This is a genomic window from Tardiphaga sp. OK245, from assembly GCF_900108575.1.
Lineage (GTDB): Bacteria > Pseudomonadota > Alphaproteobacteria > Rhizobiales > Xanthobacteraceae > Tardiphaga > Tardiphaga robiniae.
Map to the genome: position 1 here is coordinate 736,932 of NZ_FNWZ01000003.1, position 457,102 is coordinate 1,194,033.

Annotated in this window: 421 protein-coding genes, 7 tRNA genes and 2 pseudogenes (2 of these 430 only partly in view); 155 read left to right on the forward strand and 275 right to left on the reverse strand. The window is 61.9% G+C overall.

All coding sequences use genetic code 11. The features are described from left to right. Together BLW80_RS16045 and BLW80_RS16050 are read right to left on the reverse strand one after the other, a co-directional pair. On the reverse strand, positions 1–1,735 hold the 5' portion of the coding sequence (locus tag BLW80_RS16045; protein WP_093758716.1) for an efflux RND transporter permease subunit. Its footprint begins 1,394 nt before the window's first position; the window shows 1,735 of its 3,129 coding nt (coding positions 1–1,735); its start codon is at positions 1,733–1,735; the stop codon falls past the left edge of the window. A gap of 3 nt (positions 1,736–1,738) precedes the next feature. Next, positions 1,739–2,869: an efflux RND transporter periplasmic adaptor subunit gene (locus tag BLW80_RS16050; protein WP_089264722.1), complete on the reverse strand. Its 1,131-nt coding sequence runs from the start codon at positions 2,867–2,869 to the stop codon at positions 1,739–1,741. Between the two features lie 169 nt (positions 2,870–3,038). Between BLW80_RS16050 and xth the strand changes: the two genes are divergently transcribed. Beyond that, positions 3,039–3,830: an exodeoxyribonuclease III gene (gene xth, locus BLW80_RS16055; protein ID WP_093758717.1), complete on the forward strand. Its 792-nt coding sequence runs from the start codon at positions 3,039–3,041 to the stop codon at positions 3,828–3,830. Between the two features lie 222 nt (positions 3,831–4,052). Here the strand turns inward: xth and BLW80_RS16060 are convergent, their stop codons facing one another. The 11 genes from BLW80_RS16060 to BLW80_RS16110 form a co-directional block, all read right to left on the reverse strand. Beyond that, positions 4,053–4,865: a tetratricopeptide repeat protein gene (locus BLW80_RS16060; protein WP_093758718.1), complete on the reverse strand. Its 813-nt coding sequence runs from the start codon at positions 4,863–4,865 to the stop codon at positions 4,053–4,055. Then, positions 4,852–5,532, reverse strand: coding sequence for a dihydroxy-acid dehydratase (locus tag BLW80_RS16065; RefSeq protein WP_093758719.1), 681 nt, complete (start codon positions 5,530–5,532; stop codon positions 4,852–4,854). The genes BLW80_RS16060 and BLW80_RS16065 overlap by 14 nt, the downstream gene beginning before the upstream one ends. Before the next feature lie 288 nt (positions 5,533–5,820). Further along, positions 5,821–6,066, reverse strand: a complete 246-nt coding sequence (locus BLW80_RS16070; RefSeq protein WP_093758720.1) for a hypothetical protein — start codon at positions 6,064–6,066, stop codon at positions 5,821–5,823. A 163-nt stretch (positions 6,067–6,229) separates the two neighbouring features. Further along, positions 6,230–7,651: a dihydrolipoyl dehydrogenase gene (lpdA, locus tag BLW80_RS16075; RefSeq protein ID WP_093758721.1), complete on the reverse strand. Its 1,422-nt coding sequence runs from the start codon at positions 7,649–7,651 to the stop codon at positions 6,230–6,232. Between the two features lie 3 nt (positions 7,652–7,654). Next, complete coding sequence (locus tag BLW80_RS16080; protein ID WP_093758722.1) at positions 7,655–8,077, reverse strand: endonuclease domain-containing protein; 423 nt, start codon at positions 8,075–8,077, stop codon at positions 7,655–7,657. Between the two features lie 77 nt (positions 8,078–8,154). Continuing rightward, positions 8,155–9,522, reverse strand: a complete 1,368-nt coding sequence (locus BLW80_RS16085) for a pyruvate dehydrogenase complex dihydrolipoamide acetyltransferase (protein ID WP_093758723.1) — start codon at positions 9,520–9,522, stop codon at positions 8,155–8,157. A 2-nt stretch (positions 9,523–9,524) separates the two neighbouring features. Continuing rightward, positions 9,525–9,830, reverse strand: coding sequence for a DUF5076 domain-containing protein (locus BLW80_RS16090; RefSeq protein ID WP_068730814.1), 306 nt, complete (start codon positions 9,828–9,830; stop codon positions 9,525–9,527). A gap of 3 nt (positions 9,831–9,833) precedes the next feature. Further along, on the reverse strand, positions 9,834–11,234 hold the full coding sequence (locus tag BLW80_RS16095) for a pyruvate dehydrogenase complex E1 component subunit beta (protein ID WP_093758724.1): 1,401 nt from the start codon (positions 11,232–11,234) through the stop codon (positions 9,834–9,836). A 32-nt stretch (positions 11,235–11,266) separates the two neighbouring features. After that, positions 11,267–12,298, reverse strand: coding sequence for a pyruvate dehydrogenase (acetyl-transferring) E1 component subunit alpha (gene pdhA / locus BLW80_RS16100; protein ID WP_068730816.1), 1,032 nt, complete (start codon positions 12,296–12,298; stop codon positions 11,267–11,269). Between the two features lie 274 nt (positions 12,299–12,572). Next, positions 12,573–12,890, reverse strand: a complete 318-nt coding sequence (locus tag BLW80_RS16105; protein WP_068730817.1) for an FtsB family cell division protein — start codon at positions 12,888–12,890, stop codon at positions 12,573–12,575. 67 nt (positions 12,891–12,957) lie between these two features. Further along, positions 12,958–13,512: an NADPH-dependent FMN reductase gene (locus BLW80_RS16110; protein WP_089264500.1), complete on the reverse strand. Its 555-nt coding sequence runs from the start codon at positions 13,510–13,512 to the stop codon at positions 12,958–12,960. Positions 13,513–13,836: 324 nt separating this feature from the next. On the opposite strand from BLW80_RS16110, the gene BLW80_RS16115 reads away from it, so the two are divergent. Both BLW80_RS16115 and BLW80_RS16120 read left to right on the forward strand, forming a co-directional pair. Further along, positions 13,837–15,588, forward strand: coding sequence for a caspase family protein (locus BLW80_RS16115; RefSeq protein WP_093758725.1), 1,752 nt, complete (start codon positions 13,837–13,839; stop codon positions 15,586–15,588). Between the two features lie 70 nt (positions 15,589–15,658). Continuing rightward, positions 15,659–16,270 (forward strand): LysE family translocator, encoded by a 612-nt coding sequence (locus BLW80_RS16120; RefSeq protein ID WP_170849679.1) that lies wholly within the window; start codon positions 15,659–15,661, stop codon positions 16,268–16,270. Positions 16,271–16,275: 5 nt separating this feature from the next. Here BLW80_RS16120 and BLW80_RS16125 read toward each other — a convergent pair whose 3' ends face one another. The 4 genes from BLW80_RS16125 to BLW80_RS16140 are packed head-to-tail and all read right to left on the reverse strand — an operon-like array spanning position 16,276 to position 20,577. Further along, positions 16,276–17,517: an MFS transporter gene (locus BLW80_RS16125; RefSeq protein WP_093758726.1), complete on the reverse strand. Its 1,242-nt coding sequence runs from the start codon at positions 17,515–17,517 to the stop codon at positions 16,276–16,278. Further along, entirely contained in the window at positions 17,514–18,650 is a 1,137-nt protein-coding gene (locus BLW80_RS16130) for a zinc-binding dehydrogenase (protein WP_093758727.1), read from the reverse strand. The genes BLW80_RS16125 and BLW80_RS16130 overlap by 4 nt, the downstream gene beginning before the upstream one ends. A gap of 40 nt (positions 18,651–18,690) precedes the next feature. Then, positions 18,691–19,278, reverse strand: coding sequence for a protein-S-isoprenylcysteine O-methyltransferase (locus BLW80_RS16135; RefSeq protein ID WP_093758728.1), 588 nt, complete (start codon positions 19,276–19,278; stop codon positions 18,691–18,693). 18 nt (positions 19,279–19,296) lie between these two features. Continuing rightward, positions 19,297–20,577, reverse strand: coding sequence for a hypothetical protein (locus BLW80_RS16140; RefSeq protein ID WP_244528265.1), 1,281 nt, complete (start codon positions 20,575–20,577; stop codon positions 19,297–19,299). A 215-nt stretch (positions 20,578–20,792) separates the two neighbouring features. Between BLW80_RS16140 and BLW80_RS16145 the strand changes: the two genes are divergently transcribed. Beyond that, positions 20,793–21,473 (forward strand): hypothetical protein, encoded by a 681-nt coding sequence (locus BLW80_RS16145; RefSeq protein ID WP_093758729.1) that lies wholly within the window; start codon positions 20,793–20,795, stop codon positions 21,471–21,473. A 76-nt stretch (positions 21,474–21,549) separates the two neighbouring features. Here BLW80_RS16145 and BLW80_RS16150 read toward each other — a convergent pair whose 3' ends face one another. Then, positions 21,550–23,571 (reverse strand): glycoside hydrolase family 113, encoded by a 2,022-nt coding sequence (locus tag BLW80_RS16150; RefSeq protein ID WP_093758730.1) that lies wholly within the window; start codon positions 23,569–23,571, stop codon positions 21,550–21,552. Between the two features lie 212 nt (positions 23,572–23,783). Further along, complete coding sequence (gene eno / locus BLW80_RS16155; RefSeq protein WP_093758731.1) at positions 23,784–25,067, reverse strand: phosphopyruvate hydratase; 1,284 nt, start codon at positions 25,065–25,067, stop codon at positions 23,784–23,786. A gap of 128 nt (positions 25,068–25,195) precedes the next feature. Between eno and queF the strand changes: the two genes are divergently transcribed. Beyond that, positions 25,196–25,675: a preQ(1) synthase gene (gene queF, locus BLW80_RS16160; protein WP_093758732.1), complete on the forward strand. Its 480-nt coding sequence runs from the start codon at positions 25,196–25,198 to the stop codon at positions 25,673–25,675. A 38-nt stretch (positions 25,676–25,713) separates the two neighbouring features. Continuing rightward, positions 25,714–26,163: an NUDIX hydrolase gene (locus BLW80_RS16165; protein WP_093758733.1), complete on the forward strand. Its 450-nt coding sequence runs from the start codon at positions 25,714–25,716 to the stop codon at positions 26,161–26,163. A 7-nt stretch (positions 26,164–26,170) separates the two neighbouring features. Here the strand turns inward: BLW80_RS16165 and BLW80_RS16170 are convergent, their stop codons facing one another. The 3 genes from BLW80_RS16170 to BLW80_RS16180 form a co-directional block, all read right to left on the reverse strand. Next, positions 26,171–27,349: an MFS transporter gene (locus tag BLW80_RS16170; protein ID WP_093758734.1), complete on the reverse strand. Its 1,179-nt coding sequence runs from the start codon at positions 27,347–27,349 to the stop codon at positions 26,171–26,173. 37 nt (positions 27,350–27,386) lie between these two features. After that, the gene (kdsA, locus tag BLW80_RS16175; protein WP_170849680.1) at positions 27,387–28,271 is read right to left on the reverse strand and encodes a 3-deoxy-8-phosphooctulonate synthase; all 885 of its coding nucleotides are present in this window, start codon (positions 28,269–28,271) and stop codon (positions 27,387–27,389) included. 138 nt (positions 28,272–28,409) lie between these two features. After that, positions 28,410–28,736 (reverse strand): NIPSNAP family protein, encoded by a 327-nt coding sequence (locus tag BLW80_RS16180; protein WP_093758735.1) that lies wholly within the window; start codon positions 28,734–28,736, stop codon positions 28,410–28,412. Between the two features lie 131 nt (positions 28,737–28,867). On the opposite strand from BLW80_RS16180, the gene BLW80_RS16185 reads away from it, so the two are divergent. After that, a complete protein-coding gene (locus BLW80_RS16185; RefSeq protein ID WP_093758736.1) occupies positions 28,868–29,182 on the forward strand; it encodes a PAAR domain-containing protein in 315 nt (104 codons plus the stop codon). Between the two features lie 12 nt (positions 29,183–29,194). Then, positions 29,195–31,897, forward strand: a complete 2,703-nt coding sequence (locus BLW80_RS16190) for a CHAT domain-containing protein (RefSeq protein WP_093758737.1) — start codon at positions 29,195–29,197, stop codon at positions 31,895–31,897. 57 nt (positions 31,898–31,954) lie between these two features. Here the strand turns inward: BLW80_RS16190 and BLW80_RS16195 are convergent, their stop codons facing one another. Then, positions 31,955–33,001 carry a histone deacetylase family protein gene (locus tag BLW80_RS16195; protein WP_093758738.1) on the reverse strand — a complete coding sequence of 349 codons (1,047 nt, stop codon included), beginning with the start codon at positions 32,999–33,001 and terminating at the stop codon, positions 31,955–31,957. Between BLW80_RS16195 and BLW80_RS30365 the strand changes: the two genes are divergently transcribed. Further along, a complete protein-coding gene (locus BLW80_RS30365) occupies positions 33,000–33,155 on the forward strand; it encodes a hypothetical protein (RefSeq protein ID WP_170849681.1) in 156 nt (51 codons plus the stop codon). The two genes, BLW80_RS16195 and BLW80_RS30365, sit on opposite strands and share 2 nt — an antisense overlap. Positions 33,156–33,223: 68 nt before the next feature. Here the strand turns inward: BLW80_RS30365 and pyrG are convergent, their stop codons facing one another. The 5 genes from pyrG to BLW80_RS16220 all read right to left on the reverse strand — a co-directional run bounded on the left by pyrG (position 33,224) and on the right by BLW80_RS16220 (position 37,318). Next, complete coding sequence (gene pyrG, locus BLW80_RS16200; protein WP_068730833.1) at positions 33,224–34,855, reverse strand: CTP synthase; 1,632 nt, start codon at positions 34,853–34,855, stop codon at positions 33,224–33,226. 166 nt (positions 34,856–35,021) lie between these two features. Then, complete coding sequence (secG, locus tag BLW80_RS16205; protein WP_089264515.1) at positions 35,022–35,402, reverse strand: preprotein translocase subunit SecG; 381 nt, start codon at positions 35,400–35,402, stop codon at positions 35,022–35,024. 151 nt (positions 35,403–35,553) lie between these two features. After that, positions 35,554–36,327, reverse strand: a complete 774-nt coding sequence (tpiA, locus tag BLW80_RS16210) for a triose-phosphate isomerase (protein ID WP_093758739.1) — start codon at positions 36,325–36,327, stop codon at positions 35,554–35,556. 57 nt (positions 36,328–36,384) lie between these two features. Then, positions 36,385–36,972 (reverse strand): general stress protein, encoded by a 588-nt coding sequence (locus tag BLW80_RS16215; RefSeq protein WP_093758740.1) that lies wholly within the window; start codon positions 36,970–36,972, stop codon positions 36,385–36,387. A 16-nt stretch (positions 36,973–36,988) separates the two neighbouring features. Continuing rightward, on the reverse strand, positions 36,989–37,318 hold the full coding sequence (locus BLW80_RS16220) for a hypothetical protein (protein ID WP_093758741.1): 330 nt from the start codon (positions 37,316–37,318) through the stop codon (positions 36,989–36,991). Positions 37,319–37,551: 233 nt separating this feature from the next. Between BLW80_RS16220 and BLW80_RS16225 the strand changes: the two genes are divergently transcribed. From BLW80_RS16225 to moaC, 4 genes are all read left to right on the forward strand, one after another. Further along, complete coding sequence (locus BLW80_RS16225; protein ID WP_093758742.1) at positions 37,552–39,465, forward strand: peptidylprolyl isomerase; 1,914 nt, start codon at positions 37,552–37,554, stop codon at positions 39,463–39,465. A 118-nt stretch (positions 39,466–39,583) separates the two neighbouring features. Further along, entirely contained in the window at positions 39,584–40,603 is a 1,020-nt protein-coding gene (trpD, locus tag BLW80_RS16230; RefSeq protein WP_093758743.1) for an anthranilate phosphoribosyltransferase, read from the forward strand. A 7-nt stretch (positions 40,604–40,610) separates the two neighbouring features. After that, positions 40,611–41,417: an indole-3-glycerol phosphate synthase TrpC gene (gene trpC, locus BLW80_RS16235; protein WP_093758744.1), complete on the forward strand. Its 807-nt coding sequence runs from the start codon at positions 40,611–40,613 to the stop codon at positions 41,415–41,417. Positions 41,418–41,419: 2 nt separating this feature from the next. Next, positions 41,420–41,941: a cyclic pyranopterin monophosphate synthase MoaC gene (moaC, locus tag BLW80_RS16240; RefSeq protein ID WP_092142396.1), complete on the forward strand. Its 522-nt coding sequence runs from the start codon at positions 41,420–41,422 to the stop codon at positions 41,939–41,941. Positions 41,942–41,962: 21 nt separating this feature from the next. Here the strand turns inward: moaC and BLW80_RS30370 are convergent, their stop codons facing one another. The 6 genes from BLW80_RS30370 to BLW80_RS16265 form a co-directional block, all read right to left on the reverse strand. Further along, positions 41,963–42,421, reverse strand: coding sequence for a hypothetical protein (locus tag BLW80_RS30370; protein ID WP_170849682.1), 459 nt, complete (start codon positions 42,419–42,421; stop codon positions 41,963–41,965). A gap of 96 nt (positions 42,422–42,517) precedes the next feature. Next, on the reverse strand, positions 42,518–42,730 hold the full coding sequence (locus BLW80_RS30375; protein ID WP_170849683.1) for a hypothetical protein: 213 nt from the start codon (positions 42,728–42,730) through the stop codon (positions 42,518–42,520). A 218-nt stretch (positions 42,731–42,948) separates the two neighbouring features. Next, entirely contained in the window at positions 42,949–43,125 is a 177-nt protein-coding gene (locus BLW80_RS30380) for a hypothetical protein (protein WP_170849684.1), read from the reverse strand. Between the two features lie 184 nt (positions 43,126–43,309). After that, positions 43,310–44,524, reverse strand: coding sequence for an ABC transporter substrate-binding protein (locus BLW80_RS16255; RefSeq protein WP_093758746.1), 1,215 nt, complete (start codon positions 44,522–44,524; stop codon positions 43,310–43,312). A 67-nt stretch (positions 44,525–44,591) separates the two neighbouring features. Continuing rightward, on the reverse strand, positions 44,592–44,915 hold the full coding sequence (locus tag BLW80_RS16260) for a 2Fe-2S iron-sulfur cluster-binding protein (protein ID WP_093758747.1): 324 nt from the start codon (positions 44,913–44,915) through the stop codon (positions 44,592–44,594). A 7-nt stretch (positions 44,916–44,922) separates the two neighbouring features. Continuing rightward, positions 44,923–46,071 carry a cytochrome P450 gene (locus BLW80_RS16265; protein ID WP_244528328.1) on the reverse strand — a complete coding sequence of 383 codons (1,149 nt, stop codon included), beginning with the start codon at positions 46,069–46,071 and terminating at the stop codon, positions 44,923–44,925. A gap of 233 nt (positions 46,072–46,304) precedes the next feature. On the opposite strand from BLW80_RS16265, the gene BLW80_RS16270 reads away from it, so the two are divergent. Continuing rightward, a complete protein-coding gene (locus BLW80_RS16270) occupies positions 46,305–46,853 on the forward strand; it encodes a MarR family winged helix-turn-helix transcriptional regulator (RefSeq protein ID WP_093758749.1) in 549 nt (182 codons plus the stop codon). A gap of 244 nt (positions 46,854–47,097) precedes the next feature. Then, positions 47,098–47,724: an HAD-IA family hydrolase gene (locus BLW80_RS16275; RefSeq protein ID WP_093758750.1), complete on the forward strand. Its 627-nt coding sequence runs from the start codon at positions 47,098–47,100 to the stop codon at positions 47,722–47,724. Here BLW80_RS16275 and BLW80_RS16280 read toward each other — a convergent pair. From BLW80_RS16280 to BLW80_RS16290, 3 genes are all read right to left on the reverse strand, one after another. Then, positions 47,721–48,446 carry a CbtA family protein gene (locus BLW80_RS16280; protein ID WP_093758751.1) on the reverse strand — a complete coding sequence of 242 codons (726 nt, stop codon included), beginning with the start codon at positions 48,444–48,446 and terminating at the stop codon, positions 47,721–47,723. The genes BLW80_RS16275 and BLW80_RS16280 overlap by 4 nt on opposite strands. Before the next feature lie 3 nt (positions 48,447–48,449). Further along, positions 48,450–48,632 carry a CbtB domain-containing protein gene (locus tag BLW80_RS16285; RefSeq protein ID WP_089264725.1) on the reverse strand — a complete coding sequence of 61 codons (183 nt, stop codon included), beginning with the start codon at positions 48,630–48,632 and terminating at the stop codon, positions 48,450–48,452. Positions 48,633–48,695: 63 nt separating this feature from the next. Then, positions 48,696–48,980 carry a hypothetical protein gene (locus BLW80_RS16290; protein ID WP_093758752.1) on the reverse strand — a complete coding sequence of 95 codons (285 nt, stop codon included), beginning with the start codon at positions 48,978–48,980 and terminating at the stop codon, positions 48,696–48,698. 108 nt (positions 48,981–49,088) lie between these two features. Between BLW80_RS16290 and BLW80_RS16295 the strand changes: the two genes are divergently transcribed. The 4 genes from BLW80_RS16295 (at position 49,089) to lexA (ending at position 54,429) form a co-directional block, all read left to right on the forward strand. Next, a complete protein-coding gene (locus tag BLW80_RS16295; RefSeq protein WP_093758753.1) occupies positions 49,089–50,297 on the forward strand; it encodes a molybdopterin molybdotransferase MoeA in 1,209 nt (402 codons plus the stop codon). 158 nt (positions 50,298–50,455) lie between these two features. Next, positions 50,456–52,813, forward strand: a complete 2,358-nt coding sequence (locus BLW80_RS16300; RefSeq protein WP_093758754.1) for an Orn/Lys/Arg family decarboxylase — start codon at positions 50,456–50,458, stop codon at positions 52,811–52,813. Positions 52,814–52,834: 21 nt separating this feature from the next. Further along, positions 52,835–53,404, forward strand: a complete 570-nt coding sequence (locus BLW80_RS16305; protein WP_276509735.1) for a GNAT family N-acetyltransferase — start codon at positions 52,835–52,837, stop codon at positions 53,402–53,404. A 302-nt stretch (positions 53,405–53,706) separates the two neighbouring features. Then, complete coding sequence (gene lexA, locus BLW80_RS16310) at positions 53,707–54,429, forward strand: transcriptional repressor LexA (protein WP_068730850.1); 723 nt, start codon at positions 53,707–53,709, stop codon at positions 54,427–54,429. Positions 54,430–54,446: 17 nt separating this feature from the next. Here the strand turns inward: lexA and BLW80_RS16315 are convergent, their stop codons facing one another. Further along, positions 54,447–56,729, reverse strand: a complete 2,283-nt coding sequence (locus BLW80_RS16315) for a ComEC/Rec2 family competence protein (RefSeq protein ID WP_093758755.1) — start codon at positions 56,727–56,729, stop codon at positions 54,447–54,449. A 102-nt stretch (positions 56,730–56,831) separates the two neighbouring features. Next, complete coding sequence (locus BLW80_RS16320; protein ID WP_093758756.1) at positions 56,832–58,502, reverse strand: glutamine--tRNA ligase/YqeY domain fusion protein; 1,671 nt, start codon at positions 58,500–58,502, stop codon at positions 56,832–56,834. 200 nt (positions 58,503–58,702) lie between these two features. Here BLW80_RS16320 and gltX point away from each other — a divergent pair, with 200 nt between their 5' ends. Continuing rightward, on the forward strand, positions 58,703–60,127 hold the full coding sequence (gene gltX, locus BLW80_RS16325; protein ID WP_093758757.1) for a glutamate--tRNA ligase: 1,425 nt from the start codon (positions 58,703–58,705) through the stop codon (positions 60,125–60,127). A 154-nt stretch (positions 60,128–60,281) separates the two neighbouring features. Further along, complete coding sequence (gene gltA, locus BLW80_RS16330) at positions 60,282–61,586, forward strand: citrate synthase (protein ID WP_089264726.1); 1,305 nt, start codon at positions 60,282–60,284, stop codon at positions 61,584–61,586. Positions 61,587–61,676: 90 nt separating this feature from the next. On the opposite strand, the gene lpxB is transcribed toward gltA, so the two are convergent. From lpxB to lpxA, 3 genes are read right to left on the reverse strand one after another with little or no spacing between them, the layout of a single operon-like run. Further along, positions 61,677–62,831 (reverse strand): lipid-A-disaccharide synthase, encoded by a 1,155-nt coding sequence (gene lpxB / locus BLW80_RS16335; protein ID WP_093758758.1) that lies wholly within the window; start codon positions 62,829–62,831, stop codon positions 61,677–61,679. After that, positions 62,828–63,709, reverse strand: coding sequence for an LpxI family protein (locus tag BLW80_RS16340; protein WP_093758759.1), 882 nt, complete (start codon positions 63,707–63,709; stop codon positions 62,828–62,830). Before BLW80_RS16340 ends, lpxB begins: the two co-directional genes overlap by 4 nt. 23 nt (positions 63,710–63,732) lie before the next feature. Continuing rightward, the gene (gene lpxA, locus BLW80_RS16345) at positions 63,733–64,536 is read right to left on the reverse strand and encodes an acyl-ACP--UDP-N-acetylglucosamine O-acyltransferase (protein ID WP_093758760.1); all 804 of its coding nucleotides are present in this window, start codon (positions 64,534–64,536) and stop codon (positions 63,733–63,735) included. Between the two features lie 156 nt (positions 64,537–64,692). Between lpxA and BLW80_RS30805 the strand changes: the two genes are divergently transcribed. From BLW80_RS30805 to BLW80_RS16365, 4 genes are all read left to right on the forward strand, one after another. Continuing rightward, positions 64,693–64,938, forward strand: a complete 246-nt coding sequence (locus tag BLW80_RS30805; RefSeq protein ID WP_093758761.1) for a response regulator transcription factor — start codon at positions 64,693–64,695, stop codon at positions 64,936–64,938. Then, the gene (locus BLW80_RS30810; RefSeq protein WP_244528267.1) at positions 64,935–65,177 is read left to right on the forward strand and encodes a response regulator transcription factor; all 243 of its coding nucleotides are present in this window, start codon (positions 64,935–64,937) and stop codon (positions 65,175–65,177) included. The genes BLW80_RS30805 and BLW80_RS30810 overlap by 4 nt, the downstream gene beginning before the upstream one ends. Positions 65,178–65,296: 119 nt before the next feature. After that, positions 65,297–65,950 carry a RhiA family protein gene (locus tag BLW80_RS16360; RefSeq protein ID WP_089264541.1) on the forward strand — a complete coding sequence of 218 codons (654 nt, stop codon included), beginning with the start codon at positions 65,297–65,299 and terminating at the stop codon, positions 65,948–65,950. 153 nt (positions 65,951–66,103) lie between these two features. Then, positions 66,104–66,928, forward strand: a complete 825-nt coding sequence (locus BLW80_RS16365; protein ID WP_093758763.1) for a hypothetical protein — start codon at positions 66,104–66,106, stop codon at positions 66,926–66,928. A gap of 129 nt (positions 66,929–67,057) precedes the next feature. On the opposite strand, the gene fabZ is transcribed toward BLW80_RS16365, so the two are convergent. From fabZ to dnaE, 12 genes are all read right to left on the reverse strand, one after another. Then, positions 67,058–67,537, reverse strand: coding sequence for a 3-hydroxyacyl-ACP dehydratase FabZ (fabZ, locus tag BLW80_RS16370; protein ID WP_068730861.1), 480 nt, complete (start codon positions 67,535–67,537; stop codon positions 67,058–67,060). Further along, entirely contained in the window at positions 67,534–68,619 is a 1,086-nt protein-coding gene (gene lpxD / locus BLW80_RS16375) for a UDP-3-O-(3-hydroxymyristoyl)glucosamine N-acyltransferase (protein ID WP_089264543.1), read from the reverse strand. The genes fabZ and lpxD overlap by 4 nt, the downstream gene beginning before the upstream one ends. A 32-nt stretch (positions 68,620–68,651) precedes the next feature. Continuing rightward, positions 68,652–71,186 carry an outer membrane protein assembly factor BamA gene (gene bamA / locus BLW80_RS16380; protein WP_093758764.1) on the reverse strand — a complete coding sequence of 845 codons (2,535 nt, stop codon included), beginning with the start codon at positions 71,184–71,186 and terminating at the stop codon, positions 68,652–68,654. Between the two features lie 173 nt (positions 71,187–71,359). Beyond that, the gene (rseP, locus tag BLW80_RS16385; RefSeq protein WP_089264545.1) at positions 71,360–72,511 is read right to left on the reverse strand and encodes an RIP metalloprotease RseP; all 1,152 of its coding nucleotides are present in this window, start codon (positions 72,509–72,511) and stop codon (positions 71,360–71,362) included. A 43-nt stretch (positions 72,512–72,554) separates the two neighbouring features. Further along, a complete protein-coding gene (gene dxr / locus BLW80_RS16390) occupies positions 72,555–73,778 on the reverse strand; it encodes a 1-deoxy-D-xylulose-5-phosphate reductoisomerase (RefSeq protein WP_093758765.1) in 1,224 nt (407 codons plus the stop codon). A 4-nt stretch (positions 73,779–73,782) separates the two neighbouring features. Continuing rightward, complete coding sequence (locus BLW80_RS16395; RefSeq protein ID WP_244528330.1) at positions 73,783–74,493, reverse strand: phosphatidate cytidylyltransferase; 711 nt, start codon at positions 74,491–74,493, stop codon at positions 73,783–73,785. Between the two features lie 5 nt (positions 74,494–74,498). Continuing rightward, a complete protein-coding gene (locus tag BLW80_RS16400; protein ID WP_068730865.1) occupies positions 74,499–75,254 on the reverse strand; it encodes an isoprenyl transferase in 756 nt (251 codons plus the stop codon). A gap of 90 nt (positions 75,255–75,344) precedes the next feature. After that, complete coding sequence (frr, locus tag BLW80_RS16405; RefSeq protein WP_374725665.1) at positions 75,345–75,902, reverse strand: ribosome recycling factor; 558 nt, start codon at positions 75,900–75,902, stop codon at positions 75,345–75,347. Between the two features lie 70 nt (positions 75,903–75,972). After that, complete coding sequence (gene pyrH / locus BLW80_RS16410; RefSeq protein WP_068730867.1) at positions 75,973–76,689, reverse strand: UMP kinase; 717 nt, start codon at positions 76,687–76,689, stop codon at positions 75,973–75,975. Positions 76,690–76,756: 67 nt separating this feature from the next. Next, the gene (gene tsf / locus BLW80_RS16415; protein ID WP_093758766.1) at positions 76,757–77,680 is read right to left on the reverse strand and encodes a translation elongation factor Ts; all 924 of its coding nucleotides are present in this window, start codon (positions 77,678–77,680) and stop codon (positions 76,757–76,759) included. A gap of 200 nt (positions 77,681–77,880) precedes the next feature. After that, the gene (locus tag BLW80_RS16420; RefSeq protein ID WP_068730869.1) at positions 77,881–78,873 is read right to left on the reverse strand and encodes a 30S ribosomal protein S2; all 993 of its coding nucleotides are present in this window, start codon (positions 78,871–78,873) and stop codon (positions 77,881–77,883) included. Positions 78,874–79,074: 201 nt separating this feature from the next. Beyond that, positions 79,075–82,557 (reverse strand): DNA polymerase III subunit alpha, encoded by a 3,483-nt coding sequence (gene dnaE, locus BLW80_RS16425; RefSeq protein ID WP_093758767.1) that lies wholly within the window; start codon positions 82,555–82,557, stop codon positions 79,075–79,077. Between the two features lie 695 nt (positions 82,558–83,252). Between dnaE and BLW80_RS16430 the strand changes: the two genes are divergently transcribed. After that, a complete protein-coding gene (locus BLW80_RS16430; protein WP_089264549.1) occupies positions 83,253–83,552 on the forward strand; it encodes a DUF3551 domain-containing protein in 300 nt (99 codons plus the stop codon). A gap of 59 nt (positions 83,553–83,611) precedes the next feature. Here the strand turns inward: BLW80_RS16430 and BLW80_RS16435 are convergent, their stop codons facing one another. From BLW80_RS16435 to BLW80_RS16560, 26 genes are all read right to left on the reverse strand, one after another. Continuing rightward, positions 83,612–84,310, reverse strand: coding sequence for an ABC transporter ATP-binding protein (locus BLW80_RS16435; protein WP_068730961.1), 699 nt, complete (start codon positions 84,308–84,310; stop codon positions 83,612–83,614). Positions 84,311–84,319: 9 nt separating this feature from the next. Beyond that, positions 84,320–85,600 carry a lipoprotein-releasing ABC transporter permease subunit gene (locus BLW80_RS16440; protein WP_068730873.1) on the reverse strand — a complete coding sequence of 427 codons (1,281 nt, stop codon included), beginning with the start codon at positions 85,598–85,600 and terminating at the stop codon, positions 84,320–84,322. 76 nt (positions 85,601–85,676) lie between these two features. Then, positions 85,677–86,996: a proline--tRNA ligase gene (proS, locus tag BLW80_RS16445; protein WP_093758768.1), complete on the reverse strand. Its 1,320-nt coding sequence runs from the start codon at positions 86,994–86,996 to the stop codon at positions 85,677–85,679. Between the two features lie 571 nt (positions 86,997–87,567). Further along, on the reverse strand, positions 87,568–87,948 hold the full coding sequence (locus BLW80_RS16450) for a hypothetical protein (protein ID WP_093758769.1): 381 nt from the start codon (positions 87,946–87,948) through the stop codon (positions 87,568–87,570). 56 nt (positions 87,949–88,004) lie between these two features. Next, a complete protein-coding gene (locus tag BLW80_RS16455) occupies positions 88,005–88,280 on the reverse strand; it encodes a DUF1467 family protein (RefSeq protein ID WP_093758770.1) in 276 nt (91 codons plus the stop codon). 7 nt (positions 88,281–88,287) lie between these two features. Next, positions 88,288–88,710, reverse strand: coding sequence for a methylmalonyl-CoA epimerase (mce, locus tag BLW80_RS16460; RefSeq protein ID WP_068730877.1), 423 nt, complete (start codon positions 88,708–88,710; stop codon positions 88,288–88,290). 33 nt (positions 88,711–88,743) lie between these two features. Beyond that, complete coding sequence (locus tag BLW80_RS16465; protein WP_089264553.1) at positions 88,744–90,408, reverse strand: ribonuclease J; 1,665 nt, start codon at positions 90,406–90,408, stop codon at positions 88,744–88,746. Beyond that, positions 90,405–91,223 (reverse strand): biotin--[acetyl-CoA-carboxylase] ligase, encoded by an 819-nt coding sequence (locus BLW80_RS16470; protein ID WP_093758771.1) that lies wholly within the window; start codon positions 91,221–91,223, stop codon positions 90,405–90,407. Before BLW80_RS16470 ends, BLW80_RS16465 begins: the two co-directional genes overlap by 4 nt. Next, positions 91,224–92,660 carry an NADH-quinone oxidoreductase subunit NuoN gene (gene nuoN, locus BLW80_RS16475; protein WP_093758772.1) on the reverse strand — a complete coding sequence of 479 codons (1,437 nt, stop codon included), beginning with the start codon at positions 92,658–92,660 and terminating at the stop codon, positions 91,224–91,226. Positions 92,661–92,685: 25 nt separating this feature from the next. Beyond that, a complete protein-coding gene (locus BLW80_RS16480) occupies positions 92,686–94,191 on the reverse strand; it encodes an NADH-quinone oxidoreductase subunit M (RefSeq protein WP_502688608.1) in 1,506 nt (501 codons plus the stop codon). Between the two features lie 14 nt (positions 94,192–94,205). Further along, on the reverse strand, positions 94,206–96,290 hold the full coding sequence (gene nuoL / locus BLW80_RS16485) for an NADH-quinone oxidoreductase subunit L (RefSeq protein ID WP_093758774.1): 2,085 nt from the start codon (positions 96,288–96,290) through the stop codon (positions 94,206–94,208). 7 nt (positions 96,291–96,297) lie between these two features. After that, positions 96,298–96,606: an NADH-quinone oxidoreductase subunit NuoK gene (gene nuoK / locus BLW80_RS16490; protein WP_068730883.1), complete on the reverse strand. Its 309-nt coding sequence runs from the start codon at positions 96,604–96,606 to the stop codon at positions 96,298–96,300. Next, positions 96,603–97,241 (reverse strand): NADH-quinone oxidoreductase subunit J, encoded by a 639-nt coding sequence (locus BLW80_RS16495; RefSeq protein ID WP_068730884.1) that lies wholly within the window; start codon positions 97,239–97,241, stop codon positions 96,603–96,605. Before BLW80_RS16495 ends, nuoK begins: the two co-directional genes overlap by 4 nt. Before the next feature lie 9 nt (positions 97,242–97,250). Continuing rightward, positions 97,251–97,739 (reverse strand): NADH-quinone oxidoreductase subunit NuoI, encoded by a 489-nt coding sequence (gene nuoI, locus BLW80_RS16500; protein ID WP_089264557.1) that lies wholly within the window; start codon positions 97,737–97,739, stop codon positions 97,251–97,253. 7 nt (positions 97,740–97,746) lie between these two features. Next, entirely contained in the window at positions 97,747–98,772 is a 1,026-nt protein-coding gene (gene nuoH / locus BLW80_RS16505; RefSeq protein ID WP_089264558.1) for an NADH-quinone oxidoreductase subunit NuoH, read from the reverse strand. Positions 98,773–98,776: 4 nt separating this feature from the next. Next, entirely contained in the window at positions 98,777–100,846 is a 2,070-nt protein-coding gene (gene nuoG / locus BLW80_RS16510) for an NADH-quinone oxidoreductase subunit NuoG (RefSeq protein ID WP_093758775.1), read from the reverse strand. A gap of 11 nt (positions 100,847–100,857) precedes the next feature. Further along, positions 100,858–102,183, reverse strand: a complete 1,326-nt coding sequence (gene nuoF, locus BLW80_RS16515) for an NADH-quinone oxidoreductase subunit NuoF (RefSeq protein WP_093758776.1) — start codon at positions 102,181–102,183, stop codon at positions 100,858–100,860. An 11-nt stretch (positions 102,184–102,194) separates the two neighbouring features. Next, positions 102,195–102,410, reverse strand: coding sequence for a hypothetical protein (locus BLW80_RS16520; RefSeq protein WP_089264560.1), 216 nt, complete (start codon positions 102,408–102,410; stop codon positions 102,195–102,197). Beyond that, the gene (gene nuoE / locus BLW80_RS16525; RefSeq protein ID WP_093758777.1) at positions 102,407–103,213 is read right to left on the reverse strand and encodes an NADH-quinone oxidoreductase subunit NuoE; all 807 of its coding nucleotides are present in this window, start codon (positions 103,211–103,213) and stop codon (positions 102,407–102,409) included. Before nuoE ends, BLW80_RS16520 begins: the two co-directional genes overlap by 4 nt. A gap of 10 nt (positions 103,214–103,223) precedes the next feature. After that, complete coding sequence (locus BLW80_RS16530) at positions 103,224–104,192, reverse strand: FkbM family methyltransferase (RefSeq protein ID WP_244528270.1); 969 nt, start codon at positions 104,190–104,192, stop codon at positions 103,224–103,226. Beyond that, positions 104,189–105,382 (reverse strand): NADH-quinone oxidoreductase subunit D, encoded by a 1,194-nt coding sequence (locus BLW80_RS16535; RefSeq protein WP_089264562.1) that lies wholly within the window; start codon positions 105,380–105,382, stop codon positions 104,189–104,191. The genes BLW80_RS16530 and BLW80_RS16535 overlap by 4 nt, the downstream gene beginning before the upstream one ends. Next, entirely contained in the window at positions 105,379–105,993 is a 615-nt protein-coding gene (locus tag BLW80_RS16540) for an NADH-quinone oxidoreductase subunit C (protein ID WP_089264563.1), read from the reverse strand. Before BLW80_RS16540 ends, BLW80_RS16535 begins: the two co-directional genes overlap by 4 nt. A gap of 26 nt (positions 105,994–106,019) precedes the next feature. Next, complete coding sequence (locus BLW80_RS16545; RefSeq protein ID WP_089264564.1) at positions 106,020–106,607, reverse strand: NuoB/complex I 20 kDa subunit family protein; 588 nt, start codon at positions 106,605–106,607, stop codon at positions 106,020–106,022. Beyond that, entirely contained in the window at positions 106,598–106,963 is a 366-nt protein-coding gene (locus BLW80_RS16550) for an NADH-quinone oxidoreductase subunit A (RefSeq protein ID WP_068730894.1), read from the reverse strand. The genes BLW80_RS16545 and BLW80_RS16550 overlap by 10 nt, the downstream gene beginning before the upstream one ends. 231 nt (positions 106,964–107,194) lie before the next feature. Then, complete coding sequence (locus BLW80_RS16555; protein ID WP_093758778.1) at positions 107,195–107,404, reverse strand: hypothetical protein; 210 nt, start codon at positions 107,402–107,404, stop codon at positions 107,195–107,197. Beyond that, positions 107,392–107,583 (reverse strand): hypothetical protein, encoded by a 192-nt coding sequence (locus BLW80_RS16560; RefSeq protein ID WP_093758779.1) that lies wholly within the window; start codon positions 107,581–107,583, stop codon positions 107,392–107,394. Before BLW80_RS16560 ends, BLW80_RS16555 begins: the two co-directional genes overlap by 13 nt. Positions 107,584–107,657: 74 nt before the next feature. Between BLW80_RS16560 and BLW80_RS30815 the strand changes: the two genes are divergently transcribed. After that, positions 107,658–107,933, forward strand: a complete 276-nt coding sequence (locus BLW80_RS30815; protein WP_231080817.1) for a DUF3072 domain-containing protein — start codon at positions 107,658–107,660, stop codon at positions 107,931–107,933. 109 nt (positions 107,934–108,042) lie between these two features. Here the strand turns inward: BLW80_RS30815 and BLW80_RS16570 are convergent. Beyond that, positions 108,043–108,119 (reverse strand) — tRNA-Asp (locus BLW80_RS16570). A 255-nt stretch (positions 108,120–108,374) separates the two neighbouring features. Between BLW80_RS16570 and BLW80_RS16575 the strand changes: the two genes are divergently transcribed. The 6 genes from BLW80_RS16575 (at position 108,375) to BLW80_RS16600 (ending at position 112,047) form a co-directional block, all read left to right on the forward strand. After that, the gene (locus tag BLW80_RS16575) at positions 108,375–108,695 is read left to right on the forward strand and encodes an HU family DNA-binding protein (protein WP_068730898.1); all 321 of its coding nucleotides are present in this window, start codon (positions 108,375–108,377) and stop codon (positions 108,693–108,695) included. A 96-nt stretch (positions 108,696–108,791) separates the two neighbouring features. After that, positions 108,792–110,051 (forward strand): peptidase T, encoded by a 1,260-nt coding sequence (gene pepT, locus BLW80_RS16580; RefSeq protein WP_093758780.1) that lies wholly within the window; start codon positions 108,792–108,794, stop codon positions 110,049–110,051. A gap of 204 nt (positions 110,052–110,255) precedes the next feature. Then, positions 110,256–110,990: a helix-turn-helix transcriptional regulator gene (locus BLW80_RS16585; RefSeq protein WP_089264570.1), complete on the forward strand. Its 735-nt coding sequence runs from the start codon at positions 110,256–110,258 to the stop codon at positions 110,988–110,990. A gap of 82 nt (positions 110,991–111,072) precedes the next feature. After that, the gene (locus BLW80_RS16590) at positions 111,073–111,687 is read left to right on the forward strand and encodes an acyl-homoserine-lactone synthase (RefSeq protein ID WP_158596803.1); all 615 of its coding nucleotides are present in this window, start codon (positions 111,073–111,075) and stop codon (positions 111,685–111,687) included. After that, complete coding sequence (locus BLW80_RS16595) at positions 111,687–111,872, forward strand: hypothetical protein (protein ID WP_089264572.1); 186 nt, start codon at positions 111,687–111,689, stop codon at positions 111,870–111,872. The genes BLW80_RS16590 and BLW80_RS16595 overlap by 1 nt, the downstream gene beginning before the upstream one ends. 98 nt (positions 111,873–111,970) lie before the next feature. Continuing rightward, a tRNA-Val gene (locus BLW80_RS16600) sits at positions 111,971–112,047 on the forward strand. A 13-nt stretch (positions 112,048–112,060) separates the two neighbouring features. Here BLW80_RS16600 and BLW80_RS16605 read toward each other — a convergent pair. The 6 genes from BLW80_RS16605 to BLW80_RS16630 all read right to left on the reverse strand — a co-directional run bounded on the left by BLW80_RS16605 (position 112,061) and on the right by BLW80_RS16630 (position 119,574). Next, positions 112,061–112,477: a GFA family protein gene (locus BLW80_RS16605; protein ID WP_093758781.1), complete on the reverse strand. Its 417-nt coding sequence runs from the start codon at positions 112,475–112,477 to the stop codon at positions 112,061–112,063. 100 nt (positions 112,478–112,577) lie between these two features. Next, positions 112,578–115,004, reverse strand: coding sequence for an endopeptidase La (gene lon / locus BLW80_RS16610; RefSeq protein WP_093758782.1), 2,427 nt, complete (start codon positions 115,002–115,004; stop codon positions 112,578–112,580). A 307-nt stretch (positions 115,005–115,311) separates the two neighbouring features. Beyond that, positions 115,312–116,586 (reverse strand): ATP-dependent Clp protease ATP-binding subunit ClpX, encoded by a 1,275-nt coding sequence (gene clpX / locus BLW80_RS16615; protein ID WP_089264575.1) that lies wholly within the window; start codon positions 116,584–116,586, stop codon positions 115,312–115,314. A gap of 444 nt (positions 116,587–117,030) precedes the next feature. Further along, positions 117,031–117,666, reverse strand: coding sequence for an ATP-dependent Clp protease proteolytic subunit (locus tag BLW80_RS16620; RefSeq protein WP_089264576.1), 636 nt, complete (start codon positions 117,664–117,666; stop codon positions 117,031–117,033). A 309-nt stretch (positions 117,667–117,975) separates the two neighbouring features. Further along, entirely contained in the window at positions 117,976–119,328 is a 1,353-nt protein-coding gene (gene tig, locus BLW80_RS16625; RefSeq protein ID WP_093758783.1) for a trigger factor, read from the reverse strand. Between the two features lie 161 nt (positions 119,329–119,489). Further along, positions 119,490–119,574 (reverse strand) — tRNA-Leu (locus BLW80_RS16630). 150 nt (positions 119,575–119,724) lie between these two features. On the opposite strand from BLW80_RS16630, the gene BLW80_RS16635 reads away from it, so the two are divergent. Then, entirely contained in the window at positions 119,725–121,041 is a 1,317-nt protein-coding gene (locus BLW80_RS16635) for a multicopper oxidase family protein (protein ID WP_093758784.1), read from the forward strand. Positions 121,042–121,047: 6 nt separating this feature from the next. Here the strand turns inward: BLW80_RS16635 and BLW80_RS16640 are convergent, their stop codons facing one another. Continuing rightward, positions 121,048–122,544: an NAD(P)H-hydrate dehydratase gene (locus BLW80_RS16640; protein WP_093758785.1), complete on the reverse strand. Its 1,497-nt coding sequence runs from the start codon at positions 122,542–122,544 to the stop codon at positions 121,048–121,050. Between the two features lie 442 nt (positions 122,545–122,986). Here BLW80_RS16640 and BLW80_RS16645 point away from each other — a divergent pair, with 442 nt between their 5' ends. Both BLW80_RS16645 and glnA read left to right on the forward strand, forming a co-directional pair. Further along, positions 122,987–123,325 (forward strand): P-II family nitrogen regulator, encoded by a 339-nt coding sequence (locus tag BLW80_RS16645; protein ID WP_068730910.1) that lies wholly within the window; start codon positions 122,987–122,989, stop codon positions 123,323–123,325. Positions 123,326–123,513: 188 nt separating this feature from the next. Then, complete coding sequence (gene glnA / locus BLW80_RS16650; RefSeq protein WP_068730911.1) at positions 123,514–124,923, forward strand: type I glutamate--ammonia ligase; 1,410 nt, start codon at positions 123,514–123,516, stop codon at positions 124,921–124,923. A gap of 78 nt (positions 124,924–125,001) precedes the next feature. On the opposite strand, the gene BLW80_RS16655 is transcribed toward glnA, so the two are convergent. Next, positions 125,002–125,688, reverse strand: a complete 687-nt coding sequence (locus BLW80_RS16655) for a hypothetical protein (protein WP_093758786.1) — start codon at positions 125,686–125,688, stop codon at positions 125,002–125,004. 181 nt (positions 125,689–125,869) lie between these two features. Between BLW80_RS16655 and BLW80_RS16660 the strand changes: the two genes are divergently transcribed. The 3 genes from BLW80_RS16660 (at position 125,870) to BLW80_RS16670 (ending at position 128,528) form a co-directional block, all read left to right on the forward strand. After that, positions 125,870–126,199, forward strand: coding sequence for a hypothetical protein (locus BLW80_RS16660; RefSeq protein ID WP_093758787.1), 330 nt, complete (start codon positions 125,870–125,872; stop codon positions 126,197–126,199). Beyond that, on the forward strand, positions 126,199–127,239 hold the full coding sequence (locus BLW80_RS16665; RefSeq protein ID WP_093758788.1) for a radical SAM protein: 1,041 nt from the start codon (positions 126,199–126,201) through the stop codon (positions 127,237–127,239). The genes BLW80_RS16660 and BLW80_RS16665 overlap by 1 nt, the downstream gene beginning before the upstream one ends. A 137-nt stretch (positions 127,240–127,376) precedes the next feature. After that, entirely contained in the window at positions 127,377–128,528 is a 1,152-nt protein-coding gene (locus BLW80_RS16670) for an AI-2E family transporter (protein ID WP_170849685.1), read from the forward strand. A 140-nt stretch (positions 128,529–128,668) separates the two neighbouring features. On the opposite strand, the gene BLW80_RS16675 is transcribed toward BLW80_RS16670, so the two are convergent. The 6 genes from BLW80_RS16675 to BLW80_RS16700 form a co-directional block, all read right to left on the reverse strand. After that, positions 128,669–128,965 (reverse strand): antibiotic biosynthesis monooxygenase family protein, encoded by a 297-nt coding sequence (locus BLW80_RS16675; protein WP_093758789.1) that lies wholly within the window; start codon positions 128,963–128,965, stop codon positions 128,669–128,671. A gap of 78 nt (positions 128,966–129,043) precedes the next feature. Then, complete coding sequence (locus BLW80_RS16680; protein WP_093758790.1) at positions 129,044–129,280, reverse strand: hypothetical protein; 237 nt, start codon at positions 129,278–129,280, stop codon at positions 129,044–129,046. A gap of 36 nt (positions 129,281–129,316) precedes the next feature. Further along, positions 129,317–130,561: a GGDEF domain-containing protein gene (locus BLW80_RS16685; RefSeq protein WP_093758791.1), complete on the reverse strand. Its 1,245-nt coding sequence runs from the start codon at positions 130,559–130,561 to the stop codon at positions 129,317–129,319. Positions 130,562–130,805: 244 nt separating this feature from the next. Continuing rightward, positions 130,806–131,282 (reverse strand): 30S ribosomal protein S9, encoded by a 477-nt coding sequence (rpsI, locus tag BLW80_RS16690; protein ID WP_089264585.1) that lies wholly within the window; start codon positions 131,280–131,282, stop codon positions 130,806–130,808. Beyond that, a complete protein-coding gene (gene rplM, locus BLW80_RS16695) occupies positions 131,282–131,746 on the reverse strand; it encodes a 50S ribosomal protein L13 (RefSeq protein WP_089264586.1) in 465 nt (154 codons plus the stop codon). Before rplM ends, rpsI begins: the two co-directional genes overlap by 1 nt. A 151-nt stretch (positions 131,747–131,897) precedes the next feature. Then, positions 131,898–132,329, reverse strand: coding sequence for a PaaI family thioesterase (locus BLW80_RS16700; protein ID WP_093758792.1), 432 nt, complete (start codon positions 132,327–132,329; stop codon positions 131,898–131,900). Positions 132,330–132,405: 76 nt separating this feature from the next. Between BLW80_RS16700 and BLW80_RS16705 the strand changes: the two genes are divergently transcribed. From BLW80_RS16705 to BLW80_RS16715, 3 genes are all read left to right on the forward strand, one after another. Then, a complete protein-coding gene (locus BLW80_RS16705; protein WP_244528272.1) occupies positions 132,406–133,227 on the forward strand; it encodes an enoyl-CoA hydratase in 822 nt (273 codons plus the stop codon). 5 nt (positions 133,228–133,232) lie between these two features. Next, a complete protein-coding gene (locus tag BLW80_RS16710) occupies positions 133,233–133,829 on the forward strand; it encodes a CoA-binding protein (RefSeq protein ID WP_093758794.1) in 597 nt (198 codons plus the stop codon). Positions 133,830–133,977: 148 nt separating this feature from the next. Then, the gene (locus BLW80_RS16715) at positions 133,978–135,258 is read left to right on the forward strand and encodes an O-acetylhomoserine aminocarboxypropyltransferase (RefSeq protein WP_093759127.1); all 1,281 of its coding nucleotides are present in this window, start codon (positions 133,978–133,980) and stop codon (positions 135,256–135,258) included. 62 nt (positions 135,259–135,320) lie between these two features. On the opposite strand, the gene BLW80_RS16720 is transcribed toward BLW80_RS16715, so the two are convergent. Together BLW80_RS16720 and BLW80_RS16725 are read right to left on the reverse strand one after the other, a co-directional pair. Beyond that, positions 135,321–136,130: an FTR1 family iron permease gene (locus tag BLW80_RS16720; RefSeq protein WP_093758795.1), complete on the reverse strand. Its 810-nt coding sequence runs from the start codon at positions 136,128–136,130 to the stop codon at positions 135,321–135,323. Positions 136,131–136,249: 119 nt separating this feature from the next. Further along, positions 136,250–137,341: a COX15/CtaA family protein gene (locus tag BLW80_RS16725; protein WP_093758796.1), complete on the reverse strand. Its 1,092-nt coding sequence runs from the start codon at positions 137,339–137,341 to the stop codon at positions 136,250–136,252. Positions 137,342–137,494: 153 nt separating this feature from the next. On the opposite strand from BLW80_RS16725, the gene BLW80_RS16730 reads away from it, so the two are divergent. Beyond that, a complete protein-coding gene (locus tag BLW80_RS16730; protein ID WP_093758797.1) occupies positions 137,495–137,716 on the forward strand; it encodes a DUF2842 domain-containing protein in 222 nt (73 codons plus the stop codon). A gap of 105 nt (positions 137,717–137,821) precedes the next feature. On the opposite strand, the gene BLW80_RS16735 is transcribed toward BLW80_RS16730, so the two are convergent. Continuing rightward, the gene (locus tag BLW80_RS16735) at positions 137,822–138,859 is read right to left on the reverse strand and encodes a polysaccharide deacetylase family protein (protein ID WP_349633105.1); all 1,038 of its coding nucleotides are present in this window, start codon (positions 138,857–138,859) and stop codon (positions 137,822–137,824) included. A gap of 126 nt (positions 138,860–138,985) precedes the next feature. Between BLW80_RS16735 and BLW80_RS16740 the strand changes: the two genes are divergently transcribed. After that, positions 138,986–140,167 carry a GNAT family N-acetyltransferase gene (locus BLW80_RS16740; protein WP_093758798.1) on the forward strand — a complete coding sequence of 394 codons (1,182 nt, stop codon included), beginning with the start codon at positions 138,986–138,988 and terminating at the stop codon, positions 140,165–140,167. 131 nt (positions 140,168–140,298) lie between these two features. On the opposite strand, the gene BLW80_RS16745 is transcribed toward BLW80_RS16740, so the two are convergent. Then, positions 140,299–142,599 (reverse strand): GumC family protein, encoded by a 2,301-nt coding sequence (locus BLW80_RS16745; protein ID WP_093758799.1) that lies wholly within the window; start codon positions 142,597–142,599, stop codon positions 140,299–140,301. Between the two features lie 234 nt (positions 142,600–142,833). On the opposite strand from BLW80_RS16745, the gene BLW80_RS16750 reads away from it, so the two are divergent. The 3 genes from BLW80_RS16750 to BLW80_RS16760 all read left to right on the forward strand — a co-directional run bounded on the left by BLW80_RS16750 (position 142,834) and on the right by BLW80_RS16760 (position 146,945). Beyond that, positions 142,834–143,967, forward strand: coding sequence for a glycosyltransferase family 4 protein (locus BLW80_RS16750; RefSeq protein WP_093759129.1), 1,134 nt, complete (start codon positions 142,834–142,836; stop codon positions 143,965–143,967). A 108-nt stretch (positions 143,968–144,075) separates the two neighbouring features. Beyond that, positions 144,076–145,614 carry an undecaprenyl-phosphate glucose phosphotransferase gene (locus BLW80_RS16755; RefSeq protein WP_170849686.1) on the forward strand — a complete coding sequence of 513 codons (1,539 nt, stop codon included), beginning with the start codon at positions 144,076–144,078 and terminating at the stop codon, positions 145,612–145,614. A 62-nt stretch (positions 145,615–145,676) separates the two neighbouring features. After that, positions 145,677–146,945, forward strand: a complete 1,269-nt coding sequence (locus BLW80_RS16760) for an O-antigen ligase family protein (RefSeq protein ID WP_093758801.1) — start codon at positions 145,677–145,679, stop codon at positions 146,943–146,945. Between the two features lie 63 nt (positions 146,946–147,008). Here the strand turns inward: BLW80_RS16760 and BLW80_RS16765 are convergent, their stop codons facing one another. Then, the gene (locus BLW80_RS16765; protein WP_089264595.1) at positions 147,009–147,254 is read right to left on the reverse strand and encodes a hypothetical protein; all 246 of its coding nucleotides are present in this window, start codon (positions 147,252–147,254) and stop codon (positions 147,009–147,011) included. Positions 147,255–147,439: 185 nt separating this feature from the next. Here BLW80_RS16765 and BLW80_RS30385 point away from each other — a divergent pair, with 185 nt between their 5' ends. Beyond that, positions 147,440–147,610: a hypothetical protein gene (locus BLW80_RS30385; protein ID WP_170849687.1), complete on the forward strand. Its 171-nt coding sequence runs from the start codon at positions 147,440–147,442 to the stop codon at positions 147,608–147,610. A 345-nt stretch (positions 147,611–147,955) separates the two neighbouring features. Continuing rightward, entirely contained in the window at positions 147,956–148,237 is a 282-nt protein-coding gene (locus tag BLW80_RS16770) for a hypothetical protein (protein ID WP_093758802.1), read from the forward strand. A 116-nt stretch (positions 148,238–148,353) separates the two neighbouring features. Here BLW80_RS16770 and BLW80_RS30390 read toward each other — a convergent pair whose 3' ends face one another. The 8 genes and pseudogenes from BLW80_RS30390 to BLW80_RS16805 form a co-directional block, all read right to left on the reverse strand. Continuing rightward, complete coding sequence (locus BLW80_RS30390; RefSeq protein ID WP_165826964.1) at positions 148,354–148,491, reverse strand: hypothetical protein; 138 nt, start codon at positions 148,489–148,491, stop codon at positions 148,354–148,356. A gap of 452 nt (positions 148,492–148,943) precedes the next feature. Beyond that, a tRNA-Pro gene (locus BLW80_RS16775) sits at positions 148,944–149,021 on the reverse strand. Between the two features lie 574 nt (positions 149,022–149,595). Further along, positions 149,596–149,911: pseudogene (locus tag BLW80_RS31000) on the reverse strand (MerR family transcriptional regulator); the annotation flags it as partial. A gap of 51 nt (positions 149,912–149,962) precedes the next feature. Further along, positions 149,963–150,298 carry an integration host factor subunit alpha gene (locus BLW80_RS16785; protein ID WP_068730933.1) on the reverse strand — a complete coding sequence of 112 codons (336 nt, stop codon included), beginning with the start codon at positions 150,296–150,298 and terminating at the stop codon, positions 149,963–149,965. 145 nt (positions 150,299–150,443) lie between these two features. Beyond that, positions 150,444–151,421, reverse strand: a complete 978-nt coding sequence (locus BLW80_RS16790) for a beta-ketoacyl-ACP synthase III (protein ID WP_068730934.1) — start codon at positions 151,419–151,421, stop codon at positions 150,444–150,446. Further along, on the reverse strand, positions 151,418–152,479 hold the full coding sequence (plsX, locus tag BLW80_RS16795) for a phosphate acyltransferase PlsX (protein ID WP_093759130.1): 1,062 nt from the start codon (positions 152,477–152,479) through the stop codon (positions 151,418–151,420). The genes BLW80_RS16790 and plsX overlap by 4 nt, the downstream gene beginning before the upstream one ends. 202 nt (positions 152,480–152,681) lie before the next feature. After that, on the reverse strand, positions 152,682–153,272 hold the full coding sequence (locus tag BLW80_RS16800) for a YceD family protein (RefSeq protein ID WP_093758804.1): 591 nt from the start codon (positions 153,270–153,272) through the stop codon (positions 152,682–152,684). Beyond that, positions 153,269–153,811 carry a ubiquinol-cytochrome C chaperone family protein gene (locus tag BLW80_RS16805; protein WP_093758805.1) on the reverse strand — a complete coding sequence of 181 codons (543 nt, stop codon included), beginning with the start codon at positions 153,809–153,811 and terminating at the stop codon, positions 153,269–153,271. Before BLW80_RS16805 ends, BLW80_RS16800 begins: the two co-directional genes overlap by 4 nt. A gap of 140 nt (positions 153,812–153,951) precedes the next feature. Between BLW80_RS16805 and BLW80_RS16810 the strand changes: the two genes are divergently transcribed. Next, positions 153,952–154,422: an outer membrane protein assembly factor BamE gene (locus tag BLW80_RS16810; RefSeq protein WP_170849688.1), complete on the forward strand. Its 471-nt coding sequence runs from the start codon at positions 153,952–153,954 to the stop codon at positions 154,420–154,422. Between the two features lie 157 nt (positions 154,423–154,579). Next, positions 154,580–155,584: a Bug family tripartite tricarboxylate transporter substrate binding protein gene (locus BLW80_RS16815; RefSeq protein ID WP_093758806.1), complete on the forward strand. Its 1,005-nt coding sequence runs from the start codon at positions 154,580–154,582 to the stop codon at positions 155,582–155,584. Positions 155,585–155,658: 74 nt separating this feature from the next. On the opposite strand, the gene BLW80_RS16820 is transcribed toward BLW80_RS16815, so the two are convergent. The 4 genes from BLW80_RS16820 to BLW80_RS16830 all read right to left on the reverse strand — a co-directional run bounded on the left by BLW80_RS16820 (position 155,659) and on the right by BLW80_RS16830 (position 159,010). Continuing rightward, complete coding sequence (locus BLW80_RS16820) at positions 155,659–155,901, reverse strand: DUF2171 domain-containing protein (RefSeq protein WP_089264607.1); 243 nt, start codon at positions 155,899–155,901, stop codon at positions 155,659–155,661. An 82-nt stretch (positions 155,902–155,983) separates the two neighbouring features. Continuing rightward, complete coding sequence (locus BLW80_RS30395; protein WP_165826963.1) at positions 155,984–156,139, reverse strand: hypothetical protein; 156 nt, start codon at positions 156,137–156,139, stop codon at positions 155,984–155,986. A gap of 88 nt (positions 156,140–156,227) precedes the next feature. Then, on the reverse strand, positions 156,228–157,061 hold the full coding sequence (locus BLW80_RS16825) for an arylamine N-acetyltransferase family protein (RefSeq protein ID WP_349633106.1): 834 nt from the start codon (positions 157,059–157,061) through the stop codon (positions 156,228–156,230). 1,148 nt (positions 157,062–158,209) lie between these two features. After that, on the reverse strand, positions 158,210–159,010 hold the full coding sequence (locus BLW80_RS16830; protein ID WP_093758807.1) for a hotdog family protein: 801 nt from the start codon (positions 159,008–159,010) through the stop codon (positions 158,210–158,212). 158 nt (positions 159,011–159,168) lie between these two features. On the opposite strand from BLW80_RS16830, the gene BLW80_RS16835 reads away from it, so the two are divergent. From BLW80_RS16835 to BLW80_RS16845, 3 genes are all read left to right on the forward strand, one after another. After that, positions 159,169–159,651, forward strand: coding sequence for a YaiI/YqxD family protein (locus BLW80_RS16835; RefSeq protein ID WP_093758808.1), 483 nt, complete (start codon positions 159,169–159,171; stop codon positions 159,649–159,651). Positions 159,652–159,660: 9 nt separating this feature from the next. Next, positions 159,661–161,472 (forward strand): ABC-F family ATP-binding cassette domain-containing protein, encoded by a 1,812-nt coding sequence (locus BLW80_RS16840; protein WP_093758809.1) that lies wholly within the window; start codon positions 159,661–159,663, stop codon positions 161,470–161,472. Positions 161,473–161,585: 113 nt separating this feature from the next. Further along, entirely contained in the window at positions 161,586–162,665 is a 1,080-nt protein-coding gene (locus BLW80_RS16845) for a D-TA family PLP-dependent enzyme (protein WP_093758810.1), read from the forward strand. Positions 162,666–162,791: 126 nt separating this feature from the next. Here the strand turns inward: BLW80_RS16845 and BLW80_RS16850 are convergent, their stop codons facing one another. The 9 genes from BLW80_RS16850 to BLW80_RS16890 form a co-directional block, all read right to left on the reverse strand. Further along, positions 162,792–164,021, reverse strand: coding sequence for a BaiN/RdsA family NAD(P)/FAD-dependent oxidoreductase (locus BLW80_RS16850; protein ID WP_502688609.1), 1,230 nt, complete (start codon positions 164,019–164,021; stop codon positions 162,792–162,794). Between the two features lie 39 nt (positions 164,022–164,060). After that, positions 164,061–164,978: an SDR family NAD(P)-dependent oxidoreductase gene (locus BLW80_RS16855; RefSeq protein WP_093758812.1), complete on the reverse strand. Its 918-nt coding sequence runs from the start codon at positions 164,976–164,978 to the stop codon at positions 164,061–164,063. Positions 164,979–164,990: 12 nt separating this feature from the next. Next, the gene (locus BLW80_RS16860) at positions 164,991–165,452 is read right to left on the reverse strand and encodes a MaoC family dehydratase (RefSeq protein ID WP_093758813.1); all 462 of its coding nucleotides are present in this window, start codon (positions 165,450–165,452) and stop codon (positions 164,991–164,993) included. A 106-nt stretch (positions 165,453–165,558) separates the two neighbouring features. After that, a complete protein-coding gene (locus BLW80_RS16865) occupies positions 165,559–167,301 on the reverse strand; it encodes an AMP-binding protein (protein WP_093758814.1) in 1,743 nt (580 codons plus the stop codon). A 13-nt stretch (positions 167,302–167,314) separates the two neighbouring features. Continuing rightward, positions 167,315–168,202 carry a 3-hydroxyisobutyrate dehydrogenase gene (gene mmsB / locus BLW80_RS16870; RefSeq protein WP_089267276.1) on the reverse strand — a complete coding sequence of 296 codons (888 nt, stop codon included), beginning with the start codon at positions 168,200–168,202 and terminating at the stop codon, positions 167,315–167,317. Between the two features lie 81 nt (positions 168,203–168,283). Then, positions 168,284–169,354 (reverse strand): enoyl-CoA hydratase/isomerase family protein, encoded by a 1,071-nt coding sequence (locus BLW80_RS16875; RefSeq protein WP_093758815.1) that lies wholly within the window; start codon positions 169,352–169,354, stop codon positions 168,284–168,286. Further along, complete coding sequence (locus BLW80_RS16880; RefSeq protein WP_093758816.1) at positions 169,351–170,496, reverse strand: isobutyryl-CoA dehydrogenase; 1,146 nt, start codon at positions 170,494–170,496, stop codon at positions 169,351–169,353. The genes BLW80_RS16875 and BLW80_RS16880 overlap by 4 nt, the downstream gene beginning before the upstream one ends. Before the next feature lie 88 nt (positions 170,497–170,584). Further along, a complete protein-coding gene (locus BLW80_RS16885; RefSeq protein ID WP_068730703.1) occupies positions 170,585–172,081 on the reverse strand; it encodes a CoA-acylating methylmalonate-semialdehyde dehydrogenase in 1,497 nt (498 codons plus the stop codon). Between the two features lie 163 nt (positions 172,082–172,244). Continuing rightward, positions 172,245–172,940 (reverse strand): TetR/AcrR family transcriptional regulator, encoded by a 696-nt coding sequence (locus BLW80_RS16890; protein WP_093758817.1) that lies wholly within the window; start codon positions 172,938–172,940, stop codon positions 172,245–172,247. A gap of 176 nt (positions 172,941–173,116) precedes the next feature. On the opposite strand from BLW80_RS16890, the gene BLW80_RS16895 reads away from it, so the two are divergent. The 4 genes from BLW80_RS16895 (at position 173,117) to fabF (ending at position 177,865) form a co-directional block, all read left to right on the forward strand. Beyond that, positions 173,117–173,887 (forward strand): enoyl-CoA hydratase, encoded by a 771-nt coding sequence (locus BLW80_RS16895; RefSeq protein ID WP_089267272.1) that lies wholly within the window; start codon positions 173,117–173,119, stop codon positions 173,885–173,887. Positions 173,888–173,996: 109 nt separating this feature from the next. Beyond that, on the forward strand, positions 173,997–175,193 hold the full coding sequence (locus BLW80_RS16900) for an acetyl-CoA C-acyltransferase (RefSeq protein ID WP_093759132.1): 1,197 nt from the start codon (positions 173,997–173,999) through the stop codon (positions 175,191–175,193). A 74-nt stretch (positions 175,194–175,267) separates the two neighbouring features. Then, entirely contained in the window at positions 175,268–176,551 is a 1,284-nt protein-coding gene (locus BLW80_RS16905; RefSeq protein WP_093758818.1) for an MFS transporter, read from the forward strand. 51 nt (positions 176,552–176,602) lie between these two features. Next, positions 176,603–177,865 carry a beta-ketoacyl-ACP synthase II gene (gene fabF / locus BLW80_RS16910; protein ID WP_093758819.1) on the forward strand — a complete coding sequence of 421 codons (1,263 nt, stop codon included), beginning with the start codon at positions 176,603–176,605 and terminating at the stop codon, positions 177,863–177,865. Position 177,866: 1 nt separating this feature from the next. Here fabF and BLW80_RS16915 read toward each other — a convergent pair whose 3' ends face one another. Further along, positions 177,867–179,423: an acyl-CoA carboxylase subunit beta gene (locus BLW80_RS16915; protein ID WP_093758820.1), complete on the reverse strand. Its 1,557-nt coding sequence runs from the start codon at positions 179,421–179,423 to the stop codon at positions 177,867–177,869. Further along, positions 179,353–180,321 carry an IclR family transcriptional regulator gene (locus tag BLW80_RS16920; protein WP_093758821.1) on the reverse strand — a complete coding sequence of 323 codons (969 nt, stop codon included), beginning with the start codon at positions 180,319–180,321 and terminating at the stop codon, positions 179,353–179,355. Before BLW80_RS16920 ends, BLW80_RS16915 begins: the two co-directional genes overlap by 71 nt. A gap of 238 nt (positions 180,322–180,559) precedes the next feature. Here BLW80_RS16920 and BLW80_RS16925 point away from each other — a divergent pair, with 238 nt between their 5' ends. The 3 genes from BLW80_RS16925 (at position 180,560) to BLW80_RS16935 (ending at position 184,362) form a co-directional block, all read left to right on the forward strand. Beyond that, on the forward strand, positions 180,560–180,781 hold the full coding sequence (locus tag BLW80_RS16925; RefSeq protein ID WP_093758822.1) for an acyl-CoA carboxylase biotin carboxyl carrier protein subunit: 222 nt from the start codon (positions 180,560–180,562) through the stop codon (positions 180,779–180,781). 179 nt (positions 180,782–180,960) lie between these two features. Beyond that, positions 180,961–182,112: a TAXI family TRAP transporter solute-binding subunit gene (locus tag BLW80_RS16930; protein WP_093758823.1), complete on the forward strand. Its 1,152-nt coding sequence runs from the start codon at positions 180,961–180,963 to the stop codon at positions 182,110–182,112. Between the two features lie 45 nt (positions 182,113–182,157). Continuing rightward, a complete protein-coding gene (locus BLW80_RS16935; protein ID WP_093758824.1) occupies positions 182,158–184,362 on the forward strand; it encodes a TRAP transporter permease in 2,205 nt (734 codons plus the stop codon). A 35-nt stretch (positions 184,363–184,397) separates the two neighbouring features. On the opposite strand, the gene BLW80_RS16940 is transcribed toward BLW80_RS16935, so the two are convergent. Both BLW80_RS16940 and ilvA read right to left on the reverse strand, forming a co-directional pair. Beyond that, on the reverse strand, positions 184,398–184,850 hold the full coding sequence (locus BLW80_RS16940; protein WP_089267265.1) for a hypothetical protein: 453 nt from the start codon (positions 184,848–184,850) through the stop codon (positions 184,398–184,400). A gap of 159 nt (positions 184,851–185,009) precedes the next feature. Beyond that, positions 185,010–186,527, reverse strand: coding sequence for a threonine ammonia-lyase, biosynthetic (gene ilvA / locus BLW80_RS16945; RefSeq protein ID WP_068730692.1), 1,518 nt, complete (start codon positions 186,525–186,527; stop codon positions 185,010–185,012). A 228-nt stretch (positions 186,528–186,755) separates the two neighbouring features. Here ilvA and BLW80_RS16950 point away from each other — a divergent pair, with 228 nt between their 5' ends. Then, positions 186,756–187,829 (forward strand): acyltransferase family protein, encoded by a 1,074-nt coding sequence (locus tag BLW80_RS16950; RefSeq protein WP_093758825.1) that lies wholly within the window; start codon positions 186,756–186,758, stop codon positions 187,827–187,829. Here BLW80_RS16950 and BLW80_RS16955 read toward each other — a convergent pair. Continuing rightward, positions 187,826–189,256, reverse strand: coding sequence for an O-antigen ligase family protein (locus BLW80_RS16955; RefSeq protein ID WP_244528273.1), 1,431 nt, complete (start codon positions 189,254–189,256; stop codon positions 187,826–187,828). The genes BLW80_RS16950 and BLW80_RS16955 overlap by 4 nt on opposite strands. 104 nt (positions 189,257–189,360) lie before the next feature. Between BLW80_RS16955 and BLW80_RS16960 the strand changes: the two genes are divergently transcribed. After that, positions 189,361–189,437: transfer RNA gene (locus BLW80_RS16960), tRNA-Arg, on the forward strand. A gap of 46 nt (positions 189,438–189,483) precedes the next feature. On the opposite strand, the gene BLW80_RS16965 is transcribed toward BLW80_RS16960, so the two are convergent. Continuing rightward, a complete protein-coding gene (locus tag BLW80_RS16965) occupies positions 189,484–190,440 on the reverse strand; it encodes a hypothetical protein (protein WP_139285846.1) in 957 nt (318 codons plus the stop codon). A gap of 242 nt (positions 190,441–190,682) precedes the next feature. On the opposite strand from BLW80_RS16965, the gene BLW80_RS16970 reads away from it, so the two are divergent. The 3 genes from BLW80_RS16970 to BLW80_RS16980 all read left to right on the forward strand — a co-directional run bounded on the left by BLW80_RS16970 (position 190,683) and on the right by BLW80_RS16980 (position 191,753). Beyond that, positions 190,683–190,994 carry a pilus assembly protein PilZ gene (locus BLW80_RS16970; protein ID WP_089267262.1) on the forward strand — a complete coding sequence of 104 codons (312 nt, stop codon included), beginning with the start codon at positions 190,683–190,685 and terminating at the stop codon, positions 190,992–190,994. Between the two features lie 157 nt (positions 190,995–191,151). Continuing rightward, positions 191,152–191,370, forward strand: a complete 219-nt coding sequence (locus BLW80_RS16975; protein WP_093759133.1) for a hypothetical protein — start codon at positions 191,152–191,154, stop codon at positions 191,368–191,370. 104 nt (positions 191,371–191,474) lie between these two features. Further along, positions 191,475–191,753 (forward strand): hypothetical protein, encoded by a 279-nt coding sequence (locus BLW80_RS16980; protein ID WP_210185330.1) that lies wholly within the window; start codon positions 191,475–191,477, stop codon positions 191,751–191,753. Here the strand turns inward: BLW80_RS16980 and BLW80_RS16985 are convergent. After that, a complete protein-coding gene (locus BLW80_RS16985; protein ID WP_093758827.1) occupies positions 191,722–191,961 on the reverse strand; it encodes a hypothetical protein in 240 nt (79 codons plus the stop codon). The genes BLW80_RS16980 and BLW80_RS16985 overlap by 32 nt on opposite strands. Positions 191,962–192,458: 497 nt before the next feature. On the opposite strand from BLW80_RS16985, the gene BLW80_RS16990 reads away from it, so the two are divergent. Next, positions 192,459–193,658, forward strand: a complete 1,200-nt coding sequence (locus BLW80_RS16990; RefSeq protein WP_210185331.1) for an MFS transporter — start codon at positions 192,459–192,461, stop codon at positions 193,656–193,658. A 4-nt stretch (positions 193,659–193,662) separates the two neighbouring features. Here BLW80_RS16990 and BLW80_RS16995 read toward each other — a convergent pair whose 3' ends face one another. Further along, complete coding sequence (locus BLW80_RS16995) at positions 193,663–194,115, reverse strand: hypothetical protein (protein ID WP_089267260.1); 453 nt, start codon at positions 194,113–194,115, stop codon at positions 193,663–193,665. 402 nt (positions 194,116–194,517) lie between these two features. On the opposite strand from BLW80_RS16995, the gene BLW80_RS17000 reads away from it, so the two are divergent. After that, positions 194,518–194,877: a GrlR family regulatory protein gene (locus BLW80_RS17000; RefSeq protein WP_089267259.1), complete on the forward strand. Its 360-nt coding sequence runs from the start codon at positions 194,518–194,520 to the stop codon at positions 194,875–194,877. Between the two features lie 9 nt (positions 194,878–194,886). Here BLW80_RS17000 and BLW80_RS17005 read toward each other — a convergent pair whose 3' ends face one another. Beyond that, positions 194,887–197,568 (reverse strand): PAS domain S-box protein, encoded by a 2,682-nt coding sequence (locus BLW80_RS17005; RefSeq protein WP_093758828.1) that lies wholly within the window; start codon positions 197,566–197,568, stop codon positions 194,887–194,889. 102 nt (positions 197,569–197,670) lie between these two features. Then, on the reverse strand, positions 197,671–199,851 hold the full coding sequence (locus tag BLW80_RS17010; RefSeq protein WP_093758829.1) for a PQQ-dependent dehydrogenase, methanol/ethanol family: 2,181 nt from the start codon (positions 199,849–199,851) through the stop codon (positions 197,671–197,673). A 243-nt stretch (positions 199,852–200,094) separates the two neighbouring features. Between BLW80_RS17010 and BLW80_RS17015 the strand changes: the two genes are divergently transcribed. Continuing rightward, positions 200,095–201,663, forward strand: coding sequence for a long-chain-fatty-acid--CoA ligase (locus tag BLW80_RS17015; protein ID WP_093758830.1), 1,569 nt, complete (start codon positions 200,095–200,097; stop codon positions 201,661–201,663). Between the two features lie 9 nt (positions 201,664–201,672). Here the strand turns inward: BLW80_RS17015 and BLW80_RS17020 are convergent, their stop codons facing one another. The 10 genes from BLW80_RS17020 to BLW80_RS17070 form a co-directional block, all read right to left on the reverse strand. Next, positions 201,673–202,473 (reverse strand): NUDIX hydrolase, encoded by an 801-nt coding sequence (locus BLW80_RS17020; protein ID WP_093758831.1) that lies wholly within the window; start codon positions 202,471–202,473, stop codon positions 201,673–201,675. A 161-nt stretch (positions 202,474–202,634) separates the two neighbouring features. Next, positions 202,635–203,591, reverse strand: coding sequence for a dihydrodipicolinate synthase family protein (locus tag BLW80_RS17025; protein ID WP_093758832.1), 957 nt, complete (start codon positions 203,589–203,591; stop codon positions 202,635–202,637). Between the two features lie 69 nt (positions 203,592–203,660). Continuing rightward, the gene (locus tag BLW80_RS17030) at positions 203,661–204,125 is read right to left on the reverse strand and encodes a GNAT family N-acetyltransferase (RefSeq protein ID WP_244528276.1); all 465 of its coding nucleotides are present in this window, start codon (positions 204,123–204,125) and stop codon (positions 203,661–203,663) included. 4 nt (positions 204,126–204,129) lie between these two features. Continuing rightward, positions 204,130–205,008, reverse strand: coding sequence for an SDR family oxidoreductase (locus tag BLW80_RS17035; protein WP_093758834.1), 879 nt, complete (start codon positions 205,006–205,008; stop codon positions 204,130–204,132). Positions 205,009–205,107: 99 nt separating this feature from the next. Beyond that, the gene (locus tag BLW80_RS17040; RefSeq protein ID WP_093758835.1) at positions 205,108–205,968 is read right to left on the reverse strand and encodes a MaoC/PaaZ C-terminal domain-containing protein; all 861 of its coding nucleotides are present in this window, start codon (positions 205,966–205,968) and stop codon (positions 205,108–205,110) included. A 143-nt stretch (positions 205,969–206,111) separates the two neighbouring features. Continuing rightward, positions 206,112–206,501: a Zn-ribbon domain-containing OB-fold protein gene (locus tag BLW80_RS17045; protein ID WP_089267252.1), complete on the reverse strand. Its 390-nt coding sequence runs from the start codon at positions 206,499–206,501 to the stop codon at positions 206,112–206,114. Then, a complete protein-coding gene (locus tag BLW80_RS17050; protein WP_089267251.1) occupies positions 206,501–207,649 on the reverse strand; it encodes a thiolase family protein in 1,149 nt (382 codons plus the stop codon). The genes BLW80_RS17045 and BLW80_RS17050 overlap by 1 nt, the downstream gene beginning before the upstream one ends. 1,062 nt (positions 207,650–208,711) lie before the next feature. Further along, entirely contained in the window at positions 208,712–209,149 is a 438-nt protein-coding gene (locus tag BLW80_RS17060; RefSeq protein WP_089267250.1) for a DUF1489 family protein, read from the reverse strand. 50 nt (positions 209,150–209,199) lie between these two features. Beyond that, positions 209,200–210,153, reverse strand: a complete 954-nt coding sequence (locus BLW80_RS17065; RefSeq protein WP_093758837.1) for a hypothetical protein — start codon at positions 210,151–210,153, stop codon at positions 209,200–209,202. Between the two features lie 227 nt (positions 210,154–210,380). Next, positions 210,381–211,037 carry a glutathione S-transferase family protein gene (locus BLW80_RS17070; protein ID WP_093758838.1) on the reverse strand — a complete coding sequence of 219 codons (657 nt, stop codon included), beginning with the start codon at positions 211,035–211,037 and terminating at the stop codon, positions 210,381–210,383. A gap of 128 nt (positions 211,038–211,165) precedes the next feature. On the opposite strand from BLW80_RS17070, the gene BLW80_RS17075 reads away from it, so the two are divergent. After that, a complete protein-coding gene (locus BLW80_RS17075) occupies positions 211,166–211,882 on the forward strand; it encodes a DUF599 domain-containing protein (RefSeq protein WP_081421764.1) in 717 nt (238 codons plus the stop codon). Here BLW80_RS17075 and tolA read toward each other — a convergent pair. Further along, positions 211,857–212,795, reverse strand: a complete 939-nt coding sequence (tolA, locus tag BLW80_RS17080) for a cell envelope integrity protein TolA (RefSeq protein WP_093758839.1) — start codon at positions 212,793–212,795, stop codon at positions 211,857–211,859. The two genes, BLW80_RS17075 and tolA, sit on opposite strands and share 26 nt — an antisense overlap. Before the next feature lie 116 nt (positions 212,796–212,911). Between tolA and BLW80_RS17085 the strand changes: the two genes are divergently transcribed. Continuing rightward, positions 212,912–213,226, forward strand: a complete 315-nt coding sequence (locus BLW80_RS17085; RefSeq protein ID WP_093758840.1) for a DUF3253 domain-containing protein — start codon at positions 212,912–212,914, stop codon at positions 213,224–213,226. Between the two features lie 4 nt (positions 213,227–213,230). Here BLW80_RS17085 and BLW80_RS17090 read toward each other — a convergent pair whose 3' ends face one another. The 5 genes from BLW80_RS17090 to BLW80_RS17110 form a co-directional block, all read right to left on the reverse strand. Continuing rightward, positions 213,231–214,034, reverse strand: a complete 804-nt coding sequence (locus BLW80_RS17090) for a YdcF family protein (RefSeq protein WP_093758841.1) — start codon at positions 214,032–214,034, stop codon at positions 213,231–213,233. Between the two features lie 86 nt (positions 214,035–214,120). Beyond that, a complete protein-coding gene (locus BLW80_RS17095) occupies positions 214,121–214,939 on the reverse strand; it encodes an aldo/keto reductase (RefSeq protein WP_093759135.1) in 819 nt (272 codons plus the stop codon). A 95-nt stretch (positions 214,940–215,034) separates the two neighbouring features. Continuing rightward, a complete protein-coding gene (locus tag BLW80_RS17100; RefSeq protein WP_081421759.1) occupies positions 215,035–215,355 on the reverse strand; it encodes a helix-turn-helix domain-containing protein in 321 nt (106 codons plus the stop codon). 292 nt (positions 215,356–215,647) lie between these two features. Then, positions 215,648–216,301, reverse strand: a complete 654-nt coding sequence (locus BLW80_RS17105; protein WP_139285847.1) for a hypothetical protein — start codon at positions 216,299–216,301, stop codon at positions 215,648–215,650. Positions 216,302–216,498: 197 nt separating this feature from the next. Continuing rightward, positions 216,499–216,984 carry a lysozyme inhibitor LprI family protein gene (locus tag BLW80_RS17110; protein WP_093758843.1) on the reverse strand — a complete coding sequence of 162 codons (486 nt, stop codon included), beginning with the start codon at positions 216,982–216,984 and terminating at the stop codon, positions 216,499–216,501. 562 nt (positions 216,985–217,546) lie between these two features. On the opposite strand from BLW80_RS17110, the gene BLW80_RS17115 reads away from it, so the two are divergent. Further along, a complete protein-coding gene (locus tag BLW80_RS17115) occupies positions 217,547–217,942 on the forward strand; it encodes a hypothetical protein (RefSeq protein ID WP_093758844.1) in 396 nt (131 codons plus the stop codon). An 89-nt stretch (positions 217,943–218,031) separates the two neighbouring features. Here BLW80_RS17115 and BLW80_RS17120 read toward each other — a convergent pair whose 3' ends face one another. Both BLW80_RS17120 and mgtE read right to left on the reverse strand, forming a co-directional pair. Further along, positions 218,032–219,255 (reverse strand): CaiB/BaiF CoA transferase family protein, encoded by a 1,224-nt coding sequence (locus tag BLW80_RS17120; RefSeq protein ID WP_093758845.1) that lies wholly within the window; start codon positions 219,253–219,255, stop codon positions 218,032–218,034. 323 nt (positions 219,256–219,578) lie between these two features. After that, entirely contained in the window at positions 219,579–221,009 is a 1,431-nt protein-coding gene (gene mgtE / locus BLW80_RS17125) for a magnesium transporter (RefSeq protein ID WP_093758846.1), read from the reverse strand. A 136-nt stretch (positions 221,010–221,145) separates the two neighbouring features. Between mgtE and BLW80_RS17130 the strand changes: the two genes are divergently transcribed. Then, entirely contained in the window at positions 221,146–221,958 is an 813-nt protein-coding gene (locus tag BLW80_RS17130; protein WP_244528278.1) for a polysaccharide deacetylase family protein, read from the forward strand. Between the two features lie 117 nt (positions 221,959–222,075). After that, positions 222,076–223,374 (forward strand): polysaccharide deacetylase family protein, encoded by a 1,299-nt coding sequence (locus BLW80_RS17135; protein ID WP_093758847.1) that lies wholly within the window; start codon positions 222,076–222,078, stop codon positions 223,372–223,374. Positions 223,375–223,385: 11 nt separating this feature from the next. Here the strand turns inward: BLW80_RS17135 and BLW80_RS17140 are convergent, their stop codons facing one another. Next, entirely contained in the window at positions 223,386–223,757 is a 372-nt protein-coding gene (locus tag BLW80_RS17140) for a hypothetical protein (protein ID WP_093758848.1), read from the reverse strand. 152 nt (positions 223,758–223,909) lie between these two features. Then, positions 223,910–225,121, reverse strand: a complete 1,212-nt coding sequence (locus BLW80_RS17145; protein WP_093758849.1) for an ABC transporter substrate-binding protein — start codon at positions 225,119–225,121, stop codon at positions 223,910–223,912. 205 nt (positions 225,122–225,326) lie between these two features. Between BLW80_RS17145 and BLW80_RS17150 the strand changes: the two genes are divergently transcribed. Beyond that, positions 225,327–226,193, forward strand: a complete 867-nt coding sequence (locus BLW80_RS17150; RefSeq protein ID WP_093758850.1) for a helix-turn-helix domain-containing protein — start codon at positions 225,327–225,329, stop codon at positions 226,191–226,193. A 41-nt stretch (positions 226,194–226,234) separates the two neighbouring features. Here BLW80_RS17150 and BLW80_RS17155 read toward each other — a convergent pair whose 3' ends face one another. Next, positions 226,235–227,938: a UGSC family (seleno)protein gene (locus BLW80_RS17155; RefSeq protein ID WP_093758851.1), complete on the reverse strand. Its 1,704-nt coding sequence runs from the start codon at positions 227,936–227,938 to the stop codon at positions 226,235–226,237. A 277-nt stretch (positions 227,939–228,215) separates the two neighbouring features. On the opposite strand from BLW80_RS17155, the gene BLW80_RS17160 reads away from it, so the two are divergent. After that, on the forward strand, positions 228,216–229,412 hold the full coding sequence (locus BLW80_RS17160; RefSeq protein ID WP_093758852.1) for an MFS transporter: 1,197 nt from the start codon (positions 228,216–228,218) through the stop codon (positions 229,410–229,412). A gap of 124 nt (positions 229,413–229,536) precedes the next feature. Next, positions 229,537–229,965 carry a hypothetical protein gene (locus BLW80_RS17165; protein ID WP_093758853.1) on the forward strand — a complete coding sequence of 143 codons (429 nt, stop codon included), beginning with the start codon at positions 229,537–229,539 and terminating at the stop codon, positions 229,963–229,965. Between the two features lie 27 nt (positions 229,966–229,992). Here BLW80_RS17165 and BLW80_RS17170 read toward each other — a convergent pair whose 3' ends face one another. From BLW80_RS17170 to BLW80_RS17180, 3 genes are all read right to left on the reverse strand, one after another. Further along, positions 229,993–230,400, reverse strand: a complete 408-nt coding sequence (locus BLW80_RS17170) for a hypothetical protein (protein WP_139285848.1) — start codon at positions 230,398–230,400, stop codon at positions 229,993–229,995. Between the two features lie 366 nt (positions 230,401–230,766). Next, positions 230,767–230,851: transfer RNA gene (locus BLW80_RS17175), tRNA-Leu, on the reverse strand. A 101-nt stretch (positions 230,852–230,952) separates the two neighbouring features. Then, the gene (locus BLW80_RS17180) at positions 230,953–231,195 is read right to left on the reverse strand and encodes a FliM/FliN family flagellar motor switch protein (protein ID WP_068730739.1); all 243 of its coding nucleotides are present in this window, start codon (positions 231,193–231,195) and stop codon (positions 230,953–230,955) included. Positions 231,196–231,276: 81 nt separating this feature from the next. Between BLW80_RS17180 and lipB the strand changes: the two genes are divergently transcribed. Continuing rightward, complete coding sequence (lipB, locus tag BLW80_RS17185; RefSeq protein WP_093758855.1) at positions 231,277–232,005, forward strand: lipoyl(octanoyl) transferase LipB; 729 nt, start codon at positions 231,277–231,279, stop codon at positions 232,003–232,005. Positions 232,006–232,020: 15 nt separating this feature from the next. Here lipB and BLW80_RS17190 read toward each other — a convergent pair whose 3' ends face one another. From BLW80_RS17190 to BLW80_RS17200, 3 genes are read right to left on the reverse strand one after another with little or no spacing between them, the layout of a single operon-like run. Then, complete coding sequence (locus tag BLW80_RS17190; protein WP_093758856.1) at positions 232,021–232,320, reverse strand: acylphosphatase; 300 nt, start codon at positions 232,318–232,320, stop codon at positions 232,021–232,023. Then, positions 232,321–233,187: an isocitrate lyase/PEP mutase family protein gene (locus tag BLW80_RS17195; RefSeq protein WP_093758857.1), complete on the reverse strand. Its 867-nt coding sequence runs from the start codon at positions 233,185–233,187 to the stop codon at positions 232,321–232,323. Then, complete coding sequence (locus tag BLW80_RS17200; protein WP_093758858.1) at positions 233,184–235,199, reverse strand: acetyl-CoA carboxylase biotin carboxylase subunit; 2,016 nt, start codon at positions 235,197–235,199, stop codon at positions 233,184–233,186. The genes BLW80_RS17195 and BLW80_RS17200 overlap by 4 nt, the downstream gene beginning before the upstream one ends. Before the next feature lie 156 nt (positions 235,200–235,355). Between BLW80_RS17200 and BLW80_RS17205 the strand changes: the two genes are divergently transcribed. Beyond that, positions 235,356–237,185 carry an alkaline phosphatase family protein gene (locus BLW80_RS17205; protein ID WP_093758859.1) on the forward strand — a complete coding sequence of 610 codons (1,830 nt, stop codon included), beginning with the start codon at positions 235,356–235,358 and terminating at the stop codon, positions 237,183–237,185. 47 nt (positions 237,186–237,232) lie between these two features. Here the strand turns inward: BLW80_RS17205 and BLW80_RS17210 are convergent, their stop codons facing one another. From BLW80_RS17210 to BLW80_RS17225, 4 genes are all read right to left on the reverse strand, one after another. After that, the gene (locus BLW80_RS17210) at positions 237,233–237,604 is read right to left on the reverse strand and encodes a helix-turn-helix domain-containing protein (RefSeq protein ID WP_093758860.1); all 372 of its coding nucleotides are present in this window, start codon (positions 237,602–237,604) and stop codon (positions 237,233–237,235) included. A gap of 10 nt (positions 237,605–237,614) precedes the next feature. Then, positions 237,615–237,917 carry a type II toxin-antitoxin system HigB family toxin gene (locus BLW80_RS17215; RefSeq protein ID WP_089267222.1) on the reverse strand — a complete coding sequence of 101 codons (303 nt, stop codon included), beginning with the start codon at positions 237,915–237,917 and terminating at the stop codon, positions 237,615–237,617. Positions 237,918–238,011: 94 nt separating this feature from the next. Beyond that, positions 238,012–238,578, reverse strand: coding sequence for a hypothetical protein (locus BLW80_RS17220; protein ID WP_089267327.1), 567 nt, complete (start codon positions 238,576–238,578; stop codon positions 238,012–238,014). 100 nt (positions 238,579–238,678) lie between these two features. Beyond that, positions 238,679–238,894 (reverse strand): hypothetical protein, encoded by a 216-nt coding sequence (locus BLW80_RS17225; protein WP_089267221.1) that lies wholly within the window; start codon positions 238,892–238,894, stop codon positions 238,679–238,681. 67 nt (positions 238,895–238,961) lie between these two features. Between BLW80_RS17225 and BLW80_RS17230 the strand changes: the two genes are divergently transcribed. The 3 genes from BLW80_RS17230 (at position 238,962) to BLW80_RS17245 (ending at position 241,900) form a co-directional block, all read left to right on the forward strand. After that, the gene (locus BLW80_RS17230; protein WP_089267220.1) at positions 238,962–239,621 is read left to right on the forward strand and encodes a peroxiredoxin; all 660 of its coding nucleotides are present in this window, start codon (positions 238,962–238,964) and stop codon (positions 239,619–239,621) included. Between the two features lie 345 nt (positions 239,622–239,966). Then, positions 239,967–241,463: a cryptochrome/photolyase family protein gene (locus BLW80_RS17240; RefSeq protein WP_093758862.1), complete on the forward strand. Its 1,497-nt coding sequence runs from the start codon at positions 239,967–239,969 to the stop codon at positions 241,461–241,463. Between the two features lie 74 nt (positions 241,464–241,537). Next, complete coding sequence (locus BLW80_RS17245) at positions 241,538–241,900, forward strand: hypothetical protein (RefSeq protein WP_068730647.1); 363 nt, start codon at positions 241,538–241,540, stop codon at positions 241,898–241,900. A gap of 82 nt (positions 241,901–241,982) precedes the next feature. Here the strand turns inward: BLW80_RS17245 and BLW80_RS17250 are convergent, their stop codons facing one another. Continuing rightward, complete coding sequence (locus BLW80_RS17250; protein WP_093758863.1) at positions 241,983–242,870, reverse strand: DMT family transporter; 888 nt, start codon at positions 242,868–242,870, stop codon at positions 241,983–241,985. Between the two features lie 101 nt (positions 242,871–242,971). Here BLW80_RS17250 and BLW80_RS17255 point away from each other — a divergent pair, with 101 nt between their 5' ends. Further along, positions 242,972–244,099 carry an S-(hydroxymethyl)glutathione dehydrogenase/class III alcohol dehydrogenase gene (locus BLW80_RS17255; RefSeq protein ID WP_089267214.1) on the forward strand — a complete coding sequence of 376 codons (1,128 nt, stop codon included), beginning with the start codon at positions 242,972–242,974 and terminating at the stop codon, positions 244,097–244,099. Between the two features lie 157 nt (positions 244,100–244,256). Here BLW80_RS17255 and BLW80_RS17260 read toward each other — a convergent pair whose 3' ends face one another. The 15 genes from BLW80_RS17260 to BLW80_RS17330 all read right to left on the reverse strand — a co-directional run bounded on the left by BLW80_RS17260 (position 244,257) and on the right by BLW80_RS17330 (position 261,150). After that, positions 244,257–246,335, reverse strand: coding sequence for an acetate--CoA ligase family protein (locus BLW80_RS17260; protein WP_093758864.1), 2,079 nt, complete (start codon positions 246,333–246,335; stop codon positions 244,257–244,259). Next, a complete protein-coding gene (locus BLW80_RS17265; RefSeq protein WP_093758865.1) occupies positions 246,332–246,700 on the reverse strand; it encodes a Zn-ribbon domain-containing OB-fold protein in 369 nt (122 codons plus the stop codon). The genes BLW80_RS17260 and BLW80_RS17265 overlap by 4 nt, the downstream gene beginning before the upstream one ends. Continuing rightward, positions 246,697–247,833, reverse strand: coding sequence for a thiolase family protein (locus BLW80_RS17270; protein ID WP_093758866.1), 1,137 nt, complete (start codon positions 247,831–247,833; stop codon positions 246,697–246,699). Before BLW80_RS17270 ends, BLW80_RS17265 begins: the two co-directional genes overlap by 4 nt. Positions 247,834–248,020: 187 nt before the next feature. After that, positions 248,021–249,187 (reverse strand): acyl-CoA dehydrogenase family protein, encoded by a 1,167-nt coding sequence (locus BLW80_RS17275; protein ID WP_093758867.1) that lies wholly within the window; start codon positions 249,185–249,187, stop codon positions 248,021–248,023. Positions 249,188–249,190: 3 nt separating this feature from the next. Next, on the reverse strand, positions 249,191–250,414 hold the full coding sequence (locus BLW80_RS17280; RefSeq protein ID WP_170849689.1) for a CaiB/BaiF CoA transferase family protein: 1,224 nt from the start codon (positions 250,412–250,414) through the stop codon (positions 249,191–249,193). Positions 250,415–250,693: 279 nt separating this feature from the next. Next, positions 250,694–252,226: a class I adenylate-forming enzyme family protein gene (locus BLW80_RS17285; RefSeq protein WP_093758869.1), complete on the reverse strand. Its 1,533-nt coding sequence runs from the start codon at positions 252,224–252,226 to the stop codon at positions 250,694–250,696. Positions 252,227–252,255: 29 nt separating this feature from the next. Further along, the gene (locus BLW80_RS17290; RefSeq protein WP_093758870.1) at positions 252,256–253,425 is read right to left on the reverse strand and encodes an acetyl-CoA acetyltransferase; all 1,170 of its coding nucleotides are present in this window, start codon (positions 253,423–253,425) and stop codon (positions 252,256–252,258) included. A gap of 49 nt (positions 253,426–253,474) precedes the next feature. Next, positions 253,475–254,137, reverse strand: coding sequence for a bifunctional 4-hydroxy-2-oxoglutarate aldolase/2-dehydro-3-deoxy-phosphogluconate aldolase (gene eda / locus BLW80_RS17295; RefSeq protein ID WP_093758871.1), 663 nt, complete (start codon positions 254,135–254,137; stop codon positions 253,475–253,477). Positions 254,138–254,150: 13 nt separating this feature from the next. Further along, complete coding sequence (locus BLW80_RS17300) at positions 254,151–255,074, reverse strand: sugar kinase (protein WP_244528282.1); 924 nt, start codon at positions 255,072–255,074, stop codon at positions 254,151–254,153. Between the two features lie 7 nt (positions 255,075–255,081). Further along, positions 255,082–256,068: a D-erythronate dehydrogenase gene (denD, locus tag BLW80_RS17305; protein WP_093758873.1), complete on the reverse strand. Its 987-nt coding sequence runs from the start codon at positions 256,066–256,068 to the stop codon at positions 255,082–255,084. Between the two features lie 164 nt (positions 256,069–256,232). Continuing rightward, the gene (locus BLW80_RS17310; protein ID WP_089267203.1) at positions 256,233–257,150 is read right to left on the reverse strand and encodes a carbohydrate ABC transporter permease; all 918 of its coding nucleotides are present in this window, start codon (positions 257,148–257,150) and stop codon (positions 256,233–256,235) included. Beyond that, positions 257,143–258,102, reverse strand: a complete 960-nt coding sequence (locus BLW80_RS17315; protein ID WP_089267202.1) for a carbohydrate ABC transporter permease — start codon at positions 258,100–258,102, stop codon at positions 257,143–257,145. The genes BLW80_RS17310 and BLW80_RS17315 overlap by 8 nt, the downstream gene beginning before the upstream one ends. Positions 258,103–258,172: 70 nt before the next feature. Next, positions 258,173–258,586, reverse strand: coding sequence for a RidA family protein (locus BLW80_RS17320; protein ID WP_170849690.1), 414 nt, complete (start codon positions 258,584–258,586; stop codon positions 258,173–258,175). Positions 258,587–258,683: 97 nt separating this feature from the next. Beyond that, entirely contained in the window at positions 258,684–260,009 is a 1,326-nt protein-coding gene (locus tag BLW80_RS17325; RefSeq protein ID WP_093758875.1) for an ABC transporter substrate-binding protein, read from the reverse strand. Positions 260,010–260,082: 73 nt separating this feature from the next. Next, positions 260,083–261,150 carry an ABC transporter ATP-binding protein gene (locus BLW80_RS17330; protein WP_089267200.1) on the reverse strand — a complete coding sequence of 356 codons (1,068 nt, stop codon included), beginning with the start codon at positions 261,148–261,150 and terminating at the stop codon, positions 260,083–260,085. Positions 261,151–261,384: 234 nt separating this feature from the next. On the opposite strand from BLW80_RS17330, the gene BLW80_RS17335 reads away from it, so the two are divergent. From BLW80_RS17335 to BLW80_RS17345, 3 genes are all read left to right on the forward strand, one after another. After that, positions 261,385–263,223 (forward strand): IlvD/Edd family dehydratase, encoded by a 1,839-nt coding sequence (locus BLW80_RS17335; protein WP_093758876.1) that lies wholly within the window; start codon positions 261,385–261,387, stop codon positions 263,221–263,223. Between the two features lie 127 nt (positions 263,224–263,350). Then, positions 263,351–264,085, forward strand: coding sequence for an SDR family oxidoreductase (locus tag BLW80_RS17340; RefSeq protein WP_068730627.1), 735 nt, complete (start codon positions 263,351–263,353; stop codon positions 264,083–264,085). Positions 264,086–264,101: 16 nt separating this feature from the next. Next, a complete protein-coding gene (locus tag BLW80_RS17345; protein ID WP_093758877.1) occupies positions 264,102–264,848 on the forward strand; it encodes an SDR family NAD(P)-dependent oxidoreductase in 747 nt (248 codons plus the stop codon). Between the two features lie 16 nt (positions 264,849–264,864). Here BLW80_RS17345 and BLW80_RS17350 read toward each other — a convergent pair whose 3' ends face one another. From BLW80_RS17350 to BLW80_RS17375, 6 genes are all read right to left on the reverse strand, one after another. Then, positions 264,865–265,653 (reverse strand): energy transducer TonB family protein, encoded by a 789-nt coding sequence (locus BLW80_RS17350; protein WP_093758878.1) that lies wholly within the window; start codon positions 265,651–265,653, stop codon positions 264,865–264,867. 15 nt (positions 265,654–265,668) lie between these two features. Continuing rightward, positions 265,669–266,151, reverse strand: coding sequence for a TonB system transport protein ExbD (gene exbD, locus BLW80_RS17355; RefSeq protein WP_093758879.1), 483 nt, complete (start codon positions 266,149–266,151; stop codon positions 265,669–265,671). 2 nt (positions 266,152–266,153) lie between these two features. Beyond that, positions 266,154–267,083 carry a tonB-system energizer ExbB gene (exbB, locus tag BLW80_RS17360; protein ID WP_093758880.1) on the reverse strand — a complete coding sequence of 310 codons (930 nt, stop codon included), beginning with the start codon at positions 267,081–267,083 and terminating at the stop codon, positions 266,154–266,156. A gap of 2 nt (positions 267,084–267,085) precedes the next feature. Beyond that, positions 267,086–267,775: a Fe2+-dependent dioxygenase gene (locus BLW80_RS17365; RefSeq protein ID WP_093758881.1), complete on the reverse strand. Its 690-nt coding sequence runs from the start codon at positions 267,773–267,775 to the stop codon at positions 267,086–267,088. 3 nt (positions 267,776–267,778) lie between these two features. Then, on the reverse strand, positions 267,779–270,226 hold the full coding sequence (locus BLW80_RS17370; RefSeq protein WP_093758882.1) for a TonB-dependent receptor: 2,448 nt from the start codon (positions 270,224–270,226) through the stop codon (positions 267,779–267,781). A 176-nt stretch (positions 270,227–270,402) separates the two neighbouring features. Next, entirely contained in the window at positions 270,403–270,642 is a 240-nt protein-coding gene (locus BLW80_RS17375) for a hypothetical protein (protein ID WP_089267192.1), read from the reverse strand. Positions 270,643–270,980: 338 nt separating this feature from the next. On the opposite strand from BLW80_RS17375, the gene BLW80_RS17380 reads away from it, so the two are divergent. Both BLW80_RS17380 and BLW80_RS17385 read left to right on the forward strand, forming a co-directional pair. Next, a complete protein-coding gene (locus BLW80_RS17380) occupies positions 270,981–272,147 on the forward strand; it encodes an efflux RND transporter periplasmic adaptor subunit (protein ID WP_093758883.1) in 1,167 nt (388 codons plus the stop codon). Between the two features lie 2 nt (positions 272,148–272,149). Continuing rightward, positions 272,150–275,293: a multidrug efflux RND transporter permease subunit gene (locus BLW80_RS17385; RefSeq protein WP_093758884.1), complete on the forward strand. Its 3,144-nt coding sequence runs from the start codon at positions 272,150–272,152 to the stop codon at positions 275,291–275,293. Positions 275,294–275,305: 12 nt separating this feature from the next. Here the strand turns inward: BLW80_RS17385 and BLW80_RS17390 are convergent, their stop codons facing one another. After that, positions 275,306–276,031: a spermine/spermidine synthase domain-containing protein gene (locus BLW80_RS17390; protein WP_210185332.1), complete on the reverse strand. Its 726-nt coding sequence runs from the start codon at positions 276,029–276,031 to the stop codon at positions 275,306–275,308. 188 nt (positions 276,032–276,219) lie between these two features. Between BLW80_RS17390 and BLW80_RS30400 the strand changes: the two genes are divergently transcribed. After that, positions 276,220–276,417, forward strand: a complete 198-nt coding sequence (locus tag BLW80_RS30400) for a response regulator (RefSeq protein WP_170849691.1) — start codon at positions 276,220–276,222, stop codon at positions 276,415–276,417. On the opposite strand, the gene BLW80_RS17400 is transcribed toward BLW80_RS30400, so the two are convergent. The 3 genes from BLW80_RS17400 to BLW80_RS17410 all read right to left on the reverse strand — a co-directional run bounded on the left by BLW80_RS17400 (position 276,393) and on the right by BLW80_RS17410 (position 279,606). After that, the gene (locus tag BLW80_RS17400; RefSeq protein ID WP_068730616.1) at positions 276,393–276,719 is read right to left on the reverse strand and encodes a pilus assembly protein PilZ; all 327 of its coding nucleotides are present in this window, start codon (positions 276,717–276,719) and stop codon (positions 276,393–276,395) included. The two genes, BLW80_RS30400 and BLW80_RS17400, sit on opposite strands and share 25 nt — an antisense overlap. An 8-nt stretch (positions 276,720–276,727) precedes the next feature. Beyond that, positions 276,728–277,609: a CheR family methyltransferase gene (locus BLW80_RS17405; protein WP_093758887.1), complete on the reverse strand. Its 882-nt coding sequence runs from the start codon at positions 277,607–277,609 to the stop codon at positions 276,728–276,730. A gap of 305 nt (positions 277,610–277,914) precedes the next feature. Next, positions 277,915–279,606: a methyl-accepting chemotaxis protein gene (locus BLW80_RS17410; protein ID WP_093758888.1), complete on the reverse strand. Its 1,692-nt coding sequence runs from the start codon at positions 279,604–279,606 to the stop codon at positions 277,915–277,917. Positions 279,607–280,821: 1,215 nt separating this feature from the next. Between BLW80_RS17410 and BLW80_RS17420 the strand changes: the two genes are divergently transcribed. From BLW80_RS17420 to BLW80_RS17440, 5 genes are read left to right on the forward strand one after another with little or no spacing between them, the layout of a single operon-like run. Then, positions 280,822–281,961, forward strand: a complete 1,140-nt coding sequence (locus BLW80_RS17420; RefSeq protein WP_093758890.1) for a thioesterase domain-containing protein — start codon at positions 280,822–280,824, stop codon at positions 281,959–281,961. Next, positions 281,958–282,965: an NAD(+) synthase gene (nadE, locus tag BLW80_RS17425; RefSeq protein ID WP_093758891.1), complete on the forward strand. Its 1,008-nt coding sequence runs from the start codon at positions 281,958–281,960 to the stop codon at positions 282,963–282,965. Before BLW80_RS17420 ends, nadE begins: the two co-directional genes overlap by 4 nt. A gap of 5 nt (positions 282,966–282,970) precedes the next feature. After that, positions 282,971–285,001: an asparagine synthase (glutamine-hydrolyzing) gene (gene asnB, locus BLW80_RS17430; RefSeq protein ID WP_093758892.1), complete on the forward strand. Its 2,031-nt coding sequence runs from the start codon at positions 282,971–282,973 to the stop codon at positions 284,999–285,001. Then, entirely contained in the window at positions 285,001–286,569 is a 1,569-nt protein-coding gene (locus BLW80_RS17435) for a class I adenylate-forming enzyme family protein (RefSeq protein ID WP_093758893.1), read from the forward strand. Before asnB ends, BLW80_RS17435 begins: the two co-directional genes overlap by 1 nt. 38 nt (positions 286,570–286,607) lie before the next feature. Then, positions 286,608–286,874 carry an acyl carrier protein gene (locus BLW80_RS17440; RefSeq protein ID WP_089267182.1) on the forward strand — a complete coding sequence of 89 codons (267 nt, stop codon included), beginning with the start codon at positions 286,608–286,610 and terminating at the stop codon, positions 286,872–286,874. Positions 286,875–286,922: 48 nt separating this feature from the next. On the opposite strand, the gene BLW80_RS17445 is transcribed toward BLW80_RS17440, so the two are convergent. Then, positions 286,923–287,618 carry a N5-glutamine methyltransferase family protein gene (locus BLW80_RS17445; RefSeq protein WP_093759137.1) on the reverse strand — a complete coding sequence of 232 codons (696 nt, stop codon included), beginning with the start codon at positions 287,616–287,618 and terminating at the stop codon, positions 286,923–286,925. Positions 287,619–288,011: 393 nt separating this feature from the next. Between BLW80_RS17445 and BLW80_RS17450 the strand changes: the two genes are divergently transcribed. Next, the gene (locus BLW80_RS17450) at positions 288,012–288,812 is read left to right on the forward strand and encodes a YdcF family protein (protein WP_093758894.1); all 801 of its coding nucleotides are present in this window, start codon (positions 288,012–288,014) and stop codon (positions 288,810–288,812) included. 182 nt (positions 288,813–288,994) lie between these two features. Here BLW80_RS17450 and BLW80_RS17455 read toward each other — a convergent pair. The 9 genes from BLW80_RS17455 to BLW80_RS17495 form a co-directional block, all read right to left on the reverse strand. Continuing rightward, positions 288,995–289,068, reverse strand: a tRNA-Gln gene (locus tag BLW80_RS17455). Between the two features lie 186 nt (positions 289,069–289,254). Further along, entirely contained in the window at positions 289,255–290,676 is a 1,422-nt protein-coding gene (locus tag BLW80_RS17460) for a cytosine permease (protein WP_093758895.1), read from the reverse strand. A 72-nt stretch (positions 290,677–290,748) separates the two neighbouring features. Next, the gene (locus BLW80_RS17465) at positions 290,749–291,708 is read right to left on the reverse strand and encodes a catechol 2,3-dioxygenase (protein ID WP_068730601.1); all 960 of its coding nucleotides are present in this window, start codon (positions 291,706–291,708) and stop codon (positions 290,749–290,751) included. A 152-nt stretch (positions 291,709–291,860) separates the two neighbouring features. Continuing rightward, complete coding sequence (locus BLW80_RS17470) at positions 291,861–292,709, reverse strand: ABC transporter substrate-binding protein (protein ID WP_093758896.1); 849 nt, start codon at positions 292,707–292,709, stop codon at positions 291,861–291,863. Between the two features lie 17 nt (positions 292,710–292,726). Continuing rightward, on the reverse strand, positions 292,727–293,419 hold the full coding sequence (locus tag BLW80_RS17475; RefSeq protein ID WP_093758897.1) for a 4-carboxy-4-hydroxy-2-oxoadipate aldolase/oxaloacetate decarboxylase: 693 nt from the start codon (positions 293,417–293,419) through the stop codon (positions 292,727–292,729). Beyond that, positions 293,416–294,138 (reverse strand): PIG-L deacetylase family protein, encoded by a 723-nt coding sequence (locus tag BLW80_RS17480; protein WP_089267177.1) that lies wholly within the window; start codon positions 294,136–294,138, stop codon positions 293,416–293,418. The genes BLW80_RS17475 and BLW80_RS17480 overlap by 4 nt, the downstream gene beginning before the upstream one ends. Positions 294,139–294,166: 28 nt before the next feature. Then, positions 294,167–295,036, reverse strand: a complete 870-nt coding sequence (locus BLW80_RS17485; RefSeq protein WP_093758898.1) for an amidohydrolase family protein — start codon at positions 295,034–295,036, stop codon at positions 294,167–294,169. Further along, positions 295,033–296,037: a Bug family tripartite tricarboxylate transporter substrate binding protein gene (locus BLW80_RS17490; RefSeq protein ID WP_093758899.1), complete on the reverse strand. Its 1,005-nt coding sequence runs from the start codon at positions 296,035–296,037 to the stop codon at positions 295,033–295,035. Before BLW80_RS17490 ends, BLW80_RS17485 begins: the two co-directional genes overlap by 4 nt. A 182-nt stretch (positions 296,038–296,219) precedes the next feature. After that, entirely contained in the window at positions 296,220–297,116 is an 897-nt protein-coding gene (locus tag BLW80_RS17495; protein WP_068730595.1) for a LysR family transcriptional regulator, read from the reverse strand. 304 nt (positions 297,117–297,420) lie between these two features. Between BLW80_RS17495 and BLW80_RS17500 the strand changes: the two genes are divergently transcribed. From BLW80_RS17500 to BLW80_RS17510, 3 genes are all read left to right on the forward strand, one after another. Beyond that, a complete protein-coding gene (locus tag BLW80_RS17500) occupies positions 297,421–299,181 on the forward strand; it encodes an ATP-binding protein (protein WP_089267173.1) in 1,761 nt (586 codons plus the stop codon). Positions 299,182–299,271: 90 nt separating this feature from the next. Next, positions 299,272–299,850 (forward strand): peroxidase-related enzyme, encoded by a 579-nt coding sequence (locus BLW80_RS17505; RefSeq protein WP_089267324.1) that lies wholly within the window; start codon positions 299,272–299,274, stop codon positions 299,848–299,850. Between the two features lie 26 nt (positions 299,851–299,876). Further along, positions 299,877–300,386: an MgtC/SapB family protein gene (locus tag BLW80_RS17510; RefSeq protein WP_093758900.1), complete on the forward strand. Its 510-nt coding sequence runs from the start codon at positions 299,877–299,879 to the stop codon at positions 300,384–300,386. Here the strand turns inward: BLW80_RS17510 and BLW80_RS17515 are convergent. After that, positions 300,347–300,973 (reverse strand): ParB-like protein, encoded by a 627-nt coding sequence (locus BLW80_RS17515; protein WP_093758901.1) that lies wholly within the window; start codon positions 300,971–300,973, stop codon positions 300,347–300,349. The genes BLW80_RS17510 and BLW80_RS17515 overlap by 40 nt on opposite strands. 175 nt (positions 300,974–301,148) lie before the next feature. Here BLW80_RS17515 and BLW80_RS17520 point away from each other — a divergent pair, with 175 nt between their 5' ends. From BLW80_RS17520 to BLW80_RS17550, 7 genes are all read left to right on the forward strand, one after another. After that, positions 301,149–301,496, forward strand: a complete 348-nt coding sequence (locus BLW80_RS17520) for a hypothetical protein (RefSeq protein ID WP_068730592.1) — start codon at positions 301,149–301,151, stop codon at positions 301,494–301,496. A gap of 189 nt (positions 301,497–301,685) precedes the next feature. Then, a complete protein-coding gene (locus BLW80_RS17525) occupies positions 301,686–301,967 on the forward strand; it encodes an acyl carrier protein (RefSeq protein WP_002711294.1) in 282 nt (93 codons plus the stop codon). Between the two features lie 9 nt (positions 301,968–301,976). Further along, positions 301,977–302,450, forward strand: a complete 474-nt coding sequence (locus BLW80_RS17530; RefSeq protein WP_093758902.1) for a 3-hydroxyacyl-ACP dehydratase FabZ family protein — start codon at positions 301,977–301,979, stop codon at positions 302,448–302,450. After that, entirely contained in the window at positions 302,443–303,645 is a 1,203-nt protein-coding gene (locus BLW80_RS17535) for a beta-ketoacyl-ACP synthase (RefSeq protein WP_093758903.1), read from the forward strand. Before BLW80_RS17530 ends, BLW80_RS17535 begins: the two co-directional genes overlap by 8 nt. A 116-nt stretch (positions 303,646–303,761) precedes the next feature. Continuing rightward, positions 303,762–305,042 carry a beta-ketoacyl-ACP synthase gene (locus BLW80_RS17540; protein ID WP_089267167.1) on the forward strand — a complete coding sequence of 427 codons (1,281 nt, stop codon included), beginning with the start codon at positions 303,762–303,764 and terminating at the stop codon, positions 305,040–305,042. Between the two features lie 104 nt (positions 305,043–305,146). Beyond that, the gene (locus BLW80_RS17545) at positions 305,147–306,169 is read left to right on the forward strand and encodes a zinc-binding dehydrogenase (protein ID WP_093758904.1); all 1,023 of its coding nucleotides are present in this window, start codon (positions 305,147–305,149) and stop codon (positions 306,167–306,169) included. After that, the gene (locus tag BLW80_RS17550; protein ID WP_093758905.1) at positions 306,169–307,104 is read left to right on the forward strand and encodes a lipid A biosynthesis lauroyl acyltransferase; all 936 of its coding nucleotides are present in this window, start codon (positions 306,169–306,171) and stop codon (positions 307,102–307,104) included. The genes BLW80_RS17545 and BLW80_RS17550 overlap by 1 nt, the downstream gene beginning before the upstream one ends. A gap of 3 nt (positions 307,105–307,107) precedes the next feature. On the opposite strand, the gene BLW80_RS17555 is transcribed toward BLW80_RS17550, so the two are convergent. The 13 genes from BLW80_RS17555 to BLW80_RS17615 form a co-directional block, all read right to left on the reverse strand. After that, entirely contained in the window at positions 307,108–308,214 is a 1,107-nt protein-coding gene (locus tag BLW80_RS17555) for a polyamine ABC transporter substrate-binding protein (RefSeq protein WP_093759138.1), read from the reverse strand. Positions 308,215–308,229: 15 nt separating this feature from the next. Beyond that, on the reverse strand, positions 308,230–309,384 hold the full coding sequence (locus tag BLW80_RS17560) for an aminotransferase (RefSeq protein WP_093759139.1): 1,155 nt from the start codon (positions 309,382–309,384) through the stop codon (positions 308,230–308,232). Between the two features lie 7 nt (positions 309,385–309,391). Continuing rightward, on the reverse strand, positions 309,392–309,724 hold the full coding sequence (locus tag BLW80_RS17565) for a rhodanese-like domain-containing protein (RefSeq protein ID WP_093758906.1): 333 nt from the start codon (positions 309,722–309,724) through the stop codon (positions 309,392–309,394). 168 nt (positions 309,725–309,892) lie between these two features. After that, positions 309,893–311,815 carry a potassium transporter Kup gene (locus BLW80_RS17570; RefSeq protein ID WP_093758907.1) on the reverse strand — a complete coding sequence of 641 codons (1,923 nt, stop codon included), beginning with the start codon at positions 311,813–311,815 and terminating at the stop codon, positions 309,893–309,895. A 124-nt stretch (positions 311,816–311,939) separates the two neighbouring features. Beyond that, positions 311,940–313,841 (reverse strand): potassium transporter Kup, encoded by a 1,902-nt coding sequence (locus BLW80_RS17575; protein ID WP_089267162.1) that lies wholly within the window; start codon positions 313,839–313,841, stop codon positions 311,940–311,942. A gap of 171 nt (positions 313,842–314,012) precedes the next feature. Next, positions 314,013–314,837 (reverse strand): OmpA/MotB family protein, encoded by an 825-nt coding sequence (locus BLW80_RS17580; protein WP_068730582.1) that lies wholly within the window; start codon positions 314,835–314,837, stop codon positions 314,013–314,015. 30 nt (positions 314,838–314,867) lie between these two features. Beyond that, entirely contained in the window at positions 314,868–315,641 is a 774-nt protein-coding gene (locus tag BLW80_RS17585; protein ID WP_068730581.1) for a motility protein A, read from the reverse strand. Positions 315,642–315,854: 213 nt separating this feature from the next. Continuing rightward, entirely contained in the window at positions 315,855–316,601 is a 747-nt protein-coding gene (locus BLW80_RS17590) for a class I SAM-dependent methyltransferase (RefSeq protein ID WP_139285849.1), read from the reverse strand. A gap of 132 nt (positions 316,602–316,733) precedes the next feature. Continuing rightward, positions 316,734–317,453 (reverse strand): RraA family protein, encoded by a 720-nt coding sequence (locus tag BLW80_RS17595; RefSeq protein WP_089267160.1) that lies wholly within the window; start codon positions 317,451–317,453, stop codon positions 316,734–316,736. Between the two features lie 173 nt (positions 317,454–317,626). Then, on the reverse strand, positions 317,627–318,502 hold the full coding sequence (gene pssA, locus BLW80_RS17600; RefSeq protein WP_093758909.1) for a CDP-diacylglycerol--serine O-phosphatidyltransferase: 876 nt from the start codon (positions 318,500–318,502) through the stop codon (positions 317,627–317,629). A gap of 80 nt (positions 318,503–318,582) precedes the next feature. Continuing rightward, a complete protein-coding gene (locus BLW80_RS17605) occupies positions 318,583–319,281 on the reverse strand; it encodes a phosphatidylserine decarboxylase (protein WP_068730577.1) in 699 nt (232 codons plus the stop codon). After that, entirely contained in the window at positions 319,282–319,710 is a 429-nt protein-coding gene (locus tag BLW80_RS17610; RefSeq protein WP_093758910.1) for an endonuclease domain-containing protein, read from the reverse strand. 96 nt (positions 319,711–319,806) lie between these two features. Further along, positions 319,807–321,762, reverse strand: a complete 1,956-nt coding sequence (locus BLW80_RS17615) for an ABCB family ABC transporter ATP-binding protein/permease (RefSeq protein ID WP_093758911.1) — start codon at positions 321,760–321,762, stop codon at positions 319,807–319,809. Positions 321,763–321,971: 209 nt separating this feature from the next. Between BLW80_RS17615 and BLW80_RS17620 the strand changes: the two genes are divergently transcribed. After that, the gene (locus BLW80_RS17620) at positions 321,972–322,577 is read left to right on the forward strand and encodes an LOG family protein (protein WP_089267321.1); all 606 of its coding nucleotides are present in this window, start codon (positions 321,972–321,974) and stop codon (positions 322,575–322,577) included. Between the two features lie 6 nt (positions 322,578–322,583). Here the strand turns inward: BLW80_RS17620 and BLW80_RS17625 are convergent, their stop codons facing one another. From BLW80_RS17625 to cysS, 3 genes are all read right to left on the reverse strand, one after another. After that, the gene (locus BLW80_RS17625; protein WP_093758912.1) at positions 322,584–322,976 is read right to left on the reverse strand and encodes a VOC family protein; all 393 of its coding nucleotides are present in this window, start codon (positions 322,974–322,976) and stop codon (positions 322,584–322,586) included. Between the two features lie 31 nt (positions 322,977–323,007). Next, the gene (locus BLW80_RS17630; RefSeq protein ID WP_093758913.1) at positions 323,008–323,502 is read right to left on the reverse strand and encodes a GNAT family N-acetyltransferase; all 495 of its coding nucleotides are present in this window, start codon (positions 323,500–323,502) and stop codon (positions 323,008–323,010) included. Positions 323,503–323,617: 115 nt separating this feature from the next. Beyond that, positions 323,618–325,012: a cysteine--tRNA ligase gene (cysS, locus tag BLW80_RS17635; RefSeq protein ID WP_093758914.1), complete on the reverse strand. Its 1,395-nt coding sequence runs from the start codon at positions 325,010–325,012 to the stop codon at positions 323,618–323,620. Between the two features lie 288 nt (positions 325,013–325,300). Here cysS and BLW80_RS17640 point away from each other — a divergent pair, with 288 nt between their 5' ends. Further along, positions 325,301–325,606, forward strand: a complete 306-nt coding sequence (locus tag BLW80_RS17640; RefSeq protein WP_093758915.1) for a Rossmann-fold NAD(P)-binding domain-containing protein — start codon at positions 325,301–325,303, stop codon at positions 325,604–325,606. A 230-nt stretch (positions 325,607–325,836) separates the two neighbouring features. Next, complete coding sequence (locus BLW80_RS17645; RefSeq protein ID WP_093758916.1) at positions 325,837–327,021, forward strand: DUF2865 domain-containing protein; 1,185 nt, start codon at positions 325,837–325,839, stop codon at positions 327,019–327,021. A gap of 12 nt (positions 327,022–327,033) precedes the next feature. Here the strand turns inward: BLW80_RS17645 and BLW80_RS17650 are convergent, their stop codons facing one another. Genes BLW80_RS17650 through BLW80_RS17660 form a run of 3 tightly spaced genes read right to left on the reverse strand, consistent with a single transcriptional unit; the run spans position 327,034 to position 330,576 of the window. After that, positions 327,034–328,788 carry an NAD+ synthase gene (locus BLW80_RS17650; protein WP_093758917.1) on the reverse strand — a complete coding sequence of 585 codons (1,755 nt, stop codon included), beginning with the start codon at positions 328,786–328,788 and terminating at the stop codon, positions 327,034–327,036. 43 nt (positions 328,789–328,831) lie between these two features. Then, positions 328,832–329,185, reverse strand: coding sequence for a diacylglycerol kinase (locus tag BLW80_RS17655; protein ID WP_093758918.1), 354 nt, complete (start codon positions 329,183–329,185; stop codon positions 328,832–328,834). 2 nt (positions 329,186–329,187) lie between these two features. After that, entirely contained in the window at positions 329,188–330,576 is a 1,389-nt protein-coding gene (locus BLW80_RS17660; RefSeq protein ID WP_093758919.1) for a class II 3-deoxy-7-phosphoheptulonate synthase, read from the reverse strand. A 159-nt stretch (positions 330,577–330,735) separates the two neighbouring features. On the opposite strand from BLW80_RS17660, the gene BLW80_RS17665 reads away from it, so the two are divergent. Beyond that, positions 330,736–331,656, forward strand: coding sequence for an alpha/beta hydrolase family protein (locus BLW80_RS17665; protein WP_093758920.1), 921 nt, complete (start codon positions 330,736–330,738; stop codon positions 331,654–331,656). Between the two features lie 156 nt (positions 331,657–331,812). On the opposite strand, the gene gor is transcribed toward BLW80_RS17665, so the two are convergent. Genes gor through rpiA form a run of 3 tightly spaced genes read right to left on the reverse strand, consistent with a single transcriptional unit; the run spans position 331,813 to position 334,514 of the window. Then, complete coding sequence (gor, locus tag BLW80_RS17670; RefSeq protein ID WP_093758921.1) at positions 331,813–333,198, reverse strand: glutathione-disulfide reductase; 1,386 nt, start codon at positions 333,196–333,198, stop codon at positions 331,813–331,815. Between the two features lie 54 nt (positions 333,199–333,252). Continuing rightward, positions 333,253–333,792: a DUF2059 domain-containing protein gene (locus BLW80_RS17675; RefSeq protein ID WP_093758922.1), complete on the reverse strand. Its 540-nt coding sequence runs from the start codon at positions 333,790–333,792 to the stop codon at positions 333,253–333,255. 23 nt (positions 333,793–333,815) lie between these two features. Beyond that, positions 333,816–334,514 carry a ribose-5-phosphate isomerase RpiA gene (rpiA, locus tag BLW80_RS17680; protein ID WP_093758923.1) on the reverse strand — a complete coding sequence of 233 codons (699 nt, stop codon included), beginning with the start codon at positions 334,512–334,514 and terminating at the stop codon, positions 333,816–333,818. A gap of 192 nt (positions 334,515–334,706) precedes the next feature. Here rpiA and BLW80_RS17685 point away from each other — a divergent pair, with 192 nt between their 5' ends. From BLW80_RS17685 to BLW80_RS17705, 5 genes are all read left to right on the forward strand, one after another. Continuing rightward, positions 334,707–335,390 (forward strand): HAD family hydrolase, encoded by a 684-nt coding sequence (locus tag BLW80_RS17685; RefSeq protein WP_093758924.1) that lies wholly within the window; start codon positions 334,707–334,709, stop codon positions 335,388–335,390. A 149-nt stretch (positions 335,391–335,539) separates the two neighbouring features. After that, entirely contained in the window at positions 335,540–335,983 is a 444-nt protein-coding gene (locus BLW80_RS17690; protein WP_089267143.1) for a hypothetical protein, read from the forward strand. Between the two features lie 112 nt (positions 335,984–336,095). Then, complete coding sequence (gene moaA, locus BLW80_RS17695; RefSeq protein ID WP_093758925.1) at positions 336,096–337,127, forward strand: GTP 3',8-cyclase MoaA; 1,032 nt, start codon at positions 336,096–336,098, stop codon at positions 337,125–337,127. A 185-nt stretch (positions 337,128–337,312) separates the two neighbouring features. Next, positions 337,313–337,849 (forward strand): TRAP transporter small permease subunit, encoded by a 537-nt coding sequence (locus BLW80_RS17700; RefSeq protein ID WP_089267141.1) that lies wholly within the window; start codon positions 337,313–337,315, stop codon positions 337,847–337,849. A 75-nt stretch (positions 337,850–337,924) separates the two neighbouring features. Next, on the forward strand, positions 337,925–339,334 hold the full coding sequence (locus BLW80_RS17705) for a TRAP transporter large permease (protein WP_093758926.1): 1,410 nt from the start codon (positions 337,925–337,927) through the stop codon (positions 339,332–339,334). 14 nt (positions 339,335–339,348) lie between these two features. On the opposite strand, the gene BLW80_RS17710 is transcribed toward BLW80_RS17705, so the two are convergent. The 3 genes from BLW80_RS17710 to apbC all read right to left on the reverse strand — a co-directional run bounded on the left by BLW80_RS17710 (position 339,349) and on the right by apbC (position 342,718). Continuing rightward, positions 339,349–340,092: a 2-keto-4-pentenoate hydratase gene (locus BLW80_RS17710; protein ID WP_170849692.1), complete on the reverse strand. Its 744-nt coding sequence runs from the start codon at positions 340,090–340,092 to the stop codon at positions 339,349–339,351. A 152-nt stretch (positions 340,093–340,244) separates the two neighbouring features. Next, the gene (locus BLW80_RS17715) at positions 340,245–341,333 is read right to left on the reverse strand and encodes a TRAP transporter substrate-binding protein (protein ID WP_089267138.1); all 1,089 of its coding nucleotides are present in this window, start codon (positions 341,331–341,333) and stop codon (positions 340,245–340,247) included. 203 nt (positions 341,334–341,536) lie between these two features. Further along, complete coding sequence (gene apbC, locus BLW80_RS17720) at positions 341,537–342,718, reverse strand: iron-sulfur cluster carrier protein ApbC (protein WP_093758928.1); 1,182 nt, start codon at positions 342,716–342,718, stop codon at positions 341,537–341,539. Positions 342,719–343,031: 313 nt separating this feature from the next. On the opposite strand from apbC, the gene BLW80_RS17725 reads away from it, so the two are divergent. The 4 genes from BLW80_RS17725 to BLW80_RS17740 all read left to right on the forward strand — a co-directional run bounded on the left by BLW80_RS17725 (position 343,032) and on the right by BLW80_RS17740 (position 346,474). Further along, on the forward strand, positions 343,032–343,901 hold the full coding sequence (locus BLW80_RS17725; protein WP_093758929.1) for an NAD(P)-dependent oxidoreductase: 870 nt from the start codon (positions 343,032–343,034) through the stop codon (positions 343,899–343,901). Between the two features lie 184 nt (positions 343,902–344,085). Next, entirely contained in the window at positions 344,086–345,687 is a 1,602-nt protein-coding gene (locus BLW80_RS17730; protein WP_093758930.1) for a sensor histidine kinase, read from the forward strand. 45 nt (positions 345,688–345,732) lie between these two features. After that, positions 345,733–345,951: a DUF1289 domain-containing protein gene (locus BLW80_RS17735; protein WP_068730727.1), complete on the forward strand. Its 219-nt coding sequence runs from the start codon at positions 345,733–345,735 to the stop codon at positions 345,949–345,951. A gap of 10 nt (positions 345,952–345,961) precedes the next feature. After that, entirely contained in the window at positions 345,962–346,474 is a 513-nt protein-coding gene (locus BLW80_RS17740; RefSeq protein ID WP_093758931.1) for a TIGR02281 family clan AA aspartic protease, read from the forward strand. On the opposite strand, the gene dusA is transcribed toward BLW80_RS17740, so the two are convergent. The 3 genes from dusA to serA all read right to left on the reverse strand — a co-directional run bounded on the left by dusA (position 346,475) and on the right by serA (position 351,889). Continuing rightward, positions 346,475–347,464 (reverse strand): tRNA dihydrouridine(20/20a) synthase DusA, encoded by a 990-nt coding sequence (gene dusA / locus BLW80_RS17745; RefSeq protein ID WP_093758932.1) that lies wholly within the window; start codon positions 347,462–347,464, stop codon positions 346,475–346,477. Positions 347,465–347,649: 185 nt separating this feature from the next. Next, complete coding sequence (locus BLW80_RS17750; protein ID WP_093758933.1) at positions 347,650–350,004, reverse strand: TonB-dependent receptor; 2,355 nt, start codon at positions 350,002–350,004, stop codon at positions 347,650–347,652. Positions 350,005–350,626: 622 nt separating this feature from the next. After that, positions 350,627–351,889 carry a phosphoglycerate dehydrogenase gene (gene serA, locus BLW80_RS17755; protein ID WP_089267132.1) on the reverse strand — a complete coding sequence of 421 codons (1,263 nt, stop codon included), beginning with the start codon at positions 351,887–351,889 and terminating at the stop codon, positions 350,627–350,629. Between the two features lie 379 nt (positions 351,890–352,268). Here serA and BLW80_RS17760 point away from each other — a divergent pair, with 379 nt between their 5' ends. The 5 genes from BLW80_RS17760 (at position 352,269) to BLW80_RS17780 (ending at position 359,616) form a co-directional block, all read left to right on the forward strand. Next, positions 352,269–353,465 (forward strand): NAD(P)/FAD-dependent oxidoreductase, encoded by a 1,197-nt coding sequence (locus BLW80_RS17760; protein WP_244528286.1) that lies wholly within the window; start codon positions 352,269–352,271, stop codon positions 353,463–353,465. Positions 353,466–353,622: 157 nt separating this feature from the next. Continuing rightward, entirely contained in the window at positions 353,623–354,480 is an 858-nt protein-coding gene (locus BLW80_RS17765; protein ID WP_093758934.1) for an FAD binding domain-containing protein, read from the forward strand. Then, positions 354,477–356,831 (forward strand): xanthine dehydrogenase family protein molybdopterin-binding subunit, encoded by a 2,355-nt coding sequence (locus BLW80_RS17770; RefSeq protein ID WP_093758935.1) that lies wholly within the window; start codon positions 354,477–354,479, stop codon positions 356,829–356,831. The genes BLW80_RS17765 and BLW80_RS17770 overlap by 4 nt, the downstream gene beginning before the upstream one ends. Further along, entirely contained in the window at positions 356,828–357,307 is a 480-nt protein-coding gene (locus BLW80_RS17775; RefSeq protein WP_093758936.1) for a (2Fe-2S)-binding protein, read from the forward strand. Before BLW80_RS17770 ends, BLW80_RS17775 begins: the two co-directional genes overlap by 4 nt. Continuing rightward, positions 357,304–359,616, forward strand: coding sequence for a xanthine dehydrogenase family protein molybdopterin-binding subunit (locus tag BLW80_RS17780; RefSeq protein ID WP_093758937.1), 2,313 nt, complete (start codon positions 357,304–357,306; stop codon positions 359,614–359,616). The genes BLW80_RS17775 and BLW80_RS17780 overlap by 4 nt, the downstream gene beginning before the upstream one ends. 148 nt (positions 359,617–359,764) lie before the next feature. On the opposite strand, the gene BLW80_RS17785 is transcribed toward BLW80_RS17780, so the two are convergent. The 8 genes from BLW80_RS17785 to BLW80_RS17820 all read right to left on the reverse strand — a co-directional run bounded on the left by BLW80_RS17785 (position 359,765) and on the right by BLW80_RS17820 (position 367,798). Beyond that, positions 359,765–360,226, reverse strand: coding sequence for a MarR family winged helix-turn-helix transcriptional regulator (locus BLW80_RS17785; RefSeq protein ID WP_092151504.1), 462 nt, complete (start codon positions 360,224–360,226; stop codon positions 359,765–359,767). 69 nt (positions 360,227–360,295) lie between these two features. Continuing rightward, entirely contained in the window at positions 360,296–361,024 is a 729-nt protein-coding gene (locus BLW80_RS17790; RefSeq protein WP_093758938.1) for an ABC transporter ATP-binding protein, read from the reverse strand. Further along, positions 361,024–361,791 carry an ABC transporter ATP-binding protein gene (locus BLW80_RS17795; RefSeq protein WP_093758939.1) on the reverse strand — a complete coding sequence of 256 codons (768 nt, stop codon included), beginning with the start codon at positions 361,789–361,791 and terminating at the stop codon, positions 361,024–361,026. The genes BLW80_RS17790 and BLW80_RS17795 overlap by 1 nt, the downstream gene beginning before the upstream one ends. Continuing rightward, a complete protein-coding gene (locus tag BLW80_RS17800) occupies positions 361,788–363,686 on the reverse strand; it encodes an ABC transporter permease (RefSeq protein ID WP_093758940.1) in 1,899 nt (632 codons plus the stop codon). Before BLW80_RS17800 ends, BLW80_RS17795 begins: the two co-directional genes overlap by 4 nt. 70 nt (positions 363,687–363,756) lie before the next feature. Beyond that, positions 363,757–364,977: an ABC transporter substrate-binding protein gene (locus BLW80_RS17805; RefSeq protein ID WP_089267318.1), complete on the reverse strand. Its 1,221-nt coding sequence runs from the start codon at positions 364,975–364,977 to the stop codon at positions 363,757–363,759. Between the two features lie 305 nt (positions 364,978–365,282). Further along, positions 365,283–366,092 (reverse strand): SDR family NAD(P)-dependent oxidoreductase, encoded by an 810-nt coding sequence (locus BLW80_RS17810; protein WP_089267123.1) that lies wholly within the window; start codon positions 366,090–366,092, stop codon positions 365,283–365,285. Positions 366,093–366,145: 53 nt separating this feature from the next. Continuing rightward, positions 366,146–366,934, reverse strand: a complete 789-nt coding sequence (locus BLW80_RS17815) for an enoyl-CoA hydratase-related protein (RefSeq protein ID WP_093758941.1) — start codon at positions 366,932–366,934, stop codon at positions 366,146–366,148. 3 nt (positions 366,935–366,937) lie between these two features. After that, positions 366,938–367,798: an alpha/beta fold hydrolase gene (locus tag BLW80_RS17820; RefSeq protein ID WP_093758942.1), complete on the reverse strand. Its 861-nt coding sequence runs from the start codon at positions 367,796–367,798 to the stop codon at positions 366,938–366,940. A 186-nt stretch (positions 367,799–367,984) separates the two neighbouring features. Between BLW80_RS17820 and BLW80_RS17825 the strand changes: the two genes are divergently transcribed. The 3 genes from BLW80_RS17825 to BLW80_RS17835 all read left to right on the forward strand — a co-directional run bounded on the left by BLW80_RS17825 (position 367,985) and on the right by BLW80_RS17835 (position 370,549). After that, complete coding sequence (locus tag BLW80_RS17825; RefSeq protein WP_093758943.1) at positions 367,985–368,965, forward strand: ABC transporter substrate-binding protein; 981 nt, start codon at positions 367,985–367,987, stop codon at positions 368,963–368,965. A gap of 61 nt (positions 368,966–369,026) precedes the next feature. Beyond that, entirely contained in the window at positions 369,027–369,770 is a 744-nt protein-coding gene (locus BLW80_RS17830) for an ABC transporter permease (protein ID WP_170849695.1), read from the forward strand. After that, complete coding sequence (locus tag BLW80_RS17835) at positions 369,767–370,549, forward strand: ABC transporter ATP-binding protein (RefSeq protein ID WP_093758945.1); 783 nt, start codon at positions 369,767–369,769, stop codon at positions 370,547–370,549. The genes BLW80_RS17830 and BLW80_RS17835 overlap by 4 nt, the downstream gene beginning before the upstream one ends. A 111-nt stretch (positions 370,550–370,660) precedes the next feature. Here BLW80_RS17835 and BLW80_RS17840 read toward each other — a convergent pair whose 3' ends face one another. Next, positions 370,661–371,509: a cyclase family protein gene (locus tag BLW80_RS17840; RefSeq protein ID WP_170849696.1), complete on the reverse strand. Its 849-nt coding sequence runs from the start codon at positions 371,507–371,509 to the stop codon at positions 370,661–370,663. A 295-nt stretch (positions 371,510–371,804) separates the two neighbouring features. On the opposite strand from BLW80_RS17840, the gene pncB reads away from it, so the two are divergent. After that, complete coding sequence (gene pncB, locus BLW80_RS17845; RefSeq protein ID WP_093758946.1) at positions 371,805–373,106, forward strand: nicotinate phosphoribosyltransferase; 1,302 nt, start codon at positions 371,805–371,807, stop codon at positions 373,104–373,106. 75 nt (positions 373,107–373,181) lie between these two features. Here pncB and BLW80_RS17850 read toward each other — a convergent pair whose 3' ends face one another. After that, positions 373,182–375,344, reverse strand: a complete 2,163-nt coding sequence (locus BLW80_RS17850) for an acetate--CoA ligase family protein (RefSeq protein WP_093759141.1) — start codon at positions 375,342–375,344, stop codon at positions 373,182–373,184. 187 nt (positions 375,345–375,531) lie between these two features. Here BLW80_RS17850 and BLW80_RS17855 point away from each other — a divergent pair, with 187 nt between their 5' ends. The 4 genes from BLW80_RS17855 to BLW80_RS30405 all read left to right on the forward strand — a co-directional run bounded on the left by BLW80_RS17855 (position 375,532) and on the right by BLW80_RS30405 (position 379,817). After that, a complete protein-coding gene (locus tag BLW80_RS17855; RefSeq protein WP_068730533.1) occupies positions 375,532–376,263 on the forward strand; it encodes a GntR family transcriptional regulator in 732 nt (243 codons plus the stop codon). A gap of 85 nt (positions 376,264–376,348) precedes the next feature. Next, the gene (gene oxc, locus BLW80_RS17860) at positions 376,349–378,088 is read left to right on the forward strand and encodes an oxalyl-CoA decarboxylase (RefSeq protein WP_093758947.1); all 1,740 of its coding nucleotides are present in this window, start codon (positions 376,349–376,351) and stop codon (positions 378,086–378,088) included. 79 nt (positions 378,089–378,167) lie between these two features. Beyond that, positions 378,168–379,445 (forward strand): formyl-CoA transferase, encoded by a 1,278-nt coding sequence (gene frc, locus BLW80_RS17865; protein WP_093758948.1) that lies wholly within the window; start codon positions 378,168–378,170, stop codon positions 379,443–379,445. Positions 379,446–379,679: 234 nt separating this feature from the next. Then, positions 379,680–379,817: a hypothetical protein gene (locus tag BLW80_RS30405; RefSeq protein ID WP_170849697.1), complete on the forward strand. Its 138-nt coding sequence runs from the start codon at positions 379,680–379,682 to the stop codon at positions 379,815–379,817. Between the two features lie 13 nt (positions 379,818–379,830). Here the strand turns inward: BLW80_RS30405 and BLW80_RS17870 are convergent, their stop codons facing one another. Further along, positions 379,831–380,106, reverse strand: coding sequence for a hypothetical protein (locus BLW80_RS17870; protein ID WP_093758949.1), 276 nt, complete (start codon positions 380,104–380,106; stop codon positions 379,831–379,833). A 199-nt stretch (positions 380,107–380,305) separates the two neighbouring features. Between BLW80_RS17870 and BLW80_RS17875 the strand changes: the two genes are divergently transcribed. The 6 genes from BLW80_RS17875 to BLW80_RS17900 all read left to right on the forward strand — a co-directional run bounded on the left by BLW80_RS17875 (position 380,306) and on the right by BLW80_RS17900 (position 387,187). Next, positions 380,306–381,319, forward strand: coding sequence for a Bug family tripartite tricarboxylate transporter substrate binding protein (locus BLW80_RS17875; protein ID WP_089267115.1), 1,014 nt, complete (start codon positions 380,306–380,308; stop codon positions 381,317–381,319). An 89-nt stretch (positions 381,320–381,408) separates the two neighbouring features. Continuing rightward, positions 381,409–381,906, forward strand: a complete 498-nt coding sequence (locus BLW80_RS17880) for a tripartite tricarboxylate transporter TctB family protein (protein WP_089267114.1) — start codon at positions 381,409–381,411, stop codon at positions 381,904–381,906. Positions 381,907–381,963: 57 nt separating this feature from the next. Beyond that, positions 381,964–383,469: a tripartite tricarboxylate transporter permease gene (locus BLW80_RS17885; RefSeq protein WP_089267113.1), complete on the forward strand. Its 1,506-nt coding sequence runs from the start codon at positions 381,964–381,966 to the stop codon at positions 383,467–383,469. Between the two features lie 209 nt (positions 383,470–383,678). Then, on the forward strand, positions 383,679–384,968 hold the full coding sequence (gene oxlT, locus BLW80_RS17890) for an oxalate/formate MFS antiporter (RefSeq protein WP_089267112.1): 1,290 nt from the start codon (positions 383,679–383,681) through the stop codon (positions 384,966–384,968). A 233-nt stretch (positions 384,969–385,201) separates the two neighbouring features. Then, entirely contained in the window at positions 385,202–386,512 is a 1,311-nt protein-coding gene (gene oxlT, locus BLW80_RS17895) for an oxalate/formate MFS antiporter (protein ID WP_093758950.1), read from the forward strand. A 243-nt stretch (positions 386,513–386,755) separates the two neighbouring features. Then, entirely contained in the window at positions 386,756–387,187 is a 432-nt protein-coding gene (locus BLW80_RS17900; RefSeq protein WP_089267110.1) for a CBS domain-containing protein, read from the forward strand. A gap of 110 nt (positions 387,188–387,297) precedes the next feature. Here the strand turns inward: BLW80_RS17900 and BLW80_RS17905 are convergent, their stop codons facing one another. The 4 genes from BLW80_RS17905 to BLW80_RS17920 form a co-directional block, all read right to left on the reverse strand. After that, entirely contained in the window at positions 387,298–389,571 is a 2,274-nt protein-coding gene (locus BLW80_RS17905; protein WP_210185338.1) for a xanthine dehydrogenase family protein molybdopterin-binding subunit, read from the reverse strand. Between the two features lie 41 nt (positions 389,572–389,612). Next, the gene (locus BLW80_RS17910; protein ID WP_093758952.1) at positions 389,613–390,599 is read right to left on the reverse strand and encodes an FAD binding domain-containing protein; all 987 of its coding nucleotides are present in this window, start codon (positions 390,597–390,599) and stop codon (positions 389,613–389,615) included. Beyond that, a complete protein-coding gene (locus tag BLW80_RS17915) occupies positions 390,596–391,102 on the reverse strand; it encodes a (2Fe-2S)-binding protein (RefSeq protein ID WP_093759142.1) in 507 nt (168 codons plus the stop codon). Before BLW80_RS17915 ends, BLW80_RS17910 begins: the two co-directional genes overlap by 4 nt. 67 nt (positions 391,103–391,169) lie before the next feature. Further along, entirely contained in the window at positions 391,170–391,751 is a 582-nt protein-coding gene (locus BLW80_RS17920) for a MarR family winged helix-turn-helix transcriptional regulator (RefSeq protein WP_244528288.1), read from the reverse strand. 51 nt (positions 391,752–391,802) lie between these two features. Here BLW80_RS17920 and BLW80_RS17925 point away from each other — a divergent pair, with 51 nt between their 5' ends. The 4 genes from BLW80_RS17925 (at position 391,803) to BLW80_RS17940 (ending at position 397,681) form a co-directional block, all read left to right on the forward strand. Beyond that, the gene (locus BLW80_RS17925) at positions 391,803–392,798 is read left to right on the forward strand and encodes an NAD(P)H-dependent flavin oxidoreductase (protein WP_093758953.1); all 996 of its coding nucleotides are present in this window, start codon (positions 391,803–391,805) and stop codon (positions 392,796–392,798) included. A gap of 20 nt (positions 392,799–392,818) precedes the next feature. Continuing rightward, positions 392,819–393,787 carry a zinc-binding dehydrogenase gene (locus BLW80_RS17930; protein ID WP_093758954.1) on the forward strand — a complete coding sequence of 323 codons (969 nt, stop codon included), beginning with the start codon at positions 392,819–392,821 and terminating at the stop codon, positions 393,785–393,787. A 244-nt stretch (positions 393,788–394,031) separates the two neighbouring features. Further along, positions 394,032–396,356, forward strand: coding sequence for a PAS domain-containing sensor histidine kinase (locus tag BLW80_RS17935; protein WP_093758955.1), 2,325 nt, complete (start codon positions 394,032–394,034; stop codon positions 396,354–396,356). A 353-nt stretch (positions 396,357–396,709) separates the two neighbouring features. Beyond that, on the forward strand, positions 396,710–397,681 hold the full coding sequence (locus BLW80_RS17940) for a Bug family tripartite tricarboxylate transporter substrate binding protein (RefSeq protein ID WP_244528289.1): 972 nt from the start codon (positions 396,710–396,712) through the stop codon (positions 397,679–397,681). 127 nt (positions 397,682–397,808) lie between these two features. On the opposite strand, the gene BLW80_RS17945 is transcribed toward BLW80_RS17940, so the two are convergent. The 5 genes from BLW80_RS17945 to BLW80_RS17965 form a co-directional block, all read right to left on the reverse strand. After that, positions 397,809–400,043: a TonB-dependent receptor gene (locus BLW80_RS17945; RefSeq protein WP_244528291.1), complete on the reverse strand. Its 2,235-nt coding sequence runs from the start codon at positions 400,041–400,043 to the stop codon at positions 397,809–397,811. A gap of 313 nt (positions 400,044–400,356) precedes the next feature. Beyond that, positions 400,357–401,367 (reverse strand): Vgb family protein, encoded by a 1,011-nt coding sequence (locus BLW80_RS17950; protein WP_093758957.1) that lies wholly within the window; start codon positions 401,365–401,367, stop codon positions 400,357–400,359. A gap of 249 nt (positions 401,368–401,616) precedes the next feature. Further along, positions 401,617–404,580: a bifunctional [glutamine synthetase] adenylyltransferase/[glutamine synthetase]-adenylyl-L-tyrosine phosphorylase gene (locus BLW80_RS17955; protein ID WP_093758958.1), complete on the reverse strand. Its 2,964-nt coding sequence runs from the start codon at positions 404,578–404,580 to the stop codon at positions 401,617–401,619. Then, positions 404,577–406,037 (reverse strand): sensor histidine kinase, encoded by a 1,461-nt coding sequence (locus tag BLW80_RS17960; protein ID WP_093758959.1) that lies wholly within the window; start codon positions 406,035–406,037, stop codon positions 404,577–404,579. The genes BLW80_RS17955 and BLW80_RS17960 overlap by 4 nt, the downstream gene beginning before the upstream one ends. Before the next feature lie 142 nt (positions 406,038–406,179). Beyond that, complete coding sequence (locus tag BLW80_RS17965) at positions 406,180–407,763, reverse strand: winged helix-turn-helix domain-containing tetratricopeptide repeat protein (RefSeq protein ID WP_093759144.1); 1,584 nt, start codon at positions 407,761–407,763, stop codon at positions 406,180–406,182. Between the two features lie 249 nt (positions 407,764–408,012). On the opposite strand from BLW80_RS17965, the gene BLW80_RS17970 reads away from it, so the two are divergent. From BLW80_RS17970 to BLW80_RS17980, 3 genes are read left to right on the forward strand one after another with little or no spacing between them, the layout of a single operon-like run. Next, entirely contained in the window at positions 408,013–408,753 is a 741-nt protein-coding gene (locus BLW80_RS17970) for an SDR family oxidoreductase (protein ID WP_093758960.1), read from the forward strand. Between the two features lie 38 nt (positions 408,754–408,791). Then, complete coding sequence (locus tag BLW80_RS17975) at positions 408,792–409,766, forward strand: alpha/beta fold hydrolase (RefSeq protein WP_349633107.1); 975 nt, start codon at positions 408,792–408,794, stop codon at positions 409,764–409,766. A gap of 41 nt (positions 409,767–409,807) precedes the next feature. Further along, positions 409,808–410,464 carry an HD domain-containing protein gene (locus BLW80_RS17980; protein WP_093758961.1) on the forward strand — a complete coding sequence of 219 codons (657 nt, stop codon included), beginning with the start codon at positions 409,808–409,810 and terminating at the stop codon, positions 410,462–410,464. Positions 410,465–410,484: 20 nt separating this feature from the next. On the opposite strand, the gene BLW80_RS17985 is transcribed toward BLW80_RS17980, so the two are convergent. The 4 genes from BLW80_RS17985 to BLW80_RS18000 form a co-directional block, all read right to left on the reverse strand. Continuing rightward, positions 410,485–411,165 (reverse strand): response regulator transcription factor, encoded by a 681-nt coding sequence (locus BLW80_RS17985; RefSeq protein WP_068730718.1) that lies wholly within the window; start codon positions 411,163–411,165, stop codon positions 410,485–410,487. Positions 411,166–411,444: 279 nt separating this feature from the next. After that, positions 411,445–413,040: a Do family serine endopeptidase gene (locus BLW80_RS17990; protein ID WP_089267098.1), complete on the reverse strand. Its 1,596-nt coding sequence runs from the start codon at positions 413,038–413,040 to the stop codon at positions 411,445–411,447. Positions 413,041–413,228: 188 nt separating this feature from the next. Next, positions 413,229–413,624: a carboxymuconolactone decarboxylase family protein gene (locus BLW80_RS17995; protein WP_170849698.1), complete on the reverse strand. Its 396-nt coding sequence runs from the start codon at positions 413,622–413,624 to the stop codon at positions 413,229–413,231. Positions 413,625–413,661: 37 nt separating this feature from the next. Further along, complete coding sequence (locus BLW80_RS18000) at positions 413,662–414,630, reverse strand: Bug family tripartite tricarboxylate transporter substrate binding protein (RefSeq protein ID WP_093758963.1); 969 nt, start codon at positions 414,628–414,630, stop codon at positions 413,662–413,664. A gap of 136 nt (positions 414,631–414,766) precedes the next feature. Between BLW80_RS18000 and BLW80_RS18005 the strand changes: the two genes are divergently transcribed. Further along, positions 414,767–415,675, forward strand: coding sequence for an amidohydrolase family protein (locus tag BLW80_RS18005; RefSeq protein WP_093758964.1), 909 nt, complete (start codon positions 414,767–414,769; stop codon positions 415,673–415,675). Beyond that, positions 415,672–416,358 carry a GntR family transcriptional regulator gene (locus BLW80_RS18010; protein WP_093758965.1) on the forward strand — a complete coding sequence of 229 codons (687 nt, stop codon included), beginning with the start codon at positions 415,672–415,674 and terminating at the stop codon, positions 416,356–416,358. Before BLW80_RS18005 ends, BLW80_RS18010 begins: the two co-directional genes overlap by 4 nt. Positions 416,359–416,381: 23 nt before the next feature. Here BLW80_RS18010 and BLW80_RS18015 read toward each other — a convergent pair whose 3' ends face one another. Genes BLW80_RS18015 through ccmI form a run of 4 tightly spaced genes read right to left on the reverse strand, consistent with a single transcriptional unit; the run spans position 416,382 to position 420,494 of the window. Continuing rightward, positions 416,382–416,843: a cytochrome c-type biogenesis protein gene (locus BLW80_RS18015; protein ID WP_502688618.1), complete on the reverse strand. Its 462-nt coding sequence runs from the start codon at positions 416,841–416,843 to the stop codon at positions 416,382–416,384. A gap of 37 nt (positions 416,844–416,880) precedes the next feature. Further along, positions 416,881–418,863, reverse strand: a complete 1,983-nt coding sequence (locus BLW80_RS18020; RefSeq protein ID WP_093758967.1) for a heme lyase CcmF/NrfE family subunit — start codon at positions 418,861–418,863, stop codon at positions 416,881–416,883. After that, positions 418,860–419,369 carry a cytochrome c maturation protein CcmE gene (ccmE, locus tag BLW80_RS18025; protein ID WP_089267088.1) on the reverse strand — a complete coding sequence of 170 codons (510 nt, stop codon included), beginning with the start codon at positions 419,367–419,369 and terminating at the stop codon, positions 418,860–418,862. Before ccmE ends, BLW80_RS18020 begins: the two co-directional genes overlap by 4 nt. Positions 419,370–419,375: 6 nt before the next feature. Then, a complete protein-coding gene (gene ccmI / locus BLW80_RS18030) occupies positions 419,376–420,494 on the reverse strand; it encodes a c-type cytochrome biogenesis protein CcmI (protein WP_093758968.1) in 1,119 nt (372 codons plus the stop codon). A gap of 374 nt (positions 420,495–420,868) precedes the next feature. On the opposite strand from ccmI, the gene BLW80_RS18035 reads away from it, so the two are divergent. Then, a complete protein-coding gene (locus tag BLW80_RS18035) occupies positions 420,869–421,486 on the forward strand; it encodes a glutathione S-transferase family protein (RefSeq protein ID WP_093758969.1) in 618 nt (205 codons plus the stop codon). Positions 421,487–421,545: 59 nt separating this feature from the next. Then, positions 421,546–423,621 carry a 2Fe-2S iron-sulfur cluster-binding protein gene (locus BLW80_RS18040; protein ID WP_093758970.1) on the forward strand — a complete coding sequence of 692 codons (2,076 nt, stop codon included), beginning with the start codon at positions 421,546–421,548 and terminating at the stop codon, positions 423,619–423,621. Positions 423,622–423,680: 59 nt separating this feature from the next. On the opposite strand, the gene BLW80_RS18045 is transcribed toward BLW80_RS18040, so the two are convergent. The 14 genes and pseudogenes from BLW80_RS18045 to BLW80_RS18110 all read right to left on the reverse strand — a co-directional run bounded on the left by BLW80_RS18045 (position 423,681) and on the right by BLW80_RS18110 (position 440,532). Next, entirely contained in the window at positions 423,681–425,060 is a 1,380-nt protein-coding gene (locus tag BLW80_RS18045) for a hypothetical protein (RefSeq protein ID WP_093758971.1), read from the reverse strand. A gap of 99 nt (positions 425,061–425,159) precedes the next feature. Next, positions 425,160–425,630, reverse strand: coding sequence for an RT0821/Lpp0805 family surface protein (locus tag BLW80_RS18050; protein WP_093758972.1), 471 nt, complete (start codon positions 425,628–425,630; stop codon positions 425,160–425,162). A gap of 98 nt (positions 425,631–425,728) precedes the next feature. After that, positions 425,729–425,902 (reverse strand): annotated as a pseudogene (locus BLW80_RS29925) (ATP-binding protein); the annotation flags it as partial. 15 nt (positions 425,903–425,917) lie between these two features. Next, the gene (locus BLW80_RS18055; RefSeq protein ID WP_093758973.1) at positions 425,918–426,424 is read right to left on the reverse strand and encodes a hypothetical protein; all 507 of its coding nucleotides are present in this window, start codon (positions 426,422–426,424) and stop codon (positions 425,918–425,920) included. 11 nt (positions 426,425–426,435) lie between these two features. Further along, the gene (locus tag BLW80_RS18060) at positions 426,436–427,491 is read right to left on the reverse strand and encodes a hypothetical protein (RefSeq protein WP_093758974.1); all 1,056 of its coding nucleotides are present in this window, start codon (positions 427,489–427,491) and stop codon (positions 426,436–426,438) included. Between the two features lie 218 nt (positions 427,492–427,709). Then, positions 427,710–429,086 carry a sensor histidine kinase gene (locus BLW80_RS18070; RefSeq protein ID WP_093758976.1) on the reverse strand — a complete coding sequence of 459 codons (1,377 nt, stop codon included), beginning with the start codon at positions 429,084–429,086 and terminating at the stop codon, positions 427,710–427,712. Between the two features lie 22 nt (positions 429,087–429,108). Then, entirely contained in the window at positions 429,109–429,774 is a 666-nt protein-coding gene (locus BLW80_RS18075) for a response regulator transcription factor (protein ID WP_089267078.1), read from the reverse strand. A 76-nt stretch (positions 429,775–429,850) separates the two neighbouring features. Then, positions 429,851–430,438: a 3TM-type holin gene (locus tag BLW80_RS18080; RefSeq protein ID WP_093758977.1), complete on the reverse strand. Its 588-nt coding sequence runs from the start codon at positions 430,436–430,438 to the stop codon at positions 429,851–429,853. 2 nt (positions 430,439–430,440) lie between these two features. Then, positions 430,441–431,217, reverse strand: a complete 777-nt coding sequence (locus tag BLW80_RS18085) for a glycoside hydrolase family 19 protein (RefSeq protein ID WP_093758978.1) — start codon at positions 431,215–431,217, stop codon at positions 430,441–430,443. Positions 431,218–431,260: 43 nt separating this feature from the next. Next, entirely contained in the window at positions 431,261–432,331 is a 1,071-nt protein-coding gene (locus tag BLW80_RS18090; RefSeq protein WP_093758979.1) for a DUF2793 domain-containing protein, read from the reverse strand. A 101-nt stretch (positions 432,332–432,432) separates the two neighbouring features. Next, positions 432,433–436,287 (reverse strand): baseplate multidomain protein megatron, encoded by a 3,855-nt coding sequence (locus BLW80_RS18095; protein WP_093758980.1) that lies wholly within the window; start codon positions 436,285–436,287, stop codon positions 432,433–432,435. Positions 436,288–436,455: 168 nt separating this feature from the next. Then, on the reverse strand, positions 436,456–437,316 hold the full coding sequence (locus BLW80_RS18100) for a DUF4118 domain-containing protein (protein WP_093758981.1): 861 nt from the start codon (positions 437,314–437,316) through the stop codon (positions 436,456–436,458). A 400-nt stretch (positions 437,317–437,716) separates the two neighbouring features. Beyond that, complete coding sequence (locus tag BLW80_RS18105; protein WP_244528293.1) at positions 437,717–439,522, reverse strand: acyl-CoA dehydrogenase family protein; 1,806 nt, start codon at positions 439,520–439,522, stop codon at positions 437,717–437,719. A gap of 26 nt (positions 439,523–439,548) precedes the next feature. Then, positions 439,549–440,532 (reverse strand): Bug family tripartite tricarboxylate transporter substrate binding protein, encoded by a 984-nt coding sequence (locus tag BLW80_RS18110; RefSeq protein ID WP_093758982.1) that lies wholly within the window; start codon positions 440,530–440,532, stop codon positions 439,549–439,551. A 119-nt stretch (positions 440,533–440,651) separates the two neighbouring features. Here BLW80_RS18110 and BLW80_RS18115 point away from each other — a divergent pair, with 119 nt between their 5' ends. Then, positions 440,652–441,572, forward strand: coding sequence for a LysR family transcriptional regulator (locus BLW80_RS18115; protein ID WP_093758983.1), 921 nt, complete (start codon positions 440,652–440,654; stop codon positions 441,570–441,572). Between the two features lie 25 nt (positions 441,573–441,597). Here BLW80_RS18115 and BLW80_RS18120 read toward each other — a convergent pair whose 3' ends face one another. Further along, positions 441,598–442,038: an NlpC/P60 family protein gene (locus BLW80_RS18120; protein WP_093759147.1), complete on the reverse strand. Its 441-nt coding sequence runs from the start codon at positions 442,036–442,038 to the stop codon at positions 441,598–441,600. A gap of 117 nt (positions 442,039–442,155) precedes the next feature. Here BLW80_RS18120 and BLW80_RS30820 point away from each other — a divergent pair, with 117 nt between their 5' ends. Beyond that, positions 442,156–442,410 (forward strand): helix-turn-helix transcriptional regulator, encoded by a 255-nt coding sequence (locus tag BLW80_RS30820; RefSeq protein WP_244528295.1) that lies wholly within the window; start codon positions 442,156–442,158, stop codon positions 442,408–442,410. Positions 442,411–442,451: 41 nt separating this feature from the next. Here the strand turns inward: BLW80_RS30820 and BLW80_RS18130 are convergent, their stop codons facing one another. Further along, positions 442,452–445,001 carry an autotransporter family protein gene (locus BLW80_RS18130; protein WP_502688610.1) on the reverse strand — a complete coding sequence of 850 codons (2,550 nt, stop codon included), beginning with the start codon at positions 444,999–445,001 and terminating at the stop codon, positions 442,452–442,454. 519 nt (positions 445,002–445,520) lie between these two features. Between BLW80_RS18130 and BLW80_RS30410 the strand changes: the two genes are divergently transcribed. Continuing rightward, positions 445,521–445,661 (forward strand): hypothetical protein, encoded by a 141-nt coding sequence (locus tag BLW80_RS30410; protein ID WP_170849700.1) that lies wholly within the window; start codon positions 445,521–445,523, stop codon positions 445,659–445,661. A 202-nt stretch (positions 445,662–445,863) separates the two neighbouring features. Here the strand turns inward: BLW80_RS30410 and BLW80_RS18135 are convergent, their stop codons facing one another. Continuing rightward, positions 445,864–446,787 carry a LysR substrate-binding domain-containing protein gene (locus tag BLW80_RS18135; RefSeq protein ID WP_093758985.1) on the reverse strand — a complete coding sequence of 308 codons (924 nt, stop codon included), beginning with the start codon at positions 446,785–446,787 and terminating at the stop codon, positions 445,864–445,866. A 170-nt stretch (positions 446,788–446,957) separates the two neighbouring features. Here BLW80_RS18135 and BLW80_RS18140 point away from each other — a divergent pair, with 170 nt between their 5' ends. Next, positions 446,958–448,190, forward strand: a complete 1,233-nt coding sequence (locus BLW80_RS18140) for an MFS transporter (RefSeq protein ID WP_093758986.1) — start codon at positions 446,958–446,960, stop codon at positions 448,188–448,190. Between the two features lie 34 nt (positions 448,191–448,224). Further along, positions 448,225–448,986, forward strand: coding sequence for an SDR family oxidoreductase (locus BLW80_RS18145; protein WP_093758987.1), 762 nt, complete (start codon positions 448,225–448,227; stop codon positions 448,984–448,986). Positions 448,987–449,361: 375 nt separating this feature from the next. Here BLW80_RS18145 and BLW80_RS18150 read toward each other — a convergent pair whose 3' ends face one another. After that, a complete protein-coding gene (locus BLW80_RS18150; RefSeq protein WP_093758988.1) occupies positions 449,362–453,627 on the reverse strand; it encodes an autotransporter domain-containing protein in 4,266 nt (1,421 codons plus the stop codon). A 565-nt stretch (positions 453,628–454,192) separates the two neighbouring features. Between BLW80_RS18150 and BLW80_RS30415 the strand changes: the two genes are divergently transcribed. After that, on the forward strand, positions 454,193–454,333 hold the full coding sequence (locus BLW80_RS30415; RefSeq protein ID WP_170849701.1) for a hypothetical protein: 141 nt from the start codon (positions 454,193–454,195) through the stop codon (positions 454,331–454,333). A gap of 6 nt (positions 454,334–454,339) precedes the next feature. On the opposite strand, the gene BLW80_RS18155 is transcribed toward BLW80_RS30415, so the two are convergent. Beyond that, positions 454,340–455,206, reverse strand: coding sequence for a phage/gene transfer agent baseplate hub protein (locus BLW80_RS18155; protein WP_093758989.1), 867 nt, complete (start codon positions 455,204–455,206; stop codon positions 454,340–454,342). Positions 455,207–455,307: 101 nt separating this feature from the next. Here BLW80_RS18155 and BLW80_RS18160 point away from each other — a divergent pair, with 101 nt between their 5' ends. Further along, positions 455,308–456,876 carry a serine hydrolase domain-containing protein gene (locus BLW80_RS18160; protein WP_093758990.1) on the forward strand — a complete coding sequence of 523 codons (1,569 nt, stop codon included), beginning with the start codon at positions 455,308–455,310 and terminating at the stop codon, positions 456,874–456,876. A 31-nt stretch (positions 456,877–456,907) separates the two neighbouring features. On the opposite strand, the gene BLW80_RS18165 is transcribed toward BLW80_RS18160, so the two are convergent. Continuing rightward, positions 456,908–457,102, reverse strand: the final stretch of a protein-coding gene (locus BLW80_RS18165; RefSeq protein WP_093758991.1) for a DUF2460 domain-containing protein. It continues 444 nt past the right edge of the window; the window shows 195 of its 639 coding nt (coding positions 445–639); the start codon falls outside the window, past its right edge; its stop codon occupies positions 456,908–456,910.

The following is a 457,102-nucleotide window of genomic DNA, read 5'->3' on the forward strand; positions in this document are numbered from 1 at the left end:
CACTCATCGCTTCGAAGGACGTATCGGTTGCGGCTTCGGTCGTACCGGTCAGGAACCCGGTATCCTCCTGCGGGAAGAAGCCCTTTGGTACGATGTTGTAGAGATAAACGGTGCCGCCGAGGGTCGCGAGCGTCACCACCAGCATGATGCCCTTGTGTGCGAGCACGCGATCGAGCGCCCATTCGTACCCACGCAGCCAGGCCGCAAATACGCGCTCGAAACCGCGCAGGATGAAATTCTCCTTGTGCTCGGGATTGTGCGCCTTGAGCACGCGTGCGCATAGCATGGGCGTCAACGTCAGCGACACGAAGCCAGAGACGATGATCGCCACCGCGATCGTCACCGCGAATTCACGGAACACGCGGCCGACAATGCCGCCCATCAGCAGCACGGGAATGAACACCGCAATCAGCGAGAAGGTGATCGAGACGATGGTGAAACCGATTTCGCGCGCGCCCTTCAGGGCCGCATCGAACGGCTTCATGCCGAGTTCGATGTGCCGGACGATATTCTCCAGCATGACGATTGCGTCGTCGACAACGAAGCCGACGGACAGTGTCAACGCCAGCAGCGTCATGTTGTTGATGGAGTAGTCCAGCATGTACATCGCGGCGCAAGTGCCGAAGATCGAGATCGGCACCGCCAGCGCGGGGATCAAGGTCGCGGAGGCTGAGCGCAGGAACAGGAAGATCACGAAGATCACCAGTACGACGGCGATCAGCAATGTCTCCTCGACGTCGGCGACGGCTTCGCGGACCGAGATCGAGCGGTCCATCATCATATTGACTTCGACCGATGGCGGCAATTGCGCGCGCAGCGACGGCAGCTTGGCGCGGACGCCGTCGACCACGGCGACCGTGTTGGCGTCGGGCTGCTTCTGGATCGCCAGCACGATGGCGCGCTCGCCATTCAACCAGGTCGCGACCTTGTCGTTTTCGACGGCGTCATAGATCTTGGCGACTTCGTTCAGCTTGACCGGCGAGCCGTTGCGCCAGGCGACAACGACCTGGCCATAGTCGGCGGCCTTGGACATCTGTCCGGATGCCTGTAACGAGATGTCCTGCTTCGGTCCGTTCAGAGTTCCGACCGGCGTCGAGGAGTTCGCGCGTGACACTGCCGTACGGATATCTTCAAGCGACAACCCGCGAGCCGCCGCAGCTTCGGGATCGGCCTGGACGCGAATGGCGAATTTCTGCGTGCCATAGATCAGCACCTGCGCCACGCCGGGGATCTGCGACAGCGCCTGTCCGATGGTGATATCGCCGAATTCATTGACGGCCGAGAGCGGCAGCGTCGATGAACTCAGCGCAATGAACAGCACCGGGAAATCGCCGGGGTTCACCTTGCGGAAACTCGGCGGGATCGTCATTTCGATCGGCAACCGGCGCTGTGCGATCGTCAGCGCGGTCTGCACGTCCAGCGCCGCCGCATCGATATTGCGGTTGAGATCGAACTGAATGATGATCTGGGTCGTTCCCTGCGACGAGCTCGACGACATCGAAGAGATACCAGCGATGGTCGAGAGCTGACGCTCGATGATGCCGGCGACCGAGGCCGCCATCGTGTCGGCGCTGGCGCCTGGCAGGGTCGCCGTTACCGCGATGGTCGGAAAGTCCACTTTCGGAAGCGCCGACACCGGCAGCAGCCGGAAACCGAAAATGCCAAACGCGATGATCGTCGCCGTGATGAGCGTGGTCATCACAGGGCGACGGATGCAGAGCTCCGAGAGGGTCATGTTTTATGCCCCGGCCTTGCGGGCCCGGGCTTCGACCCGTGTGCCTTGTGTCAGCAAGAGCTGGCCGTCGACGACGACGTCCTCATCCCCTTTTAAACCCGACGAGATCACCGAAATCCCCTGGAAGGTGCGATCGACTTCGACAGGTTGAACACGGGCGACGCCGTCCTTCACCATGAAGACGAAGTTCCCAGTCTGGCTGCGCTGCACGGCCACGGTGGGCACAACAACGCCGTCCTCGGTGCGCACGATCAACTTGGTCTGTACCAAAATGCCCGGCCACAGGGTTTCGTTCGGATTGCTCATGATGCCGCGCACAGTGACCATGCCGGTGGTGGAATCCACAGTGTTTTCCACCATCGCCACCTTGCCGGTTTCAGAACGGCCGCTGTTCGGGATGGTCGCAATGACCGAGGTCGATCCCGCCGCCATCGCTTCGCGCAGATCGCCAAGCACACGCTGCGGAATGGCGAAGGAGACATAGACCGGAGCCATCTGATTGATGGTGGCGAGCGGCGCCGTATCAGCCGGGCGCACGAAATTGCCGACCTTCACATTGGCTGCACTGATCCGGCCGGAGAACGGTGCGCGAATGATGGTGTAGCTCTTCTGGACCTTGAGATTATCGAGCGCCGACTGATCGGCCCGGATGGTTCCGGCCAGGATGTCGGATTGGGTCTTGGCATTATCGACGCTCACCTGGGTGGTCGCGCCCTTCCCGATCAGATCGGTAAAGCGCCGCACGTCGCGTTCCGCACCCGCCAGTTGGGCCTGATCGCGGGCCAGCGTGCCTTCGGCCTGCTCGATCTGGGCATCAATCTGCCGCGAATCGAGGGTGAACAGCAGATCGCCTTCCTTGACCTTGGCGCCGTCTTCAAAATGCACCGAGGTGATGGTGGTTTCCACCCGCGACTTGAGCGCGACACTCGAAATCGGCGTTACTGTACCGATCGAATCGACATCGACCGGAACCGGTTTGCGTTCCGCCTTGGCAATCTCGACCGCAACGATCCGCGCGCGCTGCGGGGCCTGTGCATTGGTGTTGCCACCGGTCCACGAGGAGCGCGTCGTGTAGGCCGCAACCGCGGCAGCGCCGACGAGAACGAGTAGAGCGATCGATGTGCGTTTCTTCATATGGTCCATGTCACCTGGTACAGAAGATCGGGTCGCCCCCGTTTCCCGCCCATGGCAGCTTTAAAGACAGCGTCTGTGCGCTTTAGGCTTAAAGCTTATCATGTTGGCGGGGATGATGGTATGCCACGTTGACGTATTTTTGCCATTGTTGTTACCGGAATCCCATCAGATGAGAATTGCCACCTGGAATGTGAATTCTGTCCGCCAGCGGCTGGACCATCTGGTGACGTGGCTGCGCGACTGCTCGCCGGACATCGTCTGCCTGCAGGAGATCAAATGCCTCGATGAGGCGTTTCCGCGCGAGCCCATCGAGGCGCTCGGCTACAATGTTGTCACCCACGGCCAGAAGACCTTCAACGGTGTTGCCCTGCTCTCGAAATATCCGCTGGAGGAAGCCACGCCCCGGCTGGCGGGCGACGACGAGGATCTCCATGCGCGCTTCATCGAAGGCGTAGTGTCGCTGAAATCCGGGGTGGTCAGGGTTGCCTGCCTGTATCTGCCCAACGGCAATCCGGTCGATACCGAGAAGTATCCCTACAAGCTGAAATGGATGTCGCGGCTGCAGGAATTCACCAAGCTGCGGCTGAAGACCGAGGAGCCGTTGATTCTCGCCGGCGACTTCAACGTCATCCCGGCGGCGGCCGACGCCTATAATCCGGCGGCCTGGATCAATGACGCGCTGTTCAAGCCGGAAACCCGCGCGAGCTTCCAAACCCTGCTCGGATTGGGGATGACCGACGCCCTGCGCGCCGTCACCGACGAACCCGGCCAGTACACGTTCTGGGATTATCAGGCCGGCGCCTGGCAGAAGAACTGGGGCATCCGCATCGACCACCTGCTGCTATCGCCGCAGGCCAGCGACAAGCTGATCGACGTCGGGATCGACAAATATGTGCGCGCCTGGGAGAAGCCGAGCGATCACGTGCCGGTGTGGGTCGATCTGGATCTCGAAGCGGCGTAAAGGCCGGTCGCCAAGCGCTCCCCAAACACAAATTGTCATCGCCCGGCTTGACCGGGCGATCCAGCAAACGCCCGGGGCAACGTTCCGAGACGGCGCCTGACGCGAGCACTCGTTGATAATAATGAAGGCTGGCGATTACTGGGTCACCCGGTCAAGCCGGGTGACGACAGTCGAGTGTGAGGTCATCGCGCTCGGAAACGGTCGCTTAGTCCGGGACAACCCTCAGTCCCGTTTGCCGGACACCCAGTGCTCGAGCATCTGCAGCGCCATGGCGCGATCGTCTTCGGAGGCCTTGGCGATCGCCTTGTTGTAGCTATCGCGGATCCAGGTGTCGTCCGGGCCGGCATTGTCGCGGGCCAGCGTCAGCCACATCAGGCCGCGCGCCATCTGCCGTGGCAGCGATTCACCGTTGAACAGCATCTGGCCAAGCAACGCCTGCGCCTGGTGCTGGCCCTTCTGCGCAGCAAGGCCAAGCCAGCGGGCGCCATATTTGGTGTCGCGCGGGGTACCGATGCCCTTCAGATACAGCCGGGCCAGATCGTATTGTGCGTCGGCATTGCCGAAATAGGACGCAGCGTAGGAGAACATCTCGCGCGCGCGTTCGGTGTCGGCCTTGATCTTCGAATTCGGAATGCCGTCGAGGTAATAGCGACCGAGCGCCACGAAGGCGTTGGCGACGATGGTGGCCTGCGGCGCGGACGGCGAGTCCTCGGCGTGGGCATTGGCGATACGGCTGAAATATTCGAAGGCGCGCAGGTCGTCCTGTGCCACACCGTTACCGTCGGCATACATCCGGCCGAGCTTCCACTGGGCGATCGGATGACCGCCTTCGGCGGCATATTGGAGCGCAGTCAGCGAGGTGTCAGGCTTGGCGGACTTCTTCAAGACCGGCGCAGCACCGGGAATGGTCGTTACAACTGGCAGGGCCGCGTCGCTGCTGCCAACGGGCGCACCGTCAAAGGCAAAGGCCGGCGCGGCCACTGACGCGGCACCCAAAGCAAACGCTACAAAAATGGTACGCTCAACTATCCGCATAACAGTATTTCTCGTGGGCCCGGCCGGTTTGGGTCACGGCGCAACCAATGGCCGATCCAACCTGCTGGGCATATGTCCACAGCGTCCCTGACATATGGTTAGTCGCGCGACGCTTCCGTTTGGTCGGGTGCGCGGCCAATTCTTTGTCGGTCAATTTTACGTTAAGGCAGCCCTCACCGGTTTCGCGCCCGATGGTGCTACCGCCCATCGATTCGAAGGTGTCAGGAGCCAGAGTCCCCTTCGATCCAACAAGGTCACCGATAACGGCGATCAGCTTGTCGGCAGAACGAATGACGTCCTGATGGGAATTCCGCGTCACGGGCTTCAGTTTCTCCGCGATCGTCTGCCCGGTCGCAGTGAGGCACGCTCCCTGCGACCGGCTGTGATCGAGCAATGTCGTCTTCAGCAACAGTATGTCGGCAACTTCCAATATGTCTTTGGCGACATAACGGCTCACCCGCTTCAAATCGGTGCCATATGGTGTCTTTTTGAAGATTTCGACGGTGCGAGATTCTTGCGCGCGCAGCACTGGGCCGGCGATGAACCGTTCGCGCCGCAGCGTCGCCAGACTCGTCGCGCAGGGGAACGCGCCACGCGACGCCTGCTCCCGGCCCTCCGTCATAAGACGGCTAGGCAAACGCGACTTGATGTTCGTCTTGGCGTCCATCGCGAACCTGGTTTCTCAGGCCGCTTCGGCGATCCGGGACAATCCCACTGACATCCCGCCGATCAACAAAGCGCTCCAGCCTTCTGGCTGGTGAGAAATGATTTCACGAAGGCGTGTGGCCAAATAGCGGCGGTTACAATACCCACAGCACGACAGGGTTAAATCTTGGGGGACTGTGGCAAGCAAGCAACATTTGTGGCGCACCGGCAACCCTTTTGAGCGAGGCTAAAATCGCTGCCGCTTACCGGAAAGTCAGCGCAAGGCCGACTTTTCCATCCGTTGCCGATCTCAACGTCCGGCGGGCGCGGAGGTGGCACCACCGTAGACCAGCCCGGGATAAACACCGCGGACGAGCACGGGATCACGGCCCCAGCCCGGGTAATAGGCGAAGGCATCGCGTGAGTCGCCATAGGTTGTGACGGCCTGCGGTTGAGCATGTCGGTGTGCAGAGCGCTGCTCTGACGCAGTGGCGGCACCGGACACTGTCAGAGCAATGAGGGCCGAAGCCGCGGCAGTGGTGATCGTTGTTTTCATGAAAAGCTCCCTGAATTTAGCGTCACTCGGAAATGACAGCACTTTGCGCCTCGGACGCATTCGCATCTGACCTTGACGGCAGATAACGTCGGGAGACCGGAACGTAAGCCCGCCGCAACTTCACGATGCGGCGATCAAAATTATCGATCGGAAATGCTTCCGACTACGTATTCAGCACGCGCCCATAGGCGTCGAGCACGGCTTCCTTCATCGTCTCCGAGATGGTCGGATGCGGGAAGATCGTGTGGAAGAGCTCTTCCTCGGTGGTCTCCAGGTTCATGGCGACCACAAAGCCCTGGATCATCTCGACGACCTCAGCGCCGACCATATGGGCGCCGAGCAGCTGGCCAGTCTTCTTGTCGAAGATCACCTTCACCATGCCCTGGTCCTCGCCCTGGGCGATGGCCTTGCCATTGGCGACGAAGGGGAAGCGGCCGACGCGGATGTCCTTGCCGGCTTCCTTGGCCTTGGCTTCGGTGAGACCGACCGAGGCCACCTGCGGATGACAATAGGTGCAGCCCGGGATCAGCGACTTGTCCATTGCATGCGGGTTCATCCCCTTGATCGCCTCGACGCAGATCACGCCCTCATGCTCGGCCTTGTGGGCCAGCATCGGCGGACCGGCGACGTCGCCGATGGCATAGATGCCGGGCACATTGGTCTTGCCGTATTTGTCGATCACGATACAGCCGCGCTCGGTCTTCACGCCGAGCTTCTCGAGGCCAAAGCCTTCGATATTGCCGACCACACCGACCGCCGAGATGACGCGATCGACGGTGAGTTGCTGGGTAGCCCCCTTGCCATCCTCGATGGTCACGGTGACCGAATCCGACTTCTTGTCGAGCTTGGTCACCTTCGCGCCGGACATGATCTTGATGCCCTGCTTCTCGAACTGTTTGCGGGCGAAACCCGCGATCTCGGCGTCTTCGACTGGCAGGATCTGCGGCAGCACCTCGACCACAGTCACGTCGGCGCCCATGGTCTTGTAGAACGACGCGAATTCGATGCCGATGGCGCCGGAGCCGACCACCAGCAGCGACTTCGGCATCTTGTCGGGGTTCATCGCCTCGAAATAGGTCCAGACAAGCTTCTTGTCGGGCTCGAGGCCCGGCAGCACGCGCGGCCGGGCGCCGGTGGCGACGATGATATGCTTGGCAGTATAGCTGCCTGCCCCGAGCGCGCCCTTGGGTGCTGCGGCTTCCGTCTTCTTGACAGTGAACTTGCCCGGCGCATCCAGCGTCGCGTCACCCCAGATGATCGAGATCTTGTTCTTGTTCATCAGATATTCGACGCCGCCGCTCAGGCGCTTCACGACGCCGCGCGAGCGCGCGATCACGGCCTTGATGTCGAACGTCACGTTGTCCGCCGACAGGCCATAATCCTTCGCATGCTGCATGTAGTGATAGATTTCCGCCGAGCGCAGCAGCGCCTTGGTCGGGATACAGCCCCAGTTATTGCAGATGCCGCCGAGATAGGCCTTCTCGACGATCGCTGTCTTGAAGCCGAGCTGCGCAGCCCGAATGGCCGTCACATAGCCGCCGGGACCGGAGCCGATGACGACGACGTCGAAGGAATTATCAGCCATGAGTTACTCGCTCTTTCTTCCCTCTCCCCTTGTGGGAGAGGGTGGATGCGCGCCGTCAGGCGCGCAGACGGGTGAGGGGTAATGCTGGGCAGCGTCGAGAATGGCTTCGAGCACCATTTCCGAGCGCTGCAGAATGTCGTTGTTCCAGAAGCGCAGGGTGCGAAATCCGCGCTCCTTCAGATCTCGGTCTCGTTGTTGGTCTCTCGTACTCTCCGCATGCTGGCTGCCATCGGCTTCCACGATCAAACGACGTTCGAACGACACGAAATCCGCGATCCAAGGACCAATCGGCACCTGCCGGCGAAATTTTAGATTTGTCAGACGACGGGATCGCAGCAGGCGCCACAGCGTCTTTTCAGTCTCGGTCGCATTCGCTCGTAGAGATTTGGCGAACGCGCGCTTCTGATAGGACACCGGCTGGTGCATACCCCTCACCCGTCTCGACCGCTGCGCGGTCGATCCACCCTCTCCCACAAGGGGAGAGGGAAGAAAGAACTGCGTTACTAGACCACCATCATCACGGGATTTTCGATCAGCTTCTTGAATGCCGTGATCAGTTCGGCGCCGAGCGCGCCATCGATGGCGCGGTGATCGCAGGAAAGTGTCACGCTCATGATGGTTGCAGCGACGATCTGGCCATTGCGCACGACGGCCCGTTCCTCGCCCGTGCCAACCGCGAGGATCGACGACTGCGGCGGATTGATCACCGCCGTGAAATCCTTGATGCCGAACATGCCGAGGTTGGACACCGATGACGCGCCGCCCTGGTATTCGTTAGGCTTGAGCTTCTTGGCCTTGGCGCGCGCGGCAAGTTCCTTCATCTCGTTGGAGATTGCCGAAATGGACTTGATCTCGGCCTGGCGGATGATCGGCGTGATCAGGCCAAACGGCAGCGCCACTGCGACGCCGATGTCGGAATGCTTATGACGGAGCATCGCTGCTTCAGTCCACGACACGTTCGCTTCCGGAATCTTCTGCAGCGCGATGGCCATCGCCTTGATGACGAAATCGTTGACCGAGAGCTTGTAGAGTGGCTTGCCCTCCGCGTTCTTGCCGGCCGCAGCATTGATCTCCTCCCGCGCGGCGGAGAGCTTGCCGAGATCGCAATCGACAGTGAGATAGAAGGTCGGCATCGAGTTGGTCGCGGCGGTGAGACGCTGCGCAATCGTGCGGCGCATCGAGTCGTGCGGCACGCTCTCGTAAGCGCCCTGCTCGTACAGCCCGAGAATCTGCTGATCGGACATTGCAGGCGCACCGATCGCTCCAGTTGCACCTGCGGGAGCGCCAGCAGCCGCGGCAGGTGCCTTCAGGCCACCACCGGACTTCGCCTTCTCGACATCCGCAGCGACCACACGACCATGCGGACCCGAGCCGTTGATACGACCGAGTTCGATGCCGGCATCCTTGGCGAGACGACGCGCCAGCGGTGACGAAAATACGCGCGCGCCATTGCTCTGTGCGGCGGCCGGCTGCGGAGCTGGCGCAGCGGCCGGTGCCGGTGCTTTCGCTGCGGAAGCAGCAGCCGGCGCAGGTGCAGCAGCTGCAGGCTTCGGCGCGGGAGCTTCGGCAGCAGGCGCGGGCTTCGGCTTATCAGCCCCTGCCCCCGAACTCGCAGCCTTCACGTCCTCGCCGTCGGCGGCGAGCACCGCGATCACGGCGTTCACAGCAACATCCTGCGTACCTTCCGCCACCAGGATCTTGGCGATTGTGCCTTCGTCGACGGCTTCGACTTCCATCGTCGCCTTGTCGGTCTCGATCTCCGCGATCACGTCGCCAGACTTGACCTTGTCGCCCTCCTTCTTGAGCCACTTGGCAAGGTTGCCCTTTTCCATGGTGGGCGACAGCGCAGGCATCAGAATGTTGATTGGCATTGTCAGTGACCTTGTTGCGACCGCGGCGTGGTGTTGCCCATGTCAGTCGGACGCGCGATTTCAGCTTCGAACATTTCGACGATGCGGTTCAGCGCCTCGTCCTCGGAATAGTTGGCCTCACGCGCATAGGCGCGTGCGGCATGGCGCGCGATATCGACCAGCAGGAGCCCCCACATGTCGGGCTCCTCGAAGGCACGCATGAAGGCGATGGACAGCCCGCCGTCGAGCACGAACGCGCGCAACACCTCGGTGGCGTCCTCGCGGTCCATGACATCCGGCGGCAGTGGCTGTTCCTTCGGACCTGCCATGGTTCACCGATAGCAAACGGCTTTGGCCGCAGCCACGACGTCGGCCACCGACGGCAGCGCCAGCTTTTCAAGATTGGCGGCGTAAGGCATCGGCACGTCCTTCCCCGACACACGCGCGACCGGCGCATCGAGATAGTCGAACGCATGCTCCATGATGCGTGCGGCGATTTCAGCGCCCACACCCGACTGTTGCCAGCCTTCTTCCACCGTCACGGCACGCGATGTTTTCTTCACGGACTCGATGATGGTATCGGTGTCGAGCGGACGCAGCGTGCGCAGGTCGATGACCTCGGCCTCGATGCCTTCCTTGGCGAGTTCTTCAGCAGCCTTCAGGGCATAGGTCATGCCGTTCGACCACGAGATCAGCGTCACATCCTTGCCGACACGTGCGACCTTGGCCTTGCCAATCGGCACGATGTAGTCGTCGAGCTTCGGCACCTCGCCGGAATGCCCGTAAAGCATTTCGTTTTCGAGGAAGATCACCGGGTTCGGATCGCGGATTGCGGATTTGAGCAGGCCCTTGTAGTCGGCGGCGCTATAGGGTGCGACGACCTTGAGGCCCGGGATCTGCGAATACCAAGCCGAGTAGTCCTGGCTGTGCTGGGCACCAACGCGCGCCGCGGCGCCGTTCGGACCGCGAAATACGATCTGACAGGTCATCTGGCCGCCGGACATGTAGAGCGTCTTGGCAGCGGAGTTGATGATCTGGTCGATCGCCTGCATGGCGAAGTTGAAGGTCATGAATTCGACGATCGGCTTCAGGCCGGACATCGCCGCACCGACGCCGACACCGGCAAAGCCGTGCTCGGTGATTGGCGTATCGATGACACGGCGGGCGCCGAATTCCTGCAGCAGGTTCTGGGTCACCTTGTAGGCGCCCTGATATTCGGCGACTTCCTCGCCCATGATGAAGACGTCTTCATCCCTGCGCATTTCCTCTGCCATCGCGTCGCGCAGCGCTTCGCGGATGGTCATGGTCACCATCTCGGTGCCTTCAGGAATTTCAGGATCGGGCTGGATCGAAGCCGTCGGAGCTGCTGGCGCTGTAGCCTCTTCCTTCGGAGCCGGAGCGGATTTCGCTTCCGCGGCAGGCGGCGCAGATTCTGCGGCCTTCTCCTGCTTCGCCGGGGCCGGTGTGCTCGCCGCGGCAGATGCGTCTTCGCCATCGGCGAGGATGGTCGCGATCGGCGTGTTGACCGCGACGTCGTTGGTCCCTTCCGGGATCAGGATCTTGCCGAGCGTCCCTTCATCGGTCGCTTCGACTTCCATCGTCGCTTTGTCTGTCTCGATTTCGGCAATCACATCGCCGGACTTGATCGTGTCGCCTTCCTTCTTGAGCCATTTGGAGAGGTTGCCTTTCTCCATGGTCGGGGACAGCGCGGGCATCAGAACTTGAATGGCCATTATAACTCCAGATCGGTCTTTAAGCCGCGCGCTTAGCGGTACACATCGGTGTAAAGTTCGGATGCATCGGGCTCAGGGTCCTGCTGCGCGAAATCCGCCGATGCGTTGACGATGTCACGCACCTCGGCGTCGATCGCCTTGAGGTCCTGCTCGGTCACGTCAGCGGCCAGCAGACGGTTGCGCACCTGCTCGATCGGGTCCTGATCGTGGCGAACTTTGTCCACTTCCTCGCGGGTCCGGTACTTGGCCGGATCGGACATCGAGTGGCCACGATAGCGATAGGTCTGCATTTCCAGAATGAACGGACCCTTGCCGGCGCGGCACCATGCGACCGCACGGTCACCGGCGGCCTTCACGGCGCGGACGTCCATGCCGTCGACCTGCTCGCCCGGAATGTTGAAGGAGATGCCGCGCTTGGAGAAGTCAGTCTGCGCCGAGGAGCGCGTCACCGACGTACCCATGGCGTAGCGGTTGTTCTCGATAATGTAGATCACCGGGAGCTTCCACAGCTCCGCCATGTTGAAGCTCTCATAGACCTGGCCCTGGTTCGACGCGCCGTCGCCGAAGTAAGCGAGGCTGACGAGATCATTGCCGCGGTAACGGTTGGCGAAAGCGAGGCCTGTACCGAGCGAGACCTGCGCACCGACGATGCCATGGCCGCCATAGAAGTTCTTCTCGCGGCTGAACATGTGCATGGAGCCGCCCTTGCCCTTGGAGTAGCCGCCCTTGCGCCCCGTCAGCTCGGCCATGACGCCCTTGGCGTCCATGCCGCAGGCCAGCATGTGGCCGTGGTCGCGATAGCCGGTGATGACCTGATCGCCATCCTTCAATGCCATCTGCATGCCGACGACGATGGCTTCCTGACCGATATAGAGATGGCAGAAACCACCGATCGCGCCCATGCCATAGAGCTGGCCAGCCTTCTCCTCGAAACGCCGGATCAGCAGCATGTCGCGAAGCGCGTGCATCTCCTGATCGCGGGTGAAATCTGGCGGCGATGACGGGGTTGCGCCATTGCTCGTTGCCTGCCCTGCGGGAGCGACGCTTTTCTTCGGTGCGGCCATGAAAATTCCGGATGCGAGAGTGAATGGCCCTTCCTACTCCAAGTGCTTGCGGCTTGAAAGGGATTGCGTCGCGCGGAATGCCACACGGTTGTTTCGCACTGCAGCGAAGGCGCGAAACTTTCGAAATCGAATTGGATCGGTTTTGTAATTTGAGGAATGAAAGCGCCTGTCGTGGTCACGTTGCCGTCACGATGAGCAGGCGCGAGCGATCCATAGCTTTGATGCAAAGCTGTGTTGCTTCATGCGAGGACGACTCGCCGCCGAAGAGAGAATCTTAGTTTGGCTTGATGACCTTCACGAGGTCGCGCGGATGCGCGTAGTCGAGCTGGTAGCGCGCGCGCTCGTCGAGCATGTCGGGATCGAGTCCACCAGATCGCAGCAACGCCACGCGCTGCTCGGCCTTGGTGCGTTCCTTCTTCAACTGTACCAGTTCGGAGGTCAGCGCGACGATCTCCTGGTCGAGCTCCTGGCGGGCGTTGAGGCCATATTTGCCGGTATAGGCATTGACCCCGAAATAGCTGATCATCATCGCCGCCAGTGCATAGAGCACGAGCCCGGTGAGGATCGATTTGAGGCGGGTATGCTTGACCATTCCCGAAAATGCGACGGCCCGGTTAAGGCGAACCTAACAACCGGGCCGCAACCTGAATTTGCGCGGGTTATTTCTTCAGCTTGTCGACCCAGGCGGCGAAGGCGTCGATATAGGCCTGCAGCACCGGCCGGATCGATTCCTTGACGATCTCGCCCTGTTCGCTGAACGCGTCGCCGACGGCATTCAGATAGATTTCAGGCTGTTGCATGATGGGACCGACAATCCCCGGCAGGGTTTGGCGCAAGCTTAGGGCAGCACCCAGGCCACCGATCGGACCGGGCGAGCTAACCACGATGCCGGTGGGCTTGCCGAGGAACGAGCTCTTGCCATAGGGCCGCGAACCGACGTCGATGGCGTTTTTCAGAACACCCGAAACTGAGCGGTTATATTCCGGAGAGACGAACAGGACCGCATCCGAGGCCTGGATCGCTTCGCGGAACTTGACCCAGTCGGCCGGCGGCGCGGCTTCCAGGTCCTGATTGAAGAATGACAGCTCGTTCAGCGTGATGACGTTCAGCTTCAGCGACGGCGGCGCCAGCTGGGCGAGTGCATTCGCAACCTTGAGCGAGAACGACTGTTTGCGGAGGCTGCCGACAATGACGGCAACGCTGTAGGTGGCCATGAGATATCCCCTGAATAACTGCTTCCAAAAAGCGCGGAGCGCATCTGGAACCTGTCACCTATCCCGACAAAAGATGCAAGTGCATGGATTGTATTTGACTGCCGCAATCGGGCCAAACCGGCACGTCCGCCTCGCCCGCCCAAACACATCTTCGTTATGCTGATGTCGCTCAAATGGATGACGCGCGGAGCGCTGCTGTGATCGAACCTGCGGAGTGCACTGCGCGACAAACCACGTGAGACAGACCACGCAAGCCAGTCCCGACTGATCTGCGACGTCTGGCTACGCTATTCAAATTCGACCGTCGCAATTGCGGGGCTTCCGATGCGCAACCTTGGTCTTGTGGCTTCCGTAGTCTTCGCCTTGAGCTTGCTCAGTCAGTCGGCCTTCGCCGACAAACGCGTCGCGCTGGTGATCGGCAACTCGGCCTACCAGAACGTCGTCAAGCTCGCCAATCCGGCCAACGACGCCGCGGCGATGACCGAGACCTTGAAGACCGCTAATTTCGACATTGTCGAAGCCCGACGGGATCTAAAGGCGACCGAGATGCGCCGGGCCTTGCGCGATTTCGCAGATAAGGCACGCGATGCAGACGTCGCGCTGGTCTATTTCGCCGGCCACGGCATCGAGGTCGATGGCACCAATTACCTGATTCCGATCGACGCGCTGCTGGAGCGCGATACCGACGTCTATGACGAGGCGTTCTCGCTGGAGCGCATCCTGGTGACCATTGAGCCCGCGAAGAAGCTGCGGCTGGTGATCCTCGATGCCTGCCGCGACAACCCCTTCATCAAGAACATGAAGCGCACCACGGCATCCCGGGCGATCACCCGCGGCCTCGCCAAGGTGGAGCCGGCCAGCCCCAACACGCTGATCGCCTATTCGGCCAAAGCCGGCTCGACGGCGCTGGACGGCGACAGCAAGAACAGCCCCTTCACGGCCGCGCTGGTCCGCCACATCGCGACGCCTGGCCTCGACCTCCGCAAGGCCTTCGGCTTCATCCGCGACGACGTCATGAAGAACACCAGCAACCGCCAGGAACCGTATGTCTACGGTTCGCTCGGCGGCGACGACGTGCCGCTGGTCCCGGTGGCTGCCGTCGCCACGTCGCCCGCCGTCAGTGTCCAGGCCGAAACCCGCCGCGACTACGAGCTGGCTTTGCAGCTTGCGACCAGAGACGGCTGGAACGCGTTCCTGACCCAGCACCCCGACGGCTTCTATGCGTCGCTGGCCAAATCCCAACTAGCGAAGCTCGCAGCCGAGGACGCCCATACCGCTGCTGCGGAGAAAGCCCGCCTCGCCGTTGAAGAGAAAGCCCGTCTGGCTGCCGAAGGCGCCAGGAAGGCCGAACAGACCAAGGCAGCGGCCGATGCCAAGACCGCCGAGGATGCCCGGATTGCTGCCGAGAAACTCAAGACCGCCGAGCAGGAACGCGCCGCCGCCGGCGAGCGCGCCCGCGCGGCAGCGGAAGCCAGGGTCGATGCCGGCAAGCCGGACACGCCTGCCGCCGGACCGCAGCTGGCGACACTCCCTGCCCCCACGGCCGATGTGTCCCGAACACCCGCGCCAGCCGATCTACCCCGTCAGGTCCAGGTCGAGCTTCAGCGGGTGGGCTGCCTGCAGGGATCAGTCGACAACTCATGGACTGTGGCTTCCCGCAAGTCGCTTGAGCGCTTCAATCGCTACGCCTCGACCAAGTTCGATGCCAAGGCGGCCAGCACCGATGCGCTCGAGGCTATCAAGGCCAAGTCTGCACGGGTCTGCCCGCTGGTCTGTGCGCATGGTTCAGAGGCGGACGGCGACCGCTGCGTGAAAATCGTATGCCGCGCCGGCACCTTCCTGAACGATGACAACGAATGCGAGAAGAAGCGCAGCCGCACAGAGGCCAAACGAAACGTGCCGCGCCGGGAGCGCGATGAGCTTGATCGCCCGCAGGTTCAGGCCCGCACGCCGCGTGCGCAACCGTCCGGCCAGATCGTCTGTGACAATGCCGGCTGCCGTCCAGTGCGTCCCGGCTGCCGCTTGGTGTCGCGCGACATGCGGATCGGCCTCACCAATGTCGAGGTGTGCAACTGACGACGTGCTTGCCTGACAGGATCGCAAGCGACATTCTGACGATCCAAGTTTGCAAGCCGGAGCCATCATCGTGACCATCGAATTTCTCATCACCTCGCTGATCGTGGTGGCGTCGCCGGGCACCGGCGCCCTTTACACACTGGCAACTGGTTTCTCGCGCGGAGGCCGCAGCAGCGTCGTCGCCGCGTTCGGTTGCATGCTCGGCATCGTGCCGCATATGGCCGCTGCTATCCTCGGCCTCGCCGCGCTCTTACACACCAGCGCGCTGGCGTTTCAGGTGTTCAAATATGTCGGCGTCGCCTACCTGCTCTATATGGCCTGGAAGACGCTGCAGGAGCATGGCGCGCTGAAGGTGGAAGCCGACAACAGCGCGCAGTCCACGCTGCAGGTGATAACCACAGCGATCCTGATCAACATCCTCAATCCGAAACTGTCGATCTTCTTCCTCGCCTTCCTGCCCCAATTCATCAGTGCTGACGAAGTGCATCCGCTGTCGCAGATGCTGCTGCTTAGCGCGGTATTCATGCTGATGACCTTCGTGGTGTTCGCGCTCTACGGCCTGTTCGCTGCGTCGATCCGCAACCACGTCATCACACGGCCACGGGTGCTGACCTGGATGCGACGCACTTTTGCCGGCGCATTTGCCGCGCTCGGTGCCAAGCTGGCTTTCGCGGATCGCTGACGCCCCTACTCCAGCCGTTCGACATTGCGCAGCGTCGGGAACAGCCGCATCCACAGCAGCGCAATGGCGACGGTGCCAAGGCCACCGATCAGGGCAGCAGGCACAGTGCCGAATAATGCGGCTGTGACGCCGCTTTCGAACTGGCCGAGTTGGTTTGAGGTGTTGATGAACAGGTAGTTCACCGCGCCGACGCGGCCGCGCATGTCGTCCGGGGTCGCGAGCTGCACCAGCGAGAAGCGGATCACCACGCTGACCGTATCGGCCGCACCGAGCACGGCGAGCGCGGCGACCGACAACCACAGCCATTGCGACACCGCGAACACCGCTGTCGCGAGACCGAAGATGATGACGGCCTGGAACATCCGCATGCCCACCCGGCGATTGATCGACCAGCGCGTCAACACGATGGTCGTCAGCAGCGCGCCGACTGCCGGCGCCGCGCGCATGAGGCCGAGGCCCCACGGGCCGGTCTGCAGGATGTCGCGCGCGTAGATCGGCAGCAGCGCGGTGGCGCCGCCGAGCAGCACCGCGAACAGATCGAGCGAAATGGTGCCGAGGATCGCCGGATTGCTGCGCACGAAGCCCACGCCGGCAAACAAAGTCCGCAGCGACGGCGGATCCTTCACCGCCACCTCGCGCGCCAGTTTGATCGCACTGTTGAGCGCGCCGCCGATCAGCCAGAATGCGGCCATCAGCACATAGGGCGTCGACGGCGATAGCGCATAGGCAATGCCGCCAAGCGCGGGGCCGCAGATCATCGCCACCTGAAACACGCCGGTCGAGAGCGCGGTCGCCTTCTGCAAATGGCCTTCTGGCACGACGCCCGGCAACAGCGCCGAACCGGCCGGCGCCTCGAACGCGGTCGCCGCGCCGATCACCACCAGCGCCACGAAAATCTGCGGCACCGTAATCCAGCCGGCATAAGTACCCCAGGCGAGCAGGATCGCCGTCAGCCCCTGCAGCATCTGGCAGATCTGCACCACCCGGCGGCGATCATAGCGGTCGGCGATATGGCCGGCGACGAAGACCAGCGCCAGCATCGGCACGAATTGCGCTAGGCCGACCATGCCGAGCTGGAACGCGCTGCCGGTCAGATCATAGATCTGCCAGCCGACCGCAACCGCGGCGATCTGCGAGGCGAAGCGCGAGAAACTGCGCGATACCATGTAGTACAGATACGGCGGATGGCGCAGCAAAAGCCGCGCGCCATCCGTGACCACGCCGGCAGACTGATCGGCGAGTGTCATCCCGGCATGTTCGGATTGATCAGATACTTCTCGCCGGTGGCGCGCTTCGCATAGGCCCGGAGATTGTCGAGCTGCAAGACGCCTTCGAGCGAAATCACCTTGGTGTAGTGACTGGCGAAGGTGGTCTTGAGTTCGGCGACCACGCGGGCACGGAGCTTCGCGGCATCAGCCGCGCCGATCTTCTGCAGGAACGGAAACAGCAGCCAGCCACCCATGCCCCAGGCCATGCCGGCAGGGACGAATTCGATCGGGCGCAGATCCAACCGACCATAGACGTAGACCTGCTTGTGAGTCGTCGAACCATAGCGGCTGTAGACCTTCATCGCCTTGACGGCGGCGACTTCCATCGCCTGCAGGATCTGGCCCTGCAGCTTGCCGCCACCGGTGGCATCGAAGGCTAGCGTGGCATTGGTGGCAATCAACGCGGCTGTCAGATCTTCCATGAAACTCGGCGACGTCGAGTTGCAGACATATTTCGCGCCGATGCCGCGCAGAAGTTTCTCCTGCTCCTCGCTGCGGACGATGTTGACGAGATCGATGCCGTCCTTCTGACAGATCTTGTTGAGCATCTGGCCGAGATTGGACGCGGCGGCCGTATGCACCAGCGCCGTGTGCCCTTCCCGCTTCATGGTCTCGACCATGCCGAGCGAGGTCAGCGGATTGACGAAGCAGGATGCGCCCTCGGTGGCCGTCGTGCCCTCGGGCAGCGGCAGGCATTCCTTGGCCTTGATGACGCGATACTGCGCATACATCGCGCCGCCGATCAGCGCGACGGTCTTGCCGAGCAGCGCCTGCGCGGCCTCGGACGATCCGGCCTTCACCACCGTGCCGGCGCCTTCATTGCCGACCGCCATCGACTCGTCGAGACGGCCGCCCATCGCCTTCATATTGGCCTGCGGGACGGTTGCTGTGACGATCGAGGACGCGCCAGAGCCGGAGGCTTTCGCGCTGGCCGGATCGGCCGCGCCGAGAAGGAGACCGAGATCCGACGGATTGATCGGCGCAGCCTCGATGCGCACCACGACTTCGTCGGGGCCCGGCGCCGGGATCGCCACCTGCTGCAGCGAGATTTCCAGTTCTCCGCTGCTCTTGATGAGCGAGCGTAGTTCAAGTCCGGATGTGATGTCAGTCATGGTCGTTTCCCCTCAATCTGTCCGGCGGTCTGGTGCCGCGTCAGTAGATGCCCGGAATGATGCGCTTGGTTTCACGCATATAGGCCCGGTAGTCGTCGCCGAATGCCTCGATCAGCATCCGCTCTTCGTAGTCAATACGGGTGAAGAACAGGATCGCGATCGCGACCAGTCCACCCAGCGCGGCCATGGCATTCGGCAGCAGGAATGCCTGCGCCAGTGCCCACAACCAGAACGAGGCATACATCGGATGGCGGATGCTGCGATAGACGCCGGCACGCACGATCTGGTGAGCCTCGCGGATTTCCAGGCTGGCCGACCATTGCCGGCCGAGATCCTTGTGCGACCGGCGAAACAGCCAGAGCGACAGCACATAGAGGGCAGCGCCGACTACGACCGCCGCATAATTCAGCTGATAGTTCAGCGCGACCGGCCAGCCGGTTACCAGCCAGATCAGCGGTACTACGAACAGGCCGACGGTGGCGATCGCCAGCAGGATGCGTTCGCGGCCCCAGCCGACCGCGCGCAACGTCGCCGTACGGCGGGCCTTGCGCGCATAGGGGTAGCGAATGATGAACCAGGCGATCAGACCGATCGCCCAGACATATGTTCCAAGAAGCGACGCGGTCATTGTCGTCCGATCAGGCCATCATGCGGCATTCACGGATGCCCCGGCTTGCGATTGAGAGGATGAGATCTTGGACAGCGGCACGTCCAGCAGCGCGCCATCCGCACCAAAGCGTTTGAGGCCGCCTTCGCCCGCGGTGATCTCGTCAAACGGCAGAGGACCGCAGATCACCATGCAATAGTCGTAGGGCGCGCGGCACTGATTGCCCATTACCATCTGATAATGGATCCGCATGAAGCTGAAGCGGTAGCGCTTGAACTGCTCCATGCCCATCATGGCATGCATCTGGACACGGCGGATGTTCGGCCTGCCCTCGTCGCGGTCGCGGCTGCGACGTTTCAAGGTCACCGGGTCGAAGCGGTAGAAACTGATGACGTCATCGCGGGCATGATATTCGGTCCAGCGGATCGCCGGCGTATCTGCAACCAGTTGTGTCGCCTCGCGCACGCTCTTGCCGGCGGGATGCAACGAGAATTTCGGGATGGTCGCGCTCACCGTCATCACGCAGATAGTCGGGCCATGTTGGGTCAGATCCGGGTCGAGCGCGAGTGCGCGCGCCACCGCCTCCATCACCAATGCCGCACCAAGGCAATGCCCGACGATGACGATCTCGTCGACATCGGCCTTCTGCGCGCGGGCCACGATTACCCCCGCAAATTCATCGACGCGCGCCGTCATCTTCGGCCGCTGGCCATGGACATATTGCCGCGAGAAAATCCAGTCGTCGAACACATGATTGATCGGCTTCCGCCAGCCGTAATGGTGCAACAGCGCTGTGAAGACGGCCGCAGCGACAATCGCGCCGGCGATCCATGCGGCGGCACCATTCATGCCAAGCAGCCAGGTCAGCCCATAGCCTACTGCTGCGCCAGATGCAGCAAAGCCCGCGATCCACAGATAGGAGAACAGGAAGAAGCCGGCATATTTCCAGCTCGCATAGAAGAAGCGGAACAGGGTTCCCGTCACCAGCCAGTCGCCCAGCGTAACGAAGGCGGCGCCCAATCGCGACAGCATGCTTCGGGTGTGATCCTGCAGGATCAGGTCATCCCAGCGCAGCATCTCGTAGGTGGTTTCGGTCTTCCAGTTAGGTCCGGAGGTCTCGGCCCGCCAGGATGCGCTCACATCCGTAGCGTCAAGCACGCCGGACGCCTTCGCGGACACGCTCCACGTCTTCTCGAAACTCGACAGCGAACGGCGGAACCGCTCGAGCTGCGTGTCCGGCAGAATCGGGTCGTAGCCGCCAATGTGAAAGACATGTCGCCGCGCGATCATCGTCCGTTCGCTCCCGAGTGCATCACGCACCGTTCTGATCCGGTGCATAGCAAATTCGCCTGCGCCGACAAACCTGCCCGTGCTCAAAACGGAAGCGTCAGGCAGGATTTTGTCGCCCTCAGGTCACACAGCCGCTCTTTCGCAACCCCCTTCATCACAATTCCGGGAATCGAGGCAGGACTGTGATTGACGGCAGGGTCTTATGTCTGAACATGTCGCGGGTTTTTTCGAAGAAAGAAAGCACTATGTCGATTGCTCTCAAGGGCTTCAAACGGCCGTCGTGGACCTCTCCAGCGGCCGTTTTGCTGATTCTGTCGTCGCTCTTTGTGGCCTCACTCGCGAGTTCCGGGGATGCCGATGCGGCGCCCGGCCGTCGCCCCGGCCATGTCTATCTCTATCGTGGCCTCATGAACGTGTTCTCGCTCGGCATGGATCAGATCGCCTACAAGCTCGAAGCCGCCGGCGTCGCCTCCTCGGTCAGCAATCACACGCTGTGGAGCGGCCAGGCAGACGACATGATCGCCCGGTACAAGGCCGGTAACCGCGAACCGATCATCCTGATGGGCCACTCGGCCGGTGCCGACGTGACCATCTCGATTGCCCGCAAGCTCGCACAGTACAACATCCCGGTGGCGCTGATCGTGAACTTCGATCCGGTGGCGCCCGATGCCGTCCCCAACAATGTGAAGCAGATCGTGAACTATTACGTACCTGCCGGCTGGGGGCGCGCGGTGTCCGCGGATCCCCGCTTCAAGGGCAAGCTTGCCAACGTCAACGAGAACGCCACCACCAACCACTTCTCGATCGACAAGGACGACAGCCTGCAGCGTCAGGCCATTACCCGTGTCATGGCCGTGACCGGCGGCGGTATTCGCCGCAAGCCGGCGACGCCGAAGCCTGCACAGGTCTCGGCTGCTCCGCAATAACACGCAGCCAATATCGAAACGAATTCAGCCGAGGTGATCATCACCTCGGCTGAATTGTTTTGGCCATCCGAAATCCTCAGACGATCAGAACGTCATGATGCGATGGAGGCGTCACCGGCGCGAGCGCGGCATCGTGAGTGCCGAGCGCGTCGTCCGGCGCCGGCGCGGCCCCGACAGGATGGCTGGACGCCGTCAGGACCTGAGCAAGAGCGACTTCCGTAGCGCCCTCACCCAGCGCACTATTCTGCACCTCCGCGTGCGCGGACGTCGTGTGGCCAGACGTCTGACTGAAAGCAAAGTTCTCACTGCCAGTGCTGCTCGCGAGTGCTTGTCCGAGTGTATCGACGGCAATGCTGGCATTCGCGAATTTCAAAAACTCCGTATTGGTCAGATAGTCGGTGCCGTCGCGACCGGCGATGCCGTCAGTGACAATCGTCTGAGCGCCACTGCGGCTGATGCTGTAATCGGCCACGTTGCCGGAGAATACCGCGGTGTCGGTGCCGTTGCCGCCATTGATGATGTCATTGCCGATCCCGCCAGCAATGTAGTCATCGCCATCTCCGCCACGGACGACATCGTTGTCGCTCGATGCGCCGAAGAACCAGTCCTGATGCTTGGCCGTGTCGAACTGGATGCTGCGGACATAGAGATCGAACGAGCCGGGTGAGCTGGCATTGGTGCCATCGGCCGGCACCAGATCGACGCCATTGATGGCGATGTCCTTGAAATGCAGCGCGCGTCCGGGCTCGGAATTCGCAAGGTTGATCGCGACACTGGAGATGCTGGCAGGATTATCGAAAGTGACGGTGTAGGTCTGATAGCCGGCCGGATCGACCGCCGGTGTGAATTCGAGCAGGCCCGAGACCGGCTGGCCATTGACCAGAACCTGCGCCTGCGCACCGATGCCGTTCACGATGGAGCCATAACCCGTCAGCGTGATGGTGGTCGTGGCGAGCTTGCCCGCTACGCTTGGACCGGCGACAATCGTATCGTTCCCGGCACCGCCATAGATCTCGTCATGACCGAGCCCGCCGAAGATAACGTCGTTCCCGCCTCCGAGATCGATCGTGTCGCCGATCGACGAGCCCGTGATGGTGACGCCCGGCGTTACCCCTGTCCCATGGAAATATTGCGCCACCACATCCTGCGCCGGCTTGTCCATGACCGAATAGCCGGTCTCGGAATAGAAGTTGTTGAGGTCCCACTGCCAGAACTCGGCGCCTTTCAGCCAGCTGCCGCCATGCGCGCTCCAGACTTGAAAGAAGGCATTATAGGCATCGGCCTGTTCGGCGAGATCCGCAGGCGCCTTGGATGATCCACCGCCCGGATTGATAGCCGTGCCGTCGATACTGCGATAACCGACCTCGGTCATCAGCACCGGCTTGCCGTAATCCATCGACAGCGAATGAAAGAAATCGACGGGCGACTGATAGCCGAAGGCCTTGGCGTAATACGGATTGTACGGCACCTCGTTCCACGCGTGCACGAGATCGTCCACCGTCGGCGTCGTGCTAGCCGTCAAGGGTGGATAGGCGTTGATGCCGATCGTATCGACCTGGTCCCAGAAGCTGACCTTGGATGCTTCGTCGGTTGCCGCCGCGTAAGTGACTTCGCCATGATAGACGCCGCGCACAGCGTCGATGATATCGACCCAGTAGTTGCGATAGGCGTCGCCCGACAGGCTGCTCATCTCGTTGCCTATGGCGAAACTGGCGACATCACCCTGCTCCGCAATTTCAGCCAGGTGAACGATCTCGGCCTTGTAGGACGCGAAGAAGGCATCGACGTCCGACGGCGCCAGACTGTGCGAGATCGTGCCGTCTAGACCTGTAATGCCCGGCTTGAAGACAACATCCAGCCCCGCAGCATGGGCCTTCTGAAAGCCAGCCAGCAGGCTCGCATCGCTTTCGGTCTTGTCCGGCACGGCGAGCACGTCATTGCCCGTACGGCTGTCGGTCCATATCCGCGTCGTCAGCGCGATCGAATTCGATCCCAGAGACGCCATGGCCTGAAACGCCTGATCGGCCGACGCACTGGAGAACTGTCCATTCCACTCCGACAGTGCACCGAAACCTTGGACCTTAAAGATGTTGGGCATTCGCGCTCTCCATCGGCGTTGCCTGGAGAAGCCTGAACCCGCAACGTGATACCTTCGCGACCGCAATGGGGTATCATGATGACGTCTACAAATTGAACCTCGTTGTAGGCTTACGCGGTCAGGGTCATTCAATGAAAAACGCCGCCCGCTATTTCAGCGAACGGCGTTCATCACGTAGTTTCTTGCTCGGCCCGGAAGGCCTCGCCTGCGCTTTACGCGAGAGCTTTCAGTGCGGCCTTGCCGGCATATTTCGCCTGGGTGCCGAGCTGCTGCTCGATGCGCAGCAGCTGGTTGTACTTGGCGGTGCGGTCAGCGCGTGCCAGCGAGCCGGTCTTGATCTGTCCGCAATTGGTGGCGACGGCGAGATCCGCGATCGTGGAGTCTTCGGTCTCACCCGAACGGTGCGACATCACCGCGGTGTAGCCAGCCTTGTAGGCCATCTCGACGGCGCTCAGCGTTTCAGTCAGCGAGCCGATCTGGTTGACCTTGATCAGGATCGAATTGGCGCGGCCGTTCCTGATGCCATCGGCAAGACGCGTGACATTGGTGACGAACAGATCATCGCCGACCAGCTGGCACTTCGAACCGATCAGGTCGGTGAGCTGCTTCCAGCCGTCCATGTCGTCTTCCGACATGCCGTCCTCGATGGAGACGATCGGATAGTTGGCGACGAGCTGGGCGAGATACTTGGCCTGCTCGGAGATGTTGCGGGTCTTGTTCTCGCCGCCATAGACGTAAGCGCCGTCCTTGAAGAATTCGGTGGCGGCGCAATCCATCGCCAGCATCACGTCCTTGCCGGCGCTGTAGCCAGCCTTGGTGATGGCGGCCATCACAAAGTCCAGTGCCGCTTCGGCCGAACCGATATTGGGTGCGAAGCCGCCTTCGTCACCGACATTGGTGTTGTGGCCGGCCTTCTTCAGCTCGCCCTTCAGCGTGTGGAATATCTCGGCGCCGCAGCGCAAGCCTTCGGCGAAAGAGGACGCGCCGACCGGCATGATCATGAATTCCTGGAAGTCGATCGGATTGTCGGCATGCATGCCGCCATTGATGATGTTCATCATCGGCACCGGTAGCGTGCGGGCCGAGGTCCCGCCGACATAGCGATACAGCGGCATATCGAAGGATTCCGCGGCAGCCTTGGCGGCGGCCAGCGAGACGCCGAGGATTGCATTGGCGCCGAGGCGCGACTTGTTCGGGGTGCCGTCGAGCTCGATCATGATCTCGTCGAGCTGGACCTGGTTCTCCACGTCCATGCCGCCGATGGCGTCGAAGATCTCGCCATTGATGGCATCGACCGCCTTCTGCACGCCCTTGCCGAGATAGCGGGACTTGTCGCCGTCGCGCAGCTCGACCGCCTCATGGGCGCCAGTGGAGGCACCCGACGGAACCGCGGCGCGGCCCATCGACCCGTCTTCGAGGACGACGTCGACTTCAACCGTGGGATTGCCGCGGCTATCGAGAATTTCGCGGCCGATGATGTCGACGATGGCGGTCATGAATGCCCTCTTTGTGCTGGGGGTGGGTCGTTGGCGCCGCTTCTACAGCAAGCCTCCCGGCGGGAAAACCCCGCCTGACGTGACGACTGGCCCGGGATTGGTTATGAACCGCCATAACGGAGATATTTATGTCAAAAACACCCCGCAAATCCCCGAAATTGCCAGATGACCTGCAGCTCGGCCGCGCTGCGGAATGGCCGACCTCCCCCGAACAGGCCAAGCTCGACCGTGTACCCAACCCGCAGAAGGACACCAATTACGTGGTGCGCTTCACGGCTCCGGAATTTACCTCGCTGTGCCCGATCACCGGCCAGCCGGATTTCGCCCATCTGATGATCGACTATGTGCCCGGCCAATGGCTGGTCGAGTCGAAGTCGCTCAAGTTGTACCTGGCCTCGTTCCGCAATCACGGCGCCTTCCATGAGGATTGCACCGTGGAGATCGGCAAGCGCGTCGCCTCCACCATTAAGCCGAAATGGCTGCGTATCGGCGGCTACTGGTATCCGCGCGGCGGCATCCCCATCGACGTGTTCTGGCAGACCGGAACACTGCCCAAGGGCGTCTGGGTCCCCGAGCAAGGCGTCGCTCCGTATCGCGGGCGGGGATGAAACCTCAGCCCGAAAAGGAAACAACGGAAGATTCAAGCATGCGCCAGCGCAAATCCGCCCGCCTGCTTGTCGTCGACAACGACGGGCGCGTTTTGCTCTTCCGTTTTGTTCACAAATCAGGTGCCCTCGCCGGCCAGGATTATTGGGCAACACCGGGCGGAGGTTTAGAGGAAGGTGAGACCTTCCATGACGCTGCCATTCGCGAACTCCGGGAAGAAACGGGCTTGATCCGCGATACAGTCGGTGAGCCTGTGGCGGACCGAGAGTTCAGCCTACAAATGCCCGATGGCGAGTGTGTCAGCGCGTTCGAGAAATATTACCTCGTAACATCGCACGATGCCACGCTGTCCCGTCTCGGATGGACCCCGGATGAGTCGGAAGTGATCGCCGATCACCACTGGTGGTCGCGAGATGAATTGATGCACACGACCGAGATCGTCTGGCCTGAACAAATACTGCAGATGCTGGCGACCGCCGCACCACGCTAGCCCGACGTCAAACGCTTCCCGCATCCGCCGGCTTGGTCGATTTCAGCAGCTTTGCTGCCGCAAATCCAAGCGCAAAGACGATAGCGGCTGACAGCAGCAGCGTCGGCATCTTGCCGGCGTGCGCCAGACCGAAACCATAGGCGATCGGGCCGACCGACTGGCCCATGAAGAAACAGAAGGCGTGCAGCGACATGGCGCTGGCGCGGGCTTCCTGTGACAGCTCGGTGGAGAATATCTGCAGCGAGCCGTGCAGCATGTAGAAGCCCCAGCCCATCAGCAGCAGGCTCAGCGCCTGGATCTGCCAGTTCGGGCTGAAGGCGGTCGCGGCGAGCTGGATCGCGATCACGATGCCGCCATAGATCATCATGCCGTTGATGCCGAGCCGCGCCAGCATGCGCGACACGGTCGCTGTGTAGAACAGGCCGCCGACGGCAAAGCAGGCGATCACGAGGCCGGCGATCGAGAGGCTTGTGACGCCGCGGTCGAACAGGAATGACGAGATATAGGGAAACAGGCCGAGGATGCAGCAGCCTTCGATGAACACCGCGCTGTAAACGATCAGCGTGTTCGGGTTACGGAAAATGACCTTGTAGCCTTGGGCAAGCTTGCCGAAGTCGGCTTTCACCGTCGGCTTGATGATCGCAGCGCCCTTGAAGCCGTACGCCACGGCGACGGAAGCGACGATCGCAAGACCGCCGAGGATGACCAGCACGCCGCGCCAGCCGAAGAAATCACCGATCACGCCGGACGCCGTCGAGCCTAGCAGATTGCCGGTCATGGCGCCGGCCATCACGCGGCTCAGCGCGACCTGACGCAGCTTCGGCCCGACCAGATCGCTGGTCAGGCTGAGCGTCACCGGAAACACCCCGCCTGCCCCGATGCCGGCCAGCACGCGCGTCGCCAGCAGCAGCGGATAGTCGGTGGTGATCGCGCCGAGAATATTGGCGATGCCGAGCAGAACCAGACAGACGATCATCAGGCGCGGCTTGCCGAACAGGTCGGCGGCGGCACCGAGCGCCGGCTGCACGATGGCGAAGGTAAAGGCCAGTGCGGATGCCAGACCGGCGGCAATTGCCACCGTGATGGACAAATCGTCGGCGACATGCGGCAGCACCGGGTCCAGCGCGCGCATCGACAGTGCGGCGGCGAAGGATGCCAGTGCGATGATATTGAGGACCGGAGGCATCAGCGCGCCACCAGCGCCGCGGCAGAGGGCTGCATGATCAGGCCTTGGCCGCCGTCTCTTTGGCCAGCGCGTCGAACGCCATCAGGTTCTTCACCAGCGCCTCGAAATCGCGGAGCGGCACCATGTTCGGCCCATCGGACGGCGCATTATCCGGATCGGGATGGGTCTCGATAAAGACACCGGCGACACCGACGGCCACCGCTGCGCGGGCCAGTATCGGCACGAATTCGCGTTCGCCACCCGAGGACGTCCCCTTGCCGCCCGGCTGCTGCACCGAATGGGTGGCGTCGAAGATCACCGGTGCGCCGGTGGTGCGCGCCAGGATCGGCAGCGCGCGCATGTCGGAGACCAGCGTGTTGTAACCGAAGGACGCACCGCGCTCGGTGACGAGGACCTTGTCATTGCCCGACGATGTCAGCTTGCTGACGACATTGGCCATGTCCCAGGGCGCGAGAAACTGGCCCTTCTTCACATTGACCACCTTGCCGGTCGCGGCCGCGGCCAGCAGCAGATCGGTCTGCCGGCACAGGAAGGCCGGGATCTGCAGCACGTCCACCGCCTCGGCGGCACGGGCGCATTGATCGTTCTCGTGCACGTCGGTCAGTACCGGCAGGCCGAGCGTCTCGCGGATCTCGGCAAAGATCGGCAGAGCATCATCGAGGCCGATGCCGCGCGCGGCGGAGGCGCTGGTGCGGTTGGCCTTGTCGAACGAGGTCTTGAAGACGAGACCGATCTTGAGCCGGGTCGCGATCTCCTTCAGTGCCTGCGCCACTTCGAGCGCATGGGCGCGGCTTTCGAGCTGGCATGGCCCGGCGATCACCGAGATCGGCAGAGCATTGCCGAAGCGGACATTGCCAAGTGCTACGACGGGCGCGGCTGTGGACGATGCGGTCAAAATGGTCTCCTTTTCGCGCGAGACCATGACCGCAGGACCGGGCGGGATGCAAGCCGGATCAGGCCCATCCCGCCGGTCGGAATATCAGGGTTGCGGCGGGAGCCGCCTCCGACCCGACCAGGGCGGCCTCCGCACCGGGCGGACCGGCCTGCCCCGGAACCAAGCTTACTTCAGCGCCGAGAAGGCAGTCGGCGCCAGCAGCTGGCTGACGATATTGCCGACGATCTGGCCATCCTCTTCGGACTTGGCGCGCGACGACATCCACTCCGGGTCGGACATAAAGGCGGTCCACACCTTCTCGCGCTCGGCGAGCGATTCCCATTTGAGGATGTAGGTCAGTTCCTGATTGGATTCGCCGATCACCGTGGTGAAGAAACCGGACTGCCGGATACCGTGCTTCTCCCAGAGCTTCAATGTGACAGATTCAAATCGCTTGATCAGCGCCGGCAAACGTCCCGGCAAACAGCGATAGACGCGTAATTCATAGATCATCGGCTTTGGTTCCTTCCCTTTTTGTCAGCCTTGAAAGACTCTAACGCATGGCTTGTTGCGGCATCGTCCCTTGCCTGCGCAACGTCAGGCTTACATCATGCCGCCTGTGACGCAACCGACTTGGATCGACCATGCAAAAGCCCCTTCTGTCGCTAATCACCGTGATGGCACTGACCGTATCTGCCGCCGCTCAACAGCCCGGCAAGATCACGTCGGGCGCCACCGGCGTGATGGTCGATGGCAAGCCGGCGGCACGCGTTGGTGACACCACCACCGACGGTAAGATCATCGAGGGTGCGAAGGGCGTCTACATTAACGGCAAGCCTGCGGCCGTCGTTGGCGGCAACACCGAGTGCGGCGGCAAGACCATCTCGGGCAGCACTGGCGTGTTCATCAACGGCAAGCCGATGGCCCGTGCCGGAGACAGCATATCGGGCTGCAAGTAGGACTTGCCGGAGATGTCTTTGTCATCCCGGGCGCAATGGGCCGCCGGCGTTGCCGCTCGGCTTGCTATCGCCATCGCCAGTGGCCTCATCCTATTGCCGGCTTTCACCCCCGTCGCCCAAGCGCAGAACAGCCGCGCACCCAGCGAGCGCGAGCTCACAGCCAAGATTCAGGATGCGTTAAACGCGTTACGCGCCAGCAATGGTGGCAGCGGCCGCGATCGACTGAAGAACGCACTGCGCGAGGTTACGCAGAGCAACTATCACCGGCTTACGATTTCGGCCTATCTGAATGCCGCAGGCTCGTTCGAGCGCCGCCGCGACAACGGCACGGCATCCGAGTTTTTTGCTGATGCAGCCAAGACCCGTGCCGCGCGCGACGGTGGCAACGATGCGGTCACGTTCTGGTTCGAATATGCACGCTTCCTCGAACGCAGCAATCAATACGATCTCGGCATCCCCGTCGCCACCGAAGCGCGCAAGCGCATGCGCGCGGCCTACGGGCCGAATTCGGCGCAGGACATTGCCGGTGGCGACATCCTCGCAACGTTGCTGACCAATAACGGCGCCGTCGCATCCGGCCTCAACCTCTCCGAAGAGACCTATCTGAATGCGCGAAAGGCGCTCGGCGACCGCGAACCGCTGACCTGGCGCACCGAGAATAACTATGCCGAGGCACTGCGCATGGTCGGGCATCCCGACGTCGCCGCGGGGATCGACGAACCACTGCTGCGCAAGCGCATCGCGCATTACGGCTATGGCAGCATTCAGGCGCTGGTGAGCGCCAGCAATCTCGCGCTCAACCATCTGGCCATGGGCAACGAAGCCGAAACGCTCCGCGCGCTCGACTTGCAAAAGCGCTGCGCGACCGAACTCGCCGATCCCCGCTCCGAACATGTCCAGCAGGCCAATGTCTGGATCGCCTATACAAAAGCCTATTTCCATCCCGACCAGCAGATGAGCCGCCCTGATCTGGAAGCCATGGCCAAGGTCAAGGACTGGAACGGCGCACCGGATCTCCTGCGCATCAAGGCGGCACAACTCGCTGCCGATCAGTATGAGACACATGGCGAGACTGACCGCGCGCTGGCGCTGCGGATCGACGCCTATCACCGTTCGCAAACGACCATTGCGCGTCAGCATCCGATCACGTTCGATGCCTTGCTCGGTGTCGCGATGACTCGAATGAAGCGCGGCGACAAGGACACGCTGGCGACCTTCAAGGATGTCGAGCAGCAGGCGTTCCGCTGGATGCTGCGCGAGGTCGGCACCGCCGGTAACCGCTACGTCGCCGAGACCATGCGCAAGCTGGCCGATGATATCCTGTATGAGTTCGGTCGCTACGCGCTGGTCGAACCAGCCGCGGCCATCGCCTATGCCGACGCAGTGTCGCGCTGGAAGACAATGGAAGATGGCGAACGCACATTGCTGCGCCTGACGGCCGACCGACTGCCTGACGACGCCACCAAGGCACTGGCACAGACTGTACTGCGACTGTCCGGCCAGCAGCAGGAATTGCTGTCGTCAGGCAAGATCGATGACGACGCGCGCGACGTGCTCAGGCAGTTGCAGGACGCGCGGCAAGCGCTTGCGGCGAAGATGAGTAACAAGGCGCCGACCAATCTCCAGCTCCCATCCATCGAGGAAAGGCTCGAACGCAGCGACGCGCTGGTCGACTTCTTCGTCAGCGGCCGCCGTAACCGCGTTAATCCGATCGCGCCAAAACCGGAGATGCGGCTGCAGGCCGTGATCCGCCGCCACGACACCGCGCCAGCACTGTTCGATCTCGGCCCGCTCGACAGCTTCCTCGCAGTCGATCCGACGTCGCCGGATCATGCAAAGCTCTTCCGTCGCCTCCATGACACGCTGCTCGGACCGCTGAAGCCGCAGCTCGCCGACGTGAAACGACTGTTTCTTGTCCCCGATGCCGAACTCTACAGCCTGCCCTTCGCGATGCTGCAGGATGCGGGCGGCCGCTATCTCGACGAGATTTACGACACCCGGATCATGACGCGCGCCGACGCGCTGTTCTTTGCGAACAACGACAACAGGCTTGCATCGGGCGACAAGGCGCTGTTGGTCGGCGGGCTCGACTATGCCGGCGCCGCCAATGAGCTACCCTCGACGAAGACCGAAGTTGATACGGTCAGCGCCGATCTGAAGAAGCGCAACCTTGTCGTTACCATCCTCTCGGGCAGCGACAGCGGCGAAGCGACGATCCGCGCCGACGCCAAAGGCGCGTCCCTGATCCATCTCGCCACCCACGGCTTCTACAAAACCGCCTCCAACCGCACCGACGCGCTCTGGCGCAGCGGCCTCGTTGCCTCGCGCCCCAATCTCAGCCGCCCGCCGCAGCGCGACGACAACGACGGCGTACTTTATGCGCGCGAGCTGATGAACTGGGACTTGTCGTCGGCCAACCTTGTCGTGCTGTCCGCCTGCCAGACGGCGCTCGGCGATCCCAGCCGGATTGGCAGCGTGCGCGGCTTGCCCACCGCCCTTGCCATCGCCGGCGCCCGGCGTTCGCTGCTGACGTTGTGGGAGGTCGCAGACGAAGGCACCGCCAACTTCATGGCGCGGTTCTATCAGGTGCTGGCCGACGAGAAACTCGATTACGCCAGCGCGCTCCGGAAGGTCCGCATCGAAGCGATCCAGGGCAAGATCACGGCCGCCAAAGACCCGTCGGTCTGGGCGGCGTTTGTATTCTTCGAGAGCTGAAACCTGTGGCTGAGCCGTAGGGTGAAGCGTAATCCGCCCTACGCGATCCCATCCGAACTACGCTTGCCTGAAGCCAGTCAGGAAGGAATCGAGGCAGGCCTGGATCGCATCGATGCCGTATCCGCCCTCCTGAACGATGAGCGTCGGCAGACCCAGTGATTGCATCTTGGTGCCGACGCTCCCGAAGTCCTTTGCGTCAAGCTTCAGGATGCCGATCGGATCATCGCGATGGGCATCAAAGCCGAGCGCCACGACAAGGGCATCGGCGCCAAATGCGCGAACGCGTTCGATCGCCGTGTCGAGCGCTGCATTCATCTCAGCGCCACCGGCACCGGGCGGTAAGGGTAGATTGAGATCGAAGCCCTCGCCGGCACCATGGCCGGTCTCGCTTGCATAGCCCGTATAGAACGGCACGAAATTCGTGGGGTCGCCGTGGATCGAGATCGTCAGCACATCTGGACGATTATAGAAAATCTGCTGCGTGCCATCGCCGTGATGAACATCGACATCGATGATCGCCACCTTTCCAAAGCGACTGCGCAATCGCTGCGCGGCAATCGCGCTGTTATTCAGGTAGCAGAAGCCTGTGCCGCGATCGGCGCGCGCGTGATGGCCCGACGGCCGGCACAGCGCATAGGCAGCGCGGTCCCCGCCGACGATAGCGTCTGCGCCAGTGACCGCTGTTTCCGACGAGCGCAGGATGGAACGCCAGCTATCGGGGCCCATCGGCACCGACAGATCGCCGAGATACCAGCCCACCTGAGCGATAAATCCGGTTGCCGGGCAATCCCGCCGTGCAGCCTCTTCCGGGCGTCCGCTCCAATACGGGAAATATTGCGGCCACACTTCCGGTCCGTGGTCAGGCAGTTGCGCCCAATTATCCCACGCGGTTTCCAAGAAGCGTACGTAAGCCGGCGTATGCACCGTCAGCGCGGGCGCAGTGCCGTACTCCGCCGGCTTTTCAGGCGTGATCTCGTGCCGCGCCAAAGCGCCGATCAGTCGTTCGGTGCGAACCGGCGAATCCTTGATGGGCACGAAGCGGCCGTAACGCATGAATTGCTGCGGCGAATGAATTGCCTGATCCGGGTGATAGAAAGCGCGCATGGATCATCCCTCTGTCCGTTCGGCCGGTCAGAAGACCGACGCCTCAGGGATCATTCGCATGATTGGTTTCTGCCGATCAATCGGCAGTCTGCGCAGCCCTTATGAGCGCAGCAACATGGGCAACTCGGTCGTAGGACGGATTGATGAAGCGTGATCCGCCATCCTTCCGTCCCACACACGCCGACGGCGGATTACAGATTCGCCAAATCCGCTCCTCCGGTCTCACACCAGCCGGCTCTGCGCCGCCGCAGCCTTGATGAAGGACGCAAACAGCGGGTGCGGTTCGAACGGGCGCGACTTCAGCTCGGGATGATACTGCACGCCGATGAACCACGGATGGTTCTCGTATTCGACGATCTCCGGCAGCACGCCATCCGGCGACAGGCCGGAGAACTTCAACCCATGCTTTTCGAGACGGTCTTTGTAGGCCGTGTTGACCTCGTAGCGATGGCGATGGCGTTCGGAGATTTCGGTGGCGCCGCCATAGACGTCCGAGACCTTGCTGCCCTTGGTCAGCGTCGCCGGATAGGCGCCGAGCCGCATGGTGCCACCGAGATCGCCGGCATTGTGGCGCTTCTCGAGTTCGTTGCCGCGCAGCCATTCGGTCATCAGGCCGACGACCGGCTCCTTGGTCTCACCGAACTCCGTGGAGTTGGCGTCCTTGATGCCGCCGAGGTTTCGCGCCGCCTCGATCACTGCCATCTGCATGCCGAAGCAGATGCCGAAATACGGCACGTTGCGCTCCCTGGCGAACTGCGCCGCGCGGATCTTGCCTTCGGCGCCGCGCTGGCCGAAGCCGCCCGGGACGAGGATGCCGTTGACGTGTTCGAGGAACGGCGCCGGATCCTCGTTTTCGAACACCTCGCTCTCGATCCAGTCGAGATTGACCTTCACCTTGTTGGCAATGCCGCCATGGGACAGCGCTTCGGTCAGCGACTTATAGGCGTCCTTCATGCCGGTATATTTGCCGACAATCGCGATGGTCACCGCGCCTTCCGGATGGCGGATACGCTCGTTGATGGTGTTCCAGGTCTTCAGCTCGGGCAGCGCCTTCGGCGTCATGCCGAATGCGGCCAGCACTTCGTCGTCGAGCCCGGCGACGTGATAGGCCTCGGGCACCGCATAGATGTTGTCGACGTCGCGGGCCTCGATCACGGCGCTTTCGCGGACGTTACAGAACAGCCCCAATTTACGGCGCTCTTCCTTGGGAATATCTCGATCGCAGCGGCACAGCAGGATGTCGGGCTGGATACCGATCGAGCGCAGCTCCTTGACGGAGTGCTGGGTCGGCTTGGTCTTCAACTCGCCGGCGCTCGGAATGTAAGGCAGCAGCGTCAGGTGCACGAACACGGTGTCGCCGCGCGGCAGGTCATTGCGCAACTGGCGGATAGCTTCGAAGAACGGCAGGCCTTCGATGTCGCCGACGGTGCCGCCGATCTCGACCAGCACGAAGTCGTAGCCGTCATTGTCCGACAGGACGAAGTCCTTGATGGCGTTGGTGACGTGCGGGATCACCTGGATGGTGGCGCCGAGATAATCGCCGCGACGTTCCTTGGTGAGGATGTCCTGATAGATTCGTCCGGTGGTGATGTTGTCCTGCTTGGTGGCAGGCCGTCCGGTGAAACGCTCATAATGGCCGAGATCGAGATCGGTCTCGGCACCGTCATCGGTCACGAACACTTCGCCGTGCTGATACGGCGACATCGTTCCGGGATCGAGATTGAGATAGGGGTCAAGCTTGCGAAGCCGGACCTTGTAGCCACGCGCCTGCAACAGCGCGCCTAACGCCGCTGAAGCCAGACCTTTACCGAGCGAGGAAACCACGCCGCCGGTGATGAAAATGTACCGCGCCATGGGACTTAACCTTTAAGGCTCCGAAACCGATTCGCCAAAACGAATCGCAGCCGTCAGCCGAGAATCGGTGAGGCTGTGGGTGACTTGAAAAACGAAATGATTGCAGCCCCTTGATGGGATCTGCTGATGCAGGACGGTAGTCCCCGTCCTGCATGGCGCCTCTGCTTTATTGCGAGCGTGGCGGTGCCGGGGCTGCAGGAGCCTGCTGTTCGTCGGATTTCTTCAGCGTATCCAGCAGGCCGCCCGAGGTTGGCGGAGCCAGCGGCGAGCCCGGCTGCGACACCGGCGCGGTCGAGCCCGGCAGGATCGAAGTCGGCTTGCGCTCATAGGTCGCGAGCCACGACAGGAACAGGCTGGTCAGGAAGAAGCCCACCGCAAGAACGCCGGTGGTGCGTGTCAGAAGGTTCGCCGTGCCGCGGCTGGACATGAAGCCGCCACCGCCGCCGCCACCGACGCCTAGGCCGCCGCCTTCGGATTTCTGCAGCAGCACCGTCCCGATCAGAGCCGCGACGATCATGAGGTGGATAACGATAATGACGCTTTGCATCGTGTCCTTCCATCGCAAGCACGCAGCGCCGATCGCCGGCTGCAGTCATGGCTTGCGGGGTTTGAATCCAGCGGTGTCTACACGATCGACCGGGGGATTGTCACCCCCGCGCCGACCGGTCTGGACCGCAAATTCCAGCAGTCCGTGGGAGTTAGGGACAGCCCGCCGCGATCGCAAGGAAATCGGCCGCCTTCAGGCTGGCGCCGCCCACCAGCGCACCGTTCACGTGAGGAACCGCCATCAACTCCTTGGCGTTCGATGGCTTGACCGAACCGCCATAGAGGATGCGGATCGAGGCACCCTCGTTCTTAAAGCGTTCAGTCAAACGACCCCGGATAAACTTATGAACTTGCTCGACATCTTGAGCTGTCGGCGTCAGTCCGGTGCCGATCGCCCAGACCGGTTCATAGGCCACGATCAGGTTGCCCGAGGTGGCATCGTCCGGCAGCGAGCCTTTGAGCTGGGTACCGCAGACGTCGAGCGTCTTGCCGGCGTCGCGTTCGGCCTGGGTCTCGCCGATACAAACGATTGCAGTGAGCCCGGCGCGCCAGGCGGCCAGCGCCTTTTCGCGAACCACGGCATCGGTCTCGCCGTGATCGGCGCGGCGCTCGGAATGTCCAACGATAACAGCGGTCGCGCCAGCATCAGCCAGCATTTCGGGCGCAATGTCGCCGGTATGCGCGCCTGAGACATTCTTGTGACAATCCTGCGCCCCGACTGAGACGACGTGGCTGCCCTCCTGCCCGAAGCTCGATGCCTTCGACGCGAACGTAGCCAACAGTGTGACCGGGGGACAAACCAGCAGGTCGGCCTTGTCCAGCACATCCGGCGCGCCGCGCAGCATCGCTTCGAACTCGGTCATCGACGCCTTGAGGCCGTTCATTTTCCAGTTGCCGGCGATCAGCGGCCGAACGGCATCAGTCATGAGGATATCCTGTCATTTGAAAGAGGTTATCTGAGCTAACAGAGGCGATCCGTCAGCTCAAGCTGGCTTGGCGCCACGCTGGCTCCGCTCCCGTTTGATCTCATCGGCGGTGAGGTCAGGCGCCGAGGGATCGAACTTGCTCCAGCCCGATGCGGCCAGATCGGTGCGGCGCTGGGCGATATCGACCGAGGATGGATGCAGCAACGCCTCGAGGCGGTCCTTGTCGGCCGCCTCCACCTTGGCACTGACGAGGCTACCTCCGCGGCGGATGCTCTCGGCATAGACCTCGGCATCGTTCACGGCGACTCCGGCTTCGGCCAGCATCCCGATCACGCCACCAGCTGCGCCCGCGGCTACGGCGCCGGCTGCGGCCGCCGCCAGCCATCCGGCAGCCACGACCGGTCCGAGCCCGGGAATCGCCAGCAGGCCGAGACCAGCCAATAATCCGCCGACCCCGCCAAAACCGGCACCGATCGCGGCGCCCTTGCCGGCGCCCGCGGCATAGTCGGGCGCGTACCATTTGTCGGCGTTGTTGGCGATGATGCTGATGTCGTCCTCGGGCACACCGGCTTCACGAAGGTTGATAACGGCCTTCTGCGCGTCGGCGTAGTCGTCGAACAGCCGGGAGATCGTCACCTTGCTCATCGCGCTACCCCCACGGTCATTCCGGCTTCGCCGAGACGTTGCCCTTGTAGTCGACGCTGACATGGACCTTCTTGGATCCGCTCATCGCAGTGCCGCGCCAGATCCCCCGGCTATCGTTCACCAGCGGCGACACGTCGGCATAACCTTGTGACTCCAACGACTTGCGAGCCTGACCTTCGGTGAAACTATTGGCGCCGGGAAGTGGCGGCGTTTCTGTTTTCGGCGGCGAATTCGTCGACTTCGTCACCGTGGGATTCTGCATCGCCGGATTTGGCTGCGCGCCTGCCGGCGCGAGCGCCATCCAGATGCCGCAGGCGGCAACTCCCGATCGCCAACCGATGCGCATGATGTCTCCCGGCGGGCCTGAACGCCCGCTCAACAAAGCAGCAGCGGGCCGGAAAGTTCCATAGGCCGCTAATGCCTCGCGGTAGTGCCGGAAACCGCTTCAATCCGCCCCGCCCCAGCCGGTTGCGACCCGGCTTTTGCCACTTTATGATGCGCCTCCTATTTGGCGACGCCCTCCGGCCCCATGGGCTGCTGGTGCGAGCCGATTCCCCTCCTGACAGATAAGAAGACCCTATGCTTCGAGGAATGCGCAAAGCCTCATCCAACTGGATTGGCAAGACGATTATGGCCGTCGTGATGGGCGTGCTGATTGTCAGCTTCGGCATCTGGGGCATCGCTGACGCGTTCAAGGGCTATGGGCAATCCAAGCTCGCCACCATCGGCTCAACCGAGATCACGACCGAGCAGTTCCGCCAGCTCTATAACGACAAGCTGCAGCAGATCGGCCGCCAGTTCGGCCGCCCGCTGACCTCGGATCAGGCCCGTGCTTTCGGCCTCGACCGCCAGGTCCTGCAGCAGGTCGTCGCCGAAGCGGCCCTGGATGAAGACGCGCGTCGCAAGGGTCTCGGTGTCGGCGACGCCGAGGTGATGCGGCAGATCATTGCGGATCCGAACTTCCAGAGCCCGACCGGCGGCTTCGATGCGCCGCGCTTCCAGCAGCTGATCCGCTCGCTGGGCTTCACCGAACAGCGCTACATCGCCGAACAGCGCAAGGTCTCTCTGCGCCGCCAGATCGCCGGCACGGTCACGTCAGGCGTCGAGCCGCCGAAAACGATGATCGAGGCACTGAGCCGCTATCAGAACGAGACCCGCACCATCGACTACGTGAAGCTCGATGCTGCGCAGGCCGGGACCATTGAGGCGCCCTCGCCCGAAGCCCTCGCCGCCTATTTCGACGAGCGCAAGACCCAGTTCCGCGCCCCCGAATATCGCAAGATCGCCTTCCTCGCTTTGACGCCCGACGAGATGGCGAAGTGGTCGACGGTGTCGGACGACGACGCCAGGAAAGTGTTCGAGGAGCACAAGGACAAGCTCTCCACGCCCGAACAGCGCCAGATCTCGCAGATCGTCTTCCCGAATGCAGCGGACGCTGAAGCCGGCCGCGCCAAGCTGAACGATACGTTCAAGTTCGAGGACCTCGCCAAGGAACGCGGCCTGTCCGCCTCCGACATCGATCTCGGCATGGTTGCCAAAGCGGGCATCATCGATCCCTCCGTCGCCAATGCTGCCTTCTCGCTGGCACCCGACGGTATCAGCCAGCCGATCACCGGACGGTTCGGCGTAACACTGGTCAAGGTCGGCAAGGTTCAGGCCGGCACGACGCCGAGCTATGACAGCGTTGCCGCCAACCTGAAGCGCGATATCGCCATCGAGCGCGCCCGCGCCGTCGTGTCCGACATGCATAACAAGATCGAGGACGAACGCGGTGGCGGTGCCAATGTCGTCGATACCGCCAAGAAGCTCGGCCTCACCGCCGTCACCATCGAGGCGGTCGATCGCTCCGGTCGCACCCCCGACGGCCAGCCCGTTGCCGGCCTGCCCACGGGTGTGGACGTCGTGACCCAGGCCTTCAACAGCGATGTCGGCGTCGACAACGACGCATTGCAGGCCGGCGGCGGTTACATCTGGTACGACGTGCTCGGCGTCACGCCGGCGCGCGACCGTACGCTCGACGAAGTGAAGCCGCAGGTCGAGGCACGCTGGCGCGAAGAGCAGATCACCACCCGCCTACGCGACAAGGCTGTCGACATGGCGAAGAAGCTCGAAAGCGGCGCCAAGCTCGCCGACGAAGCCGCAACAGCCGGCCTCAAGGTCGTGACCTCCGCGCCATTCAAGCGCGACGCGAGCGATCCGGCTCTCTCGGCCGGCGTGATCCAGTCCGTATTCCGCGGCGTCAAGGATTCGGCCGGACAGGCGCAGGGTGCCACGCCGTCGGAATGGATCGTCTACCGGATCACCGATGTCACCGCGCCTGCGGTTGATATGGCCTCCGAAGATGCCAAGAAGCTGAAGGAGACGCTGCAGCGCGGGCTGACCGACGAACAGGTCGCGCAGTATGTCACCAGGCTCGAGACGCAGATCGGCACCAAGATCAACGCGGAAGCCGTTGCGATCGCCACCGGCGCCGCGAACAGCAACACCAATTAGGAAACCCACGTCGTTATTGCGGGCGCAGCGAAGCCATCCAGAAGCAACAAGCAAAGGCTGGATGGCTTCGTCGCAGATGTCGCCTGCAATGACATGTGCATCACTCTGAAAGCATCCGATGGACAATCTCAGGGCAATCATTGCCAAGGTCGCGACCGGCGCCTCCCTCTCGCGTGAGGAAGCCTCGGCGGCCTTCGACAGCATGATGTCGGGCGAAGCCACGCCTTCGCAGATGGGCGGCCTGCTGATGGCGCTGCGCGTGCGCGGCGAGACCGTGGACGAGATCACCGGCGCGGTTGAGGTAATGCGCGCCAAGATGCTGCGGGTCGACGCACCGGCCGGCGCTGTCGATGTGGTCGGTACCGGCGGCGACGGCTCCGGCTCCGTGAACGTCTCGACCTGCGCCTCCTTCATCGTCGCCGGTTGCGGTGTGCCGGTGGCCAAGCATGGCAATCGTGCGCTGTCGTCGCGCTCCGGCGCGGCCGACGTGCTAGCGGCCCTCGGCGTCAGGATCGATCTCACGCCCGACGACGTCAGCCGCTGCCTTAGAGAGACAGGCATCGGCTTCATGTTTGCGCCGGCGCATCATCCGGCCATGAAGAATGTCGGCCCGACCCGTGTCGAGCTCGCCACCCGCACGATTTTCAATCTGCTTGGACCGCTGTCCAATCCCGCCGGCGTCACCCGGCAGATGGTCGGCGTATTCTCGCGGCAATGGGTGCTGCCGCTGGCACAGGTGCTGAAGAATCTCGGCTCCGAATCCGCCTGGGTCGTGCACGGCTCCGATGGCCTCGATGAGATCACCCTCACCGGCCCAACCTTCGTGGCAGCGCTGGAAAACGGCAATATCCGCAGCTTCGAGATTTCACCCGAGGATGCGGGCCTGCCGCGCACCGGTCCGGATTCCCTGAAGGGCGGCGACGCGCAGGAAAATGCGGCCTCGCTGCAGGCCGTCCTCGACGGCAAGCCGAGCGCCTTCCGCGATGTCGCGCTGCTCAATGCGGCCGCGGCATTGGTCGTGGCCGGCAAGGTCAAGGACGTGAAGGAAGGCGTGGCACTCGGTCAGAAGTCGCTCGACAGCGGCGCGGCGCTGGAGAAGCTGAAGCGACTGGTCGCCGTCTCCAACGCCAACCTGTGAGACGACCATGTCCGACATCCTGACCAAGATCGAAGCCTACAAGCGCGAGGAAATCGCGGCCGCCAAGCGCGCCCATCCGCTCGCTTCCATCGAAGCGCTGGCCAAGGCTGCGCCGGCGCCACGCGGCTTCATGACCGCGATCCACAGGAAGCTCGACAAGAACGAGTTTGCGCTGATTGCCGAAATCAAGAAGGCGTCGCCGTCCAAGGGGCTCATTCGCGAGGACTTCGACCCGCCGACGCTGGCCAAAGCCTATGAGGCCGGCGGCGCCGCGTGTCTCTCGGTCCTGACCGATACGCCGTCCTTTGAAGGGCATCTCGACTTCATGGTCGCGGCGCGCGCCGCGACCAAACTGCCGGTGCTGCGCAAGGACTTCATGTTCGACACCTATCAGGTGGTCGAGGCCCGCGCCCATGGCGCCGATTGCATCCTGATCATCATGGCTGCACTCGACGATGCGCAGGCGCGTGACATCGAAGACGCCGCCATCGACCAGGGCATGGATGTGCTGATCGAAATCCACGACCAGCCGGAGCTGGAACGCGCGCTGAACCTGCGCTCGCCGATGATCGGCATCAACAACCGCAATCTGCGCACCTTCGAGACCACGCTGACCGCCAGCGAAACGCTGGCGCCGATGATCCCCTGGGATCGTCTCAAGGTCGGCGAAAGCGGCATCTTCACGCCAGACGACCTCGCACGCCTCGAGCGCGTCGGCATCTCCACCTTCCTGGTCGGGGAAAGCCTGATGCGGCAGGCGGACGTAACAGCGGCAACGCAAACGCTGCTCAAGCGCGCGAACGGAACGCATTGATCATGGCCGGCAAGACGAAAAAATCGAAGCAGGCCCCGGCCCTCACCCACATCGATTCCTCGGGCGAGGCCCGCATGGTCGATGTGTCGGAGAAACCGGCGACCGAACGCATCGCGGTGGCCGAAGGTCTGGTGATCATGAGCAAGGCGACGCTCGACATGATCGTCTCCGGCAATGCCAAGAAGGGCGATGTGCTCGGCACGGCGCGTATCGCCGGCATCATGGCGGCAAAGCGCACATCGGATCTGATCCCGCTGTGCCATCCGCTGGCGCTATCCAAAGTCACGTTGGACATCACGCCCGACAAGAAACTGCCGGGCTGCCGCGTACGTGCATCAGTCAAGGTCACGGGCCCCACGGGCGTCGAGATGGAAGCGCTGACGGCCGTCTCCGTCGCATGCCTGACAATCTACGACATGATCAAGGCCGTCGAGCGCGGTGTCCGCATCGAGGGCATCCACCTCGTCGAGAAAAAGGGCGGCAAGTCCGGGCACTATCTGGTCACGGACAACGCCGCGAATTGAATACTCCGCGGTCGCCCGGCGTCAGCCGCAGACATACACGCGCCGCCATCGCCAACCGTGATAAGTTCGCACCCGTATAACGTCATAGCAGTTGTCGTAATACGGATAGCCCGCATAGGCGTAGGACGAACCGAATCCGATCACAAACGGGGCGAAATTCCGGAAGTGGCGATTGTGGTGACCAAAGTGATGGAAGCCTCGATTGGACATGCCGGCGAAGCGTGCTCCGCCTGGCATAGCGACGAAACGAGTTGCACCGAACCCGCCGCCGCGCAGGCCGCCCATGGCCATACCGCCGCCGCGGAAGCCACCTCCGTGGAAGCCACCTCCGTGAAAACCGCCACCACCGTGGAAACCACCCCCGTGCCCGCCACCACCGCCGTGGCCGCCGCCGCCGCCGCGCGCGGAAGCATCTATCGGCACGGACGTCATGCCGATGGCCGCAATTGTGGCAAGTCCGATCAACATTTTCCTGAGCATGGCACACTCCTGTCGCAGGTGTGGGCCCCCATCCTCAGAACACCGGTTGCCGCAAATAATTCCCGATGATCGCCAGCGACATCGAACAAGTGGCCGTCACTTGATCATCGGACAACCGCCCTCGGCCAACGACCGCAATGCTGCGACAGCACGCTTCGACGAAATCGCGAACTGTTCGAGATCGCGCAGGCGCTCATTGAGCTGCTGTCGCCGCACAACCATCTTTGCGGCCAGCACAACGCGCAATTTCTCATGAAGGTCCCAGAGCGCGTCATCACTGCGAAATCGCGATCCTGCGCCGTCATCCATCTTGTTTACGAACAATAACCGGGACCGCGCGCGACATGGGGGGTGTTTGGCGGCGGTCCCGGGCCAGATCAAGCGACCAACCGGACGGATGAGACATCCAGGCTGGTGCTCGTGGCGGGATCAGCACTACCAAGCAGGACAAGGCCAAGTGTGAATGCGCACTACTTAGTTACGCGCGCGCGTTGTAAGTTTTGCGGTAACCTGAATAGGGGCGGATTTCAGCGATCGCTGTCATCACGGTGCTCGCGCAGGAGACGCTGCCGGCTGCGCTGCGGCTTCATCTCACTGACGATCCACGGCCCGATCTGCGCATCGAGATGACGCTCATATCGTTTGACCAGCAACCACGCTGCAGGCGGCAGCAGCAAGACCATCAATCCAAAAACAATCGACATTCCAAATCCTTTAAATCAAAGGGTTTCGATGTCATTAGGTACGTGGAATAGCCTTTTAGGTTTGAAATAGCCCGCATGTATTTTCTGCGGAGCAGCAAGTTACCTATCGGTCCGCCAATTCCCGCAACTGGCGCCACATCGATACCGGGAACGACTGATGTTGCCGGTATCGATGCGCGACAGGCTACTTGATCATCGGACAACCACCCTCGGCCATCGGCCGGAACGCCTTTTCGGCAGGGATGGTCGAGAGCAGCTTGTAATAGTCGTATGGCCCCTTCGACTCCGCCGGCTTCTTGATCTCGAACAGATAGATCGGGTGAATGACACGGCCATCGGCGCGGATCGTGACCTCACCGAACAGCTTGTCCTTGCCCTTGAAGGTCTTCATCTGCGGTACGACGACACTGGCATCGTCGCTGCCCTTGGCGGCCACGGCATTGAGATAGGCCAGCGTGGAGGCATAGACGCCCGCCTGATTGGCGCTCGGCATCTTGCCGTTCATGCCTGGCCGCGCCGCAAAGCGTTTGCCAAAGGCGCGGGTGTCATCATCCATGTCCCAGTAGAAGGATTCCGTCAGCAACAGGCCCTGCGCGGTCTTCAGGCCCATGCCGTGAACGTCATTGATGAAGATCAGGAACGCGACCAGCTTCTGCGGGCCGTCCTGCATGCCGAACTCGCCGGCCTGCTTCACCGCATTGATGGCATCGGCGCCGGCATTGGCAAGACCGATCACCTTGGCCTTGGAGCTCTGCGCCTGCAGCAATAGCGAGGCGAAATCGGAGGTGCCGAGCGGGTGCTTCGATGACCCCAGCACCTTGCCGCCGTTCTTCGTGATGTAATTGGTGGCTTCGGCCTCGATACCCTGCCCCAGCGCGTAATTCACCGTGAGAAAGTACCAGTCGTCACCGCCCCGCTGCATCATCGCCGCTGCGGTGGTGTTGCCGGTGGCCCATGCGTCGTTGACCCACTGGATGGTGTTCGGCGAGCAGTCCTTGCCGGTGAGGTCCGACGTCGCGGTGGATGAGGCCAGGAAGGTCATCCTGGTGTTGCGGGCGATATTGTTGATGGCGAGACCGACCGACGAATTCGGCACGTCGACGATGGCATCGACCTTTTCGACATCGAGCCATTTGCGCGCGATGGCGGAGCCGACATCCGCCTTGTTCTGATGGTCGGCATAGACGATCTCGACCTTGATGTTCTTGCCGCCGCCGTTGAAATCCTCGGCGGCCATCCGCGCGGCTTCCACCGAGCCCATGCCGTTGGTGTCCTGGAACACGCCGGAAATATCGTTGAGCACGCCGACCCGCACCACATCGTCGGACACCTGCGCCTGGACTGCCGTCGCCATCACGCAGGATGCCGCAGCAGCCAAAACTGTCTTCAAGCCCTTCATTGTCGTCTCTCCCCTCTACCTTGATTGCGCGGGTCCGGACGTTGCCGGTCGCGGTCTTTCTTGCGAACTACACCTGTCGCTCCGGCAGTCGGAGCACGAGGCCATCGAGCGCCTCGGTGATCTTGATCTGGCACGACAGGCGGCTGTTCGGCAGCCGCTCGCTGGCGACGCCTTCCAGCAACTCGTCCTCGTCGGCGCCGACTGCGCCAACTTTGCCCAGCCAGTTGTCGTCGACATAGACGTGGCAGGTGGCGCAGACCGCGCCGCCGCCGCATTCGCCCGTAATGCCGTCGATGCCATGCAGCAGCGCCGTATACATGGCGCTATCGCCGTCATTGGCGCTGACTGTCTCGGCACGGTCGTCGTGATGAATGAACGTAATGCTCGGCATGGAATCCTCAGGCAGGCGTGAAGGTGACGGGCAGGCTTTCGAGCCCGCGCAGCGTGTTGTTGTAACGGCGCTTGACGTCGCCGGTGATCTCGATCGACGCGACCTTGCGCGCCAGTGCGGAGAGCATGACCTCGCCCTCAAGCCGCGCCACGAGCTGGCCGACGCACATGTGGATGCCGGAGCCGAAACCGACATGACCCGATGTCTTGCGGGTGATGTCGTAGCGTTCGGGATCGGCCCAGCGGCGCGGATCGCGGTTGGCGGCGGCCAGGAACATCAGCACCTTCTCGCCCTCACCGACACGACAACCACTGATCTCGACGTCGCGGGTCGTGGTGCGGAAGAAGGTCTGCACGGGGCTTTCGTAACGCACGGCCTCCTCGAACGCATTGCGCGCCAGCGACAGGTCGCTGCGCAGCCGCGCGAATTCTTGCGGGTAGCGCGCCAGGCAATAAACGGCAGCGCCGATACCGTTCACCGTCGTGTCCAGCCCTGCCGACAGCAATGAGCGCACCAGCAGCGGCGCCTCGTCGGCGGTGATGTCGCCGGTGTCGACCCGTGCATGGATGCAGGCGCCGAAACCGCCGGGTGCGAGATTATCGCGCTGGCATTGTGCGGCGACATAGGCCTGATGCGGCGCCGAGCGTTCGATGGCGTCCTGGCGCAGCTGGTTCGGCGGACCGAAAGCATTGAAGACAAGACCGGCATAAGGCAGCAGGTTTTCGCGGCCCTCCTTCTGCAGTCCCATCGCATCGGGGAACACCGAGAGTGGATAGGCTTCGGCAAGATCCGCGACCGCGTCGAAACTGCGCCGCTCCAGCAGTTCGTCGACCTTGGCATCGGCGGCCGCGGCAAAGCCATCACGCAGTTGCTTCATCACCGCGGGCGACAGCACTTTATTGAGCACGGCGCGCGTGCGCGTATGCGCCGGCGGGTCGGCTTCGAGAATGAGGCTCGGCGGGCGCCACGGTTTCTCCCTGGCGAAGTCGCTAAGACCCACGCCGCGGCTCGAGCAGAACGTCGCAGGATCGTTCAGGACTGCATGAACTTCGGCATAGCGCGCGACCGCGTAGACGTTCCATTTGTCGAGATACACCACGGGCCCGGCTTCACGCAGCACCTCGTGGGTGGGGTGAGGATCGGCAAAGAAGTCCATAGCGAAGGGATCGACGTCGAGGTGGACGACGGGCTGAGACGATAAGTCGTTCGGCAGGGCTCCGCCGAAAGACAGCACCGGCGGGGTGTGGGGCGATGCCGTCGTGACCGTGGAAACCATGTGAATCTCCCATATTTTCTTGTTGGCAATTGTGGCTGCGTGTCTCTATTCCTCAGAACCACGTGATCTCGCCGATTTCGACGACGTCACGCTGGCAGGCAGGATCGTGGTGCATGAGCAAGAATGGATCGGAAAAAACGGTTCGAAAGCCCGCCAAGGCGAAAGTGACAAAGGTCAATGTCAGGACTGTCGCCGCGAGAACGCCCGCTTCGAAAGGCGGGCAGTTGCTCGATCTTGAGCGCTATGTGCCGGCCTTCATCACCTTCATTGCGAACAAGCTGTCGCGCAACGCGACCGCGCTCTATCAGAAGCGCTTTGGCGTGAATGTCACCGAGTGGCGCATCATGTCGCTGCTGGCCATCGAGCCCGGCATTCCCGCCTCGCGCATCTGCCACGTCATCGGCTTCGACAAGGGACCGGTCAGCCGCACGCTTGCCATGCTGGAAGAGCGCGGCCTGGTCGCCATCAATGCCGACCCGGACGACGCGCGCACCCATTCGATTACGCTGACCACGAAGGGTCGCACGACCCATGACGCCGTCATCGTGACCGCGCTGGAACGCGAGCGAAAGCTGCTGTCCTGTCTGGATGAAAGCGAACGCGAAGTGCTGATCGACTTGCTGCGACGCATTCACGGCAATCTCGGCGCGGTAACCGGCTAGACCACCACGCGTTGCTCGCGCGTCATCAATCGCTGTCCCGCACAAGCGGTCCACCATCGTTTCTCTCCCTGCAGGGCCCGGCAGTTGACTGCTCTAGGTAGCGCCCTCTTTGGAAAGGCTCTCACGAATTAGTTGCCTAGGCAACAGAAATATCGGGACGGTTTGTCACGCGGAGGCAAGGATTTTCTGCCATCATCCGCTAACCTGCGCCGCACATGTTCAATCGTTGAGCCAAAAGATACAGATGACGATGTCGCTTACGCCAAATTCCGCAGACGCCCTGCTGTTTGATCTCGGCCGCGTCGTGCTGGATATCGATTTCACGCGCGTGCTGAAGGTCTGGTCGGACTACGCGCAGTGTACACCGGACGACATCGTGAGCCGGTTTGCGCGCGGCGACGTCTATATGCGACACGAGCGCGGCGAGATTTCCGACGACGCATTCTTTGCGCATCTGCACGACACGCTCGGTATCGATCTGACGCCGGCACAATTTCTCGAAGGCTGGAATGCGATCTTCGTCGGGGAGATGCCGGGCATCGCCGAACTCCTCGCGCATGCCGCGAAGCGCTGGCCGCTCTACGCGTTCTCAAACACCAATGTCGCGCATGTCACGCATTTCTCGGAACACCATGCCGATCTGCTCAGTCACTTCCGCGCGGTGTTTCTGTCGTCCTCGATCGGGCTTCGCAAGCCCGATGCAAAATCCTATGAGCACGTCATCGCGGAAATCGGCATCCCCGCCGACCGCATCGTGTTCTTCGACGATCTTGCCGACAATATCGAGGCCGCTCGCGCTTGCGGATTGCAGGCCGTCCACGTCACCTCGCCGACATCGGTCGCCGAGGCGCTCAAGGCACTCGGGCTTTAGGTCCGCGAGATGCGCTGGAAGGCGATGCTGGTGAGGACGCCGAGCAGTGCCCAGAACAGCAGGCTGGTCAGGACCGCCGCAACGACGAAACTGTGCGACAGCGTTTCGGGGACGTCCGTATGACCGGCGGGCGCCTGTGGCGCGCCGATCAGATGCGGCAGGACGATCAGGCCAAGGCCGAGAATAGCGGCCCATGACGCCTTGCGGAAGACCAGCAGGCCGAGCCCCGCCGCAGTGGCGCAGGCAGTGCCGATCCACCAGGTCTGGCGCAGTGTGAGGTCGGCGACAGGCATTCCCGGTAATTCCGGCGGCAGGCCGAGGCCGGGCGCCGCCGTGAAGACGACGAAACCGCCGAGACCCCAGAACAGCCCTTCCCGCCAGCTCACGGCCCGGCCACGCAGCGCGAAGATGCCGGCCAGTAGCAACGCGAAGCCGATGGCCGTCAGGATATTGGCGCCGGTGGTGAAGGCATTGCGCTGCAAGCCCTCGGCGGGCTCCCATTCGGCCTCATGACTATGGGCGGCGGCGCCATGGTCGTGCGTATGGGCGGGCTGCGCGGCAGCCGTCGGCGCAACAGCAGCCGGCGCTTCCGCCTTGCGCTCATAAACTTCGCTTTTCTGGATCAGGGGAATGGTCCCGACCATCTGGGCGCCGGTGATGGCAGCACCAGTGATCACGCCAGCCAGCGCTGCCGAGAAAACGATCGACCTGAAGACGGACATGTCTCAGTGGCAGGGGAATGCGTTGGCGTGGCGCGTGTCATGGGCCGCATTGTGGACGGCGCTGATATGCGAGAAGCCGACCACGCCGACGATGAACAGACCGAGCGCCATGGCCAGAACGGCCTGCACGACGACATTGACGTCAGTGGTGACGGCGGAGATCTGGGCGGTCTGGGTCTGTTGCATCGGAATCCTCGCGAAATAGACAGCCAATTTAGCCGAGTTGTACCGGCGGCGCGACCGTTAATTTTACATCGCGCGGGCGAGATCGCGGCTGGTCAGATGAAAATTCGCATCTGGCGCCACCGGCGCACGCACCAGCTTGGCGCCGGCCGCCGCCTGGAACACTTCTCTGTGGTCGCGGAAATAGGCCGCGCATTCCTCCGGCGACGGGTAACGCCGGAGCAGCGTCCGGAACGCATGACGGTGCACCATGCACAGCCCGCAATGGCCGGACGGCCGGAATGCCAGCGCATCGACATCCGCCCGCCAGACAGGCGCTTCATCGTCGGTTGCGGCGTGGTTGTCGGTCATGATCGCCGATGTCTATCGTGTTTCCCTGCCCTGCCAAAGCGGCTGTGGTTTTGCGTCCGCTCCCGCTCTCCGCTATGACGGGCGCCCACACTGCCGGAGATCCCCGCGATGGCCCTGATGCCGGTTACCGATGCCATGGCCGCGATTCTCGCGGGCGCCGATGCGCTGCCTGAGGAGATGGTACCGCTGGAAGACGCGTTCCACCGCGTGCTCGCCCGCGACATCGCTTCGCTGCGCACGCAGCCACCGGAGCCCATGTCAGCGATGGACGGTTATGCCGTGCGCGCTGCCGATGCGACTTCGGGCGCCAAACTCCGCGTCATCGGCGAGATCGCCGCAGGCAAGCCGTTCGACCGCCCGCTGCAGACCGGCGAAGCCCTGCGAATCTTCACCGGCGGCGTGCTGCCCGCTGGCGCCGACGCCGTGGTAATCCAGGAAGATACTACGCGCGATAGCGATATCGTTGGGATCAACGAGGCCGCGATTTCCGGCAAGCATATCCGCCCGGCCGGCGTCGATTTCAATGAAGGCGATGTGCTGCTGCGCGCCGGCACCCGCCTCACCGACCGCGACCTGGCGCTTGCCGCCGGGATGAACCATCCGTCACTGCCCGTGCGGCGACGGCCGGTCGTTGCCGTGCTCGCCACCGGCGACGAACTGGTCATGCCCGGTGCGGTCCCCGGCCCCGGCCAGATCGTGCTCTCCAATGGCTTCGCGCTGCGTGCGCTGGCTCGTGCCGAAGGCGCCGAGGTGATCGATCTCGGCATCGCCGTCGACACGTTGGAGGCGACCACATCGGCCATTCAGCGCGCGATCGGTCTGAAGGCCGACGTGCTGATCACCACCGGCGGCGCGTCGGTCGGCGACCACGACCTCGTGCAGCAATCCCTGATCAATGCCGGCGTCGAGATGGCGTTCTGGCGCATCGCCATGCGGCCCGGCAAGCCGATGATGCACGGACGCCGCCAGGGCATGCGCGTGATCGGCCTGCCCGGCAATCCCGTCTCGTCCTATGTCTGCGGCTTCCTGTTCATGGTGCCGCTGCTGCGCGCGCTGTCCGGCCGAATCGAGGTCGCTCACGCGCTCGAACCCGCGGTGCTCGGCCGCGACCTCGCCGCCAACGACCAGCGCGAGGACTATCTGCGCACGCGTCTGGAAACCCGCGCCGACGGCACCGTGGTGGCGACGCCGGTGATGAAACAGGACTCGTCGCTGCTAGGAAATCTGGCTGTTGCCGAAGGACTTCTGATCCGCAAGCCATTCGCTCCCGCCGCCGCCGCTGGTGATTCCTGCGCGATCATGCGACTGCCTGTTTAAAGGCCGAGATGCGCGATGGGATGCCGGGCCACCGGAACTTCCGCCGCGCGGCATGTTCTCTGAGCTTTTTTCTGACTGAGATACCTTAACGCGGCTTCAGTCACTGAATTGTCACGTAACGCAGCGAGACATCGCTGCGAAACAAGATCGGTGCACAAATGGACTATTTCAAACGCTTCAATTTCCTGTTTGCGATGCCAACATTCGACGCCGACGATCTCGAGGGCATTCGCCTCAATCAGATCGTCGACGAGATCGAGCGTTCCGGCTTCGAGGTCGTCAAGGCGCGCAAGCTCGAAGACGCAACGATCGCGGTCCAGACCGACGCGGCGATCGGCTGCATGGTGGTCGACTGGGGCAAGAAGGGCCTCGAAGGCAAGACCGCGGCGCTGATCAACCTGATGCGTAAACGGGGCCTGGACTTCCCCATCATCCTGCTGATCCGTCGCAAGCGGTTTGAAGACGTCCCGGTCGAAGTGCTCGATTTCATCGATGGCTATGTCTTCCTGTCCGAGGAAACCCCACCCTTCATCGCCAAGAATCTGATCAGCCGGTTGAAGCAATATGCCGAGACGCTGAAGACGCCGTTCTTCGGCGCTTTGGTCGACTATGCCGAGGAAGGCAACCAGCTCTGGACCTGCCCGGGCCACAATGGCGGCGTGTTCTACAGCCGCAGCCCGATCGGCCGCGTGTTCATGGAACATCTCGGCGAAGCCGTGTTTCGCGACGACCTCGACAATTCGGTGCTCGATCTCGGCGACCTGCTGACTCATGAGGGCCCTGCGCTGCAGGCGCAGAAGGAAGCAGCGCAGATCTTCGGGGCGGAGAAAACCTATTTCGTGCTCAACGGCACCTCGACCTCCAACAAGGTGGCACTATCGGCTTTGGTCACCGATGGCGACCTCGTGCTGTTCGACCGCAACAACCACAAGGCGGCCTTGCACGGCGCATTGATGATCTCAGGCGGTGTGCCAATCTATGTGCCAACGACGCGCAATCCCTGGGGCCTGATCGGCCCGATGAACTGGGATGCGCTCGACGAGGACGCGCTGCGCGAGCGCATCCGTATCAATCCGCTGGTCACGGATCCCGAGGCCTGGAAGCGTCCACGCCCGTTCCGCGTCGCCGTGGTCGAACAGTGCACCTATGACGGCACCATCTACAGCGCCGAGATGATCATCGCGCGTATCGGCCATCTCTGCGATTACATCCTGTTCGACGAAGCATGGGCGGGTTTCATGAAATTCCACCCGCTCTATGCCGGCCGCTTCGCCATGGGGCTCAAGGAGCTCGGCCCGGATTCGCCGGGTATCATCGCGACGCAGTCGACCCATAAGCAGCTCGCGAGCTTCTCGCAGGCGTCGCAGATCCACATGAAGGATCGCCACATCCGCGGGCAGAAGCGCCGCGTCGAGCATCGGCGCTTCAACGAAAGCTTCATGCAGCACGCCTCGACCTCGCCGTTCTATCCGCTGTTCGCATCATTGGATGTCGGCGCGCAGATGATGAAGGGCCGCTCCGGCGAAGTGTTGTGGGACGATACGATCCGGCTCGGCATCGAACTGCGCAAGAAGATGCGCGCTGTGCGCCGCGAATTCGAGGAGAAGGAAACCCGCGCCGAGCGTCGCTGGTTCTTCGAACCCTTCGTGCCCGAGCGCGTCGCGATTCCCGACGCAGCCAGCGAAGGCGCTGTTCACAATGTGCCGTGGGAAAGCATCGGCACTGACCAGCTGGCCACCAATCCGGCTTATTGGCAGCTCGCGCCTGACGCCGCCTGGCATGGCTTCCCCGGCATGGAAGCCGGTTTCACCATGACCGATCCCAACAAGCTGACGGTACTGACACCCGGCTTCGACCGCACCACCGGCGGCTATGCGGAACACGGCATCCCCGCGCCCGTGGTCGCGCAGTTCCTGCGCGAAAATCGCATCGTGCCGGAGAAGAACGATCTCAACTCGCTGCTCTTCCTGCTGACGCCCGGCGTGGAGGCCAGCAAGGCCGGCACGCTGATATCGGGCCTTGTCGCCTTCAAGAAGTTTCATGACGACAACGCGCTGCTGGAAGATGTCATCCCCGAATTCGCCAGGCGCAGGCCGGCGCGTTATGCGGGCATACGCCTGCGGGATCTCTGCGGCGACATGCACCGGTTCTTCCGCGAGGCCAATGTGAGCGAACTCCAGACCAAGCAATTCTCCGCCGACCATCTGCCGGAGATTGCCATGTCACCCCACGATGCCGCGCGCTGTCTGGTGCGTAACGACGTCGACTACCTCCCGATCGACGAGATCTTCGGGCGCGTCGCGACGACGCCGTTCGTGGTCTACCCGCCCGGCATCGCCACGATCGTCCCCGGAGAACGGCTCACCGAACGGTCAAAGCCGATGATCGATTATCTCCGGATGTTCGAGACCTGCTTCAACACATTCCCGGGCTTCGACGTTGAAATCCAGGGCATCTACCGCAAGGTCGGCGCCAATGGCCGGATCCGACTTTACACTTACGTGGTCTCCGAATAGGGAGCACGTAAGGAGCCAGATTTGCCAACGGAACTCGAACAGCCGGTCGTCATCCGACCGTCACGCGACACCGACGTCGATGCCATGCTGGCGATCTATCGCCGGCACATCCGGCAAGGCGTCGAGGAAGGCGTCAGCGACGCCGACACGCCGCAGCCCGACGATCTCAGAGACCGGCGCAAGAACCTGCGCAGCAAACGGTTCCCGCACCTCGTCGCCACGCAAGGCGGCGAGGTCGTCGGCTACGCCTATGTGGTGCTGTTTCGGAAGCGACCGGCCTATCGCTACACGGTCAAGCATTCGATCTACATCCACCACGGTCATGTCGGCCGGGGCATCGGCCGGCTGTTGATGCGCGAGTTGATCGATGTCTGCGCAGCCGCCGGCTTCCGGCAGATCATCGGCTATATCGATGCCGACAACACGGCCTCGCTCGGCTTGCATGAGAGCTTCGGCTTTGCCCGCGTCGGCTTGCTGCCCGGCGTCGCCTATCGCTCCGGCCGCTGGGCCGACACGATCATGGTTCAGCGCTCGCTGGCCACCGGCTCCACGACTCCGCCGCCGCCCATTGGGCGCATGACGTCCGCGTAGCCCAAGCGACCGCGGAAGCATTTTCCATGTCCGTCGAGGATCGACGACTGGTGAGGAACAGCCTCCTCAAACCTCCCTCAACGTGCATTCTGTTGACGGCAAATTAAGCATTGCAGAACACATATGGAACATATAGTGTTCGTTCATGATTTGTTTCGAGATTCTGTGGCTTTGAGTAGTTTGAGAGTGCCCGAACTCGCGCAACCGATCTTCGAACGATCGTCTCAGGATTGAGGCTCACCGTTCGAAGGCCCTTTGAAACGCACGCGGCGGCCGACACCGTCAACTGAGGATGGCTTCAGATGCTCACGCGCAAACAATACGAACTCCTGCGATTCATCGATCAACGGCTGAAGGAAGCCGGCGTCCCGCCGTCCTTCGACGAGATGAAGGATGCGCTCGACCTGCGCTCGAAGTCCGGCATCCATCGTCTGATCACGGCGCTGGAAGAACGCGGCTTCATACGCCGTCTGCCCAACCGCGCCCGTGCCATCGAAGTCATCAAGCTGCCAGAGCTCGGCGCGCCGGTCACGGGCGGCACCGGGCGCCGCGGCTTCACGCCCAGCGTCATCGAAGGCACGCTTGGCAAGGTGCGTTCCGCCGCCAGCATCGCCAGCAACAGCGGCGATGATGACAATGGCCGCACAGTTGCCATCCCGGTGATGGGCCGGATCGCGGCAGGTACGCCGATCGAGGCACTGCAGACCCGCAGCCACACGATCAGCATGCCCGCCGACATGCTCGGCTCCGGCGAACATTACGCGCTCGAAGTGCGCGGCGATTCCATGCAGGACGCCGGCATTCTCGATGGCGACACCGTGCTGATCCAGCGCAACGAAAGCGCCGACACTGGCGACATCGTGGTGGCCCTGATCGACGACGAGGAAGCCACGCTGAAGCGCTTCCGCCGCCGCGGCGCGTCGATCGCGCTGGAGCCTGCGAATGACGCCTACGAAGTCCGCATCCTGCCGCCTAACCGGGTGCGCATTCAGGGCAAGCTGATCGGCCTGTATCGCCGCTACTGAGATTTGCGCCCGGCGGATTATTGATCTTCGGGTTGAAGATCGGTTTCCGCCGGCGTCGCATCCACCGGCCGATTTTGTGGCGTACGACTGTTTGGGATCAGATCATGCTGGGGCTCATCGGGAATTGCGCGCGACCACGGACGGTCCAGGCCACGCGGTCGCACGGCATCCATGGTAAAGCCGTTGGCGGTTCGCTGCAGGCTCACCGCACCATTTCGTTGCAAGCGATCCTGATCGATCACCAGCGCCCTGCAATCCCTCGGCGGTTGTTTCGTCGTGACGATGAGCGCCGCTTTCTCGCAATCATCTGTGAAGGCATCCGGCTGTAAAACCAGCGCCACCAAAGCGCCATCGGCCAGCGCCGTGATGCACCCGTCGCGGTCGCAGGACACACCGTGGCTGAGGGAGGCATCGGTCGGCAGACGCGCATCGGCATCGCCGGCGAGCCACTCTTTCAGCAAAAATGTATCCTTGGCGCTGCGCATCACATGGAGATGCCCGTCCCTGCCCCGTACCGCAACGCTGTGACCGTCACCCGAGATCAGCACATCCGGCTGCTTCACCAGCAATGCCCAGACAATCGAGAGCACCAGCACGCCAGCCCCCGCGAAGCGCAACGGCGTGCGCAGCAATCCGAGCACGATGATGCCAATACTGGCTGATATCAGCGGTCCGGTGCCGAAGGCCGGCATCCGGCCGATGGCACCGGGCAAGGCTGCGACCCATTGCGTGACCACGATCATCCACTGGATGCCGACATCCATCAGCCGCCAGAACACACCGTCAAAGCCGAACGGCATGGCCACCAAACCAAGAATACCCGCCGGCATCACCAGCGCCGAGACCACCGGCATCGCCAGGAGATTGGCGACGACGCCATAAGGCGTGACGCGATGGAAATGAAATGCGGCATAGGGCGTGGTGGCGAGGCCCGCGACCAGCGAAGCCAGCACGAGCATCGCGATCTCGCGTCCACCCCATAGTGCCACGCGCGCGGTCGCGGAATGATCGGGCGAGGCAAACAGCGCGGGCATGCCTATCTGCACCAATGCGACGAGCCCCAACGTCGCCGCGAAGGACATCTGGAAACTCGGATGCACCAGCGCTTCGGGTGCCACGATCAGCACGACCATTGCCGCCACCGCCAGGGTGCGGAACGTCACCGCCCGGCGATCGACCAAGACTGCAATCAGCACGACGGCCGTCATGAAAAACGATCTCTGCGTCGCGACTTCAGCACCTGACAACAGCAGGTAGAACAGTGCTGCGAATAACGCCGCAGCCGCTGCGACTTTCTTGATCGGGAATGTCACCGTCAGGACAGGGATCAGTGCCAGCAGTGCGCGTATCGCAAAGAACACCACGCCGGCGACCACGGCCATGTGATAGCCAGAAATCGACAACACATGACCGAGGCCGGAGATGAACATCGCATCATTGACGTCAGCCGAAATCGCATCGCGGCGGCCCGTGAGCAGCGCCGTGGCAATGGCGCGGCTATCGCCCGAGAGCACGGTGCGGATCCGCGCGTCGATGGCGTCGCGCAGCCCCTGCATGGTCGCCGAATAGCGTAACGCCACACTCGGCTGTATCGGCGGATCGACCGCCTTGATGCCGCCCATCACAAAACCGGACGCGCCGATCCCCTGGAAATACAGATCGCGGCCGAAGTCGTAGCTACCCGGCCGGAGCGGCGACAGCGGCGGCTGCAGCCTTGCCTTCAATTCGACGAAGCTGCCGACGGCAGGCGCCGTGCCCTTCTTCACCGACAGCCGCACACGAGTGAGCTTCGGTGCGGCGCGCGGGCTGTCCATCGTGGCAACGCGCAGCACGAAGCGGTCGGTTCGCTCGCGCTCCTCATGGGTCTCGACGAAGCCGGTAAGCGCAACGGAATAGAGCGGCTTCGCCAGAACCTCATGAGCCACACGCGCGGTTTTCGTGGCCGCCATCGCGAAGCCCGCCGCGATGGCCGCAATGAGCAAGATCAAGGGAAACCATCGCCGCCGCCGCAGCAAAAATGCAGCTACGCAAAGAAGGCCTGCCGTCGCAGCGGCAACCCAGGCCACCGGCTCATGCTCAGCGGCAAAATACAGCGCGATGCCGGTGCCGAAAGCGATCGGCACCCAGGGCAGCAAGCGACCGGGACCAGCTTCGGCCCGCACCCACGTCCAGAGCGTCTCGAAGCCCGACGTTGATGACGTCGGTGACGGGACAGCGACGCCTGCCTTGGCCGGCGGCGGCCATGTGGTCGCTGTACCCGCCCGGCCCCGCCGCTGTTGCTGATCTCCGCCCCGCGCCATCGAACGCCCGCACGCCAAGCTTGTCCTTCCGAATGCTATCGGAAGGGCAAGCGGCGACTAGCGGAACGGATGCAGAATACGAAAACTAATCTCTAGGGTTGCTCAGGCGAGCTTGGCGTAGCTGTCGCGCAGACCGACGGTGCGGTTGAAGATCAGCTTGCCCGGCGCTGAATCCTTGTCGCGACAGAAGTAACCCTGGCGCTCGAACTGCACGACATCGCTTGTGTTGTCGCTCGCCAGCGCCGGCTCCAGCATGGCGCCGGTCAGCGTCTCCAGCGAGTCCGGATTGAGCTGTGATGCGAACTCGGTCGCATTGGGCTGCGGATCGGCGAACAGCTGATTGTAGACGCGTACTTCCGCCTGCACGGCATCTGCGGCGCTCACCCAATGGATCGTCGCCTTGACCTTGCGGCCGTCCGGCGCATTGCCGCCCCGGGTTTCCGGATCATAGGTGCAGCGCAGTTCGACCACCTCGCCGGCAGCGTTCTTGATCACGTCCTTGCAGGTGATGAAATAGCCGTAACGCAAGCGGACCTCGCGGCCCGGCGCCATGCGGAAGAACTTCTTCGGCGGCTCTTCCATGAAGTCGTCATGCTCGATGTAGAGCTCGCGGCCGAATGAAATCTGCCGGTTGCCGAGCGACGCATCATCGGGATGGTTGATGGCTTCGAGCTGCTCGGTCTGTCCTTCCGGGTAGTTCTCGATCACCACCTTCAGCGGCTTCAGCACCGCCATGCGGCGCTGCGCCGTGCGATTCAGTGTCTCGCGCACGGCGAAGTCGAACATCGAGATATCGACGGTCGAGTTGGCCTTGGCGACACCGATGCGCTTGACGAATTCGCGCAGTGCTTCGGCAGGAATGCCGCGGCGCTGCAGGCCGGCCAGCGTCGGCATCCGTGGATCGTCCCAGCCCGTGACATGGCCACCGCGGACAAGTTCGGTCAGCACGCGCTTCGACAGCAGCGTGTAGGTCATGTTGAGGCGCGCGAATTCATACTGATGCGGCCGCGATGGCACCGGCAGGTTTTCCAGGCACCAGTCGTAAAGCGGCCGGTGATCCTCGAATTCGAGCGTGCAGATCGAATGCGTCACGTGTTCGATCGCGTCCGACTGACCGTGCGCGAAGTCGTAGCTCGGATAAATGCTCCAGGCGGTGCCCGTGCGCGGATGATGCGCATGCAGGATGCGATAGATCACGGGATCGCGCAGGTTGATGTTGCCCGACGACATGTCGATCTTGGCGCGCAGCACGCGGGCGCCGTTCGGGAATTCGCCGGCGCGCATCCGCGCGAACAGATCCAGATTCTCATCAACCGAACGGTCGCGGAACGGGCTGTTCTGGCCGGGCTCCGTCAGGGTGCCACGCTTAAAGCGGATTTCTTCCTGCGACTGGTCATCGACATAGGCCTTGCCGGCGCGGATCAGATGTACCGCCCAGTCATAGAGCTGCTCGAAATAGTCCGAGGCGTAGTGCAGGTTGCCCTCGCCCCAGTCGAAGCCGAGCCAGCGCACATCGCGCTGGATGGCGTCGATATACTCCTGCTCTTCCTTGGTCGGATTGGTGTCGTCGAAACGCAGGTTGCAGTGGCCGCCGAATTCCTCGGCAACGCCGAAATTCAGGCAGATCGACTTGGCATGGCCGAGATGCAGGTAGCCGTTGGGCTCCGGCGGAAAGCGCGTCACCACGCTCTTGTGCTTGCCGGATTGCAGGTCCGCCGCAACGATGTCGCGGATGAAGTCACGGCCTGCGTCGGATACCGATTCGTCTGTCATTTGCTGCCTTTCAAGCTGCGCCCTATGTGCCAAATCCGGAAGGCCGCGCCAAGGGCCGGATCAGGGGCCGGGTCCCGCGAAAGGGCCTTTTCCGATGCGGTTCCGGCCCCAAATCCGCGTTTATTCGCCGTGAGACAGCGCCCTGTCGTTGTGATAAACGCCCGCCAACACTCACACCGAACTCGATCGAACCCGCTGATATGACCGCTCCCGTCGTTACCCGTTTCGCCCCCTCGCCGACCGGCTTCCTCCATATCGGCGGTGGACGCACCGCGCTGTTCAACTGGCTCTATGCCAAGAAGACCGGCGGCAAGATGCTGCTGCGGATCGAGGATACGGACCGCGAGCGTTCAACGGATGCCGCGATCGACGCCATTATCGACGGGTTGAAGTGGCTGGGCATCGAGTGGGACGGCGACACCGTCTTCCAGTTTGCCCGTGCCGGCCGGCACCGCGAAGTCGCCGAACAGCTGCTGGCCGAGGGCAAGGCGTATTACTGCTATGCCAGCGCCGAGGAACTGCAACAGATGCGCGAGACCGCCCGCGCCGAGGGCAAGTCCAAGCTCTATAACGGGCTGTGGCGCGACCGTGATCCGTCGGATCCGCGCCCCGACGTCAAACCGACGATCCGCCTGAAGGCGCCGCTCACCGGCGAGACCGTGATCGAGGATCAGGTACAGGGCCGTGTGGTCTGGCAGAACGAAAATCTCGACGACCTCGTGCTGCTGCGCGGCGACGGCAATCCGACCTATATGCTGGCGGTGGTCGTCGACGACCATGACATGGGCGTGACGCACGTGATCCGCGGCGACGACCACCTGATCAACGCCGCGCGCCAGAAGCAGATCTACGACGCGCTCGGCTGGACCGTACCCAGCATGTCGCATATTCCGCTGATCCATGGGCCTGATGGTTCGAAACTGTCGAAGCGCCACGGCGCGCTCGGCGTCGAGGCCTATCGCGCGCTAGGCTATGTGCCGGCCGCTCTACGGAATTACCTGGTGCGGCTCGGCTGGAGCCATGGCGATCAGGAAATCTTCTCGACCCAGGAGATGATCGACGCCTTCGACCTGTCGGGGATCGGCCGTTCCGCCGCACGCTTCGATTTCGCCAAGCTCGAAAATCTCAACGGTCACTACATCCGCCACACCGACGATCAATCCCTCGTGACCATGTTCGAGGACGTGCTGAATTACGTGCCCGGCGGAGCCGAACTGAAGGCGAAGCTCAACGACACCACGCGCGCTCAGCTGTTGCGCGCCATGCCCGGCCTGAAGGAACGCGCCAAGACGCTGATCGAACTGATCGACGGCGCCAATTTCATCTTTGCCGATCGCCCACTGGCGATGGAGCCGAAGGCGCAGGCCGCGCTGACGCCGGAAACCCGTGTGCTGATCGGCAAGTTGCGCACGGCACTGGAAGCCGTCACCGACTGGACCGCAGCAAATGCCGAAGCCGCTACCCGCGCCTTTGCCGAGGAAGCTGGCATCAAGCTTGGCGGGGTCGCGCAACCGCTTCGCGTGGCGCTGACCGGCAAGACCACATCGCCCGGCATTTTCGATGTTCTGGCGGTATTGGGACGGCAGGAATGCCTGGACCGGCTCGCCGATCAGGCATCTATTTAGCATAGCTGTAGGCTGCTTTTGCCCGCCTTGCAGCGCACACAGCAATACGCTACGCATTCTGGCGAATGCTCTGGAATTCCCGGCTAGCCTCCCCATTTCTCCTGAAATGTCGGTGGCTTGCCGGCTCCTCAACGATCTCATCGGGGACCACGCGATGGACGCAAAAACCAATACCAAATCCGCAACGCTGACAGTCGACGGCAAGAGCTTCGAACTGCCGATCCACAGCGGGACCGTCGGCCCTGATGTCATCGACATCGGCAAGCTCTACGCCCAGTCCGGGATGTTCACCTACGATCCCGGCTTCACGTCGACAGGCAGCTGCCAGTCCAAGATCACCTATATCGATGGCGATGCCGGTATCCTCGAATACCGCGGCTACCCTATCGAGCAGCTCGCCGAGAAGGGCGACTTCCTCGAGACCTGCTACCTGCTGCTGTACGGGGAACTCCCGACCAAGGCGCAGAAGGCAAAGTTCGACGCATTGGTCACGAACCACACCATGGTTCACGACCAGATGAGCCGCTTCTTCCAGGGCTTCCGCCGCGACGCGCATCCGATGGCCGTGATGGTCGCATCGGTTGGCGCCCTCGCCGCTTTCTACCACGACTCAACTGATATCAACGATCCGAAGCAGCGCGACATCGCGTCGATCCGCATGATCGCCAAGATCCCAACGCTCGCGGCGATGGCCTACAAGTACACGATTGGTCAGCCCTTCGTGTATCCGACCAACTCGCTCGACTTCGCAGCGAACTTCATGAAGATGTGCTTCGCCGTGCCGTGCGAGGAGTACAAGGTCAATCCGGTGCTCGCCAAGGCGCTGGACAAGATCTTCACGCTGCACGCTGACCACGAGCAGAACGCATCGACCTCAACGGTCCGCATCGCCGGTTCGTCGGGCGCCAATCCGTTCGCCTGCATCGCCGCCGGCATCGCCTGCCTGTGGGGACCGGCGCATGGCGGTGCCAACGAAGCCGCATTGCAGATGCTCGCCGAGATCGGCACCGTCGACAAGATTCCGGAATTCATCGCCAAGGTGAAGGACAAGAATTCCAGCGTCCGCCTGATGGGCTTCGGTCATCGCGTCTACAAGAACTACGATCCGCGTGCCAAGCTGATGCAGCAGGCCTGCCATGAAGTTCTCAAGGAAACCGGTCACGGTGGCGACGAGATGCTCGCCGTTGCCATGGAGCTCGAGAAGATCGCGCTGTCGGACCAGTATTTCATCGACCGCAAGCTGTATCCGAACGTCGACTTCTATTCGGGCATCACGCTGAAGGCGATGGGCTTCCCGACCTCGATGTTCACCGTGCTGTTCGCGGTCGCCCGCACCGTCGGCTGGATCAGCCAGTGGAGCGAAATGATCGGCGACCCGCAGCAGAAGATCGGCCGTCCGCGCCAGCTCTATACGGGTGCTGCCCGCCGCGACTATGTGGATATCGCCAAGCGCGCCTAAGACCTCGTTTCGCAGAGTGCGAAAATCAAAACGGCGGATCGCAAGATCCGCCGTTTTTTTGTTACGCTGCAATCTCTTGAATGAAGGCCTTCAACTCTTCCGCATGGTGGCCAGCACGACATTGGCCGCACCGACGCTCGGCGACGCTTCGCCCGTCGCCATGATCCCGTCGAGCCGCGCCAGGGCTTCAATCTGACGGCGCCGCATCGGTGTGTCTGCCATCACCTCTTGCAACGACGCCGCGAGCTTCTCCGGCGTGCAGTCTTCCTGGATGAACTCCGGAATGACGTTCTCGCCGATCACCAGATTGGCCAGGATGACCGACGACGAGGTGATGCGGCGGCGGATGATCCAGGCCTCGACACTGCCGGCTTTGTAGGCTGTGACCATCGGCACACCTGACAATGCAAGCTCCAGCGTCACCGTCCCCGATTTGGCAAAGGCCGCATGCGCAATGCGGAACGCGGCGCGCTTCTCTGTTTCGCCCACAACGATCCGTGGCTGCACCGGCCACGCCTTGAGCGCTTCGGCGATGACCTCGACGAGATGTGGCATGGTTGGCAGGATCAGTTCGAATTGCGTGCCCTGCTTTTGCAGCAGATCGAGCGTCGCGCCGAACGTTGCCATGTGATGACGGATCTCGCTGCGACGGCTACCCGGCAGCACCAGCAGCACCGGTGGCTTCGTTTCGCGACGCGCCTGCTCGCCCGCATTGGGACGCAGCGCATCGATCTGCTCGATCAGGGGATGACCGACATAGGTGCATGGCGGTCCGCCGAGCCGCCGATGCGCCTCCGGCTCGAACGGCAGCAGCGCCAGCACATGATCGACATAGGCGCGCATCGCCTTCGCGCGCCCCGGCCGCCACGCCCACACCGTTGGTGACACATAGTTGACGACGGGAATGGAGGGATCGCGCTGGCGCACGCGCTTCGCGACACGATGGGTGAAGTCCGGGCTATCGATGATGACCAGCACGTCGGGTTTGGCCCGCAAGACGTCCTCGGTCGCGCGCGTGATGAGCTTCAGGATCGACGGCAATTTCCGGACGACCGCGGCAAGGCCGATGATGGAAAGCTCTTCAATGGGAAACAGCGACTGCAGACCTTCACGTGCCATCGACGAACCGCCGACGCCTTCGAAGCGCACATCGTCACCGAGCCGCTGGCGCAACACCTTCATCAGCGCGGAACCGAGACGGTCGCCGGATTCTTCGGTGGCAATGAGATAGATCGTCTTCGTCACGCCGGAAGTCCCGTCACGAAAAGACCTGCGGCATCGGCGGCGACAATCATCTGCTGCGGTTCGGCGACAATCGTATTGCCTGCGACGATGGCGATGCCGGCGAGCTTCGCGGCCGCAGCGCGCTCGATGGTCCGCGGTCCCAATGTCGGCAGATCGAAACGCAGATCCTGACCGCTCTTCGGTGCCTTCACCAGTACACCACGCCCTGCCTTGGCGCGAATACGTCCCTGCTCTCGCAGAAGCGCCACGCGGGCCAGCAACCCATCGGTGCCTTCGATATCCTCGATCCCCACCACGTGGCCGTCGATCACCACGGTCGCCTGGCCGATATCGAACGGGCTCAAGGCGCGCAGGACGTCGCGCCCACGCGCGATATCGGCTTCAGCATCTTGATCCGGTACGGCACGTGTTACGCTACCCGCCGGCATCAGCACATCGGACGCGACGTCCTTGATCCCCAGCAGACGAAAACCTTCATGCTCGAACAGGCGGCTGATACTCGTCAGCAAGTGATCGTCACCGCCGCGAAACGCGCGAAACACTTTCGGCATCACGCGAAGCGTTGCCCAGTCCAGCCTGATCTCGGAGATTGCCGGGCGTACCAGCGTGCCGATGAAGGTGAGATCCCGGCAATTTTCGCTGCGCATCAGCTTCAGCAAACGGCCAAACTGGCCGATGGGAATCCAGTGGTGCTGAAATCGCGCCACCAGCGCCGGATCGCAGAACCCCTTCAGCGCGAACACGACAGGCTTGATGCCGCGCGCCTGCAGCGAGTCCGCGACGGCGAAGGGCAGCGAGCCGCCGCCGGCGATGATGCCGAACGGCGAGCCTATCGGCGGGCGTTCTTGCAGATCTTGCGCTTGAGCCTGGTCAGTCATGCTTCGCCCCGCGATACCCGAACTCAAGAGTTGTTCTTGCTATCCTCGGGCAGACACAGTGCGCGGTGCTTGGCGCCCGCGATGAATGTCAGGATTTCTGCAATCGCCGGATCGTCATTCGCCAAGGGCTGCACGCGCTCGAGCCGCTCGGCAAAGACGCCAGGGCCATGGAACAGCTTTTGATAGAACGAGCGCACGGCGGCGACGCGCTCCTTGGTGAACTTGCGGCGCTTCATGCCGATGATGTTGAGGCCTTCCAGCGCCGCATACTGACCATTCACAAGCCCGAACGGGATGATGTCGCCGCGCACGCCGCAGATGCCGCCGACCATGACCTGGGAGCCAATGCGGGTGAACTGGTGCACGGCCGACAGCCCGCCCATGAAAACGAAATCGCCGATCTCGCAATGACCGCCAAGCGTCGCCGAGGTCGCGAAGATCACGTCATTGCCGACGTGACAGTCATGGCCGACATGGGCGCAGTTCATGAAGTAGCCGCGGTCGCCCACCGACGTGATGCCGCCACCAGCGACAGTACCCGCATTCATGGTCACGGACTCGCGGATGGTACAGCTATTGCCGATGGTCAGTCTGGTCAGTTCGCCCTTGTAGCTGAGCGACTGCGGAGGCGTGCCTAATGAGGCGAACGGATAGATCGTGCAATTCTCGCCGATGGTCGTCTGCGCCGTCACGTTGATATGCGACATCAGCTTCGTGCCTGCACCGATCGTGACATGCGGTCCGATGATGCAGAAGGGTCCGATTTCGGCGCCCTCGCCAATGACAGCACCGTCGGCGACGCGGGCGGTTGGATCGATCTTGCTCATCGAGAAGTCCAGTTCCTGCAGATTTCTAGGATTTTCCGCTGCGTAACCCGCGTCACGTGGACTGTCCAGTACCGTGCCGACAAGCACCACTGGAACCTTGCTGAACTCGAGATGTTCATGATACGTTCTTTATAAGCCAGTACGGAATGACCTTTTATGGCGCGTCTGACTAATCGCGAGGAGGAAGTATTGTCGCTGGTTGGCCAGTCGATGAGCTGCAAACAGATCGCGCGCGCCCTTGCCATTTCCGAGTTCACCGTCCGCAAACATCGCGCGAGCATCCTGCACAAGATGCGGCTGGGAACGACGGTGCAACTCACCGCCTTCGCCAAAACGTCTTGCGCCCATGGCGATACATCGCAACACGCCGATCGGCGGGAAAGACACGACCGGTCTTTTTGATCGGCAGCCCACCCGTCCTGCGACCGCGCGAAATCGACGTCGCGCGGCTCATTGCTGTTGGCCTCACCAGTAAGCAGATTGCCCGCAAGCTCGGGATCAGCCCCCTCACCGTCCGCAAGCATCGCGAGAATGCGATGCGTAGCCTGAACGTCCACAGTCTTGCCGAGCTGATCGATGCGACGAGACGGCTCGGTTTCGTCAATACGCCATCGGAGCCATATCGCACAACCAATGGTTGATACACGCTATGGTTGTTATCCGCGACATCGTCACGACATCACGCAAGCCGTAATGCTTCCTCGCTTCGCAAGGCCGCTTGTTGTCGCCGACCAGTCACCATTCAGCCAGGAGCAGCAACATGGCCAAGTACACGATCAAGGTTCTGAACAACTCTGGATTCGCGAAGAATTATGTTCTCTTCATGCAACCACCCGCCGTGACATCGACGGGCGGACAGCCGGTCGTTTACAGTAACGCGTGGGTGACGTTCAACGGCATCCTCCCGGGTGGAACGGATACGGTTGAGTACACCGACGAGACTTTCGCCTATTGGGCAACTGCAACCATGCCCATCGCTCCAGGGACAACCATGGGCCAGAGCGGCGCCGCTGCGGTCGATGTCACTCTGCAGGACAGCGTCACCTTCGCCGGAACAACGCCCATCGGGTTCGGCACCGTTACACCGGGCGGCGCGATGACCGGCTCTTACAGGATTATCGCCAACAACGATTTCACGGCATCCAACGGATACTTGTTCGGTCTGGCGCGTCCAGGCAACGTTCCAAGCATCCCGTCGCCGGTTGCCACTTTCATCGCAGAGCCGAACGACACGTTCAACGTGACACCTGTGATCAACTTCTATGTCGCCGATGGCGCATACACGCCCGGTCAGATCATCGACTACACCGCAGCCTCGACCAAAGCCGGCAACGTCAACTTCACGGGTCGCGCGCAAACCAGCGCTGTGGTCACGCAGAACCCCGACGGCTCCTTCTCGCCTCAGTACTACTGATCGATCAGCTTCGGCGAAGGTCTGCGTCCTGGCACGCACCAAATCCTGATCTGATCTGCACCATGTGCGCCGAGATCGGTGCCGCCGCCCGCGGGCGGCGGCACCGCGCAACCATCCCCTCCAATTCACATGCTGACATCACAAGAGGTCCACATGGCTGTAGCCTATTCATCCTTTGTCACGCCGGCCGGGAAGCTCGCACCGGCGCTTCACGGCGCCAATTTCGACGCCCCGTTCAACTGTTCCGCCACATTCACCGGCACCTGCTCGGCTGGTGAATATCGCCAGTATGTCATGGGCCAGAACACAGCCAATGGCAGCGTGGTCGCCCTGGTGTTGTGCGGAGCTGTGGTGCTGCTACCAGCGGCATATCAGGAAGATGGCTGCCCCTCCGGCAGCTGTACGGCGTATGGACATCGAACCTGTCCACAGCACCCGTATGATCGTTATGACCCTGCACGTCCGGACGGATGCCAGTTCTCGATGTATGATGCGCCTGGATTCAAGAACGTGGTGCGAGGAACCACATACGTCGTTTACTTTTCATTCCAGGGAAAATTGATCGACACGTCAGCCGGCGGCGCCGTCCTTGCGACCAAAGGATGGACGGTAGAAGGGACTACGACCGTGGCAGAGACCCCTCCAACACCGGCCTTGGTTGGCTTGTCGGCGACCGAGAAACTCATTGGTGCGCATACCGCGCTCAATCTCGAAACCGGCGCTCTTGAATTGCACATCGTGATCACGCGCCCCGCTGGCTTACCGGGCCTCGATGGCTCGTCGATGAGCCTGTCTCTCATCGATCCGGCGGGTAAAAGATCGCATCCGTCTGACGCACCAGCGGTGCACGAGATCGGGACTCAGAGCCAATCGACGGTGAGTATCGTCTATACGCTCCGCCAGGGCACCACCCCGCCGAGCTCGATAGAACTGGCGATACATGGCGGCGTCGTCACGATGCGTGTTCGGCAGCGCTAGCGCGTTTTCGAGCGAAGTGGGTACCGGTTCGCATCAAGAAAACGCGTCTAAACAAAAAGCTAGAGCCTCGGTTCTGATTCTATCAGAACCGAGGCTCTAGACGAATGACGCGGACTGAGCGGTGTAGCCTCAGTCTGTCAGCATTGCACCGACATCGGCCTCGGCGACGACCTTGCCATTTACCTTGGCGTCGCCATGGAACCACCACATCGCCTTTTTCCGACCGATCAGGTGCAGATGATATTCGATCGTATCGCCAGGCATCACCGGCTTACGAAACTTGCACTTGTCGATGGTGAGGAAATACACCGCACGCGGCTTCTCGGTGCCTTCGACGGACGAGATGCCGATCACGCCCGCTGTCTGAGCCATGCCTTCGATCATCAACACGCCGGGATAGACCGGGCGATCAGGGAAATGCCCGAGGAATGCCGGCTCGTTGATCGTGACGTTCTTGATACCAATGCCGCTGAAGTCCTTGCGGATGTTGACGACACGATCGATCAGAAGAAACGGATAGCGATGCGGAAGGGTCTTGAGGATGGTGTTGATGTCGACCGTCTCGATGATGATCGGCGATGCGCCATCGCTTGGTAAATCCTGGCTCATTCCCGCCCCTCGTCTTTCGTATCCTGCGTCGTCGCATCCGTTCCCGGCATGCTCTCGCGGGCGAGTTTCTCAACCGCGAGGATCTCGCGGAACCATTGCTTGGTCGGCCGGGCAAAGATGCCACCCCACCGCGCGCGCGGCGGAATGCTGTCTTTCACTCCTGCCATTGCGGCGACCTGCGCGCCATCGCCAATCGTAATGTGATTATTGAGGCCCACCATGGCGCCCAGCGCGACGTTGTCGCCGATGGTCAGGCTGCCTGCAAGGCCACATTTCGCAGCGATCACACAGTGCCGTCCAATTGTCACATTGTGGCCGATCTGGACCTGATTGTCGATTTTGGTCCCCTCGCCAATCACGGTATCGCGCAGGCTGCCGCGGTCGATGGTGGTGCCGGCACCGATCTCGACGTCGTTCTGGATCAGGACACGGCCGGTCTGCGGCACCTTGATGTGCTTGTCCCGGCCGAACACGAAGCCGAAGCCGTCCTGGCCGAACTTGCAGCCGGGATGAACGAGTACGTTGTTGCCGATCAGTGTGAACTGCAGCGTGCTGCCAGCGCCGATATTGCAGTCGCGGCCGATCTTGACCCCGGCGGCGATCACCGCGCCAGAGCCGATGATGGTGCCGGAACCGATCTCCACATCCGGGCCGATCACGGCCAGCGGATCCACCGTAACATCATCCTCGAGCTGAGCAGAGGGATGGATGACGGCGGATGCGGCGATGCCAGTAATGTCAAAGCCGGAGACCGGACGCAGCGTGTCCGCGTGCAGTTCGCGCGCCAATTCCACGAAGGCCGCAAATGGCCGCTTGGCGCGCAGCACCGTTACGTGAGCCGGAATATCGCCCTTGAAGCTCTCGCTCACCAGGCAGGCACCGGCCTTGGTGTGGGTGAGCTGGTCGATATAGCGAAGATTTTCGAAGAAGGTCAGGTGATGGGGGCCTGCCTCGTCGAGCGAGGCTACGCCAGTCACGACCTGGTCGGCCCGCGTCGGGTCGACCAGTCGCGCCTTCGTTGACGCGGCTATTTCAGCCAGCGTCAACGACGGCGATTGCTTGAAGAACGTCGGCAGAACCATTCCACCCGTCGCGGTCCGGCCGGAGATCAAACTCAGAACGAAGTTCCGCCGCCGAACTTGAACTGCTGCACGCGATCATAGGCGCCCTTGGTGATCGGCACTGCGTAATCGAAGCGCAGCGGACCAAACGGCGACTGCCAGATCAGGCCCACACCAACCGACGACCGGACGACATTGCCATCGTCATAGGTCATGCCGGCGCAGTTACCGACCGAAGTCCGGCTCGCAGGCACACAGCCGGCGGCATTGATTTCGCCAGTCTGAGCCCAGCTGGTCGGTCCCTTATAATCCCAGAGGCCGCCGGCATCGGCATAAACCGCGCCCTTGATGCCAACTTCCTTCGGCAGGAACCAGAATGGCATCTGCAATTCGGCCGAAGCGCCCCAATACTTGGTGCCGCCGAGCGCGTCACCGTAGGATCCCAGCGCAACGTAGCTGATGTCACGCGGGCCGATACCGTTCTGCGCGAAACCACGCACCAGGTTCGGACCCATCTGGAAGTGATCCAGCATGCGGATATCTTCGCCGACCTTGTTCAGCATACCGCCCTGGACACGCAGCAAACCAACGATGTCGGCCACCAGCGGGGTGTAGTACTTCGCATCGATCGTGGTCTTCAGGTAGGTCACGTCGCCGCCGACGCCGGCGTAGTCCTGCTTGAACTCCAGGAACAGACCATCGGTCGGGTTCTTGTTGTTGTCGAGCGTGTTGTAGTTCAGCGTGTAGCCGAGCGCCGAGGTCAGCGTCTTGCCGCTGGCCAGTTCGCGGCGAACTGGCAGAGACGACTCGCCATCGGCGTAACAACCCCAAGTGTTGGCATTGGCTGGATCAACAGAACCCGGGAACAGTGAATTCAAATAACCGGGAGTGTTGGTCGCAGTTGGGCTGCCTGGCAGGTTGTTACAGTTGCTCAACGTCGCCGGGAGCGAAATCTGCTGCTGATAGACGGAGTAGCGCAGCTGCAGCGCGAGATCTTCACGCAGCTGGAAACCGAGGCGCGGGCTGAAGCCGAGCGTCTTGGTGTTGTACGAGATGTAGCTGTTGGACAGCTGCTCGCGCTGATAGAAATCGAGGCCGAGCGCCACGCGGTAGTCGAGCAGGTAAGGCTCAACGAAGGACAGCGAGTAGCCACGGGCATACTGGCCGTACTGAACCGACGCCTTCGCAAACAGACCGCGACCGAGGAAGTTACGTTCCGAGACGCTGACTTCGCCGAGCGCACCGTCGGTGGTCGAGTAGCCGCCCGAGACCGAGAAGTCGCCGGTGGATTTCTCTTCCAGATCGACCACCAAGATCACGCGATCGCTGGATGAGCCGGGCTCTGTCGTCACCTTCACGCTCTTGAAGAAGTCTAGGTTCTTCAGGCGGCGTTCGGCACGATCAACCAGCGCGCGGTTATAGGCGTCGCCTTCGGCGAGATCGAATTCGCGGCGGATGACATAGTCACGGGTACGCGTGTTGCCGCGCACATTGATGCGCTCGATGTAGACGCGTGGGCCCTCTTCCACCGTGAAACCGATGGTGACGGTATGAGATTCGAAATTGCGATCGCCACGCGGACGCACGACGGCAAAGGCGTAACCGCGGCGGGACATTTCGATCTGCATTTCCTCGACCGACTTCTCCAGCGCTTCCGCGTTGTAGAGCGAGCCGACGCCAACGCGCGAGAAGCTGCGCAGCGAGTTCGGATCGAACTGCGGAATGGTGGACGAGAAGTCGACCGACGACACGCGGTACTGCTGGCCTTCTTCGATCTTGAAGGTGACCAGGAAGCCCTTCTGGTTCGGATCGTATTCGGTGAGCGCGGCGACGACCTGAACGTCGGCGAAACCGTTCTTCAGGTAATAGCGGCGGATCAGGTCGCGATCGGCTTCGATACGGTCCGGATCATAGATATCGCCCGAAGCCAGGAAGCTCAGGAGATTCGATTCACGGGTCTTGATGACGTCCTTGAGGCGGTAGGACGAGTAATAGTTGTTGCCGATGAACTGGATCGACTTCACGCCGGTCTTCGCGCCTTCGTTGATCGTGAAGATCAGGTCGACGCGGTTGTTCGGCTGCTCGATGAATTCCGGAACGACGCTGACGTCATAACGGCCAGAGCGACGATAGATTTCGGAGATGCGCTGCGCGTCTGCCTGCACCATCGGGCGCGACAGCGTCCCGCGCGGCTTCGACTGCACTTCGGCGTTCAGCTGGTCGTCCTTGACCTTCTTGTTACCTTCGAAGGCGATACGGCCAATGACCGGGTTTTCGACGACGCTGACGACCAGACGGCCACCGGCCTGATTGATCTTCACATCCTGGAACAGGCCGGTCTCGATGAGCGACTTGAGGCCGTCATCGATGGTGCCCTGATCCAGCCGGCCACTCGGGCCGGGACGGAAATAGGAGCGGATGGTCTCCACATCCACGCGACGATTGCCTTCAACAACAATCGAAGCGGCGGTCTGAGCCACGGCAGTCGAAGAAACGAGCGCAGCAGTCGCTGTAACGGCGACCGGCATGGCGACCAAGATCGAAGCAGCAAGAAGGCCGCCCCGGAAACCCCGCAAACCAAAAATCATGCGCAAAGCGCCCTTATCATTCCATCGCCAGCCCGCACCCCTACGGTCTGACAGAATCCCTTTAGTGGCCCAGCTTGTAGCCAATTTTACCTGACTGGCAAACGACCTTTCGCGCTGCAATTCTAATTTCATTCCAAGACGTTGCCCATCGGCCACGTTACCCCCAGCCTCGATCATGACGAAGCCAGGTGAAGAATGTCGTTATAGGTCGCAAATACCATCAACATCAGCACTAAACCGAGGCCAATGCGGAAGCCCATCTCCTGCGCGCGCTCCGACAGCGGACGCCCACGAACGGCTTCGACGGCATAGAACAAAAGATGACCGCCATCGAGAAGCGGCACCGGAAACAGGTTGAGAAGGCCGATGGAGATCGACAGAACCGCCGCCAGGTGAATCAGGGCGGTCAGGCCTATTGTCGCCACCTGCCCGGAGATCTGGGCGATTCGCATCGGGCCGCCGATCTGGTCGGCCGCCTCGCGTCCGGTGAATACGCCGCCGATATAGGCGATGGTGCGGTCCACGACGAACCAGGTTTCCTTGACGCCCAGCACGAAAGCGGTCGCCGGATTGACCCGCTCGGTGGTCGCTTCGCCAACCGCTGTCGCGCGGGTAATGCCGAGGACGCCGAGACGATGGACGTTACCGAAGCTGTCTTTGACTTCGCGAAGTTCTGGCGTGCCCTTCAGCTCGACCGTGGCTTCGCCGCGCTTGACGCTGAAGGCCAGCTGCTCGCCAGCCTTGGTGCCGACGATGCGCTGCATGTCAGAGAAGCTGCCAATGACCTTGCCATCGATGGCCTTGATGATGTCGCCCGACTGGAACCCAGCCTTCTCGGCCGCGCTGCCCGCCTGAATACTGTCGACCTTGGCGGTCGTGCTCGGCTTGCCGAAGAAGGTGAACAGACAGGTGAAAATGACGATCGCGAGGATGAAATTGGCGATCGGACCAGCGGCCACGATGGCCGCACGCTGGCCAACCCGCTTGTGATGGAAGCTGCCCTTGCGCTCATCTGCTGTCATGCCTTCCAGCGCGGCGCTTGACGGGGTCGAGGCTTCGCTCTCGTCACCGAAGAACTTCACGTAGCCGCCAAGCGGAATCGCGGAAATCTTCCAGCGCGTACCGTGGCGATCGTTGAAGCCGGCCAGTTCGGGACCGAAGCCGAGCGAGAACGTCAGGACCTTAACGCCGTTCCAGCGGGCGACCAGGAAGTGGCCGAGTTCGTGGAAGAACACCACGATCGTCAGGACAAACAGAAAGGGGATGATATAGCCGATAAAGCCGTGGCTTAACGTATTGAAACTATGTTGGAAAAACTCAAGCATCCCGATCCCCTAACGCGAGGCCAAAGGCCCCGTCCCCAATGCTCTAGGATGCCTTTGCGGCAATTTGAGGCAAGAGGGTGGCAGCCATTTTTCTCGCTTTATGGTCAACAGCGATGGCGTCATCCGCCGACGACAACGGCGCCAAATTCCCTGCCCGCACCCATTCATTCATGGTGGCTTCGACCAGCCTTGCAATGGCGCCAAAGCGGATCTTCTGGGCGGTGAAGGCAGCCACAGCAATCTCGTTGGCCGCGTTGTAGACAGTGGTCGCGCCGCTGCCGGTGCGCAGCGCGTCATAGGCCAGCTTCAGGCCAGGGAAGCGCGCGTAATCCGGTGCCTCGAAGGTCAGCGAACCAATTTTGGCGAGATCGAGCGGCGCCGCCCGGCCCGGAATGCGGTCCGGCCAACCCAGGCAATGCGCGATCGGCGTGCGCATGTCGGGCGAACCGAGCTGCGCCATGACAGAATAATCGCGGAACTCCACCATGCCGTGAATGATCGACTGCGGATGTACCAATACGTCGATCTCGTCCGGCGCCAGTGCGAACAGATAGGACGCCTCGATCACTTCGAGGCCCTTGTTCATCATTGATGCGGAATCGATGGTAATCTTCTGCCCCATCGACCAGTTCGGATGTTTCAGCGCCTGCGCCAGCGTTGCCTGCTCGATATCGGCGGCAGCCCAGGTGCGGAACGGTCCGCCCGAGGCGGTGATGATCACGCGGGTCAGTTCCTCGCGGCTGCCGGAGGCCAGCGCCTGGAACAGCGCATTGTGCTCGCTGTCCGCCGGCAGGATGCAGGCGCCCGCCTTGGCGGCGCGATCCATGAAGAAATCGCCGGCGCAAACGAGGCATTCCTTGTTGGCCAGTGCAACGGTGGCGCCGCGGTCGACGGCGGCGAGCGCAGGCTTCAAGCCGGCGGCGCCTGATACGGCGGCCATCAGCCAGTCGGCCGGACGCTCTGCAGCCTCGACGATGGCGCTATCCCCTGCCCCGCTGGCGATGCCGGTGCCGGCGAGTGCCGCGCGGAGTTCGTCCAGCTTGGATTCATCAGCGACGGCCACAAAGCGCGCGTTGAATTCCTTGGCCAGCTTGACCACGCCCTCAACGTTCCCGTTGGCCGTGAGTGCCTCCACCTGGTACCGCTCGGGCGAGGCTCGCAGCAGATCCATGGTGCTGTCGCCGATCGAACCGGTCGCACCGAGGACAGTGATGCTGCGCAGACTGGACGCGGCGGGCTTGTTATTTCGCAGGGGAACAGCGCTCATCAAATCACCAAACCATAAGACCGCGGCCGACGCCATCTGCACCGCCGCGTAAAAGACCGATCACCGCGGCAGCCACCACCGCGAACACGTAGCCGTCGAGGCGATCCAGCAGACCGCCATGACCAGGAATGATCTGGCCGGAATCCTTGACGCCAAATTTGCGCTTCACTGCGGACTCGAAGAGATCACCAAGTTGCGACAGCACCGTCAGCACGGTTGCGATCATGAGCAGCGGCAGCAGGCTGCCCAAACCATTCATGGCAAAACCGGCAGCCACAGCGAGGCTGAGAACAAAGCCGCCGATGGCGCCGGCCCATGTCTTCTTCGGGCTGACGCGCGGCCACAGTTTCGGGCCGCCGATGCCGCGCCCGGCGAAATAGCCGCCGATATCGGTCATCCAGACCACCAACAGAATGAACATCAGCGCCGAGAAGCCCCAGACGGGATCGAGACGCACGACGATGGACGCAGCAAACGCAGCCAAGGCATAGACGACGCCGAGCCCGATCCAGCCGACATGATTGCCGACAATGGCCCGCCATTCCAGGAAGAGACCCACCGACACCAGCGTCACGAGGCCGAACCATAGCCAGCCGCCGGTATAGGCGGCGAAAATCGCGACGGGGATCAGCACCAGCGCGGCCAGGATGCGCATCAGCAGATTGCGCAGCCCCCGGTCATCCGCCTGCTTCGGCGTACTGTCGTTCTGGGTCACGCCGGTCACGAACCGGTTTTCGCGGCGAGACCGCCGAAGCGCCGCTCGCGGCGGGCATATTCGGCAATGGCGCTTTCCAGCGCGGCCTTGTCGAAATCCGGCCAGTGGATCGGCACGAATACGAACTCGCTATAGGCAGCCTGCCACATCAGGAAGTTCGACAGCCGCTGTTCACCCGACGTGCGGATGATCAGGTCCGGGTCCGGAATATCAGGCGCGTCGAGATACTGGCCGAGCGTATCGACATTGATGCTTTCGGGCGTCCGCTTGCCCTCAGCAACCTCGCGCGCAAGGCGCTGCGCTGCCGTGGCGATCTCGTGCCGCGAGCCGTAGTTGAAGGCGACCACGAGATTGAGCTGAGTGTTGCCCCGCGTCAGGTCCTCGGCCTCTTTCAGCAATGACGCGATATCGGAATCGAGGCCCTGGCGCTCTCCGATCACGCGGACCCGCACGCCGTCGCGATGCAGCGTGGCAAGGTCGTTGCGGATGAAGCGACGCAGCAGGCCGAACAGATCGCTGATCTCGGATGCGGGCCGCGACCAGTTCTCGGAGCTGAACGAGAAGATCGTCAGATACTGGATGCCGAGTTCGTTGGAGGCCCGCACCACACGGCGAAGTGCCTCGACGCCGCGGCGATGGCCCTCGGCGCGCGGAAGCCCCCGCGCTGCAGCCCAGCGCCCATTGCCGTCCATGATGATCGCGACATGCAAAGGCGTGGATCGGTCCGATCCATCATTTGCGGGCGCGGCGGCATTCGACATCGATTAAAATCCCCAGCCTATGGTCCGGCACATATGTGACCAATTTGCGGACCATACGCTTTTCAACAGCTTAAAAGCGGCTTCTGACGCTTAAACCGTCATGATTTCCTTTTCCTTAGCCGCCAGCAACTGATCGATTTCAGCGATTATGCTGTCCGTGACCTTCTGCACTTCGGTATCGTGGCGCTTCTGGTCGTCCTCGGAAATCTCGTGAGCCTTCTCGAGCTTCTTGATGATGTCGAGACCGTCGCGGCGGACGTGGCGCACGGCGACCTTGGCTGCCTCGGCATATTTATGCGCGACCTTCACGAGTTCCTTGCGGCGCTCGGTGTTCAATTCGGGAATACGCAGCCGCAGAATCTGGCCTTCCGTTGCCGGGCTGAGGCCGAGATTGGAATCGACGATCGCCTTTTCCACCGCCTTGACCATCGACTTGTCCCAAACCTGCACCGACAGCAGGCGCGGCTCGGGAACGCTGACGGTCGCAACCTGGTTCAGCGGCATGTGGCTGCCATAGGCTTCCACCTGGACCGGCTCCAGCATCGAGGCTGCCGCACGTCCGGTGCGCAAGCCGCCAAGCTCATGCTTCAGCGACTGGGTTGAGCCCTGCATACGGCGCTTGAGGTCGTTGATGTCGAATGGGGCCATGGTGGCCATGCAGCTCTCCCTTGTATCCTGCTGGTGCGAAGCGGGTATGGCGCTCCGAACCCGTCTAAAATCAGCCCGCGACGATGGTGCCGCGGCCAGTACCAGTCAAAATGGCGCCGATCGAACCCGGTTCGGCGATCGAGAACACGATGATAGGCAGCGAGGTCTCGCGGGCAAGCGCGAAAGCCGTCGCATCCATGACTTTGTAGTTCCCCTCAACCGCCTGCGAATGGCTGAGACGCTCGAAGCGCGTCGCGTTCGGATCCTTCTTTGGATCGGCGCTGTACACGCCGTCCACATTGGTCGCCTTCAACACGGCCGATGCGCCGATCTCGGCAGCGCGCAACACTGCGGTCGTGTCGGTGGTGAAGAACGGATTGCCGGTACCGCCGGCCAGCAGCACGATCCGGCCCTCGGACAGGTATTTGTGTGCAGCAGCACGTGTGAAGAGTTCGCAGACCTGCGGCATCACCATCGCCGACAGCGTGCGCGCCGGCACGGCGTGGCGCTCGATCGCAGCTTCCAGTGCCAGGCAGTTCATAACGGTAGCGAGCATGCCCATGCTATCGCCGGTCGGGCGCGACACACCACGCGAGGAGACTTCGACGCCGCGGAAGATATTGCCGCCACCGACGACGACGGCGACTTCGACACCAAGTTTCTGGGCTGCAATGAGATCGACGGCAATGCGGTCGATGGTCGGCTGATCGATACCGAATGACTGGCCTCCGGCGAAAGACTCACCCGAGACCTTGATCACGACGCGACGATAGAGCGGCTCACCCATGATGCGATCGCTTCCTTTCGAGGCGGCAGCTCCCGGCGTAGATCGCCGGGAGGTCTTCCAATTCGTCTTACTTCTGGCCGCTGGCGGCGGCAACTTCGGCGGCAAAGTCCGAAGTCTGCTTCTCGATGCCTTCGCCGAGCGCGTAGCGCACGAAGCCAGCGAGCTTGATCGGCGCGCCAACCTTGCCTTCGGCTTCCTTGACGGCCTGCGCCACCGACTTGCCGGTATCGTGGATGAAGGCCTGATCCAGCAGGCAGACTTCCTTGTAATAGGTCTTCAGGCCGTTCTCGACGATCTTCTCAATCATCGCGTCCGGCTTGCCCTGCTGACGATACTTGTCCGCCATCACTTCCTTCTCGCGAGCAACGACGGCCGGATCGAGGCCGGCGGAGTCCAGCGCCTGCGGGTTGGCAGCAGCGACATGCATCGCGATCTGTTTGCCGAGGGTGGCGAGCTCGTCAGCCTTGCCGGTGGATTCCAGCGCGACGATGATGCCCATCTTGCCGAGACCTTCGATCACGGCGTTATGCACGTAGCTCGACACGACGCCGGCCGAGACTTCCAGCGTCGCGGCGCGGCGCAGGGTCATGTTTTCGCCGATGGTGGCGATAGCTTCCGTGATCGCGGTCTCGACAGTAACGTCGCCAACCTTGTGCGCCTTGATGGCCTCAACGTCGGAGCCAACCTTGAGCGCGACCTGGGCGATCATCTTGACCAGGCCCTGGAACTGATCGTTGCGCGCGACGAAGTCGGTCTCGGAATTGACTTCGACCACGACGCCCTTGTTGCCGGCGGTGAGAACGCCGATCAGGCCTTCAGCCGCAACGCGGTCAGCCTTCTTGGCGGCCTTGGACAGGCCCTTTGCGCGCAGCCAGTCGATTGACGCCTGCATGTCGCCGTCATTGGCAGCCAGTGCGTTCTTGCAATCCATCATGCCGACGCCGGTGGTTTCGCGGAGGTCCTTGACCATCGCTGCAGTAATCGTTGCCATCGTTGAACCCTTTGCCTGTCAGGGCGCCTGCGAGCCAGCCGGTGCTGGTCAATCGCGTTACGCCGCAGGAACTATCATCAAGAGAAGTGTAGAGATGGAAAGTGCGGCCGGGATGACGGCCGCACAATAGTTTCTTGGCTGTCGCATCGGCATGATTTTGTCCGGAACCGGGACACCGGTTCCGGGATCACGCCTGCGCGTTACTCGGCTTCCGCCGTCAGACCCTTGGCCTGGGCGACCCAGCCGTCGGCACGGGCCGGAAGACCAACTTCTTCGCCAATCTTGTGGGCGGTGTCGTGATCGAGTTCGGCCAGCTGCCAGTAGTGGAAGATGCCGAGGTCGTTGAACTTCTTCTCGATCGCACCGGACACGCCGGTGAGCTTCTTGAGATCGTCGGCGGTGCCGCGCGGACCGGCCAGGCCCTGGAAGCCAGCTTCCGGAGCCGGGATGGCCTCAGCCACCGGGGCAGCCGATGCACCGATATCGAAGCCCGAGTCGCCCTGGGCGCGCGAGATGCCGTCGATGACAGCGCGTGCGATCAGGTCGCAATACAGCGACAGCGCACGGCCGGCGTCGTCGTTGCCCGGGACCACATAGGTGATGCCCTTCGGATCCGAGTTGGTGTCGACGATCGCCGCGACAGGGATACCCAGACGCTGAGCTTCCTGGATCGCGATGTCTTCCTTGTTGGTGTCGATCACGAAGATCAGGTCGGGCAGACCGCCCATGTCCTTGATGCCGCCCAGCGAGCGATCGAGCTTGTCGCGCTCGCGCTGCAGCGTCAGACGCTCCTTCTTGGTGTAGGCCGACGCATCGCCGGAGTTCAGCACTTCGTCCAGGTGACGCAGACGCTTGATCGAACCGGAGATGGTCTTCCAGTTGGTCAGGGTGCCGCCGAGCCAGCGCGAATTGACGAAGTACATCGCCGAGCGCTTCGCAGCTTCGGCAACGACGTCTTGCGCCTGGCGCTTGGTGCCGACGAACAGGATGCGGCCGCCCTTGGCGACGGTGTCGCTCACAGCCTTCAGCGCGGTGTGCAGCAACGGCACGGTCTGCGCGAGGTCGATGATGTGGATGTTGTTACGTGCGCCGAAGATGTAATTCGCCATCTTCGGATTCCAGCGGTGCGACTGGTGGCCAAAGTGGACGCCAGCTTCGAGCAGTTGACGCATAGAAAATTCGGGTAGTGCCATAGTATCAATTCTCCGGTTGTTTCCTCCGGAAGCGTGTGAGCAAACGAGCGTTCGGGCAGAGGATTCTGCCGTGCAGCCCGGATGCCACCGGACGGCGATTAAGCCATGCTTCCGTGTGAGATGGGCCGGCTTATAGCCGGATTCCCGGGATAAGCAAGGAAATCCGGCGGCTTCGGCCGGTTTACCGCGCGGGTTGCCAGCTCAAAGCGTTTCGACCATTTCCACCCCGGAAACCGCCTTGATGGCGCCGGCAATCTGCGGGGACACCTGGAACCGGCCTTCGAGCTTGAATTCGACCTCAGTTTGCAGGTCGAGGCGAAGGATCAGCGAGACGTCGCCCCCGCCGGCGGCATTGCTAGGCTGCGGTTGGAGGCGTTTTACCAGCGAATCCAGTGCCTTGGTGTCCTTCATGGTCACCCTGAGCCCCTTCTGGGTCTTGGCAGCGGCGGCATCCAGAGGCTCCGCGTGGAGAACCCGGGCCCGAACGTCCTCGCCCTGGAGTTCGGCACCGAGTTGCAGCAGCACCGCGGTACCCGGTTCCAGCACGTCGCGGTATTGGGCAAGCCCTTCGGAGAACAGCACCGCCTCGAAATGGCCGGTCGGGTCGGATAGACCCATGATGCCCATCTTGTTGCCGGTCTTGGTCCTCCGCTCCATGCGGGACACGACGGTAGCCGCCACCCTGCCCGCCGTAGCGCCGGTTTTGACCGCGCGGCAGAACTCGGCCCAGCTCTGCACCCGCAGTCGCTTCAGGGCGGTCGCATAGTCATCGAGCGGATGGCCGGACAGGAAGAAGCCAATAGCGTCGTATTCCTTGCGCAGCTTCTCCGCCGCCAGCCAGTTGTCGATCTGCGGCAACATGATGGTCGGCGCATCGGCCGCGCCGCCAAACATGTTTCCCTGACCGATTGTCGTATCCACATGGGCGCTCTGGCAGGCGGCCAAAATAGCATCCGCGCCGCCATGCACGCGGGCACGATGTGGATCGAGCGTATCGAAGGCGCCGGCCGCAGCGAGTGTTTCGATGATGCGCTTGTTGACGGCGCGTGGGCTCACGCGCGACGCAAAGTCGGCAAGCGACGTGAACAAACCATTCTTGTTGCGCTCGGCGACGATCAGCTCGACGGCGCCAGCGCCGACGCCTTTCAACGCGGCCAGCGCATAATAGATCGTGTTGTCGCTGACCTCGAAGGTGACGCCCGAACGATTGATGTTCGGCGCCTCGACCTTGATACCGAGCCGCTGCGCCTCGGCGCGAAATTCCGACAGCTTGTCGGTGTTGCCCATGTCGAGCGTCATCGACGCCGCAATGAACTCCACCGGATAATGCGCCTTCATATAGGCGGTGTGATACGACACCAGCGCATAGGCCGCCGCGTGGCTCTTGTTGAAGCCATAGTCGGCGAATTTTGCCAGCAGATCGAAGATCGTATCGGCCTGCCCCTTCGGCACGCCGTTCTTGACAGAGCCTGCAACGAAGATCTCGCGCTGCTTTTCCATTTCGGCGCGGATCTTCTTGCCCATCGCGCGGCGCAGCAGGTCGGCGTCGCCGAGCGAATAGCCGGCCATGACCTGTGCGATCTGCATCACCTGTTCCTGATAGATGATGACGCCGAAAGTTTCCTTCAGGATCGGCTCGATGATCGGATGCAGATATTCCGGCTCTTCATCGCCATGCTTGCGCGCGCAATAGGTCGGGATGTTCGCCATCGGGCCCGGACGATACAACGCGACCAGCGCGATGATGTCCTCGAAACGGTCGGGCCGCATGTCCACAAGCGCGCGCCGCATACCCTGGCTTTCCACCTGGAACACGCCGACCACTTCACCGCGCGCCAGCATCTCGTAGCTCTTGGGATCGGTAATCGGCGTGGTCGCAAGATTGACGTCAATATTGCGCTGCTTGAGCAGCTTCACGGCGACATCGAGCACCGTCAACGTCTTCAGGCCGAGGAAGTCGAACTTCACGAGACCTGCTGGCTCAACCCATTTCATGTTGAACTGGGTGACCGGCATGTCCGATTTCGGATCGCGATACATCGGCACGAGCTGCGACAGCGGCCGGTCGCCAATCACGATGCCTGCGGCGTGGGTCGAAGCGTGGCGTGTCAGGCCCTCGAGACGCTGCGCAATATCGAAGGCTTTGGCGACGATCGGATCCTCGTCGCGGAGCGCCTGCAGTTTCGGCTCGCCTTCGATCGCCGCAGCCAAGGTCACAGGGGCCGCCGGATTTTGCGGCACCAGCTTGGTCAGCTTGTCGACCTGGCCATAGGGCATCTGCAGCACCCGGCCGACGTCGCGCAACACGCCGCGCGCCTGCAGCGTGCCGAAGGTGATGATCTGCGCGACCTGATCGCGGCCGTAGCGCTGCTGCACATAGGAGATCACCTCACCGCGGCGATCCTGGCAGAAGTCGATATCGAAGTCGGGCATCGAGACGCGTTCCGGATTGAGGAAGCGCTCGAACAGCAGGTTGAACTGCAGGGGATCGAGATCTGTGATGGTCAAGACCCAGGCGACCAGCGAGCCGGCGCCCGAACCGCGGCCCGGTCCGACCGGAATGCCCTGCGCCTTCGCCCATTTGATGAAGTCGGACACGATCAGGAAGTAACCCGCATAGTTCATGCGGGAGATGACGTTGAGTTCGAAGTCGAGCCGCGCGTGGTATTCCTCCTCGCTCTTGCCCTGCGACACGCCGTGGATCTCGAGACGTTTGCGCAGGCCTTCCTCGGCCTGACGGCGCAACTCGTCGGATTCCTCCTGGGCCGCACCTTCAGCGTTACTGCCGGCGCCCACCGTGAAGCGCGGCAGGATCGGCTTGCGCGTCTTTGGCCGGAACGAGCAGCGCTCGGCGATTTCGACGGTTGACGCCAATGCCTCGGGAATATCGGCAAACAGAACCGCCATTTCGGCGCGAGTCTTGAAGCGATGATCGGTAGTGAGCTGCTCGCGGTCCGTTTCGGCAATGATCCTGCCACCGGCGATACATAGCAGCGCATCATGGGCCTCATAGTCATCCGCGGCGGCAAAATACGGCTCGTTCGTTGCCACCAGCGGCAGGCCCTTGGCGTAAGCCAGGTCTATCAAACCCGCTTCGGCGCGGCGCTCCTTCTCTGCGCCATGACGCTGCAGTTCGATGTAGAGCCGATCGCCGAATAGCGATGCGAGTCGGTCGCAACGCGTAGCGGCAAGCGCGGATTGATCGGCGAGCAGCGCCTGATTGATCGGACCGTCAGGACCGCCGCTCAACGCGATCAGGTCTTCTGTTTCCTCCAGCAGCCATTCCAGCTTGATGTGGGGCGCATGATTGACCGGGGTTTCCAGAAACGCGCGCGAGTTGAGTTTCATCAGGCTCTGATAGCCGCGCTCCTTGGCGGCCAGCAGCACAATGCGCGGCATCACGGCGTTCAGCGCATTACGGGCATTGGGATCCTGGTCACCGAAATCGATCGCGACCTCGCAGCCCGTGATCGGCTGGATGCCATAGCCCACCAGCTTCTCGGAGAATTCCAGCGCGCCAAACATGTTGTCGCTGTCGGTCAGCGCCAGCGCCGGCTGATGGTCGGCCTTCGCCAGTTCCGCCAGTTTTTGGATCTTGATCGAGCCCTTCAGCAGCGAATAGGCCGAATGCACGTGCAGATGGACAAATCCGGCATTCGACGCGGCGGCGGGCTTCTGACTCATGGCGTGGGGCGTTCCGGACTTTGCAGCGCCCGATCTGGGCAGTCATCGACACTGGGGATCGCGGCAGCCTGTTCAGGCCGACTCGCTGCCCTATGGTGATGCCTGCCCCCGGCCAAGTCCATGTGAAACCCGCTCGGGCCCGGAAGCGTCCCCGCATTCCCTAGGGAATGCCTGTCATTCCCCGGGAGCGTTCCCGTATCCACCGGAGAGTGCTTCCCCGGTGTTCCGGCGCCAGCTTCGCAGCCAGCGTCCGGGAGCAAGATCACAGCTGGGGGATCAGTTGCGCCCAAACCGCAATCATGCCGACGAACAGGACGATCGATGCCAGTGCAGCGGCTTCTTCAACAAAGGTCTTCAACATGGTGGCCTCCGTGATCTCTGGAACATATGAAGAACATTGTTCTCATTCTGTTCCTGAGTCAAGCAGCCGATCCGGGCTCGTCGCGCCTCATATTCGGGATGGTTAAAATGGCAGGCCGGCACGCTTTACGCCCAGCCAGCCAAGGCCATCCCTCGCCGGCGATCACCTACGCCGTATTGCGTCGCCTGTGCCGAACAAGCCCTGTTACGGCATGTTTCCGGCGCCAGATGCGGAGCGGAATCCGGCTTTGTGAGTTGACGAATACCTCTCGGACCGGCTTTGTGCCGGTCAGAGATCACACGCAGCCGGCCATCTGAGTCGGCAGGAGAATTCGATGCGCGCAGCCCTGCTTGCTCTGGTCGCCTTCGGCGCCCTCTCGGCCCTCACCGTCACGCCCGCCGCAGCACAGCGCACCGATCCCGGCCCGTTCTCGTTCAACACGCCGAGCGGTTATCCGTTCTGCATGCGCTCGCTCTATGACGACGACGACTGCAGCTACCGCACCTATGCGCAGTGCGCCGCGACGGCATCGGGCATCGGCCTGACCTGCTTTGCCAATCCGGCGCTGGCCTATGCGCAGACCTACGCGCCGCAGCAGCCGCGCGTGAAGCGCAAGCGTAAGAGCAGCTACTGAGCGACGGCGCCGTCCGCGGCGCCCCGCTTTTTCTCTCTCAAATGAAACGAGTGGCGGGGTCAGTCGAGTTCGACGACCTTGCCGTTTTCCAGCGACACCCGCCGGTCCATGCGGCCAGCCAGTTCCATGTTGTGGGTCGCGATCAGCATCGCCACCTTGGTCGCCTTCACGAGCTGCATCAGCGCCTTGAAGACGTGATCCGCGGTGTGCGGATCGAGATTGCCCGTCGGCTCGTCGGCAAACAACACGCGCGGTGCATTGGCCACCGCACGGGCAATCGCAACGCGCTGCTGCTCGCCGCCCGACAGCTCCGCAGGGCGATGTGTGATGCGTTCGGCCAGACCCAGATAGGCCAGGATTTCCTTGGCGCGGGCAACCGTCTCGGAGCGCTTCAGGCCGCGGATCATCTGCGGCAGCATGACGTTCTCCAGCGCGGTGAATTCCGGCAGCAGCCGATGTGACTGGTAGACGAACCCGATATCGGTGCGGCGGATCTGGGTGCGCTCGGTGTCCGACAGGCCCGAGGTCGCGGTGCCGCCGACATAGACCTCGCCGTCATCCGGGCTCTCGAGCAGGCCGGCAATATGCAGCAGCGTCGACTTGCCCGAGCCGGACGGCGCCACCAGCGCGACAGACTGCCCCGCCCACAATGCCAGCTTGGCATTGTCGAGAATGGTCAGAACGCTTTCGCCCTGGGTGTATTGCCGCTTGATGTCGTGGAGATAGACCACCGGTACATCATCTGCCCCTTGCGCCATATCAGTCACTCACTCGTATCTTAGCGCATCGACGGGATCGAGGCGCGCGGCGCGCCACGACGGGTAGAGGGTCGCCAGGAACGACAGCGTCAGCGCCATGATGACCACCGCGCTGGTTTCGCCGACGTCGACCTCGGCCGGCAGCTTGGACAGGAAATACAGTTCCGGCGAGAACAGCTCCGTGGATGTCATCCAGGAGATGAATTGCCGGATCGTCTCGATGTTGAAGCAGACCAGTAGTCCAACGAAGAAGCCGACCAGCGTGCCGACCACGCCGATCGCAGCACCGGTGATCAGGAACACCCGCATGATCGAGCCTTGAGAGGCGCCCATGGTGCGCAGGATCGCGATGTCGCTGCCCTTGTCCTTCACCAGCATGATCAGGCCGGAGACGATGTTCAGCGCCGCCACCAGCACGATCAGCGTCAGGATCAGGAACATGACGTTGCGCTCGACTTGCAGCGCATTGAAGAAGGTCGAGTTGCGCTGCCGCCAATCGACGATGAAGATCGGTCGCCCGGCCGCCTCGGTCACGAGCTTGCGATACTCGTCGATCCTGTCGGGATTGTTGGTGTAGACCTCGATCGAGGTCACGTCAGAAGGGCGATTGAAGTAAGTCTGCGCCTCGGCCAATGGCATGAAGACGAAGGTCGAGTCATATTCCGACATGCCGATCTCGAAGACGGCAGCAACCTTGTAGGGCTTGATCCGCGGCGTCGTGCCCATCGGGGTCACCGCCCCCTTCGGCGAGATCAACGTGATCATGTCGCCGGCGTGGATCGAGAGCTGATCTGCCAGCCGCCGACCGATCGCCACACCCTGCCCGTCATCGAAGCCTTCGAGCGTGCCCTGCTTGATGTTCTTGGCGATCGACGTGAGGTTATTGAGATCGCCAGAGCGGATACCGCGGATAAAGATGCCGGCAGCACCGAACGCGGATGATCCCAGTCCCTGGCCATCCACAACCGGCGCCGCGAGACGAATGCCATTCACACCGCTGATGCGGTCGGCGACATCCTTCCAGTCGGTCAGAGGACTTTCCAGCGGCTGCACCAGCAGATGCCCGTTGAGACCCAAGATCTTGTCGAGCAGCTCCTTGCGGAAGCCATTCATCACGGCCATCACGATGATCAGCGTGGCGACGCCGAGCATGATGCCGAGGAACGAGAAGCCGGCAATGACGGAGATGAATCCCTCTTTGCGGCGCGCGCGGAGATAGCGTCCGGACAGCAGCCATTCGAAGGCGGCGAAGGGTGGGGTTCGAACTGGCTCGCTCATGGCATCATCCATCGCCCGACTCCCATACGAATCGGGCTTATTCTAGCCGCATCGTGAGTGATGCGGCGACCACACAGTGGATAAGTCGTCAGGACGTCAGCTTTGCGACGACCTCGGCGGCGCTGATATTCTCACGTGAACCGTCATCGCGCCGCTTCAGCTCGACCTTGCCTTCGGCCAGCCCCTTCGGGCCAACGAGGATCTGCCAGGGCACACCGATCAGATCGGCAGTGGCAAACTTGCCGCCGGCGCGCTGGTCGGTGTCGTCATAGAGCACATCGACGCCCTTGGCCGAGAGCTCCTTGTAGAGCGCCTCGCAGGCCGCATCCGTATCGGCCGAACCCTGCTTGAGGTTGAGGATGGCGGCGCGGAACGGCGCCACTTCCTCGGGCCACTTGATGCCGTTCTCGTCATGGCAGGCCTCAATGATCGCGCCCAGCAGCCGCGATACGCCGACGCCGTAGGAGCCGCCATGGATCGCCGTCTCCGCGCCATCGGCGCCGGCAACGGTCGCCTTCATCGCGTCGGAATATTTGGTGCCGAAATAGAAGATCTGGCCGACTTCGATACCGCGGGTGTTGAGCCGCCGATCGGCCGGCACTTCGCTTTCGAACCGCGCAGCGTCGTGGACGTCTTCGGTCGCCGCATAGATCGAGGTCCACTGATTGATGATGCCCGTGAGATCACCGCTATAATCGACATCGGCCGGCGGGATCGGCAGATCGAGCACGTTCTTGTCGCAGAACACGCCGGACTCGCCGGTCTCAGCGAGCACGATGAATTCGTGGGAGTGATCCCCGCCGATCGGTCCGGTCTCGGCGCGCATCGGGATCGCCTTCAGGCCCATGCGGGCGAAGGTGCGCAAGTAAGCGACGAACATCTGATTGTAGGAATGCTTCGCCGCGGCTTCGTCGATGTCGAATGAATACCCATCCTTCATCAGGAATTCGCGGCCGCGCATCACGCCGAAACGCGGACGCTGCTCGTCACGGAACTTCCACTGGATGTGGTACAGGTTCAGCGGCAGGCTCTTGTAGGACTTCACATAGCCGCGGAAGATCTCGGTGATCATTTCCTCGTTGGTCGGCCCGTAGAGAAGCTCCCGCTTGTGGCGGTCGACGATGCGCAGCATCTCCGGCCCATAGGCGTCGTAGCGCCCACTTTCGCGCCAGAGATCGGCGAGCTGCAATGTCGGCATCAGGAGCTCGATGGCGCCCGCCCGGTTCTGCTCCTCGCGGACGATCGCCTCGATCTTCTTCAGCACCCGCAGGCCCAGCGGCAACCAGGCATAGATGCCGGCGGCCTCCTGCCGGATCATGCCCGCGCGCAGCATCAGCCGGTGCGAGACGATCTCGGCTTCCTTCGGCGTTTCCTTGAGAATGGGCAGAAAATAGCGCGACAATCGCATGGTTAGGCCTGGGAATCGGAGGGACACGGGAGAACGCGAGTGAAACCGGATCGGCCGCCAAAATACAAGGGCGACGGGTCGGACGCCGGGCAGTCTAGGACATGGAGCTGGCAATCGGGGCTTAATTCCGTTCGCCTGGCGAATTGCTTCGCAGGCTGTCAAATATCTCCATTTCCGATATCGGCCACAGCGACCCCAGCGTGACCGGAAATCGCGTAAAAGGTCGCGATTCTACCCTTGGCCTAAATTTTGAACACACATTGCCGAAATTGGTGACAAACAAAAAAAGTTAAGCTACGACTCACAGCTCAGGCGGTTCGTAAGGACAGAGTCTGGTGGTCCAAGTCTCGGGAGGAGCCCTGACGCGCTCAAGCAGCGTCAACCCGCTAAGCAAGGATAAAATCCAAAGTTTGGGGTAATAGGGTCGACACAATTTTCCGAGCAGGGCTGCGGCCCTGCTCTTTTTTTTCGGCAGATTCCCGACAACGATAGCGACGCTTCATATCGTCCGAGACGCAAAAAAGGCCGGCATCCATGCCGGCCTTTTTTCGGAGATGCAAAGCGCCGCGTATTACAGCGCACCACCCTTCGGCTTGATGCCCGACAGCCACGAACAGATCAGGCCCTGTACCGCGCCGACGATCCCGAATGTAAGAATCTGACGCAGCGGAATCGACACCGACGTCCAGATCAACATCATCCCGATACTCACGACATAGCCAGTCAACGCCGAGGTCAGCACCTTCGGCCACAGCTGCATCTTGTCTTCAAGGAACCAGTCCTCAAGCCACATCACCAGCGACGGGATCAGCCCGAACCAGTAGGCAAATGGCAATCCCATAATGAAGCCGGGAAAGCCGCCGATGATCCTGCCGCTGGCAATTTCGCGCAGCTCGAAAACCGCGAAACCGACAGCCGGCCCAAGCAACAGAAAAAGCAGAAAGCGCTTCATGCGTCAGCTCCGTATCGACACCTGAAAGGACAGACTCCGCAGGTTAAAGATCGCTCTCAGATCGGCACGCCCATCAGCTTCGAGAGCCTCTCGATGTTGAAGTAGCCCATGCGATACGCATACATGCCGCCCGCGAATAGCACCGCGGAAATCACCGTGGTCCAGATCAGCTTGCGCCCCATCCGGGCCAGCACAGGCGCACCGGGATCGGTGCCGTCGGTACCCTCGCCGTCCTCATGCTGGCTGCGCACGCCGAACGGCAGCGTCAGGAACAGCGTGATCCACCAGATGACGAAATAGACCGCGAGCGACGTCGAGATCGTATAGGCCATCGCGTCCTCAGGACTGTTCGATTTCGGAAGCTTGTTCGATCTCTACCAGCGCGCCCGAGAAATCCTTGGGATGCAGGAACAGCACAGGCTTGCCATGGGCGCCGATCTTCGGCTGGCCGTCGCCAAGCACGCGCGCGCCTTCCTTGATCAGGTTGTCGCGTGCCGCGATGATATCCGGCACTTCGTAACAGATGTGATGAATGCCGCCGTCAGGATTGCGCTCGACGAATTTGGCGATCGGGGAATCCGCGCCCAGCGGCTGGATGAACTCGATCTTGGTATTCGGCAGCGTCGCGAACACCGTGATCACGCCATGCTCCGGCAGCGGCACGGTCGCGGAAATCTCGGCACCGAAGGCGGTGCCGTAGATCTTCGCAGCTTTCTCCGCATCGGCGACGGCAATCGCCACATGATTGAGCCGGCCCAGCATCGTGTTTCCTCCGTCGTCTTTGTTTCTTTGCTTTTAGTCTTCGACCTGCAGGATGTGAACGTAGCACATCGTCTTCTTGCCCCATTGATCGGCGAGTGACGAGCGGACGGCGCGTCGCACCGACTCCGCCATCGCATCGGGATCGCGCTTGCGCGCCTTGGGCAGGTTCTCGACGATGTTGACGACGATGTCGAACACGACATCCTCCATCACCTCGCCCTTGAGGTTCTTTTCGGGAATGCCGATCAGGTCGACCGCAGGGTCATCGACCAGTTCGCCCTTCATGGTCACGGCCAGTGCCACGAAAGCGCAACCGGCAAAGGACAGCCGGCGCCGCTCGCTCACCGCGCGGGACTTGGAATCCTCGAGAATGAGGCCGTCCTTGAACATGCGGCCCGACGGCAATTCGTCGATGACGGCAGCATCGCCGGGCGCCAGGCGCACGAGGTCGCCGTTCTTGACGATCATGGTCCGCGGCACGCCGCAGGCGCGCGCGAGCTTGGCATGCTCATGCAGATGCAGCGCCTCGCCATGGACGGGGATCAGCAATTGCGGACGAACCCAGGAAATCATGTCGCGCAATTCGTCGCGGCGCGGATGGCCCGACACATGCACCAGCGCATCGCGATCGGTGATCACCTCGATGCCCTGCGTGACAAGACCGTTGATGATGGTGCCGACCGCCTTCTCGTTGCCCGGAATGGTCCGCGACGAGAAGATCACCGTATCACCCTTGTTGAGGGTCACCATCGGATGATCGTCGCTGGCGATACGCGCCAGCGCCGCGCGCGCTTCACCCTGACTGCCCGTGCACAGCGCCACCACCTTGTCCGGCGGGAAATGGCCGTAATAGTCGGCGTTACGGAACGCCGGCAGTCCATCGAGATAGCCGCATTCGCGGGCCACCTGCACGACGCGCTCCATAGCGCGGCCGACCAGCACCACTTCGCGGCCCGCGGCCTGCGCCGCTTCGGCAACGGCCCGCAACCGCGCCACGTTCGATGCGAAGGTCGTAACGGCGACGCGGCCCTTGGCAGCCTTCACCAGTTTGGTGAGCGTGGCGGCAACCTCCGTTTCGGAAGGTGAGCGGCCATCGCGCACCGCATTCGTGGAGTCGCCGATGATGGCCAGCACGCCGGCATCGCCGAGTTCGCGCAGCCGCTTTTCGTCGGTTGGCAGGCCTATGATCGGCGTCGGATCGATCTTCCAGTCACCGGTATGCAGCACGGTGCCGAGCGGCGTGTGCAGCGCGATCGCATGGGATTCCGGAATCGAATGCGCAACCGGAATGAACTCGATATCGAACGGGCCGAGATTGATGCGGCCGCCCGAGGGCACCACGGTGACCGGGATCTTCGGCGGATTGCGCTCGCTGGCGCATTTGGCTTCGAACAATGCGGCGCTGAACTGCGTCGCATAGATCGGGCATTTCAGCTTGGGCCACAGGTCGATGATGGCGCCGAAGTGGTCCTCATGGGCGTGGGTGAGCACGAGACCGACGAGATTCTTCTTTTCCTTTTCCAGGAAGCGCACGTCGGGCATCACCAGATCGATACCTGGCAGATGTTCCTCGTCGCCAAAGTAGACGCCGAGGTCGATCGCCAGCCACTTCCCGGCCAGGCCATAGATCGACAGGTTCATGCCAATCTGGCCGACGCCTCCCAGCGGTGCGAAGGTCAATTCGTTGGGTCGCGTCATTTGCGTACTGTCCTTGTCGACGCGGCCGATCCGAAATGAACGTCGCCGGCGGTAATAGGGATTCGCCGGCGATCCGCTGTCGCGACAATCATACAACCGGCCTCATCAATGGTGTCGAAAATTCCCGAAATCGTCTGTACCCCGTTGTCCACGGACACCGGCTGACCGATCCCTGCTGCACGCTCCAGCCACTGTCGCCGGATCTCGGCAAACCCGCGGCCGGAATCCCAGATGCCGCGCATCTCCTGCCAGGTGTCCGAAAGCGCCGCAAACAGGTCTTCAGCGCTGGCGCTGACACCCATCGCATGCAGGCAAGCAACCGGATAAGGCATATTGTCGGGGGCCGCCACCACATTGGTGCCGATGCCGACGACAACAGCAAGCTGGCCGTTCGGCGCTGCCTCCGCCTCCAGATTCATTCCGACCAGCTTGTGCCCGCCTGCCAGAACGTCGTTCGGCCATTTCAGCCGATAATCATTCGCGGCCGACTGCGGCGCCCGCATCGCGGCTTCGACGCTGATCTGTCGGAGCGCCTTCTCAACGGCAACGCCGGCCGCAAAGCCCAGCGTCGCCGCAACTGAGGGCGTCACATCAAGAACTTCCAGCACCGAACTGGCGAGGTTCCCGCGGGGAGCGACCCACGGCCGATGCCGCCGCCCACGTCCCGCAGTCTGTTCCGTTGTGACAAACCACATCGGACCGCGCTCGCCTGCGCGCGCGCTGTCCATAGCTTCCGTATTGGTCGAACCGGTTGTGTCGAATGCGGCGAGCTTCGTGCCCGCCGCGAGGGCTCGGGGACCGAGCGAAAATACCATCTAGAACAGCGACTTCGCTGCGAATGCCGCCGCGCTGACCAGAGGCGCCGGATAGACGAAGAACAACACGTTGAAGAGACCCGCCACAGCCAGCACCGTGCGCAGTTCAACACGCATCGGATCGAGCTTCCCGACCGGCTCGTCGAAATACATGAGCTTCACGATGGACAGATAGTAGAACGCGCCCACCACGCTGGCCAACACACCGACCACGGCCAGTACGAACAGGCCCGACTTGATGGCCGCCATGAAGACGTAGAACTTGCCGAAGAAGCCGGCCAGCGGCGGCACGCCTGCCAGCGAGAACAGGAACATCGCGAAGAAGAAGGCGATGATCGGATTGGTGCGCGACAGGCCGGCGAAATCCTTGATCGTCTCAACCGGCTGGCCACCCCGCTTCATGGTCAGGATGATGGCGAAGGTGCCGAGGGTCATCGCGACATAGATCGCGATATAGACCAGCACGCCCTGCGCACCCTCCTGCGTGCCGGCGGCAAGGCCGACCAGCGCGAAGCCCATATGGCCGATCGACGAATAGGCCATCAGGCGCTTGATGTTGGTCTGGCCGATGGCGGCGAACGAGCCCAGCACCATCGAGGCCAGCGACACGAACACCACGACCTGCTGCCATTGCACCACGATGCCCGGGAACGCGGTCAGCGTGACGCGGGTGAACACAGCGAGTGCTGCAACCTTCGGGGCCGAAGCGAAGAAGGCGGTGACGGGCGTCGGAGCGCCTTCGTAGACATCGGGCGTCCACATGTGGAACGGCACGGCCGAAACCTTGAAACAGAGGCCGGCGAGCAGAAACACCAGCCCGAACACCAGGCCGATATTGCCGGTCTTGGCTTCGGCGGCGATGCCGGCGAAGGACACCGTGCCGGTAAAGCCGTAGATCATAGAAGCGCCGTAGAGCAGCATGCCGGACGACAGCGCACCCAGCACGAAATACTTGAGGCCGGCTTCGGTCGACTTTGCATTGTCGCGGTTGGAGGCTGCGACGACATAGAGCGCAAGGCTCATCAGTTCGAGGCCGAGATACAGCATGATCAGGTCGCCGGCCGAGATCAGCACCATCATGCCGAGCGTCGAGAGCAGCACCAGGATGGCGTATTCGAAAATGCGACGGGACTGGTCCGCGAGGAATTCACGCGACAGGATCAGCGTCACGGCCGACGCGATGATCGCCAGCACCTTCAGGAAGCGCGCATAATCGTCGACGATGAAGCTGCCGCCGAAAGTGACATGCTTGCCCGTGGGCAGCATGATTTCAGCCGCTCCGACCACCACCAGCAGACAGACGGCGAGCGTGGTGACCAGGCCCGTGACCTTCGGTCCGTTGAAGGCACCGATCATCAGCAGCACCATGGCGCCAACCGCGAGCATCAGCTCCGGCAGTACGGGCAGCAGGGAATATCCGGCGGTCGTAATCGTCATTGCGCGTTATCCTGATCTGCTGCGGTCATTGCAGCAGCGCGGCTGCCTTCACGGCAGACGTTGCAGCAGCGTAATTGTTAACGAGGAGCTGGATCGAAGCCGCCGACATGTCGAGCACCGGCTTCGGATAGACTCCGAACAGAATGGTGAGAATGACCAGCGGCACCAGCACCAGGCCTTCCCGGAACGTGATGTCCTTGATGCCCTGCAGCGCAGGCTTGGTCAGTTCACCGAACACGACCTTGCGGTACAGCCACAGTGCATAGGCCGCCGACAGGATCACGCCGATGCTGGCGAATGTCGCCGTCGGGATCGAGACCTTGAAGGTGCCGATCAGCGTCAGGAATTCACCGACGAAGCCGGAGGTGCCGGGCAGACCGACATTGGCCATGGTGAAGACCATGAACAGCGCCGCATAGATCGGCATCCGGTTGACGAGGCCGCCATAGGCCGCGATCTCGCGGGTATGCAGCCGGTCGTAGACGACGCCGACGCAGAGGAACAGCGCGCCCGACACGATGCCATGAGACACCATCTGGAACACCGCGCCGGAGACGCCCTGCGTCGTGCCGGCGAAGATGCCCATAGTGACGTAGCCCATATGCGCGACTGACGAGTAGGCGATCAGCTTCTTGATGTCTTCCTGCATCAGCGCGACCAGCGACGTGTAGACGATCGCGATCACGGAGAGCGTCCAGACCATCGGCGCGAAATAGAGAGAGGCATCCGGGAACATCGGCAGCGAGAAGCGCAGGAAGCCGTAACCGCCCATCTTCAGCATGATCGCGGCCAGCACGACCGAACCTGCCGTCGGCGCTTCCACGTGTGCGTCAGGCAGCCAGGTGTGTACCGGCCACATCGGCATCTTGACCGCGAAGGATGCGAAGAATGCCAGCCACGCCCATGTCTGCAGGCTGCGCGGCACGGCCGTGTGCATCAGCGTCGGGATGTCCGTTGTGCCCGCATTCCAGTACAGCGCCATGATGGCCAGCAGCATCAGCACCGAGCCGAGGAACGTGTAGAGGAAGAACTTGAACGAGGCGTAGACGCGGCGCGGACCGCCCCAGATGCCGATGATCAGGAACATCGGGATCAGGCCGCCTTCGAAGAACAGATAGAACAGCACCAGATCCAGCGCCGAGAAGGTGCCGATCATCAGCGTTTCCAGGAACAGGAACGCGATCATGTATTCGCGGACACGCTTGGTGACCGACTTCCAGCTGCACAGGATGCAGAACGGCATCAGGGCCGTGGTCAGGATCACGAAGGGCAGCGAAATGCCGTCCACACCCATATGGTAGTTGATGGTCGCGGCCAGCCACGGCGCCTTTTCGACGAACTGAAAGTCGCCGTTCGACGGGTCGAAGCGGATCACCAGGATCAGCGAGACCGCAAAAGTGATCAGCGTGGTCCAGAGCGCGATCCAGCGCGCATTGCCCTGCGCAGCCTCATCATCGCCGCGGCTGAGATAGATCAGGATCGCGCCGACGATCGGCAGGAAGGTGACGACCGAAAGAACCGGCCATGTCATGACGGACGCCATTGTTACTGGCCCCCCAGGCCGAAGATGAACCAGGTGATCAACCCGGCGACGCCGATCAGCATCACGAAGGCATAGTGATAGAGGTAGCCGGTCTGCAGCTTCACCACGCCGCGCGTGATATTGAGCACGCGGGCCGAGACACCATCAGGCCCGAGGCCGTCGATGATCATGCCGTCGCCCTTCTTCCAGAGGAAGTGGCCGATCCACTTGGCCGGGCGAACGAAGATGATCTCGTAGAGCTCGTCGAAGTACCACTTGTTGAGCAGGAACTTGTAGAGCAGCGGATGCTGGTTCGCGAGTTCGACAGGCAAATACGGCTTGCGAACATAGAACAGATACGAAATCAGGAAACCGAGCACCATCATCACAGTCGGCACATAGGGCACCCAGCCCGGGATGTGATGCATCTCCTCGATGATGTGCGGGTTCATCTTCAGCGATTCCCGGAAGAACTCGCCGACGTGATGACCGGCAAACAGCTCCTTGAACGGGAAGCCTGCGGCGAACGATCCGATGCCCAGCACGGCCAGCGGGACCAGCATCCACAGCGGCGCTTCATGTGCTGCGTCGTAATGCTTCTTGTCGTGCGGCTCGCCATGGAACGTCTTGAACACCAGACGCCATGAATAGAACGAGGTCAGCAGCGCAGCGACCACGGTCATCAGGAAGCCGTAGAAGGCGAACTGGGTGTGCGAGGCGTAAGCCGCTTCGATGATCGCGTCCTTCGAGAAGTAACCGGCCGTGAACGGGAAGCCGGTCAGCGCCAGCGTACCGATGGTCATCATCGCGTAAGTGAACGGGATCTTGTTCCACAGGCCACCCATCTTCCGGATGTCCTGCTCGTGATGCATCGCATAGATCACCGAGCCCGAGCCCAGGAACAACAGCGCCTTGAAGAAGGCATGCGTGAACAGGTGGAACATGGCGACGGAGTAAGCCCCCGTCCCCAGCGCCACGAACATGTAACCGAGCTGCGAACAGGTCGAGTAAGCGACGATGCGCTTGATGTCGTTCTGCACCAGACCGATGGTCGCGGCGAAGAATGCTGTGGTCGCGCCGACCAGCATCACGACGGCCTGCGCGTTCGGTGCGAGCTCAAACAGCGGCGACATGCGCGCTACCATGAAGACGCCCGCGGTGACCATGGTCGCCGCGTGGATCAGCGCCGACACAGGCGTCGGACCTTCCATCGCGTCCGGCAACCAGGTGTGCAGCAGGAACTGGGCCGACTTGCCCATCGCGCCGACGAACAGCAGCAGACAGGTCAGTGTCAGCGCATCGGCGTGCCAGCCGAAGAAGTTGATCGTCTTGCCGGTCAGGCCAGGCGCGCTGGCGAAGATGGTGTCGAGATCGGTCGAGCCGACCAGCATGAACAGCGCGAAGATGCCGAGCAGGAATCCGAAGTCGCCGACGCGGTTGACCACGAACGCCTTGATCGCCGCCGCATTGGCCGAGGGCTTCTTGAACCAGAAACCGATCAGCAGGTAGCTGGCCAGACCCACGCCTTCCCAGCCGAAGAACAGCTGCAGCAGGTTATCCGCGGTCACCAGCATCAGCATCATGAAAGTGAACAGCGACAGATACGCCATGAAGCGCGGCCGGTTCGGATCGTCTTCCATATAGCCCAGCGAATAGATGTGCACGAGCGACGACACCGTGGTGACGACGACCAGCATCACGGCGGTCAGCGTATCGACGCGCAGCGTCCAGGACAGCTGCAGGTCACCCGAATTGATCCAGTTCAGCAGCACGATACGGGCATCGTGATGCATGAAGGCGACATCCACGAAGGTCATCCAGGACAGCACCGCCGACACCACCAGCAGACCGGCGGTGATCAGCTCGGCTGCACGCGAGCCGAGCGCGGCCGGCTCGGCAACGTGGTAATGGTCGTCGTGATCATCGTGACCATGATCGTCATGCCCATGCGCAGCATGTGCATGCGCGCTGGCATCGCCGTGACCGTGGTCGTCATGCGCATGGTCCATCTCGTCGCCGCTCGGATTACGCCCATGCGCACCCAAGATGGCGATGAAGCCTGCGATCAGCGCGCCGATCAGCGGCAGGAATACAAGAGCCTGGATCATAACTGGCTCAGCCCTTCATCAGATTGACGTCTTCAACCGCGATCGAGCCGCGGTTGCGGAAATAGACCACCAGCACGGCGAGACCGATCGCTGCTTCCGCAGCGGCCACGGTCAGCACAAGCAGCGCGAACACCTGCCCGACGATGTCGCCGAGGAAGGTCGAGAACGCCACCATGTTGATGTTGACGGCGAGCAGGATCAGCTCGATCGACATCAGGATGACGATGATGTTCTTGCGGTTCAGGAAGATGCCGAGAATGCCCAGCGTGAACAGGATCGCTGCGACCGCCAGATAGTGTCCGAGACCGATCGTCATTTGACCCAGCTCCCCGCGTCGGCGTCCTGCAGGCCCTGCCCGGTCGCGACCTTGCGCACTTCCATCGCCAGTTCCGGATTGCGCGCGTTCTGAACATTGATGTCCTGGCGCCGGACTTTGACCTTGTGACGCAGCGTCAGCACGATCGCGCCGATCATCGCCACCAGCAGCACCATGCCGGCCAGCTGGAAGTAATGGATGTACTTCGTATAGAGCACGAGGCCGAGCGCCTCGGTATTGCTCACATTCGTCGGGATGGCCGCCGTGATCGACTTGGTGACGTTCGGGTTCATCACCCAGCCACCTGCGACCAGCAGCAATTCAGCAAGGAAGATCGCGCCGATCACCAGACCAAACGGCAGATACTGAATGAAGCCTTCGCGCAGCTGCGTGAAGTCGACGTCGAGCATCATGATGACGAACAGGAACAGCACCGCGACGGCGCCGACATAGACGACGATCAGCAGCATCGCCAGGAATTCGGCGCCCATCAGCACGAACAGGCCCGAGGCGTTGACGAAGGCCAGGATCAGGAACAGCACGGAATGCACAGGATTGCGCGAGGCAATCACCATGACCGCGGAAGCCACGCAGATGCTGGCGAACAGATAGAAGAACAGTGCGGGAAGGATCATCTGGTCACCTTACCGGTACGGCGCGTCGAGTTCGATTGACTTCGCAATCTCGCGCTCCCAGCGGTCGCCGTTGGCGAGCAATTTCGCCTTGTCATAATAGAGTTCCTCACGCGTCTCGGTGGCGAACTCGAAGTTCGGTCCCTCGACGATCGCATCCACCGGACAGGCCTCCTGGCACAGTCCGCAATAGATGCATTTCACCATGTCGATGTCGTAGCGCACGGTGCGGCGCGTCCCATCATTGCGGCGCGGGCCGGCTTCGATGGTGATGGCCTGCGCCGGACACACCGCTTCGCAGAGCTTGCAGGCGATGCAGCGCTCTTCACCGTTCGGATAGCGGCGCAGCGCATGCTCACCGCGGAAACGCGGCGAGATCGGCCCCTTCTCGAACGGATAGTTCAGCGTCGGCTTCGGCTTGAAGAAATACCGCATGGCGAGGACGAACGCCGAAACGAACTCCGCCAGCAGAAGCGAGTGAGCTGTTGCCCTGATATTCATAGTGACCTCATTTCGGAGCAAGGCCCCCGAATTGCAGCACGGCAGCGACGATGATGACGTACGCCAACGACAGCGGCAGAAACACCTTCCAGCCCAGACGCATCAGCTGGTCGTAGCGGTAGCGCGGCACGATCGCCTTCGCCATCGCAATCAGGAAGAACATGAACATCACCTTGATGGCGAACCAGATGATGCCTGGCACCCAGGTGAATGGCGCGAACGGGATCGGCGAGAGCCAACCGCCCAAAAACAATATCGTTGCCAGCGCGCACATGGTGACGATGGCGACATATTCACCGAGCATGAACAGCAGATACGGGGTCGAGCCGTATTCGGTCATGAAGCCCGCGACCAGTTCCGATTCCGCTTCGACGAGGTCGAAGGGCGGACGGTTGGTTTCAGCCAACGCCGAGACGTAGAAGATCACGAACATCGGGAATAGCGGGATCCAGTACCAGCCGAGAATGCCCCACTTCGAATCCTGCGCGGCCACGATGGCCGTCAGGTTCAGCGAACCGACGCAGAGCAAGACCGTGATGATGACAAAGCCAATCGAGACTTCGTAGGACACCATCTGCGCGGCGGCGCGCAGCGCCGACAGGAACGGATATTTCGAATTCGACGACCAGCCGGCCATGATGATGCCGTAGACCGACAGCGACGAGATCGCGAAGATATAGAGCACGCCGACATTGATGTCGGAAATAACCCAGCCGAGATCCATCGGGATCACCGCCCAGGCCGCCAGCGCCAGCACGCAGGACACCAGCGGCGCCAGCAGGAACACGCCCTTGTTGGAGCTGGAAGGAACCACGGGCTCCTTCAATACGAATTTCAGCAAGTCCGCGAAGGATTGCAGCAGGCCGAATGGCCCGACCACGTTGGGGCCACGGCGGATCTGTACCGCCGCCCAGATCTTGCGGTCAGCCAGCAGGATGTAGGCAATCGCAATCAAGAGCACCACGAGCACAAGGAGGCTCTGCGCGACCATGATGATCAGCGGCCACAGGGTGCTTGTCCAGAATTCAGCCATCGGTTTACTCCGCCGCCGTCAGCATCTGGCCGGAAGCCAGGCGGGAGCATTCCGCCATGATGGCTGACGCACGCGCGATCGGGTTGGTCAGGTAGAAGTCCTCAACGGAGGCCTTGAACGGTGTCTTGTCGACGGTGCCGCCCTTGCCCGCAAGTGTCTTGATCGCACCGGCATCGCCGGCCTCGATCTGATCGATGCGCATCAGGTGCGGTGCAGCCTTGAAGATCGCCTGCCGCAGCGCAGCCAGCGAGTCGTAAGGCAGCTTGTGGCCGAGCACGTCGGACAATGCGCGGATCACTGCCCAGTCCTCGCGGGCATCGCCCGGCGGGAAACCGGCGCGCTCCGCCATCTGCACGCGGCCTTCAGTGTTGACGAAAATGCCGGACTTTTCGGTATAGGCCGCACCCGGCAGGATCACGTCGGCGCGATGCGCACCACGATCACCATGGGTGCCGATGTAGACGACGAAGGTGCCGTCGGCGACTTTCACGTCGTCGGCGCCGAGCGAGAACAGCACGTCGAGCGAACCGGCAGCGGTCATTTGCGCGAGACTCAGGCTGCCCGCGGTCGGCGCGAAGCCGATATCGAGCGCGCCAACGGTCGAGGCCGCCGTCTGCAGCACCGCAAAACCGTTCCAGCCGTCCTTGATGACACCGAAGTCCGAAGCGAGCTTGGCAGCCGCCGCGAGCACCGCGGCGCCATCGGCACGTGCGGCTACACCGGCGCCAACCAGCACGATCGGGTGCTTGGCGTTCTTCAGCACGTCGGCGAAGGCGTTCTTGCCGGCGGCGAGTTCGGCCAGCGAGTCCGTGCCGGCGCCGAGATAGTCGTAGCGATAGGTCAGATCGGCCTTCTCGCCGATCACGCCGACCTTCAACGCACCGGTGCGCCATGCCTTGCGGATGCGCGCGTTGAGAACGGCGGCTTCCTTGCGCGGGTTGGCGCCCACGATCAGCAGCGCATCGGCCTGCTCGATGCCGGCGATGGTCGGGTTGAAAATGTAGGACGCACGGCCGGTGGCCGTATCGAAAGCGCCTGCGCTCTGGGTCGCCAAATTGGCCGAACCCATGCTTGCGAGCAGTTGCTTCAGCGCGAACATTTCCTCGACGGCGGCGAGATCGCCAGCGATGGCGCCGATCTTCTTGCTGCCGGCAACCTTCGCAGCGATGGCACTGAATGCTTCAGCCCAGGTCGCAGCGCGCAGCTTGCCGTTGTCGCGGATATACGGACGATCGAGGCGCTGCGTGCGCAGGCCGTCGACGATGTGGCGCGTCTTGTCGGAGATCCATTCCTCGTTCACGGCCTCATTGACGCGCGGCAGGATGCGCATCACTTCGCGGCCACGGGTATCGACGCGGATCGCCGAACCGACGGCATCCATGACGTCGATAGACTGGGTCTTGCCGAGCTCCCACGGACGCGCGGCGAACGCATAAGGCTTCGAGGTCAGCGCACCGACCGGGCAGATATCGACGAGGTTGCCCTGCAGCTCCGAGGTCAGCGCCGTTTCGAGGAACGAGGTGATTTCCATGTCCTCGCCGCGGCCGGTCGCGCCCATTTCCGGCACGCCGCAGATTTCGGCGGCGAAGCGGACGCAGCGCGTGCACTGGATGCAGCGGTTCATCGAGGTCTTCACGAGAGCACCGAGATACTTGTCCTCGACGGCGCGCTTGTTTTCGGCAAAGCGCGACGTGTCGACGCCATAGCCCATGGCCTGGTCCTGCAGATCGCACTCGCCGCCCTGATCGCAGATCGGGCAATCCAGCGGGTGGTTGATCAGCAGGAATTCCATCACGCCTTCGCGTGCCTTCTTGACCATCGGCGAACGGGTCGAGATTTCCGGCGGTTCTCCCTTGGGACCAGGTCGGCAATCACGCACGCCCCAGGCGCAGCTCGCAACCGGCTTCGGTCCGCCCTTCACTTCGACCAAACACATGCGGCAGTTGCCGGCGATCGACAGGCGCTCGTGGTAGCAGAAGCGCGGGATTTCGGCGCCGGCAGCTTCACACGCCTGCAGCAGCGTGTATTCCGCGGGAACCTCGATCTCTTTGCCGTCGATGATCAGTTTCGTCATAGCCATGCGCCCTACTCCGCCGCGACCAGATGCGCGGGATCGAGGATGCCCTGATCGTCGAGCGTCGCCTTGCGGCTGAACTCTTCGATGCGGCGTTCGATCTCCGGGCGGAAGGCGCGGATCAGGCCCTGCACCGGCCACGCGGCGGCATCGCCGAGTGCGCAGATGGTGTGGCCTTCAACTTGCTTGGTGACTTCGAGCAGCATGTCGATCTCGCGCTTGTGGGCGCGGCCCTCGACCATGCGGCTCAGCACGCGCCACATCCAGCCGGTGCCTTCGCGACACGGCGTGCACTGGCCGCAGCTCTCATGCTTGAAGAAGTAGCTGATGCGGGCAATCGCCGCGACCACGTCGGTGGACTTGTCCATGACGATGACGCCGGCGGTGCCGAACGACGACTTCACCGCGCGGGTGCCGTCGAAATCCATGATGAGGTCTTCGCAATCCGCAGCCGGGATCAACGGGCACGATGCGCCGCCCGGGATGATCGCCAGCAGATTGTCCCAACCGCCGCGAATGCCGCCGCCGTGCTTCTCGATCAGCTCACGGAACGGAATGCTCATCGCGTCTTCGACGACGCAGGGCGTGTTGACGTGGCCGGAGATGCCGTAAAGCTTGGTGCCGACATTGTTCGGACGACCGATCGAGGCGAACCATGCCGCGCCGCGACGCAGGATGTCCGGCGCAACGGCAATCGACTCCACGTTGTTTACCGTGGTCGGGCAGCCGTAGAGACCGACATTCGCCGGGAATGGCGGCTTCAGGCGCGGCTGGCCCTTCTTGCCTTCGAGGCTTTCGAGCAGTGCAGTTTCTTCGCCGCAGATATAGGCGCCGGCACCGTGCGCGACATAGAGATCGAACGGGAAGCCGTGAATGTTGTTCTTGCCGATCAGATTGGCCTCATAGGCCTGATCGATCGCCGCCTGCAGATGTTCGCGCTCGCGGATGAATTCGCCGCGCACATAGATGTAACCGACATGGGCGCCCATGGCGCAGCCGGCGATCAGGCAGCCTTCGACCAGCGTATGCGGATCGTGCCGCATGATCTCGCGGTCCTTGCAGGTACCGGGCTCGGACTCGTCAGCATTAACGACGAGATAGCTCGGGCGGCCGTCGGCATTGTCCTTCGGCATGAAGGACCACTTCATGCCGGTCGGGAAACCTGCACCGCCGCGGCCGCGCAGGCCCGACGCCTTCATCTCGTTGACGATCCAGTCGCGGCCCTTATCGATGATGGCCTTGGTGCCATCCCAGCCACCGCGACGGCGTGCGCCGGCGAGGCCCCAGTCGTCGAGGCCGTAGAGATTGCGGAAGATGCGGTCGTTGTCGTCGAGCATGGCTTCCTCGATCAGCGATTGGATTGCTTGTAGGCGAGCATCGCGGCGCAACCGCCGAACACAACCGCCCACAACAGACTGGATTCAAGCGTGGCGTTCAAAAAGAAACGCTGCAGCGAGAAAATGAACGCAGCTGCGACCATCGTATGCAGTGCGATGTAGAGCCACTTGTTCATTGCCGCGTCCCCCGACAGCGTTGCAAATTTCATCGACAGCACGCGCGTCATTTCTTCGGCTCCTTGGGAGTCTTCGGCTCCTTGGGAGCACCACCCTTCGGCGGATTGGTCTTGGTCGCATCGGCCGCCGGCGGCTTCGGCGCCGGGCGCTCCTGCACATTGGCCGACTCGGTCTGCTTCTTCGGCTCGGCATCGGCGAGCGCGGGTTCCTTCGGCATATCCAGAACCTTCGTGTATGTGGCGGCGCCACCGCTCGTCATCACGCGCGCGCCGCCTTCGGGCGCAGCAAACTGACGGCCGATCTGCGAACCCGGCTTCGGCGGCGTGCCGGCAGCGAAACCGTCGATCAGCTTGTTCATGCTTTCTTTGGTGAGGTCTTCGTAAGTGTCGCTCCAGATCATCGCCATCGGGGCGTTGACGCAGGCGCCGAGGCACTCGACCTCTTCCCACGAGAAGTCGCCATCTGCGGACAGATGGAATGGGTCGTGATGGATGCGATGCTGACAGACGTCGATCAGATCGCCGGCACCGCGCAGCATGCAAGGGGTCGTGCCACAGACCTGAATGTGCGCCTTCTTGCCGACCGGCTGCAGCTGGAACTGGGTGTAGAAGGTCGCGACTTCGAGCACGCGGATATAGGGCATTTCCAGCATGTCGGCGACGACGCGGATCGCGGCTTCCGAGACCCAGCCAGCCTGTTGTTCCTGCGCACGCCACAGGATCGCGATCACGGCTGATGCCTGACGGCCGGGCGGATAATGCGTGATCTGCTCTTTCGCCCACGCCAGATTCTCGGGCGTGAATTCAAACGAAGCGGGCTGAACTTCTTTCGGAGCCAAACGGCGGACGGACATGTCTAGTCTCTCAATGAGTGCGGCGCGCCGCGCTCGCATTCAGGCTGTTGATGCGGTCGAGCCAGAACGCACTCGATGTGCCAAACACGTTGTAGCCAACATGTGTGGACACCTTGATGCGATCGAGGATCGACAACTCGGTCACGGTTTCGAAACGGTTGGTGGCGGGATCATGCACGATCAGCTTGAGCGGCGTTTGATCCAGGATAAAGCGTGAGACGGTGTGATGCGGGTCATTGCCGTGCTCTTCGCACATGATGACCGAGTCGCCCTGCAGCAATCGTGCGCCGCCCTTGATGGCCTCGATCTCGACGCCTTCGACGTCGAGCTTGATCAGATATTTGCCCGACATCGACACCTTGCCGTCGTCGAGCAGATTGTCGAGCGAGATCACCGGCACTTCCTCGCCGCCGGCATTGGGATCGCCGGCGATGCTGAAGGCTTCGTGCTTGGTGCCCGACAGATGCGCCACGCCGCGCTGCGAGCCAATCGCGCATTTGATGACGTCAAACCGGTCACCATTGATCCTGGCGTTAGTAGCAAGTTTGGCGAAATTGTCGAACGACGGCTCGATCGCGATCGCCTTGTGCGAGCCGAACGGTCCGCTCGACACCAGCACCGACCAGTATCCGTAATTCGCGCCGCAATCGAGCAGCGTGTAATCGACATCGATCGAGTTCCGGAACAACACCTCAAGCTCGTCTTCATAGGAGAAGGTGCGGTTGAGCAACTTGCTCCAGTAGCCATCGCCGAACGGGAACGCGAACAGCGCATCCGCATTCAGCTTCACCACGAGATCGCGCGCCGGTAGCACCGTCCTGCGCATCAGATTGGCGCACATGTTGTAGCCGCGATGCGAGAACGAAGATGAGATCTTCGAGCCAACCACCAGCGCACAGGCCATCGCACGTTCCCAGAGATTCACGCTCTGGAGAACGCCGGACGCCCGGTCAAACTGTATGGGAGGCGTCAGCGTCACCGATCGACCTCTCCGAACACGATGTCGAGCGAACCGAGAATGGCGGAGACGTCGGCAAGCAGATGGCCGCGGCACATGAAGTCCATGGCCTGCAGATGCGCAAAGCCCGGCGCGCGGATCTTGCACTTGTACGGCTTGTTGCTGCCGTCGGAGACAAGATAGACGCCGAACTCACCCTTCGGCGCTTCGACGGCCGCATAGACCTCGCCTTCCGGCACGCGAAAACCTTCGGTGTAGAGCTTGAAGTGATGGATCAGCGATTCCATCGAGCGCTTCATCTCGCCGCGGCGCGGCGGGAAAATCTTGTTGTCTTCGACAGCAACGGCACCCTGCCCGTCCGGCGCGCGCATCTTGGCGATGCACTGCTTCATGATCTTGGTCGACTGCCGCATCTCTTCGACACGAATACAGTAGCGATCGTAGCAGTCGCCGTTCTTGCCGATCGGAACGTCGAAGTCCATTTCGGCGTAGCACTCATAAGGCTGCGACTTGCGCAGATCCCAGGCAGCGCCGGAGCCACGCACCATCACGCCGGAGAAGCCCCACTTCCAGGCGTCTTCCAGCGAGACCACGCCGATATCGACGTTACGCTGTTTGAAAATACGATTGCCGGTGAGCAGCGTTTCGAGATCGTCGAGCACCTGCGGGAAGGCATCGCACCAGGCATCGATATCGTTGATCAGTTTGGGCGGCAGGTCCTGATGTACGCCGCCGATGCGGAAGAACGCGGCATGCATGCGCGAGCCCGAGGCGCGCTCATAGAACACCATCAGTTTTTCGCGCTCTTCGAAGCCCCACAGCGGCGGGGTCAGCGCGCCGACGTCCATCGCCTGCGTGGTGATGTTGAGAAGATGCGACAGGATGCGGCCGATTTCGGAATACAGCACGCGGATCAACTGGCCGCGGCGCGGCACGGTGACGCCGAGCAGCTTTTCGGCGGCCAGACAGAATGCGTGTTCCTGGTTCATCGGCGCGACGTAATCGAGCCGGTCGAAATACGGGATCGCCTGCAGATAGGTCTTCTGCTCGATCAGCTTCTCGGTGCCGCGGTGAAGCAGGCCGATATGCGGATCGACGCGCTCGACGACTTCACCGTCGAGTTCCAGCACAAGGCGGAGCACGCCGTGCGCGGCCGGATGCTGCGGTCCGAAGTTGATCGTGAAATTGCGAACGTTGGGTTGTTCGGTCATGGCTTGACCTCTGCCTTCTCGTCACCGGGCAGCACGGGATAATCCGCGCCTTCCCAGGGCGAGAGGAAATCGAACTTACGGAATTCCTGATTGAGCCGGACCGGCTCATACACCACCCGCTTCTCCTGGTCGTCGTAGCGAACCTCAACGAAACCGGTGAGCGGGAAGTCCTTGCGCAGCGGATGGCCGTCGAAACCGTAATCGGTCAGCAGACGGCGCATGTCGGGATGGCCGACAAAGATCACGCCATAGAGGTCATAGGCTTCGCGCTCGAACCAGTCAGCGCCGGGAAACACCGAAATGATCGACGGCACCTGAGTTGTTTCGGATGCCAGACCTTTCAGACGGATGCGGGTGTTCAGCGTCGGCGACATCAAGTGATAGACGACGTCGAAGCGCTTTTCGCGACCGGGATAGTCGACCGCCGTCGCATCGGTGAAGTTGACGAAGCGGCAGCGCGGATCGTCGCGCAGGAACTGCGCGACCTCGACGATCTTCGATGTTTCCACCGCGATCGTCAGCTGGCCGAACGCCACCTCATGCGCGAGCGCGGCACCCGGCAGGGCGCCGACAATCGTCTGACCCAGTGTGTCGAGCCTCACATCGTCCATGACAAAGCCTTAAGCGTTCGCGAGTCTTAGCGTTCAATCGTGCCGGTGCGGCGGATCTTCTTCTGCAGCAGCAGCACGCCGTAGAGAAGCGCTTCTGCGGTGGGCGGGCAGCCCGGGACATAAATGTCGATCGGCACGATACGGTCGCAGCCCCGAACCACCGAATACGAGTAGTGATAGTAGCCGCCGCCATTGGCGCAGGAGCCCATCGAGATGACGTAACGCGGCTCCGGCATCTGGTCATAGACCTTGCGCAGTGCCGGGGCCATCTTGTTGGTCAGCGTGCCGGCGACGATCATCACGTCGGACTGACGCGGCGACGCGCGCGGCGCGAAGCCGAAGCGCTCGACGTCGTAACGCGGCATCGACACCTGCATCATCTCGACCGCGCAGCAGGCGAGACCGAAGGTCATCCACATCAGCGAGCCGGTGCGCGCCCAAGTGATCAGGTCGTCGGTCGCGGCGACGAAGAAGCCCTTGTCGGACAGCTCGGCATTGACCTCGAGAAAATACGGATCGTTCGCGCCGACCGGCTTGCCGGTGGACGGATCGATGATACCTTTCGGCGCCTGCGCGATCGCGGGAGCCGAGGCTATGACTGGGCTCAATCCCATTCGAGCGCGCCTTTCTTCCATTCGTAGGCGAAACCGATGGTGAGCACGCCGAGAAACACGATCATCGACCAGAAGCCGGTTGCGCCAAGCTTGCCGAAGGCCACTGCCCACGGAAACAGAAAGGCAACTTCCAGATCGAAGATGATGAAGAGAATCGCCACCAGATAGAACCGCACATCGAACTTCATGCGCGCATCGTCAAAAGCGTTGAATCCGCATTCATAGGCGGACAGCTTTTCCGGATCTGGCTGCTGGTAGGCGACGAGAAATGGCGCGATCAGCAAGGCCAGACCGATGACGGATGCGATGCCGATAAAGACCACAAGTGGGAGATAATTATGCAAGATGCCGTTCATCGGCGAGCCTTACTCCTGCGGCCCTGACTTTGCCACAGATTCGAACATTGGAATGGTTCTGAGGCTTAGCGCAGCGCAACAAGCCATGCAAGACAAGGGATGTTGACAGTTTCATGCTCTGCCATGCGCGGCGCGACGATTGAAACGCAACCTTGCCGATGCATCGCTGGCTGCGACAAACCTCGCGCAGATTCTCAAAAATCCGGCATGACTTCTCAACCGCCGGGACCGTCAAACCTCGCCCGTCGACGGGTCGGACCTGGCGCTCCTCCCCGGCAACAACATGCCGTCCAGTTCGGCGCGTTTCCGCACCAGCAGCAGCTCCGCGGCGGCGTTGTCCATGCCCGCCTGTCGCAACAGGCGGATCGCCGCGCCGAGCTCGGCGATCTGCGCCCGCAATGTGATGATCCTGAGTTGCGGCGGCTCGCTCACGCCAGACATGCCAGCGCCTCACGCTCCGCAATGAGCCCCAGCAGATCGGCCTGCATCCGCCGCAGGCGCATGGCGGCATTGGCACAGTCCAGCCCGGCATTGGTCAACAGCCGGATATCCGACTGCACCCCTTTCATCTGGTAGCGCAGCCGGGCGATTCTGAAATTCAGGTTGGCGAGCTTGGTCATTTGCGATATAGAACAAAAAGAGAACAAATTGACAAGCCATTGTTTCGACCCAGATCGGATTTTTGGAGGTTCCCATGACCCTTGCTTTGAAGGCCCTGGCTTTGAAGACCCCGGCTTTGAACACCCGCGGTGAGATCGTCGTCCCCGCGATTGCCGCATCGGTATCGTCGTATGAGAGCCTGCCGGATCGCCTCTCCGGGCCGATGACCCGCGGCCAGGCGCTGACGCTGAAATCGCTGGCGATCGAGGCCTATCAGCCCAAACAATTCGAAAAGGACCTGACGCGCGCTGAAGCCGCGCGGCGAATCGAGGCGCTGAAGCAGGAAATTGCGCTCGCAGATTCGTTCTGAGCGCTGGCACGTCAAATGCCGCGCGTGACGTCTGCAACTCTATAGTTCTCTTGAGGAAACTTGTGGGGACGACCGCGGATGGACCTGAATCCCGCCATTCCCGATGGAATGGCGCGAGAGACGGGACTCGAACCCGCGACCTCTGCCGTGACAGGGCAGCGCTCTAACCAACTGAGCTACTCCCGCGTGGATCGTCTGCAATCCCGCAGTGGGGCTGGACATAAAGGGACGTCCTTTTGAAGTCAAGGACGTTGCAGAACCATTCCCGGGGACATCACAGGAAGGCGTCGTTGCAGGCTTTGCGAGAAGGCCATTTTAAGGCCGGAAATGCAAATAAGCCCCTGTTTGCAGGCAAAACAGCGGGGCGGCATCGCTCCGAATCGTTTAAGCCCTGCTGCGTCACAGGTTTAAGACAGACCACCAACGAGAAGGGCCAGATTCATGGCAAAAGCTGCAACCACCACCGCCGCGAAAGCGGCCACTCCTCCCACCATTACGCTGAAGCATCTCGCCGCGGCCCTGGCTGAAGATCACGAGCTGTCGAAGAAGAAGGCCGAAGAAATCCTCGGTGACATGGTGGAGCGCATCACCAACCACCTCAAGAATGGCGAGCGTATCCGTATCGTCGGCCTTGGCATCCTTCAGGTCCGCAAGCGCGCCGCCCGCATGGGTCGCAACCCGGCGACCGGCGAGCAGATCGAGATCGCGGCCAGCAAGAAGGTCGCGTTCCGGCCGGCCAAGGAACTCAAGGAAGCCGTCTGATCGACCGCTTGAACTTCTCATTCCGGGCCGCGTCCTCGTGACGGCCCGGAATGAAACTTCTAAGCTGTGAGGACTTCTGCAATCAGATGGTGGCCTTTGACAGCAACTCTCCCCTTCGATTTCGCCCATGACGTGACTGCGTGCTTCCTGCGCTATGTGGTGATCGACACCCAGTCCGACCCCGCCTCCCCCACCTGCCCATCGACCGAAAAGCAGAAGGATCTCGGCCGCGTACTCGCGCAGGAGCTGCGGGACCTGGGGCTCAGGGACGCGCATCTCGACGAGCATGGCTATGTCTATGCGACGATCCCCGCGACATCGGACAAGAAAGTGCCGGTGATATGTTTCTGCTCGCATATGGACACCTCGCCCGACTGCAGCGGCAAGAACGTCAAACCGCAGATCGTCAAGAACTATCGGGGCGGCGATATCGTGCTGCCGGCGGACACAACGCAGGTCATCCGCGTCGCCGACAATCCGGCGCTGAAGGACCAGATCGGCCATGACATCATCACCACCGACGGCACCACTTTGCTGGGTGCCGATAACAAGGCTGGCCTTGCTGAGATCATGGACGCGGCACGTTTCCTGGTTGCCAATCCACAGATCAAGCACGGCACCATCAAGATCCTGTTCACGCCCGATGAAGAGATCGGCCGCGGCGTCGACAAGGTCGACCTGACAAAGCTGGGCGCCGACTTCGCCTACACCATGGATGGCGAGACCGCCGGCTATGTCGAAGACGAGACTTTCTCGGCCGACGGTGCCGTCATCACCGTCGAAGGCGTCAGCGCGCATCCCGGCTTCGCCAAGGGCAAGATGGAGCACGCCATCAAGATCGCCGCCGCAATCGTCGAGCGACTGCCGAAAGACACCTGTTCGCCTGAGACCACTGACGGCAAGCAAGGCTTCCTGCATCCGATCGGCATTTCTGGCGCGCTTGAAAAAGCGACGCTCAGTCTGATCGTGCGCGACTTCACAGATGACGGCCTTGCAGAGAAGGAAGCGCTGCTGCAATCCATCGTCGACGACGTGATGACGGCCTATCCGCATTCGACGGCGACGCTCGAGATCAAGCAGCAATACCGCAACATGAAGCAGGTGATCGACCGCTATCCGCAGATGGTCGAATACGCCGTGGAAGCGATCCAGCGCGCCGGGCTCAAACCCGTCCGCAGCAGCATCCGCGGCGGCACCGACGGATCGCGGCTGTCCTTCATGGGCCTGCCCTGCCCCAATATCTTCGCCGGCGAACACGCCTTCCATGGCCGTACCGAATGGGTCAGCGTCCAGGACATGGAAAAAGCCGTGCAGACCATCGTGCATCTCGCGATGATCTGGGAAGAAAGGGCGTAGTGGTAACAAAGAACCATTCGCGGCACAAAGCAGCGAGGGACGGGCGTTCCGGCAGTGACGGAACGGTGTATAGTTGTACTGTCAATCGAATGGCGAATTGCGCGCCGTGACGGCGACGATATCCTCCCCAGTACATATTATAAATTATAACAAGAATAATTTCCCAAAAACATAGCTCCATTTCAGCTGATATGCAGGCGCGCCATGGGGTCATTCAAAGGCAAGCATTTTCAGACCGCGTTATCGGCCATCGAAAGCATTGCCAATGCCGCCTCCATGTCTGCGGTTGGCGATGTCGTGGCCGCTACAGCCAAGTCGTTCGGCTACAACCACATCTGCTTTCTGGCCTCGACCGGCGTCAACCAACCGTTCGAAGATCGCGTGTTGCTGAAAGTATGGCCCAAGCCATGGGCCGAACAATATAGCGCGTCCAATTTCTATGCCTCGGATCCCGTTGCGCCGCGGATCCGCCGGCAACCCGAGCTGTTCACCTGGTCCGACATCCGGCTCGATGAGGTCAGCCCGATATCACGGACCATCATGGAGATCGCGTCTGTCGATTACGGATTGAAGTTCGGCCTCTGCGCACCGGTGCACGGCATGAACGGCTATCAGGCCGGCCTCTCGCTGGCAGGCTACGAAGTCGAAAATACCGAAGACGCGCACGGCGCCATCGAGCTCGTCACGATGTATGCGTTCAACCGCTTTGCAACGCTTCGCTCTCACCAGCGTGCGAAGTTGATCGCCCTCACCTTGCGGGAACGCGAAGTCGTCAGCTGGGTCGCTGCCGGAAAGACCGCCTGGGATACGAGCGTCATTCTCGGCATCTCCGAGGATACGGTGAACAAGACTGTCACCGCTGCCATGCACAAGTTGAATGCGCATACGCGCGCGCAGGCCGTGGCCGAAGCGATCACACAAGGACTGATCGCTTTCTGAATTGTCAATCCCCTGCCCACGGAATATCGCGACCAAACTCATCATGAGAACCCTCCACGCAGACGAGCGTGGAGAGCTTTTTATGATCGAGGTCATTCACAGCGGTAATGCTGGGCAGTTCGGCGATCTCCTGGACAAGCAATTTCGGTTACGGCACGAGGTCTTTGTCGGAGAGCGCGGCTGGACCGCCTTCGATGTCGATGGCGAGCACGAGAAAGACCAGTATGACGATGATGCCGCCGTCTATCTGGTCGCGGCCGACGACGCAGGCACTGTCGCAGGCGGCTTCCGGCTCTATCCAACCGTCTTGCCTCACATGCTCAGCGAGAATTTTGCGCAGCTTGTCGATGGCGCGCTGATCCAGCGCCGCGATGTGTTCGAGCTGACACGCTTTGCCATGCGCAAATCCGAACGCCGCAGCCATCACTATTTCGAACTGCTGCTCGCGATTCAGGAATATGGCCTGATGGAAGGCCTGTCCGGTTTCACCTCGGTCATCAATCCCTTGCGCATCCCGATTCTTCAGGGCTTCGGACTGGAGATCGAGCCGCTGGGATTGCCAGCCATGATCGATGGCGAGGCCACCATCGCCGTGCTGTTTCATGTCAGCGAAAAGTGTCTCGCCCGCGTCAGCAAGAGTGTCGCCATCAAAGACAGCGTCTTTGCACTGCCTCAGACATCCCGGCGGATCGCCTGATGCCGATGTCCCCCAATCAGTTCCAGGTCATTCAGGGCGGCAAGGACAGCGACGAGCTGATCGTCACGATGCTGCAAGCTTTGCGGCTGGCGAACGCATGCGGGTCCGAGACGACCTATGATCTGCTGCGCATGGCGCTGTTGAACGAAGGCGTTCAACTCGCCAAGGTGCTGGCGGCGCGCTAGGCGAAACACCTGAGGGCGAGATCGGAATATCCGCGCGGGAACGCCTTGCCGCGACGGAGTGCTGGCGTTAAAGAGAGGCCGTGAGGGTGATTGCCCGAGGGCGGCTAGCTCAGCTGGTTAGAGCATCTCGTTTACACCGAGAGGGTCGGGAGTTCGAATCTCTCGCCGCCTACCACCTCCCTTGGCCTCTATGGATCGTTCGATCCCTTCGGCCGCGCCGGCAGTTCCCCAAGATCATGAATCCAGGGCGCGGCTGACCGGCACCAGATCTGGCGTCGTGGCGGCAGCTCGGCGCGCTGGCGGATACTGCCCCAGCGAATACCCCACTCGTTATCCTCAGCCTCCTCGCCACTGGCGAATATCGGCGAGCCGCAGTCCCCGCAAAAGTGCTGCAGCCGGTTGAGACCGTTGTCGCCGCGCTTGACATAGATCTTCGGCGCACCGCCCGTCATCTCGATCGTGTCGGCCGGCGTCAGTACCGTGACGCGATAGGGCGAGCCGGTCATGGTCTGACAATCCGTACAATGGCAGATCGAGACCCGCTGCGGATCGACTGTCGCGCGATAGCTGATGAAGCCGCAGTGGCATTGGCCGTCGATCTGCATTTCGCACTCCTCCCTCATCGCCTCATCTGGTGCCGGGATGATGCCACAAAAAAAGCGGCGCCCCGAAGGGCGCCGCTGATTGTTGTCGAGAAGTCCGGCCTCAGTGGGCCGTCAGGCCGCTACCGGCCTCTTCCGCGCCGTCGGCTTTCACCGGCAGCTTGGTGTCCTCTTCCCAGACGATCGCCTTGGGCGCCCGCACCAGGGCGTTGGCGATCACCTCGTCCATCCGGGCGACCGGGATGATGTTCAGCCCGCCCTTGATGGCATCGGAGATCTCGGTGAGGTCCTTGGCATTGTCCTCGGGGATCAGCACCGTCTTGATGCCGCCGCGGGCCGCCGCCAACAACTTCTCCTTCAGACCACCGATCGGCAGGATCCTGCCGCGCAGCGTGATCTCGCCGGTCATGGCGACATCGTGCCGGATCGGAATGCCCGTGAGCACGGACACGATCGTCGTCGCCATCGCCACGCCTGCGGACGGACCGTCCTTCGGCGTTGCACCCTCGGGCACGTGGACGTGGATGTCGCGCCGCTCGAACAGCGGCGGTTCGATCCCGAAGTTGATCGCACGCGAGCGGACGTAAGACGCCGCCGCCGAGATCGATTCCTTCATCACGTCGCGCAGGTTGCCGGTGACGGTCATGCGGCCCTTGCCGGGCATCATGACGCCTTCAATGGTGAGCAATTCACCACCGACATCCGTCCATGCCAGACCGGTGACGACACCGACCTGATCGTCGCTCTCGATCTCGCCGTAGCGATACTTGGGCACGCCCAGGAACTCTTCGAGATTCTTCTCGGTGACCTTCACCACCTTCTTCTTCGAGAGCATCAGCTCCTTCACGGCCTTGCGGGCCAGTGTGGAGAGCTCGCGCTCCAGATTACGCACGCCCGCTTCGCGGGTGTAGCGGCGGATCATCAAGAGCAAGGCGTCGTCGTCGATCGACCATTCCTTGGCATCCAGACCGTGCTTCGAGAGCGCGATCGGAATGAGATGCTTGCGGGCGATCTCGACCTTCTCGTTCTCCGTGTAGCCGGCGATCCGGATGATCTCCATACGATCCATCAGCGGGCCCGGAATATTCAGGGTGTTCGCCGTGGTGATGAACATCACGTTCGACAGATCGTAGTCGACCTCCAGGTAGTGATCGGCGAAGGTGCCGTTCTGCTCGGGGTCGAGGACCTCAAGCAGAGCCGACGACGGATCGCCGCGGAAATCGGCGCCCATCTTGTCGATCTCGTCCAGCAGGAAGAGCGGATTCGTCGTCTTGGCCTTGCGCATCGACTGGATGATCTTGCCGGGCATCGAACCGATATAGGTCCGGCGATGTCCGCGGATCTCCGCCTCGTCGCGCACGCCGCCGAGCGACACGCGCACGAACTCACGTCCGGTCGCCTTCGCGATCGACTTGCCGAGCGAGGTCTTGCCGACGCCGGGAGGTCCGACGAGGCACAGGATCGGCCCGCTCAGCTTGTTGGCGCGGGTCTGCACCGCGAGATACTCGACGATACGGTCCTTCACCTTCTCGAGCCCGTAGTGATCGTCGTCCAGCACGGCCTGCGCCGCAGCGAGGTCCTTCTTGACCTTGGACTTCTTGCCCCACGGAATCGACAGCAGCCAGTCGAGATAGTTGCGCACGACGGTCGCTTCCGCGGACATCGGCGACATCTGGCGCAGCTTCTTCAGCTCGTGCTGCGCCTTCTCGCGGGCTTCCTTCGACAGCTTGGTCTTGGCGATCTTCTCTTCGATGTCGGCCAGCTCGTCACGACCCTCGTCGTCGCCGAGCTCCTTTTGGATCGCCTTCATCTGCTCGTTGAGATAGTACTCGCGCTGGGTCTTCTCCATCTGGCGCTTGACGCGCGAGCGGATGCGCTTCTCGACCTGCAGCACCGAGATCTCGCTCTCCATCAGGCCGAGCACCTTCTCCAGGCGCGCTGTGACGGACAGCGTTTCCAGGATGCCCTGGCGATCCGCGATCTTGACGGCGAGATGCGACGCAACGGTGTCGCCGAGCTTGGCGAAATCAGTGATCGCCTGCACGACGCCGACGACTTCGGCGGAGATCTTCTTGTTGAGCTTCACATAGCTCTCGAAGTCCGAGACCACCGAACGCGACAGAGCTTCCGCCTCGACGCTCTTCGCATCGGTATCGGCCAGCGCGACTGCGGTCGCTTCGTAATATTCAGTGCGATCGGAATACTTCTCGACCTTGGCGCGCTCGAGCCCTTCCACCAGCACCTTCACGGTGCCGTCGGGAAGCTTCAAAAGCTGCAGCACGCTGGCGAGCGTACCGATCTCGTAAATCGAGTCCGGCGATGGATCATCGTCCGACGCATTCTTCTGCGTGGCGAGCATGATGAGCGCATCGTTCTTCATCACCTCTTCGAGCGCGCGGATCGATTTCTCGCGGCCGACGAAGAGAGGCACGATCATGTGCGGGAAGACGACGATGTCGCGCAACGGCAACACCGGATAGGAGTGGCTTTCGCCGTGAACAATGGTTGGCCGGGGTTTGGAGGCAGTCATGGCCCATTCCTTTTGCTGTGCCCCCTTGCAAGCAGTCCGCCCGATGGCGCAACCGCACAAGGTGCCGATTTTCCGTCTTTGCTCGGCCGTCTCAGGCTCTACGTGTCCGGATCGTTATGGCGAATCTTGAGGGAGATTTTGTGTTCGCCGAGAGCATTAGGTGGCTATGGGCCGGGGGGGTGTCAAGTCGCGGAAATACCCATGAACAAGGGCGGTTTACAGAGCGTAGCAGCAATAAAATAGGCGGCTGCCGATCACCGGCAGCCGCCTATTGAACTTAAGTCGATGAGCCCGAAAGCCGCGCCGATCAGGCGCTTGCGCTGCTCTCCGCCGTCCGGTCCGAACGGTCGGCGTAGATGTAGAGCGGACGAGCCGTCCCATCCACAACCTCCTTGGAGATGACGACTTCCTCGACACCTTCCAGACCGGGCAGATCGAACATGGTTTCGAGCAGGATGCTCTCCAGGATCGACCGCAGACCACGTGCACCTGTCTTGCGTTCGATAGCCCGGCGGGCCACCGCGCCCAGCGCCTCATCGGCGAAGGTCAGCTCGATGTTCTCCATCTCGAACAGGCGCTGGTACTGCTTGACCAGCGCGTTCTTCGGCTCGATCAGAATCTTCTTCAGCGAGGTCTCGTCGAGATCCTCGAGTGTCGCGACCACTGGCAGACGGCCGACGAATTCGGGGATCAAGCCGTACTTCAGCAGATCTTCCGGCTCGACATGTCGGAAGATTTCACCGGTGCGGCGATCTTCGGGTGCCAGAACCTGCGCTGCGAAGCCGATCGAGGTGGTCCGTCCACGCGAGGAGATGATCTTCTCGAGGCCCGAGAACGCACCGCCGCAGATGAACAGGATGTTCGTCGTATCCACCTGCAGGAATTCCTGCTGCGGATGCTTGCGACCGCCCTGCGGAGGCACGGAGGCAACGGTGCCTTCCATGATCTTCAGCAGAGCCTGCTGCACGCCCTCACCCGACACGTCACGGGTGATCGACGGATTGTCCGACTTGCGCGAGATCTTGTCGATTTCGTCGATATAGACGATGCCGCGCTGCGCACGCTCGACATTGTAGTCGGCCGCCTGCAGCAGCTTGAGAATGATGTTCTCGACGTCCTCACCGACATAACCGGCTTCGGTCAGCGTCGTCGCGTCAGCCATCGTGAACGGCACATCCAGAATGCGGGCGAGCGTCTGCGCGAGCAGCGTCTTGCCCGAACCGGTCGGACCGATCAGCAGGATGTTCGACTTCGCGAGTTCGACGTCGTTGTGCTTGGTCTGGTGGTTGAGGCGCTTGTAGTGATTATGCACCGCGACCGAGAGAACCTTCTTCGCATGGAACTGACCGATGACGTAGTCATCGAGCACCTTGCAGATTTCCTTCGGCGTCGGAATGCCGTCGCGCGACTTGACCAGCGAGGACTTGTTCTCCTCGCGGATGATGTCCATGCAGAGTTCAACGCATTCGTCGCAGATGAAGACGGTAGGACCCGCGATCAGTTTGCGAACTTCGTGCTGGCTCTTGCCGCAGAACGAACAATACAGCGTGTTCTTGGAGTCGCTGGTACCGACCTTACTCATTCCTATCTCCGTCCGCCGTTCGATCTTTGTCTGCCGGTCGCCCAGTTACGGGACATATCCCGTAGATAGAGCAAAATCCGTACCAAAAAAGACCTCGTTCCAGAATGCCGCTCGAATCACGGCTCACTCGAATCCCCGCGATACTAACCGATCCGCATCAGCGAACCATGCTGACAGCCGATGATCAAGAATTCGCTAATCGGCTCCATCGCCTGGAGCGTGACAATAGCGTGATTTGCGGCATTTGCGCGGGAGAACCCCGAAAATTGGGGAACGTTGCGTGAATGACACCACCCGACCAGCACGAAAGCGGAACTCTCGCGTCTGCTGGCGTCGGCACATAGTACCAATTCGGGAATAACTTGATCGATATGGCTGGCTTGGGACAGGCGGCGCGCGGGCGCCGTCTGTCTCGTCTCGATATGTTCGCCGAAACGGCGTCGTTTAGGCCGGCTTCGCCGGGGTCGATTCTTCAGCGCGCTTGTCGATGACCTTGTCGATCAGCCCGAAATCCTTCGCCTGATCCGCGGTCATGAAATTATCGCGCTCGAGCGCGTTGTGAATGTCCTCGTAAGCACGCCCCGTGTGCTTCACATAGATCTCGTTGAGCCGGCGCTTCAGGCTCTCGACTTCCTTGGCATGAATCAGGATGTCGGTGGCCTGGCCCTGGAAGCCGCCTGACGGCTGATGAACCATGATGCGGGCGTTCGGCAGCGCGAAGCGCATGTCCTTTGCGCCAGCCGTCAGCAACAGCGAGCCCATCGACGCGGCCTGACCGACGCACAGCGTCGACACCGGCGGACGGATGAACTGCATCGTGTCGTAGATCGCTAGACCCGACGTCACCACGCCACCGGGCGAGTTGATGTACATCGAGATTTCCTTCTTCGGATTCTCGGCTTCGAGAAACAGAAGCTGGGCAACGGTCAGCGTCGACATGCCATCTTCGACCGGACCGGTCACGAAGATGATGCGCTCCTTCAGAAGGCGCGAAAAGATATCGTAAGCCCGTTCACCGCGGTTGGTCTGTTCGACCACCATCGGGACGAGGTTCATGTAGGTTTCTACCGGATCGCGCATTGATCACCCGAAAGTTGGAGGAGACACACGTCCATCGGCAAGACTGGAACCGGTTACGGTTTGCCGGGAGAGGACGAACGTCCCGTGATGCAGGAACAATAAACAGAGCCCACAGATATGGACCAATCGAGCGGCAACAAGACCACCGATCCACATGCCGCCCTGAACCTCAGTTCAAGCCGATTCGGACGGCCACCGCAAAGCGCTGGAGCCCTTTTGGAACCTGTTTCGAGCGGTATCCTTAACGTCAAAACGCCGGCCGGAGGACCCGACCGGCGTTTCTTTTAACGTCTTCTAAGAAGAAGCGGCTCAGGCCGCAGTCTTCTCGTCCTCGTCCTTGTAAAGGTCGTCCTTGGACACCTTCTTCTCGGTCACATTGGCCAGTTCGAGGATGAAGTCGACGACCTTGTCCTCGTAGATCGGTGCACGAAGCTGGGCCAGCGCGTTGGGATTGCTGCGGTAAAAATCCCACACTTCCTTCTCGCGGCCCGGCATCGAACGGGCGCGCTCGATCACAGCGCGGCTGACCTCGTCATCGCTGACGGTGATCTTGTTCTTCTCGCCGATCTCCGAGAGCACGAGACCGAGGCGCACGCGGCGATCGGCAATCTTGCGATACTCTTCCTGAGCGGCTTCTTCGGTGGTGTCCTCGTCGGCGAAAGTCTTGCCCGACGATGCCATCTCCTGCTGGATCGAATTCCACATCAGCTTGAACTCTTCGTCGACCAGCGACGGAGGCGCATCGAACTTGTGGGTCTCGTCGAGACGGTCGAGCAGCAGGCGCTTGACGCGCTGGCGGGTCGCACCGGCGAATTCGGCAACGAGACGCTCGCGTGCGGCTTCCTTGAGCTTGTCGAGGGACTCGAGGCCGAGGGTCTTGGCGAACTCGTCGTCGATCACGGTGTCGACCGGCGATTCCACTTTGGCCGCGGTGGTCTCGAACTCGGCGGCCTTACCGGCCAGCGTCTCGCTCGCATAGTTGACCGGGAACGACACCTTGAGGGTGCGGGTCTCGCCGGCGGCGATGCCGATCAGCTGGTCCTCGAAGCCCGGGATGAAGGTGTTGGAGCCGATCGCAACCGGGATCTCCTCGCCGGTGCCGCCCTCGAAGGCGACGCCGTCGATGGTGCCCTTGAAGTTGACCGTCACGCGGTCGCCTGACTCGGCCTTGCCGGTCTTCTCGGTGAACGAACGGTTCTGGTCGGCGACGCGCTTGATGGCTTCATCCACGTCCGCATCGGTCACTTCGGCCACCGGCTTCTCGACGGTGAAGCTCTTGAAGTCGGCGAGCGCGATCGGCGGCACGACTTCGATGGCGACGGTGTAATTGAGGTCCGACTTGCCCGACAGGATGTCTTCGACTTCCTTCTGCTCGGTCGGCATGGTGATCTTCGGCTCGGAAGCGAGCTTGAAGCCACGCTCGGTGAAAATCTGCGTGTTGGTGTCGCGGATCAATTCATCGACGGTTTCGGCGGCAACCGAGCGACCATAGAGACGCTTCAGGTGACCGACGGGAACCTTGCCCGGGCGGAAGCCGTTGAGCTTGACCTTGCCCTTCATGTCATCGAGGCGCGCATCGACCTTGGCTTCGATGTCGGCAGCCGGCACGTTGACCGAGAACTCGCGCTTCAATCCCTCGGAGAGGGTTTCATTCACCTGCATGGCGTCAATCTTCTTCCCGCTTGGTCCGGCCCAATGGCCCGGACATTGTAAATCTGTGCGGCATCAGGCCAGAGCCTGCGCCGGTGGTGCGAACTGTCTCTGCAAGGCCAACCTTGCGGAAACACGTCCGAAAATCGTCATGGTCAAACGCTATGTGCGCTTGGTGCGGGCGGAGGGACTCGAACCCCCACAACTTTCGTCACTGGAACCTAAATCCAGCGCGTCTACCAATTCCGCCACGCCCGCGAAAAACATCATGTCCGGCCGCGATGTCGCGAGCGGCGGGCTTATAACATGGGGACCGTGGTTCGCAGCAAAAAAATGGTCACATAGCGGCTTACTTGCCGCAGCCCCGGCAACTGGACTTTGGCGCGGCAAAATGGTCGGGATTTGGGCATGACGAACCGCTTTCTCCCCCTCACGCGCCGGACCCTGCTTGCAGGCACCGGGAGCACGTTGATCGCCCCGATTCTGCCCCGGGTCAGCCTCGCGCAAGCCGTCGCCGCGCTGGAGCTACAGGCCAAGGCTGATCCCTTCCCGGTGAAGCCCGGTGCCTCCACCGAGGCCTGGACGCTCCATTCGGCCCAGAAGGGTCCGCTGCGTTTCAACCGCGGCGACGAGATCACAGTTCAACTCGCCAATCAGCTGTCTATACCTATCGTCTTGAACTGCCGAGGCATTAACGGCTCGTCCGGGATAGGACCACTGCTCGACCGCAAGCCGGTCGCGGCCGGGGCCAAGGACGCGTTCAAGCTGCAGATGCGCAGCGCCGGGACATCGTATCTGGACATGCGCCTGCTCGGCGACGGTCAGGCGCTGCCGTCCCAGGTTCGCAGCCTGGTCGTCCAGGAGAGCGATCCGGTCGAGGTGGACCGCGACGAGGTGCTGCTGATCGAGGACTTCCGCCTCAGGCCGGACGGCAGTCTGCTCGCCCCCGCCAGCGATCCGAAAGACGCCGCCGCGCTGTTCCTGATCAACCGGAAATCCACGCTGGAGCTGTCGGCCCGGGTCAACGAACGGCTCAGACTTCGTCTTATCAATGGCTGCCAACGCAATGTGATTGCTCTGAAATTTGACGATCACGAGGTCCGCGTGATGGCTATCGACGGTCAGCCCTCGGAGCCATTCCCTGCCCGTAATAATCAGGTGGTGCTGGCGCCCGGAACGCGGGTTGACGTCTTCCTCGACGCCGTCAGGCCGGCGGGATCGACCTCGGCGATCCTGCTCCATGACGGCAAGACAGCCCGGCCGATCGGCCAGATCCAAATGTCCAACGATCCACCGCTACGGGCCACGCCCCTGCCGGCCGCCGCGCCGCTGCCCTCCAACGGTTTGCCAGCTCAGCTCGATCTCAAGGGCGCGCTGCGCGTCGATATGGCCCTGAGCGCCGTCAGTCCCGAATGGGTGAAGCCGGTCGACCTGTCCGCCGGCACGCCGCCGGCATTCCGGACCAAGCCCGGCCGCACCGTGGTGCTTGCGCTGACCAACCGGGCCACAAGCCCGATGGTATTCCAGATCCACGGCCATCACGTCCGCCTGCTCGACAGGCTCGATGACGGCTGGAAACCGTTCTGGCTCGACACCCTGGCGCTGGATGCCGGTCAGACCCAGCGCATCGCCTTTGCCGCCAACAATGTCGGGCGCTGGCTGATGGAGGCCTTCGTCGCCGACTGGGCCGCTCCGCGGCAGGTCCGCTGGTACGGCGTCGACTAGGCCTTCTCAGTACTGGATACCAAGCTGGTCATAGAGCCGGCGGAATACCGCCGGCAGCACCTCGGTCAGATCCTCGGCGATCAGCCCGGGGCCGGCCTCGCTGCCCGCCTCGCCATGCATCCAGACGCCGATACAGGCGGCCTCATAGGCCGGAACGCCCTGCGCCAGCAGCGCGCCGATGATGCCGGCCAGCACATCGCCGGAACCGGCAGTCGCCAGCCATGGCGGCGCGTTGGCAGCAATGGCGGCTCGGCCATCCGGCGATGCCACGACCGTATCCGGCCCCTTCAACAGCACGATAGCACCCGACTCTTGCGCCGCCAGACGAACGCGCTCCAATTTAGATAACGCTGGATGTTTCCCGTCCACCTTACTGAAGATGCGTGAAAATTCACCTTCATGAGGCGTCAACACGACGCCGGATTCCGGGCTGGCCTTGATCAGACCGAACAGCTGCTCGGGCGCCTCTGCGAAGCTGGTCAGCGCATCGGCGTCGAGCACCGCATGTCGCTTCGTGGCCAGGATGGCCTCCACGAACATGCGCGTCCGTTCACCGATGCCAGCGCCCGGCCCGATCACGCAGGCGGACACCTTGCCGCCGATCAGCGCGGCGAACTCCACCGACGTATCCACCGGCCGCACCATCACCGCCGTCAGCGCGGCGGCATTGACCGCCAGCGCATCGCGCGGCGACGCCACAGTCACCAGCCCAGCCCCGCCGCGCAGCGCTGCGCGGGCGGACAGCCGGGCAGCGCCCGTGGCGGCGATGTCGCCCGAGACCACCACGGCATGGCCGCGCGAGAATTTGTGGCTGTTGATTTTCGGCACCGGAAACGCGTCGGCCCACAGGTCCGGATTGTTCTCGAAGGTCTGCGGGCGGATTTCCGCCAGCACATCCTCGTCGATGCCGATGTCGATCACCCGCAGCCGGCCACAATGCACCCGGCCCGGCACCAGCAGATGGCCCGGCTTGGGCCTGAAGAACGTTACGGTCTCGGTCGCCCTGATAGCGCCGCCCATCACGGCTCCTGAATCGCCGTTGATACCGCTCGGCAGGTCGACAGCCAGCACGGGCACGCCGGCCGCATTGATGGCGTCGATCATGATCAGCGGATCGCCCTTGACCGGACGATTGAGCCCGGCGCCGAACAACGCATCGATGATCAAAGCCGGCTGCCCGATCAAGGAGGGATCACAGGGCAGCACCTCACCCTTCCATCCCTTGGCAGCCAGCGCCGCATCGCCCTTCAGCGTTGCCCGGTCGCAGAGCAGGATCACCGAAACGTCACGCCCCAGCGCCGCGAGCTCGGCCGCCGCGACGAAGCCATCACCGCCATTGTTGCCACGACCGGCAACGACCAGGATCGCCCCCTCCTCGGCCAGCTCGCCCGCCACATCCGCGACCGCCCGTCCGGCGGCGCGCATGAGTTTGAAGCCTGGCGTGCCCGCCGCAATCGTGAGTTGATCGGCGCGCGCCATCTCGTCCGTCGTTAGAATATTCATCTCGCTTCTCATTACGCCTTTTTGGAAGGCACTCGCGTCACACGCGAACGCAGCAGAGTAAAACTGCACATCATGTGATCACTTTGATCACTATGTAGGCAAAAGTAATCGAATACGCTTGATGCGAACCTCGTCAGGTGCGATGTAATAACCTGATAATGCTTCAAAAATAGCCGAGGAGCGAACTTGGCACGGACCCTGCTTTTAGGGAAGCCAGCTTCGGGTCCGTCGCGCTCACCGGCAAATGTTGAAAGACACCTGTTCAAGAGACAGGGGTGGCCGACCGTCTACCGCATCGGGCGAGATTTCGTCTGTGCGGCGTGGCGGCAGCGTAATAACGCCCGAAATTGGGTATCGAACAGTGTGCGCACAACGCACAATGGTCAAAGCTACTTGAGGCAAATAACTTGCGGCCTGATTGGAAGTGCCGGGGAGACGTTCAGTGAAAAAGATCGAAGCCATCATCAAGCCCTTCAAGCTGGACGAGGTGAAAGAGGCTCTTCAGGAAGTCGGGTTGCAAGGCATTACCGTCACGGAAGCCAAGGGCTTCGGCCGTCAGAAGGGCCACGCCGAACTTTATCGCGGCGCTGAATACATCGTCGACTTTCTACCCAAGGTGAAGATCGAGATCGTGATTGGCGACGACCTCGTCGAAAAGGCGATCGATGCCATCCGTCGCGCCGCACAAACCGGCCGCATTGGGGACGGCAAGATCTTTGTGTCGAACATCGAGGAAGCGGTGCGCATCCGTACCGGCGAGTCCGGACTCGACGCGATCTGACGGACTGGACGCTCTCCAAGCCGGGTGCTATCCGACATTCAACGCTTCAAGGCGTCACCAAAAAGGCTGCTTCGGCAGCCTTCTGTTGTTGACGGTTTGTCTTGTTGAAAACATGCCGTTGTGACCTGATCGTCACGACAGATTGTTACGTCCCGGAAATCGGCCCGCAAATAAAGGTAGGGAGCCCCATGACGACCGCCAAAGAAGTCCTGCAGTCCATCAAGGACAACGACGTCAAATACGTCGACCTGCGTTTCACCGATCCCCGCGGCAAGTGGCAGCACGTGACCTTCGACGTCTCGATGGTCGATGAAGAAATGTTTGCCGAAGGCACCATGTTCGACGGTTCCTCGATCGCCGGCTGGAAGGCGATCAACGAGTCCGACATGATGCTGATGCTGGATCCGGCAACGGCGACGATCGATCCGTTCTTCGCAGAGACCACCATGGTCATCACCTGCGACATTCTCGAGCCCTCCACCGGCGAGCCCTATAATCGCGACCCGCGCGGCATCGCCAAGAAGGCCGAAGCCATGGTCAAGTCCATGGGCATCGGCGATACCGTGTTCGTCGGTCCGGAAGCTGAATTCTTCGTGTTCGACGACGTCCGCTTTTCGAGCGACCCCTACAACACCGGCTTCAAGCTCGACTCGTCCGAATTGCCGACCAACTCCGGCACCGAATATGAAGGCGGCAATCTCGGCCACCGCATCCGCACCAAGGGTGGTTACTTCCCCGTCCCGCCGCAGGACTCGGTGCAGGACATGCGCTCGGAAATGCTCGGCGCCATGGCGCGCATGGGCGTCAAGGTCGAGAAGCATCACCACGAAGTGGCGTCCGCCCAGCATGAACTCGGTATGAAGTTCGACACGCTGACCTACATGGCCGACCAGATGCAGATCTATAAGTATTGCATCCATCAGGTCGCGCACATCTACGGCAAGACCGCCACCTTCATGCCGAAGCCCGTCTTCGGCGACAACGGCTCGGGCATGCATGTGCACCAGTCGATCTGGAAGGACGGCAAGCCGACCTTCGCCGGCAACAAGTACGCCGATCTCTCCGAGACCTGCCTCCACTACATCGGCGGCATCATCAAGCACGCCAAGGCGATCAACGCCTTCACCAATCCGTCGACCAACTCCTACAAGCGTCTGGTCCCCGGCTATGAAGCCCCGGTGCTGCTCGCCTACTCCGCGCGCAACCGCTCGGCCTCCTGCCGCATCCCCTACACCACCAACCCGAAGGCCAAGCGCGTCGAAGTCCGCTTCCCGGATCCGATGGCCAATCCGTATCTCGCTTTCGCCGCGATGCTGATGGCCGGTCTCGACGGCATCAAGAACAAGATCGATCCGGGTCCGGCCATGGACAAGGACCTCTACGATCTGCCGAAGGAAGAGCTGAAGTCGATCCCGACGGTGTGCGGTTCGCTCCGCGAAGCCCTCGAGAACCTCGACAAGGACCGCGGCTTCCTCAAGAACGGCGGCGTGTTCGATGACGACTTCATCGACAGCTATATCGAACTGAAGATGACCGAAGTGATGCGTTACGAAATGACGCCGCACCCGGTCGAATTCGACATGTACTACTCGCTGTAATCCCCTCAGGGATCGCAGTTCGAACGATCAAGGCGCTCCGGCAACGGGGCGCCTTTTTCGTTGCGCCTCTCCTGGCGCCTATTTGCGGGCCAGCGCCATCGCCGGTTCAGGCGCGTTCGGGAAGCCTATCGCCGCAAGCGCCCTGGCTGCCTCCCCTTCGCTGGTCGCCCACGGCAGCTTCGCGGTGACACCGCGCGTGACGGGTTCGCCGAGACCCCCGCCGAAATCGATCGGCCACAGACCATTCGGCACCGCCTCCACCGTGACGCCGCGCAGCCGCGTGCCAGCGCCGAGGGGCGACAGATCATCCGGCTGCAGTCTCCGCGCCGTCGATGCATCCCGGGGGTCTGTGAAACTGGCCAGCACCGGCATCAATTCGCCGGTCACCGGAACGGCGCCGGTCTGGCTGCTGACATCGCGAAAGGCGATCTTGCGCCCCGCCGCCTGATAGGCGCGCATCGCCACGAAATTGGCGCCGTCGAAATCCGCGCTGCCCTTGTCGTCGTGCAGCATCAGCGCGGCGAGATTCCTGCCGCCGCCGAGATCGACGACCACGGCATCGCCCCGTGACGTCACCTTGCCGGCAGGTTGGTAGCCCCGATAGGGATGCACGGAGACGACATTCGAGGCCGACTTCACGCCGTCCGGCGTCTCGACCTCCATGGTCAGCCGATATTTGTGCGCGGGCCGGTTGATCCTGATCTGATCGCCGATCACCAGGGCAGCGAGCAGTCCGAGCGGACCGACCCATTTCAGCATGTTCATTATTATTGGCCTCCCCCATCGGCCATGCCCGATGCCAAAGGCGCCGTCAAACAAGCCTCGTCCCAACGCGGCGGGCGCGCGGACAGAAACTGCTTGCATCAATGGGAAAAACAACTATACCGAGTATATTGATGAATTACACTAAATAGATTGTATCCACGATATTCGCGAGGAAAGCACCATGCCCAAAATCCCTTCTCTTTCCGCATCGCTTCTGGTCGATGGCCAGGTCATCGAACTGAAGAAGGACGGCGCCGATAATTTCGCGTTGAACAAGGCCCTGACAGATGCAGCCAACTTCAAAAAGTTCGCTGCGGATCCGGCAAGCTTCGCCAGGGATTTCGGCCTCAGTATCGACCTCGGCATCAGCACTCAGCTCAGCAAGAAACTGGTCGGCATAAATTCGCTTCAGGACCTGAGCCTCACACAGGTTGGCGGCGAAGCAACGGCGTGGGCCGTCGCGGCCGGTTCCTATTCCGTTGCGAGCACAAAAATCGCGGTTGCGTTCTGATGCTGACCGCGAGCACGTTCGCCATTCACGTGACCTATACGTGTCCGCTGACGTGCGCCCACTGCTGTTTCGGATCGAGCCCGTCGGTCAAGGATCGGCTCGATCCCGCTTATGTTCTGAACTGCATCGACGAACTGCCCGACAACATTCAAATGGTGGCCTTTACAGGGGGAGAGCCTTTTCTGCAGGCAAAAGACCTGCCCGCTTTCATCGCCCGCGCCAAGGCACGTGGCTTCAGCACACGCGTCGTGACGAGCGCATATTTCGGCAACAAGCTCGACTATGCGCGCAAACGGATCGGAGAGGTCCATGCGGCGGGACTGGATGAGCTCAGCATCAGTTGGGACGACTACCACGAAGAATTTGTTGCCTTCGACGCGATCCGGAACGTCGCGACCGCGGCCGTCGAACGCGGCATCGCGACAGCGATCAATACCGTCCAGTCGGCCTCGACGGCATGGCCCCGCGAGCGGATCCTAACAGAACTGGGTGAACTCGGCACGCGACTGAGCGTGGTATGCGAGTCCCAGCTGAACAGGACCGGACGCGCGGAGGACAAACTGCGTGACGAACCACTCAAGCAACATGGCTATCTCGGTCCTTGCCCCTATGTGATGACGGGACCGACGCTGAGCGCAAAAGGCAAGCTGCTGGCCTGTTGTGGCGTCATTCCCGACACCAGACGGCTGGCAATTTCGGAACAGTGCGAACCCGGCAGGTTGAAGGACGATTTCCAGCAGGGCTTCCGGAATTCACTATTTCAATGGCTATTCCTGCGAGGCCCCTACGCCTTGATCACAGAAATCAGCAAACAGGATGGCACCTCCCCGCCACCAGCGGATTCCATCGGTGGCAATTGCGAGGCCTGCAAGATTGCCCTCACCGACGATCGCTACAATCGGGTCCTAGACCGCTTCCTGTCGGGGCGCGCCGAAAGCCTGCAACATGAACTGTTGCTGCTGGAATCCCTGGGCATGCTGACCCCGGCCGCGTTGAGCGATCTCTGGCGGGACCAGTCGCACACGCGTCATCATCCCTAGTCGCGCGGTGCGCTCCCGGAGATGATTTTCAGCCGCCCATAGATCCTTTCGATCCGGTCAGCCCATTTCTTCATCTTCGCTTGATCCAAGCGAAATTTGAAGAAAGAGTGGATGATCGAACACGAAAAGGATTTCCAGTGCCCGCAGAAGCCAATGTCCAGACGCGCGATCTGGCGCGCAGCGACCTGACCTGGGCGATCACGGCGGGCGGCATCGCCACGGTGTCCTTTGCGATCCTCATCGGCTTCGCCTGGTACTTCTCGGGAACGCTATTCCTGATCTTCGCAGGCATTCTGCTCGGTGTAGCGCTCAATGCGCTGACGGAATTATTCGGGCGCTTCATGGGCGGCCCGCATCCCATGCGGCTCGTCATGATCTGCATCGTGCTCGCCGCGATGCTGGTGGGCGTGATGTATCTCGGCGGATCAACCATCGCCAATCAGGCCAAGACGCTGTCCGGCACCCTCAAGTCACAGGTCGTCAACGTAAAGACCTATCTCGAGCAGCACGGCGTCGACACCAGCTATTTCGATTTCAACAGCATCACGTCGGATACGCCCGCCGAGCCCGGCACGTCGCCCGCCACCTCAACACCGAAGTCCAGCGGCGGCCTGCCGAGCGCCGGCACCATCGCATCATCAGGTGGCGCCATTGTCAGCCAGACACTGAAAATCCTGCTCGGTACCGTCGGCGCGGTCGGCAACTTCTTCATCGTGCTGTTCTTGGGATTGTCGTTTGCCGCACAGCCCAGCGTCTACCGCAAAGGGCTCTTGCACCTGACGCCGCGAAAACATCGCGGGCCGATGACGGTCATCGTCGATCGCATCAGCGACACGCTGCAGCGCTGGCTGATCGCGCAGATGCTCACCATGGTGGTGGTCGGCGCCATTACCTGGATCGGGCTGAAGCTGATCGGGATTCCCAGCGCCTTCATTCTCGGCGTTCAGGCCGGCCTGCTCGCCTTCATTCCCACCGTCGGCGCCCTGCTCGGCGGGTTGATCGTCGTGCTCGCCAGCCTCGCCTCGGGCTGGGTCGCCGCCGCGTCAGCCTTTGCGCTGTTCATGGGCGTGCATGCGCTGGAGAGCTACATCCTGACGCCGATCCTGCAGCGGCAGGCGCTGGACATTCCGCCGGCCACGCTGTTCGCGTTCCAGATCCTGCTCGGCGTGGTGTTCGGCGTCTGGGGCCTCGCACTGGCGCTGCCGGTGCTGGCGATCGTGAAAGTCGTCATCGACTTCATGCGCGAAGAGGACGAAGCCTCCGCGCAGGATAAGGCGATGGCGGCTTAACCTGATCCCTCATCCTGAGGAGCGCGCCGAAGGCGCGCGTCTCGAAGGATGGCCACAGGCTTCGAGCCAAGTCAGCTCATGGTTCGAGACGGCGCTGAAGAAGCGCCTCCTCACCATGAGGGACTGAGTTTGGGTTATTCTTACGTCGTCAGCACAGTCTCGGTGTGCTCGACATAAGGCGGCGTTTCGAAATACGGGCCCACCAGCGCGCGCCATTCAGCGAAATCGGGCGAGCTGCGGAAATCGACGGTGTGGTTTTCGAGGGTTTCCCACTTGGCGACGAGACGGTAACGCGACGGCATCTCGATCGACTTGTGCAGCTCGAAGCCCTTGCCGCCCTTGGCGCGGAGGAACAGCGGCTTCGCCTTGGCGACGGCCGCCTCGAAATCCTTCTCGGTGCCCGGCTTGACGTCGATCTGTGCGATTTCAGTGATCATGGTTTCCCGACCCTTTGTTTTGCGGTCGGTGTCTTTACCGCAAAGTCGGGGTTCGGTGAAGGAGCCGCCGAAAAGTGATCAGGCGAACAGTAGAACCGTGCCGACGACCATGACGCAGCAGCCGATGAAAGCGATGACCGGCAGTTTGCCGTGCTGCGCGCCGTAGCGCCCCTGCGCACGACGCTCGGTGATCAGCGCGGTCTCGTATTCGTCCGAGCTCGAAAACATGCAGGCAAAGCCGGCACGGGCCGAAGCGGCAGCCGCTTCGAGCGACATCAAAGCAGTATTGGAAGTCGAGTCAGGCGAGGTCATCATGCGATGACCATAGGGATCGAATGGTAAACGGATCCTTTATCGCGCGCCGCTTGCCGTCATCGTGACCGCAGCCCGCACGACGCTCGGCTTCGCCGCTTGCCCGATCGCCGCAGCGCGGCGCCCCTGCTCCAGTGACAGCGGTTCTTCTTCCGCGGCCTGCACGCGGTTACGTCCGCTGCGCTTGGCCTGGTAGAGCGCAGTGTCCGCGGCAGCCAGCAGGACGTCGAGTTCAGTGCCGGCCGGTCCGCCGGCCACGCCGATACTCACGGTGGTTGCGACCGGCGCCTCGTCGACCTGGATGCCGCAGGTCGCAAATGCCTCGCGCACGCGCTCGGCCGCCTGCATCGCCTCGTCCAGGCTGCAGGGCAACATCGCCGCAAACTCCTCGCCGCCGATGCGGCCCGACAGATCGGTGATCCGCAGCGTATGCGTGATGACCGTGGCGAACAGTTTCAGCACCTCGTCGCCGGCAGGATGGCCGAAGCGATCATTGATCGACTTGAAGTGATCGATGTCGAAGATCATGACTGTGACCGGGCGGCCGGCCTTCGCCTCGCGCTCGATCATCCGCGCCGTAGCCTCGGAGAAGCCGCGGCGGTTGAACAGGCCGGTGAGCGGATCGCAGGACGCGGCGACCTTGTGCGCCGTGACCGCACGCTCGGACACCAGCATGAAGATCAGGAACACCGTGCCGACCGCATAGAGCACGAGTTCGACGGCAAAGGCCGTGACCCAGATGCTGTTGCCGAAATTGCTGTGATCGCCATGCAGCAGATCGCCGAGCAGGATCGGCAGCATCAGGACGAAACCATGCAGCATCGGCACCAGGATGGTTGGCCAGCGCCGCTGCACCGCCTTGCGGCGCTCGTTCCACAATTCATGCGCCGTCAGCATCGCATAAAGCGCGACGATGCCGGCGCCGATGGTCATGCGCAGTGACGCAGCCTCAGCCGGCAGGGTGAAGATGACAGCGATCCAGGCGATGGCGCCGAGAAACAGGCCGGCCCAGCTCGGGCTACGGCCATGGAACACGCGCGCAGCGTTCCACACCATGCCGCAGGCCACGAAGCCCACGGCATTGAATGCCAGCGACAGCACGTCACCTAGGAGCGACGCGGCAAGTGTCCACAATGCGACCGATACGGCGCCGAGCAGGTAAGCCAGCCCCCACCAATTGAGGGCCGCGATCTTTTCCTGTCGTCCGAAGAACAGCAGCATCCCGCCCAACATCGCCGCAACCAGGGTTGCCACCAAATAGAGCGTGGAAGAATCGAGCGACATATTTGAGCACCGGCAATTGTTGCGAGATTTCCAAACCATCATGATTCGGACTGGCCTCTTCGCCATCATCGAACATACGAGTGTACCGATTGGAAATCCGTTTGCGCGCCTGCACAAGTTTTCACGAAAAACTGCATCAATCTGTCGGTATCCGGAATGTCCCGGAACGCAAAAAGGGCGCCCGAAGGCGCCCTTTTCAAAATTGTATTCACCGCATTTGCAGCAAATTTTATCGAAGCAGAAATTAGCGCTTCGAGAACTGGAAGGACTTGCGGGCTTTCGCCTTGCCGTACTTCTTGCGCTCGACGACACGCGAGTCGCGGGTCAGGAAGCCGCCCTTCTTGAGGACGCCGCGCAGATCCGGCTCGAAGCAGGTCAGAGCCTTGGAGATGCCGTGACGGACGGCACCGGCCTGGCCCGACAGACCGCCACCGGCAACAGTGCAGATCACGTCGTACTGGCCAGCGCGGGCTGCAGCGACCAGCGGCTGCTGGATGAGCATGCGCAGCACCGGACGAGCGAAGTACACTTCGACTTCACGGGTGTTGACGACAACCTTGCCGGCGCCCGGCTTGATCCAGACACGAGCGACAGCGTCCTTACGCTTGCCGGTCGCATAGGCGCGGCCCTGCTTGTCGACCTTCTTGACGTACTTCGGGGCATCCGGAGCGGACACCTTCAGCGACGCCAGCTGATCGAGAGACTGCATGGTATCCGACATTATGCGGCCCTCTTGTTCTTGCGGTTCAAAGCGCCGACATCGAATGCTTCCGGCTGCTGGGCCTCGTGCGGGTGCTCTGCACCGGCATAAACACGCAGATTGCCGAACTGGACGCGACCGAGCGGGCCGCGCGGGATCATGCGCTCAACAGCCTTCTCGACAACGCGCTCCGGGAAACGACCTTCGAGGATCGACTTCGCAGTACGTTCCTTGATGCCGCCGATGAAGCCGGTGTGGTGATAGTAGACCTTGTCGTCACGCTTGCGGCCGGTGAAAACCACCTTGTCCGCGTTGACGATGATGACATGGTCGCCGCAATCAACATGCGGGGTGTAGGTCGGGAGATGCTTGCCGCGCAGCCGCATTGCGACCAGCGTGGCCAGCCGGCCCACCACGAGACCAGTGGCGTCGATGACGATCCACTTCTTCGTGATCTCGGCGGGCTTTGCCGAAAACGTCTTCATTGTGAATATCCATGAAAAGGGGATATCGGCGGTGATCCGCCGAACTGAGCGCGTTTCTAGATAGACAACCGGATTCCGTCAATGCCAAATATGGCAGAATTCGCCAGTTAAATCATTACGTTATAATTATGGTTCTATAATACCTTATAAATTACCCAACGTTCGGAATGGAATAGGTCGACGTCACATGGGCGATCGGATCTGCCGAAGTGCCTGATAACAGGGTCACTTCGCCCACGGCGAGGCGTTTTCCGAGCTTCAGCAGCTTGGCGGCAGCCAGCACATCCTGCCCCGGCAGGCCCTTGCGCAGGAAATTGATGTTCAGGCTGGTGGTCACTGCGAGGCCCACAGGGCCGATCGCCGACAACAGCACGACGTACATGGCAAAATCGGCCAGGGCCATCAGTGTCGGACCCGATACGGTGCCGCCCGGCCGCAGCATGCGTTCGCCATAGGTCTGGCGCAGCAGGCAAGTGGTACCGTCAGCGCTTTCAATCGCGATATCGCCGGCGCCAAAGGCCTGCGGGAACTCGCGCTTCAGAAACGCCTCGAGTTCAGCCACGCTCATTTTCGCAGTCGTCATGTCTCCACCCTGCTCTCGCTTGTGCCGTCCTGTTACAATATGGTGACGGTCCTGCCCAGCGATGGAATCTCAAGTCATGGTTCAACCAGCACGCGCGGAAACAGCGCGGCCATCCATTCTTCTGCGTGAAACGGTCGGCAGCATCGGCGTGTTGACGCTGAATCGTCCGGGCGCCCGCAACAGTCTCTCCGAAGGACTGATCGGCGAATTGCACGCCGCCCTCGATGACCTGGCCGGCGACAAGACCGTGCGCGCCGTGGTGATCGCCGCCAACGGCCCGGTTTTCTCCGCCGGACATGACCTGAAAGAACTCACCGCGCGCCGCACTGATGCCGATCGCGGCCGCGCCTATTTCGCGCATATGATGACGATCTGCAGCGCCATGATGCAGGCCATCGTGCGGCTGCCGAAGCCGGTGATCGCAGCCGTGCAAGGCGTCGCTACTGCTGCAGGCTGCCAACTCGTGGCGAGCTGCGATCTTGCTATCGCCTCCGAACACGCAAAATTCGCGACGCCCGGCGTCGATATCGGCCTGTTCTGTTCGACGCCCATGGTGGCGCTGTCGCGCAACGTACCGCGCAAGCAGGCGATGGAAATGCTGCTCACCGGCGAGCCCATCTCCGCCACCCGCGCCCGCGAGATCGGCCTGATCAACCGCGTGGTACCTGCCGGCACCGAACGCGATGCAGCGATCGCACTGGCAGAACAAGTGGCGCGCAAGTCGGCGCATACGGTGAAGATCGGCAAGGAAGCGTTCTATCGCCAGGCTGAGATGAGCCTCGCGGATGCCTATCGCTTCGCCGCTGAAGTGATGACCGAGAATATGATGGCCCGCGATGCCGAGGAAGGCATCGGCGCGTTCATCGCAAAGCGCGAGCCGAAGTGGGAAGACCGGTAATTGAAATGAACCACGACAGCTATAACGACGCCTATATCCGCGAGATCCTCAACACCGTCAAAACCGTCGCGATGGTTGGCGCCTCCCCGCAAAACGTGCGGCCGAGCTATTTCGTGTTCAAGTATCTCGCCGAACGCGGCTACGACATGATCCCGATCAATCCGGGCCAGGTCGGCAAGAGCCTGCTGGGCAAGCCGTTCGTCGCCTCGCTGCAGGAGATCGGTCGCCCGATCGACATGATCGACATCTTCCGCAGCGCCGAGCATGTCATGCCGATCGTCGAACTCGCGCTGACGCTTAATCCGCTGCCCAAGGTGGTCTGGATGCAGCTCGGCGTGCGCCATGATGAGGCCGCCGTCAAGCTTGAAGCCGCGGGCATCAAAGTGGTGATGAACCGCTGCCCCAAGATCGAATATGGCCGGCTGTCGTCGGAGATCCAGTGGATGGGTGTCAATTCGCGCACGCTCAGCTCCAAGCGCGCGCCGATCCCGACCCAGGGCATGCGGCTGTCGCTGAATCGCAGCAGCCTTGGCGGTGGCAGCACCGCTGCGGCCGATCGCGTTGCGCAGCAAAATAACAAGGACAAGAACGACACCGCCTGACGGTGCGTTTCGCGATTTTATTTCCTTTGAAATGACACAGCGCAGCACGACTGTTGCGAAGTCAGGGCAAAATGCCGCCTCGCCTTGACGGCAGCGCTGCGCCCGATCAGGTTGGCGCCAACAAACCGCTATTCGACAGGGAGTGATGATGAACGATCGTATTCCAGGCTTCGGCACCCTCGCCGTCCATGCCGGCGCGCAGCCCGACCCGACCACCGGCGCGCGCGCAACGCCGATCTATCAGACCACTTCGTTCGTCTTCAACGACGCGGATCACGCCGCCTCGTTGTTCGGCCTGCAGTCCTTCGGCAACATCTATACGCGCATCACCAACCCGACCACCGCTGTCCTCGAGGAACGCGTCGCAGCGCTGGAAGGCGGCACGGCCGCCCTCGCCGTCGCGTCCGGCCATGCCGCGCAGCTCGTGGTGTTTCAGCAGCTGCTGCAGCCCGGCGACGAATTCATCGCCTCGCGCAAACTCTATGGCGGTTCGATCAACCAGTTCAGCCACGCCTTCAAGAGCTTCGGCTGGAACGTGGTGTGGGCCGATCCCGATGACGTCCCCTCGTTCGAGCGCGCGCTGACCGACAAGACCAAGGCGATCTTCATCGAGTCCATCGCCAATCCTGCCGGCTCGATCACCGATATCGAGGCGGTCGCGGCCGTGGCGCGCAAGGCCGGCGTTCCGTTGATCGTCGACAACACACTGGCGACGCCCTATTTGATCAAGCCGATCGACCACGGCGCCGACATCGTCGTGCATTCGCTGACCAAGTTTCTCGGCGGCCACGGCAATTCGCTCGGCGGCATCATCGTGGATGCGGGCACCTTCGACTGGTCGAAAGGCAACAAATATCCGGTGCTGTCAGAACCGCGTCCGGAATATCATGGCATCAAGCTGCAGGAGACGTTCGGCAACTTCGCTTTCGCCATCGCTTGCCGCGTGCTCGGCCTGCGCGATCTCGGCCCGGCGCTGTCGCCATTCAACGCGTTCCTGATCCAGACCGGCATCGAAACGCTGCCGCTGCGCATGCAGCGCCACAGCGACAACGCCAAGGCGGTCGCCGAATGGCTGTCGGCACATCCGAAAGTGGCGGCGGTGAATTATTCGGGATTGTCGGATAACCGCTATCACACCCTCGCCCGCAAATATGCGCCGAAGGGCGCGGGCGCCGTGTTCACTTTCAGCCTGAAGGGCGGCTATGACGCCGGCGTCAGCCTGGTATCGAACCTGAAACTGTTCTCGCATCTTGCCAATGTCGGCGACACCCGCTCGCTGGTGATCCACCCGGCTTCGACCACGCACAGCCAGCTCGACGACGAAGCCAAGACGCGCTCCGGCGCCGGACCCGACGTTGTCAGGCTGTCTGTCGGCATCGAGGACAAGGAAGATCTGATCGCGGACCTCGAACAGGCGCTGAACGCATAAGTTCTTCCCTCGCCCCGCCAGGCGAAGTAAAGCTTTGCTAGGCGGGGCGAGGTTAAGAAGCGCTAGGCCTGACCACGCATCGCTTTCGCTTCGCGGATCAAGCGTGCATTGCGCTGGAACACCGAATAGGTCGCCAGCGCGAGCAACATCACCAGCAACTGGATCGACAGCGCTTCCAGTGTCGGATTGAAACCGATTGCTGTGAGGAACGCCGAGCCTGGCGCGTCAGTCACCGGGATCATCGCCTGTTCCTGGAATTCCTGGATGGCTTCGCCGATGAACTTGATGCCCATCACGAACAGGAAGGCCGAGGTGATGATGAACAGCGGCCGCAGCGGGATGCGCTGGGCAATCATGTTGATGAAATAAAACAGCACGACGAGACCGGCGGTCGCCGCCGCCAGACCCCCGAACAGTCCGACGCTCCAGCCACCTTCGGTGGTCGCGAGCGTGTTGATGAACAGCACCGTCTCGGCGCCCTCACGAAACACCGCCAGAAACGCCAGCATCGCGACGGCGAGACCGGTATCCTGCGCGAGCGCCTGATCCGCCTTCGCCGCCAGATAATCCTGCCAGCCGCGCGGATCCTGCTTCACCATCAGCCAGCCGCTGACATAGAGCATCAGGCCTGCCGCAAACAGGATGACGATGGCTTCAAAGACATCGCTGTGATCGCCGGAATTGAACACCGCAAAAGCCCAGGCTGCGACCAGGCTGGCGAGGATCGCCGCCAGCGCGCCCAGATAGAGCGCGGTCACGCGATGGCTGCCGCCGGATTTCCTGAGATAGCCGGCCAGTGCCGCGATCACGAGCATGGCCTCAAGGCCCTCGCGCAGCAGAATGACGGCAGCCTGAATGAATGCGGAGGACATGACCCAATCCCGTGTGGTGGTGTGCCGTATCTATTGCGCACTGCGTATGAGCGAAAGCCGCACAGCCACACGACTGCGTCAACTCCGTTACAATCGTTCTAGTCGGTAACGCGCAACAGCTAGGCGGCCTTGCCGACCGCGAGGTCGAGCTGACGCTCCGTCAATGCCGCCCCGCGCGGCTTCATCCGCTCCACCTGCAGGATCGCCAGCGTCAGAACCACGATCGCGACCGCCTGATGCGTCAGCGCCAGATCGATCGGCACCTGATGCAGCAGCGTGAGAATGCCGAGTGCTGCCTGCACCGCGATCGATGCTGCCAGCCACAGCGCGCCATTGACGACGGCGTTCCCTGCCCGCGCGCGGATCGCATCGACCACATGCCAGATTGCGAGTGCGAACAACACATAGGCGGTCATGCGATGCTGGAACTGAACCGTCAGCGTGTTGTCGAACATGTTGCGCCACCACGGGTCCTCGAAGAACAGCCGCGATACCGAGGGGATCAGCGCGCCGTCGATCTCCGGCCAGGTATTGAACACGCGGCCGGCACGAAGGCCTGCGACCAGCGCGCCGAAATAGATCTGCAGGAACGTCAGCCCCAACAACACCCAGCTCGTCACGCGCAAGCGACTTGCCGCCAGTACCGGCGCACGGTCGCCGAGCCGCCGCAGCGTCCAGACGATGGCGGCGAAGATGATCAGCGCCAGCATCAGATGCACAGCCAGACGATATTGCGAGACCTCGACACGATGGGTCAGGCCCGACGCCACCATCCACCAGCCGACGAAACCTTGCAGGCCGCCGAGCGCAAAGATGCCCCACAGCCGTTTCTTCAGTTCCGAGGTCAGCACACCGCGCCACAGGAAGAACAGGAACGGCAACAGGAACACCATGCCGATGACGCGGCCGAGCAGACGATGGCTCCATTCCCACCAGAAGATGGTCTTGAACTCGTGGAGCGTCATGCCGGAATTGAGCTCGCGATATTGCGGGATCTGCTTGTAGGCCTCGAAGGCCGCGATCCAGTGCGATTCATCGAGCGGCGGAATGGCGCCGGTCACCGGCTTCCATTCGACAATCGACAGGCCGGACTCGGTGAGCCGCGTCGCGCCGCCGACCAGCACCATCGCCACGATCATCGCGGCGACGGCAATCAGCCACCAGCGCACCGGGCGTAATTCCTTCGGGCGAGTTTGGGACGGAGCGGTCATTGCAGGGATCTCGGGAACAGCCGCAAAATCAGCGCCAAAATCAGCGCCTTGAATGAAATTTCGAGCCCCTTATAGTCCGCCCGCGAAGGCCTGCAAAGTTGGGCACTTTGCCTACCCCGATCTCAGACCGACTTTGGACCGCACATTTCCGTCATGACCATCCGCACCCGCAAATTCTTCGGAACCATCTTTCTGCTGATCCTCGTGGTGGTGTGGTCGCTGCTCGGCATGACCATCGCGCAGACCCCCTGGCTGGCCAATAACGGCTGGCTGCAGGCAGCCTTCTATGTCATCGCCGGTCTCGGCTGGGTGCTGCCGGCGATGCCGATCATCAGCTGGATGGGCAAGGCCGATCCGGAACAGGACGTCGGCTGAAATCGTAGGATGGGTAGAGCGCCGGCGCGCAGCGCTGGAGCGAAACCCATCATGCCAGCGTGAAGCGATGGGTTTCGCGAAGACGCTCTACCCATCCTACGCTTGCTAGCGCCCCGCCCCGGCGCCGAGCATCACGCCCGACAGCATTACGCGCAAGACACGCAACGATTGTCGGCGGCCGTCCCAGGCGAGCCGCGGCAGCGCATGCAGATCCGATCCACCATTAACCTCGATGACGCCGGGGAGCGATGTCACGGCACTGGCAAAGCCGGCCTGCGCCACCATCGCGACGTGCCGCTTGTCGAACGAGGCTTTATCGCCGAACGGATAGGCGAAATGTCGTGGCTCATAGGGCAGCGCAGCTTGCGCCACGGCCCGCCCCATGGCGATCTCGCGCGACGCCGCGCTGTCGCCGAGATTGGCGAGCGCCGGATAGTTGACCGTGCTGCTGCCGATGGTCGCCCGCGGATTCCCCGCAAACGTGGCCACATCGTCCCAATGCGTCGCAGCATGATGTGACAGGGTCGCACTATCGACCGAATAGCGTTTGCAGAGATCGTCCGCCGCGACGGCCAGTTCGTGCGGCGGCAACGTCCGCAGCCAGCTATCGAGATAATAGTAGGCGCGATATTTGTCAGCGACCGAGGCGGTTTCGAAATGCCGCTGCCGGTGATCGATGATCAGGCTGATGCGATCATGCGTTGCGATCGCCTGCTCCAGCGCCAGCCACCACATGGCGCCAAGCCCGTCGGCAAATGCACTCGGCAGATAGAGTGTGAACGGCACCTCATGCGCCTGAAGCAGCGGATAGGCGAAATCGACGAAGTCGCGGGTGCCGCCATCGAAGGTCAACGCCACGAAGCGCCGTCCTGTATGGGGTGAGCTGGCGCGGCGACACACCTCGTCCATGCCGACGATATCGACGGGCCAGCGCTTCAGCGCGCGGATCGTGCGGTCGAGAAACCACGGTGTGATCTCGTGGGCTTTCAGCGGCTGGAATGCATCCTGCCGCGGCGGTCGCACGCGTTCGAATTTGAGGATGATACCGGCACCGCCCCGGCTGCGTTCCAGCAGACGGTGCATGCCGCTGAGATAGGTCAGCTCGAAACCCAGCGCCAACAGCCAACCGGTCTTGTATGACACCGCAGATTCCCCCAAGCGGCGTCATGCCTCTCGCCAGTCGGCTATTGTCATTACTGTTTGTTGACATTTCTTTGCAAAGGTCGCCCCAAACCTGAAAATCTAAACAAAATCTGAAACAGGCTCGCGATGACCATGGCTGCTGTGATGGAAACACCTGTGGCGATGGCAACTGCGAGCCGCATCGCACACGTCGATGTAATCAGCGATTTCAGCGCTGCCGAAGCCATCTGGCGCAGCCTTGAGACGTCCGAACAGCTCTCCACGCCCTATCAGCGCTTCGACTTCCAGTCGGCCTGGCAGACCCATATCGGCGTCCACGAAGGCCTGAAGCCCTTCATCGTCGTCGCCTATGACGCCGCGCATCAGCCGCTGATGTTGTTGCCGCTCGCCGTGAGCCGCGAAAACGGCATGCGCGTCGCCGGCTATCTCGGCGGCAAGCACGTCACCTTCAACATGCCGCTGTTCCGCCGCGACTTCGCGGCGCAGGCGACAAAGGCAGATATCGACGCCTTACTGCGCGGAATTCAAAAGCACACCGAGACGGTCGACGTCCTCGCGCTGGTCCGTCAGCCCAAAAGCTGGATCGGCATTGACAATCCGCTCGCGCTTTTGCCGAGCCAGGCCTCGACCAATGACTGCCCGGTGCTGAAGATGGTGCCCGGCGAAGCGGCGACCGATCGGATCAGCAATTCGTTCCGCAAGCGCCTGAAGACCAAGGAAGGCAAGTACCGAAATCTTGCCGGCTATCGCTACATGCACGCGAAGACGGAGGCCGAGGTCACACGCGTGCTCGATGCCTTCTTCGCCATCAAGCCGCTGCGCATGGCCGAACAGAACCTGCCCAACGTCTTCGCCGAGCCCGGCGTCGAAGCCTTCATCCGCCAGGCCTGCGCGACGCCGCGGGCGGATGGCTACACCATCGATATCCACGCGCTCGCATGCGACGAGGAAGTGATCGCGATGTTCGCCGGTGTCGCCGACGACAACCGCTTCTCGATGATGTTCAACACCTACACCATGTCGGAGAATGCCAAATACAGCCCCGGCCTGATCCTGATGCGCACCATCATCGATGCCTATGCCGAGCGCGGCGTGACCTCGCTGGATCTCGGCATCGGCGGCGACGATTACAAGCGGATGTTCTGCAAGGATGACGAGCCGATCTTCGACAGTTTCGTGCCGCTCACCACGCGCGGCAGGCTCGGCGCCATGGGCCTGTCATCCTTCGCCCATGCCAAGCGGATAGTGAAGCAGACACCTGCCCTGCTGCAGATGGCGCAAATGCTGCGCCACGCGTTTCAGCGGTAACGAATACCTTCAATTGGCAATTGAAACGACGTCATGCCCGGGCTTGACCCGGGCATCCACGTCTTAGTCGTTGCGTTGAGGCGAAGGCGTGGATGGCCGGGTCAAGCCCGGCCATGACGAGGGTTCGTCGACTACGCCGCAAACACGCGGCCGCCCGGCCCGACCGGGTCGTTAGCCGGCGGCGTTGAGCGCAACATCTTCACATCGGCGAAGCCAACGGCCTTGAGCTGTTCGGCCATCAGCTCGCGCGCATCCATGCTCATGGTCACTTCCGGCACCACCACGGCACGGGCCTGATCGGTCAGAAGTCCCGCCGGGAGATCGGCCGCGGTGCCGGCGTCCAGCAGCACGTGATCGTAGACGCGCAGCAGCGCATCGAGCGCCATGGTCAGGCGCGGCGACTGCAACAGCGAGCGATCGGCGCCGGCGCGGCCGGCTGCGACCATATGCAGGCCCGACATCCGGTCCTTGGTGATGACCTGGCCGAACGACGCCTCGCCCAGCATCAGTTCCGCCAGTCCGGGCGCGCGCGGATCGTTCGACACGGCTTCCAGCGTCGGCGACGACGAGGCCAGATCCACCAGTACCACTTTCGCATCGCGCGACAGGATGCGCGACAGGGTCAGCGCGGTGAGCGCGATGTTATCATTGTGGCCGGTGCCGAGGATCGTGATCTTGCGCGCCGATTTGCCAGCCGCACGGAATTCCTGGGCAAGCTGTTCGATTTCGCTGACGCCAGCGGCCAGTTCGGGATGGGTATCGCGCACCACGGGCTGCGGCACGGCAACGGGAGCCGGCTCAGGCACGATGCCCGGCGCAACGACAGTTTCCGACTCACGTACGGCAGGCACCTGATCCACGAACGGCTTAAAAGCCGGCTCGGTGACGCGGGCCTGCGCAACAGGCGCGGTTGGTGCAGCAGCGCGCGGCGCGGTCATGCGCAGCAGCTCGCTGGTGACGATGCCACCGGCGGTCAGCATCAGCGTGGCGAGCGTCGCGATCAGCACGATCGGGAGTTTCTTCGGATAGGCCGGCGTGTTGGACACGATAGCGCGGGAGATGATGCGACCATCGGTCGGCGCCGCCTCGATATTCTCACGCGTGGACGCCTCGCGGTATTTCGCCAGATAGGACTCGAGCAGATCGCGCTGCGCCCTCGCCTCGCGCTCCAGCGCCCGTAACTGCACATCCTGGCCGTTGCTGGACGTTGCCTGACGCTTCAGCTGTTCGAGATTGTTGGTGAGGCCATCGACGCGGCCGCTGGCAATGCGCGCATCGTTCTCGAAGATGCGCGACAGTTTCGCGGCTTCGTCGCGCAATTGCTTGTCGAGATCGCCGAGCTGGGCCCGCAGCTCCTTGATGCGCGGATGCGCGTCGAGCAGCGTCGAAGACTGTTCGGCGAGCTGCGCACGCAGCGTCACGCGCTGCTCGGACAGCCGACGGATCAGGTCGGAATTCAGCACTTCCGAAAATTCGATCGGCTTGCCGGTCTGCAGCATGTCCTTGATGAGCCGCGCCTTCGATTCGGCATCGGACTTCAGCGAACGCGCATTATTGAGCTGACTGTTGATCTCGCCGAGCTGCTGGTTCGAGAGCGACGTATTGTTGGTGCCGATGAACAGGCTGGACTTGGAGCGGAATTCCTCCGCGCGCGCTTCCGCCTCGACGACCTTCTTGCGCAGGTCATCGATCTCACCGGACAGCCATTGTCCGGCCGATCGTGCCTGGTTCTGCCGCGCATTCTGCTGCATCACCAGATAACCGTCGGCGATGGAATTGGCGACGCGGGCGGCAAGCTCGGGATCGCGCGACTGGAATTCAACGACCATGACGCGCGACTTGTCGACCGCATAGGCCGTCAACCGCTCGTAATAGGCATCGAGTACGCGCTCTTCAGGCGTCATCGAGAACGGATCGCGGCCAATGCCCATCAGGCCGAGCAGCGACCGCCATGGCTGCGCACCCTGCAACACCGGATCGAATTCCGGACGCTCCGCAAGCTTGTTCTTCTTGATGATCTCGCGGGCGAGATCGCGCGACAGCAGCAGTTGCACCTGGCTGGTCACGGCTTCCGCATCGAGAGAGGTGCGCTCTTCGTTGCGCTCGCCGCTGGGTCGCAAGAAAACGTTTTCACGCCCGTCGATCAAAATGCGTGCTTCCGACTTGAAGCGCGGCGTGATCATGTTGACGATGACGAGGGAGCCGACAAGTGCCAGCACCGTCGGAACGAGGATCCACATCTTGCGGCGGATGAGTGCCTGCCACAGCGCGCGCAGGTCGAGGTCGCCGAGATCGGGCGCCGGCGCAGCGATCACGCGTTCTGCTTTCTTCTCCGGATTTTTGCGAGAAACCGGGTTTGGCATGGTTGGCGCCTTGATGGCCCGTTCGACCGACGCATCACCCTTGCCTGCACGCCAGAATGCCAAACGCATCGCCTACCCCACCCAAACGCCACTGCGTCTACTCAACGGAATCGATTAAAGACGATTAAGGTTGCCGCGCGGTTAATTGGCAGGCTGATACCGGGACGTTGCAGCGGATGCCTGAATCCACACGGTTTTTTAACGACGAAGGCTCTTATTGGATTCAATTGCTTCAGGGATTTTTCCGATGTGCGTCCCAGCTCCCGGCGACGCCCTCCTCGTCAGCGAATGCCGATTCTGATCATGAGCGCACCTTCGGACAAGCCGCTTCGCATCCTGCACGCTGTCCGCGCGCCGGTCGGCGGCATCTTTCGCCACATCATCGATGTCGCCAACGGCCAGGCCGATCGCGGCCATGAAGTCGGCATCGTCGCCGACAGTCTGACCGGCGGCGACCGCGCCCACGAGGCACTGGCCGAGATCGCCCCACGCCTGAAACTGGGCACCTATCGCCTGCCGATCCACCGCGAGCCACATCCGGGCGACGTGCTGGTCTGGATGCAGTTCATGCGCCTCGTCAGCCGGCTGAAGCCAGACGTGTTGCACGGCCACGGCGCCAAGGCCGGCGCCTTCGTGCGCCTGAAGGCAAAGTCGAACAGCGTCATCCGCATCTACACGCCGCATGGCGGTTCGCTGCATTATCCGCAAAATACGGCGAAAGGCGCCTTCTACAGCCGCCTCGAACGCGCGCTGATGAACCGCACCGAACTGTTCCTGTTCGAGAGCGCATTCGCCCGCGACACCTATCAGCGCATGATCGGCACACCGTCAGGCCTCGTGAAATGCGTGTTCAACGGCGTAACATCTGGCGAATTCGACCCCGTCGAGCCCGCCGATGACGCCACCGATATCTGCTATGTCGGCGAGTTCCGCCGCATCAAGGGCGCGGATCTGCTGGTCGATGCCGTCGCGCGCCTGCGTGCCGACGGCCAGCCCGTCACCCTGACGCTGGGCGGCGACGGCGAAGAGACCAACGCATTGAAGGCTCAGATAACGCGCCTCGGTCTCACCGACGCCGTACGCTTCATCGGCCATGTCAAACCGCGTTACGGGTTTTCGAAAGGACGCCTGCTGGTGGTTCCATCGCGCGGCGACTCGATGCCCTATGTCGTGATCGAGGCCGCCGCCGCGGGCATTCCGATGATCGCCGCCAATGTGGGCGGCATTCCGGAAATCTTCGGGTCGCACACCTCCGCCTTGTTCCAGTCGAACAATGTCGACGCCATGGCTGCGGCGATCAAAACTGCTCTCGATGACATCGCCGCCGCGCGCGCCCGTGCACAATTGCTCCGTGAGCGCATCGCGGAACATTTCTCGCAGGATGCGATGGTCGAGGGCGTCATCGAAGGCTATCGCAGCGCATTTGCGAAACGTTAACTCTCCTTAACCTGTAACCAAATCTTCCGATTTGTCCGGTAATTCTCACGAAAAGCGGTAGGCTTGACGTGCGACATCGCATGCCAGCGCAACAACGGACATTTCACCTTGGACCCGATCAACGCACGTTCAATGATCGACGCGGCCGCGACGGACGCGCCCGGCGAACGCCGGTTCGAACGTCGTCGCAGACTGACGCCCGCGGCTCTCGCCGTCGCCGATCAGAAGGTGCGCGCCGCCTACTCGCCCGTCGTCATCACCGGCGTCGTACGCGTGGTCGATTTCCTGATGCTCAGCATCATCGGCATTGCGCTCAACCTGCTCTATGTCGCGCCAGAAGCTGGCTTCAGATGGGAATACTTCGCTGCGATCGTCGCGATGGCGGCTGCTGCTGTGGTGTGTTTCCAGTCTGCCGATATCTATCAGGTGCAGGTCTTCCGCGGCCACATCAAGCAGCTCACGCGCATGATGTCGGCATGGGCCTTCGTGTTCCTGCTGTTCATCGGCGTCTCGTTCTTCGCCAAGGTCGGCGGCGCGGTGTCGCGTGTCTGGCTGTCCTCGTTCTTCTTCGTCGGTCTCGTCGCCCTGATCGCGGAACGCGCCGTCGTGCGTGCGCTGATCAAGCGCTGGGCCCATCAGGGACGGCTCGACCGCCGCACCATCATCGTCGGCGCCGATTCCAATGGCGAGACGCTGATCAGGGACCTCAATGCCCAGGAAGATTCCGACATCCAGATCCTCGGTGTGTTCGACGACCGTAACGACAAGCGCTCAATGGACACGATCGCGGGCGCGCCGAAGCTCGGCAAGGTCGATGACATCATCGAATTCGCACGGCGCACCCGCGTCGATCTCGTGCTGTTCGCGCTGCCGATCTCGGCCGAGACGCGCATTCTGGAAATGCTGAAGAAGCTGTGGGTGCTGCCGGTGGATATCCGCCTCTCGGCGCATACCAACAAGCTGCGCTTCCGCCCGCGCTCCTATTCCTATCTCGGCAAGGTGCCGACCCTCGACGTGTTCGAGGCGCCGATCACCGACTGGGATCTGGTGATGAAGTGGCTGTTCGACCATATCGTCGGCGGCCTGATCCTGATCGCCGCACTGCCCTTCATGGCGCTGGTGGCCATCGCCATCAAGCTCGACAGCCCCGGCCCGGTGCTGTTTCGGCAGAAGCGCTTCGGCTTCAACAACGAGCGCATCGACGTGTTCAAGTTTCGCTCGCTCTATCACGACCAGGCTGACCCGCTGGCCAAGACCGTCGTCACCAAGGGCGACAAGCGCGTCACCCGCGTCGGCCGCTTCATCCGCAAATCCTCGATCGACGAATTGCCGCAGCTCTTCAACGTGGTGTTCAAGAACAACCTGTCGCTGGTCGGGCCCCGGCCCCACGCCGTTCAGCAGAGGGTGCAGAGCCAGCTGCTGGACGAGGCCGTCGACGGCTATTTCGCTCGCCACCGCGTCAAGCCCGGCATCACCGGCTGGGCGCAGGTCAATGGCTGGCGCGGCGAAGTCGACAGCGAGGAGAAACTGCAGAAGCGCGTCGAATTCGATCTCTACTACATCGAGAACTGGTCAGTGCTGTTCGACGTCTACATCATGCTGAAAACACCGGTTTCAATGCTGACGAAGAACGAGAACGCGTATTGAGGCAGGCCTCAGCCTCTGCCTTACACCACTCGTCAACCCTGCCTGCGTAGAGTGATGCCGCCATGAGCACTCACGCGACTGCCGATCATTACATCGCCTCGCCCGCGGCGCCTCCCGCCGTGGTGACGCTGCAGCGCGCGCTGCTGTGGGCGATGGGTTTTGGCGGCGCCATCGTCTTCATCGAGCCGAGCCCCTTCGAGATCGCCACGCTCACGGCGATGGTCGTATTCTTCGCGTCGGGCCTGCGCATGCGGCTGGTGTTCATGCCGCTGCTGATCCTGCTGTTCCTGGTCAATCTCGGCTACACGATCTGCGCCGCCTATCTGCTCGACAAGGCGCCAATCGTGAACTGGATCCTGACCTCCTGGTACATGGCCATCATGGCGATCTTCGTCGCACTGGTGATGTCCGAGGACACGCTGGCGCGCATCGATCTGTTGCGCCGCGGCCTGATCGTCGGCGCACTGGTGGCATCGCTGGCCGGCATCCTGGGCTATCTGCATCTGATCCCCGGCGCGGAGATGTTCACGCTCTACGGCCGCGCCGCCGGCACGTTCAAGGATCCCAACGTGCTCGGCGCATTCCTCGTGCTGCCGGCACTGTTCTGCCTGCAGAGCGTCGTCAGCGACGGTTTCGGTCGCTCGCTCCGCAGCGCCATTGCACTCGGCATCATTGCGCTCGCCGTCCTGCTCGCCTTCTCCCGCGCCGCCTGGGGCCTGCTGGCGATCACCTCGGCCTTCATGCTGATGCTGATGGTGCTGACCAGCCAGTCCAACAAACAGCGCTCGCGCATCGTCATCATGGCGCTGGCGGCCGTCGCCGTCGTGGCGCTGGTGATCGTGATCCTGCTGCAGTTCGACTTCATCGCCGACATGTTCAAGCAGCGCGCCTCGTTCGATCAGAAATATGACGAAGGCCGCTTCGGTCGTTTCGGCCGGCATGTGCTGGGCGCGCAGATGGCGCTCGATCTGCCCTTCGGAATCGGCCCGCTGCAATTCACGCGCTTCTTTCCGGAAGACACCCACAACTCCTATCTCAACGCCTTCATGTCTGGCGGCTGGATCTCCGGCGTGTGCTATCCCGCGCTGGTGTTCATCACGGCGCTACTCGGCTTCCGCTACATCTTCGTCCGCGTGCCATGGCAGCGCGCCTATCTCGCGGTGTTCGCAGCCTATCTCGGGACAGTCGGTGAAGCCTTCATCATCGACACCGACCACTGGCGCCACTTCTGGATGATGCTCGGCATCATGTGGGGCATGTTCGTCGCCACGCAGCAATATATGGCCACGGCGCAATTGCGTGCGGCGTCTGCGCAGCCGGGCACGGTCTGACAAGGTCACAAACGAAAACAGCCCCGCTTGCGCGAGGCTGCTTTGTCAAACCATAGACGTCCGTTAGCGAACGATCACAGTCTTGGTGCGCGAACCGCGGCGATCCCAGCCATGATGGCGGTGACCGTAGTCGCGGCGCACATAGGCGCGGCTCTGGCGATAGCCATGGCCGCGATGGTAGCCACGATCCTGATGGTGATAACCACCGCCGCCGATCTGCACATTGATGCCCTGCGCAGACGCGGGGCCTGCAGGTGCTGCGACATAGAGAACGGCCGCAGCCGCCAGCAAAGCCAGTTTCTTGATCATGACAATTTATTCCTTCCTTTAAAAGTATCGCGGGACAAGCCATTACCGCCCGGAAGGTTCCGCACGAAATGAAGCACATCGACAAAGGACCCGCGCATGTTCGAGCCGTGCCAGATTCTCTTGTGATTTGCGATGGACATCCATCATCAAAGGGAACACGCGAGGAACTGAGCTGTTCTCTTCGCATGACACAGCAAGCAAAGAACCGCGCCTTCGACAAACAGCCGAAGCCCGATCAGAAAATTCCGCCGGCCGGCCCGCACGACAAGCCGGAACTGACCGACGAGAACAAGACGCCCGGCAGCGGCGTCTTGCCTGACAAGGATCACAAGGAAGTCGAAGGCCCGACGGGATGACGCGATCGGTCATCATGTCGTCACGCATCGACGTTAGACATTTATTAACCTTCTCGACTCACTGTGGAGTCAAGGAAGCGCAGACCGGATGTACGTCTGCGTTTGATGGCTCGGAGTTCGCTCCGGGCCATTATCTTTTCTGGACCCACCATGAGCTGCGAGATGATCGACGCTGCACGCGCATCTCGCTTTCGGTTGCAACGCGTAAAGCGGAACGCCGCTCGCTGATCACGCGATATTATTCGTTCCCTTATCGCGGCAAAATTTGTGGTCGATATGCCATGAATCGGAACTGAACCTTCAAAACACCGACACGTTGACTTCTCGATACGAAGGAGAAGCAGCATGAAGAAGACAGCACTTATTCTTGCCACCGTCGCTGCCGTCGGCGCGGCGTCGATCGCATCGAAACCCGCAGAGGCCCGTGGCGGCCGCGGCGCGGCGATCGGACTCGGCATTGCAGCCGGCGCATTGGCGGCAGGTGCCTATGGCGCTTACGGCCCCGGTTACGGATATGGTTATGGCCCGCTCCATTACGGCCCGCGTTATGCTTATGGTCCGCGCTACGGTTACGGCGACGGCTACTATGGCGGTCCCCGCTACTATCGCAGCTACGGCTACTACTAAACGCGGCTGATTGAATTGACGAAGGCCCGGAGCATATGCTCCGGGCCTTTTTCACCATCTCCAGCGTTCGCGCGCATCGCTGCTGCGTTGTCGCAAGGCTTCAGTTACGCAGTGGGCTAGATACCAAACAGCCAAACAGCCGTGATGGTCGCAACCACCGCTAACCCGCTGATGGTCCAGCCACCGTAGTAGCCGATATCATCGTCATGCCGGATCTCCGACGGGCCATCTGCGGTATGCCAGTGACTTGCCATGCGAGCCTCCTGTTTTCAGGATAATCGGCCCGATGGCCAAGAGTTCCATTGGCCAAAAAAAGACATGTCGGCGCCACCTGCCTGGCCGCCCTTCCAAAAACGACAGCGGGATTCGTGGCCACCGGCGATCTGTGGCCAAAGGGTCACGACGGCAAGGATTCATTAAGGAGTGCGGCTGGGGCAATTGACGGAACCCGGAGCCGGGAGAAGTCTAATGTTTTCAGCGTAGAGTAGATATTATGTTAGAGATTATTGTCCTCGGCTTCCTTGCCTGTGCAGCAGCTTATGTCGGGCTTCTCTGGTTCGCCGGACGGAAAGACGACGTGATTCACGGTGATTTTGTCGAACCGAAATCGTAAGGCCGGCGTCACGCGCGTTTGATCGAGGCCGCCCGATCCAGGCGGCACCGCTCGCGTGCGAGACTACTAATATCTTGAAATGATTTGGAAAAATGGTCGGAGCGAGAGGATTCGAACCTCCGACCCCTAGTCTCCCAGACTAGTGCGCTAACCGGGCTGCGCTACGCTCCGATGGGGCATCGTGTAGCTTCGATCCGTCCGAGGCGCAAGAAGGCTGAGCGGATTGAAACGGATTGGTTGTGGGACGGCGGCTAGCCGTCCTTCATCGCCGTATCGAGCGCCCGGCGCGCCGCCAGCAGCTCCTCGAGCACGGCTTCGAGCCGTTCGCGCTCCAGCCGGCGCTGCGGGTTCGGCCTTGCGGCCGGGACCGCAGCCGCTCTTGCGCTCTGCGTCGGAGCGGACATCGCCGGTTCGGGCCGCGCCACGCCAGGATTTGCCAATACGGGGTTTGCCCGCGACGGCGGCCGCTGCAGCTGTGGATCCACACGCGGCGACGTCGATGTCATCGGAGGTTCGCGGCGGCCGGCGACGGGAGCAGCAGCTTCCTCCTCGTCTTCTTCCTCAGCCTCTTCGTCTTCACCCTCTTCGCCGTCGTCCTCGTCGCCCTCTTCTTCCTCGTCCTCGGCGCCTTCGGCGTCAGCCTCGTCTTCGGCTTCTTCCTCGATCTCCTCGTCGCGTTCAGCCTCGTCCTCGGCCTCTTCTTCCTCGTGATCTTCTTCGATCACGGGACGCTTCGCCTGGACGCGCGGCGCGATGGCGGCAGACGTCGGCGCGAAGCTCGGCGCAGCGTGGCCGTCGACAAGCCCCTGCACCGACTTGATGCCGTTCTCTTTCAGAATTCGTTGCACACCGCGGATGGTATAACCTTCGCCGTAGAGCAACCGACGGATGCCGCGCAGCAGATCGACATCGTCCGGACGATAATATCGCCGGCCGCCGGATCGCTTCATCGGTTTGATTTGAGTGAACCGCGTTTCCCAGAACCGCAGAACATGCTGCGGTATATCGAGATCGTCAGCGACCTCGCTTATGGTTCGAAACGCATCCGGCGCTTTGTCCAAGTGCAGGATCCCTGTGGTTCGCCAAGTCTTTATTTAAGCGTGTGTCGCTAGTCAGTCGTCGTGATCTTTACCGTTGCCAACTGCGGTACTGTCGCCATTGATCCGCTGTTTCAGGATCGCCGACGGCTTGAATACCATCACTCGCCGCGGCGAGATCGGTACTTCTGTGCCCGTCTTCGGATTGCGGCCGATGCGCTCGCCTTTTTTGCGCACCATGAAGGAGCCGAACGACGACAGCTTCACTGTCTCGCCCTTCTCCAGACAATCCGTAATTTCTTTCAAAACCAGTTCAACAAACGCGGACGACTCCGTGCGCGAGAGACCTACCTTTTGGTAGACCGCTTCGCACAGATCAACGCGTGTGACTGTTTTTCCCGTGCCCGTCATCGCCTGCCCCAACTACTCTCGGCGAACCAAATTCGCGTCAGAAATTAGGAGGTTAACGCGCTCCGGTCAACAGTCACCATCGATGCAAAGGCATGGAAAATCATGACAATTTGAGATGTTGTCGATCTGCATCATCACCGGCGCATCACCAGCGAATGAGTGCAGACCCCCAGGTGAAGCCGCCGCCCATGGCTTCGAGCAAGACAAGGTCGCCCTTCTTGATGCGGCCGTCGTTGACCGCCACCGATAGTGCGAGCGGAATCGACGCCGCCGACGTGTTGCCATGAAGGTCCACGGTCAGCACCACCTTTTGCGGTGCAATATGCAGTTTGTGCGCGGACGCATCGATAATGCGCTTGTTGGCCTGATGCGGCACGAACCAGTCGATGGTTTCGGCGCTGGCGCCGGTGGCTTTGAATGCATCGACGATCACGTCGGTGATCATACCCACCGCATGTTTGAAGACCTCGCGGCCTTCCATGCGCAGGTAACCCACTGTCTGCGTCGAGGACGGGCCGCCATCGACGAACAGCTTTTCCTTGTGCCGACCATCCGAGCGCAGATGCGTGGTCAGCACGCCGCGATCGCTGGCTTCGCCGGGCTGGGTCTGTGCTTCCAGCACCACTGCACCGGCGCCGTCGCCGAACAGCACGCAGGTTCCGCGATCGGTCCAGTCGAGAATGCGCGAGAACGTCTCCGCGCCGATCACCAGCGCGCGCTTGCCGGCGCCGGTGCGCAGCAGGCTGTCGGCGGTGGTCAATCCAAAGATAAAGCCGGAACACACCGCCTGCAGGTCGAAGGCTGCGCCATGGGTGATGCCGAGCGCGTTCTGCACCGCAACGGCCGTTGCCGGGAACGTATTGTCCGGGGTCGAGGTCGCCAGCACGATCAGGTCGATGGACTGCGCATCGACGCCGGCATTGGCCAGCGCCGCCTGCGCGGCCTTGATCGCCAGATGCGAGGTGAACTCGCCGTCGGCAGCGATGTGGCGCTGCTTGATACCGGTGCGCTGGACGATCCACTCGTCCGACGTGTCGACCTTGGATGCCAGTTCGGCATTGGTCAGGATCCGCTCCGGCAGGTAAGAGCCGCAGCCGAGCACGACCGAACGTATCGCAGTCACGAGACAGCCTCCTGCGCAGCCGGGCTCGCAGGGAGCGCTTGGCCGTCGCGGTTGAGCATTTGATTGATCTTGGTGAGAAGGTCGTAGCGGACCATGTCGTAACCGACATCCACCGCATAGGCGAAACCGTCGGCATTGGTGCCACCGTGGCTCTTCACCACGATGCCGCGCAGGCCGAGAAACACCGCGCCGTTGGACTTGTTGGGATCGACCTTGTCGCGCACCGCCTTGAAGGCGTTCTTGGCGAACAGGTAGCCGATGCGCGAGCGCCAGGTACGGGCCATGGCATTGCGCAGATATTCGGCGAACTGGCGCGCGGTGCCTTCGGCCGCCTTGAGCGCGATATTGCCGCTGAAACCTTCGGTGACGATCACGTCGGCATCGCCGCGGCCGATGCCGTCGCCTTCGACGAAGCCGATGAATTCCAGCTGCGGCAGATTGGCGGTGCGCAGCAGTTCGGCGGCATCGCGGATTTCGTCGCCGCCCTTGATTTCCTCGACGCCGATATTGAGCAGGCCGACCGTTGGCCGCGCCAGATCGAACAGCGCGCTGGCCATGGCGCTGCCCATGACAGCGAGAGTCTTCAGGTGGTTGGCGTCGCCGCCGATGGTGGCGCCGAGATCGAGCACGACGGAATCGCCGCGTGTGGTCGGCCAGATCGCGGCCAGGCCGGGACGCTCGATACCGTCAAGCATGCGCAGGCAAAAGCGCGCCATCGCCATCAGCGCACCGGTATTGCCGGCGGAGATCGCGACATCGGCCTCGCCCTTCTTCACCGCCTCGATCGCCAGCCACATCGACGAGACCTTGCGGCCACGGCGCAGCGCCTGGCTCGGCTTGTCATGCATGCTGACGGCAACGTCGGTATGGATCACCTTCGATACAGCCTTCAGTGCCGGATGATTGGCGAGTTCTTTCTCGATCAGCGCGCTGTCACCGAACAGCAGGAACTCGCTGTCGGGATGCCGGGTCAACGAAATCGCGGCGCCGGGAATGACCACCGATGCGCCGATGTCGCCACCCATGGCGTCTAGCGCGATGCGAACCTTTTTCGGCATGGACGTTCCGGAAACCTGTCTCTTGCGGCCTGTGACGCTCGTGGCCGCGGACGAAGTCTGCCGCATTTGGCAGCAGACGGCGAAGTTATGGCATTAACCCGATTTCGGCCGGGGACAATAGCGTTTCCGTGACCCGATACAACATCTTGACCGGTCGCTTTTGTCCCGCCAGCCGCACGGGGCGTGGAATCGGACCTCGGTCTCAGCCCTTCCCGGGCTTTTTGGATTTGGGCGTCTCAGGGGCGGTTTTCAGCGCTTTCAGGGCCGCAAACGGGTGCTCTTCCGGGTCCGGAACCTCGACCACCGGCTCGAACACGGCATCGGGCTTACGGGGATACGGGTCCAGCCCCAGAAACAGCGCGTCGGTCGCCAGTTTGCCGAGGTCGATGAAGCCGTTTTCGATCGGCTCCGGCGGATCCGGGGTCTCCTCGTCGCTCTCGACGTCCTCGTCCACCGATTCGGCGAGTTCGCGAATCTGCGATGGCGGCGCGAAAATCACGTCGATCTCTTCCTCGAAATCGGCAGCCAGTGGGTCCAGCGTCACCACGCAGGTCTGCTCGACCTTGCCCCAGATGCGACCGGTCACATGCACCGTACCGCCCTTCACGGGGCTCAGCAGGAGTTCGCCTTTCACGGCGCCCACGCTGACGAGGCCGCCGAGTTCGGCGATCCGCTTGCGCTCCTCGGGCGTGGCCTCGATGTCGCGCGCCAGCCCCGTTTCCGGGATCTGGATCACGGCGATGGGCACGCTCCAGGGCGGCGTGAGATCCACGGTGCGGTCGGGTTTGTTCATGTCGTTACCAAGGTCTCCGCAGGCGACGGGAAATGCCACGCGCCTGATGTCAGTGTCGTTGCATCCAGCGTGCCCAGACGGGCATTCGCCGCTTCGACATAAACAGCGAGACGCCGGGCGTTCTCGATGTCCATGCCGTTATAGATATTCTTCGACAGCGCCGCCGCCAGAGGCTCCCTGCCCGCGCCAAGCGCTGCGTCATAGGCGCCTGTCCGGCCGTAAAACGCGTCGCCGAATTCCCGCATTTTCTTCGGCACCTTCATGTCGCTGGTGCCGAGTTCGCGCAGGTTATCGTCCATATCGCCGCAGAACCTGTCGAAAAGTCCCTGCGACAACTCATCCTTGGGACTCATCCGGCGCAGCACCAGCCACAAGTGCAGCAGCAACATATCGAAACGCCCGTTTACCGTATCCGGGGCTCCCAAGTCCCGATAAAACAAGGGTTCTCGCGCCTGCGCCACGATCATGCCATAGATGGCTTCAATGGTGCCGCGCAACGGCGCCGGGGGCTTTCTGAAGTGACTGAACGGCCAGACCATCTTGGGTTCCTCAGGCGGGCCCCTCGGGCACGCGCATGTTGCATTCAGAGGTTCTGCCCGGTACGTCAACGCCTTCCGGGATGCAAGTCTTTCGGAAGCAAGGCCTTCCCGAGAATCAAGAGGATGGGACCCCCTCCGCTATGACAATTTCGACCTCCATCAGCGCGAAGGCGCGGCTGACACGTGGCTGGCGCGGCATGCGCGCCGTACTCGCGGTCGCGGCCTTGTGCGTCACGCTGGGCGCCTGCGCCGAGCAATTCCAGAAGGGCTACATCCTGCCCCCCGGTGCGCTGGAGCAGATCCCGATCGGCGCCAGCCAGGATCAGGTCCTGATCGTGATGGGCACGCCCTCCACCGTCGCCACGCTATCGGGCGAAGTGTTCTATTACATCTCGCAGCGCGCCGAACGCGCCGTCGCGTTCATGCCGCAGAAGGTCACCGACCAGCGCGTCATCGCGATCTATTTCGACAAGAACCGCAAGGTGATCCGGCTCGCCAATTACGGCCTGCAGGACGGCAAGATCTTCGACTTCATCAGCCGCACCACGCCGACCTCCGGCCAGGAAATGAGCTACCTCACGCCGCTGTTCAAGCTGATCAGCTTCCGCTAGGCGGAACTATCAAATCGCTGAATTGCAAAAGCCCCGCAGCACACGCTGCGGGGCTTTTCTTTACGCTGTGGCCAAGGTCGGCTTGCCCGCCACCATCTGCCTCACTACGATTTCAGCAAGATCAAAAACCAAAACGACACCATCGAGGGAAGAAGCTATGACCAATCTGGTTACCCGTCGCCGTGTACTCACCGGCGCCGCCGCGATCACCAGCGCCGCGATCCTGCCGCGCGCCAGTCTCGGCGCCGGCGAATGGAAGCCCACCGAAACCGTCCGCGTCATCGTGCCCGCCGCAGCCGGCGGCTCCACCGACGTAATGGGCCGCATGCTGGCCGCGCATCTGCAGCCGGTATGGGGCCAGTCGGTTGTGGTGGAAAACCGCTCGGGCGGCGGCGGCACCATCGGCACCGCCGAAGTCGCGCGTCTCAAGGGCGATGGCCACACCATCCTGGTCGGCAATCCCGGCCCCAACGCCATCGCCTACAGCATCTTCAAGAACCTGACCTACAAGAGCGATCAATTGCAGGCGGTCTCCAACATGATCAAGATTCCAAACATCGTCTGCGCGCATCCGAGCGTGCCGATCAAGACGATCCCGGAGCTGATCGCCTATATCAAGGCCAATCCGGACAAGCTGAACTATGGCTCGTCGGGCGTCGGCCAGAGCCCGCATCTCACCGGCGCATGGTGGCTGCAGCTCACCGGCTTGAAGATGCAGCACGTGCCGTTCCGCGGTGCAGGTCCCGCGCTGCAGGCGGCCCTCGCTGGCGACATCCAGATCCTGTTCGACAATCTCTATCCGTCGCTGCCCCAGGTGCTCGACGGCAAGCTCACCGGCCTTGCCGTCACCACGCAGCAGCGCAACGCGCAGGCGCCGAACGTCCCGGCGATGCGCGAGACCGCGCCTGAGCTGGAGAAGTTCGACGTGGCGTCATGGTTCGGCGTGTTCTATCCGAAGAGCACACCGACCGAAGCCGTGACCGCGCTCAATGAGCAGATCAAGGTTCTGCTCGGCACCGACGCGACCAAGAAGACTATCGCAGCCATGGGCGCCGTGTCGGACTACGGCACACCTCAGCAATTCCAGACCTTCGTCGAGGCCGAGACGGCCAAGTTCAAGACCATCATCGACAAGGAAGGCCTGCAGATGGAGGTGAAGTGAGGCGCGCCTCACCTCGCTCCATCTAAGTGATCTGAACGAAAACCCCGCGGCTCACACCGCGGGTTTTTTCCGTCTTACTTCTCTTCTTCCATGGCAAAGGCGACGTCGCCATTAGCCGAGAGCCGCACCTTGTCGCCCTCGACCTCGGCGACCAGACCGCCATCGATAAAGTGATGGTGACCCTTGTGGCTGCCCTCGCCGCTGTCCTTCTTGGTCAGCTTGATGCGATTGCCTTCGACCTTGTCGACGGTGCCGACGTGCACGCCGTCGGCGCCGATGACTTCCATATGTTCTTTGATCTTGCTGAGCGCGCTCATGTCGTATCCTCTGATGTGGGGAATACTGAACGTGCGGCTGGGCAATAGGTTCAATCGCGATCCGGTGAGATCGGCGTCCCGATCATGCGCCCTTGTTCATCTTCTTGATCTTGGCGTCCTGTGCCTCGATCGCCAGTGTCAATTCCATGATGGCCTTGGACAAAAGCTCGGTGGCCTCCTTCTGGTCCTGCGACTTGGCGGCGCGCAGCGCGTAGTTCTTGGCGGATGACAGCGACATTTGACGGTCCTCGTGATGATCCCGAGGGCGAATTAGCCGAAGGCGTCATTCGCTGCAATCGGGTCGAAATGGAGAGATTACGCAGCAGTCAACGGCGCTCCGCATTTGCGCTGATAACCGCGAATATCTCGTCGGCGGATGCCGGCGGCGTGACGCCAAAGGTCTCGTCGAGAACCTGCTGCAACTCCGCAGCGCTGCCGAGCACGCGTTCAGACACCGGTTCGCCGTCACGTCCCTCGGTCGTCAGGTGGCGATTGACCAGTTTATGACGCCGGCCGTTGCTGACGCGCTCCATCACCAGCGTCGAGGTGAAGGGCACGAAGGGACTGGTCGATGTGTACCAGTTGCCGAGCTCGTAATCCGACGGCAGTTGCGGCGCGAGGTCAAACACGTACATCGTCCGCCAGCCGTCCGCCCGCTTCGCGCTCAGCGACAACAGGCCATCGGCTTCAGTCAGCCGATAGGTCCCCATCGCCGTTTGCTGCTCGGTCCCCGCGAGGAGCCGTAGGGGTGCATCGAGTACGCAGGCGCCAAAGCCGGTATCGGCGAGATAGGGTCCGTCCGGAAGATCGACCTTCAGGAGCATGTGCGTCCTGGGGCCAAGCGGACTGTCCGGCGGCGCATTCCAACGCACCCGGGCGCCGAGGCCCGTGACCTTGAAGCCGATCGTCTCGAGCGCGGCCCGCAGCATCGCGTTCAGCTCATAGCAATAGCCACCACGTCGGCCCTCAATGAGTTTCTGCTGCAATGACGCCATGTCCAGTTTGACCGGCAGATGGAGAAACGGATTGAGACCCTCGAAAGGCAGCGCATTGATGTGAGCGACATGAATGGCCGTCAGTGTCGCCAGATCCGGCGCAACCGATCCGTCAAAGCCGATCCGCGCGAGATAGCGATCCAGCCGCAAAACATCCGTCATCATTTCTGCCTCTTCATCATCTCGCCACTGACATAGCCCATCCGACGGCAGCGGGCGACAACGTACCGCCCAAGCTCGTCATTCCCCGGCAAACCAATTGGTTTGCCTGAGGGCGTGCGTCGCCGGCGAAGCCGGCATAGCGCGAGCCTCGATCCACACTCGTCATTCCGGGGCGCACGAAAGCGGCGGAGCCGCTGTAGTGCGAACCCGGAATCTCGATGTGTTTGGCACGATCGGAGACTCCCATGTCGGGATTCCGGGTTCGGTCCCGTCGCCTGCGGCGCCGGTCCCGCCCCGGAATGACAGTGTGAGGCGGCAAGACAGCGCCTAAACATTTTTTCCTATCTCCCGTTGACAGCATCCCCAACTTGATTATATTCCCCTCCGTCCTGCCCCACCGAGAGGGGCGATCGCGATCGTCACGTTCGCGGGGCAGGATGCGGTGGACGCCGGAGATGCGGCGTCACGCGGTTCATGGGTGACGTCTGTCTTCGGGCAGGACGGATCTGCGCCAGCACTGCCACTGGCAAGGACACGGCCGACCTTGAGATGGAAAGACTCCCTGGACAGTGTGACGGACGACCAAGTCAAAACGCGTTCGGCTTACTTGCTTGAGGCTACCCTGTCCCTCCGCCCTGGGACATTAATTTTGGTGATGGGACCGTTCGCCATGGCAGATGTGCAGGCAACCGAAAAAACACCGTATGCGGAACGTCGGGCACTTGCTCGGCGCCTCCGAAAGTCCTGATGCACTCACAATTGCGGAAGACCGCATCGCATCAGGCCCAAGGGTGCAACGGGCACCCGGCGTTCCGCACGCCCTCTCACAAGGGGGCGGGAATGCAGCAGACGACGGCGCCCCCGCGCCGCAAACAATGGGGGCGATGACGCATGTCTGAAGATCAGTGGTTGTTTGACATTCGAAGAAGCTGAGACGCGCAGGCGGTCGCGATATCCCTCCCTCAAGCGGCGAAGCCGCGCAGTGGGGAGGGTCGGCCGATAGGCCGGGGTGGGGTCTCTCCCCACGTGAGAGCGGCGCCTGTTGTGCGACCCCACCCGTCACGTTTGTTCGCTCCGCTCTCAAACGCGCCACCCTCCCCGCTCGCTACGCTCGGGGGAGGGAAAAGGAAGAGCGCCGCTGCTCTACAACATCAAGCCGCCACGACCTCACGTGGCTGAGTGATCGCAATATGCTGGCAATGCGCCACGGGTGTCGTGCCATTGGCCACGATGATCGCATCGAGCTCGACGAACCGATGCCCCTTCTTCTCGTAATTGGCGGTCACCTTCGCCCGCGCGATCAACTCGTCATCGGTATTCGCGGTCGCCAGCAACTGCATCCTGCTGCCGACGTGAATCCACGGCCCGAGCAGCGCATTGTCCACCAGCACCTTGTTCATGATCCGCTGCAGCACGCCGGGATGCACGATACCCTCGCGCAAATACCGATCGTCGGCCTCGCGAACCTCACCCAGATATTCGGCAAGTCCATCCTCCGGCCAGACCCGCGGCGCCGTCCCGAGCCACTTGTCGAGCGCGTAGGAATTGGCATCCACCGGCAGCCGCTTCGACACAGCCGCCGTATCCGGGAATTTATCCAGCGACGGCACCACCGGGAAGGCCGTCAGCGATGCGGTCCCGGCCGCACGAATCTCGCCGCCGCCCTCAACACTCAGCGCGAGCCCCTCGCCGGCTTCCTCGGCGATCACCTCGACTGTCTCGCCGTCATAGACCGGCTTGGTGAAACGGGCCTCGATCAGGCCACGCTCCAGAAAATCCCGTCCCCAGTGCTGCACCGGCGGATGGATCATATAGGCCAGCACGTCGACGCCAGGCACCAATCCGCCGCTGAAGCCGAATTTCCGGGCGACAGAATCGTCATGCATCTTGTTTTCGGACTGTTTGGCGGTGTTAAACGCCTCAACACGGTACGGTTCGAGCCGTTTGGTCATGATTCCTCCCGAAAACTGCGCGAAATTGAGTGTTCGCCTTGGCAGGAGATGATACCCGTCACCATGTTCGAGGCAAGGCGACGGGCGGGGAACTGTCCCGCGTCAGCGCCACATCGCCCACCCGCAAATGACTGCCTTTTCGTGGAACTTGTGCTCCCTTGACCACACGCATCTATATCGACGCCGACGCCTGCCCGGTCAAAGACGAGATTTACCGCGTCGCCGCCCGCTTCAGCCTGCCCGTCAGCGTGGTCGCCGGAAACTTCATCCGGGTGCCTGACGATCCCCTGATCGAGCGGATTGCCGCAGGTTCGGGCATGGATGCGGCCGACGACTGGATTGCGGAACGCGCCCAGAAGGGCGATATCGTGATCACGGCAGACGTTCCGCTGGCCAGCCGCTGCGTCAAGGCGGGCGCCGCGGTAATTGCCCCCAACGGCAAGCCGTTCACAGAACAATCCATCGGGATGACGCTCGCGGTACGCAACCTGATGACCGATTTGCGGTCGTCAGGCGAAATCACCGGTGGTCCCAAATCATTCGCGCCGCGCGATCGCTCGGCGTTCCTGTCGGCCTTGGATCAAACCATCCGCCGCATCCAGCGCGACCCGGCCTTTGCGCCCGCGCCGAAACAAAGTTGAACTGACCTTATGGCTCCTCCGCTTATCCAGCTGAAAGACATCTTCCTGACCTTCGGCGGCACGCCGCTGCTCAACGGCGTCGAACTGTCGGTGTCGCAAGGCGAGCGCGTCTGCCTGATCGGCCGCAACGGCTCCGGCAAGTCGACGCTCCTCAAGATCGTGGCGGGGATCGTCGAAAACGACAAAGGCAGCCGCTTCGTGCAGCCCGGTGCCACCGTCCAGTATCTGCCGCAGGAGCCGGACTTCTCCGGCTATGCGACGACGCTCGCTTATGTCGAGGCCGGCATGGGCGACGGCCACAACATCTATCAGGCGCAGTATCTGCTCGAACAGCTCGGCCTCACCGGCCACGAGGATCCAAACAACCTCTCCGGCGGCGAAGCGCGCCGCACGGCGCTGGCCCGCGTGCTGGCGCCCGAGCCGGATATCCTGCTGCTCGACGAGCCCACCAACCATCTCGATCTCACGACGATCGAATGGCTCGAAGGCGAACTGGCCAGCCGGCGCTGCGCGCTGGTGCTGATCAGCCATGACCGCCGCTTTCTCACCAATCTGTCGCGCGCCACCGCCTGGCTCGATCGCGGCCAGATCCGCCAGATCGATCGCGGCTTCTCGGCCTTCGAACAGTGGCGCGATGACGTGCTGGCGGAAGAAGAGCGCGACCAGCACAAGCTCGACCGCAAGATCGTCAATGAAGAACACTGGCTGCGCCACGGCGTCTCCGGCCGCCGCAAGCGCAACGTCAAGCGCCTCGCCGGCCTGCATGAACTGCGCGCGCAGCGCCAGGACTATCGCGGCGCCGCGGGCAACGCGACGCTCGCCGCCGCCGAGGCCGAGAAGTCGGGCAAGCTGATCTTCGAAGCGAAGAACATCTGCCGCACCTATGGTGACCGCAAGATCGTCGACGACTTCTCGATCCGCGTGCAGCGCGGCGATCGCATTGGTGTGGTCGGTCCGAACGGTGCGGGCAAGACCACGATGATCAATATGCTGACCGGCACCGAGCCGCCGGATTCAGGCACCATCCGCTTCGGCGCCAATATCGAAATGGCGACGCTGGACCAGCATCGCGAAAGCCTCAACCCGAAGACCACGCTGGCGGAAGCCCTCACCGGCGGCCGCGGCGACCATGTGATGGTCAACGGCCAGCCCAAGCATGTGGTCAGCTACATGAAGGACTTCCTGTTCTCGCAGGAGCAGATGCGCACGCCGCTCGAAGTGCTGTCCGGCGGTGAACGCGGCCGCTTGATGCTGGCTCGCGCATTGGCCAAACCATCAAACGTGCTGGTGCTGGACGAACCGACCAACGACCTCGATCTCGAAACCCTCGACGTGCTGGAAGAAATGCTCGGTGATTACGAAGGCACCGTCATCCTGATCAGCCATGACCGCGACTTCCTCGATCGCGTCGTCACCTCGGTGATCGTGCCGGAAGGCAACGGCAAGTGGATGGAATATGCCGGCGGCTATACCGACATGCTGGCGCAGCGCGGCGCCGACCTGAAGCGCGAGGCCAAGACCGAAGCCGTGGCGGCCAAGAGCAACGGCAGCAAGTCGGACGCGTCGAAGCCCGCCGGCAAGCGCAAGCTGAACTTCAAGGACAAGCACGCGCTGGAAACGCTGCCGAAGGCGATGGACAATCTGCGCTCCGAAATCGCCAAGCAGCAGCGCCATCTCGACGATCCCAACCTCTACAAGAAGGATCGCAAGAAGTTCGACACCGCGACCGCTGCGCTCTCCAAGGCGCAGAAGGAATTGCAGGATTCGGAAGAGCAATGGCTGGAGCTGGAAATGCTCCGCGAAGAAATCGAGAACGCGTAACTGTCAGTCGTCATTGCGAGCGAAGCGAAGCAATCCAGAGGCAACAAGCGAAGACTGAATTGCTTCGTCGCTTCGCTCCTCGCAATGACGGTGGAAATGCCGGAGACGACACAATGACCACCACACTCGCCGCCAAGATCTCCAACGACTACGGCACGCCTGCCCTCGTCATCGACATGGACCGCGTCGAGCGCAATATCGCGCGCATCCAGAAGGTCTGCGATGATGCCGGCATCGCCAACCGGCCGCATATCAAGACCCACAAGAGCCCGGTGATCGCCAAGATGCAGATCGCAGCTGGCGCGAAAGGCATCACCTGCCAGAAGCTTGGTGAGGCCGAGATCATGGCCGATGCCGGGATCGACGACATCCTGATCAGCTACAACCTGCTCGGCGACGAGAAGATGGCGCGGCTCGGCGCACTGCAGGCGAAGGCGAATGTCACCGTCGCCGCCGACAATTCCGTCGTCATCGGCGACCTGCCGAAAGCCGCCGCGATTTCGGGCCGGAACGTCAACGTCGTGGTCGAATGCGATACCGGCCGCAAGCGCGCCGGCGTCGAGACGCCCGCGGAAGCCATCGCTCTCGCCAAGGAGATCGCGGGCTCGAAAGGCCTCACCTTCGCAGGCTTCATGCTGTACCCGACCGAGACCGGCTGGCCCGACGCCCAGAAATTCTACGATGAAGCGCTGGCCGGCGTCCGCGCCCTCGGCCTCGAGCCGACGATCGTGTCCACCGGCGGCACGCCGAACCTCAGGAATGTCGGTTCGCTGAAGGGCGCCACCGAACATCGCTTCGGCACCTATATCTATAACGACCGCATGCAGGTCGCCGCCGGCTCCGCGACCTGGGACGACTGCGCGCTCAACGTCTACTCGACCGTGGTCAGCCGCGCCGGCCCCGAACGCGGCATCCTCGATGCGGGTTCGAAGACGCTGACGCCGGACACCGGTGGCCTCGACGGCTACGGCCTGATCCTCGAACATCCCGAAGCCAAGATCGCGCGCTTCGCCGAAGAACACGGCTTCCTCGATCTCGGACGCAGCAACACGCGTCCCAATGTCGGCGACGTCGTCCGCATCGTGCCGAACCACGTCTGTGTTGTCGTCAACATGTTCGATGAAGTGGTGATGGTGCGCGGTGACGAGATTATCGGCACGCTGCCGGTGGCCGCGCGTGGGAAGCTGCGCTGACGCGACAGCGCTTACACTCGGGACCTCTCCTGAGGAGGCGCCGCTTGGCGCCGTCTCGAAGGATGGACACACATTCATGGTTCGAGACGCGCGCAAGAGCGCGCTCCTCACCATGAGGTCGGCGTTCTATCGGGGCGAAAAAGCCAGCCACCTCAAAACGCCCTCGCCCGCTGCAGCTCCCGTCGCAAAGGACGCCTGCAGCAGGTAACCGCCGGTCGGCGCTTCCCAATCGAGCATCTCGCCGGCGACGAATGTGCCCGGCATACGCTTCAGCATAAAGGCGTCATCGATCTCATCGAACGAGACGCCACCCGCCGTCGAAATAGCACGCGCGATCGGCGCGACGCCATTGAGCGTCACCGGCACGGCGTTGATCAAGGCTGCCAACTTCTCCGGCGGCAATGACGCCAGTTGAATGCCCTCTGGGACAGCGACTTCCTGCAGCAGCCCAATGGCCACCGGCGACAGATGGATCGCCTTGCGCAGGAAATTGGAGAAAGACTGCTTGCCACGCGATGCTGCCAGCTTCGTGGTCAGCTCCTTCGCATCGAGGTCCGGTCTAAGAGCAACGCGCAGCGTCGCCTTGCCATCCGCGATGACCGCTTCGCGCAACAGAGACGAGAGCGCATAGATGCCGCCGCCTTCAATGCCAGTGCGCGTCACCATCGCCTCGCCGCGCACGCTGTGTGCACCTAACGATAGCGCAACACCCTTCAGCGGCTGACCTTCGAAACGGTCCTTGAATATCTCCGACCACGCGACCGTAAAGCCGGAATTCGCCGGACGCAGCGGCGCGATGCTCAAGCCCTTCGCAGCCAACACATCGATCCAGGCACCGTCGGAGCCGAGCCGCGGCCAGCTTGCACCGCCGAGCGCAAGAACCGCGCTCTTGCAGGCGATCGCCCGCGAGCCGTCCGGCGTTTGGAATATCAAACGCCCATCGCCGTCCCATCCTGTCCAGCGGTGACGAAAGGCAAACCGCACGCCACTCTCGTCCAGCCGCCGCAGCCACGCGCGCAGCAATGGCGATGCCTTGAAGGCCTGCGGAAACACCCGGCCGCTGGAGCCGACAAAGGTCGGCTGCCCCAGCGCCTCGCTCCAGTCGCGTAAAGCGGCCGGCGTGAAAGCCGAGACGGACGGCGCAAGCTGCGCCTCCGCCGCGCCATAGCGCTTGAGGAATTCCGGCAGCGGCTCACTATGAGTGAGATTGAGCCCGCCGCGTCCGGCCATCAGAAACTTGCGACCAGCCGATGGCATCGCGTCATAGACCGTGACGGCAGCACCGCCACGGCTCAGCACTTCGGCCGCCATCAGCCCCGCAGGACCCGCGCCGATCACCGCAACTTGGTTCTTCACAGGCTCAGTCACGGTCTCACGCAGTGGCGAAGCCGCCGATCAGGCCTTCACGCCCAAGCGAATGGCAGCCTGCTCGACATACTTCTGGGTCTGATGGAAAGCGCCTTCCAGCGCCTTGGCCCTCGACATATCACTAATGTCCGCGAAATGCGCGGCAATCGTATCCGGGCTCCAGTCAGCTTCGGCGAAATTGACACCTTCGCTTTCCAGAATCTTGATCACCGCGAAGGAGCCTGCGCCGGCGCCCATGATGGTCTTGGTCGGCGCATTCTCGCTCAGCAGATATTCAACTGCCGGCGTGATCGCTTCCGGCTTCATCAGTTGCAGCGCCTGCGCGGGCAGCAGTTCCTCGGTCATCCGCGTGGCCGCTGTCGGCGACACGATGTTGACGCGGATGTCGGTCTTGCGGCCTTCCTCGGCGAGCACATTCATCAGGCCGACCATGCCAGTCTTGGCAGCACCGTAATTGGCCTGACCGAAATTGCCGTACAGACCAGACGACGAGGTGGTGAGCACGATACGCCCATAGTTGCGCGCGCGCATACCTTCCCACACGGCCTTGCAGCAATAGAAAGTGCCGGTGAGATGCACGTCCAGCACCTTGGCGAAATCGGCGACTTCCATCTTGGCGAACGACTTGTCGCGGAGAATGCCGGCATTGGCGCACATCAGATCGACGCTGCCCCAATCCTTCGTGGCCTTGTCGACCATCGCCTTGACCTGTTCGAAGTTTGAGACATCAGCGCCATCGGGCATCGCCGTGCCGCCGGCGGCGCGAATTTCCTCGACGACGGTTTCCGCCGCCGTCAGCGAACCGCCGGTGCCGTCGCGCGCGCCGCCGAAATCGTTGACGACGACCTTGGCGCCGAGCTTCGCAAGGCCCAGCGCATGGGCGCGGCCCAGTCCATTGCCGGCGCCGGTGACGATGGCAACGCGGCCGTCAAATCGAATGGTCATGTGGCATACTCCTCAATTGAAATAGACAAGGCCGAGCCAGTCGGCGACCAATGCCGGCTTGTCCTCGCCTTCGATCTCGACACTCACAGCGGTGCGTGTGAACAATTCCTTCGGCTTGCGCAACGTCGCCTCGGTCAGCATGAAGCGGCCGCGGATGCGCGATCCTGCTTTGACCGGCGACACGAAGCGCACTTTGTCGGTACCGTAATTGACTCCCATGGCGACATCGGCGAGTTGCGGCAGCGCCTCATAGGAAAACACCGAGAGCATCGACATGGTCAGGAAGCCATGAGCGATCGTCGTGCCGAATGGCGTTTCGCGCGCACGCGCGGGATCGACATGGATGAACTGAAAATCCTCCGTCGCCGCGGCGAACGCATCAATGCGCTTCTGGTCCATGACATGCCAGGGCGACACGCCGACTTCCTTGCCTACCATGGCGATATAGGCATCACGTTCAATCATCGCGCTCATTCAGTCTCAGTCCTCAAAATCCAGTTGCGTTGCGGGCGCAGATTCCACAGCGCACACCCTGACGCCAAGCGAAATTGTGCGCTGCAGCCATGCAAAGCGCGACAAATTACCGCTCGCCGTCTTGCGATCCCGCCGCGCGGAGCGCCTGCAATTCGGGGAAATCCTCTTCGCGAAACTCGACACCGCGCAAGGGATCGCTGCGATCGTCGGCGTGTTCGAGCCGACGCAGATGCACCCTGCGAATCTTGCCCGAAATCGTCTTCGGCAGCTCGGTCACGAACTCGATCCGACGTATACGTTTGAACGGCGCCAGACGCACATGCAGATGCTGATAGATCGACAGCGCCGTCGCCTTGGACGGCGCGGTATCGCCGATCAGCAACACATAGGCCTTGGGAATGGCGAGTCGGATCGGATCGGGGCTCGGCACAATGGCGGCCTCTGCCACGGCATCGTGTTCGAGCAGGATACTCTCCAGTTCGAACGGACTGATGCGATAGTCCGAGGATTTGAACACATCGTCGGAGCGACCGACGAAAGTGAGATAGCCATCGTCATCGGCAAATACGACGTCACCGCTGCGATAGATCTCGCCGCTTGCACCGCTGACGCTACCGTCTTCGGCCTGATAGCCCTGCATCAATCCTGCCGGACGATCGGCGCCGAGCACGAGACTGACCTCACCCTCTTTCGCCGGATTGCCATCGGCATCGACAACGCGAACCTTCCAGCCCGGCAGCGGACGGCCCATGGAGCCGACCTTGACGGTCTGGCCCGGCGAATTGCCGGCCAGCGCGGTGGTCTCGGTCTGGCCGTAGCCGTCGCGAATGGTGAGGCCCCAGGCCGCCTTGACCTGATCGATCACTTCCGGATTGAGCGGCTCACCGGCGCCACAGACTTCGCGCAGCGCGACCTTGAAGGTGGCAAGCTTCTCCTGAATGAACAGCCGCCACACGGTGGGCGGTGCGCAGAGCGTCGTCACGCCGCAGCGGCCGATGGTGGCAAGCAGGCCCTTGGCGTCGAAACGCGGCTGATTGACCACGAACACCGTTGCGCCGGCATTCCATGGCGCAAAGAAACAGCTCCAGGCATGCTTGGCCCAGCCCGGCGAGGAAATGTTCAAATGCACATCGCCGGGCTGTAGCCCGATCCAAAACATCGTCGAGAGTCCGCCGACGGGATAGCTGCGCTGGCTGTGCCGCACGAGCTTCGGCTTCGCCGTGGTGCCCGAGGTGAAATAGAGCAGCATCGGATCGTCAGCCCTGGTCGGACCATCCGGCGTGAATGTGTCAGGGAATTCGGCTGAGGTCTCGAAAGCCAGCCAGCCGTCGTGAGACGATCCGGCGTTGACGACGATCTGCCCGATGCCTTCGGTCTTCAGGCTGCCGAACTTGGCCACCTGATCCTCGGCCGCCACAACAAGCTTGGCGCGTCCGCGGTCGAGCCGGTCCTGCAATTCATCCGAGGTCAGCAGCGTCGTGGCGGGAATGATGACGACGCCGAGCTTGATCGCCCCCAGCATGGTCTCCCACAGCGGCACCACATTGCCGAGCAGCAGCAACAGATGATCGCCGCGCCGCAGCCCCTGCGCGCGCAGGAAATTGGCAACCTGATTGGAGCGGCGTGACAGCACCTCGAACGACAGCTTCGTCTCGCGGCTGGCGACCGCATCGACGATCCAGAGCGCGGTCCGGTCCTTGCTGACGGGATCATGGGCGAGTTCGGCATCGAACCAGTCGAGCGCCCAGTTGAAGTCGACCGGATCGGGCCAGCGAAAGCCGGCAACGGCGGTGTCGTAGTCGGTGCGGTGTTCGAGGAGGAAGGCGCGGGCCTGCTTGAACGTGGTCATGCCGACGCTCCCGCTATTTCGGCATCAGATGCCTAAGGTGATGAATGATCCCCGAGAAGTCATCACCGCCGTGACCTTCCTTCTCATAGGTCTCATAGATGCTCTCGGCATGAGCGCCGAGCGGCGTCCTGGCGCCGGCGGCCTTGGCGGCTTCCTGCGACAGCCTGAGATCCTTGAGCATCAGCGCCGCGGCAAAGCCGGGCTTGTATTCATTATTGGCCGGCGATGTCGGCACCGGTCCCGGCACCGGGCAATAGGTGGTCAGCGACCAGCACTGGCCTGACGAGGTCGAGGCCACATCGAACAGCGCCTGATGCGACAGACCTAGCTTCTCGGCGAGCACAAAGGCCTCGCTGACGCCGATCATCGAAATGCCGAGGATCATGTTGTTGCAGATCTTGGCCGCCTGCCCCGCGCCGGCATCCCCGCAATGGACGATCTTCTTGCCCATGGCTTCGAGGACTGGCTTGGCTGACGCGAACGCCTTGGCATCGCCGCCGGCCATGAAGGTCAGCGTCGCGCCCTTGGCGCCGCCAGTGCCACCGGAGACCGGCGCATCGACCGACGGCAGCTTCTGCGCAGCCGCCAGTTCATGCGCCTTGCGTGCGCTTTCCACGTCGATGGTCGAGCAATCGATCATCAGCGCCCCCTTGGCGGCAACGGGAATGACCTCGCTCCACACCGACACCACATGTTTGCCGGCCGGCAGCATGGTGATGATGACCTCGGCGCCCTTCACGGCATCGACCGCCTTGTCAGCAATGGTCACGCCATCCGCCCTCGCCTGCGCGCGGGACGCCTCGACGAGATCGAAGCCCGTCACCTTGTGGCCCGCCTTGACCAGGTTGGCGGCCATCGGGCCACCCATATTGCCGAGACCGATGAATGCAATGCTGGTCATGTCCTGCCCTCGTGATCGTTTGTTTGTTTTTAAAGCCTGATGAAAACGGCGAAATCCAACTTTCGTTCAGAACGCAACGCTTCAGAACGTGAGCGCAACGTCGCGCGGCGCGAGATAGCGCGCCACGATCTCCGGTGTCACGTCATTGAGATCCGGCGGCTGCCATGTCGGATTGCGGTCCTTGTCGATGATCGCCGCACGCACGCCCTCGACGAAATCCGCGCTATCGAACACTTCGAGAGCCGCGAGATATTCGCGCGACAGACATTCCTCGAGCGACTTCGACGCGCGCGCGAGCCGCAGCAGCTTCAGGGTAACCTTGAGCCCCCGCGGTGATTTGTCGGACATGGCCTTGATCGTCGCCAGCGCGAAATCTGAACCGTCCTGCTCAAGCGCAGCCACGATCTCCTCGACGCTGTCATGGGCGAAAGCGCGATCGATCAGCGCACCCTGCGCCGTGACTGGACCGGTTTGTTCCGGGGCTACAAACTTCTTGAGTGTTGTCATCACCAACGCTGCATCGGCACCTGACGACAGCTTTGTCAGCGCTTCGCGCAATGCCGGCCAATTGACGGTGTCGATCAGAACGTCCGCCATATGTGCAGCAAGCGCATCGGCACCATTTGCCGTCAGTCCGGTCAGACCGAAATACGTCCCGAGTTCGCCCGGCGCACGCGACAACAGCCAGGTGCCGCCAACATCGGGGAAGAAGCCAAGGCCGACTTCCGGCATCGCCATCCTGGTCTTCTCCGTAACGATGCGGTGGCTGGCATGGCCGGCCAGACCGACGCCGCCGCCCATCACAAAGCCGTCCATGTATGCGACATAGGGCTTCGGGAACTTCGCGATCCGCGCGTTGACGATATATTCCTCGCGCCAGAATATCTTGCCGAGATCGCCTTTGGCCTTGGCGCTCTCGTAGAGGCCGCGAATGTCGCCACCGGCGCACAGCCCGCGCTCGCCTGCTCCTTCGAGAATGATGAGCGCAACCTTCGGATCGGCCTCAAACATATCGAGCGCCGTCGCGATCTCACGCGTCATCTCCAGCGTCAGCGCGTTCAATGCCTTCGGGCGGTTCAGCCGGATCACACCGGCCGCACCTTCCCGCGCGACGATGAGGTCGCCTGTCTCCGTTGCCACGTCCGAACTCATCGCGCGCCCTCGATCAGTTTGCGCGACACGATCAGCCGCATGATTTCATTGGTGCCTTCGAGGATCTGGTGCACCCGCAAATCGCGCACGATCTTCTCGATGCCGTATTCGGCGAGATAGCCGTAGCCGCCATGCAGCTGCAACGCGTCGTTGGCGACCTCGAAACCGATATCGGTGCCGAAGCGCTTGGCCATCGCGCAGAGCATGCCGGCATCGGCATCCTTGCGGTCGAGTGCCGCCGCCGCCCGCCACAGGAAGGTGCGTGCGGCTTCCAGTTCGGTCGCCATATCGGCGACACGAAATTGCAGCGCCTGGAATTCGTCGAGCCGCTTGCCGAACGCCTTGCGCTCTTTCATGTAGCTCAGCGACTTGTCGAGCGCCGACTGCGCACCACCGAGCGAACATGCTGCGATGTTGAGACGGCCACCATCAAGACCGGACATGGCGATCTTGAAGCCGATGCCTTCGTCACCGAGCCGGTTGGCGATCGGCACGCGGCAATTTTCGAAGATCACGGCGCGTGTCGATTGCGCGTTCCAGCCCATCTTGCGTTCGTTGTTGCCGAACGACAGACCGGGCGTACCGGCCTCCACCACGATGGTCGAGACGCCGCCGGCCCCCTCGCCGCCCGTACGGACCATCACGACGTAGACGTCGGTATCGCCGGCCCCGGAGATGAATTGCTTCTGGCCGTTGAGCACATAGTGGTCGCCGTCGACGACGGCGCGGGTGCGCAGCGCCGCTGCATCCGATCCCGAGCCGGGCTCAGTCAGGCAGTAGCTCGCCAGCAGCTCCATAGTGCAAAGTCGCGGCAGCCACTTCTGGCGCTGCGCTTCGCTGCCATAGGAATCAATCATCCACGACGCCATGTTGTGGATCGAAATGAAGGCCGAGGTGGTCGGACAGCCGGTCGCCAGCGCCTCGAAAATCAGCGCGGCGTCGAAACGCGTCAGTGCGGAGCCGCCGACATCGTCACGGATGTAGATACCGCCCATGCCGAGCTGCGCGGCTTCGCGCATCACCTCTTTGGGGAAATGCTTCTCCTCGTCCCATTTGAGCGCAAAGGGAGCGATCTTTTCCGCAGCAAATTCGCGCGCCATATCGCGAATAGCGGTCTGTTCCTCATCGAGAGCGAATTGCATCACGCCCTTCTTGTTGATTGTTGATCAGCCGGAAAAATGAAACGGCCCGGTGCACCACCTTTGGGAGCGCCGGGCCGCTTGCGTGTTCTTACTTCATCAACGGGATCGAGAACTCGGCGCCTTCCTTGACACCCGATGGCCAGCGCGCGGTAACCGTCTTGGTCTTGGTGTAGAAGCGGATCGAATCCGGACCATGCTGGTTGAGATCGCCGAAGCCGGACTTCTTCCAGCCACCGAAGGTGTAATAGGCGATCGGCACCGGGATCGGCACGTTGATGCCAACCATGCCGACATTGACCTTGGCGGCGAAGTCGCGCGCAGCATCACCGTCACGGGTGAAGATCGCAACGCCGTTGCCGTAGTCATGATCTGACGGCAGCGCGAGAGCTTCTTCGTAATCGTGGGCACGCACCACCGACAGCACGGGCCCGAAGATCTCTTCCTTGTAGATGCGCATGTCCTTGGTGACGTTGTCGAACAGACAGCCACCCATATAGAAGCCGTTCTCGTAGCCCTGCATCTTGAAGCCGCGGCCATCGACGGCGAGCGTGGCGCCTTCCTTGATGCCGATATCGACATAGTTCTTGACGCGGTCGACGGCTTCCTTGGTCACCAGCGGACCGAAGTCGGCGGACGGATCCACGGAGGTGCCGATCTTCAGGCTCTCGACGCGCGGGATGAGCTTTTCCATCAGACGGTCGGCTGTGGTCTTGCCAACAGGCACGGCCACCGAGATCGCCATGCAGCGCTCGCCAGCGGAGCCGTAGCCGGCGCCGATCAACGCATCGACGGTCTGGTCCATATCCGCATCGGGCATGATGATGGCGTGGTTCTTCGCGCCGCCGAAGCACTGGGCGCGCTTGCCGGTCGCCGCAGCGCGCTCGTAAATATACTGGGCGATCGGCGACGAGCCGACGAAGCCAACGGCCTTGATGTCTTCGTCGTCGAGGATTGCGTCGACGGCTTCCTTGTCGCCGTTGACGACATTGAGGATGCCCGGCGGCAGACCGGCTTCGATCATCAATGCGGCGAGCATCATCGGCACGCCGGGATCGCGCTCGGACGGCTTGAGAATGAACGCGTTGCCGCAAGCGATTGCCGGGCCGAATTTCCACATCGGGATCATCGCCGGGAAGTTGAACGGCGTGATGCCGGCGACGACGCCGAGCGCCTGGCGCATCGAATAGATGTCGATGCCGGGGCCTGCGCCTTCGGTATATTCGCCCTTCATGAGATGCGGAATGCCGCAGGCGAATTCGATCACTTCCAGGCCGCGCTGAATATCGCCCTTGGCGTCCGGCACGGTCTTGCCATGCTCACGCGCCAGGCAATCGGCCAGCTTGTCGTAATCGCGGTTGGCGAGTTCGAGGAACTTCATCAGCACGCGGGCGCGGCGCTGCGGATTGGTGTTGCCCCAAGCGACCTGCGCCTCGGCGGCATTGAGAACCGCGGCGCGCATTTCGGCCTTGGAGGCCAGCGCAACCTTGGCCTGAACTTCGCCAGTCATCGGCTCGAAAACGTCGGCGAAACGCCCCGACTTGCCCTCGACCTCACGGCCGCCGATGAAATGTCCAATCGTGCGCATGCGTTTCCTCCTGGAAGCCAAATTTGGCCCGATGTTGATCAGGCTTTATGGCGTTTGGAAAGGCCCTGCACGCGCGGCGGATTTGCGAAATTGCAGGCTCGCTGCAGTTTCGCCCTGTCAGAATGTCACCGCCGCGACAATGTCGCAGGCAGTGTGCCAATTATCAGTTCTTGGCGGCAGATACGGCCTTGGTTGCCGCCTTCTTCGCAGTCGGCTTTCTAGCCGTGCTCTTGGGAGCCGCCGCCTTGGACACCGCAGGGATGGACGCAGCAGGCTTCGGCGCTGCAGCACGCCCCAGCACGGCCTCGCGGCCAGCGCTCAAAAGCTCCTCGGACAACTCGCCATTGCCGGCGGCGCGGGCGAGCACGATGGTGCCCATCATGGTGGCAAGCGCCGCCATCGCCTGTCTGCGCGCCGATTTGCTCGGTCCGCCATGAAACTGCTCGGACATCATTTCGATCATCTGATCGAGCTTGGCGGCAAACACCTTGCGCGTCTTGGGGCTCTCGCGCGCGATCTCAGCGCCCAGCGCCGGGACGGCGCAACCATGGCCCGGATTGTCGCGGTGCTGCGGCGACAGGTAAGAATCCACGATCGTGGCCAGACGCTGATCCGGCGCCGCCTGCCCGGCCAGCTGACGCCAGCGATCCGTCGAGCGGTCCATCGCATAGGCGAAGGCTTCAATCACCAGCGCCTCACGCGAATCGAAATGCGCATAGAAGCCGCCATGGGTCAGACCCGCGTCCTTCATGAGGTCGGCCACGCCGATGCCATGCGCGCCCTTTTCGCGCAGACGCACGGAAGCCTTCTTCACGATCCGCGCATGCGTCTCGAGCTTGTGTTCCTTCGAATAGCGCATCGGCGGTCCATTCAAGACAAATAGATGATGTCGATCATATTACTCACGCTGCTCCGCATGCGCAACGCACACCTGGCCGCAGGCCTTGACAACACCGCAGTTTGACGCGGAATTGATAGGAGCAAGACCGGCGATCCGCGCCGGCCCAAGGAAATGCCAAGGGACGAGACGATTTCATGCATATGCTCAATCCCCATTGCGGTGTCGAACGTGACCCGCGAGGTATAGTTCGGCTGACGATCTGCAACGCCGGCTCACTCAATATTCTCAATTCAGCCGCAATCAAGGGCGTTCGCGAAGGCATCGAGGTATTGGCCACAGAACGCGCCATTCGCGCGCTTGTCATCGCCGGCCAGAGCGAAAAGAGCATGATTGGCGGCGCCGACATCAAGGAAATGGCGACGCTGGATCAGGCCTCCGCCGAGAAATTCATTTCCGGCCTGCGCGATCTCTGCGAAGCCGCCCGCGCTTTTCCCGCGCCTGTGATCGCCCGCATCCCCGGCTGGTGCCTTGGCGGCGGCCTCGAATTTGCTGCCGCCTGCGATTTCCGGATCGCTTCGCATGATTCCAAATACGCCATGCCCGAGGTCAGGGTCGGTATCCCCTCGGTGATTCACGCTGCCCTCTTGCCGCGCCTGATCGGTTGGGGCCGTGCGCGCTGGCTGATCATGACTGCCGCTACCATCGATGCACCGACCGCGCTCAATTGGGGTCTGGTCGATGTGGTTGCGGCCGAAGGCGCACTCGATGCCGAAGTCGAAAAGACGATCGAAGCCATACTCGAGTGTGGACCCGAAGCCATGCGGTCCCAAAAAGCCCTGCTGAAACAGTGGGAAGAGCTGCCGCTGAAAGAATCCGTCAATCTCAGCGTCGGCGTGTTCGGCGAGGCCTATCTGACCGGCGAGCCGCAGCGACTGATGCAGGGTTTCATCAACCGCAAACGCTAGCAGCTCGACCTCACGAGAATTTTGCACAGGCCGGCATTGCGTATCTTGCAGCGCATCATATGATGAGTGTCATCCAAATGACCCGCGCTTGCGCGAAGGAGCCTCCATCATGTCCGCAGCTTCAGATCCGGTCGTCATCGTCTCGGCCACCCGCACTCCGCTCGGCCGCTTCCAGGGCGAACTATCGCCCTTCTCCGGCCACAAGCTCGGCAGCCACGTCATCGGTGCCGCCGTGGCACGCGCGAAACTGACACCCGAGCGCATCGACGAAGTCTTCATGGGCTGCGTACTTCCCGCCGGCCAGGGTCAGGCGCCCGCCCGCCAGGCCGCCCGAGGTGCCAAGCTGCCGGATGCCACGGGGGCCACGACGATTAACAAGGTCTGCGGCTCCGGCATGAAGGCGACCATGCTTGCCCACGACATCATCCATGCCGGCTCGGCGGAGATCGTCGTCTCCGGCGGCATGGAGAGCATGACCAATGCGCCCTATTTGCTGCAGAAGGCACGCGGCGGTTACCGCGTCGGCCATGATCGCATCATCGATCACATGCTGATGGATGGGCTTGAGGATGCCTATGAGGTCGGTCGCTCGATGGGTGACTTCGGCGAAGCCACCGCTGAGGCCTATCAGTTCACGCGTGGAGATCAGGACGCCTATGCGATCGAGACGCTGACCCGCGCGCGCAAGGCGGTGGAGAGCGGCGCCTTCAAGGCGGAGATCACGCCACTGACCGTCGTCGAGAAGTCCGGAGCTCGCGAGATCGCCAATGACGAACATCCGCTGAAGGTCGATCCCGCCAAGATCCCGAACCTCAAACCAGCCTTCCGCAGCAACGGCACTATCACGCCCGCTGCTTCGTCCGCCAATGCCGATGGCGCTGCTGCCCTGGTGCTCGCCAAGCGTTCCCTCGTGGATCGTGAGGGCCTGCCCGCGCTGGCCGTGATCCATGGCCACGCCACGCACAGCCAGGAACCGCAATGGTTCACGACTGCGCCCATTCCGGCAATCCGCAAACTGCTCGACAAGGTCGGCTGGAGCGTCGGCGATGTCGATCTGTTCGAAATCAACGAGGCCTTTGCCGTGGTGCCGATGGCCGCGCAACGCGACCTTGGAATTCCCCGCGAAAAACTGAACGTCAATGGCGGCGCCTGCGCGCTGGGCCACCCCATCGGCGCCACCGGCGCGCGGCTGATCGTGACGCTGCTGCATGCACTGGAAGCCAGAGGCCTGAAACGCGGCGTCGCGGCACTGTGCATCGGCGGCGGCGAAGCCACCGCGATTGCCATCGAACGCATCGTTCGCTGAACCGCCTTTCCCAGATATGATCGTCGCGGCGATGGTCGTCGCGACGCCTTTTCTCATTGATTGCAGGAAACCCGATGATTTCCGGATGGCTCTCGACTGCCCTCGCCCGCCGCAATATCCATTACGGATGGGCGATGATCGCCGTAACCTTCGTGACGGCGCTGGTCAGCGCTGCCGCGGTTGGCGCGCCTGGCGTGTTCATCGTGCCGCTGCAGAAGGAATTCGGCTGGAGCACCGCGGAGATTTCCTCCGCCATGTCGATCCGCTTCGTGCTGTTCGGCCTGATGGCGCCGTTCGCCGCGGCGCTGATGAACCGTTATGGGTTGCGTAACGTCACGCTGATTGCCCTGCTCGTCGTTGCTGCAAGCCTCATATTGTCGCTTGGGATGACGCAGGTCTGGCAGTTGATGGCGCTCTGGGGCGTCGCCGTTGGTATCGGCACCGGCATGACGGCGCTGGTGCTCGGCGCCACCGTTGCAGCGCGCTGGTTCAGCGCACGCCGTGGCCTCGTCGTGGGTATCCTCACCGCGAGCGCGGCCACCGGTCAGCTGATCTTTCTGCCGATCCTCGCCAGCATCACCGAGCACAGCAACTGGCGCTGGGCACTGGCGCTGATGTGCGTGATGCTGGCCATAGCCGCGCTCGGGGTGCTGCTGGTGATGCGGGACCGTCCCAGCGACATTGGCATTCGCCCCTATGGCGACACCAGCACCGAACCGCTGGCGGTTCCGCCACCGAACACCTCGCCGATCATGGCGGCAGCACTCGGTGCCCTGCGCGATGCTGCCCAGACCAAGGTGTTCTGGATCCTGTTCGCCACGTTCTTCATCTGCGGGGCCAGCACCAACGGACTGGTACAGGTGCACCTGATCCCGATGTGCCTCGACTTCGGCATCCCGCAGATTCAGGCGGCCGGACTGCTTGCGGCGATGGGCGTGTTCGATTTCGTCGGCACTATCGCGTCAGGCTGGCTGTCTGACCGGTATGACAATCGTTACCTGCTGTTCTGGTACTATGGCCTGCGCGGCCTCTCGCTGCTGGCGCTGCCGTTTACCGACTTCTCGTTCTATGGCCTGTCGCTGTTCGCGCTGTTCTACGGCCTGGACTGGATCGCCACCGTGCCGCCGACCGTGCGCCTCACCGCATCCAAGTTCGGACCGGAACGCGCGGGTCTAGTATTCGGCTGGATCTTCGCCGGTCATCAACTGGGCGCAGCAACGGCGGCATTCGGCGCTGGCCTGTCGCGCACGGTACTGCTCAGCTATCTGCCTGCCTTTTTCGCGGCAGGTGCGCTATGTATTATTGCAGCGCTGATCGTGCTGGCGATTTCAAAAGACAAGAAGGTCGCGATCGCCTGATCCCCGCAGGATTCAGGCTGCTCGCCACTCATATCAGAACGGGAATACATCATGCGCCGCGTTGTAATTACGGGGATGGGAGCGGTGTCGCCGCTTGGTTGCGGCGTCGAAATCAACTGGTCTCGGCTGCTCGCGGGCCAATCCGGCCTCCGCCTGTTGCCGGAGGCCATGACCGCTGATCTCGCCGCCAAGGTCGGCGGCCAGGTACCCGACATCGCGAACGATCCGGAAGGCGGTTTCGATCCTGACAAGGCGGCGCCGCGCAAGGATCAGAAGAAGATGGATCGCTTCATCCTGTTTGCGCTGATGGCTGCCGATGAAGCCATCGCGCAAGCCGGCTGGCAGCCGAAGGATGCGCGAGAACGCCAACGCACCGCCACGATCGTCGCGTCCGGCATCGGCGGCTTTCCGGCGATTGCCGACGCGGTCCGTACAACCGACACCAAGGGCATCCGCCGGCTGTCACCGTTCACCGTGCCCTCGTTCCTGGTCAATCTGGCGGCCGGTCATATCTCAATCCGCTACGGCTTCGAAGGTGCACTCGGCGCACCCGTGACAGCCTGCGCCGCCGGCGTGCAGGCGATCGGCGATGCAGCGCGTCTCATTCGCTCCGGCGAAGCGGATGTCGCCATCGCCGGGGGTGCCGAAGCCTGTATCGACCGTGTCAGCCTCGGCGGCTTCGCCGCCGCTCGCGCGCTCTCCACCGACTTCGTCGCCAATCCGGAGCGCGCCTCGCGCCCGTTCGATCGCGACCGCGACGGCTTTGTCATGGGCGAAGGTGCCGGCATCGTGGTGCTCGAGGAACGCGACCATGCCCTGGCACGCGGCGCGAAACCGATTGCCGAACTGATCGGCTACGGTACGACCTCCGATGCGTTCCATATGACAGCCGGCCGCGAGGACGGTGATGGCGCCAGGCGCGCGATGGATATCGCTCTGGCACAGGCCAACATCACGCCTGCCGACGTCCAGCATCTGAACGCCCATGCCACATCGACGCCGGTCGGCGATCACGGCGAGCTCGAAGCGATCAAGTCGATCTTCGGAACGAACGGCGGAGTCGCTGTGAGTTCAACCAAATCCGCCACGGGCCACCTGCTCGGTGCAGCCGGAGGGCTTGAGGCGGTCTACGCAATCCTCGCGCTGCGTGACCAGATCGCTCCGGCCACGCTCAATCTCGAAAATCCCGATCCGTCTGCCGATGGCATCGATCTGATCCGCGGCAAGGCGCGGCCGATGGCCATTGAGCACGTGCTCTCGAATGGCTTCGGCTTCGGCGGCGTCAATGCCAGCGTGCTGCTGCGGCGAGTATAGCTTACGGCCGCATCGCGAGCCGTGACGGGCCTGCCGTGCGGAGCGGTTCGGCAAGACGTGCAAACTCACACAGCAGCGAGCGCGTCTTCGTGGGGTTGATGACTTCCTCGACCCAGAACTTCTCGGCCGAACGGAATGGCGAGCGCAGCTTGTTGAGGCGCTGCTCGATTTCCTGCTGCTTGAGCTTTGGATCGTCCGCCGCGTCGATCTCGGCGCGATAGGCCGCCTCGATGCCGCCTTCCAGCGGCAGCGAGCCCCAATAGGCCGAAGGCCATGCGTAACGCATCGAGAACCGGTTGGCCGGCTGATGCACCACGCCGGCGACGCCGAACGCATTGCGGATGATGATCGTGCACCACGGCACCGTGGTCTGATTGACCGCGGCCATGGCGCGCACGCCGTGACGGATAGTCGCTGCCTTCTCCGCATCGAGCCCGATCATGAAACCCGGGCAATCCATGAGATAGACGACAGGTAGATGGAACGTCTCAGCGAGGTCGACGAAGCGCACGACCTTCTGGCAGGCTTCCGCGGTCCACGAGCCGCCATAGTGGAACGGATCGCTGGCAAGCAGCAGTACCGCACGGCCTTCGAGACGCGCAAAACCGGTGATGATCGGCCGGCCGAAATTTGCCGCCATCTCGAAAAACGAGCCTTTGTCGACGACGGCGTCGATGATCGGGCGCATCTTGTAGACCTGCCGGCGATTGCGCGGCACGGCCTTCAGCAGAGATTCTTCTGCACGTTCGGGATCGTCATTGCAGGCGATCGTGGGCGGCAGGTCATAGACGGACGATGGCAGATAGGACAGGAAGCGCCGCGCGCAGGCGAAGGCCTCCTCTTCTGTCTCCACGGCGTGATCGACGCCGCCAGCGCGCGTCTGGATATCGGCGCCGCCGAGCTCCTTCTTCTCAAGCGACTGGCCGAGGCGCGCGACCACAGGAGGCCCGGCAACGAACATCGCGGAATTCTTCGTCATCACCGAATAATGGCTGGCTGCGAGCCGCGCAGCGCCAAGGCCGGCGACTGAACCAAGGCCGAGGCCGACGACCGGCACCTGCGCCAGATTGGACGTCGTGTACCAGTACCAGCGCGTGCCCCCGACGCCGCCCGGCAGATTGGCTGCGCCCCTGGTCTCGATGGTCTTGACCGAGCCGCCGCCGCCGGAGCCTTCGATCACGCGAATGATCGGCAGCCGGAAGTCATGCGCCATTTCCTCAGCCATCAGCGGCTTGGCCGAAATCGAAGCGTCTGCCGAACCGCCGCGCACGGTGAAGTCGTCGCCAACGACGACGACGGGACGGCCGTCGATCTTGCCACGACCGAACACGCAATTCGCCGGCGTCAGATGCTTCAGCTCGCCAGACGCATCGTATTCACCGATGCCGGAGACTGCCCCGACTTCGTGAAAGCTCTTTGCATCTATCAGTCTGTCGATACGTTCACGAACTGTGAGCCGGCCTTGGTCATGCTGCCGCTTGACCTTGTCAGCGCCCCCCATCTCCCGCGCGAAGGCTTCGCGCCGGGCGAGGTCGTCGAGTTCCGGCTTCCAGTTCATTCATTCCCTCCGGGAGCATTTTTTTCTGAGCTGTTGGCGCGGGAGGCGCATCTGGAACGGGCGCACTGGTCAGGCCGCTATCTGCATTCTGAACCATCATGCTGATCGTGCTGCTGAGCTGCCGCAGGATCGGAGCGATCTCGTCCTGCAGGCGCTGCTCGTCATACATGGCGGCAAGCAGACCGATGGTGACGACCACATAGGTCTGATACTGCGGCGACCAGATCGGTGTCGCAATGCCGGTGATATGCGGCGACCAAAGGCCACCTGCGAGAACGTAGCCGTTGTCACGCAGACATTCGCGGTTGCCAACGATCTTGCCGCGCAGGATCTTGGCGTCCTCGGGCATTTCGCGCGCGATATCGTTGATCAGGGCATTGCCGACGTCTTCGTCGAGCGCTGCGGTATAGGCATGACCGGCTGCAGTCCGGCCCATGGCAATGCGGCTGCCGGTGGTCGAATGCAATCCAAGCGCGTGATCGGCGCGGGCATATTCGAGATAGACCATGTGGAAACGATCGGGGATCGTGAAGCCGATCGTGCCGGGCACCTGCTCCGCCACTTCCTGCAGACGCAAGCGGATCAGATTGCGCACCTGAAGTCCCCGCATCATCGACGCGCTCATCGCGACGGCGCTCGATCCGATGCGGTACTTCTGATCTGCAGGCAGATAGGCGAGCTGGCCCATGCGCGTCAGCGTATGCGTCAGGCGCGATACGGTGGAGCGCGGCAGGCCACAGCGATTGGAAATTTCGAGATTACCCAGCCGGGCATCATGGCCCTCGAAGCAGCGAAGAATATCAAAGGCGCGCGAGACCACCTGGATCACATCGCCGTCGCCTGCCAAGTCGCTGGCGAGCATGCCTTGTTTGCTGAGCCGTTCCGAACGTCGTCCCATGATGCGTTTCCCTTAAAACGACGCATCTCGCGGGGAGCCAATCCGTTGGATTGCCCCGATGTGCGCCGCCGTCCCGTTCCACTGTGCGGAATTATATTCCACTTGCGGGCTACGCTACCTCAGGCAATCTGCGGCGACAACACCAAGCTGCTCGTTTCTTCTCATTCTTAGGAATTGTCCGGTCGCGTCGGCGCTACACCTATAGCGAGCAGCCGCCCGCGTGATCGCGGAGAACACCATGCCCGAGATCAAGATCCTCAGCGAAGTCGCCGGCCGCATCTGCTCACTGCCGCTCGCAACCGGCGATTCCGTGAACGAAGGCGACGAAGTGGCATTTATCGAAGCCATGAAGATGGAAATTCCGGTCGCCTCTCCTGCCGCAGGTAAAATCAAATCGATGATTGTCGCGGTCGACGACGTGGTCGCGGAAGGACAGTTGCTCGGCACAGTCGAGACGTGAGCAGACATGCAGTGGCGGCCTCGACTGCCGTACCAATGTGCTGCGGCATTCTGTCTGAGATGGTGACCGATCCTATCATGCAGCGAACGGCCTCAGGACATTGTCAGCGCCTGACGGCGATGACATGATCGCCGAACAATAAAAAGCAATTCGCAAAGCGAATGCATCTGGAGGGGAAAATGCTTCACCGGCTCATCGCGCTGGCGTCCGTTGCCGTGCTCAGTACGACCGGCGCTGTATGCGCACAGGATATCAAGCTTCCACCGACCATGGCGGTCACCGCCTATGACACCGGCACCGCCGGCTTCAACATCGCCGTCGCTGTCGGCAAGATGATGAAGGACAAATATTCCACCGATGTGCGTGTGCTGCCTGCCGGCAATGATGTCGCGCGGCTGGCGCCATTGCGCGCCGGTCGCGCCACGATCGCCTGGATGGGCTCGGGCATCTACTTCGCGCAGGAAGGCGTGTTCGAATTCGGCGTCAAGGAATGGGGCCCTCAGCCAGCGCAGGTCATGCTGTCGACCATCGACTGTAATGGCGCCTCGCTCGGCGTCGCTCGCGATATCGGCGTGAAGGAGATCAAGGATCTACGCGGCAAACGCGTCGGCTTCGTCGTCGGCTCACCTGCCCTGAACCAAAACTCGCTTGCGATCATGGCGTTCGGCGGTCTCACCAAGGCAGACATCAAGCCGATCGAGTTCGCAAGCTACGGTGCAATGTGGAAAGGCATGGTGAACAACGACGTCGATGCAGCCTTTGCTACCACCATCACTGGCCCGGCCAAGGAAGTCGAGACATCGCCGCGCGGCATCATCTGGCCGCCCCTCCCCGCGGAAGACAAAGCCGGCTGGGAGCGCGTCAAGCGTGTGGCACCGTTTTTCAATCCACATGTCGCGACCTGCGGCGCCGGCATCACGGCATCAGCGCCGGTCAACATGAGCACCTACCCCTACCCCGTCGCGACCGTCTACGGCTCGCAGGCGGAAGATCAGATCTACGCGATCACCAAGGCGATGATCGTCAACTTCGACGCCTACAAGGACAACGCACCAGGCGCTTTGGGCCTCGCCGTAAAAGCGCAGTCCATGAAATGGGTCGTTCCGTTTCATCCCGGTGCCGTGAAAGCCCTCAAGGAAGCCGGCAACTGGACGCCAGAAGACCAGGCACACAATGACGGACTGCTGAAGCGGCAGGACGTCTTGAAGGCGGCATGGAGCGAATACGCCAAGGCCGGTGCATCAGCCGGTGAAAAGGAGTTTCTCGACGGCTGGATGACGGCCCGCGCGGCGGCGCTGAAGAAGGCCGGCATGCCGAACGGCTTCGAATAACGTCGTTATTTTTAGCTGTAACCGCGAACAATAATCGGGGCCATTATGTCAATTTCGTCACCCGATCATGCGCGGCCCGCATCCGACATCCCCGTAAAAATGGAACTCGACGATCCCCATGGAGTCGCCGACCTCCAGGAGTCCGAGGTCTCGCGCGTTCGCGCCTTGCACGGCGTGTGGCGCTGGGCGCTGATACTGGCCACGCTCGCAACCATCCTGCTCTGCATCAACCAGCAATTTTCGCTGCGCTTCTTTGTCGATGTCACGCAACTCAACACCGAATATTTCTATCTGCTGATCGCGTTGATGCTGCCATTCACGTTCCTGATCTTTCCGGGAACGTCAAAGGCCGATCTCGACCGAGTGCCGTGGTACGACGTCGTGCTGTTCATCGCGACCTTCGCGGCCGCGATCTTCCTGATGATGAACATCCGCAAGGCCGCGCAATTTGGCTGGGAATTCGACGGCGCACCTAAACCCGTGATCGCCGCAGGCCTCGTGATGTGGTTCGTGCTGATGGAGGCGCTGCGCCGCACCGGCGGCTGGAGCCTGTTGCTCAGCGTCTTCCCCTTCACGCTGTATCCACTGTTTGCCGACGCCAAATGGCTCGGACCGTTCCGCGGCACCCAGTCGACGCTGGAGCAGACCACGGCCTATCACGTGCTATCTGGGGAGAGCCTGCTCGGCATTCCGATCCAGGCCTTTGCCGACACCGTGATCGGCTTCCTGGTGTTCGGCACGGCGCTGATGATGACCGGTGCCGGCAAGTTCTTCATCAACATTGCCTTCGCGATGTGCGGTACCTTCCGTGGTGGCGCGGCAAAGGTGTGCATCTTTGCATCCGGCCTGCTCGGCACCGTAGGCGGCAGCATCGTGTCCAATGTGCTCACCGCTGGAACGATGACGATCCCCGCGATGAAGAAAACCGGCTTCACGCCGTCCTATTCAGGAGCGATCGAAGCCTGCGCATCCACCGGCGCCGTGCTGGCGCCACCGGTGCTGGGCGCGACGGCCTTCGTCATGGCGCAGTTCATGAACACGAGCTATGCCGACGTCGCCCTCGCCGCCACCATTCCGTCGATCTTGTATTACTTCGGTCTGTTCGCGCAGGTCGACAGCTACGCCGCGCGTCACAAGCTCGAAGGCATCCCGCGCGCGGAACTGCCCCGCTTCATGGATGCGCTCAAGGAGGGCTGGTACTATCTCTTTGTCATCGCGATCCTTGTCGTAATGTTGCTGTACTTCAAACGCGAGAGCCACGCGCCGTTCTATGCCACCGCTTTGCTGGTCATCCTGCATCAATGGTCAGGCCCGGCACCATGGAAGAAGGGCAACACCGCCGTCCTGGCGCTCTCGATTGCGCTGACCGGATTGATGGATTGGCTCGATCTGCAGAACGCCTATCTATGGGGAATGTGCATCCTCGCTGCGCTCAATGAATTCTTCCCTGGCAAGAATTGGGGCGGCGCGCGCTGGATCCACTTCCTCGAACTCAACGGCAAGACCTTCGTCGAACTGATCGCGATCCTCGCCGGCTGCGGGTTGCTGATCGGCGCGTTCTCGCTCACCGGCGTAATCTCGAGCCTGGCCAACGACCTTCTGGCGATCGCCGGCGGCAACGTCTTCCTGCTGCTGATCATGTGTGCCTTCACCAGCCTGATCCTCGGCCTCGGCCTGACGACGACGTCCTGCTACATCTTCCTCGCTATCCTTGTTGCACCGGCGCTGGAGAAGCTCGGCCTCAACAAGATGGCCGTGCACATGTTCATCTTCTATTGGGGCATGCTGTCCTCGATCACGCCACCGGTCGCCATCGCATCCTTTGCCGCCGCTGGCATCGCCGGCGCGCCGGCGATGAAGACCGGCTGGGAGTCCATGTGGGTGGGCAGCATCATCTATTTCATCCCGTTCTTCTTCGTGCTGAATCCGGCGCTGCTACTGCAGGGCGACAGCCCCTACCTCGAAGCGTTCGGCCTTACCGGCCTTGCCTGTTTCGGCATTGTCTTCATCTGCGGCGGCATCCAGGGCTATCAAGCCTATGTGGGCGATCTCCGGCGGGCGGGCGCGATGGAATGGCCACTACGTGTGCTGCTGGTGATCGGCGGCTTCGTGATGGCGACACCCGGCGGCGGCATCAATCCGCTGTCACAGTGGCAGATCATTGCCCTCGCCACCTGCATTCTCGCACCGACGGTGCTGGTCGCGCTGGCACTCATCAGGCGCGGCGATGCGCGGCTCGCGGTGTCATAACTGCAGCCCCGCCCGGGTCATGTGAAGATTGAAAGCTAGAAGAACTCTTCCGGGCAGGGATCGACGATCTTCCAGAGATCCATGCCGTTCTTGATCTTCTTCATTTCCGGCGTGAGACCGCCGTTACGCGCAAGCCAGTCTTTCACCGGCGGCGGATAATAGGCCATCAGGTCCGAGGTGCCCTCGTAGCTGATCACCTTCATGCCGAAGGTGAAGGCCTTGTCGTAATAGGCCTGATGGAAGCCCAAGCTGGCGCGCGGAGTCACGCAGACCTTGTTCATCGGCACGATGCCGAACACCAGCGTGCAGGCCGAATTGCAGATGCCATCGATGATCACCCGCTCCTTGCGGTCGCGGATGCGCTCATACTTGGCCTTGTATTCCTCGACATAGCCGCCGTGGTCCCGGGTGATGCGCAAATCTGCCTTGGCCGGAGCCACGGACAGCACCAGCAGGGACATCAGGACAGGCAGCAGCGAAAGGCGCATCGCGTGATGAAACCGGTAAGGGACCCCAAGCCAACGCCCTTTTCCGGCATCAGCACACCGCCCGACTCTGGCCGGACAGTGCTAGTATTCCGTTAAGCATCGCCTTTGAGCGAAAAAAAGGCAGAAATCGGCCCTGCCTCACTCTCTGCCTCACCCGGCCTAGCCGTTCAGGAACATCCGGTAGACCGGATTTTGCGTTTCGTCCTCATAGGGATAGCCGAGCGAGGTCAGCCGCTGCGTCAGGGTCGGCCGGTCGGCCTGAGGGACTTCAATCCCAACGAGCACCCGGCCGTAATCCGCGCCGTGGTTACGGTAGTGGAACAGCGTGATGTTCCAGTCCGCCCCCATCTGATCGAGGAATTTCAGCAAGGCGCCTGGACGCTCCGGAAACTCGAAGCGCAGGATAACCTCGTCCCGCAAAGCGGGCGGTGCTCGCCCGCCAACCATATAGCGGATGTGCAGCTTGGCGGTTTCGTCCGCGCTGATGTCCAGCACCTTATAGCCGAGCGCCTGCAACTGCCCAATCAGCTCGCCCTTGTCGTTCTTCGCGCCGCTCAGCTTCAGGCCGACAAAGACATTGGCTTCCTTGGCATCGGCATAGCGATAGTTGAACTCGGTGATGTTGTGATTGCCGATGGTCTGGATGAAGCGGCGATAGCTGCCGGGCTGCTCCGGAATGGTCACGCCCAGCAGGATCTCACGCGCTTCACCGACCTCGGCACGCTCTGCGACGTGCCGCAGGCGATCGAAATTCATGTTGGCGCCGCTGTTGATGGCAACCAGCGCGCCGGTGCGCGTCGGGTTGTTCGCGGCATAGCTCTTCAGTCCCGCCAGAGCCAAGGCGCCTGCCGGCTCCGCGATCACGCGCATATCCTCGAAAATATCCTTGATGGCAGCGCACATCTCGTCTGTGTCGGCCGTGATCACATCATCGAGCAATTCGCGGCAGAGACGGAATGTTTCGACGCCGGCCTGGCGCACGGCCACGCCGTCGGCAAACAGACCGACGCGATTGAGAACGACGCGCTCGCCAGCATCTATCGCGGCTTTCATCGATGCGGCATCGACCGGCTCGACACCGATGACCTTGGTCTCCGGGCGCAGGAATTTGATGAAGGACGCAACGCCAGCCGCCAGGCCGCCGCCGCCGATCGGCACGAACACCGCCTCGATCGGATCGGGATGCTGCTGCAGAATTTCCATGCCGATGGTGCCCTGCCCTGCGATCACGTCGGGATCGTCATAGGGATGCACGAAGGTCAGCTTCTGCTCGGCCTCGAGCTTGCGCGCATGCGCCGCTGCTTCGTCGAACGTGTCGCCGAACAGCACGGCATTGCCGCCCCAATATCTGACAGCATCGATCTTGATCGGCGGCGTGGTCACCGGCATCACGATGGTTGCCTTGATCCCGAGCCGCTGCGCCGACAGCGCTACGCCCTGCGCGTGATTGCCAGCCGACGCGCAAATCACGCCGGCCGCGCGCTGCTCCGCGGACAACCCCGCAATGCGGTTGTACGCGCCGCGAATCTTGAACGAGAACACCGGCTGCAAATCCTCGCGCTTGAGCAGCACGGGGCTTCCCATGCGCGCGGTCAGCCGAACCATCGGGTCCAGCGGCGTCTGGATCGCGACGTCGTAGACGCGGCTGTCCAGGATTTTGCGAACGTAGTCAGTCACAGGTAGTCCTCGAACATGTGGCAGAGACCGAACTGGCCACAAAACGGCTTGCCGACAGCTTGTGGGCGCAGATGGGCACCGAAATGACCGAGAAATCAAGCCTGTTTTCCAGAAAAGCACCTATGAACGCCCGACCGCCATTTCATGGATCGGCGTTAACGATGGTGTACGGCTCTCGGCGTATGTTGTCTTGCTGATCCAGATATTCAGAACCAGCGATGTCCTACGATGCAACTATCGCCAGCCGAAGATGCAGAAGCACCAAGATCGCAGACCGATCGCACGCGTCAGGTCTGGATTGATTTTGCACGCGGTATAGGCGTCGTTCTCGTGGTCTATGGCCACGTACTCGGCGGCCTGATACCGCCGCATCTGTTTCCTGACGGACCGCTCGCGCAGTGGATGAGCTACACGCTCTATACGTTCCACATGCCGCTGTTCTTCTTTCTCGCGGGTCTGAACGTACAGCACAGCCTTGCACGCGGCACTCGAACGTTCCTCGCCGGCAAGGCGTGGACGATTGCCTATCCCTATGTTCTGTGGTCGCTGATCCAGGGTGGCGTGATCATGCTGATATCGCGCAATGCCAATATTCCCATCACGGCCAACGACCTCGCGGCGATCTGGTATCGACCGATGGCGCAATTCTGGTTTCTATATGCGCTGATGATCTGCCACGTACTGGCCGTGCTCATTCCCAATCGCATCATCATGATTGCCGTCGCGCTCGCTGGCCTGATCGTATTCATGCTGTTGCCGATCCGCCCCGATCTTGCGCTCACCATGCATCACCTGCCGTTCTACGTCGCAGGTCTCTATGCAACCCGCATCGTGATGGCGTGGCAGCCTCGTGGGAGAACGGGCTGGACCATGTTGACCGTGATCGCCACCGCTTTCACTGCGGCGGTTGCCGTTGGAGGACAGCTCTCCGGCTTCGATGCAAATGGCGCGACTTCGCTTCCGGCATGTATTCTCGGCATCACCAGCGTGGTGCTGCTTTGCAAATTGCTGAACGAGACGCGGCATCGCTGGCTTGCACTCGTCGGCGTCATGTCCATGACGATCTATGTGCTGCACATCATGGCTGGGTCGGGAACGCGGATCATCATGCAGATGCTGCACGTGCCGCCAATGCCGTGGGCCTATCTCCTCGCAGGCACCGCGGCCGGCGTACTCTTGCCCATGGTAGCCCATGTCGTGTTACAGCGGCTGAACCTGCTGGCACCACTCGGGCTTGCGCCACTGCCGAGGCGCAAACCTGCACCCGCTCCGTTTGTCAGCCAGGCAGCCCGGTCAGACTAAACTCTGCCGGTTCGCGCCTGCTCCAGGGGCATCACGGCATCCTCGGCAGGTCTGACAGTCTGGTCGTGCGGACAGGCCATCGCGAAGATCATCCAGAACAGAGCAGATATCTCACCTGACGAGATACTGGTCAGAGGCAAGTGAATCAGGATACCGCCAAGCGACAGAGCGCCGAGCACCACGCCTTCTTTGGTCGGCATCCGCCATGCCGCAGACGTGCTCCAGACCCCGACCCAGATATAGGCTGCCAAACAGAGCAGTCCGACAGGAATGCCAAGCGTGAGCCAGCTCGCAATGATCTGGCCATCGACCGGCATGGTGCCCGCGACACCGATATCGGTGAAGCTGAAGCCAGATCCCACCACCATGCTGTCAGGTGTATTCCATAGCGTCACGAATTCTTCGAGACGCTCGTTGCCGCTGCCATCCTCGGAGCCACTGCCAAGCGACTGCAGCCGCTCGGTGATCACATCGCCGAAGGGCGTGAACAGGACCGCCGCCATGGCTGCGCCGACGATGCCAAGTCCGGTCGCAAGCGCCCGCCGCCGTGTGGATTGAAACACCATGCAGAACACCACGGCCAGCGCGAGCGCGATCCAGCCGGTCCGATACAGCGACAGCAACAGGCCCAGTGCCGCGGGCGCCAGGGCAATCAGAGACTGCCAGCCGGGTCTCAGAAAGCCCAACAACAGCAGTCCCGTTGCGGTGAAGGTCGCGTAAGTCGCGGGCCCGTTCATCGTGCTGAAGACGCGCACCATATAGGGCAGCGGATACCCTGCCGACAGGATCGAGGCGTAGTTCATCCAGAACCGATCCCAACTCGGCGGATCGACATATTGCCATATGCCGTAGAGACCCGTCAGCGGCAGCACCACCAGAAAGATGCGCGCCATGGCATTGACGAGTTCGCCATCAGACTTTGCGCGCTGCTGCAAAGCGATGCCGTAAAGCACGGGCGCCGCCCACTTCAACGCACCTGTCGCAGCGCTCATCCAGTCATTCTGAAAAACCGACAGCATGGCACCGTAAGCGATGCAGGCCAGCACGATAGCCGGCGCGATCAGCCAGGGATCGCGCAACTGCTCGCGGGACGACAGCAACGTCCACAGGCTCGGTAACGGCGTCAGGATGAACAGCAGCGGCCCGATCAGCATGATGCTGGCCGCGTCGTAGCCCACCGACACATCGACCACGCGCCGCACGAATGGAGCGAAGGCAAACAGCAGGATGGCCGACTGGATATGGGCCGCGGTGCTGCGTTGCCAGGCCAGCCAGCCAGCAGCAGCGCAGCCGACCACGAAGAGCGGACGCGACAATCCGCCCAGCGCGGGACCGACCACTAAGGTCACGATCAGAAGCAGCGCAGTCGGTAGCCACCCGGACAGGACGAAATCCGCCGGACCGGATTTGAGTCGGCCTTGATTCATAACGGCAGACTATCGCGAGCAGCCTCCCTGACGTTAGGCAAAACCGCTACGCTCCCCATCGCAGGGCTAGCTTTTGCGACTTTCGCCGCTATGGTGCCGCCGTCGCACTCGTAGCTCAGCTGGATAGAGCATCGGATTTCGATTCCGAGGGTCGGGCGTTCGAATCGCTCCGAGTGCACCATGACTGGTGCTCTTAAACGCCTGTTTCCATTCGGCTTTTCCAGAGACTAGGCTCTCGCTTCGCGCTCGATCGTCCGCAGCCGCACGAAGGCCGCCCAAGCCTGAGGAAACTCCGCACTCTTGGCATCAATGGCCATCAGAGCCCGGAGGGCTTCCCGAATTTCGTCCGGCGAAGGCCGCTGAGATGAGGTTCCCGCTTTGGACTTCGCCCAGAGATATTCAACCGATTTTGCCAGCACCAACGCCTCGGCATTCGTCCGTTTCTGCACAGGCTTTGCCAACACGTGATCCGGCGGAAAGACTGGCCAGACGGTCGGCGGCTTGTCAGAACGCCAGTCGGCTTCGGGGCCGGGCGTGGTTTTGAATGGCTGGTTTCCCGATTGCTGCCCGCCCGAGCCGGGTTGGCCCGCCAGACGACCGAGTTGCTGCTCGGTCGTCCCGGCCGGTCCACTGCCCGCAGGTGATAGTTGCGACGCCATGTCCGTGAGCACTGACGGATCGGCTGCCGGCAGCGTCTTTTGAACAAGCTTGATCGCCTGGAGCGCACTGGGTGATATGCCGATCTTCTGTTGAGCCAGCTTCTCTTCTTCTTCAGAGACCGGACAAGCCTTGTACCCATCGTGCCGTTGCGCGATCTCTCCATCGTCGTCGATACGCGCAAAGTCGATGGCGACCGTGTAAACGAAAGCTCGATGCCCGGTGTAAGCTCCCGATTTGTCCTTGGCGTTCACGCTGCCGCAAACATATTTCCTGTTATCGACCTGGACCGACCGCAAGCCATCGAATTGCGCAGATGACGGATTGAGCAAGAGTCGCATGACTGCAGCACGCGCCTTCGAGTTATTGGTTGTCAGGATGGCATCCAGCGCATAGTCGGGCCGAATGAAGGACGGCTGATAATAGAACACGGATGCGGCCGCAAAAAACGCTGCACCCACGCCGGCAGATATCAGGGCAGCTGGCGTGTTCATGCAGTAACGTGCTCCGCCGAGGCCCTTCAACAAGCCAGGGATTCCACTTTACATTGCACCAGCTTGTAACCATTCCGTTAACGCGCACCTCCACAACCGCCGCGTCTGAAACCCGTCGTTGCGGTTGCACGATTCAACCGAATAAGGCTGTGCGCCGCCGCGCTCTTTGAAAACAACATCTCGATGGCGTGCTGAACCGCAAAGTCTGCCGTCAGCGGCATTTACCAGCCGTTACCACCATCCAATTTAAAATCCCCGGCGCCAAGGAAGCGTCGATGACCCCTGAAAAACCAAATGCTGGCCGCGTCGCGTTCGAGCGCGGTTTCCCTGTCTGGCTCATGGCCATTGACGGCACATGGCGCCGCAGTTGCCGCATCATGGACGTGTCCGAGACGGGCGCACGCCTTATCGTCGAGAGTTCGATCGAGGGCATTAATCTCAAGGAATTCTTCCTGCTGCTGTCGTCCACAGGACTGGCGTTCCGTCGCTGCGAGCTGGCCTGGGTCAATGGCGAGGAAATCGGCGCGACATTTCTGCGACAGGGCGCCAAGAAGAAAGCCGCTCGGCCGGCTGACACCGAATCCTGACATCCCTGCGACCGTTTCCGGAACCTGGCACCGACACGCAGCAGCTGACGCCCTCCACGGATCTGCACAACTTTGCGGCAGGAACATTCGCGCGCCCGAACTCTTGTTGTCCCGTGAACAGTTGGGTGCGTTTATCCGTTTGAACCCGGGAGCCACCGTGAAGAATTTTTCCCATGCCGCGTTTCCGCCAGACACAATCTCAGTGATGAAACAGGCGCTGGACGGGGCTGTTTCAACGCTGCCGCATCCCGTCAACTCCGCTCACGTGCAATCCATCGCCGAAAGCATCCTACGCACCACAAGCGAGGGTGAACGCGATCCCACGATGCTCCAGACCATGGCGCTGCTGGAATTGCGGATTACCCAGCGGGACTGACGGCCGACCGATCATCACGACCTCGTGGATAACGAAAGTGGGGCTTGCTGCAGCGCAACCAGATGCCATATTCCGCGTTATCGCCTCATCACGGAGGTTGCCGCATGCCCTACGCGCTGTTTTCAAATTCGGTCAAAGTCAGCAAGGCCTTCCCCAGTAAATCAGATGTCTGGCGGCATGCCGTCGAGAGTGGTTTGGTGACGGAGGTCGGCCTGGGCGAGGAAGATCCGCCGCGCCGTCTTCTCGATATCGGCTATGCGATCCACGCATGTGCCGCCGATCCAGTCGAAAAATCGGACGCTACAGGCATGAGCGAGCACGACATCAGCCAGATGATTGCCGCGTGTCAGCTCAATCAGCGGTCCGCAGCCGCCGCATCGTAAATTCAATGTCGCCGTCTGGCAGCTCGCGCCAGCGCTCAACTTCGCTCATGTAAGCCTGCTTCGGAAACCGGTCCAGAAACGCCCGCGCCGTCTTGCGGGCGTTTTCGCGTGGCTGTGTGAAGCTCTCGCGCACATAGCCGTCATCGATGGCACGCCGCTGCTGGCGCGCGGCCATTCTCTCCGCCAGATCGCGCGGTGTTCCCGGCATTGCTGCTACTCCGGACACAAGCAACGTCTGATAGATTGTCACGGATGACCGGCAGATCAAGCGTCATGTTTCACGGCGCGACAGGTTTGCGCTCAGAAGAAGGGGCGCACCGATTACTCGGCGCGCCCCTTCCCTGTTCTCGCTGAACCAGGCGCCGAGACGCCCTTCCGAAGCTCAAAGAGTGAGCCTAGCGGGCGGCCTCAGCGAGGTGACAGCGCTTGGAATTAGACACTGGACCACCTCCTTTCATTGTTCGTGACAGCCTGAGTATAGGAAAGATTCGCGCCGTGTTAAGGGGCGCGATCCAGACGAGCCATGCAATCTCGCACAGGGCGCGCGAGCCAGCCGCCGTTGTGAAGGCTTGGCCATGCATGCATCATCTTTCTCTGCTGTTGCTCCGCGCATCACCTGAGCGAGCATTGGACAGCGGTAAAATCAATCAAGGACGGAAGCGACCATTGGGCTTGCCCCACCTTGTCCATTAGGTCGCTTCCCCGATGTCCAGCAATCTCGACGCCCGGCCGAAAGGCGTGATGACGCGTCGCGCTGCCGTTATTTTTCAGATCGCAACGCTCGGCACTGTCGCCATGTTCGCCAGCGCGCCGACACCGCTCTACCGGATCTATCAAGACCACTGGCACCTCTCGCCGGTCATGGTTACGACGGTGTTCTCCGCCTATGCGCTCAGTCTGCTGGTGGCACTGCTGACGGTCGGGGGATTGTCGGATTATATCGGCCGCCGGCCCGTGATGTTCTCGGCGCTGATCCTGAATGTCGTGGCACTGCTGGTTTTCATTACCGCAGATTCCGTCGTGGCACTGATCACTGCCCGCACTATTCAGGGATTTGCGACCGGCATTGCCTTCGGCACCATCGGTGCTGCCATGCTCGATCTGAATCGTGCGCACGGATCGTTGATGAACAGCCTGACGCCCGTAACGGGCACAGGGATCGGCGCGTTGCTATCCGGTGTGCTCGTCAACTACGCGCCAATGCCGACCCAACTGGTCTATCTGCTGCTCCTCGCAGTAACGCTCATACAAGCCATTCTGCTGTGGTGGATGCCGGAAACGGTCGCCCGTCGATCCGGTGCATGGGCGTCGCTCCGACCGATCGTGACCGTACCGCCTCACGTGCGACAACCCTTGACCCTGGTCTCGCCGGGCAACATTGCCGTCTGGGCGTTGGGCGGGTTCTATCTATCGCTGATGCCCTCGCTGCTCCGGCTCATCACGGGATCGAATTCGCCTCTCCTTGGTGGAATCGCCGTGACGGCGCTGACCTTGAGCGGTGCCGCCTCGATGCTGGTGGCGCGCAAATGGCCTGGCACCACCATTCTGATCCGCAGCATGGCGTGTCTTATTCTCGGCGTGCTGATCACGCTGGGCGGGGTCTACACACAAAGCGTCCCGCAACTATTGGTCGGCACGGTCATTGCCGGCTTTGGCTTCGGCGCCGGATTCTTCGGTAGCATCCGGACCGTTGTGCCGCTTGTCCCCGCGCATGAACGCGCTGGATTGCTCTCCGTAATTTTCATCATCTGCTATCTCGCTTTCAGCCTGCCGACTATCGTCGCAGGCTTGGCGATCCCGACGCTCGGCCTGCCGCTCACGCTCGATATCTATGGCGCCGCGGTCATTGTCCTCGCGGCGATCTCGCTGATCGCCGCGCTCGCATCGGTCCGCCGGGCGTTGTGACCAGCTACGTCATGCTACCTGGCATGAAACAACGGATCACTGTGCCGGACGAACCCTGTATCGGCCACACCATGGTGCGACCGACGCGGTTCGGCACCGTGATGACAGCTTCGTCAGGTACGTCGAGCCACATCCCGTCGATCCGCACCTTGTAGTGTCCACTGTTGGATTCCCAATCCACATCGCTGACGGCGCTGCCGTCTGCATCGGAACAACACGGACCCTTGCCGCTGCGCAGACTATCGAACCAGGCTTTCAGATCGGGGCTGGTATTGGCGAATTGTCCGCGATCGCGCGCAGCGACCGATTGCATCAGCGGCACTGATAACAGAACCGCAATACACAAGGTCGGCGCTCCCAGCTTCAGCCAGCCTGCACGACGCCGGACGCGTCGATCGTGAGAGATAGTAGTTGGCGAACACGGCGCGTCGGCGCCGGAAGTCATCCAGTCGCTCATTTGCTTGCTCCAGCCCCCGGCCGGCACAATGATGTTCAGGTTTGTCGCGGGCAAAGTACCCGCCTCTTCCGTAGTCACTCACGCAAAGCGCATCATACGACTATCGAAGAACGGCTGCGCTTCAACTTCGCGACAGACGCCCAATCAAACGATAGGCGATTCTCCATTAGCACCGGCAGGCTCTCTTCGCACTGCAGCGAATTTGTGGTGATAACTTCAATGGCAGAGGTATTTAAGAACGCCCTCGTCGCGAAGTGCCAAGGCGGCAAGCGAGCGCACCTGCGTCACTCGGTCTTTCGCTCGTGCACCAACAGCGCCCGCGAATGCGTTGACGTTGGTATACGGTCTTTGCAATACTTCTGATTGCGCAACCAAGGGACGGGTTTGCGCCATCGGGCTATTATGAAGAATGGACTCTACTCGATCCATGTCGAGCTTCTCGACGGGCGTTCAGGCAAGGGCAGCGGTGTTGTAACCTTTCGCGAAGGCGAACTGCTCGGCGGCGACGCGTACCTGTTCTACGTCGGTACCTATGTTCTCAACAAGGAAGCCGGCACCTTCAAGGGCGAGGTTTCCGTCATGCAGCACACGCCCAGCCCTGACATGAGTCCACTGTTCGGTGGCCAGAGCCAACCGGTCGGCATCGGTCTGTCGGGTACTTTCACGGATACGTCGGCGACGATGAACGGCACAGCGCTCGTCGGCAAGCACAGCCAGATATTCCGCGCGACACTGCGCAAGCTTGCGGAATTTCAGCAGTAGCAGCGTCCGCTATTCCGCAGCCATCTCCAGTGGCGCGACGCGCGGCAGGATGATCTGGATGCGCGTTCCCTGCCCCGGATCGGACTGCAGATGCAGACGACCACCGAGGCGGCTGGTGACGATGCTGTAGACGATGTGCAGGCCCAAGCCTGTGCCACCCTGATCCCGGCGCGTCGTGAAGAACGGGTCGAAAGCACGCCGCCGGACCTCAGGGCTCATGCCGACGCCGTTATCCGCGAAAAGAATTTCCACATGATCGTTGCCGGCTTCCTGCACCTTGATCTCGACCGAGCCACCATTGCCATCGGGAAATGCATGAGCGACGGAATTGAGGAACAGATTGGTCAGCACCTGACCATACGGACCCGGATAGCTGTTCATCGTCAGTCCTGGCTTGCAGTCGACCGAAAGCGCCAGCTTCTGTTTTCGTAGTCCCGGCTTCAAACTCATCACCACCTGCTCGGTGAGATCGGCGAGATCAAAGACGCGCTGGTCGGAATAATTGCGGTCGGCGGAAACCTGCTTGAACGACTGGATCAACTCAGCCGCGCGATTGAGATTGGCGACCAATTGCGCTGCCGCATCGCGGTTGGACTCGATGAATTCGGTCAGGGTCGAGCGGCGCAACTCGCCGCGCGCAACCTCCTCGCCGAACAGCGCGATCTTGCGTTCCAGCGATGACGCCACGGTTAGGCTGATGCCCACGGGATTGTTGACCTCATGGGCCACGCCGGCAACCAGCCGCCCAAGCGCCGCGAGCTTCTCCGCCTCGATCAGCGAATTCTGCGTCTCACGCAGATTGCGTAGCGCCGTTTCGGCGGCGTCCTTGGCCTTGAGCATCTCCTGCTCGCTGCGCTTGCGCTGGCCGATATCGAGCGCCACGGTCACGATGTTCTGGATATCACCATCGGTCGTCAGCAAAGGCAGCTTGTTGACCAGCCACTGCCGCATCACACCGGCAGCGTCCTTGTACTCTTCCTCGTAGAAACCGAGGCCCTTCCTGGTCGCCAGCACCATCTTGTCAGGCGAGTCGGTCTTCGACGCGCCAAAGCGCATCATCAACTCGCCAGTGGTTTTCCCAATCGCCTCACCGGGCTCGATGCCGAAAATCCCCGCCATATACCGGTTCATCAAGACGTATCGCAGATCGGTGTCTTTTACGTTGATGACGGCAGGAACGGTATCGATGACCTGCTGCAGCAACCTGCGACCTTCCCTGATCGCGGCTTCGGCATGTTTCTGGTTGGTGATGTCGCGGACTGTTCCCTCATAGCGCATAACCTCGCCATTCTCGTCGCGGACCGCCGTGGCGCTGTCGGACAGCCAGAGGACCGTGTCGTGCCGTTGACGGACCTGATACTCGAATTCGCGCACCATTCCGTCGCTTGCCATGCGCTGCTGATACTCGGCGCGCGCCGCGGGATCGACATAGATGTTGCGCGAGATATCCAGCGTGGCGCGGATCAGGTCTTCCGGTGAATCATACCCCATCATCCGCGCCAGTGCCGGATTGGCATTGAGCAGCGCACCTGCCGGCGTCGTCACATAGATGCCATCGACGGATCCTTCAAACAGCTTGCGATAACTCTCTTCCGCCAGCCTCTGCTCGGCCAACGCATGCAAGGCCGCCTCGCGCGCGGCATCGGCATCGACCAGCGTCTTGCGGAACACCTCCGCGGCGCGCGCGATGTCACCGATTTCATTCTCCAGATCCATGGCTGGGATCGGCGTGTGCTTGGCGCCGCCAGCTAGCGCACGGATCGACTTGGCAATCGCCTTCAGCGGCTTCACGATCCGCCGCACCACGAACAGTGCCGCCAACAGCCCGACCAGAACGCCCGCCGTGCCAAGGATGATGCTTTGCCATCTTGCCTCGGTCAGCGTGCGCGCGAACTCACGCGACAGGACGCGGCCGCGACGGGCGCTAAGCTCGCGCAACAATTCGGTCACCCGCCCGATTAATCGGCCTTCGGCGCCAAGCACATCCCTGTCGAGATCGGCGATCTCGCTCTCGGTTTCCGAAATCGAGATGATTGCATCGGTGTAGGCATCGGCGGCCGCACGAAGCGCGGGCGTGCTGATCGGCAGCGCACGCATGCGCTGGGCGGCCTGCTCGGCTCCGATCGGATCGCGCGCCAGCAAAGCCGCCGCGATCTCGTTCTGCGCCCGGAACATGGCTTTGGCGGCATTTGAATTCGTCACATCCGGAACGGCGTTCTCGAATTGCTCGCGGAGCGGCGGGAGCGTCGCCAGCATAGCGGAGCGACGTGCGATCAGCGATGAGACGCGCTCAATCCCTTCGCGGTACTTGGTCAACCGCGCGTCGACACCGTCGATCATGTCGCGCTGCTCGGGCGCAAGCTCGATCCGGGTCTTCTTCAGGAGATCGCCGAGCGCCGTGGCAGCCTGCGAGACCTTTTCCGGCTGTGCGTCGGGATCGGTGACGAAATCGCGTGCTGCCAGCCGCAGGCTGATCAGGCGGCGGTCGATGTTTTCGGCCAGATCGCCGACGCTCTGCAGCCGCTCAAGCTCGGCGAAGGTATTGTCAATATGACGGATCGCAACCACGCTGGCGATGCTGGTGATGAGGATCACCGTCAACACCAGCAGGAACCCGCTGAAAGTCAGCTGGCCGATCGAGAGCGAGGACGATCGGACCCGCTGAAAGAATGCCGTAATGGCAGAGGACATGGTTGTGGGACCGGACTTCAGAGCGTCCCAATATATCCCGACTTCAGCCGCCGGGGGAACATGCTGGACGGCCCGATCGGGCCGAACCGTCCAGCATGGTGTTTATTTCGGCCGTATCGCGTCGGCTGTACCCTGGATGAAGGCCTGAATCTTGACCACATCCGCTTCCGTGAGCTTGCCGGTAAAATCAGGCATGCCCTTGTCCTTGAATGGCCCGTTGAAGACGATGTCCTTCAGGTTGGTGATGGTCTCGGTGGGGACATAGCCCAGGTTGGGCACATTGCCGCCCTTATCCACGCCGGGCACGCCGTGGCAGGTCGCACAGGCATTAACGTAGATCGAAGTCCCCTCCGGCACGTGAGCGGGATCGTATTTGACCCCGGTCAGCAGATTGCCGATCTGGTACTTGGTAAAGGCTGGCAACGGAGCCTTGCCGCCAATGGCAAAGGTGTAGACCGTGCCGGGCGCCTCGCGATCGGTGGCGCGCTGGGTGATGCCGAATACGCCGCCCCATCCAACCGCCACCGAGACGTATTGCACGCCATCGACCACATAGGTCGCAGGCGCCGCCACGACGCCGGTGCCGACCGGCGTCTCCCAGAGTTTCTCGCCTGTCTTGGCGTTGTAGGCGATGAACCGGCCGTCCGCGGTCCCTTGGAACACGAGATTGCCGGCCGTCGTGAGCGTACCGCCATTCCAGGGCGCGATGTATTCAGCGCGCCATGCTTCTTTCTGCTTCACCGGATCCCACGCGATCAGGCGACCGAATGGCGGGTTCTTCGGCGGCTCGGCATTGAGCGAGAAGCCGACATTCCAGCCGGTGGTGCCGCCGAACTTGTTCGAGCCCTGCGCATTCTGCACCAGCGCCTTCTCGCCCGTGAGGTTCAAAGGCACGCCCTGCGCCGGCAGATAGACCAGACCGGTTTGTGGATTGAACGACATCGGATGCCAGTTATGGGCACCGAACGGTCCGGGAATGCTGTCGAAGGATTTGTCCGGCGAGCGGGCTTCCGGCACCTCGATCGGTCTTCCGCTGGCGTCGTAGCCGGTAGCCCAGTTCACATCGACGAAGTTCTTCGCCGAGATGAACTTGCCGTTGGTGCGATCGATGACGAAGAAGAAGCCATTCTTCGGCGCGTGCAGCACCACCTTGCGCGGTGCGCCGTCGATGGTGAGATCGGCCAGGATCATCGGCTGCGTCGAGGTGTAGTCCCAGTTGTCGCCGGGCGTTTCCTGATAGTGCCAGAGATATTTCCCGGTATCGGCATTCAGCGCGACGATCGAGCCGAGATAGAGATTATCGCCGCCTCCCGGACTGCGCAGATTGCGATTCCACGGCGAGCCGTTGCCGGTGCCGATATAGACCATGTTCAGGTCGGGATCGAAAGTGATCGTATCCCAGGCCGAGCCGCCGCCGCCATTGACCCAGTATTTGCCGGCCGGATCCCAGGTCTTCGCCGCGGCAGCCATCGAGTCGTCCTCGAACGGCTTGGCCGGATCTCCGGGCACCGTGAACCAGCGCCATGCCTGATTGCCGGTCTCAGCGTCATAGGCCGTAACGTAACCGCGCACGCCATATTCGGCGCCCCCATTGCCGATGACGACCTTGCCGTTGAACACGCGCGGCGCGCCGGTGATCGTATAGGACATCTTGCGGTCGATGACGGTGTCCTTCTCCCAGACCTTCGTGCCGGTCGCGGCATCCAGTGCGACCAGCCGGCCGTCATAGGCACCGACGAACACCTTGCCCTTGTAGAGCGCGACGCCGCGATTCACGACATCGCAGCAGCCACGATAGCCCTTCTCGCGATCTACGCCGGGATCGAAGGTCCATAGCCGCTTGCCGGTCCGGGTATCGACGGCATGCACCACGCTCCATGGCGCCGACACATACATGATGCCGTCCACCACAAGCGGCGTCGCTTCGACGCCGCGGATGGATTCCAGATTGTAGGTCCACATCAGGCCGATATCTTTGACGTTCTCGGCCGTGATCTGATTGAGCTTGCTGAAGCGCGTCTCGGCATAGTCGAGGCCGTAAGTCGGCCAGTCCTTGGACGTCGCCGTGTTGGCTGTAATTGCGGCGCTGTCGATCGCCGACGTGACGGCCTTGATGTGATCGGAAGAACCTTTGGTCTGCGCCTGGGCGGCACCGCCCAGCACTGTCGCGCCAAGCGCTGCTACGATGGATGTTCGGAGCAAACGGGGCAATATTGTATGTGAGTTGAGTGTCCCGTTGAAAAATGGACGCAAGGGCGCGCCCCGACGAGCAAGCTGTCTCATGCATTTCACTCCCAATGGCCTCTGGCGGGCCTGTCGCGATGTTACGCGCAGGAGTTGAATCGTCAACAGATGAGAACAGTTCCAGATTTTTCTCTGTCGCGTTTTGCATCGCAAAGCTCGCGCAAATCCTTTGAACCATCTGGTGAGATATAAGCGATCGGCTGCGCTTGCCCGCCCCTCGCCTATCGTTATGATCGCGCGACAGAGATGCGCATAGCATCCGCAGTATTGAGGGGAAACGCCATGAACATCACGCAGGGCTTGCGCCGTGCGCTGCAGACCAGCCCGCAGACAATAGCGACCATCGATGGCGATCGCCGCCGGACATGGCGCGAGGTTGGAGATCGCGTTGCGCGGCTCGCCGGTGCGCTGCAAAAGCTTGGCGTCAAGCACGGCGACCGCGTGGCGGTGCTGATGCTGAACTCCGACCGCTATCTCGAACTCTATCTGGGTATCGCCTGGGCCGGCGCTGTGATCGTGCCGACCAATGTGCGCTGGAGCCAGGCCGAAATTCTCGACTCCCTGCTCGACTGCCGTGCCACGGCGCTTGTCGTCGACAGCGCCTTCGCCGCCATGGGCGTCGAACTTGCCAAAGCGATGCCACTCACGCTGGTCTATGCGGACGACGAAAAAGGTCCCGCGGAAGCGCACAACTACGATGAGCTGGTCCAATCGACAGAGCCCGTGCTGGATGCGATGCGGACACGCGAGGATCTCGCGGGTATCTTTTACACTGGCGGCACCACAGGCCGTTCCAAGGGCGTGATGCTGAGCCACGGCAATATCATGAGCAACTCGCTGCACATGATGAGCGAAGGCCTGCTGCCTTACGGCTCGGTCTATCTCAATGCCGCACCGATGTTTCACGTCGCCAATGGCGGCGTGATGTTCACCTCGCTGGCCTCTGGCGGCACCAATGTCATCGTCCGGATGTTCAATCCGGAGTTGGTAATGCAGACCATCGCCCGCGAGAAAGTATCGGCGACGTTGATCGTCCCGACCATGATCCAGATGCTGGTCGATCACCCCGCTTTCGCGACCGCCGATCTGTCATCGCTGAAAATCATGATGTATGGCGCCTCGCCGATCAACGACGCGCTGCTGAAGCGTGCGATGGCGGGCATGCCGGGCACCGAATTCCATCAGCTCTACGGGATGACCGAACTGTCGCCGCTGGCGACGCACCTGCCGTGGGATCAACATTTCGGCGAGGAAGCCACCGCCAAGAACCGTCAACGCGCCTGTGGCCGCGCGGCGATCGGCTGCGAGGCGCGTATCGTCGACGCCAATCGCAAGCCTGTGCCGAATGGTGAAGTCGGCGAGGTCGCGGTCCGCGGCCAGAACGTCATGATGGGCTATTGGGAGCGACCGGAGGAAACCGCCAAGGCCGTGATCGATGGCTGGATGCATACAGGCGACGGCGGCTACATGGACGATGAAGGCTACATCTATCTCGTCGACCGGATGAAGGACATGATCATCTCAGGCGGCGAGAACGTCTACTCCACCGAGGTCGAGAATGTCGTCGCACAACACCCGGCCGTGGCGCAATGCGCCGTGATCGGCATTCCCGATTCGCAATGGGGCGAGACCGTACACGCCTTCGTCATTCCGAAACCCGATGCGAGTGTCAATGCCGGCGAGATCATCGCTTTCTGCAAGGAGAAGATCGCCGGCTACAAGTGCCCACGCAGCGTGGACGTCCGCAGCGAGCCCTTCCCGTTGTCAGGTGCCGGCAAGGTGCTGAAGCGCGAGCTGCGGCGGCCATTCTGGGAGAATGCCGCAGCGGCGCCGCAAGCCAGGGCGAGATAGGCCCGAACTCTACGGCGCACCGGTGAGCTCGAACACCTCGCCGTCATAGCCGGCCTCGATCGGAATCCGCAACTGGCGCTTGTCGCCATCGCGCGTGACGATGGGTGTGACGCTGACGATCGTACTGCGGCTCGCGTCGTCGAGTGCACCCGCGACGCTGGGCTGCTTGCCGAGCTTGATCAGATTCCGCGTGGTCGGGAACGGCAGCGTGAAACGGCCCGATGCGCCGCCTTCCAGCGCTTCGCGTGGCGACAGCCAGATCGAATCCGTGGACTCCTTGCCGTCATGCATACCGACCTGTTCAGGCGGCGCCTCGGCGAGAAAGAACCAGGTGTCGAATCGCTTCTTCATGCCCTCCGGTGTGATCCAGTGCGCATAGGGCACGAGCAGATCGAGCGCGAGTTCGAGATCGTTCTCGGCGATGATATCGGCGAATTTGACCTTGCCCTCGTTCAGCGCGTCGCGATGCTGATCGGCGATGGCGCTCGCCTTCGTCGCGGCGATCAGGTCGTTAGAGCCGCGCGGTCGCGCCAGCAGGATGCGGCTTTCCTCGAAAGTCTCGCGGATCGCGGCGATCTTGAAAGCCAGCGCATCGGGATCGAGGCCGTCACCGCCGCTATATAGGTTCGGCTGCGTACCGATCTCGCGATCTCCGGCATCGACGCTGCCGCCGGGAAACACCAGTGCGCCCGATGCGAATTCGATCTGATAGTGCCGCACCATCATGAAGACGTCGATGGCGTCGGTTGCACCCTTGCGCAGCAGCAGGATGGTGGAAGCAGGACGCACAACGCCGGGCTCGCTTGGCATTCAGTTTCTCCCTGATCGGCATTCTTTGATGCCTGTTGTGCCGGCGATCGCCGACCTCTCGTTTGTCATGCCCGGACTTGATCCGGGCATCCATCTTTTACTTGGCAACCCTGAAGATGGATGGCCGGGTCAAGCCCGGCCATGACACTTCTGGGGAGTTATTAACCCGCAGCGCTCGACTGCGGTGCGATGTTCGCGCGCTTATCATAGCGAGCCACGCGAGACAGGAGATAATCGACCTCCGCCTTCGCCTGCGCCGTGATCGCGACACCCGGCTTGCGCTGCGCGGCCGAGGCAATGACGCCGCGCTTGTGCAGTACATATTTGCGGACCGCGAGGCCGATGCCGAGCTGCTGCTCGTAGCGGATCAGCGGCAGATGAGCATCGAACAGATCGTGCGCCTTGTCGCGCTCGCCCTTCTTCTGGAGATTGACGACATCGATCAGCAGCTCCGGGAAAGCATAACCCGTCATCGCGCCATCAGCGCCGCGTTCCATTTCGAAATCCAGGAACACGCCGCCATTGCCGGTGAGGATCGAGGTTTCGCGCAAGCTGCCGTCCTTCTGGAAGTTGCGCAGCGCGGTGATCTTCTCGAGGCCCGGCCAATCCTCGTGCTTCAGCATCACGCAGGACTTGGAGTCCATGATGATCTTGCGGATCACCGCGGGGGTCATGACCACGGTGAGGGTCAGCGGATAATCCTGCAGCACCCACGGCACGTCATCGCCAATGGCATCCACCGCCTGCTTGAAATAGTTGGAGATCTGGTCGTCGGTGCGCAGATGCGGCGGCGGGGCGATCATGACGCCGGCAGCGCCCGCATCCATCGACTTCAGCGCCAGCGAGCGCATGGCCGCAAAACCCGGCGCGGAAACGCCGACGATGATCTGCATCTTGTCGCCGGCACGCTTGATGAAGCGGGTGGCCACGGCCTCGGACTCGGCCCCCTCCAGCTTCGGCGCCTCGCCCATGATGCCGAGCACGGTCACACCGTTGCAGCCGACCTGGGCATAGAAATCCGTCAGGCCGTCGATCGACTTGTCGTCGATGCGGCCGTCGTCGAGGAACGGGGTCGGTGCGATGGCGAAGGTGCCGGCGGCTTTGGCGGTCAGTTTCATGGTTACTCTCTGGATATTGGCGCTTGGAACGGACATTCTGATCGGACACTATCATCCATCAACAAGGCTTCAAAGTGCGAGAGACAGCTTCGGAATGCATCGCCCCGGTATCGAGCCGGACGCGACCGTTCCCGCATCCACCGCCCCCTCACGGCGGTAAAACCCGGCTGCGCCCGGATCAGCCTCAATGATCATGACCACGGCACCCACTTGGCGCGCTGCTGCCTTTGCCCAGTCCAGCAGGATACGCCCTGCTCCTGATCGCAGTTGATCCGGCTCGACGAACAGTCTGTCGAGCTGGGCGACTTCGCCCGCGATCCTGACCTGAACCATGCCGATCACGCGTCCGTCGCGGACGGCGACCTGAAGTAGCGAGCTGCCAAAAGTCTCAGGCGTCAGCGTGAGTTCATCACGGCACGCCGCCATGAAGGCAGCGTCATAGCCCCAGACGGCCTTGGAGCGCAGGCAGAGTTCGGTCAGCGCTGCGGCCTCGTCGGGATGCGCGCCGCGAAGCGTGAGCATCCCTGAGGTCATGGACCTAGAACCGCCGCGCGCCGTGTTTGGTATCTTCCTCCGAGAAGAAGATCTCGCCGGCATGGGTCACCACGTCCTGCGCACTCCAGCCGTCATGGGGCGGCTTCCAGCCTTCCATTTCCATCATCTTCATCTCGCGAACGCCGCGCGGGCCGGACACGCCGAGAACCTTGCCGGTCTGGCTGCCTGAGAGATCGCTGACCATGTAGAGCACCGCCGGCGCGATACCGTCCGGACCCAGGGCCGCGCCGGGATTTTCGATATAGCGTGGCAGGTCCGCGGTCATGCGGGTCAGCGCGCCCGGCGCCAGCGTCCAGACGCGGATGTTGTATTTACGGCCCTCGATGGCCAGCACATTGGACAGGCCCCAGATGCCGCCTTTGGCTGCGCCGTAATTGCTCTGGCCGAAATTGCCGATCAGGCCGGAAGTCGAGGAGGTATTGACGATGACGCCGCCGCCATTTTCCTTCATCCATTTGAAGGCCGGCTGGGTGACGCAGAATGTGCCTTTGAGATGCACCTTCATGACCTTGTCCCACGCAGCTTCCGTGGCCTTGGCGAAGGTCTGGTCGAGCAGGATGCCGGCATTGTTGACGAGGATGTCGACCTTGCCGAAGGCCTTGATGGCGGCGTCGAACACCGACTGGCCGCCTGATATGGTCGAGATGTCGGCGCCGTTGGCGATCGCATTGCCGCCTTCCTTCTTGATGGCGTCGACCACCTGCTGCGCCATCGAGAGGTCGGAGCCGGAGCCGTCGCGCGGGCCACCGAGATCGTTGACCACGACGGATGCGCCTTCGCGTGCGAACAGCTTTGCGTAGGCTTCGCCGAGGCCGCCACCGGCGCCTGTGATGATGGCAACCTTGCCGTCGAGAAGACCCATGACGTTCTCCCTGTATTTTTATGATTTTGTTTTTTGTTTTGCTCCGTCATGGCCGGGCTTGACCCGGCCATCCACGTCTTACGTCTTGAGGATTGAGTTCTAAGCCAGCACCGTCTTGCCGCTCTTGATCACGGTGACGCCGCGTTCCTTCACCTTGGCCTCAAAACTCACCACGTTGCCGTCTTTCCACATCTCCATGGTGACGGTCTCGCCCGGAAACACCGGCGACGAGAACCGGACCGCATGCTGCTTGAAGGCCGATGGATCGTAGTCGGCATAGGTCTGCAGCACGCCGCGGCAGGTCAAGCCATAGGTGCACATGCCGTGCAGGATCGGCCGCGGGAAGCCCGCGCGCTTGGCGAATTCGGGGTCCGAATGCAGCGGGTTGCGGTCGCCGCAGAGGCGATAGATCAGCGCCTGATCGGGCCGCGTGGTGATATCGACCGTCTTGTCCGGTGCGCGCTTCGGCATCGCATGCGGCTCGGGCTGGCCTTCGGACTTGCCACCGAAGCCGCCATCGCCGCGCGCAAAACGCGAGGCTACCAAGGTCGCCAGCGCCTCGCCGGCTTCATCGCGCAGGATTGTCTGGTGCAGGATCACCGCGCCCTTGTCCGCGCCCTTGTCGAACACGCCGAGCACGCTGCTATCGGCGGTGATCTTCGCAGCCACCGGCAGCGGCTTGTGGAAGGTGATGTCGCGCTCGCCATCGACAACGAGCAGCTTGTTGAGACCCATCTCGCCCGGGCCCGAGCCCCATGCGGCAACCGATGCATAGGTCGGAACAACTTTCAGCGGACGCGGCGTGTAGGTGCCCTCGTTGACGAAGGCCAATTCCTTCTCGTCCATCGGATCGGCGCCCATGCCGATGCCGTAGGCGTAGAGCATCACTTCGCGATCGGTCCACGCATACTTCTGGCCGATGTTCTTCATCGCCATCAGGGCTTCGTAGTTGATGGGCATTTGAGTTCGCTCCCGATTTTCTTGCTTGTTGGGTTTGTCCCGAACTGTCATCGCCCGGCTTGACCGGGCGATCCAGTACAACAGGCCTTTCGGCGTTTACTGGATCACCCGCTTTCGCGGGTGATGACAGTTTGAGTGTGTCGCTACGCTGGCGTGAAGAACGGCAGCGGCGCGCCGTCGGTGGGCTTCCACACCAGTTTCACCTTCTGCCCGATCTTCAGGCTGCCCGGATCGCAGTCGACGATGTTGGTCTGCACCGAGGGGCCTTCCTTCAGCGTCACATAGGCGATCACGTAAGGACCGGTCGCCGACTTGCGCATGTGGCTGTAGGTGTAGATCTCGCCCTCGCCCGACGACTGCTCCCATTCGGTCTTGTCGGAGAAGCAGAACGGGCAGATCGCACGCGGGAAGAAATGCGCTTCGCCGCAGGTCGTGCAGCGCTTGATCATGAACTTGCCATCCTTGGCCGCATCCCAGAACGGCTGCGATTCAGGATTGCCAGCGGGCGTCGGATACTTCTTGGCTTCAGTCATTACACGCGCTCCAGAATAGCGGTCGATGCGGCGTGGCGTACGCCGAGCAGGCCTCCGGTGCCATGGGCAATCGCGAGATCGCAATTCGGCACCTGCACCTTGGGATGGGCTTCGCCGCGCAGCTGGCGCACGGCTTCGAGGATCTTGGTCATGCCGCCGCGATTGACGGGATGGTTGCTGCAGAGGCCGCCGCCATCGGTGTTGAACGGCAGCTTGCCGACGCCCGAGATCAGGTTGCCGTCGGAGACGAACTTGCCGCCGTCGCCCTTCTTGCAGAAGCCCAAGTCTTCAAGCTGCATCAGCACGGTGATGGTGAAGCTGTCGTAGATGGACGCATACTTCATGTCCTGCGGCGTCACGCCCGCTTCCTCGAAAGCACGCGGACCGGACCACACACCGGCCGAATAAGTGAGGTCGAGATCCTTGCCGCCGCGCGGACCCTTCATCGCCTCGCCGTGACCGATCAGGCGGACCAGCGGCTTCTTCAGGCTCTTCGCGATCTCGGGCGTGGTCACGATCATCGCGCCGCCGCCATCCGAGACGACGCAGCAATCCATGCGGTGCAGCGGATCGGAGATCATCGGCGAGTTCAGCACGTCCTCGACGGTGACGACGTCCTTGAGCATCGCGTGCGGGTTGTACTGCGCGTGATGCGAGGCTGCGACCTTGATCCAGGCGAGTTGTTCGCTGGTCGTCCCGTAGTCGTGCATATGACGCATGGCACACATGCCATAGGCATTGTGCGTGGTCGCACCGTAAGCGGTCTCGAAATCGGCTTCGGCGCCCTGCAGACGCGGCGGCATCGCGCCGGTGCGCGGCTTGCCGGCCAGTGTGACGAGTGCGATCGAGCACTTGCCGGCGGCAATCGCCTGCGCGGCATGGCCGAGATGGATGATGTAGGAGCAGCCGCCGGTCTCGGTGGAGTCGACGTGACGCGGCTTGAGGCCGAGATAGTCGACCATCGGCCACAGGCCCCCCTGCGCATCGCCCGCGCAGAAATAGCCGTCGACGTCCTTGTGCGTCAGGCCCGCATCCTCGAGCGCGCCCTTGGCGACTTCGGCATGCAACTGCGCGATGGATTTGTCCGGCGCATGCCGGGTCGGGTGTTCGTAGATGCCGGCGATATATGCCTTGCCCTTGATGCTCAAACGTCTCTCCGATTGGTGTTTCGTCCCAGTTCAGTTTTTTGTGACCTTTCACGGCAGCCTTGGCAAGCGACAACATTTCACGCTGCGGACGTGAATTTCACAGAGCGGAATGGATGCAACACAGCCGGGAGCTTTTTCGCCAGTGATTTAGCGGTTTACCAATCTGGTCAGCGAGCTCTCACAAAAGCGGAGGTCAGGATTTCCGGAAGTGGTGGGCTGGACGGTGCTACGACAATGGCTTGCGCTACGCGCAGGCCGCGACATCCGACATGGATTCAACTGTCAAACAGCCACTGCTCTTCAGACATGCGTCATCGCCCCCATTATTTGCGGCGCGGGGGCGCCGTCGTCTTTTGCATTCCCGCCCCCTTGTGAGAGGGCGTGCGGAACGCCGGGTGCCCGTTGCACCCTTGGGCCTGATGCGATGCGGTCTTCCGCAATTGTGAGTGCATCAGGACTTTCGGAGGCGCCGAGCGATTGCCCGACGTTCCGCCTGCGGTGTTTTTTCGGTTGCTTGCACTTTGCCATGGCGAACGGTCCCATCACCAAAATTAATGTCCCAGGGCGGAGGGACAGGGTAGCCGCAAAGCACTTGGCCGAACGCGTTTTGACTTGGTCGTCCGTCACACTGTCCAGAGGGTCTTTCCATCCGAAGGCCAAACGTCTCCTTGCCAGTGGCAGTGCTGGCGCAGATCCGTCCTGCCCGAAGACAGACGTCACCCCCAAACCGCGTGACGCCGCATCTCCGGCGTCCACCGCATCCCACCCCGCGAACGTGACGATCGCGATCGCCCCTCTCGGTGGGGCAGGACGAAGGGGAATATAAACCTTATGGGGATGTTGTCAACGGAGAATAGGAAAAAATGTTTAGCGCGTCCCCGGCCACAAATTGTCATTCCGGGGCGCGGCCGGCACTTGCCGGACGCGAACCCGGAATCTCAGCGTGGGAGTCTACGATCGCGCCAAACACAGCGGGATTCCGGGTTCGCGCTCTGCCGGCTTCGCCGGCGACGCACACCCCGGAATGACGAGCGTGGGGTGGAATGACGAGCGAGACCTGCCCTACAGCAGCCCCAGTTCCCGCAGCTCGCGCCGCATCGGCTCCGGCATCGCTTCGATACTCGCCGCGGCCTTGCCGAGATCCGGCGGGGCGTCCTTGTCGGTGAGGTAGCGCCAGCCCTGGAATGGGCGCAGCGGGCGCGGCGCGACCGTGACCGGCTTTGGCTGCATCACCAGCCGACAGCGATTGATACCGTCGCTATCGCGGAACGGTTCGATCGCAAGAATCTTTTCGCGCAAGGCGATCTCGCCCTTGATCACCCAATAGAGCGAACCGCCGTCGAGCAGTTCGACATCGCGTTTCGGCACCATGCGGGTGATGTGGATGTGATGCTGGGGTGCGCCGCGCGCTTTTGCTGCGCGCATCCGTTCAGCGAGATAGCTCTTGAAATCCGCGATGGATTCGCAGCCAACGGCGAGCTTGATGAGATGCAGGGGCATGGGTCAGAAATCGGCAGTGCGACGCAGTTTTACAAGGCGTTATCCACCGCTCAGTTATCGGCCGGCGGAGCCTCCGGTGCAAGCTGCACGGGCGCTGGGGCGGCAGGCGCCTGTGGACGAGCGGCGGTCTTCGGTGCGGGCTGCTTCTTCGCGGCAGCAGGTGGCGGCGTTGCCGCCGCGGCGCGCGGTGCAGGCGCCTGCGCATTGGCGGCCGCCGGTGGCTTCACGGGCGTTTCCGTCATGATCGAGATCGGCGGAATCGAGGACGAGGACGGGAAATCGGCCGTGGTCGGCTTGCCGGTCGGAACCGACGCCGGTAATCCGGCCAGCGCGCCCGTCGCTGCGGCCGCAGCCGCAGGCGGCGCGTTCCAGCCGGGCGCATAGCGTGTCACGAGGCCCTCATAGGTGCGCTCTTCCATATTCGCGGCAATCCGCTTGTGATCGGTCAGCGCGGCATAGGCAGCGCAGCTCTCCGGCATGCAGCGATCGCGCGATTGCAGCACATAGGCAATCAGACCGTAGCGATCGCGTTCGATCGCGCGGCGCAGCCCCGCCAATTCAGGCGTCATAGATTTATTCGCTGCGGCGACATCGCCATACGACGTCAAACGATTGATCTGCGCAGCCGAGGCCGATACGGCAGCCGCCACCGAATCCGCCGAGCCAAACAGCACCTTCTCGCAGCCCGCGAGCACCATATCGCCGGCGAGATCGTCGAGGCAGGACAGCGCCGGCAGCGAGGCATTCACCTGAGGCATTGCAACGACGGCGTGCGATGCGTCCTGCCCTGCGGTTTCGGATTTGCGCAGCGTCGCCGCAGCAGCAACGCCGATCGCCAGCAGCGTGATCACGGTCAGCGCACCATTGGCGACGGACTTCTCGGCGCGCAGCAGCGTTGCCAGCACGATCAGGGCGAAGAAGATGGAGGCAGCCAGCGCGAGCCACATCGGGAGCGTCGGCGCGCGCCAGATTTGATCGAGCGAATTCGCCCATACCCCGTTCATCGAGTCGTCCCCGCATATGTGGAAGCCATACTTCCGAAGAAAATGCTTCCAAAGAAAGTCGGGCTGCCATGAACCCGCAATATGCGGTTGTTATGGCACGGCCCCGGTCATGACGAAATCGTGGCGGCGCGGGCCTGGATTCTGATGAAATCAGAACCTTGGCCCCATCTTTTTATTTTGACGCGTTTTCTGGACGCGAACCGGGGTCCACTTCGCTCGAAAACGCTTTAGTCATCCTCGAAGCGCGGAATGACAATGGTCTCGGCGAGGCCCTCGTCGGTCCATTGCCGAAACGCCGGCAGCGCCTGCATCGTATCCATATACGCACGGGCTTCCGGCGTGACATCGATGTCGTAGGTCAGGAACCGGTGCACCACCGGCGCATACATGGCATCCGCGCCGCTGAAGGCGCCGAACAGATACGGTCCATACTTGCCGTAACGCGCGCGGCAATCGGCCCAGATCTGCTGGATACGCCGGATATTGGCCTTGGCATCGTCGGACAGCGCCTTCGCGCGGACCGGCCGGTGCAGGTTCATACCGCATTCGTTGCGCAGCGGCATGAAACCGGAATGCATCTCGGCGGATACCGAACGCGCATGGGCGCGCGCGGCCCGGCCTTCCGGCCACAGCTTTGCATCCGGAAAACGCTCGGCGGCATATTCGATGATCGCCAGCGAATCCCACACCGTGATCTCGCCATCGACGAGCGCCGGCACCTTACCGGACGGGGTCACATCGAGAATGCGCTGCTTGTCGGCGGCATCCGTGTAGAGCGGGACAAACACCTCCGCGAAGGGGATGCCGCAGGCCTTCAGCGCAACCCATGGCCGCATCGACCAGGACGAATAATTCTTGTTTCCGATCACCAGCGACAGCGACATCAACCACTCCTTGCGAGACCGGTAAATTGCCACGCATACGCCGCTGCAAGCAAGCCGCGTGCACAGGCTTGTTGCTGCATCACGGCATGCGTGGCAGAAGTGCCAACTGATACAATAGGTGCTTCATGATCAACTATTCCTGGGTCGACGTCTTCGCGCTGGGCTTCTTCATCCTGGAGTGGACGACCTATGCGATCACGCTGGAGCACACCAAATACGGCCGCGACAGCCTATCGGCACGCATGCACGCCTATCGTGAGGTCTGGATGCGCCGCCTGCTGGAGCGCGAGGCGCGCATCGTCGATACCCACATCATGACCTCGCTGCAGAACGGTACCGCGTGGTTTGCATCGACCACGCTGATCGCCATCGGCGGCTCGCTGGCCCTGCTGCGCGCCACCAATGAAGTGATGCCGATGATGCAGAACCTGCCGCTCGGCTTCAACACCACGCCCGGCATGTGGGAGATCAAGTGCTTCGGGCTGATTTTGATTTTCGTCTATGCGTTCTTCAAATTCGCCTGGTCATACCGGCTGTTCAACTACGTGGCGATCCTGATCGGCGCGATGCCGCTGGCCTCGAAGCGCGACACGCCGGAGGCCGAAGCGCATGTGGTGCGCACGACGCGGATGTTTGGCGCGGCGGCCCGGCACTTCAACCGCGGGCAGCGCGCCTTCTTCTTCGCGCTCGGCTATCTCGGCTGGTTCGTCAGCCCCTGGGTGTTTCTGGTCTCGACGGCAGCCGTGGTGATCGTGACCTGGCGCCGGCAGTTCGCCTCCAATGCCTGGCAGGCCATGGCACCGGATGCCGAAATAAGGGTTACCCCGCGAAATCCTGCGGCGTAAAATCGAGATCGAGCACTTTCCACTCGTCGTATTTGTCGGCCGGCAGCATCGCATAAGGCTGGCAGGCTTCCAGCGCCTGCTTGGCCGCCTGCATCAAAAGCGCGGCCTTGGCCGGCCGCCGCACCTCGATCACCGTGGGCTCCGCGACCAGCCGGCCATCCGGCGAGAACACGGCGCGCAGCTTAACCTTGGCGTCATCGCCGCGCGCGACGGTGGTGGGCAGCTTCGAACAGGTTTTGAGATGCCGCCGGAAAGCGGCGATATCCAGCTTGGACAGGTCCGGCTGCTCTGACGCGGCGCCGCCGCCGAAGCCTTCAGGCAAGCCTAGCATGACGCCGTATTTCACGGTGATATCGGCCTCGGGCTGTGGCGGCGCCTGCTGCGGGCCGGGTTGCGGCGCCGGCGGCTGAGCCTGCAGCGCAGCCTGCTGTTGCAACGGCGGCTGCGTAGCGGGAGGCGCTGACGGAGGCGGCGTTGCGGGAGTGGCCTGCGGCTGTTGCTGGGCTTGCTGCTGAGGTGGCGGCGGTTGCTGGGCGGCCTGCTGCTGCGGTGACGGCGCGGGTTGCTGCGGCGACGTCTTCTGCGGCTGCGGCGGGGTGTTTTGCGCCGATGACTGCGGTTTGGCGGCGACGGCCTGCGTCTTCTGCTCTTCCAGGGTCGGCTTGTTGGTCAGGTCAGGCAGCCGAAATTCCGGCTCCGGTTTCTTCTCTGGCTTTTTCTCAGGCTCCGGCGGCGTCTCCTCGGCCTTCTTTTCGGCCTCTGCGAGCTGCTGCGGCGTCACCAGATCGACGGCAACGCTCTCCTCATGCTGCTCCATCGGACGCGCATCGGCGAAATAGACCCCGGCCGCCAAAGCGAGGTGGCCGACCACCGAGACGGCAATCGCTGCGCGGATGAGGTGCCTTGGTTCCATGGGGCTAATGAGACTTCTATACGCCGACTGGCCCGATCATAGCGTCGTGCCCTCCCCCGCGCCATGTCCGCCAAGCCACAGCTTGCGTCGTGCTGCCTGATCGGTCATGGCAAGGGATGTCCAAACCCAGTTCGAAGACCCCGAAGCCGGCTGCCGCCAAACCGGCCGCCCCGAAACCGAAGCCCTTGCCGCTCGACGAGGCGATCCTTGACGCGCTCACCCGCAACGGCGCGGGCACGCTGAGCCCTCCTGAGATTGCGCATGTGATCGAGCCCGAGGGCGACTGGCACGCGCTCTTGATGCCGATCCGCCGCGCCGCCGTGACGCTAGCGCTCGCCGACCGCCTGGTGATCTATCGCAAGGGCAAGCCGGTCGAAGATCCCAACGACTTCCGCGGCGTGTATCGGCTGGGGTTGCCGAAGGCGGAGTGACGCATCACCGCTTCTTCGGCCCCGGCAGCAATTCGCTGCTGCGGCCGGCGAGCCAATAGGTGATCAGCCCGACCCATTCGTGAACCGCGATATCGCTCCGGCCAAGGCCAGCGCTGGCGGAATCGAAGGTCTCGGTAGCGTCGATCCAGCCGCGCGTGCGCCAGTCCACCGGATAGGCTTCGACATCGAAGCCGACCCTGCGGAACGCGCCGATCGCGCGCGGCATATGCCAGGCGGACGTCACCAGCAGCCAGCGCTCACCGGGCTTCGGCGACACCAGGCCTGCGGTGAAGGCGGCATTTTCGTCGGTGGTGCGGGAAGCGGTTTCCAGCGTGACGCGTTCGGGGGCCACGCCGAAACGCTGAAGCAGCTCGCCGGCAACCGGCGCTTCGGACAGCGACTTTGCAATCAGGCTGCCGGCGCCGCCGGTGAAGACGATACGCGCCTGCGGATAGCGGCGCGCCAGCTCCAGCATCGCCGTTATCCGCTCGCCGGCCGAATTGATCTCCAGCGAGCCGCGTGCCGCGGACGAATCCGAATCGATGGCGCCGCCAAGCACGATGATGCCGTCGGGTGCACGGCCATCGTCCTGCCATTTCGGAAAACGCTCGGTCAGCGACAGCATCAGCACATTGCCAACAGGCGAATAGCCGAACAGCAGCAGCAACAGGATGCCAAAGGTCACCAGCAATGTTCCGACACGCTGGCGCTGCAACAGCACCAGCACAATGCCGACCACGCAGATGATGGCGATCGCATTGGACGGCTCCGTGAAGAAGCCGAGCATCTTGGAGAACGTGAAAAACATGAGGCCCTTGGCTTGCCGGACGGTGTCACTGCATGAGCCATCCTGCCCACAAGATCAATGCGGCAAATGCCGGCTGGCCTTATGGATCAATCCCATTTCGGCGCGAAGCCGTAGTCGGTCAGCCGCCCCTTCGGATGCGCCAGATGCGAAATCCGGGACATCTCGTTTTCGGACAGCATGAAATCGAACACATCGATATTCTCCGACAGACGCTCGACCTTGGAGGTGCGCGGGATCGCCACCGCGCCCTGCTGGACCAGCCAGCGCAGGCAAACCTGTGCTGCACTCTTGCCATGTGCCTTGCCGATCTCGGCAAGCGTTTCATCGCCGCGGACATTGCCCTGGGCGATGGGGCTGTAGGCGACCATGGCCAGACCATTCTGCCGGCAGGCGCCCTGCACCTTCGCCTGGTCGAGATAGGGATGGTATTCGACCTGATCGCAGACCAGCGGCGCGGGACATGCGGCCACAGCCTGTTCGATCAGCGCCACGGTGAAATTCGACAGGCCTATATGTCTGGTCAGGCCCATCTGCCTGGCATGCGCCAGCGCGCCGAGCGTTTCCTCCAGCGGCACCTGCGGGTTCGGCCAGTGCAGCAACAGCAGATCGACCTCGGTCATGCGCAGCCGCGTCAGGCTCTCCTTCACCGAGCGTTCGAGATTGTGAGGCGCGAAATGCGTGGTCCAGACCTTGGTCGTCACGAACATCTCGTCACGGCGAATGTGCGCGGCATGAATGCCCTCGCCGACATCGCGCTCGTTCTCATAGACCTGTGCGGTGTCGATGTGGCGATAGCCGAGCCGGATCGCCTGCTCGACGACACGCGCACAAATGCGGCCGCGCAGTTCCCATGTCCCGAGGCCAATGGCCGGGATGCGGGCGCCGTTTGCTTCCACGAACTGCATCATCTTCTCCTCTGACAGAGGAACGATACGAACGCCGACAAGCTTTCCAGGACATCGCCGGCGCGTCAGCGCAGGCGATGATCCACAGTGATCGTTCAGGCGTCCGCAGCAACCGGTGCCAGCGCCGCGAACACCGTCTCCGGTGCGTGTGCGATCACCGCCAGCAAGGCTCGAGCCGGACCGCGCGGCATGCGCTTGCCCTGCTCCCAATTGCGGATCGTCTCGACGGGAACGCCAAGACGCGCGGCAAATTCCATCTGGGTCAGCTGCGCACGACGGCGCAGATCGCGCACTTCGGCTTCGCCGGGTCGCACCGCGACCGGCTCCGGCACGACAGGCATATCGGGAACCAGCGGCACCTCGTGCCCGTCCCGCAATTCGACGATCCGTCCGTCAGCCTTCAACCGCAAGCGCATGTTCGACCTCATTGCGCGTGATGGTCGTCGATTACCGTTAAGGAGCGGTGAAGACAAGTGAGCCGGCGATCCCGGTGTTGGCGATCGTCGACCCCAAGAGATGCGGGATGGCCGGGCACCCTTGTTGCTGAAACCGCGTGAAACATGCTTCGGCGAGCGAGACCGCTTTGAACCATGAGCCGCCATCCGGGCATCGATAGGCATTCGGCTCGGGTATGTGATGCAGGTCGTGCGGGAGCGGGCATGGCTCGCTCCCATCCGTCGCAAAGCGCGAACGCTGCTCGCAGCCACTTCAATTCGTTGTGGTCTTGCCGCCGCGCATGGACACAAGCTTGTTTTCACGAAATCGGAGAATGAGCCAAGCGGTCTCATCGAAACCGTCTGCGAGCTTTCCCTCGTGCGAATACACGATCTGAGCAGCTTCCGACTTCGACGGCGGTCCCAACGCCGTGATTACCTCCTGACGCGACATACCTAAATGCAGCTTGCCGTCGAAGATGACGGGCGAGAATTTTTCCGGGATAATGCCGCAATCGGTCGAAGCCCCGGCGTCTTTCTCGGTGAGCTCTTCAACGATTTCCGTGACGACATGATCCGGGCCGCCTATCTCCCCGCCGGACACGACCCACAATCGATGCTGCGCGCGCCGATAACACAGCCAATAGATACTATCTCCAGCGTCGCCTCGGTGTTGGATGGTCCCTTTGCCCAGGGCTTCGCGAACCGCGTCGAGCCGCGTCTCCTCGAAGCGGCCCGCAAATGAGCCTAGCGAAAAGCGGGTCGCCAACCTCGTTACGACCGTCGGCGGCACGCGCTCGAACGCACGTTCGTTGATTGGGGGCGGCGGTGTCTGCGCGGAGCAGTCATCCGAGGGGATCGCAAATAAAAGCAGGAGCAAGAAGAGCGACTTTCGACCATCAACTCCGTATTGGCCTACATTAGACATTGAGCGCATCTGCAATAGCTTCTCTCGTTTAACAAGGATGGTCGAACCAAATAAAATCGTGACGAAAGAGGAATACTTCAGGTTTTGTTCGAAGGGCTGTCACGTCGTTTGCAAAAACAGCGGAAAGCTCTCGCGCTCTGCCCCCACATCGACGATACGCCTATGCGAGAGACAATTGAGAGTGGGACTAAGAGGTCTCAGTGCTCGTTGACCGCAGCGCCGAGCTTGATCAAGCTCAGCGCGCGGTTCGCGGTCTCGCGCAGGCGGCAGTAGTTCGCGTCGCCCCGGTACATGCCGGGCTCGACTTTGTCGAAGACCGCGCAGAAGCGATCACGCGACGCGGCGAAGGTTTTCTGCGAGTCCTTGACCGCGTTGATCACATCGGCGAACCCGCCGGCCTCAACCTTCTTTAGCGCCTCATTGGTTTTCTGCGTCCAAATGGCGAGTTCGCGCGAGGCGCAGGCTCTCCATTTGGCGACGTCGTCATTCACGCCCTCCGCCTTTTTGATGCAGGGGTCGGCGACGAGCCCGACGCACGCGCCGCCCAAACCGCCGGTTTCCCCTGCGGTCTTCAGGCAAGCATCGATCACTGCAACGTCGGCGGGCGCGGTGCCTTGGGCGAAAGCTATCGACGAGAGCGAGAGGCTTGCGGCGAGCAGCGCGACGGAAAGTTTGAGCTTCATTTGATATCTCCGTTCGGCGCATCGAAAATATGGAACGCAATACCACCGTGAGCAAATGAAGCCCCGCGAGCCGGTACACCGGCGGGTGTGGCGGAAGGGCCGGACGTCGAGTGGGAAAGCGAAACGAGCGGGTACGCGGCTTTCGCTACGCTCTCTTCAATCAATGCCTTTGAATATGCCTTGGCCTGGCTCACGAGATTTTCAGACAATAAGTGACGCATGCAACTTTGGTCATCGAAGGCCCAGCATTGGTTCATCTGAATGTGGAATAGGAGCGCCGACGTGGCGACTCTGAAGATCGCAATTCAAGTTGTATGGACGATATCTGTAGTTGGAGCGGCCACATTTTCAGTGCTCCTTATGGCTGGCAGCAGCACGGATTTGTTGGCGCTCTTGCCCTAAGCTCTGTCGGCTTCGCTTTGAGTGCCGTTGTCGCCGCAAGCCCGGCCTTGGTGCTGCAATTGTTGCGTTGAGCACGCTGCTACGTTGACGGATAACGACGGCAGGACCGGTTTGGGGCACCCACCGGCTACGCCGCTGGCAACACTATGAGACTTCAAAATTGAACAAGATCGCCACGAAGACTGACGAAGGTGGCATGAAACGCTTTCTGATTTTCCCGGCTCTCTTTCCGCCTCTTGCGTTGGTCGTATTCACGGCGCCTGATGGGTTTAAGAATCTTCTCGATTGGATGGTTGAGTCCTACGCAATCGCGGTTATCTCGGCCTTGCTGCTGGCTTGGGTCGATTGGATGCTTTCTGCAAAGCCACTCCGAGTTATGGGAACGGCGGTGACGGCAGCACTCCCTGCAGTCTTGATCATGCTTTTCATGTGGGGAGGATCAAACGACTTATGGCCAATCTTGATGGTTGGGCTCGTCGGAGGACTACCAGCCGCGGTGTGTTCGTGGCTATCCGATGGCCGAACGTTAAGCATGAGCGCGCGAGCGAACAGCTAAAGTTTAATTGGCTCTCCGACCGACTTGCGGTCGGTCGGAGATGAGAGCGAATCCAGGTGTGACGCCATCGATCGCCTTTCCTGACCGGTCTAGACGACGCCCTTCGTCCTAAGCGCCGCGATCCGTTCGCCGTCGTAGCCGATGGTGGACAGGATTTCGTCCGTATTGGAGCCGAGCAGCGGCGGCGCGCGATAGTCGGTGATCGGCGTGCCCGAAAACATCAGCGGATTGCGCACAAGCGAAAGCGCCGGCTCGAAGGGATGGTCTGAGCTCACGCGCATACCGCGGGACTTCACATGAGGGTCCGCGAAAACCTGATCGAAGTCGTTGATCGGGCCGGACGGTACGCCGACCGCCTCCAGACGCTCCAGCCAGTAGGCGACGGGCTGCTTCAGGAAAAGACCGGCGAAGATGGCCATGATCTCCTTCCCATGAACGACACGGTCGTTGTTCTTCAGGAAGCGCGGATCCTTGGCCAGGTCCGGCTCTCCGAGCACTTCGCAGGTCCGCTGGAACTGGCCGTCATTGCCATTCACGAGCATCAACTCGCCATCGGTGCAACGGAAGACACCGGCAGGCATGCCGCCATTGCCCCAGGTTCCGCGCCGCGGCGGGACTTTTCCGCTGATGAGATAGGGTTGGAGCCAATGTGAAAGGGAGGCGATCACCGTATCGAACAGACAGGCATCGATTTGCTGTCCCTCGCCGCCGCCGGCATCGCGATGATAGAGCGCCGACATCACGCCGATGGTGGCATTCAAGCCGGTCATATAGTCCACGATCGAGGGACCGACCTTCATGGGGCCCTCGCCCGGCTCGCCATCGAGATGGCCCGTCACGCTCATGAGACCACCCATCGCCTGCAGGATCGCATCATAGCCGGCGCGTGTGGCGTAGGGACCGGTTTGTCCGAAGCCCGTCACCGAGCAGTAAACGATGCGCGGGTTGATGGCTTTGATCGCGTCGTAGTCGAGGCCATAACGCTTGAGGTCACCGACCTTGTAGTTCTCCAGCAACACGTCGGCGGTCTTGACGAGTTCGCGAATGATCTCCTGGCCTTCAGGCTTGGCCACATTGACGGTGACCGATTTCTTGTTGCGATTGGCGCAAAGATAGAAGGAGTTGTCTCGCCTGCTGCCGTCCGGGTCGTTCAGATAGGGAGGGCCGAACGCACGGGAATCGTCGCCGGTTCCAGGGCGTTCGATCTTGATGACTTCGGCGCCGAAATCGCCAAGCATCTGACCCGCGATCGGGCCGGCAAGCACCCGCGTCATATCGATAACCTTGATGCCCGAGAGCGGCAGAGCCGGCATGTATTCCTCCTGTTATGTTCATTCGTCGCGTCGGCCACGGAGAACGTGTGAAGCGAGCGCTTACAGGAAAATCACCCCGAGTGCACCGCTTTGTGAGCATGAGGGCTATCCCATTCAAGAGGGTACGGAACAGCGCTCTTGATTTCCGGATGCCGAAATTTCAAGACTGAGCAGCCCCCTATGCATCATCAGGGGTAAGACCGCATCCAGAGTAAGGCCGACCGCTTTGCACCAGAAGGAGACATGAGCGCGGCGTCGCGCAGGCAACAGCGTTCAGCCCTTGCTTGTCAGTCTCAAGACGGCTGAAACGTCGCGACTGATCCCTACTTGAGCCCGAACCACAGCGTCGCGATCCCCAAGAAAGCGAAGAAGCCGACCACGTCGGTCACGGTGGTCACGAATGTACCGGAGGCCACGGCCGGATCGGCCTTGACGCGTTCGAGCACCATCGGGATCAGGATGCCACCGAGTGCGCCGGCGATCAGATTGCAGATCATTGCAAGGCCGATGACGATGCCGAGACCGGGCGTCCTGAACCAGGCATAGGCGGCGATGCCGGTGATCACGGCAAAGGCCAGACCATTGATCAGGCCGACAAGGCCTTCGCGGATCACGATGCGCATAGCGTTGTTGGGGTTGAGCTGCCGCGTCGCCAATGCACGCACCGCAACCGTCATGGTCTGGGTCGCCGCATTGCCACCCTGGCTGGCGACGATGGGCGCCAGCACCGCCAGCGCCACCATCTGCTGCAACTGGTCCTCGAACAGGCCGAGCACCGACGACGCGATGAAGGCCGTGGCGAGATTGATCAGCAGCCAGGTAAAGCGGCCCTTGGCGATGGTCCAGAAATTGTCCGACAGTTCTTCGTCCGACGTGACGCCGCCGAGCGCCTTGAGGTCCTCGTCGGCCTCCTCCTCGATGACGTCGACGACGTCGTCGATGGTGATGACGCCGACCAGCCGGTCATCGGTATCGACCACAGGCGCCGCGACAAGATTGTACTTGCCGAACATCCGCGCCACTTCCTCCTGATCGTCCAACACCGAGACGCGGCGGCGGTCCTCATCGATCAGATCAGCCAGCAGCACCGGACGGCGCGCGCGCAGCAGTGCGTCCAGCGACACTGCGCCCTGCCAGCGCTGATCGGCGCCGACGGAATAGATCTCGTAGAACCGATCCGGCAGGTCCGGCGTTTCGCGCATATAGTCGATGACCTGACCGACATTCCAGTCCGGCGGGACCGCAATGAACTCGGTCTGCATCCGCCGGCCGGCGGAGTTTTCCGGGTAAGTGAGGCTCCGCTCCAGCGCCACGCGCTCGGACAGCGGCAGCTTCTCGAGAATCTCGTCCTGGACCTCCTCGTCGACGCCTTCCAGCAGCTCGACGGCATCGTCGGAATCGAGTTCGCGGACACCCTCGGCGACAGTTTCCGGCTCCAGTTCCTCGAGCAGTTCCTCGCGGACGGTGTCGTCGACCTCGTTGAGCGCCGAGAAGTCGAAATCGGCGCCGGTCAGCTCGATCAGTGGCGCGCGCTCGTCGGCATCGAGGGCTTCGATCAGGTCGCCAAGATCGGCCTCATGGAGCTCGCCGACGATCTCCTTGAGGAATGCGGTATCGGCTACCTGAACCGCGTGCGAGATCGCCTCGACAAATTCGGGGCGAATGTCGCCGTCATCATTGCGCATCGGCATCTTGTCGAGCGCCGACAATTCCTCGGGAGCGACCGATTGGGCGAGATCGACGTCATCGGCCATGCCGCACCTCGCCTGCTTGTTTGGGGGGTGACGGAGCTAGCGCTATCCTGTCGGAAATGCGCTAATCCATCTGTGAACGGAAGCTCGCATCAGGCATTACCCAATGCGCAATGCCTGATGCAATCGGAAAAATGCGGTGCGCGAAATCAGCGGCCGGGAAAGTGTCGTGATCGTGTTGAAGGCCGCCATTCTTGCCTTGATTGCATCGACCGTTGTCGCCCATGCCGAAGACTGCCCGCGCAAGGACACGCTCGGTACCGCACGCATTCTCACCGTGGATCCCAAGACCTATCCGCGGGTCGGAACGCAGAGCTTTCCGGATACGCTGCCGCTGGAAGACCGCGAGGTCGTGCTGACCTTCGACGATGGCCCGAATGCGCCGACCACGACGAAGATTCTCACGGCGCTGTCGCGCGAATGTGTTCGCGCGACCTTCTTCCTGATCGGCAACAGCGCGATGGCCAATGCGGCGCTGGTGAAGCGCATGGCAGCCGAGGGCCATACCATCGGCCATCACACCCTCGCCCATGCCGACCTCAAGAAGATCAGCAATGCGGCTGCCGTCGAACAGATCGACCGGGGCATCAGCGCCGACGAAATGGCGCTGAATGGCAAGGCCACCACCGTGCCGACCACGCCGTTCTTTCGCTTCCCCTATTTCGAATCGACACCGGCCCTGCTGGACATGCTGCAATCCCGCCGGATCGCGGTGTTCGGCGCGGATTTCTGGGCCAGCGACTGGAATCCCATGACACCGCAGCAGCAACTGGAGCTGATTACCGGCCGGCTCAAGGCCGCCGGGCGGGGAATCATCCTGTTTCACGACACCAAGGCGCAGACTGCCGCGATGCTGCCCGATTTCCTGCGCTATCTCCGGGAGAACCGCTACCGGGTCGTGCATATCGTGCCGCCGGCCGCAGGGTCCTCCGCCCGCTCCAGTTCCCAGTAGAACGCGCGATCATCAGGATGCGGAAAATACCGTCGGCGGGCCGACATGATTAACATTGCGTTCACAGCCGCCCCGGTAACTTCACAGCCGACATCAAAGCGAGTGACGGATCGACCAATGAACAAGGCGACGACTGACCGGGCACGACGCCTTCTGTGCCTGAGCCTGCTCACCGGCCTGACCCTGTTCACCGCCGCCGCAGCCTCCACCACCAGCGCTTTGTCGGCCGAGGCGTGCCCGGGCAATCCCGGCGCGCTCGGCACCTCGCGCACTATCGTGGTCGATCCCCGCGAGCACCCCAAGATCGGCACCATGCAATATGCCGAGACGCTGCCGCTCCAGGACAAGGAGGTCGTGCTGACCTTCGACGACGGTCCGATCCCGAAACACTCGAACGCGATCCTCGATATCCTGGCCTCCGAATGCGTGAAGGCGACGTTCTTCATCATCGGCCGGATGGCGAAGGAACATCCCGAAGGCGTGCGCAAGCTGATCGCGTTCGGCCACACCGTCGGCACCCACAGCCAGAACCATCCGCTCAGCATGAACCGCATGCCGATCGAGAAGGCGCAGCAGGAAATCGAGGACGGCATCGCTAACACCACGGCGGCGCTCGGCGATCCCGCGCTGCTGTCGCCATTCTTCCGGATTCCCGGCCTGCTGCGCGCCAGCGTGGTCGAGGACTATCTGGCCTCGCGCGGCATCCAGACCTGGAGCGCCGATTTCCCCGCCGACGACTGGCGCCATGTGTCGTCGCAGAAGGTCCATGACCTCGCGATCTCGCGCATCGCCGCCAAGGGCAAGGGCATCCTGTTGCTGCACGACATCCAGCCGCGCACCGTCGCCGCCCTGCCCGGCATCCTGCGCGACCTCAAGGCCGGCGGCTATCGCATCGTCCATGTCGAGGCGGCAACGCCGGACAAGCCGAAGACGCCCACCGAGCCGCAGCAGTGGCAGTTGCATCCGGTGTCGGAGACCGTGGCCGTCACGCGCTGGCACAAGGTGCCGACATTCGCCTTCGCCCATGATGACATGCTGCCCGCGCCGGCGATCTCGGCCTCCGACCAGATGCTGTCGCTAACCGAGAATTTCGATCGCATGCGCCGGCCGCGCAATGCCGTGCCATTGCCCGAACAGGCACCATGGCCACGTGAAGCACCGCTGCAGACGATGACCGACACAGCCACATTACCGGTGCCGGCAAAGACCCTGTTCGAGCTCGCCGAACGTCACGGCAAGCCGATCAAGGCACTCGTGCAGCTACCACATCACGCTCAACAGACGGCGCCTGCCCGCGGCAGCGATTCAGATGCGATTGCGAAACTGATCTCGATCGACGCCAGCGCCGCCAGACGCACCATCCCCGGCGCCATTCCGCCGGGCCTGCATCCGACGGCAGTTGCCGCCCCGCGCTGAGCGCACCGGGATCAGCTGACGATCTTGGCGATGCACAGCACCACGATGATGCCGAGGAACAGCAGGTCGATATAGGACTTCATCTCGCCGGCCTGGCGCTGATCGACCACGTCCTTCACAACCATCTTGCGTGTTGCAACGGCAGCCGGGCCCTCACCGGACAAGCCGCCGAGCCGGCGTGCTTCGAGTTCGAGCTTCTCGATCGCCTTGAAGAAGATGAAGGTGCGCAGCGCCGAGATCGCCCGCATACCCGCATAGGCCAGCACCAGCGCCGCCACGATGGCCCGCTGCTGGTAGGTGCCGACGAAATTCAGGCTGAAATAGACCAGCGCCAGAAAGGCAAAGTTGGAGATGAAACGATATGCATAGCTCAGATATTTCATGTCCGCTCCGGAAGATCGACCGGCACGGGATGGTCGGCGCCGGGTTGCGGCACTGCTAGCGGTAGATCGTTACGGGAGCACTAAAACACAACGACAACTGCGATCGATCTTTCGATTTGGTTAAGCCAAGTCCGCTTTGCCCTGCAACGCATCTATTTGAGCAGCGTACATTCGCTTTCCGCTACGGGCCTGAATGCGTCCTCGCCCCGAACGGTCGAAAGGTACTGGTAGTAATCCCAGGGTCCTGTGGACTCCGATGGAGATTTAACCTGAAACAGATGCATGTCGCGCATAACGCGACCATCCTTGCGGATCTTGACGTCCTTGCTCATGAAATCGTTTACGGGCAGCGACTGCATCGTATCGGAGACGGCTGGTCCGGCGATCGAGTCCGCCTTCTGAACGGATTTCAGATAGTGAGTGACTGCGCTGTAAACGCCCGCCTGGATCATGTTGGGCTTCTTCCTGGCGAGCGCTTCGAAACGTTTGGAAAAGCGGCGCGTCTCGTCATCCAAGTCCCAATAAAAGGCCTCGGCGATAACGATGCCTTGCGATGCCTTAAGTCCGAGACCATGCACGGTGTTAATGAGAAGAAGGAGGCCGCCAAGTCGCTGGCCTCCCTTCACGATACCGAATTCATCGGCCTGCTTGATCGTGTTCAGCGAGTCATCGCCAGAATTGGCGAGACCGATGATCTTGGCACCGGATCCCTGTGCCTGCAGCAGAAAGGATGAGAAATCGGCCGTCCCGAGCGGATGCCTCACGCGGCCGAGCACCTTTCCGCCCAGCCGCTCGATGGCTGTCGTTGCGTCCCGCTCGAGCGCATGACCGAACGCATAGTTGCTCGTGATGAAGAACCAGGTGTCGACGCCGGATTTCGCCATGGCTCTCGGCAGCGTATTGGCCAACGCATAGGTGTCGTAGGTCCAGTGAAAGCCGAGAGGCGAACAGGCCTTGCCGGTCAGGTCGGAGGTCGCCGGGCCGGAGAACATGGCGATCTTTTCTTTCTCCTTGACGATATCCTGGATCACCAGCCCGGCAGCGGAGGTGCCACCGTCGACGATGGCGCTGACATTCTCGACGTCTATCCACCGGCGCGTGATCGCCGCTGCGATATCGGTCTTGTTCTGATGGTCGGAGAGCAGTTCGATGCGACGCCCGAGCACTTTCTCTCCGAAGTCTTCAATGGCAAGACGCGCCGCGATCACCGACCCCAGTCCGGTCACATCCGCGGTACTGCCCGACTGATCATTGAGAACGCCGATGCGAAGCGGCGCGTCTTCGGCGCGACCGTCGCCGGGCGTCGCAAAGGGCGCAACCAATGCAAGCGCCAGCAGTATGAAACGAGACTTTGAGCCTGGCATTCCACGTTCCTCTCACGAGCCGACCTCGCCGATCGGCTCACTCCGTCCAAAACGCTCGCGAAACCAGTCATGCAAAAACATGGCCGGATTCTCGAATGCCAGAGGTCGAGCATGAAAGCTTGAACGTTATTGGATATTTCGCGAGCACAGGCCGGCGCAGCGCAAAGCGCTTGCGTCCCGCCACGCCGCCCTCCTAAGCTCGGGCATGGCAATCGAAGAGACCATTCCCCGTGGCCTGAAACTGCACAATCTGGGTGGGATAGAGGTGGTCGCAGGACGATATCGCGACCATGTCCTGCCCCGACACAGCCACGACGGACTGATGCTGTCGCTGTTGAGCGACGGCGTACAGGCGCTGCATTGCCGGGGCGTGACTCACTTCGCCGATGCGGGGAAAATTCTGGCGGTGCCGCCGCATGAAGTGCATGCGGCCGAACCCGGCGTCGAAGGTGGATGGTACTATCACACGATAACCATTCCATCGGACGTGCTCGAGCGGCATCACCCTCAGGGCGCACGCTTTCTCTGCGAGACCGCAATTTGCGATGACGACATGAAGCGCGTTCTGCAGACGCTGTTCCGCAGCTTAAATGGAGCGCCCGTGCTTGCGCAGGAGGAAGCGCTACTTGACGTGCTGGAGCATTTTCTGACCCGGCACACCCGCCTTCCGCAGAGGGCATCTCACAAGCCGATCGAATTGCGCGCGGTCGAGACCTGCAAGGCGTATCTCGCCGCCTATCTTCACCGCAACGTCACGCTCACCGAGCTTGCGCAACTTGCGCGGATAGATCGCTTTCTGTTGGTCAGGTGCTTCACGGCTATCGTCGGAATGCCCCCGCATGCCTGGCACATGCAACAGCGCCTTCACAGGAGTTTCGAAATGCTGTCCAAGGGGCAATGCGTAGCAGATGTTGCCGCTGCAACGGGGTTCGCGGACCAAGCCCATTTGACACGCGCCTTCAAGCGGGTGACCGGCATCACGCCTGGCCGACTCAGGAAGGACCATCTCGCCTTTCAGTCGCAGCCGGCGACCAGCCCTCCGCGCATCACGTGGCCGCTTCCCGGCCTGTAACGACTGACGCGGTCGCAGAGGAAAGACCGCCCGGCCACCGGTCACGCAAGCCGTATTTCCCGGCTGGTCGGAAAACCGTGAAGTCCGTTGCTGCCGAACACCATCGCGTTGGACCGGTATGGATCGCCCGACACGACGATCAGGATATGTTCCGCGCGCTCGACGACGGGCACCAACCGGTTCGGATCGTCGCTTTCCGCGAAATGCGCGGCAGCAAGCCCGTCTTCATGAAGTCGCCGCAACGTTCTGCGTCCCGGAACGCAGTTAGAGTATTTGCCGATATAAGCTTCGAACTTCCAGGCCGGAATCCGGGCATGGCGATAAAGCCGTTCGCGAAGATCCTCGATATTGCTTCCGGCCTTCGCCAGCGTCTTGGCGACCATCGGACTGATCGCCACGAGCGGGCGGAGGGTGCCGGGCGCAAGGCCGGCCGTGAAGCATAGTTCCCAACAGCTTTGACGGATCAACCCGTCAGCAAGATAGATCGCGATGTCTTCGGGATCGCGGCCGTAGATGGAGCCGACAACGGTGTCGCCCGTGAACCGTCCGACCGTTACAACACTGGCGCCCTTTGCGAAGCCCTGGCGCCCTGCGAATGTCGTCCAGCCCAGCTTTGCGACTTCCGGCTCGTGCTCGGCGAGAACCACGCGGGCGGAATGGCCGAACGTGCATTTGTCGCCCTCTCCCGGCCGCAGCCCGACAACATTTCGCAGGAAGAGACGCAGGAACCGTCCGACCGTGGTGTTGGCCCTGCTCCCTTCGCGCATCGCACCGTTTTCGTAATTGAACCCGAGCGCTTCAATGACCGGACCGCTGAGCACGATCAGCGGATCGCCGCCCGTCGTGTCGCCGCTGTGCTCGACCCCGTAGGCAGGGCTGGCCATGATCTCGGCAATGGCGACAAGGACCGGCATATATTCGGGCGCGCACCCGGCCATGACGCCATTGACCGCTACATTCCAGATCGTCACGCCGGATCCGGATGGCTGAACGCAGCCAATCAGCCTGTCCGGCGGATATGGCGTAAACTTCAGGAACTCTGCCACCGCGTCACGTGTCGGCGGAATGACCGGCAAGCCGTCGGACCAGCCTTCGACCCGATAGATCTCGTTGATCTCGGTGAAGTCGCCCGTCGCCACGATCTCGGTCGGCGAATATATCCTGGCCGCTTTTCCCTGCGGCACCGGCTGTGCAGTCAGACATGTCACGACGGCATTCGCCGTGTGGGACAACACCATGTCACGCAATTCGGTATTGCTCAGGCTGTCGACATATCCGGGCATCTCCACCACGGGCAGCCAGGCGCAACCAAGACCCGGAGATACTGCACGGGCCTGCCCGGCAAAGCCTTCGCAAACCAGCGAGGCCGTTGGAATACCGGCTTTCTCGATCGCGGCACTGGCGCGCATCACCGCCGGCGTGCAGGCGCCGCAGCAGCCGATGCCGGAAATCACCACATCGACGCCATGTTCAGCGAGCTTGCCGGGCAGCTCGGCGAGCACCTGGCGATCATTGCCGCCGAGTGTATTGCCGAACTTCTCGTAGCTCACGAAGGTTGCGCCCGGACAGGCTTCGCCCAGAGCTTCCTCCAGAAGCGCAAATATCTCATCGCCGCGAAAGAGGTAGTCCCAGACGAAAGCGATCCGGCGGCCTGCAAGGGTCGCGGGGCGGTTCGCTGGATAAAACATCTCGATCGAGGGCGCCCCTCCCGGCGAGACCGTTCGATAAGGCGTCGCTGTCATCATCCGATGCTTCCTTGCACTGACCTGTTGCAAGGACCTTGCTCGGAGCGGGCGTGCGAATATTGAATGATGTTGGATAAGTTTCGTTATCTTGCGCGCGTCCGGGCACAAACCCGTCAACGGGCACGGCCGGCCGGTGCATCGCAACCTTGACAGAGGAACCTGCTTCGCCGTAACCAGCCGCTTGCAGGGTATCTCCCAGCCGTAAGCGTTAACGTCACTCAACGTGCTCAGCTCCGGACAGCCCCAACGTGGCTGGCCGCCTCGAAAGCACGTCGACATGAACCAGAACGCTCCTCCAAAATTCCAAACTGCGTCCAAACCTGTGCCCCTTAGCCGCGACGACCGCGCCAGCCTGATCAAGCAGGTCGCGATCGTGTTTTTCGGCTTCCTCTCGGTCGGCCTGCCGCTGCCGCCGATCTCGCTCTACATCCATGACCAGCTCGGTTTTTCGGCCGGCGTGATCGGCTTCGCCATCGGCATCCAGTCGGTAGTGACGGTGCTTACCCGGCACCGCGCCGGCACGCTCAGCGACCATCACGGCGCGCGCTACGCGATCCGGCTCGGCCTGCCGCTGTCAGCGCTGGCCGGCCTGTTCTATCTGCTTGCTGCCACCCTGCCGCTGCCGGCCGAAGGCAAGCTCACGCTGCTGCTGATCGGACGCGTCGCGCTCGGCTTCGGCGAAAGCCTGTTCATCACCGGCGCCATGAGCTGGTGCATCGGACGGCTCGGCCCACACCGCACTGGTCTGGTGATGTCGTGGCAGGGCATCGCCATGTATTCGGCGATTGGATTGGGCGCACCGATCGGCCTCGCGGTCTACGCTTCGATCGGCTTTGCCGGCGTCGGCGTGCTGGCGGCGATCTCGCCACTGATCGCACTGGGGATCGCCTACGCCATCCCCGACGTGCCTGTGTCGGGCAGCACCGAACGCACGCCGTTCTACAAGGTGATCGGACTGATCTGGCGTTCCGGCACGGTGCTGTTCCTCGCCACCATTCCCTTCGCGGGGATCACCGGCTTTCTGGCGCTGACCTATGTCGAACGCGGCTGGTCCGGCGCAGGCATCGCGCTCGCCGCCTTCTCGACCGGATTCATCTTCGTGCGCCTGGTCGGCAGCCACCTGCCCGACCAGTTCGGCGGCGCGCGCGTCGCGATGACATCGCTGGCCATCGAGGCGCTGGGCCAGGCGCTGATCTGGCTATCCACGAGTCCGATGCTCGCACTGCTCGGCGCGCTGGTCACCGGCATCGGATTCTCGCTGATCTTTCCCTCAATGGGTGTCGAAGCCACGCGCCGCGTACCCATCGAACAGCGCGGCCGCGCGGTGGCGAATTTCATCGCCTTCTTCGACCTGGCGATCGGGCTGACTGCGCCGGCAGTTGGATATGCGGCGGGCGTTTTCGGCTATGGGACGGCGTTTCTGATCGGCGCCGTCGCAGCGATCTGCGCGCTGGTGCTGGCAATGTCAGGCTGAGAGCTCGCACGGCATTTGCGCATCAACCGTCCCCTCAAGATCGACAGCCGCACTTGCCCTCTCCTTCTGGTTGATATTTGATGGAGAGGTACACTTTTAAGCGATAATCTTTTGGAGGACGGAAATGCTGGAATTGCCCATTGCAGCTTCGGGACTTTCAATACTTGCATCGCTGCTCAGCATCGGGCGTTCAGTGAAAGACCTGATGGCCACCCAGAACCTCAGCACAGATCAGGCACTGGACAAATTTAAGGGAAACGCATCCGGGACCAACGCAGAGGTGCTGGCGATGAAGGGGAGCGACAGCGCAATCAAATCGATTGTCATCATCCCAGGCCAACTCCTTGATCAACTCGTGTCCGAGATCAATGGCTGCGTGGACCGACAGGTCGAAGCACGCAAGAAAGCCAAGAATCAGGTTGGCAAGGACAAGGCCGACCGTGCCGCGGCGGTATGTGTGTGTAGCGGCTTGGGCAGCATCAAGCTGCACAATAGCGGGAAGCTACCAGAGGGCACGCTTCGCGACTTGTGGAAGGCCTATGGCTGCAACTAGCCTTTTGCGACTAGCTCAAGCAGACCTTCATTGCACAAGCCACTCATCCGGATCACGAGCAGTACGATACTGACTGACCATTTCTTCAAGATGCAAGGAAAGCAGGTCTTTCACCGATAGCCGTTCAACCTCTCGGGTCAATGAGGCGCTCGGCCACATCACGCGGCACATGCCATTTCCCAAAAAAGCCACTTCGACCGCTTTCATCTCATCATGCATTTGGACGAGCCACGTCAGAACCAATATTTGTTCTTGTGACGCTGCCGTCGCCCCTGAAATCAACGGGCGATAGAAATTGTCGGGAAGGCTATCGAGATAGTACTCGGCGTCCCTGATCGCGCTTTCGATATTCGGATCATGAGATTTGCGACTGGCGGCCGGGCGACCAGCGATGAAATAGGCTCGGTCTCGAATCATTTTGTGCGGAAGTTGCATTCGACCTGCCTCAGAGCCACAACCCTAGATTAAAGCAAGAATCCGTCCAGTCTTGTCACTTCTTTGCAACAGCACACGTTCAAAGTGTTTGCAGAACAAATCACCACAACGGCGATTTTAAGGATTTCCGATACGAAACTCCCAATCGCCAACCTATACGATTCCGTCCTAATAAACTATCGCTAGTAGTTACAGCGACGTCACACCACCACCGAATGTTGGCTCCCGCTCCGACGGCGCGAGGTCCTGGCCGTCGCCCGGACGGAGTTGTCAGGGCGCAATACAAATCTCAGATTATCATCCTACGATGAGAAAAGCCGGCTCGTTTACCCGATATGGCAGCAGTCTTTTGATGTGTGTGAGGTGTGGTGCGCTCGGAGGGACTCGAACCCCCACCCTGTTACGGACTGCCACCTCAAGGCAGCGCGTCTACCAATTCCGCCACGAGCGCTAAAGAAATCCGGCGAGGGCAAATCGCCCGGCCGGATCAACCGGCGCCGATGTAACAAACCAATGATGGGGAGACAAGGCCTCTTGGCCTCTCCGGGTCACCTATCTGTGGTCAGGCGACCGGGGCAGCATCTGCTTGACCTCGACCGCAATCCGGTTGCGATCGACCATCACCACGCCTGACGCGACAGGCAGGTTATTGGCGAGGATTTTGACCTCGTCCTGCTCTGTGGCATCCAGTTCGATGATGGCACCGCGGCTCAGCCGCATCACCTGGTGAACGGGCATCGAGGTGGTGCCGAGAACCACCATGATATCGACGGTAATTTTATCGAGGGTTGGCACGTCGGCCTCAAATTCCCAGATGCAGGATCGCACAGATGCAAGATTGCGGTGCCTGCGAGATCAACATGTTATGGTTAGCCAATGGTTAATGATCGCCAAACCCTAGATTTAACAGTGTTTTCTCGCGGCCTCCCCGGCCGGCCGGTGGAATGGCGGGTATCCGATGGTCCGATTCCCTATCCGGACGCCGTGGCCGAGATGGAAGCCCGGGCGGCGGCCATTGCCGACGGCACCGCGCCGGAACTGGTCTGGCTGCTGGAGCACCCCCCGCTCTACACGTCCGGGACATCAGGCAAGGCGGACGACTTGCTGGACGCCCGGTATCCGGTGTTCGAGACCGGCCGCGGCGGCCAGGTGACCTATCACGGCCCCGGCCAGCGGGTGGCCTATGTGATGCTCGACCTCAAGGCGCGCCGGCCGGATGTGCGGGCCTATGTGGCGGCGCTGGAAGACCTGATCATCCGGACGCTGGACGCCTTCAACGTGAAGGGCGAACGGCGCGAGGACCGGGTCGGCGTCTGGGTCGCCCGGCCCGACAAGGGCGCAGGATATGAAGACAAGATCGCCGCCATCGGCGTACGGCTGCGGCGCTGGGTCTCGTTCCATGGCATCGCCATCAATGTGGAACCGGACCTCGCGCATTTCGACGCCATCGTGCCCTGCGGCGTGGTCGATCCGCGTTACGGCGTCACCAGCCTGGTCGATCTCGGCCTGCCGGTAGCGATGACCGATGTGGACGTGGCGCTGCGGCAGGCGTTCGGAGAGGTGTTCGGCGAGGCCGAGCAGTTCGCGGCGGAAACAACGGTCTGAGCGACGCGATCGAAATTAAAGCGTCGGCAATTGCGAGAAAACCTCGCCGTTAACGCGTAGGGCAAGCATGTCGGGCGTGGCATCGCTTGTCACGACGCTATCGACGCGCGCGGCCGTTGGACCGCGGCGGCACGCCTCGATCATGTCAGTGACAATATCGGCGGGTCCCGCAAACACCGCTTCCACGCTGCCATCGCGGCGGTTGCGCACCCAGCCTTCGAGGCCGAGCAACGAGGCTTGTTGGCCGGCCCAGTAGCGATAGCCAACGCCTTGCACGCGGCCGAGGATCATCACGTGACGGATCACGCCACTCATCTATTTCTTGAGTCCCAGGAAATCGATGCCGCGCTGTTTCACGACGGCACCGCGGGTGACGCTGTCCATCAACTCGCTTGAGGCAAGATTCTTCAGCTCCTTCGGCTCCGCACCTTCGCGTACTGCTTTAAGAGTCGCATGGACGGCAGCGGTCGCCGCGGAGATCGGCGCATGGCCCTGAATGGCGATGCGGACGCGCTGGGCGCTGAGGAAATCCCAATCCATGTCGTCGGTGGGACTGCCCAGCACGATCGGCAGCGTGGTTGCAGCGCTTGCCGCTTCCAGTTCGGCGCGGCTCTTGAGGCCGGTGAACATCACTGCATCGACGCCGGCGGCCTCGTAGGATTTGGCACGCGCAATCGCGTCATCCACGGAGGTGATCGATGCTGCACCAGTACGCCCCACAATCACCAGCGCCGGATCCTGCCGCGCATTCAGTGCAGCCTTGACCTTGCCGAGCCCCTCTTCCGGAGAGATCAGCTGCGCCTTGGCTTCGCCAAAGGCGGCGGGCAGCAGCGTGTCCTCGATGGTCAGGCCGGCGGCGCCGGCGGCTTCCAGCTCTTCCACCGTACGGCGGACATTGAGCGCATTGCCATAGCCGTGATCGGCATCGACCAGCACCGGCAGCGAGCCGGCGCGCGACATGCGCCGCATCTGCTCGGTGAGTTCGGACAGCGTGATCAGCGCGATGTCGGGATCGCCGAGAATGGCAAGCGACGCCGCCGAGCCCCCGAACATGCCGACCTCGAAACCGAGGTCTTCGGCGATGCGCACCGATATCGCGTCGTAGACCGATCCCGGACGCACGCAGCGATCGCCGGACAGGATCGCCCGCAATCCGTAACGGCGTTGCCGGAAGGTCGTCACGCGAATTCAAGAATGAGCGCATCTACCGCCAGCGTTGCGCCAGCAGCGGCATGGATTTTCTTGACGGTGCCGTCGCGTTCGGCGCGGAGCACGTTCTGCATCTTCATCGCCTCCACAACGGCGAGGGTCTCGCCGGCCTTGACGTCCTGACCTTCGGTCACGGCAATCGAGACGACGAGGCCCGGCATCGGGCACAGCAGCTTCTTGCCGGTGTCGGCCTTGACGCCCACCGGCATCAGGCGCGCAGCGGTAGCCTCCGCCTCGGTGAAGACATTGACCGCGACTTCATAACCCTGATGCGCGATGCGGATGCCCGACGTCTGAGGGCGCACCTGCATGGCGACGTTATGGCCATCGATGGTGCCTTCCCAGACCGGCACGCCCGGCTTCCAGGACGACGAGAGCTTATGCGGCACACCCGTCTTGCCGTCAGCACCGACGAAGGCCACCGTCACGACATCGCCGTCACGGGCCACGTCGAGCGCGATCTCCTCGCGCTCCAGCCACACGGCGCGGCGACCCGCACGGGTCACCGGACGGCCGATCAACTGGCCGGAAATCTGCCGCTTGCGTTCGCCGTAGATCGAGTCGACGGCCGCCGCCACCGCGGCGATACGGCGGGCGACTTCGCCCTCCGGCGCCCTGGCGGCGAAGCCCTTGGGGAATTCCTCTGCGATGAAGCCGGTGGAGAGATTGCCCTCGCGCCAGCGCGGATGGCTCATCAGCGCCGACAGGAACGGAATATTGTGTCTGATACCGTCGATATAGAAGGCGTCGAGCGCATGAGACTGCGCCTCGATGGCGGCGGCGCGCGACGGGGCGTGGGTGACAAGCTTGGCGATCATCGGATCGTAATAGATCGAGATCTCGCCGCCCTCCTGCACACCGGTGTCGTTGCGCACGGTGATGTTGTCGGACTTGCTCTCGGCCGGCGGACGATACTTCACGAGACGACCGATGGACGGCAGAAAGTTGCGGAACGGATCTTCCGCATAGACGCGGGACTCCACGGCCCAGCCGGTCAGCGTGACGTCCTTCTGCGCAAGCTGCAGCTTCTCGCCGGCAGCGACACGGATCATCTGCTCGACGAGGTCGACGCCTGTGACCAGTTCGGTCACGGGATGTTCGACCTGCAGACGGGTATTCATTTCGAGGAAGTAGAAGCTCTTGTCCTGACCGGCGACGAATTCCACGGTGCCGGCAGAGTCGTAATTCACGGCCTTGGCCAGCGCGACGGCCTGCTCGCCCATCTTGCGGCGGGTGGTCTCGTCGAGCAGCGGCGACGGCGCCTCCTCGATGACCTTCTGGTTGCGGCGCTGGATCGAACATTCGCGCTCGCCGAGATAGATCACGTTGCCGTGCTTGTCGCCGAGCACCTGGATTTCGATGTGGCGGGGATCAACGATGAACTTCTCGATGAAGACACGGTCGTCGCCGAACGACGACTTCGCCTCGGCCTTGGCAAGATTGAAACCCTCGACCACTTCCGAAGTCGAATGCGCGATGCGCATGCCCTTGCCGCCGCCACCGGCGGACGCCTTGATCATCACGGGATAGCCGATCTCGTCGGCGATCTTCACGGCATGCTTGTCATCCTCGATGACACCGAGATAGCCCGGCACGGTGGAGACATTGGCCTTCGCGGCGGCCTTCTTGGACTCGATCTTGTCGCCCATGGCGGCGATGGCGCCGGGATTGGGGCCGATGAACACGATACCGGCGGCCTCCAGCGCGCGCGGGAAGGCCTCGCGCTCGGACAGGAAGCCGTAGCCGGGATGCACCGCTTCGGCGCCAGTCTGCTTGCAGGCCTCGACGATTTTCTCGATCAGGAGATAGCTCTCGGCCGCGGCCGGAGGTCCGATGAATACGGCCTCGTCGGCCATCTCGACATGCAGCGCATCACGATCGGCTTCAGAATAGACGGCGACGGTCTTGATGCCCATTTTGCGGGCGGACTTGATGACCCGGCAGGCGATCTCGCCGCGATTGGCGATCAGAATTTTTTTGAACATGAGCTGTCTTACTTGCAACCTTGAGGCGGGATCGGAAAGATGGGGTCGACGGTACAATGTGGCATGGCGCCGCAGTCGTAACAATTCTGTCGCGGACAAAAACTAGAGAAGACGTCTGGACCGGATCGGCCGAGTTCTTTCGAAGCGAGGTTTTTCATGCGCTGCGCCACCATCCTCTCCCTCAGTCTTACTTTTATATCCGCAACAACGGCTTTCGCCCAAAACAGCCCTCCCCGCAACCTCATTTTGTTCGTACCTGATGGGCTCCGGGCGCTGAAAGTGACGCCGGAAACGGCGCCTGCGATGTCCGCAGTGCGGGATAAGGGCGTCAATTTCCGAAACTCTCATTCGCTGTTTCCGACCTTCACCATGGCCAATGCGTCGGGCATGGCGTCCGGCCATTATCTCGGCGATACCGGCGTGTTCTCGAACTCGATCTATACCGGCCACCCCACCCCGGTGCAGAACAACAGCCCGATCCCCTTCATCGAACACGACCAGGTGCTGGGCGATCTCGACGAGCAGTTCAACGGCGACTACCTCAATGAGGAAACGCTGCTGAAGGCCGCGCGCAAGGCCGGCTATTCCACCGCCGCGATCGGCAAGGTCGGCCCGACGCTGATGTTCGATCACACCGAACGCACCGGCAAGGAGACGATCACCATCGACGACCAGACCGGCGGCATCGACAAAGCAGGCAAACTGCTCGGCATTCCCCTGTCGGACGAGATGAAGGACGCTCTTGCGAAGGCTGGCCTCGCGGTGGAAACACCGGGTCGCGGCGACAATGGCAAGGCGGGCGACGCCAAGACGCCCGGCACCACGGAAGCCAATATCAAGCAGCAGGCCTATATGGCCGATGTCGCGAGCAAAGTGGTGCTGCCGATGTTCAAGGCACGCAACAAGCCGTTCGTGCTCATCTTCTGGTCGCGCGATCCCGACGGTACCCAGCACAATCAGGGCGACAGTCTCAACAAGGTGACGCCCGGCATCAACGGCCCCTCGTCACTCGCCTCGATCAAGAATGCCGACGATAATCTCGCGCAGCTGCGCAAGACCCTCGACGATCTCGGCCTCGCCGCCAATACCAACATCATGATTTCGGCGGATCACGGCTTCTCGACGATCTCCAAGGAGAGCAAGACCTCGGCGACCATCAAGGGCAGCTATGCCGACACCCCGGAAGGTTTCCTGCCGCTGGGCTTCCTGGCCATTGATCTCGCCAAGTCGCTCGACCTGCCGCTGTTCGATCCCAACGACAAATTCGCCGCCGTTGCCGACAATGCGTATCCGAAGGCCGGCAACGCCTATATCGGCAAGGACAAGGATAAGCCCGAGCTGATCATCGCCACCAATGGCGGCTCCGACCTGATCTATCTGCCGACCGGCGACAAGGACCTCGCCGACCGCACCGTAAAGGCGCTGCTGAAACAGGATTACATTAGCGGCATCTTCGTTGAGGACTCGCTGGGCTCCTTCCCCGGCGCGCTGCCGCTGTCGTCGATCAACCTGTCCGGCAAGGCTGTCACGCCGCATCCCGCGATCGTCGTCTCGTTCCGCTCCTATTCGGAGGGCTGCGAAGAGCCTGCGGCGTGCCAGGTCGAGATCGCCGACACCGTCCTGCGTCAGGGACAGGGCATGCATGGTTCGTTCGGGCGCGGCGATACCCACAACTTCATGGCGGCGATCGGCCCGGACTTCAAAGCCGGCTTCGTCGATCCCCTGCCGGTCAGCAATGCCGATACCGGCATGACCGCCGCGCATTTGCTTGGCCTGAAGCGCGATGCCAAAGGCAGCCTGATCGGCCGCGTGATGAGTGAAGCAACGCTAACTGGCGAGACGCCGACGGCAACAACCGACGTGATGCGTTCGGCGCCCGACGATCAGGGTCTGGTCACGGTGCTGCAACTGCAGAAGGTCGGCGAGCACAAATATTTCGATGTCGCCGGTTTCCCCGGCCGGACTGTCGGTCTCGACGCGAAGTAAGGACAGCTCCAACAAAAAACGGCGGAGTCACGCTCCGCCGTTTTCTGTCACGCGGCAGATCGGATAGGCCGCACCAGAAGATCAGCAGGAATCTTCCACGCTTCGCTGATCTTGTGAATCATCTCGACCGTCAGCGGTCGACGGCGATTGAGCAATTCGGACGCGCGTGATCGCGAGCCGAGCAATTCGGCCAGCTCGGCCTGCGTATGACCGAGTTCATCGATCGCATAATTCAACAGATCGACGGGATCGGATGCGTCGACAGAAGGCCAGCGCGTCTCTTCATATTTCTCGACGAGTGTTGTGAGGACATCGAGCTTATCGCCGTCAGCCGTACCTGTGGCAGCGCCCCACAGTCTCTCGATCTCGCGCAAGGCGGCCATATGATCGTCGTCATTCCGAATGGGGCGGATATCCATGGCCTGCTTCCTAGAACTGCGAAACTGTCAAAGCATCGATGCGATCATATTCGGCGTGCGAACCAATGAATTTGATGAACGCGATGCATCTGCGAAAATCGAAAGCGACGATCATCCGAAAATTGCCGCCAGCAACTTCAAACCTGACGCGTTCTCCATTTAGAATCTTCGCGCCCGGAGCTGCCAACCGGACATCCTCCATCGAGCCCCATACGGCAGCACGCACCAGTGATCTCCACCGGTGCAGCGATGCCTTGGTCTCGGGATGCGTTTGCGCATATGAGGCAAGAACGCTCCACGCAATGATCCTCATGATTATAAATTATGTTCCCAAAACGGGAACCTCGCAACAAAAAACGGCGGAGCCATGCTCCGCCGTTTTCGTATTCTGACGATCTTCGACCGGCTTACATGCCGATGTCGAACACGTTCGGCAGTTGCAGCGTCGCGGCGCCGACCACGGTCGTAACCAGCGTCATGACGGCGGCATTGCTGACGCGCTTGGCGCGCATCTGGGACGCGATCCATTCGAGCACTTCGATATTCACGCCAACGGCCTTGGTCGGCGCCCAGGTCTCGATGGCAACATCGGGCGACAGCGCCACCGCGCGCGGCGGCACCGGCAGGCCCGACGCGGACGCAGCGTGATGCACGACAGCCTTGGCGAACAGGTCGTCGAAACGTCCGTCATCGCTGCGCTCGGCCGCCGCTTCGTTGATCGCAAACAGTGCCTCGGCCTCGTCGCGGCTGACCGGCTGGCTGGCCAGTGCCGACGCACCCAGGATGCGCTCGCACCAGGCGGCGTCATCGGCATCAAGCGCACGGGAGAAATGGATACGGCCACGGGTGGTCGGGCCTTCGCCGGTGATGACGCCGTCGCGCACGACGGCGAGGGCCTGCGCCGCAGCGCGATGATCGTTGATGGAGGACGTTTCGATGGCGCCGAATACGTCGGCAGCGGCAGCGGATGACATTTCAAGCTCTTCTGTTTGCAGCATATTTCTCAACATAGCCCAGCAATTCCATGGGCGACTTAACGCTCGGTTAAGAGATGGACAGGAGTTCTTCTTATCCCTAACCGTTGCAGTTCAGTCGCGCCGAGACGCTGCTGGGTTCGATCAGATGTGGCGATGCGGTCAGGCGGGATTGCGCCGCGCGGGAGGCAACATCACGGCATCCGATAACATCATGTTGCGTGGGTATTTTGCCGCAGCCGCCTTGCGTGAAACTGAATGCCAGTGCGCGCCGAATTTGAAGAAAGTTCTTGTCCTTTTTGCCGGACAGTTCCATTTACCAGCGTGCGCCTTTATAATGGCCCACGAAATTCATCTGTAATCAGAATGAGATGAGGTCCATCATGACGCTCCAGATCAACGCCGTCGCCCCCGATTTCGAGGCCGAAACCACGGCTGGCCGCATCAAGTTCCACGACTGGATCGGCGATAGCTGGGCTCTTTTGTTCTCGCATCCGAAGGACTTCACCCCGGTCTGCACCACCGAGCTCGGCGCGCTCGCCAAGCTGCAGCCGGAATTCGACAAGCGCGGCGTCAAGCTGATCGGCCTCAGCGTCGACCCCGTGCACAAGCACGCACTGTGGGTCGACGATATTAACGAAACCCAGGGCGCCCGCCCGACCTTCCCGATGATCGGCGACACCGACCTCAAGGTCTCGAAGCTCTACAACATGCTTCCCGCCGACGTGGCGGGCGATGCCGACAGCCGCACCGCCGCGGACAACGCCACCGTGCGCAACGTCTTCATCATCGGACCGGACAAGAAGATCAAACTGGTGCTGGTCTATCCGATGACCACCGGCCGCAACTTCCAGGAAATCCTGCGCGTAATCGATTCACTGCAGATGACCGCCAAGCATCGCGTCGCTACGCCGGCCGACTGGAAGCATGGCGAGGACGTCATCATCGCCGGCTCCGTCACCAACGACGAAGCCAAGACGATCTATCCGAATGGCTGGAAAGAACCGAAGCCCTATATCCGCATCGTGCCGCAGCCGAAGTAACGCTGCGACTGATTTGCAAGAACGAGAGAGGCGCCGCGAGAGATCGCGGCGCCTCTTTCCTTTGCCCTCGTCCAATCGATGCTGCAGGCACTCTCCGTCGTCATGGGGCCGCCTTCTCCACGTCATTGCGAGGAGCTCTCGCGACGAAGCCGAGGAAGAGCAGATTCAGCGGCGGCATGACGATCGACGTCGTCATCCAGAGAACGGCGTATCGGTTCGAAATAACTTCCAGTACCAATTCGGTAATAAATATCCTGATACTAGGCGCCCATGAGCGCAGGGTCGCAAAGACTCTCGCGGTATTCGCGGCTGGATCAATCACCCGACATCCGCGTTGGATGAGTGATGACCGATCAATCTTCGACCTCAACACCGACGCAGGCACCTATCGTCGTCTGGTTTCGCGACGACCTTCGTCTGTCCGATCACCCTGCCCTTCATGCCGCAGCCAGGCGCAATGCGCCGGTGATCTGTCTCTACATCCTCGATGAACAGAGCAAGGCATTGAAGCCACCGCAGGCGCGGCCAATGGGCGGCGCGACGAGGTGGTGGCTGGCGCAGTCGCTGCGCGCACTCAGCGCAAGCCTCGACGCCATCGGCGGCACACTGGTGCTGCGCAAGGGCGCTGCGGCCGACGTCATTGTCGATGTGGCGCGCGCAGTCGATGCCAGCCACGTCTTCTGGAACGAGATCGCGCAGGCGCCGCATCTCGCGGTCGCCGATGGCGTCACCGAAGCGCTTGCCGACCTCGATGTCGGTACGCAGAGCTTTCCGGGCGACCTGCTGGCGCATCCTGCGACAATCCGCGCTAAGGAGACCGGCACGAAGGAGAGCCGCGGCCTGCGCGTGTTCACACCGTTCTGGCGGCGCGTTCAGGCGATGGGCGAACCGGCGAAGCCGCTTCCGGCGCCGAAGAAACTCATACCCGCACCGAAAGTGAAGAGCGACAGGCTCGCCGACTGGGCGCTAGAGCCATCGAAGCCCGACTGGGCCGGCGGTCTGCGCGAGATGTGGACGCCAGGCGAAGCGGCTGCGCAGAAACATCTGAAGCGCTTCCTGAAGGAGATCGCGGGGTATAGCAGCGACCGCGATCGGCCTGACCGCGAGATCACGTCCCGCCTGTCGCCGCATCTTCGCTTCGGCGAGATCAGTCCGCGTCAGATCTGGACCGCTGCGCATTTCGCAGCTGCAGAACATCCGAAGCACAGCACCGACATCGCAAAGTTCATGAGCGAAGTCGGCTGGCGCGAGTTCTGCCGCCATCTGCTGTTCGATGTTCCTGATTTGGCCACGCGCAATCTGCAATCATCCTTCGATGAGTTCCCATGGAAGACCGATCGCAAGGCGCTGCGCGCGTGGCAACGCGGTCTGACCGGCTATCCGATCGTCGATGCGGGCATGCGCGAGCTCTGGCACACCGGTGTGATGCACAATCGCGTACGCATGGTGGTCGCATCTTTCCTCGTCAAACATCTGCTCATCGACTGGCGCGAGGGCGAGAAGTGGTTCTGGGATACGCTTGTCGACGCGGATGCGGGCAGCAATCCCGCCAACTGGCAGTGGGTCGCAGGCTCCGGCGCGGATGCAGCACCCTACTTCCGCGTCTTCAATCCGATCCTGCAGGGTGAGAAGTTCGATCCCGGTGGTGTCTATGTCAGGCGCTGGATACCCGAACTGACAGAACTATCCACAAAACATATTCATCAGCCTTGGACAGCTTCACCGCTCGAACTCAAAAACGCGGGAATCACTTTAGGCAAAGACTATCCGTCGCCGATCGTCGATCACAAAGTCGGTCGCGAGCGCGCATTAAAGGCGTACACAACGATACGAAATAGTTGACTGTCGATAACACACTCTTCAACACGCGCCCGAATCGGACTAACGTGAAAAAGTCGACAATGTTGGGGGATGCTATGAACGACGACACTCCAGTCCTGGAGCAAGTGACGGACGCGCTTAGCAGCGCAGCCGACGCGACTAAGGAAGTCGCCACCTCGGTGGCGAAGAAGGTCAAGAAGGCCGCAAAGAAAGTCGCAAAGAAAGTGACCCCGGCTAAGAAGACGAAGAAGTCCACCAAGAAAACTTCTGCGAAGAAATCTTCAAAGAAGAAAACCCAGAAAGCGAGACCAATGGCTAAGAAAGCAGTGAAGAAGACCGTCAAGAAGGCCGCCAAGAAGACCGTGAAGAAGGCTGCCAAGAAGACCGTGAAGAAGGCCGCCAAGAAGGCCGCTCCGAAGAAGGCCAAGAAGGCCAAGAAGGCTGCCAAGAAGAAGTAAGCTTCTTCGCAGATGTGAAAGCCTCCGGGTCCAAGCCCGGAGGCTTTTTCATGTCCGGGGTCTGGATTGACGCAGGATGGCGTCAGGCCCTGGCGCGGTTGACCAGCAATACCGCAGCGCCGCAGGCAATCATGCCGATGATGGCAACGGCATCGAGCTTTTCACCAAACAGAACGAACGCCATCAGCGCCGTCACGGCCGGCACCAGATAGAACAGACTCGCCACCTGGCTCGAGGCCTGACGCCGCAGCAGCCAGTAGAGCAGCCCGACGGTGCCGATCGACAGCACCACCGCGAGCCACACCACCGACAGCACGAACTCCGCCGACCAGTGGATCACATTGGTCTCAAGGGCCCACGCGCCGATGCCGAGCATGACCATTGCTGCGAGTTGCTGAATGAAGCTGCCCGTGCGCCAGTCGATGCCGCCGCAATAGCGCTTCTGATAGAGCGTGCCGACGGTGATCGTGATCAGCGAAATGCCGGACGCGAACCAGCCCCAGCCCGCCTCGCCCGTCATCGGCCGACCATGCAGGATCAGCAACACGCCGGCGAAACCGAGCGCCACCCCGCCCCATTGCAGCGGCGTGACGCGCTCGCCGAGAAACCGACTGGCGAGGATCGAGGTGAGGACCGGCTGCAGGCCCGGGATCAGCGCCGACAGACCGACCGGGACCTCGTGCGCGACCGCAAACACGGTACCGGCGAGATAAAGCCCCTGCACCAGCAGCCCGGCGACGATGCTGTGGCCGATGCCCGCGCGATCCGGCCACGCCGGTCGCACCCATGCGACGATCACCGCCATGATCGCGACCACCAGCATCATGCGCACGGTCAGATAGGTCAGAGGTTCAGCGCCGTTCAGCACATACTTGGTGCCGATGAAACCGGTGCTCCACAGCAGCACGAAGACGATGGGTGCTGCGCGTCCGATCAGGATTTCAAGATCGCTTTTCTGAACCTGTTTCATGGGCTGCTCACTGCCCCATCATGTGCTAAGCGGCAACGGCTGTTTGCGCGGACCTGCCGCCTGACATCACGACACCGAGACCATTATCGAAGGAATTTGCCATGGACGTTCGCGCCGCCGTTGCCATCAGTGCCGGAAAGCCGCTGGAGATCACCACCGTTCAGCTCGAAGGTCCGCGCGACGGCGAAGTGCTGATCGAGATCAAGGCCACCGGCATCTGCCACACCGACGAGTTCACCTTGTCGGGCGCCGATCCCGAAGGCCTGTTTCCGGCGATCCTCGGCCATGAAGGCGCCGGCGTCGTCGTCGATGTCGGCCGCGGCGTCACCTCGGTGAAGAAGGGTGATCACGTCATCCCGCTCTACACGCCGGAATGCCGCCAGTGCCCGTCATGCCTGTCGCGCAAGACCAATCTCTGCACGTCCATTCGCGCGACGCAGGGGCAAGGCCTGATGCCCGACGGCACCTCGCGCTTCTCGCTCGAGGGCAAGCCTGTTCACCACTATATGGGGACCTCGACCTTCGCCAATTACACCGTGCTGCCGGAGATCGCGGTGGCGAAAATCCGCGAGGATGCGCCGTTCGACAAGGTCTGCTATATCGGCTGCGGGGTCACCACCGGCATCGGCGCGGTGTTCAACACCGCCAAGGTCGAGCAAGGCGCCAAGGCGATCGTGTTCGGTCTCGGCGGCATCGGTCTCAACGTGCTGCAAGGCCTGCGGCTTGCGGGCGCCGACATGATCATCGGCGTCGACATCAACAACGACCGCAAGGCGTGGGGCGAGCGCTTCGGCATGACCCACTTCGTCAACCCGAAAGAGCTGGGCAAGGATCTGGTCCCGCATCTCATCGACATGACCAAGCGGGGCGCTGACCAGATCGGCGGCGCCGATTACACCTTCGATTGCACCGGCAATGTCACGGTCATGCGTCAGGCGCTGGAAGCCTGCCACCGCGGTTGGGGCGAATCCATCGTGATCGGCGTGGCGCCCGCCGGCGCGGAAATCTCGACACGCCCGTTCCAGCTGGTGACCGGCCGTGTCTGGCGCGGCTCTGCCTTCGGCGGCGCCCGCGGCCGCACCGACGTGCCGAAGATCGTCGACTGGTACATGCAGGGCAAGATCCAGATCGACCCGATGATCACCCACGTGATGCCGCTGGCGGACATCAACAAGGGGTTCGATCTGATGAAGCGCGGGGAGAGTATCCGCGGCGTGGTGACGTTCTGATAGAGCGTCGACTTGCTTACCCCTCCCCCTTGCGGGGAGGGTCGGCCGAAGGCCGGGGTGGGGGTGCCCCACACTCCGTCCTACCGTGGGCACCCCCACCCGTCCGCGCTTCGCGCGGCCACCCTCCCCGCAAGGGGGAGGGTTTAACGGAGCATCCCTACTCCCCCTTGAACACCACCGCGTCCACCACGACACAGCCATCAGTGTTCAGCATCACCGGATTGAGGTCGATGCTCATCACCCTGGCGGACGTATCCGCCATCAGCTCGCCGATCCGAACCATCGCATCGACCAGCGCATCGACATCCATCGGCGGCTCACCGCGGACGCCTTCGAACAGCGGCGCGATGCGTAGTTTCGCCAGTGCGCGCTTGGCATCGTCCCTGGTGAACGGCGGCAGTAGCAGCGTGGTGTCCTTGAACACCTCGACATATTTGCCGCCGTCGCCAACCATGACCACCGGGCCGAAGACGGGATCGCGATGCGCGCCGATCACGATCTCGCGGCGACCGCCGGTCATGGCGGCGACGATGACGCCGTCGAAGCGCGAGCCCTGCTTGCGGATGATCTCTTCCATCTCGGCATAGACCTCACCGACCGCCTCGCGCGAAGCAACGCCGAGCTTGACCAGTCCAAGTTCCGACTTGTGGGCGATGTCGGCCGAGCAGCCCTTCACCACCACTTTGCCGCCGATGGCATCGAATGCCGCCTCGGCTTCAGCGCGGGAATGCACGAGCCGATATGGCACCACCGGAATGCCGCGCGATGCCAGCAGAGCGAGGCTGTCCGCTTCATTCAGCATCACGGTCTTGTCGGCCGAGATCAATGCGGACGACGGACCACGCTTGCGCGCCTTCACGCGCGCCATCAGCTCATGATGCGACACATACTGATTCAGCGCGGTGACCGCCTCGACCTCGGTCGGGAATACCGAGACACCCTGCGCCTGGAACTCCCTGGCGACGCTGGGCTGCGTCGCGGCGACCACCAGCGGCTTGCCGGTCTGCTCAGCGAAAGCGGCACTGTCGCGCGCGAAGGCCGGGACGTCGTAGCCCGGGCCCGCCACGGGCACGCCAATGACAAAAGCATCGGCCGCAGGATCTTCGGCGATGACAGGCAGGATGTCGCCGAACAGCCGGCTGTTCGACAGCAGCGCCGCGGTGAGATCGATCGGGTTGGTCGTGGTGGCGAAGCTTGGCAGGATGCCCTTCAGCTTCTTGTCGGTCTCGGGTGCCAGCATCGCCATCGGCATGCCGACGGTCGAAGCAGCATCCGCGGTCATCACGCAGACCGCGCCGGAATTACTGATCGCGACCAGGCGACGGCCCTGCGGCTTCCAGCCTTTCAGGTAGAGCTCAGTGGCCTCGACGAGACCGCGCATATCCGGCGCACGCCAGATGCCGTGATGTTCGAGGAAGGCGTCGACGACGCGGTCTTCATTGGCGAGCGCGCCGGTATGCGACTGCGCCGCCGCCTTGCCGGCATCGGTGCGACCGGATTTCAGCGCGATAATCGGCAGGTTGCGATGGAGCGCGACTTCGGAGAGTTCCTCCAGATACTTCTTCTCCGGAATGCTCTCGAGATAGAGCAGCATCAGCTTCACTTCCGGATCCTCGGCCACCGCGATGGCGAGTTCGCCGACGGTGATGTCCGAGTCATTGCCGGTGGCGTGGCTGTGGCGGACGCCGATGCCGCGCGGATTGAGGAAGCCGACCGGCACCGTGGACAGCGCGCCGCTCTGGCTGAGCATGGCGACATGGCCTTCAACGCGCTCGAATTCCATGAACATGGTGGAGAAGGACGCGATGGCGCCGGTGCCGAAATTGGCGAGGCCCTGTGTATTCGGGCCAACGATGCGCATGCCGTGCTTATGCGCGATCTCGACCATGCGGCGCTCTCTCGCCTTGCCGGCGATCGCATCGACCTCGCCGAAGCCCGAGGCCATCACCAGTGCGATCTTGACGCCGGCCTTGGCGCAATCCTCGACGGCACCGATGGCATTGTCGCCGGCGACCGCGACAATCACCATCTCCGGCGCTTCCGACAGATCGGCGAGGCTCTTGTAGCACTTCTCGCCCTGGATCTCGGTGCGCGACGGATTGATCGGGTAGATCTTGCCCTTGAAGCCGAACTTCTGGAGATAGTGGACCGGACGGCCGCCGACCTTGTTGGGATTTTCCGAGGCGCCGATGATGGCCACGGATTTCGGATCGAGGGCGAAGCGCAGACGGCTCATTGAGGAGTCTTTTCGAAGAACGGTACGAGGCGGCCGGTGAACCGCCGATAGCCGGCTTTTGCCTTGTCGCCGATGACGAGATCGTTGGCGCCGTGGGCCATCATGCGAAAGCCTTCGGCGGTGTCGATGAGCAGAATATTATAGGGCACATGCTCGCGCGCTTCCGGCGTGCCGGCGCGCAGTACGAGCGATGTCGCATAGACGGTGCCCTCGCCGCTCGCTTGCTTGTCGTCGAGATCGGGCGACCCGCAGGCCGCGCAAAAACTGCGACGGAAATACTGGATCGACTGGCAGGCGCGGCAGGACTGATAGCCGATCGCTTCAGTCCCGGTGGTCCAGTCGGCGGCAGGCTTGAGCTCGCTCATGATACGCGCTCCAGGAACATGCTGACATGGGACGACAGCACACCGCCGTCACCGTGCAGCAGCGCGACGGAAGCATCCCTGACCTGACGGTTCTCGGCCCTGCCTGTCATCTGCAGATGTGTTTCGACGAGATGCGCCATGGCGCCACCGACGCCGCAATGACCGTAGCTCAGAAGACCGCCGTGGGTGTTGAGCGGCATCGCGCCGTGCTGGCCGAAATGGCCGGCACGTACTTGCGCCGCTGCCTCGCCGCGGCCGGCGAGACCGAGATCTTCCAGCAGCATCGCCAGTGTGATGGTGAAGCTGTCATAGACCGCGGCATAGCGCACGTCGGAGATTTCGATGCCCGTCGCCTTCTTCGCGCGCGCGATGGCAATCTCGGCGCCGAGTTCGGACAGCGCCGGCGCGGCGGTGATGTGCTGGTGGGTATGCGCCTGCGCAGCGCCGCGGACGCGGATTTTGGTTGAACTGGTCGGCTCATAGCTGACGACGAAGGCCGCGCCGCCATCGGACACCGGGCAGCAGTCGAGCAGTTTGAGCGGCGTGGCAATGGTCTTCGAGGCCATCACGTCGGCGACGGTGATCGGGTCGTGAAACTGCGCGCCGGGATGGGTCGTTGCGTGTTGGCGCATCAGCACGGCGAATTCGGCAAGGTCTTCCTGCGTCACGCCGTATTCATGCATGTATCTGTTAGCAACGAGGCCGTAATAGGCCGGGATGGTCGGGCCGAGCGGAACTTCGTAGGTGGGATGGCCGACCTGTGCCAGCGCCTGGATCGATGCGTCGCGGCTCTGGCCGGTGAGCCGGTTCTCGCCGCCGACCACGAGGACATGTCTGGCGACGCCGCCCTCGACCAGTTGATGCGCCAGCATCGCCATCGCCATGCCGGTGGCACCGCCGACCTGGATCGCATGGGCATAGGATGGCGTGATGCCGAAATGCTCGGCGAACACGGTGGCCAGCATGATATGCGGCATGGTGGTGGAATAGCCGCACAGGAAGCCATCGATATCGTCGCGTTTGAGGCCGGCGTCGGCGAGCGCGAGTTCGGCGGCGCGGCTCATCAGATCGATGGTCGATGAGCCCTCGTGTTTGCCGTAGGGAAGAAGACCGACGCCGGTGATGTAGCTCATGACAAACACTCCGGCAGCAGTGCTCCCCTCCCCCCAAGCGAAGCGAAGCTTCGCAAGGCGGCGACGGGTCGGGGGCGGGGGTAGCCGCGGATGACGTCGCCTGTGGTTACCCCCCTCCCTGACCCTCCCCCGCAAGGGGGGAGGGAATCGAGAGGCCGGTATTGCGACGCGACCACTATCGTCATCATCAATACGACTTCGGCAAACCGAGCGCCTTCTCGGCGATGAAGCTCAGGATCAGCTCGCGGCTGATCGGGGCGATGCGCGGGATCAGCGACTCCCTGAGATAACGCTCGACATGATATTCCTTGGCGTAACCAAAGCCGCCATGGGTCATCACCGCCTGCTCGCAGGCGTGATAGCCGGCTTCGCCCGCGAGATACTTTGCCGAATTCGCCGCAGGACCACAGGGCAGTCCCTGATCATATTGCCAGCCGGCCGACAGCACCATCAGCCAGGCGGCTTCCAGTTCCATCCAGTTCTTGGCGAGCGGATGCTGGATCGCCTGGTTCTGGCCGATCGGGCGGTTGAACACGTTGCGCACCTTGGCGTAGTCGGCCGCCTTCCTCAGTGCAGCCTTGCCGAGACCGACGGCTTCCGCCGCGATCAGGATGCGCTCGGGGTTCATGCCGTGCAGGATATATTCGAAGCCGTGGCCCTCTTCGCCGATGCGATCCTCGACCGGAATTTCAAAATCGGCAATGAACAGCTCGTTGGAGTCGACGGCCTTGCGGCCGAGCTTTTCGATCTCGTGCACGGCGATCTTGGAGCGGTCGAGATCCGTATAGAACAGGCTGAGCCCATGCGTCGGGCTCTTCACCTCTTCAAGCAGCGTGGTGCGCGCCAGCAACAGGATTTTCTCGGCGACCTGCGCGGTGGAGATCCAGACCTTCTGGCCGTTGACGATGTAGCGATCGCCCTTGCGCACGGCGCGGGTCTTGAGCTGTGTGGTGTTGAGGCCGGTATTGGGCTCGGTCACCGCGAAGCAGGATTTCTCGGTGCCGTCCACGATCGGCGGCAGCATACGCGCGCATTGTTCGGGCGTGCCGAAGACGACGACGGGGTTGAGGCCGAACACATTCATATGCACGGCTGACGCACCCGACATGCCGGCGCCGGATTCCGAAATCGCCCGCATCATGATCGCGGCCTCAGTGATCCCCAAGCCCGAGCCGCCATATTCCTCGGGAATACAGATGCCGAGCCAGCCGGCATCGGCCATCGCCTTGTGGAAGTCGATGGGGAAACCGCCCTCCTTGTCCTTCTTCAGCCAGTAGGCATCGTCGAAACGCGCGCAGATCTTCTCGATGGCGTCGCGGATGGATTCCTGGTTGGCGTCGAGGGCGAAATCCATGCGTTACAGCTCCGACGTATCTGGGATAGCGGCCTGTCGGAGCACACCATCCTTGTGCATTTTCTCGATCTGCTCGGCCGTATAGCCGACCTCGGCCAGCACCTCGGCATTCTGCTCGCCGAGATGCGAGGCAAGGCGCGTCGGATTGACCGGAGTCTTCGACCACGTCGCCGACACCTTCATGCTGCGGATCGCGCCTTCGGTCGGATGCTCGACCTGCTGGAAGAAGTCGGTCGCCAGCATATGCGGGTCCTGCATCATGCTTTCGAGCGTGTGCATCGGGGTTGACGGCACGTCGGCGTCATCGAGCAGCTTGGCCCATTCCGCCGTCGTCCTGGTCTTGAAGATGCGCGACAATTCGGCATTCACCGTGTCGATATGCTGGATGCGCTGCGGGAAGGTCGCGAAGCGCGGATCGTCGAACAGTTCTTCGCGGCCGACATGCTTGAGGAAGCTCTTCCACTGCTTGTCGTTATACACCATCGCGCAGATATAGCCGTCCGAAGTCTGGTACGGCCGGCGGTCCGGCGACAGGTGACGGCCGTAGCCGCCCTTGTCGAGCGGCGGATCGTAAGTGAGGCCGCCCATGTGGTCGCCCATCATGAAGCTCGCCATGGTCTCGAACATCGGGATGTCGACGCGCTGGCCCTCGCCGGTCTTGTCGCGATGCACAACGCTGGCAAGGATGGCGCCAAGCGCCGTGAGCCCGACGATGCGATCGACCAGCGCATTCGGCACATAGCGCGGCACGCCATCACTTGATATCCGCGCATTGAGCGCCGGGAGCGCGGTGGCGCCCTGGATCAGGTCGTCATAAGCGGGCTTGGCGGCATAGGGGCCGGCCTGGCTGAAGCCGAACACGCCGGCATAGATCAGCCGCGGATTGATCTTGGCCATGACCTCATAGCCGAGATTGAGCCGCGCCATCGCCGCCGGGCGAACATTGTAGACCAGCACGTCGGCCGTCGCGACCAATTTCAGGAGCGCCCCGCGCCCCTCTTCCTTCTTGAGGTCGATGCAGACGCAGCGCTTGCTGCGATTGGTATTCAGGAAAATCGGCCCCATGCCGGGATTGCGCATCGGCCCGATGCTGCGGACCACATCACCATCGGGAGACTCCACCTTGATGACATCAGCGCCGTAGTCACCCAGCGTCTGGGTGCAGTAAGGCCCCATCATCACCGAGGTCATGTCGATGATCCTGATCCCGTGAAGTGGTCCCGTCAAAGTCGTTTGCTCCCGAAACGCGTGTGGTCGGGCGCCGATAGCGCCCCTGTTGGCTTCGTCTTAGCGGGAGCGGCTTTGCAGGCGCAAGGGCGCCAGACGCGGAGCCGTATGCGCGGGAAGCCGGTACAAGCGGGATGGTAGCGCGCTGGACCGCCCCACTCTCCGCCTGTCGTCGCCCGGCTTGACCGGGCGATCCAGTAAACTCAGGGCCATCGCGTGTACTGGGTCACCCGGTCCTAGCGCGCAATTGCGCGCACGGCCGGGTGACGACAGAGGAGTTCACGCCTTCATCATCTCCCGCAGCTCGGTTTTCAGCACCTTGCCGTAATTGTTCTTCGGCAGCGCATCCAGGTAGACGTAGCGCTTCGGGCGTTTGAAGCGAGCGATATTGGCGAGGCAATGCGCGTCGAGCGCAGCATCGTCGGCGGATGCGCCGGGCTCCAGCACCACACAGGCCACCACGACCTCGCCCCAGTCCGGCTCGGGCACGCCAATCGCCGACACTTCCCGCACCGCGGGATGCGTCAGCAGCGCCTCCTCGACCTCGCGCGGATAGATATTGGTACCGCCGGAAATGATGACGTCCTTGGAGCGATCGGACAGCGTGAGAAAGCCGTCTTCGTCGAGCCGGCCGACATCGCCGGTGCGGAGCCATCCGTCCTTCAATGTCTCGGCATTGGCCTTGTCGTTGTTCCAGTAGCCGAGCATCACAGCGGGCCCCTTGGCTTCAACCTCGCCGGTTTCGCCAACCGGCAAAGGCTTTCCATCGGCATCGGTGATCCTCACCGACATCACGCTTTGCGCCGGGCCGACCGAAGCGAGGCGTTCGAGATAGCGCGGGTGTTCGCTATCGGCGTGGAAGGCGCGCGGCAGCGACGTGATCGTCATCGGCGATTCACCCTGGCCGTAGATCTGCACGAAGCGTTGCCCCATGGTGGCAATGGCGTCGCGGATGTCGGCCAGATACATCGGCCCGCCGCCATAGACGATGGTACGGATGCCCTCGCCGCTCTCGCCACGCTTCTTCGCCGCATCGACCAGACGGCGCACCATGGTGGGTGCTGCAAACATCGCGACATCGCCGAGTTGCTTGCCGAGATCGAGCACTTCGTCCGGCTCGAAGCCCTGACTCTCCGGCACGACGTGGCGGGCAGCCATACGGATATGGATGAAATTATAGAGACCGGCGCCATGCGAGATCGGCGCGGCATAGAGGATGGCGTCCTTTTGGTGGACCTGATCGACATCGGCGAGATAGCACATGGACATGGCCACCAGATTGCCATGGCTGAGCATCACGCCTTTCGGCCGCCCAGTGGTGCCGGAGGTGTAGAACAGCCAGGCGAGATCGTTGTCGTCACGGGACAGCGGCCCCATCCCGGCCGGCTCGCCATGCTGCAATTCGTGAAACGTCTCGCTATCGATAGACAGCATCTGCATGCCGGTTGGCAGGTCTTCCTCGACCTGAACCAGTGCCGACCGGCTGTCGTCGTCGACAAAGGCCAGCCTCGCGCCGGCATTGTCGCAGATCCACGCGGCCTCGCGGCCATGCAGCTTGGCATTGATCGGGATGACGACAGCGCCGATCCACCACACCGCATACATGCATTCGAGATATTGCGTGGCATTCGACATGAACAATGCGACGCGGTCGCCGGGCTGAATGCCGTAATCGCGTACGAGGCCAGCACCGATAGCCGCGGCGCGGCGCGCAAAGGTTTTGTAGTCAGCCTGGACCGTGGTGCCGGTCAGCAGCGCCGGCGCCTGCGGATGCAGACGCGCCGACGACGCCAGCCATTGTGCGACATTCATTGTACGTTTTTCTCGGCGTCGCCCGCGCGTTACTTTGCGGGCTCGAGGATCGAGACATAGTTCGCCACTGCGGCGCCGCCCATATTGAAGATGCCGGCCAGCTTGGCATTCTTGATCTGCATGCCCTCGGGTGCCTGACCCAGCAATTGCATCGCGCTCAGCACATGCATCGACACACCGGTGGCGCCGATCGGATGGCCCTTGGCTTTCAGGCCGCCCGACGGATTGACCGGCAGCTTGCCGTCCTTCTGGGTCCAGCCTTCCTTGATGGCGCGTGCACCCTGCCCGCGCGGCGTCAGGCCCATGGCTTCATATTCGATCAGTTCGGCGACGGTGAAGCAGTCATGGGTCTCAACGAAAGAGAGGTCGCCGATCTCGACGCCGGCGGTCTTCAACGCCTTCTGCCAGGCCACAGTGCAGCCCTCGAATTGAAGGATGTCGCGCTTCGACATCGGCAGGAAATCCTGCGCATGGCCGGTGGCCTTGATGTTGACCGCCTTGCCCATGGTCTTGGCGGTCTCGGAGTCCGTCAGCACCAATGCCGCGGCGCCGTCGGATACCAGCGAGCAGTCGGTGCGCTTCAAGGGGCCCGCAACGAACGGATTCTTGTCGCTCTCGGAGCGACAGAATTCGAAGCCGACATCCTTGCGCATCTGCGCATAGGGATTGTGGACGCCGTTGGCGTGGTTCTTGGCGGCAATCATCGCCAGCGCATCGGACTGGTCGCCATATTTCTGGAAGTATTTTTGCGCGATGCCGCCGAACACGCCGGCGAAGCCCGCAGGTGTCTCGCCGTCCTCAGGCAGATAGGACGCGCGAAGCAGGTTCTTGCCGATCTCGGGACCCGGCGTGCGGGTCATCTGTTCGACACCGACCACGAGAACGATCTTGGCAGCGCCGGCGGCGATGGACTTGATGCCCTGATGCACGGCGGCCGAACCGGTGGCGCAGGCATTCTCGACGCGGGTGGCGGGCTTGAAACGCAGCGCCGGATCGGCCTGCAGCACCAGCGACGCGGTAAAGTCCTGCGGCGAGAAGCCGGCATTGAAATGGCCGAGCACGATTTCATCGACGTCACTGGCGGAGATGCCCGCATCGGCCATGGCTTCGGTCGCGACCCGAACCACCATGCTCTCGACGGTCTCGGCGTCGAATTTTCCGAAAGGCATATGCGCCCAACCAACGATGCTGGCAGTCATGGTCGTCTCCCTGATCGATTTCAAATATTGGGCCCGTTATAGCCCGGCTTCATGGCGCTTGCAGGCTTTTCATGGTCCGCGCGCACATGGCCGTTATGCCTGCCCAATCGCCAGAACGTATCATTGACGACGGACAGATCCAGGACCCGCCGACCGCCAGAACCATCGGCTCGCTGAGCCAGCTCGCCGCATTGGCCTCGCCGATTCCGCCCGTGGGGCAAAACCTGACATCCGGAAACGGTCCCGCCCAGGCGCGGAGCATCGCGATGCCACCGGCCTGTTCCGCGGGGAAGAACTTGAGCACATCAAAACCGCGTTCGAGCGCCTGCATCAGTTCCGAGGCCGAGGCGACGCCCGGCAGGAACGGCAGATCGCTGGACGCTGCGATGTCCAGCAATTCGCGCGTCGCGCCGGGACTGACCGTGAAGCGCGCGCCGATGGCATAGGCCTTCTGAAAATCCGCCGGCGTGAGCACCGTGCCGATGCCAACAATAGCCTCCGGCACTTCGGCGATGACGGCCTTCGCCGCCTCCACCGCGGCATCGGTGCGCAAGGTGATTTCCAGCGTGCGGATACCGCCGGCGACCAGTGCCCGCGCCAGCGGTACGGCGTCGGCAACACGTTCGATCGTGAGCACGGGAACGACGAATGCTGCCTTCAGCAGCTTTCGCAGATGGTCCTGACGTTGACCGATATCGAGAGGCTTGTTCATGCGGATGGTCCTCTCATGAGGGTGTGTCGAACGCGATCATATCGGGCATCGCCTCGCGCGGGATGATCGCGCCGGGATGGCAGACGACCGTGCCGGCGAGATAGTGACCTGCCTGTGCTGCGGCGACAGGCTGAACGCCGCTCAGACGTGCATGCAGATAGGCAGCAGCGAAACTGTCGCCGGCCGCGGTGGTATCGACCACCGCGCCACTGACAGGGCTGGCCTCGACACGCTGCGGCTGGCCGTGATCCCGTATGATGCTCGCGGGGGTATCGAGCTTGAGCACCACTTCATCTGCTCCAACGCGCGACAGTAGCCTTTCCTCGGCCTCGCCGGGATAGAGCGGCAACAAGTCCTCGACCGAGGCCAGCACGATATCGGAGACCGCAAAAGCATCCTGAAACGCGGCGCGCGCCAGATCGAGATCGGGCCAGCCGCGGGCGCGGAAATTGGTATCGAAGGCGACGCGGACACCTGCGCCGCGCGCATGTTGAAGCGCCGCAATCAGGCGATCACGGCCCTCAACGTCGAACAGCGACAGCGTGATCGCCGAGAGATAGATCAGATCATAGTCCGCGAGCGCGGACAGCAGCGCGTCGGTCTCGGGTAGACTTAGCAAGCTGCGGACAGCTGACGCATCGCGCCAGTGATAGAAACGGCGCTCGCCCGCATCATTGGTCTCGATCATATAGAGGCCGGGCAGTTTGCCCTTGAGGCGCATCACCCGCTCGGTGGCAACGCCCTCGGCCTGCCAGCCGGCAATCATCTCGTCGCTGAGCGGATCGTCACCGAGCGCGGTGATGTAATCGACCTCGGCGCCAAGCCGAGCAAGGTAGACTGCAGTGTTCAGCGTGTCGCCGCCAAAGGACCGCGTCAGGTACCCACCCGGCATCTGACGCAGCTCGATCATGCATTCGCCGATGCTGGCGATCCGCATGGTGGCCTCAATCGACGAACTTGCCGCCGAGTTCATCCTCGATATGGATGCGAATGATATCGTCGAAGGTTTTCTCGGCCGTGGTGAAGCCGAGCTTCAGCGCGCGTGCGGTGTCGAAATCGCGCGGCCAGCCCGACACGATGCCGGTGATGACGGGATCGGTCTCGCGCTTGATACGGGCAACGACGTTCTTGCCGGCCACGCGCTCCAGTGCGGCGATCTGCTCGCCGACGGTGACCGACATGCCGGGCATGCTGAGATTACGCCGCGGGCCCATGGCCTGAAGATCCATGGTGCCGGCGTGAACGAGGAAGCCGACGGCAGAGCGCGGCGACGCGTGCCAGTGGCGGACATCCTCGGACACCGGCAGGATGGCTTCCTTGCCGGCCAGCGGTTCGCGGATGATGTTGGAGAAGAAACCGGAGGCGGCCTTGTTCGGCGCGCCCGGACGGACACAGATGGTCGGCAGGCGGATGCCAATGCCGTCCAGGAAGCCCTTGCGGGTGTAGTCGGCGATCAGCATTTCGCAGATCGACTTTTGCGTGCCGTAAGAGGTCAGCGGCGTGTGAATGAACTCGTCACCGATCTTGTCGGGGAACGGCGCGCCGAACACTGCGATGGACGAGGTGAAGACCAGCCGCGGCTTGTAACCGCCGCCGATGGTGCGAATAGCGTCAATCAGGTAGCGGGTGCCGTCGAGATTGATGCGATAGCCCTTGTCGAAATCGGCCTCCGCCTCCCCCGATACGATGGCGGCGAGATGGAAGATCACCTCCGGTTTGTGGGCGACCAGCGGCGCAGCCGTCTTGGAGTCGGCGAAGTCCGACGTCACCAGTTCGATCGGGATCGACGCGCCCGCGGGCTTTGCCGGCGCCACCACATCCTGCAGGGTCATGCGGGTGATGTCGCGATTGCCCAGACGACCGTCGCGAACCAGTTTCTCTGTGAGCTTGCGGCCAACCATGCCGGCGGCGCCGAGGATGAGGATGTGCAAGGGAAAACTCCTTCTTGTTGTTCTTGGGTTCAACTCTGGCCCTCATGGTGAGGAGGCGCCTCTTTGGCGCCGTCTCGAACCATGAATGAGACTACGGCCATCCTTCGAGACGCGGTCGAAGACGACCGCTCCTCAGGATGAGGGCGGTACATTGGGTAAGCCGCCTACTCCTTCACCGCGCCCGTCATCGCCGACACATAGTGCTCGACGAAGAAAGCATACAGGATCACCAGCGGCAACGAGCCAACCAGCGCGCCGGCCATCAGCGAGCCCCATTTGTAGATGTCGCCGTCGACGAATTCGTTGACGATGGCCACCGGCACGGTCTTGTTCTGCGTCGATTGCAGGAAGGTCAGTGCATAGATGAACTCGTTCCAGCACAAAGTGAACGAGAAGATGAAGGCCGAGATCAGACCGGGCACCGCGAGCGGGATGATGATCTTGACCAGGATCTGCCAGCGCGAGGCGCCATCGATGAGGGCGCATTCCTCGAGCTCAAACGGTATGGTCTTGAAATAGCCCATCAAGAGCCAGGTCGAGAACGGGATCAGCAGCGTCGGATAGACCAGGATCAGCGACAGCGGCGAGTCGAACAGGCCGTAAGCCTGGATGACCGACGCCAGCGGGATGAACAGGATCGACGGTGGCACGAGATAGGCCATGAAGATCAGCGCGCCGACCGTCTCGGCACCACGGAAGCGGAGCCGCACGATCGCATAAGCGGCGAGCACACTGGCGACGATCGACAAAAATGTCGAAGCCGCTGCCACATACATCGTATTCCAGAGCCACTGCGGATAGTTGGTTTCGAACAGCAGCTTTTGAATGTGCTTGAAGGTCGGCTTGATCACCCAGAACGGATTGAACCGCTCCATGTCGATCAATTGCTCGTCCGGTTTGATTGAGGTGAGCGCCATCCAATAAAACGGGAACAGCAGGATCACCACGATGATGAACAGCGGAATGTAGAGCGTGACGATGCGCCTCGGCAGCGACTCCAGATAGGCCATGCCCTCGCTGTGATCGTCTTTCTCGACGGTCGGCGCGACGGCTGTGCGGTGATCGACGGCGTGATCAGTCATTGTCAGTGCCTTGCTGCCACTTGCGGCGTTGCATGCCGAACCAGGAAATGGCGATGGCTGCCAGAAGGAACGGGATCATGGCGGTGGCGATGGCTGCGCCCTCGCCCAGACGCCCGGAAAGGATGCCGCGCTGATAGCTCAGCGTCGCCATCAGATGCGTCGCATTCACCGGACCGCCGCGGGTCAGCGCCCAGATCAGCTGGAAGTCGGTAAACGTAAACAGCACCGAGAAGGTCATCACGACCGCGATGATCGGCGTCAGCAGCGGATAGGTGATAAAGCGGAAGCGCTGCCACGAGGTTGCACCATCCAGCGTCGCGGCTTCATAGAGTGACGGCGATACGGTCTGCAGGCCCGCCAGCAATGTAATCGCGACGAACGGCACACCGCGCCAGATATTGGCGAAGATCACGCTGGCGCGCGCCCAGTTGCTGTCACCCAGGAAATTGATGTTGTGGTCGATCAGGCCCATTTTGATCAGCGACCACGAGATGATCGAAAACTGCGAGTCGTAGATCCACCAGAACGCGATGGCCGACAGCACCGTTGGCACGATGAAGGGGATCAGCACGGCGGCGCGGATCAGCGCCTTGAACGGCATGTGGCGGTTGAGCAGCAGCGCCAGATAGAGGCCGACGGCGAATTTGATGGCGCTGGCGACGATCGTATAGAGCAGCGTATTGAACACCGAGAGCCAGAAGATGCTGTCGTCCTTCAGCCACTCGTAGTTTTCGAGGCCGACAAACACGCCGCCGCGGCCGATACGATCGTCGGTGAAGCTCATCCAGACGCCGAGGAACAGTGGGTAAGCGAGAAACAGCAGCAGGAATGCCGCGGCCGGCAGCATGAACCACAGTGCGAGCCAGTTGCGGTTGATCCGCAGCCGGTCCCAGGCCGAGGATCTGGGAATCACTTTCCCCGCCCCCGGCATCGATGTCTGGATCGTGGTCATTGCAAAATAGCTCCAGTCGGATGTCGGCTTCGGTCTGATGTAGTGCAGTCAGTCATGCGTCATGATCCGGTTACGGCAGGATCGCTTCGCCCTCGATCTCGACACGTGCGTGCGGATCGATCAGAGCGGAAACCTGAACCAGTGTCATTGCTGGAAAATGCTTGCCGAGCGTCGCGCCCCAGGCTTCGCCTATGGCGGGGCCGGACGTCTTGAATGCGTTGATGTCGGTCACATAAGCGCGCAACATCACGATTTGCTTTGGTTCGCCGCCCGCTGCCTTCAGCACGGTGACGAGATTCTCCATCGCGTAGCGCCACTGCGTTCCGAAGTCGGATTCCGCGGCGACCTCGCCCTGCCCGTTCTGCTTGCCGAGTTGACCGGAGATGCGGATGCTCCGCGTGCCGCCGGCCACCACCGCATGCGCGAAACCGCGCGGCCGCGCCCAGCCTTCCGGGAGAACAGTCTTGTAGTCGATCTCTGGCATTCCCATTCCCATCGTTCAGGCAGCCTTTTGTGAAACGAAATTCACGGCTGCTCGGAGAGTTGCCGGCGCGGGTCGCTCCGCGCCGGCAAGGTCGTCCTCAGGCGCGGAAGATGCGCTTCGCCGCGCGCTCGGCAGACGACATCGCGGTCTTCACGTCCTCGCGGCCCGTGCAGTAATTGGCGTACATGTCGACGACCACGAAGTCGGCGATCGCCGCCGCCGCATTCTCGCTCATCTGCGCTTCGCCCGCCGGGGTCGATGCCGTCGAAGCCACGTCGCGATATGGCGTGTTCTTCGGATCGGCAGTCCAGATCGGGTTCTTCTCGAAAGCGAGCTGGAACGGCGACAGGTAACCCTGGGCTGACTCGACCCATGGATTGAACTGCTCCGGCTCCATCATGAAGGCGGTGAACGCCTTGCAAGCCTGCGGGAACTTGGTGAAGGAGAAGATCAGGATCGGGAAGCCAAGATGAAGCTCACGCCGCTTGCCGTCCAGACCGACGGGCAAATGTGCATGGTTCATGTCTTCGGCAATCGCCGGGGCTTCCTTCTTCGCGGTCACATAGACCGAGATGCCGTTGGTGGTCAGATGCAGCTGGCCAGCGAGGAATGCCTTGTTGTTCGACGAGTCGTTCCACGACGCGGTGCCCGGAATGAAGTTGTCATAGAGGCCCTTCACATATTCCAGCGACTTTGCAGTCTCCGGAGAATTGATCGTGACCTTGTTGTCCTTGTCGATCAGCTTGCCGCCATGAGCCCATAGCGCCCAGTGTACCCAGCCATTGGCATCGCCCGACGCATGACCGAGCGCCATGCCCGCCGGCGTGCCGTTCTTGTTCATGCCCTTCACGAGATCCGAGAAACCGGCGAGATCGTTCGGGAACGTCTTGTGCCCGGCCTTCTCCGCAGCAGCGACGCGGTAGTTTACGAGGCCACCGGTGGCAGCAACCGGAACGCCGATCCACTTGCCGTTATACATGCCGTATTGCTTGCCGGACTCGGCCCAGCCGCCGTTCTTCTTGCCGAGATAGTCGGCGACGTCAGAGACGTCCATGCACTTGGTCGGGAACAGGAACGGCAGGGAGTACAGGCCCCAGACCATATCGAGGCCCTGCCCGGTATTCGCCGCGACCGAAGCCTTCGGCTGAATGTCGTCATAGGATTCGTTGGAGACGGAGATGGTGACGCCGGTCGCCTTCTGGAAGGCATCGACGATCTTCATGAAGGCCACGTCTTCGGCTTCGACGAAGCGCTTCCAGCGCAGCAGGTTGATCTTGGCGCCGGCTTCCGGCTTCCACTGTGAGGCCTGCGCCCAGGCTTTTGCGTAGCCCAGCAATTGATCCGCGGACATGGTCGCCGCAGCAGCAAGCGTGATCGCGCCGCCCTTGAGCAGAGATCGGCGATCCGGTGTAAATCCAGTCATCTTTCGTCTTCTCCCTGTAATATTGGTTCGTTGATCGACCAATGTTTTGAAATTGATTTGGCGGAAAAGCGCGTCAGTTGACGCGCTTGCCGGTCTCCTTGTCGAACAGATGCGCAGAATTCGCGCGCGGCCTGAGATGAATCTTGTCGCCCGGCGCGACCGGACGTCGATCACGGAAGATCGCGATGATGTCCTGGGTGCCGATACGTGCGACGACCTGAGTCTCCGACCCCATCGGCTCGACCACCACGACCTCGGCCTCGATGCCGTCATCGGCGAATTCGAGATGCTCGGGACGAATGCCGTAAGTGACAGCCTTGTCGTTCCCTGCCGCAGGCGCTGCCGTGATCGGCAGCTTCGCGCCATTGGCGGTTTCCACCCAGGGCTGGCCGCCATTCACCTTCAGCGTGCCTTCGAGGAAATTCATCGCGGGCGATCCGATGAAGCCCGCAACGAACTTGTTCTCGGGACGATCGTAGAGCTCCAATGGAGCGCCCATCTGCTCGACGATGCCGTCCTGCATCACCACGATCTTGTCGGCCATGGTCATGGCCTCGATCTGGTCATGCGTCACATAGACCGTCGTGGTCTTGAGGCGCTGATGCAGTTCCTTGATCTCGGCGCGCATGGCGACGCGCAGCTTGGCATCGAGATTCGACAGTGGCTCGTCGAACAAAAACACCTGCGGGTCACGCACAATGGCGCGGCCCATGGCCACGCGCTGGCGCTGACCACCCGACAACTGCCGGGGGAAACGCTCAAGCAATCGCCTCAAATCGAGAATATCGGCGGCGCGATTGACCTTCTGATCGATCTCGCTTTTGTCGGCGCCGCGCAGCTTGAGCGAAAAGCCCATATTCTGGGCAACCGTCATATGCGGATACAGCGCGTAATTCTGGAACACCATGGCGATGTCGCGCTCTTTCGGCTGGACATCATTGACCACGCGATCGCCGATCGAAATCGTTCCGGACGTGATCTTCTCCAGGCCCGCCAACATGCGCAGCAATGTGGATTTTCCGCAGCCGGATGGCCCAACCAGAACCACGAATTGGCCATCCTCGATGGGGACCGACACGCCGTGGAGAACCTCAAAACCGCCAAAAGACTTACGAACGTCGTGAATCTGCACGGACGCCATACATTTCCCTCCCAAATGTCCCATTTTAGAGACTGCGTCCTCCGATTGCCGGAGCCGCCTGTTCTTACTTGTCTGACATCCTACCAGATTTTCTGGCGGCGTGTCGTTGGATCATAGTCGTAGAAAAACTTCGCAGATGCAAACGTTGCGAAGCAGCCAGTGGCGTGCAAACATTCGTGACCAATCAAAAGAGACGACGCACCAGAATATAAAGTGTGCGCTGCGGGAGAAATGATGACCAAGCCGACTTCGTCCACGCCGACTGCGGGGACCTCGCCTGCAAAGGCAACCAAGCGCAAACTTCGTTCGAGCGAATGGTTCAACGATCCCCACAATCCCGGAATGACTGCACTCTATCTTGAGCGCTATCTGAACTACGGCCTGACGCGTCACGAATTGCAGTCCGGCAAGCCGATCATCGGCATTGCGCAGACCGGCAACGACCTGTCGCCCTGTAATCGCCATCATCTCGAACTCGCCAAGCGCGTACGCGAAGGCATTACCGCCGCCGGCGGTCTGGTGATGGAATTCCCGGTACATCCGATTCAGGAAACCGGAAAGCGACCGACTGCGGCGCTTGATCGCAACCTTGCTTATCTTGGCCTTGTGGAAATCCTGTTCGGCTATCCGCTCGATGGCGTGGTGCTGACAACCGGCTGCGACAAAACCACGCCTGCCTGCTTGATGGCAGCGGCTACCGTAAATCTGCCCGCCATCGTGTTGTCCGGCGGGCCGATGTTGAATGGTTGGCATGAAGGCCAACGCACCGGCTCCGGCACCGTGGTGTGGAAATCGCGTGAGCGGCTGGCCGCCGGCGAGATCGGCTACGAAGAATTCATGACGCTGGTCGCGTCCTCAGCGCCATCGGTCGGCCATTGCAACACCATGGGCACCGCGTCGACGATGAACTCGCTGGCCGAAGCATTGGGCATGTCACTGCCCGGCTGCGCGGCGATTCCGGCGCCCTATCGTGAGCGCGGCCAGATTGCCTATGAGACGGGCAGCCGTATCGTCGACATGGTGTGGGAGGACCTCAAACCGTCGGACATCCTGACGCGCAAGGCGTTCGAGAACTGCATCGTGGTCAACTCTGCCATTGGCGGCTCGACCAACGCCCCTATCCATATCAACGCGCTGGCGCGTCATATCGGCGTCGAACTCGATATCGACGACTGGCAGAAATTCGGCCATGACGTACCGCTGCTGGTCAACATGCAGCCGGCCGGCTTCTATCTCGGCGAGGAATATCATCGCGCCGGTGGTGTGCCTTCGGTGGTCCGCGAGCTGATGAAGCACAAGCGCATCCATGAGGATGTGATCACGGTGAACGGCAAGACCATGGGGGAAAATTGCGCCGCCTCGCCCAAACCGGACAACGACGTCATCTGGTCCTATGACAAGCCGCTGGTGGCTGATGCCGGCTTCCTCGTCCTGCGCGGCAATCTGTTTGATTCCGCGATCATGAAGACCTCGGTGATCTCCAAGGAATTCCGCGATCGCTATCTGATCAATCCGAAGGATCCGAACGCATTTGAAGGCCGCGCCATCGTGTTCGAGGGGCCGGAGGATTATCACGACCGCATTGACGACGCCTCGCTCGATATTGACGAGCATTGCATCCTGTTCGTGCGCGGCACCGGCCCGATCGGCTATCCCGGCGGCGCGGAAGTCGTGAACATGCAGCCGCCTGCTGCGCTGATCAAACGCGGCATTCTCTCCCTGCCCTGCATCGGCGATGGCCGGCAGTCGGGCACATCCGGCTCACCGTCGATCCTCAACGCGACACCTGAAGCGGCAGCCAATGGGGGCCTCGCAATCCTGAAAACGGGCGACAAGGTGCGCATCGATCTCAACAAGGGCTCGGCGAATATCCTGATCTCCGACGAGGAGCTGAAGCGACGTCGCGCCGAACTGATGGCCAATGGCGGCTTCAAGCATCCGGCCAACCAGACGCCGTGGCAAGAACTCTACCGCAACACCGTCGGCCAGCAGGCCACCGGCGCCTGCCTTGAGCTGGCAACGCGCTATCGCGATATCGCCGGCACGGTCGGGACGGCGCGGCATAATCACTAATCCCTCGGTCGTCATTGCGAGCGCAGCGAAGCAATCCAGTCTTTCTTCTTGGCTTCTGGATTGCTTCGTCGCTTCGCTCCTCGCAATGACGGCGGAGAGTGAACGAAAAACTTCAGGGAGATTTCACATGTCTGACCGCTTGAAAGGCAAACGCGCCTTCGTCACCGCGGGCGCCGTCGGTATCGGCCGCGCCTGTGCACTGGCCTTTGCGCGCGAAGGCGCAACGGTATTCGCCACCGATATCGACGACAAGGGCGTGGCGCTGCTAACCAAGGATGGTATCGCCGAGACTGCACGGCTCGACGTGCGCGACACGGCTGCCGTCGAAGCGATGGCGAAGAAGGTCGGCGATATCGACATCCTGCTCAACGCCGCCGGCTTCGTGCATCACGGCGCAGCACTGGAATGCTCCGATTCCGACTGGGATTTCTCGTTCGACCTGAACGTCAAATCGATGCATCGGACCATCCGTGCGTTCCTGCCCGGCATGCTCGCGCGCGGCAATGGTGCGATTGTCAACATTTCCTCCGCCGCCGGTGTCTTCAAGGCAGCGCCTAACCGCTACGTCTATGGCGCAACCAAAGCTGCCGTCGCCGCCCTCACCCGTGCTGTGGCTGTCGACTACATCACCAAAGGCATTCGCTGCAACGCGATCTGCCCCGGCACGATCGAAACGCCGTCGATGCTCGACCGCGCCGCGGCCGCAGGCCCGAATGGCCGCGAGCTGTTCGTCAGCCGGCAGCCGATGGGACGTCTCGGCACCGCCGAGGAGATCGCATCCCTCGCCGTCTATCTCGCTAGCGACGAGAGCGCCTTCACCACCGGCGTCGCGCACATCATCGACGGCGGCTGGACGCTGTAACCGAGGACATCGCATCATGAACAAGATCGATTTGAACGGCCGCTGCGCCGTGGTCACGGGCGGCGCCCAGGGCTTTGGCCGCGCGATCACCGAACGCTTCGTGGCTTCCGGCGCCAAGGTGGCGATCTGGGATCAGGATATTGACCTGGCCGTAAAAACGGCGAGCGAAATCGGCGACGAAGTGATTGCCCTCAAAGTCGACGTCACCGACGTGGCTTCAATTGATGAAGCTCGCGCTGCGACGCTTCAAGAGTTCGGCAAGATCGATATCCTGGTCAACAATGCCGGCATCACTGGATTCAACAAGCCGGTGTGGGAGATCGATTACGACGATTGGCGCAAGGTGATGCGCATCAATCTTGACGGCCCGTTCCTGTGCTGCAAGGCCGTCGTGCCAGTGATGCTGAAGCAGAATTACGGCCGCATCGTCAACATCGCCTCGATCGCCGGCAAGGAAGGCAATCCGAATGCCTCGCACTATTCGGCGTCGAAGGCCGGCCTGATCGCGCTGACCAAGTCGCTCGGCAAGGAACTGGCCGGCCACGAGATCAACGTCAACGCCATCACGCCTGCGGCCGCGAAGACGGCGATTTTCGACCAGATGACGGAACAGCATATCAACTTCATGCTGTCGAAGATTCCGAAAGGACGTTTCGTGCTGGTGCAGGAACTGGCCGCAATGGCTGCCTGGCTGGCCTCGGAAGACTGCGCCTTCTCGACCGGCGCGGTGTTCGATATTTCGGGCGGACGGGCGACCTACTAAGTCGCCCTTCTCGTCGTCAACCCTTGCCCTTGACGCGGAAGATCACGGGCACGGTGAAGCTCAGGCCGTCGTCGGCGATCAACGGCGGCGGCGCCGGCAGCGGGTCTGAGCGGCGGACCATGGCAACCGCGGCTTCGTCGAATGCGGCGTCGCCGGAGCCCTTCACGACCCGCACAGCCAGGACCTTGCCGACGCGGTCGATCTCGAAATTCACCGTCACTTCAGCCGTCTTCTGCTGGCGCTCCTGCGGATAGCGCTTGTTCTTTTCGAGATAGGCGCTGAGCTGCTTGGACCAGATTGTCGACAGGCGCTTCTTGTCGGTGCCGATGCCGCCCTGCTGCGCCTGCGCTTTCTCGCCGGTCTTGGAATCATCGAGCTTCTGCTGTGCGGCGGCTTCCGACGCGACGGATTCCTGCGACGCCTGCTGCTGCTTCTGCGCTTTTTCAGGCGTCTCTTCTTCCAGCTTGGTCGCCTTGCTCTCGGTCACGACCTGATCGGGTTCTTCGCTCTCGTGCGGCGTCTCCTTGGGGAGATCGCTCTGCTTCTCGACAGCCTTCTGCTCCTGAACGGCCGGAGATGCGGTCGAGGCCTCCGAATCCGGGCCCTGCGGAAGATCGGTCGGCTCGACGTCGGGCGACACCATTTCCATCCCGACTTCGATGGCATTGGCGCCGAGGCCGTCGTCGTCCTCTTCCTGCTGCATCTCGAATACAGCCGCAGCGATGCCGCCGACATGCAGCAGCACGGCGACAAGCGCCGCGATCAGCCACAGTCGCCAGGACGACTTTCTATCGAGCTCGGACATAGCGCTTCCGTAACGTCAGGGCTTCGGCGCGTCAGGTGCAGCGATCGGTGCCGGCGATGCCGCAGCGGCATCCGGAACACCTTCCAGTGCAACAAGCTTGGTCTTCTGATAGCCACCGGCACGCAGCCGTTCCATCACATCGAAGAATTCGCCATAGGGCACCGCGCGATCGACGCGCAGGAAGATCGGACGATCCTTGTTGCCATCGCCCATCGCATCGAGCTGACGCACCAGATCGACACGCTTGACCATGTTCTCGCCTATCGCGACAGCGAGATCCGGCTTGATGCTCACATAGGTCGGCTTGTCCGGCTTCTTCTGCGGCGTCACCGTGGAAGACGGGAGATTGATCGGCAGGTCCACCGTCGACAGCGGCGCGGCCACCATGAAGATGATCAGCAGAACCAGAATGACGTCGATGAAGGGCGTGACGTTGATTTCGTGATTCTCACCGAAATCATCATCGTCGTCTGCACCTTCGGAAAGCGACATACCCATGATTATTCAGCCGCTGCGCGTGCGTGTGAACTCGAATGCGTGCGATCAAGATCGCGTGACAGCAGACGACCGGCGGCGCCCTGCGCACGGCCGACGATTTCCATGTAGGCCTTCGTCACGCGCGAGAAGTGATTGTAGATGATGACCGCCGGGATCGCCGCGACGAGGCCGATGGCGGTCGCCAGCAGCGCTTCGGCGATACCGGGCGCGACGACGGCGAGATTCGTGGTCTGCGACTTCGAGATGCCGATGAAGCTGTTCATGATGCCCCAGACGGTGCCGAACAGTCCGACGAACGGCGACGTTGCGCCAATGGTCGCGAGGATGCCCATACCGGTGCGTACCTTGCGGCCCTCCGCGCGAACGATTTCGCCAAAGCTCGACGCGGCGCGCTCCTTGATGCCTTCATCGCTCGAAATGCCGGCGGACATCCGCCCTTCCCGCATCGCGGCCGCCAACAGGCGCGACAGGATCGTGCCGCGCTCGCCGAGCGCCATCTGCGCTTCCGACAGCGAACGCGATTCACCGATCTTGCGGAGCGCGGCCTTCAAGCGACGCATGGCCCAGGTCAGTTCCATCATCTTGAAAATGCCGACCGTCCAGGTGACGACCGATGCGAAAGCCAGACCCACCATCACCGCCTTGACGATGATGTCGGCACCCATGAACATTTTCCAGGGCGACAGATCGTGCTCACCGGTCGCGACCATCGGCCTGGGCGCGGCCTCCATCACCGGGCTAACAAGAGCTGTCGAAGCGGCCGGGCTCGCCACTGGGCTGCTCGGCTGAGCAGTTACCGGGGCCGGCGCCGCAGCGGGAGCTGCCTGAGTAACCACCGGCGCCACGGGCTTTGCAGCCTGCTGCGCAATGATTGGCGAAGCAAACGCGACCACTGCCAGCACAGCCAGCGACTTAAGAACAGTTCTAAACAAGCTTATACCTCGGCCCAGTAGCGGATGAGATTATGATAGATGCCCGTCAATTTGACCGTTTCTGGGTCGTCTCTTCCGAGACGTTCAACTAGGCTCTGAATCGCGCTGTCGAGATCGAAGATCATGCTGCGCGCATGAGCATCACGTATCATGCTCTGTAGCCAGAAAAAAGACGCTACGCGCATACCTGCCCTTAGAGGCGTTACAAGGTGCAAACTGGAAGCAGGATAAAGTACGAGGTGGCCGGCCGGCAGCTTCACCTCGTGTGAGCCGTAATTGTCTTCAATGACAAGCTCACCGCCCTCATATTCCTCGGGCTCAGAGAGGAACAATGTCACTGACAGATCAGTGCGGATACGCATGCCGGTGAGATGGTCGCCTCGCACTGCATTGTCGACGTGCACGCCGAAGTGATGTCCATCCGACGAGACGTAACGATTGAACAGCGGCGGGAAGATATGCAGCGGAATTGCTGCAGATAAGAACCGCGGGTTCGACGTCAGCGCCGAGATGATGCGATTGCCGAGCGCGCGGGCCACATCGCTGTCCGGCGGCAGTTGCTCATTTCGTTTGACCAGAGCCGATTGCGCACCGGCAGTCGAGCGACCGTCCTCCCAACCGGCCGCATCCATGATGCGGCGGAACTCCGCCACATCACTTTTGCTCAAGACATCAGGGATGCAAATCAGCATCCTCTAGAACTTCCCACTGAGAACAAGTGTTCCCGACCGCCCCGGCGCCACCAGCACGAACGGTGCAGCACTGTTGTAGAAGCCGTCATAGTAGAGCTTGTTGGTGAGGTTGTTGACGAACAGCTTGAGGGTGATGTTCTTGTCGATCTTCTTCTCGACGAACATGTCGAAGCGCCAGAATTCCGGCAGGACCGTCGTGGTGGTCGTGTACAGAATGCCACCGGTGCGCTGCGACTGATAGGTCGCCTGCCCGCCCAGCTCCCAGCCATAGTCGAACTTGTACTTGGTCATCAGGTTGAACGACTGATGCGCGATATTGGCGAGATCGCGCCCGATGAAAGCAGGCGTTGCCGAGTTCAGCACCTTGGATTCCATCAGAACCAGACCACCGAATACGCTCCAGCGATCGGTGATCTTGCCGGCGACACCGAGATCAATGCCGCGGATTCGGTATGACGCGCCAGCCACGACCTGCGTGGTACCGGCAACGGTCAACTGCTCACGCGCGTTGCTCTTGGTGGTCTCGAACAGGGCACCGGTCAGCAACAGATGGCGATCGAACAGTTCCCACTTGGTACCGACTTCCGCCGACTTGTTCTTTTCCGGCGCGAACACCTGATTATAGGCGCCCGTGAGGTTGAAGCCGCCGTAGCGTGCGTCGGTGCCGTCCAGTTCCGCACCGACCGGGTTGGTCGACGTCGCATAGGCTGCATAGACGCTGCCATAGGGTAGCGGCTTCAACGTCAGGCCGACATTCCAGTTTACATTTCCGCTATCTGCCTTTTGCGGGAACGTCGTGGTCGTCGCGAACGGCTTGCCTGCGCTGACGCTGTAGTCGTCATAGCGGATGCCGGTGTTCAGATAGACGATGTCGTTGTAGTTCGCCGTGTTGATGGCGTAGCCCGCATTGGTGTCGACCTTGATCACCGTTGGGTTGTTGGCACGTGTGGGCTGCGCAAAAGCCGAATAGGTCAGATACGGATTGTTGATCGGAACGATCACCGAACCGATGCTCGTGCTTCCACCTGGCAGCGACTCCGTCGTCAGGCCCGTAAAGGTGTCGATGTCGACCTTTTCGCGCGAGATTTCGGCGCCGACGATTGTCGTGTGCCTGATCGGGCCGGTGTCGAACTTGAACTTGAAGTCCGACTGGTTGGCGATCGTATCCGTGGTCTGATAGCGGCTGACGGCGTTGAGCTGCACCAGGCCGAAGCCGCCGGCAGCGTCGGAGACGTAGCCGGGAATGCCGACGCGGGGCGCTTCCGGCAAGGTGCCGACATAGGCCAGAGTCGAGCGTTCCAGCCGCATCTTGTTCGAGAAAGTGACGTCGGGCGTCAGTGCGACTTCGGTGTTCAGCGAGCCGATATCCTGACGGGCATGCTGGAAGTCGCGATTGGCGAAGCCATAGTAGTTGTTGCGGTTCGCGATGCCGGTTTCCGTTGATGGCTTGTTGGCCGCGCGGTCCCATGGAATACCGAAATCCGGGATCGAATTGAGGTCTGTGTGAATGTAGTTGGCCGTGACCTTTACGGCGTCGACCGGCGTCCACTTGATGGCCGCGAAGCCTCCCCAGCGATCGTCAGTCGTGGTGTTGCGGCCAGCAACATTGGCGTCCTGAAACAGGCCGCCGGCGCGCACCGACACCGTCGGGCTCAGCACCTGATTGGCGTCGATGGTGACGCGCTTGGTGGCATCGGTACCGAACGCGGTATCGATATTGGTGAAGTTCTTGTCGCCTGCCTGTTTGGTGACGATGTTGATCGCACCGCCGGCAGTGCCGCGTCCGGCGAAGGACGATGCCGGACCGCGCAGGATCTCGACCTGTTCGGTGAAGAAGTTTTCACGAATACTGACGGCCGGGTCGCGGATACCGTCGACGAACACGTCATTGCGGGCATCGAAGCCGCGGATGAAGAAGCGATCGCCGAAAGCGTTGCCGCCCTCACCAGTGCCGAGCGTCACGCCGGCTGTCGAACGGACGGCATCGCGCAGCGACGTCGCATTCTTGTCCTCGAGAACTTCCCTGGTGAGCACCGTGACCGTGCGCGGCGTATCCAGCAGCTTCTCGGTGAATTTTCCGCCCGCAAGCCGATCACCTTTATAGGGCGCGGAGGGATCAGCATAAGGATCAGCGGCTAGTCCGCCGGCATTCGGAAACGGCACCGGCGCGACCGGCACCGGTTGAGCCCGGCGGGCGGCGCGGCGGAGCGCGGTGCGCGCGCGAATCTGGTCCGGACTTGGCTTCGACGCCGCCGGCCGGGGCCGGGCAACCGGGGCATCCACTGTGACCGGCGGAAGGGTGGATTGCTGCGCTTCGGCACCGCTGAACGACGCAACCGCGATAAGACCCGCAACCGCCGTTACTTTTCGGCCAGAATGGGGATCGGCGCCCTCGCCGACACGAACCTCAGAAACAGCACGCAAAGACCGCGGCATTTTCGCCGTACCCATCGAATTCCCCCAAAACTGCGACACCAGGACGCATCAAGTGCGATAATTTGTCCCATGGACGTAGTCGGCAGGAGAACGGGTGGTCAACGCAATTGGGCGAGATTGCAGGCTTCTTATGTTTGAATATGTCTAGATTGGTCGCGGCAGCTACCTAGAGGTAATATGAAACGGCCACCCTATTCGCTGCTCGGCGGCTTCATCAGCGAGAACATCTCGTCGACGGTCTGCAGCGCAGACTGCCTTACCCGATCCGTATTCTCCATGCCGGCGATGTTGATGCCACGCACGACGGCTTTGATCTCGTCCCGATAGTCGGTCAGGAAGCGCAGCGGATCTGGCGAGTCATTGGCGACGCGCGCGATCAATCCGGTAATCAAAATCTGACAGGCGATCATCCGCCCATTCAACTCGTCCATGTCCCGCTCCGGATCGATTACATTTACAAGCCGCAATGTCGGCTTCGACGAGGCTATGGCGGATACGACGCGCAGTTACAACACCAGGCGCTTCTCACTGCGCCGATGGATTGTCCAAGACGCCGCATAAAACGAGGCGCAGTGTCCTGTTGGAACGATGCGAGAAATCACGCGTAAATCATAGTGAACATGAAGATTTGGCAATGAAGCACGCGTTCAAGCGGTCGTGTGTTTACAGCATTTGAGTCGACACCTAGCTGATCAGGAGCCGCCCAAGCGGGCGCGCATTGGACGCGCATGTCTGCGTCAGTGGCTGCCAAGAGATTGATGAGATCACCATGACAACGCTTACCCGTTTTCGATGGACTGGGCTGATTGTTCTGGCGCTGCTTGCGGCCGGCGGAACTATCGCATGGCAGCATTACGGAGCTACCGGAGCACAGCAGGCGAATGCCGACAAACCGCGCGGCCCTGCCCCCGTCCCGGTGAAAATTGCATCTGTCGAAAAAGCTGATTTCCCCGTTTATCTCGGCGGTTTGGGGACCGTGCAGGGGTTCAACACCGTGGTCGTGCGGACCCGTGTCGATGGTCAGATCGACACGATCGCTTTCACCGAAGGACAGATCGTCAAGGAGGGTGACCTGCTCGCACAGATCGATCCGCGCCCGTTCCAGGCGGCGCTCGATCAGGCCAAGGCCAAGAAGGCGCAGGACGAAGCCAATCTCGCCAATGCCAATCTGGATTTGCAGCGCTTCACCAAACTCGGCGAATTCGCGACACGGCAACAGACAGACACACAACGCTCCACTGTGCAGCAGTTGAGCGCGCAGATCGCTGCCGACGATGCCGCGATCTCGAATGCACAGACCCAACTCGCTTACACCACGATCAAGGCGCCGATCTCCGGCCGCGTCGGCTTTCGTCAGGTCGACAAAGGTAACATCGTCAATGCCGCGACCCAGACCGGCATCGTCACTATCGCGCAGATCGAGCCGATCGCCGTGATCTTCACCGCGCCTGAACAGAACCTCATCGACATCAGCCAGTCGCTCGCGGAACATCCGCTCAAGGTGATCGCGCTGACCACCGACGGAAAGCGGACGCTCTCGGAAGGCACGCTCGCGGTCATCAATAATCAGGTGGATACGACCAGCGGCACGATCCGGCTCAAGGCGGTATTCGACAACAAGGACCACGTGCTGTGGCCCGGCCTCTCAGTCTCGACGCGGCTGCTGGTGACCACCCTGAAGGATGCGACCGTCATTCCCGACGATGCCGTTCAGCATGGGGCCGACGGGCTCTATGCCTTTGCGGTCGGGGCTGACAACAAAGCCGAGCTGAAGAAAATCAAGGTCGGCCGTTCCATCGATGGCCGCACGGTGGTCGAGGACGGGCTGAGCGCGGGCGAGCGCGTTATCGTCGCCGGGCAATATAAAGTGCAGCCGGGCGCGCTGGTGGCGACGTCGGTCGCAACATCCGCAGCCACTCCGGCGAAAGGCGAATAGCCATGAACGGAGGAATTTCAGCACCGTTCATTCGCTATCCGATCGCAACATCATTGCTGATGGCCGGCATCCTGTTTGTCGGCCTGGTCTCCTATCCCCAGCTTCCCGTCGCGCCTTTGCCGCAGGTCGACTTCCCGACCATCCAGGTCGCCGCCACCCTGCCCGGCGCCAGCCCCGAGACCATGGCGTCCTCGGTGGCGCAGCCGCTGGAGCGACAGCTCGCGCAGATCCCCGGCGTGGCGCAGATGACCTCGACGAGTTCGCTCGGCACATCTGCAGTCACGATCCAGTTCGATCTCAACCGCTCGATCGACGGCGCCGCCAATGACGTGCAAGCCGCGATCAATGCCGCCGGCGGACAATTGCCGAAGACGCTTCCGAGCCCGCCCACCTATCGCAAGGTCAACCCGGCGGACTCGCCGATCATGCTGCTGTCGGCGACATCGGACACGCTGCCCATTACAACGGTCAGCGACAGTGTCGATGCGCAACTGGCGCAGCAGATCAGCCAGATCTCCGGCGTCGCCCAGGTTACAATCGGCGGCCAGCAAAAGCCGGCGATCCGCATCCAGATCGATCCCGCCAAGCTGGTTGCCAAGGGGCTGCAACTCGAGGACATCCGCAGCCAGATCGCGATCACCACCGTCGACAGCCCGAAAGGCAATATCGACGGCGCGACCCGCAGCTACACGATCTACGCCAACGACCAGTTGCCGGAATCGAAGGACTGGAACGATGTCATCATCGCCTATCGCAATGGTGGCCCGCTGCGGATCAAGGATATCGGCACGGCGGTGACCGGCCCCGAAGACGCCAAGCAGGCGGCCTGGGCTAATGGCAAGCGCGGCGTGTTTCTGGTGATCTTCAAGCAGCCCGGCGCCAACGTCATCGACACTGTCGACAAGATCAAGGCCGAGCTGCCGCGTCTGGTGGCCGCGATCCCGCCGACCGTGAAGATCGAGGTCCTCAGCGATCGCACGCAGACCATCCGCGCCGCCGTGCAGGATGTCCAGTTCACCCTGCTGCTGACCATCGCCCTCGTCGTGATGGTGATCTTCGTCTTCCTGCGCAGCGTCTGGGCCACCGTTATTCCCAGCGTGACCGTACCGCTCGCATTGCTCGGCGCCTGCGCGCTGATGTGGGTGTTCGGCTATACGCTCGACAATCTGTCGCTGATGGCGCTGACCATCTCGGTCGGCTTCGTGGTCGACGACGCCATCGTGATGCTGGAAAACATCACTAGATATATCGAGGAAGGCGAAACACCGATGGCTGCCGCGCTGAAAGGCGCGGGTGAAATCGGCTTCACCATTGTCTCGATCAGCGTTTCGCTGGTCGCCGTGCTGATCCCGCTCCTGCTGATGGGCGGCATTATCGGCCGCCTGTTCCGCGAATTCGCCGTGACACTGACCATGACGATTTTCGTCTCGCTGGTGGTGTCGCTGACGCTGACCCCAATGATGGCCTCGCGCTTCCTGCGCGAGGAGAAACACGCCAAGCATGGCCGGCTCTATCAGCTCAGCGAGAACGCCTTCGACGCTCTGCTGCGCGCTTATGAGCGCGGCCTCGACCTCGTGCTGCGCTGGCGCCTGACGACGCTGATGGTGTTCTTCGCCACACTCGTCCTGTCGGTCTATCTGTTCATGATTATCCCAAAGGGCTTCTTCCCACAGCAGGACACCGGCCTGATCACCGCTTCCTCCGAAGCGTCGCAGGATATTTCCTTTGCAGACATGAAGGTCCACCAGGAAGAACTCGGCAAGATCGTGCAGGCCGATCCCGACGTCGCCAGCGTCGCCATGTCGATCGGCGGCAGCGGCGGTGCGCTCAATACCGGGCGCATGTTCATCACGCTGAAGCCACGCGACGAACGTTCCGCCAATGCGCAACAGATCATCACACGGCTGCGACCGAAGCTGGAGAAGGTTCAGGGCGCACGCCTGTTCATGCAGGCGGCACAGGATATCCGGCTCGGTGGCCGGGCCACCCGCACCCAGTTCGAATACACGCTGCAGGACGCCAATCTGGCCGAACTGAACGAGTGGGCGCCGAAGATTCTGGCCAAGATGCAGACGCTGCCGGGTCTACGCGACGTCGCCACCGACCAGCAGACCAAGGGCACGACGCTGACGCTGACCATCGATCGCGACAACGCTTCGCGCTACGGCATCCAGCCGCAACTGATCGACGACACACTGTATGACGCATTCGGCCAGCGTCAGGTCGCGCAGTATTTCACGCAGTTGAACAGCTATCACGTCATTCTCGAGATATTGCCCGAGATGCAGGGCAAGCTCGATTCACTCGACAAGATCTATATCAAGTCGCCGACGACAAGCGACATGGTGCCACTGTCGGCCTTTGCCAAATGGACGACGGTGCCCGTGCGGCCGCTTTCGATCAGCCATCAGGGCCAATTCCCGGCGATCACCATCAGCTTCAATCTGGCGCAGGGCGTTGCCCTCGGACAGGCGACCGATGCCGTACAGGCTGCCATGCAGGATATCGGCGCGCCTTCGACCTTGCGCGGCACCTTCCAGGGCACGGCGCAGGCGTTCCAGCAGTCGCTCTCGACGGTGCCGCTGCTGATCCTCGCCGCACTGGTCGTGGTCTATCTGATCCTCGGCATTCTCTATGAGAGCTACATCCACCCGCTGACGATCCTATCCACCTTGCCCTCGGCGGGCGTCGGCGCGCTGGCGATCCTGATGGCGTTCGGGTTCGATTTCAGTCTGATCGCGCTGATCGGCATCGTGCTGCTGATCGGCATCGTCAAGAAGAACGGCATCATGCTGGTGGACTTCGCCATTGCTGCCGAGCGCGACGAACATCTTGAACCGGAAGAAGCCATCCGCAAGGCCGCTATCCTGCGTTTCCGCCCGATCATGATGACGACCATGGCGGCGCTGCTCGGCGGCGTGCCGTTGATGCTCGGCACCGGCACCGGTTCGGAAATCCGCCAGCCGCTCGGCTACGCGATGGTCGGCGGCCTGATCGTCAGCCAGGCGCTGACGCTGTTCACGACACCAGTGGTCTATGTCTATCTCGACAAGCTTTCCAATATCATGTCGAGCTGGGGGCGATCGAAGCGCGACGACGATAACCGGTCGGACAAGCAGATGCTGGCGAAACAGGCCGCCGAATAGCGCAACGGCGCGCTATGCGGCCTCTTCGATCCTGGTGCCGACATAGACGGTGTTGGACACTTCCTCGTCGGCATTCAGATTGTCGAAGGCCACGACATGCGCGGTGACGGCGCCAAAGACACTCTCCATCACGGCCGTGAATGCAGCTTCTGGTGGGTCGTTCGACCACAGCGCAAACACGCCGCCGGGCTTGAGATGCTCCGACAGACGCTGCAGCCCGGCCGCCGTATAGAGCACGGCATGGCTCGGATGCAGCAGGTTGTCCGGCGCATGATCGATATCGACCAGTATTGCATCGAAGCGACGACCGGGTTCGTCGGGATCGAGATGACCACCCGTCGAGGTCGCCATCTTGAAGAAATCGCCATGGACGAGACGGCAGCGCCCGTCCGCCGACAATTCGCGGCCGATCGGGATCAGGCCGGCCTGATGCCATTCGATCACTTCGGGCAGCGCATCAATGACGACCAGCGAACCGACCTTCTCATGCGCGAGAACCGCCTGCGCCGTGTAGCCCAGACCGAGACCGCCAACGACAACATCCAGCCCACGACCGGTTAGCGACGCCAGGCCGATATCCGCCAGCGCGATCTCGGCAGCCGTGAATGCGCTCGACATCAGAAATTCGTCGCCGAGCTTGATTTCAAAGATATCGATATCGGTCCCCGGCTTCCGCCGACGTCGCAGGGTCAGGACACCCATCGGCGTCGGGCGATAATCCAGTTCTTCGAACATCATGCTCATATCCGACCATGTACATGGCGCGTGCAACCCGGCAACAACGAAATGCCCCAAGTGTGCAAATCTGGACAGACACCTCCGGCGAAATGACTAAACACTTGGCGTCGTCGGCGATTCGTCGCGTCACGGTTGCGTGTTGCGTGGAGAGTGACTGCAGGCTCACTCCAGCGCGCGGGGGCGCCGCCATGAAACGCATGCTGGTCGTCGACGACGACCCACTCGTGTCCATGTCCATTAGGCTGACACTGGAACGCGAGGGCTTCGAAACCGTCTCGGCCGATGGTGGCGAGATCGGTCTATTCGTGTTGGAAGATACAAGCTTCGATGTGATGATCGTCGATATCTTGATGCCGCATGATCAGGCGTCAGCCATATCGCCGTGATCGCTCTTCGCCGGCGATTTCTTCTTGCTACCTTTGGTGTTCAGGAAGCGAATATCGATCTGCGCACCGTTGACCTTGACCAGTTCGCAGCGGCGATAGGCAAGTCCGGTCGATGACAGCAGCAGGAAGAACTCTTTCAGATTGAGGCCCTCGATGGAGGTCTCGAGTATCAACTCAGCATCATGACTCGACACAGCCTTCAGCACGCAACTGCGCCGCCATGTGCCGTCGATGGCCATGATCCAGACATTGTAGCCACGCCCGAAAATGACGCGCCCGTTGGTTGCAACTTCTTCTGCCATGACCGCTCCTACGCCCGCATACTGGCGGGAGACGTCTTCAGTCCGGCACCCATGTCGGGCACGATCGATGGCGACGCTTGCGCGCTCACCGGCAGATAGACACCGCGACGATTGGGGCAAACCCGATAGCGGTCGGTCAGACCGACCACGGTCTCGGCTGCGCCCAGGAACAGATAGCCGTCAGGTTCGCTGGCTTTTGCAAGCCTGCCGAAGATCTCGCTCTTGGTCGCCTGATCGAAATAAATCAGCACATTGCGGCAGAAGATGACGTCGAACTTGCCGAGATGCGCGTAGTCCTGCAGCAGGTTGAACTGCTTGAACTGAATCATCGCGCGGATGTCGGCATTGAGCTGCCACGTCGTGCCGGTCTGCTTGAAGTGTTTCACCAGCAACTGGATCGGCAGGCCGCGCTGCACCTCGAACTGGGTGTAGACGCCAGTGCGTGATTTTTCGAGCACTTCTGGCGAGAGATCCGTGGCCACGATCTCGACGCGCCACCCCGTCAGCGCGGCGCCGAGTTCCTTCATGATCATGGCGAGCGAATATGGTTCCTGCCCGGTCGAGCCAGCCGCGCACCAGATCCGCAGACTGCGCTTGCCAGCGCGCGCCTTGATCAGCTCGGGAATGACCGTGTTCTGAAAATGCTCGAACGGTGTCTTGTCGCGAAAGAAGAAGGTCTCGTTGGTAGTCATGGCTTCGACCACATCCAAGATCATCGGCTCGGAACCGGCTTTCATCTTCTGAACGAGTTCGCTGATCCCGGCGACACCGGCCTTGCGCGCCAGCGGCATCAATCTGCTTTCGAGCAGGTACTTCTTGTCGGCCGATAGCACCAATCCGGAACGATCTTTCAGAATCTTCTGCAAATACTCATAATCGATAGGGGTCATGGTCTCTTTCTAAGACGCAACGCCGGTCCAAATAACTTGCAGCGACGACGGTATGCCGCTGCGTGCAAAAAGCGCGTAGTACACGATTGCAGCAAATGACTAAGAGATCGCCAAGACGCCGCAGGACGTTGCGCAGCGCCGGGCACAAAGTTGAGAAGCGCGGCCACATAACCGTTACACGCGGTAGCCCATAACCTGCGCAAACAGAACAGCGCACCAAGCGAATGGGTGGAAGGCGGCGTCAATTGACAATGAAAAAAGCCGGCGCTCTCGCGCCGGCTTCAATGTCTCGATATCTCGTAGCGTCAGGCTGCGCGTACGGCGTTCAGGAACTTGCTGACCTCGACCTTCAGACGCGTGCTGTCCGAGGACAGCGACTGCGCTGCGGAGAGCACCTGCGAGGATGCCGAGCCGGTCTCGCTGGCGCCACGCTGAACGTCGGTGATGTTCGACGAGACTTGCATGGTACCCTGCGCTGCCTGCTGGACGTTGCGGGAGATTTCCTGGGTCGCAGCGCCCTGCTCTTCCACCGCCGAGGCGATCGTCGAAGCGATCTCGGACATCCGGCCGATGGTGTCCCCGATCTCCTTGATGGCACCAACCGATTCCTGCGTCGCCGCCTGGATGCCGGAGATCTGCGTCGAGATCTCACCGGTGGCTTTCGCCGTCTGCTCGGCCAGCGCCTTCACTTCCGATGCCACCACCGCGAAGCCACGACCGGCCTCGCCGGCACGCGCGGCTTCGATAGTTGCGTTGAGCGCCAGAAGATTGGTCTGGCCGGCGATGTTGTTGATCAGCTCGACGACGTCACCGATGCGAGCGGCCGCACTGGCAAGCGCGCTGACGCGATCGTTGGTCAGGCGGGCCTGATCTACGGCCTGATTGGCGATGCTGGCCGATTCCTGCACCTGACGGCTGATTTCGTTCACTGACGAGGCCATCTCCTCGGTCGCCGAAGCAACCGACTGCACATTGGTCGAGGCCTCCTCCGAAGCGGCTGCCACGGTCGTTGTCAGCTCCTGAGAACGTTCGGCAGTCGCGGTCAACGTGCTGGCAGAGGCTTCCAGTTCGGTCGAAGCGGACGACACCGTCTCGACGATCTCGCCGATCATCGTTTCGAATTCGCGGGTGATGCTATCGACGCGGCGACCACGCTCGATCTTGGCTTCTGCATCGGCTGCTGCTGCTTCGTCCGCGGCACGCTTGTCGATCAGCGCCTGCTTGAAGATCTGCAGCGCGTCTCCCATCGTGCCGATCTCGGTCTTCATGCCCTGATGCGGCACGACCGCGGTCAGATCGCCCTGGCCCAATGCCTGCATCGGCTTGACGATCGATGCGATGCCGCTGGAGACGTCCCGCACGAGATAAATACCAATACCGATGCCGAGCAACGCCGAGACGACGAGGATTGCGACAACCATCATGAAGGCTGCGTCGTAATTGGCCAGGGCGTCTGCACCGGCAGTGTCGGAGCCCCTGAGATTGAGCTCGATGTCCTTGTTCAGGACTTCGTCAGCTTTCAGGCCGATCGGATTCACAGTCTTCGTGTTCAACGCATTGGCTTCCTGCGGCATCTTGCCGGCGCTCTTGCGCGACAGATCCATCACATCGAGCGTGCCCTTCTTGTAGCTGTCCCAGAGCTTGCTCCATTCCTCGTAGAGCGCGCGCTCTTCCGGAGAGGTGATCAGCTTCTCATACTTCGCACGGATGCCGTTGTTGCTCGTGACCACCGTCTCCAGGGTCTTCTCATTGGCCAGCTTTTCTTCCAGCGTCTCGGACAGCATGTGCTGACGGATCACGTTGCGATAGGTGATTGTACCCGAGCGCAAATCGCCAAGGAAACGCACGCTTGGCAGCCAGCTGGTCTGGATATCCACCGCATTGGCGTTGATCGCCTGCATCTTCCGAACCGCGATCAGGCCGAGACCCGTCATCGCAAGCAGCAAAAATGAAAGAACAATGGTGATCTTGGCGCGAATAGACAGGCTGGCGAGCATGACGAAGGGTCCCTCGGTTTTCGACCGTTGGTCCGCAATGTGCGGGGTGTCGTTGAAATGAAGCAGTCAGCAGAAGTGCAATGGCAGAGCGACGAACACGGGGTTTGATGACTTTCTTGTTATCAAGTCCCGTTCCTGCAATTTGTAGGTATTATGTAAACCGTTGGTAAAGGTGCGACATTCTGACTGAACAAAAGTGAACTGAAGCTCTCTTTTTCGATGGCCTGCAATATCAGCCAGTTAGCAACGAGTATCTGAGGTTGACAGCCACAACTCCACTACTTGTGGAGGCGTGCCGGCGTAAGCTAGCGACGACGTAGTGCCCTTGGGCAAAGTAGCGAATCAAAATCGCAACTTTTGGTTCCAGCTGCCGACATACCGACCTGAAGTTTATCCGTCGCTCGACGTGGGGACGACGCGGCGTGCGAACACGACTGAGCGTGCCGGCTGGAGAATCAGGAGCAATCTGGTCCAGATATTTTCCAGTCAGATTATAGCCGCCCAATTGCATCTCAATCCGAAGATAGTAGCTGCGCCCCGTGCCGGTTGATTTGGTAGGTCTGGGACGACATGCAGCTGGGACACCGGAACGTCCTCCGATCGCCGGGCAGACTGGCTCTAGGCTGTGCCACAATCTTGATAAGAGTGCGTGCCCCCCCGCAACGGCGGCACAGCAACAGATCGACTGCTGGTAGTTTCGTTGCTCTCACATCGATACCTCCGCGGAGTGAAGTCATCGACTCAAGTCCGGTTGTCTTACTCCATTCCACAACTTTTACTATGCGGTGCTCCGTTGCAGCGATGATCGCCCGGCAGCTTTCAAAGAGTTCCTTCGCCTCAGCTTGGGAGCGGGCCCGGTCATTGGTGAAGGTGCGGCCCTCAAGCACCTTTCTGAACATGTTCCGGACGACATACTGCACCAGTCGTCATTACAGCGCTGGGCATTCATATCGAGCTGGTGTTCAGCACAGCGCCTGGCTTGCCATTTTCCAGCAATACGGAACCGAGCCGCCTCGATCATGGCGTGCTCGTGAGAATGAGCAGCAATCCCGCCGTGCCAACCGAGATGATCGCGGGAATCAATGAATCTCAGCGGCAGCGCCGCCGCGACATAATGGCACACCGTTGTCCCATCTGTCGGCGACGTCCTTCAAACGCAGGATGTCGAAATTTCCATGCCCGGCGATAACAAGCTTTAGGCTCGGCAGGTGACCTATGGCTCGGACTTATCTCCAACCAGAAGTGGTGGAACGACCGGCCGACCCGTTCGTCAACCAGAGGCTGCGGCCCTCATGGGCGCAGGGACGCGAGCCGACGATCTATCAAATCGTGCGGGATGCCCAGTCCACGAGTTTCAACACCCCCAACATGCCTGGAACCTCGGAGGAAGCCGACGATTTATCAAGGCTGCAGCGGTGCATTCAGGAGATAGAGAGCGCCACCGGGCTGGAGCTCTCGGTCGCACACTTCGCGCTCGATATGACAGCCGCGGAGATGGTCAAGGCGATTGTGTCCGGCAAGGCAACCGCCAAAGCCGTGGGCGTGCAAGCCGATCTGCGTCCCATCCTGTTCCTGTTGCCGGGGTCCCTCGGTTACGGTCCGAGCATGGCCGCTTTTGCAGCGGGGCTCGGCAAGATCGCCCGGGTCGTCCCGATCAAATACCCCGACCTGGGGAGCATCCTCGCCGGAAATAACACGGTCGCCTCCATGGCAGATGCGGCGGTGGAGCAAATCCGCCGGAGCCAACCCGTCGGACATGTTCGCCTTCTCGGCCATTCCCTTGGTGGTGTGGTGGCATTCGAAGTTGCGGCGCGGCTGCTGGAAGCACGGCGGTCCATCAAGTTCCTGGGGATTCTCGATACAGCGATTATCAACGAGGGCCGCGATTACCGGGAGACGCTCGCCCGAACGTTGCGGCGGCTCCGCGCCAATCGTGTGAACATTTCGCGAATAGCCTGCCGAGCACTCGCAAAGGTTACGGCAGCAATCGGTGGCGAGGCCCCCCTTACCTGGATGCTTCATCGCTATGCGCGAGGGAAGTTCAACGCCACCTGCTTCCGAATTAGGCTTGAGCTGCAAGAGGTGTTGCGGTCGCGAGCTTTCTACCAATGGTTGGCGTCGCCTAGGCCGTCTTTGCCGATCGGAGCTACACTGTTTCGCTGCAACCGAGATGGAGCGCCGCAATCGCTCGGCTGGGATTGCTCACTCGCAAGCCTGGACGTGATCCCCGTCGCAGGCACGCATATCGAGCTCGTCGTCGAGCCCTACCTCGCCACCAACCTTCCCTTGGTCGAGAGTGCGGTCGTGCAAACCTACACGCCGGCCGATTTTTGCAAGCGGAAAGCGCTGTCATGACCCTTGCTGCGCACATTCCGACTGCGCGGGAGTTTGGCAATAACGTATTGGCGCTCGATCCCGCTGCCGAAGTCGAGAGGATTGTCCAGACGCTACGCCAACAGGTCTTGAGCGTGTTGGGGCGCCGCGGCGCCGTCGTTGGTCTTTCCGGCGGCATCGACAGCTCCGTCGTCGCGGCGTTGTGCGTGCGTGCATTCGGCAACGACAAGGTCTTGGGCATCTTCATGCCCGAGCACCATTCTTCGGACGATTCGCTGAGGCTCGGCCGCAGTTGGGCGGCGCAGCTTGGCATCGATACTGTGTTGGAAGACATATCGCCCGCCCTCGAGGGGCTCGGCGCCTATCGCCGGCAGATCGAGGCAATCCGGACTGTCGTTCCTGAATATGACGACGGCTGGAAATGCAAGCTGGTGCTACCGTCGGTTTTCGCGAGCAACGGATTGAATATCACCCGTCTCACGGTTCAGAGCCGCGACGGCAGCACCCGCACCGTTCGTCTGTCGTCAAACGCCTATCTCCAGATCGTCGCCGCGACCAATTTCAAGCAGCGCGTCCGCAAGATGACGGAGTACTACCACGCCGACCGCCTCCGATATGCGGTCGCCGGCACACCGAACCGTCTCGAGCACGACCTGGGCTTTTTCGTCAAGCAGGGCGACGGAATTGCGGACGTGATGCCGATCGCCCATCTCTACAAGACGCAGGTCTATCAGCTCGCGGAATATCTCGAGGTCGAGGAGGAGATCCAGCGCAGGCCACCGACCACGGATACGTTCTCGATGCCGCAGAGCCAGGAGGAGTTCTATTTTGCGCTGCCTTATCACCAGATGGATCTGTGCCTTTACGCGGTGAATCACGGGATTCCGTCAGACGAAGTCGCAGAGGCTATCGGACTGACAGCAGCCCAGGTCGATTTGGTATTCAGGGATATTGACGCCAAGCGTCGTGTCACGCGCTACCTCCACGCACGACCCCTGCTCGTCACTCAAGTGTTCGAGGACTAACCTGCATGTGCGGTGTCGCGGGCATAGTGTCAGTAACCGCCGCCGCAGGGCCCCCCTCCCGCGAAGCCTTGATGCGCATGCTCGGCGCGCTCGCCCATCGCGGCCCGGACGAGCGCGGCCTATACCGGGACGAACGCGCAGGATTGGCACATGCCCGCTTGTCCATCATCGACATTTCGAGCGGTCAGCAGCCTCTCGCGGACGCGAGCGGCACGACGTGGATCGTGTTCAACGGCGAGATCTTCAACTACGTTGAGTTGCGTGAGAAGCTGATCGGGCTTGGTTACAGGTTCCGGACCCGCAGCGACACGGAGGTCATTGTCAACGCCTATCGGGCCTGGGGCGAGGACGCCTTCGAGCGGATGACCGGACAGTGGGCGCTCGCGATCTGGGACTCGGTAGCCCGTCGTCTGGTGTTGGCGCGCGATCGCACCGGCATTTGCCCTTTGCATTTCTGCGAGCGCGAAGGTCGACTGTATTTCGCCAGCGAAGTGAAGGCCATCTTCGCGGCGGATGCAGCGATTCCCCGCACCTTCGATCCAGTCGGCATCGATCAGACATTCACTCTCTGGACCGTTGTGCCGCCGCAGAGCGTGTTTCAAGGGATCAAGGAGCTCGTCCCGGGACATTTCCGCATTTATGAAAACGGAAACGTTCGCGAGAAAGCGTTCTGGAATCCGCGATATCCCCAATCGTCCAGTCCACGCGACGGCCAGTTTGCCGGTTCACTCGACGATGCCGTGAAGCAGGTGCGCAGCGCTTTGGAATCCGCGACGTCGCTTCGAATGGTGCGCTCCGACGTAAACGTCGGCAGCTATTTGTCCGGCGGGCTCGACAGTTCGCTTATTGCGGCGATGGGATGCCACTTTGCCGGCGAACGCTTCCAGACTTTCTCACTGCGTTTCGCTGACGCTGAATATGATGAGACCGAGTTCCAGCGACTGGTCGCCCGTGTCACCGGGAGTGAGCACCATGAAGTGGTGGTTTCGCGCAGTGACATCGCCGAGATTTTCCCGCAGGTCATCTACCATACCGAGCGTCCGATCTTGAGAACGGCGCCGGCGCCGTTGTTTCTGCTGTCGCGCCTGGTGCGCGCCTGCGGCGTCAAGGTTGTGCTGTCCGGCGAAGGCGCCGACGAAATGTTTGCCGGCTACGATCTCTTTCGCGAAGGCAAGGTCCGCCGGTTCTGGGGTCGGCAACCCACGTCGACACGCCGCGCGCGGCTGCTTGAGCGTCTCTACCCTTATCTCACACGCTCGCCGGTACGGCAGCAAGCAATGGCCCGGCAGTTTTTCGGGCGCAATCTGTCGGAGCACGCCGCGCCGGGCTTCGCGCATGACACCCGCTGGCGAACGACCAGCGGCATCAAACGACTGTTCTCCAGCGACATGTGCGCGGAGTCGGCAAAGCACGATGCGGTCTCCAATTTGATCGCCAGTCTACCTCCGGAATTCACGCAATGGAGCTCCCTTGCGCAGGATGAATATCTCGAAATCCAGACACTGCTGTCGGGATATCTCCTGTCTTCTCAGGGCGACCGAATGCTCATGGCTCATTCAGTTGAAGGACGCTTTCCTTTCCTTGACGAGGATGTGGTCGCGCTGGCGAATTCGCTGCCGCCCGCCTACAAGCTCCGTGTCCTTGACGAGAAGCACGTTCTGAAGCGCGTCGCAGAGCCGATCGTGCCGTCGGAGATCATCGCCCGCAAGAAGCAGCCATTCCGCGCGCCCGACGCTCTCTGTTTCGTTGGCCGCGATATGCCCGCCTATATCGACGACGCGCTTTCAGAAACGGCTATTCGCGAAGCAAACGTCTTCGATCCCGACGCGGTCGCGCGCCTACGGAGCAAGTGCCGGACACAGGCCGCAACCGGCAACGGCGATCTCTCGAACTCCGACAACATGGCGATGGTCGGCGTGCTATCGACCCAGCTCCTGCACCAACAATTCATCGCGAGCCGTCCTGATGGGCGCCACGCTCTGGAGCTGACCGTCGATATCGATCGCGAGCACCGGGTTGAGGGGGCCCTATCCTGATGCATGGTCCTGTACCGCTCCTGCACGATTACCTCATCCATTCCGCCCGCCATCTCGGTGAAAAGGTGGCGCTGGTGTGCGGCAAGCATCGCGTCAGCTATGGTGAGATCGAGGCACGCTCCAACGCAATCGCGAATTATCTGGTCGCAAGCGGCGTCGAACGTGGCGATCGGGTGATTATCTTCGCCGACAACACTGTCGAGACCGTTGTCAGTTTCTGGGCCGTGCTGAAGGCGAATGCCGTGGTGTGCATCGTCAATCCGCTCACCAAGCGCGACAAGCTTGGCTACCTGCTCAATGATTGCCAGCCGACGGCGCTTATCACAGACAAACATCTCCTCACGATATTCAAGGAGCCCGCGCAGGCATGCCCGTCATTGCGCCGAGTGATCGTTTCCGGGCCCGTCGAAGATGTCGAACTGACGGAGCTGCCCCATGCGGTACGCTGGAGCGAGGCAGGCGCCGCCAGCCACGACATAGCTCCCGCGCGGAGCTGCATCGATATCGATCTCGCGGCCATCGTGTATACCTCCGGATCGTCAGGCGATCCCAAGGGCGTGATGCTGACGCACCGGAACATGCTGACCGCATGCACGTCGATCGCCTCATATCTCGCGCTATGCGAAGACGAGGTCATTTTGAATGTCCTGCCGCTCGCCTTCGATTACGGCCTGTATCAGATGATCATGGCGTTTCGCACGGGCGCGCGGCTGGTCCTCGAACGGTCGTTCGCTTTTCCGGCACAGATTCTCGGGCTCATCGCCGAGGAGCGGGTGACCGGCCTGCCCGGCGTGCCGACGATCTTCTCGACGCTTTCGGGGCTCAAGTCGATCAAGGAGCACGATCTCTCGAGTATCCGCTATGTCACGAACACCGGAGCTGCACTGCCGATGAAGCACATTCGTCTGCTGCAGGATCTATTCCCGGATACCCGCATTTATTCCATGTACGGCCTCACTGAATGCAAGCGCTGCACTTTTCTGCCCCCGGAGGATATCGATCGAAAGCCGCTGAGCGTCGGGATCGCCATCCCGAATACCGAGATGTGGATTGTCGACGAGCGCGACAGACGCGTGGGCCCCGACGTGGTCGGCCAGCTTGTCATTCGCGGCGCGACGGTGATGCGAGGCTATTGGGGCAAGCCAGAGGCCACGGCCAGGAAACTCAAGGCCGGTCCGCTGCCAGGTGAGCAGGTTCTGTACACCGGTGACTACTGCCGGATGGACGCGGAAGGCTACCTCTACTTCGTTGGCCGCAGCGACGAGATCATAAAGTCACGAGGCGAGAAGATCGCCCCCAAGGAAGTGGAGAACGTGCTGATGGATATTCCGGGCGTAAGAGAAGCTGCGGTCATTGGCGTTCCCGACGAGCTCCTCGGGCAGGCGGTTAAAGCGTTTGTCGTTATCGAACAGGGAATAACACTGAGCGAGAAGCAGATTCAGAAAGAGTGCCAGCGACGCCTCGAAAGCTTCATGGTGCCGAAGTGTATTGTGATCGTGCCCAGCCTGCCGCGAACGAATACAGCAAAACTCAACAAGAGAGCACTGCAGGAGTCGATTTCCGAATGATCCGATCGTGACTTTTCTTTACGCATTGGAGTTGAAACATGTTGCTAGTCAGGGAACCACTCGAGACCTATCGAAGGCAAGTTCGCGATTTCTTGCTGTCGAACTTCTACATTGCTGAAGCCAACTCGCTCGAGGTCGACACATCGCTGCTCGATCAAGGCATCATCGACTCGACCGGAGTGCTCGAGGTCATCGGGTTCATCGAGGAGACCTTCGGCATCACGGTCGAAGATAGCGAGCTCTTGCCTGAGAACCTGGATTCCATCGAGGGAATTTCACGCTTCGTCATGAGCAAGAAGAGCTGATGTTTGTCTGCAGCGTCCAGACCGCGTCGCGAACGCCACCGTAGCGGTTCAGGTTGTTGCGCCTTTGCGGTATCCCATAACGACGCGGCCTTCGCCCGTTTCGTTCGTCACCACCCTGATGCTCTCGTAGCTCTTGTTGCGCTCAAGAAGGGTTGTCACCTGCCGCTCCTGACCGGAGCCGACCTCGAACAAGAGGATGCCGCCCGGCCGCAGATATCGGACTGCGTCCTTCGTAACCCTCATATGGATGCTCAGCCCGTAAGGACCGGCTGCGAATGCCTCACGTGGTTCGAGTTCGAGCAAGGGGGCCCGGTCGCCTCTGAGCCGCGTTTCCGAAATATAGGGTGGGTTGCAGACGATCAGGTCGATGGTCCCATCCAGCGACAGACCTGAAAAAGCGTCGAACAGATCGCCCTGAAGCACCGACATGCGTTGCGTGAGTCCGTGATAGGCGACATTGCGACGCGCGACAGTGACACATCCATCGGTTAGGTCGCTCGCCCAGACGCGTGCGTCGGGGATCTTGAGAGCGATGGCGCATGCCAGATTGCCTGCACCGCAGCACATGTCGATCACCCGCGGCTCCGCCACGTTTAACTGACGCAGAGCATCGACAGCGCTCGCGCAAAGCAATTCGGTTTCCGGCCGGGGGACGAGCGCACCGGGCGCGACCAGCAGCTCTATTCCCATAAACAGAGTGCGTCCCTCATCGTAAGCTTTGGCGACGTTGATCACTTCGCTCATTGCGGTCACCCTGCCTGGACGTTGCGCGACAACTGTTGCATGCGGCGTGATCATGCACCGGACAGAACCATGCCCTGTCCATGTGGCAATGGCGGTAGTCACAATGAGGTAGATGGGCCGATAGCGGCAATGCAGTTGTTTTCGGCAGCGCTCCTTACGCATTTTGGCGATGCGGCAACCCACCGGCTGCATGGTCATCCGACGACGCAGACCTCGCTCTGACTTCGGCCAGTTCGAGGCTGAGTGGTATTTGTCTGTTCTGCTTTCGAGTTCTTATGAACGGGGCCGCGGCGATCCGGCACCCTGTCCGGCGAGCTAACGATTCGTGACGATGGCTTCGTTGGCCGTTTGCTGCTATGGCGTTCTTGGTATCAACGAGGCTGAGGCCTTACGTTGTTTTTTATATTGTCCAAGACTCTTGGCAACGCACTTGCGCCGGTCAATTTCCTGGTCGGCCTCGGTGTGCTCGGCGCGGTTCTTTCGGCAACACGGCTTTCTTCGCTTGGCCGCGGGCTTATGATCACAGCCGCCGTGCTGCTTGCGGTCGCCGCGTTTTCACCGGCTGGAAGATTGCTGCTCTATCCGCTTGAATCGCGCTTCCCGCCCTGGGATCCGGGACAGCGTGCGCCTGACGGCATCATCGTGCTCGGCGGCTCGATCGACGCCGATGTTTCGCTTGCGCGTGACACGCCGGTCGTCCGTCGCTCGCCCGACCGCATCATCGCAGCCGCAGCGCTGGCGCGACAGTATCCGAATGCACGCGTGGTGTTCACCGGCGGCAGTCCGAGGCTGGTGTCGGATGCCAGGGAGGCCGATTACGCCGCCGCGCTCTTCGAAAGCCTTGGAGTCGACAGGTCGCGATTGATCATGGAGCGGCAATCGCGCAACACGCATGAGAACGCCGAGTTCACCAAGGCGCTCGTGGCGCCGAATCCGGGCGAGCGCTGGGTTCTGGTGACATCAGCGTTCCATATGCCGCGATCGATTGGCCTGTTTCGCAAAGCCGGATTTCCGGTCGAGGCTTATCCAGTCGACTGGTGGGTCGGCGGTCGGCGCGCCGCACTTTCCTTCACCACCCTCGCCCTTGATGGGCTGTCGCGGACCGACATAGCGGTGCGCGAATGGTTCGGGCTCATTGCCTATCGAGCCGCGGGGTGGATCGACGACTTGCTGCCGGGCCCCGATGAACATTGATTCTCCGGGCCCGGGATATGGCAAGCGGTACATCGGAAGCCAAAGGCCACGTATGGCCACGCCGCCGCAGGTACCGACCGGACGCCATTCGAGCCTCGTGTGGGCCATTGTCGTGGACCACCGGATTTTCTCGAAACGGCTGCGGGTTAGAAGTCTTTGATCTGCGAAGGGAAATTCTAGTGTGGCTGGGGAACTAGGATTCGAACCTAGACAAACAGAGTCAGAGTCTGTTGTGCTACCGTTACACCATTCCCCAAACGATTCAGAGACTTACGGAAAAATCCAGTCTGGAATCGGTCGGAACAGAGATGCTCATCTCGTTCGGGCGCGTTCTAGCCCGTCCGCCGGACAAAGCGCAAGGCCTCTGGACGGAAATGACGGCTCATTGACACCACTGGCAATGGACAGGCCACTCAGGCGCGGCCTGCCCGGTCGCCTCGCCCTATTCGCCCGGCCCACCGACCGGGATGGCCATAGACTCTGGCGCCAGGCGCCTGCTGAGCGCCAGATAGATGCCACCGCCGACCGCGATGCCAGCCAGCCAGCTCAGATCCGCGCCGCCGAGTAGGTTGATCGAGATCGGCCCCTGCAACGCCGGCACCAGGCCATCCTGGAAAAGCCAAGTGGCGATCAGGCCGGCGAAGAACGCGATCATGCCGCTCCAGTTGATATCGCCATAGATGCTGGTCTCCGGCGACTTGTAGAGTTCGGCGATATCGATCTGGCTCTTCCGCCTGACGAAGAAGTCGGCCAACACCACCCCCGCATAGGGGCTCATCCACATCAGCAGGCTGATCAGCCAGTTGTCGAACGCCTTGGCGAAAGACGGCGCGAAGATGAAATACACTGTCACCGCATAGCCCGCGATGCCGACGATCAGCGCCAGTGCCGTGCGCGAGAAGCGGACACCCATGCTGAGCGCCGCCAGTGCCGACGAGTAGACGTTGAGGATGTTGGTGGCGATCGGCCCGTGCAGCACCAGCAGCAGCACGAGAATGCTGGCAACGCCGCCGAACACGGCCGAGACCATCTTCGCTGGATCAGTGTCGAGCGTCACCGACGCGATGGTGGCGCCGAGAATGGCCAGCCACACCGACGGCACGAACATGCCGACATAGCTGTACCAGAACACGGCCTTCGACGAGGTCGAGCGCGGCACGAAGCGCGAATAGTCCGACGCCCAGGTCACCCACGAAATGCCCCAACCGACGCCGACGGCGGTCATCAGCAGCGACAGCATCGCCAGATGCGGCCCCGGCGGCAGCGACGTGGTGTGATTCCAGTTGACGACACCTGGCTGGCTCCAGGCCAGCACGCTCATCAGCACCATGATCACCACCGTGACCGGCACGGTGTATTTCTCGAAGGTGCGGATCGCATAGAAACCATAGGTGCCGATCACCACCTGCGTGACCATCACGACGGTGATCACAACGAGATTGGCGAACCAGCTATCCGCGATGCCGAACTGGCCGAGAATGGCCATCGAGATCTTGACCGGGAAATAGGTGTTCACGCCGATCCAGCCGAGCGTCATCAGGAACATCAACAGGCTCGGCAGATAGGCGCCGCGGCGCCCGAAGGCCGACCGCGCGAGTACCATCTGGTTGACGCCGGTCTTGTGGCCCATGACCGTGAAGGCGGCGAAGATCGCGGAGCCCGCCGCATTGCCGATGACGATGACCGCGATGGTTTCCCACAGACCGAGCTTGAGAATGATACCAAGCGCGCCGAGCGCCCAGTTTACCGGCGCAATATTGGCGCCCGCCCAGATCCACATCTGCTGCGGCCCGGTGGAATCCCGGTCGGCACCGGGGATCGGTTCGATACTGTGGATGTCTGCCCGCAACTCAGAGTTAGTCATGCTCGCCCCCACGTCAGAAACAACCTGAGGTCAACAAAGCAAGACGCGTACCAATCCCGGCAGAGCGGTTTGCTACTTGTGGGGCACCGGCGGCGTGCCGTGGGTGTGGAACGACTCGATGGTCTTGAGGCCCCAGGCCTGACCCTTCTTGCGCTCCTCCTCGGTCCAGACGATGGGCTTCCAGTCCGGCGCCAGGATCAGCCGTGCGCCGGCATTCGCGACTTCGACGCGGTTGCCGCCGGGCTCATAGACATAGAGGAAGAAGGTCTGCTGGATCGCGTGTTTGTGCGGACCGGTCTCGATGAACACGCCGTTTTCCAGAAAGATATCAGCCGCGCGCAGAATGTCTTCGCGGCTGTCCAGCGCGTAGGTGACGTGGTGAAAGCGCCCCTTGGTGCCGGAGTGATCGCGCGAATAGGCGAAGTCATAACTCTTGTTCGACATCGTCATCCACATCGCGGCTTCCGTGCCGTCATTGAGCACGATCTGCTCGGTGAGCCGGAGCCCCATATAGTGCTCGAAAAACTCGCGATTGGCCTTGATGTCCACCGCAAGGCAATTGAGGTGATCGAGCCGCCGCACATTGATGCCGCGCGCCGGATAGCGCTGCGCCTGATTTTTAAGCGCCGGCTTGAGTTCTGGCGGCGCCTCGTACCATTCGGTCTCGTAATAGAGTTCGACGATGTGCCCGTCGGGATCGCGGCAGCGAAATGCCGGCCCATGGCCGAGATCGCCGTCGGTCCAGCCGATATCGTAGCCGGAGCCTTTCAGTGCCGCGACGCGGCGCTCCAGCGCCTGCGGGCTGCGCGCCCGCAGCGCCATGTGTTCCATACCTGACGTGTTCGACGCCGTCAGCTTCAGCGAATAGCGCTCATAGTCATCCCAGCCGCGCAGATAGACTGACTCGCCTTGCCGGCCCGACACGGTCATGCCCATCACGTCGACGAAGAATTTGAGACTCTCGTCCGGCTTCGGCGTCAGCAATTCGAGATGGCCGAGATGCGCGAGATCGAAGATGGGTTCGGGAGTCATTGGTCGTTTCCTCCAGTATTCTAGTCGAGCTTACTCGATCCCCTCATGGTGAGGAGCGCGTCATCGCGCGTCTCCAACCATGAGGAATTGGGCGCTCATCCTTCGAGACGCGGTCGAAGACGACCGCTCCTCAGGATGAGGGCGACGGCGCGCTATCGCAACGCGCGCGTCACGTCGTCGAACAGCTCATCAACGCTGAACCTGCGCGGGATCAGCCCCTGCTGCGCAGAATAGTCTGTAATGAGAGCCAGCGAACGATTCATGGCATCCGCATCGAAAGACAGGCTCTTGCCGGTTGCCGCCGCCCTGCTCGCCTCCAGCATACGGTGGACTTCGCGCACCACATCGGGGCGCATATCGGACAATTGCTTGCTGACGACTACCATGTGGTTGATCGGCACCACGCCATGGCTGGCCAGCCAGGCCTTCTCTGCAGCGGCCACGTCGGGGAATAGTTGCGCCACCCGTGGATCGTCGCTCTTCTCCCCGAGCGCGGCGTCCAGGTCGCCATCGAACAGCATCTGCATGATCGCCTTGCCGGCAGGTGCCTTGGTGGTGCTGTCGACATATTCAGCGACATGCGGCTCCTCGAAGGTGATCCATTCGATCGCATCGAGATTGACGCCGTAGTCATTGGCGAGCATGCCGCGCAGCCACGCGCCCGTTGTTGTCGTGAATGAGCGGATGCCAACGCGTTTACCTTCGAGATCCTTCGGCCCGACGATCCCAGCTGCCGGGTTGGTGACTGCAAAACCAAATTGATGCCGCGCCATCATGACGCTTGGCAGCAGCACCATCGGCTTGTCGTAGCTTTTGGCCATCAGATAGGTGACGATGGCCATTTCGGCGACGTCGAAAGCCCCGTCGCGCACCATGGGCTTGAAGCCCTTGTTGGTCGGCGTGTACACGGCAAAGTCCAGTTCGATCAGATCAGAGTTGATCGCGCCGGATTTCAGCGCAGCCGTATGCGGATGATCGCCGAGCAGAATACGAAGCCGCATGCCAGCCTCCTCCCCGCTCACGCCTGATCGGGATCGTCGACGTAAATCAGGCCCGCTTTGGCAAGCGGCTCCCGCATATTGTACATGTCGAGGCCGAGGATGCCGGAGGCAAGCTTCTGCCGCTTGGCGTCTTCTTCGGCAAAACGCTTCTCGCCCTTCACCGCAACCTCCGCAGCATCCTTTCGCGGAATCACCACAACGCCGTCTTCGTCGGCGACGATGACATCACCCGGCGTCACCTGCGCGCCGGCGCAGACCACCGGCACGTTCACGGCGCCGAGCGTCGCCTTGACCGTCCCCTTCGCCGAAATCGCACGTGACCAAACCGGAAAGCCCATCTCGCGCAGCGTCTTGATATCGCGGCAGCCGGCATCGATGACAAGACCGACGCCGCCGCGCGCTTTCAGCGAGGTCGCGAGCAGATCACCGAACATGCCGTCGGTATTGTCCGTCGTGCAGGCCACCACCAGCATGTCGCCGGGTTTGCACTGCTCGATGGCCACATGCAGCATCCAGTTGTCGCCGGGCTGCGCCAGCACCGTCACCGCGGTGCCTGCCGCTTCCGCGCCGGACCACACCGGGCGCATATAGGTCTTCATCAGGCCAAAGCGGCCATAGGCCTCGTGCACCGTGGAGACGCCGAGCGTACCGAGCCGCTGCACCACATCGGCATCGGCGCGCTGAATATTCCTGACGACGACGGGTTTCATGCCAGTGTCTCCACGGTCATCGGGAACAGGCGCTGATAGGCTTCGCCATAGGTCATGGCCGCGCCGGTGTTGCGGCCGCCCTGCATGCCGCGCTGCAAGGCCACGCGCTCGTAATAGGCCCAGAGGTGCTTTTGCGCAGCGAGAATTTCGAACGTCTTGCGCTTGATGTCCCAGACCTCGTCGATGTTGAGGATCACCTGGGGCTTGAAATTGCACATCTCGGGCTGATGCGGCTCGAACAGGAACACCGGCGGCGCCGAGTAGCTATATTCCGCTTCAGGCTTGTGCCCCATCGCCTGCGCGATGATGCGGGCCTCCTGTGCGGCAGCGGTCGCTGCGGGATGATCGACATTGTAGGGATCTTCGAGCGAATGCGTCAGCACGAAACTCGGATTGAGCTCGCGATAGATATCGATCAGCCGCTCCTTGTGTGCTTCGGTCAGATGCAACGGATAGTCGCCGGCATCGAAGAATTCGATCTCGGCGCCGAGCGACGCCGCCGCGCGCTCGGCTTCGTCCTTCCGGCCAGCCTTGACCTTGTCGAGCGTCATGCCCGCCTGTTTCCAGGCAAATTGCGACTCGCCGCGCTCGCCATATGCGAGGCAGACGATCTTGACGCGGTAGCCCTTCTTGGCATGCAGCGCGATGGCGCCGCCGGCGCGCCAGACGAAATCGCCGGGATGGGCGGAGACCACGAGGCCGGTCTTGGCTTTGGACATCGGATGTTCCTTCGGATTTTCGCGTCGCTTAGGTGTCGAATTCAAACAGTCGCGCGGGATTGTCGACGAGGATCTTCTGCTGGATCACCGGATCCGGCGCAAATAGCGGGATCAGATCAACGAGATCACCGTCATTGGGCATCGCCTTGACGTTGGGATGCGGCCAATCGGTGCCCCAGATCACGCGATCGGGCGCGGTCTCGCAGATTGTCTTCGCGAACGGCACGGCATCGGTGAAAGGCGGACCCATGGAGGTCACGCGCTCGCAGCCAGAGACCTTCACCCAGCATTTCTCGTCGCGCTTCATCAGGTCGATCAAGGTGCGGAACGGCCGCTGTTCCAGGCCATCGGCAGCCTTGACGCGGCCCATATGATCGATGGTGTAGATCACCGGCAGCTTCGCCAGCAGGTCGGCATAATCAGGCAGATCGACCGCATCGAAATGCAGGTCGACGTGCCAGTTCATGGGCGCGATCATGTCGATGATGCGGTGAAACACTTTCATGTCCGGCGTGCCGCCGAGATGTCGCACGAAGTTGAAGCGGCAGCCGCGGAAGCCACCTTCATGCAGTTCGCGCAGGCCCTTCTCCGTGATCGTGCCATCGATATTGGCCACCGCGCGGTAACGCCCGCCGCTCACCGCGATGGCGTCGAGCGCCACGCGGTTATCTGTCCCATGCACGCTGGCATTGACGATGACGGCGCGGCCGATGCCGAGCTTCTTGTGCAGCGCCTGAAAATCTTCCAGCGGCGCATCCGGCGGAATGTAGGAACCGACATAGGGATACTTGTCGCCGGGCCCGAAAATATGCGTATGCGCATCGCAAGCCAGCGGCGGCAGCTTGAACTTCGGCACCTTGGTATGCGGATCGGGACCGGGAACAGTTGGCTTCGTCATTGTTTCGGAATTCCTGCCTTGTCGATCACGGCGGTCCACTTCGCGATGTCGTCGACCAACCGGGCCTTCAGTTCGTCGGGCGAACTGGCTTTTGCCTCGATGCCAAGATCGAGCAGCTTCTGCTTCACATCGGGCATCGCCAATACTTCGCGCAGGCCCGCATTCAACCGCGCAATCGCTTCGGGCGGTGTACCTGACGGTGCGAATAGCGCATTCCATGACACGACGTCATAGCCCTTCACACCGCCCTCGATCATCGTCGGCACGTCTTTCAGGATCACCGAACGGGATTCGCCCGTGGTCCCGACGGGACGCATCTTGCCATCCTGCAGCGCGGATTTCATCCCGACATAGTTGTCGATCATCACATCAATGTCTTCGCGCAACAGCCCGACAATGACTTCCGGCGTTCCGCGATAGGGCACGATCTGGAAGTTGATGCCGGCCGTGGATTTGAGCAATTCGGCCGACAGGTTCTGGGTGCTGCCGACACTGATGGTGCCGACGTTCAATTTGCCCGGATTGTCGCGCGCGAACTTGATGACGTCGGCCAGCGTCTTGTGTTGCGAATTCGTATTGGTGCCGACGATGAAATCGAAGAAGCCGATGCTGGAGATCGGCGCAAAGTTCTTCACGGGATCGAATGGCAGGCTCTTGAACAGCGGTACGCTGACGGCGGTGCCGTTGCTGAGCAACGCCAGCGTATAGCCATCTGGTTGCGACGATAGCACTGCGCGCGCCGCAACGACGCCGCCCGCGCCCGGCATGTTCTCGATCACGAGACGCTGGCCGAGATTATCGCCAAGTTTTTCGGCCACGATGCGGATGGTGATGTCAGCGACACCGCCGGCCGCGAACGGCACGATCACGCGAATGGGCTTCGTCGGATAGCCGGACTGGGCTTGCGCCACAGGTACCGCGCTCGTGAGGAATATCGCACCGAGCGCCAAATGCGCGGCGCTCAGTAGATGCTTGAGCCTGATCGGGAAGCGGAGCGTCATGATGGATTGAAGACGCCTGATGCGTCCACCCTTGCCGTTTTTATGTCGGTACCCGTGGCCGTCACGTCATCGCGACAGGGCTATGGACCGTTCTGCTCCCGCAGTAACCAATTCCGATATATGAAACAAATGAGAAATCTGGGATAATCGTGCAGTTTCCTGCATATATCCTGCCGAGCGGATTATCCCGCAGCCTGGAAGTATTTCCGGGTCAGATCGATCAGCGCCTGCGCCGGCTTGCTCACCGGCTGTCCGCGCTTGACGATAATCCCGACCGTCCGGCTGACACTGGGATTACGCAGCGGCACAGCGACAAGTCCGGCAGTTCCCTGCGTCGCCACTGCGATACTGGGCACCACGGCGATGCCGAGCTTCTCGAACACCATACCTACCGCCGTCTGCAGATGCTGCACCTCATAGCGCCAGTTCAGCTTATCACGGCGATGGCCAAGCGCGTCGTCGATCAGGGCCCTATTGCCGGCCTGCGGGCTGATACGGATCAGCGGCATATCCTCGAGATGCGACCAAGCCACGAACTTACGTTGCGCAAAGGCATGATCCTTCGTGCACAACAGGACGAAGCGCTCCTTGATCAGCGGGGTGACAGCCAGATCCCATATATTGGTCGCCGTGATCGTGATGCCGAACTCGGCCTGGCCGGACTGCACCAGTGTGGCGATCTCGCTGGCTGAGTTATCGTGGATTTTGATCGAAATCCCCGGGTGCACCGCATTGAACTGCTTCAGCACCCGCGGCAGATGATAGGCGGCGATGGTCGGCAGGCAGCCGAGCGCGATGTGCTCCTGCCGCTTTCGGCCCCGTGCCCGCAGAAGATCGATGGAATCGGACAACTCCCCGATCATCCGCCGCGCAGTCGGCAGCAGTTCCAGCCCGGCGGGGGTCAGTGCCACCTGCCGCGTGGTCCGCGCGAGCAGCTGAAAGCCGAGATCCTCTTCCAGCTTCTTGATCCGGTGGCTCAGCGCCGTCTGCGACAGATTGAGGTGCGCGGCCGCGCGAGAGAAGCTGCCCCGCTCCGCGATGCTCAGAAACGCCTGCAGGCCGGGAAAATCGATGCGCATGAGAGGTCCGTGCACGGCCGAAGGCGACCGCGCTGAGATAACGCGGCGACGACGACCCATGCAAGGTCACGACGCCAGCCTATGCCGACCTCGCGGGCTGGTTAAAACCGCGTAAAGCCAGATCGCCAGCCGCGAGCGACAAGGTATCCAGTGCCGGAGTTTCCGCGTTCCAGTGCGGAGCTAATTCCGCAATGCAAGTTTGACGAGCAGAGCCCACCGATAGCCCGCGGACGCGCCTTAACAATTTGTCCAGTCCCTGACCTGCATAGTCGGCCCAACCGGGGCGTGAGACGCGAATTCATCAATGACCAGTTTAAACGCAGCGGCGTCGTTCGGGCGCATTATCTCAGTTCGCGGCTCGCTGGCCCGGGTCGGCTTGCTCGCCGTGAACCCGATGACACCCTCGGAGATGCGCGGCACCGTCGGCCGCTTCGTCAGCATCCGTTGCGCCTCCTCGACCATCATTGCCATGATCACGGAAGTGTCCGCCGAGAACATGCATGCATCGGACATGTATATCGCGAGCGCCTCGGTCGATCTGCTTGGCGAAATCATGGGGCACGGAGACAAGGCCAAATTCCAGCGCGGCGTCACCAACTATCCCACCATCGACGACATCGTCGATCTGATCAGCAATCACGATCTGCGCACGGTCTATGCGCCGTCCGGCTCCGAGCAGATCAACGTGGGCACGCTGCAGCAGGACAAGTCGGTCGCCGCTTATGTCGACGTCGAGGAAATGCTGAGCAAGCATTTCGCGGTGCTCGGCTCCACCGGTGTCGGTAAATCCACCGGCGTGTCGCTGCTGCTCAATGAAATCCTGAAGTCGCGCCCGCATCTGCGCATTTTCCTGCTCGACGTGCATAACGAATATGGCCGCTGCTTCGGCGATAAGTCGCTGGTGCTGAACCCGCGCAATCTGAAACTGCCATTCTGGCTGTTCAATTTCGAGGAAATCGTCGACGTGCTGTTCGCCGGCCGCCCCGGCGTGCCCGAAGAGCTCGAAATCCTCTCGGAAGTCATCCCGATCGCCAAGGGCGTCTACACGCAATACCAGAACGCCGACCGCATTGGCCTCAAGCGCATCGATCCCAAGACCATCGGCTACACCGTCGATACGCCGGTGCCCTATCGCCTGGTCGATTTGATCTCGCTGATCGACGAGCGCATGGGCAAGCTCGAGAACCGCTCGTCGCGCATCCAGTATCACAAGCTGATCTCGCGCATCGAAGCGGTGAAGAACGACCCGCGCTACGCCTTCATGTTCGACAACGCCAATGTCGGCGGCGACACCATGGCGGAAGTGATCAGCCATCTGTTCCGCCTGCCCGCCAATGGCAAGCCGATGACCATCATGCAGCTCGCCGGCTTCCCCGCGGAAGTCGTCGATAGCGTGGTGTCGGTGCTTTGCCGGATGGCATTCGATTTCGGCCTGTGGAGCGACGGCGCCTCGCCGCTGCTGTTCGTCTGCGAGGAAGCGCATCGCTACGCCTCCGCCGACCGCAATATCGGCTTTGGCCCGACCCGCAAGGCAGTGTCGCGCATCGCCAAGGAAGGCCGCAAATACGGCGTCTATCTCGGCCTCGTGACGCAGCGTCCGGCAGAACTCGACGCCACGATCATTTCCCAGTGCAACACACTGTTCGCCATGCGCCTCGCCAACGAGCGCGACCAGGCCCTGCTGCGCTCCGCGGTGTCGGATGCCGCTGCCAACCTGCTCTCCTTCGTGCCGTCACTCGGCACGCGCGAAGTCCTTGCCTTCGGTGAAGGCGTCGCATTGCCGACCCGCCTGCGTTTCAAGGAAGTGCCGCCGCACCAGCTGCCGCGCTCCGAAGCCACCATCGCGACAGTGCCCTCGGTCGCCGCCGGTCACGACATGCAGTTCGTCAGCGCGGTGCTGGAGCGCTGGCGCGGCGCCACCTCGCATCGGGAGGTACCGAACGATCCCGGCTTCATCGAGCGGCCCCTGGCGACGCCGAGCCGCAGCGTCGAAGCCCCAATGCTGCAACCCTCGCTCGGCCTCGATCCGGATCGCTTCTCGCTGCTCAAGAAGCCGCTGCGCTAATCGCATCGGCATGCAATGCCGCAAGCGCTTTGCGGTGACGGTGTGATCGCCTATGGTCTCGTGAAACAGAAACGTTCACGGGAATGCCAGATGACCCAGCCGATTGCGCAACGCTTTCCGACACCCGCCCTCGACAAGCTGCCCGAGGACATCCGCACGCGCATTATGGGCGTGCAAGAAAAGTCCGGCTTCGTGCCAAACGTGTTCCTGTCGCTGGCCTATCGCCCCGACGAATTCCGCGCGTTCTTCGCCTATCACGACGCCCTGATGGAAAAGGACAGCGGGCTGACCAAGGCCGAGCGTGAGATGATCGTGGTCGCGACGTCAGCCGCCAACCAGTGCCATTATTGCGTCATCGCGCATGGTGCGATCCTGCGCATTCGCGCCAAGAACCCGACCATCGCCGACCAGATCGCCGTCAACTACCGCAAGGCCGACATCACGCCGAAGCAGCGTGCGATGCTGGATTTCGCCATGAAAGTGAGCCGGTCCGCCGAGACCATCGGCGAGCAGGATTTTGCCGAGGTCTCCGGCCACGGCTTCAGCGACGACGATATCTGGGACATCACCGCGATCTCGGCCTTCTTCGCGCTCTCGAACCGGATGGCCAATGTCACCAACATGAAGCCGAATGACGAATTCTATATGATGGGCCGGCTGCCGAAATAGTGGCACGGGTTTAGAAGGATCTCGCATTGCTGGACTGGACGGACATCATCCTACGTCTCGGCATCGCCGCCCTCGTCGGCAGCGCCATCGGCCTCAACCGCGATCTGCACGGCAAGCCCGTGGGCGTGCGCACGCTGGGGCTCGTCAGCCTGGCGACTGCCATGATCGTAGTGCTGGCCGATCCGCTCGGCAAAGGCGGCTTCACGGATGCGGGAAGCCGGGTCATTCAGGGCGTGCTCACCGGCGTCGGCTTTCTCGGTGCCGGCGTGATCTTTCATGCCGAGCGGCATTTCCGTGTCCGCGGCCTGACCAGCGCCGCCTGCGTCTGGCTGACCGCCTGTGTCGGCATCATGTGCGGCGCCGGCCATTGGCGCATCGTCACCGTCTCGGTGGTGATCGCCTTCCTCGTGCTGCTGCTCGGCGGAAGGATCGAACGCGCCCTGCATCGCGTGCTCGGCGGCAAAGGCGATCCCGCGTCGGTTCCAATGGATGCGCCTCAGTCGTCGGACGCCGGTCCGCACCAGCCCGGCAAATAGATCGCATCCTTGCTTTTGGCGATCGCCAGCGCTTTCTCCAATGCCTTGGCGAAATCTGCGTCGATCTCCTTGGTGGAGAGCCGGCTGCGAAACAGGTCCGCCCACAGGAATTCGCTGAACGGCGTGGTGTCCTTGGCATAGCCGCCGGCGCGGCGAATTTCACCGGCAAGGCTGCGGAACGGATCGTCCTTCAGGCCCGTCACCGATTTCGGAATGTCCTTGAAGTGCCGTCGCTCGCCCTTGGCGTCATAGGGATAGGCCCAGCGGCGGTGATCGAGCACACCCCAGAAGGCTTTCATATCGACCATCGTGAGATCCGCGATCACGGTGACGAGCACATCCTTCACGCCTTCGTCATGCAACGCACGTGCGAGATGATGGTGATCGACCACGTAGTGACGCTGATCCGGCCCCAGCACCACGGGGATCATGTGCTGGCCGAGCAGTTCGGCCTGTTTGCGCTTGGACTTATGCGCGCGCCAGCGTTTGCGCTTCTCCTTCACTTCGCGCATGCCCACCGTCATCTGCGTTGGCCGCAGCGACAGGATCGGGACCGGATGCAGCAACGGTTCGCGTGTGTTGGGCATGTGGCCTCCCATATCTAATGTCTGTCCGGAACGAACTATGGCATGGCCGCTACGCCGATGCGGATCAGTTCCACGTCATCTCTGACGATTGCCGCATCCGTGCCATGCGGACTTTATCTGCGCGAAGCGGCCGCCTCGTGGTAGACTGCAACATTGCATGCGCAGACCCACGACGATGAAGACCCAGCAGCCGATTATCAGGGAAGATGACGAGCACCGCGTGCTTCGCTTCGTGCCGCGCACCTCCGACACGCTGCCACACCATCCCACCGCTCCCGCCGACCACCCCCGTCGTCGCCAAACCACCGGCGCCAGCGACCTGTCCCGCTATCAACAGGCACAGGACGACCCCGACGACTTCCGTCACCGGATGCTGGCCAATAGCGCAGCCTTCGGCTTCACGGTGATCCTTGTGGGTGTCGGGATCTGGCTCGCGGTCAGCATTGCCGATCTCCGCAAAACCCAGGATTGCGTGTTGATGGGCCGCCGGGACTGCGCCCATATTGTTGCGCCGCACGGCTGAGGCGCGCCAAACCCTCTTTCCACAGCCCACAGGGGCTGGTGAGCGGGCGCTCAACTGCATTGAACTGCCGCCCCCGCTCCGATATACGGGCAATCGACTCTATACGGCGGACCGGGACTGCCCCGGGGCGAAGCCCTGTCTTTGCGCGCGCCGATCGAACATTATCTTCAATATATCAAAGGCTTAGTAATGTCCTCCACATTCGATCAGGTCGCCACAATCATCGCCGAGACTTGCGACATTCCCCGCGACACGATCACACCGGAAAGCCACGCCATCGACGATCTGGGGATCGACAGCCTCGACTTCCTGGATATCGCTTTTGCGATCGACAAGGCGTTCGGGATCAAGCTGCCGCTCGAAAAATGGACCCAGGAGGTCAATGACGGCAAGGCGACCACCGAGCAGTATTTCGTCCTGAAGAACCTCAGCGCGCGCATCGACGAATTGGTCGCGGCCAAGGGCGCGTAACGCCCCGCCATGAACCTCGAATATTTTCACCTGATCGACCGCATCACCGACCTCAATGTCGGCGAACGGACGATCACGGTCGAAGCCAACGTTCCCGAGACCAGCACCATCTTCGAGGGCCACTTCCCGGGCTACCCACTGATGCCCGGCGTGCTGCTGATCGAGTCGATGGCGCAGACTTCGGGCTGGCTGCTGATCGCGCTGATGAAGTTCGAGCGCATGCCCTTCCTCGCCGCGGTGAAGGAAGCCAAGATGCGTACCTTCATCACGCCCGGCACGAAGCTGGACATCAACGCCAGCGTGCTGCACGAAGGCGACGGCTTCTACATGACCACTGTCAAGATCAAGGTCGACGGCAAGCTGACCTGCAACGCGCAGCTCACCTTCAAGACCGTCCCGTTCCCCCATCCGGATCTGCGCGGACACATGGACATCGTGGCCGAGCGCATCGGATTTCCCCTACAGGCGATCACCAATGGCTGAAACCCGACCGATGACATCCGAGCCGGTGGAAGCGTGGATCACCGGCATTGGCCTCGCCACGTCATTGGGCGAAGGCCCTGACGCGCATTGGGATGCGTTGAACAACAAGCGCATCAACGTCGATGAAACCGGCTTCGCTCCGAACATCGTCCACCCCCTCGCGCCGGTCTCATACGACGCGCAGATCCCCAAGAAGGGCGATCAGCGTCAGATGGAAGCCTGGCAGCGGATCGGCACCTATGCCGCCGGCCTCGCGCTGGATTCAGCTGGCGTCAAAGGCAACAAGGACATCCTGTCGAGGATGGACATGATCGTTGCCGCCGGTGGCGGTGAGCGCGACCTGGCTGTCGATTCCGGTATCCTGAATTCGGACGGCTATGGCGCTGCGACACCGGGCCTGCTCAACGAAAAACTGCTCAACGACCTCAGGCCGACTCTGTTTCTGGCGCAGCTCTCCAACCTGCTCGCCGGCAATATCGCCATCGTGCACGGCGTCACCGGTTCGTCCCGTACCTTCATGGGCGAGGAAGCGGCTGGCGTGGACGCCGCGCGCATCGCACTGGCCCGCATCGCTGACGGCCAGAGCGACATCGCGCTGATCGGCGCCGCACATAATGGTGAGCGCAAGGACCTGCTGCTGCTATACGAATTCGACGACTTCAACCTGAAGAACAAATTCGAGACCGTGTGGGCACGCGAGGCGAATTCGGGCTTTGCGCTCGGCTCTGCCGGCGCATTCCTCGTCATCGAATCCAGGGCGCATGCAGAAGCGCGCGGTGCCAAGCCTCTCGCACGTCTCAAGAGCGTGGTCGCCGATCATGCCCGTCGCAAGACTCCCGGCGAAGTCACCGCTTCGCTGCAGGGGTTGTGGTCGAAGCTCGGCGCGAAGAGCGACGCTGCGATCATCACCGGCGCGACCGGCGCGGAACCCGTGACATCGGAAGAGCGCGCCTTCCTGAAGGATCATGCGGATGTCGCCATCCGCGGCACCGGCACTCTCTTCGGTCATACGCTCGAAACCCAATTCCCGCTTGGCCTCGGCCTTGCGGCGTTGGCGATCTCGCGCGGCGCAATGTTTCCGCCGAACGATTCAACCGGCCTCGAGATTGAAAAGTCCGGCAAGCCCACCCAGATTGTGGTGATCGGCGCCGGCCACTGGCGCGGCGAAGGCATGGCGCTGGTTGAAGCCGTCTAGAACCCACCTGGGCTCTAGATTTTTCTTATGTTTGAGCAAGATCTTATCCGAAAACCGGCATCCACTTTTCGGAATCATGCTCAAGTTAAGCGGTCGACGCGGCCGACGGAGAGAGCATGACTGCAACGCGCGATAAATTCGGCCGACCGATCGTTGTCGTCACGGGCATGGGTGTTGCGACATCGCTCGGCGCCGGCAAGGAAGACAACTGGGCCAAGCTCACTGCTGGCGAGTCCGGCATTCGCACCATCACGCGTTTTCCCACCGATGGCATGAAGACGACGATGGCAGGCACGATCGATTTCGTGCCGGTCGAGCCGTTTTCCTCCACCGACCTCTCCGAAAAGCTCGGCGAACTCGTCACCGAGGAAGCCATCGCGCAGGCCAATATCGGCAGCAAGGGCGACTTCCCCGGCCCGCTGTTCCTCGCGGTTGCGCCGGTCGAAGTCGAATGGCCGCAGCGCCAGGTGCTGGCAAAGGCCGCTGGCGCCAATAGCGATATCAATTACGACACGCTGCTGCGCGTCGCTGGTGGCGGCAAGTTCGTTCAGTATCACCGCCGCTTCCTGTTCGGCTCGGTCGCCGACCATCTCGCGGACACGTTCGGCACCAAGGGCTCGCCGATCTCGCTGTCGACCGCTTGTGCCTCCGGCGCCACTGCGATCCAGCTCGGCGTCGAAGCGATCCGCCGCGGCGAAGCCGATGCGGCGCTGTGCGTGGCCACCGACGGTTCGGTGAACCCGGAAGCGCTGATCCGCTTCTCGCTGCTATCGGCACTCTCGACCCATAACGACCCGCCGCAGAAAGCTGTCCGTCCCTTCGCCAAGAACCGCGATGGTTTCGTGATGGCCGAAGGCGCCGGTGCGCTGGTGCTGGAAAGTCTGGAAGCCGCCACCGCGCGCGGCGCCAAGATCCTCGGCATTGTCGCCGGTTGCGGCGAACTCGCGGACTCCTTCCACCGCACCCGTTCCAGCCCGGACGGCAAGCCGATCATCGGCTGCGTGAACAACGCGCTGGTGGACGCCGGTCTGACATCCGACCAGATCGACTACATCAACGCCCACGGCACCGGCACGCCGGAAAACGACAAGATGGAGTATCTCGGCATTTCCAGCGTGTTCGGTGAACGCGCCAAGGAAATTCCGGTCTCGTCGAACAAGTCCATGGTCGGCCACACGCTCTCCGCCGCCGGCGCAGTCGAGGCCGTGTTCTCGCTGCTCACCCTGGAACACCAGCGGATCCCGCCGACGATCAATTACGATGTTCCCGATCCGGCCATTCCGTTCGACGTGGTTCCCAATACCGCCCGCGATGCACGCGTGACGGCCGTGATGTCGAATTCCTTCGGCTTTGGCGGCCAGAATGCCTCGCTAATCCTCACCGGCGAGCCCGTTTAAGGCTCCCCGGCCCCGTTGGCCGCCCCTCGCCGGTTGACGTCATGACGTGAACCGGCGATACGCAGGCCATCCGAAATCAACCTTTCTTGCCGGAGACGCGGTTCATGCGTGCGCTCAATCTTGTTGCCGATCGTGAGCTTGTCGTCGTCGACGTGCCGCCGCCCCCGCCGCCTGCTGCCGGCGAAGTGCAGATCAGCGTCAAGGCTGTCGGCCTGAACCATATCGACGTCTGGGGCTTCCGCGGCATGGCCTTCGCCAAGCGCAAGCTGCCGCTGTCGATCGGCGCCGAAGCCTCGGGCGAAGTCGCCGCCGTCGGCGAAGGCGTCACCCATGTAAAGCCCGGCCAGAAAGTCGTGATGTATGGCGCGCTGACCTGCGGCCACTGCAAGGCCTGCCAGGAAGGCCGTGACAATTTCTGCGAGAACGTCGGTGGCCTCTATGGCTTCCACATCGATGGCTTCTCGCGCGAACTGATGAACATGCCGGCGCGTCTGGTGATCCCTGTCCCTGACGGCATCAGCTTCCGCGACGCCGCCTGCGCCCCGATCGCCTTCTCGACCGTGCAGCACATGCTGTTCGACAATGCCAAGCTGCAGCCCGGCGAAACCATTCTCGTCCATGCCGGCGGTTCCGGCATCGGCACCGTCGCCATCATGATGGCAAAGAAGATCGGCTGCACCGTGATCACCACCGTGGGCGACGATTCCAAAATCGAAGGCGTGAAGGCCCTCGGCGCCGACCACGTCATCAACTATCGCAAGGATCGCTTCGAGGGCGAGACGCGCAAGATCACCAAGAAAAAGGGCGTCGATGTCGTGTTCGAACACGTCGGCGCTGACACCTTCAATGGTTCGCTGCTGGTGATGAAGCGCGGCGGCCGTCTGGTCACCTGCGGTTCGACCTCGGGCCCGACCACGACGATCAACCTGATGCAGCTATTCCAGCAGCAATACCGCATCTTCGGATCGTTCGGCGCCACCATGAAGAACATTGCCGAGAGCCTCGACAAGATGGCCGACGGCATGCTGCCGGTGATCGATACCGAAGTGCCGATCAACGATGTCGAGACCGCGCTGAAGCGGATGGAAACCCGCCAGGTGTTCGGCAAGATCATCGTTCACTTCTGATGCTCCGCCTGCTGCTTCGCACCAAGGCCCGCATTCGCGATGCCCTGAAGCCTGCAGGCGACGCTGCTGTCGGCGCACTGACGATCGGCATCCTGCGGACCACGCGCTATTTCGATCCAGTCAAGACCGCCAACCGGTTCGGCAAGATCACCCAGCGCATCGGCCCGCTGTTTCGCGAAGACAAGATCGGCCGCGCCAATCTCACCGCCGCCTTCCCCGAGAAATCACCGGAAGAGATCGAGAAGATTCTCGCGGGTGTCTGGGACAACATGGGGCGCATCGGTGCGGAATTCGCGCATCTCGACAAGATCTGGGACTATGACCCGGCCAATCCGACCAAGCCGAGCAATGTCGAATTCTCCGCGCGCACCGGCGAGATTTTCGATCAACTGCGCGACGACGGCAAGCCGGCACTGATTTTCGCCAGCCATCTCGGCAATTGGGAAATTCCTGCGCTCGCCGCCGTGGCCCACGGCCTCGACGCCGCCGTGCTCTATCGCCGGCCGAACAGCGCCGCCGCAGACCGCGCCATTCATCAGACGCGCGCGATCAACATGGGCAATCTCATCCCGGCCAGCCATGACGCACCGCTCAAGCTCGGGCACGCGCTGAACGAGGGCAAGCACGTCGCCATGCTGGTGGATCAATGGTTCACCAATGGCGTCCCGGTGGATTTCTTCGGCCGCAAGACCAATGCCAATCCGATGCTGGCGCGGCTGTTGCGTCAGGTCGATTGCCCGATCCACGGTGTTCGTATCATCCGCCTGCCCGATCATCGCTTCCGCATCGAAGTCTCCGAAGAGGTAAAACCGGTGCGCGATGCCAATGGCAAGGTCGACGTTCAGGGCACGATGCAGGCGGTAACGTCAGTGCTGGAAGGCTGGATCCGGGAATATCCCGAGCAGTGGCTGTGGCTGCATCGGCGCTGGCGATAACGCTCAGCGTCCCGTCTTCACCTTCGTCCATAAGCGGTTGATCACGCGCTGTGTGGCCGGATCGCGCGCCGTAATGACGAACAGCTTCTGCAGCATCGCCTCATCCGGATAGATCGTCTTGTCGTTCAGGATCTTCGGATCGATCAGCTTCTGGCTGGCGAGATTGCCATTGGCATAGCCGAGAAAATCCGAATTCTTCGCCGCAACATCTGGCCGGTAGAGGTAATTGATCAACTCATAGGCCTCATTGACGTTCTTCGCATCGGCCGGGATCGCCAGATTGTCGAAGAACATCTGCGCGCCCTCCTTCGGCACCGCATAGCCGATCTCGACGCCGTTCTTCGCTTCATCCGCCCGCGCACGCGCCTGAATGATGTCCCCCGACCAGCCAACCACGAGACAGATCTCGCCGGTCGCCAGCGCGCTCAGATATTCGGACGAGTGAAACTTGCGAACATTGCCTCTGATCTTGCCGACGAGATCGGCCGCCTTTTCGAGATCCGGCTGCTTGGTCGAGTTCGGATCGAGACCCAACGCGTTCAGCGCGGCCGGCAGGATGTCATCGGCGGAATCCAGCATATGGACGCCGCAATCCTTGAACTTCGCAAGGTTCTCCGGCTTGAAGACGATGTCCCAGCTGTCGATCTTCGCGTCAGGCCCGAGGATTTTCGCGACCTGCTTGACGTTGTAGCCGATGCCAGTGGTGCCCCACATGTAGTTCGCGGCAAACTGATTGCCGGGATCGTAGATCGCAAGGCGCTTCGTCACCTCCGGCCAGGCATTGGCGAGGTTCGGCAGCTTCGCCTTGTCGAGCTTCTGGAACACCTTTGCGGTAATCTGGCGCTGCAGGAAATAAGCTGTCGGCACCACGACATCGTAGCCGGATTTGCCGGCCAGGAGACGCGTCTCCAGCGTCTCGTTGGCATCGAAGGTGTCATAGACGACCTTGATGCCGGTCTCCCTGGTGAAGGCCTCCAGCACACCGGGCGCCATGTAGTTCGACCAGTTGTAGAAGTTGACGACGCGCTCTGCCTTCTGGTCTTGCGCCTGCACCGGCAAGGACCACAGCAGCGCCGCTCCGACGACCCACGCGCCCCCCTGCTTGCCCATGCGCATCAACTTCCTCTAGCGGCGATGAACGGCGTTGGACAGGCGTTCCAGCGCGGTATCGAGCGTTGCGTCGTTCTTGGCGAAACAGAAACGCACCACCGAGGTCACCTTGTCCTGCTCATAAAAGGCCGACACCGGAATCGCCGCGACCTTGTAGTCGTAGACGAGACGGCGGCAGAACTCTTCGTCAGTCTCGTTCAACCCGAGCGGCGACAGATCGACTGTGAGAAAGTACGTGCCCTGCGACTTGATAACGGGAAAGCCGATGCTCTCCAGACCCGCGGCCAGCCGATCGCGGCTACGCGAAAGCTCGTTGCGCATCTGCTTGAAGTAATCGTCGGACTTGCCGAGGCCATAGGCGACCGCAACCTGCAGGTTCGGCGCGGTCGTGAAGGTCAGGAACTGATGCACCTTGGCGCAGACGCGCAACAGATGCGGCGCGGCACAGACGAAGCCGATCTTCCAGCCGGTGAGCGAGAAGATCTTGCCGGCCGAGCCGACCTTGATGGTGCGATCGCGCATGCCGGGAATGGTGATCAGCGGGATATGGTCGTGGCCGTCGAAGGTCACATGTTCCCAGACTTCGTCGCAGATCGCGATCGTATCGAATTCCTGACAGAACTTCGCCAGCAGTTCGAGATCCTCGCGCGGCGACACCACCGCAGCCGGGTTGAGCGGGCTGTTGAACAGCACGGCCTTGGTCTTGTGATTGAAGACCGCGCGGAGATCTTCTTCCGTGAGACGCCAATGCGGCGGCTTGAGGCTGACCAGACGCGGAATGCCGCCGGCCTGCCGGATGATCGGCAAATAAGAATCGTAGACCGGCTGGAAGCACACGACTTCGTCGCCGGGCTCGACCACCGCGAGGATCGACGAGGTCAATGCCTCGGTACCGCCGGAGGTCACCATGACCTCCGTCATCGGATCAAGCGAGAGCTTGTGCCAGTGCTGGTAATGCGTGGCGATCGCCTGACGTAGCTCCGGGATGCCCATCATCGACGGATACTGGTTATAGCCGTTCAGCACAGCATCGGCGGCCGCCTGACGGATATCGCCGGGACCGGGATGATCGGGAAAGCCCTGCCCGAGATTGATGGCGTTGTGATCGCGCGCAAGCTGCGACATCGCCTCGAACACCGTGACGGGCAGCTCAGAGAAGATCTTGTTCATCGAGCGATCAGCCAACCTTTGTCGGCAGGCCTGCGGCCTTCCATCCAAGGATTCCACCGGCGAGGTGCTTGTCATAGGCAAGGCCATCGGCCTGCGCGGCCAGCGAGGCCGTCACCGAGCGCTTGCCGGAGCGACATGCGAAGACGATCTGCTTGCCCGCAGGATCGGGCAGATCGGCGCTATCGAAGCCCGACAGCGGCACAACGACGGCATCCGGGTAGGCCTCGACCGCGACCTCGTTGGGCTCGCGCACGTCAACCAGCAAATACTTGCCTTCAGTGATCCCCTTGGACACTTCCTCGGGCGTCAAATCGTGAACGGTATGAGCTTCGCCTGCCACAACAACCTCCTGCCGCCCCGGTGTCCGGAGCGAATGCGAAGGGGCGGAAACGCCCCTGTTTTCGGGCGCCAACGTCGCCTCTCGCGCGGCGAAAATCAAGCGCCGGAAGAGCTTATTGTCGGGCCTGATCTTGCCCGAAAACCGCAAGCCCACTTTTCGGGATCAGGCCTAGATAGTCACCTGCGTACCCACCTCGACCACCCTCCCCGTGGGGATCTGGAAATAGTCGGTCGCGTCATTGGCGGTGCGGCTGAGCGCGATGAACAGATGATCCTGCCAGCGCGGCATGCCGGAATGCACCGCAGGCTTCAGCGCCCTGCGCGAGAGGAAGAACGAGGTCGACATGATGTCGAACTGCCAGCCGGTCTTGCGCGCAATCGCCAGGGATTTCGGCACATTCGGCGATTCCATGAAGCCGAAGCGGAGTGTGATCTTCGAGAAGGTCGCGCTGATCTCTTCCATGCGCACGCGTTCGCTCGGATCGATGCGCGGCGTCGGTGCGGTTTCGATGGTGAGAATAACGTTCTTCTCGTGAAGCACTTTGTAGTGTTTCAGACTATGCATCAGCGCCGTCGGCGCACTCTGCGGATCGCTGGTGAGAAATACCGCCGTGCCGGCCACGCGCTGCGGCGGACGTTTCTCCAACATGGCCACGAGATCGGCCAGCGGAAACTCCAGCTTGCGCGACTTCTCGAACAGCAGGCGGCTGCCGCGCCGCCACGTATACATCATGAGAATGATCACGCCGCCCATCACCAGCGGCACCCAGCCGCCGTCGAACACCTTCAAGAGGTTCGCGGTGAGGAACGTTACGTCGATCACCAGAAACGGCACGATCAGCGCCGCAGCAGCGATCGGCGACCACTTCCAGCCGCGCCAGATCACCACAAAGCCCATCATCGCAGTGACGACCATGGTGCCAGTGACCGAGATGCCATAGGCCGAGGCCAGCGAGCTCGATGACTTGAACAGCACGACAAGCACGATCACAGCGATGAACAGCAGCATATTGACGCGCGGAATGTAGATCTGGCCGGAATGCGTCTCCGATGTGTGCCGGATTTCGAAACGCGGCAGCAGGCCAAGCTGGATCGCCTGCTGCGTCAGCGAATAGGCGCCCGTGATCACGGCCTGACTCGCAATCACGGTGGCAGTCGCCGCGAGGATCACCATGGGTATCAGCGCCCAGTCGGGAAACATCAGATAGAACGGATTTTCGAGCGCGGTGGGATCATGCATCACCAGCGCAGCCTGGCCGAAATAGTTGATGGCCAGCGATGGCAGCACGAGAAACAGCCAGGCCAACTGGATCGGCTTTTTGCCGAAATGGCCGAGATCGGCATAGAGCGCTTCGGCGCCGGTCACGGCGAGAAACACTGCGCCCAACGTCACGAAGGCGATAATCCCGTGATGGAACATGAAGTAGATCGCATGCACGGGATTGAGTGCCGCGAGCACTTCAGGATGCTTCACGATCTGCGGAATGGCCGCTACCGCGATCACGATGAACCATAGGCACATGATCGGTCCGAAGAACGTCGCGACCTTCGCAGTGCCACGCGATTGCACGGCGAAAAGCGCCACAAGGATCACGATGGTGAGCGGTACAACATAGGGATCGAAGGCGGTGGTGACGAGCTTAACGCCCTCGATGGCCGAGAGCACGGACAGCGCCGGCGTAATCACCGCGTCGCCATAGAACAACGCCGCGGCGATGATGCCGAGCATCACCACCACCGGCCCGCTCGATCCGATCGCGCGCTGGGCCAGCGCCATCAGGGCCAGCGGGCCACCCTCGCCGTTATTGTCGGCGCGCAGCAGCAGCACGACATATTTGAGCGTCACGACGATGATCAGGGCCCACAGGATCAGCGAGAGGACGCCCAGGATTGCTTCATTGTCGATGCCGGGCGCCTTGTGGCCCCCGGCCGCGACCAGCGCCTCACGGAGCGCGTAAAGCGGGCTGGTGCCGATGTCGCCATAGACGACACCGATACTGCCCATGACGAGCGAGCCGAAGCTGGCCGTCGAGTGCCCATGGGTAGGGTCCGCCGGGGATGCCGCGGCGGGAGATGCGCTATCGATGGTCATGGAAACGGCCTCGAAGACTTCTGAATCGCAGGTCTCTGAACAGCGGGGCAGCGAGGCCGTTCCCGGCCCCGATGATCACACTCGTTATAGCGCAAATCGGGGAACCGGACATGACAAAAGATGCTTAGATCGTCACCTGAGTACCGACCTCCACCACGCGTCCGGTGGGGATCTGGAAATAGTCGGTGGCGTCGTTCGCCGAGCGGCTGAGCGCGATGAACAGATGATCCTGCCACAGCGGCATGCCCGATTGCGCCGATGGCTTCAGTGAGCGCCGCGACACGAAGAACGACGTCGCCATGATGTCGAATTGCCAGCCGAGCTTGCGCGCGACAACCAGCGCCTTGGGCACGTTCGGCGATTCCATGAAGCCGAAACGCAGCTTCACCATCGAGAATTTGTCGCTGATATTCTCCATGCGAACGCGTTCGGCCAGATCGACCTTCGGCGTTTGCGCAGTCTCGATGGTCAGGATCACATTGTGTTCGTGCAGAACCTTGTTGTGCTTCAGATTATGCAGCAGCGCCGTCGGCACGAATTCGGGATCGCTGGTGAGAAACACCGCGGTGCCCTTCACGATATGCGGGGGGCGCTTTTCCAGACTCTTGATAAGATCGCGCAGCGGCACTTCGATACGGCGCGTCTTAGTGATCAGGATCGCCGCACCGCGGCGCCAGGTCCAGATCATGCCAGCCATCAGCACGCCGAACAGCAACGGCACCCAGGCGCCTTCCAGCAGTTTCAGGAGATTGGCGCTGAGGAAGGCCAGATCGACGAACACCAGCGGCGCGATGATCGCAGCGGCAGTCGCGGCCTTCCAGTTCCACAGCTTCCAGATCACCACAAAGCCCATGATGCCATCGGCCACCATGGTGGTGGAGACCGCGATGCCATAGGCCGAGGCCAGACCGCTCGACGATTTGAACAGCAGCACCAGCAGCAGCACGCCGATCAGCAGCAAACGATTGACCCGAGGCAAATAGATCTGGCCGGCATGGGTCTCGGAGGTGAAGCGCACTTCAAAGCGCGGCAGCAGCCCAAGCTGCACCGCCTGACGCACCAGTGAATAGGCGCCGGTGATCACCGCCTGGCTTGCGATCACGGTGGCAGCCGTCGCCAGCGCGATCAATGGCAACAGCATTGATTCCGGTGCCATCCGATAGAACGGATTTTCGATCGCGGCCGGGTTCGACAGCACGAGCGCGCCCTGCCCGAAATAATTGATCATCAACGCCGGCAGCACGAAGAAGAACCAGCCGTACTGAATTGGCCTGCGACCGAAATGGCCAAGATCAGCATAGAGCGCCTCGCCGCCGGTCACGGCGAGGAAGACGGCGCCCAGGGTCACCAGACCGATGGTCCCGTGGGTCAGCATGAACTGCACGGCATAATACGGATTGATCGCCTTCAGCACCGTCGGATCATCGAAGATGTGCGAGGCGCCCATCAGCGCCAGCGCCGTGAACCAGATGATCATCACCGGCCCGAAGGCGGAGGCCACCTTGGCGGTGCCAATCCGCTGTACCGAGAACAGCACGACGAGAATCGCGACCGTGACCGGCACGACATAAGGTTCGAGCGCAGGTGCCTTGAGCTTGAGGCCTTCCACCGCCGAAAGCACCGAGATCGCCGGGGTGATCATGGAATCGCCGATGAACATCGAGGCGCCGATCACGCCCAGTACCATCAGCGGCAAGCTCCGCCGACCCAAGGCACGCTGGCCGAGCGCCATCAGCGACAGTGTTCCACCCTCGCCATTGTTGTCGGCGCGCAGCAGGAACAGCACATATTTGGCAGTGACGACGATGAACAGCGCCCACAGGATCAGCGAGAGCACGCCGAGCACGATGACGGGCGTCACCGGCGCGCCATGCGTTGCGCCGTGTACCGCCTCGCGGAACGCGTAAAGTGGCGACGTTCCGATGTCGCCGAACACGACGCCGATACTGCCGACCGTGAGCGACCAGAACCCGGTATGAACCGGAACTTCGATCGGTCCCTCGCCTGTTGTTTCCGTAACGGCCATTCTGCTCGTAACGCCTCTGGACAATCCGGACCCGGCTATGGCGCGCCGGGCAATGCCAGTCAACCGGGACACTAGCCTATACTGCCGCAGATCGCTTATCGGGAGCGCAGCAAAAATCGGCATCGCCCAGCAAAAAAAGAGGCTGGAGCAGTAAAAAAGGAATTGACTGTTTTACGGCTTGAGGTTTGGCGGCAGCGGGGGGTCTTCCCGCATCAGCGTAATGGTCACCCGCCGGTTGGCAGCCATGGTCGGATCATCGGGGAATAGCGGCTGACTGTCTGCCTTGCCCGATACCGAGAAGATATGGGACGACGGCAGGCCTTCCCGTTCGAGAATCTGTCGAACGACATTGGCGCGATCGGCCGACAGATCGAATGCGTCGTATTCGCTGCGCGCCGGTACGAAGCCCGCAGCAGTGTGGCCGACGATGGCCACACGCAGCGGCGTCGCCTTCAGCGGTCCGGCAAGTTTCTGCAGCAACAGGCGTGTGCGCTCATAGGGAACCTTGGATCCGTCAGCAAACATCGAGCGGCCATTCTGGTCGATGATTTCCAGATTGAGGCCCTGCTTGGTTTCCTCGAACATGATGTTCTTGGAGATCTCGTTAATCTCCGGCATGTCCTGTAGCGCTTGCCGCAGTGACGCCGAGGCGAGCGCGAATTCGCGGTCCATCTTCAGCTTGGCGCCCGCGGGACGGCCGCCCTTTTCGCTCGGACTGGTGATGTTCGACGCATCGTCCGGCGACACGTGATCCTTGTTCTTCGTCTGGCCGCGCGTCGGCAAACCATCGGACTCGATCACACCCGAATAACGCGCATCGGACTGCACGCCGAAGGCTTCACGGACCGAGCCGGCAACGATCTTGAGCTTAGCGCCGTCAGGGCTGGAGAACGCGACGAGCATGACGAAGTAGCTGAGCAGCAGCGCCATCAGGTCGGCGAAGGTCACGAACCAGCCATGGCCGCCGTGTGCTTCTCCGCGTTTTTTCTTCGCCATCGGACGTGCTCCGAGCCTGCCTCCAGTGTGTTACGCTGGGACCGGCTCACTTTCGTCATGGCGGTGCTTCTCGGGCAGATAGGCCAGCAGCATTTCGCGGACCAGCGCCGGGCTCTTCGAGTCGCGGATCATCAGGATGCCGTCGATGATGAGTGTGCGGTTGGTCTCCTCGTCGAGCACCTTGACGTGCAGTTTGTCGGCGATCGGCAAACAGATCAGGTTGCCGACGATCGCGCCATACAGCGTCGCTAGCAGCGCGACAGCCATGAACGGGCCGAGCTTGGACGGATCGGACATGTTCGAGAACATCTGCACCATGCCCAGCAGCGTGCCGATCATGCCGAAGGCCGGGGCGCAATCGCCGATGGCGCGGTAGATCTTCGAACCTTCGTCGAGATGCATGAGGAAATTGTCGCGGTCGCGCTCGAGATTGTCGCGAATGAATTCGAGGTCGTAGCCGTCGGCAACGAAGCGGATTCCCTTGGCGAGGAATGCGTCATCAGTTTCGACTTTTTCGAGTCCGACCGGTCCCTGCTTCCTCGCGATTTCCGCGATGCGGGCGAGTTCGTCAACGAGATCACGCGCGTTCAGGCGGCTCAGCGTGAATGCAAATTTGGCGCCGAGCGGAATGCCATGAAGGATGGACGAGAGCGGAAAGCGGATCAGAGTCGCAGCAAACGAACCGCCGAAAATGATGATGACGGCGTGGATGTCGTAGAACATCCCGAAGCTGCCGCCCATGAGGACCAGGGTACACAGCACAATGATGCCAGCGACAAAACCGACGAGTGTTGTGATATCCATGTCAACTCCGACGCTATACACGTATCGAACGACGCCCGTCCTGGACGGCGGCACGCCTCGAGATCAGGCCGCGCGAAGGTACCTTAGCGATACTGCGATTAAGGACGCGTTACCGCTTCACGGTTCATTAACGACAGATTAATGACGTGCGAGCACGCGTGGAACGATACGGAAAGTTCGTTCAGCAGACAGATTGAGGATGATTGTGCTGCGTCAAACAGCGCGCTGGACGACCACGAAGGTACGTGACCCCGGCGCGTGGGTCGGGTCATCGAGAAACTCGATCGGCTTGAGGCCGGCGGCCACGCAGAAGTCGGCGATCGTATTCTTCGGCAACGGCTTTGCACCACGCCACGACGTATCCGCCGTCAGCGGATCCTTGCCGAGCAGCGCCTTGATCTTCTGGATGACAGGTGTCGGGACGAACTTGGCGATATGCCAGAGGATCGTCGGATATTCGTGCGCCGTTCGGAAGTGAATGAGTCCAAGCGCGGATGGACGCAGGATGCGGGCAACCTCGACCAGATTGGCCTTCACGACGTCATGCGACGGCATGTGCTGAAAGACCTCATATGACCACACGAAGTCCGCAGTTTCGGACGCCAAGGGAAACACGACGCCATTGCCGGCGACGAAGTCGAGATTGCTGAACGCCGCTGCCGCCGCCTTGGCCTTTTCCACCATGACGTCGGACACATCGATGCCAACAGCCCTGGTGAAACGCCGGCCAAGCGCCTGCGTGAAACGTCCGACACCGCAGCCGATATCGACCGCCGTCTTGCCGACGGGATCAACTGCATATTTTGCGAGAACAGGGTCGATCAGCAGCGTCGCGCGTTCGCGACCGAGTGCGAAGAATTTTTCGGGATCGTGATCCCACAACTCGGTCTCGACGTAAAAGAACGGGTCACGATTTGCGCGCTCATTCCAGGCTTTCTTCATATCCTTGGTCTGAGGCAATACCGTCTCCAATACCCGTCTCCACGGCAGAACGGGCAGTTAGCCCGAAGCCCTCCGGCCGCGCAAGCAACCGGAGCTGGTTCGGGTTGATCGGCATCTAACCTTTATCGTTAGTCTTAATAGACCCGGATTTCAGTGTATTTCCGACGAGCGCGCCATCGCCTCTTTCAGCTTCTCGAGCGTGAATGACGGACTGCGCGCGATATCGAGAATGGGTGTCTCCCGCCGCCCGCACAGCTCTGCCGCTTCCGGCAGTTTCGCGGCGACATCGAGCGGGATCACAACCGCGCCGTGCTGATCGGCATGGATCAGATCGTCCGAACGGACACTCATGCCGGCAACGCGTATTTCATTGCCGAACTCGCTCACATGCACATGCGCATGCGACGGACCGATCGTGCCGGCGAGCGCCTGGAAGTCCGGCGCCCATTGCGGGATATCACGGATCGAGCCATCGGTGACCACACCGAGGCAACCGAGCGCCCTGTGCACGGCGCTGTTCACCTCGCCCCAGAACGCGCCATAGCCCGCGTCGGGCCCGTCGATATCCTGGATCACGCTGATGCGCGGACCGATGCCCGTGCCGACATAGTCGTAGTAAGCGAGCCGCCGCGCCTTCTGCTCCGCGGCAGGCAGGCCGGAGGCTATGGTCGCGCGAATGGTCGCGGTGCGCGCATAGCCGACGATGGGCGGCAGATTGGGAAACGGACAAACCAGCGGACGCGTGGTGTAACCGATCAACCGGCGCTCAGGGGCGACGATCTCCATCGCATTGCAGATGGTCGGCGTGTCGTAGCGGCCCAGTGCTTCCAGAACGGATGCGGGCAGCGGACCGGTCGCGGAATTCGTCACGGCGTTTCTCCTGTGGGTGATTATCGCATCCCGTCTTCGCGGGACGTCGTCATCGCTGAGTGACTTCGGATATAGCCGACTTCACTGCATGCCCAAAACGAAATGCAGCCGCTTTCGTCCTGGCTGCTATCGCAGGGGAAAACGGCTGCAGGAATTGTTCGCGAGATGGACAATCAGTTCAGGCGTGCGGGCCGATCATCCGGTGCGATCTCAGGTGCACCCGGCGTATAGGGCGTCGATGCATGGGGCGCCGCCGGATCGACAGGGACCACCGACTGCGCTGCCAGCGCGCGTTCCTGATCACGATACGATTTCCAGCCCAGCGGAAGGCTCAGCAGATACATGATCGAGAGCGCCGACAGGATGTGCCAAGGGTAGCCGATCAGCAGCGCGATGAAGAGCACGACGCCGACGAACACAGGCAGCACCAGCTCACGCGGCACCCGCATGTTCACGGCCTTGCCGGAGAACACCGGCAGCCGCGACACCATCAGGAAGCCGACAAGCAGCGTGTAGAGGGTCGTCAGGATGGCCGGCGGCATCGGCATGCCCAGGAAGCCCAGATAGATCGGCAGCATCACGGTGAGCGCGCCCAGCGGCGCCGGCATGCCCGTGAAAAAGTTGGCCGCAAAAGCCGGCTTGTCCGGATCGTCCATGGTAGCGTTGAAACGCGCCAGCCGCAGACTGCCGGCGATGGCGAACACCATCGCGGCGATCCAGCCGGCATTGCTGAGATCGTGGAGCTGCCAGAAATACAGGATCAGGCCGGGTGCCACGCCGAAATTGACGAAGTCAGCCAGGCTGTCGAGTTCGGCGCCGAATTTGGACTGGCCCTTGATCATGCGGGCGACACGGCCATCGACACCATCGAGCACGGCGGCAAACACGATGGCTGCAACCGCCAGTTCCATCCGCCCTTCGGTGGACAGACGGATCGCCGTCAGGCCGGCGCAGATCGCCAGCAGCGTGATCATGTTCGGCACCAGCATCCGGATCGGAATGGTCCGGAACCGGCGGCGGCGCGTCTCGGGAGACTGGTCAGGAGGCATTTGCATGGCGTGATCCTAGCAAATCCCACCCTGCTCCGCCATTGTGGCGTCCTGCCGCCCAAACCGGCAGGAAATCGGGGTTAATCGACGCGGTAGGTGCGGCCGCCGTCACCGATCCTGAAATCGGCCAGCACGGTCTCGCCGGCAATCGCGGTCTGCCCCACGGCCACCAGCGCCTTGCTGCCTTCCGGCAGGTAGATATCCAGCCGGGAGCCGAAACGGATCAGGCCAAAGCGCTCGCCGGCGCTCAGGGTCTGGCCCTCGCGCACGAAGGACACGATCCGGCGCGCCACAAGCCCGGCGATCTGCACCACGCCGATCCGGCCGCCGGGGGTCGAAATAACCAGCGAATTGCGCTCGTTGTCCTCGCTGGCCTTATCCAGCTCGGCATTGATGAACTTGCCCGGCCGATAGGCAATGCGCTCGATCCGGCCAGCCACCGGGCTGCGGTTCACGTGGACGTTGAAGACGCTCATGAACACCGAGATGCGCAGCAGCGGCTGGTCGCCGAGGCCGAGTTCGGCCGGCGGCAGCACCGGCTGCACCATCGATACTTTCCCGTCGGCGGGCGACACCACGACACCCTCGCGGGTCGGGGTCACGCGCACCGGATCGCGGAAGAACAGCGCACACCAGACCGTCAGCACCGTTCCGATCCAGCCCAGCGGCGTCCAGATCCAGAACAGCACCAGGCTCGCCAGCGCAAAGGCGCCAATGAACGGATAGCCTTCCTTGTGGATCGGCGGGATCTGGCCACGGATGGAATTTGCGATGGACATTTAAGCTCTATCTTTCTTCCCCTCTCCCCCAAGCAGCGAAGCTGCGCAGGCGGGAGAGGGTGGCGCGACGCGTAGCGGCGTGCCGGGAGAGGGGGCTGGCGCGGAATGGCCAAGATGTTCAACGATCACCTCAAGCACTCCATCCGTGTTGTTGAACACCTCATTATTCCAGAACCGCAGAACGCGAAACCCTTGTTGTTGAAGCCATTGGTCTCGGGTTTGATCCGGTTTGCTGTCAGCATGCTGCCCGCCATCGACCTCAATGACGAGGCGCCGTTGAAGGCAGACGAAATCAACGATGTATCGCCCAATCGGCACCTGACGCTTGAATTTGAAGCTCTGAAATCGGTGCGCGCGCAACCGATACCAATGCTGCCGCTCGGCATCCGTCATGTTGGCGCGCAAAACTTTGGCCTGATCCCTCGCCATGCCCCCCTCTCCCGTCTCGCCCGCTAACGCGGGCGATCCACCCTCTCCCGCCAAGCGCAGCTTCGCCGCGCTCGGGGGCGAGGGAAAGAGAAAGAATCACTCCGCCGCGTCAGGCGTCATCAGGCGATCGTCGTCGACCGGCGGCGGGGTGCGATTGGGGGCGATGGCATCGTCGCCGATCTGGGCCAGCCGCTCACGGGCCTCCTGGGCCTCGCGCTGCCGGTTCCACATGCTGGCATAGAGACCGCCCGCCGCCAGCAACTGGCCATGGGTACCGCGCTCGGCGATACGGCCCTGATCGAGCACAATGATCTCGTCGGCGCCGACGATGGTGGACAGCCGATGCGCAATCACCAGCGAAGTACGGCCCTGCGAGACCTTCTCCAGCGCGTCCTGGATCTCCTGCTCGGTATGGCTATCGAGCGCCGACGTCGCTTCGTCGAGCAACAGGATCGGCGGCGCCTTGAGCACGGTCCGTGCAATGGCCACGCGCTGCTTCTCGCCGCCGGAGAGTTTCAGGCCGCGTTCGCCGACTTCGGTCTCGTAGCCCTTTGGCGACATCCGGATGAACGGGTCGATCTGCGCCATACGGGCGGCTTCCTCGACCTCCGCGTCGGTTGCGTCCCAACGGCCATAGCGAATGTTGTAGCGGATGGTGTCGTTGAACAGCACTGTGTCCTGCGGGACCATGCCGATCGACTGGCGCAACGAGGCCTGCGTGACATTGCGGATATTCTGGCCATCGATGGAGATCGTGCCGCCCGACACATCATACAGTCGGAACAGCAGTCGCGAGATCGTCGACTTGCCGGCGCCCGACGGGCCGACGATGGCGACGGTCTTGCCGGCCGGCACGTCGAAGGAGAGCCCCTTCAGGATCGGCCGCTCCGGGTCATAGGCGAAACGCACGTCGTCGAAGCGCACAGCACCTGACGTCACCAGCAGCGGCTTGGCTCCTGGAATATCCTTCACTTCCGGATTGCGGTTCAGGACACCGAACATCTTCTCGATGTCGATGATCGCCTGCTTGATCTCGCGATACACCATGCCCATGAAATTCAGCGGCTGGTAGAGCTGGATCATCATGGCGTTGATCATGACGAAATCACCCACCGTGTGGGTGCCGTTGCGCACGCCGACCGCGCACATCAGCATCGTCGATGTCAAACCGAGCGTGAAGATGATTGCCTGCCCGGTATTGAGCACAGCCAGCGACGTATAGGTCTTGACGCTGGCGCGCTCGAAACGCTCAACGGTCTTGTCATAGCGCTCGGCCTCGCGCGTTTCAGCGCTGAAATATTTGACCGTCTCGTAGTTCAGCAGCGAGTCGATGGCCTTGGTATTCGCTTCGGTATCGGACTCATTCATGTTGCGGCGGATGGCGATGCGCCACTCGGTCGCCAGATACGTATAGTACATGTAGACGACCACGGTGATCGCCACGACCAGCACATAGCGCCAGTCGAACTGCCACAGCAGCACACCCATCACCAGCAACAGCTCGACGATGGTCGGCACCAGTTGCAGGATCACCATCCGCACGATGACTTCGATGCCTGCGCGGCCGCGTTCGAGCACACGCGTCAGGCCACCGGTCTTGCGCTCCAGATGAAAGCGCAGCGACAGTTCGTGCATATGGACGAAGGTGAGATAGGCCAGCTTGCGCACCGCATGCATCGCCACTTTGGCAAAGATGCCGTCGCGCCACTGCGTGAAGATCGCCATCAGCACGCGGATTGCGCCGTAGCTGACGGTCATGGCGACCGGCGATGCGATCAGCCACAGCGTCCAGTTCGAGGACTGGACCGGAGCCGTATCGGCACCGGTCAGCGCATCGATCGCCCATTTGAAGGTGAACGGCACTGTCAGTGTGGCCGCCTTGGCGACCAGTAGCAGCAGCATCGACCAGACGACGCGCATCTTCAGGTCGTCGCGGTCGCCCGGCCAGATATAGGGCCACAAATGGGCGAGCGTTCCGAACAGCGTGCCGCGTTCGATATGGGCCGGGTTAGGAACTGTCTCGTCGTTCAGCGCGGGATCGGAATCAGACATGCACGGCGCCTGGAACGAACGGAGCTGCGGCCCGGGGCCGGCTCAAAATGGAGGTCGATTTCATTAGAATGCATATAGGCGCTTTGCCGGAACGTCGCACCCTCGCGGAGCATTCTTTTCCCTGCGGAGAGGTGTCCCGGGCAGGAATTTCCCGTATCACGTTCATTCCGTGTCTTGACGCTGTTATCCCGCAGTGCCACATGGAATCTATGAGCACAATTAAAACGATCTGCGTCTATTGCGGCTCCGGCCCCGGTACCAATCCCAGTTTCGTCGAATCAGCGGTCGCGCTCGGCAAGATCATGGCCGAGCAAGGCATCGGCCTAGTCTATGGCGGCGGCTCCATCGGCCTGATGGGCGCGGTCGCCAAGTCCGTGCTGGACAATGGCGGCCGGGTCACCGGCATCATCCCGGAATTCCTAACCAAGCGCGAAAACGCGCTGACCGCCGCCCAGGAACTGATCGTTACCCACGACATGCATGAGCGCAAACGGCTGATGTTCGAGCGATCGGACGCCTTCGTCGCCCTGCCCGGCGGCATCGGCACGTTGGAAGAGCTGGTCGAACAGCTCACCTGGCAGCAGCTCGGCCGCCACAGCAAGCCGATCCTGATGGCCAATATCGATAACTTCTGGGAGCCGCTGCTCGAGCTGCTCAAACACATGCGCTCGACCGCCTTCATCCGGCCGACACTGCCGCTGGACGTGCTGACGGCCGACCGTGCCGAAGACATCCTGCCCCGGCTCCGCACCGCTGCGGCGCTGGCTTCCGACGAAGCCAAGAAGCTGGCTCCGGACGTCGCGACGCGGCTCTGAGACCTGCTACGACTTGGTGGCGTCGTCCTTCGGGAACGTCACCACCTCGATGCGATTACCATCGGCATCGGCGATGAAAGTCGCATAGTAGCGCACGCGATCATGCGGCCGCAGCGAGGGCGCGCTTTCCGAGACGCCGCCAGCGGCCATGGCTGCCGCATAAAACGCATCAACCTCATCCATCGTCCTCGCACGCAGACAAAGATGCACACCGCTATCAAGCGGTAGCGGCGCCATGCCTGCACGCAGATTGAGCCAGACTTCCGGATAGCTCTTGCCGAACCCGACCATTGCCGGACGTGTCACCAGTCGGGTCATGCCAAGCGGCGCGAAGCTGCGCTCGTAGAATGCTACGGCCCGTTCGAGATTGCTGACCGCGATGGAGATGTGATCGATCATCGGTCTTCCTCCCCCGCCTTCGTCATTCGATTTACGACGCCCCGGATTCGCCCAGCGTCTTCTGCATCGTGGTGTTGGCAAGCCACTCGTCATTCAGCGGCACGCTGTTGCGCTGTGTCGGGATATATCCGCGTTTCTTGAAGAAGGGCTCGGCGGTGTCGCTGGCATCGACGGTCAGCAGCTTGGCGCCGCGTGCACCTGCGAGCTTCTCGATCGCATCGATCAGCAGCGATGCCACACCCTGGAGGGCCGCATTCGGATGCACGTAAAGCAGATCGATGTGATTGGCGCCTTTCAGCGACGCAAAGCCGACCGGAACGCCGTCCAGCGTCGCAATCAGTGTGAGTTGCGACGCCAGCCGCTTGCCGAAGGCCACTTCGTCGTCGACCGTTGCAGCCCAGGCTTCCTGCTGCGCTTCGCTGTAGTCGTCGCCCGTCAATTCCTCGATGCTGGCCACGAAGATCGCAGCCGCAATTGCGGTGTCATCCGGCAGGAACGGTCGCAATGCCGGTTTCGCCTCGCCCATCGCGCTCACCAGAAATCCACCAGCTTCAGCGCCAGCGCGATGGCGCCGATGATCAATGCCCACTTGAGGGCGATGTAATATTTCCAGTGCTTTGGAAACGGTGTGTCGGGTCGGCTCATCGCGCGATCTCCCAGGTGGTGCCTTCCTTCGAGTCCTTGATGACGACGCCCATGGCGGCAAGTTCGTCGCGAATACGATCCGACTCCTTGAAGTCCTTGCGGGCCCGCGCGGCTGTGCGATCCGCAATCAAACCATCGACCTTTGCTGCATCGATCCCGCTGGCCTGTTGTTTGCGTCCATTCCATGCAGCAGCCGTTTCCGACAGGAAACCGAGCGCACGCAACGACGCTGCAAACTGGCTGCGATCGCCGTCATTGCCTGCGGCCGCACTGTTGCGAAGACCGTGCAGCGCTGCAACAGCCAGCGACGTGTTCAGATCGTCGAACATCGGCTCCATCACCTTGTCGGAGACGTCGCCACCTGTTGCATCCGCCGCGACCCAATACCAGTCATCGAGCGTCTTGGCGCTTTCTTCCAAACCTTTCACGGTCCAGTCGATCGGCGAACGATAGTGTGTCTTCAACATGTTCAGGCGCAGCACTTCGCCCGGCCAATCTTGCAGCAATTCGCGGATCGTGAAGAAATTGCCGAGGCTCTTCGACATCTTCTCGCCTTCGACCTGCAGGAAGCCGTTATGCATCCAGTAATTCGCCATCGCATGCGTACCGTGCGCGCAGCGCGATTGGGCGATTTCGTTTTCATGATGCGGGAAGATCAGGTCGAGGCCGCCGCCATGAATGTCGAAGATCGTGCCGAGATAGGCCTCCGCCATCGCCGAGCACTCGATGTGCCAGCCCGGACGGCCCCTGCCCCATGGGCTCTCCCAGCCGGGCTCTTCGGCGGATGACTGCTTCCACAACACGAAGTCGGTCGGATGCTTCTTGTGCGCATCGACGGCGACGCGCGCACCGGCCTGTTGGTCTTCAAGTTTGCGGCCGGAGAGTGCGCCATAGTCGGCCATAGACTGGGTGTCGAACAGCACTTCGCCCGCAGCCTCATAGGCGTGGCCGCGCGCGATCAATTCCCTGATCAGCGTCACCATATCGGTCTTGCCGTCGGGTCGCGGCAGCACGAAGTCCGTGGCCCGCGGCTGCACCGTCGGCGACAGGCAGCCTAGCGCTTCGACGTCGGCCTGAAACTGATTGGCCGTGGTCTCGGTGACCCGGCGGATCGCCTCGTTCAGCGGCAAGCCCGGAAAATCGCGCAGCGCGCGGTCGTTGATCTTGTCATCGACGTCGGTGATGTTGCGGACATAGGTTACTTTGTCGACTCCGTAGACGTATCGCAGCAGCCGGTACAGCACGTCGAACACGATGACCGGGCGCGCATTGCCGATATGGGCGAAGTCGTAGACCGTCGGTCCGCAGACATACATCCGGACGTTGTCGGCATCGATCGGCGTGAAGACACGCTTCTCGCGGGTCAGAGTGTCGTACAGACGCAAATCCATGGAAGTCCCATCCCTAGCGGCCGGGGCGTCCAATGATCTCGTGTGAGAAAAGACGGCCTCAGCCAGCGAATCGCTAGCTCTTAATCTCGCGGCAAATGCCACAAATGGCGAGAGAACCGTTCATCGGGGCACCATGGGGCAACCCCAGGTGGCCCGTCAAGGGTGTGGAACTATGCCGCAAAGGGCTGATTTCGGCCTCAATCCATCGCTACGCCGCCCATGGTTAATGATTATTAATCTTTGGGGCGTATCGAATGAGGGCGAATTTCCTCATTCATTCGGTGAGTTATGAAATCCATTTCAGTCGTTCTGACGGCGGCATTTGTTCTGGCGGCCTCCTCGGCCTTTGCCGATTCCCGCGTCTTCATCATCGCCAACCAGTCTGACGGTTACGGTATCGACCAGTGCCTCGCCCGCGGCGAGAAGTGCGGCGCGCATGCCGCCCTGTCCTATTGCAAATCGCGCGCCTTCGACCAGGCAGTCGCCTATCGCCGCATCGATCCCGATGAAGTGACCGGCTCGGTCCCGACGTCAGGCAGCGCCTGCCATCACGGCAAATGCGACGAATTCGTTGCGATTACCTGCCAGCGCTGACATCCCGCGGCTTGCGACTTTCTTGCGTCACGCTTGCGGCCACAGTGAGGCCCCGGAAACGACGTGACCCTGCCGCGAGAAGCAGCTATGGAAAGCCGCGTTCGCCGCCGCATTTTCATCGCGCGCGTCTGGCAACGTCGGCGAGAGGTTGGCGGCGGTATCGACGCGCGATGCCGCACCACCCCGCTTGTTTCTGTCTCGCTCGCTTCTGACTCGCGCATTGGCCGGATATGTCTGACACTGTGACTGCTTCCCTTTCTCGCTGGGCTTTCGTTGGTGCCGCACTGGTTGGTGCGCTGTCGCTGGGCACTCCTGCATCGGCGCAGAACGGACCGCCCCCGGCCTATCCCGCGCAGCAGGTCTATCCGCCGAGCCAGGCGCAGCAGCAGGGCTCTGCCAATCCCATGTGCGGGCGCCTCGAGGCGCAGCTTGCGACCATCGATCGCGGCAACGGCCTCGATCCCGCGCGCGCCGAACAGCTTCGCCGCTATGAGGACGCCGCGTCCAAGCAGCAGAGCGAGCTCGACCGCGTCTCGGCGCAGGCCAAGCGGATGGGCTGCGACAGTTCCGGCTTCTTCTCGCTGTTCAACGGCCAGTCGCAGCAGTGCGGCCCGGTCAATAACCAGATCCAGCAGATGCGCGGCAATCTGGATCAGATCACCAGCAATCTCGAACGCCTGCGCGTCGGCACGCCCGGCAGTTCGGACCGTGATACCCAGCGCCGCTCGGTGCTGCTGGCCCTCGCGCAGAACAATTGCGGCCCTCAATACGCCGCCGCTGCGCAGCGCGCCGCGCCGCAGAACTCAGGCCCCGGCGGTTTCCTGAGCAACCTGTTCGGCAACAACGAGCCAAGCCCCGGCGCGCCGCCGCTGGACGGCAACATGAGCCCCGTTCCGTCTGGCACCTATCGGACCGTCTGCGTGCGCACCTGCGATGGCTTCTATTTCCCGATCTCGTTCGCGACGATCCCGGCGCGTTTCGGCGATGACGAGCGGACCTGCAAGAATCTCTGCCCGGCCTCCGACGCCAACCTGTTCACCTATCGCAACCCCGGTGAGGACATGAACTCGGCTGTCTCGGTGTCGGGTCAGCCCTATTCGTCGTCGCCGAACGCTTTCAAGTATCGCACCGAATTCAACCCGTCGTGCTCCTGCAAGGCGCAGGGCCAGACATGGTCCGAGGCGTTGAAGAATGTCGACGACAAATCGGCAGCGGAGAATGGCGACATCATCGTCACCGAGGAACGTGCCAAGCGGATGTCGCAGCCGCAAAAGGGCACGCCTGCCGCCTTGAAGAAGGGCGCAGCACCGGAGGCGCCTGCAGCAGCAGTTCCCGCGCAACCGGCGACACCGTCCACTCCTGGTCAGATCCGCACGGTCGGCCCGCAATTCCTGCCGAACAACGCGCCGCGCTAAACGGCGCGCGGCCTATCCGTCAAACGCTTCCGCCGAGCCCTTGCTGGCGCGCGTGACAAGATCTTCGTCCGGCTTCGGCAATGGATTGGCCAGATCGCGAAACTTGTTGGTGATCGGATAGCGGCGATCCCTGCCAAAGTTCTTCCGCGTCACTTTCACGCCCGGTGCCGCCTGCCGGCGCTTGTATTCGGCGATGTTGAGCAGCCGATCGACGCGCGTCACAACGTCTTTCTCGTAACCGGCCGCGACGATCTCCGACAGCGGCTCTTCGCGTTCGACGAGGCGTTCGAGAATGCCATCGAGAATATCGTAGGGGGGTAGCGAGTCTTGGTCGGTCTGGTTTTCGCGCAGTTCGGCCGTGGGCGGACGGATAATGATGTTGTTGGGGATCACTTCGCCATCAGGACCGAGCGCGCCTTCGGGCTTCCATGAATTGCGCAAGGTCGAGATACGGAACACCTGGGTCTTGTAGAGATCCTTGATCGGATTGAATCCGCCATTCATGTCGCCATAGAGCGTGGCATAGCCGACCGACATTTCCGACTTGTTACCTGTCGTGACGACCATCGCGCCGGTCTTGTTGGAGACGGCCATCAACAGCGTACCGCGGGTGCGCGCCTGCAGGTTCTCTTCGGTGATGTCGCGCGCGAGACCCTTGAAGGTATCGGCAAGGATCTTCTCGAAGCCGTTGACCGCATCGGCGATGGGCAGGATCTCGTAACGGAAACCCAGCGCCTTCGCGAGCTTGTCGGCATCGTCGAGCGACACCTGCGCGGTGTAGCGGAATGGCAGCATGATGCCGCGCACGCGGTCGGCGCCGAGCGCATCCACGGCGATCGCGGCGCAAAGCGCGGAGTCGATACCGCCGGAGATGCCCATCAGCACGCCGGGGAAGCCGTTCTTGTTGACGTAATCGCGCAAGCCAAGCACACAGGCGGCGTAGTCGCCCTCGTCGCCTTCCGGTACCGGTGCGATCGGTCCGTCGCAGCGCCAGTGGCCGTCGATCTTCTCGAATGTCAGCGTTGTGACGCTCTCGGTGAAGGACGGCAATTGCGCACCCAGCGAGCGGTCGGCATTGAGCACAAAGCTCGCGCCGTCGAACACCAGTTCGTCCTGACCGCCGACCTGGTTGAGATAGACCATCGGCAAATGGCTCTCGGTGACGCGGGCGACCTGCACCGACAAGCGCAGATCCGTCTTGCCGCGGGCATATGGCGAACCGTTCGGCACGATCAGGATTTCGGCGCCGGTCTCGGTCAGCGTCTCGACCACGTCTTCGTAGTCGGCGGACTCTTCCATCCAGGTGTCTTCGCAGATCGGCACGCCGACGCGCAGGCCGCGGATGGTGACGGGTCCCGAGACCGAGCCGCGCGCGAAGACGCGCTTCTCGTCGAACACGCCGTAATTCGGCAGATTGACCTTGAAACGGATCGCGCTGATGCGGCCGTCGTCGAGCAGCGCGCAGGCATTGTAGAGCTTGCCGCCATCGACCCAGGGCGAGCCGATCAACACAGCCGGACCCCCGTCCGCGGTCTCGCGCGCCAGCTCCTCGATGGCTGCGCGGCAGGCCGCCTGAAAGGCCGGCTTCAGCACCAGATCTTCCGGCGGATAGCCGGCGATGAACAATTCAGGAAACACGATCAGCGTCGCGCCGTCGGCTTTGGCCTGCGCCCGCGCAGCGCGCGCCTTGGCGGCATTGCCGGTGATGTCACCGACGATGGGATTGAGCTGGGCGAGTGTGACCGTGAAGCGCGTCAATTCTGTCATGGAAACATCCAAGCCTACCGGCTCATCCTTCGCAACTGCAGGATTAGAAGATGCCTATGCGCTCACCGAGCGCATACAGCCAGGTCATGCCGGCGATCACAAGTGCGACGCCGACGGCCGCCGATCCCATATCCTTCACACGCCCGATCTGCGGATCGTGTTCGGTGGTGAGCCGGTCGGCCAGTTTCTCGATGGCGGTGTTGAGCAGTTCGACGGTGAGCAGCAGCAAAACCACCGCCACCAGCTCGAGCCGACGCGCTGCGGTGGTGCCGATGAGAAATGACAGCGGCAACGCGAGGAGCAGTGCAAACAGCTCCTCGCGAATGGCCTGCTCCGATCGCGTCGCGAAGGTCAGGCCATTCCAGGTATTGATGCAGGCCCGCCAGAGGCGCGACAAGTTTAGAGACCCGATGCCACCGGCAGCGGCTCCGCCCTGTCGACGCGGGACGTCTTCAGCAATTCGGCGATCAGGAACGCCATGTCGATGGATTGCTCGGCATTCAGACGGGGATCGCAGACCGTGTGGTAGCGGTCGTTGAGGTCCTCATCCGAAATGGCGCGCGCGCCACCGGTGCATTCCGTCACGTTCTGGCCGGTCATCTCCAGATGCACGCCGCCCGGATGGGTGCCTTCGGCGGCATGGATCTGGAAGAACGACTTCACCTCGGACAGGATACGATCGAATGGACGGGTCTTGTAGCCGGAATTCGACGTGATGGTGTTGCCGTGCATCGGATCGCACGACCATACCACCGAGCGCCCTTCCTTCTGCACCGCGCGGATGAAGCCCGGCAGATGCTCCCCAACCTTCTCGTGGCCGAAGCGGTTGATCAGCGTCAGGCGGCCGGGCTCATTGTCCGGATTGAGGACGTCGATCAGCTTCAGCAGTTCATCCGGCTTCAGCGACGGGCCGCACTTCAGGCCGATCGGATTCTTGATGCCACGGAAGTATTCGACATGGGCATGATCGAGCTGACGAGTGCGGTCGCCGATCCAGATCATGTGGCCGGAGGTCGCGTACCAGTCGCCCGTCGTGGAATCGACGCGCGTGAAGGCCTGCTCATAGCCGAGCAACAGCGCTTCGTGGCTGGTGTAGAAATCCGTCGACCGCAGTTCCGGGTGGCTTTCCAGATTGAGGCCGCAGGCGCGCATGAAGTTCAGCGCATCCGAGATGCGGTCGGCTAGTTCCTTGTAACGGCGCGATTGCTGCGAATCCTTCAGGAAGCCGAGCATCCACTGGTGCACGCTGCCGAGATTGGCGAAGCCGCCGGTCGCGAAAGCGCGCAGCAGATTCAGCGTCGCCGCCGACTGGCGATAGGCCATCAGCTGGCGCTGTGGGTCGGGCACGCGCGATTCTGGCGTGAAGGCGATGTCATTGATGATATCACCGCGATAGCTCGGCAGTTCGACACCGTCGAGCTTCTCCATCGGCGACGACCGCGGCTTGGCGAACTGACCGGCGATACGGCCGATCTTCACCACGGGCAGCGCGCCGGCATAGGTCAGCACCACCGACATCTGCAGGAAGGCGCGGAAGAAATCGCGGATATTGTTGGCGCCGTGTTCGGCAAAGCTCTCGGCGCAATCGCCGCCCTGCAGCAGGAACGCTTCGCCGGCGGCCACGCGGGCGAGCGACTTCTTCAGATTGCGGGCTTCGCCTGCAAAAACCAGCGGCGGAAACGTGGCAAGCTGCGCCTCGACATCGCCAAGGGCCTTGAGATCCGGGTATTCCGGCATTTGCAGCACGGGCTTGCCGCGCCAGCTATCGGGCGTCCACCGCTCGGACATCACTTCTCTCCTGAAAACCGCGCTTTATGGCTGCGGAGGCCGCGTTATACACAGCGTAGATGGGGATCGCCAGTTCGAAATCCACATTGCGCCCCAAGCCCTTGCAGCCAAAGCCGAATTCGCATTTGCTAGGCCCGGGTAAGGAACATATGGGACACCATGGGAGAAACTGCGGTGTCGGAGGCTGCACTGGACGACGCTTTTGCCGATGACATCACCTTCCAGGCGACCGACGGCTATTCGTTGGGCGCGACGCTGTACCTGCCCCGCGGCGCCCGCACCCACGCGGTTCTGATCAATTCCGCAACCGCCGTTCCCCGCAAAATCTACAGAGGCTTCGCCAGCTACCTCGCGAGCCGCGGCTGTGCCGTGCTGACCTATGACTACCGCGGCACCGGGGATTCGCGGCCCAAGGCCGCCCCCCTGTCCGGCCGGTCGAACGCGCTGGTCGGCTTCAAGGCGTCCATGACCGACTGGGCTGCGCTCGATGTTACCGCCGCGGTGACCTGGATGCGCGAGCGCTACAAGGCAATGCCACTTGCCTTTGTCGGTCACTCCTTCGGCGGTCAGGCGCTCGGCCTGATCCCCAACAATTCCGAGGTGTCACGCGCCCTGCTCATCGCGGCACAAGCCGGCACCTGGCGACTGATGACGCCGCCTGAGGGCTACCGCATCTATGCGCTCATGAAATTCGTCGGCGCGCCGCTGGCGCGCGTCATCGGCTATGCGCCCGGCAGGATCGGGCTCGGCTACGATCTGCCACGCGACGTGTTTCTGGAATGGGCGGGCTGGGTCACCAGCGATCGCTACTTCTTCGACGACAGCAAACTGCGGGCACTGGCGAACTTTCCGCGCTACCGCGGCGAGATGCGGGCCCTGAGCTTTTCAGACGATCCATGGGCGACACGCGCCGCCGTGGAAATGCTCTGCGCCGGCTTCACGTCGATCAAGCCGGAGATCGACAGTATCCGCCCTATCGAGGCCGGCTCGAAAAAGGTCGGCCATTTTGGATTCTTCCGGCCGGAGCACCGTGACACGCTGTGGCGCGGCGCCGCCGAATGGATCCAGATGGAAGATTAGGGGCACATCATTAAAGCCGCAGATCATCGATCCGCCCTCATCCTGAGGAGCGGTCGTCTTCGACCGCGTCTCGAAGGATGGCCACAAACACCGATACGTTGCATCTCATGGTTCGAGACGCGCGCAAGGGCGCGCTCCTCACCATGAGGGCTGGTGTTACTCCGCGGCTTCGCGCACGTAGCGTGCGGTGGGCGTGCGCATCGTCACCAGCTCCTCGGCCGCACTCGGATGCACCGCCACCGTGGCGTCGAAGTCAGCCTTGGTGGCCTTCAGCTTCACGCAGATGCCCAGCACCTGGATGAGTTCGGCCGCCTCCGGTCCGACGATATGGGCGCCGACCACGATATCCGTCGCACCGTCGACCACCAGCTTCATCAGCACGCGGCTTTCGCTGCCTGAAATCGTCGATTTGATCGACCGGAAATTGGTCTTGTAGATATCGACGTGGCTGAAGATGGCGCGCGCCTCTTCTTCGCTCATACCGACAGTGCCGACCTCCGGCTGGGTGAACACCGCGGTCGGGATATTGCTGTGATCGACCTTCACGGTCTTCTTGCCGAACACCGTATCGGCAAAGGCATGGCCTTCGCGGATCGCCACCGGCGTCAGGTTGACCCGATTGGTGACGTCACCGACCGCGTAGATATGCGGCACATTGGTCTGCGAGAACTCGTTGACGATGATGCCGCCATGGGCGGGCTTGAGCGCAACGCCAGCCTTCTCGAGGCCGAGATTGGCGGTATTCGGATTGCGCCCGATCGCGAACAACACCTGATCGGACGCGATGCTTGCGCCGCTGGACAAATGCGTCGTGAATTCGTGCCGGTGCTTATCGACCTTGGTCACCGTGCAGCCGGTCAGGATGGTGATGCCATCCTTTTCCATCTCGCTGCGGACATGGGCGCGCACGTCCTCATCGAAACCGCGCAGGATGTTGTCGCCGCGATAGATCACCGTCACGTCGGAGCCCAATCCTGCAAAGATGCAGGCGAATTCGAGCGCGATATAGCCGCCGCCCTGGATCACGATGCGCTTCGGCAGTTCGGGCAGATGAAACACCTCGTTGGAGGAGATCACATGCTCGATGCCGGGAATCACCGGCCCATGATTGGGCGCGCCGCCGGTCGCAATCAGGATATGCTTGGCGTTCACCGTCTCGCCGGTGCCGAGCCGCAGCGTGTGCGGATCCTCGAACACTGCGCGGGTCTTGACGGTCGTCGCGCCGGTCTTCTCCACATTGGACTGATAGATGCCCTCGAGTCGGGCGATCTCCTTGTCCTTGTTGGCGATGAAGGTCGACCAGTCGAATGTTGCCGTCGGAATGGTCCATCCGAAACCGGCAGCATCGTCGATCTCGCGCTGGACATGCGAGGCATAGACCATCAGCTTCTTCGGCACGCAGCCGCGGATCACGCAGGTGCCGCCGAAGCGATATTCCTCGGCCACCATGACCTTCGCGCCGTAGCCGGCAGCGATACGGGCGGCGCGCACGCCGCCTGAACCGCCACCAATGACAAACAGATCGACGTCCACGTCAGCCATGATCGCTCCGAACTGCGGGCTGAGGCCCGGGATGACGGGCCTCAGCTTACGCCCTTAGATTTCCTTGCCGCGCTTGCGCATTTCAGCGCGGAACAGGCCGTTGACCTGCTCCGAAAACTGCTGCGCCCACTGCTGCATATAGGTCATGCTGGCGGAAATCGACTGGGGCTCCTGCACCAGAAGTTTCTGGCCGAGCGGCGACTTGTAGAAAGTCGCAAGGTCCTTCAACTCCGCCTCTGTGAAGTCGCTGGCATAGATCTTCGCCATCTGCTCGGTGATCTCCTTGTCGCGCCCGGCCATCGTCTGCGCGATGGTGATGGCGACCTCATTGAGATCTTTCTGATAGTTCAGATTGCTCTGCAGCAGCGAATCCTTGACGCGCTGAACCATGTTCGGCACGGCATTGGCATACATCGCGCTGGCGTTCTTCATCGCCAGAATTTCCTTGGCGTAAGCGATCGCAGCTGGCGACGCCGGCTTGATCGGCCGCGCCTGTCCTTCCGGAGACGCCTGCTGCGCGGAGACCGGCAGCGCGATCACTGCAACGCTGAGCGCCAGACCGGCGGACAGCAGCATGTGCGAGAGCTTCTTCATTCCAATTCTCCTTGATTGCGCCGTTACGGACGCTCGAAAACGCGAATTCCTTGCGATCCTGCCAGCATGGCGGTGCTTGCCAGACCGATAAACAGACCGTGCTCGACCACGCCCGGAATGGCGCCGAGCAGCCCGGCCAGGCGGGGCGCATCGGTGATGGTCCCGAGCCGGGCGTCGATGATCCAGTGGCCGCCATCGGTGACGAAAGCATGGCCGTCCTTGCCGCTGCGAATGGCCATTTCGCCGTGCAACCCGCACTTGGCGAACACATCGGCAATCGCGCGGCGCGTGGCCGACAGGCCGAACGGGATCACTTCCACAGGCAGCGGGAAGCGGCCGAGGGTCGGTACCCACTTGGAATCGTCGGCGATGACAATCATGCGGTCGGACGCCGCCGCCACGATCTTCTCGCGGAGCAATGCGCCGCCGCCGCCCTTGATGAGATTCAGCGCCGGATCGACTTCGTCGGCACCGTCGACCGTGAGATCGAGCCGATCGACCTCGTCGAGTGTGGTCAGCGGCACGCCGCAACGCTGCGCATCGGCCCGCGTGGCCTCGGACGTCGGAACGCCAATAACCTTGAGACCGCCCGCCACGCGTTCACCGAGCAGTTCGACGAAGTGCTTCGCTGTCGATCCCGTGCCGAGTCCGAGCTTCATGCCATCACGCACATGTTCGAGCGCCTTGGCGGCAGCCTGTCGTTTCAGCTCGTCCATATTCATCGGCGCGGCGGTCCTTGCGGTTCACAATTGGTCCCGCGGACGGGATGCGCCGCATATCTAGCGACGTTTGGGGGCAAGGAACAGGGCGAAGGGCGTGCTTTCCCTGGGAATGCAGGCCTGCATTCCCAGGGGGATGCTGGGCTACGTCCGCCCCCCTTGCGGGATCAGCCGGGGACCGGTAGCGATCCGCTCATGACCCAAGCTCCCCTCGTCGTTTTCGACCTCGACGGTACCCTCGTCGATACCGCCCCTGATCTCATCAGCGCGCTGAATCATGTGCTTCATCAGGAGGGGTTGGCCCCCGTCCCGTTGGAATCTGCGCGGAAAATGATCGGCCAGGGCGCCCGGCGCCTGATCGAACGCGGGCTCGAGCTTGAAGGGCGGGAAATGACCCCGGACGAGGTCACACGCCTGACCGAGGATTTCATCGCTTATTACGCGGAGCATATCGCTGACGAGTCGCGCCCCTTCGAGGGGCTGATTGGCGCCCTCGACGAGATGGCGGGGCGTGGCTACCGCTTCGCGGTCTGCACCAACAAGCTGGAATGGTTGTCGAAGCTGCTGCTCGACAAGCTGGAGCTGACCAACCGATTTGCGGCGATCTGCGGCGCCGACACCTTCGGCGTCGCGAAGCCCGATCCTGTCATCCTGCAGCAGACGGTAGCGCGTGCCGGTGGCATGATGTCGTCCGTTGTCATGGTCGGCGATGCCGGCCCCGATGTCGGTGTGGCGCGGCGGGCCAATGTCCCGGTGATCGGCGTTACATTCGGCTATACCGATGTCCCGATTATCGAGCTCAAGCCCGACATCGTGATCGACCATTTCCGTGACCTACCGGCGACTGTCGACCGCCTGTTGCCCCACCGCCTCGCCTAGCCTGTTCAGATAATTGAGTTTCTCAGGTTGTTCGGCGATTTCGTTAACCATCAATTAACTATAAGCGGCCTGCGTGTTGCGTCATATGTGCGACGCTCCTATGGTTGCCCGGGGATGGCGGCTAGCCGCAAAACGTGACGGATATACCCATGCGTAGAGTAATAGTTTTGGCAGCGGCAGGCTTGAGCCTGGCCGGTTGCACGTCGTTCTCCATGGACGCATTCAAGTCGGCACCGGAACCGGTTACCGTGCAATTCGACTCGGTTCCGCCCGGCGCAGAGGTGGTCACGTCCATTGGCCCGAGCTGCAAGACGCCGTGCTCGCTGCCTCTGGCAACGGAAACCGGGTTCAGCGCAACCTTTACCCTCGCAAAATTCCAGCCGATGACAGTTCCGGTGACCGTCACCCGCGTTCCCGGGGATTTCACCTCGCCGGCACGGACCACAGTCGATCCGAGCCCGGTCGTCGCCGAACTGCAGCCTGCGACGCCGCCGCGCCGCGCCCGCAAGGCTGCCAAGCGTGCAGCAGCGCCTGCCGCGGCCCCGGCGGCCGCCGCATCTGCGGCGGGCTCGCCGTTCCCCGCCCCTCGCTGATCCACCAAACATATACGTTGGCGTGATTGTGCCAGCTGCAACCCGTGACTAGATTGAACGTGCGGCGTTTTTCGCCGCGCGAGCAATTCATGTTTTGCAGTCAGGCATCTGAATGACCGTCTCCGAGTTGAGCCCCGCCCTGGCCTCCTCTGCCATGACCGACCCGTTCGGCCGGCGGATCAACTATCTGCGTGTCTCGGTGACGGACCGCTGCGATCTGCGCTGCTTCTACTGCATGTCGGAAGACATGACCTTCCTGCCCAAGGCCGACCTGCTGACGCTGGAAGAGCTCGACCGGCTCTGTTCCGCATTCATCGCCAAGGGCGTTACCAAGCTGCGGCTAACCGGCGGCGAGCCACTGGTCCGGCGCAATGTGATGGGTCTGGTGCGTTCGCTGTCGCGCCACCTCAAGACCGGCGCGCTGAAAGAGCTGACGCTGACCACCAACGGCTCGTTGCTCGCCAAGTATGCCGATGAACTGGCCGATTGCGGCGTGAAGCGCATCAACGTCTCCCTGGACACGCTCGACCCCGCGAAATTCCGCGCCATTACGCGCTGGGGCGACCTCAACAAGGTGCTGGCCGGTATCGACGCGGCGCAGGCTGCGGGCCTGGCCGTGAAGATCAATGCCGTCGCCTTGAAGAACATGAATGAGGACGAGATCCCCTCATTGATCGAATGGGCCCACGGCCGCGATATGGCGCTGACGCTGATCGAAGTGATGCCGATGGGCGATATCGGCGAAGGCCGCATCGACCAGTATGTGCCGCTGTCTATGCTGCGCGCACGCCTGGCCAGTCAGTTCACGATGACCGATCTGCCCGACGATACCGGCGGTCCTGCCCGCTATGTTCGCGTCGCCGAGACCGGCGGCAAGATCGGCTTCATCACGCCGATGACCCACAATTTCTGCGAATCCTGCAACCGCGTCCGCATTACCTGCACCGGCACGATCCATACCTGCCTGGGCCACGAGGATGCGTCCGATCTGCGCAAGCCACTGCGCGCTTCCGCCGACAACGACCTCCTGAACGCCACGATCGACCGCGCCATCGGCCTGAAGCCGAAGGGGCACGATTTCATCATCGATCGACGCCACAACCGGCCGAGCGTCAGCCGGCATATGAGCGTGACCGGGGGGTAACCCACCGGCGGTGCTCCGTCCTTCCCCTCGACCAATGGCCTGCGGCAAACCGTCAATTTCCGATTGACGATTGCATGACGCGCTGAAATGGTGCCGCCGAATTCTTTCGCCCAGCGGAAAAAGCTGCGCTTTCTCAGTGAGAAAGACGTGATGAGCGGACGGCGGGGCGACTTTCGGGGGAAACTGTGGACGTACTCAAATTCACACGTGCGATCGATGCACTGAGCGATGTGTTCGGCTTCATCGCCAAGTGGCTCGTGCTGCTCGCCTGCCTCGTCAGCGCCGGCAATGCCACGATCCGTTATCTCTTCAACTATTCGTCGAACGGCTGGCTCGAAATCCAGTGGTACATGTTCGCGGGCATCGTGTTTTTCGGCGCGGCGCAGACACTGCGCCTCAATGAGCATGTGCGCGTCGATCTGCTCTATTCGGCCGTCTCCGATCGCGCGCGGCTGTGGATCGATATCATCGGCCTCTGCATCTTCCTGCTGCCGGCGATGACATACCTCACTTACATGACGTTCCCGTTTTTCCTGAATTCCTGGAATTCGCAGGAGGTCTCCAGCAATGCGGGCGGCCTGATCCTGTGGCCGGTGAAGCTGGTGCTGCCGCTCGGCTTTGGTCTGCTGCTACTGCAGGGTGTGGCCGAACTCGCCAAGCGCATCGCCGCGCTCGCCGGCGTCGTCAAGATCGACACCCATTACGAAGCGCCGCTGCAATAGCGGCGTTCGCTTTTTCAGCCTCTCGCATTTCGACCAATCCGTTCGATAGAACCAGTTCGATAGTCAGGACCACCGATGTTTTCCTACGGCGTGTTCCCCCCGCTGATGTTCGGCACCATGATCTGCTTCATGGTGTTCGGCTTCCCGGTCGCCTTCTCGCTGGCCGCGGTCGGCCTGTTCTTCGGCATTCTCGGCATCTTCACCGGTCACTTCGATCCGTCCTTCCTGCAGGCGCTGCCGTTCCGCTTCTACGGCACGATCTCGAACGACCTGCTGCTGTCGATCCCGTTCTTCACCTTCATGGGCGCAATCCTCGAGCGCTGCGGCCTTGCTGAAGATCTGCTCGAAGGCACCGGCCAGTTGTTCGGCAAGATCCCAGGCGGTCTCGCTTATGCGGTGATCCTCGTCGGCGCCGTGCTCGGCGCCATCACCGGCACCGTTGCTGCTTCGGTCATCGCCATGGGCGTGATCTCGCTGCCGATCATGATGCGCTACGGCTACGACATGAAGCTCGCCACCGGCGTCATCGCTGCATCCGGCACCATCACGCAGCTCATCCCCCCGTCGCTGGTGCTGATCGTACTCGCCGACCAGCTCGGCCGTTCGGTCGGCGACATGTATCTCGGCGCCATCGGCCCTTCCATCATCCAGGTCGTGATCTTCATTCTCTATATCGTCGTATTGTCGATCCTGAAGCCGAGCGCGATGCCGCCGATCCCGGAACATGCGCGCGAGCCCATGAACTGGAAGCTCATCAGCCGTGTGCTGTGGGGCATGATCCCCTCGATCGTGCTGATCTTCCTTGTGCTCGGCACCATCGGCCTCGGCCTCGCGACGCCCACCGAAGCCGGCGCCATGGGTGCTGTCGGCGCCATGGTGCTCGCCGCGCTGCATCGCCGCCTGACCTGGCCGCTGATCGACCAGGCGATGACATCGACCATGCGCCTGACCTCGATGGTGGTGTTCATCCTGATCGGCTCGACCTGCTTCAGCCTCGTCTTCCAGGGCATGGATGGCGCACGCTGGATCGAGCATCTGCTCACCGGCCTGCCCGGCGGCGCGATCGGCTTCCTGATCTTCGTGAACATCTTCGTGTTCTTCCTGGCGTTCTTTCTCGACTTCTTCGAGATCGCCTTCATCATCATCCCTTTGCTGGCGCCGGTCGCGGCCAAGCTCGGCATCGATCTCGTCTGGTTCGGCGTGCTGCTCTGCGTGAACATGCAGACGTCATTCATGCATCCGCCGTTCGGCTTCGCACTGTTCTATCTGCGCGGCATTGCACCGCCCGAAGTGAAGAGCCGCGATATCTATCTCGGCGCACTGCCATGGGTCGGGATGCAGATCATCCTGGTGATCATCGTGATCTACTGGCCCGGTCTCGTGACCTACTGGATCGACAACACGGCTGTGGATACGTCCAACGTGAAGATCGAGATCCCGCAGATCGAAATGCCGGCGATGCCGGACTTCGGGCCCCCGAAGTAACGGGAAAGTCGGGCTCAGCCGTCGAATACCACTTCGGCTTCGCCCAGCCCCTCGAACCGGACGGTGCACCGATCGCCCGGTTTGAAGAACGGCAGTCCGGTCCAGCTGCCTGTGGTCACGACCTGGCCGGCCTTCACGCCGTCGCGCATCATGTTCACCAGCGCGACAGCGCCTGCGATGGGATCATCAGTGGGGTGGCCACCCTTGCGCGCAATCTGCGTCTCGCCATTCACGATAAAGGTCATCTGCAGGTTCGGCAGATCGAGATGCGACCAGTCGGCTCGTTCGGGACCGGTGACCAGCCCGGCATTGATCCCGCAATCGGCGAGCTGTTCCATCTTCGGTCGGCTGAGCGGATCGCGGAAGCGGCTTGAAACCACTTCGATCACCGGAAGCACCGCGACGGCCTTCGCGACCTCGTCGCGCGTGTAGGGCACACTGCGCGCCGGCAGATCGCGGGTAAAGCGGAAGGCGACCTCGCCCTCGACGCCGAGATGCGGGACTTCAGCCACAGACATATGTGCCGGGCTCGAACGGATCATCCGGGCTTCGATCAGACCGCGCGTCGGTTCGCCCTCGGGCGGCGCGCCGGCTTTGAAGGCACCGATGGGCTCCCCGACCAGCGCAGCAACCCGATCCTGAATCTCGTGCGCCTCCGCAACCGAAGACGGCGTGACCGGAAGTCCCTCAATCTGCATGCCGCTGCGGCGCGCTTGGGCGAGAATTTCGGCAGCTACGGCGATTTCGGGTTCGGTCATGACGGCATCTCTCAAGGACAAAAGCTCTGCGGCGTCCATGAGACTTAGCGGATTTCCGTGCCCGGCAATACCGCGCGGCATGCGTGCGTGCCCCAACAAAAAGCCCGACCTTCTCGCGAAGGCCGGGCTTCATGTTTGATCGAGGCTTAAGATCAGCCGCGGGTACGCGAGCGGATCATGAAGCTGTCGAAGGTGTATTCAGCGACCTGCCACCACAGATATTCGTCCGAACGATAGGCCTGCATCGCGTCGATCGACTTCTTGAAGTCGGCGTTCTTCGCGGAGATTTCAGCCCAGAGTTCGTTGGTGGCCTTGAGGCAGGCGTCCAGAACTTCATTGGTGAACGGACGCAGCTGCGTGCCACCGGCGACGAGCTGCTTCAGTGCTGCCGGATTCTGCATGTCGTAACGAGCGGCCATCCAGCTGTTGGCATTGGCGCAGGCATTGGTGAGGATCGCCTGATAGCTCTTCGGCAGCGCGTTGTACTTCTCGAGGTTGGTGAAGGCGTGGACCGTCGGGCCACCTTCCCAGAAACCTGGATAGTAGTAGTACTTTGCGACCTTCTGGAAGCCGAGCTTCTGGTCGTCATAGGGACCGACCCACTCGGCAGCGTCGATGGTGCCTTTTTCGAGCGACGGATAGATGTCGCCACCCGCAAGCTGCTGCGGCACGACGCCAACCTTCTGCAGCACCTGACCGGCAATGCCGCCGATGCGCATCTTGAGACCGGAGAGATCGGCAACGGTCTTGATCTCCTTGCGGAACCAACCGCCCATCTGCGTGCCCGTATTGCCGCAAGGGTGACCGATGACGCCAAATTTCTTGAAGAACTCGTTGCCGAGCTGTTCGCCGCCGCCCTGGTACCACCAGGAATTCTGCTGGCGTGCGTTCAGGCCAAACGGGACCGACGCGTAGATCGCGAAGGTCGGATCCTTGCCGACATAGTAGTAGGACACAGTGTGGCACATTTCGACGGTGCCGTTGGAGGTCGCATCGAGCGCCTGCAGACCGGGGACCAATTCACCGGCCGCGAAGACCTGGATCTGGAATTTGTTGTCGGTCATTTCGGCGACCTGCTTCGCCATCATCTCGGCGCCGCCATAGATGGTGTCGAGCGACTTCGGGAAGCTCGATGCGAGGCGCCATTTGACCTCGGGCGCGGACTGCGCGATCGCCGGCGAGGCAACGGCGGCCACCGCGGCGCCGGCCGTCGAAACCTTCAAAAACTCACGACGCTTCATTCAAGCTCTCCTTTTGCGGGCGTTTTCCCTAGAATTCCTTTGAGCATATTCAGCGGCAAATCGTTGCGCGATTCAACCGAAGACGCTCTGGTGCAGAGGCTGTCTAACACGGTTATTCAGCCGCGGAAAACACGACGAACGTCGTTGCCAGCCCAATTGAACGAAAGTTCTATGCGACATCTCGGCCCCGGCCATCGGCCAGCTTACGCTGCCGCAATAACGCCCTGCAACCGGTCGCGGATCTGCGTGCCGATGGCCCGATAGATCGCGGCGTGCGGGCCGTTGGGCTCGCTCACGACCACCGGCGTGCCGGCATCCGACATGGCGCGGATGGACATATGCAGCGGCACTTCGCCGAGGAACGGCACCTTGAGCCGCTCGGCCTCGTGACGGGCGCCACCATGGCCGAAAATGTCGGATCGGGTGCCGCATTCCGGGCATTGGAAATAGCTCATGTTCTCGATGATGCCGAGCACGGGCACATTGACCTTGGTAAACATCGCAAGGCCGCGCCTCGCATCGATCAGCGCCAGATCCTGCGGCGTCGAAACAATCACAGCACCCTTCAGGGGCACGTTCTGCGCCAGCGTGAGTTGTGCATCGCCGGTGCCGGGGGGCATGTCGACGATAAGGACGTCGAGCGTGCCCCAGGCGACATCGCGCAGCATCTGGGTGATCGCCGACATCACCATCGGCCCGCGCCAGATCATCGCGGTCTCCTCCTCGACGAGGAAGCCGATCGACATGATCGACAGACCGAAGCGCTTGATCGGGATCATCTTCCTGTTGTCGTCCAGGGTCGGCTTTTCATTGATGCCGGTCAGCCGCGGCACCGAAGGACCATAGATATCGGCGTCGAGCAGACCTACCTTCAGGCCGAGATCGCGCAGGCCCAGCGCCAGATTGAGCGCCGTCGTGGACTTGCCGACACCGCCCTTCCCCGACGCCACCGCGATGATCGCGGCAACGCCGGGAATCTCAGCCTGTTTTGACATTGGGGAGTTGGCCGGGTTCGCGTGCGGGCGATGCGCCGAGACCGGCTGCACGCCGCCCGATTGCGGACCATGCGAATGCCCACCGGGACCATGGGAATGTCCTGCGTGGTCGTGGCGCTGCGGCGCAGGCGGTGCGCTGCCCGGCTTGCGCTCGGCGGTCAGCGCGACCATTGCACCTGTGACACCAGGGATCGCTCGCACTGCAGCTTCCGCCTGCGCGCGCACGCTTTCCCAGGCCCGCGCTTCAGCGGCGTCCACATTGATCGAAAACAGCACCTTGCCGTCGGTCACGACGATCTCGGACAAAACATCCGCATGGATCAGCGGCACGCCACGCGGCGATGTCACCTTGGCCAGACCATCCAGAACCTGCTGCTGCGAAACGCTCAATGCGTGTCTCCCGATCGACGGACAAACTAGACCGCACAGATAGAGAACTTCCGCCCTAAGTCCATGCCGTTTCTAGGCTATGTTGAGAATTCCGAGATTGCTCTGGCACAAGACCGGCACCAGATTTTCTTTTGCAGCGCACCATAAGCGGCTGCAGCCATGAGCGGTAACGGGGGCTTTGCCGCGTCCTGTGCAGCGACTATGCTGGCGCTCCTCATCACCAGCGATCTCGCCGCCACGAACCAGGGCGGCGCCTCACTTCCCAACAGTCGACGTTCGGCAGCAAAGCCGACAGCATCCAAAGGGTACGGACATGGCCAAAGTTGCATTCATCGGTCTCGGCGTCATGGGTTTCCCCATGGCCGGTCACCTTGCCACCAAGGGCGGCCACGAGGTCACCGTCTACAACCGCAACGCAGCCAAGGCCAAAGCATGGGTGGAGAAGTTCGGCGGCAAGTCCGCAGCAACCCCGAAAGCGGCTGCCGAAGGCCAGGACTTCGTGATGTGCTGCGTCGGCAATGACGACGACCTGCGCTCGGTCACCACGAGCGCCGATGGCGCATTCTCCGGCATGACCAAGGGCGCGATCTTCGTCGATCACACCACCGCCTCCGCCGAAGTGGCCCGCGAGCTCGATGCCGCGGCGACCAAAGCCGGCTTCCAGTTCATCGACGCGCCAGTGTCGGGCGGCCAGGCTGGCGCAGAGAACGGCGCCCTGACCGTAATGTGCGGCGGCACCCAAGCGGCCTATACCAAGGTCGAACCGGTGATCACCGCCTACGCCAAGATGCAGAAGCTGCTCGGTCCCGCAGGCTCCGGCCAGCTCACCAAGATGGTCAACCAGATCTGCATCGCCGGCCTCGTCGAGGCACTGTCCGAAGGCATTCACTTCGCCAAGAAGGCCGGTCTCGACGTCAATGCGGTGGTCGAGGTGATCTCCAAGGGCGCCGCGCAGTCGTGGCAGATGGAGAACCGCCACAAGACCATGAATGACGGAAAATTCGACTTCGGCTTCGCCGTCGAATGGATGCGCAAGGACCTCTCGATCTGTCTCGCCGAGGCCCGCCGCAACGGCGCCAGCCTGCCGGTCACGGCCACTGTCGATCAGTTCTACGGCGAGGTCGAAGCGCTCGGTGGCAAGCGGTGGGACACTTCAAGCCTCTTGGCAAGATTACCCCGGTAACCATCTAGGTTTGCTGAACAAATCACGGCGGAGCGGCGTCCCGCAGGTGCCCTCCGTCGATACCATTTTTATTGAATATTAACCGGATTACTTCGTTCTTTAAGGCACCTCTTAATGATTGTGCGGCACAGATAGGGTCTGTGAAAAACCGCGCGCGTTTGCGTGCAGGATTTGTGTACGAGTGATGAGTGAGCCCGCCGCCAGGCCCGAGGTCGTCCAGCTTCCGGCTGAAACGCCCGTCGCTGTTCCGCCGCGCAATCGCCGGGCGGCACAACAGCGGGTGCGCGAAGCGCGCGACCGGCTGACCTCGACTTCAGGAACACGCCCAGCTTTCGATCGCGAACTGCTCCGCCAATACGCCCAGACCCGCCTCTCCGCCTCGCTCGTCATCACGCTGCTGGTGGTCGGCACAGGCATCCTGTTCGGGTTCTGGATGCAGCCGCTGCCGGCCGCGGCGTGGTCATGCGGCATGCTGTGCATTCACGCGGTGATCCTGCGCGCCTGCAATCGCTATCTGGCGGAAACACCGACACCCAGCAGCACGCATAAATGGCGGCTGCGCTTTATCTTTCTGGACCTGCTCTACGGCCTGTCGTGGACGGTGATCCTGGTGCATCCGACCGGCGTCGACGTCGTCTCCAATTCGCTGATGATGTTCCTGATGCTGCTGGTGGTCGCGGTCTCCAGCATGCTCGCCGCGAGCCTGCCGATTGCCGCCTTTGCCGCCACCGCGCCGGTGACCCTCGGCGTGGCGCTGAGCTTTATCCTGCGCGGCACCTTCGACAACTACGTGCTGGCCGTTCTGGCTGTCGCAGCCGAAGGCTATTTCGCGCTTCTGGCGCAGCGGCTGCATTCGACCACGCTCGCGACGCTGGAAGCCCGCGCCGAGAAGGACGCCCTGATCGGCGAACTCGAACAGGCCAAGGCCATCTCCGACGAAGCGCGCCACCGCGCCGAAGCCGCCAATGTCGCCAAGTCGCGCTTCCTCGCGCAGATGAGCCATGAATTGCGCACGCCGCTGAACGCCATTCTCGGCTTCTCCGAAGTGATGAAGAGCGAGATCTTCGGTGGTCACGCCGTGCCGGTCTACAAGGACTATTCCGCGGACATCCATAACTCCGGCGTGCATCTGTTGAATCTCATCAACGAGATCCTCGACCTGTCGCGCATCGAAGCCGGCCGCTACGAACTCAACGAAGAAGCCGTCTCGCTCGTGCATGTCGTCGCGGACTGCCATCACCTGTTGAAGCTGCGCGCATCGAGCCGCGGCATCACCATCCACGAAGTGTTCGAACACGGCATGCCGCGGGTCTGGGGCGACGAGCGCGCTTGTCGGCAGATCGTGCTGAACCTGCTGTCGAATTCGATCAAGTTCACGCCACAGGGCGGCGAGATCTGGCTCAAGGTCGGCTGGACCGCCTCCGGCGGCCAGTATCTGAGCTGCAGGGACACCGGCTCGGGCATCGCCGAAGACGAGATCCCGATCGTGCTGGCCTCCTTCGGCCAGGGATCGAACTCGATCAAATCGGCCGAACAGGGTGCCGGTCTCGGTCTGCCGATCGCCAAGAGCCTGATCGACATGCATGGCGGCACATTTACGCTGAAATCGAAACTGCGAATCGGCACCGAGGTGATCATCACTTTCCCGCCGGAGCGCGTGATGTCTGCGCTTGCGCCGATGGCGCCCGATGGGCCACCGCTGCAGCCCGATTACGAGATGAACGTCGCCGATGAAAAGCGGCGGGCCCGCAACAAACCCATCATGAATGCAGGAACCGGGCTGTGATTTCGACGCTTGCGCAAGCGAGCCGATCCGCTTCAATATTACTGGATGAGCAAAGAAACGCCGTGCATCGCAGTCTGTTTCATCGACCCCAAGACCAAGCTCTGCCTCGGCTGCGGACGCACGCTGCCGGAGATCGCGCGCTGGGGAAAAATGGACAGCGCGGAGCGTCTGGATACGATGGCACTGCTGCCGGCCCGCATGGCCGAGGCGGGGCTGGAGCCTTCGTCGACATACGCAGCGAAGAGGACATCCGCAGCCACCTGAGAGGCTCGCCATGAGCCGGGTCTTTCTTCTCGTCATCGTCATCGTCGCGACGGCAGGCGCCGCCCTCGCCTATGGCGATCCCAAGCAGATCTCCAAGGCCGGCAATCTCGTCACAGAAATTTTGCGCAAGCAGAGCCCGCCGCCACTGCGGCTGGTCGACGTCCCGCGCGGCAACACTGGTGAGTTCGGGCTTCAGGCCAAGATCAACGGCGTCAAGACGGCGATGGTGATCGATACCGGCGCAACCTCGGTGGTGCTGACTTATGAAACCGCAAAGGCCGCGGGTCTGCCGCTCGAAATGCTCGACTACAATGTCGACGTCGAGACTGCGGGTGGTCGCACCAAGGCAGCACGATTGACGCTGGATCGTCTGGCGGTCGGCAAGCTGGTCGAGCGATCCGTCCCGGCACTGGTGGTGCCGCGCGGACAGATGAAAACCAACCTGCTTGGCATGAGTTTTCTCGATCGACTGGAAAGCTGGGAAGTGCGCGCCGACAGACTGATGCTGCGCGGCTATCCGTAACTAAGCCGCGACCGACTCCGCAGGCTCGTCCTCGACCTGCGCAATGGCTTCTCGGAGCACATTGATGCTCGCACCATGCTTGACGCCATTCTCCGCCAGATAACGCCGGAACGCGCGCGCACCACGCACCGCGTGGAACGCGCCGACAAAATGCCGGGTGATCGAATGCAGTCGCGTGCCCTGCGCGAGCTGATCCTCGATATAGGGCATCATCGCTTCGAACGCGTCCTTCATGGTCGCATGCGGCGCCGGCTCGCCGAACAATTCGGGATCCACCGACAGCAAGCGCCAAGGCTCCTGATAGGCCGCGCGGCCGAGCATCGCGCCATCCACATGCGCGAGATGTTCGGCGGCTTCAGTGATGCCGACGATGCCGCCATTGATGATGATCGGCACGCCGGGCATTGCCGCCTTGAGCCGATAGACGCGGTCGTAGTTCAGCGGCGGAATGTTGCGGTTCTCTTTCGGCGACAGGCCGTTGAGCCACGCCTTGCGCGCATGCACGATCAGGCCGTCGGCGCCGGCGGCGACCACCGCGCGTGCCAGCATATCGAGTGCGACTTCGGGATCCTGATCGTCGATGCCGATACGGCACTTGACGGTGACCGGCACGTCTACCGCCTGCTTCATCGCGGCCACACCGCGCGCTACCAGATCCGGCTCGGCCATCAGGCAAGCACCGAAGCGGCCGTCCTTCACCCGATCCGAGGGGCAGCCGACATTGATGTTGATCTCGTCATAGCCGAAATCCGCGCCGATCTTCGCCGCTTCCGCAAGATGTGCCGGCTCAGAACCGCCAAGCTGCAGCGCCACCGGATGTTCACTGGCGTCAAAGCCAAGCAGCCGCGCGCGGTCGCCATGGATCACGGCGCCCGTCGTCAGCATCTCCGTATAGAGCCGCGCCCGTCGCGACAGCAGACGATGGAAGACGCGGCAATGCCGGTCAGTCCAGTCCATCATCGGGGCAATGGAAAAACGGCAGTCTAACATATTGTTTTCATTGAACTTTGTAATTTTAGTCCGTGTATCTGATTTTTGGGCTGACATATGGTCAGAGCCACAGAGCTAAAGCATTTTCCTTTCTTTTCAACTGCTTGATCAGATCTCAGTCCTGTTCGCGGAGATTTCCCCTCGCCGGCACAGTATTGCGGTACCGGATGACCCAAGAGCAGCGATTACATGTCCACGGTCATCGACAGGAGATACGTACGCGGTGCTCCCAGGAAGAACGTTCCGAATGAGGCCACGCTGGACCAGTAATTCGCACCGGTCACATTCTGAACGTTCGCGCGGAAAACCGTCTTCCTGCCGTTGATTGCCGTCGTGTAACGGGTACCGAGATCGAGTCGCGTCCAGTCCGGAATCGGTTGCTTGTTCGCTGTATCGACGAACTGCTTGCCCGTGTAGATGACCGCCCCATTCAAAGTGAGCCCCCTCACCCACGGGAGATCCCACTCGGCGCCAATATTGGCCTGTACGTTCGGAACGCCGATTGGCGTGTTACCCACGTTAGCCGCGACAGCGGTCTTCGTCAGGGTGCCATCCAGCAGCGACAAGCCTCCGAGGACACGGATATCGGGCATGAGTTCGCCATAGACGTTGAATTCGAGCCCACGGACTTGCTGTTCGGCGGTCGCCGCGAAGCGTCCGCCGGACAGCTCGCCGCTCGCCTTCGATATCTCGAAGGCGCTGAAGGTGGTGGCGAACCGACCGAAGTCCAGCTTGATGCCGGCCTCGTACTGCTTGGCGATGTAGGGCGAGAGTACTTCGCCGAAATTGGAAGCGGTCTGGGGCGCGACGTCGCCTCGGCTTAGACCTTCGATATAGTTCGCGTACAGAGAGACGTTGTCCCGGGGCCGGATGACGAGACCAACCACTGGGGTAGTCGCGCTCCTGTCGTAGGACGACGTGAGCGTTCCGACATTGGAGAGATAGTTGTTCGCCTCGATGCCCTGGCGCCGGACACCCAAAGTCAACAAGACACGCTCATCGAGCACGGACAAGGTGTCAGCAATCGAGAGCCCCGTGAGTTCACTGTCCGAGAGCCGAGGGCGCTCGCTGATCTCGTTCGCGAACTGGGTCGGCGCCACCGTCGGATTATAGATGTTCGACGTGACCAGACTGCCATTGGTGAGTCGCCGGTACAGCGCGTCATGATAGACCGAAGCCTGGAAGGCGACCGCGTGGTGGACGACGCCGGTATCGAAGCGGGCGCGGACGCCACCATCATATGTGGTTCGATCGATGCTAAGCCCGAAAAATTGAGGCGTTGCGGTCGTGTCACCGCTCGTATTGATGATCGTCGGAAGACCGAAGAATCGCTCGACGTTAGTCCGAGATCCGCCCACGTCGGCGAACAGCGTAACCTGATCGCTTACATCGTATTCGGTCCGCAGCAAGGCAGATTGATCGTTGATGTGCGACCATTCCCATGGTTGCGTCATGTTCAACCGACCATCCGGCGCCTTTGATACTTGCAGGCCGGGAGCCATGAGAAAGGGACGTGACGGAGCGTCGAACCGATCGGTCTGGGCGATGAGGTAGAGCCAGGACCTGAACCGTTCGCCCTGATAGTCAAGGGCCAGCGATCCGACACCTGTCGTTTCGGACTGGCGGTCAATGGGCGTATCGCCGTCGCGCAGGCTGCCGTTGACGCGCACGCCCCATTCCTTGCTGTCACCGTAACGCCTCGCAATATCCCAGTGGCCACCGAACTGTGCGGCAGAACCGTAACTTGCGGTGAAGCGGGTCAAGTCCTCTCCCGCGCGCTTGGGCACGACATTGATGACGCCGCCGACGCCGCCATTGGGCGCAATGCCCGAGAGCGCGGCTGAGGGGCCCTTGAGCACTTCGATGCGCTCGACGTAATCCGTGAAGATGCGGTATGTCGGCGCGATCCCATAAAGGCCCTCGAAGGCGAACTCACCGCTGTTGCCTTCGTTGACCGGGAAGCCGCGAATGTTGAAGGAATCGAGCACACCGCCCGTTGGGTGGGAACTGCGCACGGAAGGATCCAAGATCAAGGCATCCGCAGCCGTCGCCGCCTGCTGATCCCGGATGAACTTGTCCGTGTAACTCGTCATATTGAACGGCGACTTCATCGTATCGGTGTTTCCGAGCAGTCCCAGCCGTCCGCCTTGAGCGACCTGGCCGCCTGCAAAGGCGGGCACGACACCCGGCTGCGACGGCCGCGATTGCGCCGCGACGATTTGCGTTTGCGGGGCGTCAGACACCGTGGCGCGCCGCGAAGTTGATCGGACCCCGGCGACATTTCGTTTGATTGGTGCGCGGCGGACCAACCGCTGCGTCGGAGCATCGACGGTCACAGGAGGAAGAGCGGTGGCGCCTTGCGGTGTTTGGGATTGAGCAGGCGATTCAAACCACGCCACAAACGCCACGCCACCTAGTAGTGTCACGCCAAAGCGAGCCACCGTCCGAACCCCACCTGCAAGTCGCATTCCCAGAAAGTCCTTCATCAACAGCACGTCGGCCGACGCGAAATGGTTCCGCACGTGGCCTGCAACGACCATAGCTCCGAGATCCGCTCTTCGCGTCCGAGCAGGGCCGACACTCAACGTGAATCATTTTCTCCGCAGAATCGCATTCCGCGTTAGCCGCCTGTGCCTCATCGGCAACGTCCGATTGCTCGTGATCTGCAGCGCTTCACTAGAGAGACGCCATCGTCACCGCAACGCTAATGCACGCGCTGCGATTTAGAATGCCTCGATCATCGACGAATCGAGTCAGTTGAAATCGTGTCTGGAAAGATTCTAAAGGTGCTTTGAAAGACTCAAAATCAGTGCCGTTGAAATTTGGCAGGAAGATAGACGCAGCGCTCTCGTCAGCGAGCCATGCTTTTCCTGAACGCGGCAACGTAATAGGCTGCGCTTTTCTGGAACGCTCCAGACATCGTCACGGCCGACTGTTGCGCGCAACCATTTCGTTCCTGTCACTGTCATTACGACGACAATCTGCAGCAGCTCAAGATGCGCAAATCAAAGGGAACGTGAAGAGCTCTGGCGATGGTTCGATGGGCCGCCGTCGTCTACTAATATGGTCGCCCTGTTTTCATAGCGGCGAGCAGCCTGACTGGCGCCGCGGCCCGTGCAGAGAAATCGACTTTCGATGTCGTTCGTGCAGCAGAACTACAGCTCAGTCCTTGTATTCATACAACAAGCGCGCGCGGATCGTACCTTCGAGCGCCCGAATATCTGCCAGCACCCGCTCGCTATCCGCCGCCGATGCATCGGCATCGAGGACGACATAGCCGATGTCGTTGTTGGTCTCGTAATATTGCGCGGCGATGTTGACCGCATGGCGCGCCAGCACTTCGTTCAGCCGTCCCAGCATGCCCGGAACGTTGCGCTGAACCTGAATGAACCGGGTGCCTGACGGACGCGCCGGCAGTTGCACCTGCGGGAAGTTCACCGTGCCCATAGTCGACCCGCTGTCGCTGTAGTCGATCAGTTTGCGTGCGACTTCGGCGCCGATGCGCTCCTGAGCCTCTTCGGTGGAGCCGCCGACATGCGGCGTCAGGATGACGTTCTCCAGACCCTGCAGCGGGGTCACGAAGCGCTCCTGATTGGAGCTGGGCTCGACAGGGAACACGTCGACGGCCGCACCGCGCAGTTTGCCCTGGCGCAGTGCATCGGCGAGCGCATCGAGATCGACCACCGTGCCGCGGCTGTTGTTGATGAAATAGGCGCCGTCCTTCATGGCGGCGAACTCGTCGCGACCGATCATCCCCTGCGTGGCCGGTGTCTCCGGCACATGCATGCTGACCACATCGCTCTGCGCCAGCAGTTCCTGCAGGCTTCCAACAGGTTCGGTGTTGCCGTGACGCAATCGATCGGTGTGATCGTAGAAAATCACGCGCATGCCCAGCGCTTCCGCCAGGTTCGAAAGCTGCGAGCCGATGCTGCCGTAACCGACGATGCCAAGCGTCTTGCCGCGCACCTCATAGCTGTTATTGGCGGATTTCTCCCAACCGCCTTCATGCGCCAGATTGGAGCGCGAGATGATCCGGCGGAACAGCATGACGATCTCGCCGATCACGAGCTCGGCAACCGAGCGCGTATTCGAGAACGGCGCGTTGAACACGGGAATGCCGCTGCGGCGCGCCGCGTCGATATCCACCTGATTGGTGCCGACGCTGAAGCAGCCGATCGCGATCAGCCGGTCCGCGGCATCGAGCACGTCCTGGGTGATCTGCGTGCGCGACCGAATACCGAGAATGTGTACGCCCTTGAGTGCTTCCTTCAGCTCATTGCCACCGAGCGCCTTGGAGAGCCGCGTCACGCTCGAATAGCCCGCCGCCTCGATCAGCTCGACCGCGCTGTCGTTCACGCCTTCGAGCAGAAGGATTTTGATCTTGTCTTTCGGGAGGGAAAGCTGCGGCAAAGGCAGGCTGTTCATGGTCACGGTCGCGGCGTCCTTTGAGCAATGAATGAGATAGAAACCACGCTGGAGCGGTAAAGCCCCGGTTGGTCCGGCTCACATCGTCTGGTTTGGTTTGGCGCCTGTTTAACGTCACCGCGGCGATCTTGCTACGGGTATCTAACCCATTGAAATCACTTATCTCTGATCCAAGGTCATAGAGAAGGCGGCTCGGGACCGCGCTGTGGCCTGCGAGAATCTGGAGCAGTCTGCGCGCCCGCGCGCTCCCTCGGGGAACGGAACAGGACCCGGGAAATTGTCACGTGACTTCAGTACGAGGCGCGGACAGCGCCTTCCTTCCCCAGCCTCATGGTGCCCCATTTCCGATCTCGATCCCGATACCACCGAGCATGCTGATTTGCGCGGCGGACGTTCGCCGTGGTTTGCCGGCCTGCAGCATGCGCCCCGTCAGCCCCTCACCGAAGACATCACCTGCGATGCCCTGATCGTCGGCGGCGGCATCACCGGCGCCTTGATGGCCGAGCAACTGACGCGGCAGGGACTGGATGTGGTCATCGTCGATCGCGAATTGCCTGGGCGCGGCAGTACAGTAGCGAGCACGTCGATGCTGCTGTGGGAGATCGATCGTTCGCTGCAGGAGCTGACACACCTCTATGGCTATGAGCGCGCCGCGCGTGCCTATCGCGCCAGCTATGACGCCGTCCATGGATTGAAGGCGCTGGTCCGGACGCTCAACCTGCGATGCGACATGCGCGCGAAGGACTCGCTCTATCTTGCCGCAGGCGAGAGTGCCAAAGGGCTGATCGACGAGCACGCGCTTCGCGCGCGCGCCGGCCTGCCCGGCACACTCCTCGATCACAAGACCCTCCTGTCCGAATACGACATTGCCCGGGCGGGTGCCATCATCTCGCCGGACTCGGCAGATTCCGATCCGTTGCAACTGGCACTGGGGCTGCTGAATGTCGCGACGGCGCGCGGCGCGCGATTATTCGAGGCGGAGACGGCCGCGTTCGACTCCGCAGGCCACGCCGTCGGCGTTCAATTGACTGACGGCCACACCATCGAGGCCCGCCACGTCGTGCTGGCCACCGGCTACGTGATGCCCGATATCGTGCACACAACGGTACAGAAACCCTCTTCGAGCTGGGCGATCGCGACGAAGCCGCAGCCGGACAGACTCTGGCGCGACGGCGTACTGATCTGGGAAGACAGCAAGGATTATCTCTACGCCCGAACCACCGCATCCGGCCGCATCATCATCGGCGGCGAAGACAGCGACGAGATCATCGATCCCGATGCACGCGATGCCCTGATCCCTGCCAAGGCACGTGCGCTGAAGGAGAAGCTCGCATCGCTCTGGCCACGCGCCGAACTTGCCATCGACTATCGCTGGGCCGGCACTTTCGACACCACGCGCGATGGGCTGCCGCTGATCGGACCCGTGCCCGGCCATCCGCATCTCTATGCCGCCTATGGTTATGGCGGGAACGGCATCACCTTCAGTTATCTCGCAGCGCAACTGATCGGCGGGATGATCGCGGGCAAACGCTCGCCATTGCTGGATGACTTCGCGCTGCAGCGCGATATCGCCTGAAACTTAGCGCGCTCGACTCGGCAAATTCAGCTATCCCCGTGTGATCAAAACGCAGGCGGCGAACGCCCCGTTTTGCGTCAGCGACACTGATTGACTTCCAAAAGACGATTGTTAGCATACAAGTGAATTTTGGCCCTCCTGCCCGGGGTTTTTCCATATGAAGCCGGCGCCGTTCACGCGACACGTCCCACGCACCGTGGATGAAGTTGTGAGTGCATTGGCCGAGTTTGCGCCGCTCGATGGCCGCATTCTGGCGGGCGGCCAGAGCCTGGTGCCGATCATGGCGTTCCGCATGGCGCGGCCAGCACACTTGATCGATATCAATGAGGTCGAAGGGCTCGACCGCCTCGCTGTCGACGGCAACTATCTCTCGATTGGCGCGCGGGTGCGCCACGGCGCGTTCCACAAGCCTGTCATCGACGGTCCGCTTGGTAAGCTCCTCGCTTTCGTCGTCAGCCACATCGCGCATTATCCGATCCGGATGCGCGGCACATTTTGCGGCAGCCTCGCCCATGCCGATCCTGCATCGGAGTGGTGCCTCGTCGCGGCAACGCTGGACGCCAATCTAGTGGTGAAAAGTGTGCGCGGCGAACGCATCGTGCCCGTCACCGATTTCCTCGAAGGCATCATGTCGACATCGCTGGCCGAGGATGAGTTCCTCGCCGAAGCGCGGTTGCCGCTGCTACCCGACGATACCAAATTCGGCTTCTACGAATTCAGCCGCCGTGCGGGCGATTTTGCGATGTCTGCCGCACTCGTTACCTATCGCCTTGTTGATGGCGTGATCGCCGATGCGCATGTCGGCATCGGCGGTGCCGAGGATCGCGCGCGACGCATTCTCGAAGCCGAAGATGTCTTGAACGGTAACGCGCCCTCGCCGGACCTGTTCGTCGCCGCCGGTGAAGCCGCGGCCAATGCAATCGAGCCGCTGGAGGATATCCAGACCACTGCGGAATATCGCTGCGATCTGGTCCGCGCCGTGACGCGCCGCGCGCTGGAGCGGTCGACGCAATGACGATCCACACCAAGGGCACCGGCACGACCTGGGTTGGGCGCTCGATCCGCCGGCTCGAGGATCCCGCCCTCGTCACCGGCCGCGGCCGCTTCACGGCGGATATGCCGGCCACGCACTGGGTGCGCTTCGTCCGCAGCAGCGTGGCTGCCGGAACGATCGAGAATATTACGGCACCGGAGGGCGCAGGCATCGTCACGGCCAAGGACCTCGCGAAGCTGAAGCCGATCCGGCCGATGCTGAGCAAGTTCAATTATGTCGCGGTCGGTCAGCCGATCCTTGCCGATGGCGTGGTGCGGTTCACAGGTGAGTCCATCGCGGCCGTCTACGCGCCGAGCAAGGATCAGGCGGAGGACATCGCCGATCAAGTCGAGGTCGCAATATCCGAAGGCGCACCGCTGATCGATGCGATGGATGCGCTTGCCGAAGATGCTCCGCTGGTTCACGCCGACACCAAGCACAACGTCATCGTCGAAGGTCGCATCGCGACACCCGGCTTCGAGGATGTTTGGAAGACCGCACACAAGGTGCTGCACGTTGAAGCGCGCTCGCACCGTCAGAATGCGACGCCGATGGAGGCCCGCGCAGGTCATGCCTCCTATGACGGATCGACCGGGCGGGTGACGCTGACCTGCACCACCCAGATGCCGCATCTGACGCGCACGGCGGTTTGCGACATCCTCGGCATTCCGGAATCCGACCTGCGCGTGGTGGCCCCCGATGTCGGCGGCGGCTTCGGACAGAAGATGTCGCTGGCGCCGGAATATGTGCTGCTGGTCTGGCTGGCGCGCAAATTGCGCAGCTCCGTGGCCTGGACCGAGGATCGCCGCGAGAACCTGATTGCGAGCTTCCACAGCCGCGACCAGCATGTGCAGCTCGAAGGCGCGTTCGACAAGAGCGGCAAGCTGCTCGCTTTGCGTGGCGATATCGTCGCCAATATCGGCGCCTATTCCTGCTTTCCCACGACCTGCGGCGTCGAACCCTTGATGGCGCTGGCCGAACTCCCCGGCCCCTATGACGTCCGCGCCTATGATTGTCGCTCGCGCGGCGTGATGACCAATACCTGTCCGATGGCGCCCTATCGCGGCGTCTCGCGGCCGGTCATCACCTTCGTGCTCGAACGCTTGATGGACAAGGCTGCCGCAGCCTTCGGCATAGAGCCGACCGAACTGCGTCGCCGAAACCTCATCGACAAATTTCCCTATACATCAGCGACCGGTCTCGTCTTCGACGACGGCAGCTACAAGGAAACCATGGAGATGGCCATCAAGGCCATCGACCTCGACGCATTCCGCAAGCGCCAGAAGATCGCGCGCGATGCCGGCCGCTATCTCGGGATCGGCTTTGCCACCTTCTCCGAGCGCACCGGCTACGGCAGCCCGGCTTTCGCGGCACGTGGCATGGAGATCACGCCGGGCTTCGAGACGGTGTATCTCACCATCGATCCCTCGGGCTTCGTCGAAGCACGGATCGGCTCGTCGCCGCATGGCCAGGGACTGCGCACATCACTGGCGCAGATCATCGCCGACGAGATCGGCATCGATCCGGAGTTCATCAAGGTGGTTCACGGCGACACCGATCGCTCGCCCTATGGTTGGGGCACATTTGCCAGCCGTTCGTTGGTGCTGTCGGGCGGCGCCAGCCTGCTGGCCGCGCAAAAGATCCGCGCCAAACTGCTGAAGATGGCGAGCCATTTCCTTGAAGCCGCGCCCGAAGACATCACGCTGCAGTCCGGCTCGGCGCATGTCATCGGGACCGATCGCTCCGTCACCATCGCGTCGATGGCGCGTGCGGCCTATCACCAGACCCACATCTTCAAGGGCGAGATCGAACCGGGCCTCACCGAGACCGGCACCTACGATCCGTCGGGCACCTTCTCCAATGCCTGCCATGTCGCGATTGTCGAAGTCGATATCGAGACCGGCCGCGTCGAGATGGAGAAGTTTCTGGTCGCGGAGGATGCCGGGCTGATCATCAATCCGATGATCGCCGACGGCCAGGTGCATGGCGGCGTCGCGCAGGGCATCGGCAACGCGCTGCTGGAAGAGATCATCTATGACGAGACCGGAAACATCCTGACCAGCACGCTGGCGGATTTCCTGCCGCCGACAACGCACGAAATTCCCGAAATCGAGCTGCATCACGTCGAGACCCTGACCGGTAACTCCATCACCAAGGCCAAGGGCCTCGGCGAAGGCGGCGCCATCGGCGCGCCGGCAGCGGTGATCTCGGCGATCAATGATGCGCTTTCGTCGTTCGGAATCTCCATCGATGAAATGCCGGCAACGCCGCAGCGCATTCGTGCGGCCCTGCGCAGCAGCGGAAAATTGCCAAGCAACGGAAAACTTGCATGAGCGACAAGACCGATATCACCCTCATCATCAACGGTCAGTCCCACGCCATTCGCGTGGAGTCGCGCCGGACCCTCGCCGACGCGATCCGCGAGGACTGTGGCCAGACCGGCACGCATATCGGCTGCGAGCACGGCGTCTGCGGCGCGTGCACCGTGCTCGTGAATGGCGAACCGGTGCGCTCCTGCCTGATGTTCGCGCAGCAGGCGGACGGCAAGCAGATCCGCACCGTCGAAGGCCTCGCCGATGGCGACGAGATGCACCCGATGCAGCGCGCCTTCATGGAGAACCACGGGCTGCAATGCGGTTTCTGCACACCCGGCTTCCTGATGCTCGCCGTCGGCGTGCTGGAGCGCGAGCCGGATATTTCCGACCATGATCTGGTCGACGTGCTGTCGTCGAACCTGTGCCGCTGCACCGGCTATCAGAACATCATCAAGGCGGTCCGCGCCGCCGCGGTGGAGATGCGCCAGTCGTGACTGCTGCCGCCAAACCGGGACTGGTTGGCCAATCCGTCACTCGCAAGGAAGACGGCCCGCTGCTGCGCGGCCAGGGCAAGTTTGCCGCCGATATCAACTTCCCGAACCAACTCTATATGCGTGTGGTGCGCTCGAACTACGCGCACGGCAATATCGTCTCGGTCGATCTCGCGCCGGCTCTGGCGATTCCGGGCGTGGTCGCCGCCTGGAGCTTTGCCGATGTCTCCGAGATTCCACCGATTGATTTCCGTCTGACGCGGCTGGAGCAACTCGCCGCCTATCGCCAGACCATTCTGGCCAAGGACAAGGTGCGCTATGTCGGCGATCCCGTCGCCGTCGTGTTCGCCGAAGACCCCTATCTTGCCGAAGATGCCGCCGAGCATGTCGAGGTCGAGATAGAAGAACTGCCGGTGATCCTGCAGGCCGATGGCGAGATCGGTGAGTTCCGCGACGGACTACCGACCGAGACCGCGCTGATCGAGAAAGGTTATGGCGACGTCGATGGAGCGTTCGCCAATGCGCATGCCGTAGTCAGCCTTTCGCTCTCTATCGGCCGTCATTCCGGCGTTCCCCTGGAGACGCGCGGCGCCATCGGCCGCTATATCGCCGAGACCGACATGCTGGAAATGTACGGCGCGGCAAAGGTCCCGCACTGGAATCGCGACCAGCTTGCGAAAATGTTTGGCCGCACTGCCGAAAACACCAACCTGTTCGAAGGCCATGTCGGCGGCGGCTTCGGCATTCGTGGCGAGATGTATCCAGAGGACGTGCTGGTGTGTCTGGCCGCGCTGCGCCTCGGCCGCCCCGTGAAATGGATCGAGGATCGCCGCGAGCATCTGATCGCGGCCAATCACTCGCGGCAGCAGACCCATCACATCCGCGCGGCGATCGATCGCGACGGCAATATTCTGGCCATCGACAACGAGTTCTTCCACGATCAGGGCGGCTATATGCGCACGCATGCCGCCACCGTGCCCGACCTCGCCGCTGCGATGCTGCCCGGCCCCTATCGCATTCCCGCCTATCGCGTCCTCGGCCATATCCGCCTGACCAACAAGACGCCTGGCGGCACCTATCGCGCGCCCGGCCGCTATGAGAGCACCTTCGTGCGCGAACGCTTGCTGGATGCGGTCGCGGCCAAAGTGGGGATCAGCGGCGTCGAGGTCCGCCGCCGTAACCTCATCGCGACCAGCGAGATGCCGGTCACGCGCGCATTGGAAACGCTCGGCACCGACATCGTGCTGGATTCAGGCGACTATCCGAAGTTGCTGGACAAGGCGCTGGATGGCATCGGCTGGGACGACCTGCAGACGCAGATTACATCGCGGCGCAAGGCAGGCGAACTGGTCGGCTCCGGTGTCGCCATGTTCGTCGAGAAAAGCGGTCTTGGCCCATTCGACGATGTGCGGATCAATGTCGGGACCGACGGGCTCGTGGAAGTCGTCACCGGCGCCGCTTCGGTCGGCCAGGGCGTCGAAACTGTCATCGCTCAGATTTGCGCAGAGAAACTCGGCGCCAGCTATGACAATGTCAGCGTGATCCACGGCCAGACCAACCGTATCGCCAGAGGCCTCGGCGCCTTCGCCTCACGCGTCTCCGTGATGACGGGCGAAGCGACGCGGCAAGCCGCGCTGAAGCTGCGCGACAAGGCTCTCGCGGCCGCAGCTGAATTGATGCAGTTGACGGCCGATCAACTCGATATCGTCGATGGCGAGATTGTCCGCCTTGATGGCGGTACTGGCCCATCGATGACGCTCGCCGAGATCGCAAAGGCGCTGGAACCGGGAGGCAATCTGGTTGGTGATAGCGAACCGGGCCTGTTCGCCGAAGCATCGTTCGAATCCAAGCATATGACCTACCCATACGGCGTCCATATCGCCGTCGTCTCGCTGGCGCGCGATACAGGCGGCATCAGCGTCGAGCGGTATCTTGTCGCCTATGACATCGGCAAAGCGATCAACCCGATGCTGGTCGATGGCCAAATCGTTGGTGGCGTTGCCCAAGGCATCGGTGGTGCGCTTTATGAAGAGTTCACCTATGACGACCGCGGCGAACCGCTGGCGGTAACCTTCGCCGACTATTTGATGCCGACGGCCCGCGAAGTACCTGATGTCGAAGTGATCATTTCCGAGGATGCGCCGAGCCCGCTCAACCCGATGGGGCTCAAGGGCGCCGGCGAAGGCGGCACCAATGCCGTCGGCGCAGCGATTGCAGCGGCGATCGACGACGCGCTCGGCCAACCCGGGGCTATCACGCAGCTGCCGGTCTCGCCGCAGCGGATCAAGGCGCTGCTGAGGGAACGTCGTTAGTCATGGCCGTCGTCCCCGCGCAGGCGGGGACCCATAACCACCGTCAACGCAAAAGAAACGCCGGAACCGCTCCCATCTCGCTTCTACTATATCTCCAGCATGTATGGGTCCTCGCCTGCGCGGGGACGACGGCTGAGAGGTTCGCGCGCTACGTGATCTTCTTCAGCAACCGCGTCAGCGTGCGCTGCTCTTCGGCCGTCAACGGTCGCAGCGTCTTGGCGCTGACCTCCGCTGCGACGCGGATTGCCGCATCGACCACACGGGCGCCCTTCTCGGTCAGCGATACCGCACGGCGACGGCGATCCGTGGGATCGCTGCCGGTGGTGATGAAGCCGCGCAGACCCAGCCGATCGACAACCCCCTTGATGGTCGCGGCATCGAGATAGACCAGCCGCCCCAGATGGTTCTGTGAACTCGGGCCGACCTCATGCAGCTTCGCCAGCACGGCGAATTGCGTCTGGGTCAGATCCTCGATCATGTTGGACATGAAGATGGAGGTGTGGCGCTGCATCGCCACGCGCATCAGGAAGCCGACCTGGGAGTCGAGGACATAGTCCGGCGGCGTCTCCGCGGTCGGAAGGGCCTTCAGCTTGGTCGGTTTCTGCGCCATGTCGTCCCCGATGATCTCTTGCTAGTTATGAACGATCTTCGGTTGCCGCGACAGTTGAAGTTTTGGTCGTTACACCGTCAAATAAGCGCGTTGAATGTCAATATTCTCCGCAAGCTCGGCCATCGTGCCATTCCATTGGATCTGGCCCTTTTCGAGGACATAGGCCCTGTCCGAGACCAGTTCGGCGAAATGCACGTTCTGCTCCGAGAGCAGAATCGACACCCCGGCCTTCTTGAGCTCGAGAATGGTATTGGCCATCAACTCGACGATCAGGGGGGCGACGCCCTCGGACGGCTCGTCCAGCAGGATCAGCAGCGGGTTGCCCATCAGCGTCCGCGCCACTGTGAGCATCTGCTGCTCGCCGCCGCTCATCCGGCCACCCGGCCGGTTCGGCATTTCGCCCAAGTTCGGGAACAGTGCCAGCAACTTCTCTTCGGTCCAGACCGGCGCCGGCACGCCGTCACTGAACTTGCGTGGCGGCTGGCGGCCGATATCGAGATTTTCCAGCACCGTCAGATCGGAGAAGATACGACGGTCTTCCGGCGTGAAACCGAGGCCGAGCCGCGCGATCTCGTAAGGCTGCCGGCCGGAGATATCGTGGCCATCGAACCGGATCTTGCCGGTAGACTGCGCCATCAGGCCCATGATGGCTTTCATGGTCGTGGTCTTGCCGGCACCGTTGCGGCCCATCAGTGCGACGACTTCGCCGCGCCCGACATTCAGGCAGAGGTCATAGAGGATCTGCGCGGCTCCGTAAGACGCACCGAGATTTTCGACCGAGAGCATCGGGGCGCTCATCAATGTGCCTCCGATTTCTGGAAGGTCTTGCCGGTGCCGAAATACACTTCCCTCACCTGCGGATTGTCGCGGATCGACTTCGCATCGCCGTCGGCGATCAGCCGGCCCCGCGCCAACACGATGATGCGATCAGCGAAGGCAAAAACCACATCCATCGAATGTTCGGTGAACAGCACGGAGATGCCCTTCTCGATCACCAGGCGTTTCACCAGCGCGATCAGATCGTTACGCTCCTTGGGCGCCATGCCGGCGGTCGGCTCGTCCATCAGCAGCAGCCGTGGATCGTTGGCGAGCGCAATCGCCAGTTCGACGCGCTTGACGTCGCCATAAGCCAGCTCGCGGCTCGGCCGATCAGCGGCATCCTGCATGCCGACCTGGGCCAGCAGCTCCAGCGCACGCTCGCGATGCAGAGAGGATGCCGGCTTCCACAGTCGGTAGACCTGATTGGCGTGGGAGATCAGCGCCATCTGCACATTCTCGATGACCGTCATCGAGTTGAAGGTGGCGGCGACCTGAAAGGTACGACCGATACCAAGGCGCCAGATATCGCGTGGCTTCTTGCCGTTGAGCTTCGCCCCCTCGAACCAGATCTCGCCGGAATCCGGCGGCAGCTGGCCGTTGATCATGTTGAAGCAGGTCGACTTGCCGGCGCCATTCGGGCCGATCAGCGCAAGAAACTCGCCGCGCTTGATGTCGAACGACACTTCGTTGACGGCACGGACGCCGCCGAAGGATTTCGAGAGCGAACGAATGGCGAGGTCGCTCATGAAGCGGCCTTCGATGTTGTCTTTCGTCGCGAGATCAGCTTGACGAAGCCGCCGACGATGCCACTCGGGAACGCCAGCACCAGCAGCAGGATGATGCCGCCAAGCAATGCACGCCAGTATTCCGTCGAACGCATCATGAAGTCCTGCAGCACCGCATAGACCGAGGCACCGACGATTGGGCCGGTCAGCGTCTGAATGCCGCCCAGCAGCACCATCACCAGGCCGTCGATCGACCGGCTCACGCCGATGGTCTCCGGCGAGATCGACCCCTTGGCGAAAGCGAACAGCCCACCGGCAATGCCGCAAACTGCACCGGCAATGGCGAAAGCGAGCCAGTGTACGCGCTTAACGTCGAGACCGATCGCTTCAGCGCGCAAGGGAGAGTCACGCCCTGCCCGCATCGCGTAACCAAATGGCGCGAACAGGAATTTGCGGAGCAGCAACACCCCGAGCGCAGCCAGTGCGAGTGTCAGGAAATAGAATGCTCCACGGCTGTCGAATGGCGCCGACGGCCACACCCCGAGCACGCCGTTGGAGCCACCGGTCAGCGTCTCCCACTGGAACACGGCCGCCCATACGATCTGGGCAAAGGCGAGCGTAAGCATCGCCAGATAGACACCGGACAGTCGCACCGCGAACCAGCCGAACAGCAGCGCGCCGACCAGCGCCAGCACTGGCGCGGCTGCCAGTGCGAGCCCCATCGGCGCAGCAAACCATTTCACCAGCAGCGCTGCGCCGTAAGCACCGAGGCCGAAATAGGCCGCATGGCCGAAGGAATGCATGCCACCCGGCCCCATGATGAAATGCAGGCTGGTTGCAAACAGCACGGCAATCAACACGTCGATGCCGAGCACGAGCGTATAGGGCGAGTTCTTGGCGATCAGTGGCAGGCACACGAGAACGACAAGAAGGATGAGGCCCGCGATCTTCGTGGCCGGTGTCGCAGGACGCAGCGGCTCTTCGGGCTCAGCCACGCTGCGCACAGCCACCTGCTCCCGACCGAGCAAGCCGTATGGCCGTGCGATCAATACCGCAGCCATCACGAGAAATTCCGCCACCAGCGTCAGTTTGGAGAAGTTCACCGTGAAGCCGCCGAAATTGACCACGCCGAGGCCGATGCACAACGCCTTGACCTCGGCGATGATGACCGCCGCGAGATAGGCGCCGGAGATCGAACCCATGCCACCGACCACGACGACGACGAAGGCGTCGCCGATCACGATCAGGTCGGTCGCCAGCGTTGCCGGCTCGCGCGCAATCTGCAGCGCGCCGCCAAGGCCAGCGAGCAAAGCGCCGAGCGCGAACACGCCCGTGAACAGCATGGCCTGGTTGACGCCAAGCGCGCCGACCATTTCGCGGTCCTGCGTCGCCGCGCGCATCAAGCGACCGAAGCGGGTCTTGGCCAGCGCCAGATGCAGCATCCACAGCACGAACGGGCCGACGAAAATCAGGAAGATATCGTAAGTGGGCAGCCGGCGGCCGAGCACCTCGATGGACCCGGTCAGGCCTGGCGCGCGCGGGCCAAGCAGATCCTCAGGACCCCAGATCCACAGCGTCGCGTCGTTGATAACGAGCACCAGCGCGAAAGTGGCGAGCAATTGAAACAGCTCAGGCGCGCGATAAATCCGCCGCAGCAGAAGGATCTCGATCGCAGCGCCGATCAGGGCCACCAGCAATGCGGTCAGAACAATGCCGCCCCAGAAGCCGACGGCACCGCCGACCTTGGTGGCGATGCTGTAGGCGATATAGGTCCCGATCATATAGAGGGACCCGTGAGCGATATTGACGATCCGGGTGACGCCAAAGATCAGCGACAACCCGGCAGCCACGAAGAACAGGCCGGAGGCGGCAGACAGGCCGTTCAGCGCCTGAAACAGAAACGCGTTGAAACTCATCGGAGGAATCCCCCTCCCCGCGTTGAACGTGCGGGGAGAGTATCAACGGCGATCATCGTCGTGCTTCCTGTTACTCGGTCGCGGGACGGAGCTTCTTCACTTCTGCGTCGCTGGGCAGCACAGATGCACCATCGACATATTTGAAGTCGCTCATGGTGCCTTTGCCGCCTTCAAGCGCGATCTTGCCGACATAGGCCCCCATGGTCGCCTGGTGATCGCTGGCGCGATACATGAACGGACCGAACGGGCTGTCGAGCTTCAGACCTTCAAAGGCCGTAATCAGCTTGTCGGTGTCGGTCGAGCCTGCCTTGGCGATACCGGCAGCCAGAGAAGTCATCGTGACATAACCGACGATCGAACCAAGACGCGGATAGTCGTTGTACTTCTTCTGATAGGCCGTCAGGAACGCCAGGTATTCCGGGGTCTTGATCTTGTCCCAGGGATAGCCGGTAACGATCCAGCCGACCGGCGCTTCTTCCTTCACCGGATCGAGATATTCCGGCTCTCCCGACAGCAGGCTCACGACGGTGCGATCCTTGAACACGCCGCGTGTGGTGCCCTCGCGCACCAGCTTGGAGAAGTCCGCGCCGAACAGCACGTTAAAGATCGCGTCCGGCTTGGCATCGTCGATGGCCTGCACCACGGCGCCGGCATCGACCTTGCCGAGCGGCGGTGCCTGCTCGGTGACGAATTCGATGTCAGGCTGCTTGGCCTTCATCATTTCCTTGAAGGTCGCGACCGCGGCCTGGCCGTATTCGAAGTTCGGATAGACCAGCGCCCAGCGCTTCTTCTTGGCAGCCAGCGCATCCGGCAGCAGCATTGCGACCTGCATATAGGTCGTGGCACGCAGGCGGAACGTATACTTGTTGCCGTTCTGCCAGGTGATCTTGTCGGTCAGCGGCTCTGCGGCGAGAAAGAACACTTTCTTCTTGCCGGCGAATTCGGTCACCGCGAGACCGATATGCGAGAGGAACGTGCCGGCGATAATGTTGACGCCTTCGCGCGTCACCAGCTCATCAGCCACACGCACTGCATCGCCCGGCGTCGAGCCGTCATCGCGCGAAATCACTTCAAGCTTCTTGCCGAGCACGCCGCCCTTGGCATTGATCTGTTCGATCGCAAGCTCCCAGCCCTTCTTGTAGGGATCGAGGAACGCGGTCTGTGTTTTGTAGCTGTTGAGCTCACCGATCTTGATCGTGTCCTGCGCGAGAACCGCGTGGCCGAACGACAATGTCAGTGCGCCGGCCATTGTGCCGGCAATCGCGAGTGAGTGAAGGGAACGAGCCGTCATCATGATCGAACTCCGTTGTGATCGACGTTTGCGATAGAAGTGATTCTCGCCGAAGCCTTCGCAAGAAACGGATCAACCGTTCGCTCTTGCGTCGCTTGCAGCCCCATGTTTGCAACGCGAATTAGTTTGTACGCAAATAGTCCGGCGCACTCTCTTTGTTGTCAAGACTGGTCTTGGTGCAACATGCCTAGCACACCGCTGAAGTTTTGATCATCCAATGTCAGCAGATTGCGTGCGCAACTGCGGCGTAATTTCGCAGAGCCGCGCGGCGGGGTATTCCGCCGCCGCGCGTCCTGTTTTGACGACTACCGATCGCGGAAACGGTCCATCAGCGCCTTGTCCTGACCGCCATCGATTTCGATCATCGTGCCGTTGGCCATCTGCACCAGAGGCGACGCGAGCATGACCACGAGGTTTGCAACTTCCTCGACTTCGGCGATGCGGCCGAGCGGGATCGAGGCCGGCGCCAGCTTGTCGGCTTCCTCGTAGGAGATCTTCATGTCGCGCGACATGGCGTTGACGAGGCCGGCCCAGCGCTCGGTACGAACCGGGCCCGGATTGACGGCGCAGAACGAGATGTTGTGACGGCCGTACTGACCTGCGAGCGACAGGGTCATGTTCTGACCGGCAGCGTTCGCAGCACCCGGTGCGATTTCCCAATAGGATGGCTTGACGCCGTCATTGCCGATCAGATTGACGACGCGGCCGCCACCCTGCTTGACCATGATGGGCAGCGCGTAGCGCAGGCAGCGCACATAGCCCATGAATTTGAGCTGCAGCGCCTGCTCCCAGTCGGCTTCGGTGAGCGTCTCGATCACGCCGCCCGGTGCCGAACCGGCATTGTTGATCATCAGATCGATGCTGCCGAGTTCCTTGGCCGCCTTCTCGACGAAAGCCTTGGCATCCGCATCCTTGGTGAGGTCGGCGGTAATCGCGACCACCGTCACCCCGTAGGCGTTGCGGATTTCTTCAGCTGTTTTCTCCAGCGGCTCCATGCGACGGGCGCAGATGGCGACGTTGACGCCCTCCTTCGCCAGCGTCATGGCAATTGCCTTGCCGATACCTTCGCTGCCGCCGGTGACGAGAGCGCATTTGCCTTTGAGTTGGAGATCCATGTGCGTGTCCTTCTGAGGTTGGGCGGAAATGAAAACGAAAATTCTTAGGTCAATCAGCTTCCTGTAAAGCGCGGAGGTCGTTTCTCGGCAAAGGCCTTGCGGCCTTCGGCGTAGTCGGCGCTGGCGTCGGCCGCGGCATAGAACTGCTCGGCTTCAGCCAGGAGTTCGGCATTACTCGTGCTCAGCGCACGAATGGCAGCCTTGGCCGCCTTGATCGTCAGCGGCGCATTGCCGGCGATCTTCCTTGCAAGCTCGCCAGCCAGCGATTCAATGTCAGCCTTCGGCGCGATAACATGCACCGCGCCCAGCGCATGAGCGCGCATGGCAGGCAGACGATCCGCCGTGAACAAGACTTGCCGCGTCGCACCGGTGCCGAACACGCGGATGAAGCGCGCGATACCGCGCGGATCGTAGCCCAGACCAAGCTTGGCGGCGGGTACTGCGAAGAAGGCATCATCCGCGGCAACGCGCATGTCGCAACTCGCAGCAACGGATGACCCGGCGCCCATGCAGCCGCCATAGATCAGGCCGATGGTCGGCTGCGGGATCGCCTCGATCGCCAGGCAGGTATTCTCGACCAGATCGTCATAGGCGCGGGCATTGCCCTCGCCTGATCGAGCCGTGGCAAAGTCGGAAATGTCTGCGCCCGCGGAAAACATCAGGTCGCCCTCGCCGCGGATGACCACGACACGGATATCCTTGCGGGTGGCGACGTCGCCGGCAAAGGCGGCGATCTTGTTCCACATCGCCGTGGAGATCGCGTTACGTCGTGCCGGATTGGCCAGACACAGCGTCGCGATGCCGTCCGCAATATCAATGACGATATCGCCGGGCGTGCTCATCGCTCAGGCCGCCGGCTTGTGCGACATCCAGCGACCGAACTCGGCCGCCGGGAAGAGCTCGGCCAGCGCCGCATTGAATGCGGCCGGCTCTTCGCTGGTGATGGTATGGCCGGCACGCGGCAATACCAGAAGACCTGCCGTCGGCACCGTGCGCTTGAGGAAGATGCTGGGATCGAGGCACCAATCGTCCTCGTCGCCGACGATGATCAGCAGTGGCGGTGTGAATGTCTCGAGTTGCGGCTTCATCTCCCACAGCATCGGCCGCTTGGCCTGCAGCTCGCGCATGGTCAGCGCATGCCCGACCGGAGAATGATCCGCCAGCATCCGCGCGAACTCGGCGAAACCACGCGGGTCCTTGTTCTTGTGCGTCTGACGCGTTGCACCATCGGCATAGCGCGCTGCAGCGGTCGGGAAATCGACCGTCTCGAACATTTTTGCGGTCTCGCGCGAGGCTGCACGGCCCTGCTCCACAAAGGCAGGATCGGGACTGGAGCCGTAACCGCAGCTTGCAGCGGTCACCGACAAACAACGATCCGGATAGTGAATACCGACATGCAGCGCCGTCGACGCACCCATGGAATGACCGACGATATGCGCCTTGTCGATCTTCAGTGCATCCATCAGTGCGATGACGTCATCGCGTGCAATATCCTGGCCGTAACGCGCTGGATCGGTCGGTACATCCGATGGCGGATAACCGCGCTGGCTGTAGGTGACGCAACGATAGGAGCGCGAGAAGTAACGAAGCTGCGGCTCCCAGGTGCGGTAATCTCCCGCATACTCATGAACGAAAACCACAGGACTCCCGGTGCCGACTTCCTCATAATAGAGTTGCGTCCCGTCGGGCGTCGTCACGTGCGGCATCGTCGCCTCCTGCAGTCAGAGCAGATTTCATTTGCACACAAACGAAATGCTAGTAGCGTTATTTCATGACTGCAAGAGGATTTAGTGGATTCAATTTTGGCATATCATTTGCAAACAAACAAATATCGCACCGCCGCATAAACCGATCGAAAAGCCACGCGCCACAACGTTTCTTGAGGAGATGTCATGACCGGACTTTCGCGACGCGCCTTCACAATGGGCACGGCTGCTACGCTGATGAGCAGCGCGCTCGCAACAAATTCGCAGGCGCAGGCGCCGACAAAAATCCGCGTGGGTAGCCTGACACTTCCCGTCTTCGCGCCGATCATCATCAACATCATGAAGGCGCAGAAGTTCGATACCAAGAACGGTTTCGAGGCCGAAGTTCAGGTCTATCCTTCCTTCTCCTCTTATTATGCGGGCCTCGCCACCGGCGAAATCGACACGCTGATCGGCGGGCCCACCTACTTCCAGAAGCTGCGCCTCGAAGGCGTGCCGCTGCAAATCGTCGCAACAGGTGCCACGCTCGCCGATCTCGTCATCATCACCAAGGACCCGGCCATCAAGTCGCTGGCCGACCTCAAAGGCAAGCAACTCGCCGCCGACATGGGCAGCGGGCAATTCCAGATCCTGTCGATCTACGCGAAATCCAAAAAGATGGACCTCGCCAAGGACATGACATTGGTCAACGCGAACTTTGCTGTAGCGCGTGCGCAGCTTGCCGCCGGCCGCGTCGATGCCGCGATGATCATCGAGCCGATCGCCACCATGATGATGAAGGACGATCCCTCGCTGAAGATCATCTTCAACGCCAATGACGGATGGAAGGAGATTGCGGGCACCACCGGCTGGGAGCTGGTCTATGCCATGCGCGAGGACACCATCAAGAAAGCCCCGGATGCGCCCAAGAAATTCGTCGCGGCGCTGGCGGACGTCACCAAATATCTGCGCAGCGATCCGGATGGTGCCGACAAGATCGCGGTCGAGACCGTGAAGCTGCCGCCCGGCATCTTGAAGGAAGCCGTGCTCGCCAAGCGCTGGGACTTCGACGCCAAGCCAGCCTGGGACGCCACCGAACGCAAGAGCATCTGGGATACGTTCGAGCGCGCCGTCGCCGCCGGCTTCCATCCAAAGCTGCCTGACGAAGCGATCATCTATGCCCCCTGACGAGCCGAGACCTGCCACGCCATTCGAGGAGCCGATCTTCGAAAGGTCACCGCGAAGCCTAATGATCTCCAGCCTGCCGCGCGAGACGATCATATCGATCGTGCTCTTCGCAGCGGTCTGGCAGGTCATGTCCTATCTGGCACCGTCGCTGGGCATCCCCGCTTTCGCGATCCCGGGCCTCGGCCGTATTGCCGAAAGCCTGACCAAGATCACCCCGCTCGACGTCGCAGTGACGCTCGGCCGCGTACTGCTGTCGCTGGTCGTGTCATTCGTCATCGGACTGCTGGTGGCGGTGCTGATGTATCTGTCCGAGAGCGTCGAGAAATATCTGCGGCCGATGGTGCGTATCCTGATGGCCGTACCGGTCGTCTCCTGGATCCTGTTCGCGGTGCTGTGGTTCAAGGGCGTCGAATTTCGCATCGTCTTCGTGCTGGTCGTGGTCTGCGCGCCGGTCTTCACCGTCGACGCCCTCGACAACATGCGCGAGGTGTCGCGCGACCTGAAACAAATGATCCGCTCCTTCCGGCCCACGCCGCTGCAGTTCTTCCACAAGCTGATGCTCCCGGCGATCACGCCAGGGATCATCACGAGCTGGAAGATCACCCTCAGCCTGGCCATTCGCGTCGTCACCATCGCTGAACTCGTCGGCGCAGTGACCGGCATCGGGCATCAGCTCTCGGTCGCCCAGGAATTGTTCTCGGTGGCTGACGTGTTTGCCTGGACGCTCGTGCTGGTCGTGCTGCTGTTCTTCCTTGAAGCGTTGCTCGTCAGGCTCGAAACACATGTATTGCGGTGGCGGGCATGACGGCAGCTTCAGCGCCCATCGAGATCGCGCAGTTGCGCAAGGTATTTCGCCAGACCACCTCCGGCCAGTCGATCACGGCCATCGACCAATTGTCGCTGCGGATCGATCCCGGCGAACTCATCGCCATCGTGGGCAAGACCGGCTGCGGAAAATCAACGCTGTTCGATCTGTTGATCGGCCTCGAACATCCCACCGCCGGCAGCATCAGCATCGGCGGCAAGACACCCTATGATGACTTCAACGCCTTCCGCGGCAAGATCGCGACGATCTTCCAGCAGGACCGGCTGTTTCCGTGGCGCTCCGCACTCGACAACGTCAAGCTCCCGCTCGAACTGATCGGCATCGCTGAAGATGTTCAGCAGGAGCGCGCGCTGACGTGGCTGAAACGGCTAGGGCTGGAGAAATTCGCCAACGCCTATCCGCGCGAACTTTCCGGCGGCATGCGCCAGCGTGTTGCGATTGCCCGCGCTTTCGCCGTGCAGCCGGAAATTCTGCTGGCCGATGAATCGTTCAGCGCGCTGGATGAAGTCACCGCCAACGAGCTGCGCAAGACCTTCGTCGATCTGGCACGGGAGTTCAAATCCACCGCGATCCTGATTACGCATCAGCTCGAGGAAGCGATGGCCGTGGGTGACCGCATCGTGGTGTTCGGAAAATCAGCGACATTGCTCGCCGACATCCGGATGGCGGATTGGGACCGCGCGGACTATCCCCTGCTCCGCGAAGGCATCCAGAATACGTTGCAGGCAAACGCGCCGGATGCGCGGTTGAAACGTTGACCTCTCAGCCGTCATTGTGAGCGCAGCGAAGCAATCCAGTCATTCATTAAGAAAGAACTGGATTGCCGCGTCGCTTCGCTCCTCGCAATGACGTGGATAGGCCTTACGCCCTCACCCCATGATCGCCTTCGCCGCGTTCCCCATGGCTTCCACCGAGGCATCGCCCGTATCCGTGAAGCACAGGATACGACACGGGCATGACTCAAGCCCGTCATAGCGCCACGGGAAGGCGCCGATCAGGCAGCGCTGGTTCAGCATCAGCTCGATGTCGCCGCCGATATTCTCCGCATGCAACAAGCCTTCCTGGAACGCGTAATTGTGGAACGGAAACATGTCGGCAGTCACGTGGCGGCCCGAGAGCTTGTGATTATACTCAAACGTGCCGAAGAATTCCGCCGGCGTCTTGCCGTGCTTCTTGGTGAACTGCGCAGCGATGTCCGGCCGCATGTTGCGGATCGAGGTGTTCATCGAGTGATCGCAGGAACCCGTGTCCATGCCGAACCATTTGATCTTCTTCTCCAGCATCCAGTGCAGCGTGTCGAGATTCGGGCCGGGGTGATAGCAGAAGTATTTCACCAGATCCTGCTGCGCCTGACCTTCATAATATTTGTGCCAGCCGGTGTGCAGGATCAGAATGTCGCCTTCGCGAATATCCGCGCCGGACTTCTCAAGCATCTCCGGCGTGATGACCGCCCAGTCATGCATCTGGCTTGAGATGTCGACCACCACGCCGCGATTGAACAGGTAATCCAGCGGCAGCGAGGCCATGTCGCCCTTGCGCCCGTCGGTGGCGTGCATCGCGCCGTCGAAATGGGTGCCGGCATGCAGCGCCGTCTCGATCCGCTGCGCCACGATCATCTGCGTCTGGAGGTTCTGCGCATAATACATCTTGTTGCCGGCATAGCCGACCCAGCCGGGCGTGTGGATGTTCATGACGTGGGAGAGATCGACGACTTTCATGGTGCTGTCCTTCATCGTTTCGGGGCGCCCACCGGCAGGTGGAAATCGTAAGCATGCAAACAATTCTGCGCAATGCCCGCAGATGCAGGATCAAGGCCAAAAACAGATGGACAAACGCCGGGCTGCCACGACAATCCTCGATTGTGAAAGCGCGGTTCAGCGCTTGCGTTGACATCGATAAACCCGGCGGATACGCCAATTTAATGAACTGCTGCAAAGACAGCGTCAGCGATGCGGCCACTGCCGTTTCGGTGCAGGTGCCACGATCAGGCACGTTACCAGGAGTGGCGTTGCCATGATGGATTTCGCCACCCGGGTCCACAATCACAACTACCGGCTTGATCCGATCATCCGGTCGCTGCTGGACACCGACTTCTACAAATTCCTGATGCATCAGTTCATCTGGATGCTTTATCCGAAGGTGCCCGTGACCTTCGGCCTGATCAACCGCACCAAGACCGTCCGCCTTGCCGAGATCATTCCGGAAGCGGTGCTGCGCGCGCAGCTCGATCATGCCCGCACGCTCTCATTCCGCGAGAACGAACTGATCTGGCTGGCCGGCAACCGCTTCTATGGCCGCCGCGACATTTTCCGTCCTGAATATATCGAATATCTGCGCAGCTTCAGGTTGCCTGACTACAAGCTTGAGACCATCGATGGTCAATATGTCCTCACCTTCGAAGGTGACTGGGCCGAAGTGACGATGTGGGAGATCTACGCCCTCGCCATCGTCAGCGAATTGCGGTCGCGGATCGCCATGGCCACGCTGGACAAGTTCGAGCTGGATATTCTCTACGCCCAGACCAAGACCAAGATCTGGAACAAGATCAAGAAGCTGAAATCCTATCCGGACATGCGGCTCGCGGAATTCGGCACCCGTCGCCGCCACGGCTTCCTGTGGCAAGAATGGGTGACGGACGCGATGGCCAACGAGCTTGGCCGCAGCTTCGTCGGAACGTCGAACGCCCTGCTCGCTTTCAAGCATTCATTCGAGGCCATCGGCACCAATTCGCACGAACTGCCGATGGTGTTCGCCTGTCTCGCCGAAAACGACGAACAGCTGAAGACCGCGCAATATGACGTGCTGGCGAAATGGCAGGAGGTCTATGACGGCGAATTGCTGATCATTCTGCCCGATACGTTCGGCATGACGCAGTTCCTGCGCGACGCACCGCCCTGGGCCTCACAATGGACCGGCATGCGCATGGACAGCAAGGAGCCGGTTGCGGCGGGCGAAGAGATGATCGCCTGGTACGCGATGCGCGGCGAGGATCCGCGCAAGAAGCGCGCGATGTTCAGCGACGGTCTCGAAGTCGATCTGATGATCGATCTGCATCAGCGTTTCCGTGGGCGCATCCGCGAGAGCTTCGGCTGGGGCACCATGGCCACCAACGACTTCCGCGGCGCGCATCCGCGCGGGCTCGATTCACTCGACCCGATCAGCCTGGTCTGCAAGGTCACCTATGCCAACGGCCGCTCGGCCGTGAAGCTGTCGGACAATCCCGCTAAGACCACCGGCAGCAGCCCTGCAGAGATCGAACGCTATCTGCGCATCTTCGGCCGTGAGGGCGTCGCCGAACAGCCGGTGATCGTCTAGCCAGAACCGCAAACGCAAAAAAGCGCCGCCCGGTTTCCCGGACGGCGCTTTGTTTTGTGTATAGATCGAAGCTGCTTACAGCAGGCCCGCTCCGCGTGCCCACTTGTACTTGGCACCGAGCACCTCGACCGGGAGTTCGGTCGAATAAGCGTAAGCCGGAATGCCGTTCTGGTAGAGATATTCGGCGGCTTCCTCGACTTCCACGTCGCCCGCGAGCGAAGCCACCATCGGCTTCTCGATGCCCTTGGCCTTCATCTCGTTCTTGATCTCGACCATGTTGCGCGCGAACACCATTGGCGGCGTCACGATCGTGTGCCAGTAGCCGAGGATCAGCGAGTGGATGCGATCATCGGTGAGACCGAGCTTCACAGTGTTGACGTAGGTGATCGGCGGTTCGCCACCGGTGATGTCGACCGGGTTGCCGGCGGCGCCGAACGGCGGGATGAACTTGCGGAACGCCGCATCCAGATCCGGCGGCATTGCCATTAGCGACATGCCGTTATCGACCACCGCATCGGACAGCAGCACGCCCGACCCACCGGCACCGGTGATGATCAGCACGTTCTCGCCCTTCGGCGTCGGCAGCACGGGAATGCCACGGGCGAATTCGAGCAGCTGGCGCAGCGAGCGGGCGCGAATGACCCCCGACTGCTTCAGCACGTCTTCATAGATCTTGTCGTTGCCGGCAAGTGCGCCGGTATGCGATGAGGCCGCCTTGGCGCCGGCCGAGGTACGGCCTGCCTTGAGGACGACAACCGGCTTGATCTTAGAGACGCGCTTGGCGGCTTCGGCGAAGGCACGGCCATCCTTCAGATCCTCGCAGTGCTGCGCGATGATCGTGGTGTTCGGATCCTGCTCGAAGAAGGCGAGCAGATCGTCCTCATCGATATCCGACTTGTTGCCGAGGCCGACGATCGCCGACACGCCCATCTTGGCAGAGCGGGAGAAGCCGATGATCGCCATGCCGATGCCGCCGGACTGCGACGACAATGCCGCCGAGCCCTTCACGTCATAGGCTGTACAGAAAGTCGCGCAGAGATTAGCCGGCGTATAATAGAAGCCATAGATATTCGGCCCCATCAGACGGACGTCATATTTCTTGCCGATTTCGACGATCTCTTCTTGCAATGCAGGCTCGTTGGCTTCGGCAAAGCCCGACGGGATCAGCACCGCGCCCGGAATTTTCTTCTCGCCGCATTCGATCAGCGCGCCGGCCACGAACTTGGCAGGAATCGCGAATACCGCGGTGTCGATCACGCCCGGAACATCCTTGACGCTCTTATAGGCCTTGCGACCCATGATCTCTTCGGCCTTCGGATGGATCGGGTAGATGTCGCCCTTGTAGCCGCCGTTGATGAGGTTCTTCATCACCGAATTGCCGATCTTGCCATCTTCGGCGGAGGCGCCGATCACAGCGACGGCCTTCGGCATCATGATGCGATTCATCGCCGTGACGATTTCGGCGTTGGAGCGCGGCGCCGGGCGCGGTTTGTAGTCGAAATCGACGACGATGCGCACGTCGGCGGCAATGGCGTCCTTCTTGGTGGCGAAGACCGGGTTGAGATCGAGTTCGACCATCTCCGGGAAATCGCTGACGAGCTGCGATACCTTGACGATGATGTCGGCCAGCGCCTCACGATTGGCAGGATCGCCGCCGCGCACACCATGCAACATCTCGGCGGCCTGAATGCCATCGAGCATCGACAGCGCGTCATCATTGGTCGCGGGTGCGAGACGGAAAGTGACGTCCTTCAGCACTTCGACGAGCACGCCGCCGAGGCCGAAGGCCACCAGCTTGCCGAACGAACCATCGGTGATCGAACCGATGATCACTTCGGTGCCGCCCATCAGCATCTGCTGAACCTGGATACCTTCTATCTTGGCATCGGCCTTGTACTTCTTGGCATTGGCCAGAATGGTGTCGTAGGCTTTCTGCGCGTCTTCGGCGGTCTTGACGCCGACAATGACACCGCCCGCTTCGGTCTTGTGGAGAATGTCCGGCGAGACGATCTTCATCACGACCGGGAAGCCCATGCCGCTTGCCATCTTGGCAGCGTCAGCGGCTGAGGTGGCCACGCCCTCTTTCGGCACGGGAATGCCGTATGCGTCACACACAAGCTTGCCCTCGGGGGCGGTCAGGCTGGTGCGCTTGTCGGCTTTGACCGCATCTAGAACTTTGCGGACGGCCTGTTTCGCCGATGGTGTTGCTTCTTTGACGGCAAGATTCGATTGGGACATGGCTTCCTCCTTCACGTCTTTTCCAATAGACGGATTGATGGCATTTGGTATGCCAGAAACTTGATTGTCAAGGCGCGTTGCAGCGCAAAATTGCTGAAATAGCTGTCATCTTGACATGCTGGCATCTGGTATGCCAAAAATTCTTGACGTTATTTCTGTGGTAGGACATCTCGACTGGAGATGATTCATGCCCACGCGAAAACAAACCAAGGCGCCGTCCGTCATGTCTGAAGCCGATATCGCGATCGTTCGGATTGCACCGGAGACCAGCTTCAAGACCAAGGCCTATGAAGCCTTGAAAGAAGCCATTCTTAAGATGGACATCTACACCTCGCCCGATCCGGTGATGCTTGACGAGCGCGCTCTGTCGGAACGGCTCGGTGTCAGCCGCACACCTATCCGCGAAGCCATTGCGATGCTGGAGCAGGATGGCTTCGTAAAGACTGTGCCACGCCGCGGCATCGTCGTTGTCAGAAAGACCAAGGTCGAGATCGTCGACATGATCCGCGCCTGGGCGGCGCTGGAAAGCATGGCCGCGCGTCTGATCACGACCACCGCACGCAAAAAAGATATCTCGGCGCTGCGCGACTTTTTCAAGGACTTCAACAAGGACCGTCTGCCACAGGACCACGTTGAGGAATATTCGAAAGCGAATATCGCTTTCCACCAGGCACTGATCTCGCTCAGCGAGTCGCCGGTGCTGGTCGATATGACCAACGATATTCTGCTGCATGTGCGTGGCTATCGTCAGCTAACCATCGGACGCACGGACCGTACCGCGACGTCCCTGCCCGAGCATCTGGCCATCATCGAAGCGCTTGAGGAGCGCAATACCGAGCTCGCGGAAAAGCGCGCGCGCGATCACACGCTCGGTCTGGCTTCTTATGTCGAAGCCCACGGCCAGGAATTGTTTACGTAAGCGCCGTCTCGCGACGGTTCACCACTCCGCACCACGTCCAATTGAGCAACGACCAACAGCCACAAGAAAAGTCAGGGAGAGCGGGATGTCCGCAGTAGTCCAGAGCATCGATACCAACGCAGCCGCCGAGCAGGAATTGACCGATGGCTTCCATCTGATCATCGATGCGCTCAAGCTCAATGGCCTCAACACAATCTATGGCGTGCCGGGCATTCCAATTACCGACTTCGGCCGCATGGCGCAGGCCGAGGGCATCCGGGTGCTGTCGTTCCGTCACGAACAGGCCGCCGGCTATGCCGCATCGATCGCCGGCTATCTCACCAAGAAGCCTGGCGTCTGTTTGACCGTGTCGGCACCCGGCTTCCTCAACGGCCTTACGGCGCTGGCCCATGCCACCACCAACTGCTTCCCGATGATCCTGATCTCCGGCTCGTCCGAGCGTGAGATCGTCGATCTACAGCAGGGCGACTACGAGGAAATGGATCAGCTCGCGATCGCCAAGCCGCTGTGTAAGGCCGCGTTCCGCGTGCTGCATGCGGCCGACATCGGCATCGGTCTCGCCCGCGCGATCCGCGCCGCAGTGTCCGGTCGTCCCGGCGGCGTTTATCTCGATCTGCCGGCCAAGCTGTTCGGTCAGGTGATGAATGCCGATGCGGGCAAGAAGTCGCTCGTGAAGGTGATCGACGCCGCGCCGGCGCAGATCCCTGGCCCGGACTCGATCAAGCGCGCGCTCGACGTGCTGAAATCGGCGAAGAAGCCGCTGATCATTCTCGGCAAGGGCGCCGCCTATGCACAGGCTGATGATGCCGTGAAGGCGCTGGTCGAAACCTCGGGCATTCCGTTCCTGCCCATGAGCATGGCCAAGGGCCTGCTGCCTGACACCCATCCGCAGTGTGCGGGTGCTGCACGTTCGACGGTCCTAAAAGACAGCGACGTCGTCATGCTGATCGGCGCACGCCTGAACTGGCTGCTGTCGCACGGCAAGGGCAAGAGCTGGGGTGATGCACCCAAGAAGTTCATCCAGATCGACATCGAGCCGAAGGAAATGGATTCCAACGTCGAGATCGTCGCACCTGTCGTCGGCGATATCGGCTCCTGCGTCGCCGCTCTGCTCGATGGCATGGGCAACGGTTGGCAGAAGGCGCCGGTGGACTGGGCCAATGCGGTCACCAAGAAGCGCGAAGAGAACGTCGCCAAGATGGCGCCGCGCCTGATGAACAACAACTCGCCGATGGATTATCACGGCGCGCTCGGCGTTCTCCGGACCATCATCGCCGAGCGTCCCGACGCGATGCTCGTCAATGAAGGTGCCAATACGCTCGATCTCGCCCGCGGCATCGTCGACATGTATCAGCCGCGCAAGCGCATCGATGTCGGCACCTGGGGCATCATGGGCATCGGCATGGGCTATTGCATCGCCGCTGCGGTCGAGACCGGCAAGCCCGTGCTCGCGATCGAAGGCGACAGCGCCTTCGGTTTCTCCGGCATGGAGGTCGAGACGATCTGCCGCTACAATCTGCCGGTCTGCATCGTTGTCTTCAACAATGACGGCATCTATCGCGGCACCGATGTCAATCCGACCGGCGGCTCCGACGTGGCGCCCACGGTCTTCGTCAAGGGCTCACGCTACGACAAGATGATGGAAGCCTTCGGCGGCATTGGCGTGAACGCGACCTCGCCCGACGAACTTAAGCGCGCCGTGAATGCGGCGATGGATTCCGGCAAGCCGACGCTCATCAATGCGGTGATCGATCCGGCGGCCGGCAGCGAGAGCGGCCGCATCGGCAACCTCAATCCGCAGAGTGTGCTCAGCAAGAAGAAATAACACATCAGGCGGGGTCGCGAGACCCCGTCTCCTTTTCTCATATGCCGAGGCGGCAAAACTAGTTTACGGGAGCAAAACAATGACACAGGCGCTCAAAGGCGTTCGCATTCTGGACTTCACCCACGTTCAATCTGGCCCGACCTGCACGCAGTTGCTGGCATGGTTCGGCGCCGATGTGATCAAGGTCGAACGCCCCGGCGTTGGCGACATCACCCGCGGCCAATTGCAGGACGTGCCGAATGTGGACAGCCTGTATTTCACCATGCTGAACCACAACAAGCGTTCGATCACCCTCGACACCAAGAACCCGAAGGGCAAGGAAGTCCTCACCGCGCTGATGAAAGAGTGCGATGTTCTCGTCGAGAACTTCGGACCCGGCGTGCTCGACCGCATGGGCTTCCCGTTCGAAAAGATTCAGCAGATCAACCCGAAGATGATCGTCGCCTCGATCAAGGGGTTTGGCCCCGGTCCCTATGAGGACTGCAAGGTCTATGAGAACGTCGCGCAGTGCACCGGTGGCGCCGCTTCCACCACCGGCTTCCGCGATGGTCTGCCGCTCGTCACCGGCGCGCAGATCGGCGATAGCGGCACTGGCCTGCATCTCGCACTCGGCATCGTCACCGCGCTGTATCAGCGCACGCAAACCGGCAAAGGCCAGAAGGTCACCGCCGCGATGCAGGACGGCGTGCTCAACCTGTCGCGCGTCAAGCTGCGCGACCAGCAGCGCCTCGCTCACGGTCCGCTCAAGGAATACAGCCAGTTCGGCGAAGGCATTCCGTTCGGCGATGCCGTGCCCCGCGCGGGCAACGACTCCGGCGGTGGTCAGCCCGGCCGCATCCTGAAGTGCAAGGGCTGGGAAACCGACCCGAACGCCTACATCTACTTCATCACTCAGGCGCCGGTGTGGGAGAAGATCTGCGACGTGATCGGCGAACCGACCTGGAAGACCGACCCGGCCTATGCCAAGCCGGCGGTGCGCCTGCCCAAGCTCAACGCGATCTTCGCGCGCATCGAACAGTGGACGATGACCAAGACCAAGTTCGAGGCGATGGAAATCCTCAACAAGGATGACATCCCCTGCGGCCCGATCCTGTCCATGAAGGAACTGGCCGAAGACCAGTCACTGCGTGCGACCGGCACCGTGGTCGAGGTCGATCACCCCGAGCGCGGCAAGTATCTGTCGGTTGGCAATCCGATTAAGCTATCGGAAAGCCCTACCGAAGTGACCCGCTCGCCCCTGCTCGGCGAACATACCGACGAAATCCTCAGGCAAGTGCTGGGCTTCAGCGATCATCAGGTGGCCGAAATCCACGACTCCGGCGCACTCGATCCGCCGCGCAAGGTCGCAGCTGAGTGATTTCGCCAGTTATTTCAGATGATTACATGCGAAAGGCCGCCGATTGGCGGCCTTTTTCATTTGCAGCGACCCAAGCGGAACTTTAATAAGAAAATCAAATCGATATATATCGCACTGCAAAATCCTCATGCTGCCATGCAAACAAGACAATTGTCCTTGGCATCTGGTATACGTAAATTGATCCCAGATGATGAGCCGCCAAGACGGGGCGGCCTCCAGCAAAGGATCAGATCAATGTCGAAGACTGCTTCTCTCGACCTCACCACGTCCACCAGCTTCTTCGCTCGTTTCATGGCCTCGCTCGATCGCGCGCTGATGGCCAGCGCACGCATCTCGGCCCGCAACGGCGACCTGCCCCGCTTCGGCCTGTAAGGCCGCGACGTCACTACTTTTGCGCGGCCAGCCCGCGGAAAATTCTCTGCGTTCCTCCCGACGACTGGCCCCGGATTTCCGGGGCCTTTTTTTGTTTGTGTAGTTGCATCGCAGCGACGTCTCGCGCTCCCTGCGACATTTCAGCCTCCCCGGCTTTTAACGGCTCTAATCGCTTGCCGCTTGGCATATCGCATACCAAAATGCGCGAACGGTAATGCTTCACGTCTGAATAGAAAGCATACCTGGGGAGGACAAAGGCTTCGCGGGCACGCGATGCCGTATGCGCCATGACAGAGCGATCCAGACCCACTCATCCTTTTTGCAGGCGAGCCGCTTCGATGCTCGACAGTCTGACGTGCGCATATGGCGCATGCAAGGGCGCGTTTGAACACCTGCAGTCAGGACATTCGAAGGAAGACCCGACCACGCACTGACGATTTCAAAGTCGACGAACGATCGACGCTATCAAAACGAATGGGAGAGAAACAATGAAACGCCTTGGTTCATGTCTCACGCTGGCCGCCGCTGCATCCATTCTCTGCCTGGGAGCGTCTCTCCCGGCATCTGCTGCATGGGAGCCGACGCGCCCCGTCGAATTGATCGTTCCCGCAGGCACCGGCGGCGGCGCCGATCAGATGGCGCGCACCATTCAGGGCATCATTACCAAGCACAGCCTGATGAAGCAGCCGCTTGTCGTCATCAACAAGTCGGGTGGCGCGGGCGGTGAAGGTTTCCTCGACGTGAAGTCGGCGAACAACAATCCGCACAAGATCATCATCACGTTGTCTAACCTGTTCACGACGCCGCTCGCCACCGGCATTCCCTTCAACTGGAAGGATCTCACGCCGGTCGCAATGCTGGCGCTCGACGAGTTCGTATTGTGGGTAAATGCCGACAAGCCCTACAAGACGGTGAAGGACTATATCGACGCCGTGAAGGCCGCACCAGCCGGCACGATCAAGATGGGCGGCACGGGCTCCAAGCAGGAAGACCAGATCATCACGGTCGCGGTCGAGAAGGCGATCGGCAGCAAGTTCACTTACATCCCTTACAAGGGCGGCGGTGAAGTCGCAGTGCAGCTCGTTGGCCAGCATGTCGATTCAACCGTGAACAATCCGATCGAGGCAGTCGCGCAGTGGCGCGGCGGCAAGGTGCGTCCGCTCTGCGTCTTCGACAGCAAGCCGATGGCCTATGACGAACAGGTTGCCGACGGCAAGGGCTGGAAGGACATTCCGACCTGCAAGTCGCAGGGACTCGACATCGAATATGTGATGCTGCGCGGCATCTTCATGGGGCCGAAAGCGACGAAGGATCAGATCGATTATTATGTCGAACTGTTCAAGAAGGTCCGCGCGACGCCCGAGTGGCAGGACCTGATGAAGAGCGGCGCCTTCAACACGACCTTCATGACCGGCGGTGAATATGCCAGCTGGGTTGGCACCGAAGAGAAGCGCCACGAGACGCTGATGAAGGAAGCCGGCTTCCTCGCGCAAGGCAACTGACGCGGCACCATGACGCCGGACCTGATCGCACATCAGGTCCGGCGCATGCAACACGCTGATCGACGCAGATCTCTCACACAGAGTTGTCCATGACCACGCAGCAATCTCACAACGCAGGCCCATCCCACAAATCCGTCGAAGCCGGCGTCACCACCGTCATCGGCCTGTTCGGCGCCATCGTCGTCTATGGCAGCGTCAAGGCCGGCATCAACTGGGGCGCAGAGGGACCGAAAGCCGGATTCTTCCCGTTCTATATCGGGCTGTTCATTATCATCTCCAGCCTCGTCAATATTTGGAACACGCTGCGCGAGGACGACGGCAGCCTGTTCGCCGAATGGGGCCAGTTGCGCCAGGTTTTCAGCGTCGTCATTCCCACCGGCATCTATGTCGGCGTCCTGCCGTTCATCGGACTCTATGTGTCGTCGATGATCTTCATCGCTTGGTTCATGCGTTGGCTTGGCAAATATGAGTGGCCGATCATCGCCGCGATCTCTCTTGGCATGCCTGTCGTCACCTACCTGATCTTCGAACGCTGGTTTCTCGTGCCGCTCCCCAAAGGACCGCTTGAGGATCTGCTCGGTCTCTGATTTCCGCGATCTTTAATTCCGTTGCGTCTGCCGGTCTCTTTCTGAGGACTACTCGAAATGGAAGAAATTGCTAATCTGTTCCAGGGCTTTGCGGTCGCGCTGCAGCCATTCAACATCGCGGTGATGGTGCTCGGCATCGTGCTTGGTGTCATCATCGGCGTGCTGCCCGGCCTTGGCGGCGCCAACGGCGTTGCGATCCTGCTGCCCCTCACCTTCAGCATGCCGCCGACATCGGCCATCATCATGCTGTCCTGCATCTATTGGGGTGCATTGTTCGGAGGTGCGATCACCTCGATCCTGTTCAATATCCCCGGAGAACCATGGTCGGTGGCCACGACATTCGACGGCTATCCGATGGCGCAGCAGGGCAAGGCTGCCGAAGCACTAACCGCCGCCTTCACCTCCTCCTTCGTTGGCGCACTGTTCGCCGTCGTCATGATCACCCTAGTCGCGCCGCTGGTCGCAGGCTTCGCCTTACGGTTCGGGCCCGCGGAGAAATTCGCGGTCTATTTCCTGGCGTTCTGCAGTTTCGTCGGGCTGAGTAAGGAGCCACCCTTCAAGACCATTGCGGCGATGATGATCGGTTTTGCCCTCGCCGCGGTCGGCCTCGATTCCATCACGGGACAACTGCGACTCACGTTTGGCTCGACCGAACTTCTCAACGGCTTCGACTTCCTGATCGCCGTTATCGGCCTGTTCGGCCTCGGCGAAATCTTCCTCACCATGGAGGAAGGACTGCGCTTCCAGGGCGGCAAGGCGAAGATCGATCTTCGCGTCGTGCTCCGTACCTGGATGAGCTTGCCGCAATACTGGATGACGTCGCTGCGCTCCTGCGTGATTGGTTGCTGGATGGGTGTCACGCCGGCAGGTGCGACACCGGCGTCGTTCATGAGTTACGGGATCGCCAAGCGCGTTTCTAAGAACGGCAACAATTTCGGCAAGGGCGAGATCGAAGGCGTCATCGCTCCGGAAACGGCCGCGCATGCCGCCGGTACCGCAGCCCTGCTTCCGATGCTCTCGCTCGGCGTCCCCGGTTCGCCAACTGCCGCTGTGCTTCTTGGTGGTCTGCTGATCTGGGGCCTGCAGCCCGGCCCGATGCTATTCGTCGAGCAGAAAGAGTTCGTCTGGGGCCTAATCGCCTCGATGTATCTCGGCAATCTCGTCGGCCTGATCATCGTGCTGACCTGCGTACCGATCTTCGCAGCGATCCTGCGGGTTCCATTCAGCATCATCGCACCTCTTATCCTGGTGCTCTGTGCGATCGGAGCCTACTCCGTCCACAACTCGACCTTCGACGTGGTGATGATGCTGGTATTCGGAATCATCGGTTACGCACTGAAGAAGTGTAACTATCCCCTCGCCCCGCTGGTGTTGGCCATCGTGCTCGGCGACAAGGCCGAGGAAGCCTTCCGTCAGTCGCTGCTGGGGTCGCAGGGATCGCTCGGGATCTTCTTCTCGAACACGCTGGTGAGCAGCATCATGATCCTCGGCCTGATCGCGCTGTTCTGGTCGGTGATCCAGAACGGCTTCACCCGGCTGCGTACTCGCACTGCAGCAGCGTAAGTAACGATACAAATAACTGTTCAAACCCAAAAGCCGGCGGTCTGGACCGCCGGCTTTGTGCTGTCTTGTAGTATCGCAGTACAGCATTCAGTCATGCGAAACTTGCAGCGGCAAATTGGCAAGATTTCGCTTGTTAGTTGGCATATCATATACCAAACTATCCTTCGCAGCTGTCGAGCTCTCAATAGAACAGCGCTTTAGGAGGAACTATGACTGATGCAGTTCACGGGGTGGCGCCAGCTGCCGCACGTGTCAGCGATGCCTACCGCTGGACACAACTCGCCATCGGCGTTGGCGCGATGGTGATGATCGCCAACTATCAATACGGCTGGACCTTCTTCGTCCCCGACATCCAGAAGAAGTTCGGCTGGGATCGTGCGTCGATCCAGTGGGCCTTCACCCTCTTCGTTCTGTTCGAGACCTGGCTGGTGCCGGTCGAAGGATGGTTCGTCGATAAATACGGCCCGAAGCTCGTCGTCCTTATCGGCGGCATCCTCTGCGGCATCGGCTGGGCGATCAATGCACAGGCGGAAACGCTCAACGGCTTCTATCTCGGCATGATCGTTGCGGGCATCGGCGCTGGCGGCGTCTACGGCACCTGCGTCGGCAATGCCCTGAAGTGGTTTCCTGACAAGCGCGGCCTCGCGGCTGGCATCACCGCCGCAGGCTTTGGTGCCGGCTCCGCCCTCACGGTCGCGCCGATCCAGGCCATGATCCAGGATTCCGGCTTCCAGACCGCATTTCTGTATTTCGGTCTCGGACAAGGCATCATCATCGTGATCCTCTCCTTCTTCCTGTTCGCGCCAAAGGCTGGACAGGTACCGGCGGTCACGCAGAACGCCAACGTGATCCAGACCCGCCGCAACTACGCGCCGACAGAAGTCATCCGTCATCCGATCTTCTGGCTGATGTACTTCATGTTCGTGATCGTCGGTGCCGGCGGCCTGATGGTGACGGCCAACCTGAAGCCCATTGCGGCCGACTGGAAGATCGACAACGTACCCGTCACGCTCATGGCCATGACGATGACGGCGGTCACCTTCGCAGCCACCATCGACCGCGTACTCAACGGCCTGACACGTCCGTTCTTCGGCTGGATCTCCGACATGATCGGCCGCGAGAACACGATGTTCATCGCCTTCGGCATGGAAGGCGTCGGCATCTGGGCGCTGTATATGTGGGGTCACGATCCGCTGTGGTTCGTGCTGTTGTCGGGCTTCGTGTTCTTCGCCTGGGGTGAGATCTATTCGCTCTTCCCATCGACCTGCACCGACACCTTCGGCTCCAAGTTCGCAACGACCAATGCCGGCCTGCTCTATACGGCAAAGGGGACGGCAGCACTTCTGGTGCCGGTCGCGAACTATATGCAGCAGTCGTCGGGCACGTGGGACAGCGTGTTCCTGATCGCCGCCGGTGCCAATATCCTGGCATCACTGCTCGCGATCGCGGTGCTGAAGCCTTGGCGTAAGGTCGTCGTCAGCAAGGCGCTGGCGACCTAAAAAACGCAAAAAGCCTCAAGAAAACAACGCGCTCAGCCTCGGCTGGGCGCGTTTTGCGTTGGCCCCGCGCTGCTCGCCAAGGCGTGATCGCCTTCACGCAACAATCGACCAAGACCACCTTGCATCGTGGAATATAATATACCAGTCTCCGACCAAGCGACGCCTGCGGCAATACGCCACAACCTTAGCGACACCACGCCGCAAGGGAAAAAGCGCGCATCGGAGGAAACACGATGGCTCGACCAGACTTCACCACCGCGTCCAACCCACCCGGCAGCTTCCGCTGGATCCAACTCGTGATGGGCATCGTCTGCATGGCGATGATCGCCAACCTGCAATACGGATGGACGCTGTTCGTCGATCCCATCGACGCCAAGTATCACTGGGGTCGCGCCGCGATCCAGCTTGCCTTCACGCTGTTCGTCGTCGTCGAAACCTGGCTGGTGCCGGTCGAAGCGTGGTTCGTCGACAAATACGGTCCCCGCGTCGTCATCATGTTCGGCGGAGCCATGATTAGCCTCGCCTGGGTGCTGAACTCCTATGCGGACTCACTGGTGATGCTTTACGCCGGCGCCGTCGTCGGCGGCATCGGCGCCGGTTCGGTCTACGGCACCTGCGTCGGCAATGCTCTGAAGTGGTTTCCCGATCGCCGCGGCCTCGCTGCTGGCGCCACGGCGGCAGGCTTCGGCGCTGGCGCTGCGATCACCGTCGTGCCGATTGCGCATATGATTGCCGAGAGCGGCTATCAGCATGCCTTCTTCACCTTCGGCATCGGCCAGGGCGTGATCGTGTTCATGCTCGCCTTCTTCATGCGTCCGCCTGGGCAGGCCGTGCCGGTGACGAGGAAACAACTCAATCTGCCGCAGACCAAGACGGATTTCACACCGCCGCAAGTGCTGCGCAGCCGGATCTTCTGGGTCATGTATCTGGTCTTCGTGATGGTCGCCGCCGGTGGCTTGATGACCGCAGCGCAGATCGCGCCGATCGCCCACGACTACAATATTGCGAATTCTCCGGTGACATTGGCCGGCTTCCAGATGGCAGCACTAACCTTCGCCATCTCGCTCGATCGCATCTTTGACGGGTTCGGCCGCCCGCTCTTCGGTTGGTTGTCGGATCAGATCGGTCGTGAACACACCATGTTCATCGCCTTCGGCACCGCCGCGCTGATGCTGCTGACGCTGTCGGCCTATGGCCACAACCCACTCGTCTTCGTGCTAGCGACGGCGGTCTATTTCGGCGTCTTCGGTGAGATCTACAGTCTGTTTCCGGCGACGTCAGGCGATACGTTCGGCGCCAAATACGCCGCGACGAATAACGGCATGCTCTACACCGCAAAGGGCACGGCGGCATTGTTGGTACCGCTCGCGAGCCTGATTGCAGCGAGCTATGGATGGCAGGCCGTGTTTGTGATCGCCGTTGCACTCAATGCCACGGCTGCATTGCTCGCTTTGTTCGTCATCAAGCCGATGCGGCGCGCATTCATTCTGGGAAGCGAACCTGTGGTGACGGAAGCGGCACCGCAGAGCGCCAAAACCGCCTGATCGATCGGGCTATGCCAAGAAGGGTCGCACGCGAGTGCGCCCCTTCTTTCATGCCCAACTGGCATGCCAGACCTCCAACTGGATTCGCGGGTGCGGCAGCAATAAACGTCAGAAATACTGACTTTCTTTCTTGACCACCGGGCTTCGATATCCTCGTTTCCGCGTTGACAACTGGCATACCGTATACCAATCTTGCGCCTACAAGATCGATCCTCAGCCGATCAGCCAAGGGAGGTTATTGCCATGCAAGTCGGAGATATCCTGCGTCGGAAGAGCACCCGTATCGCCACTGTCCGCATGAACGAGACCGTCGCCATCGCGGCGCAGTTGCTCCGGACGGGCAATATCAGCGCACTGGTCGTGAAGGACGTGTGCCGCACCGAGGGCAACACCGCGGTCGGCATGTTCTCGGAACGCGACGTGGTGCGCGCGATCGCCGAACACGGCGCCGCCGGCGTCAATCGCAAGGTCTCGGATATGATCTCGGTCCAGGAATTGATTTCCTGCCACTCGACCGACACGCTCGAACATGTGCGACACCTGATGAACAAGCATCACATTCGGCACGTCCCGGTCATCGACGATCACACGCTGATCGGCGTGATCAGCATCCGCGACATCAGCAGGGCGCTCGATCATGAGGATGCACCGCAAGCGCATGCAGCGGTCGCCTGAGGCCTAGCCTCAAGCTCACTTCGCGTTTCATACCGGGATCGACACGGACCGCCGGCGGTCCGTGATGCCAGTTCTTTTGCCTTGTCCGCGCTGCGCGCGATCGAGATCCTTCAATCGCCGAGCAGCTTGTCCGGCGTCAGCGGCAGATCGCGGACGCGTTTTCCGGTCGCGTTGAACACCGCATTGGCGATGGCGGCGGCAACACCGGCGATGCCGATCTCGCCGATCCCGCGTGCCCCCATCGGCGTGCGAGGGTCCGGAATGTCGGTCCACAACACGTCGATCTCCGGCACGTCGAGATGCACGGGCACGTGATAGTCCGTCATCGACGCACTCATGATCCGCCCGTTACGTTTGTCGAGTAGCGTCTCTTCGGTGAGCGCCATACCAAGCCCCATGATCATGCCACCGCGAAACTGGCTGGTCGCCGTCTTGGGATTGAGGATGCGGCCGCAATCGAACGCTCCAACAAGACGGGTGAGCCGGACTTCGCCGGTCACCTCGCTAACGCGGAGTTCACAAAAGATGGCCGATCGGCTGTGCATGGAGAATTTCAGGATTTCGAGCGGTGCCCCGCTCTCTCCCATCGCGCTGATCTCGCTGCGCGACGCGCGCTCGAGGATCGACGCGAAGCTCTCGTAGCGCGATGGCTCGCCGATCTTGCGCAGGCCGTGATTGGCGAATTCGATCTCGTTCGCCCGCAATCCCGCCAGCGGCGTGTCGTTACCAGCCAGCCGCAGCAGATCTCCGGCCAGTTTCACGCTGGCCGCGTTGATCGCAGCGCCGAGCGAAGCTGTCTGCGATGAGCCGCCCGCAAAGCTGCCGAAAGGCAGATCGGTGTCGCCGATCCGCACGGTGACGTGATCGAGCGGCAAACCGAGACGATCCGCAGCATGCTGTCGCTGCACCGTCGCAGTGCCCATGCCCATCTCATGCGCGGCACTCGACACCGTGGCGTGGCCATTGCTGTCGATCGTGATCCGCGCCGACATTCCGGGCATGCGCACATAGGGGAAAGAGCCGGTGGCACAGCCCATGCCGATCAGCCATTCGCCGTCCTGATGCGACTTTGGTGTCGCCGCGCGGCGATCCCAACCAAACTTTTTCGCGCCGAGCTCATAGGCCAGCGTCAGGTCACTTTGGGAATGCGGCGCACCGCTGACCGGATCGGTATCGCCGATATTGCGCAGCCTCAATGCAATCGGATCGATGCCGAGATCATGCGCGAGCTCGTCCATCGCGCTCTCGATGGCAAAGGTACCGACCGCCTCGCCGGGCGCGCGCATGAATGTGTTGGCCAGCAGATCGAGATCGAGCGTGTGCTGCACGATATCGTAGCTCTCCGATTCATAAAGCGAGCGGCCTGATAGGGTGAAGGCCTCGTCGCAGACGCTATGCGGGGGTTTGACAGAGAAACCTTGATGCAACAGTGCCTTCAGCTTTCCGGTCGCATCGGCGGCCAGCGCCACGCGCTGCTCGGTCTGGCTCCGGCCGCCGATCAATCGATGCATGCTGGTACGCGACAATGCGATCCGCACCGGTCGGCCGGCGAGTTTCGATGCTGCAGCGCCCAGGATCTGGTGATCCCACAGCGCCTTGCCACCGAAAGCGCCGCCGACGAAGGGCGAGCTGACAAAGACCTGCGTATCCTTGATGCCGAACACTTTTGCGAGCGAACCCGCGGTGCCATTGAGCATCTGCGTCGCGTCATGCACGATCAGGCGGTCGCCTTGCCAGGTAATCGTCGCGGCATTGGGCTCGATCGGATTGTGATTATGCCAGGGCGTCCGATAGACCGCATCGACACTGCCCACGGCATTTCGAAATGCCGCGTCCGTATCGCCGCGCTTCAGCCGGTTGCGTTCGATCATCAGCGAGTCCGGCGTCGTCGCGTCAGCCTTGGCATCCTCGAACCGGGTGCGTGCGGCAGCTTGCTCGTAACGAACCACAATAAGCGACGCCGCATAATTCGCCTGCTCCTGGGTCTCGGCCAACACCAGCGCCACCGTCTGCCCATTCCAGCGGATCTCTGCGTCCTGCATGATCAGGAGAATGTTGTTGCCCGCGGCCTTGAGGTTGGTCATGCCGATCGGCGGCGGCAGCGCCAGTTTCGGCGCATTGCGATGGGTCATCACCAACACGACGCCCGGTGCGGCTTCCGCGGCAGCAAGATCGAGTTCGGTGATCTTGCCGCGCGCGATGGTCGAATGCACGCAGGCTGCATAGACCAGCCCGTCCATTCGCACTTCCGCAGCAAAGCGTGCAACGCCCTGCACTTTGTCGGGACCATCGACCCGCGACTGCTGCGTGCCGAGGGTGACGCGCTTATCGATCAGCGGATCGCGCGTGCCGCCCGGCAGCCAGCTCGATGGCACATACCCCATCGCTGTGCGAACACCACCGACGATCGCATTTTGCAGCTTGCTCATGCGCCTGCTCCTGTCAGATCGCCGAGAACGGCGGCCATGGTTCGCTTTGCGAGTTCGATCTTGAAGGCGTTGGCTTCAGTGGGTTTAGCCGCAGCGAGTTCGACATCGGCGGCCCGCAGGAAGTTCTCCCGGGTCGGCGCCTCTCCGCGCAGGACGTCTTCGGCCTGCACAGCGCGCCATGGCTTTGCGGCGACACCGCCCAAAGCAATCCGTACGTCCCTGATCCGGCCGTCGGCGACATCCAGCCCCGCGGCGACGGACACCAGCGCGAAAGCGTAGCTCGAGCGATCGCGGACCTTGCGATAGCGAGAATTGGCTGCGGCAGCGCTGGGGGATATCGCGATTGCGGTGATGAGCTCGCTTGGCCGCAAAACGGTCTCGATGTGCGGCGTCGTCCCCGGCAGTTGATGGAAATCCAGCAGCGGCACGCTGCGTGGGCCCATTGGGCCATCAAGATGCACGATTGCATCCAGCGCCGCGAGCGCCACGCACATGTCCGACGGAAGCGTCGCGATACAATGCTCGGACGTGCCGAGGATCGCATGATTGCGGCTGAGGCCGTCGATGGCATCGCAGCCGGCTCCGGGATCACGTTTATTGCATCGTGATCCCGCAGCGTCATAGAAATAGCTGCAGCGCGTTCGTTGCATCAGGTTGCCGCCGACGGTGGCCATGTTGCGGATCTGTGCCGACGCACCGGCCAGCAGTGCGCGGGACAGCATCGGATAATGCGCACGCACGACGGGATGCGCGGCCACCGCGCTGTTGCGAACGGCGGCGCCGATGATCAGGCCGCCTTCGGATGTCACATCGATAGTAGCAGGCAATCGGCTGACATCGACCAGCGCCGTGGGCGCTTCGATATTCTGCCGCATCAGATCGACGAGATTGGTGCCACCGCCGAGAAAGCGGCAGCGTCCGCCCTCAGCGAGCGACAGGGCTTCAGTCTGGTCGGCTGCGCGCCTATAATCGAACGGCGTCATGCGGCGTCTCCAACCAGCTGTTCTTCGATCGCTTCGACAATGCCGTGATGGGCGCCACAGCGGCACAGATTGCCGCTCATGCGCTCGCGGATTTCCTCGCGGGTGGTGCTGCCCTGCCCCGCAACGAGATCGGCGGTGACATAACTGGGATCGCCGCGGCGCATCTCGCCGAGCATCGCGACCGCTGAGCAGATCTGCCCGGGCGTGCAATAGCCGCACTGCAAGCCATCGTGCTCGATGAATGCGCGCTGCAGGGGATGCATGTCACCCTGCTTGCTCAGGCCTTCGATGGTGGTCACTGCGCGCCCGTCCGCCTGCACGGCAAGTGTCAGACAGGACAGCACTCGCTCGCCATCGAGAATGACGGTGCAGGCGCCGCAGGCGCCCTGATTGCAGCCCAGCTTGGTGCCGGTCAGGCCGATCCGTTCACGCAGAAGGTCGAGCAGCGAAACCCGGGGATCGTCGGGCAACGAGTAGTCCGTACCATTGATGGCGATGGCCATGAGCGCCTCCGTCAGGAACCGGCTTACGGCCGGCGGCACGCTCAAGATAGTACGAACTTCGTAATGTTCAAGTTTCGTTGTCGGCGATTTTTTCCGTTAACCGGATCAATTCGTTACGTTCGATCGGGTCGAGCGACCGCAGCATCATCTGACAGGCCGCGCGATAGCCGGCGACCTGTTCTTCCACCACCTGCTTGCCCTTCTCGGTCGCGGTCAGTGCCACGGACCGGCGATTGTCTTCGGGCCGGCGACGCTCGACCAGGGCCTTTTTGACGAGCCGGTCGATGGCAGAGGACATGGTGGTCATAGCGACATTGAGATAGCGGGCGACGTCGCCTATCAGGCAGCCAGGATTGTCACCGACAAACACCAGCGTCTGCGCGTCGAGCGCATTGAGCGCGTTGTCGGCGGCAGCGGCTGCCTCCGCGACTTTGAATTTGCGCGTAAAACGTTCGAAGGCGCGCGTGAGTTGTTCGATCTGTTGCGGGGTCGGCTCGGTCATGCGCGGGAGAAAAGCATGTTCGCGCCGCGAGTTCCAGCGATCACGACGGCACGCCCCACGCATCAGACCTGCATCGGCGGCGCATGGGGCCATATCCCGTGGCGGTAGACATTGCTGCGCCCCACCGGCATCCTTCGCCCCGAACAAGCAAGAACTATTCGGCGCCAAGCGCGTCTCCGGGGAAACAAGAGGACCATCATGATTAAGACGCGCTTCACCGAGCTCGTGGGTGTGGAACACCCGATCGTCCAAGGCGGCATGCAGTGGGTCGGCCGCGCCGAGCTCGTCGCCGCCGTGGCCAATGCCGGCGCGCTCGGCCTGATCACCGCACTGACCCAGCCGACGCCGGAAGACCTTACCAAGGAGATCGCGCGCTGCCGCGACATGACCGACAAGCCGTTCGGCGTGAACCTGACCATTCTGCCGACCATCAAGCCGCCGCCTTACGGGGAATATCGCCAGGCCATCATCGAGGCAGGCATCAAGGTGGTCGAGACTGCCGGCAACAAGCCGCAGGAACACGTCACCGAATTCAAGAAGCATGGCATCAAGGTCATCCACAAATGCACCAGCGTGCGCCACGGCCTCTCGGCCGAACGCATGGGTGTTGACGCGATCTCCATCGACGGCTTCGAATGCGCCGGCCATCCCGGTGAGGACGACACCCCCGGCCTGATCCTGATCCCGGCCGCAGCCGACAAGATCAAGATCCCGATGATCGCCTCGGGCGGCTTCGGCGATGGCCGCGGCCTTGTCGCCGCGCTCGCGCTTGGTGCCGAGGGCATCAATATGGGCACGCGCTTCATGTGCACCAAGGAAAGCCCGATCCATCAGCTGGTGAAGGAGCGCATCGTCGCCAATGACGAGCGCGAGACCGACCTGATCTTCCGCACCATGCGCAACACCTCGCGCGTCGCCAGGAACGCGGTGAGCAAACAGGTCGTCGCCATGGAGAAGGAAGGCGCCACTTTCGAACAGATCAAGGAACTCGTCGCCGGTGCCCGCGGCAAGCTGGTCTATTCGCACGGCGACGCCGAAGATGGCATCTGGTCGGCCGGCCAGGTCCAGGGCCTGATCCACGACATCCCGAGCTGCCAGGAACTCGTGTCGCGCATCATGCATGATGCCGAGATGATTATCCGCGCACGCTTCGAAGCCATGCTTGATGGCAGCCAGCGCCAGGCCGCTGAATAGACGGAACGGAAAGCAGAGCCATGAAAGCTTATGTCTACGGCGCCAATGGCGCTGCAATCGGTGATGCTCCGAAACCCTCACCCACGGGCACGCAGGTGCTGGTCAAGGTGAAGGCCTGCGGCCTCAACCGCGCCGACCTCGGCATGACCAAAGGCCATGTCCACGGTGCTGCCGGCGGTGTCGGCACGGTGCTGGGAATGGAATGGGCCGGTGAGATCGCCGAACTCGGCCCGGAGGCCAAGGGCGTCAAGGTCGGGGATCGCGTGATGGGTTCCGGCGGTGCGGCCTTTGCCGAATTCGCCGTCACCGATCACGGCCGGCTGTTCCACATGCCAGCCAGCATGACTTTCGAGGATGCCTGCACCCTGCCCGTCGCCATCACCACGATGCACAATGCGCTGGTGACCAATGGCGGACTGCAGCCCGGCCAATCCGTCCTGATCCAGGGCGCCAGCTCCGGCGTCGGCCTGATGGCGCTGCAGATCGCCAGGCTCAAGGGCGCAAAGACGGTGATCGGCTCATCCACCGACCCCGCACGTCGCGCCCGGCTGAAGGATTTTGGCGCCGACCTCGCCATCGATTCGAAGGATGCTGGCTGGGTCGATCAGGTGCTCAAGGCCACGGACGGCGACGGCGTCGATCTGATCGTCGACCAGATCTCGGGCCCCGTCGCCAACCAGAACCTGAAAGCCACGAAGGTGATGGGACGCATCGTCAATGTCGGCCGGCTCGGCGGCACGCATGGCGATTTCAATTTCGATCTCCATGCCGCGCGCCGCATCACCTATATCGGCGTGACCTTCCGCACGAGGTCACTGCAGGAGATTCGCGACATCTTCAGTGCGGTGCGTGCGGACATCTGGCCCGCTATCGAAGCCGGCCAACTGAAACTGCCGATCGACAAGGTCTACGCATTCGACGACATCGGAACGGCGTTCGACCACATGGAAGCAAACAAGCATCTCGGCAAGATCGTGGTGACGTTGTAACGCGCGTTCTGCGAGTCATTGATTTCAACGCCGCGCGTGATTCTCATGCGCGGCGTTCCTGTTTCGGACTCATGCAAGTACCGAACAGTGATGAAATTCTCCGGTGGATACGATTTATTTCAAGTTAACGTTTCGTTGACTCTCGACAGCCCTGGCAAAGTGGATTCTTATTGGTCTTGCGATTCGAAGTGGCGGGGCAGTTGTTTCGAGCGACGCGGGCGAGATTCTTCGAGGGGGCTTAGGTATGGCGCGTGCGCATGCGGACAACGCATGCGTCCAATCCGATTCGATCAAAGGATTGGCGCAGTCTATCGCGAAGCCGGCCTATCACAGGCTGCTGATCGCAGAGCCGGCACTTCGCCGGGCCGTCCCTACACTCATCATCGCTTTTCTCATTACGATCTTCTTCGGCGCCTTCGTGCAGGTGGTCGATCAGAGCCGGCAGAAGCAGGCATCGATGAAGCGCGATCTCGCAGCGCTCGCCGATCTGCTCGCCGAGCGTCTCGAACGCAACGGCACCATCCGTCAGGATCGTTCTGCTGCCGTCGAGCGCCTGCAGAGCCTTCTGCCCAGTCTGATTCCATCCTGGGGGATCGCAGGGGGACGCCACGTCATCGTGCTGGGCGCCGATCAGAGCATTCTCGCGCGCGTGCCGATCGACCTGCCGCCGGGCGACGCCAATCGCATCCTCGACGTCCTCAGCGCAACACAGACCATGGCTGCGCAGGGGCAACGCACCGACGTTGTCGATGTGAAGTTGCCCGACAACAGCCATGCATTGGCCACCCGCCGCATCGTCAAGGCGCTGCCGGGTCAGGTAGTTGTCATTCAGGAGAACAACGAGCCGATCTGGCGCTCGGACTCCGCGCTGTCGATCACGCTCTCGGCCACCACCGGCTTCGTGGTGCTGATCCTCGGCTTCGCCTTCCACTGGCAATCGACCCGTGCCCGCGAAGGCGACGCGATCAACGACGCCGTACGCGGCCGCATCGACACCGCCCTCAATCGCGGCCGCTGCGGATTGTGGGACTGGGATCTGTCGCGCGGCCGCATCTTCTGGTCGCAGTCGATGTTCACCATGCTGGGCCTCGACAGCCGCAGCGACCTACTGACCTTCGGCGAAGTCAACGCGCTGGTACAATCCGACGACATCAACCTGTTCGAGATCGCCGATCAGCTGATTTCGTTCAAGATCGATCACATCGACCAGACCTTCCGCATGCAGCACAGCAACGGCCACTGGATCTGGCTGCAATTGCGCTGCGAACTTGCGCAGGGCCAGAACGATGGCAGCCAGCACCTGATCGGCATCGCCATCGACGTCACCGAACAGAAGAGCCTCGCCGAGAAGACCGTCGAGGCCGACGTCCGGCTGCGCGACGCCATCGAGACCATTCCCGAAGCCTTCGTGCTGTGGGACGCGGAAGATCGCCTGGTGCTCTGCAACTCGCATTTCCAGCGCCTGCACAAGCTGCCGGACTCGGCGGTGTCGCCCGGGACGTCCTACGAGACCGTGCTCGAAGTCGGCAGCATGCCCGAGGTCCGCTCGCGTCTCGCGGAATCCGGCGCTGCGGCGCCTGGCGCGCGCACCTTCGAAGCGCAGATCGAGGACGGCAGCTGGCTGCATATCAGCGAACGCCGCACCAAGGACGGCGGCTATGTCTCCGTCGGCACCGACATCACCCGCATCAAGGAGCACGAGCACAAGCTCGTCGACAACGATCTGCGCCTTCGCGCCAGCGTCATCGATCTCAAGCACTCCCAGGCCGCGCTGGAGAAACAGGCGCTCGAACTCGCCGACCTCGCGCAGAAATACTCCGACGAGAAGAACCGCGCCGAGGAAGCCAACCAGACCAAGTCGAAATTCCTGGCCAATATGAGCCACGAACTGCGCACGCCGCTGAACGCTATTATCGGCTTCTCGGAAATCATGGGCAGCGGCATGTTCGGCAATCTCGGCTCCGACAAATATGCCGAATACTGCCACGACATTCTCACCAGCGGTCACTACCTGCTCGAAGTCATCAATGACATTCTCGATATGTCGAAGATCGAGGCAGGTCGTATGCAGCTGGACCTTGAGCCGCTCGATCTCGGACAGACGCTGTCCGAAGCTCTGCGTGTCGTCTCCGGCCGCGCCGACGACAAGAATCTGACACTCAGCGCCGACATCGCGGCTGATGCACCGGTGGTGGCCGACCGCCGCGCCATCAAGCAGATCCTGGTTAATCTGCTCTCGAATGCCGTGAAGTTCACACCCGATGGCGGCCGTGTCACCGTGCGCAGCCGCGTGCTGCGCGACTCCGTCGCCCTGATGATCGCCGATAGTGGCATCGGCATCGCCCCGCAGTCGCTGAAGCGTCTGGGACGTCCGTTCGAGCAGGTCGAGAGCCAGCTCGCCAAGACCTATCACGGCTCGGGCCTCGGCCTCGCTATCGCCAAATCGCTCACCAACCTGCATGGCGGATCGATGAAGCTGCGCTCCAAGCTCGGCACCGGCACCGTGGTCTGCGTCACCATCCCGCTCCGCGGCAGACACAGGCCAGCGGAAATCTCCGAGGCCGCCTAGGCGTCGATTGCTTCTGACCGGACCGAGCCAACGCCCATGGCATGATGCCCAAGCGTCAAATGGCCGCTTGGGAGGCCCCTGCCCATACCTATACTAAAGGTTGCAGGTCGCTATATTGGCGCGTCGGCACGGCCGGTCTGGAACCGCTGTTCTTTCCTGTGTGACCTGTCAATTTTCAAAGCGGCCATCTGCGAAGTATCTGCCAACAAAACTCCAGCGGTTGCCGACTGAAGGGAGCTCCCGAACTCACGAACCACACTGCTCTTCAGCAGATGGATGAGCCGTCAAGACAAGAGCGACACGGAGATTGTCGCCTGTTCAATAAACAAAAGCATTCCATGGAGGAAACGACGATGAAACTGAGCCATCTCGCCGCGGCGGCATTCTGTCTGACAGTGCCGGGCATGGCCATCGCGCAAGACTATCCCTCGAAATCCGTCACGGTGATCGTGCCTTTCACGGCCGGCGGAGCAAGCGATACGACAGCGCGCATGACCACGCAGAAGATGCAGGAAAGCTTCGGGCAGTCCTTCATCATCGAGAACAAGCCCGGCGCCAACGGCTCCATCGGCGCGACACAACTCGCTCGTTCAAAGCCGGATGGCTACACACTGATGGTGGGTTCGATCGGGGTCATCGCGATCAATCCGGTGCTTTACAAGGACCCAGGCTATCACCCGCTCCAGAATTTCGATCTGCTCAGTGTCGCTGTGCGCAATCCCAACGTGCTGATCACGCGCCCCGATTTCCCGGCCAATACCGTCCAGGAACTCATCGACTATCTCAAGAAGAATCCCGACAAGGTCACGTTCGCCTCATCGGGCGTGGGCTCGTCCGACCATCTGACGGCGGTGTTGTTTTGGCAGAAGACGGGGACCACGGGTATCCATACGCCCTACAAGGGCGGCTCGCAGGCTCATACGGACCTGATGGGCGGACATGTCGACGTCTCCTTCCAGAATCTCGGCGCAGTCGCCAACTACATCCGAGGCGGCAAGATGAAAATTCTGGCCGTTACCAGTGACACGCGCTCCGATTCATTCCCGCAGACCCCAACGATGAAGGAAGTCGGCGTCGACGATCTCAATATCTATTCGTGGCAGGCCTTCGTCGCGCCCAAGGGCCTGCCGGCCGATGTGAAGACCAAGCTCGAGACATCGATCACCACCGCCCTCACCTCGCCCGATCTCAGGAAGCGGCTGACCGATAGCGGCTTCGAGGTGGTCGCCAATACGAGCGCGGAATTTCAGAGCTTCCTGGAAAAAGAACTCGCCCGCTGGAAGACGGTTGTCGAGATCGGCAAGGTCAAGCCGGAACAGCAATAACCGCGTCGCGAAACGCCACCCACACCTGATCGGGTGAATGCGCGCGCTCAAAAAACGCTGCGGCCGCCGTGATGACATCACGGCGGCCGCTCATCAGACCGATCTGACGGGCAGATGATCGGCGATATCAGAAGTTGAACGTCGTCGAGACCATGTAGGTTCGCGGCGCGGCAAGGATGATGTAGCCGTCGTTGGTCGAGGCCTGCCAATAGTTGGTATCGAGCAGATTTTCGACCGAGAAGCGCACGACGATCGGCTTGGCATTCCACGGCGATGCGAACGTGTAGCGCGCTCCGGCATCGTAGCGGGTCCAGCTCGGGCCGTAGACCGTGTTGGCCTGGTCCGACCAGTATGAGCCCGTATAGAGCGCACGGCCCGTCAGGGTTAGCCCCGAAACGAACGGCACGTCCCATTCGCCGCCTAGAGTGAACTGTGTGTCAGGAACGTTGAAGGTATGCTTTCCATCATAAGTAGCGTTCTCGGTCTTCTGCTGGCGCGCATCGATGAACATGACGCCGCCGAGCAGCCGGACACCATCCGTGACCTCGCCGAATGTATTGATCTCGACGCCGCGATTGCGTGACTCGCCGGACTGCGTGAGCACAGGGAGCGTACCCGAGCGCTCGACGCGCTGTATCGGCTTCATAATATCGAAGGCACTGACCGTGGTCGTGATCCGTCCCCAATCGACCTTCACGCCCATTTCGTGCTGCGTAGTGCGATAGGGTGGAAGAACCGCGCCAGTATTTGCATATCCCGCACCCACGACGGTCCCAGCTTCCAGCGCCTCGATATAATTGGCGTAGACCGAGACATTCTCCAGCGGCTTGATCACCAGTGCATAGGCGGGCGTCGTCGCCGACGACTCGTAGCCGCCCGACCTCACGCCAGTGCCCATGGCGAAGGACTCAGATTCCACATATTGATGCCGGACGCCGGCGGTCAATTGAATGCGGCCATTCCAGACCGACATCGTATCAGCGATGCCGACGCTCGTCAGATCGAACAGACTGGTTGTCCGCGGAGCGCCCACATCGCGAATTGAAACAGGGCCCGAGCGCGGATTGTACAAGTTCGAAAAGAAGTTCGTGGCTCCGGAGACATTGATGAGCGCGACATCGGCCTCTGATGCACCTGCGTTGACATTGATGGCATGGTTGATCGGCCCGGTATCAACATTGGCCCGCAATCCGACCTGCGCCGCGGTTCTCTCATGCCTCTGGTTGTTTCGACGCGACAGTCCGTTGAACTCCCCGTCGAGGCTAGTCACGCGGATGTCGGAATAGAGATAGCGCGTGTTGCTGGTGCCGACACCTGCCTGCGCATAGGCCGTGAGATTATCAGTGATATCCACCTCGCCCTGCACGATCGCATAGCGCGACTCCGAGTCCCAGAAGCCCCAGCTCGGCATGTAGTTCGCGCGCGCATCAGGTGCCGCCGGAACGGACGGCAGGCCCGCAATATCGACGAAACGCGTCATCGCCGTGACCCGGTTGTGCTCGTAACCAATATCGGCCGACAGTCGCACGTTCTCGCCGCGATAGTCCAAGCCAAGAAAGGCGCTTCCAACTTCCTGACTCTGATAGGCGAGCTCGGTGCTGCCGCCTTTGTAGGTGCCGTTGAAGCGAACGCCGAACTCCTTGAATTCGCCGAACCGCTGGCCGACATCCAGATGCGTGCCGAAATTCGAAATCGACGAATAGGTGTTGGTGAGCTGCGCGAACGGCACCTCGCCTGCACGCTTGGTTACGAGATTCACGCTGCCGCCGACACCACCGCCGCTCGGCGGCATGCCGTTGAGCAGTGCCGCTGGCCCTTTCAGCACTTCGACCCGCTCGAACGCACCGAGCGACGCCAGCGAAAACGATGACGCGATGCCGTACAGGCCGTTGATCCCGTATCCCTCACTGCCAACGCTGAAGCCACGGATATTGACCCGATCGAAGCCGCTGAGACGCGGCACGGTGACAGTCACCGACGGATCGTTGGCGAATACGTCGTCGAGCTTGCGTGCCTGCTGATCCTGTATTGTCTTCGCGGTGTAGCTTGTCTGATTGAATGGCGTATCCATCACGCCGCGATTGCCGAGCAGACCGACCTGCGCGCCCGATGCCACCTGACCGCCCGCATAGGCCGGCGGGAGGGAACCGATCATTCCGGTCGCCGGCGTCGCGGGTGTGCGGCGCTCCACCGGCCGCGGCGTCGCCCGCGGCGTGACTGCGGCATTTCGGCGCGGCGCGACACGACGGACCGCACGCGGCGTTGGCGCATGCACTTCAACGGCGGGCAGCGCTTGCGAGGTCTGCGCAACAACGGTTGCGTCGGCATCAAGCAATAACGCAAATGCGATCGCAGCAGCCAAAATGGTTTTCTTGTGAAGTGTAGTTCTGCGCATCATTGAATCAGTCGCCCCAAAAAACTTCGTCGACTTCTGTCGACTAACTCAATGGGGCCTACAGGATGACATGGTGCGGTCACAATGCGGCGTGTCTAGATTCTATCTAATGCTTCACGCTGCTTCATACGCAGAACGCCGCATACAACTCGCTACCGTGCGCATGCAATTTGACACAGACGATGAATTCTGCAGGACTTTATTTTACTCTGGAACCCTGCAGATTATCAGATTGGATAGCAACGCGCTCGCACGCCCTCGCGGCGCGCAATCACGATCATCACTGGCGCTTAGCCGTGATGTGAACGTGTCCGACCTGATTGGCCTGAGACGTGAACCAGACCACGCCGTTCGGCCCTTTCGTCATGCCGAAGGGCTGTGCGTTCTCCGTCTTAAGATCGAAGAACGAAACTTCACCTGTCGGCGTGATGCGGCCGATCTTGTGAGATTTGAAAGCGGTGAACCAGACATTGCCCTCGGCTCCCGCGGCTATACCAATGGGGCGCGTCTCTGCCGGCAATGGAAATTCCTTGATCTCCCCAGCCATAGAAATTCTGCCGATGTGATCGGAGCCATTCATCGAAAACCAGAGATGACCATCCGGCCCGACCGTAATGTCGCGCGGGCGCGACTTCGGATTACCGAGCGGAAATTCCGTGATCTTTCCTGTCTTGACGTCGAGTCGTCCGATCTTTCCGGCACCGCTTTCCGTGAACCACAAATTCTGATCGGGGCCTGTCACCACACCATAGGCTTCGGCATTTTCCGTCGGGATTGCGAACTCCGAAAACTCACCGGTCAGCGTCACGCGGCCGATTTTGTTCGCCGCCATTTCCGCAAACCAGATCTGGCCATCGGGGCCGACCGTAATGCCGCGCGGCCATGACCCCGTATTGAATTTGGTGGGCGTCGTCGCCTGTGAGGGGATCGCAAATGTCCCGTTGAATTCCCCTTTGGTTGAAATCCGGCGAATGGCGTTCTCTTCGCGTGACGTGAACCAGAGATTGCCGTCAGGGCCAGACGTGATCCCCTGAATAACTCCGACCTGATCGCCCGGAACGCGAAAGGAACTCATCTCACCGTTTGGCGTGACCCGAAAAATCTGGTGCTTGATGACTTCCGTCACCCACAAATTTCCATCCGGACCGACAACGATCGCTTGCGGGCGCTGCCCCTCTCCGGGAAGTGACTTTTCGATCAGAGAGATTTCATCCGCCTTGGTCCCGTTCGGAGCAAATGCAGCGACCAAGGCAAAAGCAACGGTAGCAGCGCGGAAGCCTAGAACCTGCATGCGGACTCCATATCGGCGGTTTCATTTCAGTGCTGATGCATGACGACATCGCCGATACTGCGACATTCGGGCGCAGGCAGCTGCAACATCTCAAGCCGCATGTCATCGGCAAACGAGATGCGGACCTACAGGACGTCAGGGTGCGGTCACAATGCGGCGCGTTTAGAATCTATCCACCCGTTCACGCGAGATCATGCGCAGCCGGTCATACACAACTCGCATGCCCGCCGCACGGCGCGGCAGATAGGTCTATGTCTGACCTTCGACAACAGCGCGGAACACTTGCCGCACGTCGGCCTGCATATCGCGCACCCGCGCTTGCAGCGAGGAGAAGTCGGGCTCGTTGCTCACGCGTGCGAGTATGCGCAGCAGATCGGTGCCTGCGGTTTCCGGCTTGAACTTGTCGCTCACGCATAGCCGCAGCACCTGCGTGAGGTCGTGATAGAGCCGCACTGCCGGACGCAGCACATCGGCGGCGGCTGGCGGCAGAATGCCCAGCCGCGCCGCGTTCTCCAGCACCTGTTGCGTGCTGATGCTGAGGATCTCGGGCTTCTCTGCGGCATGTACCAGCTGCAGATACTGCGCGATGAATTCGATATCGACCATGCCGCCCGCGGCATGTTTCAGGTCCCAGATATCGTCTTCGCCCTTTTCCTCGGCGATGGCTTGACGCATCTCGGCAACATCATTGGCGATGATCGTGATTTCACGTGGACGCGTCAGCACGTCGCGGATGACCCGTTCGATCTTCTCGCGGAACGCGGGCGTCGCCGAAATCACCCGCGCGCGCGTCAGTGCCATGTGCTCCCAGGTCCAGGCCTCGGTCTCTTGATATTCAGCGAAGGAGTCGATGCGCGACGCCAGCGGTCCTGCGCGGCCCGACGGGCGAAGCCGCATATCGACCTCGTAGAGCACGCCATAATTGGTGCGCGTGGTGAAGGCGCTGATCAGGCGCTGCGTCAGCCGCGCGAAATATTGCGCACCGTGCAGCGGACGCGGTCCATCGGAGTCCGGCGCGTCGTGATCGAAGTCGTAAATTAAAATCAGATCGAGGTCCGACGCCGCCGTCATCTCGCGGCTGCCGAGCTTGCCCATGGCCACGATCGCGGTCTGCTGATCCTTGATGCGGCCGTGCTGGGTCACGAACTGATCGAGCACCAGCCCGTGCAGCGTATGCGCGATACCTTCGGCGACGTCGGCGAATGCAATTCCGGCCTGCTGCGCCGACACGGTGCCCGACAGAATGCGCGTGCCGATCAGGAACAGGCTTTCCTGGCCGAACAGCCTGAGACGATCGAGAAACTCTTCATAGGAATTGGCGTCTTCGAGGGTCGCCGCCAGCCGCGTCGACAGCTCACGCTGATCCGGCATGGCGCCGAAGAAGCGCGGATCGATGAGCCCGTCCATGATCTGCGGCTGCCGCGCCAGCATGTCACCCAGACGCGGCGCCGCGCCAAGTACAAGCGCCACCAGCGCGACGAGATCGCGGTTCTGGCTGAGCAGCGAGATCAGCCTGCCGCCGCGCTGTAACGCCTGCAGAAAGCGGTCGAACGCAACGACCGCAAGGTCGGGCTCTTCGGCATCGGCCAGCCCGACGATCAGCGAAGGCACGAATTCCATGAATGCCTGCCGCGTGCCCTCATATTTGAGCGCGCGATAGTCATCTGTCATCCAGTGCTGCACCGTCTCCGCCACCATGGCCGGCTTGCGGAAACCGAGCTTGGTGAAATGTTCGAGCAGCCGCTGGTCCGTCGCGCCCGCTTTATAGTCGACAGCCGGAAGATGGACGTTATCGGTGGGGTCGCCTTCGAACAGGCGGCCATAATGCCCCTGCACGCAATTGAGATGCCCGAGCAAATCACTGGCAAAGGCTTCACGACTGTCATAGCCGAAGAAGCGCGCAAAGCGTTCCATGGCGCCGACGTCATCGGGCAGCGAGTGAGTCTGTTCGTCGGCCACCATCTGCAGCCGATGCTCGACACGGCGCAGGAATTCATAGGCGAGCGTCAGTTCATCGCGCGCCTCAAAGGTGATCCAGTTGCTGGCAGCGAGAATATTCAGCGCCTCCAGCGTCGGCCGCACGCGTAATTCGGGATGACGCCCGCCGGCAATCAACTGCTGGGTCTGCGCGAAGAACTCGATCTCACGAATGCCGCCGCGCCCGACCTTGACGTTATGGCCCTCGACGGAGATTTCATTCTGCCCGCGAAACGTCTGCATTTGCCGTTTCATGTCGTGGACATCGGCCAGCGCGGCGAAATCCAGATGCTTGCGCCAGACGAACGGCGCGATCTCGGCCAGCAGGGCCTCACCGGCCTTGAAATCGCCGGCACAAGGAAACGCCTTGATCATTGCCGCGCGTTCCCATGTGCGCCCCTCGCGCTCATAATAATGCAGTGCCGATGCCGTCGAGACGGCTACTGGCGTCGAGGCCGGATCGGGTCGCAGCCGCAGATCGACGCGGAACACATAGCCGTCGCCAGTGCGCTGCTGCAGCAGCCGCGACACGCCCTGCGCGATGCGCACAAAGAATGAATTCGGCTCGATATCCTCGGCCAGCGTATGCGCCTCGAGATCGAAGAAAACGATCAGGTCGATGTCGCTGGAATAGTTCAGCTCGCCGGCGCCCATCTTGCCCATCGCCTGCACGATCAGGCCGCTACCCTGCTCCGGATGATCGGGATCCGGCGGCAGGATGCGCTTGCGTGCCATGTCCTGGCGCAGCAGATAACGCACCGTCGTCTGGACGGAGGACACAGCGAGATCGGTCAGCGCCCGCGTGACGCGCATCACCGGCCAGACGCCGCCGATATCGCACAGCGCAATCAACAAGGCCGCTTCGGATTTCATGCGTCGCAGCAGATGCATGACATCGGGATCGCCGCCGGCGGCAGCGACATTCGCGGAGGTCTCGGCGATCAGAGTGGTGAGCAGGCGCTCGGGGTCACAATGCAGCAGACGCAAGGCACGCCCGGCATCGGCGCGGATCAGATCGAACAGATAGGGCGAGGCCTCGGCAATGCCGAGCAGGATCGCCCTGGCATGCGGAAATTGGTCGGTGATCGCGCGAAATGCGGCAGCATCGTCCGGCGCGATATCGGCGAGCCATTCGCCGAAGCGCTGCTCGGCATCGGCGGGGGCGAACAGCTGCGGTCCGCTGACGAATTGCGCGGCCAGCGGGAGCTGGCCCTCGCCTGTTGCGGCTGAGGTCATGCCGACTTCTGTGGCACATTCCCCGTTTGACCCGCAAGGCCTTCGGCTGCCACTGCGGGCAGCGCCAGTGTGACCCGCAACCCTGGATGATTGTCGCCCAGCTGCAATTCACCGCCGTGCAGCGTGGCCACGGCAGATGCAAGACTGAGACCGAGGCCGGAACCGGGCAATGTGCGGCTCGCTTCCAGCCGCACGAAGCGCTCCACCGCATGTTTCCGATCGGCTTCGGGAATGCCTGGACCATGATCGGACACGCTGAGCAGCACCTGATCGCCCTCGCGCCGCGCCTCGATCACGATGTCCTTGGCAGCCGCAGCGCCCGCGCTATCGGCATTCTCGTCCGTGATCGCAGGTTTGCCATATTTGATGGCGTTTTCGACGAGATTGGCGAGCGCCTGGCTGATCAGTTCGCGATTGCCGCGCAGCGGCGCAGCCGCGGTCTTGACGGTCAGCGTAAGATCGCTGTCTTCAGCCAGCGGTTCATAGAGCTCGTGGATGCCCTCGGCCACTTCAGCAGCGTCGAAATTGTCCATATTGCCGCGCGCCTGCCCGGATTCAGCACGTGCGATCATCAGCAGCGCATTGAAGGTCCGGATCAGGCCATCGGATTCCTCAATGGTGCGTTCCAGCGCCGCACGATATTCGGCCTCGTTGCTGGATCGCGCCAGCGCCTCCTCCGCCCGATTGCGCAGCCGCGTGAGCGGCGTCTTGAGGTCATGGGCGATATTGTCCGAGACTTCCTTCAGTCCTGTCATCAGCGCTTCGATGCGCTCCAGCATGGCATTGAGATTTTCCGCGAGACGGTCGAGTTCGTCGCCACTGCGTCCGACCGGCAGACGACCGGAGAGATCGCCCGCCATGATGCGCTGGGTGGTGCCGGTCATCGCGTCGATCCGCCGCAGCACGCGGCTGGCGACGAAGATCCCGCCGCCGAGTCCAAGAACAACGACAATCAACACCGACCACTTTGCGGCATCGCCGACGATGTCGAATAGGCGCCGGCGTTCTTCGAGATCATGGCCGATCAGCAGCCGGAAGCCGCTGCTCAATTGCGTCACCTTCACCAGCGCGCGATGGTTGGAAGAGTCGGGATCGTCGAGGCGGCGATAGGCGGTCTCGGACCAGCCCGTGGTCGCCATCACGCCGGGCGCCAGTGAAGACACGTTGCCGGCGATGGATTGACCCGCCGGTGTCGTGATCAGATAGAGGTTGGCGCCAGGCCGCAGCGCCCGGTTCTCGATGGCGCCCACGATTCCCCGCAAGCCGCGCCGCCCGAACAGATCGCTCAGCTCGGTCATTTCGTCATCGACCGTGGTCGTGATCTGATCGTTGATCAGCCGGTGTGTATTCCAGGCGAAATAGCCGAGCAGCGATGCTGCAAACAGCGCGAACAGCAGCAGATAGGCCAACGTCAACCGGAAGGCCGTCGTGCGAAACAGTTTACCGATAGCCGTCACGGGTCACGCTCGGGACGTGCGGAAATGGAAGGTTCTGGAAGTCATCCCCTGTTCTAGCAGGCGTAAGCTGTAACAAACAGGGCGTGAATATGAGATGTTGGTAATGTCGCCGTGCGGTGGGAATTTTATCTTTCAGCCAGGTTCACTCCGGAAGGCCGGCTTTTCGCAGGCCTTCCGATGCAAGTGCGAAGTCCTGCGGTCGCCGCACCAGCAGCCAGTCGTCAATATTGCTGAGCCGCAATGTGGGATCGAGCCGGCGCACATGGCCCATCGCCTCACGCGCCTCTTCCATTCGCCCACCCAGGGCATGCGCAGCGGCCTGGAATGCGGCGACCCGAAGAATGTTCGGCACCTCGCGCGACGCCTCCCGCAAGCAATCGAGCGCGGTATCAAAGCGTCGCGAATAGAGATGCGACATCGCGATTCCCGTATGCATCTGGAATGTCTCGGGATCGAGCGGACTGAGCCGCATGGCGCGTGAAAAATAGGCGATGGCCTCGTCGTGCTCGCCGAGCGAAACGCGTTGATAGCCCCCGAGATACCAGATCGTCGAGAGATTGGGATTGAGCACCAGCGCACGATCGACATAGGCGACGCAGGCATGCAGGTCGCCGCCGAAATGCGGCCAGGCATGGCCGCCGCGTGTCAGCGCTACCGCGTCGTTCTTTCCGAGGGTGACGGCGCGTTCGGCAAGCCGCGCCGCTTCACGCCCGTCAACCACACGATCGGAAAGCCAGCGGTTCATCTTGCGCCAGTAGAAGCATCCCGCAGCCATCCCATAGGCGGCAGCGAAGTCGGGATCGAGCTCGATGGCTTTGTAGAAATTCGCCAATGCCGCATCGATTCCATCGCGCGTCGACACATGAAAATTCGCCAGTCCGCGCAGGTAGTAATCATAGGCGTCGAGGCTTTCGGTCGGCTTCCGCTTGGCGCGTTCGATCTCCGCAAATTCAAGCTGCGGCGCGATGGCGCCCACGACGCTTTCCGTGACCTGGTCCTGCAGATCGAAGATGTCATCAACAACACTCTCGAAGCGCTCGCCCCACAGATGCATGCCCGTGGTGGTATCCACGAGCTGTCCGGTGATGCGCACGCGGTTCGCCACACGGCGCACGCTGCCTTCCAGTACATAGCGCACGCCAAGTTCGCGCCCGACCTCGCGGACGTCCACGGCACGGCCTTTAAACGTGAAACTGGAATTGCGAGCGATGACGAACAGCCAGCGAAGCCGCGACAGTGCGAGGATGATGTCCTCGACCATGCCATCGACGAAATAGTCCTGCTGCGGATCGCCGCTCAGATTGAGGAACGGCAATACTGCGATCGACGGCCGATCGGGCAACGTCAGCGCGGCGTTCGGATTCGCCGTCGATGTGGCGTGATCGGCAACCGCCGCGTCAGACTGCGCCGGCATTGCCGTCTCGGTCACATCGCCGACGAAACGAAAGCCCTTGCGCGCCACCGTCTTCAGCAGCCGCTGTTCGTCGCCGCTATCGCCCAGCGCCTTGCGTACCGCATTGATGTGACTGGCCAGCGTCGATTCGGACACGATCCGTCCCGCCCACACGGCATCGAGAAGGGCATCCTTGCTGACGACGTGGTCGCGGTTCTTCACCAGATGCAGCAGCAGGTCGAAAGCCTGCGGCGTGATCGCCACCTTGTCGCTGCCATGCGACAACTCTCTGCGGTCGGGATCGAGGACATAGCCTGCGAACAGATACGGCACTCGGCGCTCCATGACTGCCTGCGTTTTCGGCCGGCGGCAATGAACCGTCAAGACCTTCAGGAGGCAACAGAACCGACCCCACAAACTGGCCTGTCGCGCGCCATCGGCGGTGACGTGCCAGCCGGCCCTTTCTGAACGAACATCCAAGCGAAACTCAAGAGAAAACGAAGATTGCGGCAAAGTCTTCCCGTGCGCCGCGGCGCATGGTCCGCCCACACGATCGTCACCGTGTGAAAGGGAGAAAATATCATGAAAATCGTCGTCATCGGAGGTAGCGGCCTCATCGGTACGCAGGTCGTGAGCGGCTTGAGGAAGCTGGGCCACAAGGTCCTCGCCGCCTCGCCGTCGACGGGCGTCAACACCCTGACGCGGGAAGGACTGGCCGAGGCCATGTCCGGGACAAACGTCGTCATCGACGTGGCAAATTCGCCATCATTCGAGGACGGGCCGGTGATGGAATTCTTCCAGACATCCAGCCGCAACCTGCTCGCGGCGGAAAAAGCCGCAGACGTCCAGCATCATCTGGCCCTGTCTGTGGTCGGGACCGAGCGCCTTCAGGCCAGCGGCTATTTCCGCGCCAAGCTGGCCCAGGAAGATCTCATCAAGGCGTCCGGAATGCCCTACACGATTCTGCGGGCGACGCAGTTCTTCGAATTCATCCCCGCCATCGTGCAAGGCGGCGTGGACGGCGACGCGATTCGCCTGGCGCCGGCCCTGATCCAGCCCATCGCATCTGCGGACGTGGCAGCCGCCATGGTGGACCTTGCCCTGGGCACCCCAGTGAACGGCGTCGTCGAGGTGGCCGGGCCCGAACCGCTCCCGCTCGACGCACTCGGGCGCAAATATCTGACGGCAAAGCAGGACCCACGCCAGGTCATCGCCGACATCCACGCGGGTTATTTCGGCACGCCGATCAATGATCGCTCCCTGACGCCCGATGCCGGCGCGCGCATCGGAGCGATCCATCTCGACGACTGGCTCAAGGGCTGATCGACGCAAGCTGCCTCTCCGCCAACTAAGGACCGACCATGACCGACGACGTTCCGCGCTCGACACCCTCCCGCCGCGATCTGCTCGCAGCTGCCGCCATCACCGCGATCACTGCCGGCTTGCCCTCGATCGCCGAGGGCAAGGCCGGCGACAAGCCAACCAAACCTCACGCTCACAAAGGACATCGCACCATGAGCACTATCACCACAAAGGACGGCACCGAAATCTATTACAAGGACTGGGGCAAGGGCCCGGTCGTTACCTTCTCCCATGGCTGGCCGCTCAACGCGGACGCGTGGGACGGCCAGATGCTGTTTCTCGCCCAGCATGGCTACCGTGTCATCGCCCATGACCGCCGCGGTCATGGCCGCTCCAGCCAGGCCTCGAACAACAATGACATGAACGGTTATGCCGACGATCTCGCCGCAGTCATCGAGACGCTCGATCTGAAGGACGCGACGCTGGTCGGCCATTCCACCGGCGGCGGCGAAGTCGCACGCTACATCGGCCGCCACGGCACCAAGCGCGTGAAGAAGGCGGTGCTGATCGCGGCGGTACCACCGATCATGCTGAAGACACCAGCCAATCCGGAGGGACTGCCGATCGAGGTGTTCGACGGCATCCGCGCAGGTGTGGCCGGAGATCGGTCGCAATATTACAAGGATCTGGCGATCGCCTTTTACGGCGCCAACCGGCCCGGCGCGAAAGTCTCGCAGGGCACGCTGGATCAGTTCTGGCTGTGGAGCATGCAGGCCGGCGCGAAGAATGCCTATGAGAGCGTGAAGGCATTCTCGGAGACGGATTTCACGGAAGACCTGAAGAAGTTCGACATCCCCACCCTCGTCCTGCATGGCGAGGACGATCAAATCGTGCCCGTGAAGGATTCCGCAGTGAAATCCGCCAAGCTGATCAAGGGTGCCAAGGATGTCTATTATCCCGGCGCACCGCACGGCATCACGGCGACCCATGCAGATCAGGTCAATGCCGAGCTGCTGAAATTCCTGAAGAGCTAGCACAGGCAACCTTCACGGTCCGGTAGAGCGAGGCGACGAACATGCAACAGATCAATGACAGGCAACTGGCGGGAGTGACCGTCCCCGATACGGCCATCATCGCCAGCGCGATCGACCACGCCCGGAACAGTTGCGAACCATACCTGTTCAACCATGTCGTCAGGTCATGGTTGTTTGCGGTGCAGCTCGCTCAACTGCAGAACATCGAGCACGACGGCGAGGTTCTCGCCGTCGCAGCACTACTGCATGACATCACGCTCAATGAACGCTTCGCCGGACCGCGTCGCTTCGAAGTAGAAGGCGCCGACCTCGCGCGTCTCTTTGCACGGGAGCATGGCTTCGACCGAAGCCGTGCACAGTTGATCTGGGATAGCGTTGCGCTCAATTCCACGCCGTCGATTGGGCTGTTCAAGGAAGCCGAAGTCGCGCTCTGCACCGCCGGCATCTGCTTCGATGTCGTCGGCTTGCAGTATGAGCTTATTCCACCGAGCGACGTTGCGGCAATTGTCGCGGAATTTCCACGTTTGGGAATGAAGCAGAAAATGACTCGCTGCTTCTGCCATATCGCCCGGACCCAACCCGGCACCACTTACGACAACTTCATTCGCGATTTCGGCGAACGTTTCGTGGCGGGCTACAAGGCAAGCTCCGTCGTCGAACTGGTGATCAACGCGCCGTTCGACGAAGAACAGCCATAGATGCGCGACGGGGCCGCCGCTTACTTCATGCCGTCGCGGACCATATAGCCGGCGCCGCGAATCGTGTGCAGCAGCGGACGCTCGAAGCCCTTGTCGATCTTCGAGCGCAGGCGCGAGATATGGACGTCGATCACGTTGGTCTGCGGATCGAAATGATAATCCCAGACGTTTTCCAGCAGCATGGTGCGGGTGACCACCTGCCCGGCATGTTTCATGAGATATTCGAGCAGCCGGAATTCGCGGGGCTGCAGGATCAGTTCCTGGCCACCGCGCGTCACGCCATGGGACAGCCGGTCGAGTTCGAGATCACCGACGCGATAGGTCGTCTCTTCGGCGGGACCGCCCTGGCGGCGCGACAGCACTTCGACGCGCGCGAGCAGCTCAGCGAACGAATAAGGCTTCGGCAGATAGTCGTCACCGCCGGCGCGCAGGCCCTTGATGCGGTCGTCGACCTGGCCCAGCGCCGAGAGGATCAGCGCCGGCGTCCGGTTACCCTTGTCGCGCAGGCCGCCGATGACGGAGAGACCATCGCGCTTCGGCAACATGCGATCGACCACCAGCACGTCGTAATCGCCGGAATCGGCGAGCGCGAAACCTTCCTCGCCATCGCTGGCGTGATCGGCGACATGGCCGACCTCACGGAAAGCCTTGACCAGATAGTCGGCGGATTCGCGGTCGTCTTCGATGATGAGCAGACGCATCTGGGGATCGGATTCGCTGTGGATCTTGTGAGTCTCGGTCACCATGGCGCGCACCGGGCTTTCATGCAAGGCGGCGGAATGCCCGCCGGTTATCCTTCGGGGCAGAAAGAAGAATAGGCGGTGAAGCTGGGGGAAACTTCACCGCCCATTGGCCTTTCAACGGAGGGGGGCGTTTTCCATCGAAAGGAAGCAGCGGGAGCGAGTTTGTGGCTCGCCCCCTGGAAAGAGCCGTCAGCGGGGGCGACTATGCCGGCGACACTCTCCGTTCATGTGCGGTGATCAGCTCTTCGCAAGGGGAACGGCGACGAACTTCGATGAGCCGTTCGAGCGAACCCTGATCAGCACGCTGTTCTTGTTGTCGTTGTGCGCGGCGACAATCGCCTCGCGCACATCGCCGGGATTGGTCACGCTCTTGCCGGCGACTTCGAGAATGACGTCGCCTTCCTTGAAGCCACGCTCGGCAGCGGCGCTCTTCGGATCGACGCCGGTCACGACCACGCCGTCCTTGCCGGCACCGGCGACACTGCTCGCGGGCGAGACCGTGAGGCCGAGCCGCGGCACGTCGCTGCCGCGCGATGACGATCCCTTGTCACCGCTATCGACATCGGCCTTCGCCTCTATCGTGTTCGGCAACTGGCCGAGGGTCATGGACAGAACCTTGTCCTCCCCCTTGTGCAGCACGTTGATCTTCACCGTGTTGCCCGGCGCGAAGCCGCCGATGGTGCGGGCGAGTTCGCGTGCATCCTTGACCGGCGTGCCATTCACCGCGGTGATGACGTCACCCGACTTGATGCCGGCCTTGGCTGCCGGACCATCGGCCTGCGGCTCGGCGACCAGCGCACCTTCCGCCTTCTTCAGGCCGAGACTGTCGGCGATATCCTGGGTCACCGGCTGAATCTGCACGCCGATCCAACCACGCGAGACCGAACCCTTGTCCTTGAGCTGCGCCACCACCGTCTTCACGGTCGAGGCCGGGATCGAGAACGCGATGCCGACGCTGCCGCCCGAGGGCGAATAGATCGCGGTGTTGACGCCCATCACTTCGCCCGACGTATCGAAAGCCGGACCACCCGAATTGCCCTTGTTCACGGGCGCATCGATCTGGATGAAATCGTCATACGGACCGCTGCCGATGTCGCGACCCGAGGCCGAGACGATGCCTGCGGTCACGGTGCCGCCGAGTCCAAACGGGTTGCCGACTGCCAGCACCCAGTCGCCGATCCGCGGCTTGCCGTCAGCAAGCTTGGCGAACGGGAAATCGGTGCGGCCCTCGACCTTGATCAGCGCCAGATCGGTACGTGGATCGGTGCCGATCACCTTGGCCGAATAGGTCTTGCCGTCGTCAGTCGAGACCTCGACCTTGTCGGCGCCATCGACCACGTGATTGTTGGTTACGGCGAAACCGTCAGCCGAGATGAAGAAGCCCGAGCCCTGACCGCTCACGACACCACGGCCGCCGCCGCGCGGACCACCGCGCATGCCTGGAGGCACGCCGTCCTGGCCGAAGCGCTTGAAGAAGCGCTCCATCGGGGAGCCCGGCTGGAACGGCGAGTCGCCGTTGTTGTCGTCATCCTTCGATGCGACCTTCTCCTTCATGTTGACCTTGACCGAGATCACCGACGGCTTCACGCGCTCAACGATATCGGCGAAGCCGACCGGCTGCGCAGCCTGCGACTTGACCTGCTTGTCAACCTGCGCATGCGCAGTGGTGGTGAAGATGTCGACCGGACCGTTGGAGGGCGACAGGCCATAAGCGGCAACACCAAGGCCCGCAACAACCGACGCCATCAGCGCGAATTTACGCGCAGAGAACAGCGAACGGCGGGACGCCTTGTAGGACGGCAATTCGGAAAAATCGTTGGGGCGGTCGGACATCGAGAAAATCTCCAGAGCAACGGCGCGGGGGCAAGGCGCCTTGTGTGGTCTGAAGATGGAGGTTTCCACCTTACCGCGGGCTGGCAGGGGAATTAAGGTTTGGTAATCTGGGAGATGCAGGTGTGGCGGGGTGACGCAGGGAAGAACGCGCCTGAATCACCCCGACATCGGCAGATGCAGCGGCGGTATCAGCCGCCGGTTTTTTGAGCCGTCTCCGGGAACAGACCGGCCAGGATTTCGCCGGCCATGTTGAAGGCTGCAACGCCGCGGAACAGCGCCGCGATTCCGGCGCTTGCGTGCAGTTCCTCAAGCGTGGCGCCGGCCTTGATCGCAGCCTTTGCGTGATTGGCAGCAGCTTCCGACGTCTGGACCAGCAGGATCGCGAACGACATCAATTGCACGGTCTTCTGGTCCAGTGCCGTCGGCGTCAGCGCCGCAATCCGCCAGTCCTCCAGCGCCGTGACCAGAGCGGGATCGACGCGCATGCCGAGTTCGAGCCGCTTCGCGATCTTCGGCGGCGTGAACCCAATCATCCCCTCGTAGCGGGATTTCAATTCGTCGAGTTCAGCAATTTTCTTCGTCATATGGTTCCCGTTTTCAAATCGATTACGGCCCGAAGTCCTACTCGACCTTGGCGCCCGCTGTCTTGACCACTTGCCCCCACTTATCAGACTCCGTGCGCAGAAACGCCGCGAACGCGTCGCCTGACAATGTGCCGGGCTCGGCGCCGACATCGGCGAGACGCTTCACCATGTCGGGGTCCTTCAGCACCTTGGCCACGCCGTCGATCAGCACCTTCGTCACGTCCGGCGACATCTTGGCCGGCGCGACGAGGCCAAACCATGACGACGCCTCGAAATTCGCGACACCCGCCTCCGCCATGGTCGGCAGCTCCGGGAACAGAGGCGAACGTGCTGCGCCGGCCACGGCAATCGCGCGGATCGTGCCGCCCTGAACCTGCGGACGAATGGCGGGCATGTTGTCGAACATCATCGGGATCTGACCGGCGATCAGGTCATTCATCGCCGGCGCCGCGCCGCGATACGGCACATGGACGATATCGATGCCGGCGCGCGCCTTCAGCAGCTCGCCGGCCAGATGATTGGTTGATCCCAGGCCGGACGAGCCGAAATTGAGTTTGCCCGGCGATGCCTTGGCGAGCGCGATCAGCTCCGCCACCGTCGTCGCCTTCACGCCCGGATTGACCGCCAGCACGATCGGAACCGACGCGATCAACGCCACCGGCGTGAAATCCTGCGCGGGATTGAAGGGGAGTTGCGCGTAGAGCGACTGATTGACCGCGAGCGGTCCGGGCGCCGTCAGCAGCAACGTATAGCCATCGGCGGGCGAGCGCACGACGGCATCCGCGCCAATGTTGCCGCCGCCGCCGGCACGATTGTCGATCACCACCGGCTGTCCCCAGAGCTCCTGCAGCTTGGTGCCAAGCAAGCGGGCAACGACGTCGTTCGATCCGCCGGCGGGAAACGGCACCACGATCTTGATGCCGCGTTCGGGAAACCCTGCATGGGCAACCTGGCCGACCAGCGAAACCATGACCAGAGCCACCAGTGCAGAAACCACGTGCCGCATGCGAACCTCCAAATAATCGATTTTTCTTGCTTCGTCGATTTTATGTTGGCACTACTTAAGGCTGTCGTCAAATCGGCTGATTGCCACCGTTTATTTTCAGCGAACAAAGATCGCTTATTTGAAGGGAGTTGCCACGATGAGTGCGCATACGCCTGGCGCCGCACCGAAGCCCTGCCCCGGCCCCGATCGCCATCCGAAGCGTCCGGCATTCGTGATGCCGCGTGGTGCCTGCGATACCCATGTCCACGTCTTCGGCCCTCAGGCCGAATTTCCGTTCAGCGAACAGCGCAGCTACACGCCGGAAGACTGCACCTATGACGACCTGATGCAGCTCCACGAAACGCTCGGGATCGACCGCGCCGTGATCGTGCATGGCGGTGCTCATGGCACAGACAATAGCGCGACCCTCGCAGCCCTCGACCTCAATCCGCGACGGTTGCGCGGGGTGGCCGTGATCCCGTCGGGCCTGCCGCAGCAGGAGCTCGAAGACATGCACCTTCGCGGCATGCGGGGCTGCCGCATGTCCACCGTCGTCAGCGGCGGCGCATCCTTTGCGCATCTGGCGGGCCTCGCGGACGAGACCTTCGATCTCGGCTGGCATCTTGTGCTGCATTTCAACAAAGCGAACGAACTGGTCGATGTCGCGCCTCAACTGATGCAGGTCCGCAGTCCGTTCGTGCTGGATCACCTCGCCCGGATCAGCGCCGCGGAAGGCGTCGATTCCGAACCGTTCCAAACCTTGCTGCGATTGCTCGACACCGACCGCTGCTGGATCAAGCTCGCCAGCCTGTATCGACTCTCTGCAGAGCCCTATCCGCATCGCGACATGCTGCCGATGATCGCGTGCGTGGTCGAAGCGCGTCCCGACCGCATCCTCTGGGGCAGCAACTGGCCACATCCGATCTGCCCGGTCGCGATGCCGAACGATGGCGACCTCGTCGATCTCATCCCGCATTGGCTGCCGGATCCCAAAGCGCAGCAATTGGCACTGGTGGATAATCCGGCTTCGCTTTACGGTTTCGAGAGCATCGGACAGGCATCATGAGCACCGCACACACCACTACGACCGGCGCGATCCCGACCACATTGTCCACCACGCTCGTCGCCCGCTTGCGGGACTCCATCATGCGCGGCGACCTACTGCCGGGCAGCAAACTCAATCTTGATCGCCTGCGCACCGCCTTCGGCGTCAGCCTCAGCCCGCTCCGCGAAGCGCTATGCCGTCTGGAGAATGACGGACTCGTCGCGCTGATCGACCAGCGCGGCTATCGCGTCACGCCGGTTTCTGCGAGCAATCTTGCCGAGATCATCCGGCTGCGCGTCGAACTCGAAGGCCTCGCCGTCAAGGAAGCCATCGAACACGGCGATGTCGCCTGGGAAGGACGCGTGCTCGGCTCGCTGCATCAGCTCAGCCGCTGCAAGCGCGGCTCACGCTCGGCCGCCGAACAGGAAGCCTGGGAGATTGCGCATCGCGCCTTCCATGCCGAACTGATCTCGGCATGCCAGATGCCGCTGCTGCGGCAGTTCTGCGCGACGCTACACGACCAGAGCGATCGCTATCGCCGCATCTTCCTGAAGAAACATCAGCCGGATCGCGATGTGCCTGCAGAACACACGGCCATGGCCCATGCGATGATCGAGCGGCGCACGCGCGATGCAACGCGGATCCTGCGGGAGCATATCGAACGCACGGGTCGGAATATCCAGGCGGTGTTGCCCGCCGAATAAAAGCGATTGCGACAATCGCCTGACTAGGTCGACTTCGTCTCGGTCTGCGCCGCAATCAGCCGCTCGATCCGCGCTTCTTCCTCAGCGGTGAGCTGCATCACGGCATCATCATCGCCTGCAGCCCTGCCCCGTCGCCGGTTGTGCCACCACAAGGCGAAGCCGCCGCCGATCAGCACCAGCGGCGTCAGCAGCCACAGCAGCAGCGTATGCAGGTTGAGCCGCGGCTTCAACAGCACGAATTCGCCATAGCGCGCCACCAGGAAATCCAGCACCTGCTTGTCGCTTTCGCCGGTAGCGATGCGCTCTCGCACCAGCAAACGCAGATCGCGCGCCAGCGGCGCATCGGAATCGTCGATGGACTGGTTCTGGCAGACCATGCAGCGCAGCTCCTTCGACAGGTTGCGCGCGCGGCCTTCCTGGGCCGGGTCCTTCATGATCTCGTCCGGCTGCACCGCATGGGCGAGCGGCGCAGCGAGCAGGAACATGACCGCGATGAGACTTGCGATAATGCGTGTCACGCCATCACTCCGCCGGCTGCAGCGCGCGCGATGCCTTTGCCGGCTTCGGCGCGCCGACGCGCAGCCGCCGATCCGACAGCGACAGCAGCCCGCCGAAAGCCATCAGCACCGGTCCCCACCAGATCATCAGCACCAGCGGCTTGTGATACATCCGCACGGCAACCGCGCCGCCGGCGGCCTCCTCACCGAGCGAGATATAAAGCTGGCTGGCGCCGCGCGAGAGCAGCGCGGCTTCCGTGGTGGAGGACTGCCGCGCGGTGAAGTTGCGTTTCGACGGCGTCATCTCGCCGATCTCGTCGCCGCCGCGCGTCACCTTGAAACGCGCGAGGCTCTCACGGAAATTCGGCCCCTGCCGCTGCGTCACGTCCTTGAGCGTGAGCTCATAGCCGGCAAACTTCGCCACATCGTTCGGCTGCATGGTGCCGATATATTCGGTATTCCAGGTGCTCTCGCAGACGATACCGATCAGCGCGACGCCGATGCCGGCATGGGCGAAGGCCGTGCCCCAGGCCGCGCGCGGCAATCCGCGCGCACGGCGGAACGCCGCACCGAACGGTAAACGAAACAGCATAGTGCGTTCGCCGATATCGACGATCGATCCGGCGATCACGAACACGCCGAGCCCGATCGCCAGCGGCGCCAGCGCCGCGCCGCCCGTCGTCCATGCCCAGACCAATGCCACCGCCAGCAGCGCGGCAATGCCGGCCGCCATCAGCCGCTGCGTGACGCCTCGGAGATCGCCGCGTTTCCACGCCAGCAGCGGCCCGAACGGCATCGCCAGCAGCAACGGCACGAATAGCGGGCCGAATGTGAGGTTGAAGAACGGCGCGCCGACAGAGATTTTCTCGCCGGTCAGCATTTCCAGCGCCAGCGGATACAACGTGCCGATGAACACCGTGGCGCAGGCCGTGGTGAGGAACAGGTTGTTCAGCACCAGCGCGCCCTCGCGCGAGATGGGCGCGAACAGTCCGCCCTGCTTCAGCGAAGATGCACGCCACATATACAGCGTCAGGCTGCCGCCGATGAACACGCACAGGATCAGCAGGATGAACACGCCGCGCGTCGGGTCGGTCGCGAAGGCATGAACGGAGGTGAGGACGCCGGAGCGCACCAGGAATGTGCCGAGCAGCGACAGCGAGAACGTCAGGATCGCCAGCAAGATGGTCCAGACCTTCAGCGCGTTGCGTTTCTCCATCACCACCGCGGAGTGCAGCAACGCGGTGCCGGACAGCCATGGCATCAGCGAGGCGTTCTCGACGGGATCCCAGAACCACCAGCCACCCCAGCCGAGTTCATAATAGGCCCAGTACGAGCCCATCGCGATGCCGAGCGTCAGAAAGATCCACGCCACCAGCGTCCATGGCCGCACCCAGCGCGCCCAGGCGGCATCGATGCGGCCTTCGATCAATGCGGCGACGGCGAAGGAGAATGCGATGGAGAAGCCGACATAGCCGAGATAGAGCATCGGCGGATGCACCGCGAGGCCGATATCCTGCAGCACCGGATTGAGATCGCGCCCCTCGAGCGGCGGCTGCGCCAGCCGCAGGAACGGATTCGAGGTCATCAGGATGAACAGATAGAACGCCGCAGCGATCCAGCCCTGCACCGCGAGTACATGCGCGCGCAGCGACAGCGGCAGATTGTTGCCGAAGGCGGCAACCAGCCCGCCAAACAATGCGAGGATCGACACCCACAGCAGCATCGAGCCTTCATGGTTTCCCCATACGCCGGTGATCTTGTAGAGCAGCGGTTTTGCGGAATGCGAATTCTCGAACACATTGGCGACGGAGAAATCCGACGTGACATAGAGCGTCGTCAGCGCCAGGAACGAGAGTCCGGCGAACAGCAATTGCGCCAGCGCGGTCGAGCGCGCAACATTCATCAAGGCGGGATCGCGCAGGCGCGCACCGATGATCGGCACCGTCGACTGGATCAGCGCCAGCGCGAGCGCCAGCACCAGTGCGTAATGTCCGGCTTCGGCAATCACTGCAAAACACTCTGTTTTGCAGGGGTCACCACGGGCTTGGCGGCGCCCTGCGACATCACCGGCTTGCCGCCCTCGCCTTCCTGCCAGCGCCCCTGTTTCTTGAGCGCGTCAGCGACTTCCTTCGGCATGTAGTTCTCGTCATGCTTCGCCAGGACCGTATCGGCCTTGAACACGCCCGATGCATCCATCGCGCCTTCGGCGACAACGCCCTGCCCCTCGCGGAACAGATCCGGCAGGATGCCCTTGTAGTTCACCGGCAAGGTTGCGCCACCATCGGAGACCTTGAAGCTCACGGCGAGATTATCCCCGCGCACCAGCGAGCCCTGCTCGACCATGCCGCCGAGACGGAAGCGTTTGCCAACGGGGATCTGCTTTTCGGCAACCATCTGCGGCGTCGAGAAGAATACGATGGAGTCGCGCAGCGCGTTCAGTACAAGTCCGGCCGCGATGGCGAGCACCACCAGCGCTCCACCTATCATCGTCAATCTTCGCTGCTTGCGCGTCATTGGAAGTCACCCATCCAGCCCGGAGTCCTTCAGGCCATCGTTCAGCTTGCGCAGCCGCTCGGCATCCGTGCCGACCGCCTCCCGTGCATCCGCCAGCGCGCTCTTTGCCTTGTCGCGCTCACCGAGCACCATATAGGCACGCACCAGCCGCAACCATCCCTCGACATCGCTGCCATCCTGCTTCAGCCGCGTGGCAAGCCGGTCGACCATGCCATGGATCATCGCATTGCGGTCGCCTGCATTCATGCCCTGTACCGACGCGATCGTGTCTTCCGACAGCGCCGGCAGGTTCGGGCCTGATTTCGGAGCGCTGCCGCCGACACGCGCCAGGGCCGCCGTGACGACCGGACGCCACGGCGCATCCGCAGGTCCCTTTGCCAGCATGTCGCGCCAGATCACCGCCGCGTCGCTGCCACGCCCGTCCTGCTCGGCCGCAAGGCCCAGGAAGTAGCGAGCCTTGACCTCTCCAGCATCGAGCGCGATAGCGCGTTCGAATTCGGTCTTGGCATCCGCGGTGATGACACCATTGGCGGCCATCGCCATGGCCTCGCCGAGATCGGCGCGGCGCGCGGCCGTATCGCCGGCATAGGTGATCGCATTGCGGAACGCGCGCACCGCATCGTCGGTACGGCCGATCTTCGCCAGCACAGGCGCCAGCACGGTCCAGCCGCGGCCGTCGGTCGGGTTTTTCTCGAGATGCTGCTCGACCTGTGCGACGAGATTGTCCAGCGGCTGGGTGGGACTGGGCGACTGGTTGCGCGCGGCGAGCGGAAAGTCCGGCATAACAGGCGAACCGAGCGGCAGATAGAAGCCGATGGCCAGCAGCGGCAGGCCGATCAGCGCCACCAGCGCCACCGCGCGGCGAAAGCCCGGACTGCTGCCCACAGACGCCGCGCCCTCCGCGTCGACCGCTGCCAGCAGACGACGGCTGATCTCGACACGCGCCGCTTCCGCCTCGGTCGGCCCGATCAGGCCGGCGGCGGTATCGCGGGTGATTTCAGCGAGCTGATCCCGGTAGACAGTGGCCTCGGTACCCCCGGCATCGGAGCGGGTCCGGCCAAGCGGCCACAACACGGCGAAAGTCGCCGCGGCGGTCATCAAGGCGAACACAAACCATAAGGCCATCAATGGGTTCCGGCGTAGTCTTGAGTCGATCTAAACGACGTCTTTGCCGGGTTACACCATGGCCATCGACGCCGCGCAATTGACTTTTATGCCATCGCGACGTCCAGCCGCTTGTTCTGGATCAAGGATTGCGGCGGCTTCGAGCCCGCTTTCCGAGTAATGCCCCCTCCGCGACGTGGATGCCCTCCGGGAAGACCCATCGACGCGATTGATGAAACCGCTATCGGGCCTGTCGCGCGCCGACAAAGGCCGCGGTTATTTCATCCGGCGCAATGATGAAGTGCACAGAGCGTGCATTCTCGCGCGCCGGATCATGAAGCAACTTGCATTCGCTGAACGGGAATGGACCCGACCACGAATTCAGGATCACAATCATGAAGCTCTATCACCATCCACTGTCCGGCCACTCTCATCGCGCGCATCTGTTCGCTTCGCTCCTTGGCCTGCCCCACGAACTCATCGAGGTTGACCTGAAGTCGGGCGCGCACAAGACGCCGGATTTCCTTGCGCTCAATCCGTTCGGTCAGGTGCCGGTCCTCGATGACAGTGGCACCATTGTCTCCGACTCGAACGCCATCCTCGTTTATCTCGCCAAGACATCCGGCCGAACCGAGTGGCTGCCCGATGACGCGAAGGGAAGCGCGGCGATCCAGCGCTGGCTGTCTGTCGCTGCCGGCCAACTGGCCTATGGTCCTGCTGCTGCACGGCTGATCACCGTTTTCGGCAGGAACTTCAATCCGGAGGAAGTCATCGAGCGCGCGCACGCCTTGTTGGCACTGGTCGAAGCGCATCTCGCCGATCGCGACTGGCTTGTCGGCAATGGTCAGACCATCGCGGATGTGGCGCTCTACAGCTACATCGCAAGCGCGCCGGAAGGAAATGTCGATCTGTCCGGCTATCCCAAGGTGAACGCCTTCTTGCGCCGCATCGAAGCGCTTCCTGGTTTTGTGCCTTTCGCCAAGACACCCGTCGGCCTCGCCGCTGCGGCTTAACTGCGTGTGTCGGGCGTATCCAGGCATACGCCCAACACCGCCGACGAGAGAGCGGACCGATGACCGATATTATGTTGCTATCAAAACTAGACATCTGGCACGCCGGCGAGAAGGCGATTCAGGAAAAGGTCGGCGTTTCGACTCACATGGATGAGCTCGGCAGGCGCATCGTGCGCGACTACATGCCGACGCAACACCGGGATTTCTACGCCCAGATTCCCTTTATCGCGCTCGGCAGCGTCGACGGCGCAGGTGACGCATGGGCCACATTTGTCACCGGCAAGCCCGGCTTCATCTCATCGCCAACAGCGCAATCGCTCGATATCGATGTCGTCAGGGAGCCAAGCGATCCCGCCAGCGAAGGGATGTACGAGGGCGATGCAATTGGCCTGCTCGGCATCGAACTTCACACGCGCCGCCGGAATCGCGTCAACGGCATCATCGGGCCGTCGGACAATTACGCCATTCATTTTGATGTCGACCAAAGTTTCGGCAATTGCCCGCGCTACATCCAGCTCCGCGATTATGAGTTCGTCCGCGATCCACGCAAACTGTTTACGGGAAATATCGAAGAGAAAGCCGAAATCGACGCCACGGCACGCCGCATGATCGAAGCCGCCGACATGTTCTTTGTCGCGTCCTATGTCGAGCGAGAATCCCGTCGACAGGTCGACGTCTCGAGCCGCGGCGGCCATCCCGGTTTCGTTCGCGTTGCCGACGATGGCACGCTCACAATCCCGGATTTCGCGGGCAATCTGTTCTTCGCCACGCTGGGCAACATCCTCATCAACGGCAAAGCTGGACTCTTGTTTGTCGATTTCGAGACCGGCGACGTGCTGCAGATGACCGGTGACGCCCGGGTTGTACTGGACTCCCCGGAGATCGCCGCCTTCCAGGGCGCCGAGCGCCTCTGGCAATTCAACGCGCGGCGTGTCGTTCTTCGGCGCGGTGCCCTGCCCCTGCGCTGGGCGTTCCGACCCGACGGATGGGCGCCGAGCACACTCATGACAGGCAGTTGGGAGCAGGCAGCCGGTCGTCTGCGGGCTGCAGAACTTGCGACCAAATGGCGGCCATTCAAGGTCATCAACATCGTCGATGAGAGCGCAACGGTCAGGTCGTTCCATCTGGAGCCGACCGACGGCGCCGGTCTCCTGCCTCATCGCGCCGGGCAGTATCTCCCGATCAGACTGCCCATTGACGGAGCGGAGAAGACCACCATCCGAACCTATACGCTGTCGGTCGCGCCTTCGGATCACGTCTACCGCATCAGCGTCAAACGCGACGGACTGTTGTCGCAGCGGCTACACGACGGCATCAATATTGGCGACGTGATCGAAGCAAGGGCGCCCGCCGGTGAATTCACCATCGATGCCACTGAGGCGCGGCCAGCGGTGCTGCTGGCAGGCGGCATCGGCATCACGCCGATGCTCGCGATGCTGCGGCATGTGATTTACGAAGGGCTGCGGACGCTCAAGATTCGACCGACCGTGCTTTTTCAGGCAGCCCGTTCGAAGAACGAGCGCCCCTTCGGCAACGAATTGGATGAACTTGCGGCCTCCGCTGGAGACGCAGTCCGGGTCATCCGAGTTCTCGGCGACATCACGGATGCCGAAGAAGGCCCCGACTACGACGCTGCGGGACGTATCGACATGGCCCTGCTGTCACGGTTCATGCCGGTTGGCGACTACGATTACTATCTCTGCGGACCTTCCGGATTCATGCAATCGATCTATGACGGTCTTCGTGCACTGAACATCGCTGACAACCGTATCCACACCGAAGCATTTGGTCCCGCGTCACTGGTGCGAACCGTTGACAGCCCGGCGACAGCACCGGCGCGCCGACCACCGTCGTCGACATCGGTGCATGTGGTGTTCGCGGAGTCTGCGAAGGAAGCGCGCTGGACACCAGAGTCGGGATCGTTGCTCGACCTCGCGGAATCGCGCGACCTGAGCCCCGATTTCGGTTGTCGGGAAGGACATTGCGGCACCTGCCGAACGAAGCTTCTGGCGGGAGTGGTGACCTACGTCAAAGAGCCAGCCGCTGCGGTGGCCGACGATGAAGTCCTGATCTGCTGTGCCGTTCCGGCCGCACAGAACGGCAACGAAACCAATCGCATTCAATTGGCGCTCTGATCTCGGGATCAGGCGATGCGGATGTCACATCGCCGACGAGCCATTTCGCATCGCCTGGCCTAGCCGGCCCGCTTCGGCTTGCGCTCGACCACGACCATGGCCTGTTCGGCGGCGCGGCTCATCAGCGAGGCATATTCCTGGCCGAACAACACCTGGCAGAAGCGGATAGCGGCCTTGGCCTGCATCTGCCGGTAGCTACGGACGCGGGTATCGCCGGCGCGCAGCGACTGCACCAGCGACTCCGTGGACTTCTCGACATATTGCTGCAGGTCGGAATAGGTCCGCAGCGTCACCTCGTTGATGGCGAGTTCGCTGGCATAGGTCCGGCACACCGCGACGAAATTGATCAGCGCCACCGTCTCCTCGACCTCGGCGAAATCGATCGTCGCCGTTGCGGCAATATCCTTGTCAGGGCGCTGGCGCAGCAGACGCCGCACCCTGCCCGGCACGCTCTCGATCTCCGACTGCAGCGTCGAGGAAATCTCCACCCGGATCGCCGCCATCTGGCGTCCCCAGGTGCTATCGTTGCGCATGTCGAGTTCGGTGCGCAGGCCGCGCACGCCGTCATGGGCGACCTTGAGATGTTCGGGGGCGCTGTCGAACTTGCCGCGCCTGATATCGGAGCGCAGTTCGGCCGCGACGCGATTGAGATCGGACAGCGCCATGGTCACGGCGACACCATAGGGCGTGGCGGCCACGCGGATTTCGTCGTCCGAGGCCGCGATCTTTACCGCCAGACGAATGATCTGCCATGGCGCCGCCAGCCGCTGCATCACCAGCGACAGTGCGAAAGGCAGCACCTGCGGCGTGGTCAGCGTCGGCACGTTCAGTGCGCTGTTCACCGAGGCGATCTGGCTATCGCCGAAGCTGCGCAGCACGCTCGGCAGCTTGCCGGCAAAGCCGTCCAGTTGCTCGCGCGCCTTCAGCACCGCGCCGATGGACGGCAGGTCTTCGACGGCATGGGTCGGCCCGATGCGGGCCGCGCCGCGATTGCCCGACGTGGCAGTGGTAATGGCGGCTGCTGCCGCCTGCTGGAATTTCTTGACGGCGCGCTCGATGTCCGAAGCGCCCGGCTCGGGCGATACGGTGACGGCCGCCTCGAACTCGCGCACGGCGTCTGCGGCGTCGCGCTCCAGCCACTGCCAGATCGGCAGCAGCGAGGCGCGCCGGATCTGTCCGGGCCGGACATTGCCCACACCTTCGACAAGGAACGGCTCGAGCGATTTGAAAACCAGCCGGGTCGGATCCTCGACGCGCGGGCGCACTGCATTCTCGTGGCCGCGAACCACGCCGCGCAGCAGGTCGAGCACGAAATTGGCGACCACGACGTCTTCGCCGCGCTCGATCGCGCGCTCATATTCGCGCATCAGCAGCATCTGCGACTGCTCGGGCAGTTGCGCCAAATACTCCCGCAAGCGATCGATCGAGGTTTTGTTCATGCAGCCTAGGAATCCGTGCTTTCCGGTCGATCTACAACCGAAAATCGCCACCGATTTTTGTAGCAGGCGCCCCGTTAAGAAGGCGTTGAGGAACCGGGATCAGGCCGCCGCCCAGGTGCCTTCGGGGCTGCGGCAGGCGGTACCGCGGGCGGTCTTGAGGTCACCATTGACGGTGACCGTGTGGGAAAAGCCGCGGCATTCCCGGCCCTTCTGGTTATAGGCCGGTCCGGCGACGATGTTGCCATAGCGTCCCGACGTGGCGTTGCGCCAGGGCACCGGAGCGCCGGGTGCACCGCGGTCGAGGGCGGCGATCTGGGCCTCGTAGGCCAGCCGGCGGTCCTCGTCGTTGAGCTGGGCACCGAGTTTGGCGCCGATCATCCCGCCAAAGGCGGCATTGGTCACCGCGACCGCTGCGTTTTCCTCGGACAGGCCAACGGCCGACTTGGTGCTGCTATAGGCCCGGGCGATCGTATCGGTGCCGAGGCCCAGCCCGCCGTCCGACGTCGTCACGTCGCAACCACCCAGCGCCAGCGCGACGGCGGCAACACAGAAGGCGTTGAACTTGACCATGGACCGCAGACCCCGAACGCAAACCGGAACACAGGAAACGTCAAAGACGTTACGAACGGGATAATTCGGGCGACAACGGGGCGCAACAAGGCCGGAACTCAGACACCCGGCAACACCAGCTCCGCCCGCAGCCCGCCGATCGGCGCCTTACCGAGCGTCAGGCTACCGCCATACAGCGCGGCCAGATCGACCACGATGGACAGACCCAGACCTGAGCCCGGCTTGGTCTCGTCGAGCCGCTGGCCGCGGCGCGCGACCTGGGCGCGCTCTGCGACGCCGATCTATAGCTAGCTTGTCCCAGCCTTTGACTTGCCTACTGAGGTGTACAGTTGCGTACTAAGACTCGCCTTGGCATCCAGTGCCCGGCCAAAGCTTTCAGCCCAAGGTCTCATTTCCATAGGCGACGCTGTTTTTTGAGCAACATCATTGAGATCAGATATCGCAGCTTGATAGTCGGTCACGAGCTTGTTGACGCGGCCATCAAAAAACTTACGAAGGTTCTCGCTGTCATGAAGCTGGGATGCAACGACAGTTCGCATCTTTACCTTGGCACCGCTCAAGTCCTTATTATTACTATTGATCGCAGCAACAAACTGCCCGCCCGCATCTATCAACTGTGAGCTATTCGCATCGAATTTGGAGATCTGCTCCAATCGCACCTGACGATCTTGGGTTGCAGTCGAATAATGATAGGTCATGTATACAGAAACAAGAGCAGCGACCGCTGAGATAACACTTGTAAGAACCGCAGCTACCAAAGCGTTCTGCGAGTTATCCTTCAAATACTTAAACATGACTTCACCTCTCACTTTCGGCTTTGCGGAGGATCGACTTTCTGTATAGGGGTCGCACTTGATCTCATTCCCGCGCGGTTTCGCGCATTACGAGCGGCTTCGCAGAGCGCCCAAGTCCTATCCGTACCCAAGGCCAGCAACACCCGTTTCGAGGCCTCGGAGACGCGCGCGGTACACTGCGGGTCTGCATTCGAACCGCTGTTTACAAAGCTAAGCTTTGCAACGTCATCCGCTAGGGTCTCTTTTGTGCTGTAAGTGGAAAGACCAACCAAGCCTGCGGCCACTGCAGCGATGACCAGAGCAACGATTGCCGCGCTAATATAGCGGGTAAATCCAGGCGAGTGAATATCTGCTTCTTGGCTACAGGTATACTCGATTGGCGGCTCTCTAACTAGGACGTCCAAGAGAGCGGCCGGGGTAAGGTTGGTCCGGCTCTCATCAAGTGATTTTACCGCTGCGGATGCGAGACGTGAGATAACACCAAGAAACGCAGCATCCGAATCGAGAAAATCGTCCCGATCATTATATACGGTTGCCGCATGATGGTCTCCATGGACGAACGAACCGTAGGCGAGCGAGAAGACTTCTAGATGGTTGCTTCGCTCCAAGAGAGTAAACGGATGTTGATTCCGCAGCGACTTTGACAGGCCAGTCGATACTGAATTCTCCGGATACTTACCGATCCAATCAATATCACGCGCTGGGATAGGCACCCTGTCATAACGGGGGGCGAAGGCATCGACAATTTTTGGCGATGCAAATCGTCCGACCCACACATTGCTCAGATGTAAGGGCTCCGGAAGCACAACGAAGTCGCCTGGCTTCGCGACCTCGTAGAAATTAATAATAGCTTGGCCATTCCGCCCGCGCTTCTTGGTCGGCCGAGGCGCCCGACCAGAGGCCTCCTTGATTTTCGCTCCTCGTGCTTGCGCTCGAAGGTCCTCTGCCAATTTCTCGCTCTTTGCGATGCGCTGAATTAGGTCCTTCGCTTCAGATAATTTTCCTTTAGGAAATTCGAACCCGGGGAAATCCAGAAAACCCACGTTCTGCTGCGCGAATGCGCTCATGAATCTATAGCCACTGCCCGGAAAGAGCCTCCATACCCGCTGTTCCCGCGGTATTGATGGCGCTCGAATATCAACTTGAAGCATTCATTCCTCCCCAACTCGGGGCGAATAAGCGCGAACTTCTCCGCTTCGTCAACCACTACTAGTGACGCTCTCCTATCCGCCAATTTTCCCCTGAGGAACGAGACGTCCGCAAAAGAAAATTGGAGCATAAAATCCTAAATCCCTGGCAACACCAGTTCGGCCCGCAGCCCGCCGATCGGCGCCTTGCCGAGCGTCAGGCTACCGCCATAGAGCGCGGCCAGATCGACCACGATGGACAGACCCAGACCTGAGCCCGGCTTGGTCTCGTCGAGCCGCTGGCCGCGGCGCGCGACCTGGGCGCGCTCGGTATCGGACAGCCCGCGCCCGTCGTCATCGACGATGATCCGCAGCTTCGACGCCGGATCGGCACCGCCGGTGCGCTCGACCTGCACGCCGATGGTGACATGGGAGTCCGCCCATTTGCAGGCGTTGTCGACGAGATTACCGACCATCTCCTCGATGTCCTGTTTTTCGCCACGGAACTTCGCCGCGGCATCGGCCTCAAGGTCGATGGTGATGCCGCGGTCCCGGTGAATCTTCTGCATTGTCCGGCATAGCGCCTCCAGCGCCGGCGCGACATCGGTAACGGTGCCGACGATGGTGACGCGCGCCGCGATCCGCGCGCGCTCGAGATGATGCGTCACCTGATCGCGCATCACATCGGCCTGCTCCAAGACCTTGCTCGCAAAGGGGTCGACACCCCGGCTGTTCGCCTCGTTGACGATCACCGACAGCGGCGTCTTGATGGCGTGGGCGAGATTGCCGACATGGGTGCGCGCGCGCTCGACGATGGCGCGGTTGGCATCGAGCAGCGCGTTCATCTCGCCCGCCAGAGGTGAGATCTCGACAGGGAATGTGCCCTCCAGCCGTTCGGCGCGGCCGGAGCGAATATCGGCGATGGCATCCGACATACGCTTCAGCGGCGCGAGGCCGAAGCGGACCTGGAAGATCGTGGTGAGCACGAGCACGATCGAGAGGGCAGCGAATGTGCCGCCAAGATAATAGTCGAAGGTGCGCGTTTCCTCGAAAATCTCGGTGGCGTCGCCGGCAACGCTGATGCGGAATTTGCCGTCGGCGCCGAGATCGACGGGACGCTCCACCATGCGCAGGCGCTGGTCTTCCGGCCCGTCCACATAGCCCTGGCGGATGCCCGACGCCGTCAGCTCGACGCCCTGGTCTTCGAGCTTGGGCAGCTTCTTGTCCCACAGCGAGCGCGAGGCCCGCATCTCGGTCTTCGCGCCTTCGGTGGGTGCGATTTCCCAGTACCAGCCCGACAGCGGCAGTTCGAACAACGGCTCGCCAAGCGATGGCGTATCGTGATCGGGCGCGTCCGGCGGATTGGCGACTTCGGCCACCAGGGTGCGGAGATAGAGATTGAGGCGGCGATCGAAGGCGCGCTCGGTGGCGCTGCGATAGACCGAGGACAGGACGATGCCGGTGATCAGGAGGATGACCACCACCCAGGCCGTCGCCGACAGAAACAGCCGCGTTGCGAGCGAGCTGTTGCGCATCAGCGCATGATCCCGGAGATGATCACGGCTGCGGCGGCGTGAGCAGATAACCGAGGCCGCGCACGGTCTGGATGATATCGACGTCGAGCTTCTTGCGGATACGGCCGACGAACACCTCGATGGTGTTGCTGTCACGATCGAAATCCTGATCGTAGAGATGCTCGACCAGTTCGGTGCGCGAGATCACGCGGCCGGTATGGTGCATCAGATAGGACAGCAGCCGGTATTCGTGTGATGTCATCTTGATCGGATTGCCGGAGACGCTGACGCGGCCGGTGCGGGTATCCAGCGACACGGGTCCGCAAGTCAGTTCGGACTGGGCGTGGCCGGTGGAGCGGCGCAGCAGCGCGCGGATGCGGGCCAGCACCTCTTCGAGGTGGAACGGTTTGGCGACGTAATCGTCGGCGCCGGCATCGAAGCCCTGCACCTTGTCGCTCCAGCGATCGCGCGCCGTCAGGATCAGTACCGGCATGATGCGGTTGTTGCGGCGCCAGGCTTCCAGCACCGAAATGCCGTCCATCTTCGGCAGGCCGATATCGAGCACCACGGCGTCATAGGGCTCGCTGTCGCCGAGGAAGTGCCCCTCCTCGCCATCGAAGGCGCGATCGACGACATAGCCGGCATCGGTCAGCGCCGTGGTGAGCTGACGGTTCAGATCGGGATCATCTTCGACAACAAGCAGGCGCAAATGACTTCTCCGCGTTCACAATCCGAATTGATGCCCGGACGCGTGAACACTCCATGAATGGCGACGGCCGCCAACCTTACTTTTTCTTCACACCGTCTTTAACCGTCAGCGCCTTGACCAGCTTCTCGACCATGCCAGGCGAATCCTGCCCGGTGAGTGCACTGACCTTTTCGCGGGTGCGGCCGCTGATATAGACGCCTAGCACGCCGAAACGGAACCCCCAATAGGTCACCAGCAGCGCCGTGGCATTGACCAGCGCATTGATGGTCTGGATGTCCCCGGTCCAGAATTCGTGCATCAGCACACACCAGAGCGCGGCGCATTCTACCGTCAATTCCAGCGCATAGGCCGGCCGCCACCAGCGCTGCAGCGGATCGTCGCTGGCGATCTCGGCCCGGATCGTCGCCTGGGTCTCTGATATCGCCGCGCGCTGGGTCTCCGCCTCGGCGCGGATCATGTCAGCCCAATGCGCCTCGGCTTCAGCCAGCCTGGTCGGATCGGCCGCGGGGAGCGCCGCCTGCACCGCCGCCGGTGTCAGCGTCACCGAGCCCACCGCCTTGGCGAGGATTTCGCCGGCCACACCACCGAGCGGGCCGCCCAATGCCGTCCCCAGCATCGGCGCCCCCAGCGCAATCACCTGTTTGGCAAGATCACCCCAGTCCATGGTCATGTCCTCCGGAAGGCCGCGACTACAGCGGCGATGAAAGCGGAAAGATTGGTAGGCTTATTGGTGGGTTTGGCTGCCGGCAGTTCGGACACCAGCGGCGGCGATGCGATCACGGGCGGTAGCCCCACGGACGGCGCGGTCGCCAGCGACACATCGCGCAGCGCAGTCTTCCATTTCGCCAGCCACGCCTTCCGCTCGGCGAGACCCACGGTGCCGCCATTGAGCCGCCGGGTGACGCCGACGATGTCATCCGCTCTCGCAAATGGCACGCAGCCGCAATTGATGAAATCCGACACAGCGCAAATGAGGAAGTAACGCGGATCGATCAGGTAGTCGGGATGCTTGACCACATCGATCCCCGTGGCCTTCCTGACCCGCTCATAGCCTTCGCGGCCCGTGGTCTGCGATCCGCCCCGGCCGCGGAAATTCCAGCCGTCATCGGAGCCGACGGCATTGCCCATGCGGCCGTTATAGACCTTGTTGGCCAGCGCCCGCGGATTGCCGGCATAAGGCTGCGCACTCGCCATGGTCGGAAAGCGCGACGGCCAGACCTGCATCATCCGCCCGGCGCTGTAGTTCATGTTCTCCACGACGTCGCGCCCTGCTCCGCATTCGTGTGATATCTGCGCCATCACATGCGCGGCGAGCAAAGGCGTGGTGATGCCGTAGCGCGCAAACACAGCCTCGGACGATTGCACCATACCCGACAGCAATCCGGGCACGCGGCTATCGCCCTCCGGCCAGAAACGCCGCAAGGTTGTTTCATCGAGCTTCATGATGATGATCCTGTAAGAGAGCGAGATCCTCGCCTTCGCGCAATCAGGCGATGCGGTGGCCGTAGAAGCCGTTCTGCGCGGCGGCGATATAACCGTCATTGGTCTCCATCGCCGCCCAGACCGAAATGGCATCGCCGGCGGCGAGCTTGAGCAGCGCATGGCCACTCAGCATCGTCCTGTTGCTGACGAGCGCCGACGATGTCTGCACGCGCGTATCGTCGAGCAACTCGACGCCGTTCTTGTACATGGCCGCCGTCAGCATGGTCGGCACCGCCGCATTGGCCTTGAACATCACGCGGAAGCCGAGCGCATAGACGCCGGCGACCGGCGCGACAAACTGGTTGTTCGCGGGATCGAAAACGCTCTGGTCGTTATGCCGGCTATTGTTAAATTGCACCTTGGTGAAGGTGTTCGCCGCGCAATATTTATCGAAGTTCAGATAGGCGAGAAATTTCGGGGACTGCTCGAAACTGACCTGCCCGCTCGTCTTGTCCACTACCAGCGCGGTCCGATAGGTCACGCCATCGGCGGAGACCTTGATCGAGAGATCGTCGCTGCCGAGCAAGCCGATCAGCGCGCGCGGTGAATAGTTCGACTGCAATGTGAAGCCGACATCCTTCGTTGCATTCAGCTTGTTGAACGTCACCCGCAGGTCGCCGCTGCCGGGTGTTACGTCGTCATGCGACAACAAAACGGCATCGGACTTGACGCTGAAGCGGTTGCTGCTGTCGGCCGCTGTGTTGACGCCGAGATGGTCGATATTGTCGAGCGCAAGGTTGCGCAGATCGCGCCACAGCGCACCATCGAACACCATCATCACGTCATCGGCGATCGACCAGACGCACCAGCCGGCTTTCGGCACGAGGAAAGCCCAGGTACCGTCCTGCCATGTGGCGATGGCCAGCGCATGGCCGCTCCAGGCCCCTGACGCCCCGGCCGCCACGATATGCCGTGCGCCCTCGGCCGGCGATGCCGGCGGTACGGTTCGCGTCACATCGAGTACCGAGATCTGGATCGCCGCGTCGAGAATGCGCAGCGCCTCGTTGTGGGTGACGTGTTTCTGCGCCTGCCCGCCATCGATGAAGGGCAGTCCGAGATTCGGCGTGTCGGTCATGTCTACGGTCTCGCGCTCTCAGCCGTCATTGCGAGCGCAGCGAAGCAATCCAGAAAACCAAGAGCTGGATTGCTTCGCCGCTATGCTCCTCGCAATGACGATCACAATGAAATTATACCCTCGGTCGCATGCCCCGCTCCGACGGTGCCGGAGAGCTGTGCGACGCGCAGATGCAGGCTCGGCTGCGGCGCGCCGAAATCGGCGACCTCGTCGGCCACCGCATAGAGCGCCTGCGACGTGTTGCAGGCGATACTGCGGACGACAGTGCTACCTGAGAGAATCTCGAGCCGGTACGCCTCGCCGTCTTCGCCAAGGGGCACTTCGGCATTCCAGCCATCGCCATCGAGACGCGTGCGCCTGATCCATGAGATCTGGATGCCATCGGGCTTGCGCACGGCTTTTACATGCACGGGCGCGAGCGGCAGCAGCGCGCTGCGATCGGGCGTCAGCATCAGCGCGACGGCCGAGGCATCGTCATGGCTGCGACCATTGCCGACGACGCGCAGCGACAATGGTCGTTCGAGTGCGTCGAGTCCCCGTGCGATCGGTACCAGGCTTCTGTCGAGCACCACGAACGGCGCACCAACCGGCAATAGCGCTGCCATCGCGGATTCCGACCCCGCCTGCCCGCGCAGCAGCCGCGACAGCTTGTAGGTGTTGGCCTCGACCAGTTCGGCATTGGCGAACTGGATGATCTCCCAATCGCCATCCGCATTCCGCACCGCTGCGGAATTGCTGCCGCCGAGCACCCGCGCGTCCGACAGCGACGCCAGCGCGCCGCCATGAAGCCGCACGCGGCATGTACTGGCATTGTCCCATCGTGCGGTCGGGCCGGCCGGCAGCGGATCCAGCGTCTCGCCGATCACCGCAGGCGTCGCCGCGACCGCAGCGACCTGAAAACTCGCACCGTCCTTCGATTGCCAGATCACCACCGAGCCCGGCCACGGATTGGCGAAGACAGCGAGCCGTGTCAGCACATCGGCATTGGCGCCATCGATGACAGGCAGATTCAGCGCGAGTACCTGTACCGGCCCGAGCGCCGCCGGCACCGGCGGCAGCTTGATCTCGGGCGCCAGCAGCGGCACGGCAAACACGTCGGGATCGATGCTGCGCGCCGTCACCTGCCGCGCCTGCGTATCGACGAGCCCGCTGATCTCGAACAGCCGACGCCTTTCGTTGAGCGTCAGCGCGATCACGTCGCCCGGCGCCAGTGCGAGCGCAGTCATGCCGACGGCGAACTCCGCGCGCTCGCGCCCCGCCCAGAGATCCTGCAGCCAGACCTCGGCGCGCTGCGTCGCTGCCGTATCGCTGGTGATGACGGCGAGGTCCGCATGCAGCATCCGGCTGGCGCCGCCGGTGAGTTTGCGCGATGTGACTGCCGAGCGCCGATAATCCGTCAGCGCATCGCTGAAGCCGATGCTGACCTGACGGGGCAATTCGGTCTCCTGTGCGCGCACCAGCTGCGCCAGCGCGCCGTCATCCGGCGCCACCAGATCGTCTTCGGTGAGTTCCGCCACCGGCGCGCCCCCACGCGGGATGAAACGGAGCGCGCCATCGGCCGCCGTCGCATCGAAGGCATAGGCCACCGACAGCGGCTCGATCATCGCCCGCGGCGCCATTGGCCGGTCCACGACATAACCATCGCAGCCGCCCAATAATGCCGAGGCATCAGTCCCCGTCACGCCTGCATCCGTCGCGAGCCTGTCGACCAATGCATCCAGCGGCGCGCCGCCGAGCCGGCCGTTCAGCCAGTGGCCGGTGTGCCAGTTGGCGCCATCGCCCCAGATGTCATCGGCGGCCGGAAAGATCGGATAAGGCCGCGAATCCCAGGTCCAGACGTGAATAGCCGATACATCGATCATCCGCCCGCCATAGACAGGCGACACCGGATTCTCCGCGTCGCTTGCGCCGAAGGCGGGATCGAACACAGAGATGAGCGCTTCCAGATGGCGCCGCTGCATCAGGTCGTCGCGGGCGCCGCTGGAGAAATACGGCGCAAAGTTCTCCGACGATTTCGGATCGGGAAACACGCTCGGCTGGTTGGCGCCCTTGTCGACGGCGGGACAGCCGACCTCCGTCAGCCAGATCGGCTTGCTGCGCGGGACCCATGCCGTCGAACTGCCGAGTTCCGCATGGCCGACGCGCTCGTGATGCGCATTGCCCCACCAATTCCACAGATCCTTGACGCGATGGATCCACGGCTTGCCAAGCCCATCTGATATCGCGACGCGCGCCTGCGCATCGCGCGCGTTATCATCCGGATAGTACCAGTCATAGGCCTCGCCGCCCGCCACATTGCTGCGCAGATAGGCGCGATCATAGATCGTGTCGAAGAGATCACGATCTAGATGATCGGCTTCATCGCGCCAGTCGGACAGCGGAGCATAGTAATCGATCCCGACTGCGTCGATCGCAGCCGAGGCCCAGAGCGGATCGAGCGGAAACCTGATCTCAGACGCATCCGCGCCAACAACATGCGCGCCGTATTCGGTCCAGTCGGCGCCATAGGTCACGACCGTACCGCCACCGACGATCGCCTTCACGTCAGTTGCGAGCGCGATCAGTTGAGCGACAGCGGGATAGTTGCCTGACGCCGAGCGCACGCGCGTCAGCCCAAGCAGTTCCGAGCCGATCAGGAAGCCATCGACGCCGCCGGCAAGCGATACGAGCTGCGCATAATGCAGCACCATCCGGCGATAGTTCCAGAAACCTCCGGCAAAGAAGTTGTCGACCTGCGCGCCGGCCGGCGCGGTGCCATCGGGTGAACCCGGTCGTCCCGGCGCGGGATTGCAGGTGATGCGGCCGCGCCAGGGATAGGCCGGTTGCGCGCCCGCCCCGCTCCACGGATCTGGCAAGCCGTTGCCATCAGGCACATCCATGATGACGAACGGATAGAATGTGATCTTCAGCCCGCGCGCGCTCAGTTCGCCGATCAGATGCACGACGCTGTCATCCGACGGCGTACCGCCGAATGCCGCACGTCCGTCGATTTGCGACACCACATAGGCGGAGGGGCGCGTGACGCCAGCCACCGACCACGTCAGCGGACTGGTCGTCTTGGCGGGGTTGTCGATGCCCGGCCGCACCACGCAGTAGTCGGCGCGCAGATCAGAACCGAACCACGCCACGACAATGGCGACGCGCTGCAGGTTCGGGCATAGGCCCTGCAGATCGTCCAGCGCCGCCACCACATCGGACCGCGCGGAGCCGTGATGGCGGTTCTCCGGGGCGGATTGTCCGGGGCCGAGCAGTTGCACCGCCGTGGACGGTTCATAGCCGAATTCGGTGGTGCCGGGGATCAGCGTCACCGCGCGCACCATCGCTTCGAGCAGGCCGATCGGCCGGATGATCTCGAAGGACAGTTGCGGAATCCGGTTGCCGAAATTCGCCAGCGGCAGCCGCTCGAACACGACATAAGCCAGCCCGCGATAGGCCGGCGCGTTACCCGCGCCCTCCTTCGCGACGATCAGCCCGTCCGGCATCTGGTCTTCGGTGCCGCGATAGACGCGAAAATTGATGCCCTCGAGATCGAGTGGCTTGCCGTCGGCCCAGATGCGCCCGACGCGGCCGATCACGCCGTCGCACAGACCCACCGCGAAATTCGCGAAGTAACTATAGGTGGTCGTCGTTGTGGTCGGCCCGCCGCCGAGGCCCTTGCCGCCATCGGTCGGCACCGTATCCGATGTTGCGATCTCCTCCAGCGGCGTCGCCCAGATCACCTGGCCGCTGAGCCGCGCGCGGCCATAGATGCGCGGGATCGGCGCGCCCTCGGTCGACGCCATCACATCGAGATCGGCCAGTTGCGGACCGCTTGTGCTCTGATCGCCGGAGCCGAATAGCGCGCTATCGATCGCACCGCCGAGCGCCGCGCCGGCGAGCTGGCCCGCGATTGCACCGATGGGCCCGAACATCCCGCCTATGGCGCCGCCGGCCGTCGAGAGGACGAGTTGCGACATCAGCTCACTCCGGGAAAGCGAAACGCATAGGCCAGACGCCGCGCGCACGCGGATTACTTGCTACAAATTCTCAGGTCTTGTTATCGGAGCGCAAACACGCGCAGTTCACCCGTCAGGCGAACGGCTCGCATTCAATCTCTTCAGGGCCGGGCTGGTGAAGGTGCCGCCTCAGCTCTGGGGCTGAACATCGCGGGTCGGCCGCGCATGCTGGAGGTCGAGCCCCATGGCCAATATACTTCTCACGACGTTCACGGATACGTCTGGCTTGGCGGGACGCTCATCCGGATCGAATGCGATTCCCAAAACAGCATTGCTGTCTCCGGCAGCTTGCACAGGCCAGAAGTCAAAGCGCGAGGCGATGTCCGGGTAGACGCCGCCGCGTACGATGCTTCCGGTCGTGAGCGATGCACGCGCCGCCTCCAGTTCGGGCTGCTGGAGTTCTGTGTCACCGGCTTTCTCAAGAAGAATGACTTTCTCACCGGACACGAGCATCACCACCGCAGGAACATCAAACAGCGCTGCAAGAGCCTGACATGTGAGCGAGACGATCGTTTTCACGCTGTCGGCTGCAGCGACGTCACGGCTGTAGCCTTGCAGGACGACCGCCTGTCGCCTTAACCGGACGACCTCGGCCGCCCTCTGGTGAGAGGTGAAGGCGACGCCGCTCACAACGAGTCCAACAACGAACAGAAGTCCAATCGCCCAGATGTTGGCCCGGTCATCGACGTTGAGGCTGTAGCGAGGTTCAGTCAGAAAGAAATTAAATGCGAGAGCACCGAGTACTGCGGAAAAGAACGATGGGCCAAGGCCGAAGCTCAGTCCCGCGATGATGACGGGAATGACAAATATCAGGGAGAGGTTGGGTATCGTCACCTTGCTATCAATACCAACCGCCATCGCTGTCGCGAGGACGATCATGGCGAATGAAGCGAGATATCGCAACATCCCGGATGCTGCCGGGCCAAGAACAGCATTCGCATCGGCCGCTGGTTCGATGTCCTGGCGCATATTCGCTTCAATACCGGCCATCGGTTCATCTCCCGTTTGGTGTTCGGTAACAACGCGTCGCACAAATTGAATCAGTCAGATCGAAATATCAGCCCGATCAAAGCGGGTATGCACAGCTGCATCGGGCGATACCGGATAAAACACGGATCGTACACCTCGGCCGGCGCGACCTCCCTCAGAGTTGAAGCGAGAACGACAAACATGGCCATTCCGATATAGGAAATCCAGATGAGAAGGCCGCGGGCGGTATAAGCGAAGAAGCGAATTCATCTGCACTGTGGCTGCCAGCTTCAGGCCACGCCTCCCACCGCGCCATCCTTCCGAACCGGCAAGGACCGGCGTTCAGCGAATCGGCGAGTGACCGCATGCCATTCAACGGAGGGGACCGTCGTGCGATCCCCTCCATAGGTCAGCCCGGCCATCAAGCAACAAGCAGCGTGGTGGCTCTATCGAGCGATATCGGACCATCGTCGAGCAGCAGGTCGATAGCCGCCTCTTCCCACTTCAACGAGGCAATGTTGAGTGGCGCGTTGTTCTGCAGTCGATGTTCGAGAACGAAGCGTGCGAGCAGAAGGCGCCGCGCATCGCCGCCTGTCGCTGCAGCGCGCAATCCCTCTTCGGCCAGAAGCACCATGGTGACTGCATGGTACAACTGACCGGCGGCGAGACGGCAGAATCGCTCGTTGTCCGGCTCGGCAGCGATTTCGGCCGCAAAGGCAAACGCCTGTCGCACGCTGTTTTCGAGGCGGGTTCGGAACTGGCCCGGCAGGCCTTCAGCGCGCTTGAGGCGGGTCTCAAGATCCTGCTGAAGGACCAGATGCGCCTGCTCCTTCTTGATCGATCGATGGATGGCATCGAGCGCATTGATGTTGCTCGTGCCGTCCCACAGCACGCCGAGGTGGGCGTCGCGAACGAGCTTTGCGTTTGGCCAATCCTCGATATAGCCGTTGCCGCCGCGGGCCTCCATCGATCCGGTCGCGACCGTCACATTGTCCCTGCAAGCGCGATACTTGCAGATCGGCGTCATGATCCGCAGAATCTTCTGTGCGTCCGGCTGGTCCTCATTGGCCGAGACCGATGCGGTGAACAGCAGTGCTGACAACGCCTGCTCAGTCGGCACCATTAGTTTAAGCAACTGCCGGCGCATCAGGGGATGGTCGATGACGCTCTTGCCGAATGCGTTTCTGTTGCGGGTGGCAACCAGTGCCTCATTGAGGCAGCGCCGCATCATTCCGGCAGCGCGTGCCAGGTGCGAGACCCGGCTCGAATTGACCATCTCGAGCATCTGCTTGAGTCCGCGGTTGAGATCGCCCAGCTGGTAGGCGACCGCACCCTCCAACCGGACTTCACCGCTGGCCATCGACTTGCTGCCGAGCTTGTCCTTGATGCGGACAACCCGGTAGGCGTTACGCGTACCATCCGCGAGATGTTTGGGCATTGCGAACAGGCCAAGGCCCTTGCCGCCAGCCTGAGCCCCTTCGGGCCTTGCCAGTACCACGACCACGTCTCCGCTGACATTGGAGCAGAACCATTTTTCGCCCCACAGCCGCCAGTTTTCGCCGTCCCGGGCGGCCACCAGCTCGGCCGCGCCAACGTCGGAGCCTCCGGCCTTTTCCGTCATGAACTGCGCCGCACGGTACAGCTGGTTCATATCCTGCGACAGCATGCGGTCGACGAAACGGGTACGAACCTCGTCGCTTCCGTAGCGACGAATGAGTTCTGATGAACTGCCGGCGATGTTGACCGGACACATCAATCCGAATTCGGTCTGCGAGAAAATGTACTGGAAGACGTATTTGACGATCGGCGGGAGCTTCGTGGGCCAGCCAAGTACCCCTGGTCGATACGACATGGCGTGGATGCCATAGCGCGCATAGGCGATTTCTTCCATGCGTTGATATGCGGGATGATACTCCACCGTTTCATCGTCGCGGCCGTATCGATCGCGTTGCCGCAAGACGGGCGGGTGCCGTTCGGAGGCGTCAGCCAGATCGTGGAGCTCGTTGCCGCACAGTTCACCGAGGCTGTCGAGATGCGGACGGATGTGATCCAGCAGCGTCGCATCGATATACTGCAACAGCAAGGCCTGCAGATTGTGATCCATCTCGAAGAAGTTGCTGCCCGCACAGTCAGGCGCAAGCTTCTTCGAGCGCTCGGCTGTGGCCTCGCGGCTGGCCAGTTGCTCGGTCGTCATGGCGAAATTGGACGAGGGATGCTGATAGTTCATGTCGATATCTCTTTTCTGAATTCTTCTTACTGCTGTTCGAATCCGACCTGCGTAAGAACGCTGCGCCAGTGAAGGGTTTCCGATGCCATGAACTCGGCCAGATAGGCTGGGGTGAGTGACTGGGCCGGGATAATGCCTTGCTGATCCATGGCGGCCTTGATGGCGGGATCCTTGATCGCCTCCCGGAATGCCGCGTTGAGCGTGGCAATGACCTCGGGCGGCGTTCCCTTGGGAACGACAATTCCAAAGAAAACACTGACGTCAAAACCCTTGAGCCCAAGTTCGTCGAGCGTGGGAACGTCGGGAAGCAAAGGGGTGCGCTCGCGTGTCGTGACACCGATCGCGCGAATCGCTCCGGACTTGATGTGCGGAGCGGATGAATAGACGTCCGAGAAACTGAGCGGGACTTGCCCGCCGAGCAGATCGGTCATCGCTGGTGCGGCGCCACGATACGGAACGTGCTGCAGATCAACGCCGGCTTCCGAATTAAACAGAATTCCCGACAGATGCGTCGATGCGCCAACGCCTGAAGACGAATAGTTCAGCTTGTTGCCGGCCTTGGCAAAAGCAATCAGTTCCTTGAAGTCCTTGACCGGCAATCCCGGGCCTGCAGAAAGCACGTTGGGAAGTTTGCCGAGCATGATGACGGGATCGAAACTCTTGATCGGGTCGTAATTGAGTTTCTTGTAGAGACTGACATTGATGGCCAGAGGCCCTGACGTTCCGAACATCAAGGTATAGCCATCGGCTGGCGAATTGGCGGTGTATTCGGCACCGATATTGGCGCCGGCTCCACCCTTGTTTTCAACAACCACCGTCTGCTTGAGCTGGACGCGCAGGCCTTCAGCGAGATTGCGGGCCAGCGCATCGGTGGGGCCGCCCGCAGCGAAGGGGACAATGAGTTTGACGGGGCGATCGGGATACTCGGCTCTCGCCGCCGAGCTGCACGCGATTGCGAAGCTGACAGCAGCCACCGCCATGGCCGAACCAGCCATCCTCCGTAGCTTCATTCGATATCCTCCCGGATTTTTTTGCTTTCTGGGAGTCAGTTGACCGCGACTAACCGATAGCGTCCAATACTATTTGGTGTCGATTGATCCACAAAACATATCAATCTACGGAGACGGGGATGGAACTGCGATTGCTGCGGTATTTTCTGGTTTTGGCCGAGGAACGCCATTTCCGCCGCGCTGCCCAGAGGCTGTCCATCTCTCAACCGCCTCTCAGCCTGGCCATCAGGCAGCTCGAGGAAAGCCTTGGCACCAAGCTCTTTCAACGCAACAGCCGCAATGTCGAGCTGACGGTTGCGGGGCGCGCCCTTCAGTCCGAGGCGACTTTTCTGCTGCGCCGCGTCGAAGAAGTCCGCGATTTCGTGCGAGCAGTCGACGATGAGAAAGCCGGATTGTTGCGTGTCGGCTTCGGTGGCTCGACCCTTTATCGCGGACTGCCTGCGATCATTCGATCGTTCCGAAAGCTGCATCCCGGCATTGAGTTGCGGTTGCAGGAACTCAGCACGGCCGAGCAGATCGTTGCCCTCAAGCGCGATGAGATCGATTTCGGATTTATCAACGGCCTCGAGACGCCCGATGGACTCGACGGGTTTCGCTTCTGCCGGGAGCCGCTTCTGGCCTGCCTCCCGAGCGGTCATCCCTATGCCACCAAGCGCTCCGTCCAGCTCGAAAAATTGGCGACCGAGGAATTCATCCTGTTCGGTCGGTCCGCTTCGCCGGCCTATTTCAATTCCATCCTGGAAGCCTGTCAGTCTGCAGGCTTCTCGCCGACGGTCATTCACGAGGTGCGGCATTGGGTCAGCGTGATCTCGGCCGTCGCCCACGGTCTTGGCGTCGCTCTGGTTCCGCGGGCCATGACATCCGCGCATATTGCAGGCGTCATTCTTCTTCCGTTGAAAGGCGGGAATGTCTTTTCGGAAACGCGATGTGTCTGGAAAGCCGACAGCGACCGACATGACGCACAGAAATCATTCGCGATGCTGGTCCAGGAACGCGTCGCAATGGATGAAGATGCACCCGGAAGCGAAGTCCGCGCGTGATGGATTCAGCACAACACACCCGACATCAGCTCACTCCGGGAAAGCGAAACGCATAGGCCAGACGCCGCCGCCACCAGGATGTCAACGCCACCTCGCACACGGCCGCGCCGTCATGGGCGTGGATCATTGTGCCCTCGCCGCTTGCGATCGCGGCATGTTTGGCGACGAAGCCGTCGCGCCAGCGAAACAACAACACATCGCCAGCGCCGAAGTCATCCACTGCAACGGTCACGAGATGACGCAGCGCCGCCTGCGCCAGTGCCTCCTTAGCCCGCGCCTCGGCCCAGTCCGGTGCATAAGGCGGCGGTGTTTCCGGCTCATCGCCAATGCAATGACGCCAGACGCCGCGCACGAGGCCGAGGCAATCGCATCCGACATGCTTCACCGAAGCCTGATGCTGATAGCGCGTACCAATCCAGTCGCGCGCCTCGCTGACAATCGCGGCGCGCGTGAGCGTTTCGATCATGTTGTCTGTCCCGCAATCCATAACTGCGCTGCGCGCCATGTCGCACATCTCCTGCCGCTGACATCGGGAGCACGGCGACAGGCCGGACTGGTCTATTCAGCCACGGCGGCTTTGTTCGTGCGCAAGGCGGATATCGACGCCACCTCGCCGCCCGAACTCATCGGCAAGACATTCCAGCTCACACCGTCAGAGCTTCGCGTCCTGCTGGCGATCGTCCAGGTCGGCGGCGTGCCGGAGGTCGCTGCAGCGCTCGGCGTCGCCGAAACGACGATCAAGACGCATCTCAGCCGCCTGTTCTACAAAACCGGAACCCGGCGGCAGGCGGATCTGGTCAAGCTGTTCGCCGGCTATGCGACGCGCGTGGTCGGGTAGACGCCAGATAGTTTGCCGCGAGTATGTCGTATCGCGTTCGCTCACCAGACGATGCGGAAGCCGCCAGTGCCCTTGTAGCTGCGGTTCGCCGCCGCGTCCTCAAGACTCGCGCTATAGGAGACCTCGCCGAACACAGCGTAGCGACCGTTGGCCCAGCTATAGGTGCCGCCGCCGCCGATGCTGCCCCACAGCCGGTCTTGCGCGCTGGCGAAGCCGGTGCCGGCGACATCGACACGGGTGCCGTCGAGAAACTCGTAGCGCAGGTTGCCGATGCCGTAGATGTCCGAGCGCACGATGCCCGCGCCGTCGTTCCAGGTCTTCTGGTGGTTGAGCGCAAGGCCGGCGCGGCCGAGCAGGCTGTCGCCGTCGCGCAGCGACACCGGGGCGCCGAACCGATCGGTGAAGCGATCGAACTCGGCCTTCGAATAGGACAGTTGCGCCTGCGGCGTCAGCGACCAGCCGTTGCCGACAAAGAACCGCTTGCCGGTTTCAGCGCTGAAGGCATAGCCCACCCCTTCGTTGCCGTGGGTCATGCTGCCGGCCAGCACCGAGGACAGATCGCTGCGGTAGAACATCGATTGCGCCTGGCCGTCGACATAGAAGCCGTTGTCGTCGAACCATGTCAGCGTGCCGCCGACACCCGAACCTTCGACGCGGATCCGGCCATTGCCGAAGGCCGATGCGATATTGGCGGTTGTCAGGCCATATTGCCCGGTGAGACCGACGATCAGCCTTCCGCGCTCGTTCTCCATCAGCAGACCGTCGAGGCCGGCCTGCACTTTCAGCTGGTCGGTTTTAGTGGTGGAGCCTGTGGTGGTGGAGGGCTGCAAATCGGATTGGCCGCCTTCGATGCGGCCCCAGAACGCCGTAGGCGTCGGCGACGCCTCGCCTGGCGCCAGTGCGACACCGGCGCGCGCCATGGCATCGCTGCCGCCCCAATAGCGATTGCCGACGCGTTGCTGCATGGTCGGCAGTTCGTTCATGCCGAGCAGCACCTGCGCATAGTTTTCGTACAGCGGAACGCCGGGCTGATAGAGCGGACCAGCCGGAGCAGCCGGCGGAGGATTGATCAGACTGGAGCGCAGATACCAGTCGCCATCGGTCGGCGTGCTGACGCCGTTCTTCTGCAGCGTATAGGCATAGGCGCCACCGACCACCGCCTGCTGACCCTGGATCACATAATCGCCGAGCAGCGAGAACGCGCCGTTCGACGCGCCGCCGACATCGATGATCTTGATGCCTTCGACGGTCTGCGCGCCGCTGCCGCCGAGATTGATCACCCGCACATTGGTGCTGCCTGCGGTGTTGCCGGTGACGACAAGCCGATCGGTCGGCGAGGCATCGCCCCCGAGCACCGTCTCGATCTGCAACGTTCCGCCATTGCCGGTGTAGTTGCCCGCGACGGTGAGCGTTCCGATGGAATTGCCGGGCGCGACGATACCTGCGTTCGACGTGTCGCAAACCGTGCCGGTGCCTTGCAGCGTGCCGCCGGCGAGCACAGTCATGGCGCCGCAGACGCTGCCGTTGACGCTGAGCGTGCCGCCGCTCACCGTAGTGCCACCGGTATAGGTGTTGACGCCGGAAAGGGTCTGCATGCCGCCGCTGAGCGTCAGTCCGCCGGTGCCGGAGATGACACCGGAGAACAGATCGTTCGCATTCGTGATGGTCAGGTTCTTTGTAGCCAGCGCGACGGTGCCGCTTCCCGCCAGGCTCTGAATGCTTGTGCCCACTCCTGGGATAGCCGAGATGTTGAAGGTTCCGTCTGCGACCACCCGGCTTGACGCGGCAATCGAGCCATTGCCTGAAAGCGAAAGCGTGCCGGCCTGGATCACCGTGGGACCCGTATAGGTATTGAGTGCGCTGAGATTTAATGTGCCGGCGCCGATCTTGGTCAATCCGCCCACGCCGCCAAAACCGCCCGCTCTCACAGTGAAAGCCTGGGTATCAACGGTCAGGCCGCCCGCAGCAATATTGAGGGTTGCCGCCGAAAATCCGCTGATGAAAAAGTTGTTGTTTGCCCTGGCTCGCAGAATGGCATTATCGAAATTGACCTGGCCGTCTCCAACACCGGCGCGCGCGAGGTTAGTGGTCTCCAGCGTGCTGCCGCCAGTAATATTGAGCGTGCCGGTGCCGCCAGCAAATGTTCCGAGGATAACCCCGGATTGGGCGATAACTTTAGCGCCGTTCTGAATATTAAGGGTACCATTGCCGCTGGCGCCGAGGTTGATCTGGCTGCCGGATGTAATCCACTGCGATCCGGCTCCCGTGACCGTCACGGTGCCGTTGCTTCCGCCCGCGACCCCAATCACAAGGCCCGCGCCGCTGCTCGTCAGCGTGCTGCCGTTCTGAATGGTCAGACTGCCGGTTGAACCAGTGTTCACGCCGACGGAGATGTTTCCGGTCGTTCCGGCCGCCGGACCAGCCACGCCGAGCACGGTCGGGTTTGGCGACGTCGTGTCGATAGTGACACTGCCGGCGATCGGGACCGCGCTCCCCGACCAGTTGGTCCCGACCATCCAGTCGTTGCTCGTCGTTCCGGTCCAACTCTGGGCGGCGGCCGAACCGGCGGAAATGGCGGTCAACGCCGCCACCGAGGCGCTCGCCAAAAGCAAGCGAAGCAATCGCGTTCCGTGACTGTCGGGCGCGGATCGCCGGGTGCGATCTGGACTCTCGTGGCGCATGTCATCCGACTGTCGTCTAATCGTCGCAACCCCGATGCATTCGCGCATGAGCTATTCCAGTTTCGCCTGAGTCCACACCGTTCGAGGATGCAGATGTTTCGTGCAGTCCGCGAAGGACACTTGCGAAGCTAGATGAGCCGCAACAATCGGACAATAATCGAAGCGTGTTCACGCTGAACAAACGCGCGGCCTGTGCCGTTTGCGCAACGAAAGACGCTTAACAAAGTCTTTCGAGATCGAATCCGGTTGGCACATCGCAAGCTTGATCTATCAGTGCGTGCGCTGGTTCGATGTCTCTCGCGTCGGAACGTGGCAACGCACGCAACAGACGAATGTGAACGCGTATCGGTCGTTCGTAGGACGCTTGATATCACTGCTCCATCGATGATGAGCCACGACAAGCGCGTCTCTCATTCGGATGGACCATCGATGGCATTACTCGAACGTCTGCTCTACGCCGCCGCGATCGCGTGCTTCGTGATCGTTCACTACGTCGCCTTGCAACGAATCGATGCCGTCGCATCACATGCGACCCACACGCCATCCGTCACGCTGCAGGGGACGGATTGATCGCAATCATCCACCCGTCCCCTGCATCGGGTCACTCATGACGAAGTCGTTGCCGGAAATATCGGGGAAGCCGCGGACATTATCGACATTGCCGATACACCAGGAAGCTGTTCGGGGCCGGAGAGCGACCGACGAGGCCCTGATCGGCGTCGCCGCTCGCGCCTTGCCCCAGCGGTTCATGAAAGCGACGGTGTTATCGACGCTAGCTCCGGACGAGATCGCGGCCTTGTTGCTCGAGCCAGTCGCAGAACACGGCGATATGTGGATCGGTCCGTCGCACTTCCGGCAGATAGGCGAAGTAGCTTCGCGCCGAAAGACTGATGCCCGGAAACGGCGTCATCAATCGCCCGGCCGCGAGATCATCGGCGACCAATGCGGTCGGCCCCATCGCCACGCCGAGTCCGTCGATCGCCGCCTGTATGGTCAGATAGAAATGATCGAAGGTCAGGGATGCCTCTGGGCGAAGGGCGGGCTCTCCGGCCTCAGCCAGCCAGTCGCGCCACAGCCGCGCCATCGAGGAGACGTGAAGCAGCGTATGGTGCGACAGATCGCGGATATCGGTCAGCGGCGCCCGATCCAGGATGGTCGGACTACACACTGGCAGCCGCCGCTCCCCGAACAGGAAACGCGAGGTGTAACCGGGGAAAGTGTCCGGACCACCTCTGATCACGACATCGAACGGCTCTGCCAGGGCGTCGATCGTCTCGTTCGACGTGCTCAAGCATACCTCGATGTCGGGATGCTCCGCACGAAAAGCGCCCATGCGTCGCAACAGCCATCGCAGACTGAAAGTTGCGAGAGCGTTCACATGCAGCACGATGGATGGCGCGTCATGCCGTCTGGTTCGATGCTGCTGCACGGCAGCCGAAATACGATCGAGCGCCGGTCCGAATTCGGTGAGCAGCGCTGCGCCGGCAGGCGTCAGCACGACCCGTCGGACCGAACGCCGAAACAGCGCCGGAGCACCGAGCCAGTCTTCCAGTAGCCGGATCTGCTGACTGACGGCGCCGTGGGTCACGCTGAGTTCAACGGCCGCCTCCTTCAGACTGCCGAGGCGGGCGGCGGCTTCGAAGGCGCGGACCGCATTCAGCGGCGGCAGACTACGGCGCGGGACAAAGGTGGACATACTTGAGAATTTCTAACCCATGACCTGAGTATTACTGATTTGTGACAGCCTGAAGTCTAGTTCAGAGTGACTTTAGCAGCGCTTTGCACGCCAGACACCAGCTCTAGCGCATCAATCTTCAGATTTTCTGCGATTGCAGCGCGTGCGCCGGAAGACCCAAGAAACAGCACATGACCCACCACGAGACCACGACCACTATGGCTCCTGCGAACCGGACACGCGCCGCACGAACGCTTGCGCTGACCGGGCTCAACCACGCTTTGCACGACGGCTTCACGGACGCGATCTATGTATTGCTGCCGATCTGGCAGACCGAATTTGCGCTGAGCTATAGCGTCCTTGCGATCTTTCGCGGTCTTTATTCCGGCACCATGGCATGTCTGCAGATTCCGGCAGGGCATCTGGCGGAGCGGATCGATGCCAAACTCATTCTCTGCTGCGGCACGGCGCTATCGGCGTTGGGCTACGCTCTCGCGGGCATCTCCGGTGGCATCGTCGGACTGAGCTTTGCGCTCGCATTGGCAGGCGCAGGTTCGAGCACACAACACCCTCTGGCGTCCGCCGCCGTTTCACGGGCTTATGGGCGCGCTGCGCGCAGGCCGCTCGGCATCTACAATTTCACAGGTGATCTCGGAAAGGCGGCCATCCCGGCGCTGATGTCTCTGCTGCTTGTCACCATCGCCTGGCGCCATGCCGTATTTGCGCTCGCTATCGCCGGCATCGCCGTGTCTGTCGCCATGGCGGTGTGGATGCCGGCCGTGGGCATGGGGCATGCAGCAGATGCGAAGGAACGATCCAGCAAGAGCGGTCGAAGTCGGGGCGGATTCTATTGGCTCCTGGCGATCGGAATGCTCGATAGCGCCGTCAGAATGGGCTTTCTCACCTTTCTGCCATTTCTCCTGATTGAAAAAGGAGCCTCGCTTCCCGCCAGCGGTTTTGCTCTGGCACTGCTCTTCATCGGCGGAGCCGCCGGCAAGTTCGCTTGCGGCTGGCTTGGCGACAGGATCGGCACCCGGCGCACCGTTCTCTTCACCGAAGTTGCCACTGCGCTGCTGATCCTCGGCGTTCTGGTGCTGCCACTCATCCCGGTTATCGTCGTTCTGCCGGCGCTGGGTGTGATGCTCAACGGCACGTCATCGGTGCTGTATGGAACGGTCCCCGAAATAACTCCAGCCGATCGCACGGAGCGTGCATTCGCTTTGTTTTATACCGGCACCATCGGCGCGGGCGCCAGTGCCCCGGTTCTCTATGGTTTTCTGGGCGACGCGTTCGGACCTGCAATGGCAACGGCCGCGACCGCAATGACGGCGCTGGCGATCTGCCCGTTCATGATCGCACTCTCAAAGCATCTGAGCGATGACGTCGAAATCGGTCTGGCATCGCACTCATCCGGACAGCCCTAGATTATTATTTCACCATCACATGAAGGTTCGTTAGATGGATACACTCTCGCAGACGCCGCTCATTCTGATAACGGGTGGAGGTCGTGGCGTAGGCGCCGCGACGGCGCGGCTTGCTGCCGCGCAAGGTTACGATGTGGCGATCAGCTTCGTCTCCAACGAGTCTGCCGCCCTTGCGGTGGCGGCTGATGTCGAAGCTGCAGGGCGCCGGGCTTTGACGGTCCGCGCGGATAGTGCGGAGCCTGAACAGGTCGCTCAATTATTCGCCGAGATCGACCGTGTGTTCGGCCGGATCGATGTGCTGGTGAACAACGCCGCGATGCTCGCGCGACAGTCCCGGCTGGAGGATCTCGGATTCGAGCGGATGCAGCGCATCTTCGCCGTCAACGCAATCGGTCCTATCCTTTGCGCACAGCAGGCCGCGAAGCGGATGTCGTATCGCCACAACGGGCGGGGCGGTTCCGTGATCAATATCTCGTCGGCTTCGGCCCGGCTGGGCAGCCCCGGCGAATATGTCGACTACGCTGCGTCGAAGGGTGCCGTCGAGACATTCACGACCGGCTTCGCCAAGGAAGTCGCGCGGGATGGCATACGCGTCAACTGCATTCGCCCCGGACACATCTACACTGACATGCACGCCAGCGGCGGAGAGCCCGGACGGGTCGACCGCGTGAAAGACTCGATCCCCATGGGACGAGGCGGTCAGCCTGAAGAAGTTGCGCGAGCGATCCTGTGGCTGGCGGGCGCCGAGGCTTCGTTCGTCACCGGCACGTTCCTCGATGTCACTGGCGGCAAGTGAGCAACAGGTTGTGGCGCCGCGCCTTCCAGCAGCGCCTTCCTGATCGAAACCTAAGCTTCCTCCGCGATGACTGCAGGCGACATGTGCGGTGAGCTCCCGCATATCGGCCACTCGCTCACCCGCTCATCCACCCCTACCCGGCGTTGGACAAACGGATCGCCGCCATAGCCTCCGATGCAATTATGAAACAACCGGAGCCCTGCTGTACGCCGACTGAGGCCCATCGGGTCGGGTTGCAATCGTCCGCCCATTATCAGGAACTATGTCGCGAACTCAATTCAGGGTAGTCGGTGGACGTCCGCTTTGGTGCGCATTCCGGAATCAAGTCGGACATTACGGCACTTCCGAAAAGTGCCAAGACCGGAAGTCGTCACCTCACCACGCATACCGCACCACGCCCTTGCCGGCGTAGCTCTTGGTGAGCTGAGAGAACTCGCCTTCGAAGGTGCTGGCGACGGACCAGCCGCTCAGCCATTTCTTTTCGACGGAGGCGGTGACGAGTGCAGAGTCGCTGGCCTGCGCGGCGCCGCCAACGACAAAGGATGCACCCGGCAGCGTCTGGAACGTCGCACCGATATTGCGGCCGGGGTTGAAACCATGCGCCCATGCCAGGCGCCCCCGCAGCGTGACGATTCCGTCCGGCATCGCATATGATTTGTCGCTGCGCAGGCCGAGTTCGCTGCGCGTATCGGTGACGCTCTTTGATGCGTAGGTCAGCGCAAAGGTGTTGACGCCGGTGACCGCCTGCTCGGCATAGGCCGGCAGATCGAAGGTGGTGAACTGTCCTGCTGCGTAGGGCGTGATGCCTATGCCGATGCCGCCCATCCACGGGCTGACAAAGCGATAGCCGCCTTCGACGCGACCCGAGAAGGCATTGGCGTTGAACTGCGCGCGCAACTGATCGATACCGGCCACCGTCACGGTGCGGTTGGTGGTGATGTCCTGCCAGCCATAGGCCAGCGCGCCGGAGAGATACGCCGCACCCGCATTGTGCCGGATGAAGGCGCCGGCCTGGAACATATCGGATCGGCCAGAGCCGCCATTGACGGTGCTGAAGGTCGTACCACCGCCCGCCAGCGCAAAGCCTGCCAGCGTATTCGGCGAGATACGATAGTCGGCGCCGACCGCGATGCCTGCAATGCGGCTGGTCGTGTTGTTGGAGCCGAGTGTCGTGTTGCCGTTCGTGGTCTGCGAGCCGCCATAGCCTGCCGCCCACACGCTCCAGCGCTGCGCGAACGGATCGGCCATAACGGGCGCCTTGGTGAACATCGCATAGGCGTCGCGCGCTGTGGCGGAGCGCGGCTTGTCTGGCGAGGCATATGCCGATGTGCCCACGGACGATCCCGCTGAAACCGGATCGCCGCGACCGTCGATAAAGGGATCAGTCATCACGCCCATGAACTGGTTCATCGCGTTGAAGGTCGTCTGCTGCGAGCCGGTGGCGGTCTCACCCGATACCTGTGACAGCACGGATGAGAGATTGCTGCCGGTGAGACCAAACAGCGCGACAAAGGCTGGCGGCAGCGCGCCGCCATTGTTGAAGAAGTTGTTGAGCGTGGATGCGACGGTCTGCGGATTGCCCGGCAGCGAGTTGCCGGCGCCGAGCGACGCCAAGAGGTTTAACACCACGTCGGTCGACGTGTAGCTCAGGCCGACGTTGAAGGCGGGCATGCTGCCGCTCACGCCGCTGAAGGTCGTGCCGCCGAGGCCGCCGGCCGCCGACAGGATGGTGTAGCTCTTGCTGACATAGCTGCCCGGCTGGAAGACCGCCTGCACGATGCCGCCGGTCAGGCTCGCGATGCCCGTGACATTGGCGCGATCGGCGGCCGATGGCGAGACCTCGACACGGTAGAGGCCGCCGGCGCCGAACGCCAGATTGCCGCCGACCGTCAGCGTGCCGATCGAATTGCCGGGCGCGAGCACGCCGCCGCCGTTGATGGTAACACCGCCGACGGTGCCGTTGCCGCCGAGCGTGCCGCCATTGTTCACCGTCACCGCCGAACTGGCGATGGTGCCATTGACCGCCAGCGTGCCGCCATTGACCGTGGTGGCCCCGCTATAGGTGTTGGTCGCGGCGAGGATCGTGGTGCCGTTCTCCACCGTCACCGCCCCCGCGCCGGAGATAATCGGGGCGAAGTTGTAGTTCGAGGCGGTGTGGTTGAAGACGATGCGGCCGGTGCCTCCTCCGAACGCGACCGAGGGTGTGGTCAGCGTGCCGGGCGCGGCTGCGGCCAGACCGGAGGCGGCGCCGATATTGAGCGTGCCGGTCGAGCCGGCCAAAGCGGCGATTTGCATGCCCGAAGCCGTCGAGACGGCGCCGCCATTGGCGATCGTCAGTGTGCCGGTGCCGTATTGACCGACGGCGAGCGTGTCGGAATTGGTCCAGACCGAGCCGGCGCCATTAACCGTCGCGGTACCGGTCGAGCCGGGAATCAAGCCGAGATAGCCGAGGACATTGCTCACCTTGCCGCCGTTCTGGATCGTCAGCGTGCCGGTGCCTCCAGAGCCAACAACGAGCGCGCCGGAATTGGTCCAGACCGAGCCGGCGCCATCAACCGTCGCGGTGCCGGTCGAGCCGACATCGGTGCCGATCCAGCCGATGACGTTGCTCACCGCACCGCCGTTCCGGATCGTCAGCGTACCAGTGCCGGAATTGCCGACATAGATGTCGCCGGAATTGGTCCAGGACGACCCGGCGCCATCAACCGTCACGGTGCCGGTCGAGCCGGCATTGACGCCGATCCAGCCGATGACGTTGCTCACCGCGCCGCCGTTCTCAATCGTCAGCGTGCCGGCGCGGGAATTGCCGACCGAGAGGTTGCCGGAATTGGTCCAGGACGACCCGGCGCCGTTAACCGTCGTGGTGCCGGTGTTGATATAACTGGTGTAGGTGTTCGCCTTGCCGCCGTTCTGGATCGTCAGCGTGCCGGTGCCGAAAGAGCCGACAACGAGGCCGGAATTGGTGAAGGACGACCCGGCGCCATCCACCGTTACGGTGCCGGTCGAGCCGGCAAGTTCGCCGATAGTGACGACGCCGGGGCTGCTCGCTGCGCCGCCGTTCCGGATCGTCAGCGTACCGGTGCCGAGAATGCCGACATAGACATTGCCGGAATTGGTCCAGGACGACCCGGCGCCGTCGACCGTCACGGTACCGGTCGAGCCGGCATAGACGCCGAGCAAGCCGATGCCTGCGTTGCTTACCGTGCCGCCGTTCTGGATCGTCAGCGTGCCGGTGCCGGCAACGCCGACATTAAGCGTGCTGGAATTGGTCCAGGCCGAGCCGGCGCCATCAACCGTCGCGCTGCCGATCGAGCCGGCATTATTGCCGACATAGCCGTCGGCGTCGCTCACCTTGCCACCGCTCTGGATTGTGAGCGTGCCGGTGCCGAAATTGCCGACATAGAGCTCGCCGGAATTGGTCCAGGCCGACCCGGCGCCATCAACCGTCGCGGTGCCAGTCGTGCCGGCAGTGAAGCCGAGATAGCCGATGCCGACGTTGCTCACATTGCCGCCGTTCTGGATCGTCAGCGTGCCGGTGCCGGAACGGCCGACATAGAAGTCGCCGGAATTGGTCCAGGTCGAGCCGGCGCCATCGACCGTCGCGCTGCCGGTCGAGCCGGGACCGAGGCCGAGAACGCCGGTGACGTCGCTCACCGCGCCGCCGTTCTGGATCGTCAGCGTGCCGGCGCCGGAATAGCCGACATTGAGAGTGCTGGAATTGGTCCAGGCTGAGCCGGCGCCATCAACCGTCGCGCTGCCGGTCGAGCCGGCAGTGAAGCCGAGATAGCCGATGCCGACGTTGCTCACATTGCCGCCGTTCTGGATCGTCAGCGTGCCGGTGCCGGAACGGCCGACATAGAGGTCGCCGGAATTGGTCCAGGTCGAGCCGGTGCCATCAACCGTCGCGGTGCCGGTCGAGCCGGCATTGTTGCCGAGAACGCCGTCGATGTTGCTCACCGCGCCGCCGTTCTGGATCGTCAGCGTGCCGGTACCGCCATAGCCGACATTGAGAGTGCCGGAATTGGCCCAGGACGAGCCGGCGCCATCAACCGTCGCGGTGCCGGTCGAGCCGGCTCGGAGGCCGAGAAAGCTGATGCCGTTGCTCACCGCGCCGCCGTTCCGGATCGTCAGCGTGCCGGTCCCGAAATTGCCGACATAGATGTCGCCGGAATTAGTCCAGGACGAGCCGGCACCATCAACCGTCGCGGTGCCGGTCGAGCCCGCATTGTGGCCGAGAACGCCCAAGACGGCGTTGCTCAGCGTGCCGCCGTTCTGGATCGTCAGCGTTCCGGTGCCGGAAATGCCGACCCAGAGAACATGCGCCTGCGCGCCGGCCGCTCCGACCACTGTGGCATTGGGCGCGACGGTGTCGATATTCGCGTCGACCGCGCTGGTTGGAACGCCGGCCGACCAGTTGGTGCCGATGAACCAGTCGGTTGAGGTGCCGCCGGTCCAGTCGGTGGCGCGCGATGGCGTCGATGTTGCCAGGACCAGTCCGAGCGCCACCATGGAGCTGGTGCCCAGCAGGCGACGGGACGACGCGGCCAAGGTCAGCGCCGCAAAACGGCTATTCGATCGCTTGCGCGCAACAACGGCCGCGCCGGTTTCCAGCGCGCCTTCAGACGCTACAAAATAAGACAAACAAATCTCCCCGCAGCCCAAATAGCGACGTCTGAAATTCCGTTGCGCCTTTGCGGCGCCCGTCGTGCTTGGACCCGTTAAGCGGGGTTCTGTGCAAACAGGTTAGTGGGGGGAAACATCGCGGAGTCCAACCAATATCGGTCATCCGACAAGGCTCGCCGCCATATTCGGCCGACTGCGTCATTAATATCACAGGAGGAACACGCACTGGATATGGACGTCCAATGAGTCCACGCCCTGGTTCAAATGACGGCGCCGCAAGCGCCGTTATTTTGCTGTCAGGGATGGATTAATGCGCGTCCGTAGTTTGCGATTTATTCCGCGCATCATCCGGAAAATATTTCGCATGCTGAAACACAGCTTCTGCGCGTTCGGCAACGACATCGCCGCCGGAGCCACATAGCTTTCCAATCACGCATCGTCGATGTGCAGGCATAGGCACGCCTGCAAAGGTGCATGCTCACCTTCCCAAGAGATAGCTGCAAATGATGTCAGTGACTCCGTTCTGGCCGATGGCCGCCCGGCTCGCTTCGACAAGCGTGTCTCTCATCCGGATGGACCACCGATGGCATTACTCGAACGTCTGCTCTACGCCGCCGCAATCGCCTGTTTCGTGATCGTCTACTCCATCGCCCTGCAACGAATCGATCCCACCGCATCACATGGGATCCACACGCCATCCCTCACCTTGCAGGGGACGGATTGATCGCACTTATCCCCCACCCATCCCGGGCGTCGGATAGCTCATGACGAAGTCGTTGCCGGGAATGTCGGGGAAGCCGCGAAAATTATCGACATTGCCGAAGCGATCGCGGCAGGTCGCCAGCGTCTTGTCGCAGCCGGCGGTGACGGTGAATGCATCACCGGCTGCAACCGGCTCCGCCATGGCCTGCCACAGCGACAGCCTGATATGGCCCGGCGTGACGCGATGCTGCTTCACTTCCATGGCGAGCCCGGCATTGCCGCCGCTCGTCCATGTCAGACGCCCCGCGGTGAACAGATCATCTGCGAAGGCACCGAGGCCACTCGCGGAAAACATCGACACGCCTTCGAGCGCCTCGACCGCACCAGTGCCTTGCCAGCCTGCGAGATTGATGCGGCATTTGCCGTCGCCGAGATCAGCGCCGCAGCGCGCCGTATAAAGCCGCCCGCTCTCCTGCGACAGCAGCGCCGCAAGCCCACGCAATTCGGCGATGAATGCGGTGCCTTCGCGCTTCACCTCCCCCAGCGTTCCGCGTGCCGTCAACACGCGCAGCGAGGTCTCGCTCCAGTCCACCAGCCAGGTCTCCACCTGCGCGGCATCGTAGCGCCCCGCCGCAAGATCGGCGTCGGTGAGGATGTCGTCGTCCAGTGCACCGGCAATATCGCCGCCGTCCACCGACAGATCGAAGCGGCTCGTGGCTTCCGACGCGGCGAGCCCGGTGCCGGCGCGATAGGTGACGCCATCCATGACGAGATCGCAGTCATGATCGGTGAAGCCCGCAACGACGCCATCGCGCCGCGTCAATTTCCAGATCTGCGCCAGTGTGGTGACGCCGGAATCCAGTTTGGCCTGCAGGGCTGCGGGGATGCTGCGCATGGTCGAATCCTGAAACGTCGTCGTTGCGCGCGACCATCCTTCGCGCTCTAATTGTTCTCACAGTACCGGCATGCAACAAGCCGGGCACAGGGAGCGGACGGATGCTGCGACAACGCCTTGCCGGGATCGCCGTGCTCGCGGCAATCGTCACACTGATCGTTACTCCCGCGACCGTCATGCGCGCAGCAGGTGCGCCGGACGAAACGCCGGCGACGCCGCCGCCATGGCCGACCAAGGGCTGGCAGGTCGCAACGCCGGAATCGCAAGGGATGGATTCCGGCAGGCTCGCCCAATTGATCGATACCGTCGGCGCACGCCAGCAGGACAGCCTGTTGATCGTGCGCCATGGCAAGCTGGTCGCCGATGCCTATTACGCGCCTTATGTCGCCGGCCTGCGCCACGATCTGCGCTCGGTGACCAAGAGCGTCACCGGGACGCTGATCGCCATCGCATTGAAAAACGGGATACTCGACAGTGTCGATCACCCGGTCGTCGATCTGTTCGCCGACAACCAGATCGACAAACTGGATTATCGCAAGAAGGCCATTACGATCCAGCATCTGCTCGACATGACTTCCGGCATCGCCTGGAAGGAGGAAGCCTATACATCCGACGAAACGCTTGACCGGATGTATCGCAGCAAAAATCCGACCGAATTCGTACTCGGCCAGGAGATGAGCCGGGCGCCGGGCGAGCGGTTCTATTACAACAGCGGCAATCCCTATCTGCTCTCCGCGCTGATCAACAAGAAGACGGGACAGAACGCGCTCGAATTCGCCAAGCGCGAATTGTTCGGACCGCTGGGCATTACCGACATCGACTGGGGTCGCCCCGACGCACAGGGCGTGACCGACGGCGAAGCCGGGCTCTATATCCCGCCGCATGACATGGCAAAGATCGGCTATCTCTATCTGCAAAACGGTGTCTGGGAAGGCCGCGAGATCATTCCGCCGTCATGGGTCGATCGCGCGGCCGAGGGCAAGATCGTCGCAACTGCCGACAATCATTACGCCAATCTGTGGTGGTCGATCCCTGAGAAAGGCGCCTATATGGCGCGTGGTCTGCACTCGCAGCTGATCATGGTTTTGCCGAAACTCGATATTGTCGCCGTGTTGACCGGCAGCATGCGCAAGGATGAATTCTATCCGACCCGCCGTCTGATCGACGACATCGCCGGCGCAGTGAAATCCGAGAGTGCCCTGCCCGACGATCCCGTCGCGCAAGCACTGCTGGCCGCATCGATCCGCAACGCGGCAATGCCGCGGCCGTCACCGCTCGGCCTGACGCCGGATCTGGCCAATGACGTCTCCGGCAAGACCTACCGCTTCACCAACAATGCAATCCGGGTCGGGACGTTCAGCCTGACCCTGGTCGGCGACAGCCCGTCATGGGAGATCACCACCGTCACCGGCAAGCCCGAGCAGACCCGCCGCTTCACCGGTCCACTTGGACTTGACGGCAACTTCCGGACCGGTTCTCCCGTCAGCTACGGTGTCGATGCGGTCCGCGGACGATGGACGAACGCCAATACTTTTGTCGTCGAGCGCCGTATTCTCGGCCACAGCGAAATGCAGTCCTGGACGCTGGCTTTCGAGGGCAAGAAGGTCACGGTCAATTTCGAGAACACCGACAGCTACAAGCTCGAACTGCACGGCGAGACCACCGACTGATAGTCCGCCCCCCTCACGACCGATGCGCCTGCTAAATCCTGATCTCCACCAACGGAATTTTCGGGATCGCACCGGCGGCGAAGGCCGACAGATCGACTTCGAGATAGTCCGTGTCAAAGCGCACGGGCACGTCGAACTGGAAGCCGGCGGTGACTGCAGCACCCGCCCCAGGAATATGCCCGCTGGCGAATGTCACGAGCCCCGTCGTCACATCGCAGCTGAAGGC

Excerpts from the sequence above, each read along its gene's own strand:
- BLW80_RS16050 (WP_089264722.1), bottom strand. The coding sequence starts at position 2,869 with ATGAAGAAACGCACATCGATCGCTCTACTCGTTCTCGTCGGCGCTGCC.
- xth (WP_093758717.1), top strand. The coding sequence starts at position 3,039 with ATGAGAATTGCCACCTGGAATGTGAATTCTGTCCGCCAGCGGCTGGAC.
- BLW80_RS16060 (WP_093758718.1), bottom strand. The coding sequence starts at position 4,865 with ATGCGGATAGTTGAGCGTACCATTTTTGTAGCGTTTGCTTTGGGTGCC.
- BLW80_RS16065 (WP_093758719.1), bottom strand. The coding sequence starts at position 5,532 with ATGGACGCCAAGACGAACATCAAGTCGCGTTTGCCTAGCCGTCTTATG.
- BLW80_RS16070 (WP_093758720.1), bottom strand. The coding sequence starts at position 6,066 with ATGAAAACAACGATCACCACTGCCGCGGCTTCGGCCCTCATTGCTCTG.
- lpdA (WP_093758721.1), bottom strand. The coding sequence starts at position 7,651 with ATGGCTGATAATTCCTTCGACGTCGTCGTCATCGGCTCCGGTCCCGGC.
- BLW80_RS16080 (WP_093758722.1), bottom strand. The coding sequence starts at position 8,077 with ATGCACCAGCCGGTGTCCTATCAGAAGCGCGCGTTCGCCAAATCTCTA.
- BLW80_RS16085 (WP_093758723.1), bottom strand. The coding sequence starts at position 9,522 with ATGCCAATCAACATTCTGATGCCTGCGCTGTCGCCCACCATGGAAAAG.
- BLW80_RS16090 (WP_068730814.1), bottom strand. The coding sequence starts at position 9,830 with ATGGCAGGTCCGAAGGAACAGCCACTGCCGCCGGATGTCATGGACCGC.
- BLW80_RS16095 (WP_093758724.1), bottom strand. The coding sequence starts at position 11,234 with ATGGCCATTCAAGTTCTGATGCCCGCGCTGTCCCCGACCATGGAGAAA.
- pdhA (WP_068730816.1), bottom strand. The coding sequence starts at position 12,298 with ATGGCCGCACCGAAGAAAAGCGTCGCTCCCGCAGGGCAGGCAACGAGC.
- BLW80_RS16105 (WP_068730817.1), bottom strand. The coding sequence starts at position 12,890 with ATGGTCAAGCATACCCGCCTCAAATCGATCCTCACCGGGCTCGTGCTC.
- BLW80_RS16110 (WP_089264500.1), bottom strand. The coding sequence starts at position 13,512 with ATGGCCACCTACAGCGTTGCCGTCATTGTCGGCAGCCTCCGCAAACAG.
- BLW80_RS16115 (WP_093758725.1), top strand. The coding sequence starts at position 13,837 with ATGCGCAACCTTGGTCTTGTGGCTTCCGTAGTCTTCGCCTTGAGCTTG.
- BLW80_RS16125 (WP_093758726.1), bottom strand. The coding sequence starts at position 17,517 with ATGACACTCGCCGATCAGTCTGCCGGCGTGGTCACGGATGGCGCGCGG.
- BLW80_RS16130 (WP_093758727.1), bottom strand. The coding sequence starts at position 18,650 with ATGACTGACATCACATCCGGACTTGAACTACGCTCGCTCATCAAGAGC.
- BLW80_RS16135 (WP_093758728.1), bottom strand. The coding sequence starts at position 19,278 with ATGACCGCGTCGCTTCTTGGAACATATGTCTGGGCGATCGGTCTGATC.
- BLW80_RS16145 (WP_093758729.1), top strand. The coding sequence starts at position 20,793 with ATGTCGATTGCTCTCAAGGGCTTCAAACGGCCGTCGTGGACCTCTCCA.
- BLW80_RS16150 (WP_093758730.1), bottom strand. The coding sequence starts at position 23,571 with ATGCCCAACATCTTTAAGGTCCAAGGTTTCGGTGCACTGTCGGAGTGG.
- eno (WP_093758731.1), bottom strand. The coding sequence starts at position 25,067 with ATGACCGCCATCGTCGACATCATCGGCCGCGAAATTCTCGATAGCCGC.
- queF (WP_093758732.1), top strand. The coding sequence starts at position 25,196 with ATGTCAAAAACACCCCGCAAATCCCCGAAATTGCCAGATGACCTGCAG.
- BLW80_RS16165 (WP_093758733.1), top strand. The coding sequence starts at position 25,714 with ATGCGCCAGCGCAAATCCGCCCGCCTGCTTGTCGTCGACAACGACGGG.
- BLW80_RS16170 (WP_093758734.1), bottom strand. The coding sequence starts at position 27,349 with ATGCCTCCGGTCCTCAATATCATCGCACTGGCATCCTTCGCCGCCGCA.
- kdsA (WP_170849680.1), bottom strand. The coding sequence starts at position 28,271 with ATGGTCTCGCGCGAAAAGGAGACCATTTTGACCGCATCGTCCACAGCC.
- BLW80_RS16180 (WP_093758735.1), bottom strand. The coding sequence starts at position 28,736 with ATGATCTATGAATTACGCGTCTATCGCTGTTTGCCGGGACGTTTGCCG.
- BLW80_RS16185 (WP_093758736.1), top strand. The coding sequence starts at position 28,868 with ATGCAAAAGCCCCTTCTGTCGCTAATCACCGTGATGGCACTGACCGTA.
- BLW80_RS16190 (WP_093758737.1), top strand. The coding sequence starts at position 29,195 with ATGTCTTTGTCATCCCGGGCGCAATGGGCCGCCGGCGTTGCCGCTCGG.
- BLW80_RS30365 (WP_170849681.1), top strand. The coding sequence starts at position 33,000 with ATGGATCATCCCTCTGTCCGTTCGGCCGGTCAGAAGACCGACGCCTCA.
- BLW80_RS16195 (WP_093758738.1), bottom strand. The coding sequence starts at position 33,001 with ATGCGCGCTTTCTATCACCCGGATCAGGCAATTCATTCGCCGCAGCAA.
- pyrG (WP_068730833.1), bottom strand. The coding sequence starts at position 34,855 with ATGGCGCGGTACATTTTCATCACCGGCGGCGTGGTTTCCTCGCTCGGT.
- secG (WP_089264515.1), bottom strand. The coding sequence starts at position 35,402 with ATGCAAAGCGTCATTATCGTTATCCACCTCATGATCGTCGCGGCTCTG.
- tpiA (WP_093758739.1), bottom strand. The coding sequence starts at position 36,327 with ATGACTGATGCCGTTCGGCCGCTGATCGCCGGCAACTGGAAAATGAAC.
- BLW80_RS16215 (WP_093758740.1), bottom strand. The coding sequence starts at position 36,972 with ATGAGCAAGGTGACGATCTCCCGGCTGTTCGACGACTACGCCGACGCG.
- BLW80_RS16220 (WP_093758741.1), bottom strand. The coding sequence starts at position 37,318 with ATGCGCATCGGTTGGCGATCGGGAGTTGCCGCCTGCGGCATCTGGATG.
- BLW80_RS16225 (WP_093758742.1), top strand. The coding sequence starts at position 37,552 with ATGCTTCGAGGAATGCGCAAAGCCTCATCCAACTGGATTGGCAAGACG.
- trpD (WP_093758743.1), top strand. The coding sequence starts at position 39,584 with ATGGACAATCTCAGGGCAATCATTGCCAAGGTCGCGACCGGCGCCTCC.
- trpC (WP_093758744.1), top strand. The coding sequence starts at position 40,611 with ATGTCCGACATCCTGACCAAGATCGAAGCCTACAAGCGCGAGGAAATC.
- moaC (WP_092142396.1), top strand. The coding sequence starts at position 41,420 with ATGGCCGGCAAGACGAAAAAATCGAAGCAGGCCCCGGCCCTCACCCAC.
- BLW80_RS30370 (WP_170849682.1), bottom strand. The coding sequence starts at position 42,421 with ATGCTCAGGAAAATGTTGATCGGACTTGCCACAATTGCGGCCATCGGC.
- BLW80_RS30375 (WP_170849683.1), bottom strand. The coding sequence starts at position 42,730 with ATGGATGACGGCGCAGGATCGCGATTTCGCAGTGATGACGCGCTCTGG.
- BLW80_RS30380 (WP_170849684.1), bottom strand. The coding sequence starts at position 43,125 with ATGTCGATTGTTTTTGGATTGATGGTCTTGCTGCTGCCGCCTGCAGCG.
- BLW80_RS16255 (WP_093758746.1), bottom strand. The coding sequence starts at position 44,524 with ATGAAGGGCTTGAAGACAGTTTTGGCTGCTGCGGCATCCTGCGTGATG.
- BLW80_RS16260 (WP_093758747.1), bottom strand. The coding sequence starts at position 44,915 with ATGCCGAGCATTACGTTCATTCATCACGACGACCGTGCCGAGACAGTC.
- BLW80_RS16265 (WP_244528328.1), bottom strand. The coding sequence starts at position 46,071 with ATGGACTTCTTTGCCGATCCTCACCCCACCCACGAGGTGCTGCGTGAA.
- BLW80_RS16270 (WP_093758749.1), top strand. The coding sequence starts at position 46,305 with ATGAGCAAGAATGGATCGGAAAAAACGGTTCGAAAGCCCGCCAAGGCG.
- BLW80_RS16275 (WP_093758750.1), top strand. The coding sequence starts at position 47,098 with ATGACGATGTCGCTTACGCCAAATTCCGCAGACGCCCTGCTGTTTGAT.
- BLW80_RS16280 (WP_093758751.1), bottom strand. The coding sequence starts at position 48,446 with ATGTCCGTCTTCAGGTCGATCGTTTTCTCGGCAGCGCTGGCTGGCGTG.
- BLW80_RS16285 (WP_089264725.1), bottom strand. The coding sequence starts at position 48,632 with ATGCAACAGACCCAGACCGCCCAGATCTCCGCCGTCACCACTGACGTC.
- BLW80_RS16290 (WP_093758752.1), bottom strand. The coding sequence starts at position 48,980 with ATGACCGACAACCACGCCGCAACCGACGATGAAGCGCCTGTCTGGCGG.
- BLW80_RS16295 (WP_093758753.1), top strand. The coding sequence starts at position 49,089 with ATGGCCCTGATGCCGGTTACCGATGCCATGGCCGCGATTCTCGCGGGC.
- BLW80_RS16300 (WP_093758754.1), top strand. The coding sequence starts at position 50,456 with ATGGACTATTTCAAACGCTTCAATTTCCTGTTTGCGATGCCAACATTC.
- lexA (WP_068730850.1), top strand. The coding sequence starts at position 53,707 with ATGCTCACGCGCAAACAATACGAACTCCTGCGATTCATCGATCAACGG.
- BLW80_RS16315 (WP_093758755.1), bottom strand. The coding sequence starts at position 56,729 with ATGGCGCGGGGCGGAGATCAGCAACAGCGGCGGGGCCGGGCGGGTACA.
- BLW80_RS16320 (WP_093758756.1), bottom strand. The coding sequence starts at position 58,502 with ATGACAGACGAATCGGTATCCGACGCAGGCCGTGACTTCATCCGCGAC.
- gltX (WP_093758757.1), top strand. The coding sequence starts at position 58,703 with ATGACCGCTCCCGTCGTTACCCGTTTCGCCCCCTCGCCGACCGGCTTC.
- gltA (WP_089264726.1), top strand. The coding sequence starts at position 60,282 with ATGGACGCAAAAACCAATACCAAATCCGCAACGCTGACAGTCGACGGC.
- BLW80_RS16340 (WP_093758759.1), bottom strand. The coding sequence starts at position 63,709 with ATGACTGACCAGGCTCAAGCGCAAGATCTGCAAGAACGCCCGCCGATA.
- lpxA (WP_093758760.1), bottom strand. The coding sequence starts at position 64,536 with ATGAGCAAGATCGATCCAACCGCCCGCGTCGCCGACGGTGCTGTCATT.
- BLW80_RS30805 (WP_093758761.1), top strand. The coding sequence starts at position 64,693 with ATGGCGCGTCTGACTAATCGCGAGGAGGAAGTATTGTCGCTGGTTGGC.
- BLW80_RS16360 (WP_089264541.1), top strand. The coding sequence starts at position 65,297 with ATGGCCAAGTACACGATCAAGGTTCTGAACAACTCTGGATTCGCGAAG.
- BLW80_RS16365 (WP_093758763.1), top strand. The coding sequence starts at position 66,104 with ATGGCTGTAGCCTATTCATCCTTTGTCACGCCGGCCGGGAAGCTCGCA.
- fabZ (WP_068730861.1), bottom strand. The coding sequence starts at position 67,537 with ATGAGCCAGGATTTACCAAGCGATGGCGCATCGCCGATCATCATCGAG.
- lpxD (WP_089264543.1), bottom strand. The coding sequence starts at position 68,619 with ATGGTTCTGCCGACGTTCTTCAAGCAATCGCCGTCGTTGACGCTGGCT.
- bamA (WP_093758764.1), bottom strand. The coding sequence starts at position 71,186 with ATGATTTTTGGTTTGCGGGGTTTCCGGGGCGGCCTTCTTGCTGCTTCG.
- rseP (WP_089264545.1), bottom strand. The coding sequence starts at position 72,511 with ATGCTTGAGTTTTTCCAACATAGTTTCAATACGTTAAGCCACGGCTTT.
- dxr (WP_093758765.1), bottom strand. The coding sequence starts at position 73,778 with ATGAGCGCTGTTCCCCTGCGAAATAACAAGCCCGCCGCGTCCAGTCTG.
- BLW80_RS16400 (WP_068730865.1), bottom strand. The coding sequence starts at position 75,254 with ATGTCGAATGCCGCCGCGCCCGCAAATGATGGATCGGACCGATCCACG.
- frr (WP_374725665.1), bottom strand. The coding sequence starts at position 75,902 with ATGGCCCCATTCGACATCAACGACCTCAAGCGCCGTATGCAGGGCTCA.
- pyrH (WP_068730867.1), bottom strand. The coding sequence starts at position 76,689 with ATGGGTGAGCCGCTCTATCGTCGCGTCGTGATCAAGGTCTCGGGTGAG.
- tsf (WP_093758766.1), bottom strand. The coding sequence starts at position 77,680 with ATGGCAACGATTACTGCAGCGATGGTCAAGGACCTCCGCGAAACCACC.
- BLW80_RS16420 (WP_068730869.1), bottom strand. The coding sequence starts at position 78,873 with ATGGCACTACCCGAATTTTCTATGCGTCAACTGCTCGAAGCTGGCGTC.
- dnaE (WP_093758767.1), bottom strand. The coding sequence starts at position 82,557 with ATGAGTCAGAAGCCCGCCGCCGCGTCGAATGCCGGATTTGTCCATCTG.
- BLW80_RS16430 (WP_089264549.1), top strand. The coding sequence starts at position 83,253 with ATGCGCGCAGCCCTGCTTGCTCTGGTCGCCTTCGGCGCCCTCTCGGCC.
- BLW80_RS16435 (WP_068730961.1), bottom strand. The coding sequence starts at position 84,310 with ATGGCGCAAGGGGCAGATGATGTACCGGTGGTCTATCTCCACGACATC.
- BLW80_RS16440 (WP_068730873.1), bottom strand. The coding sequence starts at position 85,600 with ATGGATGATGCCATGAGCGAGCCAGTTCGAACCCCACCCTTCGCCGCC.
- proS (WP_093758768.1), bottom strand. The coding sequence starts at position 86,996 with ATGCGATTGTCGCGCTATTTTCTGCCCATTCTCAAGGAAACGCCGAAG.
- BLW80_RS16450 (WP_093758769.1), bottom strand. The coding sequence starts at position 87,948 with ATGAAGCGCTTTCTGCTTTTTCTGTTGCTTGGGCCGGCTGTCGGTTTC.
- BLW80_RS16455 (WP_093758770.1), bottom strand. The coding sequence starts at position 88,280 with ATGGCCTATACGATCTCGACGTCGCTCGCGGTCTATTTCGTCATCTGG.
- mce (WP_068730877.1), bottom strand. The coding sequence starts at position 88,710 with ATGCTGGGCCGGCTCAATCATGTGGCGATTGCCGTCGCCGATGCGGAG.
- BLW80_RS16465 (WP_089264553.1), bottom strand. The coding sequence starts at position 90,408 with ATGACGCGACCCAACGAATTGACCTTCGCACCGCTGGGAGGCGTCGGC.
- BLW80_RS16470 (WP_093758771.1), bottom strand. The coding sequence starts at position 91,223 with ATGGTATTTTCGCTCGGTCCCCGAGCCCTCGCGGCGGGCACGAAGCTC.
- nuoN (WP_093758772.1), bottom strand. The coding sequence starts at position 92,660 with ATGACGATTACGACCGCCGGATATTCCCTGCTGCCCGTACTGCCGGAG.
- BLW80_RS16480 (WP_502688608.1), bottom strand. The coding sequence starts at position 94,191 with ATGACATGGCCGGTTCTTTCGGTCGTCACCTTCCTGCCGATCGTCGGC.
- nuoL (WP_093758774.1), bottom strand. The coding sequence starts at position 96,290 with ATGATCCAGGCTCTTGTATTCCTGCCGCTGATCGGCGCGCTGATCGCA.
- nuoK (WP_068730883.1), bottom strand. The coding sequence starts at position 96,606 with ATGACGATCGGTCTCGGACACTATCTGGCGGTCGCAGCGATCCTGTTC.
- BLW80_RS16495 (WP_068730884.1), bottom strand. The coding sequence starts at position 97,241 with ATGATCCTTCCCGCACTGTTCTTCTATCTGTTCGCCAGCATCTGCGTG.
- nuoI (WP_089264557.1), bottom strand. The coding sequence starts at position 97,739 with ATGAATATCAGGGCAACAGCTCACTCGCTTCTGCTGGCGGAGTTCGTT.
- nuoH (WP_089264558.1), bottom strand. The coding sequence starts at position 98,772 with ATGGCTGAATTCTGGACAAGCACCCTGTGGCCGCTGATCATCATGGTC.
- nuoG (WP_093758775.1), bottom strand. The coding sequence starts at position 100,846 with ATGACGAAACTGATCATCGACGGCAAAGAGATCGAGGTTCCCGCGGAA.
- nuoF (WP_093758776.1), bottom strand. The coding sequence starts at position 102,183 with ATGCTCGACGACAACGACCGCATCTTCCGCAATCTCTACGGCCTCGAC.
- BLW80_RS16520 (WP_089264560.1), bottom strand. The coding sequence starts at position 102,410 with ATGACGCGCGTGCTGTCGATGAAATTTGCAACGCTGTCGGGGGACGCG.
- nuoE (WP_093758777.1), bottom strand. The coding sequence starts at position 103,213 with ATGTCCGTCCGCCGTTTGGCTCCGAAAGAAGTTCAGCCCGCTTCGTTT.
- BLW80_RS16535 (WP_089264562.1), bottom strand. The coding sequence starts at position 105,382 with ATGACCGAACAACCCAACGTTCGCAATTTCACGATCAACTTCGGACCG.
- BLW80_RS16540 (WP_089264563.1), bottom strand. The coding sequence starts at position 105,993 with ATGGACGATGTGAGGCTCGACACACTGGGTCAGACGATTGTCGGCGCC.
- BLW80_RS16545 (WP_089264564.1), bottom strand. The coding sequence starts at position 106,607 with ATGGGATTGAGCCCAGTCATAGCCTCGGCTCCCGCGATCGCGCAGGCG.
- BLW80_RS16550 (WP_068730894.1), bottom strand. The coding sequence starts at position 106,963 with ATGAACGGCATCTTGCATAATTATCTCCCACTTGTGGTCTTTATCGGC.
- BLW80_RS16555 (WP_093758778.1), bottom strand. The coding sequence starts at position 107,404 with ATGTCTGGCGTGAGCGAGCCGCCGCAACTCAGGATCATCACATTGCGG.
- BLW80_RS16560 (WP_093758779.1), bottom strand. The coding sequence starts at position 107,583 with ATGACCAAGCTCGCCAACCTGAATTTCAGAATCGCCCGGCTGCGCTAC.
- BLW80_RS30815 (WP_231080817.1), top strand. The coding sequence starts at position 107,658 with ATGACCCTTGCTTTGAAGGCCCTGGCTTTGAAGACCCCGGCTTTGAAC.
- BLW80_RS16575 (WP_068730898.1), top strand. The coding sequence starts at position 108,375 with ATGGCAAAAGCTGCAACCACCACCGCCGCGAAAGCGGCCACTCCTCCC.
- BLW80_RS16585 (WP_089264570.1), top strand. The coding sequence starts at position 110,256 with ATGGGGTCATTCAAAGGCAAGCATTTTCAGACCGCGTTATCGGCCATC.
- BLW80_RS16590 (WP_158596803.1), top strand. The coding sequence starts at position 111,073 with ATGATCGAGGTCATTCACAGCGGTAATGCTGGGCAGTTCGGCGATCTC.
- BLW80_RS16595 (WP_089264572.1), top strand. The coding sequence starts at position 111,687 with ATGCCGATGTCCCCCAATCAGTTCCAGGTCATTCAGGGCGGCAAGGAC.
- BLW80_RS16605 (WP_093758781.1), bottom strand. The coding sequence starts at position 112,477 with ATGCAGATCGACGGCCAATGCCACTGCGGCTTCATCAGCTATCGCGCG.
- lon (WP_093758782.1), bottom strand. The coding sequence starts at position 115,004 with ATGACTGCCTCCAAACCCCGGCCAACCATTGTTCACGGCGAAAGCCAC.
- clpX (WP_089264575.1), bottom strand. The coding sequence starts at position 116,586 with ATGAGTAAGGTCGGTACCAGCGACTCCAAGAACACGCTGTATTGTTCG.
- BLW80_RS16620 (WP_089264576.1), bottom strand. The coding sequence starts at position 117,666 with ATGCGCGATCCGGTAGAAACCTACATGAACCTCGTCCCGATGGTGGTC.
- tig (WP_093758783.1), bottom strand. The coding sequence starts at position 119,328 with ATGCAGGTGAATGAAACCCTCTCCGAGGGATTGAAGCGCGAGTTCTCG.
- BLW80_RS16635 (WP_093758784.1), top strand. The coding sequence starts at position 119,725 with ATGACGAACCGCTTTCTCCCCCTCACGCGCCGGACCCTGCTTGCAGGC.
- BLW80_RS16640 (WP_093758785.1), bottom strand. The coding sequence starts at position 122,544 with ATGAATATTCTAACGACGGACGAGATGGCGCGCGCCGATCAACTCACG.
- glnA (WP_068730911.1), top strand. The coding sequence starts at position 123,514 with ATGACGACCGCCAAAGAAGTCCTGCAGTCCATCAAGGACAACGACGTC.
- BLW80_RS16655 (WP_093758786.1), bottom strand. The coding sequence starts at position 125,688 with ATGAACATGCTGAAATGGGTCGGTCCGCTCGGACTGCTCGCTGCCCTG.
- BLW80_RS16660 (WP_093758787.1), top strand. The coding sequence starts at position 125,870 with ATGCCCAAAATCCCTTCTCTTTCCGCATCGCTTCTGGTCGATGGCCAG.
- BLW80_RS16665 (WP_093758788.1), top strand. The coding sequence starts at position 126,199 with ATGCTGACCGCGAGCACGTTCGCCATTCACGTGACCTATACGTGTCCG.
- BLW80_RS16675 (WP_093758789.1), bottom strand. The coding sequence starts at position 128,965 with ATGATCACTGAAATCGCACAGATCGACGTCAAGCCGGGCACCGAGAAG.
- BLW80_RS16680 (WP_093758790.1), bottom strand. The coding sequence starts at position 129,280 with ATGATGACCTCGCCTGACTCGACTTCCAATACTGCTTTGATGTCGCTC.
- BLW80_RS16685 (WP_093758791.1), bottom strand. The coding sequence starts at position 130,561 with ATGTCGCTCGATTCTTCCACGCTCTATTTGGTGGCAACCCTGGTTGCG.
- rpsI (WP_089264585.1), bottom strand. The coding sequence starts at position 131,282 with ATGTCGGATACCATGCAGTCTCTCGATCAGCTGGCGTCGCTGAAGGTG.
- rplM (WP_089264586.1), bottom strand. The coding sequence starts at position 131,746 with ATGAAGACGTTTTCGGCAAAGCCCGCCGAGATCACGAAGAAGTGGATC.
- BLW80_RS16700 (WP_093758792.1), bottom strand. The coding sequence starts at position 132,329 with ATGACGACTGCGAAAATGAGCGTGGCTGAACTCGAGGCGTTTCTGAAG.
- BLW80_RS16705 (WP_244528272.1), top strand. The coding sequence starts at position 132,406 with ATGGTTCAACCAGCACGCGCGGAAACAGCGCGGCCATCCATTCTTCTG.
- BLW80_RS16710 (WP_093758794.1), top strand. The coding sequence starts at position 133,233 with ATGAACCACGACAGCTATAACGACGCCTATATCCGCGAGATCCTCAAC.
- BLW80_RS16715 (WP_093759127.1), top strand. The coding sequence starts at position 133,978 with ATGAACGATCGTATTCCAGGCTTCGGCACCCTCGCCGTCCATGCCGGC.
- BLW80_RS16720 (WP_093758795.1), bottom strand. The coding sequence starts at position 136,130 with ATGTCCTCCGCATTCATTCAGGCTGCCGTCATTCTGCTGCGCGAGGGC.
- BLW80_RS16725 (WP_093758796.1), bottom strand. The coding sequence starts at position 137,341 with ATGACCGCTCCGTCCCAAACTCGCCCGAAGGAATTACGCCCGGTGCGC.
- BLW80_RS16730 (WP_093758797.1), top strand. The coding sequence starts at position 137,495 with ATGACCATCCGCACCCGCAAATTCTTCGGAACCATCTTTCTGCTGATC.
- BLW80_RS16740 (WP_093758798.1), top strand. The coding sequence starts at position 138,986 with ATGACCATGGCTGCTGTGATGGAAACACCTGTGGCGATGGCAACTGCG.
- BLW80_RS16745 (WP_093758799.1), bottom strand. The coding sequence starts at position 142,599 with ATGCGTTTGGCATTCTGGCGTGCAGGCAAGGGTGATGCGTCGGTCGAA.
- BLW80_RS16750 (WP_093759129.1), top strand. The coding sequence starts at position 142,834 with ATGAGCGCACCTTCGGACAAGCCGCTTCGCATCCTGCACGCTGTCCGC.
- BLW80_RS16760 (WP_093758801.1), top strand. The coding sequence starts at position 145,677 with ATGAGCACTCACGCGACTGCCGATCATTACATCGCCTCGCCCGCGGCG.
- BLW80_RS16765 (WP_089264595.1), bottom strand. The coding sequence starts at position 147,254 with ATGATCAAGAAACTGGCTTTGCTGGCGGCTGCGGCCGTTCTCTATGTC.
- BLW80_RS30385 (WP_170849687.1), top strand. The coding sequence starts at position 147,440 with ATGACACAGCAAGCAAAGAACCGCGCCTTCGACAAACAGCCGAAGCCC.
- BLW80_RS16770 (WP_093758802.1), top strand. The coding sequence starts at position 147,956 with ATGAAGAAGACAGCACTTATTCTTGCCACCGTCGCTGCCGTCGGCGCG.
- BLW80_RS30390 (WP_165826964.1), bottom strand. The coding sequence starts at position 148,491 with ATGGCAAGTCACTGGCATACCGCAGATGGCCCGTCGGAGATCCGGCAT.
- BLW80_RS16785 (WP_068730933.1), bottom strand. The coding sequence starts at position 150,298 with ATGACGGGCACGGGAAAAACAGTCACACGCGTTGATCTGTGCGAAGCG.
- plsX (WP_093759130.1), bottom strand. The coding sequence starts at position 152,479 with ATGCCGAAAAAGGTTCGCATCGCGCTAGACGCCATGGGTGGCGACATC.
- BLW80_RS16800 (WP_093758804.1), bottom strand. The coding sequence starts at position 153,272 with ATGAACAAACCCGACCGCACCGTGGATCTCACGCCGCCCTGGAGCGTG.
- BLW80_RS16805 (WP_093758805.1), bottom strand. The coding sequence starts at position 153,811 with ATGGTCTGGCCGTTCAGTCACTTCAGAAAGCCCCCGGCGCCGTTGCGC.
- BLW80_RS16810 (WP_170849688.1), top strand. The coding sequence starts at position 153,952 with ATGACAATTTCGACCTCCATCAGCGCGAAGGCGCGGCTGACACGTGGC.
- BLW80_RS16815 (WP_093758806.1), top strand. The coding sequence starts at position 154,580 with ATGACCAATCTGGTTACCCGTCGCCGTGTACTCACCGGCGCCGCCGCG.
- BLW80_RS16820 (WP_089264607.1), bottom strand. The coding sequence starts at position 155,901 with ATGAGCGCGCTCAGCAAGATCAAAGAACATATGGAAGTCATCGGCGCC.
- BLW80_RS30395 (WP_165826963.1), bottom strand. The coding sequence starts at position 156,139 with ATGTCGCTGTCATCCGCCAAGAACTACGCGCTGCGCGCCGCCAAGTCG.
- BLW80_RS16825 (WP_349633106.1), bottom strand. The coding sequence starts at position 157,061 with ATGATGACGGATGTTTTGCGGCTGGATCGCTATCTCGCGCGGATCGGC.
- BLW80_RS16830 (WP_093758807.1), bottom strand. The coding sequence starts at position 159,010 with ATGACCAAACGGCTCGAACCGTACCGTGTTGAGGCGTTTAACACCGCC.
- BLW80_RS16840 (WP_093758809.1), top strand. The coding sequence starts at position 159,661 with ATGGCTCCTCCGCTTATCCAGCTGAAAGACATCTTCCTGACCTTCGGC.
- BLW80_RS16845 (WP_093758810.1), top strand. The coding sequence starts at position 161,586 with ATGACCACCACACTCGCCGCCAAGATCTCCAACGACTACGGCACGCCT.
- BLW80_RS16855 (WP_093758812.1), bottom strand. The coding sequence starts at position 164,978 with ATGACCATTCGATTTGACGGCCGCGTTGCCATCGTCACCGGCGCCGGC.
- BLW80_RS16860 (WP_093758813.1), bottom strand. The coding sequence starts at position 165,452 with ATGAGCGCGATGATTGAACGTGATGCCTATATCGCCATGGTAGGCAAG.
- BLW80_RS16865 (WP_093758814.1), bottom strand. The coding sequence starts at position 167,301 with ATGACCACGTTCAAGCAGGCCCGCGCCTTCCTCCTCGAACACCGCACC.
- mmsB (WP_089267276.1), bottom strand. The coding sequence starts at position 168,202 with ATGACCAGCATTGCATTCATCGGTCTCGGCAATATGGGTGGCCCGATG.
- BLW80_RS16875 (WP_093758815.1), bottom strand. The coding sequence starts at position 169,354 with ATGAGTTCGGACGTGGCAACGGAGACAGGCGACCTCATCGTCGCGCGG.
- BLW80_RS16880 (WP_093758816.1), bottom strand. The coding sequence starts at position 170,496 with ATGCAATTCGCTCTCGATGAGGAACAGACCGCTATTCGCGATATGGCG.
- BLW80_RS16885 (WP_068730703.1), bottom strand. The coding sequence starts at position 172,081 with ATGCGCACGATTGGACATTTCATCGGCGGCCGTGAGGTCGAGGGCAAG.
- BLW80_RS16890 (WP_093758817.1), bottom strand. The coding sequence starts at position 172,940 with ATGCGCTATTCGAAGGAACACAAGCTCGAGACGCATGCGCGGATCGTG.
- BLW80_RS16895 (WP_089267272.1), top strand. The coding sequence starts at position 173,117 with ATGCATATGCTCAATCCCCATTGCGGTGTCGAACGTGACCCGCGAGGT.
- BLW80_RS16900 (WP_093759132.1), top strand. The coding sequence starts at position 173,997 with ATGTCCGCAGCTTCAGATCCGGTCGTCATCGTCTCGGCCACCCGCACT.
- BLW80_RS16905 (WP_093758818.1), top strand. The coding sequence starts at position 175,268 with ATGATTTCCGGATGGCTCTCGACTGCCCTCGCCCGCCGCAATATCCAT.
- fabF (WP_093758819.1), top strand. The coding sequence starts at position 176,603 with ATGCGCCGCGTTGTAATTACGGGGATGGGAGCGGTGTCGCCGCTTGGT.
- BLW80_RS16915 (WP_093758820.1), bottom strand. The coding sequence starts at position 179,423 with ATGAACTGGAAGCCGGAACTCGACGACCTCGCCCGGCGCGAAGCCTTC.
- BLW80_RS16920 (WP_093758821.1), bottom strand. The coding sequence starts at position 180,321 with ATGGGACGACGTTCGGAACGGCTCAGCAAACAAGGCATGCTCGCCAGC.
- BLW80_RS16925 (WP_093758822.1), top strand. The coding sequence starts at position 180,560 with ATGCCCGAGATCAAGATCCTCAGCGAAGTCGCCGGCCGCATCTGCTCA.
- BLW80_RS16930 (WP_093758823.1), top strand. The coding sequence starts at position 180,961 with ATGCTTCACCGGCTCATCGCGCTGGCGTCCGTTGCCGTGCTCAGTACG.
- BLW80_RS16935 (WP_093758824.1), top strand. The coding sequence starts at position 182,158 with ATGTCAATTTCGTCACCCGATCATGCGCGGCCCGCATCCGACATCCCC.
- BLW80_RS16940 (WP_089267265.1), bottom strand. The coding sequence starts at position 184,850 with ATGCGCCTTTCGCTGCTGCCTGTCCTGATGTCCCTGCTGGTGCTGTCC.
- BLW80_RS16950 (WP_093758825.1), top strand. The coding sequence starts at position 186,756 with ATGCAACTATCGCCAGCCGAAGATGCAGAAGCACCAAGATCGCAGACC.
- BLW80_RS16955 (WP_244528273.1), bottom strand. The coding sequence starts at position 189,256 with ATGAATCAAGGCCGACTCAAATCCGGTCCGGCGGATTTCGTCCTGTCC.
- BLW80_RS16970 (WP_089267262.1), top strand. The coding sequence starts at position 190,683 with ATGACCCCTGAAAAACCAAATGCTGGCCGCGTCGCGTTCGAGCGCGGT.
- BLW80_RS16980 (WP_210185330.1), top strand. The coding sequence starts at position 191,475 with ATGCCCTACGCGCTGTTTTCAAATTCGGTCAAAGTCAGCAAGGCCTTC.
- BLW80_RS16985 (WP_093758827.1), bottom strand. The coding sequence starts at position 191,961 with ATGCCGGGAACACCGCGCGATCTGGCGGAGAGAATGGCCGCGCGCCAG.
- BLW80_RS16990 (WP_210185331.1), top strand. The coding sequence starts at position 192,459 with ATGTCCAGCAATCTCGACGCCCGGCCGAAAGGCGTGATGACGCGTCGC.
- BLW80_RS16995 (WP_089267260.1), bottom strand. The coding sequence starts at position 194,115 with ATGAGCGACTGGATGACTTCCGGCGCCGACGCGCCGTGTTCGCCAACT.
- BLW80_RS17000 (WP_089267259.1), top strand. The coding sequence starts at position 194,518 with ATGAAGAATGGACTCTACTCGATCCATGTCGAGCTTCTCGACGGGCGT.
- BLW80_RS17005 (WP_093758828.1), bottom strand. The coding sequence starts at position 197,568 with ATGTCCTCTGCCATTACGGCATTCTTTCAGCGGGTCCGATCGTCCTCG.
- BLW80_RS17010 (WP_093758829.1), bottom strand. The coding sequence starts at position 199,851 with ATGAGACAGCTTGCTCGTCGGGGCGCGCCCTTGCGTCCATTTTTCAAC.
- BLW80_RS17015 (WP_093758830.1), top strand. The coding sequence starts at position 200,095 with ATGAACATCACGCAGGGCTTGCGCCGTGCGCTGCAGACCAGCCCGCAG.
- BLW80_RS17020 (WP_093758831.1), bottom strand. The coding sequence starts at position 202,473 with ATGCCAAGCGAGCCCGGCGTTGTGCGTCCTGCTTCCACCATCCTGCTG.
- BLW80_RS17025 (WP_093758832.1), bottom strand. The coding sequence starts at position 203,591 with ATGAAACTGACCGCCAAAGCCGCCGGCACCTTCGCCATCGCACCGACC.
- BLW80_RS17030 (WP_244528276.1), bottom strand. The coding sequence starts at position 204,125 with ATGACCTCAGGGATGCTCACGCTTCGCGGCGCGCATCCCGACGAGGCC.
- BLW80_RS17035 (WP_093758834.1), bottom strand. The coding sequence starts at position 205,008 with ATGGGTCTTCTCGACGGCAAGGTTGCCATCATCACAGGCGCCGGTGGC.
- BLW80_RS17040 (WP_093758835.1), bottom strand. The coding sequence starts at position 205,968 with ATGCCCATCAACTACGAAGCCCTGATGGCGATGAAGAACATCGGCCAG.
- BLW80_RS17045 (WP_089267252.1), bottom strand. The coding sequence starts at position 206,501 with ATGACTGAAGCCAAGAAGTATCCGACGCCCGCTGGCAATCCTGAATCG.
- BLW80_RS17060 (WP_089267250.1), bottom strand. The coding sequence starts at position 209,149 with ATGCCCCTGCATCTCATCAAGCTCGCCGTTGGCTGCGAATCCATCGCG.
- BLW80_RS17065 (WP_093758837.1), bottom strand. The coding sequence starts at position 210,153 with ATGAACGGGGTATGGGCGAATTCGCTCGATCAAATCTGGCGCGCGCCG.
- BLW80_RS17070 (WP_093758838.1), bottom strand. The coding sequence starts at position 211,037 with ATGTCGCTGTCGCTGGTGATCGGAAACAAGAATTATTCGTCCTGGTCG.
- tolA (WP_093758839.1), bottom strand. The coding sequence starts at position 212,795 with ATGGAACCAAGGCACCTCATCCGCGCAGCGATTGCCGTCTCGGTGGTC.
- BLW80_RS17085 (WP_093758840.1), top strand. The coding sequence starts at position 212,912 with ATGTCCAAACCCAGTTCGAAGACCCCGAAGCCGGCTGCCGCCAAACCG.
- BLW80_RS17090 (WP_093758841.1), bottom strand. The coding sequence starts at position 214,034 with ATGTTTTTCACGTTCTCCAAGATGCTCGGCTTCTTCACGGAGCCGTCC.
- BLW80_RS17095 (WP_093759135.1), bottom strand. The coding sequence starts at position 214,939 with ATGCAGTTCGTGGAAGCAAACGGCGCCCGCATCCCGGCCATTGGCCTC.
- BLW80_RS17100 (WP_081421759.1), bottom strand. The coding sequence starts at position 215,355 with ATGCGCTTGCGGTTGAAGGCTGACGGACGGATCGTCGAATTGCGGGAC.
- BLW80_RS17105 (WP_139285847.1), bottom strand. The coding sequence starts at position 216,301 with ATGTCTAATGTAGGCCAATACGGAGTTGATGGTCGAAAGTCGCTCTTC.
- BLW80_RS17110 (WP_093758843.1), bottom strand. The coding sequence starts at position 216,984 with ATGAAGCTCAAACTTTCCGTCGCGCTGCTCGCCGCAAGCCTCTCGCTC.
- BLW80_RS17120 (WP_093758845.1), bottom strand. The coding sequence starts at position 219,255 with ATGCCGGCTCTGCCGCTCTCGGGCATCAAGGTTATCGATATGACGCGG.
- mgtE (WP_093758846.1), bottom strand. The coding sequence starts at position 221,009 with ATGGCCGATGACGTCGATCTCGCCCAATCGGTCGCTCCCGAGGAATTG.
- BLW80_RS17135 (WP_093758847.1), top strand. The coding sequence starts at position 222,076 with ATGAACAAGGCGACGACTGACCGGGCACGACGCCTTCTGTGCCTGAGC.
- BLW80_RS17140 (WP_093758848.1), bottom strand. The coding sequence starts at position 223,757 with ATGAAATATCTGAGCTATGCATATCGTTTCATCTCCAACTTTGCCTTT.
- BLW80_RS17145 (WP_093758849.1), bottom strand. The coding sequence starts at position 225,121 with ATGCCAGGCTCAAAGTCTCGTTTCATACTGCTGGCGCTTGCATTGGTT.
- BLW80_RS17150 (WP_093758850.1), top strand. The coding sequence starts at position 225,327 with ATGGCAATCGAAGAGACCATTCCCCGTGGCCTGAAACTGCACAATCTG.
- BLW80_RS17155 (WP_093758851.1), bottom strand. The coding sequence starts at position 227,938 with ATGATGACAGCGACGCCTTATCGAACGGTCTCGCCGGGAGGGGCGCCC.
- BLW80_RS17160 (WP_093758852.1), top strand. The coding sequence starts at position 228,216 with ATGAACCAGAACGCTCCTCCAAAATTCCAAACTGCGTCCAAACCTGTG.
- BLW80_RS17165 (WP_093758853.1), top strand. The coding sequence starts at position 229,537 with ATGCTGGAATTGCCCATTGCAGCTTCGGGACTTTCAATACTTGCATCG.
- BLW80_RS17170 (WP_139285848.1), bottom strand. The coding sequence starts at position 230,400 with ATGCAACTTCCGCACAAAATGATTCGAGACCGAGCCTATTTCATCGCT.
- lipB (WP_093758855.1), top strand. The coding sequence starts at position 231,277 with ATGGTTAATGATCGCCAAACCCTAGATTTAACAGTGTTTTCTCGCGGC.
- BLW80_RS17190 (WP_093758856.1), bottom strand. The coding sequence starts at position 232,320 with ATGAGTGGCGTGATCCGTCACGTGATGATCCTCGGCCGCGTGCAAGGC.
- BLW80_RS17200 (WP_093758858.1), bottom strand. The coding sequence starts at position 235,199 with ATGTTCAAAAAAATTCTGATCGCCAATCGCGGCGAGATCGCCTGCCGG.
- BLW80_RS17205 (WP_093758859.1), top strand. The coding sequence starts at position 235,356 with ATGCGCTGCGCCACCATCCTCTCCCTCAGTCTTACTTTTATATCCGCA.
- BLW80_RS17210 (WP_093758860.1), bottom strand. The coding sequence starts at position 237,604 with ATGGATATCCGCCCCATTCGGAATGACGACGATCATATGGCCGCCTTG.
- BLW80_RS17215 (WP_089267222.1), bottom strand. The coding sequence starts at position 237,917 with ATGAGGATCATTGCGTGGAGCGTTCTTGCCTCATATGCGCAAACGCAT.
- BLW80_RS17220 (WP_089267327.1), bottom strand. The coding sequence starts at position 238,578 with ATGTCATCCGCTGCCGCTGCCGACGTATTCGGCGCCATCGAAACGTCC.
- BLW80_RS17225 (WP_089267221.1), bottom strand. The coding sequence starts at position 238,894 with ATGGAACTGTCCGGCAAAAAGGACAAGAACTTTCTTCAAATTCGGCGC.
- BLW80_RS17230 (WP_089267220.1), top strand. The coding sequence starts at position 238,962 with ATGACGCTCCAGATCAACGCCGTCGCCCCCGATTTCGAGGCCGAAACC.
- BLW80_RS17240 (WP_093758862.1), top strand. The coding sequence starts at position 239,967 with ATGACCGATCAATCTTCGACCTCAACACCGACGCAGGCACCTATCGTC.
- BLW80_RS17245 (WP_068730647.1), top strand. The coding sequence starts at position 241,538 with ATGAACGACGACACTCCAGTCCTGGAGCAAGTGACGGACGCGCTTAGC.
- BLW80_RS17250 (WP_093758863.1), bottom strand. The coding sequence starts at position 242,870 with ATGAAACAGGTTCAGAAAAGCGATCTTGAAATCCTGATCGGACGCGCA.
- BLW80_RS17255 (WP_089267214.1), top strand. The coding sequence starts at position 242,972 with ATGGACGTTCGCGCCGCCGTTGCCATCAGTGCCGGAAAGCCGCTGGAG.
- BLW80_RS17260 (WP_093758864.1), bottom strand. The coding sequence starts at position 246,335 with ATGAGCCGTCTGCGCTTCGCCCTCGATCCGAAATCCGTGGCCATCATC.
- BLW80_RS17265 (WP_093758865.1), bottom strand. The coding sequence starts at position 246,700 with ATGAGCGAGCTCAAGCCTGCCGCCGACTGGACCACCGGGACTGAAGCG.
- BLW80_RS17270 (WP_093758866.1), bottom strand. The coding sequence starts at position 247,833 with ATGAGCTACATCACCGGCGTCGGTCTTCTTCCCTACGGCAAACACGAG.
- BLW80_RS17275 (WP_093758867.1), bottom strand. The coding sequence starts at position 249,187 with ATGGATTTCGCCCTCGACGCCAACCAGGAATCCATCCGCGACGCCATC.
- BLW80_RS17285 (WP_093758869.1), bottom strand. The coding sequence starts at position 252,226 with ATGAATGTCGCACAATGGCTGGCGTCGTCGGCGCGTCTGCATCCGCAG.
- BLW80_RS17290 (WP_093758870.1), bottom strand. The coding sequence starts at position 253,425 with ATGACTGCCAGCATCGTTGGTTGGGCGCATATGCCTTTCGGAAAATTC.
- eda (WP_093758871.1), bottom strand. The coding sequence starts at position 254,137 with ATGAACAAGCCTCTCGATATCGGTCAACGTCAGGACCATCTGCGAAAG.
- BLW80_RS17300 (WP_244528282.1), bottom strand. The coding sequence starts at position 255,074 with ATGCGGATCGCCAGCATCGGCGAATGCATGATCGAGCTGCGTCAGATG.
- BLW80_RS17310 (WP_089267203.1), bottom strand. The coding sequence starts at position 257,150 with ATGACTGATCACGCCGTCGATCACCGCACAGCCGTCGCGCCGACCGTC.
- BLW80_RS17315 (WP_089267202.1), bottom strand. The coding sequence starts at position 258,102 with ATGACCACGATCCAGACATCGATGCCGGGGGCGGGGAAAGTGATTCCC.
- BLW80_RS17320 (WP_170849690.1), bottom strand. The coding sequence starts at position 258,586 with ATGCCAGAGATCGACTACAAGACTGTTCTCCCGGAAGGCTGGGCGCGG.
- BLW80_RS17325 (WP_093758875.1), bottom strand. The coding sequence starts at position 260,009 with ATGACTGGATTTACACCGGATCGCCGATCTCTGCTCAAGGGCGGCGCG.
- BLW80_RS17330 (WP_089267200.1), bottom strand. The coding sequence starts at position 261,150 with ATGGCGTCCGTGCAGATTCACGACGTTCGTAAGTCTTTTGGCGGTTTT.
- BLW80_RS17335 (WP_093758876.1), top strand. The coding sequence starts at position 261,385 with ATGACCAAGCCGACTTCGTCCACGCCGACTGCGGGGACCTCGCCTGCA.
- BLW80_RS17340 (WP_068730627.1), top strand. The coding sequence starts at position 263,351 with ATGTCTGACCGCTTGAAAGGCAAACGCGCCTTCGTCACCGCGGGCGCC.
- BLW80_RS17345 (WP_093758877.1), top strand. The coding sequence starts at position 264,102 with ATGAACAAGATCGATTTGAACGGCCGCTGCGCCGTGGTCACGGGCGGC.
- BLW80_RS17350 (WP_093758878.1), bottom strand. The coding sequence starts at position 265,653 with ATGTCCGAGCTCGATAGAAAGTCGTCCTGGCGACTGTGGCTGATCGCG.
- exbD (WP_093758879.1), bottom strand. The coding sequence starts at position 266,151 with ATGGGTATGTCGCTTTCCGAAGGTGCAGACGACGATGATGATTTCGGT.
- BLW80_RS17365 (WP_093758881.1), bottom strand. The coding sequence starts at position 267,775 with ATGCTGATTTGCATCCCTGATGTCTTGAGCAAAAGTGATGTGGCGGAG.
- BLW80_RS17370 (WP_093758882.1), bottom strand. The coding sequence starts at position 270,226 with ATGGGTACGGCGAAAATGCCGCGGTCTTTGCGTGCTGTTTCTGAGGTT.
- BLW80_RS17375 (WP_089267192.1), bottom strand. The coding sequence starts at position 270,642 with ATGGACGAGTTGAATGGGCGGATGATCGCCTGTCAGATTTTGATTACC.
- BLW80_RS17380 (WP_093758883.1), top strand. The coding sequence starts at position 270,981 with ATGACAACGCTTACCCGTTTTCGATGGACTGGGCTGATTGTTCTGGCG.
- BLW80_RS17385 (WP_093758884.1), top strand. The coding sequence starts at position 272,150 with ATGAACGGAGGAATTTCAGCACCGTTCATTCGCTATCCGATCGCAACA.
- BLW80_RS17390 (WP_210185332.1), bottom strand. The coding sequence starts at position 276,031 with ATGATGTTCGAAGAACTGGATTATCGCCCGACGCCGATGGGTGTCCTG.
- BLW80_RS30400 (WP_170849691.1), top strand. The coding sequence starts at position 276,220 with ATGAAACGCATGCTGGTCGTCGACGACGACCCACTCGTGTCCATGTCC.
- BLW80_RS17400 (WP_068730616.1), bottom strand. The coding sequence starts at position 276,719 with ATGGCAGAAGAAGTTGCAACCAACGGGCGCGTCATTTTCGGGCGTGGC.
- BLW80_RS17405 (WP_093758887.1), bottom strand. The coding sequence starts at position 277,609 with ATGACCCCTATCGATTATGAGTATTTGCAGAAGATTCTGAAAGATCGT.
- BLW80_RS17410 (WP_093758888.1), bottom strand. The coding sequence starts at position 279,606 with ATGCTCGCCAGCCTGTCTATTCGCGCCAAGATCACCATTGTTCTTTCA.
- BLW80_RS17420 (WP_093758890.1), top strand. The coding sequence starts at position 280,822 with ATGGCTCGGACTTATCTCCAACCAGAAGTGGTGGAACGACCGGCCGAC.
- nadE (WP_093758891.1), top strand. The coding sequence starts at position 281,958 with ATGACCCTTGCTGCGCACATTCCGACTGCGCGGGAGTTTGGCAATAAC.
- asnB (WP_093758892.1), top strand. The coding sequence starts at position 282,971 with ATGTGCGGTGTCGCGGGCATAGTGTCAGTAACCGCCGCCGCAGGGCCC.
- BLW80_RS17435 (WP_093758893.1), top strand. The coding sequence starts at position 285,001 with ATGCATGGTCCTGTACCGCTCCTGCACGATTACCTCATCCATTCCGCC.
- BLW80_RS17440 (WP_089267182.1), top strand. The coding sequence starts at position 286,608 with ATGTTGCTAGTCAGGGAACCACTCGAGACCTATCGAAGGCAAGTTCGC.
- BLW80_RS17445 (WP_093759137.1), bottom strand. The coding sequence starts at position 287,618 with ATGAGCGAAGTGATCAACGTCGCCAAAGCTTACGATGAGGGACGCACT.
- BLW80_RS17460 (WP_093758895.1), bottom strand. The coding sequence starts at position 290,676 with ATGACTAACTCTGAGTTGCGGGCAGACATCCACAGTATCGAACCGATC.
- BLW80_RS17465 (WP_068730601.1), bottom strand. The coding sequence starts at position 291,708 with ATGACTCCCGAACCCATCTTCGATCTCGCGCATCTCGGCCATCTCGAA.
- BLW80_RS17470 (WP_093758896.1), bottom strand. The coding sequence starts at position 292,709 with ATGCGGCTTCGTATTCTGCTCGGCGATCATCCGCATACGGCTGCGCTG.
- BLW80_RS17475 (WP_093758897.1), bottom strand. The coding sequence starts at position 293,419 with ATGAAACCCGTCGTCGTCAGGAATATTCAGCGCGCCGATGCCGATGTG.
- BLW80_RS17480 (WP_089267177.1), bottom strand. The coding sequence starts at position 294,138 with ATGTCCAAAGCCAAGACCGGCCTCGTGGTCTCCGCCCATCCCGGCGAT.
- BLW80_RS17485 (WP_093758898.1), bottom strand. The coding sequence starts at position 295,036 with ATGACGAAGCCAACTGTTCCCGGTCCCGATCCGCATACCAAGGTGCCG.
- BLW80_RS17490 (WP_093758899.1), bottom strand. The coding sequence starts at position 296,037 with ATGACGCTCCGCTTCCCGATCAGGCTCAAGCATCTACTGAGCGCCGCG.
- BLW80_RS17495 (WP_068730595.1), bottom strand. The coding sequence starts at position 297,116 with ATGCGCATCGATTTTCCCGGCCTGCAGGCGTTTCTGAGCATCGCGGAG.
- BLW80_RS17500 (WP_089267173.1), top strand. The coding sequence starts at position 297,421 with ATGACCAGTTTAAACGCAGCGGCGTCGTTCGGGCGCATTATCTCAGTT.
- BLW80_RS17505 (WP_089267324.1), top strand. The coding sequence starts at position 299,272 with ATGACCCAGCCGATTGCGCAACGCTTTCCGACACCCGCCCTCGACAAG.
- BLW80_RS17515 (WP_093758901.1), bottom strand. The coding sequence starts at position 300,973 with ATGCCCAACACACGCGAACCGTTGCTGCATCCGGTCCCGATCCTGTCG.
- BLW80_RS17520 (WP_068730592.1), top strand. The coding sequence starts at position 301,149 with ATGAAGACCCAGCAGCCGATTATCAGGGAAGATGACGAGCACCGCGTG.
- BLW80_RS17525 (WP_002711294.1), top strand. The coding sequence starts at position 301,686 with ATGTCCTCCACATTCGATCAGGTCGCCACAATCATCGCCGAGACTTGC.
- BLW80_RS17530 (WP_093758902.1), top strand. The coding sequence starts at position 301,977 with ATGAACCTCGAATATTTTCACCTGATCGACCGCATCACCGACCTCAAT.
- BLW80_RS17535 (WP_093758903.1), top strand. The coding sequence starts at position 302,443 with ATGGCTGAAACCCGACCGATGACATCCGAGCCGGTGGAAGCGTGGATC.
- BLW80_RS17540 (WP_089267167.1), top strand. The coding sequence starts at position 303,762 with ATGACTGCAACGCGCGATAAATTCGGCCGACCGATCGTTGTCGTCACG.
- BLW80_RS17545 (WP_093758904.1), top strand. The coding sequence starts at position 305,147 with ATGCGTGCGCTCAATCTTGTTGCCGATCGTGAGCTTGTCGTCGTCGAC.
- BLW80_RS17550 (WP_093758905.1), top strand. The coding sequence starts at position 306,169 with ATGCTCCGCCTGCTGCTTCGCACCAAGGCCCGCATTCGCGATGCCCTG.
- BLW80_RS17555 (WP_093759138.1), bottom strand. The coding sequence starts at position 308,214 with ATGGGCAAGCAGGGGGGCGCGTGGGTCGTCGGAGCGGCGCTGCTGTGG.
- BLW80_RS17560 (WP_093759139.1), bottom strand. The coding sequence starts at position 309,384 with ATGAACAAGATCTTCTCTGAGCTGCCCGTCACGGTGTTCGAGGCGATG.
- BLW80_RS17570 (WP_093758907.1), bottom strand. The coding sequence starts at position 311,815 with ATGACCATCGATAGCGCATCTCCCGCCGCGGCATCCCCGGCGGACCCT.
- BLW80_RS17575 (WP_089267162.1), bottom strand. The coding sequence starts at position 313,841 with ATGGCCGTTACGGAAACAACAGGCGAGGGACCGATCGAAGTTCCGGTT.
- BLW80_RS17580 (WP_068730582.1), bottom strand. The coding sequence starts at position 314,837 with ATGGCGAAGAAAAAACGCGGAGAAGCACACGGCGGCCATGGCTGGTTC.
- BLW80_RS17585 (WP_068730581.1), bottom strand. The coding sequence starts at position 315,641 with ATGGATATCACAACACTCGTCGGTTTTGTCGCTGGCATCATTGTGCTG.
- pssA (WP_093758909.1), bottom strand. The coding sequence starts at position 318,502 with ATGCCTCCTGACCAGTCTCCCGAGACGCGCCGCCGCCGGTTCCGGACC.
- BLW80_RS17605 (WP_068730577.1), bottom strand. The coding sequence starts at position 319,281 with ATGTCCATCGCAAATTCCATCCGTGGCCAGATCCCGCCGATCCACAAG.
- BLW80_RS17610 (WP_093758910.1), bottom strand. The coding sequence starts at position 319,710 with ATGGCGAGGGATCAGGCCAAAGTTTTGCGCGCCAACATGACGGATGCC.
- BLW80_RS17615 (WP_093758911.1), bottom strand. The coding sequence starts at position 321,762 with ATGTCTGATTCCGATCCCGCGCTGAACGACGAGACAGTTCCTAACCCG.
- BLW80_RS17620 (WP_089267321.1), top strand. The coding sequence starts at position 321,972 with ATGAGCACAATTAAAACGATCTGCGTCTATTGCGGCTCCGGCCCCGGT.
- BLW80_RS17625 (WP_093758912.1), bottom strand. The coding sequence starts at position 322,976 with ATGATCGATCACATCTCCATCGCGGTCAGCAATCTCGAACGGGCCGTA.
- BLW80_RS17630 (WP_093758913.1), bottom strand. The coding sequence starts at position 323,502 with ATGGGCGAGGCGAAACCGGCATTGCGACCGTTCCTGCCGGATGACACC.
- cysS (WP_093758914.1), bottom strand. The coding sequence starts at position 325,012 with ATGGATTTGCGTCTGTACGACACTCTGACCCGCGAGAAGCGTGTCTTC.
- BLW80_RS17640 (WP_093758915.1), top strand. The coding sequence starts at position 325,301 with ATGAAATCCATTTCAGTCGTTCTGACGGCGGCATTTGTTCTGGCGGCC.
- BLW80_RS17645 (WP_093758916.1), top strand. The coding sequence starts at position 325,837 with ATGTCTGACACTGTGACTGCTTCCCTTTCTCGCTGGGCTTTCGTTGGT.
- BLW80_RS17650 (WP_093758917.1), bottom strand. The coding sequence starts at position 328,788 with ATGACAGAATTGACGCGCTTCACGGTCACACTCGCCCAGCTCAATCCC.
- BLW80_RS17660 (WP_093758919.1), bottom strand. The coding sequence starts at position 330,576 with ATGTCCGAGCGGTGGACGCCCGATAGCTGGCGCGGCAAGCCCGTGCTG.
- BLW80_RS17665 (WP_093758920.1), top strand. The coding sequence starts at position 330,736 with ATGGGAGAAACTGCGGTGTCGGAGGCTGCACTGGACGACGCTTTTGCC.
- gor (WP_093758921.1), bottom strand. The coding sequence starts at position 333,198 with ATGGCTGACGTGGACGTCGATCTGTTTGTCATTGGTGGCGGTTCAGGC.
- BLW80_RS17675 (WP_093758922.1), bottom strand. The coding sequence starts at position 333,792 with ATGAAGAAGCTCTCGCACATGCTGCTGTCCGCCGGTCTGGCGCTCAGC.
- rpiA (WP_093758923.1), bottom strand. The coding sequence starts at position 334,514 with ATGAATATGGACGAGCTGAAACGACAGGCTGCCGCCAAGGCGCTCGAA.
- BLW80_RS17685 (WP_093758924.1), top strand. The coding sequence starts at position 334,707 with ATGACCCAAGCTCCCCTCGTCGTTTTCGACCTCGACGGTACCCTCGTC.
- BLW80_RS17690 (WP_089267143.1), top strand. The coding sequence starts at position 335,540 with ATGCGTAGAGTAATAGTTTTGGCAGCGGCAGGCTTGAGCCTGGCCGGT.
- moaA (WP_093758925.1), top strand. The coding sequence starts at position 336,096 with ATGACCGTCTCCGAGTTGAGCCCCGCCCTGGCCTCCTCTGCCATGACC.
- BLW80_RS17705 (WP_093758926.1), top strand. The coding sequence starts at position 337,925 with ATGTTTTCCTACGGCGTGTTCCCCCCGCTGATGTTCGGCACCATGATC.
- BLW80_RS17710 (WP_170849692.1), bottom strand. The coding sequence starts at position 340,092 with ATGACCGAACCCGAAATCGCCGTAGCTGCCGAAATTCTCGCCCAAGCG.
- BLW80_RS17715 (WP_089267138.1), bottom strand. The coding sequence starts at position 341,333 with ATGAAGCGTCGTGAGTTTTTGAAGGTTTCGACGGCCGGCGCCGCGGTG.
- BLW80_RS17725 (WP_093758929.1), top strand. The coding sequence starts at position 343,032 with ATGGCCAAAGTTGCATTCATCGGTCTCGGCGTCATGGGTTTCCCCATG.
- BLW80_RS17730 (WP_093758930.1), top strand. The coding sequence starts at position 344,086 with ATGAGTGAGCCCGCCGCCAGGCCCGAGGTCGTCCAGCTTCCGGCTGAA.
- BLW80_RS17735 (WP_068730727.1), top strand. The coding sequence starts at position 345,733 with ATGAGCAAAGAAACGCCGTGCATCGCAGTCTGTTTCATCGACCCCAAG.
- BLW80_RS17740 (WP_093758931.1), top strand. The coding sequence starts at position 345,962 with ATGAGCCGGGTCTTTCTTCTCGTCATCGTCATCGTCGCGACGGCAGGC.
- dusA (WP_093758932.1), bottom strand. The coding sequence starts at position 347,464 with ATGTTAGACTGCCGTTTTTCCATTGCCCCGATGATGGACTGGACTGAC.
- BLW80_RS17750 (WP_093758933.1), bottom strand. The coding sequence starts at position 350,004 with ATGGTCGTTGCAGGCCACGTGCGGAACCATTTCGCGTCGGCCGACGTG.
- serA (WP_089267132.1), bottom strand. The coding sequence starts at position 351,889 with ATGAACAGCCTGCCTTTGCCGCAGCTTTCCCTCCCGAAAGACAAGATC.
- BLW80_RS17765 (WP_093758934.1), top strand. The coding sequence starts at position 353,623 with ATGAAGCCGGCGCCGTTCACGCGACACGTCCCACGCACCGTGGATGAA.
- BLW80_RS17770 (WP_093758935.1), top strand. The coding sequence starts at position 354,477 with ATGACGATCCACACCAAGGGCACCGGCACGACCTGGGTTGGGCGCTCG.
- BLW80_RS17775 (WP_093758936.1), top strand. The coding sequence starts at position 356,828 with ATGAGCGACAAGACCGATATCACCCTCATCATCAACGGTCAGTCCCAC.
- BLW80_RS17785 (WP_092151504.1), bottom strand. The coding sequence starts at position 360,226 with ATGGCGCAGAAACCGACCAAGCTGAAGGCCCTTCCGACCGCGGAGACG.
- BLW80_RS17790 (WP_093758938.1), bottom strand. The coding sequence starts at position 361,024 with ATGAGCGCCCCGATGCTCTCGGTCGAAAATCTCGGTGCGTCTTACGGA.
- BLW80_RS17795 (WP_093758939.1), bottom strand. The coding sequence starts at position 361,791 with ATGAGCGACCTCGCCATTCGTTCGCTCTCGAAATCCTTCGGCGGCGTC.
- BLW80_RS17800 (WP_093758940.1), bottom strand. The coding sequence starts at position 363,686 with ATGAGTTTCAACGCGTTTCTGTTTCAGGCGCTGAACGGCCTGTCTGCC.
- BLW80_RS17805 (WP_089267318.1), bottom strand. The coding sequence starts at position 364,977 with ATGACGGCTCGTTCCCTTCACTCACTCGCGATTGCCGGCACAATGGCC.
- BLW80_RS17810 (WP_089267123.1), bottom strand. The coding sequence starts at position 366,092 with ATGGATCTCCAACTCAAAGGCAAATGCGCTCTCGTCACCGGCGGCAGC.
- BLW80_RS17815 (WP_093758941.1), bottom strand. The coding sequence starts at position 366,934 with ATGAGCACGCCCGGCGATATCGTCATTGATATTGCGGACGGCATCGCG.
- BLW80_RS17820 (WP_093758942.1), bottom strand. The coding sequence starts at position 367,798 with ATGCCGCACGTGACGACGCCCGACGGGACGCAACTCTATTATGAGGAA.
- BLW80_RS17825 (WP_093758943.1), top strand. The coding sequence starts at position 367,985 with ATGACCGGACTTTCGCGACGCGCCTTCACAATGGGCACGGCTGCTACG.
- BLW80_RS17830 (WP_170849695.1), top strand. The coding sequence starts at position 369,027 with ATGATCTCCAGCCTGCCGCGCGAGACGATCATATCGATCGTGCTCTTC.
- BLW80_RS17835 (WP_093758945.1), top strand. The coding sequence starts at position 369,767 with ATGACGGCAGCTTCAGCGCCCATCGAGATCGCGCAGTTGCGCAAGGTA.
- BLW80_RS17840 (WP_170849696.1), bottom strand. The coding sequence starts at position 371,509 with ATGAAAGTCGTCGATCTCTCCCACGTCATGAACATCCACACGCCCGGC.
- pncB (WP_093758946.1), top strand. The coding sequence starts at position 371,805 with ATGATGGATTTCGCCACCCGGGTCCACAATCACAACTACCGGCTTGAT.
- BLW80_RS17850 (WP_093759141.1), bottom strand. The coding sequence starts at position 375,344 with ATGTCCCAATCGAATCTTGCCGTCAAAGAAGCAACACCATCGGCGAAA.
- BLW80_RS17855 (WP_068730533.1), top strand. The coding sequence starts at position 375,532 with ATGCCCACGCGAAAACAAACCAAGGCGCCGTCCGTCATGTCTGAAGCC.
- oxc (WP_093758947.1), top strand. The coding sequence starts at position 376,349 with ATGTCCGCAGTAGTCCAGAGCATCGATACCAACGCAGCCGCCGAGCAG.
- frc (WP_093758948.1), top strand. The coding sequence starts at position 378,168 with ATGACACAGGCGCTCAAAGGCGTTCGCATTCTGGACTTCACCCACGTT.
- BLW80_RS30405 (WP_170849697.1), top strand. The coding sequence starts at position 379,680 with ATGTCGAAGACTGCTTCTCTCGACCTCACCACGTCCACCAGCTTCTTC.
- BLW80_RS17870 (WP_093758949.1), bottom strand. The coding sequence starts at position 380,106 with ATGGCGCATACGGCATCGCGTGCCCGCGAAGCCTTTGTCCTCCCCAGG.
- BLW80_RS17875 (WP_089267115.1), top strand. The coding sequence starts at position 380,306 with ATGAAACGCCTTGGTTCATGTCTCACGCTGGCCGCCGCTGCATCCATT.
- BLW80_RS17880 (WP_089267114.1), top strand. The coding sequence starts at position 381,409 with ATGACCACGCAGCAATCTCACAACGCAGGCCCATCCCACAAATCCGTC.
- BLW80_RS17885 (WP_089267113.1), top strand. The coding sequence starts at position 381,964 with ATGGAAGAAATTGCTAATCTGTTCCAGGGCTTTGCGGTCGCGCTGCAG.
- oxlT (WP_089267112.1), top strand. The coding sequence starts at position 383,679 with ATGACTGATGCAGTTCACGGGGTGGCGCCAGCTGCCGCACGTGTCAGC.
- oxlT (WP_093758950.1), top strand. The coding sequence starts at position 385,202 with ATGGCTCGACCAGACTTCACCACCGCGTCCAACCCACCCGGCAGCTTC.
- BLW80_RS17900 (WP_089267110.1), top strand. The coding sequence starts at position 386,756 with ATGCAAGTCGGAGATATCCTGCGTCGGAAGAGCACCCGTATCGCCACT.
- BLW80_RS17905 (WP_210185338.1), bottom strand. The coding sequence starts at position 389,571 with ATGGGGTATGTGCCATCGAGCTGGCTGCCGGGCGGCACGCGCGATCCG.
- BLW80_RS17910 (WP_093758952.1), bottom strand. The coding sequence starts at position 390,599 with ATGACGCCGTTCGATTATAGGCGCGCAGCCGACCAGACTGAAGCCCTG.
- BLW80_RS17915 (WP_093759142.1), bottom strand. The coding sequence starts at position 391,102 with ATGGCCATCGCCATCAATGGTACGGACTACTCGTTGCCCGACGATCCC.
- BLW80_RS17925 (WP_093758953.1), top strand. The coding sequence starts at position 391,803 with ATGATTAAGACGCGCTTCACCGAGCTCGTGGGTGTGGAACACCCGATC.
- BLW80_RS17930 (WP_093758954.1), top strand. The coding sequence starts at position 392,819 with ATGAAAGCTTATGTCTACGGCGCCAATGGCGCTGCAATCGGTGATGCT.
- BLW80_RS17935 (WP_093758955.1), top strand. The coding sequence starts at position 394,032 with ATGGCGCGTGCGCATGCGGACAACGCATGCGTCCAATCCGATTCGATC.
- BLW80_RS17940 (WP_244528289.1), top strand. The coding sequence starts at position 396,710 with ATGAAACTGAGCCATCTCGCCGCGGCGGCATTCTGTCTGACAGTGCCG.
- BLW80_RS17950 (WP_093758957.1), bottom strand. The coding sequence starts at position 401,367 with ATGCAGGTTCTAGGCTTCCGCGCTGCTACCGTTGCTTTTGCCTTGGTC.
- BLW80_RS17955 (WP_093758958.1), bottom strand. The coding sequence starts at position 404,580 with ATGACCTCAGCCGCAACAGGCGAGGGCCAGCTCCCGCTGGCCGCGCAA.
- BLW80_RS17970 (WP_093758960.1), top strand. The coding sequence starts at position 408,013 with ATGAAAATCGTCGTCATCGGAGGTAGCGGCCTCATCGGTACGCAGGTC.
- BLW80_RS17975 (WP_349633107.1), top strand. The coding sequence starts at position 408,792 with ATGACCGACGACGTTCCGCGCTCGACACCCTCCCGCCGCGATCTGCTC.
- BLW80_RS17980 (WP_093758961.1), top strand. The coding sequence starts at position 409,808 with ATGCAACAGATCAATGACAGGCAACTGGCGGGAGTGACCGTCCCCGAT.
- BLW80_RS17985 (WP_068730718.1), bottom strand. The coding sequence starts at position 411,165 with ATGCGTCTGCTCATCATCGAAGACGACCGCGAATCCGCCGACTATCTG.
- BLW80_RS17990 (WP_089267098.1), bottom strand. The coding sequence starts at position 413,040 with ATGTCCGACCGCCCCAACGATTTTTCCGAATTGCCGTCCTACAAGGCG.
- BLW80_RS17995 (WP_170849698.1), bottom strand. The coding sequence starts at position 413,624 with ATGACGAAGAAAATTGCTGAACTCGACGAATTGAAATCCCGCTACGAG.
- BLW80_RS18000 (WP_093758963.1), bottom strand. The coding sequence starts at position 414,630 with ATGCGGCACGTGGTTTCTGCACTGGTGGCTCTGGTCATGGTTTCGCTG.
- BLW80_RS18005 (WP_093758964.1), top strand. The coding sequence starts at position 414,767 with ATGAGTGCGCATACGCCTGGCGCCGCACCGAAGCCCTGCCCCGGCCCC.
- BLW80_RS18010 (WP_093758965.1), top strand. The coding sequence starts at position 415,672 with ATGAGCACCGCACACACCACTACGACCGGCGCGATCCCGACCACATTG.
- BLW80_RS18015 (WP_502688618.1), bottom strand. The coding sequence starts at position 416,843 with ATGTTCCTGCTCGCTGCGCCGCTCGCCCATGCGGTGCAGCCGGACGAG.
- ccmE (WP_089267088.1), bottom strand. The coding sequence starts at position 419,369 with ATGACGCGCAAGCAGCGAAGATTGACGATGATAGGTGGAGCGCTGGTG.
- ccmI (WP_093758968.1), bottom strand. The coding sequence starts at position 420,494 with ATGGCCTTATGGTTTGTGTTCGCCTTGATGACCGCCGCGGCGACTTTC.
- BLW80_RS18035 (WP_093758969.1), top strand. The coding sequence starts at position 420,869 with ATGAAGCTCTATCACCATCCACTGTCCGGCCACTCTCATCGCGCGCAT.
- BLW80_RS18040 (WP_093758970.1), top strand. The coding sequence starts at position 421,546 with ATGACCGATATTATGTTGCTATCAAAACTAGACATCTGGCACGCCGGC.
- BLW80_RS18045 (WP_093758971.1), bottom strand. The coding sequence starts at position 425,060 with ATGAACAAAACCTCGATCGATCGCTTGCGGGAGTATTTGGCGCAACTG.
- BLW80_RS18050 (WP_093758972.1), bottom strand. The coding sequence starts at position 425,630 with ATGGTCAAGTTCAACGCCTTCTGTGTTGCCGCCGTCGCGCTGGCGCTG.
- BLW80_RS18055 (WP_093758973.1), bottom strand. The coding sequence starts at position 426,424 with ATGTTTAAGTATTTGAAGGATAACTCGCAGAACGCTTTGGTAGCTGCG.
- BLW80_RS18060 (WP_093758974.1), bottom strand. The coding sequence starts at position 427,491 with ATGAGCGCATTCGCGCAGCAGAACGTGGGTTTTCTGGATTTCCCCGGG.
- BLW80_RS18070 (WP_093758976.1), bottom strand. The coding sequence starts at position 429,086 with ATGCGCAACAGCTCGCTCGCAACGCGGCTGTTTCTGTCGGCGACGGCC.
- BLW80_RS18080 (WP_093758977.1), bottom strand. The coding sequence starts at position 430,438 with ATGGACTGGGGTGATCTTGCCAAACAGGTGATTGCGCTGGGGGCGCCG.
- BLW80_RS18085 (WP_093758978.1), bottom strand. The coding sequence starts at position 431,217 with ATGAAGCTCGATGAAACAACCTTGCGGCGTTTCTGGCCGGAGGGCGAT.
- BLW80_RS18090 (WP_093758979.1), bottom strand. The coding sequence starts at position 432,331 with ATGACCGACACGCCGAATCTCGGACTGCCCTTCATCGATGGCGGGCAG.
- BLW80_RS18095 (WP_093758980.1), bottom strand. The coding sequence starts at position 436,287 with ATGTCGCAACTCGTCCTCTCGACGGCCGGCGGCGCCATAGGCGGGATG.
- BLW80_RS18100 (WP_093758981.1), bottom strand. The coding sequence starts at position 437,316 with ATGGCCGGTATTGAAGCGAATATGCGCCAGGACATCGAACCAGCGGCC.
- BLW80_RS18105 (WP_244528293.1), bottom strand. The coding sequence starts at position 439,522 with ATGAACTATCAGCATCCCTCGTCCAATTTCGCCATGACGACCGAGCAA.
- BLW80_RS18110 (WP_093758982.1), bottom strand. The coding sequence starts at position 440,532 with ATGAAGCTACGGAGGATGGCTGGTTCGGCCATGGCGGTGGCTGCTGTC.
- BLW80_RS18115 (WP_093758983.1), top strand. The coding sequence starts at position 440,652 with ATGGAACTGCGATTGCTGCGGTATTTTCTGGTTTTGGCCGAGGAACGC.
- BLW80_RS18120 (WP_093759147.1), bottom strand. The coding sequence starts at position 442,038 with ATGATCGAAACGCTCACGCGCGCCGCGATTGTCAGCGAGGCGCGCGAC.
- BLW80_RS30410 (WP_170849700.1), top strand. The coding sequence starts at position 445,521 with ATGGCATTACTCGAACGTCTGCTCTACGCCGCCGCGATCGCGTGCTTC.
- BLW80_RS18135 (WP_093758985.1), bottom strand. The coding sequence starts at position 446,787 with ATGTCCACCTTTGTCCCGCGCCGTAGTCTGCCGCCGCTGAATGCGGTC.
- BLW80_RS18140 (WP_093758986.1), top strand. The coding sequence starts at position 446,958 with ATGACCCACCACGAGACCACGACCACTATGGCTCCTGCGAACCGGACA.
- BLW80_RS18145 (WP_093758987.1), top strand. The coding sequence starts at position 448,225 with ATGGATACACTCTCGCAGACGCCGCTCATTCTGATAACGGGTGGAGGT.
- BLW80_RS30415 (WP_170849701.1), top strand. The coding sequence starts at position 454,193 with ATGGCATTACTCGAACGTCTGCTCTACGCCGCCGCAATCGCCTGTTTC.
- BLW80_RS18155 (WP_093758989.1), bottom strand. The coding sequence starts at position 455,206 with ATGCGCAGCATCCCCGCAGCCCTGCAGGCCAAACTGGATTCCGGCGTC.
- BLW80_RS18160 (WP_093758990.1), top strand. The coding sequence starts at position 455,308 with ATGCTGCGACAACGCCTTGCCGGGATCGCCGTGCTCGCGGCAATCGTC.